This is a genomic window from Corynebacterium lehmanniae (genome assembly GCF_043161975.1).
Lineage (GTDB): Bacteria > Actinomycetota > Actinomycetes > Mycobacteriales > Mycobacteriaceae > Corynebacterium > Corynebacterium lehmanniae.
This window is the reverse complement of record NZ_CP170998.1, coordinates 169,300-626,280: the sequence shown is the minus strand read 5'-3', so window position 1 is coordinate 626,280 and position 456,981 is coordinate 169,300. Positions and strand designations below refer to the sequence as shown.

Annotated in this window: 423 protein-coding genes, 8 tRNA genes, 1 other RNA gene and 3 pseudogenes (2 of these 435 cut by a window edge); 156 read left to right on the top strand and 279 right to left on the bottom strand. The window is 65.2% G+C overall.

Going from position 1 to position 456,981, the window contains the following annotated elements; translation table 11 throughout:
- From ACF3NP_RS02985 to pgsA, 5 genes are all read right to left on the bottom strand, one after another.
- A protein-coding gene (locus ACF3NP_RS02985) for a lamin tail domain-containing protein (RefSeq protein WP_392398963.1) crosses the window boundary here: on the bottom strand, positions 1-1,020 show its start. 3,807 nt of this gene lie to the left of the window's left edge; only the first 1,020 of its 4,827 coding nucleotides appear in the window; it begins with the start codon at positions 1,018-1,020; the stop codon falls past the left edge of the window.
- A gap of 211 nt (positions 1,021-1,231) precedes the next feature.
- Positions 1,232-2,080, bottom strand: a complete 849-nt coding sequence (locus tag ACF3NP_RS02980) for a PspA/IM30 family protein (RefSeq protein ID WP_181888600.1) — start codon at positions 2,078-2,080, stop codon at positions 1,232-1,234.
- A 71-nt stretch (positions 2,081-2,151) separates the two neighbouring features.
- Positions 2,152-2,514 (bottom strand): helix-turn-helix domain-containing protein, encoded by a 363-nt coding sequence (locus tag ACF3NP_RS02975; RefSeq protein WP_181888601.1) that lies wholly within the window; start codon positions 2,512-2,514, stop codon positions 2,152-2,154.
- Positions 2,515-2,537: 23 nt separating this feature from the next.
- A complete protein-coding gene (locus ACF3NP_RS02970; RefSeq protein ID WP_181888602.1) occupies positions 2,538-3,077 on the bottom strand; it encodes a nicotinamide-nucleotide amidohydrolase family protein in 540 nt (179 codons plus the stop codon).
- Complete coding sequence (pgsA, locus tag ACF3NP_RS02965; RefSeq protein ID WP_181889598.1) at positions 3,074-3,613, bottom strand: CDP-diacylglycerol--glycerol-3-phosphate 3-phosphatidyltransferase; 540 nt, start codon at positions 3,611-3,613, stop codon at positions 3,074-3,076. Before pgsA ends, ACF3NP_RS02970 begins: the two co-directional genes overlap by 4 nt.
- 49 nt (positions 3,614-3,662) lie before the next feature.
- Between pgsA and ACF3NP_RS02960 the strand changes: the two genes are divergently transcribed.
- Positions 3,663-3,947: a YciI family protein gene (locus ACF3NP_RS02960; RefSeq protein WP_181888603.1), complete on the top strand. Its 285-nt coding sequence runs from the start codon at positions 3,663-3,665 to the stop codon at positions 3,945-3,947.
- Between the two features lie 25 nt (positions 3,948-3,972).
- Here the strand turns inward: ACF3NP_RS02960 and ACF3NP_RS02955 are convergent, their stop codons facing one another.
- The 9 genes from ACF3NP_RS02955 to dapB form a co-directional block, all read right to left on the bottom strand.
- Entirely contained in the window at positions 3,973-5,148 is a 1,176-nt protein-coding gene (locus ACF3NP_RS02955; protein ID WP_239306761.1) for a TerC family protein, read from the bottom strand.
- Positions 5,149-5,550: 402 nt separating this feature from the next.
- Positions 5,551-8,697 carry a DNA translocase FtsK gene (locus tag ACF3NP_RS02950; protein ID WP_181888605.1) on the bottom strand — a complete coding sequence of 1,049 codons (3,147 nt, stop codon included), beginning with the start codon at positions 8,695-8,697 and terminating at the stop codon, positions 5,551-5,553.
- A 67-nt stretch (positions 8,698-8,764) separates the two neighbouring features.
- A complete protein-coding gene (locus ACF3NP_RS02945) occupies positions 8,765-9,391 on the bottom strand; it encodes a TIGR03085 family metal-binding protein (RefSeq protein WP_181888606.1) in 627 nt (208 codons plus the stop codon).
- A 9-nt stretch (positions 9,392-9,400) separates the two neighbouring features.
- Positions 9,401-9,850, bottom strand: a complete 450-nt coding sequence (locus tag ACF3NP_RS02940; RefSeq protein WP_181888607.1) for a hypothetical protein — start codon at positions 9,848-9,850, stop codon at positions 9,401-9,403.
- 77 nt (positions 9,851-9,927) lie between these two features.
- On the bottom strand, positions 9,928-10,380 hold the full coding sequence (locus ACF3NP_RS02935; RefSeq protein ID WP_181888608.1) for a hypothetical protein: 453 nt from the start codon (positions 10,378-10,380) through the stop codon (positions 9,928-9,930).
- An 85-nt stretch (positions 10,381-10,465) separates the two neighbouring features.
- Complete coding sequence (locus ACF3NP_RS02930) at positions 10,466-12,583, bottom strand: ribonuclease J (protein WP_272899114.1); 2,118 nt, start codon at positions 12,581-12,583, stop codon at positions 10,466-10,468.
- 2 nt (positions 12,584-12,585) lie between these two features.
- Positions 12,586-13,494, bottom strand: coding sequence for a 4-hydroxy-tetrahydrodipicolinate synthase (gene dapA / locus ACF3NP_RS02925; RefSeq protein WP_181888609.1), 909 nt, complete (start codon positions 13,492-13,494; stop codon positions 12,586-12,588).
- 36 nt (positions 13,495-13,530) lie between these two features.
- The gene (locus ACF3NP_RS02920; RefSeq protein ID WP_181888610.1) at positions 13,531-14,163 is read right to left on the bottom strand and encodes an FAD-dependent thymidylate synthase; all 633 of its coding nucleotides are present in this window, start codon (positions 14,161-14,163) and stop codon (positions 13,531-13,533) included.
- Entirely contained in the window at positions 14,164-14,907 is a 744-nt protein-coding gene (gene dapB, locus ACF3NP_RS02915) for a 4-hydroxy-tetrahydrodipicolinate reductase (RefSeq protein ID WP_181888611.1), read from the bottom strand.
- 56 nt (positions 14,908-14,963) lie between these two features.
- Between dapB and ACF3NP_RS02910 the strand changes: the two genes are divergently transcribed.
- The 4 genes from ACF3NP_RS02910 (at position 14,964) to ACF3NP_RS02895 (ending at position 17,756) form a co-directional block, all read left to right on the top strand.
- Positions 14,964-15,674, top strand: coding sequence for an AMIN-like domain-containing (lipo)protein (locus ACF3NP_RS02910; RefSeq protein WP_181888612.1), 711 nt, complete (start codon positions 14,964-14,966; stop codon positions 15,672-15,674).
- Between the two features lie 9 nt (positions 15,675-15,683).
- Positions 15,684-15,944: a hypothetical protein gene (locus ACF3NP_RS02905; protein ID WP_181888613.1), complete on the top strand. Its 261-nt coding sequence runs from the start codon at positions 15,684-15,686 to the stop codon at positions 15,942-15,944.
- 108 nt (positions 15,945-16,052) lie between these two features.
- Complete coding sequence (locus ACF3NP_RS02900) at positions 16,053-16,829, top strand: NAD(P)-binding protein (protein ID WP_181888614.1); 777 nt, start codon at positions 16,053-16,055, stop codon at positions 16,827-16,829.
- Positions 16,830-16,862: 33 nt separating this feature from the next.
- Positions 16,863-17,756 carry an oxygenase MpaB family protein gene (locus ACF3NP_RS02895; RefSeq protein WP_181888615.1) on the top strand — a complete coding sequence of 298 codons (894 nt, stop codon included), beginning with the start codon at positions 16,863-16,865 and terminating at the stop codon, positions 17,754-17,756.
- 62 nt (positions 17,757-17,818) lie between these two features.
- Here the strand turns inward: ACF3NP_RS02895 and ACF3NP_RS02890 are convergent, their stop codons facing one another.
- On the bottom strand, positions 17,819-19,210 hold the full coding sequence (locus tag ACF3NP_RS02890) for a DUF6114 domain-containing protein (RefSeq protein WP_181888616.1): 1,392 nt from the start codon (positions 19,208-19,210) through the stop codon (positions 17,819-17,821).
- Entirely contained in the window at positions 19,194-19,775 is a 582-nt protein-coding gene (locus ACF3NP_RS02885) for a DUF6230 family protein (RefSeq protein ID WP_181888617.1), read from the bottom strand. The genes ACF3NP_RS02890 and ACF3NP_RS02885 overlap by 17 nt, the downstream gene beginning before the upstream one ends.
- Positions 19,776-20,017: 242 nt before the next feature.
- Between ACF3NP_RS02885 and ACF3NP_RS02880 the strand changes: the two genes are divergently transcribed.
- Positions 20,018-21,091, top strand: coding sequence for an oxygenase MpaB family protein (locus ACF3NP_RS02880; RefSeq protein ID WP_392398962.1), 1,074 nt, complete (start codon positions 20,018-20,020; stop codon positions 21,089-21,091).
- A gap of 102 nt (positions 21,092-21,193) precedes the next feature.
- Positions 21,194-22,777, top strand: a complete 1,584-nt coding sequence (locus tag ACF3NP_RS02875) for a succinic semialdehyde dehydrogenase (RefSeq protein WP_392398961.1) — start codon at positions 21,194-21,196, stop codon at positions 22,775-22,777.
- 75 nt (positions 22,778-22,852) lie between these two features.
- Here ACF3NP_RS02875 and ACF3NP_RS02870 read toward each other — a convergent pair whose 3' ends face one another.
- From ACF3NP_RS02870 to ACF3NP_RS02855, 4 genes are all read right to left on the bottom strand, one after another.
- The gene (locus ACF3NP_RS02870) at positions 22,853-25,141 is read right to left on the bottom strand and encodes a polyribonucleotide nucleotidyltransferase (protein WP_392398960.1); all 2,289 of its coding nucleotides are present in this window, start codon (positions 25,139-25,141) and stop codon (positions 22,853-22,855) included.
- A 150-nt stretch (positions 25,142-25,291) separates the two neighbouring features.
- Complete coding sequence (rpsO, locus tag ACF3NP_RS02865) at positions 25,292-25,561, bottom strand: 30S ribosomal protein S15 (RefSeq protein WP_070474158.1); 270 nt, start codon at positions 25,559-25,561, stop codon at positions 25,292-25,294.
- A 103-nt stretch (positions 25,562-25,664) separates the two neighbouring features.
- On the bottom strand, positions 25,665-26,615 hold the full coding sequence (locus ACF3NP_RS02860; protein ID WP_239356882.1) for a nucleoside hydrolase: 951 nt from the start codon (positions 26,613-26,615) through the stop codon (positions 25,665-25,667).
- Positions 26,616-27,587, bottom strand: coding sequence for a bifunctional riboflavin kinase/FAD synthetase (locus tag ACF3NP_RS02855; RefSeq protein ID WP_392398959.1), 972 nt, complete (start codon positions 27,585-27,587; stop codon positions 26,616-26,618).
- Positions 27,588-27,618: 31 nt separating this feature from the next.
- Between ACF3NP_RS02855 and truB the strand changes: the two genes are divergently transcribed.
- Positions 27,619-28,512, top strand: coding sequence for a tRNA pseudouridine(55) synthase TruB (truB, locus tag ACF3NP_RS02850; RefSeq protein WP_392398958.1), 894 nt, complete (start codon positions 27,619-27,621; stop codon positions 28,510-28,512).
- 41 nt (positions 28,513-28,553) lie between these two features.
- Here the strand turns inward: truB and ACF3NP_RS02845 are convergent, their stop codons facing one another.
- From ACF3NP_RS02845 to rimP, 9 genes are all read right to left on the bottom strand, one after another.
- Complete coding sequence (locus ACF3NP_RS02845) at positions 28,554-29,216, bottom strand: 4'-phosphopantetheinyl transferase family protein (protein ID WP_392399126.1); 663 nt, start codon at positions 29,214-29,216, stop codon at positions 28,554-28,556.
- Positions 29,216-30,016, bottom strand: coding sequence for a metallophosphoesterase family protein (locus tag ACF3NP_RS02840; protein WP_239306779.1), 801 nt, complete (start codon positions 30,014-30,016; stop codon positions 29,216-29,218). Before ACF3NP_RS02840 ends, ACF3NP_RS02845 begins: the two co-directional genes overlap by 1 nt.
- Entirely contained in the window at positions 30,013-31,317 is a 1,305-nt protein-coding gene (locus tag ACF3NP_RS02835) for an MATE family efflux transporter (protein ID WP_392398957.1), read from the bottom strand. The genes ACF3NP_RS02840 and ACF3NP_RS02835 overlap by 4 nt, the downstream gene beginning before the upstream one ends.
- 25 nt (positions 31,318-31,342) lie before the next feature.
- The gene (locus tag ACF3NP_RS02830; protein ID WP_392398956.1) at positions 31,343-32,335 is read right to left on the bottom strand and encodes a DHH family phosphoesterase; all 993 of its coding nucleotides are present in this window, start codon (positions 32,333-32,335) and stop codon (positions 31,343-31,345) included.
- Positions 32,328-32,768, bottom strand: a complete 441-nt coding sequence (gene rbfA / locus ACF3NP_RS02825) for a 30S ribosome-binding factor RbfA (RefSeq protein WP_181888627.1) — start codon at positions 32,766-32,768, stop codon at positions 32,328-32,330. Before rbfA ends, ACF3NP_RS02830 begins: the two co-directional genes overlap by 8 nt.
- Positions 32,769-32,885: 117 nt before the next feature.
- A complete protein-coding gene (gene infB / locus ACF3NP_RS02820) occupies positions 32,886-35,747 on the bottom strand; it encodes a translation initiation factor IF-2 (protein WP_392398955.1) in 2,862 nt (953 codons plus the stop codon).
- Between the two features lie 105 nt (positions 35,748-35,852).
- A complete protein-coding gene (locus tag ACF3NP_RS02815; protein WP_181888629.1) occupies positions 35,853-36,185 on the bottom strand; it encodes a YlxR family protein in 333 nt (110 codons plus the stop codon).
- 131 nt (positions 36,186-36,316) lie between these two features.
- Positions 36,317-37,336 carry a transcription termination factor NusA gene (nusA, locus tag ACF3NP_RS02810; protein ID WP_311390267.1) on the bottom strand — a complete coding sequence of 340 codons (1,020 nt, stop codon included), beginning with the start codon at positions 37,334-37,336 and terminating at the stop codon, positions 36,317-36,319.
- The gene (gene rimP, locus ACF3NP_RS02805; RefSeq protein WP_392398954.1) at positions 37,333-37,884 is read right to left on the bottom strand and encodes a ribosome maturation factor RimP; all 552 of its coding nucleotides are present in this window, start codon (positions 37,882-37,884) and stop codon (positions 37,333-37,335) included. Before rimP ends, nusA begins: the two co-directional genes overlap by 4 nt.
- 31 nt (positions 37,885-37,915) lie before the next feature.
- Between rimP and ACF3NP_RS02800 the strand changes: the two genes are divergently transcribed.
- A complete protein-coding gene (locus ACF3NP_RS02800; protein ID WP_239306782.1) occupies positions 37,916-38,722 on the top strand; it encodes a DUF4439 domain-containing protein in 807 nt (268 codons plus the stop codon).
- Here the strand turns inward: ACF3NP_RS02800 and ACF3NP_RS02795 are convergent.
- On the bottom strand, positions 38,719-40,506 hold the full coding sequence (locus tag ACF3NP_RS02795; protein WP_392398953.1) for a proline--tRNA ligase: 1,788 nt from the start codon (positions 40,504-40,506) through the stop codon (positions 38,719-38,721). The genes ACF3NP_RS02800 and ACF3NP_RS02795 overlap by 4 nt on opposite strands.
- Positions 40,507-40,537: 31 nt before the next feature.
- Between ACF3NP_RS02795 and ACF3NP_RS02790 the strand changes: the two genes are divergently transcribed.
- Both ACF3NP_RS02790 and ACF3NP_RS02785 read left to right on the top strand, forming a co-directional pair.
- Positions 40,538-41,224 carry a YaaA family protein gene (locus tag ACF3NP_RS02790; RefSeq protein WP_392398952.1) on the top strand — a complete coding sequence of 229 codons (687 nt, stop codon included), beginning with the start codon at positions 40,538-40,540 and terminating at the stop codon, positions 41,222-41,224.
- Between the two features lie 10 nt (positions 41,225-41,234).
- A complete protein-coding gene (locus tag ACF3NP_RS02785) occupies positions 41,235-41,861 on the top strand; it encodes a DUF1648 domain-containing protein (protein ID WP_392398951.1) in 627 nt (208 codons plus the stop codon).
- A gap of 195 nt (positions 41,862-42,056) precedes the next feature.
- Here ACF3NP_RS02785 and ACF3NP_RS02780 read toward each other — a convergent pair whose 3' ends face one another.
- Positions 42,057-42,929 carry a hypothetical protein gene (locus ACF3NP_RS02780; RefSeq protein ID WP_239356902.1) on the bottom strand — a complete coding sequence of 291 codons (873 nt, stop codon included), beginning with the start codon at positions 42,927-42,929 and terminating at the stop codon, positions 42,057-42,059.
- Positions 42,930-43,196: 267 nt separating this feature from the next.
- Between ACF3NP_RS02780 and ACF3NP_RS02775 the strand changes: the two genes are divergently transcribed.
- Positions 43,197-43,934: an NAD-dependent deacylase gene (locus tag ACF3NP_RS02775; RefSeq protein WP_392398950.1), complete on the top strand. Its 738-nt coding sequence runs from the start codon at positions 43,197-43,199 to the stop codon at positions 43,932-43,934.
- Here ACF3NP_RS02775 and ACF3NP_RS02770 read toward each other — a convergent pair.
- The 4 genes from ACF3NP_RS02770 to cobA are packed head-to-tail and all read right to left on the bottom strand — an operon-like array spanning position 43,931 to position 46,160.
- Positions 43,931-44,185, bottom strand: coding sequence for a Txe/YoeB family addiction module toxin (locus ACF3NP_RS02770; protein WP_239356904.1), 255 nt, complete (start codon positions 44,183-44,185; stop codon positions 43,931-43,933). The genes ACF3NP_RS02775 and ACF3NP_RS02770 overlap by 4 nt on opposite strands.
- Positions 44,185-44,436 (bottom strand): type II toxin-antitoxin system Phd/YefM family antitoxin, encoded by a 252-nt coding sequence (locus tag ACF3NP_RS02765; RefSeq protein ID WP_239217144.1) that lies wholly within the window; start codon positions 44,434-44,436, stop codon positions 44,185-44,187. Before ACF3NP_RS02765 ends, ACF3NP_RS02770 begins: the two co-directional genes overlap by 1 nt.
- Before the next feature lie 40 nt (positions 44,437-44,476).
- Entirely contained in the window at positions 44,477-45,436 is a 960-nt protein-coding gene (locus ACF3NP_RS02760) for a class I SAM-dependent methyltransferase (RefSeq protein WP_392398949.1), read from the bottom strand.
- On the bottom strand, positions 45,420-46,160 hold the full coding sequence (cobA, locus tag ACF3NP_RS02755) for a uroporphyrinogen-III C-methyltransferase (protein WP_269510439.1): 741 nt from the start codon (positions 46,158-46,160) through the stop codon (positions 45,420-45,422). Before cobA ends, ACF3NP_RS02760 begins: the two co-directional genes overlap by 17 nt.
- A gap of 24 nt (positions 46,161-46,184) precedes the next feature.
- Here cobA and ACF3NP_RS02750 point away from each other — a divergent pair, with 24 nt between their 5' ends.
- The gene (locus tag ACF3NP_RS02750; protein ID WP_269952479.1) at positions 46,185-47,390 is read left to right on the top strand and encodes a protein adenylyltransferase SelO family protein; all 1,206 of its coding nucleotides are present in this window, start codon (positions 46,185-46,187) and stop codon (positions 47,388-47,390) included.
- A gap of 33 nt (positions 47,391-47,423) precedes the next feature.
- On the opposite strand, the gene mqo is transcribed toward ACF3NP_RS02750, so the two are convergent.
- Positions 47,424-48,935, bottom strand: a complete 1,512-nt coding sequence (gene mqo, locus ACF3NP_RS02745) for a malate dehydrogenase (quinone) (protein WP_269952478.1) — start codon at positions 48,933-48,935, stop codon at positions 47,424-47,426.
- Positions 48,936-49,066: 131 nt separating this feature from the next.
- Between mqo and ACF3NP_RS02740 the strand changes: the two genes are divergently transcribed.
- The 4 genes from ACF3NP_RS02740 to ACF3NP_RS02725 all read left to right on the top strand — a co-directional run bounded on the left by ACF3NP_RS02740 (position 49,067) and on the right by ACF3NP_RS02725 (position 52,737).
- Complete coding sequence (locus ACF3NP_RS02740; RefSeq protein ID WP_269952477.1) at positions 49,067-50,062, top strand: alpha/beta hydrolase; 996 nt, start codon at positions 49,067-49,069, stop codon at positions 50,060-50,062.
- 41 nt (positions 50,063-50,103) lie between these two features.
- A complete protein-coding gene (gene mtr, locus ACF3NP_RS02735; RefSeq protein WP_269952476.1) occupies positions 50,104-51,531 on the top strand; it encodes a mycothione reductase in 1,428 nt (475 codons plus the stop codon).
- Between the two features lie 321 nt (positions 51,532-51,852).
- Positions 51,853-52,263 (top strand): hypothetical protein, encoded by a 411-nt coding sequence (locus ACF3NP_RS02730; RefSeq protein WP_181888645.1) that lies wholly within the window; start codon positions 51,853-51,855, stop codon positions 52,261-52,263.
- 54 nt (positions 52,264-52,317) lie between these two features.
- Entirely contained in the window at positions 52,318-52,737 is a 420-nt protein-coding gene (locus ACF3NP_RS02725) for a hypothetical protein (RefSeq protein ID WP_181888646.1), read from the top strand.
- Between the two features lie 136 nt (positions 52,738-52,873).
- Here the strand turns inward: ACF3NP_RS02725 and map are convergent, their stop codons facing one another.
- From map to dxr, 5 genes are read right to left on the bottom strand one after another with little or no spacing between them, the layout of a single operon-like run.
- A complete protein-coding gene (gene map / locus ACF3NP_RS02720) occupies positions 52,874-53,773 on the bottom strand; it encodes a type I methionyl aminopeptidase (RefSeq protein WP_269952475.1) in 900 nt (299 codons plus the stop codon).
- 53 nt (positions 53,774-53,826) lie between these two features.
- Positions 53,827-55,641 (bottom strand): penicillin-binding transpeptidase domain-containing protein, encoded by a 1,815-nt coding sequence (locus tag ACF3NP_RS02715; RefSeq protein ID WP_269952474.1) that lies wholly within the window; start codon positions 55,639-55,641, stop codon positions 53,827-53,829.
- A gap of 1 nt (position 55,642) precedes the next feature.
- The gene (gene ispG, locus ACF3NP_RS02710; RefSeq protein ID WP_269952473.1) at positions 55,643-56,806 is read right to left on the bottom strand and encodes a flavodoxin-dependent (E)-4-hydroxy-3-methylbut-2-enyl-diphosphate synthase; all 1,164 of its coding nucleotides are present in this window, start codon (positions 56,804-56,806) and stop codon (positions 55,643-55,645) included.
- Positions 56,807-56,826: 20 nt separating this feature from the next.
- Complete coding sequence (locus ACF3NP_RS02705; protein WP_392398948.1) at positions 56,827-58,029, bottom strand: M50 family metallopeptidase; 1,203 nt, start codon at positions 58,027-58,029, stop codon at positions 56,827-56,829.
- Positions 58,030-58,044: 15 nt separating this feature from the next.
- Positions 58,045-59,208 carry a 1-deoxy-D-xylulose-5-phosphate reductoisomerase gene (gene dxr, locus ACF3NP_RS02700; RefSeq protein WP_392398947.1) on the bottom strand — a complete coding sequence of 388 codons (1,164 nt, stop codon included), beginning with the start codon at positions 59,206-59,208 and terminating at the stop codon, positions 58,045-58,047.
- Positions 59,209-59,394: 186 nt separating this feature from the next.
- On the opposite strand from dxr, the gene ACF3NP_RS02695 reads away from it, so the two are divergent.
- On the top strand, positions 59,395-59,928 hold the full coding sequence (locus ACF3NP_RS02695; RefSeq protein ID WP_392398946.1) for a DUF2631 domain-containing protein: 534 nt from the start codon (positions 59,395-59,397) through the stop codon (positions 59,926-59,928).
- A 264-nt stretch (positions 59,929-60,192) separates the two neighbouring features.
- Here ACF3NP_RS02695 and rlmN read toward each other — a convergent pair whose 3' ends face one another.
- Genes rlmN through frr form a run of 3 tightly spaced genes read right to left on the bottom strand, consistent with a single transcriptional unit; the run spans position 60,193 to position 62,896 of the window.
- Positions 60,193-61,296: a 23S rRNA (adenine(2503)-C(2))-methyltransferase RlmN gene (gene rlmN, locus ACF3NP_RS02690; protein ID WP_392398945.1), complete on the bottom strand. Its 1,104-nt coding sequence runs from the start codon at positions 61,294-61,296 to the stop codon at positions 60,193-60,195.
- Positions 61,297-61,354: 58 nt separating this feature from the next.
- Positions 61,355-62,332 (bottom strand): phosphatidate cytidylyltransferase, encoded by a 978-nt coding sequence (locus ACF3NP_RS02685; protein WP_301613757.1) that lies wholly within the window; start codon positions 62,330-62,332, stop codon positions 61,355-61,357.
- A gap of 6 nt (positions 62,333-62,338) precedes the next feature.
- The gene (frr, locus tag ACF3NP_RS02680) at positions 62,339-62,896 is read right to left on the bottom strand and encodes a ribosome recycling factor (protein ID WP_070474101.1); all 558 of its coding nucleotides are present in this window, start codon (positions 62,894-62,896) and stop codon (positions 62,339-62,341) included.
- Between the two features lie 76 nt (positions 62,897-62,972).
- Between frr and ACF3NP_RS02675 the strand changes: the two genes are divergently transcribed.
- Positions 62,973-64,055, top strand: coding sequence for an amidase family protein (locus ACF3NP_RS02675; RefSeq protein ID WP_392398944.1), 1,083 nt, complete (start codon positions 62,973-62,975; stop codon positions 64,053-64,055).
- Here ACF3NP_RS02675 and pyrH read toward each other — a convergent pair.
- From pyrH to rpsB, 3 genes are all read right to left on the bottom strand, one after another.
- The gene (gene pyrH / locus ACF3NP_RS02670) at positions 64,052-64,735 is read right to left on the bottom strand and encodes a UMP kinase (RefSeq protein ID WP_070474098.1); all 684 of its coding nucleotides are present in this window, start codon (positions 64,733-64,735) and stop codon (positions 64,052-64,054) included. The genes ACF3NP_RS02675 and pyrH overlap by 4 nt on opposite strands.
- A 231-nt stretch (positions 64,736-64,966) precedes the next feature.
- Complete coding sequence (gene tsf, locus ACF3NP_RS02665; RefSeq protein WP_239306801.1) at positions 64,967-65,785, bottom strand: translation elongation factor Ts; 819 nt, start codon at positions 65,783-65,785, stop codon at positions 64,967-64,969.
- Positions 65,786-65,980: 195 nt separating this feature from the next.
- Positions 65,981-66,928: a 30S ribosomal protein S2 gene (gene rpsB, locus ACF3NP_RS02660; protein ID WP_239306802.1), complete on the bottom strand. Its 948-nt coding sequence runs from the start codon at positions 66,926-66,928 to the stop codon at positions 65,981-65,983.
- A 301-nt stretch (positions 66,929-67,229) separates the two neighbouring features.
- Here rpsB and ACF3NP_RS02655 point away from each other — a divergent pair, with 301 nt between their 5' ends.
- Positions 67,230-67,769: a M23 family metallopeptidase gene (locus tag ACF3NP_RS02655; protein ID WP_239356927.1), complete on the top strand. Its 540-nt coding sequence runs from the start codon at positions 67,230-67,232 to the stop codon at positions 67,767-67,769.
- Here ACF3NP_RS02655 and ACF3NP_RS02650 read toward each other — a convergent pair.
- From ACF3NP_RS02650 to rimM, 11 genes and pseudogenes are all read right to left on the bottom strand, one after another.
- Positions 67,732-68,625, bottom strand: a complete 894-nt coding sequence (locus ACF3NP_RS02650; protein WP_239306804.1) for a tyrosine recombinase XerC — start codon at positions 68,623-68,625, stop codon at positions 67,732-67,734. The genes ACF3NP_RS02655 and ACF3NP_RS02650 overlap by 38 nt on opposite strands.
- A 24-nt stretch (positions 68,626-68,649) precedes the next feature.
- Positions 68,650-69,825 (bottom strand): DNA-processing protein DprA, encoded by a 1,176-nt coding sequence (locus tag ACF3NP_RS02645; RefSeq protein WP_392398943.1) that lies wholly within the window; start codon positions 69,823-69,825, stop codon positions 68,650-68,652.
- Positions 69,826-71,352: a YifB family Mg chelatase-like AAA ATPase gene (locus ACF3NP_RS02640; RefSeq protein ID WP_392398942.1), complete on the bottom strand. Its 1,527-nt coding sequence runs from the start codon at positions 71,350-71,352 to the stop codon at positions 69,826-69,828.
- Complete coding sequence (locus tag ACF3NP_RS02635; RefSeq protein WP_239306807.1) at positions 71,339-71,719, bottom strand: YraN family protein; 381 nt, start codon at positions 71,717-71,719, stop codon at positions 71,339-71,341. The genes ACF3NP_RS02640 and ACF3NP_RS02635 overlap by 14 nt, the downstream gene beginning before the upstream one ends.
- 182 nt (positions 71,720-71,901) lie before the next feature.
- Positions 71,902-72,207, bottom strand: coding sequence for a DUF2469 domain-containing protein (locus ACF3NP_RS02630; RefSeq protein WP_181888661.1), 306 nt, complete (start codon positions 72,205-72,207; stop codon positions 71,902-71,904).
- Positions 72,204-72,859, bottom strand: a pseudogene (locus tag ACF3NP_RS02625) (ribonuclease HII). Before ACF3NP_RS02625 ends, ACF3NP_RS02630 begins: the two are co-directional and overlap by 4 nt.
- 4 nt (positions 72,860-72,863) lie before the next feature.
- On the bottom strand, positions 72,864-73,541 hold the full coding sequence (gene lepB, locus ACF3NP_RS02620) for a signal peptidase I (protein WP_239306815.1): 678 nt from the start codon (positions 73,539-73,541) through the stop codon (positions 72,864-72,866).
- A 243-nt stretch (positions 73,542-73,784) separates the two neighbouring features.
- Entirely contained in the window at positions 73,785-74,132 is a 348-nt protein-coding gene (gene rplS, locus ACF3NP_RS02615) for a 50S ribosomal protein L19 (protein ID WP_181888664.1), read from the bottom strand.
- 114 nt (positions 74,133-74,246) lie between these two features.
- Positions 74,247-76,535 (bottom strand): Tex family protein, encoded by a 2,289-nt coding sequence (locus ACF3NP_RS02610; protein WP_392398941.1) that lies wholly within the window; start codon positions 76,533-76,535, stop codon positions 74,247-74,249.
- 171 nt (positions 76,536-76,706) lie between these two features.
- On the bottom strand, positions 76,707-77,762 hold the full coding sequence (gene trmD, locus ACF3NP_RS02605) for a tRNA (guanosine(37)-N1)-methyltransferase TrmD (RefSeq protein ID WP_392399125.1): 1,056 nt from the start codon (positions 77,760-77,762) through the stop codon (positions 76,707-76,709).
- A gap of 1 nt (position 77,763) precedes the next feature.
- Positions 77,764-78,264: a ribosome maturation factor RimM gene (gene rimM, locus ACF3NP_RS02600; RefSeq protein WP_239356936.1), complete on the bottom strand. Its 501-nt coding sequence runs from the start codon at positions 78,262-78,264 to the stop codon at positions 77,764-77,766.
- A 138-nt stretch (positions 78,265-78,402) separates the two neighbouring features.
- Between rimM and ACF3NP_RS02595 the strand changes: the two are divergent.
- Positions 78,403-78,831: pseudogene (locus tag ACF3NP_RS02595) on the top strand (transposase); the annotation flags it as partial.
- 150 nt (positions 78,832-78,981) lie between these two features.
- Positions 78,982-80,094: an IS30 family transposase gene (locus tag ACF3NP_RS02590; RefSeq protein ID WP_392399124.1), complete on the top strand. Its 1,113-nt coding sequence runs from the start codon at positions 78,982-78,984 to the stop codon at positions 80,092-80,094.
- Between the two features lie 161 nt (positions 80,095-80,255).
- Here the strand turns inward: ACF3NP_RS02590 and rpsP are convergent, their stop codons facing one another.
- A complete protein-coding gene (rpsP, locus tag ACF3NP_RS02585) occupies positions 80,256-80,774 on the bottom strand; it encodes a 30S ribosomal protein S16 (protein WP_392398940.1) in 519 nt (172 codons plus the stop codon).
- Positions 80,775-81,146: 372 nt separating this feature from the next.
- Here rpsP and ACF3NP_RS02580 point away from each other — a divergent pair, with 372 nt between their 5' ends.
- Positions 81,147-83,300 (top strand): acyltransferase family protein, encoded by a 2,154-nt coding sequence (locus ACF3NP_RS02580; protein WP_392398939.1) that lies wholly within the window; start codon positions 81,147-81,149, stop codon positions 83,298-83,300.
- A gap of 359 nt (positions 83,301-83,659) precedes the next feature.
- Here the strand turns inward: ACF3NP_RS02580 and ffh are convergent, their stop codons facing one another.
- From ffh to smc, 4 genes are all read right to left on the bottom strand, one after another.
- Entirely contained in the window at positions 83,660-85,291 is a 1,632-nt protein-coding gene (gene ffh / locus ACF3NP_RS02575) for a signal recognition particle protein (protein WP_392398938.1), read from the bottom strand.
- A 121-nt stretch (positions 85,292-85,412) separates the two neighbouring features.
- On the bottom strand, positions 85,413-87,044 hold the full coding sequence (ftsY, locus tag ACF3NP_RS02570; protein WP_392398937.1) for a signal recognition particle-docking protein FtsY: 1,632 nt from the start codon (positions 87,042-87,044) through the stop codon (positions 85,413-85,415).
- Between the two features lie 56 nt (positions 87,045-87,100).
- Positions 87,101-87,448, bottom strand: coding sequence for a hypothetical protein (locus ACF3NP_RS02565; RefSeq protein ID WP_392398936.1), 348 nt, complete (start codon positions 87,446-87,448; stop codon positions 87,101-87,103).
- A gap of 24 nt (positions 87,449-87,472) precedes the next feature.
- Complete coding sequence (gene smc, locus ACF3NP_RS02560; protein WP_392398935.1) at positions 87,473-90,931, bottom strand: chromosome segregation protein SMC; 3,459 nt, start codon at positions 90,929-90,931, stop codon at positions 87,473-87,475.
- 116 nt (positions 90,932-91,047) lie between these two features.
- On the opposite strand from smc, the gene ACF3NP_RS02555 reads away from it, so the two are divergent.
- Positions 91,048-91,368: a helix-turn-helix domain-containing protein gene (locus ACF3NP_RS02555; RefSeq protein ID WP_074431994.1), complete on the top strand. Its 321-nt coding sequence runs from the start codon at positions 91,048-91,050 to the stop codon at positions 91,366-91,368.
- 16 nt (positions 91,369-91,384) lie between these two features.
- On the opposite strand, the gene ACF3NP_RS02550 is transcribed toward ACF3NP_RS02555, so the two are convergent.
- Genes ACF3NP_RS02550 through gdhA form a run of 9 tightly spaced genes read right to left on the bottom strand, consistent with a single transcriptional unit; the run spans position 91,385 to position 99,852 of the window.
- The gene (locus ACF3NP_RS02550) at positions 91,385-91,669 is read right to left on the bottom strand and encodes an acylphosphatase (protein ID WP_239356682.1); all 285 of its coding nucleotides are present in this window, start codon (positions 91,667-91,669) and stop codon (positions 91,385-91,387) included.
- Positions 91,670-91,689: 20 nt separating this feature from the next.
- Positions 91,690-93,510: an alpha/beta hydrolase family protein gene (locus ACF3NP_RS02545; protein ID WP_034998632.1), complete on the bottom strand. Its 1,821-nt coding sequence runs from the start codon at positions 93,508-93,510 to the stop codon at positions 91,690-91,692.
- Between the two features lie 21 nt (positions 93,511-93,531).
- Positions 93,532-95,040, bottom strand: a complete 1,509-nt coding sequence (locus tag ACF3NP_RS02540) for an alanine/glycine:cation symporter family protein (RefSeq protein ID WP_392398934.1) — start codon at positions 95,038-95,040, stop codon at positions 93,532-93,534.
- Between the two features lie 53 nt (positions 95,041-95,093).
- Positions 95,094-95,600, bottom strand: coding sequence for a flavin reductase family protein (locus ACF3NP_RS02535; protein WP_392398933.1), 507 nt, complete (start codon positions 95,598-95,600; stop codon positions 95,094-95,096).
- Between the two features lie 22 nt (positions 95,601-95,622).
- Entirely contained in the window at positions 95,623-96,444 is an 822-nt protein-coding gene (gene mutM / locus ACF3NP_RS02530) for a bifunctional DNA-formamidopyrimidine glycosylase/DNA-(apurinic or apyrimidinic site) lyase (protein WP_181888677.1), read from the bottom strand.
- Positions 96,437-97,204, bottom strand: coding sequence for a ribonuclease III (gene rnc, locus ACF3NP_RS02525; protein WP_269952453.1), 768 nt, complete (start codon positions 97,202-97,204; stop codon positions 96,437-96,439). The genes mutM and rnc overlap by 8 nt, the downstream gene beginning before the upstream one ends.
- Positions 97,201-97,737 carry a YceD family protein gene (locus ACF3NP_RS02520; protein ID WP_269952452.1) on the bottom strand — a complete coding sequence of 179 codons (537 nt, stop codon included), beginning with the start codon at positions 97,735-97,737 and terminating at the stop codon, positions 97,201-97,203. The genes rnc and ACF3NP_RS02520 overlap by 4 nt, the downstream gene beginning before the upstream one ends.
- Positions 97,738-97,756: 19 nt before the next feature.
- On the bottom strand, positions 97,757-98,479 hold the full coding sequence (locus tag ACF3NP_RS02515; protein WP_239307613.1) for a DivIVA domain-containing protein: 723 nt from the start codon (positions 98,477-98,479) through the stop codon (positions 97,757-97,759).
- Between the two features lie 26 nt (positions 98,480-98,505).
- Positions 98,506-99,852: an NADP-specific glutamate dehydrogenase gene (gene gdhA, locus ACF3NP_RS02510; protein WP_181888681.1), complete on the bottom strand. Its 1,347-nt coding sequence runs from the start codon at positions 99,850-99,852 to the stop codon at positions 98,506-98,508.
- A 100-nt stretch (positions 99,853-99,952) separates the two neighbouring features.
- Here gdhA and ACF3NP_RS02505 point away from each other — a divergent pair, with 100 nt between their 5' ends.
- The gene (locus ACF3NP_RS02505; protein ID WP_392398932.1) at positions 99,953-101,080 is read left to right on the top strand and encodes a glycerate kinase family protein; all 1,128 of its coding nucleotides are present in this window, start codon (positions 99,953-99,955) and stop codon (positions 101,078-101,080) included.
- Here ACF3NP_RS02505 and ACF3NP_RS02500 read toward each other — a convergent pair.
- The gene (locus tag ACF3NP_RS02500; protein ID WP_311390130.1) at positions 101,050-101,439 is read right to left on the bottom strand and encodes a hypothetical protein; all 390 of its coding nucleotides are present in this window, start codon (positions 101,437-101,439) and stop codon (positions 101,050-101,052) included. The genes ACF3NP_RS02505 and ACF3NP_RS02500 overlap by 31 nt on opposite strands.
- Before the next feature lie 31 nt (positions 101,440-101,470).
- On the opposite strand from ACF3NP_RS02500, the gene ACF3NP_RS02495 reads away from it, so the two are divergent.
- From ACF3NP_RS02495 to ACF3NP_RS02485, 3 genes are read left to right on the top strand one after another with little or no spacing between them, the layout of a single operon-like run.
- On the top strand, positions 101,471-102,811 hold the full coding sequence (locus ACF3NP_RS02495) for a DUF4921 family protein (protein WP_392398931.1): 1,341 nt from the start codon (positions 101,471-101,473) through the stop codon (positions 102,809-102,811).
- A 3-nt stretch (positions 102,812-102,814) separates the two neighbouring features.
- Positions 102,815-104,068: an amidohydrolase gene (locus ACF3NP_RS02490; protein ID WP_269952448.1), complete on the top strand. Its 1,254-nt coding sequence runs from the start codon at positions 102,815-102,817 to the stop codon at positions 104,066-104,068.
- Between the two features lie 42 nt (positions 104,069-104,110).
- Complete coding sequence (locus ACF3NP_RS02485; RefSeq protein WP_392398930.1) at positions 104,111-106,498, top strand: glycogen/starch/alpha-glucan phosphorylase; 2,388 nt, start codon at positions 104,111-104,113, stop codon at positions 106,496-106,498.
- Here ACF3NP_RS02485 and ACF3NP_RS02480 read toward each other — a convergent pair whose 3' ends face one another.
- Complete coding sequence (locus tag ACF3NP_RS02480; protein WP_392398929.1) at positions 106,499-106,957, bottom strand: GNAT family N-acetyltransferase; 459 nt, start codon at positions 106,955-106,957, stop codon at positions 106,499-106,501. It abuts the gene before it with no gap.
- Positions 106,958-106,986: 29 nt separating this feature from the next.
- Between ACF3NP_RS02480 and ACF3NP_RS02475 the strand changes: the two genes are divergently transcribed.
- From ACF3NP_RS02475 to ACF3NP_RS02450, 6 genes are read left to right on the top strand one after another with little or no spacing between them, the layout of a single operon-like run.
- Positions 106,987-108,840 (top strand): chorismate-binding protein, encoded by a 1,854-nt coding sequence (locus ACF3NP_RS02475; RefSeq protein WP_392398928.1) that lies wholly within the window; start codon positions 106,987-106,989, stop codon positions 108,838-108,840.
- Complete coding sequence (locus tag ACF3NP_RS02470) at positions 108,833-109,582, top strand: aminotransferase class IV (RefSeq protein WP_392398927.1); 750 nt, start codon at positions 108,833-108,835, stop codon at positions 109,580-109,582. The genes ACF3NP_RS02475 and ACF3NP_RS02470 overlap by 8 nt, the downstream gene beginning before the upstream one ends.
- Before the next feature lie 47 nt (positions 109,583-109,629).
- Complete coding sequence (locus ACF3NP_RS02465) at positions 109,630-110,268, top strand: suppressor of fused domain protein (RefSeq protein WP_181888688.1); 639 nt, start codon at positions 109,630-109,632, stop codon at positions 110,266-110,268.
- A 34-nt stretch (positions 110,269-110,302) separates the two neighbouring features.
- Entirely contained in the window at positions 110,303-110,809 is a 507-nt protein-coding gene (locus tag ACF3NP_RS02460) for a hypothetical protein (RefSeq protein WP_181888689.1), read from the top strand.
- 11 nt (positions 110,810-110,820) lie between these two features.
- Positions 110,821-111,465, top strand: coding sequence for a hypothetical protein (locus ACF3NP_RS02455; protein WP_181888690.1), 645 nt, complete (start codon positions 110,821-110,823; stop codon positions 111,463-111,465).
- Between the two features lie 17 nt (positions 111,466-111,482).
- A complete protein-coding gene (locus ACF3NP_RS02450; protein WP_181888691.1) occupies positions 111,483-112,313 on the top strand; it encodes a hypothetical protein in 831 nt (276 codons plus the stop codon).
- A 191-nt stretch (positions 112,314-112,504) separates the two neighbouring features.
- Here ACF3NP_RS02450 and ACF3NP_RS02445 read toward each other — a convergent pair whose 3' ends face one another.
- The 11 genes from ACF3NP_RS02445 to ACF3NP_RS02395 form a co-directional block, all read right to left on the bottom strand.
- Positions 112,505-113,272, bottom strand: a complete 768-nt coding sequence (locus tag ACF3NP_RS02445; protein ID WP_070771239.1) for an ATP-binding protein — start codon at positions 113,270-113,272, stop codon at positions 112,505-112,507.
- Positions 113,273-113,275: 3 nt separating this feature from the next.
- Positions 113,276-114,916 carry an IS21 family transposase gene (istA, locus tag ACF3NP_RS02440; protein ID WP_392398926.1) on the bottom strand — a complete coding sequence of 547 codons (1,641 nt, stop codon included), beginning with the start codon at positions 114,914-114,916 and terminating at the stop codon, positions 113,276-113,278.
- Positions 114,917-115,815: 899 nt separating this feature from the next.
- Positions 115,816-118,242, bottom strand: a complete 2,427-nt coding sequence (locus ACF3NP_RS02435) for an excinuclease ABC subunit UvrA (RefSeq protein WP_392398925.1) — start codon at positions 118,240-118,242, stop codon at positions 115,816-115,818.
- Positions 118,243-118,260: 18 nt separating this feature from the next.
- Positions 118,261-119,685, bottom strand: a complete 1,425-nt coding sequence (pyk, locus tag ACF3NP_RS02430) for a pyruvate kinase (RefSeq protein WP_392398924.1) — start codon at positions 119,683-119,685, stop codon at positions 118,261-118,263.
- Positions 119,678-120,637 carry a prolipoprotein diacylglyceryl transferase gene (gene lgt / locus ACF3NP_RS02425; protein WP_392398923.1) on the bottom strand — a complete coding sequence of 320 codons (960 nt, stop codon included), beginning with the start codon at positions 120,635-120,637 and terminating at the stop codon, positions 119,678-119,680. Before lgt ends, pyk begins: the two co-directional genes overlap by 8 nt.
- 17 nt (positions 120,638-120,654) lie before the next feature.
- Positions 120,655-121,473: an indole-3-glycerol phosphate synthase TrpC gene (locus tag ACF3NP_RS02420; protein WP_392398922.1), complete on the bottom strand. Its 819-nt coding sequence runs from the start codon at positions 121,471-121,473 to the stop codon at positions 120,655-120,657.
- Positions 121,474-121,517: 44 nt separating this feature from the next.
- The gene (locus ACF3NP_RS02415; protein ID WP_392398921.1) at positions 121,518-122,210 is read right to left on the bottom strand and encodes a TIGR02234 family membrane protein; all 693 of its coding nucleotides are present in this window, start codon (positions 122,208-122,210) and stop codon (positions 121,518-121,520) included.
- 3 nt (positions 122,211-122,213) lie between these two features.
- On the bottom strand, positions 122,214-123,008 hold the full coding sequence (locus tag ACF3NP_RS02410; protein WP_269952621.1) for an inositol monophosphatase family protein: 795 nt from the start codon (positions 123,006-123,008) through the stop codon (positions 122,214-122,216).
- Positions 123,009-123,021: 13 nt separating this feature from the next.
- Positions 123,022-123,651 carry a type 1 glutamine amidotransferase family protein gene (locus ACF3NP_RS02405; RefSeq protein WP_392398920.1) on the bottom strand — a complete coding sequence of 210 codons (630 nt, stop codon included), beginning with the start codon at positions 123,649-123,651 and terminating at the stop codon, positions 123,022-123,024.
- Between the two features lie 27 nt (positions 123,652-123,678).
- Positions 123,679-124,977 (bottom strand): MFS transporter, encoded by a 1,299-nt coding sequence (locus ACF3NP_RS02400; protein ID WP_392398919.1) that lies wholly within the window; start codon positions 124,975-124,977, stop codon positions 123,679-123,681.
- Between the two features lies 1 nt (position 124,978).
- On the bottom strand, positions 124,979-125,158 hold the full coding sequence (locus tag ACF3NP_RS02395; protein WP_239306880.1) for a hypothetical protein: 180 nt from the start codon (positions 125,156-125,158) through the stop codon (positions 124,979-124,981).
- A gap of 101 nt (positions 125,159-125,259) precedes the next feature.
- Here ACF3NP_RS02395 and ACF3NP_RS02390 point away from each other — a divergent pair, with 101 nt between their 5' ends.
- Entirely contained in the window at positions 125,260-126,306 is a 1,047-nt protein-coding gene (locus ACF3NP_RS02390) for a YbjN domain-containing protein (RefSeq protein WP_392398918.1), read from the top strand.
- On the opposite strand, the gene ACF3NP_RS02385 is transcribed toward ACF3NP_RS02390, so the two are convergent.
- Together ACF3NP_RS02385 and ACF3NP_RS02380 are read right to left on the bottom strand one after the other, a co-directional pair.
- Entirely contained in the window at positions 126,307-126,825 is a 519-nt protein-coding gene (locus tag ACF3NP_RS02385; RefSeq protein ID WP_392398917.1) for a hypothetical protein, read from the bottom strand.
- Positions 126,816-127,526, bottom strand: a complete 711-nt coding sequence (locus ACF3NP_RS02380) for a nuclear transport factor 2 family protein (RefSeq protein WP_392398916.1) — start codon at positions 127,524-127,526, stop codon at positions 126,816-126,818. Before ACF3NP_RS02380 ends, ACF3NP_RS02385 begins: the two co-directional genes overlap by 10 nt.
- A 268-nt stretch (positions 127,527-127,794) precedes the next feature.
- On the opposite strand from ACF3NP_RS02380, the gene ACF3NP_RS02375 reads away from it, so the two are divergent.
- The 6 genes from ACF3NP_RS02375 to ACF3NP_RS02350 are packed head-to-tail and all read left to right on the top strand — an operon-like array spanning position 127,795 to position 135,979.
- Positions 127,795-128,373 (top strand): TetR family transcriptional regulator, encoded by a 579-nt coding sequence (locus tag ACF3NP_RS02375; protein ID WP_301613450.1) that lies wholly within the window; start codon positions 127,795-127,797, stop codon positions 128,371-128,373.
- A complete protein-coding gene (gene glgX, locus ACF3NP_RS02370) occupies positions 128,366-130,534 on the top strand; it encodes a glycogen debranching protein GlgX (RefSeq protein WP_392398915.1) in 2,169 nt (722 codons plus the stop codon). The genes ACF3NP_RS02375 and glgX overlap by 8 nt, the downstream gene beginning before the upstream one ends.
- Positions 130,534-131,922, top strand: coding sequence for an exonuclease domain-containing protein (locus tag ACF3NP_RS02365; RefSeq protein ID WP_392398914.1), 1,389 nt, complete (start codon positions 130,534-130,536; stop codon positions 131,920-131,922). Before glgX ends, ACF3NP_RS02365 begins: the two co-directional genes overlap by 1 nt.
- A 55-nt stretch (positions 131,923-131,977) precedes the next feature.
- Complete coding sequence (locus ACF3NP_RS02360) at positions 131,978-132,559, top strand: hypothetical protein (protein ID WP_392398913.1); 582 nt, start codon at positions 131,978-131,980, stop codon at positions 132,557-132,559.
- A 10-nt stretch (positions 132,560-132,569) separates the two neighbouring features.
- Positions 132,570-134,927 (top strand): malto-oligosyltrehalose synthase, encoded by a 2,358-nt coding sequence (gene treY / locus ACF3NP_RS02355; protein ID WP_392398912.1) that lies wholly within the window; start codon positions 132,570-132,572, stop codon positions 134,925-134,927.
- A 14-nt stretch (positions 134,928-134,941) separates the two neighbouring features.
- A complete protein-coding gene (locus tag ACF3NP_RS02350; protein ID WP_239306889.1) occupies positions 134,942-135,979 on the top strand; it encodes a GTP pyrophosphokinase in 1,038 nt (345 codons plus the stop codon).
- Between the two features lies 1 nt (position 135,980).
- On the opposite strand, the gene ACF3NP_RS02345 is transcribed toward ACF3NP_RS02350, so the two are convergent.
- Genes ACF3NP_RS02345 through ilvA form a run of 4 tightly spaced genes read right to left on the bottom strand, consistent with a single transcriptional unit; the run spans position 135,981 to position 138,562 of the window.
- On the bottom strand, positions 135,981-136,349 hold the full coding sequence (locus ACF3NP_RS02345) for an RNA-binding S4 domain-containing protein (protein ID WP_181889609.1): 369 nt from the start codon (positions 136,347-136,349) through the stop codon (positions 135,981-135,983).
- 16 nt (positions 136,350-136,365) lie between these two features.
- Complete coding sequence (locus ACF3NP_RS02340; RefSeq protein ID WP_181888708.1) at positions 136,366-136,599, bottom strand: hypothetical protein; 234 nt, start codon at positions 136,597-136,599, stop codon at positions 136,366-136,368.
- A gap of 19 nt (positions 136,600-136,618) precedes the next feature.
- On the bottom strand, positions 136,619-137,260 hold the full coding sequence (locus ACF3NP_RS02335; protein ID WP_301613460.1) for a YigZ family protein: 642 nt from the start codon (positions 137,258-137,260) through the stop codon (positions 136,619-136,621).
- Complete coding sequence (gene ilvA, locus ACF3NP_RS02330) at positions 137,261-138,562, bottom strand: threonine ammonia-lyase IlvA (protein WP_392398911.1); 1,302 nt, start codon at positions 138,560-138,562, stop codon at positions 137,261-137,263.
- Between the two features lie 126 nt (positions 138,563-138,688).
- Here ilvA and ACF3NP_RS02325 point away from each other — a divergent pair, with 126 nt between their 5' ends.
- From ACF3NP_RS02325 to ACF3NP_RS02315, 3 genes are all read left to right on the top strand, one after another.
- On the top strand, positions 138,689-140,539 hold the full coding sequence (locus tag ACF3NP_RS02325) for a choice-of-anchor I family protein (protein ID WP_392398910.1): 1,851 nt from the start codon (positions 138,689-138,691) through the stop codon (positions 140,537-140,539).
- 154 nt (positions 140,540-140,693) lie between these two features.
- Positions 140,694-141,239: a hypothetical protein gene (locus tag ACF3NP_RS02320; protein ID WP_181888712.1), complete on the top strand. Its 546-nt coding sequence runs from the start codon at positions 140,694-140,696 to the stop codon at positions 141,237-141,239.
- Between the two features lie 36 nt (positions 141,240-141,275).
- Complete coding sequence (locus tag ACF3NP_RS02315) at positions 141,276-141,782, top strand: hypothetical protein (protein WP_181888713.1); 507 nt, start codon at positions 141,276-141,278, stop codon at positions 141,780-141,782.
- A gap of 73 nt (positions 141,783-141,855) precedes the next feature.
- Here the strand turns inward: ACF3NP_RS02315 and dnaE are convergent, their stop codons facing one another.
- Genes dnaE through lspA form a run of 7 tightly spaced genes read right to left on the bottom strand, consistent with a single transcriptional unit; the run spans position 141,856 to position 151,160 of the window.
- Positions 141,856-145,416, bottom strand: a complete 3,561-nt coding sequence (dnaE, locus tag ACF3NP_RS02310) for a DNA polymerase III subunit alpha (RefSeq protein ID WP_181888714.1) — start codon at positions 145,414-145,416, stop codon at positions 141,856-141,858.
- A 57-nt stretch (positions 145,417-145,473) separates the two neighbouring features.
- A complete protein-coding gene (locus ACF3NP_RS02305) occupies positions 145,474-146,742 on the bottom strand; it encodes an ABC transporter permease (RefSeq protein ID WP_181888715.1) in 1,269 nt (422 codons plus the stop codon).
- Entirely contained in the window at positions 146,743-147,480 is a 738-nt protein-coding gene (locus ACF3NP_RS02300; protein WP_370645825.1) for an ABC transporter ATP-binding protein, read from the bottom strand.
- Positions 147,481-149,184 (bottom strand): efflux RND transporter periplasmic adaptor subunit, encoded by a 1,704-nt coding sequence (locus ACF3NP_RS02295; protein ID WP_181888716.1) that lies wholly within the window; start codon positions 149,182-149,184, stop codon positions 147,481-147,483.
- A gap of 13 nt (positions 149,185-149,197) precedes the next feature.
- Positions 149,198-149,731, bottom strand: coding sequence for a hypothetical protein (locus tag ACF3NP_RS02290; RefSeq protein ID WP_181888717.1), 534 nt, complete (start codon positions 149,729-149,731; stop codon positions 149,198-149,200).
- Complete coding sequence (locus tag ACF3NP_RS02285) at positions 149,732-150,613, bottom strand: RluA family pseudouridine synthase (protein ID WP_181889611.1); 882 nt, start codon at positions 150,611-150,613, stop codon at positions 149,732-149,734. It lies immediately after the preceding gene.
- Between the two features lie 37 nt (positions 150,614-150,650).
- Positions 150,651-151,160, bottom strand: coding sequence for a signal peptidase II (gene lspA, locus ACF3NP_RS02280; protein ID WP_181888718.1), 510 nt, complete (start codon positions 151,158-151,160; stop codon positions 150,651-150,653).
- Between the two features lie 72 nt (positions 151,161-151,232).
- On the opposite strand from lspA, the gene ACF3NP_RS02275 reads away from it, so the two are divergent.
- Positions 151,233-152,171: a DUF6263 family protein gene (locus ACF3NP_RS02275; RefSeq protein WP_181888719.1), complete on the top strand. Its 939-nt coding sequence runs from the start codon at positions 151,233-151,235 to the stop codon at positions 152,169-152,171.
- On the opposite strand, the gene ACF3NP_RS02270 is transcribed toward ACF3NP_RS02275, so the two are convergent.
- Positions 152,168-152,788 carry a hypothetical protein gene (locus tag ACF3NP_RS02270; protein ID WP_392398909.1) on the bottom strand — a complete coding sequence of 207 codons (621 nt, stop codon included), beginning with the start codon at positions 152,786-152,788 and terminating at the stop codon, positions 152,168-152,170. The two genes, ACF3NP_RS02275 and ACF3NP_RS02270, sit on opposite strands and share 4 nt — an antisense overlap.
- A 74-nt stretch (positions 152,789-152,862) precedes the next feature.
- Between ACF3NP_RS02270 and ACF3NP_RS02265 the strand changes: the two genes are divergently transcribed.
- Entirely contained in the window at positions 152,863-153,753 is an 891-nt protein-coding gene (locus tag ACF3NP_RS02265) for an asparaginase (protein WP_181888721.1), read from the top strand.
- Here the strand turns inward: ACF3NP_RS02265 and ACF3NP_RS02260 are convergent.
- The 23 genes from ACF3NP_RS02260 to ACF3NP_RS02150 all read right to left on the bottom strand — a co-directional run bounded on the left by ACF3NP_RS02260 (position 153,742) and on the right by ACF3NP_RS02150 (position 181,072).
- Entirely contained in the window at positions 153,742-155,124 is a 1,383-nt protein-coding gene (locus ACF3NP_RS02260; protein WP_181888722.1) for a DNA polymerase IV, read from the bottom strand. The two genes, ACF3NP_RS02265 and ACF3NP_RS02260, sit on opposite strands and share 12 nt — an antisense overlap.
- 43 nt (positions 155,125-155,167) lie before the next feature.
- Positions 155,168-156,466 (bottom strand): HNH endonuclease signature motif containing protein, encoded by a 1,299-nt coding sequence (locus ACF3NP_RS02255; protein ID WP_181888723.1) that lies wholly within the window; start codon positions 156,464-156,466, stop codon positions 155,168-155,170.
- 555 nt (positions 156,467-157,021) lie between these two features.
- Positions 157,022-160,198 (bottom strand): isoleucine--tRNA ligase, encoded by a 3,177-nt coding sequence (gene ileS / locus ACF3NP_RS02250; protein ID WP_392398908.1) that lies wholly within the window; start codon positions 160,196-160,198, stop codon positions 157,022-157,024.
- 236 nt (positions 160,199-160,434) lie between these two features.
- Positions 160,435-161,400, bottom strand: a complete 966-nt coding sequence (locus ACF3NP_RS02245; protein WP_181888725.1) for a DivIVA domain-containing protein — start codon at positions 161,398-161,400, stop codon at positions 160,435-160,437.
- Between the two features lie 126 nt (positions 161,401-161,526).
- Positions 161,527-161,838: a YggT family protein gene (locus ACF3NP_RS02240; RefSeq protein WP_181888726.1), complete on the bottom strand. Its 312-nt coding sequence runs from the start codon at positions 161,836-161,838 to the stop codon at positions 161,527-161,529.
- A gap of 18 nt (positions 161,839-161,856) precedes the next feature.
- On the bottom strand, positions 161,857-162,369 hold the full coding sequence (locus ACF3NP_RS02235) for a cell division protein SepF (protein WP_181888727.1): 513 nt from the start codon (positions 162,367-162,369) through the stop codon (positions 161,857-161,859).
- A 38-nt stretch (positions 162,370-162,407) separates the two neighbouring features.
- Complete coding sequence (locus ACF3NP_RS02230) at positions 162,408-163,106, bottom strand: YggS family pyridoxal phosphate-dependent enzyme (protein ID WP_181888728.1); 699 nt, start codon at positions 163,104-163,106, stop codon at positions 162,408-162,410.
- The gene (gene pgeF, locus ACF3NP_RS02225; protein WP_181888729.1) at positions 163,099-163,824 is read right to left on the bottom strand and encodes a peptidoglycan editing factor PgeF; all 726 of its coding nucleotides are present in this window, start codon (positions 163,822-163,824) and stop codon (positions 163,099-163,101) included. The genes ACF3NP_RS02230 and pgeF overlap by 8 nt, the downstream gene beginning before the upstream one ends.
- Before the next feature lie 14 nt (positions 163,825-163,838).
- Entirely contained in the window at positions 163,839-165,023 is a 1,185-nt protein-coding gene (ftsZ, locus tag ACF3NP_RS02220; RefSeq protein WP_181888730.1) for a cell division protein FtsZ, read from the bottom strand.
- A 133-nt stretch (positions 165,024-165,156) separates the two neighbouring features.
- Positions 165,157-165,804 carry a cell division protein FtsQ/DivIB gene (locus tag ACF3NP_RS02215; RefSeq protein ID WP_181888731.1) on the bottom strand — a complete coding sequence of 216 codons (648 nt, stop codon included), beginning with the start codon at positions 165,802-165,804 and terminating at the stop codon, positions 165,157-165,159.
- Positions 165,805-165,806: 2 nt separating this feature from the next.
- Positions 165,807-167,228 (bottom strand): UDP-N-acetylmuramate--L-alanine ligase, encoded by a 1,422-nt coding sequence (gene murC / locus ACF3NP_RS02210; RefSeq protein WP_181888732.1) that lies wholly within the window; start codon positions 167,226-167,228, stop codon positions 165,807-165,809.
- Positions 167,229-168,308: an undecaprenyldiphospho-muramoylpentapeptide beta-N-acetylglucosaminyltransferase gene (murG, locus tag ACF3NP_RS02205; protein ID WP_181888733.1), complete on the bottom strand. Its 1,080-nt coding sequence runs from the start codon at positions 168,306-168,308 to the stop codon at positions 167,229-167,231.
- A gap of 7 nt (positions 168,309-168,315) precedes the next feature.
- Positions 168,316-169,716 (bottom strand): FtsW/RodA/SpoVE family cell cycle protein, encoded by a 1,401-nt coding sequence (locus ACF3NP_RS02200; protein WP_181888734.1) that lies wholly within the window; start codon positions 169,714-169,716, stop codon positions 168,316-168,318.
- Between the two features lie 51 nt (positions 169,717-169,767).
- Positions 169,768-171,192 (bottom strand): UDP-N-acetylmuramoyl-L-alanine--D-glutamate ligase, encoded by a 1,425-nt coding sequence (murD, locus tag ACF3NP_RS02195; RefSeq protein ID WP_392398907.1) that lies wholly within the window; start codon positions 171,190-171,192, stop codon positions 169,768-169,770.
- Positions 171,168-172,268, bottom strand: coding sequence for a phospho-N-acetylmuramoyl-pentapeptide-transferase (gene mraY, locus ACF3NP_RS02190; RefSeq protein ID WP_392398906.1), 1,101 nt, complete (start codon positions 172,266-172,268; stop codon positions 171,168-171,170). Before mraY ends, murD begins: the two co-directional genes overlap by 25 nt.
- A gap of 36 nt (positions 172,269-172,304) precedes the next feature.
- Positions 172,305-173,825 carry a UDP-N-acetylmuramoyl-tripeptide--D-alanyl-D-alanine ligase gene (locus ACF3NP_RS02185; RefSeq protein ID WP_392398905.1) on the bottom strand — a complete coding sequence of 507 codons (1,521 nt, stop codon included), beginning with the start codon at positions 173,823-173,825 and terminating at the stop codon, positions 172,305-172,307.
- Complete coding sequence (locus tag ACF3NP_RS02180; RefSeq protein WP_392398904.1) at positions 173,822-175,306, bottom strand: UDP-N-acetylmuramoyl-L-alanyl-D-glutamate--2,6-diaminopimelate ligase; 1,485 nt, start codon at positions 175,304-175,306, stop codon at positions 173,822-173,824. The genes ACF3NP_RS02185 and ACF3NP_RS02180 overlap by 4 nt, the downstream gene beginning before the upstream one ends.
- A gap of 21 nt (positions 175,307-175,327) precedes the next feature.
- A complete protein-coding gene (locus ACF3NP_RS02175; RefSeq protein ID WP_392398903.1) occupies positions 175,328-177,217 on the bottom strand; it encodes a peptidoglycan D,D-transpeptidase FtsI family protein in 1,890 nt (629 codons plus the stop codon).
- A 178-nt stretch (positions 177,218-177,395) separates the two neighbouring features.
- Entirely contained in the window at positions 177,396-178,088 is a 693-nt protein-coding gene (locus tag ACF3NP_RS02170) for a hypothetical protein (protein WP_269510244.1), read from the bottom strand.
- 21 nt (positions 178,089-178,109) lie between these two features.
- Positions 178,110-179,123, bottom strand: a complete 1,014-nt coding sequence (gene rsmH, locus ACF3NP_RS02165; RefSeq protein WP_392398902.1) for a 16S rRNA (cytosine(1402)-N(4))-methyltransferase RsmH — start codon at positions 179,121-179,123, stop codon at positions 178,110-178,112.
- Positions 179,124-179,313: 190 nt separating this feature from the next.
- Entirely contained in the window at positions 179,314-179,748 is a 435-nt protein-coding gene (mraZ, locus tag ACF3NP_RS02160; RefSeq protein ID WP_070475152.1) for a division/cell wall cluster transcriptional repressor MraZ, read from the bottom strand.
- Positions 179,749-180,154: 406 nt separating this feature from the next.
- Complete coding sequence (locus ACF3NP_RS02155; RefSeq protein ID WP_392399123.1) at positions 180,155-180,526, bottom strand: DUF3040 domain-containing protein; 372 nt, start codon at positions 180,524-180,526, stop codon at positions 180,155-180,157.
- Between the two features lie 111 nt (positions 180,527-180,637).
- On the bottom strand, positions 180,638-181,072 hold the full coding sequence (locus ACF3NP_RS02150; protein WP_392398901.1) for an SAV_6107 family HEPN domain-containing protein: 435 nt from the start codon (positions 181,070-181,072) through the stop codon (positions 180,638-180,640).
- Positions 181,073-181,227: 155 nt separating this feature from the next.
- Between ACF3NP_RS02150 and ACF3NP_RS02145 the strand changes: the two genes are divergently transcribed.
- From ACF3NP_RS02145 to ACF3NP_RS02135, 3 genes are read left to right on the top strand one after another with little or no spacing between them, the layout of a single operon-like run.
- Entirely contained in the window at positions 181,228-181,791 is a 564-nt protein-coding gene (locus ACF3NP_RS02145; RefSeq protein ID WP_392398900.1) for a GNAT family N-acetyltransferase, read from the top strand.
- Positions 181,792-181,836: 45 nt separating this feature from the next.
- Positions 181,837-182,919 (top strand): polyprenyl synthetase family protein, encoded by a 1,083-nt coding sequence (locus ACF3NP_RS02140; RefSeq protein ID WP_392398899.1) that lies wholly within the window; start codon positions 181,837-181,839, stop codon positions 182,917-182,919.
- Positions 182,919-184,424, top strand: coding sequence for an alpha-(1->6)-mannopyranosyltransferase A (locus ACF3NP_RS02135; RefSeq protein WP_392399122.1), 1,506 nt, complete (start codon positions 182,919-182,921; stop codon positions 184,422-184,424). The genes ACF3NP_RS02140 and ACF3NP_RS02135 overlap by 1 nt, the downstream gene beginning before the upstream one ends.
- Here the strand turns inward: ACF3NP_RS02135 and ACF3NP_RS02130 are convergent.
- Positions 184,327-184,716 carry an Rv2175c family DNA-binding protein gene (locus tag ACF3NP_RS02130; protein ID WP_392398898.1) on the bottom strand — a complete coding sequence of 130 codons (390 nt, stop codon included), beginning with the start codon at positions 184,714-184,716 and terminating at the stop codon, positions 184,327-184,329. The genes ACF3NP_RS02135 and ACF3NP_RS02130 overlap by 98 nt on opposite strands.
- On the opposite strand from ACF3NP_RS02130, the gene ACF3NP_RS02125 reads away from it, so the two are divergent.
- A complete protein-coding gene (locus ACF3NP_RS02125; protein WP_392398897.1) occupies positions 184,715-186,055 on the top strand; it encodes a protein kinase domain-containing protein in 1,341 nt (446 codons plus the stop codon). The genes ACF3NP_RS02130 and ACF3NP_RS02125 overlap by 2 nt on opposite strands.
- Positions 186,056-186,828: 773 nt before the next feature.
- Here the strand turns inward: ACF3NP_RS02125 and ACF3NP_RS02120 are convergent.
- From ACF3NP_RS02120 to ctaC, 14 genes are all read right to left on the bottom strand, one after another.
- Positions 186,829-188,217, bottom strand: a complete 1,389-nt coding sequence (locus ACF3NP_RS02120; protein WP_392398896.1) for a class II 3-deoxy-7-phosphoheptulonate synthase — start codon at positions 188,215-188,217, stop codon at positions 186,829-186,831.
- A gap of 80 nt (positions 188,218-188,297) precedes the next feature.
- On the bottom strand, positions 188,298-188,807 hold the full coding sequence (locus tag ACF3NP_RS02115; protein WP_181888750.1) for a polyadenylate-specific 3'-exoribonuclease AS: 510 nt from the start codon (positions 188,805-188,807) through the stop codon (positions 188,298-188,300).
- Positions 188,808-189,023, bottom strand: coding sequence for a hypothetical protein (locus ACF3NP_RS02110; protein WP_034998511.1), 216 nt, complete (start codon positions 189,021-189,023; stop codon positions 188,808-188,810).
- Positions 189,020-189,748 (bottom strand): lysophospholipid acyltransferase family protein, encoded by a 729-nt coding sequence (locus tag ACF3NP_RS02105; protein ID WP_301614346.1) that lies wholly within the window; start codon positions 189,746-189,748, stop codon positions 189,020-189,022. The genes ACF3NP_RS02110 and ACF3NP_RS02105 overlap by 4 nt, the downstream gene beginning before the upstream one ends.
- Positions 189,749-189,762: 14 nt before the next feature.
- Positions 189,763-190,716, bottom strand: coding sequence for an ROK family protein (locus ACF3NP_RS02100; RefSeq protein ID WP_392398895.1), 954 nt, complete (start codon positions 190,714-190,716; stop codon positions 189,763-189,765).
- An 11-nt stretch (positions 190,717-190,727) separates the two neighbouring features.
- Entirely contained in the window at positions 190,728-191,876 is a 1,149-nt protein-coding gene (locus ACF3NP_RS02095) for a glycosyltransferase family 4 protein (protein ID WP_392398894.1), read from the bottom strand.
- Positions 191,860-192,888: a C40 family peptidase gene (locus ACF3NP_RS02090; RefSeq protein ID WP_370642114.1), complete on the bottom strand. Its 1,029-nt coding sequence runs from the start codon at positions 192,886-192,888 to the stop codon at positions 191,860-191,862. Before ACF3NP_RS02090 ends, ACF3NP_RS02095 begins: the two co-directional genes overlap by 17 nt.
- Positions 192,889-193,048: 160 nt before the next feature.
- Positions 193,049-193,798 carry a C40 family peptidase gene (locus tag ACF3NP_RS02085; RefSeq protein ID WP_338026594.1) on the bottom strand — a complete coding sequence of 250 codons (750 nt, stop codon included), beginning with the start codon at positions 193,796-193,798 and terminating at the stop codon, positions 193,049-193,051.
- Between the two features lie 540 nt (positions 193,799-194,338).
- Entirely contained in the window at positions 194,339-195,970 is a 1,632-nt protein-coding gene (qcrB, locus tag ACF3NP_RS02080) for a cytochrome bc1 complex cytochrome b subunit (RefSeq protein WP_239306636.1), read from the bottom strand.
- Positions 195,970-197,190 carry a cytochrome bc1 complex Rieske iron-sulfur subunit gene (qcrA, locus tag ACF3NP_RS02075; RefSeq protein ID WP_181888757.1) on the bottom strand — a complete coding sequence of 407 codons (1,221 nt, stop codon included), beginning with the start codon at positions 197,188-197,190 and terminating at the stop codon, positions 195,970-195,972. The genes qcrB and qcrA overlap by 1 nt, the downstream gene beginning before the upstream one ends.
- Entirely contained in the window at positions 197,187-198,035 is an 849-nt protein-coding gene (qcrC, locus tag ACF3NP_RS02070) for a cytochrome bc1 complex diheme cytochrome c subunit (protein WP_181888758.1), read from the bottom strand. Before qcrC ends, qcrA begins: the two co-directional genes overlap by 4 nt.
- Before the next feature lie 63 nt (positions 198,036-198,098).
- A complete protein-coding gene (gene ctaE / locus ACF3NP_RS02065; RefSeq protein WP_239306639.1) occupies positions 198,099-198,719 on the bottom strand; it encodes an aa3-type cytochrome oxidase subunit III in 621 nt (206 codons plus the stop codon).
- A 404-nt stretch (positions 198,720-199,123) separates the two neighbouring features.
- Positions 199,124-199,555: an aa3-type cytochrome oxidase subunit IV gene (gene ctaF / locus ACF3NP_RS02060; protein ID WP_239306640.1), complete on the bottom strand. Its 432-nt coding sequence runs from the start codon at positions 199,553-199,555 to the stop codon at positions 199,124-199,126.
- Positions 199,556-199,573: 18 nt separating this feature from the next.
- Positions 199,574-200,668 (bottom strand): aa3-type cytochrome oxidase subunit II, encoded by a 1,095-nt coding sequence (gene ctaC, locus ACF3NP_RS02055; RefSeq protein WP_392398893.1) that lies wholly within the window; start codon positions 200,666-200,668, stop codon positions 199,574-199,576.
- 345 nt (positions 200,669-201,013) lie between these two features.
- Between ctaC and asnB the strand changes: the two genes are divergently transcribed.
- Positions 201,014-202,936: an asparagine synthase (glutamine-hydrolyzing) gene (asnB, locus tag ACF3NP_RS02050; RefSeq protein ID WP_392398892.1), complete on the top strand. Its 1,923-nt coding sequence runs from the start codon at positions 201,014-201,016 to the stop codon at positions 202,934-202,936.
- A 61-nt stretch (positions 202,937-202,997) separates the two neighbouring features.
- Positions 202,998-203,984 carry a S41 family peptidase gene (locus ACF3NP_RS02045; protein WP_239306643.1) on the top strand — a complete coding sequence of 329 codons (987 nt, stop codon included), beginning with the start codon at positions 202,998-203,000 and terminating at the stop codon, positions 203,982-203,984.
- 64 nt (positions 203,985-204,048) lie between these two features.
- Here ACF3NP_RS02045 and ACF3NP_RS02040 read toward each other — a convergent pair whose 3' ends face one another.
- Positions 204,049-204,393, bottom strand: coding sequence for a HesB/IscA family protein (locus tag ACF3NP_RS02040; protein WP_034998489.1), 345 nt, complete (start codon positions 204,391-204,393; stop codon positions 204,049-204,051).
- Between the two features lie 140 nt (positions 204,394-204,533).
- On the opposite strand from ACF3NP_RS02040, the gene ACF3NP_RS02035 reads away from it, so the two are divergent.
- Both ACF3NP_RS02035 and ACF3NP_RS02030 read left to right on the top strand, forming a co-directional pair.
- The gene (locus tag ACF3NP_RS02035) at positions 204,534-205,256 is read left to right on the top strand and encodes a DUF3043 domain-containing protein (RefSeq protein WP_269952033.1); all 723 of its coding nucleotides are present in this window, start codon (positions 204,534-204,536) and stop codon (positions 205,254-205,256) included.
- Between the two features lie 3 nt (positions 205,257-205,259).
- Positions 205,260-206,246 (top strand): nicotinate-nucleotide--dimethylbenzimidazole phosphoribosyltransferase, encoded by a 987-nt coding sequence (locus ACF3NP_RS02030; protein WP_392398891.1) that lies wholly within the window; start codon positions 205,260-205,262, stop codon positions 206,244-206,246.
- Here the strand turns inward: ACF3NP_RS02030 and ACF3NP_RS02025 are convergent.
- Positions 206,243-207,349 (bottom strand): branched-chain amino acid aminotransferase, encoded by a 1,107-nt coding sequence (locus ACF3NP_RS02025; RefSeq protein WP_269952031.1) that lies wholly within the window; start codon positions 207,347-207,349, stop codon positions 206,243-206,245. The two genes, ACF3NP_RS02030 and ACF3NP_RS02025, sit on opposite strands and share 4 nt — an antisense overlap.
- A 70-nt stretch (positions 207,350-207,419) precedes the next feature.
- On the opposite strand from ACF3NP_RS02025, the gene ACF3NP_RS02020 reads away from it, so the two are divergent.
- Positions 207,420-208,907 (top strand): leucyl aminopeptidase, encoded by a 1,488-nt coding sequence (locus ACF3NP_RS02020; RefSeq protein ID WP_392398890.1) that lies wholly within the window; start codon positions 207,420-207,422, stop codon positions 208,905-208,907.
- 112 nt (positions 208,908-209,019) lie between these two features.
- On the opposite strand, the gene ACF3NP_RS02015 is transcribed toward ACF3NP_RS02020, so the two are convergent.
- From ACF3NP_RS02015 to ACF3NP_RS02005, 3 genes are all read right to left on the bottom strand, one after another.
- Positions 209,020-210,033 carry a DDE-type integrase/transposase/recombinase gene (locus ACF3NP_RS02015; protein ID WP_181889614.1) on the bottom strand — a complete coding sequence of 338 codons (1,014 nt, stop codon included), beginning with the start codon at positions 210,031-210,033 and terminating at the stop codon, positions 209,020-209,022.
- Positions 210,012-210,923, bottom strand: a complete 912-nt coding sequence (locus ACF3NP_RS02010) for a hypothetical protein (protein ID WP_181890113.1) — start codon at positions 210,921-210,923, stop codon at positions 210,012-210,014. The genes ACF3NP_RS02015 and ACF3NP_RS02010 overlap by 22 nt, the downstream gene beginning before the upstream one ends.
- Before the next feature lie 184 nt (positions 210,924-211,107).
- Positions 211,108-211,503: an oxidoreductase gene (locus tag ACF3NP_RS02005; RefSeq protein WP_392398889.1), complete on the bottom strand. Its 396-nt coding sequence runs from the start codon at positions 211,501-211,503 to the stop codon at positions 211,108-211,110.
- Between the two features lie 122 nt (positions 211,504-211,625).
- On the opposite strand from ACF3NP_RS02005, the gene sucB reads away from it, so the two are divergent.
- From sucB to ACF3NP_RS01960, 9 genes are all read left to right on the top strand, one after another.
- Positions 211,626-213,719, top strand: a complete 2,094-nt coding sequence (gene sucB / locus ACF3NP_RS02000; protein WP_392398888.1) for a 2-oxoglutarate dehydrogenase, E2 component, dihydrolipoamide succinyltransferase — start codon at positions 211,626-211,628, stop codon at positions 213,717-213,719.
- A 71-nt stretch (positions 213,720-213,790) separates the two neighbouring features.
- On the top strand, positions 213,791-215,491 hold the full coding sequence (locus ACF3NP_RS01995) for a dihydroxyacetone kinase family protein (RefSeq protein ID WP_392398887.1): 1,701 nt from the start codon (positions 213,791-213,793) through the stop codon (positions 215,489-215,491).
- Positions 215,492-215,565: 74 nt separating this feature from the next.
- The gene (gene gcvP / locus ACF3NP_RS01990) at positions 215,566-218,379 is read left to right on the top strand and encodes an aminomethyl-transferring glycine dehydrogenase (RefSeq protein ID WP_392398886.1); all 2,814 of its coding nucleotides are present in this window, start codon (positions 215,566-215,568) and stop codon (positions 218,377-218,379) included.
- A gap of 9 nt (positions 218,380-218,388) precedes the next feature.
- On the top strand, positions 218,389-219,462 hold the full coding sequence (gcvT, locus tag ACF3NP_RS01985; RefSeq protein ID WP_181888772.1) for a glycine cleavage system aminomethyltransferase GcvT: 1,074 nt from the start codon (positions 218,389-218,391) through the stop codon (positions 219,460-219,462).
- A 2-nt stretch (positions 219,463-219,464) separates the two neighbouring features.
- Positions 219,465-219,851 (top strand): glycine cleavage system protein GcvH, encoded by a 387-nt coding sequence (gene gcvH, locus ACF3NP_RS01980; RefSeq protein WP_181888773.1) that lies wholly within the window; start codon positions 219,465-219,467, stop codon positions 219,849-219,851.
- A 26-nt stretch (positions 219,852-219,877) separates the two neighbouring features.
- The gene (gene lipB, locus ACF3NP_RS01975; protein ID WP_181888774.1) at positions 219,878-220,663 is read left to right on the top strand and encodes a lipoyl(octanoyl) transferase LipB; all 786 of its coding nucleotides are present in this window, start codon (positions 219,878-219,880) and stop codon (positions 220,661-220,663) included.
- A gap of 5 nt (positions 220,664-220,668) precedes the next feature.
- Positions 220,669-221,712, top strand: coding sequence for a lipoyl synthase (lipA, locus tag ACF3NP_RS01970; RefSeq protein ID WP_181888775.1), 1,044 nt, complete (start codon positions 220,669-220,671; stop codon positions 221,710-221,712).
- A gap of 42 nt (positions 221,713-221,754) precedes the next feature.
- Positions 221,755-222,546, top strand: a complete 792-nt coding sequence (locus ACF3NP_RS01965; RefSeq protein WP_392398885.1) for a DUF4191 domain-containing protein — start codon at positions 221,755-221,757, stop codon at positions 222,544-222,546.
- Entirely contained in the window at positions 222,543-223,832 is a 1,290-nt protein-coding gene (locus tag ACF3NP_RS01960) for a threonine/serine exporter family protein (RefSeq protein ID WP_181888777.1), read from the top strand. The genes ACF3NP_RS01965 and ACF3NP_RS01960 overlap by 4 nt, the downstream gene beginning before the upstream one ends.
- Here ACF3NP_RS01960 and ACF3NP_RS01955 read toward each other — a convergent pair.
- Positions 223,829-224,305, bottom strand: coding sequence for an RDD family protein (locus tag ACF3NP_RS01955; RefSeq protein WP_181888778.1), 477 nt, complete (start codon positions 224,303-224,305; stop codon positions 223,829-223,831). The genes ACF3NP_RS01960 and ACF3NP_RS01955 overlap by 4 nt on opposite strands.
- 45 nt (positions 224,306-224,350) lie before the next feature.
- Between ACF3NP_RS01955 and glnA the strand changes: the two genes are divergently transcribed.
- From glnA to ACF3NP_RS01940, 3 genes are all read left to right on the top strand, one after another.
- Entirely contained in the window at positions 224,351-225,817 is a 1,467-nt protein-coding gene (gene glnA, locus ACF3NP_RS01950; RefSeq protein WP_202032091.1) for a type I glutamate--ammonia ligase, read from the top strand.
- A gap of 77 nt (positions 225,818-225,894) precedes the next feature.
- Complete coding sequence (locus tag ACF3NP_RS01945; RefSeq protein WP_181888780.1) at positions 225,895-226,494, top strand: VIT1/CCC1 transporter family protein; 600 nt, start codon at positions 225,895-225,897, stop codon at positions 226,492-226,494.
- A gap of 162 nt (positions 226,495-226,656) precedes the next feature.
- Positions 226,657-227,583: a TDT family transporter gene (locus ACF3NP_RS01940; protein ID WP_181888781.1), complete on the top strand. Its 927-nt coding sequence runs from the start codon at positions 226,657-226,659 to the stop codon at positions 227,581-227,583.
- Between the two features lie 53 nt (positions 227,584-227,636).
- Here the strand turns inward: ACF3NP_RS01940 and ACF3NP_RS01935 are convergent, their stop codons facing one another.
- From ACF3NP_RS01935 to ACF3NP_RS01925, 3 genes are all read right to left on the bottom strand, one after another.
- Positions 227,637-228,674, bottom strand: coding sequence for an HNH endonuclease signature motif containing protein (locus ACF3NP_RS01935; protein WP_181888782.1), 1,038 nt, complete (start codon positions 228,672-228,674; stop codon positions 227,637-227,639).
- 88 nt (positions 228,675-228,762) lie between these two features.
- Complete coding sequence (locus ACF3NP_RS01930) at positions 228,763-229,317, bottom strand: GH25 family lysozyme (protein WP_181888783.1); 555 nt, start codon at positions 229,315-229,317, stop codon at positions 228,763-228,765.
- Positions 229,314-229,838, bottom strand: a complete 525-nt coding sequence (locus ACF3NP_RS01925) for an NUDIX hydrolase (RefSeq protein WP_181888784.1) — start codon at positions 229,836-229,838, stop codon at positions 229,314-229,316. Before ACF3NP_RS01925 ends, ACF3NP_RS01930 begins: the two co-directional genes overlap by 4 nt.
- Positions 229,839-229,865: 27 nt before the next feature.
- On the opposite strand from ACF3NP_RS01925, the gene ACF3NP_RS01920 reads away from it, so the two are divergent.
- A complete protein-coding gene (locus ACF3NP_RS01920) occupies positions 229,866-230,600 on the top strand; it encodes a hypothetical protein (protein ID WP_181888785.1) in 735 nt (244 codons plus the stop codon).
- Here ACF3NP_RS01920 and ACF3NP_RS01915 read toward each other — a convergent pair.
- The 8 genes from ACF3NP_RS01915 to ACF3NP_RS01880 all read right to left on the bottom strand — a co-directional run bounded on the left by ACF3NP_RS01915 (position 230,581) and on the right by ACF3NP_RS01880 (position 238,516).
- Positions 230,581-231,672 (bottom strand): S1 family peptidase, encoded by a 1,092-nt coding sequence (locus ACF3NP_RS01915; RefSeq protein ID WP_236883412.1) that lies wholly within the window; start codon positions 231,670-231,672, stop codon positions 230,581-230,583. The genes ACF3NP_RS01920 and ACF3NP_RS01915 overlap by 20 nt on opposite strands.
- On the bottom strand, positions 231,656-231,802 hold the full coding sequence (locus ACF3NP_RS01910) for a hypothetical protein (protein WP_181888786.1): 147 nt from the start codon (positions 231,800-231,802) through the stop codon (positions 231,656-231,658). Before ACF3NP_RS01910 ends, ACF3NP_RS01915 begins: the two co-directional genes overlap by 17 nt.
- Positions 231,803-231,829: 27 nt before the next feature.
- Positions 231,830-233,281: a threonine synthase gene (gene thrC, locus ACF3NP_RS01905; RefSeq protein ID WP_181888787.1), complete on the bottom strand. Its 1,452-nt coding sequence runs from the start codon at positions 233,279-233,281 to the stop codon at positions 231,830-231,832.
- Positions 233,282-233,353: 72 nt separating this feature from the next.
- Positions 233,354-233,626, bottom strand: a complete 273-nt coding sequence (locus ACF3NP_RS01900) for a type II toxin-antitoxin system RelE family toxin (RefSeq protein ID WP_070473586.1) — start codon at positions 233,624-233,626, stop codon at positions 233,354-233,356.
- Positions 233,604-233,840, bottom strand: a complete 237-nt coding sequence (gene relB, locus ACF3NP_RS01895) for a type II toxin-antitoxin system RelB family antitoxin (protein WP_070473584.1) — start codon at positions 233,838-233,840, stop codon at positions 233,604-233,606. The genes ACF3NP_RS01900 and relB overlap by 23 nt, the downstream gene beginning before the upstream one ends.
- A gap of 40 nt (positions 233,841-233,880) precedes the next feature.
- Complete coding sequence (locus ACF3NP_RS01890) at positions 233,881-234,150, bottom strand: hypothetical protein (RefSeq protein ID WP_070473614.1); 270 nt, start codon at positions 234,148-234,150, stop codon at positions 233,881-233,883.
- Between the two features lie 17 nt (positions 234,151-234,167).
- Positions 234,168-237,185 carry a bifunctional [glutamine synthetase] adenylyltransferase/[glutamine synthetase]-adenylyl-L-tyrosine phosphorylase gene (locus tag ACF3NP_RS01885; protein WP_392398884.1) on the bottom strand — a complete coding sequence of 1,006 codons (3,018 nt, stop codon included), beginning with the start codon at positions 237,183-237,185 and terminating at the stop codon, positions 234,168-234,170.
- Positions 237,182-238,516 carry a glutamine synthetase family protein gene (locus ACF3NP_RS01880; protein ID WP_181888789.1) on the bottom strand — a complete coding sequence of 445 codons (1,335 nt, stop codon included), beginning with the start codon at positions 238,514-238,516 and terminating at the stop codon, positions 237,182-237,184. The genes ACF3NP_RS01885 and ACF3NP_RS01880 overlap by 4 nt, the downstream gene beginning before the upstream one ends.
- Positions 238,517-238,599: 83 nt before the next feature.
- On the opposite strand from ACF3NP_RS01880, the gene ACF3NP_RS01875 reads away from it, so the two are divergent.
- Positions 238,600-240,174 carry a CYTH and CHAD domain-containing protein gene (locus tag ACF3NP_RS01875; protein ID WP_181888790.1) on the top strand — a complete coding sequence of 525 codons (1,575 nt, stop codon included), beginning with the start codon at positions 238,600-238,602 and terminating at the stop codon, positions 240,172-240,174.
- A 12-nt stretch (positions 240,175-240,186) separates the two neighbouring features.
- On the opposite strand, the gene ACF3NP_RS01870 is transcribed toward ACF3NP_RS01875, so the two are convergent.
- Positions 240,187-240,393, bottom strand: a complete 207-nt coding sequence (locus ACF3NP_RS01870) for a hypothetical protein (protein ID WP_181888791.1) — start codon at positions 240,391-240,393, stop codon at positions 240,187-240,189.
- Between the two features lie 82 nt (positions 240,394-240,475).
- Between ACF3NP_RS01870 and ACF3NP_RS01865 the strand changes: the two genes are divergently transcribed.
- Positions 240,476-241,636 (top strand): galactokinase family protein, encoded by a 1,161-nt coding sequence (locus ACF3NP_RS01865; protein ID WP_392398883.1) that lies wholly within the window; start codon positions 240,476-240,478, stop codon positions 241,634-241,636.
- A 10-nt stretch (positions 241,637-241,646) separates the two neighbouring features.
- Here ACF3NP_RS01865 and ACF3NP_RS01860 read toward each other — a convergent pair whose 3' ends face one another.
- The 5 genes from ACF3NP_RS01860 to ACF3NP_RS01840 form a co-directional block, all read right to left on the bottom strand.
- Positions 241,647-243,032, bottom strand: a complete 1,386-nt coding sequence (locus ACF3NP_RS01860; RefSeq protein ID WP_181888793.1) for an RNB domain-containing ribonuclease — start codon at positions 243,030-243,032, stop codon at positions 241,647-241,649.
- Between the two features lie 26 nt (positions 243,033-243,058).
- An RNA gene (rnpB, locus tag ACF3NP_RS01855) (RNase P RNA component class A) lies at positions 243,059-243,451 on the bottom strand.
- Positions 243,452-243,635: 184 nt separating this feature from the next.
- On the bottom strand, positions 243,636-244,778 hold the full coding sequence (locus tag ACF3NP_RS01850) for a bifunctional RNase H/acid phosphatase (protein ID WP_181888794.1): 1,143 nt from the start codon (positions 244,776-244,778) through the stop codon (positions 243,636-243,638).
- Complete coding sequence (locus ACF3NP_RS01845; RefSeq protein WP_181888795.1) at positions 244,779-245,468, bottom strand: zinc ribbon domain-containing protein; 690 nt, start codon at positions 245,466-245,468, stop codon at positions 244,779-244,781.
- A 9-nt stretch (positions 245,469-245,477) separates the two neighbouring features.
- Positions 245,478-246,611: a Nif3-like dinuclear metal center hexameric protein gene (locus ACF3NP_RS01840; protein WP_181888796.1), complete on the bottom strand. Its 1,134-nt coding sequence runs from the start codon at positions 246,609-246,611 to the stop codon at positions 245,478-245,480.
- A 36-nt stretch (positions 246,612-246,647) separates the two neighbouring features.
- Between ACF3NP_RS01840 and ACF3NP_RS01835 the strand changes: the two genes are divergently transcribed.
- The 5 genes from ACF3NP_RS01835 (at position 246,648) to ACF3NP_RS01815 (ending at position 249,514) form a co-directional block, all read left to right on the top strand.
- Positions 246,648-247,280, top strand: a complete 633-nt coding sequence (locus ACF3NP_RS01835) for an HAD-IA family hydrolase (protein WP_181888797.1) — start codon at positions 246,648-246,650, stop codon at positions 247,278-247,280.
- Positions 247,270-247,746, top strand: a complete 477-nt coding sequence (locus tag ACF3NP_RS01830) for a low molecular weight phosphotyrosine protein phosphatase (RefSeq protein WP_181888798.1) — start codon at positions 247,270-247,272, stop codon at positions 247,744-247,746. Before ACF3NP_RS01835 ends, ACF3NP_RS01830 begins: the two co-directional genes overlap by 11 nt.
- 6 nt (positions 247,747-247,752) lie before the next feature.
- Entirely contained in the window at positions 247,753-248,679 is a 927-nt protein-coding gene (locus ACF3NP_RS01825) for an SURF1 family cytochrome oxidase biogenesis protein (RefSeq protein ID WP_392398882.1), read from the top strand.
- A gap of 26 nt (positions 248,680-248,705) precedes the next feature.
- The gene (locus ACF3NP_RS01820) at positions 248,706-249,134 is read left to right on the top strand and encodes a hypothetical protein (RefSeq protein ID WP_181888799.1); all 429 of its coding nucleotides are present in this window, start codon (positions 248,706-248,708) and stop codon (positions 249,132-249,134) included.
- 304 nt (positions 249,135-249,438) lie between these two features.
- Positions 249,439-249,514 (top strand) — tRNA-Val (locus tag ACF3NP_RS01815).
- A gap of 95 nt (positions 249,515-249,609) precedes the next feature.
- On the opposite strand, the gene ACF3NP_RS01810 is transcribed toward ACF3NP_RS01815, so the two are convergent.
- Complete coding sequence (locus ACF3NP_RS01810) at positions 249,610-250,020, bottom strand: DUF3052 domain-containing protein (protein WP_236883413.1); 411 nt, start codon at positions 250,018-250,020, stop codon at positions 249,610-249,612.
- 199 nt (positions 250,021-250,219) lie between these two features.
- On the opposite strand from ACF3NP_RS01810, the gene aceE reads away from it, so the two are divergent.
- A complete protein-coding gene (gene aceE / locus ACF3NP_RS01805) occupies positions 250,220-253,015 on the top strand; it encodes a pyruvate dehydrogenase (acetyl-transferring), homodimeric type (RefSeq protein WP_181888801.1) in 2,796 nt (931 codons plus the stop codon).
- A gap of 369 nt (positions 253,016-253,384) precedes the next feature.
- Here the strand turns inward: aceE and ACF3NP_RS01800 are convergent, their stop codons facing one another.
- Entirely contained in the window at positions 253,385-254,266 is an 882-nt protein-coding gene (locus ACF3NP_RS01800; RefSeq protein WP_181888802.1) for a YPDG domain-containing protein, read from the bottom strand.
- Between the two features lie 17 nt (positions 254,267-254,283).
- Here ACF3NP_RS01800 and ACF3NP_RS01795 point away from each other — a divergent pair, with 17 nt between their 5' ends.
- Positions 254,284-254,580, top strand: coding sequence for an acyl carrier protein (locus ACF3NP_RS01795; RefSeq protein ID WP_181888803.1), 297 nt, complete (start codon positions 254,284-254,286; stop codon positions 254,578-254,580).
- On the top strand, positions 254,577-255,377 hold the full coding sequence (locus ACF3NP_RS01790; protein WP_181888804.1) for an HAD-IIA family hydrolase: 801 nt from the start codon (positions 254,577-254,579) through the stop codon (positions 255,375-255,377). The genes ACF3NP_RS01795 and ACF3NP_RS01790 overlap by 4 nt, the downstream gene beginning before the upstream one ends.
- A gap of 13 nt (positions 255,378-255,390) precedes the next feature.
- On the opposite strand, the gene ACF3NP_RS01785 is transcribed toward ACF3NP_RS01790, so the two are convergent.
- The 13 genes from ACF3NP_RS01785 to ACF3NP_RS01725 form a co-directional block, all read right to left on the bottom strand.
- Positions 255,391-255,741, bottom strand: a complete 351-nt coding sequence (locus ACF3NP_RS01785; RefSeq protein ID WP_311390033.1) for a hypothetical protein — start codon at positions 255,739-255,741, stop codon at positions 255,391-255,393.
- Between the two features lie 10 nt (positions 255,742-255,751).
- On the bottom strand, positions 255,752-256,396 hold the full coding sequence (locus ACF3NP_RS01780) for a nucleotidyltransferase domain-containing protein (protein ID WP_392398881.1): 645 nt from the start codon (positions 256,394-256,396) through the stop codon (positions 255,752-255,754).
- A gap of 39 nt (positions 256,397-256,435) precedes the next feature.
- Positions 256,436-257,830, bottom strand: coding sequence for an NAD-dependent succinate-semialdehyde dehydrogenase (locus ACF3NP_RS01775; protein WP_181888807.1), 1,395 nt, complete (start codon positions 257,828-257,830; stop codon positions 256,436-256,438).
- Positions 257,820-258,140 carry a hypothetical protein gene (locus tag ACF3NP_RS01770; RefSeq protein ID WP_181888808.1) on the bottom strand — a complete coding sequence of 107 codons (321 nt, stop codon included), beginning with the start codon at positions 258,138-258,140 and terminating at the stop codon, positions 257,820-257,822. Before ACF3NP_RS01770 ends, ACF3NP_RS01775 begins: the two co-directional genes overlap by 11 nt.
- A 412-nt stretch (positions 258,141-258,552) precedes the next feature.
- Entirely contained in the window at positions 258,553-259,470 is a 918-nt protein-coding gene (locus ACF3NP_RS01765; protein WP_392398880.1) for a DMT family transporter, read from the bottom strand.
- A gap of 54 nt (positions 259,471-259,524) precedes the next feature.
- On the bottom strand, positions 259,525-260,367 hold the full coding sequence (locus ACF3NP_RS01760) for a trimeric intracellular cation channel family protein (protein WP_181888810.1): 843 nt from the start codon (positions 260,365-260,367) through the stop codon (positions 259,525-259,527).
- Positions 260,368-260,408: 41 nt separating this feature from the next.
- Positions 260,409-261,224: a trimeric intracellular cation channel family protein gene (locus ACF3NP_RS01755; RefSeq protein WP_181888811.1), complete on the bottom strand. Its 816-nt coding sequence runs from the start codon at positions 261,222-261,224 to the stop codon at positions 260,409-260,411.
- A 158-nt stretch (positions 261,225-261,382) separates the two neighbouring features.
- Entirely contained in the window at positions 261,383-262,393 is a 1,011-nt protein-coding gene (gene uriH / locus ACF3NP_RS01750; protein WP_181888812.1) for a uridine-preferring nucleoside hydrolase UriH, read from the bottom strand.
- On the bottom strand, positions 262,386-263,828 hold the full coding sequence (gene uriT / locus ACF3NP_RS01745; RefSeq protein ID WP_181888813.1) for a uridine transporter UriT: 1,443 nt from the start codon (positions 263,826-263,828) through the stop codon (positions 262,386-262,388). Before uriT ends, uriH begins: the two co-directional genes overlap by 8 nt.
- Positions 263,829-263,960: 132 nt before the next feature.
- The gene (locus ACF3NP_RS01740) at positions 263,961-264,758 is read right to left on the bottom strand and encodes a serine hydrolase domain-containing protein (protein ID WP_181888814.1); all 798 of its coding nucleotides are present in this window, start codon (positions 264,756-264,758) and stop codon (positions 263,961-263,963) included.
- Between the two features lie 30 nt (positions 264,759-264,788).
- The gene (locus ACF3NP_RS01735; RefSeq protein WP_181888815.1) at positions 264,789-265,694 is read right to left on the bottom strand and encodes a DUF3800 domain-containing protein; all 906 of its coding nucleotides are present in this window, start codon (positions 265,692-265,694) and stop codon (positions 264,789-264,791) included.
- Between the two features lie 328 nt (positions 265,695-266,022).
- Entirely contained in the window at positions 266,023-266,661 is a 639-nt protein-coding gene (locus ACF3NP_RS01730) for a hypothetical protein (RefSeq protein ID WP_269512160.1), read from the bottom strand.
- A gap of 30 nt (positions 266,662-266,691) precedes the next feature.
- A complete protein-coding gene (locus tag ACF3NP_RS01725; protein WP_338026597.1) occupies positions 266,692-267,357 on the bottom strand; it encodes a DUF4230 domain-containing protein in 666 nt (221 codons plus the stop codon).
- Positions 267,358-267,440: 83 nt separating this feature from the next.
- Here ACF3NP_RS01725 and ACF3NP_RS01720 point away from each other — a divergent pair, with 83 nt between their 5' ends.
- A complete protein-coding gene (locus tag ACF3NP_RS01720) occupies positions 267,441-269,093 on the top strand; it encodes an AbgT family transporter (protein ID WP_392398879.1) in 1,653 nt (550 codons plus the stop codon).
- A gap of 76 nt (positions 269,094-269,169) precedes the next feature.
- On the opposite strand, the gene ACF3NP_RS01715 is transcribed toward ACF3NP_RS01720, so the two are convergent.
- The gene (locus tag ACF3NP_RS01715) at positions 269,170-269,814 is read right to left on the bottom strand and encodes an RloB family protein (RefSeq protein WP_392398878.1); all 645 of its coding nucleotides are present in this window, start codon (positions 269,812-269,814) and stop codon (positions 269,170-269,172) included.
- 4 nt (positions 269,815-269,818) lie between these two features.
- Positions 269,819-271,165 carry an AAA family ATPase gene (locus ACF3NP_RS01710; RefSeq protein ID WP_181888818.1) on the bottom strand — a complete coding sequence of 449 codons (1,347 nt, stop codon included), beginning with the start codon at positions 271,163-271,165 and terminating at the stop codon, positions 269,819-269,821.
- Positions 271,166-271,283: 118 nt separating this feature from the next.
- On the opposite strand from ACF3NP_RS01710, the gene ACF3NP_RS01705 reads away from it, so the two are divergent.
- On the top strand, positions 271,284-272,087 hold the full coding sequence (locus ACF3NP_RS01705; RefSeq protein ID WP_181888819.1) for a helix-turn-helix domain-containing protein: 804 nt from the start codon (positions 271,284-271,286) through the stop codon (positions 272,085-272,087).
- 89 nt (positions 272,088-272,176) lie between these two features.
- On the opposite strand, the gene ACF3NP_RS01700 is transcribed toward ACF3NP_RS01705, so the two are convergent.
- Positions 272,177-272,944, bottom strand: a complete 768-nt coding sequence (locus ACF3NP_RS01700; RefSeq protein WP_392398877.1) for an ATP-binding protein — start codon at positions 272,942-272,944, stop codon at positions 272,177-272,179.
- Between the two features lie 3 nt (positions 272,945-272,947).
- Positions 272,948-274,588, bottom strand: a complete 1,641-nt coding sequence (istA, locus tag ACF3NP_RS01695) for an IS21 family transposase (RefSeq protein WP_392398876.1) — start codon at positions 274,586-274,588, stop codon at positions 272,948-272,950.
- A gap of 161 nt (positions 274,589-274,749) precedes the next feature.
- Between istA (ACF3NP_RS01695) and ACF3NP_RS01690 the strand changes: the two genes are divergently transcribed.
- Positions 274,750-275,064 (top strand): hypothetical protein, encoded by a 315-nt coding sequence (locus ACF3NP_RS01690; RefSeq protein ID WP_392398875.1) that lies wholly within the window; start codon positions 274,750-274,752, stop codon positions 275,062-275,064.
- 78 nt (positions 275,065-275,142) lie between these two features.
- Here ACF3NP_RS01690 and ACF3NP_RS01685 read toward each other — a convergent pair whose 3' ends face one another.
- The 4 genes from ACF3NP_RS01685 to ACF3NP_RS01670 all read right to left on the bottom strand — a co-directional run bounded on the left by ACF3NP_RS01685 (position 275,143) and on the right by ACF3NP_RS01670 (position 278,450).
- Complete coding sequence (locus ACF3NP_RS01685) at positions 275,143-275,979, bottom strand: hypothetical protein (protein ID WP_181888822.1); 837 nt, start codon at positions 275,977-275,979, stop codon at positions 275,143-275,145.
- Between the two features lie 71 nt (positions 275,980-276,050).
- Positions 276,051-277,445 carry an AAA family ATPase gene (locus tag ACF3NP_RS01680; protein WP_181888823.1) on the bottom strand — a complete coding sequence of 465 codons (1,395 nt, stop codon included), beginning with the start codon at positions 277,443-277,445 and terminating at the stop codon, positions 276,051-276,053.
- Between the two features lie 78 nt (positions 277,446-277,523).
- The gene (locus tag ACF3NP_RS01675) at positions 277,524-278,159 is read right to left on the bottom strand and encodes a hypothetical protein (protein ID WP_181888824.1); all 636 of its coding nucleotides are present in this window, start codon (positions 278,157-278,159) and stop codon (positions 277,524-277,526) included.
- Positions 278,160-278,186: 27 nt separating this feature from the next.
- Positions 278,187-278,450 carry a hypothetical protein gene (locus ACF3NP_RS01670; RefSeq protein WP_181888825.1) on the bottom strand — a complete coding sequence of 88 codons (264 nt, stop codon included), beginning with the start codon at positions 278,448-278,450 and terminating at the stop codon, positions 278,187-278,189.
- 132 nt (positions 278,451-278,582) lie between these two features.
- On the opposite strand from ACF3NP_RS01670, the gene ACF3NP_RS01665 reads away from it, so the two are divergent.
- A tRNA-Asn gene (locus tag ACF3NP_RS01665) sits at positions 278,583-278,655 on the top strand.
- Positions 278,656-278,807: 152 nt separating this feature from the next.
- Here ACF3NP_RS01665 and ACF3NP_RS01660 read toward each other — a convergent pair.
- On the bottom strand, positions 278,808-279,338 hold the full coding sequence (locus ACF3NP_RS01660; RefSeq protein WP_181888826.1) for a hypothetical protein: 531 nt from the start codon (positions 279,336-279,338) through the stop codon (positions 278,808-278,810).
- 120 nt (positions 279,339-279,458) lie between these two features.
- Entirely contained in the window at positions 279,459-279,923 is a 465-nt protein-coding gene (locus tag ACF3NP_RS01655) for a hypothetical protein (RefSeq protein ID WP_181888827.1), read from the bottom strand.
- 445 nt (positions 279,924-280,368) lie between these two features.
- Between ACF3NP_RS01655 and ACF3NP_RS01650 the strand changes: the two genes are divergently transcribed.
- Together ACF3NP_RS01650 and ACF3NP_RS01645 are read left to right on the top strand one after the other, a co-directional pair.
- On the top strand, positions 280,369-281,367 hold the full coding sequence (locus tag ACF3NP_RS01650) for an NADP-dependent oxidoreductase (protein WP_181888828.1): 999 nt from the start codon (positions 280,369-280,371) through the stop codon (positions 281,365-281,367).
- 9 nt (positions 281,368-281,376) lie between these two features.
- Positions 281,377-282,075, top strand: a pseudogene (locus tag ACF3NP_RS01645) (type 1 glutamine amidotransferase domain-containing protein).
- A gap of 3 nt (positions 282,076-282,078) precedes the next feature.
- On the opposite strand, the gene ACF3NP_RS01640 reads toward ACF3NP_RS01645, so the two are convergent.
- Together ACF3NP_RS01640 and ACF3NP_RS01635 are read right to left on the bottom strand one after the other, a co-directional pair.
- Positions 282,079-283,005, bottom strand: coding sequence for an ornithine cyclodeaminase family protein (locus tag ACF3NP_RS01640; protein ID WP_392398874.1), 927 nt, complete (start codon positions 283,003-283,005; stop codon positions 282,079-282,081).
- Between the two features lie 466 nt (positions 283,006-283,471).
- Positions 283,472-285,442: a hypothetical protein gene (locus ACF3NP_RS01635; RefSeq protein ID WP_392398873.1), complete on the bottom strand. Its 1,971-nt coding sequence runs from the start codon at positions 285,440-285,442 to the stop codon at positions 283,472-283,474.
- A 197-nt stretch (positions 285,443-285,639) separates the two neighbouring features.
- Between ACF3NP_RS01635 and ACF3NP_RS01630 the strand changes: the two genes are divergently transcribed.
- Positions 285,640-286,515 (top strand): SGNH/GDSL hydrolase family protein, encoded by an 876-nt coding sequence (locus ACF3NP_RS01630; RefSeq protein ID WP_392398872.1) that lies wholly within the window; start codon positions 285,640-285,642, stop codon positions 286,513-286,515.
- A gap of 500 nt (positions 286,516-287,015) precedes the next feature.
- Here the strand turns inward: ACF3NP_RS01630 and ACF3NP_RS01625 are convergent, their stop codons facing one another.
- The 3 genes from ACF3NP_RS01625 to wecC form a co-directional block, all read right to left on the bottom strand.
- Positions 287,016-287,888 (bottom strand): UTP--glucose-1-phosphate uridylyltransferase, encoded by an 873-nt coding sequence (locus ACF3NP_RS01625; protein ID WP_392399121.1) that lies wholly within the window; start codon positions 287,886-287,888, stop codon positions 287,016-287,018.
- Between the two features lie 51 nt (positions 287,889-287,939).
- Positions 287,940-288,875, bottom strand: coding sequence for an NAD-dependent epimerase/dehydratase family protein (locus tag ACF3NP_RS01620; RefSeq protein ID WP_392399120.1), 936 nt, complete (start codon positions 288,873-288,875; stop codon positions 287,940-287,942).
- 122 nt (positions 288,876-288,997) lie between these two features.
- Positions 288,998-290,248 (bottom strand): UDP-N-acetyl-D-mannosamine dehydrogenase, encoded by a 1,251-nt coding sequence (gene wecC / locus ACF3NP_RS01615; RefSeq protein ID WP_392398871.1) that lies wholly within the window; start codon positions 290,246-290,248, stop codon positions 288,998-289,000.
- A gap of 147 nt (positions 290,249-290,395) precedes the next feature.
- Between wecC and ACF3NP_RS01610 the strand changes: the two genes are divergently transcribed.
- Genes ACF3NP_RS01610 through ACF3NP_RS01595 form a run of 4 tightly spaced genes read left to right on the top strand, consistent with a single transcriptional unit; the run spans position 290,396 to position 296,016 of the window.
- The gene (locus ACF3NP_RS01610) at positions 290,396-291,712 is read left to right on the top strand and encodes a UDP-glucose dehydrogenase family protein (protein ID WP_392398870.1); all 1,317 of its coding nucleotides are present in this window, start codon (positions 290,396-290,398) and stop codon (positions 291,710-291,712) included.
- Positions 291,712-293,346, top strand: a complete 1,635-nt coding sequence (locus tag ACF3NP_RS01605) for a glycosyltransferase (RefSeq protein ID WP_392398869.1) — start codon at positions 291,712-291,714, stop codon at positions 293,344-293,346. Before ACF3NP_RS01610 ends, ACF3NP_RS01605 begins: the two co-directional genes overlap by 1 nt.
- 4 nt (positions 293,347-293,350) lie before the next feature.
- Positions 293,351-295,366 carry a glycosyltransferase gene (locus ACF3NP_RS01600; protein ID WP_392398868.1) on the top strand — a complete coding sequence of 672 codons (2,016 nt, stop codon included), beginning with the start codon at positions 293,351-293,353 and terminating at the stop codon, positions 295,364-295,366.
- The gene (locus ACF3NP_RS01595) at positions 295,366-296,016 is read left to right on the top strand and encodes a hypothetical protein (RefSeq protein ID WP_392398867.1); all 651 of its coding nucleotides are present in this window, start codon (positions 295,366-295,368) and stop codon (positions 296,014-296,016) included. Before ACF3NP_RS01600 ends, ACF3NP_RS01595 begins: the two co-directional genes overlap by 1 nt.
- Positions 296,017-296,807: 791 nt before the next feature.
- Here the strand turns inward: ACF3NP_RS01595 and ACF3NP_RS01590 are convergent.
- The 4 genes from ACF3NP_RS01590 to ACF3NP_RS01575 are packed head-to-tail and all read right to left on the bottom strand — an operon-like array spanning position 296,808 to position 302,306.
- On the bottom strand, positions 296,808-298,706 hold the full coding sequence (locus tag ACF3NP_RS01590) for a glycosyltransferase (RefSeq protein WP_392398866.1): 1,899 nt from the start codon (positions 298,704-298,706) through the stop codon (positions 296,808-296,810).
- The gene (locus ACF3NP_RS01585; RefSeq protein WP_392398865.1) at positions 298,706-300,514 is read right to left on the bottom strand and encodes a CgeB family protein; all 1,809 of its coding nucleotides are present in this window, start codon (positions 300,512-300,514) and stop codon (positions 298,706-298,708) included. Before ACF3NP_RS01585 ends, ACF3NP_RS01590 begins: the two co-directional genes overlap by 1 nt.
- A gap of 51 nt (positions 300,515-300,565) precedes the next feature.
- Complete coding sequence (locus tag ACF3NP_RS01580; RefSeq protein WP_392398864.1) at positions 300,566-301,423, bottom strand: ABC transporter ATP-binding protein; 858 nt, start codon at positions 301,421-301,423, stop codon at positions 300,566-300,568.
- Positions 301,410-302,306: an ABC transporter permease gene (locus ACF3NP_RS01575; protein WP_392398863.1), complete on the bottom strand. Its 897-nt coding sequence runs from the start codon at positions 302,304-302,306 to the stop codon at positions 301,410-301,412. The genes ACF3NP_RS01580 and ACF3NP_RS01575 overlap by 14 nt, the downstream gene beginning before the upstream one ends.
- Positions 302,307-302,386: 80 nt before the next feature.
- Between ACF3NP_RS01575 and ACF3NP_RS01570 the strand changes: the two genes are divergently transcribed.
- Both ACF3NP_RS01570 and ACF3NP_RS01565 read left to right on the top strand, forming a co-directional pair.
- Entirely contained in the window at positions 302,387-304,273 is a 1,887-nt protein-coding gene (locus tag ACF3NP_RS01570; RefSeq protein ID WP_392398862.1) for a glycosyltransferase family protein, read from the top strand.
- Positions 304,274-304,275: 2 nt separating this feature from the next.
- A complete protein-coding gene (locus ACF3NP_RS01565) occupies positions 304,276-305,256 on the top strand; it encodes a hypothetical protein (protein WP_392398861.1) in 981 nt (326 codons plus the stop codon).
- Here the strand turns inward: ACF3NP_RS01565 and ACF3NP_RS01560 are convergent.
- From ACF3NP_RS01560 to wecB, 4 genes are all read right to left on the bottom strand, one after another.
- Positions 305,251-306,309: a glycosyltransferase family 4 protein gene (locus tag ACF3NP_RS01560; protein WP_392398860.1), complete on the bottom strand. Its 1,059-nt coding sequence runs from the start codon at positions 306,307-306,309 to the stop codon at positions 305,251-305,253. The two genes, ACF3NP_RS01565 and ACF3NP_RS01560, sit on opposite strands and share 6 nt — an antisense overlap.
- A gap of 284 nt (positions 306,310-306,593) precedes the next feature.
- Positions 306,594-307,886 carry a glycosyltransferase family 4 protein gene (locus tag ACF3NP_RS01555; RefSeq protein ID WP_392398859.1) on the bottom strand — a complete coding sequence of 431 codons (1,293 nt, stop codon included), beginning with the start codon at positions 307,884-307,886 and terminating at the stop codon, positions 306,594-306,596.
- 30 nt (positions 307,887-307,916) lie between these two features.
- Positions 307,917-307,990 (bottom strand) — tRNA-Ile (locus ACF3NP_RS01550).
- 74 nt (positions 307,991-308,064) lie between these two features.
- Entirely contained in the window at positions 308,065-309,192 is a 1,128-nt protein-coding gene (gene wecB, locus ACF3NP_RS01545) for a non-hydrolyzing UDP-N-acetylglucosamine 2-epimerase (RefSeq protein WP_392398858.1), read from the bottom strand.
- A 186-nt stretch (positions 309,193-309,378) separates the two neighbouring features.
- On the opposite strand from wecB, the gene ACF3NP_RS01540 reads away from it, so the two are divergent.
- The gene (locus ACF3NP_RS01540) at positions 309,379-309,651 is read left to right on the top strand and encodes a hypothetical protein (RefSeq protein ID WP_392398857.1); all 273 of its coding nucleotides are present in this window, start codon (positions 309,379-309,381) and stop codon (positions 309,649-309,651) included.
- A gap of 12 nt (positions 309,652-309,663) precedes the next feature.
- Here ACF3NP_RS01540 and ACF3NP_RS01535 read toward each other — a convergent pair whose 3' ends face one another.
- The 5 genes from ACF3NP_RS01535 to ACF3NP_RS01515 form a co-directional block, all read right to left on the bottom strand.
- Positions 309,664-310,587 carry a Ppx/GppA phosphatase family protein gene (locus ACF3NP_RS01535; protein ID WP_392398856.1) on the bottom strand — a complete coding sequence of 308 codons (924 nt, stop codon included), beginning with the start codon at positions 310,585-310,587 and terminating at the stop codon, positions 309,664-309,666.
- Positions 310,584-311,147 (bottom strand): DUF501 domain-containing protein, encoded by a 564-nt coding sequence (locus tag ACF3NP_RS01530; protein ID WP_392398855.1) that lies wholly within the window; start codon positions 311,145-311,147, stop codon positions 310,584-310,586. Before ACF3NP_RS01530 ends, ACF3NP_RS01535 begins: the two co-directional genes overlap by 4 nt.
- Positions 311,148-311,171: 24 nt before the next feature.
- Positions 311,172-311,834, bottom strand: coding sequence for a septum formation initiator family protein (locus ACF3NP_RS01525; protein WP_392398854.1), 663 nt, complete (start codon positions 311,832-311,834; stop codon positions 311,172-311,174).
- Positions 311,835-311,944: 110 nt separating this feature from the next.
- On the bottom strand, positions 311,945-313,219 hold the full coding sequence (eno, locus tag ACF3NP_RS01520) for a phosphopyruvate hydratase (RefSeq protein WP_392398853.1): 1,275 nt from the start codon (positions 313,217-313,219) through the stop codon (positions 311,945-311,947).
- 60 nt (positions 313,220-313,279) lie between these two features.
- The gene (locus tag ACF3NP_RS01515; RefSeq protein WP_181888855.1) at positions 313,280-314,086 is read right to left on the bottom strand and encodes a lytic transglycosylase domain-containing protein; all 807 of its coding nucleotides are present in this window, start codon (positions 314,084-314,086) and stop codon (positions 313,280-313,282) included.
- Between the two features lie 302 nt (positions 314,087-314,388).
- On the opposite strand from ACF3NP_RS01515, the gene ACF3NP_RS01510 reads away from it, so the two are divergent.
- A complete protein-coding gene (locus ACF3NP_RS01510) occupies positions 314,389-314,805 on the top strand; it encodes a hypothetical protein (RefSeq protein WP_181888856.1) in 417 nt (138 codons plus the stop codon).
- Between the two features lie 40 nt (positions 314,806-314,845).
- Here ACF3NP_RS01510 and ACF3NP_RS01505 read toward each other — a convergent pair whose 3' ends face one another.
- Positions 314,846-315,451: a MazG nucleotide pyrophosphohydrolase domain-containing protein gene (locus ACF3NP_RS01505; RefSeq protein ID WP_181888857.1), complete on the bottom strand. Its 606-nt coding sequence runs from the start codon at positions 315,449-315,451 to the stop codon at positions 314,846-314,848.
- 34 nt (positions 315,452-315,485) lie between these two features.
- Between ACF3NP_RS01505 and ACF3NP_RS01500 the strand changes: the two genes are divergently transcribed.
- Positions 315,486-316,133 (top strand): 8-oxoguanine DNA glycosylase OGG fold protein, encoded by a 648-nt coding sequence (locus tag ACF3NP_RS01500; protein WP_181888858.1) that lies wholly within the window; start codon positions 315,486-315,488, stop codon positions 316,131-316,133.
- A 410-nt stretch (positions 316,134-316,543) separates the two neighbouring features.
- On the opposite strand, the gene ACF3NP_RS01495 is transcribed toward ACF3NP_RS01500, so the two are convergent.
- Entirely contained in the window at positions 316,544-317,413 is an 870-nt protein-coding gene (locus ACF3NP_RS01495) for a DUF3800 domain-containing protein (protein WP_181888859.1), read from the bottom strand.
- Positions 317,414-317,431: 18 nt separating this feature from the next.
- Positions 317,432-319,462, bottom strand: a complete 2,031-nt coding sequence (gene dnaG, locus ACF3NP_RS01490) for a DNA primase (RefSeq protein WP_392398852.1) — start codon at positions 319,460-319,462, stop codon at positions 317,432-317,434.
- Between the two features lie 34 nt (positions 319,463-319,496).
- Here dnaG and ACF3NP_RS01485 point away from each other — a divergent pair, with 34 nt between their 5' ends.
- Positions 319,497-319,877: a guanyl-specific ribonuclease gene (locus ACF3NP_RS01485; protein WP_181888861.1), complete on the top strand. Its 381-nt coding sequence runs from the start codon at positions 319,497-319,499 to the stop codon at positions 319,875-319,877.
- Entirely contained in the window at positions 319,877-320,134 is a 258-nt protein-coding gene (locus tag ACF3NP_RS01480; protein WP_181888862.1) for a hypothetical protein, read from the top strand. Before ACF3NP_RS01485 ends, ACF3NP_RS01480 begins: the two co-directional genes overlap by 1 nt.
- An 81-nt stretch (positions 320,135-320,215) precedes the next feature.
- On the opposite strand, the gene ACF3NP_RS01475 is transcribed toward ACF3NP_RS01480, so the two are convergent.
- The 3 genes from ACF3NP_RS01475 to ACF3NP_RS01465 are packed head-to-tail and all read right to left on the bottom strand — an operon-like array spanning position 320,216 to position 322,087.
- The gene (locus ACF3NP_RS01475; protein WP_181888863.1) at positions 320,216-320,566 is read right to left on the bottom strand and encodes a hypothetical protein; all 351 of its coding nucleotides are present in this window, start codon (positions 320,564-320,566) and stop codon (positions 320,216-320,218) included.
- Positions 320,567-320,568: 2 nt separating this feature from the next.
- On the bottom strand, positions 320,569-321,027 hold the full coding sequence (locus ACF3NP_RS01470) for a prevent-host-death protein (protein ID WP_181888864.1): 459 nt from the start codon (positions 321,025-321,027) through the stop codon (positions 320,569-320,571).
- Positions 321,028-321,067: 40 nt separating this feature from the next.
- Positions 321,068-322,087: a DUF559 domain-containing protein gene (locus ACF3NP_RS01465; RefSeq protein WP_181888865.1), complete on the bottom strand. Its 1,020-nt coding sequence runs from the start codon at positions 322,085-322,087 to the stop codon at positions 321,068-321,070.
- Positions 322,088-322,453: 366 nt separating this feature from the next.
- On the opposite strand from ACF3NP_RS01465, the gene ACF3NP_RS01460 reads away from it, so the two are divergent.
- The 3 genes from ACF3NP_RS01460 to ACF3NP_RS01450 are packed head-to-tail and all read left to right on the top strand — an operon-like array spanning position 322,454 to position 325,333.
- Entirely contained in the window at positions 322,454-324,166 is a 1,713-nt protein-coding gene (locus ACF3NP_RS01460) for a carbon starvation CstA family protein (protein ID WP_181888866.1), read from the top strand.
- Positions 324,150-324,407: a cory-CC-star protein gene (locus tag ACF3NP_RS01455; protein ID WP_034998339.1), complete on the top strand. Its 258-nt coding sequence runs from the start codon at positions 324,150-324,152 to the stop codon at positions 324,405-324,407. The genes ACF3NP_RS01460 and ACF3NP_RS01455 overlap by 17 nt, the downstream gene beginning before the upstream one ends.
- On the top strand, positions 324,398-325,333 hold the full coding sequence (locus ACF3NP_RS01450) for an ArsA family ATPase (protein ID WP_181888867.1): 936 nt from the start codon (positions 324,398-324,400) through the stop codon (positions 325,331-325,333). The genes ACF3NP_RS01455 and ACF3NP_RS01450 overlap by 10 nt, the downstream gene beginning before the upstream one ends.
- Before the next feature lie 73 nt (positions 325,334-325,406).
- Here the strand turns inward: ACF3NP_RS01450 and ACF3NP_RS01445 are convergent, their stop codons facing one another.
- A complete protein-coding gene (locus ACF3NP_RS01445; RefSeq protein WP_181888868.1) occupies positions 325,407-326,708 on the bottom strand; it encodes a deoxyguanosinetriphosphate triphosphohydrolase in 1,302 nt (433 codons plus the stop codon).
- A 20-nt stretch (positions 326,709-326,728) separates the two neighbouring features.
- On the opposite strand from ACF3NP_RS01445, the gene ACF3NP_RS01440 reads away from it, so the two are divergent.
- Positions 326,729-328,732, top strand: coding sequence for a TPM domain-containing protein (locus tag ACF3NP_RS01440; protein ID WP_181888869.1), 2,004 nt, complete (start codon positions 326,729-326,731; stop codon positions 328,730-328,732).
- A gap of 18 nt (positions 328,733-328,750) precedes the next feature.
- Here the strand turns inward: ACF3NP_RS01440 and ACF3NP_RS01435 are convergent, their stop codons facing one another.
- The 3 genes from ACF3NP_RS01435 to ACF3NP_RS01425 are packed head-to-tail and all read right to left on the bottom strand — an operon-like array spanning position 328,751 to position 331,141.
- Positions 328,751-329,245: a hypothetical protein gene (locus tag ACF3NP_RS01435; RefSeq protein WP_181888870.1), complete on the bottom strand. Its 495-nt coding sequence runs from the start codon at positions 329,243-329,245 to the stop codon at positions 328,751-328,753.
- A complete protein-coding gene (locus tag ACF3NP_RS01430) occupies positions 329,242-329,748 on the bottom strand; it encodes a hypothetical protein (protein ID WP_181888871.1) in 507 nt (168 codons plus the stop codon). Before ACF3NP_RS01430 ends, ACF3NP_RS01435 begins: the two co-directional genes overlap by 4 nt.
- A gap of 10 nt (positions 329,749-329,758) precedes the next feature.
- Positions 329,759-331,141 carry a glycine--tRNA ligase gene (locus ACF3NP_RS01425; protein ID WP_181888872.1) on the bottom strand — a complete coding sequence of 461 codons (1,383 nt, stop codon included), beginning with the start codon at positions 331,139-331,141 and terminating at the stop codon, positions 329,759-329,761.
- 169 nt (positions 331,142-331,310) lie between these two features.
- Here ACF3NP_RS01425 and ACF3NP_RS01420 point away from each other — a divergent pair, with 169 nt between their 5' ends.
- Positions 331,311-331,793 (top strand): ArsR/SmtB family transcription factor, encoded by a 483-nt coding sequence (locus ACF3NP_RS01420; protein WP_338026601.1) that lies wholly within the window; start codon positions 331,311-331,313, stop codon positions 331,791-331,793.
- Positions 331,794-331,808: 15 nt separating this feature from the next.
- Entirely contained in the window at positions 331,809-332,246 is a 438-nt protein-coding gene (locus ACF3NP_RS01415) for a Fur family transcriptional regulator (RefSeq protein ID WP_181888873.1), read from the top strand.
- Here the strand turns inward: ACF3NP_RS01415 and ACF3NP_RS01410 are convergent.
- From ACF3NP_RS01410 to era, 3 genes are read right to left on the bottom strand one after another with little or no spacing between them, the layout of a single operon-like run.
- A complete protein-coding gene (locus ACF3NP_RS01410; RefSeq protein WP_181888874.1) occupies positions 332,243-332,968 on the bottom strand; it encodes an isoprenyl transferase in 726 nt (241 codons plus the stop codon). The two genes, ACF3NP_RS01415 and ACF3NP_RS01410, sit on opposite strands and share 4 nt — an antisense overlap.
- 9 nt (positions 332,969-332,977) lie before the next feature.
- Positions 332,978-333,703 carry a DNA repair protein RecO gene (recO, locus tag ACF3NP_RS01405; RefSeq protein WP_181888875.1) on the bottom strand — a complete coding sequence of 242 codons (726 nt, stop codon included), beginning with the start codon at positions 333,701-333,703 and terminating at the stop codon, positions 332,978-332,980.
- Complete coding sequence (gene era, locus ACF3NP_RS01400; protein ID WP_181888876.1) at positions 333,693-334,676, bottom strand: GTPase Era; 984 nt, start codon at positions 334,674-334,676, stop codon at positions 333,693-333,695. The genes recO and era overlap by 11 nt, the downstream gene beginning before the upstream one ends.
- A 139-nt stretch (positions 334,677-334,815) precedes the next feature.
- Between era and ACF3NP_RS01395 the strand changes: the two genes are divergently transcribed.
- The gene (locus tag ACF3NP_RS01395; RefSeq protein ID WP_181888877.1) at positions 334,816-335,853 is read left to right on the top strand and encodes an HNH endonuclease signature motif containing protein; all 1,038 of its coding nucleotides are present in this window, start codon (positions 334,816-334,818) and stop codon (positions 335,851-335,853) included.
- A gap of 56 nt (positions 335,854-335,909) precedes the next feature.
- On the opposite strand, the gene pdxY is transcribed toward ACF3NP_RS01395, so the two are convergent.
- The 11 genes from pdxY to ACF3NP_RS01340 all read right to left on the bottom strand — a co-directional run bounded on the left by pdxY (position 335,910) and on the right by ACF3NP_RS01340 (position 347,389).
- Positions 335,910-336,761: a pyridoxal kinase PdxY gene (gene pdxY / locus ACF3NP_RS01390; RefSeq protein WP_181888878.1), complete on the bottom strand. Its 852-nt coding sequence runs from the start codon at positions 336,759-336,761 to the stop codon at positions 335,910-335,912.
- A 9-nt stretch (positions 336,762-336,770) separates the two neighbouring features.
- On the bottom strand, positions 336,771-337,835 hold the full coding sequence (locus ACF3NP_RS01385) for a 2,3-butanediol dehydrogenase (protein WP_181888879.1): 1,065 nt from the start codon (positions 337,833-337,835) through the stop codon (positions 336,771-336,773).
- 57 nt (positions 337,836-337,892) lie between these two features.
- The gene (locus tag ACF3NP_RS01380; protein ID WP_181888880.1) at positions 337,893-339,209 is read right to left on the bottom strand and encodes a CNNM domain-containing protein; all 1,317 of its coding nucleotides are present in this window, start codon (positions 339,207-339,209) and stop codon (positions 337,893-337,895) included.
- On the bottom strand, positions 339,206-339,772 hold the full coding sequence (ybeY, locus tag ACF3NP_RS01375) for an rRNA maturation RNase YbeY (protein WP_181888881.1): 567 nt from the start codon (positions 339,770-339,772) through the stop codon (positions 339,206-339,208). The genes ACF3NP_RS01380 and ybeY overlap by 4 nt, the downstream gene beginning before the upstream one ends.
- On the bottom strand, positions 339,769-340,791 hold the full coding sequence (locus tag ACF3NP_RS01370) for a PhoH family protein (protein WP_181888882.1): 1,023 nt from the start codon (positions 340,789-340,791) through the stop codon (positions 339,769-339,771). Before ACF3NP_RS01370 ends, ybeY begins: the two co-directional genes overlap by 4 nt.
- Before the next feature lie 11 nt (positions 340,792-340,802).
- A complete protein-coding gene (locus ACF3NP_RS01365) occupies positions 340,803-341,501 on the bottom strand; it encodes a 16S rRNA (uracil(1498)-N(3))-methyltransferase (RefSeq protein ID WP_181888883.1) in 699 nt (232 codons plus the stop codon).
- Complete coding sequence (gene dnaJ, locus ACF3NP_RS01360; RefSeq protein ID WP_181888884.1) at positions 341,498-342,631, bottom strand: molecular chaperone DnaJ; 1,134 nt, start codon at positions 342,629-342,631, stop codon at positions 341,498-341,500. The genes ACF3NP_RS01365 and dnaJ overlap by 4 nt, the downstream gene beginning before the upstream one ends.
- 10 nt (positions 342,632-342,641) lie before the next feature.
- Positions 342,642-343,655, bottom strand: a complete 1,014-nt coding sequence (hrcA, locus tag ACF3NP_RS01355) for a heat-inducible transcriptional repressor HrcA (protein WP_181888885.1) — start codon at positions 343,653-343,655, stop codon at positions 342,642-342,644.
- Between the two features lie 9 nt (positions 343,656-343,664).
- A complete protein-coding gene (gene hemW / locus ACF3NP_RS01350; protein WP_392398851.1) occupies positions 343,665-344,783 on the bottom strand; it encodes a radical SAM family heme chaperone HemW in 1,119 nt (372 codons plus the stop codon).
- Positions 344,784-344,793: 10 nt separating this feature from the next.
- On the bottom strand, positions 344,794-345,462 hold the full coding sequence (locus ACF3NP_RS01345) for a hypothetical protein (protein ID WP_181888887.1): 669 nt from the start codon (positions 345,460-345,462) through the stop codon (positions 344,794-344,796).
- Between the two features lie 88 nt (positions 345,463-345,550).
- Positions 345,551-347,389, bottom strand: coding sequence for an AMP-dependent synthetase/ligase (locus tag ACF3NP_RS01340; protein ID WP_392398850.1), 1,839 nt, complete (start codon positions 347,387-347,389; stop codon positions 345,551-345,553).
- 53 nt (positions 347,390-347,442) lie between these two features.
- On the opposite strand from ACF3NP_RS01340, the gene malQ reads away from it, so the two are divergent.
- Entirely contained in the window at positions 347,443-349,587 is a 2,145-nt protein-coding gene (gene malQ / locus ACF3NP_RS01335; protein ID WP_181888889.1) for a 4-alpha-glucanotransferase, read from the top strand.
- Here malQ and ACF3NP_RS01330 read toward each other — a convergent pair.
- The 4 genes from ACF3NP_RS01330 to ACF3NP_RS01315 all read right to left on the bottom strand — a co-directional run bounded on the left by ACF3NP_RS01330 (position 349,584) and on the right by ACF3NP_RS01315 (position 353,158).
- Positions 349,584-349,724 carry a hypothetical protein gene (locus tag ACF3NP_RS01330; protein WP_181888890.1) on the bottom strand — a complete coding sequence of 47 codons (141 nt, stop codon included), beginning with the start codon at positions 349,722-349,724 and terminating at the stop codon, positions 349,584-349,586. The genes malQ and ACF3NP_RS01330 overlap by 4 nt on opposite strands.
- 24 nt (positions 349,725-349,748) lie before the next feature.
- Positions 349,749-349,886: a hypothetical protein gene (locus tag ACF3NP_RS01325; protein WP_392398849.1), complete on the bottom strand. Its 138-nt coding sequence runs from the start codon at positions 349,884-349,886 to the stop codon at positions 349,749-349,751.
- 26 nt (positions 349,887-349,912) lie between these two features.
- Positions 349,913-351,139, bottom strand: coding sequence for a chymotrypsin family serine protease (locus tag ACF3NP_RS01320; RefSeq protein WP_181888892.1), 1,227 nt, complete (start codon positions 351,137-351,139; stop codon positions 349,913-349,915).
- A gap of 63 nt (positions 351,140-351,202) precedes the next feature.
- Entirely contained in the window at positions 351,203-353,158 is a 1,956-nt protein-coding gene (locus ACF3NP_RS01315; protein WP_181888893.1) for a M3 family metallopeptidase, read from the bottom strand.
- Between the two features lie 32 nt (positions 353,159-353,190).
- On the opposite strand from ACF3NP_RS01315, the gene ACF3NP_RS01310 reads away from it, so the two are divergent.
- Complete coding sequence (locus ACF3NP_RS01310; RefSeq protein ID WP_181888894.1) at positions 353,191-353,964, top strand: carboxylesterase family protein; 774 nt, start codon at positions 353,191-353,193, stop codon at positions 353,962-353,964.
- On the opposite strand, the gene ACF3NP_RS01305 is transcribed toward ACF3NP_RS01310, so the two are convergent.
- Positions 353,961-354,557: a hypothetical protein gene (locus tag ACF3NP_RS01305; protein WP_181888895.1), complete on the bottom strand. Its 597-nt coding sequence runs from the start codon at positions 354,555-354,557 to the stop codon at positions 353,961-353,963. The two genes, ACF3NP_RS01310 and ACF3NP_RS01305, sit on opposite strands and share 4 nt — an antisense overlap.
- A gap of 72 nt (positions 354,558-354,629) precedes the next feature.
- On the opposite strand from ACF3NP_RS01305, the gene ACF3NP_RS01300 reads away from it, so the two are divergent.
- From ACF3NP_RS01300 to ACF3NP_RS01250, 11 genes are all read left to right on the top strand, one after another.
- On the top strand, positions 354,630-356,531 hold the full coding sequence (locus ACF3NP_RS01300; protein WP_181888896.1) for an ABC transporter ATP-binding protein: 1,902 nt from the start codon (positions 354,630-354,632) through the stop codon (positions 356,529-356,531).
- An 11-nt stretch (positions 356,532-356,542) separates the two neighbouring features.
- Complete coding sequence (locus tag ACF3NP_RS01295; RefSeq protein ID WP_181888897.1) at positions 356,543-359,059, top strand: glycosyltransferase 87 family protein; 2,517 nt, start codon at positions 356,543-356,545, stop codon at positions 359,057-359,059.
- The gene (locus tag ACF3NP_RS01290) at positions 358,992-360,113 is read left to right on the top strand and encodes a MalY/PatB family protein (protein WP_181888898.1); all 1,122 of its coding nucleotides are present in this window, start codon (positions 358,992-358,994) and stop codon (positions 360,111-360,113) included. Before ACF3NP_RS01295 ends, ACF3NP_RS01290 begins: the two co-directional genes overlap by 68 nt.
- An 87-nt stretch (positions 360,114-360,200) precedes the next feature.
- The gene (gene brnQ, locus ACF3NP_RS01285; protein WP_181888899.1) at positions 360,201-361,631 is read left to right on the top strand and encodes a branched-chain amino acid transport system II carrier protein; all 1,431 of its coding nucleotides are present in this window, start codon (positions 360,201-360,203) and stop codon (positions 361,629-361,631) included.
- A gap of 13 nt (positions 361,632-361,644) precedes the next feature.
- On the top strand, positions 361,645-362,628 hold the full coding sequence (locus tag ACF3NP_RS01280) for an LLM class flavin-dependent oxidoreductase (RefSeq protein WP_181888900.1): 984 nt from the start codon (positions 361,645-361,647) through the stop codon (positions 362,626-362,628).
- 97 nt (positions 362,629-362,725) lie between these two features.
- On the top strand, positions 362,726-363,505 hold the full coding sequence (locus ACF3NP_RS01275; protein ID WP_181888901.1) for a GntR family transcriptional regulator: 780 nt from the start codon (positions 362,726-362,728) through the stop codon (positions 363,503-363,505).
- A gap of 11 nt (positions 363,506-363,516) precedes the next feature.
- Positions 363,517-364,944 carry an ABC transporter substrate-binding protein gene (locus ACF3NP_RS01270; protein WP_181888902.1) on the top strand — a complete coding sequence of 476 codons (1,428 nt, stop codon included), beginning with the start codon at positions 363,517-363,519 and terminating at the stop codon, positions 364,942-364,944.
- Entirely contained in the window at positions 364,941-365,864 is a 924-nt protein-coding gene (locus ACF3NP_RS01265; RefSeq protein ID WP_181888903.1) for an ABC transporter permease, read from the top strand. Before ACF3NP_RS01270 ends, ACF3NP_RS01265 begins: the two co-directional genes overlap by 4 nt.
- Positions 365,861-366,640 carry an ABC transporter permease gene (locus ACF3NP_RS01260; RefSeq protein WP_181888904.1) on the top strand — a complete coding sequence of 260 codons (780 nt, stop codon included), beginning with the start codon at positions 365,861-365,863 and terminating at the stop codon, positions 366,638-366,640. The genes ACF3NP_RS01265 and ACF3NP_RS01260 overlap by 4 nt, the downstream gene beginning before the upstream one ends.
- Positions 366,627-367,958: an ATP-binding cassette domain-containing protein gene (locus ACF3NP_RS01255; RefSeq protein WP_181888905.1), complete on the top strand. Its 1,332-nt coding sequence runs from the start codon at positions 366,627-366,629 to the stop codon at positions 367,956-367,958. Before ACF3NP_RS01260 ends, ACF3NP_RS01255 begins: the two co-directional genes overlap by 14 nt.
- Before the next feature lie 10 nt (positions 367,959-367,968).
- The gene (locus ACF3NP_RS01250; RefSeq protein ID WP_181888906.1) at positions 367,969-368,865 is read left to right on the top strand and encodes a ribokinase; all 897 of its coding nucleotides are present in this window, start codon (positions 367,969-367,971) and stop codon (positions 368,863-368,865) included.
- 6 nt (positions 368,866-368,871) lie between these two features.
- Here ACF3NP_RS01250 and ACF3NP_RS01245 read toward each other — a convergent pair whose 3' ends face one another.
- Entirely contained in the window at positions 368,872-370,050 is a 1,179-nt protein-coding gene (locus ACF3NP_RS01245) for an alpha/beta fold hydrolase (protein ID WP_202032094.1), read from the bottom strand.
- A gap of 58 nt (positions 370,051-370,108) precedes the next feature.
- Here ACF3NP_RS01245 and ACF3NP_RS01240 point away from each other — a divergent pair, with 58 nt between their 5' ends.
- On the top strand, positions 370,109-371,068 hold the full coding sequence (locus tag ACF3NP_RS01240) for a hypothetical protein (protein WP_181888907.1): 960 nt from the start codon (positions 370,109-370,111) through the stop codon (positions 371,066-371,068).
- A gap of 102 nt (positions 371,069-371,170) precedes the next feature.
- Here ACF3NP_RS01240 and lepA read toward each other — a convergent pair whose 3' ends face one another.
- On the bottom strand, positions 371,171-373,045 hold the full coding sequence (gene lepA, locus ACF3NP_RS01235; protein ID WP_181888908.1) for a translation elongation factor 4: 1,875 nt from the start codon (positions 373,043-373,045) through the stop codon (positions 371,171-371,173).
- Between the two features lie 45 nt (positions 373,046-373,090).
- Between lepA and ACF3NP_RS01230 the strand changes: the two genes are divergently transcribed.
- From ACF3NP_RS01230 to ACF3NP_RS01215, 4 genes are all read left to right on the top strand, one after another.
- The gene (locus ACF3NP_RS01230; RefSeq protein ID WP_181888909.1) at positions 373,091-373,960 is read left to right on the top strand and encodes a CPBP family intramembrane glutamic endopeptidase; all 870 of its coding nucleotides are present in this window, start codon (positions 373,091-373,093) and stop codon (positions 373,958-373,960) included.
- Between the two features lie 33 nt (positions 373,961-373,993).
- A complete protein-coding gene (locus ACF3NP_RS01225; protein WP_239306246.1) occupies positions 373,994-374,500 on the top strand; it encodes a type II toxin-antitoxin system PemK/MazF family toxin in 507 nt (168 codons plus the stop codon).
- A gap of 187 nt (positions 374,501-374,687) precedes the next feature.
- Positions 374,688-374,951, top strand: coding sequence for a 30S ribosomal protein S20 (gene rpsT / locus ACF3NP_RS01220; protein ID WP_038612735.1), 264 nt, complete (start codon positions 374,688-374,690; stop codon positions 374,949-374,951).
- A 90-nt stretch (positions 374,952-375,041) separates the two neighbouring features.
- Positions 375,042-376,028, top strand: coding sequence for a CE1 family esterase (locus ACF3NP_RS01215; protein ID WP_392398848.1), 987 nt, complete (start codon positions 375,042-375,044; stop codon positions 376,026-376,028).
- Here ACF3NP_RS01215 and ACF3NP_RS01210 read toward each other — a convergent pair.
- Together ACF3NP_RS01210 and holA are read right to left on the bottom strand one after the other, a co-directional pair.
- The gene (locus ACF3NP_RS01210; protein WP_181888911.1) at positions 376,025-376,672 is read right to left on the bottom strand and encodes a LysE family translocator; all 648 of its coding nucleotides are present in this window, start codon (positions 376,670-376,672) and stop codon (positions 376,025-376,027) included. The two genes, ACF3NP_RS01215 and ACF3NP_RS01210, sit on opposite strands and share 4 nt — an antisense overlap.
- Positions 376,669-377,604 (bottom strand): DNA polymerase III subunit delta, encoded by a 936-nt coding sequence (gene holA, locus ACF3NP_RS01205; RefSeq protein WP_181888912.1) that lies wholly within the window; start codon positions 377,602-377,604, stop codon positions 376,669-376,671. The genes ACF3NP_RS01210 and holA overlap by 4 nt, the downstream gene beginning before the upstream one ends.
- 203 nt (positions 377,605-377,807) lie before the next feature.
- On the opposite strand from holA, the gene ACF3NP_RS01200 reads away from it, so the two are divergent.
- A complete protein-coding gene (locus ACF3NP_RS01200; protein WP_392398847.1) occupies positions 377,808-386,825 on the top strand; it encodes a Rib/alpha-like domain-containing protein in 9,018 nt (3,005 codons plus the stop codon).
- Positions 386,826-386,835: 10 nt separating this feature from the next.
- On the opposite strand, the gene ACF3NP_RS01195 is transcribed toward ACF3NP_RS01200, so the two are convergent.
- The 9 genes from ACF3NP_RS01195 to ACF3NP_RS01155 form a co-directional block, all read right to left on the bottom strand.
- Positions 386,836-388,401 (bottom strand): ComEC/Rec2 family competence protein, encoded by a 1,566-nt coding sequence (locus ACF3NP_RS01195; RefSeq protein WP_181888914.1) that lies wholly within the window; start codon positions 388,399-388,401, stop codon positions 386,836-386,838.
- Between the two features lie 2 nt (positions 388,402-388,403).
- Positions 388,404-389,045: a ComEA family DNA-binding protein gene (locus ACF3NP_RS01190; RefSeq protein ID WP_181888915.1), complete on the bottom strand. Its 642-nt coding sequence runs from the start codon at positions 389,043-389,045 to the stop codon at positions 388,404-388,406.
- A gap of 102 nt (positions 389,046-389,147) precedes the next feature.
- Positions 389,148-389,948, bottom strand: a complete 801-nt coding sequence (locus ACF3NP_RS01185; RefSeq protein ID WP_181888916.1) for a DegV family protein — start codon at positions 389,946-389,948, stop codon at positions 389,148-389,150.
- Positions 389,949-390,581, bottom strand: coding sequence for a histidine phosphatase family protein (locus ACF3NP_RS01180; RefSeq protein WP_181888917.1), 633 nt, complete (start codon positions 390,579-390,581; stop codon positions 389,949-389,951). It lies immediately after the preceding gene.
- Between the two features lie 9 nt (positions 390,582-390,590).
- Positions 390,591-391,064, bottom strand: a complete 474-nt coding sequence (rsfS, locus tag ACF3NP_RS01175) for a ribosome silencing factor (protein WP_181888918.1) — start codon at positions 391,062-391,064, stop codon at positions 390,591-390,593.
- Positions 391,065-391,130: 66 nt separating this feature from the next.
- Entirely contained in the window at positions 391,131-391,751 is a 621-nt protein-coding gene (nadD, locus tag ACF3NP_RS01170) for a nicotinate-nucleotide adenylyltransferase (RefSeq protein WP_181888919.1), read from the bottom strand.
- 6 nt (positions 391,752-391,757) lie between these two features.
- On the bottom strand, positions 391,758-392,153 hold the full coding sequence (locus ACF3NP_RS01165; protein WP_181888920.1) for a hypothetical protein: 396 nt from the start codon (positions 392,151-392,153) through the stop codon (positions 391,758-391,760).
- Positions 392,153-393,091, bottom strand: coding sequence for a cutinase family protein (locus tag ACF3NP_RS01160; protein ID WP_239306236.1), 939 nt, complete (start codon positions 393,089-393,091; stop codon positions 392,153-392,155). The genes ACF3NP_RS01165 and ACF3NP_RS01160 overlap by 1 nt, the downstream gene beginning before the upstream one ends.
- 9 nt (positions 393,092-393,100) lie before the next feature.
- Positions 393,101-394,387 carry a glutamate-5-semialdehyde dehydrogenase gene (locus tag ACF3NP_RS01155; protein WP_181888921.1) on the bottom strand — a complete coding sequence of 429 codons (1,287 nt, stop codon included), beginning with the start codon at positions 394,385-394,387 and terminating at the stop codon, positions 393,101-393,103.
- A 70-nt stretch (positions 394,388-394,457) separates the two neighbouring features.
- Between ACF3NP_RS01155 and ACF3NP_RS01150 the strand changes: the two genes are divergently transcribed.
- On the top strand, positions 394,458-394,691 hold the full coding sequence (locus ACF3NP_RS01150) for a hypothetical protein (RefSeq protein ID WP_126857909.1): 234 nt from the start codon (positions 394,458-394,460) through the stop codon (positions 394,689-394,691).
- Positions 394,688-395,077, top strand: coding sequence for a type II toxin-antitoxin system VapC family toxin (locus tag ACF3NP_RS01145; RefSeq protein ID WP_181888922.1), 390 nt, complete (start codon positions 394,688-394,690; stop codon positions 395,075-395,077). The genes ACF3NP_RS01150 and ACF3NP_RS01145 overlap by 4 nt, the downstream gene beginning before the upstream one ends.
- Here the strand turns inward: ACF3NP_RS01145 and ACF3NP_RS01140 are convergent.
- Positions 395,074-395,994: a D-isomer specific 2-hydroxyacid dehydrogenase family protein gene (locus ACF3NP_RS01140; protein WP_181888923.1), complete on the bottom strand. Its 921-nt coding sequence runs from the start codon at positions 395,992-395,994 to the stop codon at positions 395,074-395,076. The two genes, ACF3NP_RS01145 and ACF3NP_RS01140, sit on opposite strands and share 4 nt — an antisense overlap.
- Before the next feature lie 141 nt (positions 395,995-396,135).
- Between ACF3NP_RS01140 and ACF3NP_RS01135 the strand changes: the two genes are divergently transcribed.
- From ACF3NP_RS01135 to ACF3NP_RS01105, 7 genes are all read left to right on the top strand, one after another.
- On the top strand, positions 396,136-396,333 hold the full coding sequence (locus ACF3NP_RS01135; RefSeq protein ID WP_181888924.1) for a hypothetical protein: 198 nt from the start codon (positions 396,136-396,138) through the stop codon (positions 396,331-396,333).
- A gap of 8 nt (positions 396,334-396,341) precedes the next feature.
- Positions 396,342-397,340 carry a hypothetical protein gene (locus ACF3NP_RS01130; RefSeq protein ID WP_181888925.1) on the top strand — a complete coding sequence of 333 codons (999 nt, stop codon included), beginning with the start codon at positions 396,342-396,344 and terminating at the stop codon, positions 397,338-397,340.
- Positions 397,341-397,462: 122 nt separating this feature from the next.
- Positions 397,463-397,807 (top strand): pentapeptide repeat-containing protein, encoded by a 345-nt coding sequence (locus ACF3NP_RS01125; protein ID WP_181888926.1) that lies wholly within the window; start codon positions 397,463-397,465, stop codon positions 397,805-397,807.
- Between the two features lie 668 nt (positions 397,808-398,475).
- On the top strand, positions 398,476-400,116 hold the full coding sequence (gene istA, locus ACF3NP_RS01120) for an IS21 family transposase (RefSeq protein WP_181888927.1): 1,641 nt from the start codon (positions 398,476-398,478) through the stop codon (positions 400,114-400,116).
- Between the two features lie 3 nt (positions 400,117-400,119).
- The gene (locus tag ACF3NP_RS01115; protein WP_070771239.1) at positions 400,120-400,887 is read left to right on the top strand and encodes an ATP-binding protein; all 768 of its coding nucleotides are present in this window, start codon (positions 400,120-400,122) and stop codon (positions 400,885-400,887) included.
- Positions 400,888-401,157: 270 nt separating this feature from the next.
- Positions 401,158-401,583, top strand: coding sequence for a YjdF family protein (locus ACF3NP_RS01110; RefSeq protein ID WP_236883416.1), 426 nt, complete (start codon positions 401,158-401,160; stop codon positions 401,581-401,583).
- A gap of 208 nt (positions 401,584-401,791) precedes the next feature.
- Positions 401,792-402,031 (top strand): hypothetical protein, encoded by a 240-nt coding sequence (locus ACF3NP_RS01105; protein ID WP_181888928.1) that lies wholly within the window; start codon positions 401,792-401,794, stop codon positions 402,029-402,031.
- Between the two features lie 21 nt (positions 402,032-402,052).
- Here the strand turns inward: ACF3NP_RS01105 and proB are convergent, their stop codons facing one another.
- The 8 genes from proB to ACF3NP_RS01065 form a co-directional block, all read right to left on the bottom strand.
- Positions 402,053-403,168, bottom strand: a complete 1,116-nt coding sequence (proB, locus tag ACF3NP_RS01100) for a glutamate 5-kinase (protein WP_181888929.1) — start codon at positions 403,166-403,168, stop codon at positions 402,053-402,055.
- A gap of 36 nt (positions 403,169-403,204) precedes the next feature.
- Positions 403,205-404,710 (bottom strand): GTPase ObgE, encoded by a 1,506-nt coding sequence (obgE, locus tag ACF3NP_RS01095; RefSeq protein WP_181888930.1) that lies wholly within the window; start codon positions 404,708-404,710, stop codon positions 403,205-403,207.
- A gap of 92 nt (positions 404,711-404,802) precedes the next feature.
- Positions 404,803-405,147, bottom strand: coding sequence for a 50S ribosomal protein L27 (gene rpmA, locus ACF3NP_RS01090; protein WP_181888931.1), 345 nt, complete (start codon positions 405,145-405,147; stop codon positions 404,803-404,805).
- 21 nt (positions 405,148-405,168) lie between these two features.
- Positions 405,169-405,474 carry a 50S ribosomal protein L21 gene (gene rplU, locus ACF3NP_RS01085; RefSeq protein ID WP_181888932.1) on the bottom strand — a complete coding sequence of 102 codons (306 nt, stop codon included), beginning with the start codon at positions 405,472-405,474 and terminating at the stop codon, positions 405,169-405,171.
- A gap of 185 nt (positions 405,475-405,659) precedes the next feature.
- Positions 405,660-408,401, bottom strand: a complete 2,742-nt coding sequence (locus ACF3NP_RS01080) for a translation initiation factor IF-2 N-terminal domain-containing protein (protein ID WP_181888933.1) — start codon at positions 408,399-408,401, stop codon at positions 405,660-405,662.
- A 172-nt stretch (positions 408,402-408,573) separates the two neighbouring features.
- Positions 408,574-409,131, bottom strand: coding sequence for a TetR family transcriptional regulator (locus ACF3NP_RS01075; protein WP_181888934.1), 558 nt, complete (start codon positions 409,129-409,131; stop codon positions 408,574-408,576).
- A 137-nt stretch (positions 409,132-409,268) separates the two neighbouring features.
- The gene (ndk, locus tag ACF3NP_RS01070; RefSeq protein ID WP_034998207.1) at positions 409,269-409,679 is read right to left on the bottom strand and encodes a nucleoside-diphosphate kinase; all 411 of its coding nucleotides are present in this window, start codon (positions 409,677-409,679) and stop codon (positions 409,269-409,271) included.
- Positions 409,680-409,707: 28 nt separating this feature from the next.
- Positions 409,708-410,013 (bottom strand): hypothetical protein, encoded by a 306-nt coding sequence (locus ACF3NP_RS01065; RefSeq protein WP_181888935.1) that lies wholly within the window; start codon positions 410,011-410,013, stop codon positions 409,708-409,710.
- A gap of 19 nt (positions 410,014-410,032) precedes the next feature.
- On the opposite strand from ACF3NP_RS01065, the gene ACF3NP_RS01060 reads away from it, so the two are divergent.
- Positions 410,033-411,448, top strand: a complete 1,416-nt coding sequence (locus ACF3NP_RS01060; RefSeq protein ID WP_392398846.1) for an AMP-binding protein — start codon at positions 410,033-410,035, stop codon at positions 411,446-411,448.
- Here the strand turns inward: ACF3NP_RS01060 and ACF3NP_RS01055 are convergent.
- The 4 genes from ACF3NP_RS01055 to ACF3NP_RS01040 are packed head-to-tail and all read right to left on the bottom strand — an operon-like array spanning position 411,445 to position 417,057.
- Entirely contained in the window at positions 411,445-411,870 is a 426-nt protein-coding gene (locus tag ACF3NP_RS01055) for a DUF4233 domain-containing protein (RefSeq protein ID WP_181888936.1), read from the bottom strand. The genes ACF3NP_RS01060 and ACF3NP_RS01055 overlap by 4 nt on opposite strands.
- A complete protein-coding gene (gene folC, locus ACF3NP_RS01050) occupies positions 411,867-413,360 on the bottom strand; it encodes a bifunctional tetrahydrofolate synthase/dihydrofolate synthase (protein WP_392398845.1) in 1,494 nt (497 codons plus the stop codon). Before folC ends, ACF3NP_RS01055 begins: the two co-directional genes overlap by 4 nt.
- The gene (locus ACF3NP_RS01045) at positions 413,361-416,081 is read right to left on the bottom strand and encodes a valine--tRNA ligase (RefSeq protein ID WP_392398844.1); all 2,721 of its coding nucleotides are present in this window, start codon (positions 416,079-416,081) and stop codon (positions 413,361-413,363) included. It lies immediately after the preceding gene.
- A gap of 22 nt (positions 416,082-416,103) precedes the next feature.
- Positions 416,104-417,057 carry a malate dehydrogenase gene (locus tag ACF3NP_RS01040; protein WP_392398843.1) on the bottom strand — a complete coding sequence of 318 codons (954 nt, stop codon included), beginning with the start codon at positions 417,055-417,057 and terminating at the stop codon, positions 416,104-416,106.
- Positions 417,058-417,200: 143 nt separating this feature from the next.
- Here ACF3NP_RS01040 and ACF3NP_RS01035 point away from each other — a divergent pair, with 143 nt between their 5' ends.
- Positions 417,201-417,941, top strand: a complete 741-nt coding sequence (locus tag ACF3NP_RS01035; protein ID WP_392398842.1) for a TetR/AcrR family transcriptional regulator — start codon at positions 417,201-417,203, stop codon at positions 417,939-417,941.
- A 10-nt stretch (positions 417,942-417,951) separates the two neighbouring features.
- On the opposite strand, the gene clpX is transcribed toward ACF3NP_RS01035, so the two are convergent.
- Positions 417,952-419,232, bottom strand: coding sequence for an ATP-dependent Clp protease ATP-binding subunit ClpX (gene clpX, locus ACF3NP_RS01030; RefSeq protein WP_269511204.1), 1,281 nt, complete (start codon positions 419,230-419,232; stop codon positions 417,952-417,954).
- Positions 419,233-419,342: 110 nt separating this feature from the next.
- Here clpX and ACF3NP_RS01025 point away from each other — a divergent pair, with 110 nt between their 5' ends.
- Together ACF3NP_RS01025 and ACF3NP_RS01020 are read left to right on the top strand one after the other, a co-directional pair.
- A complete protein-coding gene (locus tag ACF3NP_RS01025; RefSeq protein ID WP_392398841.1) occupies positions 419,343-420,104 on the top strand; it encodes an alpha/beta fold hydrolase in 762 nt (253 codons plus the stop codon).
- 75 nt (positions 420,105-420,179) lie between these two features.
- Complete coding sequence (locus tag ACF3NP_RS01020) at positions 420,180-420,821, top strand: hypothetical protein (RefSeq protein ID WP_392398840.1); 642 nt, start codon at positions 420,180-420,182, stop codon at positions 420,819-420,821.
- Between the two features lie 64 nt (positions 420,822-420,885).
- Here ACF3NP_RS01020 and ACF3NP_RS01015 read toward each other — a convergent pair whose 3' ends face one another.
- The 5 genes from ACF3NP_RS01015 to ACF3NP_RS00995 all read right to left on the bottom strand — a co-directional run bounded on the left by ACF3NP_RS01015 (position 420,886) and on the right by ACF3NP_RS00995 (position 424,292).
- Positions 420,886-421,506, bottom strand: coding sequence for an ATP-dependent Clp protease proteolytic subunit (locus tag ACF3NP_RS01015; protein WP_034998194.1), 621 nt, complete (start codon positions 421,504-421,506; stop codon positions 420,886-420,888).
- A gap of 30 nt (positions 421,507-421,536) precedes the next feature.
- Positions 421,537-422,133, bottom strand: coding sequence for an ATP-dependent Clp protease proteolytic subunit (locus ACF3NP_RS01010; RefSeq protein WP_181888944.1), 597 nt, complete (start codon positions 422,131-422,133; stop codon positions 421,537-421,539).
- Between the two features lie 433 nt (positions 422,134-422,566).
- Positions 422,567-423,922 (bottom strand): trigger factor, encoded by a 1,356-nt coding sequence (tig, locus tag ACF3NP_RS01005; protein WP_181888945.1) that lies wholly within the window; start codon positions 423,920-423,922, stop codon positions 422,567-422,569.
- Between the two features lie 80 nt (positions 423,923-424,002).
- A tRNA-Pro gene (locus ACF3NP_RS01000) sits at positions 424,003-424,079 on the bottom strand.
- 138 nt (positions 424,080-424,217) lie between these two features.
- Positions 424,218-424,292 (bottom strand) — tRNA-Gly (locus tag ACF3NP_RS00995).
- Positions 424,293-424,377: 85 nt separating this feature from the next.
- On the opposite strand from ACF3NP_RS00995, the gene ACF3NP_RS00990 reads away from it, so the two are divergent.
- The 5 genes from ACF3NP_RS00990 to ACF3NP_RS00970 all read left to right on the top strand — a co-directional run bounded on the left by ACF3NP_RS00990 (position 424,378) and on the right by ACF3NP_RS00970 (position 429,565).
- Positions 424,378-425,190, top strand: a complete 813-nt coding sequence (locus ACF3NP_RS00990; protein ID WP_392398839.1) for a DUF1542 domain-containing protein — start codon at positions 424,378-424,380, stop codon at positions 425,188-425,190.
- A 60-nt stretch (positions 425,191-425,250) separates the two neighbouring features.
- Positions 425,251-426,024, top strand: a complete 774-nt coding sequence (locus tag ACF3NP_RS00985) for an electron transfer flavoprotein subunit beta/FixA family protein (protein ID WP_392398838.1) — start codon at positions 425,251-425,253, stop codon at positions 426,022-426,024.
- 9 nt (positions 426,025-426,033) lie between these two features.
- Positions 426,034-426,963 (top strand): electron transfer flavoprotein subunit alpha/FixB family protein, encoded by a 930-nt coding sequence (locus ACF3NP_RS00980; RefSeq protein ID WP_392398837.1) that lies wholly within the window; start codon positions 426,034-426,036, stop codon positions 426,961-426,963.
- Positions 426,963-428,372 (top strand): cytochrome b/b6 domain-containing protein, encoded by a 1,410-nt coding sequence (locus ACF3NP_RS00975; protein WP_181888949.1) that lies wholly within the window; start codon positions 426,963-426,965, stop codon positions 428,370-428,372. The genes ACF3NP_RS00980 and ACF3NP_RS00975 overlap by 1 nt, the downstream gene beginning before the upstream one ends.
- Before the next feature lie 155 nt (positions 428,373-428,527).
- On the top strand, positions 428,528-429,565 hold the full coding sequence (locus tag ACF3NP_RS00970) for an HNH endonuclease signature motif containing protein (protein ID WP_181888950.1): 1,038 nt from the start codon (positions 428,528-428,530) through the stop codon (positions 429,563-429,565).
- 58 nt (positions 429,566-429,623) lie between these two features.
- Here the strand turns inward: ACF3NP_RS00970 and ACF3NP_RS00965 are convergent, their stop codons facing one another.
- The 4 genes from ACF3NP_RS00965 to ACF3NP_RS00950 are packed head-to-tail and all read right to left on the bottom strand — an operon-like array spanning position 429,624 to position 434,191.
- Entirely contained in the window at positions 429,624-430,418 is a 795-nt protein-coding gene (locus ACF3NP_RS00965) for an N-formylglutamate amidohydrolase (RefSeq protein ID WP_181888951.1), read from the bottom strand.
- Complete coding sequence (locus ACF3NP_RS00960; RefSeq protein ID WP_392398836.1) at positions 430,387-432,162, bottom strand: glycosyltransferase; 1,776 nt, start codon at positions 432,160-432,162, stop codon at positions 430,387-430,389. The genes ACF3NP_RS00965 and ACF3NP_RS00960 overlap by 32 nt, the downstream gene beginning before the upstream one ends.
- Positions 432,159-433,274, bottom strand: coding sequence for a glycosyltransferase (locus tag ACF3NP_RS00955; RefSeq protein WP_392398835.1), 1,116 nt, complete (start codon positions 433,272-433,274; stop codon positions 432,159-432,161). Before ACF3NP_RS00955 ends, ACF3NP_RS00960 begins: the two co-directional genes overlap by 4 nt.
- Entirely contained in the window at positions 433,271-434,191 is a 921-nt protein-coding gene (locus tag ACF3NP_RS00950; protein ID WP_392398834.1) for a glycosyltransferase, read from the bottom strand. Before ACF3NP_RS00950 ends, ACF3NP_RS00955 begins: the two co-directional genes overlap by 4 nt.
- Before the next feature lie 36 nt (positions 434,192-434,227).
- Between ACF3NP_RS00950 and ACF3NP_RS00945 the strand changes: the two genes are divergently transcribed.
- Genes ACF3NP_RS00945 through ACF3NP_RS00935 form a run of 3 tightly spaced genes read left to right on the top strand, consistent with a single transcriptional unit; the run spans position 434,228 to position 436,997 of the window.
- The gene (locus ACF3NP_RS00945) at positions 434,228-435,055 is read left to right on the top strand and encodes a WcbI family polysaccharide biosynthesis putative acetyltransferase (RefSeq protein ID WP_392398833.1); all 828 of its coding nucleotides are present in this window, start codon (positions 434,228-434,230) and stop codon (positions 435,053-435,055) included.
- On the top strand, positions 435,052-435,915 hold the full coding sequence (locus ACF3NP_RS00940; protein ID WP_392398832.1) for a glycosyltransferase family protein: 864 nt from the start codon (positions 435,052-435,054) through the stop codon (positions 435,913-435,915). The genes ACF3NP_RS00945 and ACF3NP_RS00940 overlap by 4 nt, the downstream gene beginning before the upstream one ends.
- The gene (locus ACF3NP_RS00935; protein ID WP_392398831.1) at positions 435,891-436,997 is read left to right on the top strand and encodes a glycosyltransferase family 2 protein; all 1,107 of its coding nucleotides are present in this window, start codon (positions 435,891-435,893) and stop codon (positions 436,995-436,997) included. Before ACF3NP_RS00940 ends, ACF3NP_RS00935 begins: the two co-directional genes overlap by 25 nt.
- A gap of 6 nt (positions 436,998-437,003) precedes the next feature.
- Here the strand turns inward: ACF3NP_RS00935 and ACF3NP_RS00930 are convergent, their stop codons facing one another.
- Positions 437,004-437,471: a ribose-5-phosphate isomerase gene (locus ACF3NP_RS00930; RefSeq protein ID WP_181888956.1), complete on the bottom strand. Its 468-nt coding sequence runs from the start codon at positions 437,469-437,471 to the stop codon at positions 437,004-437,006.
- Positions 437,472-437,476: 5 nt separating this feature from the next.
- Positions 437,477-438,094, bottom strand: a complete 618-nt coding sequence (locus ACF3NP_RS00925; RefSeq protein ID WP_181888957.1) for a mycothiol-dependent nitroreductase Rv2466c family protein — start codon at positions 438,092-438,094, stop codon at positions 437,477-437,479.
- Positions 438,095-438,127: 33 nt separating this feature from the next.
- On the opposite strand from ACF3NP_RS00925, the gene pepN reads away from it, so the two are divergent.
- A complete protein-coding gene (gene pepN, locus ACF3NP_RS00920; protein ID WP_181888958.1) occupies positions 438,128-440,521 on the top strand; it encodes an aminopeptidase N in 2,394 nt (797 codons plus the stop codon).
- Here pepN and ACF3NP_RS00915 read toward each other — a convergent pair.
- Positions 440,508-441,650 carry a cystathionine gamma-synthase gene (locus tag ACF3NP_RS00915; RefSeq protein ID WP_392398830.1) on the bottom strand — a complete coding sequence of 381 codons (1,143 nt, stop codon included), beginning with the start codon at positions 441,648-441,650 and terminating at the stop codon, positions 440,508-440,510. The two genes, pepN and ACF3NP_RS00915, sit on opposite strands and share 14 nt — an antisense overlap.
- A 64-nt stretch (positions 441,651-441,714) precedes the next feature.
- Between ACF3NP_RS00915 and ACF3NP_RS00910 the strand changes: the two genes are divergently transcribed.
- Complete coding sequence (locus tag ACF3NP_RS00910) at positions 441,715-442,671, top strand: mechanosensitive ion channel family protein (RefSeq protein ID WP_392398829.1); 957 nt, start codon at positions 441,715-441,717, stop codon at positions 442,669-442,671.
- Positions 442,655-443,068, top strand: a complete 414-nt coding sequence (locus tag ACF3NP_RS00905; protein ID WP_269028440.1) for a globin — start codon at positions 442,655-442,657, stop codon at positions 443,066-443,068. Before ACF3NP_RS00910 ends, ACF3NP_RS00905 begins: the two co-directional genes overlap by 17 nt.
- Here the strand turns inward: ACF3NP_RS00905 and ACF3NP_RS00900 are convergent.
- The 5 genes from ACF3NP_RS00900 to ACF3NP_RS00880 all read right to left on the bottom strand — a co-directional run bounded on the left by ACF3NP_RS00900 (position 443,065) and on the right by ACF3NP_RS00880 (position 448,683).
- Complete coding sequence (locus tag ACF3NP_RS00900; protein ID WP_392398828.1) at positions 443,065-443,691, bottom strand: hypothetical protein; 627 nt, start codon at positions 443,689-443,691, stop codon at positions 443,065-443,067. The two genes, ACF3NP_RS00905 and ACF3NP_RS00900, sit on opposite strands and share 4 nt — an antisense overlap.
- The gene (locus tag ACF3NP_RS00895; RefSeq protein ID WP_181888963.1) at positions 443,692-444,096 is read right to left on the bottom strand and encodes an acyl-CoA thioesterase; all 405 of its coding nucleotides are present in this window, start codon (positions 444,094-444,096) and stop codon (positions 443,692-443,694) included.
- A 9-nt stretch (positions 444,097-444,105) separates the two neighbouring features.
- Positions 444,106-445,776, bottom strand: a complete 1,671-nt coding sequence (ettA, locus tag ACF3NP_RS00890) for an energy-dependent translational throttle protein EttA (RefSeq protein ID WP_392398827.1) — start codon at positions 445,774-445,776, stop codon at positions 444,106-444,108.
- 115 nt (positions 445,777-445,891) lie between these two features.
- Positions 445,892-446,533: a single-stranded DNA-binding protein gene (locus ACF3NP_RS00885; protein ID WP_301614723.1), complete on the bottom strand. Its 642-nt coding sequence runs from the start codon at positions 446,531-446,533 to the stop codon at positions 445,892-445,894.
- Positions 446,534-446,700: 167 nt separating this feature from the next.
- Positions 446,701-448,683: a cytochrome c oxidase assembly protein gene (locus ACF3NP_RS00880; protein ID WP_392398826.1), complete on the bottom strand. Its 1,983-nt coding sequence runs from the start codon at positions 448,681-448,683 to the stop codon at positions 446,701-446,703.
- 55 nt (positions 448,684-448,738) lie between these two features.
- Here ACF3NP_RS00880 and ACF3NP_RS00875 point away from each other — a divergent pair.
- Positions 448,739-448,812: transfer RNA gene (locus ACF3NP_RS00875), tRNA-Arg, on the top strand.
- Between the two features lie 96 nt (positions 448,813-448,908).
- Here ACF3NP_RS00875 and ACF3NP_RS00870 read toward each other — a convergent pair.
- Complete coding sequence (locus tag ACF3NP_RS00870) at positions 448,909-450,102, bottom strand: IS481 family transposase (RefSeq protein ID WP_392398516.1); 1,194 nt, start codon at positions 450,100-450,102, stop codon at positions 448,909-448,911.
- A gap of 302 nt (positions 450,103-450,404) precedes the next feature.
- The gene (locus ACF3NP_RS00865) at positions 450,405-450,593 is read right to left on the bottom strand and encodes a PspC domain-containing protein (RefSeq protein WP_392398825.1); all 189 of its coding nucleotides are present in this window, start codon (positions 450,591-450,593) and stop codon (positions 450,405-450,407) included.
- A 369-nt stretch (positions 450,594-450,962) separates the two neighbouring features.
- On the opposite strand from ACF3NP_RS00865, the gene ACF3NP_RS00860 reads away from it, so the two are divergent.
- The 7 genes from ACF3NP_RS00860 (at position 450,963) to ACF3NP_RS00830 (ending at position 455,200) form a co-directional block, all read left to right on the top strand.
- A complete protein-coding gene (locus tag ACF3NP_RS00860; RefSeq protein WP_267465814.1) occupies positions 450,963-451,088 on the top strand; it encodes a hypothetical protein in 126 nt (41 codons plus the stop codon).
- Between the two features lie 231 nt (positions 451,089-451,319).
- A complete protein-coding gene (locus tag ACF3NP_RS00855; protein ID WP_269952800.1) occupies positions 451,320-452,705 on the top strand; it encodes an MFS transporter in 1,386 nt (461 codons plus the stop codon).
- A gap of 167 nt (positions 452,706-452,872) precedes the next feature.
- Positions 452,873-453,313, top strand: a complete 441-nt coding sequence (locus ACF3NP_RS00850; protein WP_392398824.1) for a hypothetical protein — start codon at positions 452,873-452,875, stop codon at positions 453,311-453,313.
- Complete coding sequence (locus tag ACF3NP_RS00845) at positions 453,310-453,630, top strand: transcriptional regulator (RefSeq protein ID WP_392398823.1); 321 nt, start codon at positions 453,310-453,312, stop codon at positions 453,628-453,630. Before ACF3NP_RS00850 ends, ACF3NP_RS00845 begins: the two co-directional genes overlap by 4 nt.
- Before the next feature lie 10 nt (positions 453,631-453,640).
- Positions 453,641-454,447 (top strand): mycolate reductase, encoded by an 807-nt coding sequence (gene cmrA / locus ACF3NP_RS00840; RefSeq protein WP_392398822.1) that lies wholly within the window; start codon positions 453,641-453,643, stop codon positions 454,445-454,447.
- Positions 454,448-455,077: an oligoribonuclease gene (gene orn / locus ACF3NP_RS00835; RefSeq protein ID WP_392398821.1), complete on the top strand. Its 630-nt coding sequence runs from the start codon at positions 454,448-454,450 to the stop codon at positions 455,075-455,077.
- 47 nt (positions 455,078-455,124) lie between these two features.
- Positions 455,125-455,200: transfer RNA gene (locus ACF3NP_RS00830), tRNA-His, on the top strand.
- Positions 455,201-455,349: 149 nt separating this feature from the next.
- On the opposite strand, the gene ACF3NP_RS00825 is transcribed toward ACF3NP_RS00830, so the two are convergent.
- Entirely contained in the window at positions 455,350-456,513 is a 1,164-nt protein-coding gene (locus ACF3NP_RS00825; RefSeq protein ID WP_392398820.1) for a L,D-transpeptidase, read from the bottom strand.
- Between the two features lie 233 nt (positions 456,514-456,746).
- Here ACF3NP_RS00825 and ACF3NP_RS00820 point away from each other — a divergent pair.
- Together ACF3NP_RS00820 and ACF3NP_RS00815 are read left to right on the top strand one after the other, a co-directional pair.
- Positions 456,747-456,819 (top strand) — tRNA-Lys (locus ACF3NP_RS00820).
- Positions 456,820-456,922: 103 nt separating this feature from the next.
- On the top strand, positions 456,923-456,981 hold the beginning of the coding sequence (locus tag ACF3NP_RS00815; RefSeq protein WP_392398819.1) for an isochorismatase family protein. It continues 508 nt past the right edge of the window; only the first 59 of its 567 coding nucleotides appear in the window; its start codon is at positions 456,923-456,925; the stop codon falls past the right edge of the window.

Genomic DNA, 456,981 nt, shown 5'->3' with positions numbered 1-456,981 from the left:
GTACAACTCCACCCAATCAGCAACAAAGTCGCCCTTGGTCTGGATCTCATTGATCCTGATCTTGCCAGTGTTCGAAGGCTTTTGGCTTGTCGACGACGGCACCTCCGACGGGTTCGGCTCCTCGTCCTCCACCCCGCAGGGAGCGGCATTGGCGTCACCCTTGGACTTCGCCGAGGACATCTTGAAGTCGTTGTTGGCTTCCGAGTAGCGGGACCACGACGTCGCCGCCCCCTCGCACACCGGGCTTTCCGTCCAGCCGAACTCATCAACTAGCTCTCCTGCAGCCGTCTTGAGAGTCAGGCTGTCCTTAGCGCTGAGCCCGAACCCATCAGTGCCATCTGGGACTACGCCGCCCTCTTTCCCGTCCGGAGTCAAAACGTAATAACCGCCTGCGGGAATGATCGTATTCGGTGCAAAGGTGATGTAAGTGTTGCCCTTGCCATCGCCACTATCGACGACCACCCAATCGCCGATATTTACCGCCTTGTCGCCGTTATTCACCAACTCGATGAAATCGACGCCGTCCGTCGTGATCTCATTGATAAAGACCTTGTCAAAATCGGACTTGGCGTTAGCGCTTTCACGAGTCGGCCCGTCCGTGATCTGCCATTTTCCAGTCATGTCCGGCACCAAGCCTCGTGAGGTGTGAACACCATCCCTCATGCCGTGAGACGACCACTTCTTTTCGTCGATCTGGTTGCCCTTCTCATCCTTGATGGTGATCTGATCGTCGCCACCAAGGCCGAACCCTTTAGATCCATCTGGAGTGACGCCCGTGCCATCGGTGTAGAAAGCGTAGTACCCGCGCGCCGGAATGACGGTGTTCTTTGGGAATGTGATCGGCTTGCTGCTCTTCCCACTGTCAGTGGCGGTCCAGCCCGAAATGTCAATGTCGTTGTCGGTTGGATTGGCCAGCTCCACCCAGTCGCCGATCGGGTCAGAGTTGGTGACCACCTCATTGATGACGATGTCAGTCGACGCTGCTGCCGCTGCCACGGGCACCGACGCAAAACCAGACACGAGCATCACGGTAAATGGCACAGCAAATTGACGCGCACGGGAACTACTTCTCACGGGAGCTTCCTCCTTGGGAAAGTCTCATAACAAACTTGGAAAACGTTTGGAAAAGTAGTATGTTTGCGTGAATTTGCTCGAACGTCCAAGTGAATAAAACTTGAACAATTAAATAAACCCCGGGAAACATCCCGGGGCCACAAAAACTAGCTGGTATCTAAGCGTCGCCGCGCAGCTCACGCATGCGCTGAGCAACCGCGTCGTCGGCGACGTCAGCACCGGTCGGCGCGGCGGAACCAGTCTGCTGCGAGTTGCCCTGCTCGATGGCCTGCTTCTTGCGGGAGGTCAGCTCGCCCGCCATCTCGGCGCGTAGCTGCTCCAGGCGGCCGTGGCCAGCCATCTGAATGCCGGCCTGCTCGACCTCAGCCATGCGCCCCTCAATGGAGTTCTGCGCCAGCTCGGCGGCACCCAGTGCGTTGGCGTAGCGGCGCTCGATCTTGTCGCGAACCTGGTCCAGGTTCGGGCCGGAGGCGGTAATGGAGTTCATGGACTGCATGGTCTCCGACACCTTCTCCTGCATCTTCGCCTGCTCCAGCTGGGACAGCAGCTTGGAGCGCTCTGCCACCTGCTGCTGCAGGTGCGCAGAGTTGCGCTCGACGGCCTGTTTGGCCTGTGCTGCCTGCTGCAGCGCCTGATCGTGCAGCTGCTTAGTGTCCTCAACACCGGCTTCAGCGGTCACCAGCTGTGCAGCGAAGGCCTCTGCGGCATTCTCGTACTCCTGCGCCTTCTGCGCGTTGCCCTCACCGCGTGCCTTGTCGGCGAGCTGGAGCGCCTGGCGCGCGTTCGCCTGCAGCTTCTCGACGTCCTCCAGACGGCGGTTGAGCTGCATCTCCAGCTGGCGCTGGTTACCAATCACGGCAGCGGCCTGCTGGGACAGTGCCTGGTGCTGACGCTGTGCGTCGTTAATGGCCTGCTCGATCTGGACCTTGGGGTCTGCGTTTTCTTCGATCTTGTTGTCGAAGAGCGCCATCAGGTAGTTCCAGAACTTAGTAAAGGGATTCGCCATGGCTAAAGCACCGTGACCTTTCTGTCAGTAGATTGCCTTAAACGCCAACCACTGTAGTCGCGGATTGCCAGCTACGCTTCTGCGGCGGCCGGCGTCGTGCGCTCCAGCTCTTCGGTGAACGAGTGCAGCGACATATTCGCTACAGCCTCCAGCAAAACCTCGGAGACAGTAGTGCCCAACGCCTCGCACAGGGAAGCCAACAGCTCGGAAGACACCTCTTTGCGCCCCCGCTCCAACTCGGAGATGTAGCCGGAGGAAACCCGCGCCTCTTTCGCCAGCGCGCGCAGTGTCACACCCTTGTCTGCGCGGAAGGCACGAAGCGACATTCCGAGTGCCTCGCGGAACAGCGGCTCGCGGGATGCAGTACGGGCGGCATCGGACGGCGCAACCGGCAGGTCGACCGGGGAGTCGTAGAGCAAAGTAGTAGTGGTCATCAATTCCTCCAACGACTCGCCGCTTAGTTTTGTTCCCGCACGCCCGTCAGCGCACCGACCAGCGCGGCCTCCACCGCCAAGCGACGGACCTCGTTGCGCTGCCCCGACAGCACACGCACCGGCACCGCAGCTCCCGGCATGAGCGCGTACTGGCCAACCGCGGGATCGAGCAGCTCCGCCGCCTGCGACGAGGCGGTCCACTTCGGCCCGGCCAGCCCGATCCACACCGTGCCGGCGGGCACGTCGTCCTGCGCGTCGGGGCCCGCCACGCCAGTCAGCGCCACAGCCCAATCAGCGCCGCAGACGCGCCGTGCCCCGCGCGCCATCTCGCGCGCGACGGCCGCGGAGACCACGCCTTCGCTCTCGATCAGGTCCGCCGGCACGTCCGCGAGCAACGTCTTCAGCTCCGGCGAGTACGTCACCAGCCCACCGACCAACACGTCCGAGGCACCGGGCACATCAGCCAACGTCGCCGAAGCGAGGCCGGCAGTGAGCGATTCGCAGAAGGCGATGGTCTGGTGGCGGGAGCGAAGCTCGTCGATAAGCAATTGCGCAGTAGTCACTTGTTCACCTTCCCTGCATCAACCAAATACTGCACGCCCGTGACCACAGTGACCGCTACCGCCAGCAGCATCACCACGAACGTCGGCGTGTCCATCCATGCAGGCAGCGGGCACAGATACAGCCCCACAGCGAGGCTTTGCAGCGCGGTCTTGAGCTTGCCACCCTTCGACGCCGGCACAACCTTCCCGCGGCGCAGCATCACCATGCGCCAGACCGTAATGCCCAGCTCACGGACCACAATGACCACCGTCACCCACACCGGCAACGGGCCGGCGATATTCAGGGTGACCAGCGCGGTGATCATCAACGCCTTGTCCGCGATCGGGTCGGCGATTTTACCGAAGTCCGTGACCAGCCCGCGGGCGCGCGCGATGTCGCCGTCGAGCTTGTCGGTGATCATGAGCGCGACGAACAACCCGAACGCCCACCACCAGCGCTCAGTAAGCACCAGCCAGGCAAAAACGGGAATGAACAGGATCCTCAGCGAGGTCAAAATGTTCGGGAGGTTCCAATTCGACTGCTTGTCGGGTTGCATCACAGCCTCCACCATACCCATGCGACGGTGCGCTCTTAGACTGCCCTACATGAAGTATTTCGCAGCCACGTACACCTACGGTGAGCAATCGCTTGTCGACGACACACGTCCCGCCCACCGCGAATTCATCGCTTCCCAGCTGTCGCTGGGCCGCATCGTCGGCTCCGGGCCACTCGCGGGCGCCGAGCAGGCCCTGATCATCCTGCAACTGCCGGACACGGCGACGGAGGCGGACGCCTCGGCCATATTGGACGAGGACCCCTACATGGTCGCAGGGGCCCTCGCGGCGCGGGACATCCGGGGGTGGAACCCGGTGTCGAATATCTTCAGCTAGGGGTTCGCTGGTTAGCCCTTGCGGGTCAGCCCTTGCGTCCGCCGCGGGCGACGTCGAGGTGGTCCGTGTCGCGCGAACCTGTCGCGGTGTGATCGCCCTTGCCGGAGGTAGCCGGGTCGTCGATCCATTCCACGTGGTGGCCGTGCTTGTCCACCTTGCGGCGGTTTCCGTGGTCGTCGTAGTCGACGTGGTAGTTGTTCTCCTCCGGATCCCGGCGGCCCGCCTTGACGTCGGCACGGTCCTTGATCACCGAGGCAATCGCGGTGATCGCGAGCACGCCGACGATGACCAACAGCGAGGCGACAGTACCGACCTCCGGCACGTCGAGCCCCTCGCCGCCGTTGATGAACGACAGGTTGTTCTCGTGCAGCGCGTGCAGCAGCAGCTTCACGCCGATGAAGCCAAGCACCACCGCGAGGCCGTATGGCAGGTACACCAGGCGGTCAAGCAGGCCGTTGAGCAGGAAGTAGAGCTGGCGCAGGCCCAGCAGCGCGAACGCGTTGGCGGTGAACACGAGGAAGGATTCCTGGGTGATGCCGTAGATCGCCGGGATGGAGTCGAAGGCAAACATGACGTCGATAAACCCGATCGACAGCAGGGCGACGAACAGCGGCGTGACAGCCTTCTTGCCGGCCTGAGTCCTCGAAACGAGCCGGTCGGAGTGGTACGACTTGGTCACCGGAATGACCTTGCGCAGCGTCTTGACCACGAACATATCGTTCGGGTCCGGGTCCTCCTGGTCGGTGACTTCGTCGTAGACCAGCTTGATGGCGGTGTAGATGAGGAAAGCGGCGAAGATGTAGAACACGTCCGACCACGCCTCGATGATCACGGCGCCAAGCAGGATGAAAATGAGGCGGAACACCAGCGCCATGACAATGCCGATGAGCAGCACCTTCTGCTGGTACGCGCGAGGGATCTTGAACGAGCCCATGATCAGGGCGAAGACGAACAGGTTATCCACCGACAGCGACAACTCGGTGATGTAGCCGGTGAAGAACTGCACGGCGTGCTCGGAGTCCCACAGCCACCAGACCAGCCCGCCGAACAGACACGCCATGGACATGTAGAACAGCGCCCAGCCGCCCGACTCCTTCATCGTCGGCTCGTGCGGGGTGCGCACGTGCGAGACGAAGTCGAAGATGAAAAATCCCAGGATCACCGCCGAGGTGATCAGCCAAATGTAAAGGGGCACATGCATAAGTAAGCCTCCGGTCAGCGTTGCGTAAAAGACCGGAGGTCTCCCCCACCACTGTGGGCGGTCCGGACCGGGGCTATCGCCTGACGACGGCACCGTGCTGACGATCCTGGACACTTCCGGGGTACTCCCCTCCAAGCGCGTTTCACACTACACCACGCGGCGGCGTGCCGCGTCCGCCGCCGCGCACCGCCCTGTACCGCTCCGGGCCCGCCCCACCTTCCGCGTAGATGCTTACCCCAGGATGCTTACTGCCCGAGGATGCTTACTTCTAAACGCTTACTTCTCGAGATATCGAGGGCCTCGGCGGGTGCACCACTCGATGGATAAGCATCCTGGGGTAAGCATCTAGCCCCGGTAAGCATCCTGGGGTAAGCATCTACGGCGGGGTTCTGCGTCCGCCAGCTAGAACGCTCCTCCGGTCGGGTTGTACGTCGCGGTGACGGTCCGGGTGTCGGCGTCGCCGTCCGCACCAGAGCCACCCGCATCGGAGCCACCCGCGCCGGAATCTGAACCGTTGGCGTCGCCGGCGCCGTCGTCAAGCTGCACGTCCTTCGGAGCCTCGGCCGGGTCCGCGCCCTTGATCATCCAGATGATGGTCTCCAGCTCCTCGGGCTTGACCAACACGTCGCGGGCCTTGGAGCCTTCGGACGGGCCGACCACACCGCGGGATTCCATGAGGTCCATCAGGCGGCCGGCCTTGGCAAAGCCGATGCGCAGCTTGCGCTGCAACATCGAGGTGGAGCCGAGCTGGGAGGTGACCACGAGCTCGACGGCCTCGAGCAGGTCGTCCATGTCCTTGCCGATGTCGTCGTCGATGACCTTGGCTTCGGCCTGCTTGTCCTCGGTGACGCCCTCGACGTAGTCGGGCTCGTCCTGCTGCGCCTTCGCCGCCTCGACAACGGCCTGGATCTCTTCGTCTGAGACGAACGCGCCCTGCAGACGCTGCGGCTTGCCGGCACCCTGCGGGATGAACAGGCCGTCGCCCATGCCGATGAGCTTTTCGGCGCCGCCCTGGTCCAAAATCACGCGGGAGTCGGTCAGCGAGGACGTCGCAAAGGCGAGGCGCGACGGCACGTTCGTCTTGATCAGGCCGGTGACCACGTCCACGGACGGTCGCTGGGTCGCCAGCACCAGGTGGATGCCCGCCGCACGCGCCTTCTGGGTGATGCGCACGATGGATTCCTCGATCTCCTTCGGCGCGGTCATCATCAGGTCGGCCAGCTCGTCCACAACGCACACGATGAACGGGTACGGCCGCATTTCGCGCTCGGATCCTGGAGGGGCGGTCAGTTCTCCGGATCGGACCTTGCGGTTGAAGTCCTTGATGTGGCGCACGCGCGCGGACTTCATGTCCATGTAGCGCTGCTCCATCTCCTCCACCAACCACTGCAGGGCTGCTGACGCCTTCTTCGGCTGGGTGATGATCGGCGTGATCAGGTGCGGGATGCCCTCGTACGGGGTCAGCTCCACCATCTTCGGGTCCACCAGAATCAGGCGGACTTCCTCCGGCGTCGCGCGCGTGAGCAGCGAGATCAGCATGGAGTTCACAAACGCGGACTTACCGGAGCCGGTGGAACCGGCGACCAAAAGGTGCGGCATCTTCTGGATCGAGGAGGCGATGAAGTCGCCCTCGATGTCCTTGCCCAGGCCGATGAGCATCGGGTCGTCCTGCGCGGAGACTTTCGGCGAGTCCAGCACGTCGCGCAGCCGCACCATCTCGCGGTCGGCGTTGGGCACCTCGATGCCGACGGCGGATTTGCCGGGGATCGGGGTGAGCAGGCGCACGTTGTCGGTGGCCACGGCGTAGGCGAGGTTGGACTGCAGGTTGGTGATCTTGGAGACCTTCACACCAGGCCCAAGCTCCACCTCGTAGCGGGTGACTGTCGGGCCGCGGGAGAAGCCGGTGACCTGCGCATTGACCTTGAATTCCTCGAAGACGTCGGTGATCGCCTCGATCATGCGGTCGTTGGCCTCGGTGCGTGTCTTCGGCGCGTTACCCGCGAGCAGCAGTTCAGTCGACGGCAGGTGGTAATCGCCCTGCGGGATCTTGCGCACCTGCTTCGGGGCGGCTTGTTCGGTCTCGGACTTCGGAGTGGTCGCGGGGATCTTGGAGGCGTCGATGCCGCTGCGCGCCGCGATCGCCTTCGCCATCTGCTCGCGCGAGCTAGCTACGGCGTCGGGGGCAGTTGCTTCTCGACGTTCCGTCTCCGGCTCTTCCCGCTGCAGCACCTTCGTCTCGTTGTCGCGCTGGGCTGGCTTCGGCGCGGCTGACTTCGGAGCGGCAGGCTTGGCTGCCGGCTTGGGAGCCGGTGCCGGAGCAGCCGCCGGGCGCTGCACCACGGCGGTTTCGGCGGAGGCGGCAGGCTCTGCTGCAGGTTGGCCGAAGTCGTCGTGGTCTTCGACCTCGTCGGCGAAGTCGAACAGGTCCAGCTCGTCGTCGCCGTCGGCCGGGTAGCTTTCCATCGGAGTCGGGCGGCGCAGCGAGGGCCGCCGCGTCGGGCGGGCCGGTCGGGCCGGGCGTTCGGTGTCGGCTGTGCGGCCGCGTGAACGTCGAGAAGCTGCGCGAGTGGTGCGGCGCTCGCGGCCTTCTGCGATGTCGTCCAGGTCGTCGGTGACGTGGCTGTACGGGTCCAGGTCTTCGTCGTCGGGCGTGTCCGTGTTGGACAGCATGCGGGTGACCAGGTCCTTGATGTAGTCGTAGGCCTCGCGCACAGTGATGCCGGTGGCTTTCAGTGCGCCGTAGAGAATCACCAGGCCAAGCAGCGGGATTGCTACGAATGACGAGAAGCCTGCTGCGAGCACGCCGCCGGTGAAGGCGCCGAACGCACCGCCGGCGAGCTTGCGTTCCTCCCACGCCGAGGGGTTGCCGGCAAAGACGTGGATCAGGCCGAGCATGCCGATCGCGATGATGGAAAAGCCCAGCGTAACGCGTGCGCGCACGGCGTCGGAGGTGCGCACGTTAAGCATCAGCGCGATGGCGATGCCGACCAGGATCACCGGCAGAATCAGCGCGCCGGCGCCGATGAGCCAGTGAGTGCCGGTGGAGATGACCTGTCCCACGGGGCCGGCCACGTCGAACCAGACCGAGCCTCCGATGATGGCAGCTAGACCAATGAGAACTAAACCCCACGCGTCGGCGTGGGTCTCAAACGTGCTGTGTCCGCCGAAGCGGCTTTCCCGCCGCGGTTCGCGGCTTCGACGTTCGTCTTCGGCGGAGCTTTCAGCGCGCTCCTCTGGCATCTCGAAATCGTCCTCCCAGTCGTCGTCCCAATCGTCGCGGCTGCGTCTGGGCCTGCGTGCGGCGGTGTCGTCGAAGTCGGACTCGTGCTTATCGCGGCGGAAGAACGACCCGACGCCCCGCGCGGCGGCGCCCAGCGAATGGCCGACGACCTTGTACGCGGAACCCACACGTTCATCCGCGGTTTCAGCGGCCACGTTCGACGATGTCGGCGGGTGCGTCATGGACACCGGACCGCCATAGCGGGTGCCGCCCGAAGGACGGCGCGTTGAAGACCGCGACGAGCGCGGCGCGGTGTTTTTGACAGACATGCGTGTAACTCTAACGCCTTAAGTCACATTTACACCTCACGCCACACCCGCGACGCGCGGTCAAGGGTCACATCTTGATCTCGAAGCCCTCGAACGCCTCCACGGAACCAGTCAGTTCCACCTTCGCCGCGTCGCGGCCGGAAACCCACAGCAGCAGCTCGCCCGGATCGCCGGCAACACGCAGCACGTTGTCGCCGCGCTCGGCCACCCCAGCCTTATCGCCGATGGTCGCGGGCGGCATGCTCGGCGGCGTTAGGATCACCGGCACCGGCGCATTGCGAAGCGTAAACTTGCCGAAGCGCTTCGCCAGCGCGAACAGCTCCTCGTTAATGACTTGGGAGAATTCGCGCGGCTCCACCACTCCCCCGCCGCGACGCACGTCCTCGTGGTGGATGAAGTGCTCGGACGTGTTCATAGCGGAGTTGAGCGGCTTGAGCCACACCGGCGGGCCGGCAGCCCACTCGCGCACGACGTCCTCGTACGGGCGGGCCATTTGCTTCGCCGTCTCCTTCTCCGTGACACCTGAGAGTGCGTTCACGAAGATGCCGGGGGCGGCTGCCGGCTTGGACTCGCGGATGAGTAGATGGACTGCGAGGTCCCGGGTGGTCCAGCCCTCGTTCAGCGTCGGCGCATCGGGTCCGACCCGAAGAAACAACTGGGCGAGGCGTTCACGTTCTTTCTGCGCAAAAGACATGCGCCCAGCCTAGCTGGAAAGGTTCACCCCGGAGCCGCTGGAAAGCTGCAGTTCCAAGTTGTTGAAGCCCTTGATCAGCGGGGCGAACTGCTCAACCTTCGGGTCGAAGGTAATCACTTCGCCGCCGACGCCCCATCCGAGCTTGGTCGCCTGCTTGCCGTCTTTGAAGCACTCATTGCGCCCGCCCTTGGCGTTCATGTGGCACATGACGGAGTCGCCCTCGAAGGCGCCCAGCACGCGCACGCCCTGCACCTTGATGTTGCGGAAGTTCGGGTCACCGAAGCGGATCACGTCGTAGAGCTTCCAGGCGGATGCGTAGCCGGGGTCGTACGGCACCTCCGTGCCGGGTGGCAGCGGGTGGCCACCCGTCCAGTCGACGTCATCCTGTGCGTGAGCGGTTGGTGCGAGGGTTACCGCGGCGGCAAGCAAAGCCGCGGCGGTTTTCGTTGCGGTCTTCATGGGCCACATTGTGCACACCCGTAACAGAGATGCCTAGGCCTTGTTGCGTGGTTGTTATGAAACCGTACGGTTTCCGCCTAGATCTGGGAGGACCCTGCGAAAAGGTTCGACAGGCCCAGCCGCGCCTGGATCCCCAAGAAAAAGCGGATTGCCGGCGCGAAGAAGTTGACCAACGGATCGACAGTCACGACCTTGCCGAACGGCATGTAGCTCAGCTCGGTCGCCTCCTTGCCGTCGACGTAGCAGCCCCACATGCCGCCCTTTGCATTTTCCAGGCACAGGATCGAATCCTGGTTGAACTGCCCGATCACGCGAACGCCTCGCACATCCTGGTTGCGGAAGTTGGGGTCGCCCAACTTCACCACGTCGTAGCTGCGCCACTGGGTGGCGTAGCCGGGATCGAACGGGACCTGCGTTCCCGGCGGAAGCGGGTGCCCGCCGGTCCAGCTGGTCTCGTCGGCGGAAGCTACTGGCGCAAGAAGCGAGACGGCAATAACGACGGCTGCTGCGGTGCGGTGGAAGTGTCTCATACCCCTTCTATCGCAACGCCCCACAAACGCGTTAGCCCCCTCGGCTGCCGCGGGGCGGGCCGAAGGGGCGTCGATAAGCAAATGCTTAGCGGGACTCGCGGGTGGAGGCGATCTCGTCCTCGGTGGCGACGTGGTTGTCCGAAGACATCGGCACCACGGTCGGCAGAATCACCGGCTGACGCTTGTAGTTCTGCTCGATCGCGCGGGAGACCTTGCGGCGGATCTGCTGCACCATGCGGAACGCATCGTTCTCGCCTTCGGCGGCCAGATCGCCCATGACGGCCTCGACGCCTTCAACGACCTTCTTGTTGAAGTCGCGGTCGTCGTCGCTGTAGCCCGTGGTGGACACCTGCGGCGCCTCCAGCAGGCGGCCGGTGCGGTCGTCGATCACACAGGTGATGGACACAACGCCGCCGGACGCCAGCGAGGTGCGGTCCGCCAACACGTCCGGGTCCACGTCGCCCATGGTGGTGCCGTCGACGTAGAGCTGGCCCACCTGGTACTGGCCGGCGACCTTGATATTGCCCTTGTGCATGTCGACAACCACGCCGTTTTGCGCAAGCGCGGTGTTGCTCGGCTTCACGCCGGTGGAAATAGCAAGCTCCTTGTTGGCGCGCATGTGGCGCCACTCGCCGTGCACCGGCATCGCGTTGCGCGGGCGCGCCGCGTTGTAGAGCGCGAGCAGCTCGCCGGCGTAGCCGTGGCCGGATGCGTGGACGTGCGCCTCGGAGTTGGTGATCACGTTCGCGCCGATCTGCGCGAGGTTGTTGATCACCGCGAACACCGCCTCCTCGTTGCCCGGGATGAGCGAGGAGGACAGGATGATCGTGTCGCCGTCGTGGATGGTGATCTGGCGGTGCTCACGGCGCGACATGCGCGACAGTGCAGCCATCGGCTCGCCCTGGGTGCCGGTGGTGATCAGCACCGTCTTGTGCGGCGCCATCTTCGCGGCCTCCTCGATCGGGATGATCGTGCCCTTCGGCGCCTTGAGCAGGTTCATCTTCTCCGCGATCTCCATGTTGCGCAGCATGGAGCGGCCGTTGAACGCCACCTTGCGGTTGTTGGCCACAGCGGCGTTGATGGCCATCTGGACGCGGGAGACGTTCGACGCGAACGACGCGATGACCACGCGCTGGCGCGCGTTGGACACTAGGCGGGTCAGCGTCTCCTCAATGCCGGCCTCCGAGGCGGAGATGCCCGGGATGGTGGCGTTGGTGGAATCGCACATGAATAGGTCGATGCCCTCGTCGCCGAGGCGGGCGAGCGCCGGGATGTCCGTCGGCTTGCCGTCGTACGGCGTCTGGTCCACCTTCACGTCGCCGGTCATCACAACGTGGCCGGCGCCGGTCTTGATGGAGACACCCAGGCACTCCGGGATGGAGTGGTTGACGTGCCAGAAGCGCAGGCGGAACGGGCCGACGGTGACCTCGGAATCCTTGTTCACGTCGTTGAGCTTCGGACGCTGGCGGTGCTCCTGCGTCTTCGCCTTGATCAGTGCGTTGGTGAACTTGGACGAGTAGATCGGGATATCGCTGCGCAGCTTGAGCAGCCACGGGATCGCGCCAATGTGGTCCTCGTGGCCGTGCGTGACCACGAGCGCGTCGATCTTGTCCAGCTTGTTTTCAATCGGGCCGAAGTCCGGCAGCACCAGGTCCACGCCCGGCTCGTCGGAGTTCGGGAACAGCACGCCGCAGTCCACGATGAGCAGGCGGCCGTTGTACTCGAAGACCGTCATGTTGCGGCCGATTTCAGAAATGCCGCCGAGCGCGTAAATGCGCAGCGTGTCCTTGGCCGGCTTCGGCGGTGCGGGCAGGCGCTTGGTCAGATCAGCGCCCTGCATGGACTTCATGGGGTTGCGGCGGCCGCCTCCCTGGCCCCCACCGTTGCCGCCGTTGCCGCCGCGGCCACGGCGACGGCGGTTACGGCTGCTGCCGCCACGGTTGTTACCACCGTTTCCGCCGTTGCCGTTGTTGCCGCCGTCGCGGCCGCCGCGGCTGTTGCCGCCGTTGCGGCCACCGTTGTCGTCGCGGTTGTCGTTGCCGTTGTTGCCGTTGTTGCCACCGTCGCGCTCAGCGGGCGCGTCGTTGCCGCCGCCGTTCGCAGGGGTGTCGCTCGGCGCCTGGAAAACCGGCTGCTGCTCGGTTGCTTCCGGCGGCCCGGCCTTGCGCGTCACCTTGCGTGCGCGGTTGCGGGGTTCATTCATGTTTATAGGACTCCAGCCTGTGTCATTTCTTCGCGGAGCCGCTCGACCTGCTCGTCCGTCGCCGCAGCGACCGGCAGGCGGGGGTCTCCTACTTCGATGCCCTGCAGTCGCAGAGCTGCCTTTGCAAATGTCACGCCGCCCAGCGCGCCCTGTTGGCGCGCGAGCACGTTGAGTGTGTTGGCGTTGATTTCCCGTGCGCGGGCGAGATCGCCGTTCTCGTATGCAGTCACTAGTTCACGCAGCGCCTTCGGTGCGGCATGCCCAACCACGGAGATCATTCCGGTCGCGCCGACAGCGAGCCACGGGAGGTTCAAAGGGTCGTCGCCCGAGTACCACGCCAGCCCGGTCTCCTGAATCAGGGTAGACGCTTCGAGCATGTCGCCCTTCGCGTCCTTCACCGCTTGGATCGTGTCCACTTCCGCAAGCCTGCGGATGGTGTCGGAATCGATCGGGATGCCGGAGCGGCCGGGGATGTCGTACAGGCAGACCGGGAGATTGGTCGCTTCCGCGACTGCGCGGAAGTGCGCCTCCACCCCTGCCTGGGACGGCTTGGAGTAGTACGGCGTGACAACCAACAGGCCGTCAGCGCCGGCCTCCGCGGCCGCTTTCGCCATTGCCACCGCGTGGCGGGTGTCGTTGGACCCCGCGCCTGCGATGATGCGGGCTTTGCCCCCTACCTCTTCGCGCACTGCTTTTAAGAACGCGACCTTTTCTTCGTCGGTGGTTGTCGGGGATTCGCCCGTCGTGCCTGCGAGCACTAGTGCGTCGATTCCTTGTTCTACCAAGTGGGCAGCGAGATCGCGGCCTGCCGTAAGGTCGAGTTCGCCATCGGAATCAAACGGCGTGACCATTGCTACGCAGACGGAGCCGAAGATGTCGGCTCCCAGATCAGCTTTGAGAGATGTGCCCATGGCCCAGTAGGATACCTGCCCCTTACGAGCAATTGCTTATCGACGTTCCCCTTCGGCCAAATCGCCGAAAAGCAGCGGCGCCTCGCGCTGCATGACATCGAGGACCGCACCGGCAAGCTGACGGATTTCTTCGTGCTCGAACCTGCCGTTATGCGCTGCGATGAATTCGCGCCACGCCCGGTAGGTGCCGGTGGCGACAAGTTCAGTGGCGGCCGCTGCGGGCACGAGGGCGTCGGCGGCTTCGCGCGCCCGCTTGCGGCGCACAAGCGCATTCGGCTCGTCAGCCATCGCATCCTCCAGGGCGCGCAACAGCTCGCCCCGAACGAACTCCGCTTCTTCCACGGCAGCGTCAAACAGGCGCGTGAGTTCCTCGTCGGCGGCGATGGCCGCCGGCACTACTGCCCCGTCGGCCGCGCGCTCGCTCACGGCTAGCCCGTGGCCCCGGATCGCGGCGGCCGCGTCGCGCGAGACACCCCGCACATGCAGGGTGGCACTGGCGTGTTCCAGCAAGCCCGCGCGCGAATCGGCGAGATCGTCGGCGTTGCGGCGCAGGAGGGAGGCCGACGGGACGTCGCTAAGCATGGCGAATGCCACCGCCCCCTCGCCTTGGGTGACGCCTTCTGCAACCGGGATCCGCATCGCGGTTGCCGCGACAAGTTCTACCTGCATTTATAGACCGAGGTAGGCGTCGAGTCCGATAGTCAGGCCCGGGCGGTTCGCCACCTCGCGCACGCCGGTGAGCACGCCCGGGACGAAGGACTCGCGGCCGTAGGAATCCTGGCGGATGGTCAGGGACTGCTCGGTGGTGCCGAAGATGACCTCCTCGTGCGCGACCATGCCCTGCATGCGCACCGCGTGGACCGGCACGCCGTCGACGTTCGCGCCGCGCGAGCCGTCGAGCGCCTGCTCGGTGGCATCCGGCATGTCGGAAAGGCCGGCTTCCTTGCGCGCATCCGCGATCCCCTGCGCGGTCTTGACCGCCGTGCCGGAAGGCGCATCCAGTTTGTTCGGGTGGTGGAACTCCACCACTTCCGCGGACTCAAAGAACGGCGCGGCCTGGCGGGCGAACGCCATGGTGAGCACGGCGGAGATGGCGAAGTTCGGGGCGATGAGCACGCCCACCCCCTCGTTCGCCGCGCACCAGTCGCGCGCCTTCTGGTAGCGCTCGTCGTCGAAGCCGGTGGTGCCCACTACGCAGTGGATGCCGTTATTGATGCAGAACTCCAGGTTGTCCATCACCGCGTTCGGGGTGGTGAAGTCGACGATGACGTCCACGCCTTCGTCCACCAGCACCTGCAGCGAGTCGCCGCTGTTTACCTCTGCGGCGAGCTGCAGGTCATCCGCCTTTTCCACACCGGCAACAACGGCGGAGCCGACCCTGCCGGCCGCTCCGAGCACTCCAACTTTGATCATGGGTGTCCTTTCTATTTGTCTCCGCCGGCCATGGTAGCCCCGCTAGGGTGGGGCTTATGACTCTCCACAGCCGCAGCTTCCGCCCCCGCCGCAGCCGAGCCGTCTTCGCAGCGCTCGCAGTGACCGCTTTGACCGTTGCGGGCTGCGGCTCTGAAGCGGGTGACACCGGTTCGTCGTCTGAGCCAACCTCAGAGTCGGCTATGGCGACGAGCGCCGCCGAAAGTGCTGCAACGCCGGTGTCCACTTCCACGTCCGCGTCCGCGGAGCAACCAGAGGAGGCCGACACCAGGGACGTCTCCGCGGCAGCGGCCCCGGCGGGCGGCCCGTCCGCCTCCCCGTTCACCATGGAAGACACCCACCTACAGAACCCGGGTCACCCCGAGCTGCAGATCGAGGACATCCGGGCGGGCTCCCACGAAGACGTCGACCGCGTCGTGGTGGAGCTTTCCGGCGCCGGCACGCCGAACGTGCTGGCCGGCTACACCGCAGACCCGCGCCAGCAGGCCTCTGGAATGCCGCTTGTGCCAGCCGGCAACGCGTACTTCGAGCTGATCATCCAAGGTGTGCCGTGGTCGATGGGCCTGAGCGACGCCGACTTGGCCAAGGCTGACCCCGCCGGCGTGGCGGCCGGGGGCATCCAGGAGATCGCCGACGGCGGAATCTTCGAGGCGGATGCCCAGTACATCGTCGGCCTTGATGCCCAGCGCCCGTACAACCTGTACCTGTTGGAGAACCCGACCCGCGTGGTCGTGGACTTTCAGAAGTAGGAGGCAACAATGAGTCTGATTTCCTGGCTCGGACTCGGGTTCGTGGCACTGCTCGCCATCGGCGGCATCGTTGCCTTGGGCAATACCTCAAAGGAGATCTACGAAAGCGACATGGAGGAAGACTCCAAGCGCCGGTGGGGTTTCCTCATGGGGTTTTCACCCCTAGCCGGGCTGTACGCCTACAAGAGGCGGAATGAACTGTTCGGTCACGGCGAGCGGCCAGTGGATGAGCCTGGCAGGGGCGGCGATCAGGAGACATTCCGTAGTTAAACATTCCCAGCCTTTTATGCGATCCCGCGCCTAAACATCGTCTAAAGTGAACGGGAGCACACTGGCGCCCAAAAGTGGCGCCGGAGAATCTGTGTGAAAGGTTTTGTGATGTTTGACCCCTATCGCCGCCCCACGGTGGCGGTTGTCGGCGCCGGAATCTCTGGTTGCACCGCCGCGGCGGAGTGCGCGTTTTCCGGCTTCGACACCACGCTGTTCGACCGCCAGGAGTACATCGGCGGCCACCTGACCGCCCCGGACGCACCCACCGTGTCCAGGCGGCAACACTTCCGCACCCCGTACTTGAAGCTCACAACGACGGACGGCACCCCGCGCTCGCTCATCGCGCACCTCGAGGCCGCCGTCGATGCGAGCGGCGCGACCTTCAGAGGTGGTGCCGAGGTCACGGGCGCCGAATGGAACGCCGAGGAAGGACAGTGGGAAGTCAGTTACACCCGCAGCGGCGAGACGCGCACTGAGCTTTTCGACGTGCTGATCCGCGCGACCGGCGAGCCCTCCCCGTGGATCGGTATCCCGGGCCGGGCAAACATCAGCGCGGACGAGCTGTACCTCCACAACGGCGTGGACGTCGTCGGCCTGCCCAACGCGCTGTTCGTGGACTACCACACCCCGGACCCGAAATTCGACCAGAAGTCCTGGGCCGTCTTTGAGGCACGCGGCGACTACGCGCGCAGGTACGTGCGCCAGCTGGAGATCCGCGGCCCCGGCGCCCTGACCGTCAAGCCGGACAAGTGGCGCGTGCAACCCGGCACCGTCCGCGGGCTGAAGGCAGCCCTTGTCGAATTCGATCCGGACGTCCACGCATTTACCCGCGCCGAGAACTACCAGGCCGCATCCCGCCGCGCCCGAAGCGAAGCTGCAAGCTAGGCAGCGGCGAACGATAGCTTTTTAGGAGACACGATGACCACCTTGAAACCCTCCGCCAGCACGACCCCAGCCGAGTTCGACTCCCACGGTGCCGCAGTAGACGCCAGCGGCCTGCCCGAGCTCGGCCCGGATTCTATTTTGTGGCAGCGCTTCGGCGACTGGCGCTCCCTGTTCGTGGCCCTGAGCGCCGGCGTGCTGCAGATCGCGCAGCGCGACATCAGCCGCTCGCTTGTGCAGCAGTCCAACGTGTTCGACAACGAGGTCGCCCGCCTGGTCCGCTCCGCGTTCCCGATTATCCGCACGGTGTACGAGGGCCCGGAGGTCGGCGCGATGATCCGCGACTTCCATAAGGACATCAAGGGCACCCACCCGGACGGCTCGCGCTACCACTCGCTGAACCCGGAGGTCTACTACTGGGCGCACGCGACCTTTACCGCCATGCCCTATCTCCTGGCCGGCAACTTCATGTCCGACATGACGCATGCCGAGCGCGAGCAGCTCTTCCAGGAGTCTCGCACCTGGTACAGCTACTACGGCGTGGCCGAGCCGGAGGGCGCCCCGAAGTCCTACGACGAATACGTCGACTACATGGATGCCATGTACGACAAGCTGGGCCCGAGCGAGACCATCGACCGCTCCCGCATCATGAACGGCCTGACGCTGGACCCGCCGGACCCGTCGGTGCCCCGCTGGGCGTGGAAGCCGATCGCGCCGTACGCGTCAAAGCTTCTGCTGTGGGTGTCCATCGGCTTGCTTCCGGAGAAGGTCCGCAACTCCCTCGGCCTTGAGTGGACCAAGTCCGACCAGCGCAAGCTCAACGTCTTCTCCCGTGCCACGCGCGCCGTGTTCTCGGTGCTGCCGCGCAAGGCGCGCATGGTAGCGATCGCCTCCCGCGCCTTCGAGCGCGCCGAGGCGGAGACCAGATAACGGGCGCGAAGCACGGGGCCGTCGGCACGCACCGACGGCCCCGTGCTTTTTCTTTTCTCTGCCTACTTCGGAACCTTCAGCTGCACCGCGGGCGCATGCAGGTGCAGCCCGTCGAGGCTGACCATCTGCATGGACACGTTGCCGAGGGCGATTCGGTCCATCACAAAATTCGGCACGGGAACGTTTGGTACCGGGCGGGCATCCGGCACACCCAACTGAGCGAGTACGTCGCCGAGGGAGCCGCGGAGGTCTACTGTCACCGGGACCGTGGGCACTCCTGCTACGACAGGGGTTGCGGTCAGCCCGGTGGCAACGACGGTCACGGGCCCGTCGGAAACCTGTGTCTCAACTTGGCCGGTGGTGAGGATTCCGCGGGCTGCGAAACCTGGCACTTCCAGCGAGAGGTTGCGCGCGGTGAGCTTGTCCCCTGTCAGGATCAGCGTCCGCGTCGGCACGTCGCCGATTGTGACCATGCCCATCGTGGCTCGCACGTTGCCGGTGATCGCCACATTGTCTGCGGTCACGGTGCTGAGGTTCTGCGGCGCGATCGTTCGCGTCGGCTCGAGTTCCGGGTACGTCAGTAGATCTCGCGACTCCTCGGGTTGGGGTGCTTGCGCCGAGGGCAACTGCGGCGCCGGCGGCACCTGAATATCCAGCGGATTGGGCAAGCTTGGCAGCTGAGGCAATTCAGGCGCGGGAGGCAACGGCGGCAGCGCCGGGATTTGCGGCTGCTGCGGCGCCGACTCTTGGGCGTTGACCGCGGGCTCTTCTCCCAGATTCACCGCAAGCAATCCCGCAGCCGAAAGCACGACAGCGACGGATTTGGCGTTGCGCAACAAAGACAGGTCGATCTTGGTGGATCCTCCGCGGCGGGGAACTTCACCTTCGTCCGCTGCCGGCGGCGCCTGCTCCCGCTTTCCACTTCGGGTGTGCTTGCCACCAGGTTTCGCATCCCGGTCCTCCCAGGCGAGACCGAGGGCTCCGCCAACAATGCCAAGCAGAGAGCCGACGAGGAACCCGCCTATATTCGACGTTGGCAGCGCGACAATGGCCACCAAAATGCTCATCACACCCAGATAGGGCGCAGCAAACGGCTGCAGCCACATACCGATACCGGACATGATCAGCGCGGCACCGATGAGCAACGTGGATACGCCCGAGATGGTTGCAATCATCACCAGCAAGTCGGACACGCGGATAGTGAAGTAGGCCGGTGCGAGCATCACTACGCCGGAGAGAATTACCAGCAGGCCCGGAAGAAACGGCCGCTGTTTCCGCCATGCTTTGAACCGTTCTCGTGCGGGAGTTTGCTCGGCACGGTGCCCACCGTCGCGGCGCTTCGCTCCCCGCCCCTTCTTCTCCTCGTCGGCAGCGCTTTGCTGCGCGTCTTCGGAGTCGCCGTCGTCGAAGAAGAAGTCGTCGTCCTCCGGTTCGGTGTTAGCTCGTGCAGCCATCGGCCATTCCCCGCGCTACGTCGACCACCACGCCGGAGGCGATGAGCTTCTTCGCACCGACGGAGGTGGCGCGAATGTCATCCGCACTCAGCGTGACCTTATTTGCGTGCAGACCCCATGTTCCCTGCGGCGCCATGGAGTTGAACTGATTCGCATCGGCGCCTACCGAGGCATCCGTGAGGTCGAGTGCGCCCTTGATATCGGTAGCACCCACCACAAGGTCGCGGACCTCGACACTGTTGTCGCCGAGGGCCTTCAGCGTAAACGTGCTCTCGCCAACTACCGGAACATCTGGCAGGGCAGCGGAGAGACAGAGGTTAGAGGCGTACGCGTGCTCAAACTTCAGGCGCGCGACGGGGAGCGACTCATTGGCCATCTGTTCACCGTCGGTAAAAATGCTCAGTCCTTCCCCATCAAGGTGGGTCATACTGATTTTGAAAAAAGTTCCCGACAATGCGAGGTTCGCGGTCAGTCCGCCCTGCGCAACAGCAACGCCGGTGGCGCCAAAGCCGATGAGCCCAGCGAGAAGAGCTGCACCAGCTTTCGCCTTGTTGATCCTTCCCATGGCGTTTCCTTCCGTCCGTGGCCGGACGCCAAACCGCCGGTCTGCCGACGGCTGCCATCACGGTAAGCATTTATGATCTGGAACACCGTAGCACATCGCCTGTAAGGGGTTTAACACATCCGCGCCGCCCATTTTCGACCGTTACCCGTGACCCACTTCGCAGTGACTATTTGCGTGTATTACACTTCACAAACACACGCGAACTTGTCCCTAGCAGCACCCAGAGAAAAGGAAGATCGCTGATGTCTCACGCACTTGCACCTGATGGAGCAGACGCCCGCACGAACGAATCCGCAGAGGACACCCGTTTCGCGCAGCCGGACAATCTGGAAAAGCCGGAGCGCGCAAAGCGGGAACTGAAGCGAGCGCCGCTCGGCCCGGGTTCCTTGCTGTGGAAGTGGGGCTCGGACCAGCGTCTGCAGCTCCTACGCGGCTACACCGGCGTGTTGCAGAACATGCACCCGGCAATCGGCCAGTCGCTGCTGGATCACTCCAAGTTCTTCGAAGAGCCCTTTGCGCGCCTTGAGCGCTCCACCCCGCAGATCATTTACTCCATCTACGATGACGGCACCCGCGCCAAGATGATCCGCGATTACCACCACACCATCAAGGGCAAGCTCCGCAACGGCGAGCGTTACCACTCGCTGAACCCGGACGTGTACTGGTGGGCGCACGCCACCTTCGTCTGGCGCGTCATTTGGGCGCAGGAGCTCTTCGGCACCCCCTTCACCCGCGCGGAGAAGGAGCAGATCATCCAGGAGGGCGTGACGTGGTGGGACATGTACGGCATGTCCGAGCGCCCGGTGATCGACACTCTCGACGGCTACATCAAGTACTTCGAGGAGATGGAGGAAAAGGTCCTCGAGCGCAACGAAACGGTCGACTTCGCCTTGCGCACCGCCCGCGTGGAGCCGGTCAAGGCTCCGGACGGCGTGCCTGAGGCGGTGTGGAAGGTCATTTGGAAGCCGCTCATGAACAGCGTCATCTGGCTGACCTACGGCACACTGAGCGATAAGCAGCGCGAGATCCTGGACCTGCCATGGACCAAGAAGGACCAGCGCCGGTTCGACCGCATCGCCAAGGCGGTGAAGAAGCTGTTCACCATCCTGCCGGAAGACAAGCGCTACATGGAGCCGGGTCGCTCCATGATGATCAAGGCAGGGATGATCGAAGGCAAGTACAAGGAGCCGAAGCTTGCCGACGCGTACCACGGCCAGGGCGACAACGACGCGGACACCGCGCCCAAGGACGAACCCAAGACCGGCGCTCAGGACGGCGACGCAGACGGTCGCCGCGCCGCCGGTTGCCCCTTCTAACCGTTCTCATCCGCCCCAGGACCGCAGGCCCTGTCCCTCCACTTCGCAGGCGCCTCCGGTGCTGGGGTGTTCTTCTCGTTCAACCATTGTTACGGAGACCTCATGGCTATCACCCGCTTGAAAGAACAACCGCTCCCCGCGGACTTCCTCGACCGGCTGCAGAAATTCACCACCAACGCGACGACCGGCTCCCTGTACACAGGCGAGCGTAAGTCGGTCACCTCCCCGTTCTTCGACGGTGAGCTTGGCTGGGTCGGTGTCGGCACCGCCGCCGACGTGGACGAGGCGTTCAAGCTCGCCCGCCGCGCGCAGCCGTTGTGGGCCGCGAAGCCTGTGAAGTACCGCGCCGCGTTGCTGGAACGCTTCCACGACCTGGTCAAGGAAAACCGTGAGCTTCTCGCGGACATCGTCCAGCTTGAAACCGGCAAGGACCGCACCGCGGCTTACGACGAAGTGCTGGACGTGATGAACAACGCCCGCTACTACGCCAACATCGCCGCCGACGAGCTGGAAATGAAGGCGCGACCGGGCGCATTTCCCCTCATCACAAAAACCGTCGAGCAGCGGGTGCCGAAGGGCATCGTCGGCCAGATCAGCCCATGGAACTACCCGCTCGCGCTCGGCATCTCTGATGCGCTCGCGGCGCTCGTCGCGGGCAATGCCGTGATTGCCAAGCCGGACCTGAACACCCCGTTTTCCAACATCATCTCGCTGAACCTCCTGCTCAACGCCGGCCTTCCGCACGACGTCTTTCAGATTGTCACCGGCACCGGCCGCGAGGTCGGCCAGGCGATCGCCCAGCAGTGCGACTACCTCATGTTCACCGGCTCCACCGCCACCGGCAAGCTTTTGGGCAAGGTTGTCGGCGAGCGCCTCGTGGGCTACTCCGCCGAGCTCGGCGGCAAGAACCCGATGATCATCGCGCCGGATGCGGACATTGAGGCCCACATCGACACCATCGCCACAGCCTGCTTCTCCAACTCCGGCCAGTTGTGCGTCTCCATCGAGCGCATTTACGTGCCCGACGAGGTCTTCGACCGCTTCATCGGCGCGTTCCGCGAGGCCACCAAACGCATCAAACTGGGGTCGGGCCTGAACTGGAACTACCAGATGGGCTCGCTGATCAACCAGAACCAGTTGGACACCGTGCAACGGTTCGTCGATGACGCCGTGGCCAAGGGCGCGACCGTCATCACCGGCGGCACACCCCGGCCGGACCTTGGGCCGTTCTTCTTCGAACCGACGGTGCTCACAGACGTGCCCGAAAGCGCCGACCTGCTCACCCAGGAGGTCTTCGGCCCGGTCGTCTACGTCCAGCGGGTGACGGACACCGACGAGGCGATCCGCCTGGCCAACAACACCAGCTACGGCCTCAACGCCTCCGTTTTCGGCGCTCCCGACACAGCCTGGGAGATCGCCGAGCAGGTGCAGGCCGGCGGCGTGACCATCAACGACGGCTACGCGGCCACCTGGGCATCCGTGTCCACCCCGCTCGGCGGCGTGAAGGAGTCGGGCGTGGCCCGCCGCCACGGCCCCGAGGGCCTGACCAAGTACACCGAGGTCAAGAACATCTCCCAGCAGCGGATTATGTCCATGCGTGGCCCGAAGCAGATGCCGCGCCGGTACTACGGCGAGCTCATGACCACTGCGCTGGATCTGGGCAAGAAGTTGCGGTTCTTGCCGTGACGTGAAACGTCGAGAAGCAAGAAAGCGGGCGCCCTCACCACGAGAGCGCCCGCTTTTCGACGATTACCTGCCGGTTTACTCGCCGTCCTCGACCGGAACCAACGAGATCTTGCCGCGGTTGTCGATGTCGCGGATCTCCACCTCAACCTTGTCGCCGACGTTGATGACGTCCTCGACGTTTTCCACGCGGGTGTTGCCGCCCAGGTTAGAGATGTGAATCAGGCCGTCAGTGCCCGGCATGATGGACACGAACGCGCCGAACGCCACGGTCTTGACCACGGTGCCCAGGTAGCGCTCGCCCACCTTCGGCATCTGCGGGTTAGCAATCGCGTTGATCTTCTCAATCGCGGCGTCCGCGGCCTCGCCGGAAGCGGCGGAGACGAACACGGTGCCGTCGTCCTCGATGGAGATCTCCGCGCCGGTGTCCTCGGTGATCTGGTTGATGGTCTTGCCCTTCGGGCCGATGACCTCGCCGATCTTGGCCACGGGAACCTTGACAGTCGTGATCTTCGGGGCGAGCCCGCTCATCTCGTCCGGGCCCTCGATGACCTCGGCCATGGTGTCCAGGATGGCGTCGCGGGCGTCGTGCGCCTGGTTCAGCGCGTCAGCCAGCACCTTCGACGGGATGCCGTCGAGCTTGGTGTCCAGCTGCAGCGCGGTGATGAACTCGCGGGTGCCGGCAACCTTGAAGTCCATGTCGCCGAACGCATCCTCCGCGCCCAAAATGTCGGTCAGGGTGACGTACTCGGTCTCGCCGTTGACCTCGCCAGAGACCAGGCCCATGGCGATGCCGGCCACCGGGGCGGCCAGCGGCACGCCCGCGTTGTACAGCGACAGCGTGGAGGCACACACCGAACCCATCGAGGTGGAGCCGTTGGAACCCAGCGCCTCGGAAACCTGGCGGATGGTGTACGGGAAGTCCTCGCGCGACGGGATCACCGGCAAAAGCGCACGCTCGGCGAGGGCGCCGTGGCCGATCTCGCGGCGCTTCGGGGAACCGACGCGGCCGGTCTCGCCGGTGGAGTACGGCGGGAAGTTGTAGTGGTGGATGTAACGCTTGGAATCCTCCGGGTGCAAAGAATCCAGGTGCTGCTCCATCTTCAGCATGTCTAGGGTGGTCACGCCGAGAATCTGGGTCTCGCCGCGCTCGAACAGTGCGGAGCCGTGGGCGCGCGGGATGAGCTGGACCTCGACCTCGAGGTCGCGGATGTCGGTCACGCCACGGCCGTCGATGCGGAAGCCCTCGGTGAGGATCTTCTCGCGCACGATCTGCTTCATCAGCGCGTTGTAGGCCGCGCGGATTTCCTTGGACGCCGCCGCGTGCTCCTCGCGGTCATCGTCGTCGATGTCGAAGTCGCCGAGAAGGCTGTCCTCAATGTCTTCCATGTACTCGTTGGTGGCCTCGTCGCGCTCGGCCTTGCCCTTGATGGTCAAAAGCTTGGCCAGCTTCTTGGACGCCTTCTTCTCCACGGCGTTGAAGACCTTGTCGGAGTACGCCGGGAAGAGCTGGAACTCCTTGGTCTCCTTGGCCATCTCCTCGGCCAGGCCACGCTGGGCACGGCACAGCGTCTCGATGAACGGCTTGGCGGCCTCGATACCTTCGGCGACGGTGGCTTCGGTAGGCGCCGGGTAGCCGGCCTCGATCTGCTTAACCACGTTCACGCCGGCGCCAGCCTCCACCATCATGATGGCGACGTCTTCCTCGGTCTTGCGGCCGCGCTTGCGCTCGACCATGCGGCCAGCGACAACCATCTCGAACAGGCAGCGCTCGTGCTGCTCGTGGTTCGGGAAGGCCACCCACTGGCCCTCCGGGTGCTTGTCGTCCGCCAGCAGCGCCATGCGCACGCCGCCGACCGGACCGGAAACCGGCAGGCCCGACAGCTGGGTCGCAGCGGACGCGCCGTTGATTGCCACGACGTCGTAGTACTCCTCCGGGTGCTGCGAAAGCACGGTGATGACCACCTGCACCTCATTGCGCAGGCCCTTGACAAAGGTCGGGCGCAGCGGGCGGTCGATCAGGCGGCATGCCAGGATCGCCTGCGTGGAGGGGCGGCCCTCGCGGCGGAAGAAGGAACCCGGGATCTTGCCGGCCGCATACATGCGCTCTTCCACGTCCACGGTCAGCGGGAAGAAGTCGAAGCCCTCGCGCGGCTGGTTGGATGCGGTCGTGGTGGCCAGCATCATCGTCTCGTCGTCGAGATAGGTGGTGACGGAGCCGTCCGCCTGGCGCGCCAGCTGGCCCGTCTCAAAGCGGATGGTGCGCGAACCGAAGTCGCCGTTGTCCAGGGTCGCTACTGCCTCGGTGATGCCAAATTCCTCGTCCACGTGGACATCGAAAGCATTCTTTGGCTTGAAGTTGCTCAAAAGGATCCCTCTCCTTGAAGGTTCGTGGCGATCATCGGTGCCGCCTTGTCGTGTTTCTCATGCAACGGCCAATGATGATAACAAAAAACGCCCCACCATGCTGGTGAGGCGTTCTTTTTGGGCCGAAGCCTTGCGACGGCTTAACGACGCTTAGCGGCGCAGACCCAGACGACCAATCAGGTCACGGTAGCGCTCGACGTTGTTCTCGCGCAGGTACTTCAGCAGACCGCGACGACGGCCGACGAGCAGCAGCAGGCCACGACGGGAGTGGTGGTCGTGCTGGTGGTCCTTGAGGTGCTCGGTCAGGTTGTTGATACGCTCGGTCAGCAGCGCAACCTGGGCCTCCGGGGAACCGGTGTCGGTCTCGTGCAGGCCGTAAGCCTTGAGGATCTCAGCCTTCTTCTCAGTGGACAGCGCCATGAGGTACTCCTTGGTTGTTTCAGTTCGCGTTCTACGGAAAAAGTCTTCACTGCGCCGCAACTGCCGCGAACCACAGTCAAATGGCGCAAGACCTTGGGAGAGGTTACACGACCGGGGTCTCGCGGGCCAAACCGGTCAACCTGCGCATGAACTCCTCCAAGAAGCGATCCACGTCCACCCCCACGGCCACGCGGGCAGACTTCACCGGGTCGTTCAGGCACGTCTCGTCGCCGATGGTGCGCCCGCGCGTCTCGCCATCCGTGTCCACCTTCAAATTGATCGCCAGCGTGTCCACCAGGGAAGGATCCGCGGCCACCGCGACAGCCAGCGGGTCGTGGAGACCGCATCCGCCGAGGTGCGGTGCCGTGGTCTCGTACGCCTTGATGTAGTAGTTAGTAGCCGTGGCGAGGAAGTCTCCCCCGGCAGTGCCCAAATCCCCCCACTGCTTAGTCTCCACCGTGGTCAGCAACGTTTGCAGGGTGACATCCAGGCCGATCATGGTGATGTCCTCGCCCTGGCGGAACACAAAGTCGGCCGCCTCCGGGTCCTGGTTGATGTTCGCCTCCGCGCACGGGGTGACGTTGCCCGGCACTGTCAGCGCGCCGCCCATGCACACAATGTGCGCGCGCGAGGCGAAGGTTTCGTCGGCCTCAGCCGCGGCAGCCACCGTCGTGAGCGGCCCGACGGGGACGATAACCAGGTCGTCGCCGTACCGGTGCACAGACTGCACCATGAAATCGACGGCGGATTGCTGCTCGGCGGCACGTGAGGCGTCGTAAAGCTTCGCCTCCCCGATGCCGTTGACTCCGTGGATGAACTGGGAAATCTCCATGACCTCGAAGCCGTCGCGCTGCGGCCCGGCGAACACCGGAACGTCCGTCCTACCGAACAGTTCCAGGATGGCCAGCGAGTTTCGCACCGCCTGATCAACTTCGACATTGCCGTACGTGCACGTCACCCCGATGAGGTCCAACTCCGGCGAGGCAAGCGCGTACGCGATAGCCAACGCGTCGTCGATGCCGGTGTCCACGTCCAGAATGAGCTTTCGGGCCATTTACGCCACTCCTAAGATCTCGCGGGTCGTTTCCACGTCACGGGCCATGTTATCCAGCAACTCGTCCACCGAGTTGAACTTCACCATGTCGCGCACTTTGCCCACGAACTCCACACGCGCCATCCGGCCGTACAGGTCCGCGTCGCGGTCCAGCACGAAGGACTCCACGCTGCGCCGCGCGTCGCCGAACGTGGGGTTGGTGCCCACGGAAATGGCCGCCGGGTAGCGCACGCCGGGTTGCATGTCGCCTTCGATCTCGCCGTCGTCGATGATGGTCAGCCACCCCGCATACACGCCGTCCGCGGGCACCGCCGAGGTGTCGGAGGCGTACTGGTTCGCCGTCGGGTAGCCCAGCTCCTTGCCGCCGCGGCCCGCGCCGCGCTCAATCGGCGCGATGACGGAAAAGGGCCGGCCCATAAAGTCGGTGGCCAGAGCAACGTCGCCGCCGGAGAGGTGGTCGCGGATGGCGGTCGAGCAAATCCGCACCTCGCCCTCGCCCAGCAGCTTGACGATGGTCACGTCCACGCCCGCGCGCTCCCCCAGCTGCGCCATGTCGGTTGCGGTGCCGGCGGCGTCGCGGCCGAAGGTGAAGTTCTCCCCCACCAGCACGTGCTTCGCACCCAGGGCGGAAACCAGCACGTCGTCCATGTACTCCGCGGGCGTCAGGCCAGCGAGTTCTTCGCGGAAGTCAATGACCAACAGCGCATCCACGCCAAGCTCGGCGATATGGCGGGCGCGCTCGTCGAGAGGCATCAGCGCCCGCGGCGCGTGTTCCGGGGCGAAAATGGTCACGGGGTGCGGGTCGAAGGTAATCACCACGCACGGCACGCCGAGCTCGCGCGCGGTGTCCACCGCTTTGGAAATGAGCAGCTGATGGCCGCGGTGCACCCCATCGAACACACCGATAGTGACCACCGTGCCGGTTTCCGCGAAGGAATCCGGCACGCTCGAAAGCCCGCGCAGAATATCCACGGGGACTTAGCGTACGGCATACTTCGGAAGCATGAACGATCCCCTCGCAACCTCCGGAATCGTCGTCGTGGACAAGCCCGCTGGCATGACCAGCCACGACGTTGTCGCCCGCCTGCGCCGTATCTTCGGCACCCGCAAAGTCGGCCACGCAGGCACGCTCGACCCCATGGCAACCGGCGTGCTCGTCGCTGGCATCGAGCGCGGGACGAAGCTTCTGGCCCACCTGGTGGCGGAGGACAAGGTGTACGAAACCACCATTCGCCTGGGCGCCTCGACGACGACGGATGATGCCGAGGGCGAGATCGTCGACAAGCATGATGCCTCTGGGGTGACCGATGCGGCGATCCGCGCCGAGGTGGCGAAGCTGACCGGCACGATCATGCAGGTGCCGTCGAAGGTGTCCGCGATCAAGATCGGCGGGCGGCGCGCGCACGAGCTGGTGCGCGCCGGCGAGGAGGTGGACATCCCCGCCCGCGAGGTGACCATCCACGCGTTTGAGTTGGGCGAGATCCGCCGCGCCGGCGAGTTCGTGGACGTCGACGCGCGCGTGCACTGTTCCTCCGGCACCTACATCCGCTCGCTCGGGCGCGACCTCGGCGCCGCCTTAGGTGTCGGGGGGCATTTGATTGCCTTACGACGCTCACGCGTCGGCTCCTTCTCCCTCACCGACGCACGCACCCTCGAACAGCTCGAGGACTCCGCCGAGCTGTCCCTGAGCCTGGACGAGGCCTTGACGCGGGCGTGGCCGGTGCTCGACGTGACTGCCGAGGAATACGACGCCCTGGCCATGGGCAAGTGGCTGGAGCCGCGCGGGCTGGAAGACGTCCACGCGGCGGTGGGCGCGGACGGGCGCGCGGTAGCGCTGGTGAAGGAGAAAGGCAAGCGGCTGGCCACGGTGTTCGTGGCGCGCCCGTCGACGTTGTAGACGGTGTTGGTTGGGCTGCGGTCGCCGTCGCCGCGCCCGCGCTACCGCACGTAGGTGGCCGTGACCACGTAGCCGCAGCGCTCGACCCAGCGGCCCTCGAACAGCGGCACCGGGGCGGGGCGGGCCAAAAGCTGGGAGGTGAACGTCCCGTCGGTGCGCAGCTCGATTTCGGCTTCGTCAAAGTCCAGCCAGCGCCGGGTCATCGGGTACCAGCACTTGTAGGTGGCTTCCTTCGCGCAAAACAGGAGGCGGTCCGCCCACGGGTAGCCGTCGGTCTGCAGCCGCTGCACCATCGCTATCTCGGTTGCGCTGGCGATGGAACGCAGCACGCCGTCCGGGAGCGGCTCGGCGGGTTCCGCGTCCAAGCCCATTGAGTGCACGTGCCGGGTGGACGCAGCCACGGCGGCGCGCAGCCCGTCGGTATGCGTGAGCGAGCCGGTGAAACCCTCCGGCCACAGCGGCATGCCCCGCTCCCCCCGCAGGATGGCGCCGGCCGATTCCACGCCGAGCTCGCGCAGGGCCTGGTGGGCACACCAGCGGGCGTCGCCGAACTCGCCTTTGCGCAGGTCCACGGCGGCGCTGACTTCCTTGCGCTCGTCGGGGTGCAAGTGCTCGTAACGGGTCAGGTCCACGGCGTCGGATGCGTCGTCGGTGAGATAGAACACGCAGCGTGCCTCGGCAGGGAACAGCGCAACGTCTTGCATCACTGCTCAACCTCCATGACCGGGTACGGGAACGGCTGCGCGGACGGGTGACGCTCCCATTCGCGCGGATAGCCGAGAGACGCTTCGATGTGCTCGATTCCGTCGACAGTTGTCACCCCCGGCATGTGCAGGTGACCGTACACGACGGCTTGCGCGTTGTAGCGCTGGGCCCAGGTTCGCGTGTGCCGAGTGCCGCACCACAGGGCAATGTCAGACCACTGCATGCGCTGCACCGGTTCCTGCACCAAGGGCCAGTGGTTGATCAGGATCGTCGGGCCGTTGATGCGGGACAGCCGTTTGGTGGTGTAGGCCAGGCGGTCCCAGCACCAGGCGCGGATGTCCACGAAGGGGGCGATGGCGACCTCGTCGGTCATCACCACGTTGTTTTCGTGGGCCGCGGCGAGCGCCTCCTCGACGGTGAGGTTGCGGGCGCGGAACGAGTAGTCGTAGAGGGTGAACAGCGGGCAGACGGTCACTCCGCCGAAGACTGGGTAGCGGTCCTCCGGGGTGATCACGCCGATCGAGCGCATGGCCTGCACCAGCATCGTGTACTTCTCGCGCCCGCGGTGCCTGTCCGCGGAGCGGCAGAACAGCTCGTGGTTGCCGGGCACCCACACCACCGTGTCGAAGCGGTTGGCAAGATCTTCCATCACCTGGACGATCAGCTCCGGGCGCTCGGCTACGTCACCCGCGACAATGAGCCAGTCCGACGGGTCGGCCGGCTGGATGGCATCGATTTTCGGGCCGTTGCGCTTCACCGCCGCGTGCAGGTCGCTGACGGCCCAGAGCGTGGTGGTCATTCCTCATTCTTACCATCCACGCCAGACACGGCCCACCGCATTGAGCGGAATCTCCACGCCACGCCAATCAACCGCGCCACAACCTGGCCCAGCTGCCCGACCCAGATGCCGGTAAGCCCCCAGCCGAACGCCCCGGAGGCCAGGATGATCGGCAGCGCCACCCCCAACAGCGAAAACAGTGTGAGGTTGCGCAGAAACGCTGCGTCGGCGGCGCCGAGCAGCACGCCATCGAGGGCGAAGACCGCCCCGCCCACCAGGATCATCCCGATGAGCAGGAACCAGGGAACCCGCAGCGTATCGACGACATCCGGGTCCGACGTGAAGATGCTCTGGATCGGCACAGCGAACACCGCGAACACGGCGGACAGCGCCACCGCGAAGATCATGGAGTACTTCAGCGCCTGCACCCCCACGGCGCGGGCCTCTTTCGCTCCCCCGCGGCCCAGCGCGGAACCGGTCAGTGTCTGCGCCGCAATCGCCAGCGAGTCCAGCACGAGCGTGAGGAAGTTCCACAGCTGCAGCATGAGCTGGTGCGCCGCCAGCGCCACCACCCCGATCCGGCCGGCCACCGACGCGGCCGCGAGGAGCGAGACCTGGAACGACAGCGAGCGCAAAATCAGGTCGCGGCCCAGCACGAGCTGGCGTTTGATCACGCCCCAACGCGGCGCCCAGCTACCGCCGTACCTGCCGTTCTCGCGCACCAGCACGGCCACGAACAGCGTTGCGGTGATCCCCATGCCGATCACGTTGGAGACCGCCGAGCCGATAAGCCCGTAGCGCCCCACCAGGATCGGCAGCAAAATCGCGCCGGGGATCAGCCCGCACAGCGTCAGATGAAACGGCAGTTTCGTGTTTTGCACGCCGCGCATCCAGCCGTTTCCGGCCATGATCATCAGTGTCATCGGCACCACAAAAACGGCCACGCGCATCCACTGGGCCGCCCGCACACTCGTGTCGTAATCGCTGGCGAGCGCTTGGGCGAGAGGCTGCGCGAACAGCCCCACAATGAGCGCCAGCAGCGTGCCGACGCCCAAGGCCACCCACGTGGCCTGCACCCCCTCTGCGACAGCCTTGTCTCGCCGGCCGGCGCCGAAGAAGCGCGAGCTGCGCGCAGTGGTGCCGTAGGACAAAAACGTCAGCTGGGTGGTCACCGTGGACTGAATCGCCGCACCCGCTGCAAGTGCCGCGAGCTCGGCGGTGCCCAGCCGGCCCACCACCGCGGTGTCCAGAAGCAGGTACAGCGGGTTGGCGGCCAGGACGCCGAGCGCGGGGAGGGCGAGCATGAGGATCTCGCGGCCCATTGAACGTTGTGTTGCTGGTTGCGAGTTAGTCATCGGGCTCCGGGAACGCGTCGAGAAGCTGGCGAATGACCTCTTTGCGGGTGCCGGTGGCGGAGTAGCCGGCCGCGGCCCAGTGGCCGCCGCCGCCCAGCTGCTGCGCGACGGCGGAGACATCCACCACCACCGAGCGCAGCGACATCGCCCAGTACTTCGGCGCCTGCTCCTTGAGAACAACGCCGACATCGGTGCCTTCCAACGAGCGGGAGTAGTCGATGATCGACTCCACCGCCGTCTGGCTCATGCGCGAGTGGATGCCGACGGGAATCGTCAGCACCGCCACCGACAGTCGCTTCGTGGGCACGATCTGGGTCTTGGCCAGCACCTCGCCCATCAGCTGCAGGTCCACAGGGCCCATCGTGTCCATCAGGTCGAGGGCAATCTGGCGGGTGTTCAGCCCGTACTCCATCAGCTCCGCGGCGAAGACGTGCATGCGGGGCGTGCCCCAGCGGAAGCTGCCCGTGTCCGTGACCAGGCCGGCGTACAGGCAGTAGGCGATGTCCGGGTCAAGCTCCACGCCGAGGCAGCCCAGCAGCTCGCGGACCATCACGGTGGTGGATTCGCTCTCCACAATCAGGTTCATCCCGCCGAAGCCGGGGTTGGTGTTGTGGTGGTCGATCACGATGACCCGCGAGGGGTCCTCCAAAATCGCCGGCATGAGTGAGCCGGTGCGGTCGGCAGAGGCGCAGTCCACGGTGACCACGAGCCCGTCGTCAGGCAGCGGTGCCCCATAGTGGATGCGGCCCACGCCCGGGATGGTGCGCATGTTCGCCGAGTGCGGCAGAGGCTGGCCGATGTAGACCTGCACGTCCTTGCCCAGCTTCTCCAGCCCGAACGCCAGCGCGCACGCGGAGCCGATCGCGTCCGCGTCCGGCTTGATATGCGCGACCACCGAGATCTTCTCGGCTGCGCGCACACGGGAGGCGGCGGCCTCAAACTGCGCCGCCGCCTCCGGAATGTATACCGGTGCCTGCTTAGACATCGTCACCTGTGCGCTTGTAGGGGTCGCTCTCACCCGCCGGCTTCGCGTTCGCGCGCAGCTTCGCCAGCTCCTCGTCCCGGGCGCGGGCGCGGTTGAGCAGCTCCTCCATGTGGGCGGACGACTCCGGGACGGTGTCGCGCTCAAAGGCGATCGTCGGGGTAAAACGCACGCTGAGCTGGTCGCCCACGATCTTGCGGATCTGACCACGGGCGCGGTGCAGCGCCTCTGCCGCCTGGTCGTAATCGGGCTCGTCGTTGATGTCGCGTCCGCGCACTGTGTAGTACACCGTTGCGTCATGCAGGTCGCCGGTGACGCGGGTGTCGGTGACGGTGACCAGCTCCAAGCGGGGATCTTTCACTTCTCGCTCAATGGCGGAAGCGACGATCGTTTGAATCTGCTTTGCCAGGCGCTGCGCGCGTGGGTTGTCAGCCATGCTCAACTCCTTTGTCCGAAACTTTCAATAGTGTAACCCCCGCCCTGCGCGGGTTCGCGCGGAGCGGGGGTTGGCGTCGTAAAGCAATTGCTTTGCGACGGTTGTCACGCGGCAGTGCTAGTCGCGCGGCACCTCGACCATCTCGTAGGTCTGGATGATGTCGCCCACCTGGATGTCCGGGTAGGACAGCACCATGCCGCACTCGTAGCCCTTCGCCACCTCGTTGGCGTCGTCCTTCTCGCGGCGCAGCGACTCGATGGTCGCGTCCGGAGTGATGACGTTGCCGTCGCGGACCAGGCGCAGCTTCGCGCCGCGCTTGACCTTGCCCTCGGTGACCATGCAGCCGGCGATGAGGCCGACGGAGGAGGCCTTGAAGATCTGGCGGATCTCCGCCTCGCCCAGATCGCGCTCCTCGTAGATGGGCTTGAGCATGCCCTTGAGCGCGTTCTCCACGTCCTCGATGGCCTGGTAGATCACCGAGTAGTAGCGGATCTCCACGCCCTCGGCGTTGGCTTCCTCGGTGGCCTTGCCGTCGGCGCGGACGTTGAAGCCGATGATGACAGCGTCCGACGCCGCCGCGAGGGAGACGTTGGTCTGGGTCACGGCGCCGACGCCGCGGTCGATGATGTTGACCTCGACCTCGTCGTCGATCTCGATCTTGAGTAGCGCCTCTTCCAGGGCCTCCACCGAACCGGCGTTGTCGCCCTTGAGGATGAGGTTGAGCTGGCTCGTCTCCTTGAGCGCCTGATCCAGGTTCTCCAGGGAGACGCGCTTCTTGCTGCGCGCCTGGATCGCCGCACGGTGGCGGGCGTCGCGCTGCGCCGCAATCTGGCGCGCCACGCGGTCGTCGTCCACCACGAGCAAGTTGTCGCCCGGGCCCGGGACACCGTTGAGGCCCTGGACCTGCACCGGGCGGGACGGGCCCGCCTCTTCGACGTCGTTGCCCCACTCGTCGACCATGCGGCGCACGCGGCCGAAGTTGCCGCCGACGACGATGGAGTCGCCGACGCGCAGCGTGCCGCGCTGCACGATGACGGTGGACACCGGGCCGCGGCCGCGGTCCAGGTGGGACTCGATGGCCACACCCTGGGCGTCCATGTCCGGGTTCGCCGTCAGCTCGAGCGCCGCGTCGGCGGTGAGCAGGACGGCCTCCAGCAGGTCGTCGATGCCGGTGCCCTGCTTCGCGGAGATGTCGATGAACATGGTGTCGCCGCCGTACTCCTCCGGCACGAGGCCGTACTCGGTGAGCTGGCCACGGATCTTGTCCGGCTGCGCCTCCGGCTTATCCACCTTGTTCACGGCAACCACGATCGGCAGGTCCGCCGCCTTGGCGTGGTTGATCGCCTCGACGGTCTGCGGCATCACGCCGTCGTCCGCCGCCACGACCAGGATGGCCAGGTCGGTGGACTTCGCACCGCGGGCACGCATGGCGGTGAACGCCTCGTGGCCCGGGGTGTCCAGGAACGTGATCTTGCGCGGCTGGTCCTCGAGGGTGACCTCGGTCTGGTACGCGCCGATGCCCTGGGTAATGCCGCCGGCCTCGCCGCGGCCGACGTTGGCGTTGCGGATCGAGTCCAAAAGACGGGTCTTACCGTGGTCGACGTGGCCCATGACGGAGACCACTGGCGGGCGCTGCTCGAGCGCTTCCTCGCCGCCTTCGTCCTCGCCGAACTGCAGGTCGAAGGACTCGAGCAGCTCGCGGTCCTCGTCCTCAGGCGAGACGATCTGCACCTCGTAGTTGATCTCGGCGCCGAGCAGCTGCAGCGTGTCCTCGGAAACAGACTGCGTTGCCGTCACCATCTCACCGAGGTTAAACAGCGCCTGCACGAGCGAAGACGCATCGGTGTTGATCTTCTCCGCCAAGTCAGACAGGGTCGCACCCTGACGCAGGCGGACGGTCTTGCCGCCGCCGTCAGGCAGACGAACGCCACCGATGACGTTCGGCTTGTGCATCTCCTCGTACTCGGCCCTCTTCTGGCCCTTGGACTTGCGGCGCTTGCCCGGTGCACCACCGGGACGGCCAAATGCACCAGCGGTGCCGCCGCGGCGTCCGCCGCGACCGCGGAAACCGCCGCCGCCCGGTCCGCCGAAGCGGGGACCGCCCGGTCCGCCACCACGGCCACGGCCACCGCCGCCACCACGGCCGCGACCGCCTGGAGCGGCCGCCTTGGACGGCATCTGTGTCGGGGACGGACCTGCCGGCATATCAGCCGGGGACGGACGAGAGCCGCCACCCTGACGAGCGCCGCCGGGACGCGGACCACCCTGGCCGGGACGGCCGCCACCCGAACGCCCGCCACCCGGACGCGGCGGACGCTGGCCACCGCCGGTGTTGGAAGAGAACGGGTTGTTTGCCACACGCGGACGGCCCGGCTTCGGCACCGGACGCGGCATCGCGCCCGGCGTCGGAGCGCCGCCCTTCGCGGCCGGCTTCGGCGCGCCAGGCTTCGCGGCACCGGGCTTCGCGGCACCGGGCTTTGCTGCGCCCGGCTTCGGCGCACCAGGCTTCGCGGCACCCGGCTTCGGCGCACCGGGCTTCGCGGCACCCGGCTTCGGCGCACCGGGCTTTGCTGCGCCCGGCTTCGGTGCCGGCTCGCCGCCCGCTGGCTTCGCTGCGCCCGGCTTCGGGGCGCCCGGAACCGGCTTCGCCGCAGCCGGCTTGCTCTCCGCCGGCTTGGCTGGCTTCTCGCCCGCCGGCTTCGGGGAGGCAGGCTTCGGCGCCGCAGCCTTCGCGCGGTTCTGGCCCGGCTTCTTCAGCGGCGGCTTCTTCGGCGCAGACTCAGCCTTCTTCGTGTCGGCAGCATCATCGCCGCCGGCCTGCTTGGCGTAGTGCGCCTTCATCTTCTTCACGACGGGCGGCTCGATTGTCGACGACGCCGTCTTCACAAACTCACCCTGCTCCTTGAGCGTGGCGAGCAGTTCCTTACTTGTTACGCCGAGCTGTTTGGCCAACTCGTGAACGCGTAGCTTTCCGGACACGTATCTCCTCTTCGTTGTTGCTAGGAGCAGTGCCCTTCCGGCTACTTGCCCCTAGACGTGGTCAGTGACATTCATCGCTGATGCTGCTTCATGGTTGCGTACTCATCAGTGTTCAGTCTTTCCTTTTTCGTCTGGGTCTTTTACTTCGTCGCAGTTGCTTTGCGACGACGCAAGGTACGTACGTACATGACCTAGGTCCACCGCAGTGGACAGACGGAGCGCCCGCCCGAAGGCACGGCGTTGTTCCGCCAGCTCGACCGCGTCCAACGAGGGCGTGATCCACGCTCCCCGGCCAGGAAGTTTCCTGCCCGGGTCTGCGAGCACCCGCCCTGGCACGTCCGGATCGGCGACGACCCGCAGCAGCTGGGTATCGGGCTGCGCGGTGCGGGTGGCGATGCAGGTTCGGGTGCGGATCGGCTGCTTGCGGGCAACACCCATCCGCGTCCCGTCCTTTCTCGCGTTTATCGTCGCCGCACCTGAACGTGCGGACACAAAAGCCGTATAACACTGTACGCCAAAACCCGCTGGATCTATATTTCCAGCGGGTTTCCTGGTTACAGCGGTGTTATTTACTCGGCCGCGTCAGCGTCGGAGCGGATGTCGATCTTCCAGCCCGTCAGACGAGCCGCGAGCCGGGCATTCTGGCCTTCCTTGCCGATGGCCAGCGACAGCTGGTAATCCGGCACAGTCACGCGGGCCGCCTGCGCCTCAAGGTCCAGCACCTCGACGGAAACCACCTTCGACGGGGCCAGGGAGTTGCCCACGTACTTGGCGGGGTCCTCGTCCCAGTCGATGATGTCGATCTTCTCGCCTCCGAGTTCGGACATGATGTTGGTGACGCGCGCGCCGCGCGGGCCGATGCAGGCGCCCTTGGCGTTGACGCCCTTGACGGTGGCGCGCACCGCCACCTTGGAGCGGTGGCCAGCCTCGCGGGCGATACCGACGATTTCCACGGAGCCGTCTGCGACCTCCGGCACTTCGAGCGCGAACAAGCCGCGCACCAGCTCCGGGTGGGTGCGCGACAGGTTCACCTGCACGCGCTTGTCGCCCTTGTTCACGCCCACGACGTACGCCTTGATGCGGTCGCCGTGCTTGAGCTTTTCGCCCGGGATCTTCTCCGCCGGCAGCAGGATGCCGTCCTGCGGGTCCGCCTCGGTGCCAAGCTGGACGATGTTCAGGCCGCGGGCCTCCGCCTGCGCGTCACGCTGCACGATGCCCGAGACCACCTGGCCCTCGAACCCGGAGTACTCGTCGTAGACGCGGCCGGCTTCCGCCTGGCGCAGACGGCCCTTGATGGCGTCGCGCACAGCGACGGAGCCGATGCGGGAAAAGTTCACCGGAGTGTCGTCGTACTCGGAGACGACCTCCCCTTCGGCGTCCAGCTCGCTGACGATGACGGCGACGTCGCCGGTTTCAGTGTCGATGTCGACGCGCGCCTTGGACTTGTCATCCCCCTTCGCCCCGGCATCCCCCTCCTTGAACTCGCGGTAGGAAAACAGCAGTGCATTCGCGATGGTCGCCAGCAAATCCTCCATGGCGATCCCCTGCTGTTCCTCGATCGCCTTCAGCGCGTTCAAGTCGATATTCACTTGTGTTCCTTTCCTTCCGCCGCAGCGGCCTCAAGCTCTTCAAACGCCCGATCCGCCAGCTCCGTTTCGGCTGCCGGCGGGGCATTGAATTCAATTTCTACCACTGCGCCCGACAATTCAGAAACTGGCGAAACGCGAACCTCCTCCCCCTTTTTCGTCGCACGCACCAACGCCACCTGAGTCTCCTCCGCGTCGAGCGGGCCCACGCGCCACTGCTCCCCGCCCACCTTGACCCTGCGGCCGCGGTTGCGGCGGAAGTGCCGCGCCTCGGTCAACGGCAGGTCCACGCCCGGGGTGGTCAGCTCCAGGGTGTAGCCCGCGCCGAAGCTGACCTCACCACGTTCCTCGGCGTCGTCGAAAAGCGTAGAGAGCTCCTTGGACACCTCCTCGAGGTCATCGAGTGTCGGATGCTCGTCCGAATCCAGAGCGATGATCACCTGCGACTTCTTGCCCGCCTTGACCGTGCGGATCTTCTCAATGTCCATGCCGTAGGTGCGCGCAACCGGTTCAACCATGCGCTCGATTACCTCGTTCGTGGGAAAAGCCATGCCGACCAACCTAGCGTGTAACGTGCAGCGCGTGAAGAAACTCCTCCTGCTGCCCGCCGCCGCGCTTTTGCTCACCAGCTGCACCGTGATGGACGTCGTGGGTCCACGCGCGAACGGCGAGATCATGGCGCTGGCCAAGCAGGCCTCCGCCGACTGGGTTTTCGGGGACCCCGCGCGGGAACAGTGGCGCGAGATGCGCCAGAAGCAGAGCGAGGAGCTGAAAGAGGAAGCGCTTCGTTTGTGCGGCCTGGACGCGCAAGGGCAAACGCCCGCCTCGTGCGACGTCAGCTACGGCGACACCGACCTGCCCGCCGAAGGTAATGCGTCTGCGGTGCTCGAGCACACCGTCGCCGCCGCCGACAAGGTGCCGGAAGAGTCCGTGGACCTCATCGTCGCCCAGGCTATCGACGCACTCACGCTCTCCCCCGTCGACCTCGAGCCTGTCACCGAGACAGTGTCGGACGCCGCGGACACCGAAGCGGCACGCGACATGCTCGCGCGGGAAAACGCCGTCTACTACGGGCTTGGCCTCGCGCTCGCCTACGCCGATGCCGACCTGCGCGAACGCGTCGGCGAGCTGCGCGAGGCATCCCACGAGCGCACCGCGGCACTGACTCGCGTGCTGGATATCGCCGACGGCGAGTCTCTGGTCCCCGCCGCCGGCTACGAGTTCGCCGAGGGCTACAGCGAGCCCGCAAACACAGAAGAGGCCGCCCAGCTGGTCAAAACCATGCAGAGCGACCTGGTCGCGCAGTGGCGCTACGCCGCCGCGCACGCGGAATCGGCGACCTGGCGCGGAGACGCCATCAGGCTGGCCGCCCACGCCCAGCGGGTCTAGCCGAGGCGCTCGGCGACGAGCTCCTGCACCTTTGCCACGATCTCGTCGGCCGGGACCTCCAGTGTCTCGCCGCCGCGGATCCGCAGCTCCACCACGCCGTCGGCGAACGCGCGGCCGAGGATGACGATGAACGGCATGCCCAAAAGCTCGGCGTCCTTGAACTTCACGCCCGGGGAGACCTTTGGTCGGTCGTCGAAAAGCACCTCGAGCCCGGCGTCAGACAGCTCGGCGGCGATGCGGTCGCCCGCCTCGAGGGCCGCGGCGTCTTTGTTCGCCACCGCGACGTGCACCTGGAACGGGGCGATCTCCACGGGCCAGACCAGGCCCTTGTCGTCGTGGCGCTGCTCCGCGATCACCGCGAGCATGCGGGAGATGCCGATGCCGTAGGAGCCCATGGTGGGCACGGCGCGCTTGCCGTTTTCGTCTAGGATCTGCACGTCCATAGCCTCGGTGTACTTGCGGCCGAGCTGGAAGATGTGGCCCAGCTCGATGCCGCGAGCGAGTTCGACGGTGCCGTTGCCGGACGGCGACGGGTCGCCGGCCTTAATCTCGGCGGCCTCGATGAAGCCGTCGACGGTGAAGTCGCGGCCGGCGACCAGGCCCACCACGTGCTTCTGGGGCGCGTCCGCGCCGGTGATCCAGGCGGTGCCGTCCACCACGCGGGGGTCCGCCAGCACGCGCACGCCGTTGGCCGCGAGCGCGCGGGGGCCGACGTAGCCCTTGACCAAAAAGTCGTTCTTGGCAAAGTCCTCGTCGCTGGCCAGCTCGAACGTGGCGGGCTCAAGCGATGCCTCGAGGCGCTTCTCGTCCAGCTCGCGGTCGCCGGGGATGAGCACGCCGACCAGCTGCGGGCCGACCGGCTCGCCGTCCTCATCTACCTGACGCGGGTCGTTGACCTTCACCATCATGCATTTGAGGGTGTCGGCGGCTTCGGCGGAGCGGCCGTCGATAAGCACGCCAGCCCCCTGCGCCCACTCCACGAGCGCCGCGATGGTTTCGGACGCAGGCGTGTCGTGCTCGACCGCCTCCGGCAGCCCCTCAAACGGGCGCGGCTCGGGCGCGACGGTGGTCACTGCCTCGACGTTCGCCGCGTAGTCGCCCGCGGTGGAGACGACGAAGGTGTCCTCGCCGTTGTCCGAGTACGCCAAAAACTCCTCGGACGCGGAGCCGCCCATGGCGCCGGAGGTGGCCTTGCAGATCTCGTAGCGCAATCCCACGCGGTCGAAAATGCGCTGGTAAGCCGCGCGGTGGTTGGCGTAGGACTGGTCCAGCCCCTCATCCGACATGTCGAAGGAGTAGCTGTCCTTCATCACAAACTCGCGCCCGCGCAGAATGCCGGCACGCGGACGCGCCTCGTCGCGGTACTTGGTCTGGATCTGGTACAGCGTGACCGGGAAGTCCTTGTAGGAGGAGTACAGGTCCTTCACCGCGGTGGTGAACATCTCCTCGTGCGTGGGGCCAAGCAGCATGTCCGCGCCCTTGCGGTCCTTCAGGCGGAACAGGTCGTCGCCGTACTCCGCCCAGCGGTTGGTGGCCTCGTACGGCTCGCGCGGCAGCAGCGCCGGGAAGAGCAGTTCCTGGCCGCCCATGGCGTCCATCTCTTCGCGCACCACGCCTTCGATCTTGCGCAGCGCGCGCAGGCCCAGCGGCAGCCAGGAGTACACGCCCGGCGCGGCGCGGCGCACATAGCCTGCGCGCACCAGCAGCTTGTGGCTGGGCACCTCGGCGTCGGCGGGATCTTCGCGCAGCGTGCGCAGGAACAGCGTGGACAGGCGTGTAATCATGGTTTGGAAGTTTACCGCTAGGGTTTTGCGCATGCTGATCGTGCTCCCGCCTTCTGAAACCAAAGCCCCCGGCGGCACCGACGCCACCATGTCGCTGTCGTTTCCTTCCCTCGACGCCGTACGCACATCGCTTATCGACGTCCTCACGGCCACCGACGTGGACATCCAAATGCGCGAGCTGAAAGTCCCTGCCGGCAAACGCGCGGAGGCCGAGGAGAACCTCGCGTTGCGCGCGGCACCGGTGATGCCGGCGATCCAGCGCTACACGGGCGTGCTGTACGACGCCCTCGACGCTCCGTCCCTGCCCGATGAGGCCCTGGCGCGCCTGGCCGTGGGCTCCGCGCTTTTCGGGGTGGTGCGCGCGGGCGACCTGATCCCCCGCTACCGCGTCTCCGGCGGCTCCAAGGTGGGCGGGAAGACGATGAAGTCGTGGTGGGGCAGGTCGGTCACGGACGTACTTTGTGAGCAGGGATTCGTGGTGGACATGCGCTCCGGCGCCTACCAACAGCTCGGGCCGGTGCCCGGAGCGCTGACGGTGCGCGTGGAGCAGGCCGACACCGGCAAGGTGGTTAGCCACTTCAACAAGCAGTACAAGGGCGAGCTGGCCCGCGCGCTGGCGCCTCACGACGCCACGTGCGCCGACGACGTCGCCGACATCGCCTCCGCCGCCGGGTTCGACGTTGCGGTCGACGGCACGCTGCTCACTATGCGTGTGTAGGTTGAGCTCCATGCCATCCCACTACCGCCGCTACGGACTGGCCGCGTTGATCTACGCCGCCGGGTTCGCCTACATCCTGCTGCGCTGGGATGCGATCCCCGACCCTGTGACGGTGCACATCGGCCCCACCGGCGAGGCGGACGGCTTCGCGCCGAAGACGCTGCTCAGCACGACCCTGCCGATGATCATCGGCATCGCGGTAACGCTGATCCTGCCGCTGTTTCTGCCGCCGAGATCGCTTGCCCGGCACACCGTCGACGTCCCGGCCGACGGCGCGTTGCCGTTTTCGGAGACGGTGGCCCGGCGCGTCGAGAAGCTTTGCGACGCCTCCGCAGACGTCGTTTCCAAAATAATCCTCGCGATGGCCGCACTGCTCGCGGTGATGAACATTGCCATGGTCGTGCCGGACGTGAGTCTGCCGTTCTGGCTGGAGATTGTGCTCTGGATCGGCTTCATCATCTATGTGGTGGTGATCGGCATGCGCGTGACCTCAAAAAGGACGGGATCGAACCGGACGCGGACGAACAGGCCCGCAACGAGCAGTTGCGCTACCAGGGCGGCATGGGCACCTATTCGGCGCCGAACGACCCTATGGTCGCCGCGGTGCTGCCGTCGAACCCGGGCAAGATCGCGGTGAACACCGCCCACGCGCCGGGCAAGCGCTACTTGCGGCGGGTGGTGGTCGGCATAGCTTTGATCCCCATAGTGTGCGTGGCGCTGTCTTTTGCGGTCTAGCTCGGTCCTGCCCTCGCGCCGGCGAAATTTATCGGTTTATCGGTTTATCGGTCGAGCGGAATTTATCGGTTTATCGGTTGCGCCCCTTCTACCTGCGCTAACTCGCCGCCTTCTCAACCATCTCCGCTAACGCGAGAAGCCGGCGCACATCAGCCACAAACTCATCTTCTCTGAACAACAAATCGACCGGCGATGGGCGCAGTAGCTTGACGCCGGCCTTCAGCAGGTTCTTTTCGCGGCGGCGTTCTTTCCGCAGCGTCTCGTCGGTGGGTTTGAACGTCACTCCGTCGTATTTGTAGTCGCCGTCTATCTCCGTCACGAACATCCCGCGGCGAAGATCCACCTCATAGCCGGCAAACATGCCGTTGACGATCCAGTGCTCCGCCACCCGCTCAATCAGAATCGCTCTTCCGTACGACTCGAACGGCGAGCGCGAGTTGTCCACCGCGAACCTCACTACTTTCCGCAGCGTGTCAATGCCTCGCACCCTGCCCAGCTTCTCCATCTCGGCCTCGACCGTGTCTCTGTCCGCGTAGAACTTCAGTATCCAGTCCATGGCGACGAGCCCCTCCCGGAAACCATGTCGCAGCGCGATTTCGAACGCCGTGGTCAGTTCATCCGTGGCACGCAGTGTGTCGAAGCGCCGGATTGTCGCTGGCCGCTTCCTTGCCCGGTGATAGACCGTGTTCGCCGGCTGCTGCTTCTTCGGCGGCGCTTTGCCGTTTGGCAGAAGTAGCTCCACTGGCTCGTTGACCTCGGTCGTCACCACCCACATATCCAACACCCTTGCAGCTGATCGCCCGGCCAGTGCTGCTTTCCTGGCGGCTTTCCCCGCAGCGATGGCCTGGATCCACCGCCTCTCATAGAACGCGAGCCCCGAGAAGTCGGCCCGCGACATGCAGTGCTTCGATGACAGGATCACTGCACCTGCGTTGTCGTTGACGTTATCCCGATGGCGTAGTTTGCGCACAATCTCTGCTTGTCTCCCCCGATCCATGCCGCGATACTGACAGAGGTTCACGCAAAATGGAAGGGCTCTTGCTCATCTGTGGATAACTCGCCGCCATCGTTATCCACAGTTCAGGTACTTGGGAACCTCTCTGTACAAAAGACGATATCGGCATTTACCGTCCCGACCCGACCGCGACCAGGGCTTTTACCGCCGCGTCAGCCCTAAATGCCGATATCGTCGTTAACACCGCCCCCTGGCCCCCGCCCCACAGGTACCGTCGCACCCATGACCGCCTCCTCCACCATCGACACCGCCCGCGCCCTTATCGCCGACGCCTCGCACATCGAGGTCTTCACCGGCGCCGGCATGAGCGCCGACAGCGGCATCGCCACCTACCGCGACGCGCAGACCGGTCTGTGGGAGAACGTGGACCCGCAGGACATGGCGTCCATCGACGCGTGGCACGACGATCCCGACACCATGTTCGCCTGGTACCTCTGGCGCGCCCACCTCGCGCAGCAGGCGGAGCCGAACGCGGGCCACGTCGCCGTCGCCAAGTCGCCGAAGACGACGGTGACCACGCAAAACATCGACAACCTCCACGAGCGCGCGGGAAGCAAGGAGGTCGTCCATCTGCACGGCTCGCTGTTCGACTTTCGCTGTACGCTTTGCGACGAAAGCTCCGCCCAGCCCATCGATCTCCCCAAAGAACCCGTGACAGCAATTACTCCCCCGGCTTGCCCGGAATGCGGAGGCCCAGTGCGCCCCGGCGTGGTCTGGTTCGGCGAGGCGTTGCCGGAAGCCGAGTGGAGGGAAGCGGAGCGCCGCATGCGCACCGCTGACGCGCTGGTGATCGTGGGCACCTCCGGGGTGGTCTACCCCGCCGCCGGCCTGCCGCTGATGGCGCACGCCCGCGAGATCCCCATCATCGAGGTCACCCCCATGCGCACCGACCTGTCGCACCTGGCCGACGTGGTCATCGAGGACACCGCCGCCAACGCGCTGCCTGCTCTTCTGGGCTAGTAGTGATAGCGGACCTGCAGGATTACCAGATCGCCATCTGCGAGCATGTAAACCAACCGGTGTTCTTGGGTAATACGCCTTGACCAGGCACCATCCGCTCCATATTTCAACGGTTCAGGCTTACCAATCCCTTCGAAAGGATCTCGCAGCGTATCACGGAGAAGCTGATTCACGCGCTTCAGCATCTTCCTATCGTTGGTTTGCCAATAGAGGTAGTCGCTCCACGCATCAGCAGTCCAAACGAGGCGCATTACTCATCCAGATCGAGATCATGCTCAACGAACTTGCCGTTGAGGGCATCCTCATAGGACCGAGTCAACCTGCGCCTGTTCTCCCGCGATTTAAACAGGTAAGCAGTCTCTACCCATGCCTCATAGTCTTCTGCGGCCATAAGCACGGCATTGCCATTGCGCGACACAATTTCAACCGCGTCGCGGTCGTTGTTCACACGCTCGATGAGCGGATATAAAGTCCGGCGAGCTTCCGATGCACTGATGGACATTTACCCCTCCTTTATGTGGTACCGCAAAACGGTACCACATTTACGAGCTGGCGCGGAGCACCGTGAAGGTCCTACCGCGCGCGACCTGCTCCACGGACGCGAAGTGGCGCTCCACCTCGCCGCGGTAGCGCAGGTGCGAATTGTGCACCAGATACAGCGCCCCGCCGGGGGCGAGCAGACGCACGGAGGCGTCGATGAGGTGCTGCACTAACGTGGCGTCGACGGTGGTGCCGTCGTGGAACGGCGGGTTCAGCGCGATTGTGTCGAAGGACGCGTCCGGCAATCGGGAGCCGGCGTCATCCCACGTCGCCTCCAGCCCGATGGCGCGGGCGGAGAGCACCGCATCGGCGTCCGCGTCCGTGGCGACGCCGCCCAAGCCCCGGGTGACGGAGCCGTTGCCGCAGCCCAGGTCGAGAAGCCGGCCGGGCTCGGCGGGCAGGCAGGAGCGAAGCAGCTCCCCGCCCCGGTCCGGTTTTGCGCCGGAGAAAACTCCGCCGACGGCGACGAGGCCGTCGTAAAGCAATGGCTCATACGACACCTCGCGGGGGCCGGAGGCGACCAGGCAGCGAAACTTGCCGCGGCCGAGCGAGGCGGCAACTTCTTCGAACGACTCCCCCAACGTCGCGTTCATGCTGCGTGCGAGGTGTTTATTGTTCGCGCCGAGCACGAGGCGCACTTCGTCGAAGCCTGCGCCCGCGATAGAACGCGCCAGGTAATCCAGCCGCGCCAGGGACTTCGGCATCTCTCCGACCGCAACGGCAGCCCCGGTCGCGCCGGCGAGGTACTCGTCCAGGCGCACGTCCCCGGCCACCTCGGCGCCGAGCGACCGGGCCTGCTGGCTGCGCGTGTAGTCCGAGTCGCAGAACAGCACGGGCGTGCCCGTCGCGACCGCCGCGCGGGTCAGGTCCAGGGTCGGGTCGTGGCAGATGAGCACTGTCCTTTGACCACCGTCAGCCGCGCCGAAGGCGACATCCCAGATCAAGCTATCCAGCGTGCGCAAGGCCCGCGACCTCCCCCACCACGTACACGGCGGGCGCGGCGACGCCTTCGGCCTCCATCACGTCAGCCAAGGTCGCCGCGGTGGCGAAGTACACGCGCTGCGCGTCGGTCTCGCCCTCCTGGATCACGGCGGCGGGAGTGTCCCCGGACAGCCCGGCCTCCACCAGCGCCGCCGTGATCGCGCGCACGTTGCGCACGCCCATCACCACCACGATCGTGCCACCGACGCGAGCGAGCGCACCCCAGTCCACCAGCGACTTCTCGTGCCCGGGCGGCAGGTGCCCGGAGACCACCGTGAACGCGTGCGTCACCCCGCGCTGGGTCACCGGCACCGAAGCGGCGGCCGGCACGGACACCGCAGAGGTCACGCCCGGCACCACCGAGCACTCCAGCCCGGCGGCGGCGCACGCCTGTAGCTCCTCGAAACCGCGGCCGAACACGTACGGGTCGCCGCCTTTGAGCCGGACCACGTGCTTGCCGGCGCGCCCAAACTCCACGAGCATCTCGTTGATCCGCTCCTGCGCCACCTGCCTCGCGTACGGCAGCTTCGCCACGTCCACGACCTCTTTGCCGGTCAGGTCCAAAAAGCCCTCCAGCTCAGCGGAGGGGCCGAGGTGGTCGGCGAGGATGACGTCGGCAGCCTCGAGCGCGCGCAGTCCGCGGATGGTCAGCAGGTCCCACGCGCCTGGGCCGCCACCTACGAGTGTGATGTGGCCGGTAGTCATAGCCAATCAGTTTAGGGTGGAGCCATGAATCAACCCCAGCTCGCCCACACGCTCCCAGACACCCTGCCGGAGCTCGCGCACGCGGAGCCCGGCACGCAGTTTGAGAACCCGCAGCTTGTCGCGCTCAACGAGCCGCTTGCAAATGAGCTCGGGCTCGATGTCGCATGGCTCAAATCCGACGACGGCCTCAAGTTCCTCTCCGGCGGATCCGGCGGCCACGCCATGGCGTACGCGGCGCACCAGTTCGGCCAGTTCGTGCCATTGCTTGGCGACGGCCGCGCCCTGCTGCTCGGCGACACCGCCGGCCATGAGATCCAGCTCAAGGGCTCGGGCTTGACCGCGTTCTCGCGCCCTGGCACGGACGGGGTGGGCGCGATCGGGCCGATGCTGCGCGAGCACCTCGTCTCCACGTTCATGCACGCGGTCGGCGTGCCCACCACCCGGTCGCTGGCGGTGCTGTCCACCGGCGGCACCGTGATCCGCCAAAACGGCGCGGTCCCCGGCGGCATTGTGGCGCGCGTGGCCAAGAGCCACCTGCGCGTGGGCACGGTGCAGTACGCGGCGACGCAGTCGGAGGAGCTGACGCAGAAGGTCGTCGCCGCCGCGGGCTTCGCCGATGCCGAGGAGATGCTGCGCACCGTCACCCGCCGCCAGTTCGACCTGGTGGCGCACTGGATGCGCCTGGGTTTCGTCCACGGGGTGATGAACACCGACAACGTGGCACTGTCCGGAGAGACCATCGACTACGGCCCGTGCGCGTTCACCGAGCGCTTCGACGGCACCGCGAGTTTCTCCTCCATCGACCGCCAGGGCCGCTACGCATTTGGCAACCAGCCCAACATCATCGCCTGGAACATGGCGCGGCTGGCGGAGGCGCTCTACCCACTGCTCGGCGCGGAGAAGGTCGACGCCTACGTCAAAACTGTCCAGCCAGCCTGGGACGAAGCCTGGGCGACGTGGATCGGGGACGACCACGACGGGCTCAACGCCGCCGCCGACATCACCACCTACAACCGCGAGCACGGCATAAACGGAAGCGAGGGTCCCGTCTTCATCCCCCGCAACCAGATGCTGCAGGAGGCTATCGACGCCGCCGAGCTGCGCGGCGACTACACCGCGTACAACGAGCTGCTCTCCGCGGTGAGCGACCCGTACAACGAAAAGGCCGGGCCCGAATGGATGGCCCGGCCTGAGGGGCAGCTGCCCTACGTCACCTTCTGCGGGACGTAAGAACCGCTGCCCCTGTAGTGCGACGCGGTCGCGCTACAGCGTGTTTTCGCCCGTGTCCAGCTTGAGCGTCTTCTGCGTCCACGCCCACTGCTCGTCGTAAGCGTCCTTGTCGCGCTTGAGGGACTTGCCGTAGGTGGGGAACATCTCGTGCAGCTTGTCGGCCCAGTCGATCATGTGCTCGCCGAAGCAGCGCTCCAAAAGCTCGATCATGGCGGCCGGGGTAATCGATGCGCCCGGGGATGCGCCGAGCACGCCGGCGATGGTGCCGTTCTGGTCGTTCACCAAGGCGGTGCCGAACTCCAGGGTGCCGAAGCGCGGGGCGGCAGCCGGCTTGATCACCTGCACGCGCTGGCCGGCGACCACGACCTCCCAGTCCTTGCCGTCTGCTGCCGGGTAGTACTCGTGCAGCATGTCCACCTTGCCGTCGAAGTCGCGGAAGACTTCCTGCACCAGGTACTTCACCAGCGCAAGGTTGGTTGCGCCGACGCCGAGGTAGGACGGGATGTTGTCCGGGCGGATGGACTTGAACAGGTCCAGGTAGGAGCCTTCCTTGAGGAACTTCGGGCTCCAGCCGCCGTAGGGGCCGAACAGGAGCGATTCCTTGCCGTCGACGACGCGCAGGTCCAGGTGCGGCACAGACATCGGCGGGGCACCGACCTTGGCCTTGCCGTAGACCTTGGCCTTGTGCTGCTGCACCAGTTCCTGGTTGTCGGTCTTGAGCCACATGCCGGAGATCGGGAAGCCGGCGTAGCCGTGGACCTCGGGCACGCCTGCCTTGCGCAGCAGGTCCAGCGCGTAGCCGCCGGCGCCGACGAAGACGAAGCGGGCTCGCACGACCTGCTTGTCACCGGTGTGGACGTTTTTGACCGTGACCTTCCAGAAGTTGCCTTCGCGCTTGATATTGGTCACTTCGCGGCCGTAGCGGATCTCGGTGCCGTTGCGCTTCGCGGCGTCGAGGAACTGCCCGGTCAGGGAGCCGTAGTTGATGTCGGTGCCCACGTTGGTCCAGGAGATGGCCACCGGCTCGGCGTCGAAGTCGCGGCCCTGGGACATCAGCGGCAGCTTCTCTGCGAAGGTCTCACGGTCGTCCGCGAACTGCATGTTGGGGAACATGTGGTTTGCGGAGAGTTTGTCGTAGCGCTTGCGCAGGTAGTTGATCTGGTCTTCGCCCTGTGCGAAGGACACGTGCGGCACGGGGTTGATGAAGGCGCGCGGATCCGTCAGTACGTCGTTTTCCACCTGGTAGGACCAGAACTGGCGCGACAGCTGGAACTTCTCGTTGATGTTCATCGCCTTGGAGACATCAATGCGTCCCTTTTTCTCGGGCGTGTAGTTCAGCTCGCACAGTGCGGAGTGGCCGGTGCCGGCGTTGTTGAACGGGTAGGAGGACTCCTCGGCAGGACCGTCGAGCCGCTCGAAGATCATCTGGGACCAGTCGGGTTCCAGCTCGTGCAGCATCGAGCACAGCGTGGCGCTCATGATGCCGGCGCCGACGTGCAGGATGTCCACCTCGTCCGCGTACTTGTTACCACCGTTGTCAGACATACGTAGTCATCCTTTGATGTTTATCGACTTTTGGGAGTGGTGACTATATTACGTCCCCTTCGTCGCCAAGGTGCAAAGGCTTGTCGACGACCACAGGTCCGAACCGTTCGCAGAAAAGTATCATCGGCCGCATGGACAAACTTGATTGGCAACCCGACCCGCTCGGCGACGGATTCGAGCAGGCCGTCCTCCCCCAAGGCAAGGACCCGGACAGTAGAACCCGCGTGGATGCGGTGCTGGTGCGGGACGTGCGCGCGTCGCAAAGCACAAGCCCCTACAAGCCCGCGGTGCTGTGGGTGCACGGCATGTCCGACTACTTTTTCCAGTCCCACGTCGCCGACGAGTTTGCGCGGCACGGGTATCCGTTTTACGCGCTGGACCTGCGGCGCTGCGGGCGCGCGCTGAGGAAGGGGCAGCGGGCGCACTTCACTCTTTCGATGAGCCGGTATTTCCCCGAGCTCACGCAGGCGCTGGAGATCCTCGCGGCGCAGCACGGTTCGGTGGTGGTGCTGGCGCACTCCACCGGCGGTCTGATTGTGCCGCTGTGGGCGGATCACTTGCGCCGCGAAAAGCCTGCGGAGCATGCGAAGCTCGCCGGTGTGATCCTGAACAGCCCGTGGCTGGACATGCAGTTCCCGAAGTGGCAGGTGGCCGTACTGAAGCCAGTGCTCAATTTCTTCGGCACGATCTTCCCGTCGCTGCCGCTGTTGCAGCGCGGCGAGGGCACCTACGGAAAGTCCATCCACAAGGACTTCCACGGCGAATGGGAATTCAATACGCAGTGGAAGCCGATTGACGGGCACCGCAAGTATTTGGGCTGGATCCGCGCGGTGATCAAGGGGCAGGAACAGATCCACGCCGGGGACGTTGACACTGGCGTGCCGACGCTGACGCTGTGCTCGTCGCATTCGTACCTCGGCGAGGACTACTCCCCCGCCGCGGACACCGCCGACACTGTGCTCGACGTCGACCAGATCCAGCGCTGGGCGCCGACGCTGTCGGACGAGACAGAAGTGCAGGTCATCGACGGTGCGCGCCACGACGTGTTCCTGTCCGAGCGCCACGCCCGCGAGGCCGCGTTTAAGGCTGTGTTCGGGTGGCTCGACGGCCAGCATTTCACCCAGTAACGTCGATACGCAAAATACACATATATATAGAGGAGAAGACCATGCCCGCTCACGTAAGCGATTTACAGGACGCCACACACTACGACCTGATCATTGTGGGAACGGGTTCAGGAAACTCCATTCTCACTCCCGACTTCGACGACAAAAACGTCGCCATTGTGGAAAAAGGCGCGTTCGGGGGCACGTGCCTCAACGTCGGCTGCATCCCCACCAAGATGTACGTGCTCGCCGCGGAGCAGGCGTACGCGGCGCGCGAGGCTGGAAAGCTCGGCATTGATCTCGAGTACAAGGGCGCGGACTGGCCCGGGATCGTCGAGCGCGTCTTTGACAACCGCATCGATCTGATCGCCAAGGGCGGCGAGGACTACCGCCGCAACGGTTGCCCCAACGTCACCGTCTACGACGTGGAGGCGTCCTTCCTCGGCCCGAAGACGCTGAAGACCGGCCGCGGCGGGGCCGAAGAGTTCATCACCGCCGACACGATCATCCTCGCCGCCGGCGCCCGCCCGTTCATTCCGGAGTGGGCCAACGACGTCACGTTCCACACCAACGAGGACATCATGCGCCTTGAGCGCCAGCCGAAGTCGTTGACCATCGTCGGCGGCGGCTTCATTGCCATGGAGTTCGCGCACGTCTTTGACGCCTTGGGCACCGAGGTGACCATCATCAGCCGCTCTCAGCTGCTTCGCCAGCTGGACCCGGACCTCGCGGAGCCGTTCAACAAACTCGCCGCCGAGCGCTACACCGTCCACATCGGCCGCACGGTCACTTCCGCCACCGAGAACAGCGAGGGTGTCACGCTCACGCTTGACGACGGCACCACGGTCAGCTCCGAATCCCTCCTCATCGCCACTGGCCGCATCCCCAACAGCGACACCCTCGATGTCGCCACTGCAGGGATCGAAACGCACGAAGGCGGCCGCGTCGCCGTCGACGAGTTCGGCCGCACCTCCGTGGACGGCGTGTGGTCGCTCGGCGACCTGTCTTCCCCATACCAACTCAAGCACGTGGCGAACGCAGAACAGCGAGCCGTGACACACAACGTGCTTCAGGCATGGGCGGGCAACGACGACTCCGCGATGGTGCCGATGCCGCACGATCACGTCCCGTCGGCGATCTTCACCCACCCGCAGATCGCGACGGTGGGCCTGACTGGACAGGAAGCAGCGGACGCGGGCTTCGACGTCACGGTGAAAGTGCAGAACTACGGCGATGTCGCCTACGGCTGGGGCTTGGAGGACTCCACCGGTGTGGTGAAGCTGGTGGCGGACCGCGAATCCGGCCAGCTGTTGGGCGCGCACTACATGGGTCCGCAGGCGTCCACGCTTATCCAGCAAATGATTACCGTGCTCGCATACGGGCTGGACCTGCGGGACTTTCCTCGCTCGCAGTATTGGATCCACCCGTCGCTGGCGGAGGTGACCGAAAACGCGATCCTCGGCCTCGACCTGACGTTCAAAGAAGTCTAAACCCCTACTTTACCCCCTCTTTCGGGGGACCGGGTTAAAAGGCATGACCTTTTCCGCACAGGTGCCGAAAAGAGCACGTGAGAGATATTTGGTCTAGCCCAATTTTTTCAGTGAACGCCAAGCTTTCCAACCTTTGGTTGAACTTTTGAAAAATTTTAAGCGTCAACTTGCATACGGCTGGAAGTGTTCGGCTATTGTCAGTGCAGACACCGGGACCGAGCCCACCGGGCTTGCTATCGGTCCTAGGAGCTCAATGCCCCTGGGATTCTTTGAATTCCACCCGGACGTCGTGCAAGAACTATCAGAGAAGGATTTCGTTTCATGCGTAATTTCCGTAAGGCAGCCCTCGCCGGCGCAACCGCCGTCGCTGTGGCATTCGGCTCCACCGCAGTCGCAACCGCAGCAACCGAAGGCACTGAGGCACCGGAGGCTCCGGCCTACACCGCACCGGTCCGCCCGGTTGAGGACAAGGACAGCAAGGACGGCGTCGAGCCGGCTTCCTCCAACAAGATCGTCCAGTCCGAGTGGCTCGAGTTCCGCGACAAGGACGGCAACCTGCGCGGCACCGACGGCGAGCAGATCTTCGGCAGCCAGAAGGACAACTTCGGTGACCAGCCGCGTTACGCTCGTCTCGCGTACGGCGCAACCATCTTCACCGCTGTTTCCGCAGTTGTCGGCCTCATCGTTGGCCCGCTGTACAACTACTTCGTCCACGGCGATTTCCAGTTCTAAGTTCGCGGATTCCCGCAAACCAATTCCAACTCATTTTTCGAAAGAAGGAACACGATGCGTAACTTCCGCACCGCTGCAGTTGCTACCGCAACCGCTCTGACCGTCGTTGCTGGTGGCACCGCAATCGCCTCCGCTGAGGAAGGCACCACCGAGACCAACTCCAAGGACAAGGCCGTCGTCTTCGTCGGCAAGCAGAAGGAGACCGATAAGGACTTCGGCGAGGTTGTCAGCGACGGCACCAAGGGCCTGTTCGATGGCAAGGGTTCTTCCCACTACTTCAACGACGCGAAGGATCCGTTCTACCCGACCGATGCTTTCGGTAACACCACCAACGCTGAGGACGTCCCGCAGTGGGCTCGCTACTGGATCGACGGCTCCATCGTTGCCGCCATCGGCGCCCTGGTTGGCCTGGTCATCGCTGGCTTCAACTTCGCTTTCTACAACGGCTGGCTGCAGCACCCGCTCAGCAAGTAATTCTTGCTGCTGAGACACGTAACCCCCATCTGCACGTAGCAATGGGGGTTTCGTTCTGTCTGCGGTCCGTCCGTAGACGTAAAGCGGGCCCGTACGGAATAGATCCGTACGGGCCCGCTTTACCTTCTTGCGCGGTTTACTCCCCCAGCATGTGCTGCCCGGCGGCGACATCCGCGTCCGGGATGGTGAGAATCTCGTTGCCGCTGTCGGTAATCACGATGGTGTGCTCGAACTGGGCGGTGTACTCGCCGTCGATGTTCTGCACTGTCCAGCCGTCGTCCCACACGCGGTAAGGCAGCTCGCCGAGGTTGATCATCGGCTCGATGGTCAGCGTCATACCTGGCTCGAGGACGTCGGTGTAGGCGTCGGAATCGTAGTGCAGCACCACAAGCCCGTTGTGGAAGGTTGTGCCCACGCCGTGGCCGGTGAAATCGGTGACCACGTTGTAGCCGAAGCGCTTGGCGTAGGACTCGATCACGCGCCCGATCACGTTGATCTGGCGGCCAGGCTTCGCAGCCTTAATGCCGCGCATCATCGCCTGGTAGGTGCGATCCACCAGATCCTTGTGCTCCTGGGCTACCTCGCCGGCGAAGAAGGTGGCGTTGGTGTCGCCGTGGACACCGTTCTTGTAGGCGGTGACGTCGATGTTGACGATGTCGCCCTCCTGGATCACCGTGGTGTCCGGGATGCCGTGGCAGACAATTTCGTTCAGGGAGATGCAGGAGGACTTCGGGTACCCGCGGTAGCCCAGCGTCGACGGGTAGGCGCCGTGCTCCACCAGGTAGTCGTGGACGATGCCGTCGATCTCGTCGGTGGTCTTGCCCGGGGCCACGGCGGCACCGGCAAGCGCCAGCGCGTTCGCCGCGATCTTGGAGGCTTCGCGCATCGCCTCGATGGTCTCGCGGGTCTGGACGATCGGCTCGCCGACGTTCTCCTGGACCTCGTCCTTCCACGCGTACTCAGGGCGCTCAATGGACTTTGGCACCTTGCGCTCTGGGGTGGGTTTTCCTGGGGTAAGTAGGCCTCGATTATTCATGTCCCCAATGGTAGACCCGCGGTCAAACGGGCCAACACAGCCCGCTGGGCGGCCTACTGGGCGGGCGCGTCGAGGTTCAGCAACATCCGGTCTGACAGCGCCACTGCGGCCTCAGAACCGCCGCCGAGGACTACCAGGGTGGCGAAGGCGATGTCGTCGTCCGCGCGGTAGCCGGTGAACCACGAATGGGAGCCGCCGTTGATCTCGGCTTCGCCGGTCTTGCCGCGGATGTCCCCGCCCGCGGTAAACGCACTCGCGGTGCCGCCCGGGCCGGTCACGGCGGCCATCATCTGGCGTAGTTCGTCCACCGCCTGCGGGTCCATCGGCGGGGCATCTCCGCTGAGCTTCGTCTCCTCGCCCTCCACCAGGTATGGCACGGGCAACGATCCACGAGCGGCCGCTGCGGAGACAAGCGCCATGCCGAACGGGCTGGCCAGATCCAAGCCCTGGCCGTAGCCGGCCTCGGTGCGATCCAGCGGCTCCTCGCCGTCGGGGATGGAGCCGGTGATGGTCTCCACCCCGGGGATCTCCATGTCTATGCCCAAGCCGAACTGTTTGCCGATGGTCTTCAACTCCCCCGGCGCCAGCTTCGTGGAAATATCCGCGAAGGTGGTGTTGCAGGAACGGGCGAACGCGGTCTCCAGCGGCACGGTGCCCAGGCCGAAGCCTGCGTAGTTGGTCACGGTGCGCCCAAAGAGGTTCATCGTTCCGGGGCACGGCACAGGCGAGCCCGGGATGAGCCCTTGCTTGGTCAGCCCGGCGAACGCGGTGAGGATCTTAAACGTCGAGCCCGGCGGGTACTGGCCCATCGTTGCCAGGTTGCCGCCGGCGTCCGCGGCCGGCGTCTGCGCAATAGCCAGGATGCCGCCCGTGGACGGCCGGATGGCCACGATCATGGCCTGCTGGCCCGCAACCGGCTCCAGCGCCATCTCCGCAGCGCGCTGGATGCGGTGGTCCAGGCTGATGTGCACCGCCGGAGCCGGGGCGGCGTCCTGGCGCTTGATCTCCTCGTAGGAAGCGCCGTTTTCGTTGACCACGTCGACGCTCCAGCCGGTATCGCCCTGCAGGTCGTCGCGCACCAGCTCGCCCACGCGCGCCATGATGTCGGGGGCGAAGTCCGGCTGCGCGTTGACCATCGCGGCCTCTTCGTTCAGCCGCACGCCGGGCTCGCCTGCCAGTGCCGCTTCGAACGCGTCGCGCGCAGGTGCGGGCACCACGGCGACGGAGTACGTCCCGGAGGCGTCCTCCAGCTCCTTGGCAATACCTTCCGCGTCGCGCAGGGGCACGCCGCGATCCACCTCGTGCGCCTTCGCCAGTGCCGCGCTGATACCTGCGGCCGTCGAGCTTGCGCTGCGCATCTCGTCCGTGTCCACGAGCACGCGGTACGCGGTGCCGGGCTTGAGCAGCTCCACCCCGTCGGATGAGACCACGCTTGCCTGCGAGGGCGCCACCGAGCGCAGCTCCAGGTGCTGGTTCGCGCCCAGCCGCGGATGCAGAACCGACGGCTGCCAGCGCACATTCCACTCGTTGCCGCTTTGTGTCAGCGTCATCTGCGCCTGATACGTCAGATCTCGCTCTCGCGGCAGGTCCCAGCGCAGCTCGTAGGTGGCGGTGGCCAGGTTGTCGTCCTGGTGGACGTCGATAAGCGATGCGCTCAAGCTCTCCGCCTGCAGCCCACCCCACGTCTCGTTCAGCGAGGTTTCGGCGGCGGAGGCGTCGTCGATAAGCGACGAGTTCACCTCGCGCTTTTCCAGCGCGCTGAGAAAATCGGAGGCGGCGGGTTCGGCGTCGTTGGGTCGCGGGGTGCAACTGCTTATCGACGCCGCAAGCGCCACCACCGCAACCCCCGCGACACTGCGACGGAGCATGCTAGCGGGTGACCTTGACCTCGGCCTTGGTGCCTGCGACCTCCTCGAGGCCCTCCTCCTCGGCGATGCGGTGCGCGTACTCGATGAGCGTTTCCACGATCTTGGACTCCGGCACGGTCTCCACAACCTCGCCCTTGACAAAGATCTGGCCCTTGCCGTTGCCGGACGCCACACCGAGGTCTGCGTCGCGCGCCTCGCCCGGGCCGTTGACAACGCAGCCCATCACGGCCACACGCAGCGGGAACTCCATACCGTCCAGGCCGGCGGTGACCTCCTCGGCGAGCTTGTACACGTCCACCTGGGCGCGGCCGCAGGACGGGCAGGAGACAATCTCCAGCTTGCGCGGGCGCAGGTTCATCGACTGCAGGATCTGGTCGCCGACCTTGATCTCCTCCACCGGGTCCGCGGACAGGGACACGCGGATGGTGTCGCCGATGCCCTGCGACAGCAGCGCGCCGAAGGCCACGGAAGACTTGATCGTGCCCATAAACTTCGGGCCGGCCTCGGTCACGCCGAGGTGCAGCGGGTAGTCAGTCTTCTCCGCGAGCTGGCGGTAGGCCTCCACCATCAGCACCGGGTCGGAGTGCTTCACGGAGATGGCGATGTCGCCGTAGCCGTACTCTTCGAACAGTCCGGCCTCGTAGATCGCGGACTCCACCAGCGCCTCCGGGGTGGCTTTGCCGTACTTCTCCAGCAGGCGCTTGTCCAGGGAGCCGCCGTTGACGCCGATGCGGATCGGGATGCCCGCGTCGCCCGCCGCCTTAGCAACCTCCTTGACGCGGCCGTCGAACTCCTTGATGTTGCCGGGGTTCACGCGCACCGCGGCACAGCCGGCGTCGATGGCCGCGAAGATGTACTTCGGCTGGAAGTGGATGTCCGCGATCACCGGGATCGGCGACTTCGCTGCAATCGCCGGCAGGGCCTCGGCGTCCACCGTCTTCGGGCAGGCCACGCGCACAATGTCGCAGCCTGCGGTGGTCAGCTGCGCGATCTGCTGCAGCGTGGCGTTGATGTCGTGCGTCTTCGTGGTGGTCATGGACTGCACAGAAATCGGGTGATCCGAGCCGACGCCGACATCTCCCACCATCAGCTGACGGGTCTTGCGGCGCGGAGCCAGAGTCGGTGCCGGGCCTTCGGGCATGCCTAATCCGATGGGGGTGTTCATGGTGGCTAACTTTAGCACCGTCAGCCAAAAATTCGGACGGGGTTGACCACGTCCGCGGCCATCACCAACACACCGACGCCGAGCAGCAGCGCTGCCATGGCGTACGTCAAGGGCATGAGCTTTTCGTAGTTCGCGGGAGCGCCCGGGCCGAGGCCACGGAGACGCCGTAAAGCATCGCGAATCTTTTCGTACAGCACCACCGCAATGTGCCCACCGTCCAGCGGCGGCAGCGGCACAAGGTTGAACAGGGCGAGGAAGAAGTTCAGGCTGGCCAGCATCATCCAGAACGCGGACCACATGTCCTGCTCCACCAGCTCGCCGCCGGTGCGCGAGGCACCGATGACGCTGACCGGGCCCTCGATGTCGCGCTCCGCGCCGAAGATGGAGGCCACAACGCCCGGGATCTTCGCGGGGAACGACGCAATGCCGTCCACCGTCGCGCGCAGCATCTGGCCGGTGAACCGGAAGGTCGCAGGCACCGCTTCCGCCGGACCGTACTGCTTGACCGCATCCGTTGCTGAGACGATGCCGACTGCGCCTTGGGTGACGTGCTCCCCGGTCGCCGGGTCGATGCGCTCAACCTCGGCGACGGGGACGTCGATAGTGATGGTTTCGCCGCCGCGCAGCACCTCGAGGGTCACCGTTTCGCCGGGCTGCTTCGCGACGGCATCCCGCAGCTGCCCGAACTGCTCAATCTCCTGCCCGTCAAGCGCCACCAGCGTGTCGCCGACCTGGACACCGGCCTCGCCCGCCGGGCCCGCGCCGGAGCACTCCCCCAGCGTCTCCGCATCCACTTGGTCCGCCACGCACACCGTCTTGCCCACGCGCGGAGTGAAGTCCGCGTCCGGGTTCGGGATGCCGGAGAACACCGCCACGAAATAGGTAATGACCACGCCGATGAGCAGGTTCATCACAATGCCGCCCGCCAGCACCGCGATGCGCTGCCACGCCGGCTTGTTCACCATCGCGTGCGGCTCCTCCTCCGGCGTGAGGGGATCCATCGCGGTCATGCCCGCGATGTCGCAGAACCCGCCGAACGGCAACGCGGCAAGGCCGTACTCGGTGTGGCCCTTCGTAGTCGACCACACCGTGGGGCCGAACCCGATGAAATAGCGTCGCACGCGCATGCCGAACGCGCGGGCGGTGAACATGTGCCCGGCCTCGTGCAGCGCAATAGACGCGGCGATCGCAAGCGCGAACGCCAGAATGCCTAGCGCACCCACAGAACCCCTAGTGCGCTACTTGTGCGCGAGGCGCTCGACAACGGCCTCGGCACGCTCGCGAGCGCGGGACTCGGTGCGCAGGACCGCGTTGACGTTGGCAGGCGCCTCCGCGAAATCATCCGCGTTCTCGAGGACCTCGGCGATGATGTCCACGATGTACGGGAACTTGATGCGGCCTGCCACGAACGCGTCGACGGCAACCTCGTTGGCCGCGTTGTAGATCGCCGGGTACGGCTCACCCTTCGCCGCGGCCTCGCGGGCCAGCTTCACCGCCGGGAAAGCGTCTTCATCCAACGGCTCGAAGGTCCACTCGAAAGCCTGCGAGAAGTCTAGGGCAGGCTGCGCATCCGGGATGCGGTTCGGCCAGTTCAGCGCGTGGGAGATCGGCAGCATCATCGACGGCGGGGACGCCTGGGCGATCGTGGCGCCGTCGGTGAACGTCACCATGGAGTGGACGATGGACTGCGGGTGGACCGTGACGTCGATGTTGTCCGGTTCGACGTCGAACAGCAGCGATGCCTCAATCAGCTCCAGGCCCTTGTTCACCATCGTCGCGGAGTTCAGCGAGTTCATCGAGCCCATAGACCACGTCGGATGGGCAACGGCCTGCTCGTAGGTGACGTCCATCAGCTCCTCGCGGGAATTACCGCGGAATGGGCCACCGGAGGCGGTGAGCACGAAGCGGGCCACCTCCCCGCGGTCACCGGAGCGCATCGATTGGGCCATCGCGGAGTGCTCAGAGTCCACCGGGATGATCTGTCCGGGTTTCGCAGCCTCGAGCACGAAGCGACCGCCAGCGACGAGCGACTCCTTGTTCGCCAGCGCCAGCGTCGCGCCGGACTTCAGCGCGGCGAGGGTTGCGGGCAGGCCAGCGGAGCCGACGAGCGCGTTGAGCACTAAGTCCGCTTCCTGCGACTCCACGAGCGCGGTCGCGCACGCGTCGCCGGTAATGACGAAGCCACCGAGCGCCTTCGAAACCTTCTTGGCCCCTTCCAGATCGCGCACGGCAACCTGGTCGGCGCTGAGGCCGAATTCGCGGGATTGCTCGATAGCCAGGTCAGGGTTGGTTCCGCCGGTGGCGATGCCGACCACGTTGAACTGGTCTCTATGTTCGCGGATGACATCAATCGCCTGAGAACCGATAGAACCTGTCGAGCCCAAGATGATTACATTCTTCACGCACCTATTGTGACATGAAACAGCACATTCTGGCACTGTGCGGGCGTAATCCCGTGGACTGTGGTGCGAAAGTTTGAACACATTGGGGGTGAGAAGTCCCCTTTGCCCCACCCGGTGTGCGATGATAGGCGCTGAAAGTTTTACCGATCTTGGCAACCGCTAAGCAGGCTTTGAAGGAGCATTCCAGTGGCCCACGCGAAGGACAACGCACCCCAGGTGTACAACGGCGTTTCTGAGGCGGATGTTCCGTCCGCCCGTTTCGGCTGGAGCGCCTTCACCGACCGCACTATTCAGATCGCCGGTTGGATCTCCGTCCTGTTCCTTATCGCCTACAACTTTGGCAACCACCAGGGCCACGTCGAGACCATCTGGCTCATCGCCCTCGCGGTGCTGATCGCGCTCGGCCTGATCCTGCACGCCACCAAGCCGAAGCTGAACCAGGTGCGCACCGTCACCGCCCACAACAAGCCGGTGGGCCACCAGGAGCCGGACTGGATCTACGACCAGGCCACCCTCTCCGGTGACGTGTACGAGAACCTCTCCGACTCTCAGCTGCGTTCCCTGAACATCGAGCCGGGCCGCGTCGCCCACCTGCGCCCGGCTCGCGGCCAGGAGCGCGTGGTCGAGAGCACCGCTGCCCGCCCGGTGGACGCGGCGCAGCAGCGCGAGGACGTTGAGGTCATCACCGTCGAGTCCCGCGGCAAGCACGAGCGCATCTAAGCTTCTCGACGCCACCGTCACCGCCAGCCCCCGCTGGCGGTTTTTTCGTGCCAGATGCAAACATTGTTCGCGACCCCGGCCGCCCCGGCTCTCTCCAAACGGCAGACCGCGCGTCCCGGCTTGAATACGCAGACCCAGAGCAAGAGACCCCTAGTATGGCCCTATTTTGGGCATACTAGGGGTCCTGTGCTCGGGGTTTGTGCGCGGGAGGGCTGCGGCCGCCACAGGTAAGCGCGGCTGGCGAGCGTAACGGAAGCTAAGCGGCTAGCTGGCTTCCTCGTCGGCGGCGAGCTGGCCGCAGGCCGCGGCGATTTCCTGGCCCTTGGTGTCGCGCACCGTGCACGGCACGCCCTGGGCGGCCACGCGGCGAACGAACTCGTCCTGGCGGGCCTTCGGCGAGGCGTCCCACTTCGAGCCCGGCGTGGGGTTGAGCGGGATCACGTTGACGTGCACGCGCGAGCCCAGCGCCGAGTGCAGCTTCTTGCCCAGCAGGTCCGCGCGCCAGTCGTGGTCGTTCATGTCGCGGATCAGCGCGTACTCGATGGACACGCGCCGGCCGGTCTGGTCCGCGTAGTAACGGGCGGCGTCCAGCACTTCGGACACTTCGAAGCGGTTGTTGACGGGGACGAGTTCGTCGCGGAGCTCGTCGTCAGGCGTGTGCAGGCTGACAGCCAGGGTGCAGGACAGGCCCTCGTCCGCGAGCATGCGGATCTGCGGGGCGAGCCCCACCGTGGAGACGGTGACGTTGCGCTGGGAGATGCCGAATCCGTCCGGGGACGGCTGGGTGATCTGGCGCACCGCGTTGACCACGCGCTTGTAGTTGGCCAACGGCTCCCCCATGCCCATGAACACGATGTTGGACAGGCGCGAGCCCTCCGCGGCCATCATCGCCGCGGCGGCTCGGACCTGGTCGACGATCTCCGCCACGGACAGGTTGCGGTCCAGCCCGCCCTGGCCGGTGGCGCAGAAGGGGCAGGCCATGCCGCAGCCGGCCTGCGAGGAGATGCACAGGGTAGCGCGGCCTGGGTAGCGCATGAGAACGGACTCCAGCAGGGTGCCGTCGTGAAGCCGCCACAGCGTCTTCGTCGTGTCACCCTCATCGGTCTCCACCGTGCGCACCGGCGTCAAAAGCGTGGGAAACAGCGCGTCCTTGACGGTCTGGCGCTGCGCCTCCGGCAGGTCCGTCATGGTTAGCGGGTCGGCCTCGAACTTGCCGTAGTAGTGGCGCGCGATCTGGTCGGCGCGGAACTTGGGCAGGCCGGGTTCCTTGAGCGCGTCGATGCGCTCGTCTTTGCTCAAGTCCGCGAAGTGCTTCGGCGGCATGCCGCGCTTCGGGGCGAGCAGCTGGATCTGGGGGAAATCGCTCATAGTGCGCCCCATCTTGGCACGTCGCGCCACGAATTTCGAATCTGGCGCGGGCGCAGACCTAGGGGTTCATCAGCGTGATGGTGGTCAGCAGGATGTAGGTCGCCGCCGCGGCGGGCAGCATGCCGTCGAGGCGGTCCATGATGCCGCCGTGGCCCGGCAGCAGGTTGGACATGTCCTTGATGCCCAGCTCGCGCTTGAACTGGCTTTCCACCAAATCACCCATGGTCCCGCAGATGACCAAGGCGATGCCGAGCACGATGCCCATCCACCACGGACCGTGGATGAGGAAGTGCACCACCAAAACGCCGGTGATGATGCCGGCGGTCATGGAGCCGGCGAAGCCCTCCCAGGACTTGTTCGGGCTTACGGCCGGGGCCATCGGGTGGGAGCCGAACATCACGCCCGCGGCGTAGCCGCCGACGTCGTTGGCCACCACGCACAGCATGAACGCCACGATGTAGGCGGAGCCATCAACCCCGGCCTCGGTGATCCGGGAGATCATGGCGGCGAATGTGCCGAACAGCGGGATCCACGCGAGCACGAAGATCGCCACTGCGGTGTCGCGCAGGTAGTTCTCGGGCTGGTGGTGCCTGCCCTGGTGGAACATCCCCCAGAACATCACCACCAGCACGGTGAAGGCGAATCCGGAGACCAGACCCGTGGTGCCGTAAGGCGCGGACAGCCAGAGCATGGCCTGGCCGAGGATGATCATCAGCGTGCGCGGCTGGACGTAGCCGGCCTCGCGCAGGCGCGTCATCACCTCCCACATGGCCAGCGCCACGGCGACGGCGACCAGCGGGTACCAGGCCACAGGCCCGATCCACACCGCCGCGATCACCAGCGCGCCGAGCACCACACCCGTGGCGATCGCCGCCGGCAGGTTGCGCCCCGCCTTGTTCTTCGGCTTCGGGGCGCGGCTGGGCCAGCGGCTCGGGGTGGCCTCGGGTGCCTCCAGAGCATCGCTCTCGGCCGCACCCATCTCGGTGCCTTCAGGGACCTCAGCTGGCCCGGTGGCTTCCGTCTGCGCCTTCGACACGTCGGCTTAGACCTCCAGCAGCTCGTTTTCCTTGCGCTGCACGACCTCGTCGATCTGCCCGACGTAGCCCTGGGTGGTCTTGTCCAGAGCCTTTTCGGCGGTCAACACCTCGTCCTCGCCGGCGTCGCCGTCCTTCTGGATCTTCTTCAGCGCTTCCATGCCCTGGCGGCGCACGTTGCGGATGGCGATCTTGCCGTCCTCGCCCTTCTGCTTGGCCTGCTTGACCAGCTCCTTGCGACGCTCCTCGGTCAGCTGCGGGACAGAGACACGGATGACCTGGCCGTCGTCAGTCGGGTTCACGCCGAGGTCGGAGTTGCGGATGGCGTTTTCGATCTCGCCCATGGTGGACATGTCGTACGGCTTGATCAGCAGCATGCGCGGCTCCGGCACCGAGATGGTGGCCATCTGGTTGATCGGGGTGGGCGCGCCGTAGAAGTCCGCCATCACGCCGTTGAACATGGCCGGGTTCGCGCGGCCGGTGCGGATGGTGGCCAGCTCGTTTCGGGTGTGCTCAACGGAGGCGGTCATGCGCTCTTCGGCGTCCAGCAAAACGTCATCAATCATGGTTTTACCCCTATCGTTTCTCGGGTTTGCGTCCCCCTTAACCTACCAGCGTCTGCCGCGTGCCTAGACTGTCGCCATGCCGCACCCAGCCTTCACGTTCGTCGCGCCGCCCGGCGCTGCGCTCACGGGCCCGCTCGGCGGGCGGCTTTCCGGCTGGAGCATCCCGATCAAAGACGGCACCGATGTCGCAGGCTGGCCCACCACGCACGGCAACCCCGCGCGCGCCTACACCGCGAAGGCAACGGACCCGTTTGCGCAGATGCTTATCGACGCCGGAGCGCGCGTCGCCGCCAAAACCCTGACATCCGAGCTGGGCGCCACCTGTTACGCGGAGCGCCCCGGCGTGGCCGTGCTGGAATCGCCCGCCTTCCCCGGCCGCACGCCCGGCGGGTCCTCCGCGGGCGCCGCAGTCGTGGTAGCGGACGGCACGGTGCGCGCCGCCCACGGCACCGACGCCGGCGGCTCGATCCGTGTGCCGGCCGCGGCCTGCGGGGTGGTGGGTCTGAAACTTGCCAGCCGCGACCTGTCCGCCCACGGGTTTTTCACCCGCAACGTCGGCGACCTGTTCAGGCTCACCGGTTGGACGCCGCCCGCGCGCAGGAGGCTGCGCATCGGTGTGCTCACCCGGGGCGTGTTCGCGGACCCTGAGGTGTCGGAGGGGCGCGGAGCTGACGTCGAGAAGCTTGCTGCTGCTTTGGGACGCACCCACGATGTGGTGGAGATTTCCCCCTACGCCGAGTCAAAGGAGACGTACGCGCACTTCAGCACCACAATCAAGCGCTGGTTCAAGGAGGTGGACCCGCTGGACAGCGGCTACATCGCGTGGCTCAAAGAGGAGGCGCACCGGCTGCGGCCAGAGCAGGTCGCCGCGGCGAAAGCGCACACGCGCGCACTCCCCGCGTTGCTTGCGGCGCAGTGGGGCGTGGACGCGGTGCTCTCCCCCACCATCGCGTTCGATCCGCCCCCGCTCGGCTACTTCCCCGCGCTGCGCCCCGAAGAGAGCTTCCACGCGCAGACGGAATGGTCGCCGTGGTGCTCGGTATTCAATATGCTGCGCACCCCCGCAATCGCACTCGCGGGGGTGCACCTGGGCAGCCTAACACTCAGCGGCCCCGAGTTACTCGGCCTGGCTGCACAGGCCGAGCTGCTGCGCGCTTAGGCCACCAGCGTGCCCACCTGCTCGCCGGAGACGGCGCGCGCGATGTTGCCCTCCTGCAGCAGGTTGAACACCAGGATCGGCATGTTGTTGTCCATGCACAGGCTGAACGCGGTGGCGTCGGCGACCTTCAGCCCGTTTTCGATGACCTCGCGCGGGGAGATCTCGGAGTACAGCTTCGCGTCCGGGTTCTCGCGCGGGTCGGAGTCGTACACCCCGTCGACGGCCTTGGCCATCAGCAGCACCTCGCAGCCGATCTCCAGCGCGCGCTGGGCGGCGGTGGTGTCCGTGGAGAAGTACGGCATGCCCATGCCGGCGCCGAAGATGACCACGCGGCCCTTCTCCAGGTGGCGGGCGGCGCGCAGCGGCAGGTACGGCTCGGCGATCTGGGCCATGTTGATGGAGGTCTGCACGCGGCAGTCCACGCCCATCTGCTGCAGGAAGTCCTGCAGCGCCAGGCAGTTCATCACCGTGCCCAGCATGCCCATGTAGTCGGAGCGCGCGCGATCCATGCCGCGCTGCTGCAGCTCGGCGCCGCGGAAGAAGTTGCCGCCGCCGATGACCACGGCCACCTCGGTGCCTGCGCGTGCCACGTCCGCGATCTGGCGTGCGACGGACTCGACCACGTCCGGGTCGATGCCGACCTTGCCTCCGCCGAACATTTCACCGCCCAACTTCAGCATCACTCGCTTGAAACCTGTGCGGCTGGGATTGAGGTCAGTCACCGAAATTCGCTCCTTTTGCGCGGCGGGATGTGCAGATGTTCGCAGACGATTCTAGACGTGCTTTAATGCGCACACCGAAACGTGCAATTGGGGGCATCATGCTTCACGACGAAGCCCCGCACACGCCACCGGCCCAACTGGGCGGAAGCGGTGCGGGGCTTGGCTGTTAGCGCAGCTTAAGCCTGTGGCTTAAGCCTGGCCGACCTCGAAGCGGACGAAGTCCAGGACCTCGATGCCGTTCTCCTCGGCGTACTGCTTGACGGTCTTCTTGGAATCAGACAGCGCCGGCTGATCCAGCAGAACAACGTCCTTGAAGAAGCCGCCCATGCGGCCCTCGACGATCTTGGCGATGGCAGCTTCCGGCTTGCCCTCGTTGCGGGTGATCTCTTCCTGGACCGCGCGCTCCTTCTCAACGACTTCCGCCGGGACGGACTCCTGGTTGAGGTAACGAGCCTTCATCGCGGCGATCTGCAGAGCGACCTGGTGCGCTGCCTCGGCGTTGTCGCCGGTGTAGGACACCAGCACGCCGACTGCCGGCGGGAGGTCCGCAGCCTTCTGGTGCAGGTACGCCTCGACACGCTCGCCCTCGATGGTGGCGGCGCGGCGCAGCTCGAGCTTCTCGCCGATCTTGGCGGAGAGGCGCTCCAGGACGTCGTGCGCGGTCTCGCCGTTCACGTCTGCGTTCGCCAGCTCCTCCTGGGAGTTCGCCTTCGCTGCGGCGGCTGCGTCAGCGATCTGGGCTGCGATGTCCTTGAACTCCTGGTTCTTGGCCACGAAGTCGGTCTCGGAGTTGATCTCGATGATGGTGTTGCCGGAAACGGCGACCAGGCCCTCGAGGGCGTTGCGCTCAGCGCGCTTGCCCACGTCCTTCGCGCCCTTGATGCGGAGGTTCTCGACGGCCTTATCGAAGTCGCCGCCGGTCTCCTCGAGTGCCTTCTTGCAGTCGAGCATGCCGGAACCGGTGGTCTCGCGGAGCTTCTTGACGTCAGCAGCAGTGTAGTTCGCCATAGTGGGCGATCCTCCTCGTGAATGTGTTGCTAAAAGTGTTCAAACCGTTTCAAGCGTAGCCGACAGTACTCGCTGTGGCACGGCTTGGAACGGGGCGCACACAAAACACCCCGCGCCCGCACTGTCCCGGGCGTGAAAGCCGGCGGGCGTGAGCGGAACGCGGGGTGCGCGTGCAGGTGGCGTGAGCCGGAAAGCTTACGCCTGGGTTGCAGACTCGTCGCCGGACTCGTTCGCCTTGGCCTCAGCCTGCTCAGCTGCTCGGACAGCGTGCGGCTGCTCAACCTCGGCAACTTCCTGCGGAGCTGCGGATTCAGCTGCGACGGCAGCCTTCGCTGCGTCAGCTGCGGACACTTCCTCGGAAGCTGCAGCCTGGGCAGCGGCCTCCGCGGCCTCTGCCTGACGCTTCGCGTCGTTGTCGCCTGCGGCGTCGCGTGCGGAAGCGAGCTGGCGCTCCTCACGCTGCTGCTTACCGGCGATGACAGCCTCGCCCACAATGTGAGTGAGCAGCTTCACGGCGCCGATTGCGTCGTCGTTGCCCGGGATCGGGAAGTCCACAACGTCCGGGTCGCAGTTGGTGTCCAGGATGGCAACCACCGGGATACGCAGCTTCTGCGCCTCGTTGACGGCGATGTGCTCCTTGTTGGTGTCCACGATCCACAGCGCGGACGGAGCCTTGGTCATGTCGGCGATGCCGCCCAGCACGCGCTCGAGCTTGATGCGCTCGCGGGTGAGCATGAGGACTTCCTTCTTGCCGCGGCCTGCGTAGCCGTCCTCGGCTGCGTCCATGGCCTGCAGTTCCTTCATGCGGCCGATGCGCTTGGACACGGTCTGGAAGTTGGTGAGCATGCCGCCCAGCCAGCGGTGCGTCACGTACGGCATGCCGACGCGCTGCGCCTCTTCCTGGATCGGCTCCTGCGCCTGCTTCTTGGTGCCGACGAACAGGACGGTGCCGCCGTGTGCGACGGTCTCCTTGACAAACTCGTAGGCCTCATCGATGTAGGTCAGCGTCTGCTGCAGGTCGATGATGTAGATGCCGTTACGGTCGGTGAAGATGAAGCGGCGCATCTTCGGGTTCCAGCGACGCGTCTGGTGGCCGAAGTGCACACCGGCGTCGAGGAGTTCACGCATGGTTACAACTGCCATGGTTTTGTCTCCTTCGGAGAAAGTAGTTCGGTTACATTGCGTATCTCACGTGCGGGTTTTTATCCCGCACCCTGGCACCGTGCTCGCCCTGCACCCTGTGAGAGGGACCGTCGCTGAGCAGGCATTATCCGGCGCGCGTAGTCAGCCCATAAAAGCTGCCCGTGCAACACTACCCGCTTACGTCCGCAAAACCTAATCTCATCTGCACATTCTGTGGATAACACCGCAGCAGGCACCGGGTTATCCACAGATTTCCGCAACCAGGCTAGTTTTCTTGCGTCCTGCGTGCTCCTATTCACGCATGCGCCTATCGACGATCCTCCGGTCCACCACCGCCCTCATCCTTGCCGCCGCCACCTGCGCCGCCCCGGCAGCCGCCTGGGTCGATCCCGCCGCCGGCACCCCGCACCCGGCGGCGGTGGCGCGGCCCGCTGACATCCCGGAGCAGAACTGGAAGCCCGGCCACCGCGGCGTGGATCTGCCTCTTCGCATCGGCGCCGACGTACTGGCCGCCGGCGATGGCGTGGTGGCGTTCGTTGGCGCGGTGGCCGGCACCCCGGTGGTCTCCGTCGACCACGCCGGCGGGATCCGCACCACGTACCAGCCGGTGCGCTCCCCGCTGACTGTCGGCGACAAGGTGAAAGAGGGCGAGCCGATTGGCACCCTGGCGCACGCCCCCGCGGGGTTTTCCGGCTCCCACGACGGCCTGCACTGGGGCGCGCTTACGGGCAAGGACGCCTACATCGACCCGCTCACACTGTTGGAGGCGCCGCGGATCAGGCTCAAACCCCTGGACGGATCCACTACGCGCGCGGGTGCGCCTGGTCGTAGACGCGTTTGAGCCGCTGCGCGGAGACGTGGGTGTAAATCTGCGTGGTTTGCAGGCTGGTGTGGCCGAGCATCTCTTGCACCACGCGCAGGTCCGCCCCGCCTTCCAGCATGTGGGTGGCGGTGGTGTGGCGCAGCGTGTGGGGGCTGACGTGTTCCACCCCGGCACGTTGCCCGGCGCGCTCGACGATGCGGCGCACCTGGCGCTGGTCGATGCGCCCGCCGCGGGAGCCGACGAACATCGCCGGCGTGTCGCCCGCAAGTTCTGCACGGCCGAACTCCAGCCACTCGGACACAGCCGCCGCGGCTTCGTCGCCGAACGGCACGACGCGTTGCTTGTTGCCCTTGCCGGTGACGTGCGCCAGGCCGCGGGCTAAGTCCACGTCGCCGAGATTTAAGCCCGTCAGCTCCCCGACGCGGATGCCGGTGGCGTAGAGCAGCTCGAGCATGGCGCGGTCGCGCAAATACTCGGCCGGGTGGGCGTCGTCGGCGGTGCCCGCCTCAACGAGCTCCCCGGCGCGCTCGCCCTTGACCACCGTGGGCAGCGGGCGGTTGACCTTCGGCGCTTTCAGCCGCGCCGCGGCATCGGTGCTGATGTATCCCTGGCGGTAGGCCCAGGTGGAAAAGGCGCGGGCGGCGGCGGTGCGGCGAGCCAGCGTGGCCCGGCTCTTGCCAGCGCCCATCGCGTCCGCCAGCCAGCGCCGCAGCGCGTCGAGGGTGAACGCGTCGAAGGTATCTGCGTAGCCCGCGAGCCCTTTGAGATCTGCGACGTAGCCCTTGACCGTGTTCGGGGAGCGGCCGAGGACAAGTTCGGCGTATTCGGCGAAGTCTTCCACCGCCGCCTGCACTTGCCCCAGATGTTTACTCATGTCACGGCAGTGTACTCGCTCCCCTTACCCGGGCTGCTCCACCCGCGACCAGAGCCGCTTGTCGCGCTCCACCAACCCGCGCTTGGACAGGTCCATCAGGATGTGCACCGTCAGCGCGATGGAAAGCCCCGAATCCGCCGCCACAGCCTCGGCTTCCCGGCCGGCGCGGCCGGCGGGCGGAAGGGCGTCGTAAATGCGCAGCTCGTTGCGCGAGAGCTGCTGGGTCACGCTTGGTGGGTACTCCATCTCCATCTGCTCTTCGGTGCTGAACTCGCCGACGGCGGAGAGCTGCTCGTGGATCTGGCCGGCGTTGAGCACCATCTCCGCCTCGTTGTTCTGGATGGCCAGGTTGGCGCCGAGGGATTGGGCGTCCGTGACCGGCCCCGGCACCGCCATGGCGGTGCGGTTGAACACGTTGACCCACTTCAGGGTGTTCAGCGCCCCGGAGCGAAACGGCGCTTCCACCAGCACGGTGCCCAGCGTTAGCGCCGCCACGAGTCGGTTTCTGGTGAGGAAGCGGTGCCTGTCCGGGGTGACCGAGGGCGGATACTCCGTCATCAATGCGCCGCCCGTGGCCACCACGCGCTCGAAGAGCGCCTTGTTGGAGCGCGGGTAGTGCTCGCCAGGCCCGCAGGCTGCCACCACCACAGTCGGGGTGTGCACGTCCATGGCCGTCGTGTGGGCGACTGTGTCTATGCCCAGCGCGCCGCCGGAGACCACCGTGTAGTTGTGCCCGCCCAGGCCGGCGACCAAATCCTTTGTTGCCATGTGGCCGTACTTGGTGGCGTGGCGGGTGCCCACCACGCCCACGGACTGGGCGAACAGGCCCGCCAAGTTCGTGTTTCCCGCAACCCACAGCGCGTGCGGCGCAATGCCGTCCGGCTGGTGGCTGGCTTTGCTCGCCGCCCCCGTCTGCTGGCGGCCAAACGAGCACTGGATCGCCTCCGTCGGCCACTGCGGCGACTCCGGGGTGATAAGCGTGTAGCCGAGCTCCGCCGCGAACTCGAGGTCTTCGGCCGGGCGGTCCCAGGTGTATCGGTTCTCGGTCTGCGACAGCAGGCCGCCGATCCAGGTGGCGCGGGTGCGCACACCGTCGGCGATCTCGTCCGCGGTCTTGCCCACACGCAGAAGCGCTTGGATGTGGTGCGACGGCCCCTCCACCACCCGCGAGAGGTAAGCCCAGGATTCCAACGACGACATCTACGCCACCTCCTGCTGCTGCAGCTGGTGCTCGCGCATCTCCACCGCGCGGCAGACATGGTGGATGTCCGGCTGGTCCATCTCTTCCAAGTCCGCGAGCGTCCAGGCCAGCTTTAAGCATTTATCCACCCCGCGCTGCGTGATCTTGCCGTGGACCAGCTCCGCCTGCAGCATCGCCATCGCCGATTCCTTGGCGGGGAAATGCCTGCGGATCAGCGTCGCGGGCACACGTCCGTTGACGTCCTCGTCGCAGCCCGCTTTCCCCCACCGGGCTGCGGCGCGCTCGCGGGCGGCCACCACACGCTGGGCGATGCTTCTCGACGGCTCCGCGTCCCTCGGGCTGAGCACCGCCGCGTCGCCAGAAGTGGTCACGAACACGTCCAGGCGGTCCTTCAACGGTCCGGAGACGTTGCTTAAGTGCCGCGCCCGCTGCGGGGACCTGCACGAGCACTGCCCCTTGATGCGCTGGCAGGCGCACGGGTTCGCCGCCAGCACCAGCTGAAAGTCCGCCGGGTAGACCACTTCCCTTTTCGCGCGGGTCAGCCGCACCTCGCGTTTTTCCAGCGGGATGCGCAGCGAGTCGAGCACCGGTGCCGGAATCTCCGAGGCCTCGTCCAAGAACAGCACCCCGCGGTGCGCTTGGCTCACCACGCCTGGGGTCGGGGTGCCGCCTCCCCCGCCGATCAGCGCCGCGCGCGTCAGCGAGGGGTGCGGGGCGATAAACGGCCGCGTTTCCACAACCCCGCCGCCGGACACCCCGGCCGCGGAGTGGATGGCGGTGACCTCGACCATCTCCTGCACATCCATCGGCGGCAGGATCGACGGGATGCGCTCCGCCAGCATGGACTTGCCCGAGCCCGGCGGGCCGATCATCATCACGTGGTGCCCGCCGGCCGCCGCCACCTCGAGGGCCTCGCGCTCCTCGGACATCCCCGCCAGGTCCTGGAAATCCGGCACCGCGCGCTGCGGCGCATCAGCCTCCGGCGCTGTTGCGGGCTCGAGCTCCGCCTCCCCGGCGATCCACCGCCACACCTGTGTAAGCGAATCCGCCACCAACACCTCCCGGCGGCCCAGCAACGCGGCCTCGGCGGCGTTGGCCCTGGGCACGACGACGGTGCGGATTGGCTCTGCCGCGTCGAAGGCTGCGATGAGCATCGGCAGCACGCCTTCGGCCCGTCGCAAAGTCCCGTCCAGGGCCAGCTCCCCGCAGAACATCGTGGACGCGAGCGTGCGTTCCACCCGCGGATCCAGGCTGCCCAGCACCGCCAGGGCGATCGGCAGGTCGAAGTGCGAGCCGGCCTTCGGCAGGTGCGCGGGCGAGAGCGACACCATGATCTTCGTGCGCGGCCACGGCAGGGAAGAATTCGAAATCGCGGTGCGGATGCGATCGCGCGACTCTTTCACAGCCGCGTCGCCCAACCCCACCATGTGCATGCCGGGCAACCCGGCGCCAACGTTTGCCTCCACCGTGACCAGGCGGGCGGTGACCCCCTCCACGGTCGCGCTCATCGTGCTAGCAAGCGCCATCTTCCACCCCCGGGAACCGGCGCAGGATGTAATCCTCCCCATCGAAGACCACCTCCACCACGTCGAAGCGGATCGGGCGGTACTGGCCCTGCGAATGCTTGTCCAGCCACTGCGCCGCGCACCGGCGCATGGTGTTCAGCTTCTTCGTGGTCACCGCCTCCGCGGCGCCGAACGCGGTGCCGCGGCGGGACTTCACCTCCACGAAGACGACGGTGCCGTCCTCGTCCTCGACGACGGCGTCGATTTCGCCCGCCCGCATGCGCTGCCGGTGGCCCAAGAGGGTGTAGCCCTCGTCCTCGTACCACCTGATGGCGGCGTGCTCGCCCGCCCTGCCCAGCTCCCACTGGTCCTGATAGTTCACCTGCACGGTGCCTCCCCGTTTCATAGAGTTGCCAAAAATGTTGGTCCTCTATCAGACGTGGAAGGCCCCGCCGCGGTTCCATGGCGCGGGCAGTTTTGCAAAACTCGGCGACCGCACCGGTATTTGGCCAGGTGAATGCTTGGCACAAAGCGCGACACGCCGAGTATTACAAACGGTTCGCGACAGCCCTATTCCGGGAAGGTCAGATCGGGCTTGTCCAGCTCCTCGATGTTGACGTCCTTGTAGGTGATCACACGCACGTATCGCACGAAGCGCACGGCGCGGTACATGTCCCACACCCACGCGTCCGACATCAGCACCTCGTAGTAGACGTCGCCGCCGTCGGTGTGCGGGATGAGTTTCACGGCGTTGGCCAGGTAGAACCGGCGCTCCGTTTCCACCACGTAGGAGAACTGGCTGGCCACGTCCCGGTACTCGCGGTAGAGGGAAAGCTCGACGTCAGCCTCGTAGTTGTCAAGATCCTCGGCGCTCATGCGTGCCCCTTCTTGCTGGACTGCCAATAGAAGTCGTCAGCGTCCCTGACGTTCGCATAACTATAACGGTGCTCGGGGCTCGCACCGTGGCGGCGCACCGCGTCCATGTGCACCTTCGTGGAATAACCCTTGTGGCCCTCTAGCCCGTACTGGGGAAACTTCTGGGCCATTTCGCACACCAGCCGGTCCCGGCTCACCTTGGCCAGCACGCTTGCTGCGGCGATGCAACGGGCGGTGTAGTCGCCTCCCACCACCGGCAGTTGGGGTGAGGGAAGGCCGGGGATACGGAACGCGTCGACAAGCACGTAGCCCGGCTGCACCGAAAGCCTGGCGACGGCGCGACGAGCGCCGTCGATGTTGGCGTGTTGGATGCCGCGGCGGTCAATCTCTGCCGCGGAGATGTGCACCACGGAGTACGCCACCGCGATGTCTTTCACAGCGTCGAACAGAATGTCGCGCTTGCGGGCGGTGAGCTTCTTAGAGTCCGTGAGCTCCGCCAGCGCCGGCTGTGGCTTTGGCGAAAGCACGCACGCGGCGATAGTGATGGGGCCGAACACGCGCCCCGGCCAGCTTCGTCCACCCCCGCCACCGGGCCGAAACCCGCCTTGTCCAAGGCGACCTCGTAGGTGCGCAGCTGTTTTAAGCGCCGCACGGGCCTACTGCTGGATGTCCGGGTCGCTCACGCCCTGCATGCGGTTGACCGGGAAGACCACTGCCTTGACCTTGCCGCGGATGTTCTCCTCCGGGATGGTGCCCTGGAACTGGTCGCCCATGTGCGCGCGCGAGTCCAGTGAATTGGTGCGGTTGTCGCCCATCATGAAGTAGTTGCCCTCCGGCACCGTCACCGGGCCGAAGTACGGCCCGCCGCAGGCGTCGGAGCCTGTGGATTTATCCACCGGGTAGAAGTTCGGCTGCAGAATGTAGGACTGGTCGATGGGCTTGCCGTCCACCATGATCGCCGGGTCCCCCGCCTGGCAGGACACCGTCTGCCCGCCGGTAGCGATGATGCGCTTGACCAGGGTGTTTTCGTCCTTCGGCACCAGGCCCACCCAGGAGCCAACCTCCTGCATGCCCCGGATGACCGGGTTGGAGGAACGGTTGGAGTCGAAGCCCGTGTTCCAGGAATCGGTGCCGGCGAAGACAATCACGTCGCCCGGCTCCGGGTCGGAGAAGTAGTAGCTGACCTTCTCCACGAAGATGCGGTCGCCGGAGCCGGACTCGCCGTGCAGCGTGGGCTCCATGGAGGCGGACGGGATGACGTAGAGGCGGCCGATGAACGTCTGGATCACAAACATGATCAGAAGCGTCAGCACCACCACGACCGGGATCTCCACGTACCAGGGAAGCTCCTTCTTCTCCTCCGGCTCGTCCGCGGCCGGCTGCTGCGCCTCCGGGGCCGCCTCATAGCGCGGCTCGGCGGCGTACGGGTTGTGGGGCTGTGCAGGCTTCGAGGCGGAAGGCTCGCCTGCGGGTCCGTTCACGTTGGTCACCCGGGATACGTTAGCACCGCGGGAGCCGTCGACAAGCAAAGTGCCCCGCCCGAGCGGACTCGGACGGGGCACTTGTGCGCGCTGAAACTAGCGGCGCTCCTTGATGCGGGCAGCCTTGCCGCGCAGGTCACGCATGTAGTACAGCTTCGCGCGACGGACGTCACCCTTGCGGACGACCTCGATCTTCTCAATGTTCGGGGAGTGCACCGGGAAGGTACGCTCAACGCCGATGCCGAAGGAGACCTTGCGCACGGTGAAGGTCTCGCGGATGCCCGCGCCCTGGCGGCGGACCACAAAGCCGGTGAAGACCTGGGTACGGGTCACAGAACCCTCGATAACCTTGACGTGGACGTCGAGGGTGTCGCCCGGGCGGAAGTCCGGGATGTCGTCGCGCAGCTGGCCTGCGTCGACAAGATCAATGATGCCGTTGCTCATGAAAGCAATCCTTTACGTGTTCGGACAGAGGACCCTGGCGGCACTTCCCCACCTGGGGCGCTCGGCCGGTTCATGTCGATTACAAGAACCTGCAGCATTTTACATATGCGCCGGTCACTTCCCAAATCCGGCGCGTTTCAACGCGTCGGCCATCGAGCCGGATGCTTCTCGACGTCCCTCCGGCCTACCCCGCTTCCGACCCTTGCCCGAAGTCTTGCCCTGCTGCTTGCGCTGCTTCATCTGCGCCGGCTGGCCCGGCTCGTCGTCAAGCCGCAAGCTCAGCCCGATGCGGTTGCGGGCGACGTCGACATCCATGACCTTGACTTTCACCACCTCGCCGGAGCGCACCACCTCGTGCGGGTCCGAGACGAACTTGTGGCTCATGGCGGAGACGTGGACCAGCCCGTCCTGGTGCACGCCCACGTCCACGAACGCGCCGAAGGCGGCGACGTTGGTCACCGTGCCTTCCAGGATCATGCCGGGTTTGAGGTCCTTGACCTCGTTGACGCCTTCCTTGAACTCGGCGGTCTTGAATTCCGGGCGCGGGTCGCGGCCCGGCTTGTCCAGCTCGGCGAGGATGTCGGTGACGGTGGGCACGCCGAACTGTTCGTCGGCGAAGTCTGCCGGGGCGAGCTTGGTCAGCACCGCGGTGTTGCCGATGAGCTGCTCGGTGCTCAAACCTGTGGCCTGGGCGACGCGCTCGACCACCGGGTAGGCCTCCGGGTGCACCGCGGAGCCGTCGAGCGGGTTGGCCCCGCCCTGGATGCGCAGGAAGCCGGCGGCCTGCTCGAACGCCTTCGGGCCGAGGCGCGGCACCTTGCCCAACTCCTTGCGGGTGGTGAACCGGCCGTTTTCGTCGCGGTAGGCCACGATGTTCTTCGCCACCGTGCCTGACAGGCCGGCCACGCGCTCGAGCAGCGGCGCCGAGGCGGTGTTGACGTCCACGCCGACGGAGTTCACCGCGTCCTCCACCACTGCGTCCAGCGTCTGGGCGAGCGCGGTCTGGTTCACGTCGTGCTGGTACTGGCCCACGCCGATGGATTTCGGGTCCACCTTGACCAGCTCCGCCAACGGATCCTGCAGGCGTCGCGCGATGGAGACCGCCGAGCGCAGGGAGACGTCCATGTCCGGGAACTCCTCCGCCGCGATCTGGCTGGCGGAGTACACCGAAGCGCCGGACTCGGACACCACCACCGGGGTCGGCCGCTTTCCGCCGGCCTGGGCGATCAGGTCCGCCACCTCGCCGGCGAGCTTTTCACTCTCGCGCGAGGCGGTGCCGTTGCCCACGGCGATGAGCTCCACGCCGTGCTGCGCGGCCAGCGACGCCAGCTCCGCGCGGGAGGCGTCCCAGCGGTTTTGCGGCTGGTGCGGGTAGACGATGGTGGTGGCAAGCACCTTGCCGGTCTCGTCCACCACGGCGCACTTCACGCCGTTGCGGTAGCCCGGGTCCAGGGCCAGCGTGGCGCGCTGGCCGGCGGGTGCGGCGAGCAGCACGTCGCGCAGGTTGGTCTTGAACACCTGCAGCGCGCCCTCCTCCGCCTTTTCCTTCAGCCGCATGCGGGTATCCAGGTTCGCGGAGACCTGCAGCTTGGTGCGCCAGCCCCAGCGCACCGCCTTGGCCAGCCACTCGGAGTCTTTGACCGGCAGGTCGAAGCGCTCCGCGATCATGCCCTCGTAGACGGCCTCCTCGCCCGGGTCCATGTCCAGGGTGAGCACGCCCTCGGCCTCGCCGCGCAGCAGCGCCAGGATACGGTGGCTGGGCAAATTCTCAAACGGCTCGGAGAACTCGAAGTAGTCCGCGAACTTCGCGCCCTCGGTTTCCTTGGCCTCCACCACGGCGGAGCGCATCGTGCCTTGGTTGTAGACGCGGTCGCGCACCTCGCCGACCAAGTCCGCGTCCGTGGCGAAGCGGTCCACCAGGATCGCGCGGGCGCCCTCGAGGGCGGACTTCGCGTCCGGGAAGCCCTCCGAGAGGTAGGCCTTTGCCAGTGTTTCGGGGTCGGCCGAAGGGTCGTCGATAAGCTGCTGCTCCAACGCCTCAAGCCCGGCTTCGCGCGCGATGTCCGCCTTGGTCTTGCGGCGCTTCTTGTACGGCAGGTAGAGGTCCTCCACGCGCGCCTTGGTGTCGGCGTTAAGGATCGCCTGCTTCAGCTCGTCGGTGAGTTTGCCCTGCTCTTCAATACTTTCCAGCACGGCCTGCTTGCGCTCGGCGAGCTCGAGCAGGTACGTGTTGCGCTCCTCGATGTGGCGCAGCTGCGCGTCGTCGAGGCCGCCCGTCGCCTCCTTGCGGTAGCGGGCGATGAACGGGACGGTGTTGCCCTCGGCGAGCAGTTTCAGCGCCTGCTCGACCTGGTTGTCCCGCACATTGATTTCGTTCGCGATGGTGGCTGCGATTGATGTCATTCGGGCGAGTCTAGTCGCGCCCGTTTCGCGCGAGTTTTACAGCAGCACCTGCGCCAGTAGCGACCCCACCACACACGAGGTGAACACCGAGATCGCGCCCGCAACGAGGAAGGAGTGGTTGATCACGAACTTGCCAATCCGCGTGGTGCCGGTGGTTGCCCACCAGATAGGTTAAACCTCTACAGTCTCGCCCGACTGATAAGCCCCAGGTGGCAGCGCATTTTCCACCGCACGCGTGGCCTCCTCGAGCGCGAGCGCGGTGCGCCCGGCGACGGTGAGCGTATCCCCCTCGAGCGTGATCTCGGGGTCGCGGTAGCCAGCCTTCTTCAAGGCCCTGCGCAATTGCTTCACGACGATCCGCGTCGCCCCGTCCACCCTCACTGTCGTAAGCACGTCGCGCGCATCCAGCATGAACCGGTCGTCCTCGCTCAGATGAGTCTGCTCCAGCAGCTCAGGGCGGACCTCGCGGGTGCGCTTCAAGGACTGCTCCCTGCGCCAGGCCTCCACCTTGGCGTGGTCGCCGGAGGTCAGCACCGCCGGCGCCTCAAGCCCGCGCCACACGCGCGGCTTGGTATAGCTCGGGCCTTCGAGCAGGCCGTCGGAGAAGCTGTCGTCCTCGTGGCTTTCCGTGTTGCCCAGCACGCCCGGGATCAGGCGCGTGACCGCCTCCGCGATGACCAGGACGGCAACCTCGCCGCCGATCAGCACGTAGTCGCCGATGGACACCTCGCGCACGCGGTAGCGCTTCTCCGCGTCTTCGAAGACGCGCTGGTCGATACCCTCGTAGCGCCCGCACGCAAACACGATGTGTTCCTCGCGCGACCACGCCTGCGCGTCCTGTTGCGTGAAGGGTTTGCCGGCCGGGGTGGGCACGAGCAGCAGCGGCTTGCCGCTGTCCTCACCCCCTTCGTACGGACGGGGTGCCACCTCGTGCACGTCGTCGTGGCGCAGCTTGTCGTTGCGGTGCGCCGCCGCGGTGTCGAGGGATGTTCCAGGGCGGCCTTTGGCGACGTCGTCAAGCGCAGGCCCCCACACCTCCGGCTTCATCACCATGCCCGGTCCCCCGCCCAGCGGCGGGGCGTCCACGGACTTGTGGTTGCCGGTGGCCCAGTCGCGCAGGTCGTGCACACCAACCGACAGGATCCCCTGCTCGATCGCCTTGCCCAGCAGCGCGTGGCGCAGCGGGTCGAGGTACTCGGGGAAGATGGTGACAACGTCGAGGCGCAGCTTAGACATCAAGCAGGCCCTCGGGCGGGGTGATGGTGAGGTAGCCCGCATCCGTGTCGAGCTCCGGGACGAAGTCCATCACAAACGGGACCATGACGTCCTTGCCGTTGTAGTCGATCTCCAGGATCTTCCGGTTCGGCGCGTCCATCACGCCGGTGACCTCGCCGACCTCAGCGCCGTCGTGGCGCACCTTCAGGCCGATGAGCTCGTGGTTGTAGTACTCGTCCGAGTCCTCCTCACGCTCCAGCGGCTCGGCGAAGAACTTCATGCCGCGCAGGCTGTCAGCGGCAGTGCGGTCCGGCACCTCCTCGAAGCTGACCAGCAGGCGCTTCTGGTGCGGGCGCACCGTCTTCACGGTCAGCTCCCGTTCCTTGCCCGCTTGGCGGCCGGTGAGCACAGCGCCGACGACGATGTGCTCCTCCGACTCGTCCGCCAGCAACTCGACGGCAACCTCACCTTTCACGCCGTGGGACTTGACCACGCGGCCGATCTGCAGCTCCATGGGAGATTACGGTAGCAGGCCACGGGCCGGGCACCGAGAGTTCCTGGCTGCACCGCCTGCATTGCCCTACCCTGCCCTGCAGAAGACACAAACCCTGGGAACTCCACCCTGGGAATGGCCGGAGTTGTCAGTGGGTGAATGCGCCACCTCGACTTGGAGGTTGTTGTGGCTGGTCGTTGGACTCCGAAGGATGTGAAGGCTGCTTCTGTGGCGCGGCTTGTTGCAGGCGATGATGTCGGCGAGATTGCTCGTGATGCCGGAGTGGCAGAGGCCACGGTTTATGAATGGGTCAAGCAAGCTGGCGCGCTTTCGCCGAAGAAGGCGTTGGCGCGTGCACGCGACCAACTTATCGGCGATGCGGTGGCGTTGGTGATGTCAGGGATGTCGGTACCGGATGTGGCTGCGACGTTGGGCACGTCACCAGGGGTGTTGTACCCGAGGTTGGCGAAAGTCGGTGTGCTGACCGAACTGCAGAAAAAGCCGCGCATCACCCCGCAGCAAAAGGAAGACGCGGTCGCACGGGTGTTGGATGGTGAGCCGGTGAAACGCGTTGCTGATGCATATGGCATGTCGACTAATTCGGTGTATCGCTGGGTGCAGCAAGCACGCCAGGAGAAAGCGGGCGGAAACCGTGATGGGGTGCAGCCGGCCAACACGCCGGAGGCTTGCACGGTAAAACCACCTGCGCACAGCAAAGTTGATTCCGTGCCAGCACCAATGAAAACACAGGCAGGTAGCGCGCCTGCCGACCATGCCGAGGACCGTGTGAACGTCGGCCGCGGGGTCCAACTGTCGTTTGAAGACCGCCTGACGATCCAACATGGGTGCAGCCAGGGATTGTCAGCCAGACAGATCGCCACACTTCTGGGGCGCCACCACAGCGTGATCAGCCGGGAGATTGCCCGCAACGGATGGGAAATCATCGACGATGACAGCGGTGAGGTCAAGGTGTTCTACAACGCCCGGCGTGCCCACGCGGGTACTCAGGCGCGTGCGTGCCGGCCGAAGGTGCGCAAGCTTGATGACAACCCGGTGCTTCGCGCTGTGGTGGTGGAATGTCTTGCCCGCCGGTGGTCACCCGGGCGCATCAGTGTGTGGCTTCAGCATGCTTTCGCCGATGATGAAAGCATGCGTATTTCCCACGAAGCGATCTACAGCGCCTTATACATCCAGGGCAAAGGCAGCCTGCGCGCCGAGCTTGAAGCGGTGATGAAGACCCAAGATGTGCTCATCCGCGGCGGGAAACGCCGAAAAACCCGGCCCCGCAATGCAGGTCTGCTCACCGGCAAGCCGTGGATCAAAGGTGCTGAAATCACCAAGCGCAGCCCAGAAGCCGACGACCGGGCAATCCCCGGGCACTGGGAAGGCGATCTTGTCATCGGCAAAGGCGGCAAAAGCGCGCTGATCACCCTAGTTGAGCGCACCAGCCGCTACACCCTGCTTGGACATCTGCCCACCGAACACACATCGATGACGGTGATTGCAACGATCCAGCAGATGGTCAAAGACCTCAACGCCGAACAGCTCAAGACCATCACCTGGGACCAAGGCGTGGAAATGGCTGAAACTGCACGTGTGCGCATCAAAGACGGCTGCGAGGTGTACTTTTGCGACCCGCACTCGCCGTGGCAGCGGCCCACCAACGAAAACACCAACGGTGAGATCCGCCGCCGGTTCTACAAGAAAGGCACCGACTTCGCCGAAGTAACCCCCGAGCACGTCGCCTGGGTACAAAACGAACTCAACGACACACCACGACAAGTCCTCGGCGGAGCAACACCACGTGAAATACTCGAGCAAATATTCAAACGTGGCGCATTAACCGCTTGATCCCGCCGCCGAATTTTGCGCGATCCCAGGCTTTGGATCCCCGGGTTTGCGGTAAGTGTTGGGGTGGACGGCTCGGTGGCAAAAGGAAACCCCACCAACACGAAACCCCCGTTCCGCGCGCGGTGTGCGGGAACGGGGGTTCGTCGATAAGCGAAGAGCGCTTAGTTCTCCTCAGCCGGAGCGTCCTCGGGAGCCTCGGACTCAGCCTCAGCGGACTCGCCCTCGGCCTCAGCAGCCTCTGCCTCGGCGGCAGCGGCGGCCTCAGCGGCCTCCTTTGCCTCAGCCTCTTCCTTGGCCTTCTTGCGCTTCTCGGTGATGGCCTCGGCGGTCGGGCCGTTCTTGGCCTCCTCCAGAGCCTGGTTGAACAGGTCGAGCTTGGACGGCTTCTCCTCGGCCACCTTCAGGGTGCCCTCGGCGCCGTCGAGGCCCTTGTGCTTCTGCCAGTCGCCGGTCACCTTCAGCAGTGCCAGCACCGGCTCGGTCGGCTGCGCGCCGACACCCAGCCAGTACTGAGCGCGCTCGGAATCGATGCGGATGAGCGACGGCTCTTCCTTCGGGTGGTAGATGCCGATGTTCTCGATGACGGCACCGTCGCGGCGGGTGCGGGCGTCAGCGATGACGACGCGGTACTGCGCGTTGCGGATCTTGCCAACGCGCTGCAGCTTGATCTTTACAGCCATGGTGTACTTCCTTTTAGGTCACTGGGCAGTGCAGACACTCGCCACTTATCGACGAGCCGGTTCAACCCTTCTTATTTACCCTGCGCGTGCCTGGCCGGGCGACCTCCCGTGCTTCAAAGCACGGGCAAGACGGATCCGGCGCGTACGCAGTTATGGACTTGTCGTGCCTGGCGAACAAACACGCCGGACAACCCGTGATACCTTACGCGCGCTTTGGCCAGGCTCCAAAACACGCGTCCGCTTTTGCCCGGTCATGCCCGCGCGAGTCTGGTTCGGTCCGGCGCGTTGGTGGCGGTATTGTCCTTAACCGCTTGTGACGATAATCGGCACAGCGCAACAAGACACACACGACAAGACGGGTTGGAGAAACGGTTGAGTACGACGGCAGGGCACGCACCGCGGCCGACGAAGGGCTCCACCGCCTACCGCGTTGACCTGGACGGGCTGCGAGGCTTCGCCATCGCGCTGGTGGTCATCTTCCACGTGTTCGTCGGCCGCGTCTCCGGCGGCGTCGATGTGTTCCTGCTGCTGTCCGGCTACTTCTTCCTCGGCGGCCAGCTGCGCTACGCGCTGCGCCCGAACCCGAACCTGAACCCGTGGTGGCCGTTGTGGCGCACCATCCGCAGGTTGGTGCCGGCACTGGCGCTGGTGGTGGTTGCAGTCGTCGGCCTGGTCATGGCGTTCACCCCGGAACTGATGGGCGTGGAGCTGTCCCGCCAGGTCACCGCGTCGATGCTGTACTTCCAAAACTGGGAGCTGATGGCGCAGAACGCGGACTACGCCGCGGCCAGCCAGGAGACCTCTCCCCTGCAGCACCTATGGTCCATGTCCGTGCAGGGGCAGTTCTACGTCTTCGGCATTCTTATGGGCTGGGTCGTTGCCGTGGCCGTCGTGAAGCTGCACGCGAAGCCTGAGCACGCCCGCCGCGCCGCGATTGCGCTGCTGGCTGTGATCACCGTGGCGTCGTTCGCCTGGGCCTCTCGCTTCGGGCTGGAGGGCACCGGCGAGAACTACTACTCCACGTTCTCCCGCGCATGGGAGCTCTCCCTCGGCGCGCTGCTCGCCTTCGTGCCGGCGAACCGGTTCCTGCCGCAGGCCACCGCGTGGCTCACCGCGCTGCTCGGCGTGGTGCTCATCGCCGTCACCGGTCTGATCGTGCCCACCTCGCTGGCCTTCCCCGGCCCCGTCGCCCTGATCCCGCTCACCGGTGCGGCGCTGGTGATCCTCTCCGGCAACGCCAACGGCGTGTCCAGGGTGCTCGCCTCCGCCCCGATGACCTGGCTGGGCAGCGTGGCCTACTCGCTATACCTGTGGCACTGGCCGCTTTTGATCATCGTCACCGTCATCGGCGGCTACGACACCCCTCCGGCCTGGCTGGGCGGCCTGGTCATCCTGGTGTCGCTGTGCCTGGCGCACGTCACCCACACGCTGGTTGAGGACCCGCTTCGTCAGCACCGCCAGCGCCCGCGTGGCGACGACCATCCGGTGGCCGAAGCGAGAGCGTCGCTACGCACCTTGCCCGGTGCCGCGCGTGCGGTAGGTGGCGCGCTGGCGGCGGCGCTTTTTGCGGTGGCGCTGGCCGTACAGCCGTACTGGGACAACCGAGTCGACAGCGCAGAAAAGGCCCTCGACCCGGTCAACTACCCCGGCGCCCGCGCCATCCAAGGCGCGCAAGTGCCGAACGTGAAACCGCAGCCAAACCCGAACCTCATCGCCGGCGTGTTCCCGCCCATCGGGCTCGACGACTGCATGATCTTCCTCCCCGAAGCCCCCGACGCCATGCCGGGCCCTGACTGCACCTACGGCGACCTCTCGGCGGAGACGACGATCGTGCTCGCCGGCGGCTCCCACATCGAACCGTTCATCGTCCCCCTGGACAAACTGGGCAAGGAGCACCACTTCAAGGTCGCCACCTTCGTGCGCCAGGAATGCCCACTGGTTGTCGGCGGGCCCCTGGATCCGGCCAACGAGATCGTCTCCCCCGAGTGCGCCGAGTGGGGCGAAAACGCAATGCAGGAGATCATCAACCTGCAGCCCGCCATGGTCATCTCCACCTCCACCCGCCCCGCGGGCCACGCCGGCGACGGCCGCGTCTCCGCCGACTACGTGCCGGAAGCCTACGCCAACCTCTGGCAGCGCCTGGCCGAGCTAGGCATTCCGTTCGTGGGCTTGCGCGACAACCCGTGGATGTTCACCCCCACCGGCGAGCCGATGGACCCGAACCTGTGCATCGTGGCGGGCTACTCCGAGCACGACTGCTCCATGGCCGCGGACATGGTCTACGCTCCCGAGGACCCAGCGGCGGAGCTGATCGACGCCGCCTTCGCGCAGTGGGAAATCGACACTGCCGGCTGGTACTGCATCGACGGCCTCTGCCCGCCGCAGATCGGCAACGTGTACATCTACCGCGACCAAAACCACATCTCCAACGCCTACGCCGAGTCGCTGACGCCGGTGTTGTGGGAGCGCCTCGCGCCGATCTTCGAGGAGCTTTCGCTTCTCGACGCCCCTCCGGCCACCCCGTAGCCCCCCCCTCGTTCGGGGCGCTCCCGTCAGCTCCCCCGCGGTTCGGCCCGCTCGTTCCCCGTCCCTCGTCCCTGCCAGCTCGTTCCCCGTCCCCTCGCGCAGACCCTGGGATCAAGACCCTGGCAACGCGCGATTTTTGCGCGATCCCAGGCTTTGCCTCCCAGGGTCTATGCCCCGGGGCCCCACCGCCGGAGCCCCACCCACGCCCACAGCCCCACCGCCGGAGCCCCGCCCACAGAACCAGAGCAAGAAACCCCTAGTACGGCCGAAAACTGGCCATACTAGGGGTCCTCCGCTCGGGGTCTGCGGGAGAGTGCCGCCGGTTGACAACAACGCCCGGGCAGACCGCGGCGCTCGGCTTAGAAGAACTTGCCCTTCTGCATGCGCTTCATCGCCTCGTTGAAGTCCAGGTTGTTCAGGTCCATGCCCTGCATGCCTGCGGGCAGCTGCTCCTGGAGCTTCTCCAGCTCCTTCGGGTCCGGCATCCCACCCGGCATCCCCGGCATACCGCCGCCCATGCCCGGCATGCCCGGCATCTTGGGCATGCCACCTCCACGCTTCGGCGCCTTGCGCTTGCCGTTCTTGCCCTTGCGGCCCTTCGGCTTCTTCTTCGTGGCGGAGCGGCCGCCACCCATGCCCGGCATGCCCGGCAGGCCGAACTGGCTGGCCATCTGTCCCATCATCTTCTTGGCTTCGAAGAAGCGGTCGACGAGCTGGTTGACGTCGGAGACTTTCACGCCGGAGCCGTTGGCGATGCGCTTGCGTCGAGAAGCGTTGAGGATCTTCGGGTCCTGGCGCTCCTCGGGCGTCATGCCGCGGATGATGGCCTGGATGCGGTCGAGCTGCTTCTCGTCGACCATGTCGGCCATCTGGTTCATCTGCTTGCCGCCCGGCATCATCTTCAGCAGGTTGCCGATCGGGCCCATGCGGCGGATCATCAGCAGCTGGTCCAGGAAGTCTTCCAGGGTCAGCTCGCCGGAGGTGAGCTTGTTCGCGGCTGCTTCGGCGTCCTGCTCGTTGTAGGTCGCCTCGGCCTGCTCGATCAGAGAGAGCAGGTCGCCCATGCCGAGGATGCGGCTGGACATGCGCTCCGGGTGGAAGACGTCGAAGTCCTCGAGCTTCTCGCCTGTGGACGCGTACAGGATCGGCTTGCCGGTGACCTCACGGATGGACAGAGCCGCACCGCCACGGGCGTCGCCGTCGAGCTTGGTCAGCACCACGCCGGTGAAGTCCACGCCCTGGGCGAACGCCTCGGCGGTCTTGACCGCGTCCTGGCCGATCATGGCGTCGATGACGAAGAGGACCTCGTCGGGGTTGACGGCGTCGCGGATGTTGCGCGCCTGGGTCATCAGCGTCTCGTCGATGCCGAGGCGGCCCGCGGTATCGATGATGACCACGTCGTTCTTTTGTTGCTTGGCGTACTCGATGCCCTGCTGCGCCACGGCGACCGGGTCGCCGTGGGAGGTGCCCATCTCGTGCTCGTAGGAATCCAGGGACGTGCCCGGGTCCGGTGCGAAGGTGGGCACGCCGGCGCGCTCGCCGACGATCTGCAGCTGCTGCACCGCGCCCGGGCGCTGCAGGTCGCAGGCCACCAGCATCGGGGTGTGGCCCTGCTTGGCCAGGTGGTGTGCCAGCTTGCCGGCCAGCGTGGTCTTACCGGCGCCCTGCAGACCGGCCAGCATGATCACGGTCGGCGGGTTCTTCGCCATGTTCAGCCGGCGCGTTTCGCCGCCGAGGATGTTAGTCAGCTCCTCGTCGACGATCTTGATCACCTGCTGCGCAGGGTTCAGCGCCGCTGAGACATCGGCGCCGAGCGCGCGCTCCTTGACGCGCTTGATAAACGCGCGCACGACGGTGAGCGAGACGTCCGCCTCAAGCAGGGCGAGACGGATCTCGCGCGCGGTGGCGTTGATGTCTTCCTCGGTGAGCTTGCCCTTGCCGCGCAGGCCGCCGAGGGCTGATTGGAGGCGGTCGGACAGTGACTCGAACACGGTGTGCACGCTCCCTTGTGCTGCTAGCGGAAAATAATCCCCACAAGACTAGCGCGCGCCCCGGGCAATGGGCACATCACTGTGTCATCGCCGGGGCGCGTGGGCGTCGATAGGCAAATGCTTAGCCGAGCAACGCGTCGACGAAGCTTTCCACCTCAAACGGCGCGAGGTCGTCGGCGCCCTCGCCCAGGCCGACGAGCTTGACGGGCACGCCGAGCTCCTCCTGCACCTGGAAGACGATGCCGCCCTTCGCGGTGCCGTCGAGCTTGGTCAGCACCACGCCGGTGATGTCCACGACGTCGCGGAACACGCGCGCCTGCATGATGCCGTTCTGGCCGACGGTGGCGTCCAGCACCAGCAGGACCTCGTCGACGTTGCTCTTCTTTTCCACCACGCGCTTGACCTTGCCCAGCTGGTCCATCAGGCCTGTGGAGGTGTGCAGGCGGCCCGCGGTGTCCACGAGCACGACGTCCGCGCCCTCGGACACGCCGGTGGCCACGGCGTCGAAGGCGACGGACGCCGGGTCCGCGCCCTCCTTGCCGCGCACCGTGGAGGCGCCGACGCGCTTGCCCCAGGTCTCCAGCTGGTCGGCGGCGGCCGCGCGGAAGGTGTCGGCCGCGCCGAGGACCACGGAGTGGCCCATGGACACCAGCACGCGCGCGAGCTTGCCGGTGGTGGTGGTCTTGCCGGTGCCGTTCACGCCGACGACGAGGATCACGGCGGGCTTGCCGTCGTTGGGCATGGCCTTGATGGAGCGGTCCATCTCCGGGCGCGCGGCCTCGATGAGCGTCTCGCGCAGCATCGCGCGGGCCTGGTCCTCGGTCTCCACGCCGCGCTCGGCGATCTTCTCGCGCAGCGAGTCGGTGACCTTCATGGTCAGCTCGGCGCCGAGGTCCGCCATAATCAGCGTGTCCTCGATCTCCTCCCAGGCGTCCTCGTCCAGGTCGCCCGCGGTGAGGATGCCGAGCAGCCCCTGGCCGATCGCGTTCTGGGAGCGCGACAGGCGCCCGCGCAGCTTGCCCATGCGGCCGGCGGCCGGTGCGATGTCGTCCAGCGGCTCCTCCGTCGGCGCCTCAACGACGACGGCGTCCTCGGAGACCTCGGCACCGTCCTGTCGCGCCTCGTCCGCACTCTCCTGCGCGGCCGCCGCAGCCGCCGCGGCTTCCTCTGCCTCAGCCTCAGCAGCAGCCTGCTTATCGACGGGCTCCGCCTCGACCTCGTCAACCCTCTCCACGGGCTCAGCTGGTTCGACGGGCTGCTCCGGCTCTACTGGCTCTGCCGGCTCGACCGGCTGAGCCGGCTTCTCCTCGGCGACCGGCTCAGCTGGCTCCACCGGCTGCTCCACCGGCGCCTCCGACTCAGCCTTCGCGGGCTGGGTGGTTTCGGTGGGGACCTGTGGTTCGTCGTCACGCGAAATTGCGCGTTCGACCACGGTCTCCTCTTCCTCCTGCTTCGGAGGGACAAAAGCCGCGGCTGCTTCCTGCTTCGGCGCGGGCTTCTCACGGCGAACCGGCTCCGGCTGCTTCGGTTGCGCGTCCGCCTGTGCGAAGTTGAAGCCGCCCTTGGCCTGGTAGTTGCCCGACTTCTCCTGCTGGGTCAGCTCCTTGGGCTCTTCGACCTTGTCAAAGGAGATGGTCTTCGATTCCCTGCGCTTCTTACCGGCGACGACAACGCCGATGAGGATCAGCGCAATGACGATGACTGCAAGGACAATCCAAAACGCAGTGCTGTTGACTAAAGCATTGAGATCCATGCGCTCTAGTGTGCCAGCACCGCCGACATCACGCGGGGACGGGCATCAAGAAGGCCCTAGTGGCTCTTTTGGTAGAGCTCCCCGTCACCAAGTCCGATCCGCAAGTCCCCATTGTCCGATTGAGTGACCGGTAACCGTGTTTCCGCGCCATCCGCGGTGAAGATGAGGTTATCCTCATCGACGGTGCACGACTCGTCAGCCTCCACATTTTCGGGCTCGGCGACGTGGTGCAGCGTGCAGTCGCCCCCGCCGATGGTGAGGGTACTGGTCAGGCTCTCCTCACCAGCTGATTCAACCTTGGTGTAGGTGCCGTCCAGGTCCGCTGAGGTGGAGCATCCGCCAACTACGAGAGCCAGTGCGAAAACACCTACCACCGCCGAGGTACGCGATACAGACATAGTCATCCTTTCTCCAACTTTCGGATGATATTACACTGCGGGCGCAGCCCCGGCAGGCTGCATGCGCTGGGACAGCACGCGGGTCACGCCATCACCGCGCATGGTCACTCCGTAGAGCACGTTCGCCACGTCCATGGTGGGCTTCTGGTGCGTGATCACGATCAGCTGGGAGTCCTGTCGCAGCTCCTCTAGCAGGGCGATGAGGCGGCGGAGGTTGACGTCGTCAAGTGCTGCCTCGACCTCGTCGAGCACGTAGAACGGGCTGGGTCGCGCGCGGAAGATGGCCACCAGGAAGGCAAGCGCCGTGAGCGACTTCTCGCCGCCGGAAAGCAAGGACAGACGCTTGACCCGCTTGCCCGGCGGGCGGGCTTCGATCTCAATGCCGGTGGCGAGCATGTCCTCCGGCTCGGTGAGCACAAGCCGCGCCTCGCCGCCCGGGAACAGGGTCTGGAACACGCGCGGGAACTCGGCCTCCACGTCCGCCCACGCGTCGGTGAACAGCTGCAGGATCTGCGCGTCCACGTCCTCAATCACGTTCGTGAGGTCCTTGCGGGCCTGGATCACGTCGTCGAGCTGCGTGCTCAAAAACGTGTAGCGCTCCTCCAGCGCCTTGAACTCCTCCAGCGCCAGCGGGTTGACCTTGCCCAGGGCGCGCAGGTCCTTCTCCGCCTGCTTGAGCCGCTTCTGCTCGGCGTCGCGGTCGAAGTCCTCGCCCGGGGTGTAGTCCGCGAGCAGGTCGGCGACCGCGATGCCCAACGAGGAGGTGATGTTGGCCTCTGCCTCGTCGATGCGCACCTGCGCTTGCGAGCGCGCGATGTCGGACTGGTGCGCGTTGTCGGTCAGCCGCGCGAGCTGCTGGCGGGTGGCGCCCACCTGTTGGCGCGCCTGCTGCACCTTGCCCTGCAACGAGTTGACCTGCGCGTTCAGTTCGTCGCGCTGGGCGGTGGCGCGGGCGAGCGCGTCCTCGATGCGGGCGGCGAGGTCGCGCGCGTGCTTCTCGACGGCACCGGCCAGCTCCCCTTCCGCCCTCCGGCGAGCCATCGCCGCTTCATGGCGGGCCTTCGCCTGCCGCTCCTGCTCCGCCTGCCGGCGCAACGCGTCGCCCTTACCGGCTTCCGCTTCGGCGCGTTGCTGCGCGGTGCGCGAGGCGAGCGTGGCCTCCATCTCCAGCGACTTCGCGTGGTTGAGCGCGTTTCTGGCCTGGTCGCGCTGCTCCGTCGACGGCTCCTCGGGTGACTCCGCCACGTCCGTGTCCACGCGGGTGAGGCGGTCGCGCGTCTCCTCCAGCTCAGCCTGGCGCTGCGCCAGGCGCGCGTCCGCCTCGTTCGCCCTCGCCGCGGCGCGCTCGTGCTCGGACTTGTTCGCCTCGGCCTGCTTGACCAGGCGGGCGAGGTCGCGGCGCCAGGATTCCACCTCGGTGTCGTGCTCGCGCAGCGCGGCCTTGGCGGACGCGGCGCTGACGCGGGCCTCGTCGGCGGCGACGGTCGCGCCTTCGAGGGTGCCCGCGAGCTCCTCGAGCAGCTGCTGTGCCTCGGCGAGCTCCGCCTTTGCGGCCTCGATGCGGGCGGAGACCTCCACCGTGGACGTCTGCCCCGTGCCGGCGGCGACCCACCCCTCGCCCACCAGCACGCCGGCAGGCGTGACAGCGCGCAGGCGCGGGTCCTGTTCCACCACGCCGCGGGCGGCGGCGAGGTCGTCCGCCACCACCACGTCCGCGAGCAGGCGCGTGACCGGGCCAACCACCGTCGGATCCAGTTCGACGTGGTCGAGCAGCCAGTCCACCTCGCCGTCGGTGTCCAAGCGCCAGGTCGACCCGCCGCGCGCGTCCACCACCACCGTGCGCGCGGCGGACTCCAGTGCGCCGACCGCGTCGTCGGAGACCTCGCCCGCCAGCGCCTCGGCGTGCTCGCCGAGCGCGGCAGCGAGCGCGCGGTCCAGCCCTGGCTCCACGGTGACCAGGCCGGCAAGGGCGGTGAAGCCTTCCAGCACGTCCTCCGCCGAACGCTTCGGCGCCTGCTCCGCCAGGGTGTCAATGCGCGACTGCAGGGTCGCCACGGCCCGCTCGTGCTCGCGCTGCTTCGCCCGCAGCTGGTCCAGGCGCTTGTCGGCGGCGTCGGATTCGGTGTGGGCGCGGGCGAATGCGTCGTCGAGAGGCGAACGCTCCGAGCTAAAGCCCGCAATGCGCTCCTCGACGGACGCGACCTCCGCATCGGCCTCCCGGGCGCGCTGCTTCGTCTCCGCGAGCGTCTCCTCCAGGCGGCGGACCTCGTCCTCGGCCGCCTCGACCGCCGCTGCCTGGGACTCCTCCTGCGCGATCAGGCGCACAACACCTTCACGACGGTCCGCGATCGCGCGCACCTGCGCCATGTGCTCGCGCTCGGCGGCGTCGAAGGCCTCCTGCCGCTCGGCAACTTCCTCGCGGATGGTCTCGAGCTTCTCCGCGGCCTCTTCGGCGGCTTCGAGGGCCTCGGCGTAGCGCTCGTCGGCAAGCGAAGCCCTCGCCTCCAGGTCCTCCGGATCTTGGCCCGCGTAGGGTGCGAACGAGTTGGAACTGCGGGCGCGCTCCGAAGCAATGCGCTGGGTGGCGCTGACGCGCTCAGCCAGCGTGGACAGCGCGAACCACAACTGCTGCGCCTCCTGCGCCTGCGGCTGCAGCTCCTGCTGGCGAGCCTCCACGGCCTCCTGCTCCTCCACCGCGGTCTCCAGCGTTGCGGTGACGGTTTCCATCTGCTCCGCCAGCATCTCGGCGGCGCGTTCGGCGTCGGCGTACTTCGCGCGCAGCCGCACCACCTGGTCGCCGGCGAGCTTGAGCTTCGCGTCGCGCAGCTCCGCCTGGACCGCAGCGCCACGCTTGGCGGCCTCAGCCTGGCGAGCCAAGGGTTTGAGCTGCTTGCCCAGCTCGTCGGTGAGGTCGGTCAGGCGGTCCAGGTTCGCCTGCATGCCCGTTAGCTTGCGCTGCGCCTTCTCCCTGCGACGGCGGTGCTTGAGCACACCCGCAGCCTCCTCGATGAACGCGCGGCGCTCCTCGGGGCGCGAATCCAGGATCTCGGAGAGCTTGCCTTGGCCGACGATGATGTGCATCTCGCGGCCGATGCCGGAATCGGACAACAGCTCCTGGATGTCCATCAGGCGCGCCTTGGAGCCGTTGATCTCGTACTCCGAGGCGCCGTCGCGGAACATCCGGCGGGTGATGGCCACATCGGTGTAGTCGATGGGCAGGCGTTTGTCCGTGTTGTCGAAGGTGAGCGTGACCTCCGCGCGCCCCAGCGGTTTGCGGCCGCCCGCGCCGGCGAAGATGACGTCTTCCATCTTCCCGCCGCGCAGATTCTTCGCGCCTTGCTCGCCCATCACCCACGCGAGTGCATCCACCACGTTGGACTTGCCGGAGCCGTTCGGCCCCACCACCGCGCAGATGCCGGGCTCGAATTTCATCGTCGTCGCCGACGCGAAGGACTTGAATCCTTTGAGCGTCAGCGATTTCAGGTGCATTGGGGCAGTGTAACCCAGCGTGCGCGACGCCAGGCAAGGGAACAAGGAAAGCCCAGTGGACGTGGTCCAAGACTCCCGTAATATCTGCTATAACCGATATAAGAGGGGATGCTGCAATGAGCTACGCGGATAACAATTCCAAAGAAATAGATTTTGGGAGCCACTTGAAGGACCCCGGATTCGCGGGAGCTTTTGAGGATGCCTCCGCCCGGTCCACTCTCGTAGAAACACTGCGTCAGCTCAGGAAAGCGTCCGGCCAGACCCAACGTCAAGTTGCGGACGCCATGGGCACCACTCAGTCTGCGATTTCAGATCTGGAACGGGGTGAATCAGACCCGCAACTGTCGACCGTGCAGCGCTATGCGCGAGCAGTCGGGGCGAAGATCCGTTTCACCGTGGATTCACCTGACTACGCTACGTCCCCGGACTCCCCCTAGTCGTCAAACAGTGAGCTCATCGCTCCTCAAACCCTTCCGCGCCCTTCGGCTCCCCGAACTGCGCCTGGACGTGCTCCACATTTCCCGGGCGCTTCGCAGTCGAAGGCTGCTCTTCAAGAAGGGCTTTGAGCTTCTCGACGGCACCTTCGGCCCCCTCCGCAACCACCTCAACCCTGCCGTCTGAAAGGTTCTTCGCGTATCCGGCCAATCCCAGCTCTAGGGCGCGGGAGCGGGTCCACCAGCGAAACCCCACCCCCTGGACGTTGCCGCGGACATGGGCGGTCATGCGTGTTGTTGTCATGCCACCCAAGCGTAGCGGGGTTAGCGTACCTTCGGACTAAGTCTTTTCTCTTCCGCGTAGCGAATCGCTTTCCGCACCGTGGCGAGCTTCCGATCTGTGTCCTTGAGTCCCGGCGCATTTTTGTCGCTGAACCGTTCAAGCTTTGACCGTTGACGAATAAGGTCACGCTCCAGTTCAGTCCACACGTGCCACACTGATTCATCACACGGCATTCTCCATGTGTCTCGCAGAATCAGCCGGGACAACTGAATGTGGATTACTCCCTCGAATTCCTCGGCGGTGCTCCCTGCGGTCATCATTCCCACTGCAATAGTCCCCGACCCAGCAGACACAAGTGCTCCTGCGGTGAGAAGGCCTCCCACCATGCCACCGGGGCCGAAGGATGCCAATGCACTTGTAACGGCCGCTGCCCCAGCCAGTCCTGGTGCAGCTGGCAGTAAAAGTCCTCCTGAGGCAACTACAGCAAGCGCACCAGCTCCCAGCAATCCCCACTTCATAAGCCGCGTTTTACCAGCCAACGCCTTGGAAGCTTCTTCAAGTGCGTCGAACGCGTCCTCCCCCTGCTGCGGGGTCAGCGCCATCTCCGCCGCAAGCTGCCTCATAGCCGAGATACGCACTGATTCTTTAACCTCCACCTCATATGGAGAGAGAGGATTTTGAAGGGCAAGTGTGATGAGATCCTTCGCCGCTTGGTCGCGGTCCGGGAACAAGTGCACCACCGGAGTGCTGAGGTTATCGGGGTCACAAACCTCATTCGTCTGCAGGACAGAAAGACCGCCAGGTATGGCACGTCGTTCCATTGTGCGTTTAGCAATGAGGTCGTTAATCACCTGAAACTGCGTATCAGAGAGCGCTCCACCGAATCGCTCTTTTGTGTCACCCTTCAGGTTTTCCCGGATCAGGTGCGACAAACGTAGACCCGCAAGAACTAGCTTTTCCTCGTGGTCCATCTGAACATCCACGCCTGTTTCAATCACCGCGAGCTCAGCCGATTGCGCTCCGAATAGAGCATATCCAACTGCTTTACCTACGAGCTCTTCTTCCAGATACTCATGTGCAGAGTGTGCAAAGTACGGATTAACTGGTGTGGACACACGGAGATCCAGCAACCACGGCACAACTGACGAAGCTCCGCGCAGAGCAGCAACGGGATCCCAGTGACTCCAGAAGTTAATCCACCATGCGAGATTGGACGGCGGTTCTTTGAGGTTGGTCTCAAGCTTGCTCAAATCAAAGTTGCCCTGCGCTAGAGGGCTCCCGATAGTGACCATGCCTGCAATTTTGAGGTTGTGCGGTATGCGGGGCAGCAAGTCAGCCGCGATCACGCTGCCCAGGCTGTGTCCGATAAGCACAATTGACCCATCGGCCGGCAACTGCCGGATAACCCGGTTAAGCACATCGCGCCGAACTTTGTCATCGTTCATGTAGTTGCTGGCTTCTCGGAACTTATTGAACCTGAAGGCCGCTGCTGCAGCCATCTCCGCAGCGGTTGCTAGGGGTTTGGGTCCGAGAGCATCTGTGTCGGCGAGGCGACGCTCCATCGCAGCCATGCGCGAATCGAACTCGGATCTTTTCTGGCGACGCTCCGAGGACGACTGTTTCGTCTGCGTAATTGGGGGAATCGGGGCGTCGATTTTGTCTGGGTCGCCGTTGAGTTTCTGAAGGAGATCAGCGTAGGAGGGCTCGACGATACTGACGTCTTCCAACCCCGGGTACCCCGCAGCGTGAAGCCCTCGGGCAAGCCCTTCCTTCCATTTTGCAGAGGAAGGCGCCTCTGGCCCCTTGCTGTTCACGCCGTGCAGATAGACCAGCGTGGGAGTAGTTTTCTCAGGCCGATTCATGGTACCTGAGTTTACAACTGACTAACGCCCGTCGTTGTCCTCGCTGACGGTGATGCGGTCGTCTGCGCTGCGGCGGGTCACCGGGTCGGAGCCGTCCCAGTACTCCACGTTTTTCAGCTCCGGCAGCATCTCGCGGTGGAACACCGGGTCGATGCCCTTGCGGCGCTGGTCGTTGAAGTTTTTCAGCAGCTTCAGCGCCACGCCGCCGAGCGGGACGATAGCGACGATGTTGAAGATGGCGAGCATTCCGGCCATGGTGTCGCCGAGCGCCCACACCAGTGGGACGGAGCCGAACGCGCCGAAGATGACAAAGCCGATGACAACGAGGCGGAACACCGTCATCGCGGTCTTCGAGTCGGTGAGGTACTGCAGGTTCGCCTGCGCGAGGTAGTAGTTGCCGATCACGGAGGAGAATGCCAGGAAGAACAGGATGAACGTGATGGCGTGCGCGCCCCAAGCGCCGACGGAGTCAGCCAGCGCGGACTGGGTCAGCGACGCGCCCTGGATGTCGTCGCGGCCGTAGGTTACGGCCGGGCCGAGCAGCACCACGAAGGCAGTGATGGAGCAGACCAGGAGGGTGTCGAAGTACACGCCGAGGGTCTGCACGAGGCCCTGCTTGACGGGGTGGGACACCGTGGCGGTGGCAGCGGCGTTCGGGGCGGAGCCCATACCGGCCTCGTTGGAGAACAGGCCGCGGCGCATGCCCTGCATGAACGCCGCACCAACACCGGCGCCGACAACTTGCTCAAGGCCCAGGGCGTGGCCGACGATCATCTCGATCATTCCCGGAATCTCGCGCCAGTTGATCACCAGCACGGCCAGGCCGATGAGGATGTAGGCGCCGGCCATGAACGGCACGATGACCTGGGTCCAGGAGGCGATGCGGGTCACGCCGCCGAAGATGACCAGGGCGGTCAGGGTGGCGATCACAGCGGCGACGACGCCTTTCAGCACGACGGAGTCGGTGCCCAGGGAGCCGCCGACCGCCTCGACGATGGAGTTGGTCTGGATGGCGTTGTAGACAAAGCCGTAGGTGATGGCCAAGAACGCGGAGAAGATCACGGCGAGCGGCTTCCAGCCCAGGCCGCGCGTCATGTAGTAGGCCGGCCCGCCGTGGTAGTTGCCCTCGGCGTCCTTGGTCTTCCACAGCTGCGCAAGGGTGGACTCCACGAACGCGGTCGCGCCGCCGAGCAGGGCAAGCATCCACATCCAGAACACCGCGCCCGGCCCGCCGATGGAGATCGCCAGCGCCACGCCAGCGATGTTGCCGGTGCCCACGCGCGAGGCGGCGGAAATGGTGAAGGCCTTGAATGCGGACAGGCCGCCGTACTCTTCATCGAGGTCGCGCCCCTCGCGATCCTTGCCCTTCGGGGTTTCGGCGACCGCCTTGAGCATCTCCGGGAACAGGCGGATTTGAACGAACAGTGTGCGCACGCCGAAGTAGACGCCGGCGAGGACGAGGAACACGGGGACGACGTTCCAGATCACGCCGTTGAGAGTGTCCTCGACGAATGAGGTAGCGGTTTCCATGGCGGGCAGTGTATCGCCAGGTTGCCCACATCACACAACGACGGGCCTTTGAGCTACCCCTCCACCGCCGGTGTGCACACCTCACCAGGCTGAATCGCGCCGTGGGTGCCAAACTCGCGCTGCCAGTACAGCAGCGGGCAGTTGGTGTTGACGTCGGTGGCGGCAACGTCGACAAGCACGAGCACATGGTCGCCCGCCTCAATCCTCTGCGCGACCCTCCCGGCCACCCAGGTGTGGTTGCCGGGCAGCTGCGGCGCGCCGTCCGCCATCTGCCACTCCACCCCCGCGAAGCGGTCCACCCCTTTGGATGCGAAGCGCCGCGCGAGCAAGTTCTGCTCGGTGGAGAGCACATTAATGCCTATCGACGCACCTTCGGGCAACAACGCCAACAGCGACGACCTCTTGTCCAGAGACACCAGCACCATCGGCGGATCCAGCGACAGGGACATAAATGCGCTGACGGTGGTGCCGTGCGGGTCTGTTGCGGAACCGGTGGTCACGATCGCCACCGCGGCAGCCAGCTGGCTCATTGCGTCTTTGAATGCTGACTGATCAACCATGCCGCACCACCGTACTCGCGCGCTAGCGCACTTGGCAGACCGGGCAGAAGTAACTAGAGCGCCCGCCGACCGTCACGCGCTCGATCGGGGCACCACATCGCGCGCAGGGCTTGCCCGCCTGCCCGTAGGCGTTGAGCGAGCGGGAGAAGTACCCGGACGCGCCGTTGACGTTGACGTACAACGAATCAAAGCTGGTGCCGCCCTGCTCCAGCGAGCGGGCCATCACCTCGCGCGAGGCGTCCAGCACGGCCTCCGCGTCACGCTGGCGCATGGTTTTCGCGCTGCGCCAGGGTTTCAGGCGCGCGGCCCACATCGCCTCGTCGGCGTAGATGGAGCCGATGCCGCTGACCACCTCCTGGTTCAGCAGGACATTCTTCAGCGGCGACCGTCTGCGCCGCATCGCACGCGCGGTCTCGCGCAGGTCGAAGTCGTCCTCGAACGGGTCGGGGGCGATGTGGACGGCGGGCTGCGGAATGCCGTCGATAAGCTGCGTGTACTGCCAGAATCCGAAGGTGCGCTGGTCCACGAAATCTAGCTCCACCTCCCCCATGTCCGCGCGAATACGCAGGTGCGGCGATGTTACGGTGCCATGCTTTGCGACGAGCATCTGCCCGCTCATGCGCAAATGCACGAGGAGTGCTGCGCCGTCGCTGAGCGTGAACCACATGTATTTGCCGCGGCGGCCGGTGCCGGTGATGGTCAGACCCGGCAGGGTTTGCTCCAAGTCCACGGTGTTGCCGCGGGCGGCGCGGGGGTGCAGCACCTCCACGCGCTGGAATGTGCGGCCGACCACGTGCTGGTCCAGCCCGCGGCGCACCACCTCAACCTCGGGCAGCTCAGGCATTGCCGCGCACGGCCTCCGCTGCGTGGTCGCGCAGATACAGCACCGCCTGGTGGGCCGCCTCCTGCTCCGCCAGCTTCTTGTTCGGGCCGGTGCCGGTGCCGCGGGAAACGCCGCCCACCAGCGCCTGCGCGGTGAACGTCTGGTTGTGCTCGGGGCCGGACGCTTCGGAGACGTACTCGGCCACCGGCAGCTTCAGCTCGGCAAGGCGCACCTGCAGGTCGGTCTTCCAGTCGTGGTGCTTCTTGTTCACGGTGGCGGTGCGGAGCTTCTCGTCGAAAAGCTTGAGAATCACATCGCGCGCCGGCTCGAAGCCGTGCTGCAAGTAGATCGCGCCGAAGATGGCCTCGGTGGTGTCCGCGAGGATCGACTCCTTCTCGCGGCCACCGGTGAGTTCCTCGCCTTTGCCGATGAGTACGTGCTTGCCCAGGTCGATCTCCCGGGCGATGTCGGCCAGGCCGTAGCGCGAGACGATGGCGGCGCGCATCGGCGACAGGTCGGACTCCGGGCGCGACGGGTACAGCTCGAACAGCTTGGTGGCCACGGACAAGCCCAGCACGGCGTCGCCGACGAACTCTAAGCGCTCGTTGTTGGGCAGGTGCCCGTGCTCGTTGGCGAACGAGCGGTGCGTCAGCGCAAGCTTCAGGCTGTCGCGCTCGATGTCCACGCCGAGGTGCGCAATAAGCGGGGCGTGGTCGACGGCGTCAAACGTCTGCTCCCACAGCTCGTCCGCGTTGCCTTTGTTCTTCTTCGAGCGGCTCACAGGAACTTCTCCAGGTCGGCCCAGCGCGGGTCGACCAGGTTGTTCTCCTCGCCCTCGACCGCGTCCGGGGCGGGCACGTCAGTGTCGCCCTCGCACTCCGGCTGGCAGGTGGGGTTGAACGGCCAGTTCATGCCGGCCTCGTCCACGAACGCCTGCTCCAAGTCCACGGTGCCGTCGACAACCTTGCGGATCTCGTCGCCGGAGCCCTGGTCCTCTTCTTCCTCACTGTCGCCGGTGATGAAGTCATCGGAGGCGGAAAACACCTCGGAAATGCGCAGCGTCTCGGTCGGGGTGAGCTCCTTTAAGCAGCGCACGCACTGCCCTTCAAGCTGCGCGGTCGCGGTGGCATCCACCATCACGCCGGAGCCCAGCGGGATCAGCGTCGCCTCAACTTCAACCTCGCGCCCTGCCGGGATGGCAATCATCTCGGGGCCGATGCGCGACGGGGACGGGCCTGTCTGTGTCACCGTCTCTGGGGTGCCGTCGCCGCCGAGGACGTCGCTGACATCGAATACGAAAGGATTGGTAGACATAACGGCAACAGACTACCCGTTAGTAGTCGTCGCGTCGGCCGCGAACCGCAGCACCAGCGGCGCCGGCGCCGCGGCGCAGCGCGGAGCGGTCGGAGGAGACGGTCTGCAGCACGTTTCGCAGCCCCTCCTCAAACTCGGCGAGCTTGGAATCGACGTAGTCGTCGCACTCCGAGCGCAGGCGGTTGGACTCTGCGGTCGCCTCATCCACCAGGCGGTGCGCCTCCTCGTCGGCGCGGCGCATGACCTCGGACTCGGAGATGAGGCGCTCCTGCTCCGCCAGGCCCTTGTCCACGGTGCGCTGGTACTCCGCGTTGCCGGACTCGACGATGTTGTCGGCCTCGCGCTGCGCATTGTTCACGGTCATCTCGGCCACGTTCTGCGCCTGGGTGACCATCATGTTGGACTCTTCCTCCGCGTCGGTGACCAGGTTGGTCGCGCGCGCCTGCGCGTCGGAGAGCATCGACTCGGACTCGGAGTGCGCGTCGGAGACGATGCGGCGGGCATCCTCCTCTGCATCGCCGACGAGCATGTCGGCGCGGTCCTGCGCCCCGCGCAGGATCTCGTCCTGCTTGTCCAGCACGTCCTGCGCGTCGTCCAAGTCGACGGGCAGGGCGTTGCGGAGGTCGTCGAGAAGCCCAAGCATCTCGTTGCGGGGAACCATGCAATTGGAGGTCATGGGCACGCCGTAGGCCTGCTCCAGGGTCTGAACTAGCTCATCCAGGGCTTCAAAAACGCGGTACATGGTGCCTAAGCGTACCCGCTGAAACGTTAAATCACGCCCTGGGCGAGCATCGCGTCGGCAACCTTTTTAAAACCGGCGATATTTGCGCCGATGACGTAGTCGCCTGCGTGGTCGTATTCCTCTGCGGTGTCCTTGGCCACCGTGAAGATGTTGGACATGATCTGGTGCAGGCGGTCATCCGTGTAGTCGAAGGACCAGGAGTCGCGCGAGGCGTTCTGCTGCATCTCCAGCGCGGAGGTGGCCACACCGCCGGCGTTGGCGGCTTTGCCCGGGCCGAAGCAGACGCCGCGCTCGCGGAATACCTCCACCGCTTCGGCGGTGGACGGCATGTTCGCGCCCTCCGCGACGTAGCGCACGCCGTTGTCAACAAGGGTGCGCGCATGGTCGCCGTTGAGCTCGTTCTGCGTCGCGCACGGCAGCGCCACGTCCGCCTTCAGGTCCCAGATGGAGCCGTCGCTGTGGAAGGTCGCGCCCGTGGCCTCCTCCACGTACTCGGACACGCGCCCGCGGCGCTTCTCCTTGATCTCCTGGACGAGCTCGATGTCCACGCCGTTCGGGGTTTCCACCCAGCCGGAGGAATCGGAGAAGCCGACCACAGTTGCGCCGAGCTCCTGCGCCTTCTTCATCGCGTAGATGGCCACATTGCCGGAGCCGGAGACGATCACCTTCGCGCCGTCGATGGAGTCACCGTTCGCCTTCATCATCTCGTTGGTGAAGTAGACGCTGCCGTAACCGGTGGCCTCCTTGCGCACCAGAGAGCCGCCCCAGGTCAGCCCCTTGCCGGTGAGCACGCCGGACTCGTGCTGGTCCACCAGGCGGCGGTACTGGCCGAACAGGTAGCCGATCTCGCGGGCGCCCACGCCGATGTCGCCGGCGGGCACGTCACGGTACTCGCCGATGTGGCGCCACAGTTCCGTCATGAAGGACTGGCAAAAGCGCATGATCTCCCCGTCGGAGCGGCCCTTCGGGTCGAAGTCGGAACCGCCCTTGCCGCCGCCGATGGGCAGGCCGGTCAGGGAGTTTTTGAAGATCTGCTCGAAGCCGAGGAATTTGATGATGCCCAGGTTCACGCTCGGGTGGAAGCGCAGCCCGCCCTTGTACGGGCCGAGCGCGGAGTTGAACTGGACACGGAAGCCGCGGTTGACGCGCACATTGTTGTCGTCGTCCAGCCAGGGCACGCGGAAGATGATCTGGCGCTCCGGCTCGCAGAGGCGCTCGATCAGGCCGTAGTCCGCGTAGTGCGGGTCCTTGCCCAGCACGATCTTCAGCGAATCCAGCACTTCGGCAACCGCCTGGTGGAACTCCGGCTCGCCCGCGTTGCGCTCCAGCAGTTTCTGGTAGTAGCCGGCAACTTCTTGGTCAATCGCGCTCATTGGGCGTGGCCTCCGATATCTATAGCTATGCAGAATTGTGTACCGGACAAACTTTACAACACCATTCGGCCCCGCGTGGCCGGTAGCTAAACTCTCCCCCATGGTTTCTCCCCTCGACGCAGTTCCGTCGCCCAAAATCGTTGTCGCGCCGGACTCCTTCAAATCCACCGCAACCGCCGCCGAGGCCGCCGAATGGCTCGCCGAAGGTGTGCGTTCCGTCATCCGCGACGCGCAGATCGTGCTCACCCCCATGGCCGATGGCGGCGAAGGCACCTCGTCGTTGTTCGAGGGCGAGCGCATTTGCTTGCCGACGACTACCGCGGCCGGCCGCCTCACCGAAGCGGAGTACACCTTCCACGCCCCGAGCAAGACCGCCTACATCGACGTCGCCGCGGCCTCCGGCCTGCCCGCGGTGGACGAGCCGGTGCCGCTGACCGGCGACACGTACGGCACCGGCGTGCTCATCGCGGACGCCGAGACCCGCGGCGCTGAGCGCATCGTGCTGGGGCTCGGCGGCACCGCAACGATCGACGGCGGCACCGGCATCCTCGTCGCCCTCGGCGTCAACCCCCTGGACCAGGCCGGCTACCAGCTCAAGCCCGGCGGCGGCGCGTTGGAGCAGCTGGCGAACTTCGACACCGCGAAGGTCAACGTCCCCGCCGGCGCGGTGGAGTGGGTGCTGTTGACCGACACCACCGCGCCCGCCACCGGACCCCAGGGCGCGGCGCACGTGTTCGGCCCGCAGAAGGGCGCAACAGTAGACGACATCGAGGTGCTCGACCGGGGCCTGGCGCGTCTGTGCGAAGTCGCGGACGTGGACCCGGCCACCCCGGGCCTAGGCGCTGCGGGCGGCGTGGGCATCGGCATCACCTGGCTGTCCACCATGCTGCACGGGGACTCATCCCACGTGCACATCCTGCCCGGCGCGCGCGTGGTGGCGGATTCCAACGGGCTCGCGGAGCAGGTCGAGGGCGCGGCGCTCATGATCACCGGCGAGGGCCGCTTCGACGGACAGACCGGCACCGGCAAGGTCGCCTCCGTGGTCGGCGAACTGGCCCGCGAGGCCGGCGCGGCGTTCGCGGTCGCCGCAGGGCGTTTCGACGAGTTGCCGGCCGAGGGCACCATAGCGGTCACTCTTGCGGAGACCGACAACGTGCGCGAGCAGCTCACCCAGGCCGGCGCTGAGATCGCCGTGGCCTACCTGAACACTTCCACGGTCCAGGGGTAGATCGAGGGCGATTCGAACCGGTCCTGGTCTTCCAGCAGCACCGGGTCGCGCGGCAGGTCCACCTTCGGGGTGAGGATGCGCGACAGGCCCATGGCCAGGCGGTTGAGGCTGTCTGCCCCCTCGGGCGTGATGCTGTAGCGGAACACCTCGGCGTCCGCGGGGTCTTCGCCCCGGTCCCGCTCGTAGGTTTCGGCCAGCTGCGTGCGCACGGAGTCGTCGATAAGCACCCGCTCCATTTCCACCGTGCCCGAGGTGAGCATCTCCCGGTGCACGAGGATGTCGAGTGCGCGCTGGAAGACCTCTTTGACCTCGCCGGCGACGGTGGGTGGGACGAGGACGTCGAATTGGATCACAGACATGCGTGTAAGGCTAACCGGTATGGTTGCGTGCATGTCTAACCCCGCCATGAACCCCGCGCACTCGTACCACGTTGCACTGCGGACCATGGCGGACGGGACTTTAAAGCAGGTCAATCCGTTCTCCGGCACCGAGGTGTGGACGGTTCCAGGCCGCGGCAACAGGCCCCTTACCACCACAGGCGCCCCGCCGGAGCCGTTGATGCCCGGCGCGCACGCGGACACCTGCAATTTCTGCGAAGCGCGCAAACTGCGCACCCCGCCGGAGAAGTCGCGGCTGGTCGCCGACGGCGAGGGGTTTGCCATCCTGCGCGACGCCATGCCCGACGAGTTAGACAACACAGTCGCGGAGTTTCGGCGGGTGCCCAACCTGTTCGAGATCGTCTCCTACGACTACTGGCAGAAGAACTACGGCTACGAGATGCCCACGGCGCGCCGCGTCCACATGGAGCGCTACCTGGCGGATCCCGCCGGGCGCGAGCATGTGCTGGCAACCGTGCGCACGCGCCTGGCTGCGGCGGGCCAGGACCCGGACAGGCCCGACGAAGAGCTGCTCGAGCTTGCCCCGGCGTACTTCGGCGGCGGCCACGACGTGATCATCGGCCGGCGCCACTTCGTGGACGGTGCGGAGAACTCAGCACAGCTCGCCGGCTCCGGGTCGCTGACCCCGGAGGAGCACTACCGCTTCATCGCGTTCACCGTTGATTCGCTGCGCGACTTGGTGGAGCAGCACACCTACGCCCGCTACGTGGTGGTGTTCCAAAACTGGCTCTCGCCCGCCGGCGCGTCGTTCGAGCACCTGCACAAGCAGCTGGTGGCCATCGACGAGCGCGGCGTCAACGCCGAGACCGAAACGGCGAAGCTGCGCCAGAATTTGAATCTGTACAACGACTGGGGCGTCAACCACGCGTTCTATCAAAACCTGGTGATCGCGGAGAACGACCACGCCATCCTCACCGCCGGCGTGGGCCACCGCTACCCCACCATGACGGTGTACTCGAAGTCGCGCGCCAGCGAGCCGTGGGAGCACACGGACGAGGAGGTCCGCGCGGTGTCCGACCTGCTGCACGCGGCGCACGCCGCCACCGGCGGGCAGGTGGCCACCAACGAGGAGTGGCACTACCGCCCTGTGGACCTGGACGTGCCCATGCCGTGGCGCATCAACCTGAAATGGCGCATCTCCACACTCGCCGGCTTCGAGGGCGGCACGCAGATTTACGTGAACACGCTCTCGCCGTTTGACATGCGCGACCGCGCCACCGCGGCACTTCGCACATTGCGTAGCGACGGCCACGTGTCTGCGTCGTTACGCATCGCCGAGGAATGTACCCCGGCACCCAACCTATTGCGTTATAACCCAAATTTGGAGAGATGAGTTTTGAGTAATATTTCCGAGATTTTGCGCTCCTACTCCGTGGACGAGGTGTGGCAGCGCCGCCTCTACGAGCTGCTGCACGCAAACCCGGAGCTGTCCTTGCAGGAGGAGGAGACCTACAGCCGCCTGATGATGGAGCTGTCGCGCTTCGACTGCGAAGTCATCGCCCCGATCGGCAAGTTCGGCATCTGCGCCGTCTTCGAAAACGGCGAGGGCCCGACTGTGATGCACCGTGCGGACTTCGACGGCCTGCCCGTGACCGAGCAGACCGGCGCGCCGTACGCCTCCCACAAGGTGGCCAAGACCGCGGACGGGCAGACCGTGGGCACCATGCACGCCTGCGGCCACGACATCCACACCACCGCGCTGCTGAGCATGTGCGACTTTTTGGACAACACCCGCGAGCACTGGTCCGGCACTTTTATCGCCTTATTCCAGCCCGGCGAGGAGATCGGCGCCGGCGCCCAGGACATGGCCGACGGCGGCCTGACCGAGAAGGTGCCCGCTCCGGATGTGGTCTTCGGCCAGCACGTCATGCCCGGCCGCGCCGGCAAGGTGATGTCTAAGCCGGGCCCACAGTTCGCCGCCTGCGACTCCATCCGCATCAAGATCCCGGGCCGCGCCGCCCACGGCTCCATGCCGCACAACGCCATCGACCCCACCTACACCGCAGCGATGATCATTGCCCGCCTGCAGGCCATCGTCGGCCGCGAGGTGGACCCGGCGGACTTCGCCGTGGTCACCGTGGCAAGCATGCACGCCGGCACCACCAACAACATCATCCCGGGCGAGGCCGAGCTGGTGCTCAACTGCCGCTTCTACTCCGACCGGGTCAAGGCGAAGGTCTACTCCGCTATCAAGCGCGTGGTCCACGCCGAGGTGCTGGCCTCCGGCTCGCTGGACCAGGCCATGATCTCTTTCTTCGCCCACGGCGAGCTGCTGGACAACGACGAGGAAGTCTTCACCCGCGTGCGCGAGCAGTTCGACGGCGTCTTCGGCGACGCCTCTGTCACCGCCGACCCGAAGACCGTCTCGGAGGACTTCCCCGTCATCGGCCAGGCCTACGGCGCGCCGTACTTCTTCTGGCTTGTCGGCTGCACGCCCCACGACGTGTGGGACAAGGCCGTGGAGGAAGACCGCGTCGGCGAGGACGTGCCGGTCAACCACATGTCCACCTTCCTGCCGGAGTACGAGCCCACCATCGACGCCTCCACCCGCGCAGGACTGACCGCGGCGCTGACCTACCTAGCTAAGTAGCTCACCTGCACGTCTGCGACCACGCCGGTACGCTCGGGGCACATGACTGCCACCACGCCACCACCATTCGAGCAGACCGTCGAGGGCCACGTCCGCAGCTTCTCCGGCCGCGCGCCGCAGGACTCCACGGTGAAGAAGTTCTGGACGGGCCTTTCGGCCGCCACCGTCGAGCAGATCGCCGACAACTGGGCGAAAACCCGCAGCGCCTACAAGAACACCCGCCGTGCCTCGTACTTCTCGGCGGAATTCCTGGAAGGTCGGGCGTTGCTGAACAACCTGACCAACCTTGGGCTCGTCGATAAGGCGAAGGCTATCGCCGAGGAGAACGGCTTCGAGCTTTCGGACGTGCTGGAGGCCGAGCACGACGCCGCCCTCGGCAACGGCGGCCTGGGGCGCCTGGCCGCCTGCTTCCTCGATTCCGCCGCCGAGCAGGACTTCCCGCTGACCGGCTACGGCCTGCTGTACCGCTACGGGCTGTTCCGCCAGGAGTTCGAGGACGGCTTTCAGCGCGAGCACCCGGACGCGTGGAAGGAATCGTTCTACCCCTTCATCATCCGCCGCGGCTCCGAGCAGCGCATTGTGAAGTTCGACGACATGCACGTGCGCGCCATCCCCTACGACATGCCGATCACCGGCTACGGCACCGACAACGTGGGCACGCTGCGCCTGTGGGACGCCTCCCCGATCGCCGAGTTCGACTACGACGCGTTCAATTCCCAGCGTTTCGCCGACGCGATCCTGGAGCGCGAGGCCGTCCACGACATCACGCGCGTGCTCTACCCCAACGACTCCACCTACGCCGGCAAACTCCTGCGCGTGCGCCAGCAGTACTTCTTCTGCTCGGCATCGCTGCAGGAACTCATCGACGATTACATCGCCGCCCACGGCGACGACCTGCGTAACTTCCACAAGTACAACTCCATCCAGCTCAACGACACCCACCCGGTGCTGGGCATCCCCGAGCTGATGCGCCTGCTCATGGACGGGCACGGCCTCGGCTGGGACGAGGCCTGGGAGGTGACCACCCACACGTTCGCCTACACCAACCACACGGTGCTGCAGGAGGCGCTGGAGACGTGGGAGGAGTCCATCTTCAAGCAGCTGTTCTGGCGCATCTGGGAGATCGTGGAGGAGATCGACCGCCGCTACCGCCTGGACATGGAAGCCCGCGGCGTGGACGCGGAGACGGCGCACCACTACTCCCCGGTGCACGACGGTCGCGTGCACATGGCGTGGATCGCCTGCTATGCCTCCTACTCCGTCAACGGCGTGGCGGCGCTGCACACCGAGATCATCAAACGCGACACCCTCGGCTTCTGGCACGGCCTGTACCCGGAGCGCTTCAACAACAAAACCAACGGTGTGACGCCCCGCCGCTGGCTGCGCATGTGCAACCCGCGCCTGTCCGAGCTTTTGGACCGCCTCTCCGGCTCCGACGCGTGGGTCACCGACTTGGACAAGCTCAAGGAACTCCGCCCGCTTATCGACGACCCAAAGGTGCTCAACGAACTCCGCGACATCAAGGCGGCGAACAAGCGCGACTTCGCCGAGTGGATCCGCGAGCGCCAGGGCGTGGAGATCGACCCAGACTCCATCTACGACACCCAGATCAAGCGCCTGCACGAGTACAAGCGCCAACTCATGAACGCGCTGTACATCCTGGACCTGTACTTCCGCATCACGGTCGACGGCGAGCGCGACGTGCCGAAGCGCACCTTCATCTTCGGCGCGAAGGCAGCCCCGGGCTACGTCACCGCTAAGGGCATCATCAAGCTCATCAACACCATCGCTGAGCTGGTGAACAACGACCCGGAGGCCTCGAAGTACATCCACGTGGTGTTCGTGGAGAACTACAACGTCTCCCCCGCCGAGCACATCATCCCGGCCACCGATGTCTCCGAGCAGATCTCCACCGCCGGCAAGGAGGCCTCGGGCACCTCGAACATGAAGTTCATGATGAACGGCGCGCTCACGCTCGGCACCATGGACGGCGCGAACGTGGAGATCGTCGACGCCGTCGGAGAGGACAACGCCTACATCTTCGGCGCCCGCGAGGAGGAGCTTCCGGAGCTGAAGGCGCACTACAACCCGCGCCAGGTGGCCGAGCAGACCCCAGGGCTGATGCGCGCCCTCGACGCGCTCGTCGACGGCACCTTGGACGACCGCGGCACCGGCGCCTTCCACGACATCCGCGCCTCGCTGCTCGAGGACAACGGCTACGGCGAACAGGACGTCTACTACGTGCTCGGCGATTTCGCCGACTACCGCGAGGCCCGCGACCGCATGGCCGCCGACTACTACGCCGACCCGGACGAGTGGGCCCGCAAGTGCTGGATCAACATCTGCGAGTCCGGCCGCTTCTCCTCCGACCGCACGATCCGCGACTACGCCGAGGACGTGTGGAAGATCGAGCCCACCCCGATCAACTAGCTACCCGCGCACCATGCGCTTCAAGGTGACGTCGTCGCCCGCGTGGTGCGTTTCCTCGCCGTCGAAGGCGAAGCCCTGCTTGGTGTAGAAGGCCTGGGCGCGCTCGTTGAAGTCCGCCACCCACAAGAACGCGGGCTCGCCTGGGCGCACGACCGCGTCCAGGAGTTGCTCGGATATGCCGTTTCCGGCCGCCTCCTCGAGCAGGTAGAGGTTGCACAGCTCAGTGCGCTCGCCGGGCACGCCGTAGGCCATGCCCACAGCCTCGCCGTCCACCTCCGCAAGGAAGACGCGGCCGTCGGGGGCGTCGAAGTACTCGGCCCACTTGAGCTCCAGGGGTTCGAAGTTGTCCAGCACCTCGTCGGCGATGCGTCCGCGGAACGCTTGTGCGCGGGAGCGGTTGTGCACGGCGGCGACAGTGGCGGCGTCTTCGGCGCGAGCTGGCCGGATTGTGGCGTCCATGCAGTTAAACGCTATACGATCTCGGCACAATGATTCTGCTCGTCGACAATTACGACTCATATACATTCAACCTCGCCCACCTCATTGCTGAGGCCACCGGCCGCGAGCCCCTGGTGGTCCCCGCGGGCGAGGCGACCGACCTTCCGAAGCGGGTGCGCGCCGGCGAGTTCAGCCACGTGGTCATCTCCCCCGGCCCCGGCACCCCTGAGCGCGAGGAGGACTTCGGCGCGTCCCGGCGCGTCATCGAGGCAGCCGCGGACGCCGGCGTCCCACTGCTCGGCGTGTGCCTCGGCCATCAGGGTTTGGCGATGCTCGCCGGTGCCAGCGTCACCCGCGCGCCCGAGCCGCGCCACGGGTTCGTCTCCACCGTCACCCATTCCGGCGAGGGCATCTTCGCCGGCATCCCGCAGGGCTTCGAGGTGGTGCGCTACCACTCCCTGCACGTCGACCTTGATGTTGACGAGCTCCCCGGCATCACCGTGCACGCCCGCAGCAAGGACGGCGTCATCCAAGCGCTCAAGGTCGACGGACTGAATCACTGGGGCGTGCAATTCCACCCGGAATCCGTCCTCACCCAGCACGGCGCGGCGCTCATGCGCAACTTCCTCGGCGGCTGGCGCATCATCCACCGCGAGGTGCCCGGCGCGCTCGACTGCCAGCGCGTGTTCAACGCGATCTCGCGAGACGGCAACGACGCGTTCTTCCTCGACTCCGCCGACACACGCGGGCGTTTCTCCATCCTCGGCGACACCGCAGGTGCGCTCTCGCGCTCCATTCGCTTTTCGCTTGGCGACGGCAACGTGCTCGACATCCTCGACACCGAGCTATCCACCCCGGTCATCGACGCGCCCGACCTACCGTTTACCGGCGGGTGGATCGGGTACCTGGGCTACGAGTGCGCCGAGCTGACTATGCCGATCACGCTGCGCCACCGCTCGCCCTTCCCGGACGCGTACTTTGTGCGCCCGCAGTCGTTCATCGTCTACGACCACGATGCCGAAACCGCGCACCTGTGCGCCCTGGCCGGCGACGGCGCCGACGGTTTGCTCGACCGGCTTGCACAGGCGCTTGCGGGGGCGGGCACCGCCGGAGGTGCGTCGATAGGCGAAGGCTCCTGGAGCAACCCGGACTACCTCGCCAGCATCGAGGAGGCGCAGGAGTTGCTGCGCGCGGGCGAGAGTTACGAGGTGTGCCTGACCGACACCTACACCACGCACGCGACCGGCGATATCTATGCTGCGCTGCGCGAACACAACCCGGCGCCGTACGCGGCGCACCTGCTTTTCGACGGCGTCGAGGTCGCCAGCGCCTCACCCGAGCGCTTCCTTACCGTGCGCGGCCGCGACGTGGAGGCGAAGCCGATCAAGGGCACCATCGCCGCCGATGAGGACCCCGCGCTACTGAATGATGCGAAAACCCGCGCCGAAAACCTCATGATCGCCGACCTGCTCCGCAACGACCTCTCGCGCATCTGCGAGCCCGGCACCGTGCGTGTTCCTGGATTGATGCAGGTGGAGAGCTATGCCACCGTGCACCAGCTGGTCTCCACCATCACGGGCCGCCTGCGCGAGGGCCGCACCGCCGTCGACGCCGTGCGCGCGACGTTCCCGCCCGGCTCCATGACCGGCGCGCCGAAGCTGCGCACCTGCGAAATCATCGACCGGCTGGAGACCTCCCCGCGCGGCGTCTACTCCGGCGCGCTGGGCTACTTCGGCTTCGACGGCCAGGCCGATCTCTCCGTAGTGATCCGCACAGCCGTGCGCGCGGGCGACACCGTGACCGTGGGCGCCGGCGGCGCGATCGTGCTCGCCTCCGACCCAGAGGCCGAGCTCGCCGAGCGCAACCTCAAGGCCCAGTCCGTGCTGGGGGCGTGGGATGCGTAAGTACGCCTGGCACGGCTCGTTCGTCCCGCGCGATTTCCCCGACGGGCCCCTCGACGTCGCCGACTCCTGGCGCCACTCATCCGGCCGCACCAACGGCCTCGACCTGCACCTTCAGCGGTTTTCGCGCGCTGCTGGCCCGCTGCCGGCCGGCTTCGTCGATAAGCTCATGCCACTGCTGTCCGAGGGCGAACTGTTTCCCCGCATCGCCCTGTCGCAGGGGCTTTTGCTTCTCGACGTCCGCTCCGCCCCTCCCCCGCGCCCCACCACTGCACTGACGTTTGCGCAGGCACCCGACCCGCGCACCCAGCCCGAGGTGAAGGGCCCCGACTTCGCCGCGTTTCGCGCGTACCGTTCGCGGTACCAGGTGGCGGGCACGGACGACACGGTGATCGTCGATAGGCACGGCGCCATGCTGGAGACCACCACCGGCGCGCTGGTGATGTGGGACGGCGACACCCTGTGCCTCCCCGACGGCGTGTGGCTGCCGAGTGTGACGTTGCAGCAGGTTGTTTCGCGGGCTGAGCGGTTAGGCATGCGCGTTGAGCGGCGCCGGCTGTACCCCGACACCGCCGCTGAGCACCCGCTGTGGTTCCTTAACTCCCTGCACGGCATCAGCCCGGTCAGCGAGTTGCACGTCGGCGACGCCGTGATCACTCCGCCGGTGCACCCCTCTTTCGACGAGTGGCGCGACTGGTGGTGGGGCGGGTTCTGCCGGGAGCTTAAACACACCACAGGAAACTGACAACTCGTTATCAGTCACGCACGCGTGATTTATGTACTTTAGGTCACATGACCAACCCGCAGACTCCACAAGACATTGTGCACTACCGCCTAGCCCCGCTGTTGGGCGAGGACTATTCAGTGTTTCACGAGCTCATCTCGGACGAGCTGCACATCGACGTCTATTGCTGGGCCCCCACCGAGCAGCGTCAATTCTGGACGCTGTGCACCTCGGGCATGAACGACTACCGGATGCAGATGCCACCCGGGAAGGAAGAATTCAACCGCACGGAGCTTGTGATGACGCTTCCGGACGATTGGCCACTTGCGGAGATAGGCTCGCAAAACGGCCCCGAAGGCGACGCGATCAGCTGGCCAATAACCCTGCTCAAGTCCACCGCACGCCTGCCCAAAGACATGGATACGTGGCTGTCCTACGGAACCTCGGGCCAGGCAGGGCTCGACCCGAGCGAGACCTATCCGGGCAGCGACTTCTCCGGCTTCATCATCGGCAGCGCATTCACGGTTGACGCCGACGGAGATTTTCTGCGCACGCCTGTAGGCGACGAAGCCGTCCACTTCTTCGGCGTCTACCCCATCTACGCCGACGAACTGCAAGCATGCCTCGCCGGTGACGACATTTTAGGCAGGCTCTACGAACTTGGCGTTGCCGAAGGCGCCTACCCCGGCCGCCCATCCGCGGTTTAGCCCAGGCAGGCAAGCAAAAACCTAGGAGAGAACGGTGCTTTGCCACAAAATCGAGCACAAGATCGGCACGGCGGTCTTTGTATTCGACCCATCGATCTCAATTTTGAGCATGGAAAAAGCCCAGCATTTCGACACAATCGACGGCCAGCATTTCGATGTGCTGGAAGGCTGTTTCAACTCGGACGGCTCCCCTTACCCGCGTTTCGGCCTCACCGAATCCATCGGCATGCTTATCGCTCCGACCGATGCAGCCATCGCGATCCGACGTACCCTCAACCAGCAGGGTGCTCGAGTTGCCGAATGCACGTTCACTAGCCAGTACGGCGACTACATCGGCTTCCGCGCGTTCAACCTCCACGAAGACACACCGCAGGCACCAGTGTTCAGAATCCGGACCTCACCCGACAACCCCGACCTGTGGATGGACCAGTACTACACCTCCGAGCTTGTTAGCTGGCTCAAAGCCAACTTCGACACCCGCGGAATCCAAACCCGCACAGTCGACCAAGACCCCCACTACTACCAACCCAAGAAGAAATAGGAGCTCGACCCATGACGCCACAGATTCCGGACCCCATCACCCTGGACCAGTACCTCGCCGACACCGAGCCTGCCCCGATTCCCGACCTGACATGGGAGGAAGCCAAGGCGATCCTGTCCGAGTCTAACGACGCAGAAACGCACGTTGCCGTCATCGCGCCACTCACTCGCAATCACAGCACCTCCCGCAGCATCCCCGGCAAGGAAACCCTAGACGCGCTCGCCGACTCTCCCGTCGCTCTCTGGGCAGTGATGATGCTCAAGGCCTACGACGCAGCGCAGTATCCTCCGCTGGATCTGTACCGGTTCGTTGAGGGGGCGGAAGCGCCGTCGGAAAGCGACAATCTCCTCGCCATGCACCACTGGGCCACCGCAGTGCTGCACCACGAAGCACCACTCGAAGATCCAGATAAGGCGCTCGCAGCTTGTCGCGCTTTTCTCGAGCTCAGCGACGGGCACAATTGGGTGCGACCCGACATCGAGATTGCCGGCATCGTGCTCGACGCCGCCGTGGAGAACCCGGATGGCCCGATCGGTCCTCTTGGCACGGAGATCATGCAGCAGTGGGAGGAACGCCTCACACGCGCGATCGAGGCGGTCGACCCCGACTACGCGTACACCGAAAACCAACTGCTCAGCATCTGGCAAGAGCGGTAACGGCTGAAGATGATCCGATGACGTACTTCATGCAATTCGCCCCGTCGATGAAGGCGATCCGCCAGTCCGACAACACGCGCCTGCATATGCCGACGCGCAACGGCGACATTGAAGTTCACGTCTACGAAGCGAAACACCGAATCGGCGGGGCCTCACTGGTCGGCGTACCCCGCACCCCTGAAAATCTGGCTGTGCTCGGACTTTCTAGTGGGACCGGCGAGCACTCACCGTGGATCATTCCACCGTTTCCACTGCTCACCGACGCCTTCCGTAAAGGCGGCCCTTTCATCCGCGACGGGAAGGTTGAAACCATCCCTGGGGGATTCGACGCGTCGAAAGTCGCCGTAGGTGCGAGCTTGTACCGGCCGGGCCCTCCCGGATTCGTCCCCAAGGACCTCAACGACGAGATACCTCTTGACGTTAACTCTGTCGACCCTTCCGGTTGGAAACTCTTCGTGTGGGTGAGCGGTTCAGCCATCCGCCCCGCCACCGAAGAGGAACGCGACTATCAGCTTATTCCTTGGACGTTCTATCCACTCGGTTTCTTGGACCTCTGGCTTGAGCAGTACCGCTGCTACCACCTGGGTTTTGACATCCCGACGGATGTAAGCCCGCCAGACGAGGACATCGACCATGGCGCCGAAGAGTCGGAATCGTCGACCGGCCTGAAGATGCGCCGGGTAGAACTCGATGAGTCTGCTGGGGAGCTTGAAGGCCAACACTCGGTCTACCTCCAAGTGGCCGCCGGTTCAGAACTCGATAAAGCAATCGCCGCTAGCGGGCACGAAGCCAACGGCTACTTCCTCGAGGGCGTCGCTCGCTACCTCCAATCGAAGGGCCGGGGTTGATCCCAGCCTCCAGCTCGACCCGGAAGGCGAAGGCATCGGCATCTACGGTGATCCAGCACACATCGACAAGGCCCAGTCTTCTTTCACAGGCATCGCTGTTTAGACCACGTGTTTAGTAACGGTGTGGTGAGTATCGGGTAACGCCCGGGTGAGTATCGAGTAACACCCGGGCGTTTTGGGGTTTGGCGGGGTTATTGGGTCAGTCGCATGTTGGTGCCTTCGAGTGTGATGATTTCGGCGCCGGCGACGAGTCGGTTGAGGATGGATTCGGCGATGACGGCATCGGGGATGGATTTGTACCACTCGTCGGGTGTGAACTGGGATGTCACGATGGTGGATCCGCGGGGTTCGCGTTCTGCGAGGATATTGAGCAGTTGGTGTGCGGTAGCGGCATCGATTGGGGTGGTCAGGAAGTCGTCGAGGACTAACACGTCTGTGTTGTGTAGGTCTTCGAGGAATGTGATGCGGGCTGGGTCGTCGTGTTTGAGCACGGCGAGGTGGTTGGCGAGTGTGTCGGTGCGGAAAAAGCGCGCGGAGTAGTCGTTTCGGCACGCCGCGGTAAGCAGTGCTTGGGCGAGGTAGGTTTTGCCGACGGAGGATTTGCCCAGGATGACAATGTTTTGTGCGCTTTGGCACCATTGGCAGTGAGCGAGTCGGGTGATTTGCTCTTTGTTGATGGTGCGGCCGGGCGTGTAGGTGATGTCTTCGATACAAGCATCGGGATTTGGCGATCGGGATGCTTTGAGCAGTTTGTTGACTCGCCTCTCACGCTTGGCCGCTACCTCTTTGTCGAGTGCGTAGAGCACCTTGTCGGAGAAGCTCCAGTCGTCGAAGGCGGGATCGGCGGCGATGTCGATGACGCTTTGTCCGAAGGCGGTCATGCGCAGGTCGGTAAAGATCGGCAGGACTGATTCGTCGAGGAAGCGGGCGGATGATGATGCTGGTTGCGGGTGGGGCATGGGTTATGCAGATCCCTTCTTGGTGAGGTTTTCGAGGCTGAACTGGGCAGCACCACCGAGGTAGGCGCCGCGGGTGTCACGCGCTGTCGGGGCAGGCGCACCGCCAGCGGGTCTGCCAGTTGGTTGACCGATTGGTACATCGGTGCCTGTGGGTCGTGTGGAGGTGTCTTTGCGCACGGCGGCCATCATGTTTTTCACCGCGGTATACGACACAGCACGCCTGGCGCCGTCGGTGGACACCAAACGTCTGCAGGCTTCTTCGAGGATTGGCTTGTTGGCGTGTTTGCCCATGTTGAGCACGTTGCGGCACGCTTGGTACGCCTGGGCAGGGATCGCTTTGGCTTCGATGAGCTCGGCAATCACCTGGCGTGTGGCCGGCCCGATCTTGGCGGCTTCGCGCAGGAAGTACTCGCTTGTCCATAACCCACGGGTGTCACCTATGTTCGCCGGGATGTGGTCGGTGTCGGTGACATACACCCCGCGGGCACGTGCGCGTTGGTGGGTGGCCACACGCTGCCCGGCGTCGAAGACGGCGAGACTGTCACCGGTGATGCGCACATCCACGGTGCGGCCCACCAGCTGGTTAGGTACCGAGTAATGCGCGTTGTGCACTCTGATGTGGAAATTGGGCGCGACTTTGGCGCGTTTCCATTCGGTACGCTGCCACGGTGTTTCAGGCAGCGCGGTGAGCACGTCGCGTTCGAACTGATCGAACAATGCGCGTCTGCTCGTCGCATTGCCGCGAAACGGCGTGGCAGCGTTAATCCCATCGACCAGGGCGGTGATTTTTGCGTTGAGCTCGTCTATCCCAACGCACTGGTGGCCATCGAGTGCGTGGATGACGTTTTGGGTGACGATCTTGACTGCGGCTTCGACGCTGGCCTTGTCTTTGGGTCGTTTCGCCCGAGCCGGCAACGCGGCGGTGTTGTAGTGCTCCAAAAACTCCTCGTAGGTGGAGTTGACCCGACGATTTTTGTCCGCGGCACTAATCGCGTTCGAGGCTGTCGAGGCATTATCCGGCACGATGACCTCGGCAACCCCGCCGAAGTACTCAAACGCGCGGATATGAGCTGCAAGCCACGCGTCCTGGCGCTCATCCGCGCACGCGCAGGCGAACACCATCCCCGAATACGGCAGCGAGGCGACAAAGATACTGACCTTCGATCCTTGTCCGCCGGTGGGGTCAAACAACCGCATCTTTGTGCCTGCCCAGTCCACCTGCATCGTATGGCCCGGGGCATGGGTGATCCTGGCGGTCAGCCCAGCTGCATCAACGTGTTGGGCCACAAGCTGGCGAAACCGCTCGTAGCTGTAATACCGCTGGCCTGGGTCCGCAGGCTGTGCGGTGTAGCGACCCCACAACACCTGCAGGGTCGCCTTGTTGCGCCCGGTGCGTGCCTTGGCGACAGCGTCGAAATCGATCGGGACGAAATCGCCCTGAGCATGGCTGCGCCCGTCGACGAACCAGTCCACCAGCTCATGATCCGCAACCCCACGAAGTTGCTCACGGGTTGTGATGTTGTGTTCCACCAGCGCATCGCGTGCTTTTTGCACGGTGGTGTGCGAGCACCGCAAACTCGAACAGATTTGGCGGACAGACCAGCCTTTGAGCACTTGATCCATTACCGCCCGGTAGTCAGTCACAGTCAGACTCCTCTGGTAACGCCGCGTGCCCTGAAGTCACGCGGTCACCAGAATCCTCCCCCGGACTGTTACTGGATGCTCACCAATGCGTTACTCGATACTCACCACGGTGTTACTAGATACGACCGCGCAACAGCATCGCTGAACGACCTGCTGAAATCGCGGAGCTGGTGGAGCGGGCCAAAGCAGCTGGCATCGAAATCGATGACTAGATTCGCAGGGCCTCCGGGGCGGTTGGGGCTCAACGACTATGCAGCTGCATAGTCAACGAAGCCGAACCAACCTCCCCCGAGGCGAACCAGGCATCGCGAAAAACTATGCAGCTGCATAGCGAATCCACCCCACCAGGCTATGCCGCTGCATAGTGGACGGCAGTGTCGGGACTATGCCGTCGCATAGTGGCATCGGTGCACAAGACTATGCCGCTGCATAGTCAACGAAGCCGAACCAATCTTCCCTGAGACGGTCCGGCCATCAAGAAAAACTATGCCGCTGCATAGCGAATCCATCCCACCAGACTATGCAGCTGCATAGTCTGGTGGCAGTGTCGGGACTATGCCGCTGCATAGCGGGACCGGTCAGCAAGACTATGCCGTCGCATAGTGAACCCGACCCAAGAGACTATGCAGCTGCATAGTCAACGGAGCCGAGGCAACCGCCCCTGTGGCTGATCAGCCATCGCAAGACTATGCCGCTGCATAGCGATTCGAGCCCTTGCCCGCTCGGTTTGTACGAATTTACATGCGGCAACACTTATAAGCTTCTGACCTGCGCCGATAAATCTGGACGCCCGTCCCAATTGTCGACTTTTGCAGGTTTCGTTTAGGTGACTACCCCTACGAATCACGCGAACGGCAACCCCGAGACTATGCAGCTGCATAGTCGCCACCGACGACGACCTACGCCGAACGCTCGGCCAGCACCTTTCCGGTTGCAGTATCAGACTTCGCCAGCTCGGCCGGGGTGCCGGTAGCCACCACTTGACCGCCGTCGGCGCCGGCGCCGGGGCCCATCTCGATCACGCGGTCGGCTTGCGCGATGACGGACAGGTCGTGTTCGACCACGATCACGGTTTGGCCCGCGTCGACCAAGCTGTTGAGCTCCTTCACCAACAGCGCCACGTCGGCCGGGTGCAGGCCGGTGGTGGGTTCGTCCAGCAGGTACACGGTGTGGCCCCGGCGCGAGTTGCGGGAGCGCTGCAGCTCGGTGGCCAGCTTGATGCGCTGCGCCTCGCCGCCGGAAAGCTCCGGCGCGCCCTGGCCCAGGCGCAGGTAGCCCAGCCCCACGGCCTGCAGGGTTTCCACGGCGCGCAGGATCTTCGGTTCGTCGGCGAATACGTCCGCGGCTTCGTCGACAGTCAGCTCCAGCACCTGCGCGATGGTCAGGCCTTCCCAGGTCACCTCGAGGGTCTCGTCGTTGTAGCGCGCGCCGCCGCAGTCCGGGCAGGTGGTGTACGAGCCTGGCAGGAACACCAGCTCCACCTCGATCTTGCCGGCGCCGCCGCAGGTCGGGCACTGCCCCTGCTTCACGTTGTAAGAAAACCGCGACACGGTCCACTTGCGCCGCTTCGCCTCGTCGGTGCCGGCGAACAGTTTGCGCACGCCGTCGAACAGCCCGGTGTAGGTCGCCAGCGTCGAGCGCGGGGTGCGCCCGATGGGCTTCTGGGTGATCTGCACGACTCGGCTCACTGCGTCGAAGCCTTCTTGCCTATCGACGGTCCATCCGGCCTCCCCCGCCCCCGCATCACCCGCAGAGTCGTCCTCTTCCTCCACAACGGTGGACGCGGCGTCGCGGAGCACACCAGCGAGGACGGTGCTGACCAAGGTGGACTTGCCGGAGCCGGACACGCCGGCCACCGCGGTGAATTGTCCCAGACCAAACGACACGTCCAGCCCCTCAATCGAGCGGGCCGAGACGCCGGAAAGGCGCAGTTCGCCGGTGGCGGACCGTGGGTCGTCGTTAAGCGAAAGCGCACGGTTCGCCAGCGCCTTCGCGGTAGGTGCGTCGCCGGTGTAGTCGCTGGTGGGGCCGGAGTAGACCACCTCGCCGCCACGCTCGCCGGCGAGCGGGCCGACGTCCACGAGCCAGTCGGTCTGGGCGACGAGTTCCATATCGTGCTCGACCAGCAGGACCGAGTTGCCGGCGTCGATGAAGCGGCGGCAGATGTCCAGCACCGCGCCGCGCTCGGCGGGGTGCAGGCCAGCCGACGGCTCGTCCAGTACGTACGCCACGCCAAACAGGCCCGAGCGCAGCTGGGCGGACAGGCGGATGCGCTGCAGTTCACCGGCGGACAGGGTCGGCGCGGGGCGGTCCAAGCTCAGGTGCGCCAGCCCCAGGTCGAGCGCGGACTGCAGCGCGGGCAGGATCTGCTTCAGCAGCAGGTCCTCGGCGGAGCCCTTGGACGGTTCCTGCGCGGCCAGCACCTCGTGGACTTGGTCGAGCGGCAGGGCGCCGAGCTCGTCGATAGGCATCCCCGCGTAGGTGACCTTGAGGGCCTCCGGGTTGAGGCAGCGTCCGTGGCAGGTCTCGCACACGCGCGACTCCATGTAGGACAGCACGCGTTTGCGCAGGGTGTCGGACTGGGTCTCGGCGAGCGTATTGGTCAAATACGACGCCACGGAGCGCCACGTGCCCTTGTAGTTGCGCTGGATCTGGTCCTCGCCGCGCAGCGGCTTGACGGTGACCACGGGGCGCTCCTCGGTGAACAGGATCCACTCGCGGTCTTCCTTCGGCAGGTCCTGCCAGGGCGAATCCAGGTCGTAGCCCAGCGTGGCCAGGATGTCGTGGAAGTTCTTGCCGGCCCACGCGCCCGGCCAGGCTTGAATCGCGCCGTCCTCGATGGACAGCGTCGGGTCCGGCACCATCGACGCTTCGGTGGGCTCGTGCACCACGCCGGTGCCCTGGCACGTCGGGCACATGCCCTCGGGCGTGTTCGGGGAGAACGAGTCGGAGTACAGCCCCTTCGGGTTGTCGCCCGCGCGCGAGTACAACAGCCGGATGCTGTTGGACAGCGCGGAGACGGTGCCCACGGTCGAGCGCGCGCCTCCGCCGGAGGTGGACTGCTCCAGCGCCACCGTCGGCGGCAGGCCCTCCACGGAACCGACCTGCGGGTCCACCGCCGAGCCAATCAGGCGGCGGGCGAACGGCGCCACCGATTCGAGGTAGCGCCGCTGGCCCTCGCCGTGGATGGTGCCGAAGGCGAGCGAGGACTTGCCGGAGCCTGACACACCGGTCACCGCAACGAGAGTGCCGCGGGGGATGTCCACATCCACGTTGCGGAGGTTGTGCAGGTGGGCGTCGCGAACTTCAATTCCGGTTTCTGGCATGCCCACCAGCGTAACCGGTTACTGCCGGCGCGTGTCCTCGCCGAGCTGGTGCACGTGGATGGTATTCGTCGTGCCCGCAACACCGGGCGGGGTGCCGGCGACGACAACCATGGTGTCGCCCTCCTTGTACTGCTCCATGGCCAGCAGCTGGCGGTCCACCACCTTGATCATGTCGTCGGTGCTGTGGACCTGCTCGCACAGGAACGTCTCCGCGCCCCACGTCATGGCCAGCTGCGAGCGCACCTGCTGCACCGGCGTGAACACCAGAAGCGGCAGGTCCGGGTGCAAGCGCGCCACGCGGCGTGCAGTGTCGCCGGAGGTGGTGAAGGTGACAATCGCGCGCGCGTTGAGGCGGTCGGCGATGTCGTGGGCCGAGTAGGACACCACGCCGCGCTTCGTGCGCGGGATGTGGTTCAGCGGCGGCACGTTGCCCATCTGCTCCGCGGAGCGCACGATGCGGCTCATGGTGCGCACCACGTTGTGCGGGTCCACGCCCACGGACGTCTCGCCGGAGAGCATGACGCCGTCCGCGCCGTCGAGCACCGCGTTGGCCACGTCGGAGGCCTCGGCGCGGGTCGGGCGCGAGTTCTCGATCATGGAGTCGAGCATTTGCGTGGCGACGATCACTGGCTTGGCATTCTCACGCGCAATCTGGATCACACGCTTCTGCACCGCCGGGACCTGCTCGAGCGGGATCTCCACGCCCAGGTCGCCGCGCGCCACCATGACTGCGTCGAACGCGAGGATGATGGACTCCAGCGCGTCCACAGCCTCGGGCTTTTCAAGCTTGGCGACGACAGGCACACGCCGGCCGACCTCATCCATGATTTCGTGCACCAGCTCCACGTCGGCCGGGGAACGCACGAACGACAGGGCGATGATGTCCACGCCGAGCTCGAGTGCGAAGCGCAGGTCCGCCTTGTCCTTCTCGCTCAGCGCCGGCACGGAAATGTCCATGCCCGGAAGCGACACGCCCTTGTTGTTGGACACCGGGCCGCCCTCGGTGACGCGGCAGACCACGTCGTTGCCGTCGACCTCGGTGCAGACCAGGCCGACCTTGCCGTCGTCCACGAGCAGGCGGTCGCCCGGCTTCGCGTCCTGGGCGAGCTGCTTGTAGGTGGTGGACACGCGGTCGTGCGTGCCTTCGATGTCGTCGACGGTGATGCGGACGGTCTCGCCGGTTTCCCAGTAGGTCTTGCCGTCGCCTTCGAAGCGGCCGAGGCGGATCTTCGGGCCCTGCAGGTCGGCCAGGATGCCCACTGCGTGGCCGGTCTCGTCGGTGGCCTCGCGGACCCAGCGGTAGTTCTGCTCGTGGTCCGGGTAGTCGCCGTGCGAGAAGTTCAGGCGCGCCACGTCCATGCCGTCGCGCACCAGCCCCAAAATCGCATCCTTGCTGGCCACAGCGGGGCCGAGGGTGCAGACGATCTTTGTCCTTCTATCCACGTGTACCAACCTCACCTTCGTAGGTGCCATTCGTGTTTTCCAGCGCCCCACGGTACTCCCGATCCTGGGAGTCTGCCGTGGACGAGCGGTTGTACTCCGGGTCCACCTCCTCCGGGGTCTCCCTGCCCTTTTGCAGCTTGAAGAAGATCACCACGGCGACGATGAACAAGATGGCGGACACCCACGTGTTCACGCGCAGGCCGAGGATGAGGTTGGCCTCGTCGCGGCGCATGAACTCGATGAAGAAGCGGCCCAGCGTGTAGCCGGCCACGTACAGCCAGAACACACGGCCGTGGCCGAGGCGGAAGCGGCGGTCCGCCCAGATGAGCACGAAAAACACCGCCACGTTCCAAATCAGCTCGTAGAGGAACGTCGGGTGCACGCTCGCGATCACCTCGCCGGTGGAGCGTCCCGTCAACGGGGCGTACTGGCCGGCTTCGTTGACGCGGTAGTAGATGTCCAGCGCCCACGGCACGTCGGAATCCGCGCCGTAGAGCTCCTGGTTGAAGTAGTTTCCCAGCCGGCCGATGCCTTGGGCGAGGATCACCGACGGCGCGATCGCGTCCGCAAGCGGCGCTATCGGCAGCCCCTTGCGCCGCATCATCACCCACACCGCCAACGCGCCAAGCGTCACCGCGCCGATGATGCCTAAGCCGCCGGCGGTGATGTTGAAGGCCTGCCAGGGGTTTTTGCCCTCGCCGAAGTACTTCTGGTGGTCCGTGATCACGTGGTACAGGCGCCCGCCGATGATGCCGGCCGGGATGACCACAATCGCCGCGTCCCACACCGTCTCCGGGTTGCCGCCGCGCGCTTTGTAGCGGCGCAGCGAGATCGCCATCGCGACGATGATGCCGGTGATGATGCACAGCGCGTAGGCGCGGATGGGGATGGGACCGAGGTACCACACGCCCTGCGGCGGCGACGGAATGTGAGCCAAGTTCAGCGTTTGCACGCCACTTAGTGTGCCATTTAGCGTCGCGACGGGCACGCGGGGTGCTGGCCCGCCGTGGCCAGCGAGCGCGTCGCGGAGAGCACATCGCCCGCCGCCATGACGGCCTCCGCCGCCAGCACAGCGTCCGCGCCGCAGGAGGCGGCGTTGATCAGATCGCGCGGGGTGGCCACGCCGCCGAGGCTGATCTTGATCACCTCGCTGGGAAGACCCGGCGCGATCTCAGCGAATGCGTTGCGGTTCAAGTTGTTGGTGTCGAAGGTCCAAGAGTTGACCGCCACCACGGACACGCCCGCGCGCAGCGCGCGGTCCGCCTCCTCCGGGGTGCGCACTTCCGCCACGGCGGCCATGCCGAGGGATTCGGCGCGGTCCAGCAGCGCCTCGAAGCGGGGCTGGTCCAGGATCCCCACCTGCAGCGGGATGGCGTCAGCGCCGTAGCAGCGGGCCTCGTGGATCTGGTACGGGTCCACGATCACGTCGCGGCACACCATCGGCAGCTCTACCGCTTCCCTAGCCTGGGCCATGTCGGCCAGGGAACCGTCGAAACGCAGCCGCTCCGTCTGGCACGCGATGAGGTGGGCGCCGCCGGCTTCGATGTTCTGGGCCAGCGCCTCGATGCTGGAAAGCCCGGCGCCGGTGGGGCCGAAGACCGGCGAGTTGCGCTTGATCTCCACGATCACGCTGCAGCCATGACGCAAAAGCGCCGCCCGGGCATCCCGGGTCGGCGCCATATCGCGCGAACGCGCTTTGATCTCTTTGAAGGAAACGGCGGCCTCACGCTTGGCAACGTCGCGAAGCACACCAGCGACAACGTCGTCGAGTGTGCTCGGAGCCGGCATGGCTACCTCCCAGTTGCAAGGGGCCTGGCCTGTCACGGATAAGGCTAGCGGGTGGACTTCGAGGATCGGAAATCCGGTCCACTCTGCGGATCGGTCGGGTCGATGTCCGCGCTGATCGCGTCCCACAGCACGCGGCCGGACTGGGGGTCCTCCTCCAAGTCCTCGCGCACCTTCTCCCGGCGCACGGTTTCCTTCTCGTACTTGTTCTGCCGCGGCGAATCCTCGCCCGGCCGGGCGATCAGCAGCACCCCGCCGGCCAGGCCGAGCAGCGCGGCCGCGAGCGCCAACCCGGGACCGGCCACCAGTGTCGTTGCGGAGGTGATGTCCGCCCACTGCGCGATCGCCGGCGCGGAATTGCCCTGCTGCGCCTCGTCCGCGCCAGCGGTCAGCAGCGCGTGCACACGCTCCGGGTCCGCCCCGCCGAGCAGCAAGCGCACCGCCGGCACCGCCAGGCCAAAGGACGCCGCGGTACAGATGGCGCCGATGACGCGACGGCCGAGGCGTCGCAAAGCAAATGCCGCGACCATGCCGGCAAGCAGCAGCACCGCAATCGCGCCGGTCTCAGTGGACCAGTCCGCGCCGTTGACGGTTGCCTCGCCGCCGCCGGAGATGTCGTCGACGAACTCGGCGCGCACCCACGCCATCCGCGAGCTGATCCAGCTCAGCGCGCCCGCAACACCGAGCGCGAGAGCCCCTTTGCGGGCGGCCTTCTTGTCGGGTTTTGCGGCTGTAGTCATGCGTTAGTCCTCCTCGCCCGCATCAATTCGTACATTCCGGACCGCCTCCATCACCGCGGCGTGGGCCTTGGCGGTGCCGACCACTGCCCCGACTTTGCCGGGCTCCCACGGCGTGCCGTCGCCGGCGGTGGCCACCGCTCCTGCGCTGCGCGCCAGCAGGATGCCCGCGGAGTTATCCCACACGTGCGGCGAAAAACTCACCGCGGCCTGGTAGATGCCTTGGGCGGCGAACGCTAAGTCGATGCCCACCGAGCCGGAAATCCGCGGGCGCAGGTGCGCCCGGGTCAGCTCCCCTGCCAGGTCCAGGCGCTGGTTGGACGGCATGCGCCTGCGGTCGCGGGAGAACAGGGAGCCGACGCCGACGTGCGGCGCGGACGTGGCCTCGTTCACCGGCGGCAGCGCGGCGCCGTTGAGGTGCACCGGACCACCCTCGACGGCGGTCATCCGCATGTCCAGCAGCGGCGCGTCCACCACCGCCACCACAGGCTGCCGCTCCACCAGAAGCGAGACCAGGATCGCACAGTTGGGGTTGCCGGTGGAATAGTTCGACGTCCCGTCGATGGGGTCCACCACCCAGCAGGCGTGCTCGTCCAGCTCACCGCCTTGCTCCTCGCCGAACACGCCGATGCCGGTCGCGCCGGTGAGCTTGTCGCGCAGCAGCTCCTCCACCGCCAGGTCCGCTGCGGTGGCGAAGTCGCCCGAGCCTTTGTGCAGGGCGGGCGCGGCGCCGAGTTCGTTGACGAAGATCTCGCGGGCGGCGTCAACCGCCGCCACTGCTGCTTGAAGGTTCTCCGTCATATCCGTCATCGTGCTATCCCAGCTGCGCGATCCAGTTGCGCAGCACGCCGGCGCCGGCCGCACCGGAGGCTTCGGGGTGGAAACGCGTCGTCCACAGCGGGCCGTTTTCCACCGCGGCGAGCACCTCGCCCGCCCAGCTCAGCTTCGGGTAGGCGATGAACTCGTCTTCTTTCAGCTCGAAATCGCGTGCCCCGGTGGCGGCGTTGAACTCGAATTCCTGCGCCCGATCGAGCATCAGCGAGTCTGCCGCAGGCGCAACCTCCGCGCGCTCCACAGGGGCAGCAAGCTTGTCGACGCCTCCCGGCCACTCACCGAACCCAGCCGCGCCGTCCGCACCGCGCTCGAACAGCGCGTCCATGGCGGCGCCGACGACGAGCACCGGGCGCGAACCGGCGAGGCGCTGCCCCACAACACGGTCTGCCTGGGCCTTGCGCAGTGCGCGCAGCGCCTCGGCGGCGTCGCCGGAGGCGGCGACGACCAGCCCGTCCGCGGCGACGGCGTGCGCCGGGTCCGACGTGATCTCCGCGTCAACCCCCTCAGCCCGCAGCGCGTCACGCAGCGCGCCGACGGCGGGGTCCGCGCCCGCAAACGGGTCGAACACTGCCACAGCCGCGGCTTGTTGGCCGGAGGATGTCTCGCTCATAGGTGCGTAGTCTAGCTCCCGCGCCGGTTACTGGCGTTTGCGCGGGTAGGGCCGCGGCACCTGCACCGACTTCAGGCGCGCGGACAGGTTGTTCACTTCCACCACGCGGTGGCGGCCCAGCTGCCGGTCCAAAAGCGTGATGGCCAGGCCGATGGTGATTACGGCAGAGGCGATGCCGAACACCGGGGCGAACGCCATCTGCGCCACGAGCATGCCGTAGAACGTGGAGCCCAAGCCGGTGCCGCCGTCGAAGCCGATGTTCCAGATCGCAGAGGCCTCCGACGTCTTGTGGCGCGGCAGGCGGTAGAACAGCATCGTCAGCGCCTCGTTTTGCACCCCGCCGAAGCCGGCGCCGTAGAACAGCGCGGCGATGAGCATCGTCCACGCCGGCAACTCCATGGACAGGATCATCGCCATCAGCGCGACACCGATGGCGGCGATGATCTGGCACGGGATGATGACGCTGCCCGGGTAGCCGCGGCGGTCCATGATCCGGCCGGCGACGTAGCGCGCCACCATGGCTGCGAAGTTGAGCACTGCGAGCATCACGCCCGCCAGCGCGGCGCCGGAGACTGGGTCAAGCTCACGCATGGACACCGGCAGGAAGTTCGTGATCGCGCCGTATGCGGTGGTGACAAACATCAAGGCGAGCGCCGGCACGAGCGCGAGGTGCCACATGGGCACGCGCACGCTTTGCTGCGTTTCAGCGTCCGGGTCCGCCGGTGGGATGGGCGGGATAGCCAGGCAGGCCACCAGCGAAACCGCGCCGATAGAGGCGGCGATCACGTACACCGCGTCGTAGCCGATTTTGTCCACCAACGCCAGGCCGGACGGCAGCGCCACCATCTGCGCCAGGCCCACGACCATGCCGAAGATGCCGGTGGCGCTGCCCAGCAGGCGCAGCGGGACTAGCTCGGCGATGATGGCGGCTTCCGCCACGGACAGCGCACCGAAGCCGATGCCGCGGATCGCACTGACGGTCAACAGCGGTACGGCGTCCATGCCGAGCATGTAGCCGAACGCCGGGATGCCCAGCAGCAGCGAGGAGATGGCCAGCACCCAGCCGAAGCCGAACGTCTTCAGCGCCTTTGGGGTGAAAATTTGGGTGATCACGGTGGCGAACATGAACACGCCGGTGGACAGCCCTGCCAGGGAGGCCGGCTGGCCAGCGTCGATCACGGCTGTGGGGACCACAGGCAGCAGCAACGCCCACGCCGCGAAGGCCGAGGCCACCGCAACGAGCACCGGGATCAGGCCCCGGGCGCGCCACACATTGGTCAGCGATTCAACTTCCCCACGGGTCAGCGGCTGTTTGGACCATGCCATCTCACATCACCTCCATAAGCGCGAGGGCTGCGAAGAGCAGGGCCATGACAGCCAGAAGCGCTAACACGGCGGTAACCGCGCGCGGTGCTCCGCGTTGGTAGCTGGACCACACTCCGCCGACGAGAATCCCCGCCACAAGGCTGAGCACCACCACCAAAATCGGATTCCCGACAGCGGACACCGCAATGACCTCCTTCACAACCGAGTCGATTCCGCCGACATTGTAGACGCTGCATCGAAATCCACAGCCGCTGCCGTCGGGCGGGGCGTTATGCTCGCTGTATGGGAAAGCACGCTGCACCGGTGGGCCGCCAGCGCCCCGGCGAGGTCACACTCGAGCGCGCCGCCGCCGTATTGGAGGGCCTCGGTTTCAATCCGCTGGTGCGCCCCGACCGCCTGGTTATCGGCGCGCACGCTTTCACCGTTGCGCTGTGGATTGACTTCGCCCGCCCGATGGCGCTGGTCATCGACACCGCAGAGCGCATCCCCACCGACTTCGAGCACTCTGCGGCACTCGCCCGCTTCATCAACACGTGGAACCACGACCGGGTGGGCCCGTGGGCAAGTTTCCGCCTCATGGAGTCCGGGGATTTGTGCGCGCGCATGCGCCGGGGCGTGCACATCAAGCATGGGCTTAGCGACGATCAACTGGCCGCCGAACTCGCCGACACCCTCGAGCACGCCGCCGCGTTTTACCGGCAGCTGCGCGAGCGCTTCTTGGACGCGAGCCTGGACCAGCCGCTGCCGCCGCAGCTCATGCGCGCCCAGGACACGGAGGTGCTGTTGGGGCGACACCCATCGCTGCGTCACCTGCCCCGCGGGGGACGTCGCGAGGTGTCCACGGCACCGGAGCTCTTCAAAGACGTGGACGGGCCCGCCGGCGTGATCGCGCCGGCGGACATCAGCGACCTCACCGCCGCGTTGGATGAGTTGGAGTTCCGCTACGGTGTCGGCGAGGACGGCGTGATCGCCACCGGCGTCAACGGTGTGGCGTTCGCGCTGACCATCGACGGCGAACCGGGGCCGCGCTACGCCCGCGTGACTGGCATGTGGGACACCGGCCGCGACGCGCTGGACGCGTTCTTGCCGCTGTGGCTGGTGTGCAACGACGTCAACGAACGCACCTGCGCCACCGCCGCGTACCTGCACGAGTTCGACGGCGCCGCCCACATGCACGCCGAATCAACCATGCTAGTGGCTGAAGGCGCGGCGCCGGAGCAGGTCGGCGAGTTTGTCGTTTCGGCGATGGCGGCGTGTCTTGCTGCCATCGACCACGTCAGCCAGCAGACGGCTGGCCACTCCGTGGTGGATTGGCCGGGCAGGCGCTAGCTAGCGCTCTTCTTTGGCGTAGGCCAAAAGGTTGGCGGTCCAGTACACCAGCACTGCCGCGAACGGGCCCGCCGCCCAGGCGGCACCTGGACGCACGGGCGGCACCATGGTCAGCGTGTCGCCGTCCGAAAGCGCATCGGGCGACGGGAGGGGGTGCACAAGCCCCACGAACCAGCCGCCGAAGATGTAGAGCGCGACCGCGGCTACAGCGCTGACGATGCCAGCCCAGAGCAGCCACGCCACCGACCCGCGGACCTTCCCGCGCCTCGCGGCGATCAGCGCGACTGCCGCCACGACAACACCGGCCAACGTGGTCAGCAAAGCGAACGAGCCGAAGCCCGCGAACTCGGCGTTGACGGGGCTTTCCGCCTGGTCCACGCGCAGCCCGCCGCCTTCGACCACGCCGATGTAGGCCGGGCGCACCAGCGCCCACACCCCGCCGCCGAGGATGCCCAAAACGCAACCGAGCGCCAGGAGCCCAGCTCCGGCGCTCAGTGCGGACTTGCGGATTAGTTGCACAGCTTCCAGCGGCCGTCTTCCTTCTGGAAGATCATGGTCGAGGTTTCCTCACCCTGGTCGCTCTTCGCGGTCAGGCTTGCGGACGCGCGGTCACCGTCGATACGCACATCGTCCAGGCTGACCTCGGTCTCCGGCAGGTCGATGCCCTGGCCCTGCTCCTCGGCAAGACGGCTGGCTTCCTGCACCTGCTCCAGGCTCATGCCCTGGCGCTCAAGCTCCTCCAGCATCGGCTCGGTCACGGCCTTGCAGGAGTTTTCCAAGATGGTCGGGGTCCAGTCCGCGAACGAGCCCGGGTTCAGCACGGCACGGGCGGTGTCTTCCATCTCCCGGCGGTCGTCCTCGCTGCCCTCCTTACCGTTGGCCAGCGGCTCGTTGGTGTTTTCCGGCATGCCGTTTTCAAACGGGTTGGCCAGTGTCGGCGGCTGCTCCTCGCCGCCCTGCGCTTGGTCGGACTTCTTCTTGTCGTCCTTGTTTTCCTTCTTCTTCTTTTCCGTCTCGGAGCTCTTCGAAGTCTTTTCCGTCTTCTCTTCGGACTTTTCAGACTTCTCGGATTTTTCCGCAGAGGCTTCCGTGGAAGAGTTCGCGGCGGACGCCTCAGGTGCCTCGGCGGCGGTGGAAAGGCCGCCGGAGGTGCCTTCGTCGTCGGACCCGCACGCGGCGAGCGGGAGCACGAGGGCGAGCGCCGCCGTCGTTACTGCCATGCTCTTCTTCGTTTGCAACTTCACGGTATACCTGTACCTCTCGTTGTCGGACCCGCCCGGTAATTCGGCACGGGTTGGCACCAGCGACTGTTTCCTTCTTCGTTTTTCGGTATCAACAATGCAGTCGCGGTGAAGACCTGTCAGAAATAGTACCAACTACTCACTGTCGCTCCCGTTGGACATCTATACAAGCATTCTGGAGGGTTTCTGTGAGTCCGCGTAAAGCCTTTTTGGTCACTCGAAGACGCCGCACGTCTATGTTGGAGGAATGCAGTTAACCCGTGAGCGCATCACCGGCGCGGCGTTGGCAATCCTCGCCGAGTACGGGCTCGCGGACGTGTCCATGCGCCGGGTGGCCACCTCGCTTTCCGTCGCGCCCGGCGCGCTGTACTGGCACATCGCGAACAAGCAGGAACTCATCGCCTCCATGGCGGAAGAGATTGTGCAGGAGCTTTTGTGCGGCCCCCTGCCGGAGCCCGCACGCTTAAGCGGCGAGCTGCGCGAAGCGCTCCTTTCCACCCGCGACGGCGCGGAGGTCGTGGTCGCGGCGGTCAGCCAGCCCGGCTCGCAAGTGCAAAAGGAGTTGGAAACCAGGTTCGCGGCGTCGGTTAGGGCGTGGCTGGGCGAAGCGGCGTCGACAAGCGATGTGCGCATCGCCGCCCGCGGGTTGCTGCGGCTGACCTTAGGCGACGCGGCGGTGCAGCAAGCCGCCGCGCAGCTGGCGCAGGCGACCGGGGCGGACGAGGAGTCGGACGGCGCGGACGAGCACGCCGCGGCGGTGGCCTTCCTGCTCGACGGCCTAAAGCGAAGTGCCTCAGCGGGCACTAAGCTGTGGCCCCATGAGTGAGACCATCGTCTGGCCCGGTTCCTCCTACCCCCTCGGCTCCACGTTCGACGGCGCAGGCACGAACTTTGCACTGTTCTCCGGTGTCGCGGAGAAGGTGGAGCTGTGCCTCATCGACGACGACGGGGCGGAGACCCGCATCCCGCTGGAGGAAGTGGACAACCACGTCTGGCACGCCTACCTGCCCGGCGTGAGCCCGGGCCAGCGTTACGGCTACCGCGTACACGGGCCGTGGGACCCGCATAACGGTAAGCGCTGCGACCCGAACAAGCTGCTGGTGGACCCGTATGCGCGCGCCTTCGACGGCGAGTTCGACCAGCACTCCTCGCTGTTTTCCTACGACGTGCACGCGGACGAGCCGGGCACGGGTCGCAACGAGGAGGACTCGCTGGGCCACACGATGCTGTCCGTGGTGATCAACCCGTTCTTCGACTGGGGCGACGACCGCGCGCCGAAGATCCCCGAGGGCGAATCCGTCATTTACGAGTGCCACGTCAAGGGCATGACGCAGACTCACCCCGGCATCCCGGAGGACCTGCGCGGAACCTATGCCGGCATGGCGCACCCGGTGATGGTGGACTACCTCAAAGACCTGGGCGTCACCGCGATTGAGCTGTTGCCGGTGCACCAGTTCCTGCAGGACGACCGCCTCAGGGACCTAGGCCTGCGCAACTACTGGGGCTACAACACGTTCGGGTTTTTCGCCCCGGAGAACAACTACGCCTCCTCCACCGCCCCGGGCGACGCGGTCGCCGAGTTCAAGCAGATGGTGCGCGCGTACCACGAGGCGGGCATCGAGGTCATCCTGGATGTGGTGTACAACCACACCGCCGAAGGCAACCACATGGGGCCCACCATCGCGTTCCGCGGCATCGACAACGAGGCGTACTACCGGCTGGTGGACGAGGACAAGTTCCACTACATGGACTACACCGGCACCGGAAACTCCTTCAACGTGCGCTACCCGCACTCGCTGCAGCTGATCATGGATTCGCTGCGCTACTGGGTCACGGACATGCACGTGGACGGCTTCCGCTTCGACCTCGCCTCCACGCTGGCCCGCGAGTTTTCGGACGTGGACCGCCTGGCCACCTTCTTCGACCTGGTGCAGCAGGACCCGGTGGTCAGCCAGGTCAAGCTCATCGCCGAGCCGTGGGACGTGGGCGAGGGCGGCTACCAGGTGGGCAACTTCCCCGCCCTGTGGAGCGAGTGGAACGGCAAGTACCGCGACACCATGCGCGACTTCTGGCGCGGCGAGGACTCCACCCTCGGCGAGTTCGCCTCGCGCCTGACCGGCTCGTCGGACCTGTACCAGCACAACGGCCGCCGCCCCACCGCGTCGATCAACTTCATCACCGCCCACGACGGGTTCACCTTGAACGACCTGGTCAGCTACAACGACAAGCACAACGAGGCCAACGGCGAGGACAACCGCGACGGCGAAAGCCACAACCGTTCCTGGAACTGCGGCGCGGAAGGTGACACGGACGACCCGGAGGTGCTGGACCTGCGTGCGCGCCAGCGCCGCAACTTCCTCACCACCCTGCTGTTGTCCCAGGGCACCCCAATGCTCGCCCACGGCGACGAGATCGCGCGTACCCAGGGCGGCAACAACAACGTCTACTGCCAGGACAACGAGATCGCCTGGATGGACTGGTCCACGCTGGAGGAAGCGTCCGACCTGCACGACTTCACCCGGCGGCTGATCGAGCTGCGCCGCGACCATCCGGTGTTCCGCCGCCGCCGCTTCCTCGCCGGCGGCGCGTTGGGAGACGAAGAGCACGGCCGCGAGATCGCGTGGCTCACGCCTGAGTGCACGTTGATGACGCAGGACGATTGGAATACCCCGTTCGGTCGTGCTCTGATGGTGTTCTTGGACGGCGACGCCATCGCCGAGCCGGATGCGCGCGGACAGCGCGTGGTGGACGATTCCTTCCTGCTGATGTTCAACGCCCACTACGAAGACATCGACTTCACGGTGCCGGGCGCCGAGTTCGGCGACGAGTGGGAGGTTGTCGTGGACACCACCGAACCGCTCGGCGTGCGCGAGGACGCGGAGCCGGTCCAGCCCGGCGCGGCTGTGACCGTGGGCCAGCGTTCCACCGTGGTGCTGCGCCGCACCCAACCACCCGCAGGCGAAGGAAATTCGGAGGCCAGCCACTAATGATCACCGCGCACGGCGCAACGTTGACCGTGACCAACGAGGCACTGACCCTCACCCCCACCCCGCTCGCGGCGTCGCTGCAAGGCAGTGGCCACTCCCGCGAGGTGGCCATCGCCGACATCGCGGGCGCCACCTCCACCCCGGGTGACGCGTGGACCCGCTCGCGCGTGGACATCGACACCGGCGGCGACACCTTGGCCGTCTGGTTCGCCCCCGGTGACGAGGAGGGCCCGACCGAGCTTTGCAAGCTTCTCGACGACGCAAGGCACGGCCACGCCCCCGCCACCGGCACCGTGGCCGGCGGCGCCGGCATCCCGGGCTTTTCCTTCGTCGGCTTCGACGTGGAGACCGCGAACCGCCGCTGGGGCTCGATCTGCCAGATCGGCCTGGTGAAGATCGTCGACGGCGAAGAGGTGGACCGTGCGTCCTGGCTGTGCAAGCCGCCGGCGTCGCTGTCGCAGTTCGAGGAGGGCAACGTGGCCATCCACGGCATCACCGAGCAGGACGTCGCCGACGCGCCGGACGTGTGCGACTGCATCCCGAAGATGGCCGAGTTCGTCGGCGACCTGCCACTAGTGGCGCACAACGCCCAGTTCGACGCGTCCGCGCTGCGCGACGCCTGCCAGGCCTCCGATGTCGAGGTGCCCCAGATGCTGTTCGCCTGCACGCTCGCCCAGGCGCGCGCGACCAAGCTGGACGTGGCCAACCACCGCCTGCCCACCCTGGCGGAGCACTTCGGCATCACGCTGGATAACCACCACGACGCCTGCGAGGACGCCGCGGCCTGCGCCGGCGTGATGGTGGGCCTGGCGCGCCAGGCCGGCCACACCGGCAGCCTGATGAGCTTCGTGCACGACTCCGGCTTCTCGCTCGGCTCCATCGACGCCGCGCGCGTGACCCCGGTGCTTCGCGACCGCTCCGGCGCGGGCCGCGCGATGCAGGCGGAGAAGGCGGCCCAGGGCGGCGTGTCCGCGGCCGTGGCCGCATCGGCGGCGCCGCAGGGGTCGAATCAGGCGGGCCCGGCGAAGCCGTCGCAAAGCAAAGGCCCCCAGCGGCCCTGGCAGTCCGTGGCCACCCCGGACACCGTGCCGGAGCCGAACGCGGCGGCGGACCCGAACTCCCCGCTCTACGGCGAGAACGTCACGCTGACGGGTGAGTTCGAGCCGCACGACAAGGGCGAACTGTGGCAGAAGATTGTCGAGCAGGGTGCGCAGGTGGGCAAGAACGTGACCAAGAAGACCACCGTGCTGGTGGTGGGCGAATGGGCGACGGTGACCTCGAAGGAAAAGCGCGCCCGCGAGCTTCAGGACAAAGGCCAGGACATCCAGATCTGGCAGGCCAGCCAGCTGCTTGAGGCGCTGGGGCTGGACGAAAAGCCGCCGTTTTAAAAAAAAATATCGGCCTCGAGGGAACCGGGGCGGGTGCGGCTGCGTCTAAGTAGCCATGCAGCTTCTTCAACCAGCACCCGCGCCCGCCGCGGCGATCACCCTGCGGCTAGCGCGAGTGGACAGCGCGGAAACCCGCGCGTGCATCGCCGCCGGTTTCGGCGCCTCCACCGCTTTCATCAGCCTCTCGCCCGGCCTGGTGTGCGTGTTCGACTCTCCCACCGCCACCGGGCTGACGCACCAGGAAGTCGGCGCCGCGGGAGTGAGCGCCCACCAACTGTGGAACGCCGCGGCGGCCCAGCTAGTCTCGCGCGCGCAGCGCGACAACGGCGTGGAGTTTCTGGTGCGCTGCCCCAGCGCCGCGCTGGCCTGCGAGGAACTGCCGCATGGCTTCGAGGTGGACGGCCACAGCGCCCCCGCCGCCTGGTGGCTTGCCCACCCGCAGCCCTTTACCCTGCTGCACCGCCACTTCGAGGCCGTGCTGCGTCCGGAGACTGGGCTGACCTACGCCACCCGCGACGGGCGCGAGCTGTTCGTCTTCGACGCTCACGCCGAGGATGTGGCGCGGTGCCTGCCCGGCGCGGACGTGCTGAGCTACTCCGTGGGCTTTCCCCTGCTGTACGGCGACCAATCCCGCTAGGGTGTGGGGCGTGAAGCGCCCGATCACCTCCACGTACCGCCTGCAGCTGCGCGGCCCGCACGCCGATCCGCACGGCCGCGAGTTCGGCTTTGCCCAAGCCGCCGAGCTCGTGTCCTACCTGGCCGAGCTCGGGGTGTCGCACCTCTACCTCTCCCCGATCTTCGCTGCCGCGCCGGAGTCGAACCACAACTACGACGTGATCGATCCGACCGTGGTCAACCCGGAGCTCGGCGGCATTGACGGGCTGCGCCTGCTCGCCCGCGCCGCCCACGACGCCGGGCTGGGGCTGGTGGTGGATATCGTGCCCAACCACCTCGGCGTGGAGGTGCCGCGCCGCAACCGGTGGTGGTGGGACGTGTTGAAGCACGGGCAGAACTCGGACTTCGCGCACTTCTTCGACATCGACTGGGCCGCGGATAACGGCGCGGGCGGCAAGATCGCGCTGCCGGTCCTCGGCGCACCAGGCGACACGGACGCGCTGAAGCTGGAACACATCGACGGCGAAGACGTGCTCACCTACTACGACCACGTCTTTCCGCTCGCGCCCGGCAGCTACGCGGGGCTTTCCGACGACCCAGCTGCCGTGCACGCGAGGCAGCACTACCGGCTCAAATTCTGGCGCGACGGCATCATCACCTACCGCCGCTTCTTTACCATCAACGGCCTGGCCGGCGTGCGCCAGGAAGACGAGGACGTCTTCAACGCCACCCACGCCTGCCTTAAGGAACTTGTGGGCGAGGGGCTTATCGACGGCGTCCGCGTCGACCACCCCGACGGCCTGACCGACCCGTTCGGCTACCTCACCCGGCTGCGTGAGCTCATCGGGCAGGACACCTGGCTGATCGTGGAGAAAATCCTCGCCGCGGACGAGCCCCTGGACCCGCGCCTGAACATCCACGGCACCACCGGCTACGACGCGCTGCGCGAGTTCGACGGCGTCTTCGTCGATGCCGGCGCGGCGGACACACTCGGCTCGCTGGCGCGAAAATACTCGGGCTGCACCTGGGACGCCGACGATGTGGAGGCGGCCGAGTGGGAGCTCAAAGCCCGCATCGCCGAGGAGGAACTCGCCGCTGAGGTGCGCAGGCTCGCCCGCGCAGTGCGCCGCGACAGCCACACTGAAACCGATCTCGCCGAGCTCACCGAAGTCCTGGTGGCACTGGTGGCGCGCATGCCGGTCTACCGCGCCGACTACCGCTCCCTGTCACGGGTCACCGCAACACTCATCGCGCAGCTGGCCGAGCTCGGGCACAACCCGGCCGCGCTGGACGCGATCGCCGCAGCGCTCGCCGCCCGCGGTCAGGCCGCCCACCGCTTCGCCCAGGTCTGCGGCGCGGTGATGGCCAAGGGCGTGGAGGACACCCTGTTCTACCGCGCGTGCCGCCTGGTGGCGCTACAGGAAGTCGGCGGCGCGCCGGGGCGTGCCGGGGTGAGCCAGGCCGAGTTCCACCTGCTGCAGGAGGAGCGCGCCGCGCTGTGGCCCCGCACCATGACCACGCTGACCACCCACGACACCAAGCGCAGCGAGGACACCCGCGCCCGCATGCTCGAGATCGCGGAGCTGCCCGACGAGTTCGCCCGACTGGTCCGCGACGTGTTCGCGCTGACCCCGCCGCCGGACGAGGCCACCGGGTACTTCCTCATCCAGAACATCCTCGGTGCCTGGCCGCGAGACGGCCGCGCAACCCAAGCATTCACCCAGCGCCTGAAGGCCTACGCCGTCAAGGCCGCGCGCGAGGCGGACCGGTTGACCAGCTGGTACGACAACGACGAAGCGTTCGAGGCCGAGCTGACAGGCTGGGTCGCCCGCCTCACCGACGGCCCCGCCACAGCCCTGCTCGCCGACTTCGCCCGCGAACTCGACCGCGGCGGTGTGGCCGTCTCCCTCGGCCGCAAACTCCTGCAGCTCGTCGGCCCCGGCATCCCGGACATCTACCAGGGCACCGAATTCCTCGACTTCTCGCTGGTGGACCCGGACAACCGCCGCTTCGTCGACTACCAGGCGCTTGGTGCTGGTGAGGGGGCACCGGAGGACGTCGATAAGCAGCGCATTGTGCGCGCCGCCATGCACCTGCGACGCGAGCGCCCGCAGCTCTTCCTCGAAGGCGGCTACCGCGCGATCTTCGCCGCCGGTCCCGCGCGCGAGCATGCGGTGGGCATGGTGCGCACACTTGACGACGCACCACAGGTCATCGCCGTAGCCACCCGCACCCCACTCGCCTTAGAGCGCGCCGGCGGCTGGCGCGGCACCACCCTCACACTACCCGAGGGCACCTGGACGGACCGGCTGACCGGGCGGGAATACTCCGGCACGGTGGAAATGGCGCAGCTGTGCGCCGAACTGCCCGCAGTGCTTCTGACCATGTAAGCTAACCCGCCGTTATGAGCACAGCAAAGCCCGCGAAGCCCCGGAACAAGGCGATGGACGACACCATCGCCCGCCTCGGGTCGACCTACTTTGCCTGGATGCGCGAACACGAGGACGCCGCGACGACGTTTAGGCACGCACTGCACGAACTCATGCGCGACGCCGGCATCAACTTCGACCGCGTGGACGCGCGCGTGAAGTCCTGGACCTCGCTGAAGGAAAAGGCGCGCAAGACGCGCGACGACGGCGAAATGGTCTACCCCGACCCGTGGCACGACATCAAGGACATCATCGGCGCGCGCATCACGGTGCTGCACTCCACCGAAATCCCGGCCGTGCAGCGCCTGCTCGCGGACCAGTTCGAGGTGCTGCGCAGCGTGGACAAGGCCGAGGAAACACGCGTGGCCGGCGGCTTCGGCTACGGCTCCCACCACATGATCATGCGTGTCCAGGAGCAGTCCGAAGGGCTGGAAGAGTACGTCGGCCAAGTCTTCGAGGTGCAGATCCGCACCGTGCTGCAGCACGCCTGGGCGGAGTTCGAGCACGACATCCGTTACAAGCGCGCCACCAAGGACCTGGACCCGCAGGTGGACCGCGCCTTCACCCTGGCGGCGGGCCTGATCGAACTGGCGGACCAGCAGTTCGACCAGATCGCCGCGCTGGCGAACCCGGAGGACCCGGCCGACAAGGTCAACACCGAAGTGGACGCGGAGATTTCGCCCGAGACCTTGCCAGGCATCCTCACCGTCCTGCTGGGCAACCAGTTCCCGCTCTCACGCGCCGGCGACTACCGCTTCTGCACCGAACTTCTGCGCGCCCACGGCATGGAGCACGTCTCCGACGTCGCGGAGCTGACCAACCCGGCGGACATCGAGGCGATCTCGAACTCGCTGTCCTACCCCTTCGTGCCGGGCCAGGTACGCATTGTCGACGACCTGCTGCTCAACCGCTACGGCACCGAGCACATCGAGCGGACCTGGGACGCCGGCAACCGCCCGCAGGTGCGGCGCAAGCGCCTGACCAGCCGTTTGGGTCTGCTGCGCGGCGAGTAGGTCAGCTGCGCCGGCCCATCAGCCGGTCGATCTCGCGGCGCTCCTTCTTCGTCGGCCTACCCGTGCCGCGGTCACGCACCGGCGGGGCGGCGAACAGTTCGCGCGGCGGGGGCGGCGGCGAGTGGTCGATGTAGCAGGAGCGGGCAACGGGCGCGCCGACGCGCTTGCTCACCGTCGCGGCGACCTCGAGGATGTACTCGCGGTGGTCCTTCCACACGCGCACCGTCTCCCCCGGCACGACCTGCTGGGCGGGCTTGACGGCCTTGCCGTCGATTTTCACGTGCCCGGCGCGCACCGCGTCCGCGGCTTGGCTGCGGGTTTTGAAGATGCGCACGGCCCACAGCCAGGCGTCGATGCGCACCGCCGCCATGGTTGGCTGAGTCAAGCTAGTACTGGTCCTTGTGGTTGACGATCCGCTGGACCTTGTTCCAGTTGGTGAACCCGCCGGCGACAGCCACGACGAGGCCGAGGAACAGGAAGGTCCAGGAGCTGAAGATAAGGCCGAACGCGATGCCTCCGGCCACGCCGCCGCCGGCCCACAGGACGGCGTTGCGGGAGTACTGGCGCACGGCGGCCTTGCGCTGTGCGATCGGGTCATTGGGGCGCGGCTGCATCGTCATGGGCACTAAGTGTAGCGCCTTACGCGCCGCGTTCGACCCAGCGGTAGCCGGCCTCTTTCATCTCGGCGCCGCCGTGGGTGACGGCGGCGAGCAGCGCGTCCACACGCTCGCGCTCCCCCGGTGCGAACGCCAGGGTGTAGGCGGCAGCGCGTCCGTATTCCACGTCCACTACGTCGATGCCCGCGGTGCGCAGCTCCGACTCGATGCGCCCTGCTTCGGCGTGCGGGAAGTCCACGGTGCCCAGCTCGCGGACCTCGCGCGTGACGCGGGTGACCTGCTCGAGCGTGTCGGCCACGGATTCGGTGTAGGCGCTGACCAGCCCGCCGGTGCCGAGCTTGATGCCGCCGAAGTAGCGGATCGCAACCGCCACCACGTCTTGCATGCCGGAGCCTTTGAGCACCTCCAGCATGGGTTTGCCGGCGGTGCCGGAGGGCTCGCCGTCGTCGGAGGAGCGCTCGATGGGCTGCGCGCCGTCTTGGTGCACGATGAACGCGGAGCAGTGGTGGCGCGCGTCAGGGTACTCCTCGTGCGCGGAGGCGATCACCGCGCGCGCTTCTTCTTCAGTGGTCGCGCGGGTGACCCAACCGATGAAGCGGGAGCGCTTCACCTCGAACTCGTGGGTGACAAGTTCCGCCGCGGGGCGTACGTACGACTGCTCCATCTAGCCCGCCACGATGTAGTCGTACTCCGGTGTGCCCGGCTCCAGGCGGCGGCAACCGATCGGTGAATCCTCCATGCGCTCAATCAGCGGGCCTAAGTCCTCGGCGCGGGCGAGCTCGATGCCCACGAGCGCGGCACCGGTTTCCCGGTTGTTCTTTTTCAGGTACTCGAACAACACAATGTCGTCTTCCTCGCCCAGGATGTCGTTGAGGAAGTGGCGCAGCTGGCCGGCCTCCTGCGGGAAGTTGACCAAGAAGTAGTGGCGCAGCCCCCGGTGCACCATGGAGCGTTCCATCACCTCGGCGTAGCGCAGCACGTCGTTGTTGCCGCCGGAGATGATGCACACCACGGTCGAGCCGGGCGCCAACTCCCCCAGCCCCAGGCCGGCCACGGACAGCGCGCCGGCGGGCTCGGCGATGATGCCTTCGTTTTGGTACAGCCCGAGCATTTCCGTGCACACGGCACCCTCGTCCGCGGTGTGGAGCTCGGTGGCGTCGCGGTGCGCGTTGAAGACCTGCCACGGGATCTCGCCGATGCGCTTGACCGCGGCGCCGTCCACGAACGGGTCGATGGTCCCCAGGGTGACGGGCTCGCCCGCGTTGCGCGCTGCGCCTAACGACGCCGCGCCTTTCGGCTCCACCCCAACCACCTTCGTCGCAGGCGACATGTCGGCGAGGTAGGACAGCACGCCGGAGAGCAGCCCGCCGCCGCCCACCGGCACCAGCACCGTGTCCAGCTCTTTGCCCAGGCTGGCTAGCTGCGCCACGATCTCGGCGGCGACGGTGCCCTGGCCGACGACGGTGTCGCGGGAATCGAACGGCTCAATCACTGTCGCCCCGCGTGCCGCGGCGTCCTCGCGGGCGGCCTGCGCGGCCTCATCGAACGTGTTGCCCGTGACCACAAGCTCGATGGCGTCGCCGCCGTGGACGCGGATGCGGTCGCGCTTCTGCTTCGGGGTGGGCTTGGGCACGAAAATCTTGCCCTGGATGCCCATCGCGCGGCAGGCGTAGGCCACGCCCTGGGCGTGGTTGCCTGCGGACGCCGCCACCACCCCGGTGGCGCGGGCCTCCTCGCCCAAGCGGGAGATGCCGTAGTAGGCGCCGCGGATCTTGTACGAGCGCACGTCCTGCAGGTCCTCGCGCTTGAGGTAGACCTCCACGCCGTACTGCTGCGACAGGCGCGGGCAGTACTGCAGCGGGGTCGGCGAAATCACCGATGAGATCCGGCCCTGCGCGAACCGGATGTCGGCTGCGTGGACTTCCTCGAAGGCGGAGTCGGACGTGTTCGGTGTGGCTGTGCGCATGGTTAGCGAGTCTACAACTGCCCCGCTCGTTCACTCCCCCTTCACCTCGCCGTTACTTCGTGCCCACCTTCAGGCTGTACACAAGAACGCGTACTCGTTTTTGCAGCATCCCCGAAAGGTCCACCCATGTCTGGAAACCGAAAGTCCCGCACCGGCCTCGCCGCCGCGTGCGCTACTGCCCTCGCCCTCGGCCTTGTCTCCCCGGCAACCGCCGCCGTCGTTGCGGAGCCGGTGAAGGACCTTGCCGACGGCGCCACCGCCGATATCTCGGTGCTCGGCTCCTACGGCGCCGGCGCGTTTGAGAAGTCCGCCGCCGAAATCGTCGCTTTCCACGCCGACTCCAAGCGCATCCTCACCGTCAACGCTCTGTCCGGCAAGATCGACGTCCTCGACGCGGCAGACCCCGCCAAGCCCACCAAGGTCGGCGAGATCTCCGGCGGCGAGAACACCACCATCAACTCCGTCGCAGTGCGTAACGACGGCCTCGCGGTCGCCGCCGTCGAGCCGGAGAACAAAACCGACGCTGGCGAGCTGATCTTCTTCGACGCCGGCGCCGACGAGCCCGGCACCGTGCTCGGCCGCGTGGGCGTCGGCGCCCTGCCGGACATGGTGACCATCACCCCGGAGGGCGACTACGCGCTGGTGGCGAACGAGGGCGAGCCTGCCGAGGATTACTCGGTTGATCCGGAGGGCAGCGTAGCCGTCGTCAAGCTGCCTGCTTCTGTTAAGGCCGCAACCCAGGCCGACGTGCGCACCGCAGACTTCCGCGCCTTCGAGGGCACCCTGGCGGACAAGGGCGTGCACATCTACGGCCAGGTGGGCGCCTCCACCACGGAGGCGCAGAACCTCGAGCCGGAGTACATCGCCGTCGCAGGCGGCAAGGCTTACGTGACGCTGCAGGAGAACAACGCCGTCGCCGTGGTGGACATCGCCTCTGCCACCGTCGAAGATGTGTGGCCGCTGGGCTACACCGACCGCCGCGAGGTGCCGATGGACATCTCCGACAAGGACGGCAAGATCAACATCCGCACCGCGCCGGTCAAGGGCATCCTGCAGCCGGACTCCATCGCCGCCTACGAGGTCGACGGCACCACCTACCTGGTCACGGCCAACGAGGGCGACGCGCGCGACTGGGAGGCCTACTCCGAGGAAGAGCGCATCAAGAAGCTGGGCGGCAAGAAGCTGGCCCCGATCTGCGAGGGCTACGCGGGCATGACCGCCGGCGAGATCGAGGAATTCCAGGCCGACGAGAACGCTGGTCGGCTGAAGATCACCACCGCGTTCGGCCTGAACGAGGAGAAGAACTGCTACGAGGACCTCTACACCTACGGCGGCCGCAGCTTCTCCATCTTCACCGCCGACGGCACGCGCGTGTTCGACTCCGGCGCTGAGTTCGAGGAAATCACCGCGAAGCTTCTGCCGGAGTACTTCAACACCAACCACACGGAAAACGAGCTCGAGTCCCGCTCCGATGACAAGGGCCCAGAGCCGGAGGGCGTCACGCTCGGCGAGATCAACGGCCGCACCTACGCCTTCATCGGCTTCGAGCGCCTCGGCGGCGTGATGGTCTACGACATCACCGACCCGGCGAAGCCGGCCTACACCGCCTACATCAACAACCGCGACTTCTCCATCAACATGGAAGAGCTCGCAGAAGAGGGCGACGACGCCGTGAAGGCCGGTCTGGAGAAGGTCGGTGACTTGGGCGCCGAGGGCCTCACCTTCGTCCCGGCGAAGGATTCCCCGAACGGCGAGAACCTTCTCATCGTGGGCAACGAGGTCTCCGGCACCACCACCGTGTTCCAGGTGGACTCCCTCATTGAGGCACCCGCCGAGCCCGCACAGCCGGGCAACGACGGCGCCGGCAGCACCCTTTCCAAGGGCGGTGTGATTGCCATCGCACTTGCTGCCGTGGCCCTTGTCATGGGCGCACTCGGCGCACTGGGCAACGTTGTGAACTCGATGTTTGCCAAGTAAATCCGAAGCGGCGGCCGACTGTTGTCCATGAAATTAACGCCGCCGCTTCACTACATTTTTAACGATAAACCTGCTAGGTTCATCGGGGTGTCATGTCGGGCACAGCGCCCACATCGACTGTTTTGGATCTTCTACGAGGAGAATTAGAGAACATATGAAGCGTATTTCCACCGCAGCCGTGGCTGCCGCTACCGCCCTGTCCCTGGCCACCGTCCCGGCTATGGCTCAGGAGAACACCGCAGCTGCAACCACCACCCCGGCTGCAGCCACCACCACTCCGGCTGCAACCACCACTCCGTCCCAGCCGTCTGAGACCACCACTCCGGCAACCACCCAGCCGTCTCAGCCGACGACCACCACCCCGGCTACCGAGACCACCACGCCGGCTACCACCCAGCCGTCCCAGCCGTCTGAGACCACCACCCCGGCAACCACCCAGCCGTCTCAGCCGACGACTACCACCACGAAGCCGCAGCAGAACCAGCAGAAGAGCTCCGGCTCCTCCCAGGGCACCCTGGTCGGCATCTTCTCCGGCACCCTCGGTGCCGTGCTGACCACCTCGTTGATCGTGTTCTCCGACCCGCGTGGCGCGAACAAGATCATCGACATGGTCAACGCTCAGTTCGGTCTGGGTCTGCCGCACCTGCACACCCCGAAGGTTGAGCTGCCCAACTTCCAGCTCCCGAACCTCCCCTTCTAGCCAATCCGCTCTCTTTCGCCTGAGGAAGGTCAATCAATGAAGTCCCGTTTCGTAGCCGCGTCTTTCGCGGCAACCGCAATCGCAGCCGGCTCCCTCGCGGGTGCCGCAGCCGCCGCCGAAGCTGATACTTCGACGACGACCACGTCCACCACTGCCGAGCCGTCCACCACGGCTACGCAGGATTCCAAGATGACTACCACGGCGCCCACTACGACCAACGAGCCGGCCCCCACCAAGAAGACTCCGGCAGTGGTTGAGCCGTCCGGCACTGCCACTACCCCGGCTACTACCACTACGCCGGCCACCACGACGGCTACCACCGAGCCGACCGGAACCAACGTCCTGACCAATACCACGACGCCGACCTACACCCCGCCGGCATGGCTGCAGCCGTCCTCCTACGAGGAGCAGGCGCTCGAAGTGATCGGTAAGATCTCTCTCTGGGTCACTGCACTCGCAGCGGCGATCAGCTCCCTGATGGTGGTTGTGGGCGCAGTCCCAGGCTTGAAGGAGAACCTCAAGCAGCTGACGGGCAAGAAGTAAGAGCCTGTAGCACAAACGCGAAGCCCGCCCGGTTTTACACCGGACGGGCTTTCCGTTTGCCTAGCACCAGGTGCTAGCCCAAGATCCCGGCTCCCAGTGTCGCCTTCAAATCGCCCATCAAGCTGGCAGAGCGGTTCACGCGCAGGTGGTCGCCCAGAATCATCAGTTGGCTGTGCTCGCCGTTGACCAGATTCAGGTAGACGTCGGAGTCGCCGGCGTTGTTCACCAGCACGCCCTTGAGCTTCGCGATGTTTTCCGCCGTGCACTGGTCCGTGCGCATGGTCAGGCGCAGCGGCAGGCCCGCACCGTTGCCGGGGCCGAGCTCGGGCACCTTCACGTCGTCGCCGAACAGGCTCATGCGGTCGTCGCGGATGGACACGTGCGCCTTGACCAGGATGATGTTGTCCTCCACAATCTGCGGCGCAACCAGTGCGTACACCTTGTTAAATAGCAGGACATCTACCTGGGCGCCGTGGTGGTCCTCAATGGTCACGATGGCCCACGGCGAGCCGTCCTTTTTAGAGAAGCGGCGGTCCACGGAGGAGATCAGCCCGCCGATGGTCACCTCCGCCCCGTTGCGCATTTCGCCGGAGAGGATGGTGGTCAGCTGGGTATCCGTCTGCGCGTCGATGGCCTCCTCGAAGCCGTCGAGCGGGTGGCCAGAGACGTACAGGCCGAGCATCTCGCGCTCCAGTGCGAGCTTGTGCTTTCGGTCCCATTCGTCGTCAGGCACCTCGATGGTGAACGCGGAATTGTCGGCGCCGTCTTCCCCGCCAAAACCGGCGAAGAGGTCGAACTGCCCCTTGTCCGCCGCTTTCTTCGTGGCAAGGACGGAATCGACGGCGTCTTCCTGGATCAGCATGAGCCCCTTGCGCGGGTGCTCCAACGAGTCGAACGCGCCGGCCTTGATCAGCGATTCTGTGATTCGCTTGTTGCAGGCCGCCAGCTCGATCTTGTCCAGGTAGTCGGAGAAGCTGGTGAACGCTCCTTTTTCCTTTCTGGTCTTCTTGATGGACTCCACCACTTCCACGCCGACGTTGCGCACGGCGGCAAGCCCGTAGCGGATGTCGTCGCCGACAGCCATGAAGTTCTCTTCGGACTCATTGATGTCCGGCTGCAGCACGCTAATGCCCAGGTGACGGCAATCCGACAGGTAGATCGCGGACTTGTCCTTCTTGTCGCCCACGGAGGTCAAAAGCGCAGCCATGTACTCAGCGGCGTAGTTCGCCTTCATGTAGGCCGTCCAGTAGGACACCAGCGCATAACCTGCGGCGTGGGACTTGTTGAACGCGTACGACGCGAACGGCTCGATGGTGCCCCACAGCGCGTCCACGGCCTCCTTGGAGTAGCCGTTGGAGAACATGCCGGCGGAAAACGTCTCGTACTGCTTCGCAAGCACCTCCGGCTTCTTCTTACCCATGGCCTTGCGGAAGCCGTCTGCTTGGCCGGCCGTGTAGTTCGCCACCTTCTGCGAGATGTTCATGATCTGCTCTTGGTAGACGATCAGGCCGTAGGTTTCGTCCAGGATCTCCTTGAGCGGCTCTTCCAGCTCCGGGTGGATCGGCGTGATCGGCTTGCGCCCGTTTTTGCGGTCCGCGTAATCCCAGTGGGCGTTCACACCCATCGGGCCCGGGCGGTACAACGCCAGCGACGCGACAATATCGTTGAAGCCGGTCGGCTTCATGCGCTTGAGCAGCTCCTGCATGCCGCCGGAATCCAGCTGGAACACGCCCAGGGTCTCGCCGCGTGAAAGCAGCTCGTAGACTGCCTGGTCGTCGGTGTCCAACGCCTCGAGGTCGATGGTTTCGCCGCGGTTTTTCTTCACGTTCTCCAGCGCGTCGCCGAGCACCGTGAGGTTGCGCAGCCCCAGGAAGTCCATCTTCAGCAGGCCGATGGCCTCGCACGCCGGGTAGTCCCAGCCGGTGATGATCGCCCCGTCGGCCGGGCGCTTCCACATCGGGATGTGCTCCATCAGCGGCACCGACGCCATAATCACCGCGCACGCGTGCACGCCGGCCTGGCGCACCACGCCCTCGAGACCGCGCGCAGTCTCATAAATCTTGGCCACGTCCGGATCCGTCTCAATCAGCGAGCGGACCTCCGCGGCTTCGGTGTAGCGCTCGTGCTCCGGGTCGGTGATGCCGGACAGCGGAATGTCCTTCGCCATGATCGCCGGCGGCAGCGCGCCGTTGATGCGGTCCGCCATCTGGAAGCCGGGCTGGCCGAAGTTCACCTTCGCCGAGTCCTTGATCGCCTGCTTCGTCTTCACCGTGCCGAAGGTGATCACCTGGGCGATCTTGTCCTCACCCCAGCGCTCGGCGGCGTATGTGATCATCTCGCCGCGGCGGCGGTCGTCGAAGTCGATATCGATATCCGGCGCGGACGGGCGCTCCGGGTTCAAGAATCGCTCGAAGAGCAGGCCGTGCTCCATCGGGTCAATGTTGGTGATCGTCAGCGCGTACGCAACCAGGGAACCTGCCGCGGAACCACGGCCCGGTCCGACGCGGATGCCGATCTCGCGGGCGTGTTTGATCAGCTCCGCCACGATGAGGAAGTAGGACGGGTAGCCCTTCATGTCGATGACGTCGATCTCGTAGCTCGCGCGCGTGAGGTACTCCTCCGGCACCTCTCCCCCGTCGAAGCGATCCTCCAGCCCGCGCTGGACTTCCTCGCGCAGCCACGTGGTCGGGGTGTGCCCCTCCGGCACATCGGCAATCGGCATACGGTCGTGCGGGTGCTCCTCCCACAGCTCGCCGTAGTCGCCGACGCGCTCCGCGATCCACAAGGTGTTGTCGCAGCCGTCCGGCACCGTGGAATCCCACAGCTCGCGCATCTGCTCCGCGGACTTGATGTAGTAGCCGGTGCCGTCGAACTTGAAGCGGTCCGGGTCAAGCAAGGTCTTACCGGTCTGCACACACAGCATCGCCTCGTGCGCCGGCGCCTGGGATTCGAGCACGTAGTGGCAGTCGTTGGTCACCAGCGGCGGCAGATCCAGAGCCTGGCCGATGCGCAGCAGGTCCTCGCGCACGCGCCGCTCAATGTGCAGGCCGTGGTCCATCAGCTCCAAGAAGTAGTTGTCCTTGCCGTAGATGTCCTGCCACATCGCCGCAGCCTCCAACGCGGCGTCGTATTGGCCCAGGCGCAGGCGCGTCTGCACGTCGCCCGACGGGCAGCCCGTGGTGGCGATGATGCCGTCGGCGTGCTCGGCAATCAGCTCCGCGTCCATGCGCGGCCACTTGCCCAGCTGTCCCTCGTAAGACGCCAACGACGACAGCTTGAACAGGTTGCGCAGGCCCGTCGCATTTTCCGCCAGCATGGTCTGGTGCAGGTACGCGCCGGACGCGGAAACGTCGTCACGCTTCTGGTCCGGGGTGCCCCACAGCACGCGCTTCTTGTTGAAGCGGGACTCAGGTGCCATGTACGCCTCGATGCCGATGATCGGCTTGACCCCGGCATCCACCATGCGGCGGTAAAACGCGTTCGAGCCGAACATGTTGCCGTGGTCGGTCATGCCCACCGCGGGCATGCCCTGGCGCACCACTTCGTCGGCGAGCATGTCCACCTTCGCCATGCCGTCCAGCATGGAAAATTCGGTGTGGTTATGCAGGTGCACGAAGGAGGATTTTTTGGCCATGCGGCTCATCTTAGACGGCGCGCCGACACGCGCGAATCCCCTCGAAAACCAGTGCGGTTACTCGTACCGGAGGGCGTCGATAGGCTGCATCTTCGCCGCCTTCGAGGCGGGGTACGCGCCGAAAAACACACCTGTCGCGAGCGAGAACAGCAGCGCGAAAATCACGGCGCTCAGCGGCGGCCACGTCAGGTCCAACACCGCGGAACTTGCGATCATGCCGATCGCGCCGCCGAGGATCACACCGATGATGCCGCCGATGAGGCAGACCAGCATCGCCTCGACGATGAACTGCACACGGATGTCGTTCTGCGTCGCACCCAGGGCCTTGCGCACACCGATCTCGCGGGTGCGCTCGGTGACCGTGATGAGCATGATGTTCATCACGCCGATGCCGCCGACGAGCAGCGAGATGCCGCCGATGGCGGACAGCACCGTGGACAGCGTGCGGAAGATCGTGGTCAGGCCCTCCAGGCTCGCGGAGATGTCGAAAACCTCAGCCTCGTAATCCTCGTTGCCCGCGTACTTGCGGTCCAAGTAGGACTGCAGGTCCGCGCGGAAGACCTCCGGGTCTTCCTCGGGTGAGGAGCGGACGCTAAACGACGGGGTCCAGCTGGCGTCCAGCCCAACCCGGTCCGCGGCCGTGGCCGGAATGAAGATCTCCGCGGCTGCAGACTGCCCGAACGCGGGGTCCTTCTCCGCCCGCTCCAGCACACCGACGATGGTGAACACGCTGGTGGTGCCGTCCACGTCCACGTCGAAGCGGGAGCCGAGGGCGGCGGCAGAATCGCCGTCGAAAAGCGCCTCAACAAGCTCGGGCGAGACCACCGCGACGGGGCGGCGGCCGTCGAGCATGTCCTGCGTGATGCCGCGCCCGTACTGCACCTTCAGGCTGCGCAGGTCTAGCGAGCCGGTCAGCGCGGGGTTGATGCCGACGGAGACGGAATCGTCGCCGGTGCTGGCCTCGCCCTGGCCGGAGACGTCGATGTCCACGCCGCGGATCCGGTCGCCGAATGTGGAGGACAGGTCGTTGAGGTCGTCCAAGCTCATGCCGTCGCGCTCCTCCGACGGTGGGGCCATGCCGAAGCCCGCGAACGGGTCGTCGCTGCCCTCGCCCTCCTCGGGGCGCTCGTGGATCATGACCGGGTAGGTGGTGGTTCCGGCGTCTTCGAGGCCGCCCATGACGTCGTTTTCCAGGGCGCGGCCGAGCGTCATAATGATGATCACGGCCATGATGCCGATGATGATTCCCAGGAGTGTCAGCAGCGAGCGCAGCTTGTTCGTGTTCAGGCTGGACATGGCCAGCCGCATCGATTCGCGGATGTTCATCTAGCTCGCCCCTCCCGGTTGACGCACGCCGGCGATGCGGCCGTCCATCATTTCCACCACGCGTCCGGTCTCTTCGGCGAGCTCCGGGTTGTGGGTAATGAACACGATGGCCTTGCCCAAGTCCTGGTTCAGCTCGTGGAACAGGTCCATCACCATGCGGCCGGTCTTCGAGTCCAGCGCGCCTGTGGGCTCGTCCGCGAGAAGCAGATCCGGGTCGTTGGCCAGGCTGCGCGCGATGGCCACGCGCTGCTTCTGGCCGCCGGAAAGCTCGTTCGGATTGTGGTGCAGGCGGTCGCCCATGCCCATCCGGTCCAGCAGCTCGGCGGCGCGCTCGTCGCGCTCCTTGCGCTCCACACCGGCGTACATCATGGGCATGGCCACGTTCTGCAGCGCGTCCATGCGCCCGATCAGGTTGAAGTTCTGGAAGATGAAGCCGATGTTCTTGCTGCGGTAGGACGCGAGCTCTTTGTCTTCCTTGGCGTAGACCGGCTCGCCGTTGAAGGCGTAGGCACCCTCCGTGGGCCTATCCAGCATGCCGATCAGGTTCATCAACGTGGACTTGCCGCAGCCGGACGGGCCGACGATGGAGACGAACTCGCCCTGGTCGGCGTAGAAGTCCACCCCGTGCAGCACCGTCAGTTCGCTGGGTTCGCCCTCGTTGTAGGTTTTGACCACATTGCGCATGTCGATGAGCAGGCCGGAATCGGCCATGCCGCCGTGCTTGGAAGCCTCCGTCATCTACTGCTGCCCCTCGGCGGCACGACGGGTGCTGGTGACCGTCACCGTGGCCGTGGTGCGCTCCTTCTTCTCCCGCGCCTGACGCACCTGGTCCGGGTTGAAGTTCGGGTCCGTGATCTCCACGCTCTCGCCAAGGCGGCCCTGGTACTCATCCGGCCAGTTGATCACGATGTCGCCCGGCTTGAGCTCGCCGCCGGTGACTGCGACGTCCACGTCGTTGGAGGCGCCGGTCTTCACCTTGCGCTCCTCGACGGTGCCGGATGTGGCGTCGTCGCCGTCCGTGGCCAGCACGAGCACCTTCTGGTCGTTGTCCTCGCCGTAGACGGCGTCCAGCGGCACGTTCAGCGCGTCCTTCGCCTCGGCGGTGATGATCTCCGCTCGGGCGGAACCGCCGAGCAGCAGGCCTTCCTTGTCGCCGGTGACCTCGATCTCCACGGGGAAGGTCACCTCGCTGGACTTGTTGTTGCCCTGCTGCGGCATACCTTGCATCGGGTTCTGGTTGCCGCTGGCAACGGAATCGGACGCCGGCGCGATACGGGTGACGCGGCCCTTAAACGTCTTCTTGCCGGTGGCGGTGGTGGTGAACTCCACCCGGTCGCCCTCCTTGACGTTGGGGACGTCCGACTCGCGCACGTCGGTGCGGATGACCAAGCGGGAGTCATCCGCGATGGTGAGCAGCTTGCCCTGCGGGATGTCGCCCTCGCGCACGTCCACGCTGGTAACCAGGCCCGCCATCGGGGCGTAGATGGTGGATTCGCGCACCTGGTACTCCAGGGTGCCGTCACCGTCGCCGAGCTGTGCAGTCTCTGCCTGTCGCGTGGCAGAATCCAGCTGCGCCTGCAGCTGGTTGCCTTCCTGCGCTGCCGCGGACTGCGCCGCCGCCAGGCCCGCCTTCGCGTCCTGCAACGCCGCGCTAGCCTCTTCGACGCTCATGCCCGCGCCCACGGCAGCACCGCTACCGGCGCCGCCGCCAGCGTTCTCCCCCGTCAGCTGCGCCAGCTGCTCCGGGCTCAGCTGGCCCGGCACCTGCTCCGGAGCTGGCACAGCCGGCGCCTCCGGTGCAGCAGGCGCCGCCGGCGCGGCCGGGGGCGCTGTCCTAATGCCCAGGTTCGAGGAAATGTCGCCGGCGGCGCGCTCAACAGCCGCGATGCCGCGGTTGATCATGCGGGGTCCGCCGTTGGCGGCCACGGCTGCGTCGTACGCCGCCTGCGCCTGATTGACCTGCGCCTGGGCGGCGCGGATGGCCTCGTTGGTGCCGTTGTTCACGCTTTCCTGGTGGGCGTTGAGCGCCGCGCGCGCCTGATCCACCTGCGCCTGGGCGTCGGCCTGCGCGTTGGCCTGCTGCTTCTGCTGCACCTCCAGCTGGCGCTCCAGCTGCTCGGAGTTCATGGAGGCCAAGAACTGCTGCGGCTGCACGCGGTCGCCAGCCTTGACTGCCACCTTTTCCACCTCGGACTGCACCGGGGTGGAGATGTTCACGGAGCGGATCGGCTCGATCGTGCCGTTGACCACCACACTGTCGGACACGCCCTCGTTGGTGGCCACGGTGTAGTCGCCGGGGTTCAGGCCCGCGCCCTCAGCACTGTCGTCGCCGCCTCCGCCGAAACCGCAGGCGCCGAGGAAGAGCGCGGAGGTTGTCACCAACGCAAGCCCCGCGCGGGTAAGACGCTTGTGTCCGGTCGAGTTTTCGGTAGAGGAAGTCAAGAGCTCTCCTTGCCTAACGGTGCAAAACGGGCTTGCGTACAACTCCGCAAACTATACACCCCCCACGTGTCGCAGAAGGAGTGATGGAAAACGCTCCCCACACCGCGTCCGCTGGCAGCATTTCCACAGCAAGGACCGTGTCCGTGGCGTTAATCCGCTCCAGTTGCGTGCGCGGGGCAAACACTACTGCTCCGGCGATTGGGGAGGCGGTGGCGGACCGGAGGACGTCGATACGCATTTTGCCTATCGACGCCTCCGGGACCACCACCGGAGCCACCCCCGGAACCACCAGCGCGCTCACGCGCGGGGCGGGCTCGAGTGCCGCGGCAGCATCGTCGGGGTCAAGCGGCCGGTCGAAGGTGACCAACGCGAAGGAGGCCTCATCGTGGTCGAGAGTTGCGGCGGCGCGCTGGACGTACTGCTGCGCGGTCTCCCCCTCCTCCGGGCCGAGCTGGTCTCCTTGCAGCACTGGCGGGGCGGGCGGGTTGGCCTCGCCGACGAGCCAGAACCCGGCCACGAGCGCGAGCACCAGGGCGAGTGCGCGCATCTAGCCGTTCCGCACTTTATCCAGCGCTGTGCGCAGATCCTTCGGGTACTCGGAGGAGACCTCCATGTACTCGCCGGTGCGCGGGTGGGTAAAGCCCAGCTTGGTGGCGTGCAGCCACTGGCGCTTCAGGCCCAGCTCCTTGGCCAGGTTCGGGTCGGAGCCGTACATGGGGTCGCCCACGCAGGGATGCCCCACCGAGGACATGTGCACGCGGATCTGGTGTGTGCGCCCGGTTTCGAGGTGGATGTCCAAAAGACTCGCGCGGCGGAATGCCTCGATGACGCTGTAGTGGGTCACGCTCGGGCGGCCGTCCTGGGTGACGGCGAACTTCCAGCCTGCAGACGGGTGGCGCGCAATCGGCGCGTCAATGGTGCCCTCGATCGGATCCGGCAGCCCCTGGACCAGCGCGTGGTAGGTCTTGTCCACCGTGCGCTCCTTGAAGGCGCGCTTGAGCACGGAGTAGGCGGGCACGCTCGCCGCCACGATCATCACGCCGGAGGTGCCCACGTCCAAGCGTTGCACAATGCCCTGGCGCTCCGGGGGCCCGGCGTCCGGCAGGGTAAAGCCCATCGCCTGCAAACCTCCCACCACGTCCGGGCCTTCCCAGCCCAGCGTGGGGTGCGCGGCCACGCCCACCGGTTTGTCCACGGCGATCACGTCCGCGTCCTGGTAGAGGATCTCCAGTCCCTCCACCAGCTCGGTCACCGGCTGCGGGGCGCGCTTCGGCTCAGGCAGGGTGACTTCCAGCATCGCGCCTGTGGCGACGCGGTCGGACTTTTGGGCGGCAGCTCCGTCGACAAGCACATCGCCCTCCGCCGCCATCTCGGAGGCGACGGAGCGGGAGACTCCGAAGAGCTTGGCGATCGCCGCGTCCACCCGCATGCCCTCAAGCCCCTCAGGCACGGGCAGGGCCCTGAACTCACCGCCCACGTTCGCCTCCCTTCATCTCCGCCGCGAGCGTGCCCAGGATGAACACGACAACGCCGACGGTGATCGACGCATCGGCCAAGTTGAACACCGCGAAGTTTCCTACGGAGATGTAGTCCACCACGTGGCCGAACCAGAATCCGGGGTCCCGAAACAAGCGGTCCGTGAGGTTGCCCAACGCGCCGCCCGCAACAAGTGCGAGCCCCAGCGCCTCCCACTTCGAGGTCATGCGCGGCCCGAACCACAGCGCACCCAGCACGAACGCCAGCTGGATCGCGGTGAACAACCAGGTGAGGTTCTCCCCCATGGAAAACGCCGCGCCGGAGTTGAACAGCAGGTAGAAGCGGAACCAGTCCCCGATCACCGGCTGCGGCACACCGGGCTCCAGCCAGTTCAGCATCAGCTGCTTGACCAGCTGGTCCACCGCGGCAACCGCGAGCGTGACCGCAGCCACCAAGACGAGGTAGCGCGGGGTGCGTTGTGCTGTCGTGTCCTGCTTCATCGCCGAACCACTTTAGCCGGTCGCATGCGGGCTGCCTGTATTCCGCTGCGCGGGCCAGGTAGCTTTTGAAGAATGTTCCGCACCCTCCGCAGTATCACCGCCGCCGCCACGCTCACCCTCGCGCTCACCGCCTGTTCCTCAGCAGATGACGATCCGGTGGCCGGGGTGCCGGCATTTCCTATCGACGCTCCTTCGGTCACCCTGGTCAACCCCGGCGAGAACCCGGATGAGGTGCGCTACTCGCCCGCCGCTGAGTGGGATACCTCAGTTGCGGTCTCCTCCGGCGTGGACCAGCACGTGGCAGCTCCCGGCGAAGCCGAGGATGCCAACGCACCCGCCGGTGGCGACGTGAACAAGACCACCCTGCCGCTGACGGTGACCGCCGGCGAAGCCCCGGCCCCTTCCGACGGCGAAGAGGACGCCGATTCCCGCATCGACTTCGTGGTCGGCTCCGGCAAGCATTCCGATCTCGACATCGGCCAGGATGTCGCCGCTTCCGAGGGGTTCCGTATGAGCTGGCGCGCCGAGGACACCGGCCGCGTGTCCACCTTGAAACTGCTCGCTCCAACTGATGCGCCGCAGCGCGGCCTGCAGCACGTCGAACCCACCCTGCTCGCCCTCATCAACAGCACCGTCGTCTTCCCCGACGAGCCGATCGGCCCCGGCGCGACGTGGACCGTGGAAAACCGCGTCGCAGGCGACGCCTCCATGACGCGCACCACCACCTACACGCTGGTCTCGCGCGACGGGGACACTCTGACGCTAGACACGAAGGTTGAGGAACGCCCCCAGAACAACACCGTCACCGTAGACGGCCCCGGCGAACTCGAGGGCGAAAGCGTGCAGGTGGATTCCTCCCGCACCACCTCCGAGGGCCAGATCGTGGTGGACCTGTCGCGTCCGCTGCCGGTGTCCGGCCAGACCGCCTGGACCACCCGCCTAATCTACGGCGGAGACGAGAAAGCGCGGGTGGTCCAAGACATCACCCGCGCTGTGCAGTACGGCGCTTAGAGCGCCGGCGCTTCGGCCGGTGCTTCGGCCGGCGGCTGCTCGGCCGGCGCCTGCTCGGCCGGGGCTTCGGCCGGCGCCTGCTCGGCCGGCGCCTCAGGGGCGGCGGGGGCGCCGCTGTTGCACATGTCCGGCACCTGCTCCGGCGGCAGCGTGTTGCTGACCAGGAAGCATGCCCAGCTCTTGGAGATCTTCCAGTTTCCTTCCTCGTTGATGAACTCCACGTCCTCCGCCAGCTGGGATTCGGCGTTCGGGCGGGTGAAGTTCACGGTGGCGAGCACCGAGTTGGCGGTGTAGCCCGGCAACACCGGGTTGACCACCTGGAAGTTCGCGCCGGATTCCTGCTGCGACTGCGTCATCAGGTCGAACAGCTCCGGCGTGGTCTCGCCGCCCTGCACGGTGTTCGCTCGCTCGGCGATCGGCAGGTTCGGGTCGGCAGCGCGCTGCAGCACGGCGTTGAGCTCTTCCGCCGTCGGCATTTCCGCCACCGGCGCTGCCTCGGAGGAGGCCGACTGGGACGCGGCGGTAGTTTCAGTCGTGTCCGAATCCTCGGAGCAGGCAGTCAGGCTCAGCGCAAGCCCCGCGACAGCTGCGGCTGCGACAAGTTTCGGTGTTTTCACGTGTTCTCCTTGCGTAGCGTAAATCTCTCGCTTCACGTTACTGCACACCCGCAACTTTCTGGCACTCTGTGTGCATGAACGTGTTAGTCATCTCAACCGGCGGCACGATCGCCTCCACTGCAAACGCCCGCGGCGCGCTCGTGCCCACCCTCACTGGCGAGGAACTCGTCGACCGCTGCGGCACCACTCGCCAGGTGCGCGCGATCGACGTGGCCAGCCTGGACTCTTCGTCCATGGGCTTGGCCGAGATCGACATGTTGCGCGAAACCGTGCGCACTTCGCTTCTCGACGACTCCGCCTCCCTCGTCATCACCCACGGCACCGACTCCATGGCCGAGACCGCCCTCGCGCTTGACCTCGTCCACGCCGACCCCCGCCCTGTAGTGCTCACCGGCGCGATGCGCTCCGCCGACCACGCGCGCCCCGACGGGCCTGCCAACCTGCGCGGGGCGATCGAGGTGGCCGCCAGCCGGCGCGACACCGGCGTGCTCGTCCACTCTGCCGGCGAGACCCTCCCGGCGCGCGGGTTGATGAAGACGCAAACCACCGCCGAGCACGCCTTCACTCTCACCAGCGGCTCGCCCCTGCCCCGCCCCATGGCGGTGCCTCCCGCGCCACTGGCCGGGTTGAACATCCCCATCATCCGCGCGTGGGCCGGCGCCGACGACGCCCTCATCCGCGCGCTCGGGCCTATCGACGGGCTCGTCTTAGAAGCCCTCGGTTCCGGCAATGTGTCGGCGTGCATGGGCGGAGCCGTCGCAAAGCTGCTGCGTCGCGGGGTCCCTGTGGTTGTCGCCACGTCGGTGCCCTACGGCGAGGTGTCGTTCGCGTACGGCGGGGCCGGCGGCGGCTCCACCCTCGGCGATCTTGGCGCGCTGCCCGCCGGCTACCTCAGCGCCAGCCAGGCCCGCATCGCGCTGGCCACCGCGCTGGCCAGCGGCGTGAACCCGAGCTCACTGTTGTGAGAACCAGTCCTCCCACGCCAGCGAATCCAACGGGTCGGCCTGCTGGAGCTGCGGGTCGTCCGCGCGCAGACTCTTGATCCTGCCCGGGCCCGTCGCCCGCGTTTCAAACCGCACCGTCACCCACCCCTTGCCGGCGCCCTGGACCCAGCCGTGGCCGTAGTCCGGGTGGTAGACGTCCTGAGTCGCGCGCCACACGCCTCGCTCCGGTGCTGACTCCTGAAGCACCTCCGTATCCAACTGGGTTTCGTGGTCGCTCACCCCGGTTTCGTAGTCCACCGACACCGGCGCCGGCTTCACAATCGCCTGGTCCAGCTCCGGAAAGAGCACATCCTGCAACGTGTCCTCCAGCCCCGAGTACGACACTCCCACCAACCGGATCGGGCCCACCTCGTCCGGATAGCGCACGATCCGGAAGGCAGTGGCCAGCAGCGTCTCCGCGTCATCGGTGGCGTACGGCAGCGTCGCCGAACGCGACTCGATGCGGAAGTCCGCCATCCGCAGCTTCACCGTCACCGTTCGCGCCCCGCGGCCGTCCTTGCGCAGCCTGCGGTGCGACTCCGCAGCCGCCCGCTCCAACGCCGCGTCCACCTCCGGCGGGGTGGTCAGATCCTGCGGGTACGTGTGCTCCGAGGAGATCTGTTTCGACTCCGCCCTCGGCGCCACCGGCCGCTCGTCCACGCCCCGCGCCAACCACCACAGCTGCTTGCCCACCGCGCCGCCGATGGCGATGTCCAGCTCTTTCTCGCTGAGGTTGGCGAGGTCACCGATCGTTTCAATTCCGGCAGCGAGCAGCTTCGATTCCGTCACCGGGCCCACACCCCACAGCTCGTTGACCGGCATCGGGTGCAAAATCTCTAGCTGCCGATCGTGCGGGATGACAAACACCCCGTCCGGCTTTGCCCGGCCCGAACCGATCTTTGCGTATTGCTTTCCCGGACCGGCCCCGATCGAGCTGGGCAAGCCCGTCTCCTCCTTGATGGCTGCGCGCAGCTCGTTCGACCACTGTTCCACATCCTCCGGGCTCGCCCCGACCAAGTCCTCCGGCTCCATGAACGCCTCGTCGATGGACAGCTGCTCCACCACGTCCACGTGCCTGCCGATTACCTCGAACACCCGCCGCGACGCCGCCACGTAGACCGGCCTGCGCGGCGCCACTAGCACCGCCTTCGACCCCACCAGGCGCGCCGCCCGGTGCGTCGGCATCGCTGAGCGCGCCCCGTACTTGCGTGCCTCGTAGCTGGCGCCTGCGACCACGCCGCGGCCCGTTACTCCCGCCACCAGCACTGGGCGTCCTTTGAGCGTCGGCCGGGTCAGCTGCTCGCAGGAGGCGTAGAACGCATCCATGTCGATGTGCAGCACCCAGCGGTTCATGTCCACCACTGTGCACCACCGGGACCGCCTAGTTCCAATCTCCTCACCCGGCGAACGAATCTCCGGTGACGTACTCCATCCGCCTCGGCTGCTTTCGATTACGCGAGACGAACCGGGCACCGTTTTTGAACGTGAAGAACAAGTCGCTCCCCTGGCGCTCGATGGTGATCACTCCGTGGCTCACCTGGGAGTGGCAGCTCGAGCACAGCGGGATCAGGTTGTCCAAGTCGGTCATGCCTCCGTGCTCCCACTCCTTTATGTGGTGCATCTCTATGAAGCGCCTATGCGAACATCCAGGCATGGCGCACTGATACCCCCAGATCGCGAGCAGTGCCTGCACCTGGCCGTCTGTAGCGAACCTCCGCGAACGTCCGACGCGGATAGTCAGTCCCGTGTCATCCAGCAAGTGCAAACGCACCATCGCATTAGCGAGGTAGCTGCGCACGTCCTCAGAACAGGCCGAGCGGTTTTCCGGCATCCAGCACTGACCTTGCTGATTCACCATGAGGTTAACCTGCACGCCAGGGCTACGAAGCGGACTCCTTGGGTTTGCACGGACCATATCGATCATTGACAACAACGCCCCGTACACATCCTGTTTTTCTGGAGGCCCGTAGCGCGACACCGAACGCGCGATGTCGTCCATGGTGATCTTCGTGCGCTTGCGTGGAGCGCGGTCCTGCTCCGACGGGACGGCGTCTTCGGCGGCAGCTGCGTCGTCGATAAGCTTCTGCACCTTCTCCGAATCCTGCAGATCATCCGGGTCCACATCCTCGAGACCGAAACTGGCCAACTGCGCCACCTTCAGCGCAGTCAGGAGCTTTTGGCCGGCTACCGCCGGAAGCCTCGCCTCGAAGGCGAGCATGCCGTCGTCGCACTCGCGGGCGCGAGCGAAAGGTTCAGTCGGGTCCTCCTCTTTGGGCCTTGCCCCGGCGAGCAAAAGCTGAAGATCAGCAAACGACATGCTCAGCGCGAGCTCGACGTACTGCTCCTCGTTGTACTCATCCAGGTACCGGAGAAGGAAGCGAACTGTCGAATACGGCATCACCCCCGATTCGAATGCGTCGTACAAACGCCTGAACTTCCTCAGCCCCCGCGCCACGCGCACATACTCGAATGCTGTGGCCTCCGGGAGGTTGAGCTCGGTACGCAACCACGTTGCCGTCGACCTCTCCCCGTACTGCTCCGCGAGCCCTTGTTCGTCGAACTGTCCCACCGCATCGAGCATTAGCGCCCGGTGGTGATTGGCCGACAATTGATTGCATTTGATCTGGTCCTCGAGCACCTCTGCCGACAGACCACCCGTTCGGCCTTCCGTACGTTCGTCCACCGCAATTGTCATGGTTAATCCCCTCACTCATGAACATTGACACCTTTATAGAACGCTCATGTGTTCGAGTCAAGGGTTTTGCAGAAAATGTTCACTGAAGTGGACAATGCATGCGACTTAACTAATTTTGAGCGTCGAACATAGAAGCCTTTCACTATGCAGCTGCATAGTGGGTGTCTCCCCGGAGCGCCCGCTTGAGCCGCGCGAAACTATGCCGCTGCATAGTGGGTGTGTCCCCAAAGTTGGTCAGAAAACTATGCAGCTGCATAAGCGGTTCCACCCATACGCCCCCACACACGCCCCGAAAGACTATGCAGCTGCATAGTGGATACCCCGCTCCGCACACCCCGGGAGACTATGCCACTGCATAGTGGGTGTCTACCCAAAGTTGGTCAGAAAAACTATGCAGCTGCATAGTCGCCTCCCCCTCGGACGCCCCACACGACCCCCCACGACCACGCCAGAAACTATGCCGCTGCATAGTGTCCACAAACATGCTGACCCTGCTCAGCGCGAAGAAAGGAGCCCCACTCTGCACGAGTGAGGCTCCAGCCTAACCTTCCAGCCTTAGCTGTCCTTCCGAACAGTGGCGGTCACGCCGTCGACGATGTCGTGGCCCTCGACGGGCTCGGTGACCACGTCGAAGGACGTCGCCAGGGTCTCGGCGGCGATGTGGTCCGCGTGGGTGCGGGCCCACGCTTCCCTCTCAGCCGGCACGGCCAGCACCACGGCGATGCGGTCGGAGACCTCGAAGCCCTCGTGCTTGCGGGCGTCCTGCAGGCCGCGGATCACGTCTGCGGCCCAGCCCTCGGCCTCGAGTTCCTCGGTGACCTCGGTGTCGAGGACGACCAAGCCGACGGTGCCATCGGCGTCGACACGCGCGGTGCTCTCCGGGTTCTCCGCCACCAGTCGCTCGGTGTAAAGCTCCGGGGTGAGTACGATGTCGCCGTCGACCACCACGTCGTCGCCTCGGCGCTCGTAGTTGCCGGCCTTGACGTTCTTGATGGCGCGCTGCACGTCTCGGCCCAGCGACGGGCCAGCCACCTTCGCGTTGACCACGACTTCGAAGGATCCGGCGGAGTCAACGTCGTCAGTCAAAACGACGTCCTTCACGTTCACCTCGTCGCGGATGGTGGAGCGGAACGGCTCAAGCTTGGCGGAATCCGGCAGCGCGACGGTGAGCTTCGGCAGAGGCAGGCGGTTGCGCAGCTTGTTCGCCTTTCGCACTGACGACGCCGCAGAGCAGACCGCGCGGGTCGCATCCATGGCGGCGACCAGGTCAGCGTCGGCCGGCAGCTCGGTCGCCTGCGGGTAATCCGTCAGGTGCACCGAACGGCCTCCGGTAAGCCCGCGCCAGATCACCTCGGAGACGTACGGAAGTAGCGGCGCCACCGCGCGGGAGACGACCTCGAGCACCGTGTAGAGGGTGTTGAACGCCTCCGGGTGCGCCTCCTGGCCCTCCCAAAAACGGTCGCGGGAGCGGCGCACGTACCAGTTGGTCAACGTGTCGGCGTAACGGCGCACCTCGTCGCAGGCGTCGGCGATGCGCGTGTCGTCCAACGCCTCCCCCACTGCTGCGACCAGGTCGTGCGTCTTGGCCAGGATGTAGCGGTCGAGCACGTTATCCGAGTCCACGGACCACTGCGCGTCCTCCGAGGAGTACAGCTGCAGGAACGTGTAGGCGTTCCAGATCGGCAGCAGCGCGTGGCGCACTCCCTCGCGGATGCCTTGCTCGGTGACGATCAGGTTGCCGCCGCGCAAGATCGGCGAGGACATGAGGAACCAGCGCATGGCGTCGGAGCCGTCGCGGTCGAAGACCTCCATGACGTCCGGGTAGTTGCCCTTCGACTTGGACATCTTCAGACCATCGGAGCCCAGCACGATGCCGTGGGCGACAACCTTCTTGAACGCGACGCGGTCGAAAAGCGCGGTGGACATGACGTGCTGGAGGTAGAACCAGCCGCGCGTCTGGCCGGAGTACTCCACGATGAAGTCGGCCGGCTGGCGGGTCTCAAACTCTTCGCGGTTCTCAAACGGGTAGTGGTACTGCGCGAACGGCATGGAGCCGGACTCGAACCAGCAGTCCAGCACGTCCGGCACGCGGCGCATCATGGACTTACCGGTCGGGTCGTCCGGGTTCGGTCGCACCAGCTCGTCGATGTGCGGGCGGTGCAGGGACTTCGGACGAGTGCCAAAGTCGCGCTCCAGCTCATCCAGGGAACCGTAGACGTCCACGCGCGGGTACTCCGGGTTGTCGGAGACCCACGCCGGCACCGGCGAGCCCCAGTAGCGGGTGCGGGAGATGTTCCAGTCGCGCGCGCCCTCAAGCCACTTTCCAAACTGGCCGTCGCGGATGTGCGACGGGATCCACTCGATCTCCTGGTTCAGCTCCACCATCCGGTCGCGGAACTCGGTGACCTTCACAAACCAGGCCGGCAGCGCCATGTAGATCAGCGGTTCGCCGGAGCGCCAGGAGTGCGGGTAGGAGTGCACGATGGTCTGGTCGCGCAGCACGCGGCCCTTGGCGCGCAGGTCGCGGATGATGTCGCGGTTGGCGTCGAAGACCAGCTTGCCCTCGTACTCCGGCACCAGCGAGGTGAACTTGCCGTCGGCGTCGACGGGGATGACCAGGTCGATGCCGTATTCCTGGCAGGTGAGCATGTCGTCCTCACCGAAGGCGGGTGCCTGGTGGACCACGCCGGTGCCGTCCTCGGTGGTCACGTAGTCCGCGTTGAGGATCATGAACGCGTTGTCGTGGTCGCGGAAGTAGTCGAAGACCGGCTCGTATTCCAGGCCCTCCAGCTGCGCGCCGAGATAGGTGGCTACGACCTCGTACTCGCCGAGCTCCTTCGCATAGGCGCCGAGCAGATTCGTCGCCAAGAGCAATTGCTTATCGACGAAACCTTCGGCCCCGTCCGCACCGACCTTAACCAACGAGTACTCCACCTCGGGGTGGACCGCGAGGGCCAAGTTGGACGGCAAGGTCCACGGGGTCGTGGTCCAGGCGATAGCGGAGGCGTCGTGAAGCTCAGGGTGCTCGGCCCAGGTCTTCTCCGCCGCGTAGCCTGCGCGCCCGCCTGTAAACGGCAGGGTGACGGTAACGGTGGGGTCCTGGCGGTCGCGGTAGGAGTCGTCCAGGCGGGTCTCCTGGTTGGACAGCGGAGTGTGCTCGGCCCAGGAGTACGGCAGGACGCGGAAGCCCTGGTAGATCAGGCCCTTGTCGTAGAGCTCCTTGAACGCCCACATGACGGACTCCATGTACTCCGGGTCCATGGTCTTGTAGCCGTTTTCGAAGTCCACCCAGCGAGCCTGGCGGGTGACGTAGTCCTCCCACTCGCCCGCGTAGTGCATGACGGACTTGGCGCAGTACTCGTTGAACTGCTCCAGGCCCATGTCCTCGATCTGGGCTTTGTCGGTGATGCCGAGCTGCTTCTCCGCCTCCAGCTCTGCGGGCAGGCCGTGGCAGTCCCAGCCGAAGACGCGCGGGACGTGGAAGCCGGACATGGTGCGGAAACGCGGCACGATGTCCTTGACGTAGCCGGTGAGCAGGTGGCCGTAGTGCGGCATGCCGTTGGCGAATGGAGGGCCGTCGTTGAACACGTACTCCTCGCAGCCCTCGCGCTGCTCTAGGGAGGCCTTGAACGTGCCGTCCGTGTTCCAGTAGTCGAGGACGACGCGTTCCATCTCCGGGAAACGGTCGCTGCCGCCGGTCATGTCAACCTTGGGGTAGACGTTGCCAACCATGACATCACTCCTTCAGCCGTGCAGGGACGCATTGCTGCGCGGTACCACCCTGCTTGGGGCAATTGCCCCCACTTCATTTCGGTGAAGGAAGTTACGTCTTCCGTGTGTGACGTCCGGGTCTAGTAAGCAAAAGCCGTTCTTCCGGAAACGCTCCCCGGTGATGGCCGGATCATTGCGTGTTACGAGTAACGCCCAGCATCCTACAGGGATGCTGGGCGTTTGTGAAGAGTCAGGTACTACTTCTCGTTCGGCGCGGTGTTGGTGCGCGACTCGAGCTCCTCCAGCTGGGACTCCAGCAGCGTCTTCAGACGCGTGCGGTACTCGCGCTCGAAGGTGCGCAGCTCCGCAATGCGGTTCTCCAGTGCGGTCTGCTGCTGCTTCACCGTGTTCATGATCTCGGTGTGCTTGCGCTCAGCGTCAGCCTTGAGCTTGTTCGCCTGCTCCTCCGCCTGGCGGATCTGCGCCTCGGCGCGGGAGTTGGCCTCGTTGGTGGTCTCCTCAGCCTTCTTCTGGGCGTCGGTGACCAGCTGCTTGGAGCGGGTCTCCGCGTCCTGCAGCTGGGTGCGGGAGCGGGTCTGCGCGTCCTCGAGCTGCTTCTTGGACTTGGACTCGGCCTCGGCGATCTCGCGCTCTGCGGCGGCACGAGCGTCGGCAAGCATGGAGGACGCCTCCGCCTGCGCGTCGCTGGTCAGGCGGTCTGCCATCTCCTGCGCCAGGCCGAGCACCTTGGCCGCCTGCACGTGGGTGTCAGCGGAAACGTCGCTGCCGGCCGGCTGGGATGCGGCAGCGGCCGGAGCGGTCGCCTGCTTCGGAGCCTTCGCGGCCTCCTCAGCCTGCTTGCGGGCCTTCGCCGCCTCGTCCTTAGCGGAGCGGGCCTCAGCCTCAGCCTTCTCCTGCGCCTGCTTCGCGGAGCGCAGCTGCGCCTCGAAGTCGGCGCGGACCTTCTGCTCCACCTCGCGGCGGATAGCGGCCTCGTCGACCTTCTCGGTGTCCTCGGAACGCTTCACCGGGGCTGCAGCGACAGCGCCCTGGCCACCCTCCTCCAGGCGGGAACGCAACTCGTCGTTCTCATCCTGCAGCTGTGCAAGCGTGTCCTCCACGAGGTCGAGGAACTGATCCACCTCGTCCTCGTTGTAGCCTCGCTTGCCAATCGGCGGCTTGCTGAAAGCGACATTGTGCACGTCTGCTGGTGTCAGCGGCATTTGCGTTCCCTTCGATAATCGTGTGAGTACTCGCTCGCGCGAAGCATTATCTGCTGAATTGTAACGGTTTCGTTCGACGAGTGTAGCCCAGCCTAGCCGTAAAGCCGGGCTAAAGCTCAAGTAAAGCTATCGCAACGCCGGATTAATCAGCACGGCACCGATGAGCATCTGGATGAGCATGAGGATGAAAAACAGGACAATGACACTCACGTCCAGGCCCACACCACTTCCGCCGAGCCTCAGGGGCGGAATGAGTTTGCGCAGCGCATTCACCGGCGGATCAGTCATCCGGAAGATGGGTTCGGCCACCATGATGAACCAGTGCGGCGGGTCGAACTGCTTGGAAAACGCTTGCACCATCTCAATGATGATGCGCACGATAACCAGCAGCGAGTACAGACCCACCAGGGCGTAGATGATTGCTCCAAAAAGTGCCACGGCGAATCACCCTACCGGCTAGCGCAAGCCGGCAGCACGCTTCAGGTCGTCCTTCTCCAGCTTCGCGTTCTCCGGAACGATGGCAAACAGGCGCTTGCGCGTGTCGACGCCACGGGACAGGTTGTGCATGCTGCCACGCAGCGCGAAGCACAGGCCGGCGGCGAAATCGACGATACGCTTCGCGTCGGCGGTGTCCAGGTCGGTCAAGTCCATGACCACAGCGTCGCCGTCGCGGAACGGCTCGCCGATCTCCTTGGCGTCGTTGTAGTTGCGCGGCGCCGCGGTGACGATGTGCGTCGTGGAGCGGTAGCTGGGGCGGACGGTTTCACGGCCGTAGTCGCGCGCGGCGGGGCGGTCCATGCGCGAGGGGCGCTCGGCGCGCTCCACACGGTCTGCGCGGTCCGCGCGGTCGTAGGCGGTGGAACCGGCGGCGTTTGAGCTGTACTGCGGGTCGTCGTAGTAGGCGTCGTCCTCGGCGTTATCCACGGGGCCGAGGCCGAAAAAATCTTTAGCACTGTCGAAGAAGGACATGCGGGCGGCTCCTTTTATGGGGTGATTCGCGGTGGATTTCAGAGTACGGGCCGGGGCCCGAGGAGGGCTGTTCCGACACGCACGATATCGGATCCGCACTCGATCGCGTCTACGAAATCACCGCTCATACCTGCGGAAAGTCTCAAGTCGCGCTTGAGTTTCGCGGCGTAGTCGTCCGTCAACGAGCGCGCCTGGGCGAACACCTCGCGGGGCTGCGAATCCAACGGCGGCACAACCATGAATCCGGCCATTTCGAGGTGCTCGGATTCCTCCACCGCTTCCACGATCGCGGGAACGTCGTCGAGGTGTGCGCCGCCGCGGGCAGTGTCGCCGTCGTAAGACAGCTGCACCATGCACGGCAGGGTCTCGCCTGTGCGGTCACCGCGCTCGAGCGCCAGCGCCATGCCGCGGTCCAGCCCGTGGGCCAGCTTCAGCGAGTCCAGCGAGTGCACCTCCGAGGCCCAGCGCGCCACCGAGTTTGCCTTCTTGGACTGGATCTGGCCGATCATGGCGATGCCGCAGCGCCCCTCAAGCGCCGCCGCCTTGTCGCGGGCCTCCTGTTCCCGGTTCTCCCCCACCAGCACAACGCCGAGCGATGCCAGCTCGATGATGCGCTCCACCGGGTGGAACTTCGTCACCGGCAAAAGTGCCACGCTGCCTTCTTCACGGCCGGCGGCGCGCTCCGCGTCGCGGATCTGTTGGCGGACAGTGTCGAGGTTTCGTGCGAGATCAGACATTTGGCATCCAAATTACGCCAGCCTGGCGCCCGGTCACACCTTCGCGGCGGTGGGAAAAGAAGTCCTTGTCGGTGATGGTGTCGCGCGGGTCCGCGTCGATGTGGGTCACCCCCAGGCTCATCAGCTGGCGCACCAGCCCGGCGCGCACGTCGATGCCGGGGGTGCCCTTCTTTGTGCGGGTGCGGGAGCCGGGCAAATGCTTCTCGACGTCTAAAGCCATCCCCTCCGGGACCTCATACGACTCCCCGGCCGCGGCAGGCCCCAGCAGCACCTGGATGCGCGACGGCTCAGCGCCGAGGCCCACCATCGCCTCGACGGTGTTTTTCACGATCCCGTTGCGCGCGCCCATCCGCCCGGCGTGCGCCGCGCCGATGACGCCGGCGGTGTGGTCCGACAGCAGCACCGGGGTGCAATCAGCCACGAGTACGCACAGGGCCAGGTTCTTTTCTCTGGTGACGATGGCGTCGGTGGCTTCCACGGGGGTGGCCGAAGGTCCGTCGATAAGCGTGACTGTGTTGGTGTGCAGCTGCTCCATCCACACGAAGCGCTCCTCGGGCAGGCCAAGTATTTGCGCGAGCCGGGCGCGGTTCGCGGCGACATCGGCGGCGTCGTCGCCGACGTGGGTGCCCAGGTTGAACGAATCGTAGGGGGCAGCAGAAACCCCGCCCGCACGGGAGGTGAACACCATGCGGACGGGGCGGGAGGAAAGATCTGGCATGCCTGCCAGCTTAACTAGCGCATGAAGTCCGGCACATCGACGTCATCGAAGCCGCCGTCGAAACCGCCGTCGCGGGGCTCGCGGGGCTCGCGCTCACGCTCGGTGAACAGGCCGCTACGGGTGGACGGCTCGTAGCGGTGGCGCGGCTGGTACTCCTCCTTGGCTGGCTCGGCCTCCACGACCTTGGTGGAGGTCTGCTCCGGCTGCGCCTGCGGCGCTTCCTGCTCAGCGGGCTCGGCCGGGCGGGCGTTGGCCTTCTCGTCGAAGCCGGTGGCGATGATGGTCACGCGGACCTCGTCGCCCAGGTTGTCGTCGATGATCGTGCCGAAGATGATGTTGGCGTCCTCGTCGGCCTTCTCCTCGACGATGGAGGCCGCGTTGTTGACCTCCATCAGGCCCAGGTCGGAGCCGCCAGCGACGGAGATGAGCACGCCCTTGGCGCCCTCCATGGTGGTCTCCAGCAGCGGGGAGTTGATGGCCTGCTCGGTTGCCGTCATCACGCGGTTGTCGCCGCGGGCGGAGCCGACGCCCATCAGGGCGGATCCGGCGTCGGCCATGACGGAGCGCACGTCCGCGAAGTCGACGTTGATCATGCCCGGGATGGTGATGAGATTGGTGATGCCCTGGACACCGTTGTAGAGCACCTCGTCCGCCGCACGGAAGGCTTCCATCATGGAAAGCTCAGCGTCGCCCAGCTGCAGCAGGCGGTCGTTCGGGATGACGATGACGGTGTCGCAGACTTCCTTGAGGTTCTCAATGCCCTCGAGCGCCTGGCGGGTGCGGCGCTTGCCCTCGAAGGTGAACGGGCGGGTGACCACGCCGATGGTCAGCGCGCCCATCTTCTTGGCAATGCCGGCGACCACCGGGGCGGCGCCGGTGCCGGTGCCGCCGCCCTCGCCAGCGGTGACGAAGACCATGTCGGAGCCCTTCAGGGACTCCTCGATCTCCTGCTTGTGGTCTTCGGCGGAGGTGCGGCCGACCTCGGGGTTCGCGCCAGCGCCGAGACCGCGGGTGGCCTCGCGCCCGATGTCGAGCTTCGTGTCGGCATCCGTAAACAGCAGCGCCTGGGAGTCGGTGTTGATGGCAACGAACTCGACGCCCTTAAGGCCTTCCTCGATCATGCGGTTGACGGCGTTGACGCCGCCGCCGCCGACACCGACGACGCGGATCATGGCGAGGTAATTGGCGGGAGAGGTCATGATGGTGGTCTCGCCTTTCACAAGTTGGTTTTTGCAGTTGCCAACCATCTTGTGTGAAAGCGCGCGGATTTTTGTTTTCTGGTTCGGCGTGTCACAACCCTAAACCTGTACTTTAGGGTTGTGACCTGCGGTTTTAGCGCGAAGTGACCAGTTCCGGGTTGGAAATGTTGAATGTTTTTCCGTCCAGCTGCAGCACCGTCTCAAGCGCGAGCGCCTTGTTGTGGTTGTCCTCGGACGCACCCCACGTGACAGTCCTGTCGCCGTCGAGCTTGAGCACGAAACTGTGGTCCCCGTCGCTGGTGAGCTCGCGGACCTGCGGGCGGGCCGGGTCCGTGATCGCGGAGGCGACCTCCACCGCCTTCGGCAGCTGCGCTTCGCTGATGCCGACGAGCTGCACCGCCCCCAGCGGCGGCTGGGCGACCACGAAATCCTTGCCCTCGCTGTTGATCAGGTGCGGCTCGCCGCCCTGGTCGATCCAGGCCACCGGGGTGTGCTCCACCACCGTGACATCCACCGCGTTGGGCCAGTTGCGCTTCACCGTCACCGAGTCCACCCACGGGTTGCCGGCCACCTTCTGGGCGGCCCCGCGCACGTCGACACGCCCCATTGGGGTGCCCGGCTGCACGCCGGACAACCCCTCGATTTCTTCCGCTGGCAGGTTCACTGCGCCTTCAACGTTGACGCTGTCTACCGGCATAGCCGGGGTGAACGGCAGCGCCGCCACAACCGCGAGCACAAGGGCTACGCAGCCGGCAACGATGGTGATCGCGCGGCGAGACATCTTTACGCCTCCTGCAGGGCGGCGAGGATCTCGTCCGCCAGCATGGTCACGCTGCCCGCGCCCATAGTGAGCACGAGGTCGCCCGGCTTCGCCACCGACGCCACGGTCGCAGGCGCCGCGGAGAAGTCCGGCTCCACACGTACCGGCGCGGTCATCTTTTCGGCGATGATCCGGGAGGTCACGCCTTCCACCGGCGTTTCCCGGGCGCCGTAGATGTCCAGCAACACGCATTCGTCGCTAAGCGAAAGCGCTTCGGCGAACTCGCCGGCGAACTCCTGGGTGCGCGAGTACAGGTGCGGCTGGAAGCAGACGACGACGCGGGCGCCGTTGCCCTCGGCGGCGACCTTGTCGCGCGCTGCGGTGAGCACGGCGGCGACCTCCGTCGGGTGGTGGGCGTAGTCGTCGTAGACGCGGGTGCCGCCCACCTCTCCCTTGAACTCGAAGCGGCGGCGCACGCCGGTGAATTCGCTGAGCCCCTGGGCGAGCTTCGCCGGGGCGGCGCCCACGAGCACGCCGGACAGCAGCGCGGCCGCCGAGTTGAGCACCATGTGGCGGCCCGGGATCGCCAGCGTGTACATCACGTCGCCGGAGATCCGGTCGGTGCGCAGCTGCGCCTCCACCACGGTGCGCTCGCCCTCCTGGCGCTCGCCGGTGATCACCGCGGCCGCCGGGATCTTCGGGTGCCGGGCGGCGGCCTCGGCGGTGCCGTAGCCGGAGACGGTCAAGCCGCGCTCGAGAGCGCGCTCGCCGCAGGCGGCGGCGTAGTAGTCGTCGAGGCAGACCACCACGTGCTTGGCAAGGTCCGCGAAGTCGTCGAAGACCTGGAAGTACTTCTCGCGGGTGCCGTAGAAATCCAGGTGGTCCGGCTCGATGTTGGTGATGACTGCGACGTCCGGGGAGTAGCGCAGAAGCGAAGCGTCGGACTCGTCGGCCTCCGCCACGAACACGTCGCCGTGGCCGTGGTGGGCGTTGGTGCCGGCGCGGTTGAGCTGGCCGCCGATGGCGAACGAGGGGTCCTCCCCCGCCGCCTGCAGCGCCACCACCGCCATTGAGGTCGTGGACGTCTTGCCGTGCGTGCCCGCGAGTAGCAGCTGGGTCGAGCCCTCCATCAGCTCCGCCAGCAGGTCGGAGCGGCGCAGCAGCGGAATACCTTCACGCTTGGCGCGCACCAGCTCAGGGTTGTCCTGCGGGATGGCGGCGAAGCTGGTCACCACCGCGGTGGGCAGCTCGCCGGACAGCTCCAGGTTGGCTTCGTCGTGGCCGAGAGCTACCTTGGCGCCCTTGGCTTTCAGCGCGCGCACGGGGCGGGAGTCCTTGGCGTCGGAGCCGGTCACGGTCGCGCCGCGGTCCAGCAGGATGTGCGCGACGCCGGACATGCCGGACCCGCCGATGCCGATGAGGTGGACGCGGGAGAGATCTGTCATTTATGTGTCCTTTCCAGCAGCCGCGGCGATGCGCGCGGCAAGGTCCTCGGCAACGCTGCCAGCGCCGGTGTCCTCGAGTGCTGCGCGCATCGTCGCGCGTGCGTCGGGGTCCTTTAGGGGCAGCAGCTTCTCGACGAGCACGTCGCCGCTCAGCGCCGCATCGTCGATACGCAGGGCCGCCCCGGCGTCCACGAGGTGGGCGGAGTTGAGACCCTGCTCGCCGTTGCCGTGCGGCAGGGGGATGTAGATGGCGGGGAGGCCGGCGGCGGAGTTCTCCGCGACCGTCATGGCGCCGGAGCGGCACACCACCACGTCGGCGACGGCGTAGGCGGCCTCCATGTCGTCGATGTACGGCACGGCCGTGTAGTGGTCGTGCGCTGCCGGCGCGTCGTTTTTGCGGCCGTAGGCGTGCAGGATCTGGTACCCCGCGCCGGTAAGCCGTTCCACCGCGTCGGCCAACGCCGCGTTGATGCTCACCGCGCCCTGCGAGCCGCCGGTGACCAGGATGGTCGGCCGGTCTTCCTGCAGGTTCCACATGCGCAGGCCCCGCTCGCGCTTCGCGCCGTCCGGATCCACGCCCACGCCGGGGCGCACCGGCACGCCGACGACCTCACCGTCCATGCCGGAGTTGGGCACCGCGTTCAACCCGGTGCCGCCGATTTTCACGCCCAACTTGTTGGCCATGCCCGCCAGGGCGTTGGTTTCCAGCACGAAAAACGGCAGGCCAAGCTGCTTCGCGGCCAGGTACGCCGGGCCGGAGACGTATCCGCCGGTGCCGAAGACGGCGGAAGCGCCGCAGCGCTTCATCGCCTGCTTGGCCTGGCGCACGCTGCGCGCCAGCTTGAACGGCACGGACGCGAGCTTCCACGGCTTCTTGCGCGGGATCGGCACAGGGTCGATCAGGGAAAGCTCGAACCCGCGGGCAGGCACGATGGTGGTTTCCAGTCCACGCTCCGTGCCCAGGGCGACGACGTTGGCCCCGTAGGCGTCGCGAAGCACCTCCGCGACTGCGAGTGCGGGCTCGATGTGGCCCGCGGTGCCGCCGCCTGCGATGACGACGCTGAAGGTTTGGGTAGTCATAGATCTCCTAACGGCGCGGCGTCCGGCGGTGCGGCTGCCCATGGTAGGCCGCGGCGACCGGCTGGGTCACCGGCGTGCCGTAGCGCTCGCGGCGCGGCGCGGCAGCCGGAGCCGGGCGGCGCTGCTTGAGCGCGCGGGGCTCGCCGATGAAGAACATGCGGTCGAACAGGGGGCGGCCGTAGTTCTGCATGGACGAAATCGCGTCCGGCTCGTGGCGCGCAACTGAGGCCAGCACGCCCATCGCGCCGAGGGTGAACACGGCCGAGGAGCCGCCGGCGGACAGCATGGGCAGCTGGATGCCGGTCACCGGCAGAAGGCCCACCACGTAGGCCATGTTGATGAAAGCCTGGGAGACCACCGTGGCGGTCAGGGACGCAGCCATGAGCGTCTGGTACTGCGTCTGCGCGCGCAGCGCGGTGCGCATGCCGAAGAAGCCCAGCAGCGCGAACAGGGTGATGACCAGCGCGCCGCCCCACAGACCGAGCTCCTCGCCGATGACGGCGAAGATGAAGTCGTTGCGCGCCTCCGGCAGGTAGAACCACTTCGCGCGGGACTGGCCCAGGCCAACACCGAAGATATGGCCGTCCGCCAGTGAGAGGAAGCCCTGGTGGGACTGGAACGCGATGCCCTGCGTATCATCGAAGTGGCCGCGCAACGCGTCGAAGTAGACGTGGAAGCGGTCAGAGCGGAAGCTGCCGGAGAGGAAGATCACCACCAGGGCCACCAGGCCCGAGGCCACGACGACGCCCACGGCCTTCAGGGACACGCCGGCAAAGAGCAGGATGAACGCCACCACGACGGCGAGCGACAGCGCCATGCCCATGTCTCCCTGCATGGCGATCAGCCCGACGCAGATGATGGAAACGGTGAGGAACGCGGCAAACCCGTTGTTCGGGGTGCTCAGGCGGCGCGGGTCCTTGTTGGCCAGGATCTTCGCGCCCCACATAGATATGGCCACGCGGGCGAACTCGGAGGGCTGCAGGCGAAGCGGGCCGGCCACCAGCCAGGACTGCGAACCCACCTCTGCGCGGCCAGTGCCCAGCGGCGTGAGCACGGCGATCAGCAGCAGGACCGCAATGATCATCAGCCAGTTGCTCAGGCCCCGCAGCCGCTCCGGCGGGGTCTTCAGCGCCGCCCAGAACGCGATGAGGCCGAGCACGACCATCACGAACTGGCGCGCCGCCAGCGACCACACGCTCGCGCTCGCGGCGAACGAGGTCGCCATTGACGAGCTCATCACCATGACCACGCCGAGACCGGCGAGGAAGAGCACGATGCTGCGGATCATGGTGTAGTCGATAAGCGGCCGGGAATCGAGCGCATCCCGGATGCGCCTGACGCCTGCGCTGAGCTTCGATGGGGCGTCCGGCCGTGGTGCGCGTTGCCGGGGTGCGCGTTGAACCGTCATGCTGCCCTTTCGATTGGAACCGCGGAAGAAAACCTCAACCTTGAGTTGAGCTTACTTGTTGTGCGGGTCCCAGTGTCGCATTGCGGCAGCCGCGAATGCGTTGCCACGCGCAGACATGCCGGAAAACATGTCCAAGCTCGCCGCGGCGGGCGCCAAAAGCACGGTGTCCCCCGGCTGCGCTTGCGTGGCCGCCCACGCGACGACCTCGTCCATCGCCTGCTCCGGGTCCTGCGCGTCGGAGACGAACACGGGCACCTCCGGCACGACCTGCTCGAGCGAGGTGCGGATCAGCTCCCGGTCCACGCCCAGAAGCGCCACCGCGCGGAACTGCGTGGCGTGCGCCTTGACCACGGCGTCCACGGACGCGCCCTTGAGCTGCCCGCCGGCGACCCACACCACAGTGCCGGCGCCGGTGAGTGCCGAATCCGCCGCGTGCGGGTTGGTGGCCTTGGAGTTGTCCACCCAGTCCACCCCGCCGCCGGAGTGCACGACCGCGCCGCGATGGCCCTCCACCTGGTACACGTCCAGCGCGCGCTGGATGTGCTCAGGGCTGGCACCCTGCGTCAGCGCCACAGCGGTGGCGGCCAGCGCGTCTAGGACGCCTGCGGCACCAGCGGGCTCGATGCCGTCGGCTGATGCGACATCCACAACTGTGCCGCCAAGCTTTGCGACGATGCGTCCGCCCACCACACCAACCTGGCCGTCCGCCGGCTCGCCGAGTGTGAATCCCACGATGTCCTCGCGCCCCGTGGCGGCGGCGATTCGGGCGACCTCGGTGTCGTCGATGCCTGCGACCGCCACCGGCGCCTTGAGCACCTTCGCCTTGGCGGCGGCGTACTCGGCGAAGCTGCCGTGCCAGTCGATGTGGTCGTCTGCCAGGTTCAACAGCACGCCCGCATCGGGCACGAGCTGGGAGGACCAGTGGAGCTGGAAGCTGGACAGTTCAGCCACCAGCACGTCCAAACGCTCCGGCGCGAGCATCGCCTCCCCCACCGCGACGCCGATGTTGCCGCACGCGCCCGCGCGCAGGCCGGTGTCGTTGCCGGCCTCGATCATCATCTGCGCGAGCATGCCGGTAGTTGTGGTTTTGCCGTTCGTGCCGGTGACCACCAGCCAAGTGCGGGGTGCGCCGAACACTCCGGCGCGGTCCAGGCGGAAGCACAGTTCCACGTCGCCGATGACGTCGATGCCGGCGGATGCGGCGTCGACAAGCAATGGCGTGTCCGGCCGCCACCCGGGCGAGGTGACCACAAGGCCGACCTCGCCGAAGCGGGCGCGTGCTTCGTCGCCGGTGCAGGTGTCGTAGCCGGCTGCCGCGGCGCGGGCGCGGCCGGCATCACTGTCATCCACCACGGTGAAGCGTGCGTCGGCGCGCTCAAGCAGCTGCGCCGCCCCGAGGCCGGACACGCCGGCGCCGGCGACCAGGGTGTAGTCCGGCAGGATCGGCTGCGTCACAGGTTCGCCCCGTTCAGCCATTCGCCGTAGAACACAGCCAGGCCGAGCATGAACGCCATGGCGGAGATGATCCAGAACCGCACCACGACGGTGGTCTCGTGCCAGCCGCCGTTTTCAAAGTGGTGGTGGAACGGCGCCATGCGGAACACGCGCTTGCCGGTGGACTTGAACGACGCCACCTGGATAACCACGGAGAGCGCCTCGAGCACGAACAGCGCGCCGATGATGATCATCAGAAGCTCCGTGCGCGAGCCCACGGACAGGCCAGCGACCAGGCCGCCAAGCGCGAGCGAGCCGGTGTCGCCCATGAAAATTTTCGCCGGGGCGGCGTTCCACCAGAGGAAGCCCACGCAGGCGCCGAAGCCTGCGGACGCCAGGATGGCCAGATCCAGCGGGTCGCGGACGCTGTAGCAGCCGGCGGCCGCCACGGCCTCGCAGGAGTTGCGGAACTGCCAGAAGGTGATGCCAACGTACGCGGCCATAACCAGGGCGGTGGTGCCGGAGGCGAGCCCGTCCAGCCCGTCGGTGAGGTTCACCGCGTTCGACCACGCGGCCAGCAGGATGTAGATGAAGATGAGGAAGAACACCGTGCCGATGGTCCCGCCGCCGAAGGTCAGGTCGATCGTCTCGATGTCGCGCACGAAGCTTAGGAACTGCGATCCCGGGGTCAGCCCGTTGTCGTCCGGGAAGCGCAGGATGAGCCAGCCGAAGATCAGCGAGATGGCCAACTGCGCCACCAGTTTCGCGGTCTTGTTCAGGCCCAGGTTGCGCTGCATGAACAGCTTGATGCCGTCGTCCGCGAAACCGACCAGGCCCAGGGACAGGGTGAGAAACAGCACGATCAGGCCCGTGGCCGTAAACGCCGAATGGCCCGTGACCAGGGCGACGAGGCTGCCGCCGAGGTAGCCCATGGTGATGCCCACAAGGATGGCGATGCCGCCCATCGTCGGAGTGCCGCGTTTGCGGGCGTGGGACGCCGGACCATCCTCCCGGATCTCCTGGCCCATCGCCCGCCGGTTGAAGTACCGGATGAGCGTGGGCGTGAGGAAGATCGAAACCAAGAAGCTGATGATTCCGGCGCAGATAACTTGAACCATGGAAGTTGTACCTTGCTATTTCTCTACGTCGAGTGTCTACCTAAGGGTATGCCCTTGCAGGAGCGCTTCCGCCACCACCCACAGCCGGGCGGCGTTGGAGGCCTTTACCAGGACGACATCCCGGTCGGCGCGCTCGCGCCAATTGTCCTCCCCCGCCGGGGCAGTTGCCAGCAACTCGCGCACCGCCTGCGCGGCCTCGTCGGTGTCGGCGACAGCGGTGGTGTAAATGCCCCGTTCCTCCGCGCGCCGCGTCAGCGCGGCCATGGCATCGGACTTGCCGACGGCCACCAGGTGCGTCACGCGGTAGCGCGCCAGCTCGTCCGCGAGCAGTGCGTGCTCCTGTTCGGCGCCGGCGCCGAGCTCGCTCATCTCGCCGAGCACCGCCACCGAGCGCACGCCCGGGCGGGCGGCGGCGGTGTAGCCCAGCGCCGCGATGGCCGCGCGCATGGATTCGGGGTTGGCGTTGTAGGCGTCGTTGATCACTGTCACGCCGTCGGCGCGAGTGTTCACGTCCATGCGGTTGACCGACACTGAGCTCGCGGCGGACAGCGCCTCGGCCACGGTGGCCGCGTCCATGCCCAGCTCGGTGCCCACGGCAGCAGCGGCGAGCGCGTTGCCCACCTGGTGCGCGCCGAACACGCCAAGCGTGACGCGCTGCGGATCGCCGTTCGGGGTGTGCATGGTGAAAGAGGCGCGCGCCACCGCGTCGAGCTCAACGTCCGTGGCGTAGTAGTCCGCGGACGTGTTGCCGGATTCGGAGAAGGTGACCACGCGCGCGTTGGTGCGCGGAGCCATGCCCGCGACGAGCTCGTCGTCCGCGTTGAGCACGGCGACGCCGCTTTGCGGCAGCGCCTCCACCAGCTCCCCCTTTGCCTTCGCGATGTTTTCGCGCGAACCGAATTCGCCGATGTGCGCGGAGCCGACGTTGAGCACCACGCCGATTGTCGGCGGCGCGATGGTGGCTAGGTGCGCGATGTGGCCGATGCCGCGGGCGGACATCTCCGCGACCAAAAAGTCTGTGTCTTCGGTGCAGCGCAGCACCGTGTACGGGTGGCCGATCTCGTTGTTGAAGCTGCCCGGGGGCGCCACCGTCTCGCCGGCGCGCGAGAGCACCGCCGCGATGAGGTCCTTCGTGGAAGTCTTGCCGGCGGACCCCGTCACGCCGACGATGGTCAGCCCGTGCGAGTCCGTCAGCTCGCGCGCGACAGCGGCGGCCAGCTTGGACATGCCGTCCACCACGCCCGCCGCGGAGCCGTCCGGGTCGTTCGCGGCCAGGTCCGAGTTGTCGCCTTCGCGGGGCGGCAGCTTCTCGACGATCACCGAAGGCCTGCCCACCTCCCGCGTAGTCAGCGACGCGGCCGCGCCGGCCTCGGCGGCCTTGTCCACGAAGTCGTGGCCGTCCACACGCGCACCCGGGAAGGCGACGAAGAGCCCGCCGGGGCCGATCTTGCGGGAATCGAACTCCACGAACCCGGTGACGTGCGTGTCCGGGTCGGCTTCCGGGCTCAAACGCCCGCCGGTGATCTCGGCGATGCGCCCCAGCGTCATGTCGATCATGCTCGAGATTGCCTTTCTGTGATTGCCCTGCGCATCTCTTCGCGGTCGTCGAAGTGCAGCTTCTCGGTGCCCACGAGCTGGCCAACCTCGTGGCCTTTGCCCACCACGATCACGGCGTCGCCGGGGCGCGCCCACTCGACGAGCGCGTCGATGGCTTTGCCGCGGGAGCCGACCTCGACGATCTCGGCGCCGGTGCCGGCCTCCCGCGCGCCCGCGAGCACCGCGGCGCGGATGGCGGCGGGGTCCTCGGTGCGCGGGTTGTCGTCGGTGACCACCACGAAGTCCGCGCCCTTGGCGGCCTCGGCGCCCATCAGCGGGCGTTTGGAGGAATCGCGGTCGCCGCCCGCGCCGACGGCCACGCCGATGCGGCCTTCCACCTGGCCGCGCAGCGTGGCCAGCACCGCGCCGATGGCGGCCGGCTTGTGGGCGTAGTCCACGACGGCGACAAAGGGCTGGCCTTCGTCGATACGCTCCATGCGCCCCGGCACCGCCGCTTGCTCAAGCCCGCGCAAAAACGGCGCGAGCTCCACGCCCGCGGTCTGCGCGATGGCCGCAGCGAGGGCGGCGTTGGCCACGTTGAACGCGCCCGGCATGGGCAGGGTGAACTCGTAAGTGTCGTCGGCGGTGAGCTGGATGCGTTGGGAGCCCTGGTCGTCGATACGCACGAGCTGCGCGGTCACATCGGCGTCGCCCGTGGTGGCGACGGTGACCGGCGCCTCGGCAAGTTCGGCCATGCGCTGGCCCCACTCGTCGTCGACGCAGATGACGCTGCGCGCGGCGTGCTGCTCGCTCGCTGGGTCGAAAAACGACGCCTTGGCCTGGAAATAATCCTCCATGGTCGGGTGGAAATCCAGGTGGTCCTGGGAAAGGTTCGTAAACGCGGCGACGTCGAAGTCCGCGCCGGTGACGCGCCCGAGCATCAGGGCGTGCGAGGAGACCTCCATGACCACGTGCGTCACGCCCTCGTCGCGCATCTGCGCGAACAACCGCTGCAACATCGGCGCTTCGGGCGTGGTCAGCTCCGTGGCCACGTCGCGGCCCATGATTTTCGTGCCGGTGGTGCCGATCAGCCCCACCTTGCAGCCGGCAGCGGTCAGGCCCTTTTCCAGCATGTAGGTGGTGGTGGTTTTGCCGGAGGTGCCGGTCACACCGAGGAGCGTGAAGCTTTGCGACGGGTGCCCGTACACCTCAGCCGCCACATAGCCCAAGATTGCCCGCACGTCCTCAACCACCAGCACCGGGCGGCGGTCGGCAGTCTGCTGGATGATCGCCAGGCCGGCTTCGTCCGTAAGTATGGCGCCAGCGGCGGAGTCGAACGCGTAGGTCGCGCCGTGCACCCGGGTGCCGGGCAGCGCGGCGAACAGGCCGCCGGGCTCGACGTTTTGCGAATCCAGGCCGACGAAGGTCACCGGCGCATCCGCGCTCGGCGGGTTGACGATTCGCGCGCCAGCGATGTCGGCGAGCTGCTGCAAGCTTGTCATTTGTCAGACCTCCATCTGTTTCTACTGGCCCTGCAACGGGTACGGCTCTGCAGGCGGGCTCAGCGGCACGTTCTCACGGTTGAGCAGCCAACCAGAAATCTGCTTGAAAATCGGGGCCGCGGACTGCCCGCCGTTGCCGCCCTCAAGCACGCCACGCTGCGGCTCGTCCAGCATGACGGCGACGACGAAGCGCGGGTCGTCCGCGGGCGCGACGCCGGCGAAGGTGATCCAGTAGGCGCTGTTGGAGTACGCGCCGGTATCCGGGTTGACCTTCTGGGCCGTGCCGGTCTTGCCGGAGAACTGGTAGCCCTCCAGGTTGTTGCCCTGGGCCGTGCCGTTGTTGACGCCGGCCGGGTCCTCCTGGAACGCGGCGCGGAACATGTCCAGCGTGGTGCGCGCGGCCTCCTCGCTGATCACGCGGGTGCGCTGCGGCTCCTCCTGCGCGATCTCCTCCCCATCGGGGCCGGTAATCTTATGGATGATCCGCGGCTGGATCCGCTCGCCCTCATTCGCGATGGTCTGGAACACCCCGGCCATCTGCAGCGTGGTCCAGCTCATGCCCTGACCGATGGGCAGGTTGGCAAACGTGCCGCCGGACCACTGCTCCAACACCGGCAGCAGACCGGCGGACTCGTTGGGCAGCTCGATGCCGGTGCCCTGGCCGATGCCGAAACGGTTCAGGTAATCCCAGAACCGCTCCTCCCCCAGACGCTGCGCGAGTTGGAGTGTGCCCACGTTGGAGGACTTACCGAAGATGCCGGCGGTGGTGTACGGCATGACGCCGTGCTCCCACGCGTCGCGCACCGTGACGCCCGCCATGTCGATGGACCCCGGGACTTGGTGCACCTCGTACGGGTCCGTCAGCCCCTGATCAATCGCCGCGGCGGCGGTGATCACCTTGGCTACTGAGCCGGGCTCAAAGGGGTGCGACACGCTCGGGTTTTCGAAGTCTTTGCCCTGCTTCACCTGCTGCTCGACGTTGCCGTTCGGGTTGATCGTGTCGGTGTTGGCCATGGCAAGCACTTCGCCCGTGTGGGCGTCCAACACCACGGCCTGGGCCTGCTTGGCCAGCGAGTTGGCCTTTGCCTGCTCAAGGGTTTGCTGGACGTAGGTCTGCAGATCCAGGTCGATGGTCAGCTCGATCTGGGCGCCGCCGACGGACGGAACGACGTCGCGAAGCGAGCCCGGAATGGACTGGCCGTTCGCGGAAACGTCCTCGGTGGAGCGGCCGTCGATGCCCGTGAGATCCGCGTCGCGGGAAGCTTCCATGCCGAACTGGCCCTGGCCGTCCATGGACACCTTGCCGATGATGTTCTCGCCGACCGCGCCGTTCGGGTACTGGCGTATGTCCTGGTGGTCCGCCGCGATGCCGTGGAACGCATCCGCGACGGTGGCGGCCACATCCGGATCGACGTTGCGCACCAGCACCTCATAACTGGTGTCGGCGTGCAGCTTGTCCAGGATCTCCTTGGCGCTGACCTGTCCGACCTTGGTGGTCGGCTCGCCGGTGGCGGTATTCGCTGGCGCGTCGCGCACCACTTCCCCGTCGCCGATCATCCCCGGGATCTCGTTGGCCATCGTGCGCAGCTTGTCCTCCACGCGGGCATCGACCTGGGCGGCGATGTCCTCCGGGGACATGCCGTCCACACGCATCTCAAGTTCCTGCTGTTCCTTGAGCTCCTTGCGCAGCTGCACCGGAGACACCGTCAAAGAGCGCGCCTGCATGGTGTATGCCATCTTGTTGCCGTCGCGGTCCACGATCTCGCCGCGGCGCGCGCGGTCCACATAGGTGCGGCTGCGTTGATCGTTGGCCTGCTCGCGCAGTTCGTCGCCGATGATCACCTGCACCCAAAACAGGCGTCCAATAAGCAAGGCCGCCACCGCCAAGAAAGCGATAGCAAGCCAATACACGCGCGTACCCGTGATCTGCTTTTGGGAAGCCGGCGCTGGCTTCTCTGGCCTTACCTGCGCGTTAGCGTGAGTGCGTGGCACTGCTCACCTCCCATATCCACTGGCTGGTACCCGCCGTTTTGTCGACAACCATCATGCCCCGCCCCCGGGCAGATACCTAGGTGCGCCACGCCCTCCGCTACGGCCGGGCCGCAACGTTGGCCTGGTACGGCGCCAAATTGTCAAGGCGCGGAGCGTTCGCGGCGCGTCCCGGACGCTGAGTCAGAGCGTCTTCCAGCTCCTTCGTCGCGCGGTTGTCCGACGAGGCGCGGGAGGTGGGGCTTCCCTCTCCGTTGACATCCACCAGCTTGGTGGCCGACTCCGGGTTGTAGGGGCGCTGTTCCTCAGCGTGGCCCTCCTCATTGACTGCGACCACACCCGGCTCGCCGGCGAGCACCATGCCCATGGAATCCGCGCGCTGCGCAAGCGCCGCCGAGGAACGACGGTCCTCCAAGTCGCGATTGAGGGACTCGACCTCGTTGGACAGCTCCTGCTCACGCGCCTGTAGCTTCTGGATCGCAAACGTCTGCGTAGTTGCGATACCGGACAAGATCATAGCCGCGGCGATGCCAACCACCAGCAGCGGCAATGCAATCTGGGATAGCGAGGAGAACTTGGAACGCGCCTTCGTGGTGGCCACGCGGCGCCCGCGGACGGACACCACCTGATTCGACCCCAGGCGGCCCCGGGACTTCGGGTGCTCCACGTGCGGCTTCACGCCCGGCATGGTGCGCACGCGGTTGGCCGGGTGCTCAGTGCGGCGCGGGGTGCGGCCCTGTGTGCGGCTCTGGTTACGGGTCAGCGTTGCCGATCTCGTTGCTCGTGCGGCCATGGTGTCCGTCCTTTGTCGGGCTTAGTGGGTGGGCTGGGAGGGGCTGAGTTTTTCAATGCAACGCACCCTCACGGGTGCGGCGCGGGGATTGCGTTCGATCTCCTCCGCCGGGGCCTTCTCCGCGCCGCGGGTGACGGTGCGGAACTCCGGCTCGGTTCCCGGCAGGTCCATTGGCAGACCAACCGGGGTCTTGGAGGTGGTGAGCTCGTTGAACGCGGCTTTGACGATCTTGTCTTCCAGGGACTGGTAGCTCATGAACACCGCGCGCCCGCCGACACCGAGCAGGTCGGTGATCACGGGCACGACGTTTTCCACCGCCTCGAGCTCGCGGTTGACCTCGATGCGCAGCGCCTGGAACGTGCGCTTCGCGGGGTGCCCGCCGGTGCGTCGGGTCGCAGCCGGGATGGTGGCGTAAAGCAGCTCCACCAGACGCGCGGCGCGGTCGAAGGGCTCGCGCTCACGCTCCGCCATCACGGCGGAGGCGATCTTGCCGGCGAAACGCTCGTCGCCGTAGGTCTTCAAAATCCGGGCGAGGTCGCCGTGGCTGTAGGTGTTGAGCACCTCGGCCGCGGTGATGCCTTGGGTCTGATCCATGCGCATGTCCAGCGGGGCGTCGCCCCGGTAGGAAAAACCGCGCTTTTCCTGGTCCAGCTGCATGGACGACACGCCCAGGTCGAACAGCGCGCCCGCGATGCCGTGCTCGCGGGCCGTGTCGAAGATGTCGCCGGTGTTGTCCGCCACCGCCTCGTCGACGTGGTCGAAGCGGCACTGCACTGCGGTGAAGCGGTCGCCGAATGGTGCCAAGCGCTGCTGCGCCTGACGCAGCGCGTTCGGGTCCCGGTCCACGCCGATCACGCGGGCGTTGGGAAACACGGTGAGGAAGTGCTCGGTGTGGCCGCCGGCGCCAAGCGTGCCGTCGATAAGCACCGCATTTGCGCCGAACTTCTCGACGCTGGGCGCGAGCAGTTCAGCCATGCGTTCGCGCATGACGGGGACGTGACCGTGCGGGTCGTCAGCGAGCGTGAAGTTCGCCATGCCATGCCCTCCGTGTCCCTTTAGTGTCCCAAGCTCGTGCGGTGTGTCAGCGATGTCAGCGCGGGGAGCGCATAGAGCCCTGCCCGGGGCGGCTGTTCTGATGTCGGGGAAGTACACCAGAACGCTTCACGCCCCGGACAGAGTCCGTACACGCTCTCCGTAGTCGATGCCTGCTGCCGGGTAGTCAGCCCTACAGCAGACCGGAGAGAATGTCGTCGTCATCCGCCGCGGAGAACGCAGCTTCAGTCTCTTCTTGATACTTATTCCAGGACTCGAGGTCCCAGATCTCGAGAAAATCCACCGACCCGATGACCACGCACTCCTTGGAAAGGCTTGCGTACTCCCGGTGCGCCGGGGACAGGGTGATTCGCCCAGACCCGTCGAGCGTTTGCTCATCCGCGCTGGCAGCCAGGTTGCGGATAAACGCGCGCGCCTTGGGGTTTGTGCGGGATGCCGCTGCGGCCTTGCGGGCGCGGGCGGCGAACTCGTCACGCGGGTACACCGCAAGCGAGTGGTCCTGCCCCTTGGTCACCATCAACCCGTCCGCAAGATCCTCACGGAACTTCGCGGGGAGCGTCAGGCGACCTTTGTCGTCGAGCTTGGGAGTGTAGGTTCCCAGAAACATCCGGCGACCTACCTTCCTTCACTTTCTGACGTTGGCTGTGAAATTTTCTCGGCTTCGTTCCGCACCGCGCACGTAGTCAAGATGCGCGCCACGTCACTCCGCTGAGCCCCACTTTAACCCACTTTCCCCCACAAACGCCACACCTCGGCAGTTTTTTGTTCTGGCGTGTCGCGTTTTCACAGCTCAAAGCCGCTATTTCGCCGTGGGGAGTTTACCCGACCGGGCCAGAATCACGGCTCACACACGCCACTTTTCACCTCTTTAACCCCATGGCTTTCGTCCCGAGTGGAACGCCTGCACCCAGGTTTGGGCGCTTTTGGGGCACAGGTGGGGAGAAGTGGGGGATTTGGGGCGGGCACGAAAAAAGCGCCCTCCCGCTATGCCGGGAAGGCGCTTGGGCTAGGCGCTACTGGCGATCCTCAAAACGCCGACGGAAGCTTTCCTCCATGCTTGCGCTGCGCTGGGTGCGCGGCTTCGCCTGCCGGGACGAGCGCGCGGACGGGGACGACTGGTGCGACGGGGTGCGCAGGGCCATGATGCCGCCGAAGAGCATGACGGCGAAGCCGATGATGCTCAGCACAATCGTCCAAATGCTCAGGCTCGCCAGCGCCACGCCGCCGAGCAGCAGCACGAGCCCCAGGACGATCAGCGCGACGCTACGCATGGTCAATTGACCGGTCTTGGGTGCAGAACCGAAGCCAGATTCAGTCACGACACTGCTGCCGAACTTCGGGTCGTCCGCGAAGAGAGACTGCTCAATTTCGCGCAACGCCCGCATTTCCTGCTCAGATAGAGACACTGCTCACTCTCCAGATACCGATGGCGGACTGACGTTATCCGTATAACGGCCATGGTACGCAGATTGTTCCCGTGCCCCACCTTCGTCCCGCTAGGCGGCCATCGGCGCCTCCCCCGCCCTGGTGGACAGGTAGAACTCCTCTGCATCCGCAAGCAAGCGGTGCACGACGACCGCGCCCGGATCCGTTTCAATGCCGGACGCCACCCTGCCGCGTTGCGCCGAATAGCGCTTGAACACGGCCGCCCAGTGCGCCCCGTCGTCGCCCGTGAGCGCGAGCTTGTCCCACGCGCTTGTGGGCAGACGCTTGCGCTTGCGCACGATCGGCGAGCTCGCGTTGCGCGCCCCGGCGACCCGAAGTGCCGCGCGATAGGCGTTTTCCATTGCCACGTCGTGGCGGCCGGCCTCGAAATCATCGTGCGCCAGACCGATCAGCTCCTCGGCCGCGGCCAGGAATTGGTCGGTCTTGTTTATACGGGCACCCCGCCCGTAGACCGCGCCGGTTGTTGCCGAAACTACGCTTCCCATTATCGCTTCCTCCTGCGTAAACATTGCTTTCGTTCAAGTGATGAGCTCACCCTAAAACACCCGTTCGACACCACCCGGCACCCAAGGGCACATTTGTTCGAATCATTGTTTGGGTTCTTGCCACGCCGAGCACCCGCAAGTGCTTCCATAGAGGGGTGACTGCAACCATCCAGCGCCTCACGGCAGCCGAGTTCCTCATGCTCGCCCCAACGCTCGTGGACATCTATATAGAGGCCATGGGGTACCCGAGGGCCATGCGCCGCCAACGCATCCAGGTGTGGAAGGGCGAGGTGCGCTCCCCCGGTTTCACCGCGATCGCGGCGATCGAGGGCGGCCAAGTCGTGGGCATCGCCTACGGCTTCATCGGCACCCGCGAGCGCTGGTGGGACCGTCAGCTCGTGCGCGCGATGGAGGCGAACGGCGGGATCACAGATCAGGACCGGGACATGCTGCGCAGCTACTTCGAGGTCGCGGAGGTGCACGTCTCCCCTGCCCTGCAAGGCAATGGTCTGGGCTCCCGCCTGCTCACGGAGCTGCTGCGGGAAGCCCCGACACGCTGGGCGCTGCTGTCCACGCCGGAAGCTGCGGGCGAGGCGAACAACGCGTTCGGTCTCTACCGAAAGTTCGGATTCACGGACGTGGCGCGCAATTTCCTCTATGAGGGAGATAAACGGCCCTTCGCCATCCTCGCCCTCGATCTGCAAAACCGCACTGGGTAGGGTTTGCAGGGAAAGCATGAATTTTCAGGCACGAGGAGCGTGGGCGTGAAAAATCTTGGGCTCGAGGACGTACCGGCACAGGTGGAGCAGCATCTTGCAGCGTTTTTTGACGAGCGCGCGAAGGCTGTCGAAACCATTGGTGAGCCTGTCGCCCACGCCGTGGGCCACCTGCGGCGATTTGTCCTCGGCGGCGGCAAGCGCGTGCGTCCCACGTACGGATGGGCCGGGTTCGTCGGCGCCGGCGGTCTTCACGGCACCGAGGACCCCGCGGCAGTGCTCCGCGCGGTGAGCTCGCTGGAGCTGATCCAGGCGTGCGCGCTGGTGCACGACGACATCATCGACGCCTCCGACACCCGGCGCGGCAACCCCACGGTGCACCGCGCGCTCGAAGCGGAGCACCGCAGCCAGGGCCTGCTCGGCTCCGCGGAGCTCTACGGTACGAACGCGGCGATCCTGCTCGGCGACCTCGCACTCGCCTGGGCTGAGGACATGTGGCGTTACTCCGGCGTCTCCCAGGACGCGCTCGCACGCGCCGCGGAGCCGTGGGTGGGCATGCGCACCGAGGTCATCGGCGGCCAGCTGCTGGACATGATGCTGGAGAGCCTCGGCAGCGAATCCGTGGAGATGGCCAACCGCGTCAACCGCTACAAGACAGCGGCGTACACCATCGAGCGCCCCCTCCACTTGGGTGCGGCGCTTGCGGGTGCGGGCGAGTCGCTTATCGACGCCTTCCGTGGTTACGGCCGCGACATCGGCATCGCGTTCCAGCTGCGGGACGACCTGCTCGGTGTGTTCGGCGACCCGGCGGTCACCGGCAAGCCGGCCGGCGACGACATCCGCGAAGGCAAGCGCACGGAACTGTTCGCCACGGCCCTCGAGCTGCTGGACCAAGCAGACCCGGCCGCCGCGCAGGAACTGCGTGACGGGATTGGTAGGGCGGAGGACGAGGCGGAGCTGCGTCGATTAGCAGCGCTCATCCGCTCCAGCGGCGCGGAAGACGCGGTGGAGGCGCGCATCGAGGAGCTCACCGCCTCCGGCCTGGGCTTTTTGGCCGGCGCCGGCATCAACGACGCCGCCGTTGAAGCGCTCACCGTGCTCGCGCACAAGGCCACCGACCGGCGGATGTGATGCGCCCGCAACATTTGGGCGTTGCCGCCTGCGCGCTGATCGCCGTGGGCTCGTTCGGCGCCGGCGCGACCCGTTACCGCGGCGGCCTGCTGCGCGCGGTGGGCCTGGAGCACCTGTCCTACGGGCACGGCCGCGCGCTGATGGACGTGCTGCTCACCGCCGGCATTTTCGGCCTGGTGGTGGCGTGGGTGCTGCTGTGGAAAACCCGGCCCGGCCTGGCGCAGGTGCGCCGCAGCGTGTGCTGGTGGGCGGGCGTTCTCGCGCTGTCCGCGCCGATCCTGTCGCGCGACGTGTACTCCTACCTCATGCAGGGAGCGATGCTTCGCGACGGCTTCGACCCGTACTCCGAAGGCGCCGCCGTCAACCCGGGTCCGTACCTGTGGGAGGTCTCCCACGACTGGCGCAACACCACCACGCCGTACGGTCCTTTGCACCTCGGCGTGGGCAAGGCGGTGACGTGGCTGGTCGGCGAGAACGTCACGTTGGGCCTGGTGGTCTACCGGCTGATTTCGCTGGCGGGTTTCGCGTTGATCGTGTGGGCCCTGCCGCGCATTGCCACGCAGATCGGCGGCGATCCCGCGCTCGCTTTGTGGCTGGGCGCGGCCAACCCGGTGATGCTGCTGCACCTCATTGGCGGCATGCACAACGAGGCCGTCATGGTCGGTCTGGTCAGCGTGGGCCTTCTGTCGTGCCTGCGCAGCCGCTGGTGCACCCCCGGCATCGCGCTGATCGCCCTGGCGGTGTCGCTGAAAGCCACCGCCGCGGTGGCGCTGCCGTTCGTGGTTTGGCTGATGGTCCAGCGCCGCAGCACCACCACGCTTGGCGCCGCCGGCATGCTCGTGGCTGGCGGGGCGTGGGCGCTCGCCGTCAACGTCGCCGTGATCCAGCTGGTCACGTGGGCATCCGGCACCACCTGGGGGTGGCTCGAAGAGATCACCGGCAACTCGAAGGTGATCAACCCGCTCGCCGGCCCCACCCTCGCCGCCGAACTGATCACGCCGGTGCTCCAGCTTTTCGACGACACGTTCCGCTACAACACCGCCCTCGGCTGGACCCGCACCGTCTTTTCCGTGCTCATGCTGGTTGGCCTGGCGGTGGTGTGGTGGATCTTCCGCCCCCGCCGCGGCGAGGCCTACGAGCGCCGCGCCGTCGCCGGCACCACCGCCGCATACACTGTGGCGTTTGCCGCCAACGCGGTGACGCTGCCCTGGTACTACGCCTCCGTCATCTCGCTAGCTGGCACGTTTAAGCCGCCGGCTTGGGTGGTGCGGGTGACCGTCGGGGCGTCAATAGTCGTGGCGCTGGCGTTCAAGGGCAGCGGCAACCACCGCCTCTACGACATGTGGTTCCTCGCCTTTGCCGCGACCGCCGCCGTCGTGGCGGTGGAGTGGCTGTTTAGGGATCCGGCTAGAATGCCATCGCCTGCGCGCGGCGGATCACTTCGCGAGCTTTTTGGCCGTGCAGCGCGTCCACAGGACGCCCCGGCAAAGAATCATCCGGCGTAAACAGGAACGCCAGGATCTCGTCGGCGTCGTAGCCGCCGTCGAAAAGCACCGTGATCGCGCCGGAGACGAACTTGCTCAAGCCGTCCTCGCCGAACAGGCTCGCCGGCACAACCTTCTTGCCGTCCTTGACGTAGTGCACCAGCTTCTTCGCGCCGATGTAGTCGTGCACCTTGGTCACCGGCACGCCCAGCTTCTCGGCGACATCCGGGAACGGCAGCAGGGTTTCGTCGATAAGCAATTGCTCAAGATTCGTTTGTGCGCTCACGGTCGGCGATTCTACTCTGGTACACATGGCAACCTTGCGCGCAGGCACGACACTGGACGGGCGTTACGTTGTCGACCGCCCAATCGCGCGCGGCGGCATGGCCACGGTCTACCGCTGCGTCGACGCGCGGCTCGGGCGCGAAGTGGCCGCGAAAGTCATGCACGAGCAGTACGTGCACGACGAAGTGTTCCGCGAGCGATTCCGCCGCGAAGCCCGCGCAATGGCGCAGCTCAGCCACCCGAACCTGGTCAACGTGTACGACTTCTCCGCATCCGGCGGCGAAGTGTTTTTGATCATGGAGCTGATCACCGGCGGCACCCTGCGCGAGCTGCTGGCAGAGCGCGGCCCCATGCCCCCGCACGCCGCCGCGGCCGTGATGCGCGGCATGCTCACCGGGCTTTCGGTCGCGCACGCGAAGGGGATGGTGCACCGCGACATCAAACCCGACAACGTGCTCATCGACGCCTCCAGCCGCGTCAAGCTCTCCGACTTCGGACTCGTGCGTGCCGCCGCCGAAACCACCCAATCCACCGACCAGATCGTCGGCACCGTCGCCTACCTCTCGCCCGAGCAGGTCGACGGAGGGGCGCTGACCGCCGCCTCCGACGTCTACTCCGCCGGCATCGTCCTCTTCGAACTACTCACCGGCCGCACCCCCTTCAGCGGCGACACCCCCTTGGCCCACGCCTACGCCCGGTTACGCTCCGATGTGCCCGCGCCGTCCTCGCTGATCGCGGGGGTGCCCAAGCTTTTCGACGAGCTCGTGGCCACCGCCACCGCCCGCAACCCGCACGACAGGTTCCACGACGCCGCGGAGTTTTTGGCGGCATTGGACGATGTGGCCAGCGAGCTGCGGCTTCCGTCCTACACCGTGCCGGCGCCGCGCAACTCGGCCGCGCACCGCGCCGCCGAGCACCCGACGAACCTCGGACTGGCCGCGGGGGCTGGTGGCGCTGGCGGCGCAGGTGGCGCGGCCCACCAGCGCCTTTTCCCCGGTGACGACGCCCCCACGCGCGTCTCCCCCTCCCCCGCCAGGCCCGCCCAACCAGCGCCCGGCCCGACCCGTGGCCAGTGGCCCGCGGCAGGTGCGGCTGCCGGTCCTGCGCCTGCGCCGGCCGCTGGCCCGGCACCTGCGCCGAGGCCTGTTCCGGGGCCGCTTTCCCCTGCAGCCCCGGAGGCCCCCTCCTCCCGCGAGCCCGCCTCCCGACGTCCCTCCGTTAACCCCGTGTCGAACCGTTCCCCGTTCGGCGTGGCCCTGTACACCGTCTTCGTCATCATCGCGATCGTCGCCGTGGCACTGGGGGCTTGGTGGTTCGGCTCCGGCATGTACGGCGAAATCCCGGAGGTCATCGTTCCCCAGCCCTAGCCGGGCGACTTCCACTATGCAGCTGCATAGTCCGCCGTTTTGTAAAACCCGGCGCGCCACTCAACGCCACCAGGGGATTTCGCCACCTGCCCCCAAATCGCGGCCGAGTTTTACAAAAACTGGGCGCCGACCAACCATTGGTGGCGTCCGAGTTGTCCGCAATGCGGAGCCTGCAAGCTCCGGCCACCTTCCGGCTCTCGCAAGATCTGACGACAGCCCAACATTTCCGCAGGTCACCGAAGGCCGATTTCAGCAAAGTGTCAACTTTTACGAGGGACCACCACCCACCGCTATGCAGCTGCATAGTGGGCGCCGACCAACCATTGGTGCCGGCCGAGTTGTCCGCAATGCGGATCCCGCAACCGCCGGGCCGTCGCTATGCACCTGCATAGTGGGTGCCAACCAACCATTGGCGCCAGCCAAGTTGTCCGCAATGCGGATCCCGCAAGCGGTGCCCCGCCAATATGCAGCTGCATAGTCCGCCGTTTTGTAAAACCCGGCGCGCCACTCAACGCCACTAGGGGATTTCGGTCACTTCCCCCAAATCGCGGCCGAGTTTTACAAAAACTGGGCGTCGACCAACCGTTGGTGCTGGCTGAGTTGTCCGCAATGCGGAGTCCGCAAGCAGCGCAATTTTGTACGAATCGACAAAACGCCCCGGGTCTCCATTCCCCCACCTGGGGAAATGCCGGAGCGTTGTCGATTCGTACAAAACCCGCCGGCCCCGAAGGCCCTGGGAAGCCAGCAGAGCACACAAGCGGGCCGACTGAAGACTAGTAGCGCAGCATCTCGGCGACGAGGAAGGACAGCTCGAGGGCCTGCTCGGTGTTGAGGCGGGGGTCGCAGGCGGACTCGTAGCGGCCGGGCAGGTCGACGTCGGTGATGTCCTGGGCGCCGCCGAGGCACTCGGTGACGTTTTCGCCGGTGAGCTCGATGTGGATGCCGCCCGGGTGGGTGCCCAGCTCGCGGTGGACCTCGAAGAAGCCTTGGACCTCGTCGAGGATTTTGTCGAAGTGGCGGGTTTTGTATCCGTTTGAGGAAGTGAAGGTGTTGCCGTGCATCGGGTCGGACTGCCATACCACCTTGTGGCCGGACGCCTCGACGGCCTTCACGATGCCCGGCAGGACCTCGCGGACCTTGTCCTGGCCCATGCGGATGACCATGGTCAGGCGGCCAGGGATGCGGTCCGGATCCAGCTTGTCGGCGTACGCGACGGCCTCCTCCGGGGTGGTGGTCGGGCCGAGCTTGATGCCGATCGGGTTGGAGATCAGGGCGGCGAAGTTGACGTGGAAGTCGTCGATGCCGCGGGTGCGCTCGCCGATCCAGAGTTGGTGGGCGGACAGGTCGTAGAGTCTGGTATCGCCCTTGGAGTCGGTGGCTAGGCGCAACATGGCGCGCTCGTAGTCCACAAGCAGCGCCTCGTGGGAGGCGTAGACGTTGGAGGTGCGCAGGTTGTCGTCGCGCACGCCGCAGGCGTCCATGAAGGCCAGGGAGCGGGAGATCTCGCGTCCCAAAGCTTCGTAGCGCGCACCCGCCGGGGAGTTGGTCACGAACTCGCGGTTCCAGTCGTTGATGTTGTGCAGGTCGGCGGTGCCGGACGCGGTCAGGGCGCGGACCAGGTTCATCGCTGCGGACGAGTTCGCGTAGGCGCGGACCATGCGGGCCGGGTCGTGGCGGCGGGCTTCCTCGGTGGGCTCAACGCCGTTGACGATGTCGCCGCGGTAGTTAGGCAGGCCGTTCGCGTCCAGGTCAGAGGAACGCGGCTTCGCGTACTGGCCGGCGATGCGCGCCAGCTTCACGACGGGCATGGACGCGCCGTAGGTCAGCACCGCGGCCATCTGCAGCAGGGTGCGGACGTTGGCGCGGATGTGGGGCTCGGTGTTGGACTCGAAGGTCTCGGCGCAGTCGCCGCCCTGCAGCATGAACGCCTTGCCGTTGGCGACGTCCGCCAGCTGGGCCTTCAGCTCCTCCACCTCGGGGGCGAGCACGACCGGCGGCACGGACTCGAGGATCTTGCGCACGTACTGCGCCTGGGTGGGGTCCCAGGAGGGTTGCTGCTTCGCGTCGCGGGAGATTGCGTCCTGGAACTGCTCGTTCAGGTCGCCCGGCAGCGGGGGCAGGTCCGGCAGTACGTCTTTGGGGATGTCGATTGTCCAACTCACCCAATCAGTAGTAGCACGAATCCCACCGCACTACAACCCATTTCACCTGCAATTTCCCAAAATGCGAAGAATGAATCTCACTATTTGGACACGGCGCCGGAGGCGTCGATAGGCAATGCCTCCATGCAAACGCGGAATTTACGCAGGTTGTGGCGCGCATCCACGAGCGCGTCGTGGTTGCCATCCGGCACCTTGGGCAGGCGCGGGCGCCCCGCCATCTGCCAGTACTGCTTCAGCTCGCGCGTGTAGCGCGGAAGGTCCTTTGGCAAGCCGGCCATGTCGCCCCAGAGCTGGGCGAACACGACGTGATCGTAGGCACCGACCCAGGCCCACAGCTCCGGCTTGCCGCGGCCGGCGGTGAGAAACTCGTGGGCCTCGTCGCGGATCTGCTGCAGCGGCTTCCACGCCGGATGCGAAGCGCGCGGCAGCTTGTTCAGCACGTTCTCGCGCACCCATTCATTCGCGTTGGAAGCATTAAACTCCGTGCTCACGGCGTAATATTCGCGTCCGTCTTCGGCGACGATGCCGATGGAGACGAGCTCGATGGTGGAGCCGTCCTCGATAAATTCAGTGTCGTAGAAATACCGCATCTACTTGCGCTGCTCCGACCGGATGTCGTCGAGAAGCTCGCGTCTCGACGGCCCCTTCGGACCGCCGCCGCGGCGGGGCCAGAACATCACCGCAGCCACCGCCAACACGGCGAGCGGCCCGGCCAGCTTGGGGTACCAGCCTGCCTCGGAGGCAACCAGGTAGATCGCCACCACAACGGCGACCAGCGCAAAACGGATAATCAGCGGTTTGTTCACGGGCGTGCCTCCTCCGGGTACTCCCCCGTCTCCGCCAGCGACTTCTTCACGTCCGAGGCGTAGACATCCACGTAGTCCTCCCCCACCATGTCCGCGAGGCGGCGCATGCAGTAGTCCGTGAACGGGCGCATGACCTCGCGCGATGCGGGGTCGAAGCCGTGCTCGGCGGCCCAGGCGTGCGGGTGGATCTGCTCGGAAACCTTGATGCGCACCTTCACCGGGCGCGGGATTGTGGTGCCGATCGGGTTGGCTTTCCCAGAGCCGATCATGCCGATAAGCACGATGGGTGCGCCAGTGGCCATGGCCACGCGCGCTATGCCGGTGCGGCCTTTGTACACGCGCCCGTCCGGGGACCGGGTGCCCTCCGGGTAGATGCCGAACAGGTCGCCCTTGCCCAGTACACTTTCCGCCGCGTTCTGCAGCGCGTCGCCGGCGTCCTTGGAAGCGCGGTCCACGGGGATTTGGCCCACCGAGGAGAAGAAGAACTTCTGGATGCGCCCGGACAGCCCCGGCGAGGTGAAGTACTCCTTCTTCGCAGGGAAGGTGATCTGGCGCTTGACCAGAAGCGGCAGGTAGAACGAGTCCAGCACGGCCTGGTGGTTGGACACCAAAATCGCGGCGCCTTCGTCGGGGATGTTCTCCGCGCCCTCGATGGTGGGGCGGTTCCACACAAGTAGAGGTGGCCCGAGAATAACCTTGAACAGGGAATACCACTTGTTGTTCATCGTTTACTCGCCTTCTACAGCAGTTCACGGGCCAGATCAGCGACCCCGATCATACCCGCCCGGGACCCCAGCTCAGCGCACAGGATCTCCGGCTGCGGGCGGTATCCGGTTCCGACGATGTTGGCGGCCATGGACGCGCGGGCGTCGTCCAGGTACAGGTCCGCGTCCTCGCTCACGCCGCCGCCGAGGACGATGTGTGCGGGGTCCAGCACGTCGGCGACGATCGCAAGACCGCGGCCGAGCCAGGTGGAGAAGCTGTCCAGGGCGGCCTGCCCCAGCGGGTCACCAGCGCGGGCTGCGGCCATGATGTCGTGTCCGCTCGCCCGCTTCTCGACGACCGCCCGGTACACCGACGAATCGCGAAAGCTGCCCTTGGTGGCGATTCCAATGGCGCAGTCCACAAGCGACGTGCCGGAGGCGTAGCGCTCTAAGCACCCCTGCTTGCCGCAGGAGCACACGCGCCCGCCGGGGACCACGGTGATGTGGCCGAACTCGGGCGCGGTGCCGAACGCGCCGCGGTAGATCTCCCCGTGGTGCATCAGCGTCGCGCCGATGCCGGTGCCGACGGCGAAGAACACCCACGTGTCCAGGTCGCGGCCGGCGCCGTGGCGGTACTCGCCCCACGCGGCGGAGTTCGCGTCGTGCTCCAGGCGCACCGGAAGGCCCAGCGCCTGCTCGAGGTCGCGGCGCACCGGCTGGTCGTCGCGCCAGGCCAGGTGCGGCGCGAAGCGCACGATCTCGCAGTCAGGGTCCAAAAACCCGGCCACAGCCACGCCCACCGCCCCGATGTCGTGGGATGCGCGCAGCTCGCCGACCATCTCCACGATCGTGCGGGTGAGCCCCTCCGCGTCGTGCGGCGTGTCGGTGCCGAGCGAATCGACGATCACCCCGTCAGCGTCCACCACTGCTGCGCGTGCGTTCGTGCCGCCGATGTCGAATCCGACGGTCATCGGTGAGTGAGCAACCATGGAATGGCAGTCTAGTCCCGCCGCCCGCGAGCGCTGCATAGCGCAGCCAACCGCGCCCCGAGCACGTCCCAGGAGAAGTGCTCGGTCACATGCGCGCGTCCGGCGCGACCCATCTGGGTGCGCCTTTGGTCGTCGAGAAGCAGCTGCGCAATCGCCTTGGCGACGGCATCCGTGTCCCGGCCGTCCACCACCACCCCCGTCTCCGCGGTGACCGTCTCGGGCGCGCCGCCGGAGTCGCCCGCGACGACGGGCACGCCGCACGCCTGCGCCTCCAGGTAGACGATGCCGAGGCCCTCGACGTCGAGCCCGCCGAGACGGGTGCGTGCGGGCATGGCGAACACGTCCGCGGCCGCCACGATGTCGCGCAGCCGCTCCCCCGGCACCGCGCCCGTGAACACGACGCCCTCGCCCGCCATCGCCTTCAGCTTCCGCTCGTACGGCCCGGAGCCCACGATGACCAGCCGGGCGCCTTTTGCTTGTCGACGAACCTCCGGCCACCCCCGAATCAGCACATCTTGCCCCTTCCTGGCCACCAGCCGCGAGGAGCAGACCACCAGCGGCGCGTCGCCGACGCCGAGGAATTTGCGGGCGGTGGCCCGCTGGGAGGCGGTTGCGGGGCGGAAGAACTCGGTGTCCACGCCGGACGGCAGCGCCACGAACCGGGGGCGGGTGCCCAGCGCGGTCAGGCGCTGTCGCGTGTATTCCGAGATGTAGGTGACGGTGTCGGCGCTGCGGCCGATGGCGGTTAAGACCTGGCGGGCGACGGGCAGCATGCCCCAGCCGACCTCGTGGCCGTGGGTGGTGGCGATGACGTAGGCGGCGCCGGCGCGCTTCGCGGCAGCGCCCATCAGCGCCAGCGGTGCGGCGGCGCCGAACCACACCGTGCCGATGCCGTGGTCTCGGATGAGACGCTGCATCTCGCGGCTTGTGGCCGGGGTGGGCAGCATGACGCGGCGCGGCCAGCGCACCACGGTGTACGGCGCGGACGCGTCCCACTCGCTGGCCGCGTCGGCGTCTTGGGTGGAGGCGAACACCACGAGTTTGTCGGGGCCGAGGCGGTTCGCGAGTTCGCCGGCGAAGTCCCGCAAATACGACTGAATCCCGCCCACTGTGGGCGGGAAGTCGTTGGTGACCAGCAGCGTCTTAATAGCGAACTGCACCCTGGATCGGCATGGAGTTCAGCGGCACCACCTGGATCGGGATGCCGTAGTCCGAGGAGTGGACCACCATGCCGTCGCCGATGTACATGCCCACGTGGGTCACGCCCGGGTAGTAGCCGATGATGTCGCCAGGCTGCAGGGCGTCCAGCGACACCGGGGTGCCGCCGGCAAGCTGCGCCTGCGAGGTGCGCGGGATGCCGATGCCGTTCTGGGCGTAGGCCCACACCATCAGGCCGGAGCAGTCGAACGCGTCCGGGCCGGCAGCGCCCCAGCCGTACGGCTTGCCCAGCTGCGCCATGGCCGCGGCGACGATGCCGGAGTCCACACCCGGCAGGGACGCGGAATCCACCGGGTTGTCCTTGTTCATCCACCGCTGGCGGTCCGCCTCGTTCAGGCTGTCCACGCGGCGCTCGATGTCGGCGACGCGCAGATCCAACTCCTCGCGCTCCTCTTCCAGCTTCTTGCGCTTGCCGTCCAGCTCGTTGCGGGCGTGCTGCGCTTCTGCCACCGCGATGCTGGCCACGCTCGCGCGCTCGCCGGCGGCGCGGTTGGCGTCCTCCAGCTCCGTCAGCGCGCGCTGCGAGTTCCGGCCCAATGCGGCCAGGTACGCGGACCGGTCGATCGCCTCCTGCGGGTTGCCGGAATCCAGGGTGGTCAAAAGCGCGTCCGACTTCGGCATGCGGTAACGCGAATGCGCGATGTCGCCGACGTTCTTGCGCTGCGCGTCCGACACTCCGCGCAAGGACTCGAGCTGGGACTTCGCCTCGGCGGCGCGGGCGTTCGCCGAACGCAGCTTCGCCTCGGACTCGGTGATCTCGTCCTCCAGCTCCTTGATCTCCTCCGCCTTCGCCGTGGCGTCGTGGGAGACGGACTCCATCTCCTCGATCAACGCGTCCACGTCGTCCGCGTGTGCGGGGGCCGCGGGAAACACCGTTGTGGCGATGACGCTGCCGGCGACAGTGGCCGCGACGGCGGCGCGGGAGCGGTTGGGGCGGAGGGAGTGCTTACCCACGGTGGACACCTCTTCAGATTTCTGCACGAACGAACAAACTATAGCTGCTCCCGTGGCCGTCGCCAAGCAAAATGCTCAACGTGTGATTTGAGTGAATACTGAGGTAAGAGAGAAAAAATGCCCCGTCCGCACGATGCGGGACGGGGCACAGAGTCTGCTATTAGAAGCGAACCACGGAGTGGATCGGCATCATGTGCAGATCGCGGTAGCCGACCGGGATGCCGGAGTTCAGCGCGTCGATGATCTGGCCGTTGCCAGCGTAGATGGCAACGTGGGAAGCGCCGCCGTAGTAGGCGACGATGTCGCCCGGCTGAATGTCGCTCAGCGCGACCTGCTGGCCGGCAGACGCCTGTGCCTGGGAGGTGCGCGGGATGGACTTGCCGGCCTGCGCGTAAACCCAGGAGGTGAAGCCGGAGCAGTCGAAGGCGTTCGGGCCCGCAGCGCCGTAGACGTACGGGGAGCCGATCTTGGACTGCGCGATGGAAACGATGCGCTCGCCAATAGACGGCTCCGGAGCCGGAGCGGCAACCGGTGCGGAGTAGGTCTGCTGGACCGGTGCCTGAGCCGGAGCCGCCGGGCGGACCTGCTGCTCGACGTTAGCGAGGAACTGGGTGAAGCCCGGAACGTTGGCCACGCCCGGCATTGCCTTCACAGAGGCAATGGCGTTCTGGACGTTACCGCTGGCCGGTGCGCCTGCGAGCGACGGGATCCAAGCGTCGATGCCCGGGATGGATGCGATGCCCGGGACATTCTCGATGCCCGGAACCTGGACGGAAACCGGAGTGTTGGGAACACGGACCTCTGCTGCGGAGGCGGCGGCCGGCGCGACCAGAGCGGCGCCCGCTGCGACGGCTACGGTAGCCGCTGCTGCGCGTGCTGCGGTGTTGTCCTGGCGACGGTGCTTTGCCACGATAGTTTTCTCCATATCTTCTCTTCGCCAACCGAGTTAGCTGTCGGGCCGGGCGTTGAGAAAAGACCCTGCGCCCCACGGGAGCTTCTGGCTCCACTGCGGTTCCCCGGTCCCCATGGCGTACGGTCCGCGGATTCGGACCGCCGCTTCGGGTGTCGGCTCATATGTTGTTTTCGGTACATGCTGCCAACGGCTGTTGTCGCAATGTCTCGAACAGGTTACGAAACGGCAACAACGGTGTCCACCCGCCACGCCGTTACAGTTCCGTTATCAACAAAAATATTGTGTGACACGACCGCCTCTCAGCATGCTTTAACGTCCTCTCAGGGACGCAGAACAAGACAGTTTTCCACGCGTACGCTGGCGTTTTTTGAGTGGCGCTCAGCCCGCGCGACTTCACTCAAGGTTTGCACGCAGACACAACCTTAAATCTCCTGTGGTCTTTGTCACATGGCCTTGTTTACGCGTTTGTAACAAAGCAAAACCCCCTCTCCCATAGCCGGGAAAGGGGGTCAGCTTGCGACCGCAAGAGCGCTATTTTTACTCTGCGCTCTCGTGAGTTGCGTCGCGGTCGGAGCGATCCTTCGTCGCCTCGAGCGCACGCATCGTCTCGACGGCCTCGTGGTGCTTCTGCTCCTCAGCGTCGCGCACACGCTCAGTGACGCCGAGCTCCGCCGGGGAGAACTTGCCGATGGTGTCGGAGTCCGCGAAACCGAGCTGGTTCATCTGCTTCGGCACGCGGGCACCTGCATACTCCAGCGGCACCGGGTGGCCGTGCTCGTCCACCGGGCCCAGCGGCTGGTGGATCTCCACGAACGCGCCGTTGGGCAGGCGCTTGATGACGCCGGTCTCGATACCGTGCTCGAGGACCTCGCGGTCAGAGCGCTGCAGGCCGATGCACAGGCGGTAGGTGATGAAGAAGGCCAGCGGCGGCAGCACGATCAAGCCGATACGGCCGACCCAGGTCATCGCATTGAGCGAGATCTGGAAGAAGTGCGCCACGTGGTCGTTACCACCGGAGAGGGTCAGCAACAGGAAGAAAGTCAGGCCCATCACGCCGACGCCGGTACGCACCGGAACATCGCGCGGACGCTGCAGCAGGTTGTGGTGGGCGGTGTCGCCGGTGACCTTCTGCTCGATGAACGGGTAGGTGATCAGCAGCACGACCATCAGGGCACACAACATAGCAACCCAGAATGCGCCCGGGATGGTGTAGTTGCCCAGGTAGAGCTCCCACGCCGGCATGACACGGGCGGCGCCGTCCGTCCACAGCATGTAGATATCCGGCTGGGAACCAGCGGACACCTGGGACGGGTTGTACGGGCCAAGGTTCCAGATCGCGTTGATGGAGGTGAGACCAGCCATGCCAGCCAGCACCGCGAAAACGACCATCATGTAGCCGATAGCTTCGGTTGCGAACACCGGCATGATGCGCACGCCGACGACGTTGTTCTCGGTGCGGCCCGGACCCGGGAACTGGGTGTGCTTCTGGAACCAAACCAGCGCGAGGTGAGCCGCAACCAGGGCGAGGATGATGCCCGGCAGGATCAGCACGTGGAGGATGTAGAAGCGGTCCAGCATCAGGTCGGACGGGAAGTCGCCGCCGAAGATTGCCCAGTGGATCCAGGTGCCGATGATCGGCAGGCCCAGGATGATCGCGGACATGATTCGCAGGCCGACGCCGGAGAGCAGGTCGTCCGGCAGGGAGTAGCCCATGAAGCCCTCGATCATGCCCAGCAGCACCAGAGTGACACCGATGAGCCAGTTGGCCTCACGCGGGCGACGGAACGCGCCGGTGAAGAACACGCGCATCATGTGGGCGAACATCGCCATCATGAACATCAGCGCGGCCCAGTGGTGCATCTGGCGGACAAACAGGCCGCCGCGGACGTCGAAGGAGATATCGAGCGCGGTTGCGTACGCGCGGGACATTTCGACGCCGTTGAGCGGCAGGTACGCACCGTCGTAGATGACCTTCGTGATGGACGGGTCAAAGAACAGTGCCAGGTAGATACCGGTCAGCAGCAGGATGATGAAGCTGTACAGCGCCATCTCACCGAGCATGAAGGACCAGTGGGTCGGGAAGACCTTGTTCAGCTGCGGGCGCAGCACGCCCGAGATTGTGTAGCGCGAATCAACGTTGTCCGCGACTTGCTCAAGTTTAGTGCTCATTAGGACTGACGCTCCCAGAATGCCGGGCCGACGGGCTCAATGAAGTTCCCGTTGGCGATGAGGTAACCGTCTTCGTCAACAGTCACAGGCAGCTGCGGCAGTGCGCGGGCGGCCGGGCCGAAGACCGGCTTGCCGTACTGCAGCGCGTCGAACTGCGACTGGTGGCACGGGCACAGGATGCGGTTGGTCTGAGCCTCGTACAGCGAGGTCGGGCAACCGATGTGCGTGCAGATCTTGGAGTAGGCGTAGTAGTCGCCGTAGTGGAAGTCCTCCTGGCCTTCGCGCTCAACCGCCTTTTGCGCGTCTTTGGAACGCAGGCGGATGAGCATGACCGGGTTACGCGGACCGTGGATCGAGTGCATGTGGTGCTCGTAGACGTCGCGGGTCGGATCGTAATCGTCGCCGTCGTTGACGTCCTCCGGGTAGAGCGGGAACACCGTTTCCATTGCGGCTGCCGCGAGGTCCTCCGGGCGCATGCGCACCAGGCGGGACACACCCGCGGTGGTGTAGTGCGAGCCGGTTTCGCCCTCGTGCAGCTCGGCGATAGCGCCGGTGTCGCGGCCGAGGTAGACCTTTACTCCCTTGTCCTGGATGGTCCAGCCGTGGGTCCACAGGGTGCCGTCGCCGTGGTAGTCCAGCTCGTGGCGGACCTTCCACGGGTTCTTGATCGCGCCGCCGAGGGGAGCGATGACCATCAGGCCGGCGAGAACGCCAGCGGTGCCGAGCAGGCCCTTCAGTGCCGAACGACGGCCGAGGGTCGATGTCTCCCATGCGTCGTTCAGCAGCGCGGTGGTGGTGCGGCGGTCCAGCTCGCTGGAGCGGCCGTCGTGGCGGCGCTGCACTGCGATCTCTTCCGGCACAAACTTCTTCACGTACTGGATGATCGCCACGCCGAGGCCAACAAACGCCAAAGCCGCGGTCAGGCCAAGCAGCGGGGTGTAGAGGGTGTAGACAAACAGACCCTCATCACCGTGGAACTTCGGGTGCCACGGCCAGAACAGGTAGACGCCGAGGAAGGCCAGCGCGGAAATGATCGAGATAGTCAGCCAGATGCCGATGCCGGCAGCAGCGGACTTCTCGCGCGGATCGCCCTCGACCGGGAAGCGCTCCTTGCGGTACGCCACCGTGACATCGTCGAGCTCGGTGCCCAGGGCAGCCAGCTCCGCATTGCTCATGCGGTCCAGCTCTTCCTTCGTGTAATTCTTCTTCACATCACTCATGAGCGAGATCCAATCCACATAGCAGCGGCAGCGACCAGGGTCACGCCGATGATCCACATCGCCATACCTTCAGAAACCGGGCCGAGGCCACCGAGGGCGTAGCCGCCCGGGGACGGGGTTTCCTTGGTGGACTTGATGAAGGCGATGATGTCCTTCTTCTCGTCAGCGGAGAGCTGACGGTCGGAGAACTTCGGCATGTTCTGCGGACCGGTGAGCATGGCCTGGTAGATCTCCTGCTCGTTGGCCGGATCCAGTGCGGGCGCGTACTTACCGGAGGACAGTGCGCCGCCGCGGCCGGTGAAGCTGTGGCAGGAAGCGCAGTTCAGGCGGAACAGCTCGCCGCCGCGGGCGACGTCGCCTTCCTGGATCTTGCCGTCGTAGTCCTTGCCGCGGAGCTCCTCCATGGCAAGCGAGCCGTCCTCGTTGTACACCAGCTCCGGGCCACCGCCGTTCGCTGCGACGTAGGCAGCGAGGGCGAGAGCCTGCTCCTCGGTGTAGCGCGGGCGCTTGCGTTCCGCCTGCGCGTCGTTGGACATCATCGGCATACGGCCGGAGTTGACCTGGAAGTACACGGCGCCTTCGCCGGTACCGATGAGCGACGGACCGCGGTCCTGAACGCCCTGCAGGTTTGCGCCGTGGCAGGTGATGCAGGCGATGTCGTAGAGGTCCTTGCCCTCCTGGATCATCGCTTGCTCATCACGGGCCGCCGTTGCCACCTGTGCGTTCGGGGTCAGTGCGGACGCGAGAAGCCCCGCGCCGGTCAACCCCAGCGTCAAGGCCGCAGCGCCAGCGAGCGTGCGCTGCGTCTTGCGTCCCTGGCGCTTCTTCTTGGGTGTGTTTTCCATTGTGTTCCCTTTATCGACTTTTCAGAACTTTTCCGCTCCCCCAGGCATTCACCTGGAAGAGGACTACTGAACGATGTAGATGGTGATGAACACGCCGATCCAGATGGCATCGACGAAGTGCCAGTAGTAGGAAACTGCCATTGCGGCGGTTGCCTGAGCCGGGGTGAACTTCGACTTGGCCACGCGCAGCAGCACCACGATGAACGCGATGATGCCGGCGGTCACGTGCGCCATGTGGAAGCCGGTGATGATGTACACCACCGAACCGAAGACGGAAGACTGCGGCGTAACGCCGGCCGTGACCATCTCGGTCCACTCGAAGGCCACCAGGCCGAGGAAGATGACGCCCAGCACAATGGTCACGGTGAACCACTTGCGCAGGCCGAACACGTCACCCCTCTCGGCGGCGAACACACCGAACTGGGAGGTGAAGGAGGACGCGATCAGCACGGCGGTGATGATTCCGCCGAACACGATGTTGAGATGATCGGTCTGGGTGCTCCAGTCACCGTTAGCGAGGCCGTTTGCGCGCGACGTGAAGTACATCGCGAACAAACCGGCAAAGAACATGAGCTCTTGGGCGAGGAACGCAATCGTGCCCACGCTGACCATGTTCGGACGGTTCAGCGCTGGGACGCGATTCTGCGGCGTCGCCATATCTTGGTTTGTCATTGCGGTCGTCACGGATGAGATTATCCCCTATTTCGTCCTGATATTCATCTCACTCACCCCCGCAATTTTCCTGTGAACTCGCGCGCAACCAGCACCTTTTCGCACGGCCCGTATTGCGGAAAAACTTTTTTCAATTTCCCGGGAACTTTTCTGCCTCATATCCGACTAGAACGATGCTGGTCATCGCATCGGGTGCACGCCTACTGCCCTACCTCGCAGAATTGGCCGACAATTTTCTGGCCGGCTCTCCCGCCCTCAAAAAGTTCCCCGGTGTGCCTGATCTCACATCTCCCGCGGCTTGCCCGCCCGTGCAAAATGGGGGACAAACTTTCGGATGATCGGACCATTTTCGGCCGTCGAACGCGAAAATTCCCCCGCCGCGACCCATCGCGGCGGGGGAATTTTCGTTTCAGCGTTTAGTGCTTCTCGCGCGGAATACCGTACTGCAGGCTCAGCATGGTGGTGGCCCAGATCAGGAACACCGCACCAAGGGCGAGCAGCCATAGCTGCCAGAAGGCAATGCCCAGGCCGAGCACGCAGATCGCCATCGCCATCGTGAACGGCCAGATGGAGCTCGGGGAGAAGAAGCCGAGCACGCCGGCGCCGTCTTCGATCTCCGCCTCTTCCCAGTCCTCCGGGACGATGTCCATGCGGCGCTCAGTGATGCTGAGGTAGCCGCCCAGCATGAAGGAGAAGACGGTGGCAAGTACGAGGCCGACCGAGCCGATCCACTCGATACCGAACAGGTACGCGTCCTCGCCGATCCACGTCGTAGCGAGGATGTAGAACACGGCCATCAAAGCAAGGAAGGTGCCGATGGCGTAGAAAACCTTTGATCCAGTTCCCATGGCTTCGCTCTCTCTTTCTTAAACGTTCGCGTTCGGGTCGACAGTGTTGTTGCCGTCGCGGGTCGCATCGCGCTGGGTGACGAACGGACGGGTGGAGGTTGCGTACGGATCCTCGCCGATGGACTTCAGTGCCTCGGAGTTCGGTGCGTCCGGGTTGTCGCGGCGGAACTGGATGTACTGCTCGAACTTCTCCGGGCTCACGGCGCGGACCTCGAAGTTCATCATCGAGTGGTAGGTGCCGCACATCTCGGCGCAACGGCCGACGAATGCGCCTTCCTTCTCAATGCGCTCGATCTGGAACGCGCGCTGCTGCTGGTTGTTCTCCGGGTGCGCGTAGACGTCGCGCTTGAACAGGAACTCCGGAACCCAGAACGCGTGGTTCACGTCGCCGGAGGCGAGGCGGAACTCGATCGCGGTGTCGGTCGGCAGCACCAGCACCGGCACCTCTTCGGTGGAGCCGATGGTCTCAATCTCGTTGAAGTTGAGGTAGGACTGGTCGCCCATGGAGGTGCCGTGAATCGGGTTCGCGTTGTGCATGTCCTCCGGGTCGTACTTAGTTTTCTCGGCGAGCGCCTGACGCTCGGAGTCCAGACCGTCGTAGTCCTTGCCGTCCTCGGTCAGGTCGCCGGCAACGTTGGCGTAGCCGAACTTCCAGTTCCACTGGTAGCCGGTGACGTCCACGGTCACCTTCGGATCCTTGTCCAGGGCGGTGGTCTTCGTCTGCGCCTGGACGGTGAAGAAGAACAGCACCATCACGATGATGATCGGCACGACGGTCAGCCCCAGCTCGAGGCCGATGTTGTACTGCGTCTGGCGCGGGAACTCGCCGGCGCCGCTCTTCGCGCGGGCCTTAGAGTTCCAGCGGACGATGGCCATGATGAACAGTCCCCACATGATGATGCCGATAATCCAGGCGGCAACCCAGGTCCAGACCCAGAAGTTGTACATCTGGGTGCCCTCCGGGGTGACCGGGTCCGGCCAGCCCATGTCGAGGATGTTTGCGACCGCCTCCGGCGCAGCGACGTCACAGCCAGCGAGCCCGAAGCTGCCGAGCAGGAGCGCTGCCGCGACGCCGGCCTTCTTGGCGAAACCGCGGTTTACTTCCTTATCCACGTGTGTCTGCCTTCCTGTCCACACTAAAAACACTGAATGCCCATGTTCGTGACAGAACATTCCTACGGGGTCAGAATAGTTCATCCGGCATAGCCCGTCGGAATCTAGAAAGTGGGGGTTGCGGTGGGCGCCGGAGGAACGTCGATAAGCAAGTGCTTAGCGACGATAAAGCTTCGCCCGGCAGACGAAGCCGTGAAAAAGTTCATCCTTAAGTTGGCCCCCTTATGGGGCACGGCGAAAGTTGGGCGGTTCCGGTTCACGAAAACCGGGTGCCAAACCTTATTGTTGAGGGGACTTCCCGCCGCGTGAAAACGGCGCACCTTATATATACGGAGAGGTTTGAGTATGTGTGGCCTTCTTGCCCTGCTTACCGCGGACGCAAACGCAGCCAAGTTCGTTGATTCTGTCGAGCGCGCCCTGCCGTGCATGTACCACCGCGGCCCGGACGCCGCCGGCACCTGGAACGACGACAGCGCCGTGTTCGGGTTTAACCGCCTGGCCATCATCGACATCGAGCACTCCCACCAGCCGCTGCGCTGGGGACCGGCGGACAACCCGGAGCGCTACGCGCTGACGTTCAACGGCGAGATTTACAACTACATCGAGCTGCGCGAGGAGCTGCAGGCCGCCGGCTACACCTTCAACACCAGCGGTGACGGCGAGCCGATCGTTGTGGGATACCACCATTGGGGCGCGAACGTTGTCGAGCACCTGCGCGGCATGTTCGCCTTCGTCATCTGGGACACCGAAACGCAGACGATGTTCGCGGCGCGCGACCAGTTCGGCATCAAGCCGCTGTTCTACGCCACCACCGACGAGGGCACGGTCTTCGCCTCCGAGAAGAAGTCCATCCTGGAGATGGCGCCGGAGCTCGGTCTAGGTCTCGACCTTGACCGCCGCGCGATCGAGCACTACGTGGACCTGCAGTACGTGCCCGAGCCGGAAAGCCTGCACAGGGAGATCCGCCGCGTCGAGTCCGGCTGCACCGTCACCTTGAAGCCGGGCGGGAAGGTGCACTCGGACCGCTACTTCAAGCCGCACTTTAGGTCCCAGCCGGTGCCGAAGGGCAAGGAGCAGGACCTCTACGACCGTATCGCGCGTGCGCTGGAGAACTCCGTGGAAAAGCACATGCGTGCCGACGTCACCGTGGGCTCCTTCCTCTCCGGCGGCATCGACTCCACCGCGATTGCCACCCTGGCGAAGCGCCACAACCCGAACCTGCTCACCTTCACCACCGGCTTCGAGCGCGAGGGCTACTCCGAGGTGGACGTGGCCGCCGAGTCCGCCGAGGCGATCGGTGTGGAGCACATTGTGAAAATTGTCTCCCCCGAGGAGTACGCGGACGCGATCCCGAAGATCATGTGGTACCTGGACGACCCGGTGGCGGACCCGTCGCTCGTGCCCCTGTTCTTCGTCGCGCAGGAGGCCCGCAAGCACGTGAAGGTGGTGCTCTCCGGCGAGGGCGCGGACGAGCTGTTCGGCGGCTACACCATCTACAAGGAGCCGCTGTCGCTCGCGCCGTTTGAGAAGCTGCCGGGCGCGCTGAACAAGGGGCTGAACCGGCTCAGCCGCGTGCTACCGGAGGGCATGAAGGGCAAGAGCCTGCTCGAGCGCGGCACCACCCCGATCGAGGACCGCTACTACGGCAACGCCCGCTCCTTCAACTTCGACCAGCTCCAGCGTGTGCTGCCGTGGGCGAAGCGCGAGTGGGACCACCGCGAGGTCACCGCCCCGATCTACGCCGCGTCCACCGAGATGGACCCGGTGGCCCGCATGCAGAACCTGGACCTGTTCACCTGGATGCGCGGCGACATCCTGGTCAAGGCCGACAAGATGAACATGGCCAACTCCCTCGAGCTGCGCGTTCCCTTCTTGGACAAAGAGGTCTTCGAGGTCGCCCAGACCATCCCGTTCGACCAGAAGATCGCCAACGGCACCACCAAGTACGCGCTGCGCAAGGCGATGGAGCAGATCGTGCCGCCGCACGTTTTGCACCGCAAGAAGCTGGGCTTCCCGGTGCCGATGCGCCACTGGCTCGCGGGCGACGAGCTCTACGGCTGGGCGCAGGACACCATCCGCGAGTCCCAGACCGACGACATCTTTGCCAAGGACCAAATCCTGGAGATGCTCAAGGAGCACCGCGACGGTGTTTCCGACCACTCCCGCCGCCTGTGGACGGTGCTGGCGTTCATGGTCTGGCACGGCATCTTTGTCGAGCACCGCATCGACCCGCAGATCGAGCACAAGGACTACCCGGTCCAGCTCTAGCGCAGCCATTTTCCGGCGAATCTGGCTGCCGGCATGACGGCTGCCTGGTTCAATGGTTTGCATGTCAACTGCACGGAAAGTCCTCATCGCAGTAGCCGGCGTCCTCGGCGCGCTGATACTTGTCGCCGTCGCCGCCGCGTTCGTCTACGGCCCCACCATGACCGCGAAGTTTTCGGGAACCGCGCGATTCTGGGGCACGGACACACCACGCCGCTACGCAAAGACAGTGTTGGATCTGTCGGAGGAGGGCATCTACGGCGACTCCGAGGAGTTCCGGGCCGCGCGCGCCGCAGCCGAAGATGCGGTTCAGGGGGCATCTTCGCGTGACGACGTCCGCTCCGCCCTCAACGATGCCGTGAAGGCTGCCGGCGGCAAGCACTCCAAGCTCATCGAGCCTGGTGCCGAGCAGGACAACGCAAGTGAAGCGGACACCCGCTCCCCGTCTGTGAATGTCAAAGACGGCGTGGCCTGGGCGACGGTGCCCGGTGTGGGCCGCCACGACGACGGCCAGCATTACGCCGACACGCTTGCCAAGGGGCTGGCTGCCGCTCGCGACGGCGGTGCCTGCGGCGCGGTGGTGGACCTCCGCGGCAACGACGGAGGCGACATGGGGCCGATGCTCGCCGGGGTCTCTCCCCTACTGCCGGACGGCACAGCACTGGAGTTTGTCTCCAACGCGTACTCCAGCCCCGTGACGATCGAGGGCAACGGGGTGCGCGGCGGCGGTAGTCCGACGACTACCTCCGGCGGCAAGTGGGACGCGCCGGTCGCAGTGCTTGTCGACGGCGATACCGCTTCCTCCGCCGAAGCGACCATGCTGGCGTTCCGAGGCTTGGACCACGCCAAGAGTTTCGGCACCCCGACAGCCGGCTACGCCTCAGCCAACATGGTCTACGACTTCCCCGATGGCAGCGCACTGATGCTGACCATTGCGAAAGATAAGGCACGCACCGGCGAAGTTTTCTCCGAAGACCCGATCCAGCCCGATGAGCCCGGCGGCGAAGACGCAGCCCTCGCGTGGCTCGCGGCCGAGCACAGCTGCGCATAAGACGCGAAAAAGCTCCGCACTGTGTGACGGTGCGGAGCTTTAGTCGTCGATAAGCACGAAGTGCTTAGTTGAAGCTGTCGCCGCAGGCGCAGGCGGAACCCGCGTTCGGGTTATCGATGGTGAAGCCCTGCTGCTCGATGGTGTCCGCGAAATCGATGGTGGCGCCCATGAGGTACGGCACGCTCATCTTGTCCACGACCAGGCGCACGCCGCCGACCTCGTCGGCCTTGTCGCCGTCCAGGTCACGGTCGTCGAAGTAGAGCTGGTAGCGCAGGCCGGCGCAGCCGCCCGGCTGGACAGCGATACGCAGGGACAGGTCGTTGCGGCCCTCCTGATCAAGCAGGGCCTTCGCCTTCGCAGCGGCGGCCTCGGTGAGGTTCACGCCGGTGGTAGAGGTGGGGGCAGTCATTGCAGTCTCCTTCGTGCCTCGACTCAAGTCTTTCGATGTGGAGTGGCGCCCATGCTACGCGCCACTGGCCATGCACAGTGCAACCGGTAGGCGTGCCGGGTTATTCCACTCCCGCACGCGGGCCTTGTAGCCTAATGAGCGTGAAACTTCCCTGGCAGAAAACCGAGCAGAGCGCAGACGCGGCGCAGGGCTCGACGAAGGTCGAGTTGCCTGAGGCCGACAAGGCTGTCACCACGGCCGAGGCCGAGCAGACGGGGGAAAAGCTCCCTAAGGGCTACACCCCGCCGAAGGGCCGCCCGACGCCGAAGCGCATCGACCAAGAGATCAAGCGCGGCGTGGTGCGCGACCCGAACGCCGCCACCCCGGCGCAGATCCGTCAGCGCGAAAAAGAGCTGAAGAAGACCATGTCCAAGGAGGAGTGGAAGGCGCACAAGAAGCAGGTGCGGGAGGAAAACCGCGCCCGCAACCGCGAGATCCAGGCCCGCATGGACGCCGGCGACGAGCGCTACCTCACCGAGCGCGACCGCGGCGAGGTGCGCGGGTTCGTGCGCGACTGGGTGGATTCCAAGCGCTTCTTCAACAACTACGTCATGCCGGCCGCGCTGGTGCTTTTGCTGATCATGCTGATCGGCACCTGGCTGCCGCGCGTGTCCGCGGTACTGTCGCTGTTGAGCCTGCTGTTTATGCTGACCATCTTCATCGAGGGCTTCATCATCGGCATCCGCGCCAACCGCGCGGTGCGCGAGAAGTTCCCAGAGGCCGACACCGGCTTCGGCCTGGGCATGTACGCCTTCTCCCGCGCCACCCAGCCGCGCAACTGGCGCACCCCGAAGCCGCGCGTGGCCGTGGGCGAAAAGGTCTAGGCCATGCAGTTTCCGCCGGTTGACGCCCCGAAGCAGTCCCACGGCCACGCCGTCGCCGACGCGTTGGCAGGCTCTGCCGCGGGGCTGGCGCTGGGCAGGCTGGGCTCTCTGGCGTCCAGGATCGCCTCGGTGCAGGGCAAAGACGTCCCCGCCCCGTTCGCCCGCCCGCGCGTGGTGGTCGTGGCGGGCAAGCACGGCGTTGCCGCGCGCGGCGTGTCCGCGTGGACCGACGACGCCGGCGACGTGCAGGCCGAGCAGCTGCGCGCCGGCGGCGGCCCGGCCCACGCCGCGGCACGCCTGGCGGGTGCGACGTTGCGCTTCATCGGCGACTACCTGGATTCCCCCACCGGTGCCATCGATGTGGAGCCCGCCACCTCCCCCGAGGTGTTCGACGCCGCCCTCGCCGCCGGCGCCGAGGTGGCGGACAACGAGATCGATTCGGGCGCGGACCTGATCATCCCCGGCGACATCGGGGTGGGCAACACCACCGTCGCCGCGGCGGTCTACGGCGTATTCACCCGCACCGAGCCGGTGAAGGCCATCGGCCGCGGCTCCGGCATCAACGACAAGGTGTGGAAGATCAAGGTCGCCGCGGTGCGCGACGCGATGTTCCGCGTGCGCGGCTTCCGCGAGGACACCGAGCGCGTCTGCGCCGAACTGACCGGCCCGGACTTCGCGTTTTTGGTCGGGCTGATCGCCCAGTCCGCCGCGCGCCGCACCCCGGTGCTCATCGGCGAGGCCTACCCTGCCCTCGCCGCCTACGTGGCCGAGCGGCTCGCCCCCGGCACGAAGGACTGGCTCATTGCCGGCCAATCCACCACCGAACCGGCCCATGCCGGCTGCCTCGAGGCACTCAATCTCACGCCGGTGCTGGCGCTGGAAATGAAAACGGGCCAGGGCGCAGGGGCCCTGGCCGCGCTTGGTCAGCTCAACCTCGCCGCTGAGTTGGCGGGTGAGGTGCTGGCCGAAGGTGCGTCGATAGGCAATTAGCTCTCGATGAGCACGGTGTTCCAGCCGTGGGTGTCCTCCGCGTCGCCGGTCTGGATGCCGCGCAGGCGCTCGCGCATGGCCATGGTGATCTCGCCGGCCTCGTTGTTGTTCACCGTGAATTCGCCCTCGTTGGACTTCACGGTGCCCACCGGGGTGATCACGGCCGCGGTGCCGCACGCCATGGTCTCGGTGATCGTGCCGTCGGCAACGCCGGAGCGCCACTCTTCCACCGTGATTTTGCGCTCCTCGGTGGAGTACCCCAGGTCCTCGGCCACCTGCAGCAGGGACTTGCGGGTGATGCCCGGCAGCAGCGAACCCGACAGCGCGGGGGTGATGATCTTCGCGTCCGCGTCCGAGCCCTCGACGAACATGAGGTTCATGCCGCCCATCTCCTCGATGTACTTGCGCTCGATGGCGTCCAGCCAGACCACCTGGTCGCAGCCCTTCTCCGCCGCCTGCTGCTGCGCGAGCAGGGAGGCGGCATAGTTGCCGGCGAACTTCGCATCACCCGTGCCGCCGGGGGCCGCGCGGACATAGTCCTCGGAGATCCAGACGCTCACCGGCTTGATGCCACCGGAGAAGTACGCGCCGGCCGGCGAAGCGATGATGTAGAAGCTGTAGCTCGAGGACGGCTTCACGCCCAGCGTCTTCTCCGTGCCGATCATGAACGGGCGCAGGTACAGCGACGCCTCGCCGCCAGCTTCCGGCACCCAGGCCTTGTCAATGTCCACGATCTGGCGCACCGCCTCCAGGAAGACCTCCTCCGGCAGCTCCGGCATGGCCATGCGCGCAGCGGAGTTGTTCAGGCGCTTCGCGTTCTGCTCCGGGCGGAACGCGGTGATGCTGCCGTCCGCGTGGCGGTAGGCCTTCAGGCCCTCGAAGATGGCCTGGCCGTAGTGGAACACGTTGGATGCCGGATCCAGCGAGATCGGCTCGTAGGCGCGCACCTGCGCGTTGTGCCAGCCTTCGTCCTCGGTCCAGTCGATGGAGACCATGTGGTCCGTGAACTGCTGGCCAAACGCCGGGTCTTCGAGGATCTTCGCGCGCTCCGCGTCGGGGGTGGGGTTCGCGGTGGGGGTGATTGTGAATTCGATCTCAGCCATACGGACCAGGGTACTCCCCTTATTCAGTACCCTCACAGGGTGTAATTGCCCGCACAACGAAAGGACATCCATGGCCTTCGACATCAGCCTCCCCGCCCGCGGCACCACGGTGCGCACAACGCTTGGCACCACTGCCCCGGAAGGTGCGGCGCTGCTTATCCCCGTCGCCAACGGCGAGGACGGCATCGAGGTCCCGGTCACCGCACTCGCCCCGAAGGGTTTGCTGGAGGCGCTGGTTGCGGTCGGTGCCAAGGGCACCGAGGGCGAGGTGACGCGTCTGCTTATCGACGGCTCCCTGGTCACCGCATTCGGCCTCGGCGACGCCGCCGAGATCGATGACGAAGCCGTCCGCCGCGGCGTCGGCGCGGCCGCGCGCGCGTTGAACGACGTGGAGCGCGCCGCCATCTCCGCCGAGTTCGGCGTCGCCCCCGTGGTGGAGGGCCTGCTTTTGGGCGGCTACACCTACACCGGCCTGAAGTCCCAGGCAGAGGTGCTAGACGACGAGAACACCGACGCCGAAACGCCGCAGACCACCGAGGTCACCGTCGTCGGCGCCGACGAGGCCGAGTACAACGCCGCCGTGATTGTCGCCGAGTCCGTGAACCTGGCGCGCGACCTGGTCAACACCCCGGCGAACTACCTCTACCCGGAGTCCTACGCCGGCGTCATGGGCGAGGTCGCCCAGGCTGCCGGCCTGGACATCGAGGTGCTCGACGAGGCCGCGCTGGAGCAGCAGGGCTTCGGCGGCATCCTGTCCGTGGGCCGCGGCTCCTCGCGCCCGCCGCGCCTGGTGCACCTGACCTGGGCGCCGTCCGGGGCATCTCAGAAGGTCGCGCTGGTGGGCAAGGGCATCACCTTCGACACCGGCGGCATTTCGCTGAAGCCCGGCTCCGGCATGGAGGACATGATCTCGGACATGGGCGGCTCCGCAGCCCAGCTCGCCGTCATCGCCGCGGCGGCGCGCCTTGAGCTGCCGGTGCGCGTCGACGCCTGGCTGCCCTTGGCGGAGAACATGCCGTCCGGCACCGCCACCCGCCCGGGCGATGTAATCACCCATTATGGCGGCATCACCAGCGAGGTCATCAACACCGACGCCGAGGGACGCCTCGTACTTGCCGACGCCATCGCCCGCGCCTGCGAGGACGCCCCCGCCTACCTCATCGAAACGGCCACGCTCACCGGCGCGCAGTTAGTGGCGCTGGGCAACCGCACCGCAGGCGTGATGGGCTCCGATAAGTTGCGCGACCTCATCGCCGAGACCGGCCGCGGCGTGGGCGAGCAGGCCTGGGCCATGCCGCTTCTGGAAGAGCAGGAGGACGAGCTGAAGTCCCCCATCGCCGACATCCGCAACACCCACAACGCGCGCACCGGCGGCATGCTGTTTGCGGGCCTGTATCTGTCCCGCTTCGTGCCGGAGGACGTCGAGTGGGCGCACGTCGACGTCGCCGGGCCCGCCTGGAACGGCGGCACCCCCTACGGCTACACCCCGAAGCGTGCCACTGGCGCGCCTGTGCGGACGATTGTGGAGACGTTGTCGCGCCTCGTCGATAAGCAATAGCTTTTTACGCCCCGGCGCTCGCAAGATCTGACAACAGCCCTACATTTCCGCAGTTCGCCACGGGCCGAATTCGGCAGCGCTTTGTGTCAAGTGGTTGTGAACAGTTTCTGGTTCAGGCGACGGTAAGTGTGGGTGATTGTGGGCGGGTTTTGGTGGTTGTGCGGATGATGGTGACCTCTTTGGGTAGTCCGGTCGGTGTTTTGGGCATTGCGGTGATGAGTCCGGCTTCGAGTGCGGCACGTGCTGCGTTGATGCGGTTGGTTTCGTATTGCTTCCAGGTACCGTCGAGCACGCTTTGCGGGGTGTAGCCGTTGATGCCGCTGTGGGGCCGGTTGTTGTAGTGCCTGGTAAAGCGGGCTACCCATTGGGTGGCGGCGTCGATGTCGGCGAAGGCTTTCGGGTAGTACGCAAATCCCTTCATGGTGTGGAACAGTGACTCCATCTGGGGGTTGTCGTTGCTTGTTGCCGGCCGGCTAAACGATGCGTCAACGTCGTGTTTGGCGAACACTCGCTTTAAGGCGTTGCTTCGCATAGCTGCCCCGTTGTCGGAGTGCACGGTTTGCACTGTGGGGTAGCGCGTCAAGATGTCGTCGAAGAGTTTGGATACACCGCGTGCGTCTTCGCGGTGGGTGACCAACGTGCCGATCACGGCGCGTGAGTACAGGTCGATGATGGTGTGGCAGGCGTAGTTTTCGTTGACGAACGGGCCAGGCAGGAATGTGATGTCCCAGCACAGCACTTGTGCTGGTGCAGTAGCGACGACATGTGGTGGCTGGTTGTTGCCGCGTTTCGACCTGCGTTTGGTGCGAGTGCAGTTACGGTGCTTCAACAGTCTGTTGTGCTTGCGGGCGATGCGGTAGAAGCTGCTCAAACTGGCGACGTAAACGCCGTGGTTATAGGCGTTGTAGAACACATCGTCCACGCTCGATTGCGGGTTGGCGTCCAGCTGGGCGAGGATCTTATCGACGTGTTCCTGTGTGAGCCGGGCGATGTTGCGTTCGTGGTGGGCAATCGGGTTGGCGGTTTTCGGCCGCGGGTTGGATTCGTAGTAGATCCGGCTGCGGCTGACTCCCAGCAACACACACGCCCGGGAAGTGGAGTGGCCTAATCCGACAAGGGCGTCGATGAGTCGTTGTTCTTCTTGTCGACCAGCTTCATAGCGTCGCGTTTCGTCTTCGGATAGGCGTTTTCCTCCGCGTCGTAGTCCACGCCAGGAAGATCGGGCATGGACGCTAAAGCTTTTCCCAACACATCACTGGTTTTGACCCATTTATCCAGTTCTTGTTCTTGCCGGGTGAGTTTGCGGTTGGCTTTGGCGAGTTCTTTTTTCAACCGTTCGTTTTCCCGAATCATCGCCTCAACCTGGCGACGTGACTGCGTGAGGTCATCTGAGGTGCGTTTTCCCACTGTTCCTGCCTTTCGTTTATGCGTGTAATGCGCGATCGACCCGTCTGCGACCATGGTGGCCCACCGCAGCACTGTCCGGTGGCACAGATCATGCCTGGCGATAAACGCCTCCTTTTCACCGTAAGGAAGCGAAAGGTAGCGCTGCACCAGCGACGTCACCGCCGCGGCGTCGAGCACCGCTGGCAGTTCCTCGTCGCCGACCGACGCTGCCTTTTGCTGCGCGCAGGTCAAAAGCCCAAGCTGTTGGCCCCACCGAAAGATCTTGGCTCCATACAGCCCATGGCGATCAAGCCAGATACCTTTCGCCCCATACGGCAACTGGCGATAGATCGTGACCATCTGTCGCTTCTGAGCGGCAGTAAAATCCAACCCCCGCGAATACGGCTGGCACGCTGTAAACACAACCGCGCCAGCCTGCGGCATAACCAGGTCATCCTCGTCGAGGACCTCGCCAGGAGACAGCACCGTCACCGCAAGGGACAACACATCATCAGCGCGAAGCCTCCGCCTGGGCAGGCGACCGCTTCGAACCTGTTGACCACCGACCGAAGCTGCCTCGGACAGCACGTCCGGCTCCGGGATCAACACTGGAACATCGAGCAAAGTCATGAACAAAACCTCCTACGGATCGTTGTTCACAACCAGCCTGACAGAGAGGGCAGAATGTCAACTTTTACGAGGTTGTCCGCAATGCGGAGCCCGCAAACGGCGTCTTTTGTACGAATCAACAACGCCCCGGCGTTTTCCCAGGTGGGAAACCAGCACGCCGGGGCGTTTTGTCGATTCGTACAAACTAGCCGTAGGGGTTTTCGCCGCGCTCGAACCGGGCGCGGCGCTGCTTTTGCTCCTCGCGCTTGCGCAGGATGCGCTCCTGCTCGATCTTTTTGCGCATGCGGTCGGGATAGCCGGTCTCCTCGACGTCGTAGAGCATGATGCTCAGCATGTCGGCCACCTGGTCGATGCCCTTGGGCCCGCCGATGCGGCGGCGGGTGTAATTGCCCTTTTCGTCGACGAGGACGACAGACATCTCGTTGACCATCGTTTCCGGCTCGACAAAACCCTCCACATACGCACGGCCGACGACCCAGTCGCGCAGGTACTGCGCATCGTCGGCGCGAATCGTCTCCCCCGGCGCGCGCGGCGGTTTAAACGTCGTGGACTTCTTGCCTTTGCCGAACAGGTTGAACACGTCACACATCATACGGTGCACCTGGGGCAGAAAAGGTCACCCCTTGGGCGACGTGCGGGGCGTGTTACAGGTACGCTTTGTGCCTGTATAGCTTCCAACGTTTCAATGAGGAGACTTAAGAAATGGCGCACTCAGTTGAGATGCCCGAGCTGGGCGAATCGGTCACCGAAGGCACGATCACCACGTGGCTGAAGGAAGTCGGCGACACGGTCGAGGTGGACGAGCCGCTGCTCGAGGTCTCCACCGACAAGGTCGACACCGAAATCCCGTCCCCGGTCGCAGGCGTGATCCTGGAGATCAAGGCCGACGAGGACGACACCGTTGAGATCGGCGACGTGATCGCCATCATCGGCGACGAGGGCGAGGAAGCAGACTCCTCCTCCGAAAAGAAGGAAGAGCAGGCCGAGGCTGAGGAGCCGGCCGAGGAGAAGGCTGAGGCGCCGAAGAAGGACGACAAGCCGGCCAAGAAGGCCTCCGGCGACGCCACCGACGTTGAGATGCCGGAGCTGGGCGAGTCCGTCACCGAGGGCACCATCACCACCTGGCTGAAGGAAGTCGGCGACGAGGTTGAGGTCGACGAGCCGCTGCTCGAGGTCTCCACCGACAAGGTCGACACCGAGATCCCGTCCCCGGTCGCGGGCACCCTGATCGAGATCCTGGCTGAAGAGGACGACACCGTCGAGGTCGGCGATGTCATCGCCCGCGTCGGCGACGCTGACGCTGCTGCGGCTTCCGACGACGCCGATGAGGCCGACGACGCAGAGGCCGAGGAGCCGAAGGAAGAGAAGGCCGAGCCGAAGGAAGAGAAGAAGGCGGAGCCGAAGAAGAGCTCCGGCGCAGGCACCAAGGTTGAGATGCCGGAGCTCGGCGAGTCCGTCACCGAGGGCACCATCACCACCTGGCTGAAGTCCGTCGGCGACATGGTCGAGGTCGATGAGCCGCTGCTCGAGGTCTCCACCGACAAGGTCGACACCGAGATCCCGTCCCCGGTTGCCGGCACCATCCTGGAGATCCTCGCCGAGGAGGACGACACCGTCGAGGTCGGCGATGTCATCGTGATCATCGGCGATGCCGAGGCCGCCGTCGAGGAAGACGACGCCGACGAGGCTGAAGATGCCGAGGCGCCGGCCGAGGAGAAGGCTGAAGAGAAGCCGGAACCGAAGGAAGAGAAGAAGCCGGAGCCGAAGAAGGAAGAGCCGAAGGCCGAGAAGGCTGAGTCCAAGAACGCTTCCGCCAAGGTGAACAACGGCGACAACGTCCCGTACGTCACCCCGCTGGTGCGCAAGCTCGCCGACAAGCACGGCGTGGACCTGAACACGGTTGAGGGCACCGGCGTCGGCGGCCGCATCCGCAAGCAGGACGTCCTGGCCGCTGCCGAGGGCGGCAAGGCCGAGGGCGCATCCGCTTCCGCGTCTGCGACGAAGGAGCAGGCGGACGCCCCGAAGGGCCCGCGCGCAAACTGGTCCACCAAGTCCGTGGATCCGGCGAAGGCGGAGCTCATCGGCACCACCCAGCGCGTGAACCGCATCCGCGAGATCACCGCCGCGAAGATGGTGGAGTCCCTGCAGACCACCGCGCAGCTGACCCACGTGCAGGAGGTCGACGTGACTCGCGTTGCGGAGCTGCGTAAGAAGGTCAAGCCGGCATTCGTCGAGAAGCATGGCGCAAACATCACCTACCTGGCCTTCTTCATCAAGGCCACGGCAGAGGCGCTGGTGTCCCACCCGAACGTCAACGCCTCCTACGACGCTGACGCGAAGGAGATAACCTACCACTCCGACGTCAACATCGGCATCGCTGTGGACACCCCGATGGGCCTGCTGGTACCGGTGATCAAGCAGGTGCAGGACATGAACCTGGCCGACATCGCGAAGGCGATCACGGACCTTGCGTCCCGCGCGCGCGACAAGAAGCTGCGTCCGGACGATCTGTCCGGTGCGACCTTCACCGTGACCAACATCGGTTCCGAGGGCGCGCTGCTGGATACCCCGGTGCTGACCCCGCCGCAGGCCGGCATCCTGGGCACCGCCGCGATTGAGAAGCGCCCGGTCATCGTGACCGAGGACGGCATCGACTCCATCGCGATCCGCCAGATGTGCTACCTGCCGTTCACCTACGATCACCAGCTGATCGACGGTGCGGACGCGGGCCGTTTCGTAACCACGATCAAGGACCGCATCGAGCAGGGCGATTTCGAGGCTGATCTCGACATCTAGCCCCGGAATGCGCTGAACCCGGCACCGTCTTTCGGTGCCGGGTTTCGTCGTTTTTGGCATAAAGTGGCGGTATGGCTGACACGTTCAAATCATTTCGTAACTCCACCGACCACTTCATGCGCGAGGCCCTCGGCGGCCTTGTCGCCGCGCACCCCTGCGCCGAGTGGCACGACGAGGGCTTCGTGGGGCTTTTGCTTGACGACGCCACCAAAGGCGAACCCCGAGTAGCCGTCATCTCCGGCGGCGGATCGGGCCACGAACCGATGCACGCCGGTTTCATCGGTGCCGGCATGCTGGATGCGGCCTGCCCGGGTCTGCTGTTCACCTCCCCCAACGCGGTGCAGATCGGCGCGGCCACGGAGTGGGCCAACCGCGGCGCGGGCGTGGTGCACGTGGTGAAGAACTACACCGGCGACGTGATGAACTTCACCGTGGCGGGAAACCACGCCGACGCTGAGGTGGCGCAGGTGCTGGTGGACGACGACGTGGCCACCGAGATCGACAACGACGACTCGCCGGGCCGCCGCGGCACGGGTGCCACGGTGATCGTGGAGAAGGTCGCCGGCGCTGCGGCTGCGCGCGGCGACGACCTGCAGGCGGTGGCGGAGGTTGCCCAGCGCGCGGCGGATCAGTCCCGCAGCATGGCGGTGGCGCTGCAGCCGGGCCACTCCCCGACCTCGGACCGAGCGACGTTCGACTTGGGCGAAGGCCAGATCGAGATCGGCGTGGGCATCCACGGCGAGCCGGGCGTGGAGCGCCGCGACATCGCCGGCGCGCAGCTCACAGCCGCAGCCCTGGTGGAAGAGCTCCTGGATGGCATCCTCTCCTCGCTGCGCGACGCCGGCGTTGAGGGCGAGGACGTCATGCTGTTTGTCAACGGCCTGGGTGGTACGAGCCAGCTCGAGCAGGACCTGGTCTTCGGCGAAGCGCTCAAGCAGCTGACGGAACGGGGGCTGAAGGTGCGCCGCGGGATGCGCGGCACGCTGGTGACCTCGCTGAACATGGCGGGCATTTCGCTCACGCTCACCGTGGTCGACGACGAGCTGATCCAGCTCATCGACGCCGACACCGCCGCGCCCGCCTGGCCCGGCACCGTTGCGGACCCCGAGTACGCGGATGCGCGCATGGTCGACGACGAAACCCAGCCGGATTCCGGCGAGGAGAATGCGTGGCTGACCGGCTTTGTGGAGCGCCTCGCCGCCAGCTACGACGACCTGACGGCCCTGGACCGGGAGGCCGGCGACGGCGACTTCGGTCAGAATATGGAGGCGGCCTTTGGTGACGTCGTCAGGCCTGTGCGGGGTGCGGATGCGGAGGTGTTGAACTTTTTCGCCCACCGCATGCTGGTGCGCGCCGGCGGCACCTCGGGTGCGGTGCTGGGCACGCTCTTCCGACAGATGGCGGACGCGTTCGAGGACGCCGGCGTGGATTCACGCGACGCGGACGGCGCCGCGTTTGCCGGGGCGCTGGCGGAGGGGCTTAAGCGCGGCGTCGACGCCATTACCGAGCTCGGCGGCGCGAAGGAGGGCGACAACACGCTCGTCGACGCTCTCGCACCGGCCGCCCGCGCCGCCAAGGACGCCACCGGCAGCGTCGACGAGGTGCTCGCGCACGTCTTCGCCCCGGCGGTCGAGGGCGCGAAGGCGACCCGCGGCATGCAGGCGAAAAAGGGCCGGGCGTCCTACCTCGGCGAGAGCGCGAAAGACGTGCCGGATCCGGGCGCGATCGCGGTGACGTGGCTGTTCGGAAACGCGGGTGTAGATGAGTTCTAAATCGGGCTTTCTGGGGCTGAGAAACAGCTAAGCTGTCGCGTGGTTATCACGACCCGATTTTCAAGGAGCCCCAGTTGGATTACATCTCCCGCCATATCGGCCCAGACCAGGCAGAACAGCAGAAAATGCTGGATGCCCTGGGTTACGATTCCATCGATGCGCTGATCAACGCCGCGGTGCCCTCCGGCATCCTGGCGGAGCAGCCGCTCGACCTGCCGGAGGCGCTGACGGAGTACGAGGCCCAGGACCGCCTGCGCGAGCTCGCAGACAAGAACACCGTGCTGCGCGCGTTCTACGGCCAGGGCTTCTCCTCCACCCTGACCCCGCCCGTGATCCGCCGCGGTGTGGTGGAGGACGCCGGCTGGTACACGGCGTACACGCCGTACCAGGCCGAGATTTCGCAGGGCCGCCTTGAGGCGCTGCTGAACTTCCAGACCATGGTGCAGGATCTGACCGGTTTGGACATCGCGAACGCATCGCTTCTCGACGAAGCATCCGCCGCCGCCGAAGCCGTCGGTTTGATGTCGCGTGTGGTGAAGAAGGGCCGCCGGGTGCTCCTAGATTCGCGCCTGCACCCGCAGGTGGTCAAGGTCGCTTCCGAGCGCGCCCGCGCGATCGACCTGGAGGTCGAGGTGGTCAACCTGGCCGAGGGCGTGGTCGGCGAGGACCTGGTCGGCGCGGTGTTCGCGTACCCGGGCACCGAGGGCGACATCGTGGACCCGCGCCCGGTGATCGAGGCGATCCACGAGCGCGGCGGCCTGGTCGCCGTCGACGCCGACATCCTGGCCCTGACGCTGCTTGAGTCCCCGGGCGAGTTCGGCGCGGACATCGCCATCGGCACCACGCAGCGCTTCGGCGTGCCGCTGTTCTACGGCGGCCCGCACGCGGCCTACATGGCGGTGCGCGAGAAGCTGCAGCGCCAGATGCCGGGCCGTCTGGTGGGCGTGTCCAAGGACGCCGAGGGCTACCCCGCCTACCGCCTGGCGCTGCAGACCCGCGAGCAGCACATCCGCCGCGAGCGCGCCACCTCCAACATCTGCACCGCGCAGGCGCTTCTGGCCGTCACGGCGTCGATGTACGCCGTCTACCACGGCCCAGAAGGGTTGACCGAGATCGCGCGCGCAGTCCACCAGCGCGCCGCAGACTTCGCGGCCTCGCTCGAGGCGGCCGGTGTGACGGTCAAGCACGCCGAATTCTTCGACACGGTGGCTGTGGAGGTTGCGGGGGCACCGGAGGTCGTCGCAAAGCTGGCGGATGCTGGCTACCTGGTCCGCGCAATCGACGAGACCACCGTCGGCGTCTCCTTCGGCGAGGACACCACCGACGCCGACGTCGAGGCGCTGCTGGCGGGCTTCGGGGCGAAGACCGCTGAGGGCGCCGCGCGCATCCCGGCGGCGCTGGAGCGCACCACCGAGTTCCTCACCCACGAGACGTTCAACCGCATCCACTCCGAGACGCAGATGATGCGCTACATCCGCGCGCTCGGCGACAAGGACCTCGCGCTGGACCGCACGATGATCCCGCTGGGCTCGTGCACCATGAAGCTCAACCCCACCGCTGGCCTGGAGGCGATCACCTGGCCGGGCTTCGCCAACGTGCACCCCTACACCCCCGACGAGTACACCGCGGGGTGGCGCGAGCTTATCGACGAAATCCGCGCCTGGCTCGTGGCAATCACCGGTTACGCCGAGGTGTCAGTGCAGCCGAACTCCGGCGCGACCGGCGAGCTGGCCGGCCTTCTGGCCATCCGCGCGTACCACGTGGCCAACGGCGACACCGAGCGCGACATCTGCCTCATCCCGGCCTCGGCACACGGCACGAACGCGGCGTCGGCGACGCTGGCGAACCTTCGCGTCGTGGTGGTGAAGACCGCCGACGACGGCTCGATCGACCTTGAGGACCTGGACGCGAAGCTGGAAAAGCACGCCGACGCCGTGGCCGCGATCATGCTCACCTACCCGTCCACGCACGGCGTGTACGAGGAAGACGTGCGCGTGGTCTGCGACAAGGTGCACGCGGCCGGCGGGCAGGTCTACATCGACGGCGCGAACATGAACGCCCTGACTGGCATCGCGCGCCCGGGCGACTTCGGCGGCGACGTCTCGCACCTGAACCTGCACAAGACGTTCACCATCCCGCACGGCGGCGGCGGCCCGGGCGTGGGCCCGATCGGCGTGGGCGAGCACCTCATCCCGTTCCTGCCGGGCGACCCGACCGCCGCGGACGGCGAGGGCGGCGTGCCGGTGACCTCCACCCTGTACGGCTCGGCGGGCGTGCTGCCGATTTCCTGGTCGTACATCGCCATGTCCGGTGCCGCCGGCCTGCGCAGCGCCACCGAACACGCCGTGCTGGGCGCGAACTACATCGCACGCGCGCTGAACGACTCCTACCCGGTGCTCTACACCGGCAACGACGGCCTGGTCGGCCACGAGTGCATTCTGGACCTGCGCGAACTTACCGACGCCTCCGGGGTCACCGCAGCCGATGTGGCCAAGCGCCTGATCGACTACGGCTTCCACGCCCCCACCCTCGCCTTCCCGGTCGCGGGCACGCTGATGGTGGAGCCGACCGAGTCCGAGGACCTGGCCGAGCTGGACCGCTTCATCGAGGCGATGCGCTCCATCCGCGCCGAGATCCAGGAGATCATCGACGGCGAAGTCGAATACGAGCAGTCCGTCGTGCACAACGCGCCGTTCACCGCCGCCAGCGTGATCCGCTCGGAATGGCCGTACGAGTTCACCCGCGAGAAGGCTGCCTACCCGGTTGCCTCGCTGGTGCACGCGAAGTACTTCCCGCCGGTGCGTCGCATCGACGAAGCCTTCGGCGACCGCAACCTCCAGTGCGCCTGCCCGCCGCCGGAAGCCTTCGACATCGAAACCGAATCCTAAGGAGAACCAATGCCACAGACCCCGCTGCATGCCACCCACGAGAAGCTCGGCGCCAGTTTCACCGACTTCAGCGGCTGGGAGATGCCGTTGAAGTACGGCTCGGAGCTGGAGGAGCACCGCGCCGTCCGCAACGACGTGGGCATCTTCGACCTGTCCCACATGGGCGAGATCACCGTCCAGGGCCCCGACGCCGCCGCGTTTTTGGACTACACCCTCATCTCCGACTTCTCCGCGCTGAAAGACGGCAAGGCGAAGTACTCCATGATCGTCGCCGAGGACGGCGGCATCCTGGACGACCTGATCACCTACCGCTTCAGCGAGAACCACTTCATGGTCGTGCCCAACGCCGCGAACACCGCCGCCGTGTGGGCCGCGTTTGAGGCCCGCAAGGGCGACTTCGACGTACAGCTGACCAACAATTCGGAATCGTTCGCGCTGGTTGCGGTCCAGGGCCCGCGTGCGCTCGAGGTGCTGGAGCCTTTGCTTAGCGACGACGCCTCCGCCCTGTCCTACTACTCCGGCGCGTGGATGACCCTCGACGGCGTGGAAACCTTCGTCGCCCGCACCGGCTACACCGGCGAGGACGGCTTCGAGCTGTTCTGCGCAAGCGATGACGCGCAGAAGGTGTGGGACGCCGTCATCGGCTCCGGCACCCCCTGCGGCCTGGCGGCGCGCGACTCGCTGCGCCTGGAAGCTTCGATGCCGCTCTACGGCCACGAACTGACCGCCGAGATCACCCCGGTGGAGGCCGGTATGGGCCGCGCGTTTGCCAAGAAGGAAGCGGACTTCGTGGGCAAGGACGCTTTGCTCGGCCGCGAGCCGAGCGTGGTCATCGCGGGTTTGACCTCCGAGCAGCGCCGCGCCGCCCGCGAGGGCGCCGAGGTCTTCCTCGCAAGCTCGGACGAGAAGATCGGCGTGGTCACCTCCGGCCAGCCGTCGCCGACGCTAGGCTACCCGGTCGCGCTCGCGCACCTGGACCCGCAGCACGCGGAAGAGGGCACGGAAGTGGAAATCGACATCCGCGGACGCCGTTACCCGTTTACTATTGCACCGACCCCGTTTTACTCCCGAAAGGACGCATAACCATGGAGCTGAAGCCGGACTTCTACTACTCCGAGGACCACGAGTGGATCAACGCCACCCCGGACGAGGCAGCAGGCAAGACTGTGCGCGTGGGCATCACCCACGTCGCCGCTGACCGCCTCGGCGAGGTCGTCTTCGCTGAGCTTCCGCAGGTGGGCGACACCGTCACCGCCGGCGAGACCTGCGGCGAGATCGAGTCCACCAAGTCCGTCTCCGACCTGTACTCCCCGGTCACCGGCACGGTCACCGCGGTCAACGAGGACATCGACGGCGCCTACGAGGCCATCAACAACGACCCGTACGGCGAAGGCTGGCTCTTCGAGGTGGAGGTCGAGGAGGTCGGCCCGCTGATGACCGCCGACGAGTACGCCTCCTCCAACGGCGTCTAAACCGGCGGGGACTAGGGTCTAAGGGTATGACTGCCCCACGCGACCCGTTTTTCCCCGCCGACAAATCCATCCGAGCCTCAGCCGCGCCCATTGACGTGCGCGAGCTGGGGCTCGTGGACTATCAGGAAGCCTGGGACCTCCAGGCAGACATTGCTTCTCGACGGGCCAAAGGCGAACTGCCGGACACAGTGCTAGTGCTCGAGCACCCCTCCACCTTCACCGCCGGCAAGCGCACGCAGCCGGAGGACATGCCCGACCCCGCCTACCCCGTGCCTGTGGTGCCGGTGGACCGCGGCGGGCGCATCACCTGGCACGGCGAGGGCCAGCTGGTGGTCTACCCCATCATCAAACTCGCCGAACCGGTGGACGTGGTCGACTACGTGCGCCGTCTCGAAGAGGCGCTCATCCAGGTCGTGCGGGACGCCGGGGTGACCACGGCGGGCCGTGTCGACGGCCGCTCAGGGGTCTGGGTGCCGGAGGAGACGAAGGCGGTGGACCCGGAGGCGTCGACACGCGAACGCAAAATCGCCGCCCTGGGCATCCGCATCACCCGCGGCGTGACCATGCACGGCCTCGCCCTGAACTGCAGCAACACCCTCGAGCACTACGAACACATCGTCGCCTGCGGCATCGACGACGCCGACGTGACCACCCTGTCGCTCGAACTCGGCCGCGACATCACCCCAGCCGATATGGCCGCGCCGATGGTGCGCGAACTCGAGCGCGCGCTGTCCGGCGAGCTGGTCGTGGCGGACCACACATTCGCCACACGACCGGACCCCTCGAAGGGTTTGACACGGAAGGTACGGTGAGAAGCGTGACTGTAGCACCAGAAGGCCGCAAGCTTTTGCGCGTTGAGGCGCGCAACTCCGAAACACCGATTGAGAAGAAGCCGCGGTGGATCCGCAACTCCGTCAAGACCGGTCCCGAGTACGAGGACATGAAGCAAAAGGTCAAGGGCGCGGGCCTGCACACCGTGTGCCAAGAGGCGGGCTGCCCGAACATCCACGAGTGCTGGGAGTCGCGTGAAGCGACCTTCCTCATCGGCGGATCCCGCTGCTCCCGCCGCTGCGACTTCTGCGACATCGCCTCCGGCCGCCCGGATCCCCTGGACCGCGACGAGCCGCGCCGCGTCGCAGAAGAGGTCAAAAGCCTCAACCTGAACTACTCCACCATTACCGGTGTCACCCGCGACGACCTCGACGACGAGGGCGCCTGGCTCTACGCCGAGGTCGTGCGCAAGATCCACGAGCTCAACCCGCACACCGGCGTGGAAAACCTCACCCCGGACTTCTCCGGCAAGCCGGACCTGCTCCAGGAAGTCTTCGAGGCCCGCCCCGAGGTCTTCGCGCACAACGTAGAGACCGTTCCGCGCATCTTCAAGCGCATCCGCCCGGCGTTCCGCTACGAACGCTCCCTCGACGTGATCCGCCAGGCCCGCGACTTCGGGCTGATCACCAAGTCCAACCTCATCCTGGGCATGGGCGAAACCCGCGAGGAAGTCCTCGAGGCGCTCCACGACCTGGTGGACGCAGGCTGCGACATCATCACCATTACCCAGTACCTGCGCCCCGGCCCGACCTACCACCCGATCGACCGCTGGGTGAAGCCGGAAGAGTTCATCGAGTACCGCGACGCCGCCTACGAAATGGGCTTCGGCGCCGTCATGTCCGGCCCGCTGGTGCGCTCCTCTTACCGCGCCGGCAAGCTGTACGTCGAGGCGATGGCCCACCGCGGCCTCGAGCTGCCGGAGAACCTGAAGCACTTGGCGGAGACGTCGCAAGGCGATACCGCCCAGGAAGCCTCCACCCTGCTGAAGAAGTACGGCGCATCCGCCGACCACCCAGTGGAGACCCGCTAGGGTCTTTGGCCCGCGTCTTAGCTGTGGCATACAGTTATGGCCATGGCTAAGACGCAGGACAAGGAAGCGGCGAAAGCCGCCAAGAAAGAACAGCGCGCCGCGAAGCGCGCCAAGGGCAAAGCAACCCGCTCCCAGCTGAAGCAGGCGTTCGACATCCAGCGCAAGCGCGACAAGGCGCTGATCCCCATCATGCTCGCCTGCGTGCTGGGCGGCGGGTTGCTGTTCTTCCTCCTCGGCCTGCTCATCGGTGCGAAGTGGTTCTGGCTGATCATGGGCCTGGTCCTGGGCGCTGTGCTGGCGATGTTCATCTTCTCCCGCCGCCTGGAAAAGTCCATGTACGACGAAGTCGGCGACACCCCCGGCGCCGCCGGCTGGACGCTGGAGAACATGCGCAACACGATGGGCATCGTGTGGCAGACCAAGACCGGCGTGCAGGCCAACACCCACATGGACACCGTGCACCGCGTGGTGGGCAACCCGGGCGTCGTGCTGGTCGGTGAGGGCAGCCCGAACCGCCTGAAGTCCCTGATGGCCAAGGAGCACAAGCGCGTGGACCGCCTGCTGGCGGGCGTGCCCATCTACGAGGTGTACGCCGGCGAGGGCGAAGGCCAGGTGCGCAACCGCGACCTGCAGAAGCACCTGCTCAAGCTGCCGAAGAACTACCAGAAGGACGAGGTGTACAACCTCGCCGCCAAGCTCGACGCGATGGATTCGCGCGGCCGCGGCGCCCAGGCGGCCGGCCTGCCGGGCGGCCCGCTGCCGAAGCAGGCGCAGAACATGGCGGGCATGAACCGCAAGATGCGCCGCATGCAGGAGCGCAAGGGCGGCAAGTGATCGAGCACAACCCCGGCATGGACGCCGAAGCGAACACCTGCCTTCGCTTCGGCGTCTTGCTGTTGTCCGCCGGCGCGTCCGGCTATCGCGTGATCCGCGCCGTGAAGCGCTGCGCGCGCTCGGTGGGCTTCGACGACGCCGACGTCATCGTCGGCTTCAACACCATCAGCTGCACGTTCCACCGGGGCGAGCAGTTCCGCACCGCGGTGTCCGACGTGCCGCTGCCGGGTGTCAACGCCTCGCGCATCGAGGCGCTGGAGACCGCGGCGCACTCGCTTTTGCAGAGCTACCGCACCCCCGAGGTCATCAACGCGGTGCTGGATGAGATCGAACGCATCCCCTCTCCACGCTGGGGCTTTCGCCTATCGACGCTCGCCGCCGGACTCGCCTGCGCCGGATTCGCAGTGCTGAACCAATTCGGGCTCGCCACCGCCGCGCTGGTGTGCCTGGCGGCGATGCTGGGCCAGCTCGTGCGCGCATTTTTGCACAAGGCGCACTTCAACCTGATCGGGATCACGATGGCGGCGTCGTTCGTCGCCTCGTCGGCGTTCCTGCTGCTCGACCGGGTGCTGCCGTTTGCCAGCGTGGTCTCCCCCGGTTTCATCGCCGCGGTGCTGTTTTTGATCCCCGGCTTCCCGTTGTTCACCTCGTTTGTGGACCTGGCGCGCTTCGACTTCACCGCCGGCATCCCGAGGCTGTTCTTCGCCCTCGAGATCATCGTGGTGATTATGCTGACCGTCTCCGTGGTGGCGATGCTCTCCGGCACTCCCCAGGCACAGACGGCGCCCGTGCCGAAGTCGGCGGAGTTTTTGGTTTCCGGCGCGCTGGCCAGCTTTGTCAGCGTGGGCTGCTTTGCGTTGCTGTTCAATTCGTCGAGACGCATGGCGCTCATCGCCGCCGCGCTCGGGATGGTGGCCAACGCCGCGCGCCTCGCATTGCTTGCGGACGGGGTGCGCTCCTACCTCGCCGCGTTCGTCGCCGCGCTGATCATCGGCATCGTCGGCGGGCTGCTGGGCCAGGTGGCGAAGGTGCCGCGCACCACCGTGACCATCCCGGCCGCCGTGGTGATGATCCCCGGCCCCGTCATCTACGCCGCGGTGCACAACTTCGCGGTCGGCGACATCATCAACGCGCTGTCGAAATTCACCGAAGTGTCCTTCGTGGTGCTGTTCATCGCCGGCGGGCTCTCCGTCGGACGCATGCTCACCGACCCGACCTGGGCGTTTTTCCGCTACATCGACTTCGACCACGAACTCGTCGGCGAGGAACGCCCCATCAACAACTAGGTGCGGATCACCGTCGTGGTGGTGGCGCGGTCGTGCATGCCGCGCCCGTCGGCGTCCACAAGCGCCGCCGGCAGCACAAAGCCCGTCAGGATCGTGCGCACCGCCGCGCGCCACAGCCCCACCGGGGCTTCCTTGTCCACGCGGGCCACACCCATGCCCAGTACGGCCATGCCCGGGGTGCGGGCGAACAGCCAGCCGCACACGATGCCCAGGACGATCCACAGCAGGTACGTCGCGGTGTAGCGGTCCCCCAACGCGGAGGTGTTCGCCGTGATCAGCGACGCCGCCACCGCGCACAACGCCCAGTCGATGAGCACCCCGCCCATGCGGCGCAGCACCGACGCCTGGGATCCCGCCCCTTCCTTCGGCATGCCTAAAAACTGCCCCGGGTACTCCGGCAGGGCATCCTCGCCGGAGAATTGGTTGGGGATTTCGGGACCGTCGTGCCAGGTTTGTCGTCGAGAAGCAGCCATGCCTCCGAAGCGTAGCGGGAGGTCCGCGTAGACTTGAAACCGCTTATGTCCGACACACAACGAGGAGTACCACCCGTGTCCTTCGACAACATCGAAGACGTCAAGAAATTCATCGCCGACGAGGAGGTGGAATTCATCGACGTGCGCTTCACCGACGTGCCCGGCATCGAACACCACTTCTCCATCCCGGCATCGATGTTCGATGAAGACGTGATGGAAGAAGGCCTCGCCTTCGACGGCTCCTCCATCCGCGGCTTCACCACCATCGAAGAATCCGACATGACCCTCATGCCGGACCTCGCCACCGCAAAGCTGGACCAGTTCCGCGGGTCCAAGACCCTGAACGTGAAGTTCTTCGTCAACGACCCGTTCACCCACGAGCCGTTCTCCCGCGACCCGCGCAACGTGGCCAAGAAGGCGGAGGAATACCTGCGCTCCACCGGCATCGCCGACACCTGCTCCATCGGCGCCGAAGCGGAGTTCTACCTGTTCGACTCCATCCGCTACGAGGTGGAGGGCCACGCCGCGTTCTACGAGATCGACGCCGCGGAAGGCTGGTGGAACCGCGGCAACGAGGTCGAGGCCGACGGTTCGCCGAACCTGGGCTACAAGAACCGCTGGAAGGGCGGCTACTTCCCCGTCCCGCCGTACGACAAGACCGTCGAGGTGCGCGACGCCATGGTGCGCAACCTCGCCGCCGCCGGCTTTGAGATCGAGCGCTTCCACCGCGAGGTGGGCAACGGCGGCCAGCAGGAGATCAACTACCGCTTCAACACCCTGCTGCACGCGGCGGACGACCTGCAGGACTTCAAGTACATCGTGAAGAACACCGCGACGCTGTACGACAAGACCGCCACGTTCATGCCCAAGCCGCTCGCCGGCGACAACGGCTCCGGCATGCACGCCCACCAATCCCTGTGGAAGGACGGCGAGCCGCTGTTCTACGACGAGTCCGGCTACGGCGGCCTGTCCGACATCGCACGCTGGTACATCGGCGGCCTGCTTGAGCACGCCGGCGCGGTGCTGGCGTTCACCAACCCGACGCTGAACTCCTACCACCGCCTCGTGCCGGGCTTCGAGGCGCCGATCAACCTGGTGTACTCGCAGCGCAACCGCTCCGCCGCGATCCGCATCCCGATCACCGGCGCAAACCCGAAGGCCAAGCGCATCGAGTTCCGCGCACCGGACCCGTCGGGCAACCCCTACCTCGGTTTCGCGGCGATGCTCATGGCGGGCATCGACGGCATCAAGAACCGCATCGAGCCGCACGCCCCGGTGGACAAGGACCTCTACGAGCTGCCGCCGGAGGAAGCCAAGGACATCCCGCAGGCACCGACGTCTCTCGAGGCCGCGCTCAAGGCCCTGGAGGCGGACCACGACTTCCTCACCGAAGGCGACGTGTTCACCGATGACCTCATCGAGACCTACATCAAGCTCAAGTACGACAACGAGATCACCCCGGTGCGTCTGCGTCCCACCCCGCAGGAGTTCGAGATGTACTTCGACTGCTAGGTTTGCATAGCCTGACCTGCAGTAAGGCAGGCCGAACTTCCTTGCGGGGGGTGACCGGGCCGGGCGATGATTGGGTCATGACTGATCTGCTGAACCGCCCCCACCCCGACTGCCCGGCTGATTGTCCGGGCACGGCGGAAGGTGGCGTCGATAGGCATGAGCCCGGCACCGGCGAGCGGCTGAACCGCCTGCGCGCGGCGGTGCTCGGGGCGAACGACGGCATCGTCTCCACCGCCGCCGTGGTCGTCGGCGTGGCGGGCGCGACGTCCGATGCGACCACGATCGCGATGTCCGGCTTGGCCGCGGTGATCGGCGGCGCGGTGTCGATGGCGCTGGGCGAATACGTCTCAGTGTCCTCGCAGCGCGACTCCGAGCGCGCCATGGGGATGTCCGAGGAGATGCAGGTCAACCCGTGGTCCGCGGGCATCGCATCCTTCCTGTCGTTCTTGCTCGGCGCCGCACTGCCCTTTGCGACGGCGCTGCTCGCCCCCGCATCCTGGCGCATCGCCGCGATTTTCGTGCTGACCCTGGTGGCGCTCGCGCTGACGGGCGCGCTGTCCGCGAAGCTCGGCGAGGCCCCGGTCGCCCGCTCGGTGACCCGCATCGTGGTCGGCGGCACCATCGCGCTGGCGGCAACGTTCGCCATCGGCTCGCTGTTCGGAGCGAACGTGGGTTAGAAACACACCGCGGTCCAACAGTGACCTGCCCAACCAGAACCCGACCGAATCGGCGCAAAACCGCAGGTCGGGTTTTGAGCTGCCGGGGCCGTTTTTGTGCAACGGGTCCCTCCCGGCGGGCCGCGCGAGCACCTTCCCAAAAAAGGGATTACCATGCGCTGAGTGACTGACAAGTTCCGCCAACTGCCACCGCCCGGCCCCGCGTGGGGCGGCAGCCTCATGGGCACCTCAATCGTGTCGCGATTGCTCGTAGAAATGGACCACCAGTTCTTCGCCGCCGTCTTCGCCGCGATCGCGTGCTTCATCCTCGTCGTGCTCGTGTACGGGTTCGCGCGCTACCGCCACCCCAGCTTCGAGCGCACCACCATGGCGGAATGGTCGATGTTCTTCATCGGCATCCTCGCACTGGGTGCCGCGCTATCCGGGCTTACCGACGAAGGCGTCTACCGCCTCATCGGCTTCTGGGTCGGAGCCCCCGTCACCGTCATCACCTGGGCTATCCAGCTCAGCCGCTTCGAGGGCGCGCCGAAGTTCACCTGGGGCCTGCCGTTGGTCGGCCCGATGATTTCCGCGTCGGTGGCTGGTTGGCTCGCCCGCGACTACGGGCAGTTCTACCACGTGCTCGGCACCGTGTTCTTCCTGATGTCCCTGTTCACCGCGGTGCCCACGTTCGCCCGCGTGTACTGGGCGGCGTGGCACGGGAAGGTGGACCTTTCAGGGCCGCTGTCGGCGACCGCATGGGTGCCGCTCGGCGTGATCGGGCAATCCACCACCGCGATGCAGATTTTGTTCCCCGGCACATTCTCCATCCACTACGGCTACGTCGCACTGGTGTTGGCCATCCCGCTGGGTATTTGGGCGATGTGGAACTTCTACCCCAATGTCGCGCGCTGGGTGGAGTACACACCTGCCTGGTGGGCGTGCACCTTCCCGCCGGGCACGGTGAGCATGGGCGGGCACCAGGTCGCGCTTGTCAACGGCTCGCACTGGCTGGACGTCGTCGCGTTGACGCTGCCGTTCCTGCTCATCGTGCACTGGTCGCTGTGTTCCGGCCGCTTCATCAGCTGGACGATAGAAGGCCGCCGGTAAAAACGGCATGCCAAATCGCCCGCCTTGTGGGGCGGGTTTTGGCGTTTCAGGGGTTAGTCGAAGAGCAGCTCCATGGCGCCTGGGGTGGTCATGGGGACGCGTGTGCCGTTGGGCGCGACCCAGTGGATGCGGGCGTTGGGGTTGTCGATGTAGCCGAACGGGCCTTGCCTGTTGTCGGCGTTGACCCCGTTGTGGAAGGGGCACAGTTCGGCGAGGTTGTCCATGTTGGTCATTCCCCCGTAGCGCCACGCATTGATGTGATGCGTCTGGGTGGTCTCTGCGGAGTGTTTGCAGTCGGGAAACGCACACGACGGGCAGAGCAGCTTCGACATGACCTTTTGCTTGGCGTTGGCGCAGCGCTGACCGTAGTACAGGTTGACTGGGCCTTCCTGGGGGTGGAACGCGGCGACTTCGAGTATGTCGCCGAATTCGTGCTCCATGTACTCGGCACCGGTCATGGTGGTGCCGTCGGTGCAGATCAGGGTGACTTCGTCGGCGTGGCCTGATTGGATGCGGGCCCAGTCGGCGATCGGCACCAGGATGATCGGCCGGAAGTTCGCCTTCGGCACGCCTTTGCCGTCGCGCAGGATGCCGATAAGCGTGTGGGCCATTTGGGCGGCGGCGGGGTCGTCGGCGTCGATGAGTTGGCGCAGCAGGTGCTCCAGGTCCGCGAGGTCGCGCTCGTTGTAGGTGAGGATCATGGTGCGCATGCCCGCTTTCGAGCGGCTGAACTTACACGAGGGTGGGGCGGGTTTGACGGGTTGTTTGATCAACCGTTTGATCCGCTTGGTCAACACCCGGTAGGAGCCGCGGTGGCGCACCAAATCCAACCTAATGCGCCAGCGTTCGGCGGCGCCTTCGACGGCGAGCAACTTTTTCTCGATGTGGACGAGCTGGTCCACAGGCAAGCCTTCCGCGGCGGCGAGTGCGTCGCGTTGTTTGCGGGTGAACTGGGTCGGCCCGTAATACGCGTGGTGCACCCGCGCCAGGTCGCGCACACGGCCAGACGATAGGCCGGCGGCCATGGCTACGTCGCGGTCGAAGTCGGCGAGCACGGCCACGCCTGCGGAAACAAAGTCAGTGAAGTTCATGCACCGAAAGCTAAGCCAGCGCAACCCCCAACACCAGACCCGCGGCGAATTGTGGATAACTGAACCTGAGAAATTCACAAAGCGCAGTTCACAGGGCCAAATTTAAATCTACGTCCGTCCCGTCTACGCGGCCGCGCGAGGTGAACTGCCACACTGTGGGCGTTGGAAGGCCGACGGGGCGCGGCCACGCCCCCACGTCCAAAGGCGTCGAAACGTCGACCACCGGGTTCGAGCCCCACTGCGCCAGCCACAGCGCACCGAACTCGGCCACGTCCGCGAACAGCATGTGCCGCCGCCAGTACCAGGCGTTCGTGTAGACTCCAGCTACTTCGACGCCTGCGGAGGAGAAGGAGTGGTGGGCGGAGCGGACGTCGAGAAGCGAAAGCCCCGCGGGGGACTCGACGTCGAGCCACAGAGGCAAGCGGCGGCCCCCGAGAACCTCGAGCGCGGCCGACACCTGCGCCGCAATGGTGGTCCCTTCGGAGGGGGCGCGCAGGAAGTGGTACGCCGCGGTCGCGAAAGGGGCGAACGACGAAAACGCAGCGTCCTGGTACGTGCCGTCGGTGGCGCGGGCGATGACGAAGTCGAAGCGGGAAACGTCGAGCCCGGCCTGGTGCTCCGAGACGTCGACGCCGAGCCTCACCGCTTGGTCAGCCCCATGCGCGGCGCGAAGCTGCCCGGGTGGCGGCGTTGCGAGGCGGCGTCCGCGATGGCCAGGCGCCACTTCGGGTCGCGCACCGGCATCTGGGAGATGGGGAACCAGCCGGCTTCGGTGTTCTCATCGTCGCCGATCACCGGTTCCGCGGTGGGGTCGAGCGGCTCGCAGCGCAATTGCACCGTCATGTAGCTGGCCTTATCCCCGTTCGCGTGGGTGACCGGGCCGTGCGCGCCGACGCCCAAAATCGCCGCGGCGGTCACCCGCACGCCGGTTTCCTCCAGCACCTCGCGCACCGCGGCGACGTGCGGCTCTTCGCCCGGGTCCGCGATCCCGGTCACAGGTGTCCACTCGCCGTTGTCGGCGCGGCGCACCAGCAGCACCTCGGGGACGGCCCACGGTGACGCATCGGTGGCGTCGCGAAGCACGACGGCGCACACGGCGGGCACCCACATCAGGTCGGTGCCGATTTTCTTGCGGGTTTCCACGATGAACTCCGGGATAGGCATGGTGGCAAGTGTACAATCCCTGAAATTATGAGCACCGCCGTTTCCGACAAGCAGCCCTGGGTCAGACGCGTCCCCGCGCCCCTGTTCGTCGCGGCGTACGGCGCGCTGGTCATCCTGGTGATTTTCGGGGTGGCGATGGCGGCGAGCCGCACCACGGCGAGCTCCCCGGCGGCCGCGGAGCTGCCGCAGCCGGAGCGCCCGTTCAACCCGGCGCCGGCGGATCCGGGCAACGTCGCGGCGAGCATCCGACCGAACCTGATCGACAACGTGCGCGTGGGCGAGACGAACTCGGGAGCGATGATGCGCGGCGACGTCGTGGACGGCGCCCTCGACGACTCCACCGAGATCGCGGGCCACCTGTCGCGTCTGCTGGAGCAGAATTGTCTGGATACGGTGACGTTGACGTCGAAAAGCGGGATGCGCTTTAACTTCTGGGGCTTTTGCTTCTCGACGCTGCCTCCGGAGACCCTCGCCCAGTACATCGATTTCGGCGTGGCAGAGGGCGCCGATTCGGTGTCGTTTGTGGACTACGCGTCGCACAACCACTTCCGCGTGATCACCCTAAACTGGATGGACGTGGACGACGCCGACGCGCTGTCGAAGCGGTGGCTCGATGTGGAGCGCCCCGACGAGATCGACCGCGTGACGTTCAACGGCTACACCGACGACGAGGTCGTGGTGGTGGACAACGACAAGGAAACCGGCGAGCACCTCAAGCGCTGGCCGCTGCTCGCCAACCCTGTCACCAACGCCGGGGAATAAACTCCGCGTCCGGCACCGCGTGACGGATCACGGCCATGACCTGATTGACGTTGGAGTAGCTCATCAGGTGCGGATCCTCCATGCCCTCGTAGCACTCCTCGCCCGCGCGGCCGGCTTCCGTGCCGGAGACGACGCCGATGACGGTGGCTCGGCCGTTGACGTCGGCGAACACCGGCCCACCCGAGTCGCCGGAGGCGGCGCACACGGCGGCGATGTCGCCGAAGGTCTCGTCCTCCACGCCGGGGTCGAGGTTGACTATCTGCACCCGCTCAGTGTCCTCGAAATCGCCACACGTGTAGCCCGTGGTCGCGCCCGTTTTGCACACCCTATCGACGGGCCCAAGGCCCTCCCCGATCCCAGTCGGTATCGGCACGCCGACCATGTCCATGAACCGGTCCGGGTCCGTGATCTCGATGATGCCGACGTCCGCGCCCTCCGTCTCCGGGGTGTTCTGCGAATACAGCCCGGAGAAAATGAAGTGGCCGACCTCGGAGGCGTAGTCGAAGGCGGTGGAGGCGTTGGTGGGCCACACCAGGTCGCCTTCGCGGCCGCAGTGGCCGGCGGTCACCGCATACGCCCGGCCGTCCTTGCCGGTAAACGAAAACGCCGCGGTGCACGACTGCGCCGTGAAATGCTCCCCGGGCGCCGGGCGGTGGTCCGTGGTCTGGATCTTCGTCCCCGGTGCCCAGGGGGCGAACGCGGGCACGAGCACGTTGTTTTCGTTCTCCGGCGCGGGAGCGTCGTCGTCAGGCGTTTGCACCTCGGACAGCGCCTCGCGCTCCTCCACCGTGCCGGTGGGGACCTTCGACGCGTTCAGGCCCAGCCACACCACGATGCCCACGATCATCGCCGTCGCGACGATGACGGTGATCCACCCGCCCGTCTGCAGCCCGCTGCGACGCGCCCGAGCCGTGGAGCCGGGGCCCGGCATGTCGGGGAACTTCAGCGGGTGCTGCGGGTACTGCTGCCGCTGCGGCGCTGGCTCTCCGGGCATGTCCGGGAAGCGCCACTGCGGGCCCTGCTCGGGCTGGTAGCGCTTGGCTGAACCGCCCTGGCTACTCGGAGGCGTCAACCGCCGAGCCCTCGTCGCCGGACTCGCCGTCCTTCTCCTTCTCTTCGGCCATGATCTTCATGTCCCGGATGAACTTCTCCGGGTCGAAGTCGGTGTAGTGCTCCGGGCCTGCGAACTGCTCCTGTGCCATGCGCGCCCACTCCTTCCTTGGTGTGCCCTAGACGTTAGTGCCCTCGATGGCCTCGGCGATAAACGCCTTGACGGCCTCAGCGTCGTTGGGCAGGTCGGTCACGTGGCGCTCCGCGTCCATGATGCCGGCGAAGCGCTCCGGCACCTCCGGCGCCTTGCCGATCGCCTCGGCGATCGTGTCGGCGAACTTCACCGGCAGCGCAGTTTCCAGCACCACGATCGGGGTGTCCACTTCGTCCGCAAGCTGCTTGGCGACGAACACGCCGTCGGCGGTGTGCGGGTCCACCAGCACGCCGAACTCGTCGTGCACGCGCTTGATGGTGGCCACCCGGTCGGCGTGGGTGGAAGTGCCGGAGGCGAAGCCGAACTCGCCGCGGATGCGCTCCATCGCCTCTTCCCCGCCCAGATCGGTGGCAGCGAAGCCGCCGTCTTTCACCCTGTTGGCGAACAGCTCGCGGGTGAGGTCGGAGTCGCGCAACGTGGCGTCGAAAAGCATCCGCTCAAAGTTGGACGCCTTCGAAATGTCCATCGACGGCGAGGACGTCGCGTAGGTCTCCGCGGCGGAGCGGGGGCGGTACTCGCCGCGCGCGAAGAAGTCGTGGAGCACGTCGTTTTCGTTGGTGGCCACGATGAGGCGGTCGATGGGCAGGCCCATCTGCTTCGCGATGTGGCCCGCGCACACGTTGCCGAAGTTGCCGGTGGGCACGCAGAACGAGACGCGCTCGTCGTTGGTCTCGGTGACCTTCAGGTAGGTCGCGATGTAGTACACCACCTGCGCGAGCAGGCGCGCGAAGTTGATGGAGTTCACCGCGCCTATGGAGTACTTCGACTTAAACCCCGCGTCCGCGCTGACGGCCTTGACCACGTCTTGGCAGTCGTCGAACACGCCGTCCAGGGCGATGTTGAAGATGTTCGGGTCGTCCAGCCCAAACATCTGCGCCTGCTGGAACGGCGTCATGCGCCCGGCCGGGGTGAGCATGAACACGCGGATGCCGTCGCGCCCGCGCATCGCGTACTCGGCCGACGAGCCAGTGTCGCCCGAGGTCGCGCCCAGGATGTTGATCTCCTCACCGCGGCGGGCCAGCTCGTACTCGAACAGCTCGCCGAGCAGCTGCATCGCCATGTCCTTGAACGCGGCGGTCGGACCCTCGGACAGGTGGCCGATGTGCAGCGTGTCGTTCAGGCGGGTCACCGGCACGATCTCCTCGTCGGCGAAGACGGGGGTGCGGTACGCTCGGCGCGCGATGGTCTCGAGGTCCGCCTCGGGGATGTCGTCGACGTAAAGCTTCAGCACTTCGGCGGCGAGAGCAGCGTAGCCGTCGTGAAGCAAAAGCTCGCGCCACTCGCTCAGAAGGTCCGGGGTGATGGACGGGTACACCGCCGGCATGAACAGGCCGCCGTCGGGGCTTAAGCCTGTGAGCAGGATGTCTGTGAAGGAGCGCGGCTGCGCCGATGCGTCGCGAGTTGAGATGTAGTCCACCCCGCGCAGTCTACGTCATGGGTGCCTCTGCCCGGCCTGATCCGGGGATATACTTACAGCCGCGGAGGGCAACTAGTGCTTGTAGACGGACGATCGGTGGCCGATATCGATCAGCATAATCAGGACTTTGTCGTCCACGATGTCTGCGATGATTCGGTAGTCCCCCACCCGCCAGCGCCACAACCCCCGTTTGGTGCCCACCAGAGCTTTGCCACTTCCCCGTGGGTCGGAAGCGGCTCGAAGTCGGTGGAGAAAACTTTGAATCCGTTTCTGCTCGCCTCGGTCGAGTTTGCGAAACGATTTCGCTGCACGTGGCGAAAACTCAATCCGCCAATCCGAGCTCATTCTCTAGCTCCTCGAGGGAGATGGTTGGAAGCTCGCCACGCCGAATCGCATCGGCTTCCGCTTCAAGCACGTCGACGTACTCCAGCTCCGCGAGGTGCGCACTCAGCGCTTCGCGCACGTAATAAGAGGCTGGGCGGCCCGTGCGCCGGGCAAGCGCGTCCAATCGCCTCTTCTGGTCTTCGTCTACGCGAAGACTGATTACTGATCCGCTCATGTGAATATTTTTACACTCGATTGACCAGCAGCGGAAGCCCCTACCGGCGGGGCGGTTCCTGTCGGCCGGTCAAAATATCCACCACCGAGCGAATCGCGGCGTCGCCGAGCGGCGGCACGGTGCGCTCCTTCTCGGGCGCCTGCTCGCGCGCGGGCGTGCGGGTAGTCGGCTCGACGGTGATGCTCAGCGTCTCGCCGTCGAGCTCCAGCCCGGTCTTGGGGTCGACGCCGGCCACGCGCGCGGCGTCCACCAGCGCAACCAGGTCTGCGAAGGTGGCGTTGTTCAGGTCGATGGTCATGTTCACTGCCATGACCCCGAGCATATTGCCTAATCGAACTCGTGCGACGGCACCTCTCCCCAGAACACCTCCTCGACCACCTTGTGGGCGTGGCGGGTGATGCGCAGGTAGTCCTCTAAGAACTCCTGCTGGTCGTCGGGGTCGTAGCCGGCCGAGCCCGCGACCTGCGCGAGCTGCGGGCCCGGCGCGGGAAGTTGGTCGGTGCGCTTGCCGGTCACGAGCACGATGGCGTTGCGGGCGCGGGTGGCGGTGAGCCACGCGGTGCGCAGTATCTCGGCGTGCGAGCCACGGATGACGGACGGGTCGTCGAGCTCGACGAGGAAGTCCAGCGCGTCGAGGGTGGACGGGGTGCGCAGCTCCTCGTGGGTGTGGGCGTGCTGCATGGTCAATAGCTGCACGGTCCACTCGACGTCCGCGAGCGCGCCGCGGCCGAGCTTGGTGTGGGTGGCGCGGTCGGCGCCGCGGGGCAGGCGCTCGTTGTCCACGCGGGCTTTGATGCGGCGGATCTCGCGGATGTCGGAAGGCTTGGCGCCGCCGGCTGGGTAGCGGAAGGCGTCGATGGCCTCCAAAAACGCGTCGCCCACGCCGCGGTCCCCGGCGACGACGGCCGCGCGCAGCAGCGCCTGGCGCTCCCAGACCTCGCCCCACTCGCGGTAGTAGCGCTCGTAGCTGGCGATGGTGCGCACCACCGCGCCGGAGCGGCCCTCGGGGCGCAGGCCCAGATCCACCTCGAGGGGCGGGTCGCCGGAGGGCTTGGACAGGCGGGCGCGCATCTGGTCGACGATTTTCGCCGCCCACGCGATCGCGTCGCTTCCTCCGTCGGACCCCTCGCTCGGCTCGGCGACGATCATCACGTCGGCGTCGGAGCCGTAGCCGAGTTCGGCGCCGCCGAGGCGGCCCATGCCGATGACGGCGATGCGGGCGGGAGGCTCGTCGTAAGGCGAGGATGCGAGATCGGCGTACACCTCGGCGCGAAGTGCGGCCTCAAGCACGGCCTCCCACACGTAGGTCAGCTCGAGGCAGACCTGGCGCGGCTCCATGAAGCCGAGCAGGTCGGCGGACGCGATGCGGGCGAGCTCCGCGCGGCGCAGGGAGCGCGCCACGGCGACGGCCTTGTCCGGGTCGGCCTGGTGGCGCTTGGCGGAGGCGAGGATGGCTTTGTGGACCTGGTCGGGGGCGGCGTCGAGCAGCCGGGGGCCGTTGGAGCCGTCGCCGAGGAGTTTGACCACGTCGGGCGCGGAAATGATGAGGTCGGAGGCGTACGGCGAGGTGCCCAGGATATGCATGAGGCGTTGCGACGCCACGCCCTCGTCGCGCAGCATGCGGAGAAACCAGCTGCGGTCCACGGCGGCGTCCGAAAGCTTGCGGTAGTTCAACAGCCCCTGGCCGGGGTCGGCGGTGTCCGCGAGCCAGTGCATCAGCGACGGCAGCAGGATCGCCTGCAGCTTGGCCTTGCGCGAGGTGCCCTTGACCAGCGCGGAGAGGTGGTCGAAGGCGCGCGCCGGGTGGCGGTAGCCGAGCGCGGCGAGCTGGGCTTTCACCGCGTCGGCGGAGAGGGTGGCCTCGCCGACGGACATGTCGGCCACCGCGCCGAGCAGCGGGCGGTAGAACAGCCGCTCGTGCAGGTCGGAGACGTCGCGGCGCACGCGTTTGAGCTCGCGGTACATCGCGTCCGGGGCGGTGCCGCGGTGGTTGGCGGTGAACCCGGCGGCGCGGGCGAGCCAGCGGTTGCGCTTTTCGTCGTCCGGCTCGGGCAGCTGGTGGGTGCGTTTGAAGCGCTGCAGCTGCAGCCGGTGTTCCAACAGGCGCAAAAACTCGTAGGCCTCGGTGAGCACGCGCGCGTCGTCGCGGCCGACGTATCCGGCCTTAGCCAGGGCAGTGAGTGCCTCCAAGGTGTTGCGGGCGCGCAGGGTGTCGTCGATGCGCCCGTGCACGAGTTGCAGAAGCTGCACGGCGAACTCGACGTCGCGAAGCCCGCCGGGCCCGAGTTTCAGCTCGCGGCGTCGCACCTCGGCCGGGACGTTTTCCAACACGCGCCGGCGCATTGCCTGGACGTCCTCGACGAAGGAGTCGCGCTGGGAGGCCTCCCACACCAGCGGCGCGATCGCCTCGGAGTACGCCCGCCCCAACTCCATGGTCCCGGTCTGCGGCCGCGCCTTCAGAAGCGCCTGGAACTCCCAGGTCTCGGCCCATTTCCGGTAGTACGCCTGGTGCGATTCCAGCGTGCGCACCAGCGCGCCGGAGGCGCCTTCCGGCCGCAGGTTCGCGTCCACGTCGAAAAAGCACGCGGAGCCGATGCGCATCATCTCCGCGGCCACGCGCGTGATCTTCGGCGAGGCGGGCTCGGCCACGAACACCACGTCGACGTCGGAGATGTAGTTCAACTCGCCGGCGCCGCACTTGCCCATGGCGATCACGGCTAGCTGCGCGTCCGGTTCCTCGTCGCCGTAGACGTCGCGCACCGCCACCGCGAGCGCGGCCGTCAGCGCCGCGTCCGCGAGCCAGGTGAGCCGCTCGGTGGTGTAGCTGTAGCTCATGGATTCGCCCTCGCCGTAGCCCTTGACCGCGGCGAACGTGCCGGCGAGGTCGGCGGCGGCGATGCGCATCACCAGGTCGCGGTGGGTGGCGCGGAGCTTTTGCTTAGCGACGTGAACTTCGCCTTCCCCCGCCTTATACAACCCCGGACCGTCAGCGTCGACCCCCACGGCGGAAAGCATGGTGCGGTACAGCTCAGCCTCGTCCGGTAAGTCCTCGAGCAGCAGACGCCACTGCTGCGGGTGCGCAATCAGGTGGTCCGACAGCGCGGTGGATCCGCCCAGCAGCGCGAACAACCGGGTGCGGAAGACGGGAAAGTCGCGCAGCGCCTCGAGCAGCTGCGCCCAGCCGCTTCCAAGCGCGTCAAAGAGCCGGTGGGCGTTGTTGAGCGCCAGGTCCGGGTCGCTTGCGCCGGCGAGGGTGTAGAGCGAAGCTTCGTCGATAAGCGAAAGCTCCTCGATGTCCTCTGCTGCGCGCGGGCTGGTCAGTCCGAGCTTAGCGGGTGAAATCACAGGTCAATCCCCGTATCGATCTCCCAGGGTGTGATCTGGGCGGTGTAGTCGTGCCACTCGTCCCACTTGGCGCGCAGGAAGAACTCGAAGACCTGCTCGCCGAGGACCTCGGCCATAAACTCGGAGCGCTCCATCTGGCGCAGCGCCTGGTCCAGCGAGTTGGGCAGGTCCCGGTAGCCCATGGCGCGGCGCTCGCGGCGGGTTAGGGCGAACACGTCGTCGCGGGCGGGCTCATCCAGCTCGTAGCCCTCTTCGATGCCCTTCAGGCCTGCGGCGAGCACTGCAGCGAACGCCAGGTAGGGGTTGCACGCCGAGTCCAGCGAGCGCACCTCCGCCCGGCGCGAATCCGCCTTGTGCAGGCGGTAGGTGGGCACGCGCACCATGGCGGAGCGGTTGGAAATACCCCAGGTGGCGGCGGTGGGCGCCTCGGAGCCGAACTGCAGGCGCTTATACGAGTTGACCCACTGGTTGGTCACCGCGGAGATCTCGCCCGCGTGCTCGATGATACCGGCGATGAACTGGCGGCCGGTTTTGGACAGGCTGATCTCGTCGTCCGGGTCGTGGAAGGCGTTGGTGTCGCCCTCGAACAGGGAGAAGTGGGTGTGCATTGCCGAGCCCTCGAGGTCCTTGAACGGCTTGGGCATGAACGTGGCGTGCACGCCGTTCATCTCCGCGACGGTCTTCACGATGTAGCGGAAGGTGACAATGTTGTCGGCCATGGTCAGCGCGTCGGTGTGGCGCAGGTCGATCTCCTGCTGGCCCGGCGAGCCCTCGTGGTGGGAAAACTCGGTGACAATACCCATGTACTCCAAGGCGGAGACGGCCATGCGGCGCAACTTCGGCGCCTCGTTGCGTTTGGCCTGGTCGAAGTAGCCGCCCTTGTCCGCCGGGGTGGGCGGCTGGTCGCCCTGGCCGGGTTTGACCACGTAGAACTCGATCTCCGGGCTGGCCACGAACTCGAAGCCCATGTCGCGGGCGTTGGTGATCTGGCGGCGCAGCACCTGGCGCGGGTCGGCGAAAAGCGGGTCGCCGTCGGGCATGGTGATGTCGCAGAACATGCGCGCGGTTTGCAGGCCCGCCTCTTCGTCGAACGGCAACGGCTGGTACGTCGACGGGTCGGGGCGCAACAGGGTGTCGGACTCGGAGACGCGGGAAAACCCCTCGATGGAGGAGCCGTCGAAGCCCACGCCCTCCTCGAAGGCGCTTTCCAGCTCCGCCGGCGACATCATCACGGTTTTCAGCGAGCCGAAGATGTCGGTGAACCAGAGGCGGATGAAGGCGATGTCCTGCTGCTCCACCATTCGCAGCACGTTGTCGGTTTGGGCGCTCATGCTGCTCAACTGTAGCGGGCCTTTGGACGTCGATAGGCAGGCTAAGCTTGGTAGCAACAAACCATTGAAGGAGGACAACGATCATGGCTGCACAAGCACCCGAGCAGTTCCTCGAGGTGGAAATCAAACTCGCGGTGGACGAGGGCACCGGCATGCCGGACCTGACGCAACTGCCCGGCGTGGAGGAGATTGCGAGCATGCGCGAGCACAACCTCTCCGCCGTGTACTACGACACGAAGGATCTGCGCCTGACGCGATCCAAGATCACGCTACGCCGCCGCACCGGCGGGGCGGATGACGGCTGGCACCTGAAGTTGCCGAAGGAGGGCGGCCGCAACGAGGTGCGGATGCCTCTCGACGACCCTTCGGCCGTGCCCGAGGAACTTTTGGCCCAGGTGCGCTCGATTGTGCGCACCGAGGAGCTGGCGCCGGTGGCGCAGGTGGACAACCGCCGGGTTGAGATTTTGCTTTCCGGCGCCGAAGGCGCTGTCGCGGAGTTCTGCGACGACCACGTCACCGCCTGGTCGCTGCTTCCCGGCGGCGAGCGCACCAATTGGCGCGAGTGGGAGCTCGAGCTGGCCGAGGCGCTCGCCGGCACCGAGGCGGGCGAGACGCTGATTAACCAGGGCACGAGCTTTTTGATCTCGGCGGGCGCGCGCAAGTCGTCCTCGCCGTCGAAGCTGGCCACCGCGTTGGGCGATTCGGTGAAGACCGCTCCCCTGCCGCCGCACATGCAGGCAGAGCTTGAGGCGGACTCCCCAGCCGCCGCCGTGGTGGATTCCCTGCGCAAGCAGCGCGACGCCATCGTTTCGTGGGAGCCGCGCGTGCGCGCCGACGAGTACGACTCGGTGCACCAGCTGCGCGTGGCAACCCGCGAGATGCGCTCCCTGCTGGAGACGTTCGAGGGTGTTTTGGAGGGCGAGCAGCTCGGCGCGCTTGAAGACGAGCTCAAGCACGCCGCCGGCGTTTTGGGCGTGGCCCGCGACGCCGAGGTGGTGGAAGAGCGCTTCTTAGAGCTGTTGGATTCGGACGAGTCCGGGCTGGTGGACGACGCCGCCCGCGCGCACATCGCCGGCGATATGCGCCGCGACTACAACGAGGCCCACGCCGAGATCGTGGCCATGCTCGACTCGCAGCGCTTCATGGATCTGCTGGACGCGATCGATGGGTTGTTGGCCGAGCCGCCCGTCGCAAAGCAAGAGGTGTCTGAGGACACCCCGGCGGAGTCGAAGGAGGTCCTCTACGACCACCTGAAACGCGGCTACAAGAAGCTGAAGAAGCGCCACGACAAGGTCGACGAGCACTACCACGACACCGACCTGCCGCTGCACGAGCGCGAAGACTACGTCCACGACGTGCGCAAGGCCGCGAAGAAGCTGCGGTACTCCGCCAACGCCGCGGCCGACGCCGGGTTGAAGGCGGGGCGGCTGGCGAAGGCGTGCAAGGCGCTTCAATCCAAGCTGGGCGATTTCCAGGACGCCGTGACCTCGCGCGACCGCATCCAGCGGCTTGCCGAGGAGGCCCGCGAGCGCGGCGAGGACACCTTCGCCTACGGCATGCTCTACCAGCGCGAACTCGACCGCGGGGAGCAGGCTTTAAGCGGTTACGACGAGGCCGTGCGCGAGGTGCGCAAGGCGTTTAAGAAGATCAAGCCGTAGTTCCTCGGCGGGCTACTTCTCCCAGGACGGGGCCTCGCCCCAGTTGTCGTCCGCCTCGTCCTGGTTGTCGGCGCTCTTGTTGCGCTGCGCGGCAATCTGCAGCGCGGACTCGGCCTCCTCGCGGGTGGCGTAGGGGCCCATGCGGTTGTCCCAGGCGGCTTCCTTGCCCTGGGTGACCTCGCCGGTGGACGGGTTGTAGTAGAACTGCTCGTCTGCCATTTTCGTTCCTTTCGTGGTTTGTTTACCCGTCCGACTGTACCGGGGCGGTTGGTAGTGTGGTGGCGGTTAAAAGGAGCGTGACATGGCATTGTTTGAAACCCCCTCCAAGTCCCCTGTGGAGCGCGTTAGCGCAGCGTCTGGGCGTGTCGCATCCGCGCCGGGCACGTGGGTGCTCATCGGTGAAAACGTCGACCACTTCGGCGGCGTGACCCTGGCCGGCACCGCGTCGCTGCGCGCGGCCGCGTCGGTACACCCGCGTTCGGACGGCGTGATCTCTATTGCAGCCAACGGCCCGCTCGGCCAGGAGTTTAAGGCACAATTGCCTTACGACGACCAACCCGCCGACGGCCTCGCCCGCCGCTGGTGGGGGCTGGTGCACACGCTGGTGCAGCGCCAGGTGCTCTCCCGCGACACCGCTGGCGTGGACATCACCGTGGAATCCGACGTGCCGGTCGGCGCAGGTTTGGGCGCGCTGTACGCCGCCGACGCCGCGATCGCGCTGGCGCTGGCCGGCGAGCACGACGACGTGGACACCGCCCCGTTCCGTGCCCGGCTCGCGGAGATCTGTTCGCACGCCGTGGCCACCTACTCGTCGCTGCCGGTGCTGCGCGCCCGGCACTCGGTGGCGCTGCGCGGGGCCGAGGGCGTGTCGGTGGTGGATTACGCCGACGGCTCGTTGACCCAGGCGCCGCACCCCTCGCGCCACGGCGTGCGCGTGTTTTCCGTGTCCCAGGAGCTGGGCGTGCCGTTTACGCAGTCCCGCGAGGCGATCGCTGAGCGCCGCGCGTTCATCGACGCCGCCTGCTCCAACTTCGGCGTCTCCTCGCTGCGCCAGCTTCCCGACGCCCCCGGCCGCGCCGTCCAATGGGTCGAGGCCCGCCGCGCCGCGGGTGACTCGGACGCACCGGAGCCGGAGGCCGCGCGGCGCTGGGTGACGTTCTGCGAATCGGAGACGCTGCGCTCGCTTGCCGCGGCGAAGGCCCTACGTTCGCGCCGCGCCAACGAGCTGTTTACGCTGCTCAACTCGCCTTCTGAGGCCCACGACCTGGCTTCCCCCGATGCCCTGGTCGCCCTAGCCCGCAAGCGCGGCGCCGTCGCCGCCCGTCCTGCAGCCATCGGCACCTCCGACGCGGTGATCGCGTTCGTGCCGGTGCAGGAGGCCGACGCGTTCGCGGCGACGATGGCGCGCGAGTTCGAGGTGGTGGAGGTCGCCGCCGGCGAACCCGCCCGCCTCGAGGGGTAGGCGCGGGCCCCTAATCCGCGGGCCAGGCGAACCCGACCTCGCGCGCCGCTGGGTCCGCCCGCACGAGGGAGAACTTCGTCTCCTCGCCTTCCTCGGGCGCGCCCGCAGACGGCGCGAGCACCGGCGGGTCCACGATGAACACGCGCGCCGCGTCCTCCCCGCTCTTCAGCGTCACGCCGTCGAAGTTGTGGCCCACCCACGGCTCGAGCACCGTCGCCTCCGTTAGGTGCAGGCACGCCTTCTCCACGGTGTTGGCGAGCTGGGAGGACCGTCCCATCGTCTTGATGACCCGCGGGGCGTCGCGCTCGACCCACTCCGGCACGTCCTCACCGGCGCAGATGGCGAGGCAGACTTCGGTGGCGTAGCGGTCGATCAGCCGCCGCAGGGGCGCGGTGACGTGCGAGTAGAACCCGCCGATGCCGGCGTGCACCTCCGCCTGCTTCTCGGACAGGTCCACGTAGCCGGACCCGCGCAGCAGTTTCTGCGCCTCCCGCATCACCGCCATCCCGCGCGGGGTGTCGGCGTCCACGCCGGCCAAAAACTCGCCGATGTCGCCGGCGACCTCGTAGCCCAAGTTGCGTGCTTCTCGACGGAACTCCGCCTCGCCGCCCTCATCCGCCGGACCCAACGTGCGCAGGAAGCCCACCCCGGCGTCGACCATCATCCGTCCCGCCACCATGCCGGTGAGCAGCGAGATCTCCGAGTTGTAGTCCATGACCGGGTGGCGCGGCTCGATGACCAGCTCGAAGGTGTCGCCGTCGCCGACCACGCGCACCGACGGCAGGCGCAGGTTGATCGCGTGCCTGCGCAGCGAAGACTGCTGCCGCAACTGCCCGACCTCCTCCAACAGCGCAATCGACGGGTGCACCGTCCCTGCCTGCATGTCTTCGTGCACGCCCTCATAATCCAGCCGTGCCACGGAGCGCACCAGCGCGCGCTCGACGTGCGCGGAGTCGACCTCGCCACGCCCGTCCAGCTCGAAGGTCCAGAGCACGGCGGGCCGGTCCACGTCGGGAAGCAGTGAGGCAGAGCCCTCCGACAGCTCCTCCGGGTGCAGACGCGCGGGCTCGTCGGGCAGGTAGATGGTCTGGCCGCGCTCCAGCGACTCCGCCGCCACCGCAGAATCGGGATCCACGAACGCCGCCACATCCGCGATGGCGTAGCGCACCACGTAGCCGCCGCCGTCGCGCGCCTCGATGTGCACTGCCTGGTCCAGGTCTTTCGACCCGACGGGATCGATGGTGACCAGGGGCACGGAGCGGGCGTCGATACGCAACTGCGAAAAGCGGTCCCGAAGCTGCGAGGCTTCGGTGTGCAGCTCAGGCGCGAACGTTGTGCGCACGTCGAATTCGCGCGCGATCGAGCGGAAGTTCAGGGGCGCGGCGTAGAGCTTCATAAGCAGCCATCGTGCCACGAAAAGGGCGAATGAGTCGGCCTATGAGCCGGATTCTGTTCCCCTTGCGGGGCGGCGACCATCCATCTGGACCACCCATCGCTGGGCGCCTCAAGCAGCTACCTTCGGACTGGGCGGGCAGCCTACATCCGACGACCTCCGCCTTGCGACGGGGGCTCTTGCCTTGCTCCCGGTGGGGTTTACCTGGCCACCTACGTCACCGCAGATGCCGGTGCGCTCTTACCGCACCCTTTCACCCTGACCTCGTTGCCGAGGCGGTCTACTTTCTGTTGCACTTTCCCGCGGATCGCTCCGGGTTGCTGTTAGCAACCACCGTGCCCTGTGGAGTCCGGACTTTCCTCGACCCGCGCCTGTTCCATGGTTGGAGTGGTTCGCGGTGCCGCGGCCGCCCGGCCGGCTCATTCGCGAGGTACAGCATACGCTTTCCGCCGGTTGGAACGGAACTGCCGGGCATCGGTCGAGGATGCTTACCCCAGGATGCTTATCCCTCGAGAGCGTTGCCGAGTAATTCTCGCGGTTACTCGAGAAGTAAGCGTTTAGGAGTAAGCATCCTCCCCCGGTAAGCATCCTGGGGTAAGCATCTAGCTACCCGCGGTGGTGCGCGACGTCGTTGACGCAGCGCACCACGCCGAAGTCGCCGTAGTAGTCCACGACGCTGATGCTGGCCAGGTCGAGGAAAAGGTGCTTGAACAGCTCCGGCCCGGCGCCGAGGGCCTGGCGGACGAACGACTTCACCGGCGTCATGTGCGTGACCACCAGCACGTTCTGGCCCTCGTAGCGTTCCTGCAGCTTCGACCGCGTGCGCGTGACCCGGCGGTGCAACGCGGTCAGGGACTCGCCGCCCGGGGGCGCGTTGTTCGGCGAGGACTGCCACTCGTCGAACGCCGCCGAGTCCCGCGCCACGGCCTCGTCGCGGGTGAGCCCCTCGAAGTCGCCGAAGTCGATCTCGCGCAGCCCCTCCTCCACAACCACGTCGAGCCCCAACACGCCCGCGGCGATGCGGGCCGTGCCCTGCGCGCGGGCTTGCGGGGAGGCGACGACGGCGTCGATGCGCCCGAATCCCCGCAGCGCGTTGGCGGCCCGGCGCGCCTGGTCGCGGCCGGTGTCGGTCAGTTCGGGGTCTGCGGCGCCGGAAAAGCGCTGCTCAGCGGAGTGCTGGGTTTGCCCGTGCCGCAGCAGGATGAACCGGGTGCGCGGCGCGTCGGCGCCCGCCCAGTGCGCGGGGCTTGCGGTCTGGTGCGTTTGCTTCTCGACGTCCTCCGGTTCCCCCCGCTTCTCCCCCACCCACACGCCAGTGCCTTTGACGATGCCGGGTGCGTCGCCGCGGGCAGCGGCATCCATGGCCACGTTGGAAAGCTCGTCGGCCTTTTTGTTTTTCGCGCGGGGGACCCAGGTGTAGGTGACCTTCTCAAACGTCGACGCGAGGTCGCGCGCCTCCCGGGCCAGCTTCTGCATGTCCGGGTGCTTGATTTTCCAGCGGCCGGTCATCTGCTCGACCACCAGCTTGGAGTCCATGAACACGTCCACCCGCGTCGCCCCGACTTCACGGCAGGCCTCCAGGCCGCGCACCAGGCCGTAGTATTCGGCCACGTTGTTGGTGGATTTCTTGCCCACCACGTAGGCGATCTCGCCGAGGGTCTCCCCGTCAGCGTCGTAGACCACGGAGCCGGAACCGGCAACACCCGGGTTGCCGCGGGAGCCACCGTCGCAGTACATCTTGACGTGCATTTACGCCTCGTCGGTAACCGGGTTGACCCGCACCAGCAGCGTGCCGCAGTTCGGGCAGGTCGGCAGCGCGTCCTCCGGCTCGGCCAGCACCTCGGCGCGCTCGGCCGGAGGCAGCTGGATGAAGCAGCCGCCGCAGGCGCGGCCGTTGAACTTGGCGGCGCCAATCTCGTCGTAGGCCGTCAATACCTCGGCGGGCAACTGCGCACGCAGGGCTTCGACGTCAACGACCTCCTCGGACGGCAGGGCATCCACGGCGCGCTGGGCGGCCTCGACCTTGCGGTTGGCCTCGTCAACGCGGGCAGCGTGGACGTCGCGGTTGTTGCGCAGCGCCGCGATCTCGTTGTGCGCCTCCTTCAGCTCGGACAAAAGGTCCGCAATGCGGGACTTCGCGGCGTAGCGGTCGTGCTCGAGGTCCTTGCGGCGCTCCGGGTCGGTCTCGGCGGACAGCTGGCGCTTGTCGTCCAGCTCGCGCTTCTTCAGCTTCCGCTCGTCTTCCTGGATGCGCAGGATCTCCAGCTCCATGTCGTCGACTGCGAGTTGGGCTGCGGCGGAGGCGTCGGTCAGGCGCTTGCGCTCGTCGATAAGCTTTTGCAGCTCCTGCTCCTCGGGGCGCACGCGCGGCTGGGAAGACGCGGCGTCTGCCTGCGCGAGCTGCAGGAGGACGGGCTGCAGGTCTTTGGAAAGGTGCATCGTTTCTCCTTACTCGGGGTGCGCGGAGATGGTCCACGGGTCCGTGCGGATGTGCAGGATCTCGGTGTCCACGCTCAACGGAGCCACGATACTCTCCGCCTGCTCGGTCCAGGGAAACTCGCTGGCCCAGTGGGCGGTGTCGATCACGGCCGGCCCGCCTGCGCGCAGGTGCTCGTCCACGGGGTGGTGGCGCAGGTCGGAGGTGACGTAGACGTCCACGCCGAGCTTCGCCACATCTGCGAGGAAGCTGTCGCCGGAGCCAGAGGAGACCGCGACTTTCTGCACGATTTGGTCCGGGTCGCCGGCGGCGCGCACGCCCCACGCGGTCTCGGGCAGCGCGTTGGCGACCTGCTGGGTGAACTCGCGCAGCGTCATCGGTTCGGGCAGTTCTCCGATGCGCCCCAGGCCGGTCGCTTTATCGAGGTCGCTGGTGTCGGCCATCTGCACCACGTCGAACGCGGGTTCTTCGTAGGGGTGCGCTTCGCGCAGCTTCTCGACGATCCTCCGGCGGTCCCCCGCCCTGGCCACAAACTCGATCCGGATCTCGTCGCCCGTGTAGTGCGTGCCCACGGCCCCGTCGGTGGGGTTCGCGCCCTCGACGGGGGTGAACTCGCCGGTGCCTTCGACGGAGAAGGCGCACTCGCGGTAGTCGCCGATCGCGCCGGCGCCGACGCTGAAAAGCGCGCGCTTCAGGTCCGCGGCGGCGGCTGGCGGGACGTGCACGCCCCAGCGGTCGGTGGCGTCTAGGAGCACCGGCTTGATCGGGCGGCCGGGTGTGATGCCGACGAGCTCCGCCAGCTTGTCCGACACACCCGGGCGGGCCGAATCGGCGTTGGTGTGCGCGGCGAACAGCGCGCAGCCGCCGGCCAGCAGAGTGTGGATGACCTTGCCCTTCGGGGTGTTCGCCGCCACGGAGTGCACGCCGCGCAACAGCAGCGGGTGGTGCACGACCAGCAGCTGCGCACCTGCGGCGACGGCACGCTCGGCCACCTCCTGGGTGCAGTCGAGGGCGAAGGCAACCTTGGTCACCTTCGCATCCGGGTCGCCGCAGATCAGCCCCACCTGGTCCCAGCTCTCGGCAAGCGCGGGCGGGTAGGCCGCCTCGAGCGCGTCAACAACTGTCTGCACTGTTACGTCTGTCATGGCAGCCAGCCTACAAATTTGGAACAGTAGGCAGGTGTGAACGCCACTTTGCTTTTCGACGTCGACGGCACGCTGATCGACTCCTTCCCCGGCATCAGGCACGGCTTTCTCGTCGGGCTGGAGGCCGTTGGGTGGGACACGCCCAGCGAGGAATTCATCCGCCGCATCCCCGGCCCGCCCATGCCGGAGACGATGCGCTCGCTGGGCATGACTGCCGCGCAGGTCGAGCAGGCCATGGTCGCCTACTCGGACTACATGACCGGCGAGGGCTGGCAGCGCTTCGAGGTCTACCCCGGCATGGACGACCTGGTGCGGCGGTTGGCGGGTGAGGGCTACCGCGTGTGCACGGCGACGTCGAAAAGCGAACGCTTCGCCCGCGCCGCCCTTGAGCGCGCCGGGCTGCTGGAGCACATCGACTTCCTTGGCGCGGCGTCGAACGACGGGGTGCGCGCGAAGAAGGTCGACGTGATCCGGCACGTGCTGGAGGAGGCTACGCCCGAGCGCCCGCTGATGGTCGGCGACCGGTTGCACGACTTCGAGGGCGCGAAAACGTTCGGCATCCCGAGCGTGGCCATGACCTGGGGTTACGGTGCGGAAAATGAGTGGGAGTTGGCGGACTACGTGGCGCGCGACGCCGACGAGCTGGAAAGGATCATCCGTGAGTTCTAAATTGCACATCGACTTCGTCTGCACCGGCAACATCTGCCGCTCCCCAATGGCGGAGGTGATTGTGCGGGAGAAATTGGCGCAGGAGGGGCTTGCGGACGCGGTCACGGTGACGTCGTCAGGCATCGGCGGCTGGCACGTCGGGCAGAAAGCCGACGAGCGGGCGCGCGCCGAGCTGGCCGCCCACGGCTACGACGGCGAGGCGCACCGCGCGCAACAGTTCGGGTTTGAGCAGGAGCAAGCGGACCTGATTGTCGCGCTGGACACGAACCACGTCTCCGAGCTGGTCGCACGCGGCGTGGACGAGGACAAGGTGCGCCTCATCCGTTCGTTCGACCCCGCTGCTGAGGAAGGCGCCGGCGTGGCCGACCCCTACTACGGCGGGCCCCAGGGCTTCACCGTCGTGCGCGAGCAGATCGAGTCCGCAGCTGACGGCATTATTGCTTGGGTGCGCGAGCGACTAGACTGACCCGGCGTGAGCGCCAAGAATCAGACGTCGAAGCCGTGGTGGCGGCAGATGCTTACCCCCGGCTGGGTCATCGCGGCGCTACTCATCGGGGTGTTCTCCTACTACGCGTTTACGTTCCTGGCGCCGTGGCAGCTGGGCAAAAACGAAGCGCTGGTCGAGCGCAACGAGCACATCTCCGCCGCCTTCGAGCACGACCCGGAGCCGTTGTCCTCCCGCGTGGGTGCCGACGGCTCCCTGGGGGCGGACGCCGAGTGGTCCCGCGTGGTCGCCACCGGCCACTACACAGGTTCGGACGTGCTGCTGCGCCTGCGGCCCGTCGACGGCACACCCGCTTTCCAGGTCCTCACCCCGTTTGTGCTGGACGACGGTCGCGCGATCGTCGTCCACCGCGGCTGGGTGAAAGCCGAAAACTCCACCCAGGTGCCCGCCGTGGAGCCTGCGCCTTCCGGCGAGGTCACCCTCACCGGCCTGCTGCGCGCCGACGAAGGCGAGCACCCCAACCCGCCCATGCACGAGCAGGGTTACGACATGGTCTACTCTATCAGCCCCGCCCAGATCGGCTCGCTGACCGGCACCGATGTGGTCTCGCCGTACCTGCAGCTGCTCGGCGGCGAGCCGGGCGTGCTCGACCCGATCCCGCTGCCGCAGCTCGAAACGGGCAACCACCTGTCCTACGGGCTGCAGTGGATCCTGTTCGGCTTCGCCGCCCCCGCCGGCCTGATCTACTTCCTCTACGCCGACTCCCGCGAGCGGCGCCGCTTCGAGGCCGAGCAGGAGCAATTGCTTCTCGACGACACCCCCGCCGCCGGCAGCCCCGACCCGGATCCTTCTCCCGCTGTGCCCACTGTTTCCACTGCCCGGTCCCGCCAGCGTTACGGCTCCTCCCGCGCCAACCCGTGGGCCAAGGCCTACGATAAGGAAGAAGAACGCTAGCTTTCCTTGATCGTTGAAGGGGACGGATGTCTACCGCCGTGAATTCGACCGCCGACCAGCTCCACTCCGCCCTGTTCACCCTCGAATCCGCGGGTGTCGACCTCGCGGATGACATCGAGGTGGACGACATCGACGACGCCGTGGCCGACCAGCCAGTCTTGTTCCCCACCCGCCCGTTCGCGGTGTTGGCGCAGGTGGCGGGACTGTCAGACACCGACGAAGCTCTGTTCGCTCTCGCCCGCCCCGGCTCCCTGGAAACCCGCGCCGCCCGCGCCTGCGCCGCCGCCGGCGCCGAGCTCTGGAGCCTCGCCGTCGTCCCCGACGCCAAAGGCTCCACGACCGGCTCCGCCCGGGTGCAGTTCTCCGAGTGGGACGTCGCCGACGTGCCCTTCGACGGCCCCTCCCCCTGCTTCGAGCTAGCCATCCTCGCCGCCATCGAGTCCCGCGCGCTATAGCCCCGCACTGCCCGCGCTCCTCTGCTGGCGCCCCTGCCCAGGGTCTGTGGGCACCGAAACCCCGCCCCAGGCTAGATGCTTACTCCTAAACGCTTACTTCTCGACGAACCTCCGGCCGCGCCCGCCACTACACTCGAGAAGTAAGCATCCTCGGGTAAGCATCTAGGCCGGGTAAGCATCCTCGGGTAAGCATCTAGGCCCGGTAAGCATCCTGGGGTAAGCACCTAGGCCCAGATGAGCTGAGTTACCCAGCCAGCAGCAGTTTTCGCTTCCCGTAAAGGCTCTGCTACTCTGCTTGCTACGCGCGCCGTTAGCTCAGCTGGAAGAGCAACTGGTTTACACCCAGTAGGTCGGCGGTTCGAGCCCGTCATGGCGCACCAAATCAATGGTCCCGATCCGGCATTCCGGAACGGGACCATTCGCATTGCTGCCTAGCCCCGCGACGTGGCCAGCGCTGGCCAGAATCCGCCGACAGCTACCGGTTGCGGGGTGTGAGGCAGGAGCCCTGCCAGGCGCCGAAGCGGTCCGCCTTCGTCTGGATGAAGCCGGCGAGCTGGGCAGACTCGGCGATCTCGCTAGGCGGGACAACTCCGGTAGAGGCGGAGCCGGCGCCGGGGGTCATCAGCCAGATGCGGCCGCCGGGGCCGAGGCCGCGGGAGACGTCGACGAGATCGTCGACGAGGTCGCCGTCGCCGTCGCGGAACCAGAGGAGGATGGTGTCGCAGGGTTCGTCGGCGTCTTCGTCGAGAAGCTCGGCCCCGATGGCATCCTCGATGGCCTCCGAGATGGCGGAATCCGCGTCCTCGTCCCAGCCGATCTCCTGCACAACATCACCCGGTTTTACCCCCAGGCGGGATGCGTAGGTGTCCACTCCTGTGGCACTCAAATCTCCATGTCCTCCAAGTATCAAAATGGTGTGGTTTGGGCGATAGCTTAACGTCGAGAAGCAAAGAATGCTTGGAAACTCGTGATTAGTCTCACCAAAGGCCACCCGCTGTAAGAAAGCGCGCGCGTAAGCACGTATCCTTGGGGACGTATTGCCCGACTGAAGCCAGGAGGTTGAAGTGGCCCAGAAAGAGACCAAGATGGAAGACGCTCGCGTGAAGAACGCGTCCGAAGTTGACACCAACATTCTCTCGCTGCGCGAAGGCGTAGCGTCCTACCTGCACGACGCAGACCCGGAGGAAACCCAGGAATGGATGGACTCCCTCGACGGTCTGCTGGAGGAATCCGATCCGGAGCGCGCCCGCTACCTCATGCTGCGCCTGATCGAGCGCGCCAACGCCAAGCGCGTGCCGCTGCCGGCGCTGTCCTCGACCGACCTGGTCAACACCATCCCCACCAAGCTCGAGCCGGAATTCCCGGGCGACGAGCAGATTGAGAAGCGCTACCGCCGCTGGATGCGCTGGAACGCCGCAGTGATGGTGCACCGCGCGCAGCGCCCCGGCATCAAGGTCGGCGGACACATATCCACCTACGCCTCCGCAGCGGCGCTGTACGAGGTCGGCTTCAACCACTTCTTCAAGGGCAAGGACGCACCGCAGGGCGGCGACCAGGTCTTCTTCCAGGGCCACGCCTCCCCCGGCATGTACGCCCGCGCCTTCATGGAAGGCCGCCTGAGCGAAGACGACATGGACGGCTTCCGCCAGGAGCACTCCCGCAAGCAGGGCGGCCTGCCGTCCTACCCGCACCCGCACGGCATGCCGAACTTCTGGGAGTTCCCCACCGTGTCTATGGGCCTGGGCCCGATGAACGCGATCTACCAGGCACGCTTTAACAAGTACCTGCAGGACCGCGGCATCAAGGACACCGACCAGCAGCACGTCTGGGCATTCCTCGGCGACGGCGAGATGGACGAGCCGGAATCCCGCGGCCTGATCCAGATGGCCTCCCTGTACGGCCTGGACAACCTCACCTTCGTGATCAACTGCAACCTGCAGCGTCTCGACGGCCCGGTGCGCGGCAACGGCCAAATCGTCCAGGAGCTGGAGAGCTTCTTCGTCGGCGCAGGCTGGAACGTGATCAAGGTCGTGTGGGGCCGCGAGTGGGACGAGCTTTTGGAAAAGGATGAGGACGGCGCACTCGTCCACATCATGAACACCACCAAGGACGGCGACTACCAGACCTTCAAGGCCAACGACGGCGCCTACGTCCGCGAGCACTTCTTCGGCCGCGACGAGCGCACCAAGAAGCTCGTCGAGAACATGACCGACGAGGAGCTGTGGAACCTGCGCCGCGGCGGCCACGACTACCGCAAGGTCTACGCCGCCTACAAGCGCGCGCTGGAGACCAAGGGCAAGCCGACCGTCATCCTCGCCCACACCGTCAAGGGCTACGGCCTCGGCCACAACTTCGAGGGCCGCAACGCCACCCACCAGATGAAGAAGCTGACGCTGGAAGACCTCAAGCTCTTCCGCGACAAGCAGCAGATCCCCATCTCCGACGAAGAGCTGGAGAAGGACCCGTACCTGCCGCCGTACTACCACCCGGGCGAGGACGCCGAGGAAATCAAATACCTCAAGGCCCGCCGCGAGGAGCTCGGCGGCTACCTGCCGGAGCGCCGCGAGAAGTACACCCCGCTGGAACTGCCCGAGTTTGAAAAGACCTTCAAGGCGCTGTTCAAGGACTCCGGCAAGCAGGAAGTCGCCTCCACCATGGCGCTCGTGCGCACCTTCAAGGCGCTCATGCGCGACAAGGAGCTGGGCAAGCGCGTCGTCCCGATCATCCCGGACGAGGCCCGCACCTTCGGCCTGGACTCCTGGTTCCCCACCCTGGGCATCTACAACCCGAACGGCCAGAACTACGTGCCGGTGGACCACGACCTGCAGCTGTCCTACAAGGAAGCCACCGACGGCCAGATCCTGCACGAGGGCATCAACGAGGACGGCTCGTCGGCCTCCTTCATCGCCGCGGCGACGTCGTATGCCACCCACGGCGAGCCGATGATCCCGATGTACATCTTCTACTCGATGTTCGGCTTCCAGCGCACCGGCGACAACTTCTGGGCCGCCGGCGACCAGATGGGCCGCGGCTTCATCATCGGCGCCACCGCCGGCCGCACCACCCTGTTCGGTGAGGGCCTGCAGCACATGGACGGCCACTCCCCGATCCTGGCGTCCACCAACCCGGCCATTGTCTCGTACGACCCTGCGTTCGCCTACGAGATGCCGTACATCATCTCCAAGGGCATCGAGCGCATGTACGGCCAGGGCGCCGGCAAGGACGAGAACGTGATGTACTACATCACCGTCTACAACCAGCCGCACCACCAGCCGGCACGCCCGGAGAACCTGGACGTGGAGGGCCTGCACAAGGGCATCTACCTCTACGACGAGGGCAAGGACCTGGACAACAAGGTCTCCCTGCTGGCCTCCGGCGTGGGCATGCAGCAGGCGCTGCGCGCCCAGGAGATCCTGCAGGAGCAGTACAACGTCGGCGCCGCGATCTACTCCGTGACCTCCTGGACCGAGCTCGCCCGCGAGGGCCAGGCCAAAGCCGCCGAGCAGCTGCTCAACCCGGGCGAAGAGGTCGAGGAGGCGTTTGCCACCAAGCAGCTGAAGCAGACCTCCGGCCCGTACATCGCGACCTCGGACTTCGCTTCCGACCTGCAGGAGCAGATCCGCGCCTACGTCCCGGGCCAGTACATCGTGCTCGGCGCCGACGGCTTCGGCTTCGCCGACACCCGCGAGGGCGCCCGTCGCTTCTTCAACATCGACGCCGAGTCCATGGCCGTCGCCGCCCTGCTCGGCCTGGCCAACGAGGGCAAGATCGACCGTTCCGTGGCCGCCCAGGCAGCCAAGGACCTGAAGATCGACGACCCGACCGCCACCGCCGCCAAGACCGACGGCGAGGACAAGGGCGACGAGAACGCCGCTGAGTAGCTTGAGTTAGGGCCTTCTGCCTAGCGACGGAGGGGCGTTCCCGGTAGCGGAACGCCCCTTTTCGTGTGCCTTTTTGGGGTGGTTTTGGGCGGGGCTTGGGTGGTTCCTGACAGATTACGGCGGCCCTTTGTGCCGACCTGGGCCGATGGGGCCAGACTGACAGATTCCGCCGCGATGTGTCTGGGCCGCGCGTCCTCGTCTACCGGCACGCCTGGATTTGTTCACTACGTGATGAATCAACCCACCCCATTCAAACACCCAACCTGGGCAAAGTGAACAAACCACCGCTCAAATGAGGGGTTTGTTCACCTGCTAGCAGAACCCGAGTGAACAAATTTCCGGGGATGGCCCTGGGAGAGCCCGGGGCCCCTACATCTTGGGCAGGAACTGCTGCAGCTGTGGCCACGCGAAGGCGGCGGCGCTTACCAGCAGCGCCAGGATGCCGAAGACGAGAGCGGTCTTCTGCGCCGTGGACGACCCGTTAGAGCCGCCCTCTCCGCCCGGCGCCGGCGAGTCCTGATCCGGCTCCGCCGCCGGGGGTTCCGGAAGCTCCACACCGACACCGGAGTTGTCAATGCTGGTCCAAGTCTTGCGCTCCGACCCATCCGCAAACGTAGTGACTACCTCGAAGTTTGCGTCGCTGTAGGAGTCGGTCGGCACCGTCGCGGTGATGGTGCCCGTCTTCTGGTCGACGCTCCAGTCCCACCCCTCGCCGCCGGTGACCTTCCAACGAGCGTTCGTCGGCAGATCCAGCTGGTATTGGTTCTCCGGCGTCAAGGTCACGGTCTGGCCGGGGTTGGCGGTGACGCGGGCGTCGTAAAGCGGGTTGTAGTAGAACGCGTCGTCGGAGGTCAGCGTGACCTTCTGCGAATACAGCTCATTCGACCCGTCCGGGAACAAAACGCGGACCGAAAAGTCGATGACGTTTTCGCCGGGCTGCGGGGGTGTTTCCCTGGTGTAGTTGTTCAGCCTGACGCCGAGCGGCTTGTCCACAAATTCGGTTTCCCCGTTGAACAGCTGCGCCTTCTTCCGCAGCGTGTCCTCGCCGGTCTGCTTCCACTTCGTCCCCTCCGGCACACCGAGAAGCTCGTATTCGACGGTCTCCGAATACCCGTCCCCCGGCTTCACAGCCGCGTGCCGCGGCGCCGGATCGAAGTGCGGCGAATACTCGTCGGACATCGCGGCGGAGGCGGCGGGCGCGAGCAGGCCGGCGGCGACGACGACCACGGCCGGAAGTGCGAAGCGTTGCATGCGCTTATCATAACGGCATGGAACTTTCGCAGCGGTTGGACCTGAGCAACCTCGACCTCGCCGACGACACGGACGCCCAAGAGCAGGCGGAGGCGCGAGGCACGTTCGCGCGCATCGCGGAGCTCGTGGAGGACGTCTCCGGTGTGGACATTGAGCCCGGGACGAGGTTGGACGGGAGCGGGGTTTCGTCGTTAAGCCGCATTGAGCTCGCGGTTCGCATCGAGGAAGCATTTGGAGTGCCTATCGACGAGCACGTGTACGCCCAATGCACCACCGCCCAGGACCTCGCCGACTATGTGGAGGAGCACCAATGATTTCGTATCTGACCGACATGGACGGCGTGCTGCACCGCGAGGGTGAGATCATCCCCGGCGCCAAGGAGTTCATCGGCGCGCTGCGCAGCGAAGACATCGACTTTATGGTGCTGACCAACAACTCGATCCAGACGCCGCGCGACCTGTCGGCGAAGCTTATGCGCATGGGGCTGGACATCGAGCCGGAGCGCATCTGGACCTCCGCCACCGCGACGGCGAAGTTCCTCTCGCAGCAGGCGGGCGCGGCGTCGGCGTACGTCATCGGGGAAGCTGGCTTGACGACGGCTTTGCACGAAATCGGCTGGATCCTCACCGACGCGGACCCCGACTTTGTCGTGCTGGGCGAGACGCGCACCTATTCCTTTGAGGCACTGACCACCGCGTCGAACCTGATCCGGAACGGCTCGCGGTTCATCGCCACCAACCCGGACCTCACCGGCCCGGGGCCTGCGGGCGTGGTGCCGGCGACCGGGTCCGTGGCCGCCATGATCACCGCCGTGACCGGCATGAGCCCCTACTACGTGGGCAAACCCAACCCGGTGATGATGCGCTCGGCACTGAACAACATCGGCGCGCATTCGGAGAACACGGTGATGATCGGCGACCGCATGGACACCGATGTCAAGGCCGGCCTCGAGGCGGGCATGCGCACCGTGCTCGTGCGCAGCGGTATTTCCGACGACTCCGAGATCGCCAAATACCCATTCCGCCCCACAGCGGTGCTGGACTCCGTGGCGGACCTGGTGGAGCGCATCCGCGACCCGTTCGGCGACGGGTGCTACACGGACGGCGAGTAGCCGGGGCAGTTGCCTACGGGGCGAGCTGCCTCGCCCTTTCGACGAGCTGCCTCGCCAGCCGCGACGTCTGCTTGACCTGAACGTCGCTGAGCCCAACGTCGCTGTAGTTCGCCACCGTTTTGTTTTGCAGCACCGTGTTGAGCGCCTTCGCTGCGTCTTTTTCTCCAGCCAACTCGAGCATCCGCACCGCCTCGAGGTGATCAGCGGAACGGTTGTATTCACCGGTCAGCGCTCCGCAGATCACGTCCCCAGCGCCGATCGCTGCGTTGATGTAGCTCGAGATCACAGCGTTCGCTCCGAACTCGCCTTCGGCGAACTGCGCCAACTCCAGATGCTCTTCTACGCGGAGCATTCGCTTGCGCAAGACAGCGTTGTTAGCTTGCGCGGTCTTCCCCTTGCCCGCTCGTGGTGCCACGAATCCCCCTCAGAATCCCCCGAATTTCTCGCGGGTCACCGTATATGGTTTTGCCCTCGCCCGCTATGTTGTCGAGGATCGCGCCCGGGTTTTCCTGGCCGCGCGTCCACACGACAACATCGGCGGGCACCCCTGTCCAGGCTTCTACCTGCCGGGATAGCTCATAGGCTACGCTTTCCGCCTGCACCGCCGCGGACTCGTTGTCCACCAAAATGAGCAAATCAATGTCGCTGGAATCCCCCATCTCGCCCCGCGCAGCCGATCCGAAAAGTACGCACCCCGCCACGCTCACAGGCCAAGTATCCAGGGACTGCGCGATGCGGGAGTACAGCTCCTCGGTCGCGTGAGCAATTTCCCGGATCGCGCCAGCAAGCAGGTGTTGTTGATTCAGCGAGTACCCCCTCGCCTGCCCCAGCACCCGCTCAAGAACCACCCCGCTCCGGGCGAGCCGTTCCAAGCTACGACGCACGCTGGACAGAGACGGCCCCGCCACGAGACGGTGAACCTGTTGGGCGGTGAGCTCCACCGGCGCCCGGCCGAGCGAGAGCAGCACCGCCGCATCCGCATCTGAGCAGATGGCAGTGAACGGGTTCTGAAGCTTCATGGTGTCAATATTGACACGCTCGTTTCATTTTTGAAACAGCTACACCGCCGAGTCGGAGCCCGCGACGTAGTAGCGCTGGTGGTTGACAAACTCGTCCATGCCCAGCGGGCCGAGCTCGCGGCCCAGGCCGGACGCCTTCACGCCGCCGAACGGCAGCTCGGCGCCGCGGGCCTGCGGGATGTTCACGTGGATCATGCCGGTGTCGATCTTCGCGGCGACCTTCTTGGCGCGCTCGGCGTCCTCGGACATCACGGCGCCGCCGAGGCCGTAGCGGGAATCGTTGGCCAGCTCGATCGCTTCCTCCTCGGAGGACACCTTGTACACCTCGGCCACGGGCCCGAAGAACTCCTCGTAGTAGGAGTCGGAGCCGACCGGGATGTCGGTGATCACGGCCGGGGTGATGTAGGCGCCCTTGCCGGTGACCTCGCCGCCGACGCGCAGGTTCGCGCCGTCCTCCACGGCCAGGCGCAGCTGCTGCGCGAGTAGCTCCGCGGCGTCGCGGGAGGACAGCGGGTAGAACTCGTTGCCGTCGCCGGGGTTGAGCGGGTCGCCCTCGCTATACGACGACGCAAGGTCCACCAACGCCTGCACAAACTCGTCGTAAATGTCCTCCATGACGATCATGCGCTTGTTCGACGTGCAGGCCTGGCCCACGTTGCCGATGCGCTTGTTCCACGCGGTCTCCGCGGCGGCCTTGACATCGGAAGCATCCAGCACGACGTACGCGTCGGTGCCGCCGAGCTCGAGCACGCACTTCTTCAGCGCCTGGCCGGCCTGGGAGGCGATGGTGCGGCCGGCGCGCTCGGAGCCGGTCAGGGACACGCCCTGGACGCGGTCGTCGTTGATCAGCGTGGAGACCTGCGAGTGCTTGGCGTACAGGTTCGTGTACAGGCCCTTCGGCGCGCCCGCCTCGTCGAAGATCTTGGCAATCGCGGCGGCGGAGCGGGGGCAGATCTCGGCGTGCTTGACCATCACCACGTTGCCGGCCATCAGCGCCGGCGCTGCGAAGCGTGCGACCTGGTAGTACGGGAAGTTCCACGGCATGATGCCCAGGATCACGCCGAGCGGGACCTTGCGCATCACGGAGGTGCCGCCGCGCTGGTTCGGGATCTCCTCGTCGGCGCCGAACTCAGCGCCGTTGTCGGCGTAGTAGTTAAAGATCTCGACGACGTCGTTGATCTCGCCGTCGCCCTCCTTGACCGACTTGCCCATCTCTTCAGCGATGATGCGGGTCAGCTCGGCGCGTTGCTCGTCGAAAAGCTTCGCAACCTTGCGCAGCACCTCGGCGCGCTCGGAGAAGCTCTTCTCGCGCCACTGCTTGAACGTGTCGTTTGCGGTGGTCAGCGCGGTCTCGAGCGCGTCGTCGGTGATGAAGTCGAAGGACTCGACGATCTCGTTGTTCTTCGGGTTTTGTACGCGGTATTTAGTAGACATGCGGCCCATCGTAGGAGCGTGGCGTGAGGCTCGCCACAAAATTTTTCTCCCGCGAAAGGCGCTCCATGGCCTGCGCAAACGCCTCGATCTCCTCGCGCGTGGCGTAAATCGTCTCGCGGCACGAGTACGTGCGGTCCGCGCGCCGCTGCCAGCGGGTGAACCAGATTTCGCCGGGCGCGCCGTCGGGAAGCAAAAGCATCTGCTTCTCGACGCTCCGTCGCTCCCGCACCGGCATCCCCTCAACGCAGAATGTCCACGCGAGTCGGGTGCGCGGGGCGCGGCAGGTCGGTGCGGCCAGTGTTGTCGTCATTGGTGGGGACCCTTCTTGCGGGCGCCTGGTGGCGAAGGCCCGCATCGGTGGCGGCACACTCCGACCCCGGTGACTAGGCGGGATTGCCGCGGCGGGTGACTAGTCCGCGCGGCGGAGTGTGAGACGAGAGGTTCGTCTTCCCCAACGGCCTCTGATTTCTCTCGGCCGATATTGCTTCACACGAGTTGACTCGAGCAACCCTCAACCGCTGGTTGATCCCCCTATTTGCTCGAGCTTCGGTTGAGGTTGAGGGGCGGCGGGCACGCGTAGCCCGCACGTCAGGCCGCGAGCCCCTCTTGCCGCCCCGATCGCAAATGCCGATATCGGCGTTTACGCCTTCCGAGATGCGGCGACCTGGGCTTTTGCGGAGCCGTTACGGGTAAACGCCGATATCGTCGTTTAGCACCCCGCCCTACAGCAGCCGCACCGCCAGCACGCCGAGGAAGATCACCACCAGGCCGGCCAGGCGCGTCGCCGTCAGCGGGTTCTTCCGCGCGCCGAACGCCCCGCGCGCCTCCAGCGCCTGGCCTGCGGCGATGGTGCCCGCGTTGAAGGCGATCACGGTGGTAGCGGTGCCTAGCAGCGGGGACAGGGTCGCGCCCGAAATCACAAAGGTCGCGCCGACTAGGCCGCCGACCCACATCCACCACGGCCCCGGCTCCGGACGCCGCACGAGCTGCCGAGGGCTGGTCACCAGCACCGCCACCAGCAGCAACAGGGCGCCGACCGCCAGGTTGATCTCGCCGGCGTGCAGCGAAGACCCGGCGATGGTGCCCAGGTAGCCGTTCACCGCGGTCTGCACCGCGGACCCCACGCCGACCAGCACGCCGAGCGCGCGGAACAGCCAGAGTTCGAGGCCGGCGGCGTCGCCGTCGATAGGCGGCCGCTTGCCCGCACGCAGCACCACGACGATGCCGGCCAGCACCACCAACGCCCCCGCCACGCGCAACCACGTCACCGGCAGCACGGGCGCGCCGAACAGGCCGAAGCGGTCGATGCACATGCCCATCACCACCTGCCCCAGAATCGGCAGAACCACGGTCTGCACCGCCCCGAGACGCGGGAACAGCAGGATGTTGCCCAGCACGAAGCACACGCCCATTGCGCCGCCGAGCCAGACCCACCAGGGCGCGCTCACGCCGTCGTCAAACTGCGGCATCGGGTTGCCCTGCAGCACCGACGTCGCGATGATGGCCACCAGCAGCGCGACCGTAAACGACACCAGCGCAGACACCACCGGCTTGTTGCCCACGCTCATGCGCAAGCGCGAGTTCGCCGCGGTCTGGATCGGAATCAGCCCGCCTACCGCGAGCGCCACAAGCAACAGCATGCGCCGATCTTCTCACGCCGAGCGCGCGGCCATTTACCTAGCCCGCAGCGGTAGCTACTTCAGCCCGTAGGCGCGGTAGAGCGCGGCGATGAACTCCTCGTGGGTGATGTCGCCGTCGACGGCGGCGAGTTCGTCGCGCACGTCCTTGCGCGTCGGCGCGGAAATCAGGGTCGGGTTGGCGTTGCGCTGCCGGTACGACACGGGCGGAAGTTTGTCGCCGACCCGGTGCTTTACCCGGGTGAAATAGCTGTCCACGGGCGCGAGCGCCTCCACCCCCGGCACCGACCAGTCCAGCCAGTACGCGGCCACACCCAGCGCGATGCCGAGCAGCGCGGAAACGGCCAGGCCCACCGACTGCCAGCCGAGGTCGTAGAAGATCTGCACGCTTATCGACGACACTATCGCCGGGACCACGTACAACTGGCGGTCAACGAGAATGTTGGGAATCTGCCCGATCATCATCTCGCGGATGACCATCCCGCCGGTGGCGGTGAGCACACCCATGAGGATGCAGCCGAACCACGTGACGTCGGCACGCAGCGCTGTGACCGTGCCGGTGACTGCCCACACGCCCACGATGACCATGTCGCCGTGGAAGCGGAACAGCTCCCACGCGCGGCCGCCGATGGACAGCGCGAACGCCACCAGCGAACCGACGAGCGCCGTGCCGATGTACCACGGGTTCTGCAGCGCGGACGCCGGGGTGGAGCCGATCAGGGCGTCGCGGATCATGCCGCCCGCCATGCCGGAGATGATGGAGATGACCATGAAGCCGACGGCGTCGAAACGCATCCGTCTGGCCACAAGCCCGCCCATCAAAGCGTTGAGGAACACGCCGATCAGATCCATCACGGCAAACGAAAAACCCACAGGGGTGAGCACGTTGTCGAAGTACATGCGCGCCATCGTAAAGGGGTTCGCGCCGGGGCGGGGCCGGTTTAGGTTTTCGCCTCCGTGCTCTCCTGCACCTCGTTTTGCAGCATCACCCGCAGCGCCTGGATCAGCTCCTCATCCGAGGCGTGCTCCAACGCGTTGCGCACCTCTTTGCCGGACTCGGCCGGGCGTCGCGAGTCGGTGTCCACGCCCAACGCCTCGCCGATCTTCTCTTCAAGCGGGCGCTCGATGCGCTTGGTCTGGAGCCCCAACAGCTTGTCGCCGCCGAAGTACACCGCCAGCGCGAACAGCGGCGCGGCGATCGCGGCGGCCAGCATGCCCTCCCACACCAGGTCAAAGCGGTTGAGCACCAACATGATCACCGACGCGATGATCGCCGGGAACACCGTCATCTTCTCGCTGGTAAACAGCGCCGGGATCTGCCGCAGCACAATGTCTCGGGCGAGCGTGCCGCCGGTTGCGGTGATCACGGCGAGCAGCACGCACGGCACCCAGCTCAGCTCGGCGTTGAGCGCCTTGATTGTGCCGCCGACCGCCCACACGCCGATGGTGACCACGTCCGCGTAGAACCGGAAGTTCTCCCAGAGCTTGCCGCGCAGGGGCGCGAAGTACGCGATCAGCCCACCGATCGTGGCGGTGATCAGGTAGCCGGGGTTGGTGAGGGCGGCGGCGGGGCCGTCGTTAAGTATGGCGTCGCGCATGAGGCCGCCGCTCAGCGACGAAATCAACGCCACAAACGCGAACCCCACAATGTCGAAGTTCATCCGCTTGGCCACAGTCCCGCCGATGGTGGCCGCCAACAACACGCCGGTGTATTCGAGGACAAAGTAGAGGTTGCCCACGTCATCAGAGAAGTCCATGGGCGCCAAGGCTAGCTTTCCGGGTGGGTCTTTAGCTGGGTGGTTGGTGTGGGGTTGCTCCACATGCCATAAACCGGCTACCTAGGACCGGTTACCAACCGAATTTTCGCAGGGTAACCGGTTCTAGGTAGCCGGTTTTACGGGGCGGGAGGCGCACCTCAGCCCAAGCGCTCGACGGCGTCGACCACGAGGTCCCAGAACCGGTCCACGTCCAGGCGCGTCGCCACCGAAGTGTTGCACGCCGGGTCTGCGGCGGACGCAGCGGCACCAGCAGCGCCCTCGCCCGGCACGCCCGACGCGAGCGCGGACAAGCCAAGCGCGCCGAACGCGCGCAGGTCCGCCACGGTCCGCCCGCGCGTCAACGTCCCCGCGAGCTCCACCGACACCGGCACGGACACGGTCTCGACCACGGACGGGTCGATGACGTACGCCACCGCGCACGGGTCGTGCACCGGCGGGTTGTCAAAGCCCTGGGCGTCCTTGTAGTTGGCACGGAACGCGTCCACAAGTGCGGCCAGGAAGTCGCCGCTCGCGGTGCCCAACCCCCGGAAACGGTCCTGCACCTCAGGAGTGGCAAGCGCCTGGTGCGTCAGGTCCAGCCCGACCATGACCACGGGCCAGTCCTCGCCGAACACGATCGCGGCGGCCTCCGGGTCGACGGCGATGTTGAACTCCGCGGACGGCGAGAAGTTGCCGGCCCCGTACGCGCCGCCCATCAGCACGACCTCGCGCACCCGCGAAACGATCCGCGGCTCCAGGCGCGCGGCCAGGGCGATGTTGGTCAGCGGCCCGGTGGGCACCAGCGTCACGGTCCCCGGTTCTTCGCGCATCAGCGTGTCGACGATCCACTGCACCGCCCCGATCTCCCCCACCGGGACAGCGGGTTCCGGCAGGTCGAAGCCGTGGATTTCCATGCCGGTGTCGCCGTGGATGTCTTCGGCGGTGATGACGTCGTTAAGCAATGGGCGCGTCACCCCGCGGTAGACGGGGAGGTCCTTGAGACCGGCGACCGTAAGCACCTGCTGCGCGTTGCGCGTGACGTGGTCGATGGTGTGGTTGCCGCCGACGGTGGTCAGGCCCAGCAGCTCGATGTCCGGGTTGCCGGCGGCGAGCAGGATGGCGACGGCGTCGTCGTGGCCGGGGTCGCAGTCCAGGATGATTTTACGCACGGGCGGCCAGGTCCTCCGCGGCGATCGTGTCCGGAACGGTCTCCGGCTTCGGGATGAGGAAGGACGCCGCGAACGCGCAGCCCAGCAGGATCGCGCCGGCGATCATGCCCGCGCGGTAGTTTCCGTCGGTGGCGGTGAACACGGCGAAGATGATGGTGAACGACAGGCCCGCGCCCAGGTTGAATGCGCCGCCGTTCAGGCCCGGCAGGTAGCCCTGATTGTGCTTCGGCGCCAGCACGACGCCGAGCGAGCCGAGCATGATGTTGCTCATGCCGGCGTACGTGATGCCGGCGAGGATGGACATGGCCAGAAGCATCGCGTGGGTGGCGTTGCCGACTACGACGGTGCCGAACAGCACGGACAGCGCCGCGCCGGCGATGCCGATCTGCAGGATGATCTTGTAGCCCACGCGGCCCGCGAGCCAGCCGGAGATCGGGCCCATGGCCAGGCCGGCCAGGGCGTACGGGGTCAGCGTCCACCAGGACACGACGCCGGCGGACATGCCCGGGCCGGCCGTCGGGTCCTGCGCGAGGTTGGGCACCAGGCCGTTCATCACGGCGAACACGCCGGTCATGGTCAGCGTGGTGGTGAGCAGCAGCGCCCAGGTTCGGCGCTGCGACAGCAGGTCGGTGGACATCAGCGGGTGCGGGCTGGCCTTCTCGGTGCGCCAGAACCACACCAGCGACGCGCCGCCGACGACCAGAAGCAGGATCACCATGAACCAGTTCGCCGCGGCCAGCTCGCCGGCCATGTTCAGGGCGGTCAGCACCAGGCCGACGCCGACAACCAGGCCGACAACGCCCTTCCAGTCCATGGGCTGGAGCTGATCGGACTTGGTCTCTTCCACGCCGTACTGCACAGCGAACACGGCGATCAGCGCGGCGGCGCCGATGACCCAGAAGAGGGAGCGGAAACCGAAGGCGTCGGTAAGCCAGCCGCCCAGAATCGCGTCGATGCCCGCGATGCCGCCGTTGACCGAGGTGAGGATGCCCACCAGGAACGCGAACTGCTTCTCCTCGCGCACCGCCTGACGCAGCATCACGGACGTCAGCGCCACGGTCGGGCCGGAAACGCCCTGGATCACGCGGCCGATGAACAGCATGGTCACGTTGGTGGCCAGCGCCGCGACGACGGAACCGATGACCGTGACGATCATCATCCACACCAGCACCTTGCGGCGCCCAATCAAGTCACCCCAGCGCGGCATGAACAGCGCAAACACAGCCGCCGCGGTGAAGAACGCCGTCTGCGTCATGCCGATCTGCGCGGTGGTGGCGTTGAGGTCCATTTCCATCGTGTGCAGCGCCGGCGCGAGCATGGAGGCGTTGAGCTGGAACGCGAAGACGGCGACCAGCAGCGCCGTCATCAGGGGCACGACCTGATTGGTCGGCAGCTTCTGCCCCGCTGCTGGTAGCGGGGTGTTTGTCGTAGTCATGCGTGCAGTTTAAAACACTGCGCGCCGCGCGCCTACACGAAAAAGGCGGCGGCTACACCCGAAATGCGGGGGCATTTTGCCTATCGACGCCCACCTCACCGGCCCCCACTCCCCCCCGCCGAGAATTGCCGCCTACCCCAGCGCCTCCCACAGCGCCGTGTTGGTCTCCTGCCACAACGGCTTGGCCCAGTCGCCGAACTCGCGGTCCGTCAGCACCACGCACGCCTGCCCGCCCGCGACCCACAGGTACGTCCCGGCCATGCCGAAGTGCCCGACGGTGTCCGCGGGCATGCCGTCGCCGGTCCAGTGCGGCGCCTTCTCGCCCTTGATCTCAAACCCGAGGCCCCACTGGCACGGCTTCTGCATGCCGTAACCAGGCACAACGCCGCGCAGGTCGCCGAACTGGTTAGAAAAGGCCTCGCCAAGCGTCGACGGGTCCAGAAGACGCGGCGAGAGGAGCTCGGAGGCGAACGCAGAAAGGTCGCCGACGGTGGACCTCCCGCCGTGGCCGGCCGAGCCGTAGATTTCGGTGGAGTCCATGCCGAGCGGCTCGAAGACCCCCTCGCGGGCGTAGTCCGCAAACGCGATGCCGGTGGTTTCTTCGACGTGGTCGGCCAGGATCTCGTAGCCGGCCGAGGAGTAGATGCGGCGCTCCCCCGATTCCTTCTGCGGCTCGCGGGAGTCGAACCCCACCCCGGCAGCGTGCGCGAGGAGGTGGCGGATGGTGGAGTTGGGGGGACCGGCGGCGTCGTCAAGCTCGAATGCCCCCTCCTCCACCGCGAGGAGCACGGCGTACGCGGAGAGCAGCTTGGTCACGCTCGCGAGTTCGAAGACTTTGTCTTGGTCGCCGAACGTGGCTTCCGTGTCGCCGACGAGGGCCGCCGCGACGTTGTCCACCGGCCAGTTGCTGAAAAACTTCTCGAGCTCCATGCCGCCCACCTTACGTAGAAGCTCGTTTCTTCAGCTGTTCTTCGCCCTGACAGCCGCAACACGCACCTGTTCAAGCTTCCTTCGGTTTTCCGGGGTCAGCATGCTCGGGTCGTTGATAACCGGACGCCTTGGATCCAAAATATCGGAATGAACCAAGTCTGGTATTCCCCGCTCGAACAGATGCAATTTGGATTCGTATGTAAAAGCCCCTCGTGCTGCACTGATCTGCTTGGATTCCGCTAACCATTCGTAGCGAGAATTAGGAACAAGTTGGGATTCAACAGCGCGTTTAACGAGAGCGCAAACCCAATCCGCAAACTGGATGTTGGCCGAGAGCGTGCTATCAATATGCATCGGTGGTTCAATGATTCTCCGCATTTCCTCGAAGTCAGCGGCCCTTCCCAGAATGTGGGCGTACATCTGAGGTAGGCGTTGCTTCCGAGACTTCTCATTAATCTGATCCATCATCACCATCACCGATTGGTCGGCTTTGTCGGCGTGCCGAGCGATCCGATTTAGCGCCTCGTACATTGCAGATTGTTCGCGCCTTTCGAATTCTGCTGGGCCGGTGTTGGTCTGCTTCGGTGTCCCCACTGGCTTCTCATCCACGTAATAAAAAAGGTGCCCGCCCATTCCCCTTAACGAACCGATCAAAGAGTTAAACACCCTCAGATTCTGGGGTCGCTCTTCACACACCCTCGCGTACAAGAGCGATGCACCTTTCTTCTCCCAACGCCCCGGGTCTTGGCCTTCAGGAATCTCGTTTTTGAACAATCTCTTCTTCGCTTCTGCGAAGTACGCCCCGAATACACGCGCTTTGTCCTCTGGAATGATGAACCCGCCATAGCCAAATGCTGGGCTGTCAGCGAACCTTGGATGACTAGGGGAGACAAAGGCGCCAGGTGCCCCTATCTCATCTAGATACGCAAGGAGCACGCGAAACCCCCTTCAGGCGAAGCGCCAGGACATTCGTGCATTCAATACACGAAAACCCACACTAGCGTGTGGGTTTCGGAGTTGCTGCCCGGAGGATTCTTGCGGACGCTCACCTCTGGCTCACATCTGTGAATATACGACGCGCGGGGTACAACGTCAAAGGGTTTCACGCAGAAACTCAAACCGCCCACCCGGCAATGTCGGCAGTCACGAGCCCCAAGCCGGGGACCGAGTGGCGTGCGCCCCCACCCGCAGTCCCCTAGTAAGCGATCCCTATTACGGCCCATTTTCGGCCATACTCGGGAGGGCTTACTCGGGGTTTGTGTCCTTAGAACGGCAGCGCCGGGAGCCCCGGGATCATGCCCGCCGACGCCGCAAACGCCGCGCCGACGCCGAGCACCGCCAGCACCGCGGCGACGATTCCGGCGATGGCGCCCGGCGCGACCTGAGAGTTCAGGCTCGACGGGGCGGCCGGCTCGGTGCGGTTGATGTCTTTGCCGCAGTCTTGGAAGCGCTGCGCGGTGTAGGAGGCGGCGGACTTGATGTACGCGACCTCGCCGGCGCTGAACGGGGTGTCGAGGGTGGACGGCGTGCCGGTCTTCGAGCTTCCCAGGTCGTCGGCGATGACGGAGCTGGTGGTGTGCTCCTCGACGGGCCAAAGCTTCAGGTCATCAGCTTGCGTCACCGAGCCCCAGCCGTTCTCGCCGAGCCCGGCGCGCAGCTGGTCCTGTTTCTTCGCCCACAGCGCGAGCGCGTCGGCGCGGGATCCGGAGTGGTAGAGGATGTCATCGGCGTTAAGGCCGGCGGCCAGGGCAGGCACCTGGTCGGCGTTGTACTCGACGGCGCAGACGCGGGAGAAGCCCGGGTCGACAGGCGCATCGGCAGCTTCGGCGGCTCCGGCGACGGGCGGAAGTACGGCAGCAACGGCGGCGCAGGCGATAACGCCCGCGGCAAAAGTTTTACGCATGTGGAAAAAGATACCCCGCACGGCACCTCCTTACCAGCCTTTCCACAAACCCCGAGAAACCCGCACCTCGTAGTCCTCGTACTCCGTGCCGGCCACCAGCGCCGTCGCGTGCGCTCGCGCGAGCTCCTCGGCGTGCTGCCCGGCGCGGTCGAGAAGCCCGGAGGCGATGGCCTTCTCCCGCGCGTCGGCCTCGCGGTCGGCGATGAACCCGGTGACGTCTTCGACGCGGAGTTGGTTGATGGGGTTCATGGTTTGGTCGTAAACCTTGACGCTGTCGGCGTCGATGTGGGATTCCAGAACCTCCACCTCAGGCAGTTGCACGTTGACTTCCCCGTCGGCCAGGTGGACGTCGATAAGCGAGGCGTCCTTGATGCCCGCGGTGACGCGCCCGTCGTACGTAACCAGGAGATTCCGTCCGGTAAACGGCACGCGCACCCCGAGCACCTCGAGGCCTTCCTGGTCGAATTTGCCCACGTCGGAGAAGACGTATTCCTCCACAGAAAGCTCGGCAATATCGCCTAACGACGCCCCAATGGTCGTCGACGTCACCTCCCCCTCTTTCCAATTGAGCAGCGCCGGGCGGGTCAGCGCCAAGACGAGCGCCACGATGGCGACCACGGCTATGACCGAGGCCAGCGCACCGAAGCAGCCGGTTGGCCGGGTATCGCGCGGGGAAATCTGCAATTTCGTGCTCACTTCGTTTACCTTACTTCGTCGAGAAAATGTAAGGTGGCTCTCACCTTTTCACGACGAATTATCGCCGACCAGGAAGACCCACCATGACTGGATCAACCAAAGTAGAAAAAGGCCTGGAAGATCGCCCGGCCCCGGAGCACAACGCGGACCGCAAGGACAACAACCAGCAACAGGAGGGCATGTCCGGCTTCCTGGGCTGGATTGAAAAAGTCGGCAACAAGCTGCCGGACCCATTCTGGCTGTTTGTGATCCTCGCCGGCGTGGTGGCGGTGTCCTCCTGGCTGGCCAGCAAGGCGGGCCTGTCCGCGATCGACCCGGCCTCGGGCGAGGAAATCCACGTCGAATCGCTGCTCACCGGCGAGAACATCTCGCGCATGGTCACGGACGCGGTGGAGAACTTCATCGCCTTCCCGCCGCTGGGCGTGATCCTGGCGGTGATGCTGGGTGTGGCCGTGGCGGAGCAGACGGGCCTGCTCGCGGCGATGGTCCGCGCGATGGTGGACAAGGTCAGCCCGAAGATGCTCACGTTCATGGTCGCGCTCGCTGGCGTGACGGGTTCGGTGGCCTCGGACGCCATCTACGTGATCATCATCCCGCTGGGCGCGATGGCCTTCCACGCGGTGGGCCGCTCGCCGGTGGTGGGTGCGATGGTGGCGTTCGCGGCGTCGTCGGCAGGCTTTAATTCCTCGCTGATTTTGAACATCACCGACCTGCTGCTGGCCGGCATCTCCACCTCCGCCGCGCAGCTTGTCGACGAAGCCTACGAAGTTTCCCCGCTCGCCAACATCTACTTTGTCATCCCCTCCGCGGTGGTGCTGTCGCTGATCATCACGGCGGTGACGGAGCTGTTCGTGGACAAGAAGGCCGAGAACCTTGTCGACCACGACCACATCGACGAGGACGAACTCCAACTCGACGAGTCCAACCAGCCCGACGACTCCCACCTCACCGACGACGATGACCTGTCGCTCACCCCTCTCGAGCGCAAGGGCCTGTCCTGGGCCGGCATCACCCTCGTCCTCAGCCTGGTGGCCTACTTCGCCCTGCTTTTCATCCCGGGCTCCCCGTTCGCGCGGCCCGAGGAGGGCTTCATGGAGTCGCCTTTGATCCGCGCGATCGCCGTGCCGATCACCGCGATCTTCTTCGTCACCGGCCTGGTCTACGGCCTGATCGTGGGCACGATTAAGGAGGCCGCGGACATCCCGAAGTTCATGGCGAAGGGCCTGGAATCCCTCCTGCCGATCCTGGTGCTGTTCTTCGCCGTTTCCCAGTTCCTGGCGTGGTTCCAGTGGTCCAACCTGGGCCCCTGGACCGCGATCAAGGGCTCTGAGCTGCTGCAGTCCTGGGACCTGCCGAACGTGATCCTCTTCGCCGCGTTCGTGCTGATGGTCACGCTGATCAACCTGTTCATCACCTCCGGCTCCGCGCAGTGGGCGCTGATGGCGCCGGTGGTCGTGCCGATGATGATGTACGTGGACGTCTCCCCCGAGGTCACCCAGATGCTCTACCGCATCGGCGATTCCCCCTCCAACATCATCACCCCGATGTCGCCCTACTTCGCCCTGGCGCTGACGTTCCTGCAGAAGTACTACAAGAAGGCCGGCGTGGGCACCCTGATGTCGCTATCGCTGCCGTACGCGGTGTCCATGTTGGTGGGCTGGTTCGTCTTCTTCATGATCTGGTACGCCCTGGGCATCCCGCTCGGCCCCGGCGCGCCGATGGGCTACCAGGTGTAGCTCGGGGGCGGCGAAGGCCCGGTTGCGTCCGCGCAGCCGGGCCCTTTGCTTCTCGACGAGCCTCCGGCTAGACCCGTCACCTGCCATAGAGCGACGCGATGATTCGCTCCGCAAGAAGGTGCACGGTGGTCGAGGCAGTATGCCGACCGACGTGCTCGTCGAAATCCCTTAACGAATCAAGTGGCTCCCGAACTTTCGCCTCAGCGCGTGCTATGGCACACCGGACATCGTCCACGGTGAAGTTTGGTTGAACGGTCTTGGCATACGACGGCCAGTGCTGCATCAAGCTGTCCAGGACATCCTTCTGCGTGCTTGCGCCCTTTGCGTCGGCGAAGTGGAGCAGGAGCCAGTACTCGAACTGCGGAACGCTAAAACCTACTCCGCGGTCCTTGCGTTCGGCAGCCCATTCAAAAACTGCCTGGAGTTGCTGGTCCGTCGCGTCGTCTTCATCGAGGACCACCCAAGCTTGGTCACCGGGACGTAAGTCGCCGTCGCGCTTAAGGTTGGCCAGCCAATCGTCTGCAGTCTTGAGTAGCGCAGGCGGGTGGGGATGCACACCTCTACGCGCTTCCACCTTCACGGATTTGTCCCGAAAGCACTCCATTTCGAAGTAGTTCTTCTCCGTGGTGCCTTCAGTGACGATGAGAAACACATCTTTTACCGGGCGGGTATTGGCCCTTTTGCTCTTACCCCCGAACTTTCTCTGACGAGAAGAGCGCACCCGCCTATTCGACATTGCTGAACTCCAGCGGCTTTATCGACGGCACACCACCGAACCTGCCTCGCAGGTAGCTCTTTCGAAGGTCCGTCGTCTTCCGCGGCCCCTCGAAATCCGATAGAACGCTCGTTTGGGTTTGTCCTGATCGACCCTTCTCAATGACCCAAATCTCATCTCTCCGCAGCGTTTCGGGGTCCATGAGCAAAAGGTCGTGGGTGGTGAAGATCAGCTGTGCACGGGAATCCGCGGAGGAATTCGCCAGGAATCCTCCTATCAGCGCGCGAGAGAGTTCAGTGTGGAAGCTGCGGTCGAACTCATCAACGACCAAGACAGCTTCAAAACCCGGGGCTGCCAGCCGGGAGAACAGCCCAAGCAGCCTCGTCGCAGAACGGGTCCCGTCCGACTCGTCCCACCAGCGCAGGCCGTAGCTTTCGCCTTCCTCAGCTGAATGGAGGAGGGCAATTCGTTCCGCTTCAATCTCATCGTCTTTGAGCCGTAGCGTGAAGCGCCCCGAAGGTAATTCCACATCCATCGGATAATCCGGGTTGCTTCGCAGCTCTTGCTCCATCTCTAGTGCATCTTCGGCGCCCAACCCCAGAGCAGACAGTTCCACGTGCTCGGTTTCAATACCGGTAATTCCGGCGTCGATCTGGGAGACCAAGTTCTCCCATCCGTCGGGCTGGGACTGCAATTGGCCGAGATCCAGAAGTCCTGCCGGAATCACAAGGACCGTTTCGATGAATGCACGGACGACGCCGAATGCATCCAGCTTGAGCGAATCTGGGAACCGCGAAAGGTTCGTCTCGCTGGCAAAGGAGGCAAGAGGGACCTTGGGTGGAACAGACTCGAGCAGGACTCGTGCTTGCGCAACCTCGGTGGGGAAACGCTCCGACTTCTCCTCCAGCAGCGGGAAGCTGAACGAATCACCCACGCGCTCAAACACGTCAATTTCATCTTTGGACAGGTACTTCGTCAGCCGCTCCTCCACAACGCTCCTCGCGTCGAAGGCCAGCACGTACTCGTAGACTATGTCGTCGACGGAGAACAACACCTCAAAGTTCGTTGGCTCGAGCGCTGCCTCTGGGCGAAGGGCGAACGGATCAAACGGCATCGGATCTGAAGGGCGCGGTGGATCTATCAGCATTCGCTGCAGCGCGGTCAGCGCCATGACGAACGTGGACTTGCCCGCCGCGTTCGCACCAAACAGCGCTGCTACGGGATTAACCCGCTTCTTGTAACGACGAGAAAGCTCGGGGCACCGCTCACGATGAATCTGTTCCCTGGTTGCGACCATGTTTATCGACGCAGGCTCGTACACCGAGCGGTAGTTCGCAATCGTGAGATCCAGCAGCATAGGCACCCCTTCCAAAAATTCGCCTATGATTCAAGTTTCTTGCATCATAAGCGAAATTCCGAGCTATTGTGAGCCAAGCACCCCCATTGCCAAGAACAGCGGACCGAGGGCGATGACATTGACTTCACAATCTCACGAGCGAGCGGAAACTAACTCCGCCCGCATCCCGCCTTCCCGCATTACGGTCGCCCGACTGCGCCGAGGCCTCACCAAAGCAGAGCTGGCGGCGAATCTCGACATCGCTCCGGCAACGCTTTCTCGCTGGGAGAACGAAGGGCCACCGCCTTCCAACACTGAGTCCATCCTCGAGCGCCTCGAAACAGCACTCGGGTTCTCCGCCGGATACTTCCTCTCCCCAGAACTTGAAGTTCCTTCAATGGATTCCACCCTGTTTCGGGCTGGCAGCCGCGCGACTCTACGGCAGAAGAGCGTCGCAGTCGCATCCGGGGCAAACGCCCGCACGCTCTTGGCGTGGCTTCGCCGCAACTTCAACTTCCCAGAACCCAACCTCCCGGACTTGTCTGGGTTCACTCCTGCGGAGGCGGCCCGTCACGCGCGCACGATCTGGCAGCTGGGCGATAAGCCAGTTCCAAACTCAGTCCAACTCGCCGAGTCGCTCGGCATCGCCGTCATGGGCCTTCCACCCACGGCCTCCGCTGTTGACGCATTTTCCATGTGGGACGGCGAGCAGCCGTTCATCTTCCTAGCCCGGCGCCGCACGCCCGAAGGCGCCCGCTTCGATCTCGCACACGAGTTGGGCCACCTGCTACTCCACAGCAGCGACGATCCACGCAGCGGAAAACGCGAGGAGGACGAGGCCAACCAGTTCGCCGCCGACTTCCTTATCCCGCCCGGCATAGTTCACGCAAACCTTCGCCTGCACGCGAGCCTCGAAGACATCCTCCGGCTCAAGTCTGTTTAGACCACGTGTTTAGTAACGGTGTGGTGAGTTTCGGGTAACGCCCGGGTGAGTATCGAGTAACACCCGGGCGTTTAGGTTGGTAGCGGGGGTTATTGGGTCAGTCGCATGTTGGTGCCTTCGAGTGTGATGATTTCGGCGCCGGCGACGAGTCGGTTGAGGATGGATTCGGCGATGACGGCATCGGGGATGGATTTGTACCACTCGTCGGGTGTGAACTGGGATGTCACGATGGTGGATCCGCGGGGTTCGCGCTCTGCGAGGATGTTGAGCAGTTGGTGTGCGGTGACGGCATCGATTGGGGTGGTCAGGAAGTCGTCGAGGACTAACACGTCTGTGTGGTGGAGGTCTTCGAGGAATGTGATGCGGGCTGGGTCGTCGTGTTTGAGCACGGCGAGGTGGTTGGCAAGTGTGTCGGTGCGGAAGAAGCGTGCGGAGTAGTCGTTTCGGCACGCCGCGGTGAGTAGTGCTTGGGCGAGGTAGGTTTTGCCGACGGAGGATTTGCCCAGGATGACAATGTTTTGTGCGCTTTGGCACCATTGGCAGTGAGCGAGTCGGGTGATTTGCTCTTTGTTGATGGTGCGGCCGGGCGTGTAGGTGATGTCTTCGATACAAGCATCGGGATTTGGCGATCGGGATGCTTTGAGCAGTTTGTTGACTCGCCTCTCACGCTTGGCCGCTACCTCTTTATCGAGTGCGTAGAGCACTTTGTCGGAAAAGCTCCAATCGTCGAAGGCGGGATCGGCGGCGATGTCGATGACGCTTTGTCCGAAGGCGGTCATGCGTAGATCGGTAAAGATCGGCAGGACTGATTCGTCGAGGAAGCGGGCAGATGCTGATGCTGGTTGCGGGTGGGGCATGGGTTATGCAGATCCCTTCTTGGTGAGGTTTTCGAGGCTGAACTGGGCAGCACCACCGAGGTAGGCGCCGCGGGTGTCACGCGCTGACGGGGCAGGCGCACCGTCAGCGGGTCTGCCGGTTAATTGATCGATTGGCAGGTCAGCACCTGTAGGTCGTGTGGAGGTGTCTTTGCGCACGGCGGCCATCATGTTTTTCACCGCGGTATACGACACAGCACGCCTTCTGCCGTCGGTGGACACCAAACGTCTGCAGGCATCTTCGAGGATTGGCTTGTTGGCGTGTTTGCCCATGCTGAGCACGTTGCGGCACGCTTGGTACGCCTGGGCAGGGATCGCTTTGGCTTCGATGATCTCGGCAATCACCTGGCGGGTGGCCGGCCCGATCTTGGAGGCTTCGCGCAGGAAGTACTCACTTGTCCACAACCCACGGGTATCACCCAGGTTCGCCGGTATGTGGTCGGTGTCGGTGACATACACCCCGCGGGCACGCGCGAGTTGGTGTCTGGCCACACGCTGCCCGGCGTCGAAGACGGCGAGACTGTCACCGGTGATGCGCACATCCACGGTGCGGCCCACCAGCTGGTTGGGCACCGAGTAATGCGCGTTGTGCACTCTGATGTGGAAATTGGGTGCGACTTTGGCGCGTTTCCATTCGGTGCGCTGCCACGGTGTTGCAGGCAGCGCGGTGAGCACGTCGCGTTCGAACTGATCAAACAATGCGCGTCTGCTCGTCGCATTGCCGCGAAACGGCGTGGCAGCGTTGATCCCATCGACCAGGGCGGTGATTTTCGCGTTGAGCTCGTCTATCCCGACGCACTGGTGGCCATCGAGTGCGTGGATGACGTTTTGGGTGACGATCTTGACTGCGGCTTCGACGCTGGCCTTGTCTTTGGGTCGTTTCGCCCGAGCCGGCAATGCGGCGGTGTTGTAGTGCTCCAAAAACTCCTCGTAGGTGGAGTTGACCCGACGATTTTTGTCCGCGGCACTAATCGCGTTCGAGGCTGTCGAGGCGTTATCTGGCACGATGACCTCGGCAACCCCGCCGAAGTACTCAAACGCGCGGATATGAGCTGCAAGCCATGCGTCCTGGCGCTCATCCGCGCACGCGCAGGCGAACACCATGCCTGAATACGGCAGCGAGGCGACAAAGATACTGACCTTCGATCCTTGCCCGCCGGTGGGGTCACACAGCCGCATCTTTGTGCCTGCCCAGTCCACCTGCATCGTATGGCCTGGGGCATGGGTGATCCTGGCGGTCAGCCCAGCTGCATCAACGTGTTGGGCCACAAGCTGGCGAAACCGCTCGTAGCTGTAATACCGCTGGCCTGGGTCCGCAGGCTGTGCGGTGTAGCGGCCCCACAGTACCTGCAGGGTCACCTTGTTGCGCCCGGTGCGTGCCTTGGCGACAGCGTCGAAATCGATCGGGACGAAATCGCCCTGAGCATGGCTGCGCCCGTCGACGAACCAGTCCACCAGCTCATGATCCGCAACCCCACGAAGTTGCTCACGGGTTGTGATGTTGTGTTCCACCAGCGCATCGCGTGCTTTTTGCACCGTGGTGTGCGAGCACCGCAGACTCGAACAGATTTGGCGGACAGACCAGCCTTTGAGCACTTGATCCATTACCGCCCGGTAGTCAGTCACAATCAGACTCCTCTGGTAACGCCGCGTGCCCTGAAGTCACGCGGTCACCAGAATCCTCCCCCGGACTGTTACTGGATGCTCACCAATGCGTTACTCGATACTCACCACGGTGTTACTAGATACGACCGCGTAACATCAAGTCCGCGTTGAAGGTGTCAGCCATGGCCATGCTTCGCGCCGCTTACCACCACGGCAAACTCAGCGAGCGGGAATACCACTCCCGCCTGACCGCCCTCTCCGCGCGCGGCTTCCGCACGGACGAGCCAGGCAGCACACTGCAATACGAACGCTCGCGCATCTTCGATTACGTACTTTCCCCCGATGGTGGCGCCAGCATCTCGAGCATCGCCGCTGAAACAAAGCTCCCACCACAAGACCTGCACGCGCTCATGCTCAGTGCTCAACCCCACACCGTCTCTGGCTCTGCTCCGAGAACGAATACACCCACTCGCCCAGCTCTCCGCGTCGTGCGCTAGGACCCCTTAAAACCACGGAGCGGCCTCGCCATGGGCCTGCTAGCGGGCTAAAATACCTTGCAACACCTTTTGCTCGAACTAGACGCATGAACACTGCTCAACGAATTCACTGATCGCGGTGCCCCACGGGCAATTGCGCACCTCACTGCGCGTGATTTCAGCTTCGAACAACGTCCTCAGTTTACGAGTGCCCCAAGAGTCATCGAGTAGGAAATTGAGCACCTCCAAGAAATCATGATCCCCGATCGTTCGCCATTCTTTGCCGCGCAATTCGGCCAGAATCTGCTGCGTCTCCTCTTCCAACCTGTATTCTTCGTTTCGAACGCGGACGGTTCCCCTTTCAATCTCCACGCTGACCCCGTCCAACCCTTTCGATTTATGCAATACGAGCTCGACTACCGTCTCCAAACTTCGCATCGGGCTACTCAAGTAAGCCGCAAACGGAAATGAATCGAACTTCAAGCCGATTCCATAACGCGCATTCAGGACTCTTAAGCAAGTCAAATTAAAAGTCAAAGATAGGGCAGAAGAAATAGTTAAAGCCTGATGCTGGGACTTTTCTCTGTCCTGCATCCGCCGGTATCTTATTTTATTTACAGCACCTACGACATCCCCTGTCACGCGCGGCGCGCTACACAGCACGTCCATGAAAACATCGTGAGCATTCGTTTGAATGACAACCGACTCTCCACCCCCGTCGGTACAGACTATTTCATCAAAGTCTCGATCGATCAAAACTCGCGACCGTTTAAAGCCCGCATCTTCAATCATTGCAGCCAATTCCAGACTTTTCGGCTTGCCTCCGTTAATCAGCCGGATGTCGACCGCACCTTTGAAGCCTTTCTCTATTAAAGTGGCATCATCCTCGCCTTCCGGAAAGATAAGCGGTAAAGAATCCCCACCGTTCTCTCGCATGCCCGCGAGGTTTCTTCTAGCCTCAATTGACCGTTCCTGGATGTCCCGCATCACGGCTTCACTATCTGTATTCAATTCTCCCCGCCCTGCTCGCTTTTTAACGTCAGCGGTCGCACTGCCTCCCAAGCGTCGCCAATTATTTCAGGCGAATGCGTTGCAACAATATATTGAAAATCGTTCACTTCTCTCAACGATTCGAACTCATCGAGAATCTCAGCTTGCCAGTTAACATGGAGCGAAAGCTCGGGTTCGTCGACCAGCACCAGACGCTTAGAGCGCGAGCGGAAGACGAGATCGAACGCCATTCGTATTTGATGGCGTTCGCCCGATGACAAGTTGGAGCCGCGCGGCGAAACCAACTGCCCGTCGGCGAACCGCAGAAAAATCCCCGTTGGCTCAACTACAATCTTGCTTCTGACCAGCTTCGCATTTACTAGTTTCTCAAAAATGTCTACACGCTGACTTAAATCAGTTAACGAGTTGATTTTTGCCATCCCGTCTAGAACATGGAGAGTCAGCGCTTCGATCTCCCATCCTTCTAAACGCCGATCAGGCAGTGGAGCCATCTCAATTTCATCCACGCCCACATTGCGCGTCGTTTCACGAAAATTTTCCCGAAGAACTTCGTATACTGCACGAAACTCATTTTCTGTGTCGAACATTCGCCGCCCACCGCCTCCCTGCTCGTTCAGCAATCTCTGAGGAAAGGTGGAATCGAGCGATTGAGAGACTTTCACATAGTCGAGACGCGCATCTTCGAATTCTTTTCGGATGTGGGACACGATATCGGGAGTATCCGAAATCAGATGCGAACTGGCACTCGAATCACCTGAGGCAGAGAAACTTCCGTTGCCAGCGAGTCGATCAGCACCGACCATACAGACTTTCTCATGTCCCAAAAACCCCTTAATGATTCTTGCGTTTCCCCCAAAAACCGGCCCGAATTTGCTCTCACCTTCGTCAGTAAGGCAATAGTTCAACAGGCGATCTGTGGACATTAAGCCCGCCGGGAGCTTCCACTGCTTGGGGCCAGGACCTCGCCTCCTCCTGAGCAAGAGACGATCCTCAGCCCAATCTTCGAATTGGTTATACTCCTTGGATGAAAATGCCCACTCGGCATTACCGTCGGCGTAGTTCAGGGAAAGCAGGATGCTGTTTACAGACTGGGAGCTGGATCTCGTCAGCTGACTAGGGTGTTCTTGTCTTTCACACCGGAGAACCTCACCGTTTTGGAAACTAATTTCCACCAGTCGAAACGGTTCAGCAAGCAAAATTGAGATCTCAAGATTCAGGAGCGCTTTCACCAGGTTCAGCAGCTTCGTCTTGCCAACACCATTAGGGCCAATGAGGATAGCGCGCGTGTTTTTGGAATCTAAATCGAACTCGTGTTCCAGATTTCCGAATAAGCCGCCGACCTTCACCCTCTGGATCAACCAGTCAGTCGGCATCTCGTCCTCTTCGGCCATCCGCATCTCACTTCCCTTCGTACGCCGTGAGGCAGTTAAGCAGAGAGTTAATTGAACTCCCTCCAGGCTCCAACCGAACTACTTCCCAATCTCCGCCGGCGTGCAAATCGGCGCCTGGCGGATGAACTCCTCCGGCGCGCCCTGCTCGCGCAGCGTCAGACCGTTGTAGCACCCGCGCTGCATCCCGGTCTGCTTCGTGCCGGCAGTCGGGATCACGGCCCACTTGCCGTTGGAATTCTTGAAGTACAGGATCCAGTCTGTCTGGTTCGCACCCGCAATGGCCCACTTGCCGTCGCAGAACATCACGTTGGTCCCGGTGAAGTGCGGCCACTCCGGCACCACCGCGTCAAACGCCTGCGGCGCGCAAGAGCCACCAGCAGCCGCGCCATTGTCCTTCTTGGTCAGCCCCGGGATCGCCAGCGCCGGCACCAGCGAGGACAGTCCCGCGGCCGCCGCCGGGTCCAGCCCTTCGGGCAGCTCCAGCAAGCCCTGCTGCACCGCGAAGTACCCGCCGGCACCCACTGCGGCCAGCACGCCGAGGGTGATGCCGATAATTGCGCCCGTGCTTAACGACGAACCTTCGGCCTCCCCCGAATCCGCAGAGGAACCCGTATCGGTAGTGTCTGCGCCATCCTCAGCGAAGGTGGCAGGCGCAAGGACGGCGGACGTGGTGACGGCGGCGGCGACGCCGAGTGCAAGCATCGGTTTCTTCATGCCCGCCACTCTATCGCGTTATCCCCGTCACTTCGAGGGGAACAACGCAATTCCCCACACTCCGAGCGCGACGGCGGCCGCCACGAGCACCCACCACAGCACACCGCGCGGCCGCGAGAACCACTTGTCCGCGGCCAGCCAAACGACGCTCGGCACGACCAGCGCCAGCCCCAGAAACGTCAGTGCCCGCCAGTCGTCGAGACGGTTCGCCGACAACAGGCACACCACGCCAAAGCCCGTCAGTCCCCATGCGACGGCGTTTGCTCGGAATCCACCTATCGGAATCAACATGCCAGCCACCCTACCCAAATTGCCGGCCACATAACCACCCCAGAAAACACCGTTCACCTGCCGATTTGGGCAAGTCAAACATCCCGCGCTATTGTTACATCTCGTTGCACAGCGCAAGCAACGGCAACATATTCCTCCATAGCTCAGTTGGCAGAGCATTCGACTGTTAATCGAAGGGTCACTGGTTCGAGCCCAGTTGGAGGAGCAAATACCTAACATCCCCTCACCAGACGGATTGTCTGGTGAGGGGATGTTTTCTTGCTGTGTCGCTATTTCTGTTTCCGGGGCTTCCGGGGTCTTTTGTAGTCAAAATGTAGCCACGGACAACGCGTGCCACCCCACACACCTGACAACACCTCACAGACCGGAGGCATGAAGATCTTTCGCCCCATCAAGAAGGGGATCCCCCTCCAGCGCCAGGTACCCGTCCACCTGTTTCACCAGGTTCATCGGCGGCAGCTCAAGGCCTAGATCAATTCCCATCACTTCAGACAGCCACTCGTTGACGGTGTAAAGGCTCCAGATCTTCTGTCGCGCTTGTCCGCCCCCAACGAAATCAGTCTCCGCGGGGAAGCCCAAATCAGGGTGCGTAACCCATTTGTTCACCGCCTGACGGGTCACACCCGTTAGTTTCGCTATATCGCTCGTATTCACCAAGTGGGGGACGACTTCCACAAACTCTAGTTCGCCATAAGCTCCCAGTTGATGCATGAGATCGGTTGCCTCATGAAAGGCCTTCTCAGGCAAGCATTCCAGGTGCAGTTCCGCGATCGTCCAACCATTTAGCCGGACGAAAGAAACCGCCGGGAAGGCGCTCTCGATCCGCTCGATGCGTTCTTCATCGTCATAGTCAATGCCCAATACTCGCAGGCCTAAGACAATAGCCATCCTCTACCCCTCCAACACGCCCGCAGTTGTCAATTGACAACTAGTTAATCAGCATAGGGAAGATTTGCCAAGCCTGCAGCAGCCCGCCAGCGGCTTCCGTCACCCCTCGGCTTCACTCCCCTATCCCTGTTGCAGCGTGTTTAGCCGCGCTCTAACTGACCTGTAGCGCTGCCAAGCAGCCTCCACGTCTCGACGTACCGGTTTGCTTTGACGCAACGGAGCAATTTTCTCGCGAGCACGGTTCAGATAGCCACGAGCACGATCCGCGATTCCTGAGACATCGCCCAAATCACCACCGTCGGCGCCCTCCCGTTCAATCACCGAGAGAATCCGCAGCGCCTCATTCTCCAACTTTGCTGCACGATCAAGCAGCGCTCTCCGCTCTTCAATCATCGCGGCGTTTAACAGTGCATTCGATGCCGCCTGTTTTTCTACCGCGCCAATCAGCATTTCCGCGCGGTCCAGAGCCTCGTTCGCCGCCGCGACCGCATCGGTGTGCTCGGCACCGTGCTCGCACAGCTGAATTATTCGGCGAGCCTCCTTCGCTTTGGCAGTGGGATTCCTCGGAGTTGAATCGAACCGCACCTCGCATTCCCCAGCTGGGCAACGGACTACAAAGCCCCCGTGGCTCTCCTTGGATCTTGCGGTCCAGCCTAAAGACCTCGCCCGCTGTGCCTGCTCATTGCAGTCCTTGTCCTCTAGCTCTGGCCATCTATCCCCGGCCCCATATGTTTTCCCGGCCACCGCACCCCCAGTGTCGCTTCCTCACGGATTCTAGCACCCGTTCAATCAGCCTCAAGCCCGATCGCTACTCCGCAACCACCCGCGCCACCGCCAGGTCCTCCCACGGCATCCCGACGGTCCTGAACACCACCCGCCGCGCCGAAATCCCCAGCACCTTCACCCCGCAATTAGCGCTAAAGCTACTCGCGGGGTGTTTCGTTTGTCCCAGCCAAGCGGAGGGAATAGCGGCCGCCCTGTCCAACGTTCTTACCGTTGTTCCAGGAACAGCGATTTAAGGAGTAATGCGTTGACTACAGCCAAGCAATGGGTTCTCGCTTCTCGCCCGGAGGGCGCGCCGACCGCCGAGAACTTCCGACTCGAGGAAGCACAGCTGCCGGAGCTCTCTGAGGGCCAGTTTCTGGTCGAGAACACCTTCGCCAGCGTGGATCCGTATATGCGCGGGCGGATGAACGACGTGAAGTCCTACATCGAGCCGTTCCAGATCGATGAGCCGCTGACCGGCACTGCGGTCGGCACGGTCACGGAGTCCCGCTCGGACAAGTTCAAAGCGGGCGACACGGTCCGGCACTTCGCCGGGTGGCGCACAGACGCCGTCCTGAACGAGGACGAGGCGGAGCAGATCGATACCACCATCGCCCCAGCAGAGGCGTACCTGGGCATCCTCGGCCTGACGGGTCTGACCGCCTACGTCGGGCTGATCGCCGTCGGCGAGATGAAGGAGGGTGACGTCGTGTTCATCTCGGGCGCGGCAGGTGCTGTGGGCTCGGCCGCCGGGCAAATTGCGAAGCATCTCGGCGCGGCGAAGGTGATCGGGTCCGCAGGCTCCGCGGAGAAAATCGAATACCTCAAAAGCATCGGATTCGACGAGGCGTTCAACTACAAGGACGGCGACGTCAACGGCCAGCTTGCCAAGGCGGCGCCGGAGGGCATCGACGTCTATTTCGACAACGTCGGCGGGGACCACCTCGAGGCCGCGATCCAGAACGCGAACACGTTCGGCCGCATCGCCATGTGCGGGGCCATCGCCCAGTACAACGACACTGAGCCGGCGCCCGGGCCGCGGAATCTGGACCTTTCCATCGGCAAGTGCCTCACGCTGCGCGGGTTCGTAGTGGGCCAGTACTCCCACCTTGCCAAGGAGTTCCAAGAGAAGATCGCCCCGCTCGTCGTCCATGGCTCAATCACGTTCGAAACCACGGTGCGCGAGGGCATCGACAACATGCCGGCCGCGTTCCTCGAGCTGTTCGAAGGCGGCAACACCGGCAAGATGATCGTCAAGTTTTAGGAGGACACAATGACCAAGGTTCTTATGGTCGTTTCAGCAGCAGACCACTGGACGCTTAACGACGGCACACCCCACCCCACCGGCTTCTAGGCCGAAGAACTGGTGACCCCGTACTCGATCTTCACCGACGCTGGCTGGGACGTCGATGTGGCGACACCCGGCGGCAGGGCGCCAGTCGTCGATAAGGCGAGCCTCGATGACAGCGCCGGCGACGCTGGCACCCTGGCAGAGGTGAAAACGCAGCTGGAGAAGCTTGAACCCATGTTGGCGAAGCCGCTCAACCTGGCCGACGTCAACGCCACGGACTACGACCTTGTTTTCTACCCCGGCGGGCACGGCCCGATGGAAGACCTCGCGGTGGACGAGACTTCCGGACGCATCCTCACCGAGCGCATGGAGAACAACGCGCCTGTGGCGCTGCTCTGTCACGCGCCGGCCGCGGTCCTCGCAACGGAGAACGCCCCGGGCGGCTCCCCGTTTGCCGGGCGGAAGATGACCGGCTTCTCCAACGACGAGGAACGCGCCGGTGGGCTCGCCGACAAGGCACCGTGGCTGCTCGAAGACCGGCTCGTCGCCCTCGGCGCTGAGTACGAGAAGGCGCCGGAGCCGTGGGCGTCCCACGTCATCGTCGACGGCAACCTCTACACCGGGCAGAACCCGTCCTCGTCCAAGGAGCTCGCGGAGCGCCTGGTAAAGGACCTCGCCTAGGGCTCACTTCAACGCCGCTGGGGCCTGGCTGGCAACAACCCGCGCCACCGCCAGGTCCTCCCACGGCATCCCGACGGTCTTGAACACCACCCGTCGCGCCGGATCCAGCGCCACATCACCGCGCACAACCTCGGCCATCGTCGCCGCATCCTCCCACGCAAGCGCACCCTTCTCCACCGCGATCGCCACATCGCCGGCCTCCCGCCGCGCAGCTTCAACATCCTCCACAAGCACCTGCGCGCCCCGCAGCACATCCTCGTGCAACTCCCGCGTGTCCGCGGTGTGCGCCCCCACAGCAAGCACAGTCGCATCAGCTCGCAACTGCCTATCGACGACCACAGGTTCCCCCGCAGAAGTCGCCACCACAACCAACCCGGCACGCCCCAACACCTCATCAGCCGCAGCACTCCCCGACTCCGCCCACGGATACGGCAAATCCGCCGGCTCACTCCGCGAGATAAACGTCACCGACACCTCCCGCACCCCTGCAAGCACATCCACTATCGTGCGCGCATGCGCCCGTCCCTGCACACCCGCACCGACGATCACACACTCCAACGGCTCGCTCGACGCCCGCAGCCGGTCCAGCACCCCCGCCACCGCAACCGCCGGTGTCCGCACCTCCGTCAGCGCCGCGGCATCCATCACGACCTCCGGCGTGAGCGTCTCCTCACCCATGAGCAGATACGATCCCTGCACCAGCGGCACATCAAGTTCCGAGCCGGCCGGTTGAATCCCCAACACCTTCACCCCGACCACCCCATCAAGCGCCGACGGCAGCAGGTGCATCTCCCCATGCGGCAGCGTCACCTTCTGGCGGTGCGGGTCGGTGGCGGGATCGAAGCCGTCGAGAAGCACCTCCCGCACGGCATCGACCGCCACACGTGGCGTGACAGCGGACAGTACCTCGTCATAACCCAAATTGCGCATGCGGCCGAGCATATCTGCCTTTACCGCACGCATGATCCACGGTTGGTCCATTCCGAGACCAGCAATTTGCCCCGCCGGTAGGTGTGCGGCTCGTCGTGGGTGTACGCGGGCGTCTTCTTCCCGGCGGCGTCGCCCATCTCGATTTCGCCGGGTGCGTGTTAGACGGCGACGAAGTCGGACCCGTTGTCGCCGGTGGTGGAGGTGCGCTGGTAGGGCGGGCGGCAGGGAAATTTTTCAATCGCCGTGAAGCCGATTTTTCCTAGACTCAGGCGGCAAATTAGAACACCTTCAATCCCACCGCAACGTTCAGCACTCCTAATGACACTTAGTAGGTGGCCGGACTCCCGTTAAGAACAATTCCAAATTGTGGCAAACGGTCACAACAACGTCTCGTTAATGACTGCACAACGCGAGGGGGCCAATTGTGTGTCGGTTATTCCCGTGCCAAAAAGCTCAAGCCGTTCCGCTACAAGGTGCACGCACCCTCCGAGAGTGATTGATACTCAAATCGAATTCTGTCCTCAGCTTGGAGCCGGTCGACTCCGACTAAGCCTAGCCGCACCAAGGAAGAAATAAATTTCAACGAAATCTTCGCCTTCTCAGGACTCTCAGAGAATGTTCTGAGGGTGTGCGCCAAATCGGAGCGATTCAGGTAATCGCAAAGAGCAGGGTGCGACAGCGCCTCCGCAGCTTCATCCGCAAATGTTCGGAGACCGTAGGCCTGCCGAGGACTAATTCCTAACCGTTTAGCTTCAAGTACGTCTCGGTCGGAGACTAAATCGGTTTCCACTTCGTACGATCGTGAGAAGTGAGGGTTCAAATTCGGCGCCACAATCCTATTTTGCCCATTCGGAAAGAAGTAACGGGGAGGATCAAACCGCTCCCTGCGATAGATTGCCGGTATCCGGTCATGACCGGAGCCGTGGAAAGGATAGTTCATCAAGTAAGGTGCCATTTTGCGCATAGCATCCAACCCAACAAAATTTGCCCGACGCCGATACCTGTCCAGCACGTTTGCAGCTGCAATTAGCTCTAGATTGTATAGAATGTCGAACCGCAGCTGGGCCCGCGATGACCAATATGCGAGCTGCCCTATCCAAAAGCGATTTCTACCCGTTAGGTACAAATAGTTCCCCAGCTGGTCCTCGCGAGCGCCAGCATCACGTCCTCTCTCAAGGATTTCTTCGACCCTGTCTTTGATTAGGGATTCAAAATCAGGAAGGAAAAGCCGCCGCCCTTCTACTGCCCAAGAGTATATCGGATACTTGGAGAAAACAGATTCTACGAAACCTCCACCAGAAACTCCCCTACCTAAGAGCTCCTCAGAGATTAAATAGAAGTCCCGAAAAGTCTCACCGTACCCGCCAGATAGCGACGTTACCGGAGAACGCCCTGCAAAATCTCTCGCAGAGTGATTGATAGTCCCCGCCGAGTCCCGCGAACCCTCTATACAACCGCTCAGGAAGTTAGAGTTTTCCTCCACCACGGAAGAAACCGGGTACAGCCAGCTAATGGGTCTGCCACAGACTCTCGCAATACCGCATGCCGTCTGCCACTCATCAGAGGATTTTAGACTGTAGAAAGACACACTATCTAAAACTCGTGCGTTATTTAAGCCGGAGATAACAAGTCTAGAATCGAACCCACCAGTGACGTCAGCGTAAACTTCGCCTTGAGAAGCTTCAACTACCGCATGAGCGTTTCTTCGAATATTCCGCACGCCTTCTTCAATAAGGTCTGGGTAGTCATCGGGACTCGCCCCGTAAAGTTTTTCGCCAATGGGCAGTCGGTGTGAAACGTAAGTGCCATCCGGGTGCAACTCGATCACGTTGCCCGGAGGCATCAGTTTAAAACCCTCAACCGGTGAGTCGGATCCAAGATAACCCGTACCGGTCGCTATCGCGCTGAGTTCAAATAGCGGATCCCGTTTTGTGGCGATCCCAAAGACAGAAAGGGCAACTCTTAAAGATTCGGAATCGAAGCCGAACGCAGTTACATTCTCACTTTGATACCGCAGAAGCATTCCCCCACCCAAGGGGTCCGTCAGCAGGTAAATATCCTCGGATCTGGAATCTAGAACCGAGGCAGTGAAAGATCCTGAACTTTCAACGGCAAGCGCTGCAATGTCTTCCGAAGTTTTGCCGGAGAGGACAGACTGGAAGCCGATTAAGTCGGAAACGAAGATCCCGCCAATGCGACCGCCACCACGAAAGTTCAGGGCTTCTAGCCTGGAGCTGTCAGCACCAACCTGCCGTCCACCAAACGTAACCCAGCGAGATCGAGTCCAGCTATCCCCTACCGGGGAGTTTTCGACACATAGATATACAGGGCTTCCAAACACGCATTTTCCTAACCTACTGGGCTTTTTCGCTTCATTATACGCACCATGAGCCTCAGCTCCTACCACTGAACGATCACAGCGAGTTAAAGCGATCACTCCCCCGAAAGTTCGACAGCGCAAATTCATCTTGATCGTCCTAACGGCCGTATCTCCGTGACAACTCATGAGTTCATTACCGCAGCGTCGAGATCGTGATACATGCCTTATGATCTAACGCTCAAGGGAGTTCAATCGCCTCCAAAGAGTTGGCCAACGCCCCTTTCGCCATGCAAGTAAATCCCAAGGAGGAGAAAATGAATGCGAAACGTTATATCAGGCTAAAGGAATGGGGAGTACTACAGGACACCTCAAAAACACCCCAAGAAGAATATCTAAAAGGCACCGACGGTTCCCTTGCCCCCGCCCCCTACCGCCTCCGAACCGACGCATCGGGATTCATAAAGACCGGCAACTCAATTTCCAATTCCGAAGCGAAAAGAAATATCATTATGCTGGGCGGGTCATTTGTTGAATCTCTCTTCGCGCCGGAGACCGAACGGTTCCCCGCGCGGGTTGAGAGGCTCCTTAACGAGGATGGACACCCTCTACAGGTCTTGAACGGCGGATACTCAGGGGCCACGCTGCTGCATGTATACAATATCGTCCTAAACAAACTTGTGCCGCTGTTCAAGCAAACAGAGCGCCTACTCCTCTTTACATCGATGAGTGATAATCGGCCGCAAATCGATGCCGATTCCTATTGGATAAAACACAAGATGCATTCGCCAATTGTCAGCGACGACAACCCGGCCTCGTACGGCCCCCAAGTTTCCGCCAACACCCAGCCACAGTACGCATTGCTTCGATCACTCGTAGGACTTTGTCAGGAGTTTAACCAAGAACCAGTTGTAGTACTATCTCCGTTTAGATATGCAGAACCTTGGCAGGATGAGTTTCTCGCAAAGCGCTTTGACTCAGTTGAAAAGCTTGAAAAATATTACAGCCGATACAACGAGATCAACGACACAGCACGAAGAGCGGCGGTATCGATGGAGGTGCCCTGCATCGACCTGGCGGGCACTGTCGAGGGTGACCCTAGGCTATTTTACGATACTCTCCATCTGAATCTTCGCGGCCACAAAATAGTGTCTGAGGTACTCGCAACAGAATTGAAGAAAATCCTCAAGTGATGAAACAACAGGTCACGGATTCTAACCTGCGAAAATAATTGCGGTGGTTGATTGTCGGTTGTTCAAGACTCCGAAGGGTGGGTCGGCCAGGCCCACTTGCAAGCGAGAAAGTGTCTTATGCTCCGCCACTTGGTCAAGCGATCCGCATGGATTTCGCGCGACCAAAAACCGCTGCGAATATTTGACCTAGCCCCACTTCGAGCCCATTTCGTCAAGTGAGACGCCAGCGGTTCCAAGTCGCCAAAATTGATGTAGGAGGCTTCAAACTAGCCAGACACAGAGTCGACCAACCATTTCTGTCTATCACACAGTAGGCAGGATGCCCGCTTAGCAGACAACCAACTCCGCCTCATGACTAGGGTACTAAAATCAGTTAGACTGGCTACCCGACCGAAACCACTCTTGGACCAACGGGAAAGCCTATGAATTCATCTTAGGCTCGGCATCAAGTTTAACTCATTTACGGGCGATCAACTTCACCCCGGCAATACTCGCAATAGCTATATCACCACCTCATTCTCGAAGTCGGCGATGATCTTCTTCACCGCGGTGTACAGCGCCGGGCCGTACTTCTCATCCCGCAGACCAAAATCCACATTCGCCGGGATATACCCGCCCGGGTTACCCAGGTCGTGGCGCTTGCCCTCATGCACCACCACATGCACCGGGTGACCCTCAGAGATCATCAACTCAATCGCATCCGTCAGCTGCAGCTCACCACCCTTGCCAGGTGTGATACGGCGCAGCGCATCAAAAATCCCGCGGTCCAACAGGTAGCGGCCGGTAGCCACCAGCGTCGACGGCGCATCCTCAGCAGCAGGCTTTTCCACCATGCCGCGCACCTTCAACACCTCAACATCGTCGATCTCGGCCTGGGCATCCTCGACGTCGAACACGCCGTAGTTGAACACCTCCTCACGCGAGACGTTAAACGCACACAACACCGAGCCACCGAGACGTTCACGCACCGCGACCATCTTGTCCATCACACCCGCCGGCAACACCAAATCATCCGGCAGCATCACAGCAACCGCATCCTCGTCGTCGTCCAACGCCTCCTCAGCGCAGCCGACCGCATGACCCAGCCCGAGCGGCTCGTCCTGGGTCACCGCCACAGCCTCAATCAAACCGTTGGCGCGCGCGACCTTGTCCGCCTGCGTCTGCTTGCCACGGGCGACCATCAGCTCCTGCAAGTCCGAAAACTCGCCGAAATGCCGCATGATCTCTTCCTTATTCGGCGCAACCACCACAGCCAGACGCTGCGCCCCCGCCGCAGCAGCCTCCTCAGCAATCAGCTCAATGCCCGGGGTATCCACCACCGGCAGAAGCTCCTTCGGCACCGTCTTCGTCGCCGGCAAAAAACGCGTCCCCATACCCGCAGCCGGCACCACAACAGTCTTCACCCTCTGCAACTTGCACCACTTCTAGTTAGTACGAAAATATTCAACCGTACGCCGAATTCCCTCGTCTAAGGAAACTCGTGGCTCCCACCCCAAGGTTTTCTTCGCCTTATCTGCGGAAAGCGAAGACCGCGCCACATCGCCAAGTCTCGCCGGCTTATCGGTTGGACGATCATCTCCGCCAACTGCATCTGCAACTGCGGAATGTAAATCCCTGTCAGTCGTCTCAATCCCGGTACCGATATTGAATCTTTCCCCATCCCCGGCCTCACCTGCCGCCATAAAGAATGCACGGGCGACATCTTCGACATATACATAGTCTCGCGTATTGGTGCCACCCCCGAATATATATGTCTCCCCGCCATCCAAAAGGTGACGAGCAAAGATCGCCACCACACCAGCCTCACCATACGGGTTCTGCCTCGGTCCGTATACATTCGCAGGAGCAATAAAGGCTGTTTGAAGACCGTAAAGGTGACGAAAGACGTTTAGATAGAGCTCCCCCGCTACCTTCGAAGCAGCATAGGAAGATTTCGGATCCACCGACATTGCTTCCGTTGCAGGTAGCTGTTCCGGTTCACCATAGATCGATCCGCCTGATGACGTGTGGATTAGCTTGCGCACCCCACATTTTCGTGCAGCTTCCGCTATTCGGATTGTTGCGAGCACGTTCATCTCAGCATCAAGAATTGGATCCTCCACGGACCTACGAACATCGATCTGGGCAGCAAGGTGAAAAACAACTTCAGGTTCGACCCGATTGAAAAGTGCTTCAAAATCGGCCTCACGAATATCTTGCTCGAGCAATTCGACAGCATGATTCGACAGGTGGTCGGAGAGATTTTCACGCCGACCACTGCTCAAATTGTCGACTACCGTCACGTTGTGGCCGTTGGAGATTAAGAGGTCCACTAGATGAGATCCAATAAACCCAGCTCCGCCAGTTACTACCGCGTGCATTTTATCTATGAAACCTTTCTTTTGGTGTGTCGGATACTTGCCGTTGATGGCGACCAGGCTGAAACCTTCTGCCTGACGGTGCAATCCTGCAGGTTGTTGTGCCCGTAAACGCCCTATACATTTCAGTCAGTCCATTTACCCGTGAAGTCCAGAAACTCGACTTCCGGAAATTGACGCTTGTCAACCGAAAGGAAAGTACTGTGTGCGACAAGAAGTACGGCTAACTCACTGTTGCTCAATGCGCCCTCCGCAGAGTCCAGGCGGACATTGTCCGCATATTCCAACGAAGGGGGGAGATGTGAAATGTTCGGCTCTACGACCCTAAGCGATACTTTTGGGTTTCGCTTAGCAATAAGGCTCGCAATCTTGAGCGCCGGCGATTCCCGAAGGTCGCCTACATCCGCCTTGAACGCGAGCCCAAATAATGCAACCTCTTTCAAACTACCGCTATCGATCTTGTTTTGAATCTGGCTACAAACAAATTCAGGCTTCGCGTCGTTAACTTCTCGCGCTACACGAATTAAATGCGCACTTTGCGTAGAGGCCGCCAAAAACCAGGGATCAACGGCGATACAGTGCCCCCCAACCCCTGGTCCAGGTGTCAAAATATTTACGCGAGGGTGAAGGTTTGCAAGATCTATGAGCTCCCACACATCAACTTCTAGATCCGCACAAATCAACGAAAGCTCATTCGCAAATGCGATGTTAACATCACGGAACGCATTCTCAGTTAGCTTTACCATCTCTGCGGTAATCGCCGTTGAAGACCTAATGCTGCCGCGGACGAAGCATTTGTAAAGCTCCTCAGCCATGCAAGTAGCGGTCTCGGTGGTGCCGCCGACCACACGATCATTAGCAGGCATTTCGGCGGTAATCCCGCCCGGAATGACCCTTTCTGGGCAGTATGCAAAATAAACGCTGTTTTCCCTATCTTCCTCCAAGGTCAGGTCAGGACGGCTGGAAACAATTCTTTGTGCGAGAGCTTCAGTGGTTCCGGGTGCCGAAGTCGATTCAAGAACAACCAGTTCACCGCCTTTCAAGTTAGGCGCGATCGCGTCTGCCGCAGAATTTATGTAGCTATTATCGAACGAGCGACCCTCCCCCAAAGGAGTCGGCACAGCGATAACAAAGGCATCGGACGGACGAATGTCCTTGCCTACCTCAAGCAAACCGCTCTCTAGAGCCCGAGTTAGCAACGACGAAAACCCAGGCTCCTCGAATGTTGCACGCCCTTCATTAAGCGTCTGAAGAACTCGGTCGCTCGTATCCACGCCCCGCACAGTCAACCCTGCATTGGCGAAGAATACCGCTGTCGGTAGGCCGATATACCCAAGTCCGACGACAGTCAAGGTGGAAATTGGTGACTGCTCCACGTCGAAATCCTTTCGTTGTTTATCGCATACACTACTCACGCTGCACTGTCAGATTTACTGAGGCCAAAGTGCTCCTACCGTCGCCCCACATTTCGCCACCCCAAGAGGACATACAAGTCAGGGCACGGCATAATAGACATTATGCAGATGACTGTGATTGGTACCGGTTACCTCGGCGCAACGCATGCGGCGTGCATGGCTGAACTCGGCCACGAGGTGCTGGGCGTAGACGTTGACGAATCCAAGATTGAGGCGCTGAAGAACTCCAAGGTGCCGTTCTACGAGCCGGGCTTGCCCGAGGTGCTCGAGCGCAACATCGAGGCAGGTCGCCTTAGCTTTACGACGAGCTACGCCGAAGCCGCCGCCTTCGCCAATGTGCACTTCATCGGGGTTGGCACCCCGCAGCAGCGCGATTCCTACGCGGCGGATACCCGCTACGTCGAGGCGGTCATCGACGACTTGGTGCCCCAGCTCGAGGGCGAGCACCTGATTTTGGGCAAGTCCACCGTCCCGGTCGGCACCGCCGCCGCGCTGCAGGAGCGCGCCGACAAACTGGCCAAGCCGGGCACAACGGTGGAGATCGCGTGGAACCCGGAGTTCCTCCGCGAGGGCTACGCCGTGAAGGACACCATCGAGCCGGACCGCATCGTGCTAGGCCACCGCGCCGAGAACTCCCGCGCGGAGGAGATCGCCCGCGAGGTCTACGCCACCCCGCTGGAAAACGACACCCCGTTCATCGTGACGGATCTGCAGACCGCGGAGCTGGTGAAAGTCTCCGCCAACGCCTTTTTGGCCACGAAGATCTCGTTTATCAACGCCGTGTCCGAGGTCTGCGAGAACGCCGGCGCGGACGTGACCCAGCTTGCGGACGCCATCGGCTACGACGACCGCATCGGGCGGAAGTTCCTCGGCGCGGGCCTCGGTTTCGGCGGCGGCTGCCTGCCCAAGGACATCCGCGCGTTCATGGCGCGCGCCGGCGAGGTCGGCGCCGATCAGGCACTGACCTTCCTGCGTGAGGTCGACGCGATCAACATGCGCCGCCGCCAGCGCGTGATCGATCTCGCGCGCGAGGAGCTCGGCAGTGTGATCGGCCGCAACATCACCGTGCTGGGTGCGGCGTTCAAGCCGAACTCGGACGACGTGCGCGACTCGCCGGCGCTTGCCGTGGCCGGCCAGCTCTCGCTCGCCGGAGCAAGCGTGCGCGTCTACGACCCGCAGGGCATGGACAACGCCCGCAAGGTCTTCCCCACCCTCGACTACGCCACCAGCCTCGAGGACGCACTGCGCGGCGCTGAGCTGGTCATCCTCGCCACCGAGTGGCAGGAGTTCAAGCAGATGGATCCGCGGTGGGCGGCGGAGCTCGTCGACAAGCAATTGCTTATCGACGGCCGCAACGTCCTCAACGTCACCGACTGGCAAGATACCGGCTGGAAGATTCGCGCCCTGGGCAGGTCGATCGGTTGATGTCTAACCATAGAAGCTCGGTTTTGACGGAACCTCGAAACCCAGGAATTGACTCAATCGTTTACTTCCTGGAAGACGCATCTGCACTCGGAGGCGTCCGTAAGCACGTCATTGACTCCGCACAAGAGATGGCAAGACGCGGATTTCAAATATCCGTGGTTTCCCGGTACCACTCTGAGGATCTACTATTCCACGGTGCTCCGACTCAATCGATCTACGATCCTGGTTACCAAGACTTGGTCCGGTCGACGACAGATGCACGATCAGATGAGTCAGTTATTGCAGCACGATTTCGCGCGAATCGCCGACTTGATCAGATCTTTGGAAGTCTTCGCAAGAACACCGTTGTTATCGCGGTTCAGTACGGATGCTTAGTAGACCTCGAACATGCTCACCTTTTAGAGCAGTCTGAACGCGGATTCCATTTGGTGGGGGCGTACCACAGCTCGTGGGAGTATGCCAAGGACGCTGGCTATCTCCGCCTACTCAAGCGTCTTCTGCAGGAATGTGACCGTGCCGTATTTCTTACCGATGAAGATTGCTCCAAATTCACGTCTGACGGCGTCACTAACGGTATTTCGATCCCCAACGCAATTCGAGGTGGAACCGGCTCTTCGCAAAGCAGTCGTGAAGCTGCATGCGTATACGTTGGGCGTCTGCACCAAGAAAAGGGTGTAGAGGAACTTCTTAATGTTTGGGAGTATGCAAGAGCCATCGGGCGCACTCTCCCACCTCTGAAGATTTATGGTACGGGGCCCCTAGAAGGACTGCTCGCGGAAACAATCTCGAAAAAAGCACTCTCGTCGACGGTCGAGCTGTGTGGCTTTACTTCTGATCCACAGGAAGTTCTTTCGCAACACCGCCTGGTGGTTTCTTGCTCTCCTAGAGAAGGATTTCCAATGATGCTGCTGGAAGCTGGCTCAGTCGGAACCCCTTGTGTTGTCTACGATGCAGGTCCAGGAACTCGTGAATTTGGCAGCTCACATGGGGCGGGGGTGGTTGTTCCCACAGGTGATAGAGACGAATTCATAAGGTCAGTTGTCAACCTCTCTGAAAACGACACCGAGTGGAAGAGCAAATCTGCAGCAGCCTACGAGGCGACATCAGAGTACTCTCCCGATAGAGTCTACCTTCGATGGGAGCAGCTGATCGAGGACCTATCTGGTAACAGTAGTTCTAAGTCTGCTAGTAACGAAGTCACCCCAACTAACAAGGAAATCATGTCGACACAAAACTCACCCTCTAGCTCCGTGGTGAAATACGCCATACCTTCCGCTGTGGATTTCTCATCAAGTTCACTGATATTCAACTTTGCCACCGAATTGGCCCTCAAAGACTTTGTCGCAGCATTCCTTTACTGGGATGAAAATGAGGCACTTATCAACGAGAAGGTCGATGAGTTGAACTACTCCGACTTCTTGAACGCGCCCTTTGCTTACGTCCCGGAATCTGACGTGTACGGGCCCGATAACCCTATGCGTCTGGCGTTAGAGACACCGGCAAAGGCAGCTCGTATTGAGCTGCAACTCCACCAGTGGGGAAGGCAATCCGACCCACGCACATTCGTCAGTGTGTTCCTTGAGCAGAAGACCAGCGCTGGCACCGTGTCCTTCAAGTTAACGGAAAGCGAGTAAGCACGTGAAGACCGTTTCTGTCGTCATTGGTTTTAAAGATTGGGGCCTCGATCGTCTCGGCGTTTCCTTAGCGTCTCTTGTCCCGCAGGTCGAGGACGCTGGTGGGGAGGTAATCGTTGTCGATTATGGATCCGCAGAACCAGAAGCTGTGCAGTCAGTTGTCGAATCCGCAAAAGCACGGTTGGTTCGAGTAGAGAATGGCGATCCTTGGTCGCGTTCGCGGGCGCTCAATGCAGGCTTCGCGGAATCGAACGGCAAGGTGCTAATTAGCACAGATGCCGACATGATCTTCACTCCGAATGCAATTTCGGGTATATTGCAACGTTTCGACTCGGCTACTTCTCGTGTTTGCATACTGCAGTGCAAGGATCTGCCTGAGCAGATGAACGCAGACTACTTTGCGACTTTGGATTCAATCGACTTCGAGAAGTGCGAGTCAGAATCTCTGTTCCGCCCTAGGTACGGGATGGGCGGTATGATCGCCTGCACCCGGGAGGCATTCCTCCGAGCTAGGGGATTCGATGAGAGAATGCACACGTACGGTGGCGAGGACATCGATTTCGCTCAAAGACTACGGAAGCTAGGATACCGGTTCGACTGGATCAACGATCCGCAAATCGCCATCTATCACATTTGGCATCCATCATCGAGAGCAGCGAGTGAGAGCTCCCAGGAAGGCTCGAACGCCATTCGCCGCAACTCAGAAATCCTGCTCAATGACCAAAGCCCCGTCAGGAACCTCACGCACTGGATGCACCGTCCCGCAGACGCGACCCCGTTGGTTTCTGTAGTTATTTCAACCAAGAATCGGGTCGGATATCTCAAAGAAGCCTTAGCCTCTGTATTCACGCAAACTGTCCAAGACTTTCAGCTGATAGTAATCGACGACGGATCGGATGACACAACTTGGGAGTTTCTAACGTCTATCCGGGATCCGCGAGTCACTATCCATCGGACAGAGGGCATAGGTCTGGCTGCAGCGAGAAATATCGGAACTGATCTAGCAACGGCAGAGTGGATCATCATTCACGACGATGATGACATAATGCTACCGACGCGAATCGAAGACCACTTCGCAGCCTTGACAGAAGATGTCGACGGCACATACGGGGGATGGGTCGATTTCGAGGACCGTCCCGGCGGTGCATTTGAGGTATTTCCTGGACGAAAGTTTTCGGAGGATGCAGTTCGATTCGGTGGCCAAGTCTACCTCCATCCGACATTGATGCTCCGCCGCTCTCTGATGCAGACAACGCGTTACGACGAAACTTTCCGATCGGGGTCTGACCTCAATATGGCGTTACGAATGCTTCGTAACGGGATGAGCTTGAAACATACCGGCAAATTGGCTATCCTGCGCCGCCTCCATGACAAGCAGGTGACACATGCGGATAGCTCGTATCAACGGGCGTCTTGGGCGACATCGAAACAGTTCGGCCACCCCAGCTCGTCGCTGCCACAAACCAAATTCAAGCGATCAAACGCAGACAAGCAATCACCCGCCGTCGAGGTAAGCAACAACATCCCCCGTACACTGCTTACCATGTACGGCCCAGATTCCTGGGCTAACAGAAAAGTCTTCGTTTATGGGAAAGATGTTGCAAAGCGCGAAACTCGCGTTCCTAACCTGTCAAACCTGTATTCGGTTCAAATACCCGGGAAGGATCAACATCAGGTTTGGGGTATCGCCGAAAACTCCAGCTGGAGCACAGTGTTCGACCTGGCTGATATCGGATACCAAATCGAATTTTTCGACAATAAATCAGCAACTGCGGACTGGCTGCTCAGGCGAGGACTTTGGAATTCAGTCGAAACGCTGATAGGTACCCCCGGCGTGTACCTGGTCAAGACTTCCAATGAGCCTGACGAGGAAGCTGACTATCCAGCGCTTGAGTTGGTTGCACCTGATGACGAACGTTTCTGGGTAAACATCTACAGCGTGGAACCGGAATTTGCTCCCGTTGTTTATGACTTAGTGGAAGATCAAGACTTCCTGTTGACGATTGAGGGTGAAAAGTAATGAAATTTAGCTATTCGTTTGATGACATCGTTGGATTCAGTCAAGTCTCTGCCATAGCTGAGGAATACGACGGAAGCCCGACGCCAAGAAAGCTCCAGAACGAATTCATTTCCCCCCGCCCTGTTTCCGCAAACTCCCTTGCTACCGCAGGTGTACTTGCCTTTGGGCCCTTCGTTGAAGGCAAGGTGACTGTTGATGGCGAAGTTGATAGACCTGTCGCCGAGGGTCTTCAAAACTTCCTCCGGCAGCCCTTTGTCCATTTTTCGAAAGTTAGCTTCCGGCCAAAGGAACCCAACCGACGTCCAAATCGGGCGCTTTTGAACACTGCGTCGAGTGAACTTGATCTGCCTGAAATAGCTAACGGGTTTGACCGAGATCGAGAGTTCCTACTTACATTCCACGACTCTAGCAAGCGTGTTGGATGGAGCATGGACCTGCCGAACATCGATATCCCCTCAAATGCCGGTGTTTTTGCTGCACATTTTGAGCCCTTCACTCGCGAATGGTGGGCACCGTTTATCGCCGCAACGGTACTTCTCGCTGAAGCCTTTGAGATCGGTACAGTTTGGCTCCCGGAGTTTAGAGGAACCGGTGATCGAGGGCTGAGAGACGTTTTACGCGCCATCGACATGCGTTTGGAGATCGGCTAAAATAATTAATTTTCATCTACTCACCGCCCTTTCATTGTGGTCTTCGCGATGAAAGGGCGGTGAGTCCATCAGCCCCATATTGCCTATGAGCATAGAGTCGCGTTTTCGAGAACTAAATAGCGAGCTCAGGAGCGCAGTGCCGATCGCAATTGCGTGGTCACATTTAACTAAACCGTGGTAAGTAGTGAGTAACGTGTCGGTGAGTACTCAGTTCCAGTCCGAGCAGAATTCTGATAGCTTTCTTGCGCTGAGAGCACCGGATTACCCGCCACATCCGTTAGAGCCAGCGGTGGTCACGCTAAAGGCCCGAGAAGCTCTCGCACCACCAACCATAACGCTCCGCAAACAGAGTAGTGGTGTCGCTGTCACGCTTGGCCAGCTAGTTCGTCGACCGGTACAGTCATGCTCATAGCCCGACGTTCCGATCGATTTTGATGGTGTGCCCACTCCGCCCGCTCGGCGTGACATCACGCCCCTGCTGGTGCTCTGGGGCGGCTACCCGACCGCTTTTCCGCCCCAGGTTGAAGGCTCCAGAAGGAGGGCATACGTTCAAGACGAACTGGGCAGGATGTTACCAATTACCCGCCCGAGCATTTCCCGAAACTCACCAACATATTACTAAATACGTGGTCTAAACACGATCACCCCTCAGGCGACGGTGTGTTAAGCATATAATCTCAATTCCGCTGAAGCTCCAAAGAGCGATCTGGCAGATTCGATTGCATGCGGACTCCACTCGGTTTCGTCCCGCAGGCGCGGGGTGGCCCTACACCGAGCTAACTTCGCTCAGTTTAGTTGCCGCTTTCGTAAAGCTGCGTCATCGCGTTCCTGCCTAGTTCTTGAAAGTACTGGAATCGTTTTAGATTCCTGCACGACAAAATAAAATCAACTAGTGCATGTCTATTACTGAAAATGAATTCTTCTGGGTAGAGAAAAGCCACTCCGGGCCACTTTCTGAAAACCCCCACGCCTCCAGCGAAGAAGATCTCCGTTGCAGAAACATGAGACCCCTCGATATCACTCATTGAGAGCACAAATCCAAATTTCGCCAGCTCATTCCGGGTATCAACCCACCCATCAAATTTGACTGCGTCGCCTAGCCCATTTTCGTCAATGTACTGCTTACATCGCTGATAATAGGCAACTTCGTCCGGGTTGCTCGCCACCCATGGCAACTCAGACGGATGTCTTCCAAAAAGAGTAAGCGTGTAGTTAGGATCATACTCGCGGAGTTCCGCGAGAACTTTGAGCGCTCGATCTAAACCTTTTAACTTCGGCACAATGCCCACCATTGCTAAGCGGTGGACTCGCCCGGGATCATCACCGCTTACATATTGGTCAATCGCCAAATAGTTTGGCCTGTACACGATTTTGGTTCTAGGAACATTAAATGACAGCTGGAGTTCGTCCATTAAGGCGGGTGCAATAACTATGAAGCGTTCGACGTTTTCGATCACGATATCTAAACCATAAGGCTTGTTAAGTTCGAATCGGTGAACGCGAATATACAAGCGCTGGTGCGGAAGCTTACGCTCTGAGTACCATATGGCATTGCCTAGCATCCATTCACAGAAGACTATATCCGCCCATGCAAGAAGCTCTTGACTCCGCGTTTCGTCATGCCGATCGTGATCGGACCAGTTATCGTATTTTATCGCGTAGACCTCTTTGAGCCGCGACACGGCCGGTTCTATGAACTTCATATCATGCCCGGCAATCACGACCCTCTGCTTTATCGACTCTAAAAAGGCATCGTACCGATCCTTGAGAATATGGTCCCGCACCTCACCGACACGTTCACGATAGATGTAGTCAGCAACCTCTGAGTGATTTCTTAAAAGGTCCCCGAAACGGCGAAATACCGTTCTGCTAAAACCAGTTTGGTTATTTTCAATCATACTTTCAATAGCAGATTGAAGGGCCACCTGTCCGCGAACGGCGAAGAAGTCGATGCCGATCTGTTCTAGGATTCGTTGCGCCCTAGACCACGCCACTACATGGTTGAGCATCTCGGAATCCTCATATCGCTGGGTTGCCGAGGTTTGACCGTGTTCCGGCCGAGCGTCATAGATGTATAGGGGCTCTTTGGAGTATTCGACTTTACCCAAAACCAGCGATTCGTACAGAAACACCGCGTCTTCCGCTAGGTGCAATTCTGACGGCCATGCCAATTCATTATCGACCAAGAACTTTCTCGAAAACACCGCGGTTGGAGTCGTGCTATGGAACCGGACAATGGCCTCAGCCCTCCCTCGGCGGGTACGCAGTTGTTGCCATCCATCAATCGTATTCATCACCCGATCCCCTTCGGCATCTCTGCGGACCAGCGGGGCCCGGACAAAATCAGCGCCCGTCTGGCGCGCGACGTCGATGGCCGAAATAGCTCCGTCGGGGAGAATTTGGTCGTCTGCATCTAGGTAAATGATGTATTCACCATCGGAAAGCCTCAGTCCAACGTTTCTAGGAGTAGACGGCGATCCTGAATTACTAGGCAGACGTTCCGCTATCACCCAATCCCTGGAATTTGCGAACTCCTCAATCCGACGAAAGGTACCGTCTGAAGAATGGTCATCAACCAGTACAACCTGTATATCCATCAACTTACGCAGCCGCGTTAGTGACATAAGGCAACGCTGAAATTTTGGACCAGGGTTGAAGATTGGGACAATAACGCTCACTATTGGAGACATCAATTGCTCCTGTCGACGAAGATCTGATCGAAGGGAGTTCCCGACAATTCGGATCCCAGCACTTCGTGAATCAATGCTGCAGGAACTATCGTTGGCCCGTTCAGATTACCCGATACAATCCTGTAGGTTTTTTGCTCGCCCTTCAAAAATGTGACTGGGCACGGCGAATACTGTGCATGCAAAAGCAAGTCCCCTATCACTTCACCGACGTCCTCCTGAGCGGGAAAACTCTCGACACGCGAAACCAAAAATTGGTCTACACCAACGTCTCCAAGCAACTCGTGCCCACGCTGCGCATCATCCCCAAGCCAAATCACCTGCACGCCGTCGCGGTTAAAATCTCTTAGCAGAAGACCAAATTCGAAAGGTTCCACCGAAGGTCCAACAGCTATTATTCGTTCCTTTACCGTGTTCGCGTCGAGATTACGCAACACATCAAATGCGTCGCTTGCCTTCCTGCTATCAGTTAGAAGGATCAATGCAGCTACCGTCGCCGTGGCCGATTCAAATGACAAGCCGGCTACCCGAGCGACCTTTTCCAATCGTTTCGCGTAAGTATGTTCGCTAAGGACCAAACGCAGATTGCTTCGACGGGATTCGTCCATTTCTGCCTTAGTCAGAGCAGTTAGAGCGCCCGGTGAACGATCGAGGTAGAGCACCGAGTCCCCGAACATCATGTCGATGCCTTTCGAATAATTGGACACAACAAACGTGTTGCAGGCCATAAGTTCGAAGATGCGACGAGCAAACATCGTTTCTGAGTTGCTCTCAGTGTTGATGGTAATTCCGATGGTGGACTCTTTATACACTCCAGCCATATCTTCCGCTGGAACCGGGGGATGAATATAGCGGGCAAAGCGAGCCGGATAGATGTGGGTGTCGTCATCCCGGAAGTAGAAATACCTATCGTAGATTTTGAGCTCACGGCCCGCGTGGACTACCGAATCAAAGATACGTTCCATATCCTCCGATCGTTGCCTATGATTTTCATACCATCCGCCAGCAAAGACGACATCATCCGTACGCTCGGCGAATTCGATCGGATTAAAAAGTTTAGGCTGCGCGGCGAACTGCAGAGTGTGGACACTCGGGTGACCAAACTCTTCCTTATACCGATGCACGCAGTCACTATCGGTTGTAAAAATATGGTCAAATTTCAGGGCTGTGTCTACAAAATTATGGGCTTTGTCGTCAAAATGTGACGGATCCTCCTTGTTCCAAAAAACTGTCGGAATACCCTCCCTTTTGCAATGCTCAAGAATCTCAAGCAGCACTTGTCGGTTCTCGTGCGAGAACTTTTCTGAAGCATAAATTTTTCCGCGCCAAGGCCGTAGATCTGAATCGTGACCGGCCCAAGCCGACTCACAGAAAAACAGATCGGGCGAGAGCTCGTGGAATTGCTGCTTCCAGCTCTCGGGAGTCAAAGCTGTGAGCTGGCATTCAGGAGCGAAACTGCGATAAGAGAACTCATCTAGTATGGCTGCAACCCGCAAGTCCTTTAAAGAAGTATCGCGGCTTGACTTCCGTCGCTCCGCGCGCGTGACTCGGGGCGCTGTATTCGCTTTCGCCGCAAGTCTACTTAATGCCCTTTGGCCAACCCGGGCACGTTCTGCCGCCCTCTGAGATTCACGCTCTAAGCGGACCAGTTTGACTACTTCCCCTGCGCCAATCAGCGTCAGACCAACCCCCTCCAATGCAGATCGGTAGCTGCGGGCGATAGTAGTTTGTCCAAGTCGGGAAACCACCATCGCTATGAAACCAACAGAGGTAAGGCCTAAGTTTAGTTGGAAAAAGCGGGGAAACTGCATGACCGCTACTTTACCTCGGAGCTCGCGCTACGAAAATCGCTATACGGTTTCCTAGGTTGTCCTGATTTCTAAAATGGGAAGCTCCGCTTGGACCTCCTCAAGGAACTCCAACGACTTTGAGTCCTCCCCTTTTCTCAGCAAATCTGAAAAATTAGAATACTGCGAAATAACCTCGTCTGTCGGCCCATCCGCGATCATATCGCCACGATGTATCCAGATACATCTGTCACAATTCCGCTTTACGGTATCCAACGCATGCGAGACTAGGAAAATGTTTCCGGCATCCTCTAGGAGGGAATCCATTCGCTTCTGCGCTTTAGCGCCGAAAGCCGAATCACCTGTTGAAAGAGCCTCGTCCACGAGCAAAATTTCCGGCCTCACGGCGGTAGAGATGGCGAAGCTTAGTTTTGACCCCATGCCCGAGGAATAGGTCCCCATCGGCCGTGTCGCAGCCTCGCCGAGCTCAGCCCACTCGATAATTTCAGGAACGGTGTCTCTAGCTTCTTCTGCCTGCATCCCAAGCGCAAGAAGGCCAAGATAGGCATTCTGCTCGCCTGTCAGCCAGCTTTGAAGGGCCGGTGCCACACCGAGGAGCGTTGGCTGGCTGGAAACATGGATCATTCCAGAAGTTGGTGCTTCGCTCCCCGAAACTATCCTAAGAAGGGTCGACTTCCCCGAACCATTGCGCCCGACAATACCGATCGATTCACCCTTACCAGCAACAAAGCTTACAGATCTAAGTGCATCCACGGTACGCGACCGATTTTGCCTCCCTAAACCCCTGCCAGCATTCGCGGATGCCCCTTTTAGTAGATAGTCTTTCCCAATGTTCTGCGCTACAACCGCCGGGTTATCTATGCGTGTAATCTCCCGTTCCACGGCGACGTTATCACGATTATTGACGGACATTAATATACCTTTCTTCGGCCCTCCAGAAGAAGACTAGGCCTACGAGCAGCAGCCCTACCCCCCAGGAAGCGAGAGTTAACCAACGGGCTAAAGAAGGGGCGGTGGAATAGAGGACGGCCCCTCGAACTGCGTCGAGAAAAAGGTACCCAGGGTTGAGGGAGAATAAATCATAGAGAAATGGTGAGTGCGCAAAGCGTTCCAGCGGGAAAAAGATTCCCGAGCTGAAGAACCAAGCGCGCAGCCCCACACTGATCAACACTTTAAAGTCCGGTAGAAATGATGTAATACGGGCAATAATGAACATTAAGCCGGTTCCAAATGCCCACATCAGTAAGGTGAGCGGCACGACTAGGATGATCGTCCAGGATAGAGGCTTTCCCCACTGGGTTCCAAGCGCAACAAAAACAGCGACTAGAAGCGCGGGAAGATTGTCGATCAGATATCGAAGCGATTGAGATAAAACCAGTGTCGCCTTAGGGAAGGAAAAAGCTTGAATGAGATTTTTAGACGTTTGAATCAATGACTGCCCGCCGTTGACCAAGGATGTCATAAAGCCGAAAAACGTCACTCCAAGGATTAAGAACCCTATGAAATTTTCAACACCACGAGACGTCTTTAGAAGGAAACCAAAAATCAAACCGTACATCGCCGCATCCAGCATTGGTTGTGCGATCAGCCAGAACCGCCACAGATGATAGCTCTTGGCGGTACGGAAGGCCCTGAATCGCGCATCCGTAACGATAAAATTCCGCCTCTCCCACAGTTGAGCTATGTATAACGGCAGGGAGGGCCGAACATTGAGTTTGCGCATGCCCCGCATACAAACCACCAGCGTTTCAGTGGGATTATCTTGGGTGGAAGCATGAGCTTGAGTGGTTCCCACTTGTGAGTGTCTTCGAAGCATTCCTGTTCTCCTCTCAACCTATGATCGAAATATTACTTAAGGGTAAGGAGCGAATTAAAATGATCAAGCTGTCTGCCACGCTTGAGGGAATGACACGGTCTGCAGCGACCACCGCCAAGCGTTTCATTCTGCAACACGCGCCTAGACCTGTTGTATACAATCTCCGACAGGCCCAGCGACTCTTAAAGCATAAAAAGATCCAACGCCTGTCAACGAGTGGTTTCCCCGCGGTCACGCTCGGCAGCAAATTTGCCACCCCAACAGTTGAGCCCCATTTCCCGTTCACTGTCGGGTGCATCCTAGATGAATTCTCTCTCGCTGCCTGGGGACCGGAATTTACGCTAATCCCTTTAGACCCAGGCGCTACAGTACCCCCAGTGGATTTTGTGCTAGTTGAAGCGGCGTGGGCCGGCAATGGCGGCAAATGGCAATATCAGCTCACGGGGCAGAATGCCCCATCCCCCGCTCTGCGTGAAATTATTAGGCAATGCAAGCATCGCGGAATACCCACCATTTTCTGGAATAAAGAAGATCCCGCCCACTTCGAGGATTTCAAAGGCACCGCCGCGCTATTCGATTTTATCGCAACCACCGATTCGAATACACTACCGAAGTACGAACGACTCTTCCCGTCTGCGAAAATATTCACTCTTCCTTTCGCAGCTCAACCGGCGATTCAAAATCCGGCTAGAAACGGGTTTCCTGAAGAGTCCGGTGACATAGCCTTCGCAGGCACGTATTTCCGACACAAATTCCCCGAACGTCGCCGCCAAATGGACGTCTTATTGTCTGCGGCTCATCGCATCAGCCAGCAGTCCGATACAAATTTCACTATCTTTTCTCGCCATGCCGGCGGCGATTCTAAGTATCAGTTCCCATTTAAATGGCACGAACATGTAGTCGGATCACTCCCCTATCCGGAAATGCTGTCGGCGTATCGTTCCTTCAAAGTCTTTCTCAATGTAAATTCTGTGACGGAAAGCCCTAGCATGTGTGCACGGCGAATATTTGAAATCGCCGCGTCCGGTACGCCTGTAGTAAGTACCGAATCAAAAGCTTTGCGGAACTTCTTCACTGCAGAAGAGGTTCCATCGGCTCACTCTGGGGACGCTGAGCTAATCCTACGCGCCCAAGTTGAGTCTGAAATGCTACGCCGCCGAACTGCTCACCTCGCCCTGAGGCGGGTTTGGGAGGAACACACTTATCAGCACCGGGCCAGCGCGCTAGTCCAAGCGCTGGAACTACCTAGCACTGGTATATCGACCCCTCTGGTAAGCATCATTTGTTCTACCAACCGTGACACTGAGTTGACACATCTTCTTCAACAAGTCGCTTGGCAAACCTACCAGGATATTGAGCTAATAGTTTTAGGTCATGGAATCCAGCTTTCCCCTGACCTCGAAGAGCGGGCGAATAGACTTGGGATCTCACGAATTAAGGTGCTGCACCGAAAAGAGTCGGTAAGTTTGGGAGAGTGCCTAAACGACTTAGTAGCAGCAACTTCAGGCAAGATCGTCGCGAAGTTTGATGACGATGACTACTATTTGCCTAATTACCTACGCGACCAAGTCAATACGTTGATCAATATGAACGCAGACTTAGTGGGGAAAGGGTCAATTTACTTCTATTTGCCAGGTTTCGACGTCATCGCACGGCGCTGGAAGCACCAAGAACATCTTTGGCGGAATTTCGTTGCTGGCGCCACTTTCGTCGGGTGGAGAAACGTGTTCGCTGAAACTCCATTTGCAGACCGCACAAAGGGTGAAGATAGCGATTTCTTGATGAAGCTTGAGCGCAAGGGACGCAAGGTCTATTCTGCGGACAGCTTCAACTACGTCTGTATCCGCGGAAATGACAGGCACACTTGGCAGATATCCGAGACAGAGATCCTTGCTTACTCCGAAATAGAGACGCTAGGAAAGAATCTAAGACACGTAGAGGTATAGACGTGCAACTTTCATACGAAAAGAAACGTGCATACCGGCGCCAGTTGATGCAGGCACGTCGCGCCATCTCCGGCTTGGTCGCGACGTACCAAACACCTGGGCTCTTCTCCGAGCCTAGAGAATCAAAATTGGCTAGAGACCGAGCAGTCGGCTTCTTCCCAACAATACAAAGAGCATGGCCGACAGCCAATGCATTTCTAGAATCGCAGCGCATCCGACAGGGCGTGCATTCTGTATGGCACCACGGCTTACCGATAGATTTCGAGCTAACTCGATCCCAAGCGGACGTTTTACTTGTTGTGTTTCACGGTGCCCTTGAGTTAAACGCCACACTGCCAATTTTTCCTGGTTCAAATTTGGCCAGTGGGCTCCGAGTATCAAGACTCGCCTTCACAGACCCTAGCCTCTATCTTTCACCGCTGCTACCGCTCGCTTGGCATGCGGGTAATGAGTTTCAGCCAGATTTGCCAAAACTGACAACCAAGATAATTCGCAAGATCGCGCGATCCATACGAGCTAAACGTATTGTGCTTTTTGGTTCCTCAGGTGGAGGATTCGCCTCGCTTATCCAAGCTGCTGCGTTCCCAGAAGCCAAAGTGCTTATCGCCAACGCCCAGACCAACGTGCTTCTCTACCACGACGATCACGTTCAGAAATACCTTGATATTGCTTGGAACGGCGACCGCGAAGCGTTCATAGCTGCCGGTTACAGCTCTGCGATTGAGAGGCTGAGTGCTGCAGACTCCACCCCCCCAGTGCTTTACATGCAGAACTCTACCGACGAATTCCACATCCGCAGACATCTGAATCCGTTTGTGCAGGAGTTGGGCTCCGATTTAGACTTGAGACTACTTAAAGACAATTGGGGCAACGGCCACATCGCTCCGCCAAAGTCTGTCTTTCGTGCCGCGCTTGAAGCAGTTGTGGTAAACGACAACTTGGCACTGGAAAGGCTTGGTTTCATCCCCTTTAAAACGTTATAGCGCCTCGTATAGCTTCCTATATTTTTGTGCTGCGTCGGCCCACGTAAATAATTTTGGTGGAGGAGGTGCGGGATTCTGCAGTGCATTGTTGACGGCTACCGCGATGCCTTGCGGGAACCCCGGACGCACGTATCGTTCCGTGCCACCTGTTACTTCACGTAGAGCTGGTAGGTTGCTGGCAACGATTGGAATGCCGAACGCTTGAGCCTGCAATGTCTTTATAGGGGTAACGGTGCGGGTCACCAGCGATTCTTTGCGGGGGACGACGAAAACATCAAGGGCGCTGTAGAACTTCGCTATATCGTCATGTGAATGGCGACCGACAAACACAACCCGATCTTCCAGTTGCTCAGTTTTAGCAAGCTTACGGAGAGTTGACAATGAATTGCCGTCACCAACCAAAAGAACTGAGACATCGCTGGGCAGGTAGTGCAGTGCACAGATTAGATCATCAAATCCTTCATATTCAACGAGCGAGCTTACAGCGCCGATATAGCGCCGTGGAGGTAGTCCGAGCTTGCGTTGCGCCATCTCAACTGCAATACGCTGAGCAGGCCATTGCTCGTCCACAGCATTTGGCACTACTATCATCTCTCTTCCGACGACCCCACGCTTGCGAAGCGAATCGGCGGATACTTCGCTCAGCGTAACCACCGCTGCTGCTGCACGCATCGCTTCTTCCTCTTTTGACCGGGAGGCATTGAAAAAGGCAGTCATCAGCGGGGCAGATCCAGGGGGCTGCTTCGCTGCCCATGTCGCCTCTGGCTCACCCCGTACTTCATAAATCCAGGGAATCCCCAGCTCACGTGCAGCAAGGGATGCCGCAGCCGCATTTGGCCACGGAGTTGTTGCATGGATGACCGTAGAATCACGGCGTTTCGCCTCACAAACGATCCACTTTGCGTATTCCCGTATCTGAGATTTGAACGAAACAGGGAAGACAGATGGAAGAACTCGACTGTAAGTAATCCCGTCTTGGAGTTCGCTAGTTCCCGTGGGGAATCGCCCGATGTTGACGGGGTAGCCTATCCGAGTAAGCGCCGATACTTTCATTCCTGCGCCTCTCTGGGCCGTCAAGATGTGATGGCTCCGAATCGCATATCCACCAGTCGAATGTGGTAGCGAATTCGTCAAGATATGAAGTGGCGCCACGGCGGCTCCACCAGTAGGCGAGGGTATGATAGGCACGCGGAAATCGCTCTGACGGTGATCCGGAGGCGGTGGCCAATTAAACGTGTGGCCTAGAAGGCGGCTACTCACCTTTGAAGCAAAAGCGTGCGGGGACCGCGTTAACTGCACGATATAATTGCTTGCTGCTAGTGGGAGGTATTTTGATCTCATTGGTGCGTTTTGTACACCCATTCAACACACTCCATAATAGTTGCTGGCGCGACAACTTCCTGGTTGTGACGCACCCACCTTCTCCCGGTATCGGATACTTGGAGCATTGACCGGTTTTCCGCGAGACCAACCCATAGTTGAGCGAGGGCTTCAGGACTTTCAGGTTCAACTACGTCGCCCGCTTTCAGCCTCCGGATGATGTCGGCGGTTTCGCCTTGGACTACGCCCGAGATATGAAGGCCCTGATTCATCAGTTCGTACGTCTTCGACGGTACAGCCTCAACAAGCGGACTCCAGTCAGTAAGGTGCACAAGGGCGGTGTCAGCCCACTCGTAACATTCTCGAAGCAGTTCCGCGCTTCGGTAGCTCTCGAACGTGGCTTCAATGCCCAAGCGATCTGCTAATTCCACAAGCTCACATTTTGCAGCTCCAGCTCCAACGAACCTTAGACGCACGTGCACACCAGCAAGCTCCGCCTCTTTCGCTGCCCAGAGCGCATTTGCAAGATTTTGCGCGCGCCCGAGAGTCCCAGCATAAAGAACGTTCAATGTATCGTTAGGGCCATCGAGAAGAGGCTCCTTCGCAATTAGGGTTTCGGGAGGAAAAACGTTCCGCACGGTATAAGTTTTTTGGGATTCTGGATAGCGAGCCTGCAATTTTTTCTCTAGTCGGCTCGAGGTTGATATAACTGCGGAGGCATGTTTCAGCACCTGATTAAGCCATATGTTCGCAATACCAACCGCAATCTGAAGAGGTCCTTTCGAAAGAATCCGCTGACGTAGCGAAGGTTCACCCATCGCAGCATTCCAACGATCGGAAACGGTTAGCAATTCTGGCCAGGCATCACGCAGATCAATTACATATGGTGCCTTGAACCGCCGTGCGGCTAATGCAGCCACAAAAGCCGTAGGTATAGCTGGGACGGTACCAATCACTAAATCGGGCTGAAACCCGGCGAGTTTCCCTGGTCTTCGGACGATCACGTGAATGGCCCCAGCAGCAACGGCAATCTGATTGAGGGCTTTCTGAGAGATCGAGTCGCCTCCCGGCACGTAACCAGAGCGAAGAACCACCCGATTAGAGTTTATTTCGCAACTATCCTCCTTAGAGCGATACCCCTTTTCTGCGAGCCATTCCTTGAATGAAACTCGACGCTTGTAGTGTGGCGGAGGCGCCACAACGAACAATTCGTGCCCTGCTTTTTCCAGCACGTTGGCTAGCCAGGACCAGCGTCGTTGTGGCACCCCGTTCTCAGGCTCCCAATATTGGCTAATTAGGAGGATGCGCATTTGACTTTTCCTCCCGCCAACTAGTGATTGTGGGGCCAGCGGGGCTCGAACCCGCGACCAGCGGATTATGAGTCCGCGGCTCTAACCGACTGAGCTATAGCCCCTATTTGCAATTTGCCGCTAACAACTATAACCCCCACATCCCCGCACACAACAACTCTCGAGCCTTCAGCACTACCTAGGGCTCAAACTGAGGCATTCGTCTTCCTACCCCAACCAACTCGGCGATTGCGGCAATCACCCGCGACGACGCTTTCCCGTCGCCGTAAGGGTTTACCGCGTTCGCCATCACTTCGTAAGCCCTCTTGTCATCGAGAAGTGTCCGAGCTTCCTCCACAATTCGCTTTCGATCTGTACCTACAAGCTTGACCGTTCCGGCGACAATTGCCTCTGGTCGTTCGGTATTCTCACGCATTACTAGCACCGGTTTACCCAACGACGGTGCTTCTTCCTGAATCCCGCCCGAATCGGTCAGCACTAGGTATGAACGAGCCATTAGCGCGGTAAACTGATCGTAGGGTAACGGATCAGTGATAATTACGTTTGAGTTGTCCTCTACTTCCGGAAGGACTGCCTCCCGCACTCTGGGATTAAGGTGAAGTGGAAGAGTGAATACGCAATTGGGATATGTTTTTGCTAAGTCTTGAATCGCGCCGCCGATTTCCTTCATTGCATTGAGGTTTTCTCGGCGATGGGTAGTCAGGAGCACAACACGTTTGTCATTTCGCCGCAACTCCTCAAGTCTCGGATCCTCAAATGAAACATCCCAAGTTGATGCTGCCAGCAAGGCGTCGATCACTGTATTACCTGTAACCACAATGTCTTCGGCGGGAAAACTCTCTCGTCGTAAGTTCTCCAGTGACACGTTCGTCGGAGCCAAATGCAAGCTAGCAACTTGTCCTATAATCCTCCGGTTCGCTTCCTCAGGAAATGGAGAAGAGATATCTTGCGTGCGCAATCCCGCCTCAAGATGGACGACTCGAACCCCCCTATTAAAGCCAGCGAGCGCTGCGGCCATAGCAGTCGAGGTATCGCCCTGAGAAATAATAATGTCAGGCTTCTCTTTTGTTATTAGAGCGTCAAGACCTTCTAATGCACGCCACACTAATTCATTTAGTGACTGACCAGGCTTCATCAGGGCCAAGTCGTAATCTGGCTTGATTCCAAACCGTGCATTCACTTGTTCAAGCATTTCACGGTGTTGACCTGTCGAGATTACGACTAAGTCAAACCGAGGATCTCCTCGCAATGCGCTCACAACTGGGGCGATTTTTATTGCCTCTGGCCGGGTGCCATAAACCGTCATAATCCTAGGCTTCGGAGACATAACTTCAATATCTCTTAAACTGAAAGCGAATGCTAAACATTCTATTAAAGCTAGTACATTCGGCAAAAACTAGCAGAAAACGATGCTCGGCACGCCTAACCGCACGCGCGACTTTTACCGTTGCTATACAACTGCTCTTGCCGTTTTCCTTTAGTCTGGGGAGCCATGTACCAATACGTCGTCGGGGCCGCCGCCGGGTATGTGCTCGGCACGAAAGCCGGCCGAAAACGTTACCACCAGATCGTTAATGCCGCGCAGGCTGTCGCCAACTCGCCAGTGACCAAGCAAGTCACCGCCTCTGCTCGTCGGGCTATCGCGAACAAGATTGACCCAGAGCCGCGCATGCGCGAGGTGAAGGACTTGCGCAAGGGCAAGAAGCTCCGCAGCGGTTCGGACAAGCAGATCGAGGACACGATCTACGAGCCGGACCAGGACTAGAAGCATCCGCCCCTAGTGTTGGGCAAGGCCTTCGACGATCCCGTCGAGGATGTCCTTCTCGCTGATGACGAAACTGGTCGCGCCGGTTTCGCGTTCGAAGGCGTCCATGAGCTGCTCCACCACGGTGGAACCGGAGCCGATCACGTCGGCACGGCCGGGGTGGACCACCGGGTTCTCACGACGTTGCTCCGCGGATTTGGCGCGCAGGTCAGCGGTCACCTCACGCAGCCGGCCGAAGGGGATCTCCGACATGTGGATGCGCTCGGGGTCGTAGGATTCCAGCCCTTGCGCTAGCGCGGAGAGCGTGGTGAAGGTGCCGGCGCAGCCGACGAACGTTCCCGCCTTAGCGAAAGGCACGGTGGCGGAAGCGGTGGTGACGTTGGCGTCGATAAGCTTTCTTGCCTCGGCGGTCTCCTCTGCTGTGGGCGGGTCGGTGCGCATGATGCGCTCGGTGATGCGCACACACCCCATTTGGGTGGACACGGCGTGGCCCTCCATGACGAGCTCGGTGGAGCCGCCACCGAGATCAATCACGCAGAACGGTCCGCGGGCGGGGTCGATGTCCGCGGTGGCGCCGACGAACGAGAGCGCCGCTTCTTCCTCGCCGGAGATGACCTCCGCGACTGCACCGGGCTGGATCTGGCCGAGGAGGTCCCGGGTCATGGCGAAGAAGTCCTCGCGGTTGGCGGCGTCGCGGGTGGCGGAGGTGGCCACCATGCGCACGCGGGTGACGTGTTCGCGCTGCATCTCGTCGACGTAGTCCGCAAGTGCTGCGCGGGTGCGCTCGATGGCCTCTGGCGCGAATCGACCCGTCTCGTCGACACCCTGTCCGAGGCGGACGATCGTGTTGCGGCGAGAGACCTCGCCGGTATCCGTGTCGTGGATGAGCAGGCGGATGGAGTTGGTGCCGCAGTCCACTGCAGCCACGCGCGTCATGCCAGCCCCTCCCCTGCTTCGGCGAGGGTGATGCCGAGGTCCTCGAGCGTGGGCCAGTCAGCGGGGATGGCGGTGCCGCGGAGGTCGCCGTGCTCGGCGGCCAAGGCCACGGCTTCGGTGCCGAAGCGGACGCGCTCCGGGCCTTCGGCGAGGGCGTAGGCGATGAGCACGTGGAGGCACTTCACGCGCTCCGGCATGCCGCCGCCGGAGAAGTCGGTGCCCAGGTCCTCGATGGCGTTACGCTCGGCGAGGAAGTGCTCGTGGGCTGCCTGGTAGTCGGCACGCAGATCATCGTCCTCGTCGCTGTCGGCGTTGAGGCGGTTTTCCATCCACTTCATCACCTGTGCAACCTCGAGGCGGGAAGCTTCGGCGGTCAGGCGCGGGTCGGTGAGGTAGTAGAGGGTGGGAAACGGGGTGCCGTCGTCAAGTTTGGGCGCGGTCTTCACCACTGCCGGTTGGTTGTCCGGGGTGGTGTACGCAATGGCGAGCACGCCGCGCGGGGTGCGGCCGAGCTGCTCGGCGACGATGGCGAGCTGTTCGTCTGTGGGAGGAGTGTGCATGCGGGCCATTGTCCCACACGCCGGCTACTGCGCCGGCGCGGGAGCTTCCGGTGCCGGGGCCTCCGGTACCGCCGGCGCTTCGGGCGCGCCAGGCTCGGGCGCAGGCCCCTCAGGCCCCTCCGGAGCCGGAACTTCCGGCGCGGGCCCCTCTGGCGCTTCGGGGGCGGGGGCGGGCGGAGCGTCGTCGATAGGCGGAAGCTCCTCGGTTGGGACCTCGCGCAGGGAATCCCACATCACCTGCGGCCAGGTGCGGGTGTCGGGGATGTCGTCCTTGCCGGTGGTGATTGCCTCTGGGGCGGTCATGCGGGGGTCGATGATGCGCCAGGCGGTCTCTCCCTCTTCCATCACGCCGAGGCGGCGGCGGGCTTCCTGTTTGAGGAAGGCGTCGTCGTCGTACATGGCGATGTCGTCCTCAAGGGCCTTTTTCTGGGCCTCGAGGCGGGCGATGGACTCGTTGGCGCGGGCGATCTCGGCGCGGCCCTCGTAGAAGTTGCGCAGCGGGGCCGCGATGGCCAGCAGCACGAGGATGAGCACGGCGATGAGGATGACCACGCTGGCCATGTCCTGCTTCGGAAATGCGATGGCCCTGCCGCGCTGCTTGCGGCGCGCGGCGCGCTCGGCGTTTTCCCGGTCGCGGCTGGCAACGGGGACCGTGCTGGGGCGGCGGGTGCGGGAGCGCTTCGTCATAATCAGCAGATGATACGCCAGAGGTGAGATTCGTTCGGGGATCTCACCGACACGACGGAGGCCCCGCGCCGAAAACGGGCGGGGCCGAAGGTGCGTCGATAGGCAGGTGCTTACTTGAAGCGCGGGAACGCGGAGCGGCCCGCGTACTCGGCGGCCGGGCCGAGCTCCTCCTCGATGCGCAGGAGACGGTTGTACTTGGCCACGCGCTCGGAGCGGGCCGGAGCACCGGTCTTGATCTGGCCGCAGGACAGCGCCACGGCCAGATCCGCGATGGTGGTGTCCTCGGTCTCGCCGGAGCGGTGCGACATCATGGTGCGGTAGCCGTTACGGTGGGCCAGCTCCACGGCGTCGAAGGTCTCGGTCAGGGTGCCGATCTGGTTGACCTTCACCAGCAGCGCGTTGGCGGCCTTCTTCTCGATGCCCTCGGCCAGGCGCTTCGGGTTGGTGACGAAGAAGTCGTCGCCGACGATCTGCACCTTGTCGCCGAGCTGCTCGGTCAGTGCGGTGTAGCCGTCCCAGTCGTTCTCGTCCAGCGGGTCCTCAATGGAGACGATCGGGTACTGCTCCACCAGGTCCGCGTAGACCTTGATCATCTCCTCGGCGGAGTGCTTACCGCCCTCGAAGTTGTAGGCGCCGTCCTCGAAGAACTCGGAGGAAGCGACGTCGAGGGCGAGCGCGACGTCGTCGCCAAGCTTGTAGCCCGCCTTCTCGATGGCCTCCACGATCAGGTCCAGGGCCTCCTTGGTGGAGCCGACGGACGGGGCGAAGCCACCCTCGTCGCCAAGACCAGTGGACAGGTTCTTGGACTTCAGCACGCTCTTGAGCGCGTGGTAGACCTCGGCGCCCATGCGCAGCGCCTCGGTGAAGGTCTCCGCGCCGATCGGGGCGATCATGAACTCCTGCACGTCCACGCCGGAATCCGCGTGGGCGCCGCCGTTGAGGATGTTCATCATCGGCACCGGCAGCACGTGCGCGTTCGGGCCGCCGATGTAGCGGTACAGCGGCAGCGCAGCCGAATCAGCGGCGGCCTTCGCCACGGCCATGGACACGCCCAGAAGGGCGTTCGCGCCCAGCTTCTTCTTGTTGTCGGTGCCGTCGAGCTCGAGCATAAGCGTATCGACGATCCGCTGGTCGTCCGCCTCAATCCCCGCCAACTCGTCCGCGATGGTCTCGTTGACGTTCTCGACAGCCTTCAGCACACCCTTGCCGGCGTAGCGCTCGTCGCCGTCGCGAAGCTCGTGCGCCTCGTGCTCGCCCGTGGACGCGCCGGACGGCACGCCAGCGCGGCCGTGGGAGCCGTCCGCGAGCAGCGCCTCCACCTCCACAGTCGGGTTGCCGCGGGAATCCAGGATCTCGCGGGCGAAGATGTGCATGATGTCGGCCATGGTGACTCCTTGCGTGGGTCGAGTGCTGTCTTACCGCGTACCAGCTTAGCCCGGGTTTGGCTAGCGGTGTGCCGGTTGGTTCATGGCGTAGTTCGCCGCGGCGTCGCGGACTCTGGCCACGTAGTCGTTGGACTGGTTGTAGGCGAAAATCGCCTGGCGCCATCCCTCCTCCGTGGCCAAGTCGCGCGTGGCGCCGCCGGAGTTGCACAGCAGGTTGGCCGCGCCGAGGGCGGCGTCGTCGATCTGCTGCGGGTCCGGGTGGCCGTCGCCGTTGGCGTCGCGACCGTAGCGCGCCCAGGACTCGGGGATGAACTGCATCGGGCCGACGGCGCGGTCGAACTCGGGGTCGTTGTCGAAGGCGCCACCGTCGGTGTCCGTGACGTGGGCGAAGCCGTCGCCGTCGAGCTTCGGGCCGATGATGGGCGGCTCCGGGTAGCCGTCTTGGTTTAACTGGGAGTTGTTGAAGTGGCCCGTGTAGGTGCCGTGGCGCGTTTCCACCCAGCCGATACCGGCGAGCGTGTTCCACTGCAGGTTGCAGGCCGGCCACGAATCGGCGGCGATCAGCGCAGCGTTGGCGTAGGCGCGGATGGCCTGGCCGGAGACGTTGGTGGCGTTGCCGATATCCTGCGACCAGTCAAAGAGCAGGTCGGAGGTCCGGCCGGGGCCGTGGACGTCGATAGGCGGGGGTGCTACGGCGGCTGGCGGCGGCATGGTGGTGGGCACCGGCTGCAGCGGCTCGTGGCGGTCCGGGGTGGAAAACGCGGCGATGAGCCACGCCACCAGCGCGACCACCATCACCACGGCGGCGGCCGCGACGAGGACACCCGCGCAGCCGCACCCGCGCGCTACTCGCCTGGCTGCTGACATGACCGGAGAGTGTACCGCGCGGGTGGTGGCGAATGGTGAACGCGCCGGTAGCACATACCCGCGTTGGGTTTTGTCGCAGTTAGCCTGAATTCAGCGGGCGCTTTGGGGCGGGCCGGCGTTAGTCGAGCTGGGGTTTCGCGCGGCCGTTTTCAGGTTTTCATCTACGCGAGCCAATCCGCATACCTCCACCCCAGCCGGCAAGCCGGTTCTTCACCACTTTGGACACTTTCGCCACACGTGTCACTTGTTTAACATGTATGATTCTCCGCGACCTAGTTTCTTCCCCGAAAGGACCCCTCCCAATGCGCCGTATCGCACCCCTTGCCGCCGCTGGCCTGTTGGCCGCGGCCGCCATCGCCTCCCCCGCCACCGCCCAGGCTCAGACGCAGTCGCTCGAGCTGATCAAGCTTCTCAACGGCAACATCGCCACCGCCAACTGCGACGCCCTGCGCGTCGGTTTGACCTCCACCAACATGGTCGGCCCGGATACTACCCGCTCCCAGCTGGTTGCCAACGTGAACAACGTCGTGGGCAAGGACGCCACCCTGCGCCTCGCCTCCGCCTCCACGGTCGGCGCGCTTGCGGACCGCGCGCTGGAGTGCGGCATCGTCAAGCCGGACCCGGCCACCCCGCTGGACCAGTTCTTCGCCATGAGCTCCCAGATGTCCTCTCAGGCCAACCTGCCGGACATCCGCAACTACATCGGGGCGCTGCGCTAAACGCGCCGTCTGGCTGGCGCGCTGCGCTAGCGCTTCTCGGCTACTGCTTCTCGGCGGCCTTGCCTTCCTCCCACAACCGGTCCTGGGTGGCTTTGTCCACGGGGCCGGTTGAACCGTCGAAAAGGTAGGGCGCGCGGCGGCGCATCTTCTGCACGAACGCGTCAGCCACGTCGCCGAAATCGAACGCTCCGGTCTCCTGCGCGATTTCGGCGTGGAACAGGATTTGGAGGAGGAGGTCGGACAGTTCGGACTTTAGATCGTCGATAGGCAGCTTGCGCTCGATTGCCTGCGCGACCTCCTCAGCCTCCTCCCGCAGAAACGGCAGGAGGCTTTCGTGCGTCATGGCCTGCTCCCACTCGCCGCGGCGGCGGGCGGCGTGCATCGTGCGGGTGGCCTGGAACACCGGGTCATCGAGGCTATCGACGCGTTCCGTGGCCGCCCCGTCTTTCTGCCAGCGCAGGACCTCCGGGTCGTCCGGCTCCGTGGAAATCAGCCAGCGGTCCGGGCCGCCTTCGACGTTGAGGGCCCAGCGGACGTCGACAGGCACCTCAGGCGTGAAGGCGACATCGCCGCTGATGCGGCCGGCGAGGTGGAGGGGGATGAGGGAGGGCCAGCGGGGGTCGAGAAGCAGGACGGTTGCGGTCATGGTGGGCAAGTCTAAGGGCTCTAAGATGGAGCGCATGACTCAGATTGCTCAAGCCCTCGAGACCGTCAAACCCACCGCGCAGGACGCGCTCGGCGACTCCGTGACCTTCTCCCCCATCCGCTGGAAAACCGGGTGGCCGCACCACCTGCGCCGCGTGCCGCCGTTCCGCGACGACGCCACCGCCTCTATCACCCGCTCCGAAGTGTTCGCGTTCGGCGAGGACGTGCGCGAGTCCGGTTTTGCGCGTGAGCAGATCATCGACTTCCTGGGCGCCTGCTTCGCCTACGTGGCCGGCCAGTCCAACCAGGTGATGCAGATGCAGGCGTTCCTGCGAAACAAGGGGAATGCGTCTCAGCTACTGGCGGCTGTGCGGAAGCTTGACGGTGTGGGTGCTGTTGAGGCTTACGGCGCTTTGGTCGCGACTGGCCTGCCGCCGAAGTTCGCCTCCGCCGTGGCGTACTTCCTGGCTGGGGAGCAGGAGTCGGGTGAGGCTTCGAAGCCGGTGATCATTTGCTCCAACCGTGCAAAGGTGGCCGGGCTGGCTAAGGATGCCGACTGGACCGCTGAGGAGTACGGCGAGTATTTGGCCGCCCTGGCCTCCGCGCGCGACGCTTACGACGCATCGCTGCCGTTGGACGCCGTGGAGTGGGCCCTGCGCGAGTTCGCCCGCCGCTCCGAGTAGGGGGTTTGGGGGGCGGGGTTTTTGGCGCACTCGCCGCCACACAAACCGGCTACCCACAACCGGCTTCCAGCGGTTTTTCTGCATGGTAGCCGGTTGTAGGTAACCGGTTTCCTCATGTAGGCAAGATCCCACCGAAGGGCCCACCCAACTTTTCGTCCGGCACCACTCGCCCACGGATGTTGTGTTTTTGGAATGTGGCAAATATTTGCCGCATTCCAATTTTCGGTGTACCCGCCCCCTACCGGTTGCCGCGGAAAGCGCGGTCGTTGAGGTCGCGGCGGGCCTGCTCGTCGTCGGAAGGCCGCATGCGCTGGGCCTTGACCTCACACCCACCCAATCATTATCATTCGAGATAGACCGAGAGGGGCGCTACGTACCCCGTTGCAGCAATGCACTCGGTCTCTTTCCCTTTATCGACTGTCAGTGTCGAACGGGAAAATGAGGTTTGGAGTTCCATCGCTTTTCCACTCCAGCTTTTGTTTCTGTGTGAACTGCATTTCCCAGCCGTGAACTTCTCGGTCTTGGGTAGTCCATGGTGCAGTGCGTGCTGCAGGCATTTGGACAGTGTCCAGGTTGCTGAGAACCTTGAGGCCTCTTCCGATGACCGAGTGCGGGTATCCGACCGCAGACCTTGCAAATGTTCTTAGATACCCTGGGTCGCCGTGGTTTATATGCCTTGAAAATCCACCGGCCACGAGGTCTGCTATCTGGATGCCAATACTTTCCTCAGACGGCATAAATGCGATGGTGTCGGCGATTCGGTCATATTGAAAAAATGGTGAGCCCTGACGCAAACTTTCGCGAAGGGCTTTGTCTTCCTTTCGCTCTTCGTCCATCAATACGAGCCCGGAAGTTCCATGCTTTTGGCAGTTCAACTGAACTCTCTCCAGCAGGAGCGTCAGCGCTTCCGAAATTGCGCTTTGATCGCCACTTAAGCGCTCTTTGTTAACCCCAACGCAGAGAGCTTCAGCGGACGGAATAGATAAGGCTGCTCGGAGACAGGAATAGACCAAAGCCCTTCGTTGATTCATCTCCGTCAATCCCGAGCGAAGCATCCACTGAGGTTTTGTTGGCTTGTTATCCCTGAGAGTTGCAACGTGATGAAACTTCAACTCAGTCGGGTAGCCAAGCTCCATCCCGTAGAAGCGAGCTTGCTGGGTTACTGCCTTTTTCAGCAAAGGCAGATCGTCGCTGTCGATCCCGAATCCTGCGAGAACAAAAAACGGTTTCCCCTTCCCTGGAACCCGCGAACCGGAATCGTCAAAGTAAAACAAACGCAAGATCGAGCTCCTCGGGTGCTACCGGTTGCCGCGGAAGGCGCGGTCGTTGAGGTCGCGGCGGGCCTGCTCAAGCGCGACGAGGTCGGAGAAGAGGGCGTTGTAAGCCTCCTCGTCGTCGGAAGGCCTCATGCGCTGGAGCTGGGATTTCAGCTGCGCGATCTGCTGGCCCACGCGTGTTTCCTGCAGGCGCGAGAGCACGGAGTCGGCGTATTCGTAGAGGTCGTCGGCGTGGATGGGTTCGACGGCCAGCTCGGAAACGAAGTTGCGGCCGGCGTAGTCGCGCATCTCGCCGGCGACCGCAGCGAGGAAGTTCGAGGCGTCTGGGGCGCCAGCGGCGGTGTTGTCGGGGGTGGCGCCCGGCGCGGAGCCGGTGCCCGGCGCGCCCGCACCCGCGGCGGCTGCGGCAGCCCCGGCGCGGGCGCAGCCGCCGGCGGCGGTAATGGCCTCGCGAACCTGGTGGTACGCGTCGTGGGTGAAGGCGTCCGGGTTGATGCCGTCGAAGTAGTTGCCGGCCGCCGCCGGATGCTGCAGGGCCAGCTTCAGGGCTTCGCGCTGGGGCCACAGCACTGGGTCGTCGGGGCGCGGGGGGATGAGGATCTCGGACTGCGCGCCGGAGCTGTCGGGGCCGACGGCAGCACCAGCACCGACGCCGCCACCCGCGCCGGCGGCGGCCGCTCGCGCCGGATCCTTTGGTGCGCGCTTCTGCTTCTTCGGCTTCTTCGCCTCGGCGCGGACCTGCTCCAGCACCTCGTCCGGGTTCGGCCAGCCGACCCAGCCGGCCAGTCGCCGGGCGTACTCCTGTTGGAGCACTTTGTCGGAGATGGTGGCGACGACGGGGACGGTGCGTCGTAAGGCTTGCACGCGCCCCTCGGCGGAATCCAGCGAGTAGTCCTTCAAAAGCGACTCGATGACGAACTCGTACACGGGCACGCGCGATGCGACGAGGTCGCGCAGGGCACCGTCGCCGCGCGCAAGGCGCAGGTCGCAGGGGTCCATGCCGTCGGGGGCGACCGCGACGAAGGACTGGGCGCCGAACTCCGCATCGGTCTCGAAGGCGCGCATGGCGGCCTTGCGGCCGGCCTCGTCGCCGTCGAAGGTGTAGATCAGCTCGCCGCGGAAGAAGCTGTCGTCGAGCATGAGGCGGCGGATCAGGCTCATGTGATCGCCGCCGAACGCAGTGCCGCAGGTGGCCACCGCCGTATCCACGCCCGCGGCGTGCATGGCCATCACGTCCGTGTAGCCCTCCACCACCACCGTCTGGTGCTTCTCCGCGATGTTCTTCTTCGCCTTATCGATGCCGAACAGCACCTTCGACTTGTGGTACAGCAGCGTGTCCTGGGTGTTGATGTACTTGCCCAGGCGGTCGTCCTCGAACAGCTTGCGGGCGCCGAAGCCGATGACGTTGCCGGCGGTGTCCTTGATCGGCCAGATCAAACGGCCGCGGAATTTATCTAACGGGCCGCGTTTGCCCATCGAGGACAGGCCGGCGTCGATAAGCTCTTGCACCTCAAAGCCCTTGCGCAGAAGGTGCTTGGTCATCGGGTCCCACGCGTAGGGCGCGTAGCCGCATTCGAAGTCGTAGATGAGCTCGCGGGAAAAACCGCGCTTGAGCAGCATCTCGCGCGCCGGGGCGGCGTCGGCGGTCTCCAGTTGCTCGCGGAAGAACTCGTGCGCCGCCTTGTTCGCCGCCAGCAGGCGCTGGCGCGTGCCGCGGTCCACCTTGCGAGCGCCCGTCGAACCGCCCTGGTAATTGATGTGGTAGCCGATGTGATCCGCCACCGCCTCGACTGCCTCGGGGAAGGTCAGCTGCTCCATCTCCATGAGGAAGCTGAACACGTCGCCGCCCTTGCCCGTGGAAAAGCAGTGGTAGTAGCCGTGCGCGGGGCGGACGTGGAAACTCGGGGTGTGCTCGTCCTTGAAGGGGCTCAGCCCCTTCAGCGAGTCGTGCCCGGCAGGTTTGAGCTGCACGTACTCGCCGACGATCTCATCGAGCGGCGCGCGCTGACGGATAGCCTCAATGTCGCTATCCGGAATTCTGCCCCTAGCCATGGCGCTCACTCTAGCGCGTGGCACGATATTGCCCATGAAGCGCCTATCCGTCCTGCTCCCGTGCCTGTTTTTGAGCAGTTGCCTATCGACGCCACCTCCGGCCGAGCCTGCGTCCACTTCGGGGCTGCCCGCGTGCGGCTCGCTTCCCGACGAAGCCTGGGACACCGTCGACCTCATCGAAGCCGGCGGCCCCTTCCCCCACCCCGACAACGACGACCGACGCTTCGGCAACTACGAACGCATCCTCCCCGAGCAGCCGCGCAACTACTACCGCGAGTACACCGTAGACACCCCGGGCGTGCACCACCGCGGCGCGCGCCGCATCGTCACCGGCGGTGGCGGCGACGGCCACGTCGACGAGTGGTTCTACACCGCCGACCACTACGAATCCTTCTGCGAAATGGAGGTCAACTAATGCCCGCTGTGTTTGTGACGCGCCCGGTGCGCTCGATCGAGGACCTCGGCGCCGCCATCATCGCCGCCGTCTACGGCGTTGGTGCGTCGGAGGCCGCCGGCGCTCGCCCGGTGCCGCGCAACCTCGACGCGCTGGCCGACCTTTTGCGCGAGACCCGCGTGACACGTGTGGTGGTGACGGATTGGGGGATGCCGGAGGCGTCGATAGGCGGGCTGCTCGAGGTCCTCGCCGACGAAGGCGTCGAGCTTTCCCGCTAGACCCCTAGTAAGAAACCCCTATTAAGGCCCAAAATGGCGCATACTCGGGCTTTGTTACTAGGGGTTTGTGGGTGGGAGTGGCTACTTCGTCTCGTTCGGGTGGCTGGTGTGCACGGCCTCGAGGAAGACCGTGCGGTCATCGACATAGAACCAGATCCGCGCCGAGCCCTTCAGCGTCGGTTTGTGCTGCCACCGCTCGAACGAGCGCCCGCCGCGTTGCACGATCCCCAGCTCCCCCTTCAGCCGGTAGTTAGTGGAAGTGGTGGACGTCGGGGTCCTGGTGAGGAAATCCCATGCATCGGCCATCGGGTTCCGCATGGTCGCCACCAGGTCACGCCACCCCTTCTTCGCCCCGGACGAGGCGAAGCGGATGTCGTACTCGACCTTCTTTGCGGGGCGTGGGACCAGCTCCCCCTTCCTCCCGGCCGCCATCGTCAGGGCCGCTCCACTGGCTCACTGTCGTCGAGCCAGTCGGTTTCGACGTCTCCGAGCCCTGCCGCGATGGCGGTCGCAGTTTCCTTCCACGCGGTGAACTCGGCGAGGGCGAGGTGCGGTTGTTCGGTGGCGAAGGAGGCGCGTGCTGCGTCGATAAGCTCTTGCGAACATGATTCCCTGTCCGCCTGCGACAGCGCCAACATCCAGGGGAACGCTCGGGCCATTCGCTCGCTGAGGCTGCCGACGCCTTCCGTGGCGACGGTGACGAGTTGCGCCGCGAGCTCCAGCAGCTGTGCCCGCCCCTGCGCCTCCCGCGCTGACATGAGCACCAACGACTCCCCGTCGCGGCGCGTGACCGTGACCGGGTGCTTCTCCGCTTCGGCGAACACCTCGGCGGACCGCTTGCTCAAGTCGGATGAGCGGCGGGTGTGCGGTGGGGTTCCTGCTGCGAGTGTCATGACCCTGAGAGTATTCGGAATGTGTTCGGAAGTCGAGGGGCTAGGGTCTGCTTAGCATGTCGACGGCCTCCTGCAGGTCCGGCGGCAGCGCCACGGCGCGCCCCGGGCCGGTCGGCGTGTAGGCCTTCGGCTTGACCTGCACGGGCAGCAGGCTCCGGGCACCGGGCCAGGCGTTGCGGATGCGTTGGATCAAGTCGGCTTCGTCGCCCCAGAAGTCCTCGGTGTAGAAGTGCAAGACCTTGTAGCCGCGCTCGGCGAGCCAGTCATCGCGCACACGCTGCTTGCGCAGTACTTCGTGGGGAACGTCTTCGTACTTTTCCCAGCCGTCGACCTCCACGACGAGGTTGTCGCCGATGAGGAAGTCCACCCGGTACCGCCCGATCGCCGCCTGGGTGCGGTACGGGACCCCGTGGGCATCGAGGATCAGGCGCAGGAGGGATTCGTAGGGCGAATCCGAAAGTCTGCTGGCCAGCGGCAACGCTTTCCGGGCATTGGCGATCCCTTTCGTGCCGGCCAGACGAGCGATGGTGGCGCGGAACTGGTGCAGCAGTTCCGCGTAGAGGTGGTCGCCGTGGCCGGAGAGCACGCTGTCTATCGCTATGACGCCTTCGCGCACGCCGCGTTCGCGGGCAATGTCGACGGCGGTGCGGATCGCGTTGGTGTAGCGCACGGGCCCGTCGTGGATGATGTCTGTTTCCGGGATTTTCCGGTGGCGGTACTCGTACCCGGTCCAGCTACCATTGATGGAGGCTGGGCGGCCGTTGGGCACCGCGAGTGTGACGGGCTCGTTGCGCGCGATGGTCCAAACGCCGTTGAGCCGCGCGGCCGAGCAGTCGACGAGCACGGCTTTCCTGCTCTGGCATCCCGCTGCGTAGCACCTCAGGAAGGCTTTCTCGTACTCCTTGAGCCTCTTCCACGTCTCGGCGCAGAAGTACATCGACTTGGTCAGCTGCGCCAGCTCGCCTTCACTGATGCGCCGGTGCGTCTCAGTGTCTGCGGACGACACCCTCCGCACGTCGACCAGCTTTTCCCGCAGCTCTTTCTTGCGCGTGTCTTTCATTAGTCCCCCCTTGACCAGTTACCCCGCTGCGGAGACTACCGCAGGCGCGTTGTTCTTGCCGGGTTTCGGGTCCGGCCGCCGGGGCCGCTCGGTGCCCGGCCCCCTGGCCCGCTGCCCCCAAACCCCTAGGAACAAACCCCTAGTAAGGCCGAAAATCGGGCATTCTCGGGAGAGCTTACTAGGGGTTTGCGGGAATCAGGCGGGATTGGGGTGGGATACAGGGTGGAGCCCGCGCGCCGGCGCCACACACACCAAGCGCACCGAAGAATAGAAACCCCTGAGAAACCCCTAGGAAAGTGTCGTGTGCCATAATCCCAACCAATGTGACACAGACCATGTGAAGCACGACACGATCGGAGAAGACCCATGAGCTCGCTCATCCTGGTGCTCGTCGGCCTGGCGATGATGGCTGCCGGCTACCTGCTGTACTCGAAATTCCTGGGCAAACGCGTCTACAAGCTCTCGGACGCGTACACCACCCCCGCGCACACGATGGAAGACGGCGTGGATTTCGTCCCCACGAACAAGTACGTCCTGTGGGGCCACCACTTCACCTCCGTGGCGGGCGCGGCACCGATCATCGGCCCGGCCGTCGCAGTCATCTGGGGGTGGGTGCCGGCGTTTCTGTGGGTCACGCTCGGCACCGTGTTCTTCGCGGGGATGCATGACTTGGGGGCGCTGTGGGCGTCGCAAAGGCATCGCGGGCAGTCAATCGGCACGCTGTCCGGCCGCTATATCGGCGCGCGCGGGCGCAACCTGTTCCTCGTGGTGATTTTCCTGCTGCTGCTCATGGTGAACACGGCGTTCGCGGTGGTCATCTCGAACCTGCTGATCTCCACGCCGACGGCGGTGATCCCGACCTGGGGCGCGATCGTCGTCGCGCTGCTGATCGGCCAGGCCATCTACCGTTTCAACTGGAACCTGCCGCTGGTGTCCATCGTGGGTGTCGCGGCGCTGTACGGGCTGATGATCCTGGGCGACCAATTCCCGCTCGCCCTGCCGGAGACGATGCTGGGTATCCCGGACCGCGGCTGGTGGATCATCTTCTTGTTCACTTATGCCTTTATCGCTTCGCTGCTGCCGGTGTGGGTGCTGCTGCAGCCGCGCGACTACATCAACGGCCTGCAGCTGTTCGTGGGCCTGATCATCCTCTACGGCTCGTTTTTCATCGTGCGCCCGGAGATTGTGGCGCCCTCGCTTCGCGACGCCGTCCCCGACGGCACCCCCGGCATCTTCCCGCTGCTCTTCGTCACCATTGCCTGTGGCGCGATCTCCGGCTTCCACGGCGTCGTCGCCTCGGGCACGTCGTCGAAGCAGCTGGACAAGGAGACGGACGCGCGCTTCGTCGGCTACTTCGGCGCGGTCGGCGAGGGCCTGCTCGCACTTGGCACGATCGTGGCCACCACCGCCGGCTTCAAGTCGCTGGCGACGTGGGAGGAGATCTACAACGAGTGGAACGCCGGCGGCGTCGATGCGTTCATCCAAGGCGGCGGCGACCTCATGAACGAAGGCCTGGGCATCCCGACCTCCCTGTCCGCCACCATCCTGGCCACCATGGCCGTGCTGTTCGCCGCCACCACGATGGACTCCGGCATCCGCCTGCAGCGCCTCGTCGTCGCGGAAATGGCGGAGCTGGCCGGCGTGAAGCTCTCCGGCGCGGTGGCCACCATCATCGCGGTGGGCTGCGCGCTGGGCCTGACGTTCTCCATGGGCCTGGACGGCTCCGGCGGCATGCTGATCTGGCCGCTGTTCGGCACCACCAACCAGCTCATGGCGGGCCTGACGCTGTCTGTCGTGGTGATCATCCTGACGCAGCTGCGCCGCCCGACCTGGCCGGTGCTGATCCCGCTGGTGTTCGTCACCGCCATGTCACTGTGGGCGGCGGTGCTGCAGCTGCGCACGTTCCTCGAGGCGGGCAACTGGCTGCTCCTGGTGCTGGACGTGATTATCATCTGCTGCGCCATCTGGGTCATCGTCGAGGCGTTCACGGCGATCACGAAGTCGCGCAAAGAACCGGCTGTGACCTGGCGCGACGATGAGACGATTCCGGGTGAATTGGCGGATGCGCGAACGTCTTAAAGCAATTGCCCGCGGCCTCGACGAGTTCTACAAAGCCCCCTACCGCCGCGAATTCGCCCGCGCCGCGCGCGAGGAGGACGACCTGTTCACCCTGCTTGTCGCCTCGGAGACGCTCGGCATCCCCAACCCCGCAAGCTTCTACACCCTCGAACTGATGCCATTGCTTTACGACGAATTCCACGCCTGGCACACCCGCATGGGCATGGAGCGATCCCCGCTGGACGGCGTCCGATGCTGCTAGCGCCCGCGCCCGTGATGTTCTTCGGCGGCAAGGGCGGGGTGGGCAAAACCACCGTCTCCGCCGCAACCGCGGTGCGCCTGGCCGAGGCCGGCCGGCGCGTGCTGTTGGTGTCCACGGATCCGGCGCACAACTTGGGCCACATCTGGGACGCGCAGCTTTCCGACGCCCCCACGCCACTCGAGCCCAACCTCGACGTCGTGGAGCTCGACCCCGCCGCCACCACCGAGCGGCACCTTGCGGACGTGGAGCGCTCCATGCGGGCGATAATGCCGGAGCGCATGCACCCCGAGATCCGCCGCCACCTGGACCTGGCGCGGCACTCGCCCGGCATGCATGAGGCGGCGATGTTGGAGGCGGTGGCGGAGCTCGTCGATAGGCCTGGCTACGACCACATCATCTTCGACACCGCGCCTTCCGGCCACACCTCGCGCCTGCTCGCGCTGCCGGAGCTGATGGCCGCGTACACCGGCGGGCTGATGCAGCGGCGCGAGCAGTCCGACAAGTTCTCCCGCGCCGTCCGCGGCCTGGGCGGCACGGTCGACGACCCCGTCGAGCGCCGCAACCAGGAAATCCGCGCCACGCTGCTGCGCCGCCGTCGCAAGTTCGAGCGCCTGCGCGACATCCTCACCGACCCCGCGGCCTGCGCGTTTCACATCGTGCTCACCGCGGAGCGCCTCCCGGTCCTTGAGAGCTGCGAGCTTTACGACGACCTCACGTCCAACAGCATCCGCGTCGGCTCGTTGGTGATCAACCGCCGCAGCCCCGCCGATGCCGGCGAGTTCATGGCCTCGCGCCGCGCCGTGGAGGACTCCGCGCTCTCGCTGCTCGACTCGCAACTTCCCGACGTCCCCCGCGTCGAACTGCCCTGGCTCCCCGGCGAGATCGGCACCCGCGCCGCGCTCGCCGCCATCGCCGAGCGGTTGTAATAAAGAAACCCCTCCACAGCCATGCCGTTAAAACGGGGGACCACTACGGGAGGGGATTACAGCGCCTACCTTACTAGAAGTACCCCTCGAAGGCGGCGGCCTTTTTAGCGGTGCGCTCCAAGCGCGACTCGGTCATGGACGCGATCTGGTCCACGATCACGCGCTCGCGCTCCAGGTCCGTCTCGGCGGCGATGAACCACGCCTGGAACATCGTGTCCAGGCTGCCCGGCGCGCCGGCGCGGAGGTACTCGTGGACGCGGTAGATGCGGTCGCGCTGCCGGTCCTGGCGCGCCTGGTGCGACGGCTGGTCCATTACATACAGCACGGCGACGGTCTTGAGCAGGCGGACCTCGGCCTCCACGTCCGGTGGGACGACGAGGCGCCCGTGCTGGCGGCCCAAGCCGAGGCCAGGCGCGCCGGAGGTCGCAGCGCCAGGCGCGTCCGCGAGGGCGCGGTTGCCATCGTCCTCGCGGGTGGCGCGGGTGACGGCGCCGACGTAACGTCCCACCAGCTGCGACGTCAACGCCTTCAGGCCGGCCCACGCGCTAAGCGTGTAGTCGAACTCGGCGGCCGCGGCGATGGCGGGCAGGGAGCGCAACCGATCGGCGGCGTCCACAAGCGAATCGGCGTCGCCGCCGAACGCGTCCGCGCCCTTCTCGGCCAACGCGGCGAGTTCGACGAAGTCCCACAGCACGCGCAGGGACACGCGCCCGGAGACGATGCCGTCTTCGACATCGTGGACGGAGTAGGCGATGTCGTCGGAAAAGTCCATCACCTGCGCCTCCATCGGCGGTGCCCCATCGGTATGCCCCTCGCGCAGCCACGCCAACACGCCAGCGTCCTCGTCGTAGGCCGAGTACTTCCGGTTCACCGAACCGTCCGCGTTCGTGCGCGTCAGCGGGTACTTCACGGCCGCGTCCAATGATGCGCGGGTGAGGTTGAGGCCGAAGGACGTGCCGTCGATAAGCACTTTGGGCTCCAGGCGCGCAAGGATCCGCAACGTCTGCGCGTTGCCCTCGAAGCCGCAGGGTGCGACCTCGTTGAGCGCGACTTCGCCGTTGTGGCCGTACGGCGGGTGCCCGATGTCGTGGGTGAGCCCGGCCATCTCGCACAGATCGGGGCTCAAGCCCAGGCCCTCGCCGATGCCGCGCGAGATCTGCGCGACCTCCAGCGAGTGCGTCAGGCGCGTGCGCGGGGTGTCACCGTCGCGGGGGCCGACCACCTGCGTCTTGTCGGCGAGGCGCCGCAGCGCCGCGGAGTGCAGCACGCGGGCGCGGTCGCGGGCGAAATCCCCGCGTGAATCCGGGGCGAGTTGCGCGCCCTTCGGCGCCTCGTCGGCGCGGCGCTGCGTATCGGCGGCGTTGTAAACGTACACGTCGCGCTACCCTAGTCGGCATGACTAGCCGTTACTTGCGCATCCTCGCCGTGTCCGGCGGCCTTTTTGTCGCCGCCGCACCCAGCTTTGCGACGGAAGCTCCGCCCACCCTCATCCAGGCCCAAGCAACCGCCACCAAGGCATCCCTCGAGCCGGGGCGGCTGACGCAGCCGGTGACCGACGACGCCGCAGTGCTCTCCGCCGACGAACTGGCCGAGATCGAAGGCGCGATCCAGGAGGTCAGCAAGACCCAGGGCAAGTCCGTGCGCGTGGTGTTCCTGCGCTCCTTCGGGCAGTACACCCCGCCCGAATGGGTGGACAAGGCCGTCGCTGCGAACGGCTCCAACACCGCCGTGCTGGCGATCTCGCCGGATGAGCGGCTGTATAACGTCGGCGGCGGCGAGGAGTGGACCCAGTCCGAGATCGACCGCATGAACTCCGCCGCGCACGCCCAGCTGTCCGAGATGAACTGGTCTTCGGCCGCGTTGAATGCGGTGAATGCGGTGGCGGGCGGGAGCTCGTCGTCAGGCGATGGCGCAGGCTGGCTCGCGGGCGGCCTAGGTGTCGCGGCGCTGGCGGGCGGCGGCGTGTACGCGGCGACGCGCAAGGGCTCGAAGAAACAGCAGGCCAAACAGATCGAGTCCGCGAAGGCCCTCGACCCGGCGGACACCGACTCGCTGGGACGCCTGCCCACGCCGACGCTGGAGGAGGTCGCGCGCGACGCGCTGGTCTCCGCCGACGACTCGATTACCCAGGGCAAACAGGAGCTCGAGCTGGCCACCGCCGAGTTCGGCGCGGACCGCGTGCGCCCGTTCACCTCCGCGATGAACGAGGCCACCACCACCCTGCAGCGCGCGTTTGCCACGCACCAAAAGCTTTACGACGCCATCCCCGAAACCGAACCCGAAAAACGCGCGATGCTGGTGGACATCATCTCCTCGTCCGGCCGCGCGGAGCAGGCGCTGCGCGACAAGACGACCGAGTTCAACGAGATGCGCGGCGTGCTCATGCGCGCGCCCGAAGAGGTGGAGAAGGTCCTCGCGCGCACCGTGGACATCCGGGCGCGCCTGGAGCCCGCGCGAGCGACGTTGGCGCAGCTGCAGGGCGAGTACCCGGCGCAGATTCTGGAGTCCATCGTGGACAACGTGGACCTGGCCGAAGCGTCGTTGGACGAGGCGGAAAAGGCCCTCGGCGAAGCGCGCACGCTTGCCGACAAGCCGGCCGGGCGCCAGGGCGCGCTTTTGGACACGCTGGCTTCCGCGACCCGCGCCGTGAACGTCTCCGACACCAACCTCGCCGCCATCGAGCACGCAGAGGACAACATCCGCGCCGCGAAGGCCAACCTGCCCGCGCTGATCGACGAGATACGCGGCGAGCTGCGCGAAATCGAGCAGGTCAAGGGTGCTCGTGCACAGGGCGCGCGTATCGACGTCACTTCGCTCGACACCGTTGCCGCCAAGGCCCAACGCATGCTGGGCGAAATCGGCGACCGCGACCAGTCCGACCCGCTGGCCCTGTACCAGGAGCTGACCAGCATGGACGCCGAAATCGACGCCGCGCTGGACCGCGCGAAGGGCATCGCCGGCGACCAGTCCCGCGCGCTGCAGCTTTTCGACCAGCAAATGCAAGTCGCCGGCGCCCAAATCCAGCGCGCCGAGGACCTGATCCTGTCGCGCGGCCGCATCATCGGCTCGCACGCGCGCACCCTGCTGGCGGAGGCGAAGCGCCAGTACGCGCAGGCCCACCAGCTGCGCGTGCGCGACACCCGCGCCGGCATCGACGCCGCACGTGCCGCCACCGCCACCGCGCGCCGTGCCGAGGCCGCCGCGAACGACGACCTGCGCCGCTACCAGGCCCAGCGCAACCGCCAGACCGCCGACTCGCTGGCCAGCGCCGTGCTGTGGGGCTCGGTGCTCTCCGGCGGTTTCGGCGGTGGCGGCGGAGGCTTCGGTGGCGGAGGCGGTTTCGGCGGGGGCGGCGGCTTCTCCGGCGGGCGCCCCTCCAACCGCGGCGGCACCTTCTAGGCGGCGCCGCGGGGGTGCTCAGTAGCGCGTGCGGCGGGCGGGCGCGTCGACGAAGGTCAGCGCCCAGGACATGAAGGCGAGGTCCACGAGCTGGATCTCGTCGAACCCGTCGGCGCGAAGGGTCGGCTCCGCCACGTCGACGCCCAGCTCGCCGGACGGGAAGCCCCGGGTCACGGCGATGAGCTCGCCGGCGCCGTCGCGGATCTCGCGCTTCGGGGTGATCGCGCCCGACAGCAGGTCAAAGCCCGAGCGGTTCAAGGTGTAGCGGCGGCCGGCGCAGTCCGCGGCGTAGCGCGACACCGTAAACCCAGCCTTGCGCAGCAGGTATTCATCCGACGTCGCGATGTCGAAGGCGCGGAACTTCGCCGGGTTATCGGACGTGATGCGAAGCACGGTGGCTGTGTCCGAGGTTGCGGCGCGAGGGGAAGCGCCGGCAAACACCGTGACGGTGTCGGGGGTGGATTCGGCGATGGACCTTTGGTCGTCGATAAGCGAAGCTCCCTGCCAAATCACAGCACTGCCACCACCACGACAAACAGCGACAGGAACACCAGCGTGGCAATCAACGCGGTGGAATTGGCCATCTTGCGGGCCTCCAGCACGCAGCGCGACAGCCACGCCAGGCCGGCAACCTGCACGGGCGACAGATGGGTCTCCCCCTCGAACTCGAGGATGGCCTTGCGCACCCCGTTGTGGTCCTGCGTGAACTGGGCGACTTTCTCGCCGTCCGGGCCTTCGACCACCCAGTTCTTGGACGTCTCCGGGATCAGGGCGAAGGAGGTGCCGTCCACGACAGCGTCGATGCGCTTGGCGCGCTTCAAACTGTCGGAGGTGCGCACGATCTCCTCACCGCCGCACGTGGCCAGTGCGCCCGACTCGGCGTGCGCCGTCAGATCCCAGCTCTGGCCGCACACAATCGCGCGGTCGTGCTCGAACACGCCGAGGACGTCCGGGCCGTCCTCCGCCAAAAGCTTCGGCGCGTCCCGGTTCGAGCGATCCCAGCTCACATAATGCATGAGCGAGAATCTAGCAGCCGATCAGGCGGGCGGCCAGGTAAGACTCCAGCTCCGCCAGCGGCACGCGTTCCTGCTCCATCGTGTCGCGCTCGCGCACGGTGACGGCTTGGTCTTCCAGGGTGTCGAAGTCGTAGGTGACGCAGAACGGGGTGCCAGTCTCATCCTGGCGGCGGTAGCGGCGGCCGATCGCGCCGGAGGTGTCAAAGTCGACGTTCCAGTGCTGGCGCAGCTTCGCCGCGAGCTCCTCGGCCGGGCCGGACAGTTCCGGCTTCTTCGACAGCGGCAGCACGGCCACCTTCACCGGGGCGAGGCGGCGGTCCAGGCGCAGCACGACGCGGGTGTCGGTGCCGCCCTTGGCGTTGGGGGCTTCTTCCTCGTCGTAGGCGTCGATGAGGAACGCCATCATCGCGCGGCCCAGGCCTGCGGCCGGCTCGATGCAGTACGGGATCCAGCGCTCGTTGTTCTCCTGGTCGAAGTAGCTCAGGTCCTCGCCGGAGGCCTCGGCGTGGGTCTTCAGGTCATAGTCGGTGCGGTTGGCCACGCCCTCGAGCTCGCCCCACTTGGAGCCGGTGAAGCCGAAGGCGTACTCAATGTCCACGGTGCGCTTGGAGTAGTGGGAAAGCTTCTCCTGCGGGTGCTCGTAGAGGCGCAGGTTGTCCGGGTTGATGCCCAGGTCGACGTACCAGTTGTAGCGGTTGTCAATCCAGTACTCGTGCCACTTCTCGTCCTCGCCGGGCTTGACAAAGAATTCCATCTCCATCTGCTCGAACTCGCGGGTGCGGAAGATGAAGTTGCCCGGGGTGATCTCGTTGCGGAAGCTCTTGCCGGTGTTCGCGATGCCGAACGGGGGCTTCATGCGTGACGACGTCATCACGTTCTTGAAGTTCACGAAAATGCCCTGCGCGGTCTCCGGGCGCAGGTAGTGCAGGCCTTCCTTGTCGTCCACGGGGCCCAGGTAGGTCTTCATCAGGCCGGAGAACGACTTCGGCTCGGTCCAGTTGCCGGGCTGGCCGGTTTCCGGGTCGTTGATGTCCGCGAGGCCGTTTGCCGGCGGGTGGCCGTGCTTCTCCTCGTAGGCTTCGAGGAGGTCGTCGGCGCGGTAGCGCTTGTGGGTGTACAGCGACTCCACGAGCGGGTCGGTGAACACCTCGACGTGGCCGGAGGCCTCCCACACGCGGGTGGGCAGGATGACGGAGGTGTCCACACCGACGGTGTCGCGGCGGGACTGCACCATGTGCTTCCACCACTGGCGCTTGAGGTTTTCTTTCAGCTCCACGCCGAGCGGGCCGTAGTCCCACGCGGAGCGGGTTCCGCCGTAAATCTCGCCGGCCGGGTACACCAGTCCGCGGCGCTTGCACAGGTTAACGACGGTCTCAATCTTTGATGCGGGCATCAACATCTCCTGGTGGGAAAGTGCGTGCAAAGTACGCAAAACAGCATAGCCCGCCTTACGACGCCTCCGGTCACCCGCCCAGTTTGGACATAAGTCCCACTCTGTTTAGGCATTCTTGTATTCTGAACGAATCATCTGTTTCCCATTGGCGCTGAGGAAAGGGGACGCCGTGAGCGAACGTTACGTTTTGGCGGACCTTCCAAAGCTGGCGGACGAGGACGTGGACCGCACTGCCGCGCTCGTCAAAGTGTTGGACTCGAAAACCCGGCTGGAGATTCTGCTGCTTCTGGCCGAGGAAGAGAAGGTCGTCCACCAGCTGGTCAACGAGTTGGAGAAGTCGCAGCCGCTGATTTCCCAGCACTTGCGGGTGCTGCGTTCGGCGGGCCTGGTGTCGTCGTCGCGCAAGGGCCGCGAGGTGCTCTACGCGCTGGACCAGCCGGACATCATCGGCATCATCCACGAGCTGGCGTCGCTGGAGAAGCTCACCGAGGCGCAGGACGAGCTGGCGCAGCTGCGCAAACGCAGGCGCAACCGTGACATCGGCCATGCCAGCGGCTCGAGCGGCGCGGCGATCGTCGACCCGCCTGCCACGGTGCGTCCTGAAGTGGATCCCGGCCTCGCCCCGCAGACGCCAAAGCCTGTGCGCGACTAGCTAGACTGCAATGGTATGACGCAAACGAACCGCCGGGCGCAATCCCGCCCCGTGCCCAAGCTGGGCCCGCGAATGACGCGCCAGCGCGCCGCCGTCGTGGAGACGTTGCGGGGGCTGGACAAGTTCGCGTCCGCGAAAACCATCCATGAGCAATTGCTTGCCGACGGCGCGTCCGTCGGCCTCACCACCGTCTACCGCACCCTGCAATCGCTTGCCGAGGTCAACGCCGTGGACGTGCTGCAGTCCCCCGACGGCGAGACCCTCTACCGCGACTGCTTATCCGGCCACCACCATCACCACCTGGTGTGCACCGAGTGCGGCCGCAGCGAGGAAATCGAGGGCGGGCCCGTGGAGAAGTGGGCCGAGGTCATCGCCTCGCACTACGGCTACGAGCTGGTCGGCCACGACGCCGAAATCTACGGCGTGTGCCGCGCCTGCCAGGCCAAGCGCTAGTTAGCGAACTTGTCCACCGCGCCGCCGAAACGGCGGTCGCGCTTGGCGTACTCGAGCACCGCGTCCCAGAGGTCTTCCTTGGTGAAGTCCGGGAACAGCACGTCCTGGTACACCATCTCCGCGTACGCCGACTGCCAGATGAGGAAGTTCGACGTGCGCTGCTCCCCCGACGGGCGCAGAAACAGGTCCACGTCCGGCATGTCCGCGCGGTACAGGTAGCGGGCGATGGTTTTTTCGTCGACGGTGGACACGTGAGCGTCGATAAGCTTTTGCACCGCATCTGTGATCTCCGCACGCCCGCCGTAGTTGACGCACATGGCAAGCGTGAGGCCGGTGTTGTTTTTGGTCAGCTCCTCGGCGACCTCGAGTTCCTCGATGACGCTGCCCCACAGCTTCGGGCGGCGCCCGCACCACACCACGCGCACGTTTTTGGCGTGCAGCTCGTCGCGCTGGCGGCGCAGCACCTCGCGCGTGAAGTTCATGAGAAAGTGCACCTCGGAAGGCGAGCGCTTCCAATTTTCCGTGGAGAACGCGTACGCCGAGAGCCATTCGACGCCGCCGAGCTCGATGCACGCGTCGACGGCCTCCATGAGCTTCTCCTCACCCACCTTGTGCCCCTCGGTGCGCTTGAGGCCGCGGCTTTGCGCCCAACGGCCGTTGCCGTCCATCACCAGCGCGATGTGCTTCGGGATGAACTTCGTGTCAATTCTCGGTGCGCCCATGGGCGTCAATTATGCCTGCTCCATAATCTTGAAGCTTTTCAGCCCGGTCTCCAGGTTGAATTGCAGGTGCGCGACGGTTGCGCGGTGAATCTGCGCCACGCGTATCGACGGCACTTCGCTGCCCCTCTCCATCAGCCACATCTCGTGCAACGTTTCGGGGTGGACGTCCATGGAGCCCGGCGGGCGGCAGTTGTTGCACACCGCCCCGCCGACCGTGGCGTTGAACGCCTTGTGCGGGCCGGGTACCCCGCAGTTCGCGCAGTTGAAGAGGCTTAAACCCCAGCCGGCGTGCTCGGTGGCCTGCAGGATGAACGCGTCGAGGACCATCGTGGGGTGCTGCTCCGTTTGCAGGTTGCGCAGCGCGTCCTGAACCAGGGCGAACAGGGTGGGGTCCGCTTCTTCGAAGCTGAGCTTTTCCGCCGTCTCCATCACGGCGCAGGCGGCGGCGTAGCGGTCGAAGTCGTCGATGATGCGGGCGCCGTAGTAGGTGACGGTGTCGGCGGAAGCGATCGTCGAGAGGCCTCGGCCCGGGTAGATCAGCGCGTCGACCTCCACGAACGGCTGCAGCCGTGAGCCGAAGCGGCTCTTCGCCTTGCGCACCCCCTTGGCCACGCCGCGGATAAGTCCGTGGTTCTTTGTGAGCAGGACGACCACCCGGTCCGCCTCCCCAAAATCGTAGGTGCGCACCACGAACGCGCGGTCGCGCCAGTTCGGGCGCGGGGCTTTAGAAGCCAAGCCGGCCCAGCGCCTTCGGGTCCTGCTGCCAGTTCTTCAGCACTTTGACGCGCACGTCCAGGTAGACGTTTTGCCCGGTCAGCTCGATGATCTGCTTGCGGGCGCGGTGCACGATGCCGCTTAAGCGCCGTCCGTCCGGGCCCTCGATGATGCGTTTTTGGCCCGGGCGCTCCAGGTAGAGCACGGCGTAAATTTTGACGCGGCGGTCCTCCTGGATCATCTCGTCAATTTGGACGGCGACGGAGTGCGGCAGCTCGTCGCGAAGCCCCCGCAGCGCTTCCTCGCGGATGAGCTCCGCGATGCGCGTCTCCGTGTCCTCGTCCGTGGTGTGGTCCTCGGGGTAGAAACGCGGGCCTTGCGGGAGCTTATCGACGAGCACGTCAAGCAGCGTGTCGATTTGCACCTGCTGGGTGGCCGACACCGGCACCAGCTCCGCGTCCTGGCCCAGCAGCTCGTGCAGCTCCAGCAGGCGCTCGCCGACCGTGTCCTTGCCGGTCTTGTCCAGCTTGGTCACGATGCCCACGATCGGTGTGTTCGGCTTGGTTTCGCGGATCTGCTCCAGGATGTAGCGGTCGCCGGGGCCGATCTTCTCGTCCGCAGGGACCGTGAAACCGATGACGTCCACGTCGGCGAAGGTGTCCTTGACCACGTCGTTGAGACGCTCGCCCAGCAGCGTGCGCGGGCGGTGGATGCCCGGGGTGTCCACCACGATGACCTGGGCGTCGGGGCGATTGATCACGCCGCGGATCGGGTGACGGGTCGTCTCCGGCTGATCCGCCATAATCGCGATCTTCTCCCCCACCAGCGCGTTCGTCAGCGTGGACTTACCGGTGTTCGGGCGGCCCACAAAACTGACGAACCCCGACCTGAAGCCCTCCGGGGTGTCAGTGAAGCCGCCGGCGTCGGCGCGCTCGAAATCGTTCGCGCTGGCCTCTGCGGGCAGATCGTCCGGGAAATCGGGGAAGTCGTTCATGGCCTGGGATTCTACCTGTCAACCCCTGAGTGGTTTCGCTGTGGACAACTGTGTTGCGGCGGGGGCTTTTGGCGGGGGTTATCCACAGATTTTGATTTGGGTCTGGTGTTGGGGGTTGCGCTGGCTTAGCTTTCGGGCCATGAACTTCACCGACTTTGTTTCCGCAGGCGTTTCTGTGCTCGCCGACTTCGACCGCGACGTAGCTATGGCCGCCGGCCTATCCACCAGCCGCGTACGCGACCTGGCGCGGGTGCACCACGCGTATTACGGCCCGACCCAGTTCACCCGCAAACAACGCGACGCACTCGCCGCCGCCGAGGGGTTACCTGTGGACCAACTCGTGCACATCGAGAAAAAGTTGCTCGCCGTCGAAGGCGCCGCCGAACGCTGGCGCATTAGGTTGGATTTGGTGCGCCACCGCGGCTCGTACAGGGCGTTGACCAAGCGCATCAAACGGCTGATCAAACAACCCGTCAAACCAGCCCCACCCTCGTGCAAGTTTTCCCGCTCGAAGGCAGGGATGCGCACCATGATCCTGACCTACAACGAGCGCGACCTCGCCGATTTGGAGCACCTGCTGCGACAACTCATCGACGCCGACGACCCCGCAGCCGCCCAAATGGCCCACACCCTCATCGGGATCCTGCGCGACGGCAAAGGGGTACCGAAGGCGAACTTCCGGCCGATCATTCTCGTGCCGATCGCCGACTGGGCCCGCATCCAATCAGGCCACGCAGACGAAGTCACGCTCATCTGCACCGACGGCACCACCATGACAGGCGCCGAATACATGGAGCACGAATTCGGCGACATACTCGAAGTCGCCGCGTTCCACCCCCAGGAAGGCCCCGTCAACCTGTACTACGGTAAGCGCTGCGCCAACCCGAAGCAGAAAGTCATGTCGAAGCTGCTCTGCCCGGCGTGTGCGTTTCCGGACTGCAAACACTCCGCCGAGACCACCCAAACACACCACATCAACGCGTGGCGCTACGGGGGAATGACCAACATGGACAACCTCGCCGAACTGTGCCCCTTCCACAACGGGGTCAACGCCGACAACAGGCAAGGCCCGTTCGGCTACATCGACAACCCCAACGCCCGCATCCACTGGGTCGCACCCAACGGCACACGCGTCCCAATGACCACCCCGGGCGCGATGGAACTGCTCTTCGACTAACCACACACCGAAAACCCGCCCCAAAAGGGCGGGCACATCGGCATGCCTGAAAACGGTTAGAGGGCCTCGACCTCGAACTGGAGCTGCGGGTTGGCGTAGTAGTCCTGCGCCTCGACGAGCTTGAGCTCCTGCGAGTCTGCCTCGAGGGTCACGCGCAGCAGGTCGAACACAGACGACGCCGTCTTGGCCAGCGCGTCCTTCGCGTCGCGGCCGCGGAGGTAGTGCCCGGTGAACAGCGCCGCGGTGACGTCGCCGGAGCCGTTGCGTTTAAACGGCAGGCGCGGGGTGCGCACGATCCACTTGCCGTGGTCGTCGACGGCGATCATCTCGATGGCGTCCTCAGGCGTCTCCGGGCGCTTTACCGAGGTGACCAGCACGGTGGACGGGCCCATCTCGCGGGCGGCGTCGACGGCGGCGAGGGTGGAATCGAGGTCGGTAACGTCGCGCTCGGTCAGGTACCCCAGCTCGAACTGGTTCGGGGTGATGATGTCGGCGGCCGGCACGATCGTTGAGCGGAACAGCGGCGGGATCGAATCTGCGACGAAGCAGCCGGATGTCGCCGAACCCATCACCGGGTCGCAAGTGTAGATAGCGTCCGGGTTCTCCGCCTTGATGTCGCGCACGGTGCCGACGATCACGTCGGCGATTTCGGGGGAAGCCTGGTAGCCGGTGAGGATGCCGTCGATGAGCGGGAATGCGCCGCGGTCGCGGATGCCGCTCAGCACCGCGGCGACGTCGTCGGCCGGAATGATCGGCCCGCCCCACGCGCCGTAGCCGGTGTGGTTGGAGTAGTTCACGGTGTTCACCGGCCACACTTCGTGGCCGATGCGCTGCAAAGGAAAGACCGCTGCCGAGTTGCCAACATGGCCATACGCGACAGCGGACTGGATGGAGAGAATGTTGCTCATACGAGCATTTTAGAGCTCCGGCGACACCAGGATCTTCACGGCGGTCTCATTGCGGTTGATCAGGGTGTCGAAGCCCTCGTCGACGACACCGTCGAAGCCGATCTTGCCGGTGATGAACGGCTTGAGGTCGACCTTGCCCTCCTCGACGAGCTTGATGGTCTGCTCGTGGTCGTGGGCGTAGCCAATGATGCCGCGGATGGTCAGCTCCTTCATCACCACGGCGTGGATGTCCAGCTCGGCCTTCTTGGACCAGATGGACTCGACGACCAGGGTGCCTTTGAGCTTCAGGCAATCGACGAGCTGGTCGAGCACGACGTTGACGGAGGTTGCCTCGAAGGCCGCGTCGACGCCCTTGCCGTCGGTGATCTTCAGGATTTCTTCCTTCAGGTCCTGCTTGGACGGGTCGATGGCGTGGTCTGCGACGCCGGCGTCGAGGGCCTTCTGGCGACGCAGCTCGGACAGCTCGGAGACGACGACGGTGCAGCCGTATGCCTTTGCGACGGCAGCCGTGAGCACGCCGATCGGGCCAGCACCGCCGACCAGAACCACGTCGCCCTCGCCGGCCTCGGAGGCGGAGAATGCGTGGTGGGCGACGGACAGCGGCTCGATGAGCGCGGCCTCGTCCAGCGGCACGTCGTTCTTGATCGGGTGGACCCAGCGGCGCTGCACCGCGATCTTCTCGGACAGGCCGCCGCCACCGCCGGCAAGGCCGATGAAGTTGACGTCCGGGTGGAGGTTGTACGGGCCCGGCTCCTTCGGGTCGACATCGTCGGGAAGCACGTACGGCTCGACGACGACATGCTGGCCGACCTCAAGGTCGTCCACGCCCTCGCCCAGTGCCGCGACGACGCCGGAGAACTCGTGGCCGAGCGTGACCGGCGGCTCCTCGCCGGTGATCGGGTGCGGGTGGCCCGGCTTCGGGCAGAAGATCGGGCCTTCCAGGTACTCGTGGAGGTCGGTACCGCAGATGCCGCACCAGGCGATGTCGATGAGCACCTCGCCCTTGCCCGCCTCTGGGGCGTCGATGTCCTCGACGCGGATGTCCTTCTGGCCGTAGTAACGTACAGCGCGCATGTGAAGCTCCTCTCGGTGGAAACCTGCTTACGTGCACAATTCTACCGAAAAGTAGGACTAATCGCCGTGGAGCGGCTCTGTGGCCTCCGCCACCGAGACGAGCACGGTGCGGGTCTTCACCCGGCCGCGGCGGTCGCGGCCGCCCTCGGCGGTGTAGCGCACCCCGTCGCGCAGAATCGACGCGCCCGGCAGCGGCACGCGCCCCAGCTCATACGACAACAGCCCCGCCACCGTGTCGACGTTTTCCGTGACGTCCTCGGCGTACTCCAGCTCGTAGTCCAGGTTGTCGGCGAGGTAATCCACCAAATCATCCAGCGGTAGGCGCGCCTGGACGCGGAACACGCGCGGCTCCACCTCGGTGATCGGCGCTTCCTCGTCCTCGTCGTACTCGTCGGTGATTTCGCCGACGATCTCTTCCAGCAGGTCCTCCATGGTTAAAAGGCCGGCGACGGTGCCGTATTCGTCGATAAGCATGGCGATGTGCGTGTTCGACTGCTGCATCTCTTTGAGCAGCACGTCCAGCGGCTTCGAGTCCGGGATGAACAGCGGCTCGCGCATGAACTCCGTAATCAGCGTGGCGGGGTCGATCGGGGTGCCGCGGTCGGTGAACATGTCCTTCAGGTACGCGATACCGACGATCTCGTCGACGCTCTCCCCGATCACCGGCACGCGCGAATGGCCGGAACGCACCATGAGCGCGGTGGCTTGGCGCGCGGTTTTCTCGCCTTCGATCCACACCATCTCGGGCCGCGGCACCATGACCTGGCGCGCGTAGTTGGACGCGAGGTCGAAGATGTTCTGGATCATGCGGCCCTCGGTGGTTTCCACCACGCCCTTTTCCTGCGCGACCTCGACCATCTCGCGCAGCTCGATTTCGGTGGCGTACGGGCCGTCGCGGAAGTCCTCGCCGGGGTGGAACAGGTTGCCCACCCAAATCAACAGCTTTGCGACGGGCCCGAGCACCGTTTGGAACACCCCCAGCCCCTGGGCCGCCTTCAGCGAAATGGTGTAGGGGTTGCGCTTGCCCGCGGTGCGCGCGAACACCCCGACGATGGAAAATTGCAGCAGCGTGACGACGATCACCGCCACCGCGATCGCCCACCCGTCGGAGTCCAGCAGATCCATCGCGAGCATCGCGGCGGTGACGGACGCGACGACATCCAGCACGGTCTTGACCAGCACGAGCGTGTTGACGTGGTTCGCGCGGTGATCCACCACCCGCAGCAGCGCCTCCGCGCCCGGGGTGTCGTCTTTGACCATGCCCTCGACGCGGGCGCGCGAGATCGGGGCGAGCGCGGACTCGATGGAGCCGAGCAGGCCGGACAACAGCAGCGCGGCAACGGTGACGGCCGCGTAGACGAAGGTCAGCGTCACTCGATGCCCTTCATCAGCTTGTCCAGCTCGTCGCGGTCCGCGGCCGATGGGAAGGCGTGCGCGCCGGTCGGCTTCGGCTGGTACTCCACGCCGCGGCGGGCAAGGTCGTCGTACCAGTCCGCCAGGATCTCGTTCTGCAGCGCGAACATCTCGCGCTCGTCTTTCGGCTCGATGTGGTCGTAGCCCAAAAGGTGCAGCACGCCGTGGACGGTGAGCAGCGCCATCTCGTGCGCCAGGTCGTGGCCGGCCATTTCGGCCTGCTTGCGGTCGTAGGCCGGGCACAGGATGATGTCGCCGAGCATCGCCGGGCCGGGCATGTCCGCGTCGGGGCGGCCGCCGCCGGGGGTGAGCTCGTCCATGGGAAAGCTCATCACGTCCGTCGGGCCCTCCAGGTCCATCCAGCGCACGTGCAGGTCAGCCATCGTGGCTTCGTCCACGAGCGTGATGGTGGCTTCGGTTTCAGGGTGGACGTCCATGGAGCGCATGGCGAACGACGCGACGTCGATAAGCATTTGCTCATTGACCTCCGCCTCGCCGGACTCATTCAAGACTTCAATGCTCACTGGTTTGCCTCCGCTTCCCGCTCGGCCTCGATCGCCTGCTGGCGCTTCTCGTAGCGCAGGGCGTTCTGCGCGTCGTGACGGTCGTACGCTGCGACGATGCGCGAAATCAGGTGGTGGCGCACCACGTCGCCGGCGCCGAGCTCCTGGAACGAAATGTCGTCGATGTCCGCGAGGATGCGCCGCGCCACACGCAGGCCGGAGACGGTGCCTCGCGGCAAGTCCACCTGGGAGGTGTCGCCGGTGACCACCATCTTCGAGCCGAAACCGAGGCGCGTGAGGAACATCTTCATCTGCGCGCCGGTGGTGTTCTGCGCCTCATCCAGGATGACAAACGCGTCCGACAGGGTGCGACCGCGCATGTAGGCCAGGGGCGCGACCTCGATGATGCCGGCCTCGATGAGCTTCGGGATCGCTTCCGGGTCCATCATGTCGCGCAACGAGTCGTACAACGGGCGCAAGTACGGGTCGATCTTGTCCGAGAGCGTGCCGGGCAAGAAACCGAGCTTCTCGCCCGCCTCCACCGCCGGGCGGGTCAAAATGATGCGCTTGACCTCTTTGTTCTGCAGCGCCTGGACCGCCTTCGCCACCGCGAGGTACGTCTTGCCGGAACCGGCGGGGCCGATGCCGAAGGTGATGGTGTTCTCGTCGATCGCGTCGACGTACGCGCGCTGGCCGGCCGTCTTCGGGCGGATGACCTTGCCGCGGCGCGAGATGATCTCCTCGCCGAGGATGTCCGCGACGGCACCGGGCGCCTCGGCCTCCATGATGCGCACCGCCTGGATCACCGTGTCCACCCCCAGCGGCACACCGCGGCGCGCCATGGACTCCAGCTCCTCGACGACGCGCAGCGCGTGCGCCGCCTGCTCCGCGTGCCCCTTGACGGTCAGCTCGGTGCCGCGGGCGTGGAAGCCCACCCCGAGCTGGTCCTCTAGAACCCGCAGGTTGTCATCGTTGATTCCCAGGACGGACTGTGCGTACGCCGAGTCGAGTTCGACCTTGCGCGTCACCATTTCTTCCATGGGGGCCAACCCTACCAGCGGGAGGTCAACGCCCCGATGGCGCAAAGCCCCGCGAACGCCGCCGAGGCGGTGCGCAGCACCTCGGGCCCGAGCTTCACCGGGCGGGCGCCCAGGATTTCCAGTTCGTCGTCGCCGATGCCGCCCTCGGGCCCGACGATCAGCCACACGTCCTCGCCGAAGTCGACGTCGCGGATGGAGTCGGTGGCGTCCTCGTGCAGCACCAGAGCGTGGCGCTCCTGCAGCAGCTCGGACAGCTGGTTCGTCGTCACCGGGTCGCGCACCTCCGGCACCCACGCGCGCCGCGCCTGCTTCGCGCTGGAAAGCGCCTGCGCGCGCCACTTCTCCACCTGCTTGGCCTGCTTGTTCGCCGGCCACCGCGCGATCGTGCGGTGCGAAATCCACGGCACAATCGCATCAGCCCCGGCCTGCACCGCCAGGTCCACGGCGAGCTCCGCGCGCTCGCCCTTCGGCACCGCCTGCACCACCGTCACCCGCGGCGTGGGTTGCGGCACAAACTGAAGCTTCTCGACGACTCCGTCAACCCGACCAGCCCCCACCGACGTGACGCGGGTGAGCGCGGTGGACCCTTGGCCGTCGATAAGCATGATGTGCTCGCCGGGTTGGATGCGCTTGACGTGGGCGTGCTTGGCTTCGGCGCCGGTGAGCGTGCCGGCGGCGGGGTCGTCGGTGAGGAAGTACGGCAGGCTCATCGGCGGAAACGGTCGCGCATGCGGGAGAAGAAGCCCTCGCCGTGCTCGTCGGACTCGACGTGGACCTCCGGGTTGTCCGGGTGGCCGTCGCGGAGGTCCTGCAACGCGGCGCGCTCGTCGTTGGTCAGGGCGGTGGGCACGGTGACCTGGACGTGGGCGATCATGTCGCCGGCGCCCTCGGCGCGCAGCCGCGGCATGCCCTCGCCCTGCAGGTGGATGGTGTCGCCGGGCTGGGTGCCGCCGGGCACCTCGATGACGGTCTTCTCGCCGGCGAGGTTGTCCACGCTCAGCTCGGTGCCGAGCGCTGCATCGTACATCGGCACGGTCAGGCGCACGTGCAGGTCGTTGTTCTCGCGCACGAACACCGGGTGCGGTTTGACCTGCACCTCCACGTAGAGGTCGCCGGCGGGGCCGCCGCCGTGGCCGACCTCGCCCTGGTCCGCCATGCGGATGCGCATGCCGGAGTTGATGCCGGCCGGGATGTTCACAGTCAGATCGCGGGTGGCGCGCACGCGGCCGTCGCCGGCGCACTGGGTGCACGGGTCCTTGATCACTTCGCCGTAGCCGTGGCAGGTGGGGCACTCGCGGGTGGTCATGACGTTGCCCAAGAACGACTGCTGCATCTCCTGGACCTGGCCGGCGCCGCCGCAGGTGCCGCAGGGCACCGGCTTCGCCTCGGTCTTGGACCCGGTGCCGTGGCACTTCTCGCACAGCACAGCGGTGTCCACGGTGACGTCCTTCTTCGTGCCGGCGAACGCCTCCTCCAGGGTGATGGCGGTGCGCAGCAGCGCGTCGTTGCCCGGCTGCACGCGCGAGCGGGGTTGGCGGGCGCCACCGCCGCCGAAGAACGCCTCGAAGATGTCGCCGAGTCCCCCGCCGCCGAAGCCGCCCGCGCCGCCCATGCCGCCGCCGGCCTCCATCGGGTCGCCGCCGCGGTCGACGATTGCGCGCTTCTGCGGGTCCAGCAGCACCTCCTGCGCCGCCGCGATCTCCGCGAACTTCTCGGCGGCCTCCTCGGACGGGTTCACGTCCGGGTGGTACTTGCGCGCCAGCTTGCGGTACGCCTTCTTAATCTCCTGCTCGGTGGCTTCCCGGTCCACGCCGAGGATGCCGTAGTAATCGCGAGCCATAACTTCCCTTCTATTCGCCCCGCAGAATGCGGCTGATGTAGCGGGCCACGGTGGCAACCTTCTGCATGGTACCGGGGTAGTCCATGTGGGTCGGACCCACTACCCCGAGGCCGCCGAGTGCCTCGTCGCCCGAGCCGTACGCTGTTGTAATAATCGAGGCGCGCGAAAATTCCTCGTCCTCGTTCTCGCGCCCGATGCGCACGCTCACCCGCTCGAGCTCCTGCGCGCCGGCGAGCAGTTTCAGCACCACCACCTGCTGCTCAAGCGCGTCGATGACGCCCTGCAAGCCTCCCGACGGCACGACCAGGTTCGACGAGCCGGCGATGATCAGCCGGTCCGGCGCGGCGTCGACAAGCGTGGTGATCAGCACTTCTGCCGCGCGTGAGGTGGGGTCGGCGAGGTGGGGCGGAGCTTTCGTCGATAGGCGAGAAAGCGCCTCCGAGGCGTCGCGCATGGTTTGGCCCACCAGGGCCTCGTTCAAAAGGTCGCGAAGCAGGCGCACCCCGTCCGGCCCGATCGGCGCCGAAAGTTCCACGTTGCGCTGGTCCACGCGCCCGGCGTCCGTGATCAGCACGAGCAAAAGCCGCGTCGGGGTCAGCTCCACCACCTCGCAGTGCTTCACGCGCGAGACCGTCAGCGTTGGCAGCTGCACCACCGCCGCCTGATTGGTCAGCTGCGCGAGCAGCTGCACGGAGCGGTGCAGCACGTCCTCCATGTCCACGCCGTTTTCCAAAAAGTCCAAAATGGCGTGGCGTTCGGCGGCGCTCAACGGCTTGACGTCGTGCAGCGCGTCCACGAACGCGCGGTAACCCGCCTCAGTGGGGATGCGGCCGGACGAGGCGTGGGTCTGCGAGATGTAGCCCTGCTGCTCCAGCACCGCCATGTCGTTGCGGATCGTCGCCGAGGACACCCCCATCTTGTGCCGCTCCACCAGCGATTTCGACCCCACCGGTTCCTGGCTTGCAATGTAGTCCGCCACGATCGCGCGCAGCACCGCTTGGCGCCGCTGGTCCGCAGTACCCATTACGCCTCCTTACTCGGCTGCCAGGATATCGGTGATGATGCCGTCTGCAAGCAGCCGGCCCTTGTCGGTCAGCCGCAGCCTGTCGCCTGCCTGAAGCAAGCCAGCATGCACATGCCTATCGACGACCTCCCGTGCCCCCGCCCCGACCCAATCTGACGGGATCCCTTCTTTCAGCCGCAGGCCGAGCATGACTGCCTCGGTGTGGGCCTCTGTTTCCGTGATGGGTTCAGTGTCCTGGATGGGCAGCGCGCCGTCGGCAAGCAACTGTGCATACTTTTCGGGGCGCTTGACGTTGAAGAAACGCTCGGAAGCGATGAAGCTGTGCGCGCCCGGGCCTGCGCCCCACCACTTACGGTTGCGCCAGTAAATGAGGTTGTGGCGGCACTCGCCGCCCGGTTTGGCCCAGTTGGAGACCTCGTACCAGTTATAGCCGTGGTCGGCGAGGGTGTCTGCGATGATCTCGTAGCGGTCGGCGTAGACGTCCTCCTGTGGCGCCGGCAGCTCGCCGCGGCGGATCTTGCGGGCCATGGCGGTGCCGTCCTCGACGATGAGCGAGTAGGCGCTGACGTGGTCGACGTCCGTGGCCAGGATGGCGTCGAGGGTGCGGCGGACGTCGTCGTCGGTTTCGGTGGGGGTGCCGTAGATCATGTCCAGGTTCACATGCTGGAAGCCGGCGGCGCGGGCCTCGCGGGCGGCGGCGACGGCGCGGCCCGGGGTGTGCTGGCGGTCCAGCACCTTGAGCACCGGCGTGGAGGCGGACTGCATGCCGAGTGAGACGCGGGTGAAGCCGGCGTCCAGCAGGCCGGCGAAGTAGTCGGGGCTGGTGGATTCCGGGTTGGACTCGGTGGTGACCTCCGCGCCGGGGTTCAGGCCGAAGGTGTTGCGGACGGCGTCGAGGATGCGTGCGAGGCCGTCTGCGCCGAGCAGCGACGGGGTGCCGCCGCCGATGAACACCGTGTCGGCTTTGGGCAGGCCGCGGGCGGCGGCGAGCTCGAGTTCTTTCTCGAGCGCGTCCAAGTACTGGGCGTGGGAGGAATCCACCTCGGTGGGTGTGTAGGTGTTGAAGTCGCAGTACCCGCAGCGCGTGGCGCAAAACGGGACGTGGACGTAAACGCCGAAAGAATCCATGGCCCTAAGGCTAGGCGCCGCGGCGGGAGCGCTTCGCGGCGACCTTGGCCACGATCCGGTCGATGCGGGCGCGCTCCTCCAAAAACTCCGGCGGGTTGGACCCGCGCATGGTGCGCACGAACGCCGGGTGGTCCACGCAGACGGTTTCCACCCAGCCCATCACGGCCTTCTCGACGATTTCGCCGACGCGCGCGTACATCTGCGGCAGCGACACCACGCCGAGCTCCCGGGCGACCATGTCGGTCTGCTCCAGGCAATACGACACGATCTCGCCGAGGTGCTGCACCACCAGGTCGGTGCGGCCGGTCAGCGCGTCCTGCATGGTCTGCACCGAGAACGGTGCTTGGAGGGGGAAGAGGTCGTTCAGGCCGGAGGCGTCGAGAAGCTCGGGCTCCGGAATGCGCTCCTCCGGTTTCGCGCCAGCGGACAGGTGGCCGGCGGCGCGGCCGGAGGTCAGCGCCTGGCGCAGGCCGATCAGCTCAGCGACGACGCGGCGGGCGTCCTGGCGGGCGTCGTCGACGATCTCGACGAACTCGGCGAGACAGTCCTCAGTGAGCTCCCCGTCGTAGTCCGCGATCGCCTCGGCGAGGTGCTCGGTGTACTCCGCCACCTCGTCGCCGATGTTGTAAATCTCCTGCGTGAGCTCGCGGTGACGCAGCACGGCGGCAGTCTTGTGCATCGCGAGCCCTCCTTGGAAACGCCTGTGGGAAGTGACAAATTGGCATGCTATGCCACAGCCACGCGCGTTAAAGGAAGGCGCGCCGGACTTAGCGCTGATACAGCTTGTCGATGTCCTCCTGGAACCGCTGGAACACCACGTTGCGCTTGACCTTCATCGTCGGGGTCATCTCGTCGTGCTGCTCGGACAGGTCGCGGTCCAGGATGCGGAACTTCTTGATCGCCTCGGCGCGCGAGACGGTGGCGTTGGCCAGGTTCACCGCGTCCTGGACCTCCGCGCGCAGCGCCGGGTCCTGGGCGAGCTCGGCAACTTTCTTGTTCGCCGGGATGTTGTGGTTGGCCTTCCAGCGCTTCAGTTCTTCTTCGTCCAACGTGACCAGCACGCCGACGAAGGGTTTGCCGTCGCCGACCACCAGCGCGTTGGAGATCAGCGGGTCCTGGCGGATGATCTCCTCCATCGGCCCCGGCGAGATGTTCTTGCCGCCCGCGGTGACGATCAGGTCCTTCTTGCGGCCGGTGATGGAGACGTAGCCGTCGTCGTCCACCTCGCCGAGGTCGCCGGTGTTGAACCAGCCGTCCGTGAGCGCCTCCTCGGTGGCGGCCGGGTTGCGCCAGTACTTCTCAAACACGCCGGGGCCTTTGAACTCGATCTCGCCGTCGTCGTTGATGCGCACCGAGTAGCCGTTGACCGGCCGGCCCACGGTGCCGATCGTGTTGGCATGCGCGTTGTTCACGCATGCCGCCGCGCACGTCTCGGTCAGGCCGTAGCCCTCGTAGATGGGCACGCCCATGCCGCGGAAGAAGTGCGACAAATCCGCGCTCATTGCGGACCCACCGGTGATGCCGTACCAGACGGAGCCGCCCATGGCCTCCTTGATCTTGCCGTAGACGACCTTGTCGTAGACCGCGCGCTTCGCCTTCTGCACCCGCGACGGGCCCTCAGGGGTGTCCAGCGCCTTCGAGTACTCAATCGCGGCCTTTTCAGCCTCGAGGAACATGCGCTTGCCGATGGCGGAGCCGTCCGCGGCCTTGTTGTAGGCGCCCTCGCGCACCTTCTCAAACACGCGCGGCACGCCCACGACCAGGTTCGGGCGCACGCGCTGCAGCTCCACCATCATCGTCGACGTGTCGGACCAGTGCGACTGGGTTGCGCCCGAGATCGTCCACGCCAGCGACACCGCGCGCGCCAGCACGTGTGCCAGCGGCAAAAACGTCACCATGCGCTGGCCGGGGAAAGACACCGAGCCGATCTCGTTTTCCAGCAGCGCCCAGCACTGGTACGCCCAGTTGCCGTGGGAAATCTCCACGCCCTTCGGCCGGCCGGTGGTGCCGGAGGTGTAGACGATGGAGCCGAGGGTTTCGTGGCGGATGGCGGCGACGCGTTCGTCGATAAGCGATTGCTCGACGTCGCGCCCCTCAAATTTCAGCGTCTCCACACCCGCGGCGTTGAACTCGTAGATGCGCTCGAGCTTTGATGGGGAGTCCGCGAACTTCGGCTTGCCTGTCTCGTCCAGCAGAAATGGGCTCATCAGCTGGGTGTGGTCGCGCGTTTCGGTGAACGCGATCTTTGCGCCGGAGTCCTCCAAAATCCACTGGATCTGGTGCATCGAACTCGACGGGTAGATCGGCACCGAGGCGGCGCCGGCGGCCCAGATGGCGAAGTCCACCAGCGACCACTCGTAGCGCGTCGACGACAAGATGGCCACGCGGTCCCCTGGCTCAACGCCCGCAGCGATCAGGCCTTTCGCGACCTCGTAGACCTCCTCCAAGAATTCCGCCGCCGTGACCGAGACCCACTCGTAGTTGCGCGGCCGGTAGTACAGCACCAGGTGGGGGCTCTGCTCGCAGGTGCGAATCAGCCGGCTGAGGCACGTGTCCGTGTCTGTGAGCGTGAATCCAAGTTCCGTGGTGTGCGCGTTTGAAGGCATGGTGCCCAACACTACCCCAGCGTGCTTGCCCCAGCTTTGGCACAATGCGGGGCGTGACCAACGTTGCACTGCTTCACGCCCTCGCCGAGTCCTATGGATTCGGCACGTCCTACCGCGCCTCGAACGGGCTGGTCACCGAGCCGCCCGCCGAGTCGTTTATCAAGCTGCTGCGGGCCTTGGGGCTTTCGCTTAACGACGACCCGTCGGACGAAGAGCTCCAATTCCACCTCGATGCCCGCCGCGAATTTTGGGCGACCAGGCCCATGCCGCCGTGCGTGGTGGCCACCGAGGGCGCCGAGAAACACTTCAACGTCCACGTCCACGACGGGCACTTCGCGCACTGCTGGATCCGGCTGGAGGACGGCTCCTCGCGCGACGCCTACCAGGACGAGAACTGGGCCCCGCCGTTCACCGCTGCCGACGGCGTGGTCTGGGGCGAGGCCACGTTCCACGTGCCGGGAGACCTGCCCGTCGGCTACCACGAGCTGCACTTAGAATCCGACAACTTGGACGAGGTCTGCCCGCTGATCGTGGTGCCGGCGTCCTTGTCCACCAACGCCGAGGTGGTGCGCGACCCGGTGTGGGGCGTGATGGCGCAGTTGTACTCGGTGCGCTCGCTGGACTCCTGGGGCATCGGCGACTTCCACGACCTCGGCGCGATCGCCGAAGCGGTGGCCGCGGAAGGCGCGGACTACCTGCTGATCAACCCGGTGCACGCCGCCGAACCCGTCCCGCCGATCGAGGACTCGCCGTACCTGCCCACCTCCCGCCGGTTTGTCAACCCGATCTACATCGCGGTGGAGCAGGTGCCGGAGTATGGGCTGTTGGACGAGGGGGACCGGGAGGACGTCGAGAAGCTTGCTGCGGAGTTGAAGGCGATGAACCACACCGCAGACCCCTTGGAGCGCGACCGGATTTTCGCCGCGAAGCTGGCGGCGCTGCGCACGCTGTTTTACCTTTCGGCGGCGGACGAGGCGCGCACGCGGGACTTCGAGCTGTTCTGCGAGGTTGAGGGCGAGGGGCTGCGCCAGTTCGCCGAGTGGTGCGCGGCGCAGGCAAGCGAGTCGGAACACCACGGCGCGCCGAAGCACGCGGGCGAGGACCCGCAGGAGCTGGTGCGGTTCTACATGTGGCTGCAGTTCATCGCCGACGAGCAGCGCCGCGTGGCGCAGGAGCGGGCGCTCGCGGCCGGGATGCGGCTGGGCATCATGACCGACCTGGCGGTGGGCATCCACCCCGGCGGGGCAGACGCGGCGACGTTGCACGAGGTGCTGGTGCCCGACGCCTCGGTGGGCGCACCGCCGGACCAGTACTCGCAGCAGGGCCAGGACTGGTCGCAGCCGCCGTGGAACCCGCAGCAGCTGGCGGAGGCTGGCTACGGGCCGTGGCGCGATTTGCTTCGCACGGTGCTGCGGCACTCGGGTGGAATCAGGGTGGACCACGTTTTGGGCCTGTTCCGCCTGTTCTGGCTGCCGCGCATGGACCCCCCGGCGCACGGCGCGTACATGAACTACGACTTCGAAGCCATGGTCGGCGTGCTAGTGCTGGAGGCGCAGCGCGCCGGCGCCGTGGTGGTCGGCGAAGACCTGGGCACGTTCGAGCCGTGGGTCCAGGACGTGCTTCGCGACAAGGGCATCCTCGGCACCTCCGTTTTGTGGTTCGAGTCCGTGCCGCCGGAGGCACCGCGCCCGTCGCAGCAGTACCGCAACCTCGCGCTGACCGCGGTGGGCACCCACGACCTGCCGCCCACCGCCGGGTATTTGGAGGGCGCGCACAACGCGCTGCGCCACAAGCTCGGGCTGGTGAAGGAGTCGCTGGAGGAGCTCAACGCCACGGACGCGGTGTGGATCTCGCAGGTGCTCGCCGCCGCGCAGGCGGAGGGGGCGTTCGACAACTCCACGCTCGCTGACGTGGACTTTCTCGACCGGGACTTGGGCGAGTACGACGACGTGGACGCCCTCGTCGAGGGGCTGACGCGGTTTATCGCCTCCACCCCGTCCGCGATGACGTGCACGAACCTGGTGGACATGGTGGGCGACACCCGCATTCAAAACCAGCCGGGCACCAACCGCGAGATGTATTCCAACTGGTGCATTCCGCTTTGCGACGCCTCCGGTACCCCCGTCCTCATCGAAGACCTCCCCGACGTCGCGCTGTTCACGCGCATCGCCGAAGCCAGCGCACGAAGCGAGCGCTAGAGCGCGCTGACGATCGCGGCGACGACGACGAGCGCGATGAGTACCCACATCACCTGGGTCACCCGCGACTGCGGGTACTTGCGCTGCGGCTTGGGCAGCTTCTGGTCCTGCTTTCGCAGCTCTTCCGGGTTGGCCATGGTGTGTAAGCCTAGCGCCGCGGGCTAGCGGCGGGAAACCAGGCGCGCGGTGGCCCGGGCGATGCCGTCGACAAGGCGCAGCAGCGCGTAGCCGGCCGCGGCGCACACCGGCGCGGCCGCGGCGAGGATCGCGGGGACCTGCAGCCAGGGGCTCAGGCCCATCACCCAGCCGAGCAGCGCGCTGCTCATCAGATCAGGCCCATCGCGTAGCCGATCGCCGGCACCAGCACCGCCACGGTGGCCACGACGCCGAGGGTGATCAGCAGCGCCTTGGCGATGTTGTTGTCGCGGGTCTCCTCCGCGGCGTCCTCGCTGCTTTGCTCCTGAGCCTCAGGCGTGACGACGGGCGCCTCGCTCGGCACACTCGACGGCGTCGCCGCGCCGACCGGGATCGGCTGCTGCAGCGTGGGGGCCGGGATCACCACGGTCTTTTTCGTCGGCCCAGAGATGTGGATGGTGTTGCCGGACACCGACGTCACGGCCGGCGCCGGCTCGCGGGGAGTCTGCGGCGACGCCCCTGGCGCCTCAGAGGCAGGCGCGGGCTCGCGCGTGACCTCCGCAACGGGGTTCACCACGGTGCTGCGCACCGACGTCGGCACCGCCGGCGTCGACGTCTTCTTGCTCGGCGAGGCCGGCTTTGCCGACACGCCGTAGTGGGAGCGGAGGAACGTGTCGATGGCGGAGTCGTCGTAAAGCGCGCCGCTTTGAAGCGAACTGGCGCGCTCGAAGCCCACGACCTCCTCGCCGCGCTCGTCCACAAGCGCGTTCGCCCCGGACATCACGCCGACGAGCCCGCGGCCCGGCGCGTAGACCGGCCCGCCGGAGTCGCCGTAGTCCGGCATGCCGGGGGCGTCGAAGTAGATGGTTTTCTCGATCATGCCCACGAACGGCCCACAGGTGGCGCGGTTTGTGCCGCCGTGCGAGGCGTAGCCGTGGTAGCACAGCGTCTCGCCGGGCTCGATGTCTTCGATGGGCACGTACTCGCCGCCGAAGGGGTTGGCCTCCACCTCGACGCCGTTGAACCAGTAGATCACCGCCCAGTCGTTGGCGTTGGAGGCGCCGTAGTAGGCGGCGGCCGGGTAGATCATGCCGGCAGGGGTGGTCATTTCGCGGCCCTTGCTGTCGGCGAGGTAGACCAGCGAGCCGGTTTGCCACCCGTAGTTGCCGTTGTCGGCGCAGTGTCCGGCGGTGTAGCTGCGGCGCTGCTTCGAGTCGTTGTAGCCGATGGTGCAGGCGGTGAGGTTGTCGTTGCCGAGGTTGTCCACGAACATGCGGGCACCTTGCTTGACGACGAGCCGCTCCGCCGCCGGCGCTTCCACTCCACCGACGAGACCAGAAGCTGCCAGCGCGGACGCCGCGGCGAGCGCAGCGACGCGTGCGCCCACGCGGGGGCGTCGCACTGTACCGTTCGCCATGCAGCTTTCCTTGTCTTGTCTTTTAACGGTTTCCCCGGAACTGTACAGCACGAACCCGCGGAATTACACGTCGGAGCCGGCGAGCCCGCGGCGCTGAAGCAGCGGGCGGGTGTCCTTGTCGCGGCCGCGGAAGGCGCGGTAGGCCTCGGCGTAGTCGCGCGAGGAGCCCTTGGACAGGATCGCCTCGCGGAACTTCGCGCCGGTCTCACGGTTGATGCCCTCCTCGGCAACGAGCTGGTAGCCGTCCGCGTCGAGTGCCTCGGCCCACAGGTAGGAGTAGTAGCCCGCGGAGTAGCCGCCGGCGAAGATGTGGTTGAACCAGGTGGAGCGGTAGCGCGGCTCCAGCCCTTCGACGTTCAGGCCGTACTCGCGCAGGACGTTGTCTTCGAAGGCGTCGATGTCCGACGGGATGTCGCCCGCAAGCGAGTGCCACGCAAGGTCGATCGCGCTGGCTGCGAGGTATTCGGCGGTGGTGAAGCCCTGGCCGAACTGGCGGGAGGCCTCCATCGCCTCTAACAGCGGTGCCGGGATGACCTCGCCGGTGTCCACGTGGCGGGCGTAGTTGCGGGCGATCTCGGGGGCAAACGCGTAGTTCTCGTTGATCTGGGAGGGGAACTCCACCCAGTCGCGCGGGACGTTGGTGCCGGAGTGCGACGGGTAGCGCACGTCCGAGAGCAGGCCGTGCAGGGCGTGGCCGAACTCGTGGAACAGGGTGGTCACCTCGTCGATGGTGAGCAGGTTGGAGCTGATCGACATGACGTTGACCACCACCGGCTTCGTGCCGGCGAGGTGGGACTGGTCCACAAACGAGCTCATCCAGGCGCCGCCGCGCTTCGACGGGCGGGCGTTGTAGTCCGTGAGCAGCAGCCCGATGCCGGTGCCGTCTTCCTCTTTGACCTCCCACACGTCCACGTCCTCGCGGTAGCCGGCCAAATCCTCGCGCTTCTCCACCGTGATGCCGTAGAGCAGGTTCGCGGCGTAGAAGACGCCGTCGGTGAGCACCTGCTCGAGCGGGAAGTATTTGCGCAGCTCCGCTTCGTCGATGCCGAGTTCCTCCTCGCGGCGCTTGGCCTGCCAGTACGGCCAGTCCGCCCCGCCAAGCTCCTCGCCGGCCAGTTCCCCGGCGAGTTTGCGCTCGGCCTCGGCGTTCGCGGCGGCCGCCGGCGCCAGGTCCGCGATGAGCTGGCGCGCTGCCGCGGCGGTGCCGGCGGTCTCCTCAGCGATGACGTAGTCGGCGTGTGTGTCAAAGCCGAGCAGCTTCGCGCGCTCCTGGCGCAGTGTCACCGACTCCAGCACGATGTCCGGGTTGGTGTCGCGGCCGCGGGCACGGGAGGCGTCGAAAAGCTTGTGGCGCGAGGAAGATTCCTCGAGCTCCGACTGCAGCGCCTGGGTGGTGGGCAGCTCAATCGGCACGACGTAGTGGCCGCCGTCCTCGTACGCGGCGAGCTGGTCGTCCGAAAGCCCGGCGAGCTCCTCGCGCGAAAACTCCACCGCGAGCTTCTTCGTGTCAGCGAGCAGGTTGCGGCCGAAGCGCTCCGACAACTCAGACAAACGCTGGTTGATCTCCTGCAGGCGCGACTTCCCGGCGGCGTTAAGGTCCGCGCCGCGGCGGGTGAAGCGGCGCAGCAGCTCGCTGTGAAGCCTCTGCGACTCCGCGTCCGCCGGCACCTCGACGCCCTTGATGCGCTGGTAGAGCGCGTCGTTCTGGTAAATCGAGTCCACGTGCGCGGACAGCTTCGGCACGATGCGGTCTGCCACCGCGTCGAACTCGTCGGTGGCGTCGGTGCCCTGCAGGTTGAAAAACCACGACATCACCCGGTCCAGGTCCTGCCCGGCCAGCTCGAAGGCTTCGACGGTGTTGGCCCACGTCGGCGCGTCAGCGGTGGTGATCTCGGCGATTTCCGCGGCGTGGCGCTTCAGCGCCTCTTCGAACGCGGGCTCCACGTGTTCCAGCCGGATCGCGGCGAAGTCCGGCAGGTTGTACGGCAGGGTCGAGGGGGTCAGAAGCGGGTTTGTCATGGCGGTCAGTGTATGCGGATACGATCTGCCGCATGGGCGAAACGGAGATCACATGCGCGGCCGGCACCATCGTGGGCGAGGTGCGCGGGGGCGCGAGGCTTTTCGACGCCATCCCGTTCCTGGAAATTGCGCACCCCTTCGACGACCCGGTGGCCGTAAAGCAGGGATTGCTTATCGACGCCACCACGCCGCACCCCAACGCCCTCTCCATCAGTGCCCCGCTTTGCGCTCGCTCGGGCACGGATTGCCCGGTGGTGGTGTGGCTGTCAGCGCCGGCCGAGCTCGGCGACGAATTCGTTCACGTGCACGTGCCCCACCGCGACGGCTTCGAAGGGTTTCTCCCCTTTGCCGCCGACGCCATCGGGCACTTCCGCGGCGTCGCCGACGTTCAACTCGCGCTGCGCTGGATCCAGCGCAACATCGAGGCCTTCGGCGGTGATCCCACCAACGTCACCGTCGTCGGCGCCGGCGAGGAGGCGGCCGTGGCGCTGTGGCTGTGCCGCCGCGATCACTACGCCGGCGAGTTCCGCCGCGTCTGGGCCGCGGACCCGGTGTTCCCGCGCGCGCCGTACGAGAAGCGCAAGTGGATCGTGCGTTACCTGCTGTCCGCGCCGCTGACGCGCGCCAAGCTCAACGAGTTGGCGGAGAATCGGCCTGGCAGGGTGGGGCGGAGCTACCGTCGATACGCAAAGTTCTTCGGACCTATGGGCCCGCAGCCCCACGACGCCTCCGAGCTCGCAGAGCTCGCGGTAGTGCGAGTGGAAGACGCGCTGGACCCCGGCGCGATCGCGGAATCTGCCCGCTAGTTGTTCAGGTTGCCTTTGAAGGTGACGTTGCCGATGGTGAACTCCGCGTCCCACAGGTTGCCGGTGGACACGTCGAAGGGGAACTTCGCGTTCACGGTCGCGCCCGGGCCCAGCGGGCGGTCCAGGCCCACGATGTCCACGCCGGCCTCCTCCGCGATGGGCATGAACTTCGCATCCTTCATGTCCGGGTTGGAGGTGGAGTTGACGTTGTAGCGCAGCTTCGGCTCGAGCGCGTCCGCAGGCAGCGGCGCGTCCGACTCGTTGGTGATCGCCACCACCACGACCGAGCCGCCGTTCGGCGCGTACGAGGAGCCCTGCCACTTGTAGGACAGCTCCATCGCCGGGTCCTTCACGCGTTCGCCGGTGGTTTCGTCGCTGACCAGCGGCTCCGCCTCGTTGACCTCGAAGGGCTTGCGCTGCACACCGATGCGGTCGTCGGCCTGGCCCTGCGGGGCGTCCTCGGCGGCGGTGACCTGGGTGGAGCTGATGGTGTCCTCCCCCATCTCGGCGTCCGCGCAGGCAGAAAGCGCCAAGGCGGCTGCCAGGGCGGTGGCGGCCAGGGCGGCCTTGGGGCGGCGGGTGCAGTGGGACATGTGCGCCTCTTCTTTTGTCGCGGTGGGAAGCTTTGCTGCACCACTTTACAGCCCTAGTAGGGTGTCGAAATTATGCAGTCTTTGATGCGCGTTGTCCGCAGCGCTTCCGCCCTCTGGCCTTTCTATATCGCGGTTGTGGCGGTGTCGACGCTGGTGGCTGGTTTAGGGTTGGTCACCCCGTTTCTGCTGCGGGAGGCGACTGACACGATCGTGGCCAAACTTGGCGACGCCTCCCTGCCCGACCCCACCCAAACCGTCATCTGGCTCGCCGTGGCGCTGTTCGCCGCCGAGGCCATGGCTTCGGTGCTGCGCAACGTCTCCGGCTACTTGGGCGACGTGATGGTCGCGCGGATCCGCCAGATCCTGTCCACGCGGTATTTTGCCAAGCTGCTGGCATTGCCGCAGCGCTACTACGACAACCAGGTCACCGGCACCATCATCGCCCGGCTGGACCGCTCAATCGCCAACGTCACGCAGTTCATCCAATCCTTCACCAACAACTTCCTGCCCATGCTGATGCAGGTGGTGGCGATTTTGGGCATCACCGCCTACTACTACTGGCCGCTGACGGTGCTGCTGGCGCTGCTGTTCCCGCTCTACACCTGGCTCACCGCGTTGACGTCGAAGCGCTGGCAGGTCTTTGAAAAGGAGAAAAACGCCAACATCGACGAAGGCAACGGCCGCTTCGCCGAGGTCGTGGGACAAGTGAAGGTGACCAAGTCCTACGGCGCCGAGGTGCGCGAGCTGGAGAAGTTCGGCCGCCACTACACCAACACCGTGGACATCACCCGCCCCCAGTCGCGCTGGTGGCACTCCATGGACACGCTGCGCGGCGTGGCCATGAACCTGATCTTTTTGGGGATCTACCTCATCTTGTTCACCCGCACCCTGAACGGGCACTTCACGGTCGGCGAGATGGTCATGCTCATCCAGATGGTCACCATGGCCCGCCAGCCGGTGACGATGATGAGCTGGATCGTGGATTCCGCGCAGCGCGCCATCGCCGGCTCGCGCGACTACTTCAATGTGATGGACGAGCCGGTCGAGCCGACGGCGAACCGGCAGCTCGTCGAGGCGACGAAGGCGTCGGGCATGCCGGAGGTCGTCGCAAAGCAGCAGGCTCCTTTGCAGGTGCGCGAGCCGGTGATCGCGTTCGAGGACGTCACCTTCGAGTATTTGGAGGGCGAGCCTGTGCTTCACGACGTCAACTTCGCCGCCCACGAAGGCGAAACCATCGCCCTTGTCGGCGAATCCGGCGGCGGCAAATCCACGATCGTGAACCTGCTGTTGGGCCTCTACCCCATCACCCGCGGCCGGCTGCGCGTGTGCGGCGAGGAGATCTCGGAGCTGGACGTGGAGAAGCTGCGCGCCACCACCGGCGTGGTGTTCCAGGAGGCGGCGCTGTTCTCCGGGTCCGTGTTTGAGAACATCGCCTACGGCAAGCCCGACGCGACGCTGGAAGAAGTCGTGGAGGTGGCGAAGCGGGCGAACGCGCACGAGTTCATCATGAAGTTCGCCGACGGCTACGACACCGTCATCGGCGAGCGCGGCCTGCGCCTTTCCGGCGGGCAGCGCCAGCGCGTGGCCGTGGCGCGCGCGATGCTCAAGGACGCGCCGATCCTGATCCTGGATGAGGCCACCTCCGCCCTGGACACCAAGGCCGAGCGCGCCGTGCAGGCCGGCCTGGACCAGCTGATGGAGGGCCGCACCACCATCATGATCGCGCACCGGTTGTCCACCATCGCGGGTGTGGACACAATCATCACACTTCGCGACGGCCACGTCGACGAGATCGGCTCACCTGCCGAGCTTGCCGTTTCCGGCGGCATCTACTCCGAGCTGTTGCGCCTGACCGCGTCGTCCTCCGCCGCGGACCGGGAGCGGCTCAAGGCGTTCGGGTTCCACGTCGACGGCGCCGACGACGAGGATGAGGAAAACGACGCGGACAACGCGGGCGGCGCGCTCACCCCCTAGTATGCCCATTTGTGCGAAAAGTAATCCTCTCTGTGCCGATGATGGCGGTGGCGCTCGTACTGTGCCTGCTCAGTCTGCTGTTTGGCTGGTACCAGCACAGCTACGTGCCCTTCTACAGCACGGACCGGCGCGAGGTGGAGGACTTTTTGGTCTATTACCGCGGCGCGAAGGCGTTCTGGGACAGCCCGAACGTCTACGAGTCCCTGATCAACACCGGCGCTGCGGGCGATTTGCCGTACTCGTACCCGCCGTCGTCGCTGCTGTTTTTCACCCCGCTGACGCTGTTCGGGGAGACGGTGGGCCTGATGGTGTTTTCGCTGGTGTCGCTGGCAGCCCTGTGGTGGGTGATCACGCTTACGCTGCGCAAGTGCCGCATTGAAGACGCCGGCAAGTGGGCGCTGGTGGCGCTGCCGCTCGCGTTTTGGGTCGACCCGGTCCACAACACGTTCCACCACGGCCAGGTCAACATCGTGCTCATGGCGCTGGTGCTCACGGATCTGTGGTGGGACTCGCCGAAGCGCAAGTACCTGCCCGTGGGCGTGCTCACCGGCATCGCGGCCGCGGTGAAAATGACGCCGGCGCTATTCGGGCTGTACTTCATCTTCACCCGCAACTGGAAGGCGCTTGCCGCGGCGTTTCTCACCGGCGTGATGTCGCTGGGTGTTGCGGGTGCGCTGAAACCGGAGGCGCTGGCGTACTACTTCACCACCCAAATCGGGCAGATGTCCGGCGTGCTTGGGCTGAACCGCTCGCACAACCAGTCCGCCCGCGGCCTGGTGGCCCGCTACGTGCCGGAAGCGGCGCAGACCTACTTCACCGCGATCATGTTCGCCGGCATCATCGCGCTCGCGCTGCTGGCCTTGCGACGCCTGCTGGCCGCCCGCGCCAACGAGGCGGCGGTGCTCTGCGTCGCGCTGCTGTCGCTGCTCGTCGCCCCGATCACCTGGCAGCACCACTACGTGTGGGTGGTTCCGCTGTGCATCATCATGGCGGTCGGCGGCATCCGCAACGCCAACCCGTGGCCGCCGTTTCTGGTGGCGGTGTATCTGACCATCTCCACGATCTTCATCCCGCACAAGCAGATCATGAACCCGATGTCCACCACGCCGGACGCGTACACCGTGCGTGACTTGGCGCAGTCCAGCCTGGTCGTGTGGGCGATTCTGGTGGTGTTTGTGATGTGGGTGCAGGCGCGGGGATTCGTGCTCGTCGATAGGCAAAAGCCCCTGCGGTTCACCCAGTTCGTGGCCTTCCCGCCGCTGGTGGCCTACGCGGTGCTGTGCACGTTTGCAACAGCCTGGTGGCGCAAGATGGAATCGCCGATGCTGTCGGCGTACGAAGGCATCTTTCACCCGCTGGAGCACCTGCAGATGCTGCGCGGGGCGGGCGACGGCTTCTTCGCCGAGCCAGACATTTACTCGGTGGCGTTCAGCTACCCCGACGGGCGGCAGGACTACTTCCTGCACCCGCCGGTGACCATGCTGTTTGGCAGGTTGCTCGGCGCGGGCGAGATGGGCACGTGGGAGGCGCTGCACACCATCGCGGGCACGCTGGCGGTGTGGTGGATCATCTACCTGCTGTTCAGGCGTTTCCGGTGGCCGTCGCCGGTGGCGTGCGCGACGGTGCTGCTGCCGGCGGTGCTGTGGCTGGACCCGGTGCGGTTCAACTTCTACTACGGCGAGCTGGCCATTTTCGCCGTGGCGTTCGTGGCCACGGACCTGTGGTGGACCCGCCCGGGCGAGTGGCAGCGCTGGGTGCCCAAGGGGCTGCTCACCGGCATCGCCGCCGCGTTTACCCTGCGGCCTACGGTGTTCGCGCTGTATTTCCTGTTCCGCAAGGACTACCGGGCGCTCGGCTGGATGGGCGGCGCGTTCGCGTCCCTCACCGCGCTGGGTGCGGTGGCGCGCCCAGGCATGACGGCGGCGTATTTCACCGACTACCTGTGGCACATAGGCGAGCGCTACGACCTCTCCCAGGCGCAGAACCTCACGCTGTTCGGCGCCGCCCAACGGTTTACCGGCGCAGACGGCGCGAGCGCGCTGTGGGTGCTCGCGGTGCTCGTCGTCGGCGGCGCGCTGATCTACGCCGCCCGCGTTTTTATTCAGCGCGGCGAGGCCCCGATGGGCGCGGTCAGCCTGGCGCTCGCGGCACTGACAGTCTCCTCCTGGGCCCCGCCGTACGCGTGGGCGTGGATGCTGCCGGGCGTGTTCATCATCGGCGAGTTCGCGTGGCGCCGCCGCGACGTTGCCGCGCTGCTGACCATGCTCACCTACCTGGGCCTTTCCACCGTGTTCGTGCCGCACTCGCAGTTTAAAAACATGGACACCATCGCCGGACGCGACCGGGTGCTCGGCGACTGGGTCATGTCGTCCGTGGTGTGGTGGACGCTGCTCGCCGCCGCGGTGTTCGCCGCGTGGGCGCTGACCCAACGCAGAGAAGATGATGGCTACCGTAGGCCCCATGCAATTCCCCGATCTTCACACCCTGCAAGCCCGCGGCACGAGGAAGTGGACGCAGTTCAACCCTGACGTGTTGCCGCTGTTTATCGCGGAGAGCGATTTTCCCACCGCGCCCGCTGTGAAGCAGGCGATCGTGGAAGCCGCCGAGCGCGAGATGTTCGGCTACACCCCCGCCCCGCACGCGCACCGCCTCGGCGAGGCCGTCTCCGACTTCTACGCGGGCCGCTACGGCTGGCGCCCTGACGCGGACAAAATCTTCCCGGTCGCGGACGTGGTGCGCGGCGTGATGCTGGCCATCCAGTACTTCACCGAGGGCGACGTGGTGGTCCCGGTCCCCGCCTACTTTCCGTTCCTGGATGTGGCGGAGGTTGCTGGCCGCAAGCGTGTTGACGTCAGCTCCGCCGGGGGCCTCGACCTGGCAGAAGTGGAAACCGCGTTCCAAAACGGCGCGGGCAGCATCATCGTGACCAATCCGTTCAACCCGGGCGGCTACGTGTTCACCGAATCGCAGCTCGACGAGGTCTGCGCGCTGGCCCGCAAGTACAACGCCCGGGTGATCGTGGACGAGATCCACGCCCCGCTGGTCTACGACGGCACCCACGTCTGCGCCGCGGCGAACAACCCGGACGTGTGCATCACGGTCACCGCGACGTCCAAGGCGTGGAACGTCGCGGGGCTGAAGTGCGCGCAGATGATCTTCTCCAACGACGAGGACGTGCAGACTTGGAACGCGATGTCGGGCGTGGCCAAGGACGGGGTGGGCACCCTGGGCATCGTTGCGGCGGAGGCCTGCTACGACCACGGCCGCGAGTTCTTGGACGAGGAGATCGCGCAGCTCAAGGCCAACCGAGACTGGCTGGTGGAAAACCTGCCGAAGGCGGTGCCGGGCATCGAGATCGAGGTGCCGGCCGCGACCTACCTGATGTTTTTGAACTTCAAGAACACCAAGCTTGTCGACGAAAGACCCGCCGCGTGGCTGCGCCGCCACGCGAAGGTGGCCATGAACGAGGGCGTGGACTTCGGACCCGGCGGCGAGCACCGCGCAAGGCTGAACTTCGCCACCTCGCCGGAGATCCTGGAGGAAGCGGTGCGGCGGATGGGCGGAGCCGTCGCAAAGCTTTAGCATCCCACTTCATGGAACCCTGTTCCCATCTAGCGGTCGGTTGGTCTAGACTCTAGGGAACTTCAACCCAACTAGAGAGGAACGACCATGGGTTCCACAGTGGCATCACAGCCCGAAGGCGGCTCGAAGCGCTCCACCAGCGCGATCGTCGTCACCGGGCTGGCGCTGTTTTCGATGTTCTTCGGCGCGGGCAACCTCATCTTCCCGCCCATGCTGGCCGTGGAGGCGGGCGACAACTTCTGGCCGGCGCTGTTCGGCTTCCTCACCACCGCATCGCTTTTGCCGGTGCTGGCCGTGATCGCCATTGCGCTGTCCGGCTCGAACCTCCGCGACCTGGCGCAGCGCGCCGGCTCCATCTTCGGTGTGGTCTTCCCGGTGCTGGCGTACTTGTCCATCGGCGCGTTCTACGCCCTGCCGCGCACCGGCGCCGTCTCTTTTGAAACGGCGATCACCCCGCTGTTCGGCCTCGAATCCTTTGCCTCGTCCGCCGTGTTCAACGTGGTGTTCTTCGGCATCGCGCTGGCGCTGTCCTGGAACCCCACCACCATCATGGAGAAGCTGGGCAAGTTCCTCACCCCGGCGCTTCTGGTGCTGCTGGTCGTGATGATTTCCGTGGCCGCGTTCCGCTGGAGCGCCGAACCGGCCGCGCCGAACGAGCCGTACGACGATGGCCCGCTGACCGCCGGCTTGCTCGAGGGCTACCTCACCATGGATTCCATCGCCGCGCTGGCGTTTTCCATCGTGGTCATCTCCACCCTGCGCCACCGGGGCTTCAACGAGGGCAAGGAGCTGGTCGGCGGCACCATCGCAGCGGGTGTCGGCGCAGGCATCATGCTGGGCCTGGTCTACATCGGCTTGGGCCTGATCGGCCGCGTCATGCCGAACGCCGGCGAGTTCGACAACGGTGCCGGGCTGCTCGCCGAGGCCGCCAACCTGACGATGGGCGGCGCCGGCCAGGCCGTGTTCTCCGCCATCGTGCTGCTGGCCTGCCTGACCACCGCGGTGGGCCTGATCACCGCGACCGGCGAGTACTTCTCCGAGCAGTTCCCCGGCTCCTACCACGTCTGGGCCGTCATCTTCGCCGTGACCTCCATGATCATCGCCACCCAGGGCCTCGAGTTCGTCATGACGATCGCCGCCCCGGTCATCGGCTTCCTCTACCCGCCGGCGATCACCCTGATCGCCCTGACCCTGATCGAGCCGGCCTTCCGCGCCCGCACCCGCTTCAGCTGGGCGTTCTTCCTGCCGCTGTGGACGGCCGTGGTGTGGTCCGCGATCGAGACGTTGATCTCGCTGGAGTGGGGCGCGGATGCCTTGACCCCGATTGTGCAGTGGGCGCCGATGTTCGACGCCGGGCTCGGCTGGGTCGTGCCGGTGGTCATCGCCTTCGTCATCGGCCTGGTCGTGGACTTTGTCCGCCCCAAGCCCGCCATGATCCCGGGCACGATGGAATCCGTCGAGGGCGAAGACCTCTCGGCGGAGGGCGACGCTGTCCCCGTCCTGCAAACCAGGGACTAGTACGGTGGGGCGCATGAACGCCCCACTTTCGCTCATCGATTTCTGCACCCGCTACCCCGGCGAATCCGTCGGCGAGGCGACGCAGCGCTCCGTGGCCTTCGCCCAGCAGGCGGAGGCCTTAGGTTATTCGCGCATCTGGTACGCGGAGCACCACAACATGTCCAGCATCGTCTCCTCGTCGCCGGCGGTGCTGATCAGCCACATCGGCGCGAAGACCAGCCGCATCCGCCTCGGTGCGGGCGGCGTGATGCTGCCGAACCACTCCCCGTACGTCATCGCCGAGCAGTTCGGCATGCTGGAGGAGCTCTACCCCGGCCGCATCGACCTGGGCCTGGGCCGCGCGCCCGGCACCGACCAGCAGACCCTGGGCCGGGCGCTGCGCCGCGACCCGCGCGCCGCCGAGAACTTCCCGCAGGACGTCCAGGAGCTGCAGGCGTGGCTGTCCAACACCTCGCCGCTGCCGGGCGTGACCGCCATGCCGGGCTTTAACACCAACGTGCCGCTGATCATCCTGGGCTCGTCCATGTTCGGCGCCTCGTTGGCCGCGCAGCTGGGCCTGCCGTACGCGTTCGCCTCCCACTTCGCCCCGCAGCACCTGGAGCAGGCCACCTCCTACTACCGCGAGAACTACCAGCCGTCCGAGCGCCACCCGGAGCCGTACTGTATCGCCGCGGTCAACGTCACCGCCGCCGACACCGAGGAGGACGCGAAGCGCCAGACGAAGGTGGTGCACCGCAACCGCGTGCGCGCGTTTATGGGGCGCCAGGGCAAGCAGCTTTCCGACGACCAGCTGGACACCGTGGTCAACTCGTACCAGGGCCGCCAGATCATCGACATGCTGCGCTACACCGCCGAGGGCACCGGCGAGCAGGTCGCCGAGTACTTGGAGGCGTTCCGCAAGACTGCCCAGGCCGACGAGCTGATGATCTCGCTGCAGGCCGGCAGCCACGACGAGGTGAGCCGGTCCATGGAAATCCTCGCCGAAGCCTGGGGTTAATCGGGACAGGCCTCCAACTAATAGGAGTTATTCGTCGGCTGGTTTAGTATCGGGGGACGTTACATTCCCGGTTGTCTAAGAAGGACGTGATCCCGCAATGGCGCAACTGCCTACCGGCCCACTCCGCCGCCCGCAGCAGCACGAGGAGATCGCGGACTACCTGCGTGATGAGATCTTCGCGGGCCACATTCCGGCCGGCGAGTCGCTGCCCAGCGAGGTGGAACTGTGCGAGCAGTTCAACACCTCCCGCGGGCCAGTGCGCCAGGCTGTGGCCACCCTGCGCGCCGAGGGCCTGCTGTCCTCCGGCCGCGGCCGCCGCTCCCTGGTGCTGTCGAACACGCGCACCGAGACGTTCGAGGAGATCCTGTCCAACACCTCCTGGATCTTCCGCATGGGCAAGGACCCGAGCGAGGACATGGAGCAGTTCGGCCTGGACACCGCCAGCGAGGAGCTGGCAGAGTGCATGCGCATCACCCCCGGCGACGAGATCTTCGTTGTCCGCCGCGTGCGCAGCGCCGACGGCGAGCCCATGGTGATTGAGCAGATGGCGTTTCTGCCGGTGCTCTCGGAGGTCATCGAATCCGTGGACACCTCCGAGCAGTCCATCCACCGCGAGCTCATCCGCGCGGGCGCGGACTTCAACAACATCTCCCGCGCCTTCACCATCGAGCAGGCGGACGCCGACGTCGCCGGCAAGCTGGGCATCGCCGAAGGCGCCCCGGTGCTGCGCGTGAAGATCAAAGCGTTGACGCACAACGGCGACGTGCTCGAGGCCGCGGTGCACACCTTCCGCGTGGACAAGCTGTCCTTCGGTCTGAACAACGTGCGCGGGCACTCATCCCCGCTGTGGTTCCAGGCGGAATCAGAGATCCGCTAACCTCTTCATACATGCATGCAAGGAGTCTGGTGGCCGCCGTCGCCTTGGCCCTCCCCCTGGCCGCCTGCGGTGATGCCGCGCCGCGCGACAACGTGGTCGTGGCCGCCTCCGGCGCACCGGCCGGGCTGGATTTCACCACCACCGGCGGCGCGGCCGCGCCCCAGGCGCTCGTGGGCAATGTCTACGAAACGCTCGTGCGTATCGACGCCTCCGGTGCCCCCGTGCCCCACCTCGCCGAACGTGTGGAGCGCGATGGCGGCACGTTCACCTTCCACCTGCGCGACGGCGTCACCTTCGCCGACGGCAAACCGTTTACTGCGGACGATGCCGCGTTTTCCATCCACTACGTGCAAAACGAGTGGACCAACGGGCTGAAGGCCCAGATGGATCCGGTCACAGGCGTCGAGGTGGTTAACGAGCGGACGCTGCGCGTGACCGTCGAGGGCGGGACCGCTGCCGAGGACGCGTGGCTGTGGTCCATGGGCACCCTGACGGGGGCGATGATGACACCGGCAGGCGTCGACAAGCTTGCGACCGCTCCCCTGGGCACCGGGCCGTACACCGTGAAACGCTTCGACGTGGGCGAGGCCATCGAGTTCGACGCGCGCGAGGACTACTGGGGCGGCGACGTCGCGCGCGACGGGCTGATCCGCTACTTCGACGACCCGGTCTCCGCCGTCAACGCCTTGCGCGTGGGCGATGCGGACGTGGTGTGGGGCATGCAGGCGCCGCAGCTGATCGACACGCTGCCCGAGGACATCCGCGTCGAGGTGGGCACCACCAACGGCGAGGTGCTGCTGTCCATGAACAACACCCGCGCGCCTTTCGACGACCCGAACGTGCGCCGCGCCGTGGCGTACGCGGTGGACCGGGCGGCGGTCAACGAGGTGGTCTACAACGGCCTGGCCACCGACACCGGCGGCGCGCCCGTGCCCCCGACGGACCCCTGGTACCCGGGCCGCGACTTCTACCCCTTCGATCCGGACAAGGCGCGCGAGCTGCTCGCCGGGCGCACCCCCGAGATCACCATCACCGTGCCCAACCGGCCCTACGCCCAGGAAGCGAGCGAGCTGTTGTACTCGCAGCTTCGAGACGTCGGCTTCCGCGTGCGCCTCGAGACCGTCGAATTCCCCGCGGTCTGGCTCAACCAAGTGCTAAAGGGCCACGACTACCAGGCCTCGCTGGTGGCCCACGTGGAGCCGCGCGACGTGCCCATGCTCTTTGGCAACCCGGACTACTACCTGGGCTACGACAACGCGGTGGTGCGCGAGCGCATCGCCGCCGGCGACATGGCCGGCGCGGTCGAGCAGATCATGGACGACGCCGCCGCGCTGACTCTGGCCAACGCCCCGAACATCGTGCTCTACGCCCCCGGGGTCTCCGGCCTGGACCCGAACGTGGTCACCGACTCGCTGCCGCTGAACGAGGTGGAGAAATGATCCGCACGCTGGCAAAACACATCCTGCGCTTCGTGCTGCTGCTCGCCGCGGCCAGCGTGGTCATCTTCACCCTGCTGCGCGCCGTGCCCGGCGACCCGGCGCGCGTGGCGCTGGGGGTCTCGGCCACCGAGGAGGCCGTCGCGGAGCTGTCGGCGCGCCTCGGGCTGGACCAGCCGCTGCCGGTGCAGTACATCGACTGGGTTTCGGGCCTTCTCACCGGCGACTTCGGCATCTCCATGTCCTCCGGCAAAGACATCACCGACACGGTGATCGAGCGCGCCGGGGTCTCGCTCACGCTCACCCTTGTGGCGATGGCGGTGTCGCTCGCCGTCGCGGTGCCGGTGGGCGTGTACCTGGCGCGGCGCACCCACTCCCCCGACGGCGCGGTCGTCGGGGCGCTGTCGCAGGTGGGCATCATCGTGCCGTCGTTTCTGGTCGGCATCGCGCTGGTCGCGCTGTTTTCGGTGCGCCTGGGCTGGCTGCCGGCCAACGGCTGGGGCACGCCGGCGCACGCGGTGCTGCCGGTGGCCTCGCTCGCGCTCGTGCAGGCCTCGATCCTCACGCGCTACGTCGCAGCCTCGGTGCGCGAGGAGATGGGCAAAGATTATGTGAGGACGGGCAGGGCCCTTGGTGCGTCGATAGGCAATGTGCTGTTCACCTCGGCGCTTCGAAACGCCGCGCTGCCGGTGATCACGGTCGTCGGCGTGCAGCTCGCGTCGCTGGTGGTGGGCGCCGTGGTGATCGAGCGGGTGTTCACGATTCCGGGTCTGGGCACCATGCTTCTCGACGCTGTGGGCAACCGCGACCTGGCCACCGTGCAGACCGTGATGATGGTCATCGTGGCGTTCACCCTGGTGGTGAACCTGATCGTGGACCTGACCTACACGGTTGTGGACCCGCGGATTCGGAGGCAGGCATGAGCTGGCAGCGCAAAGTTGGCGCGGTAATCGTCGCGCTGGTGGCCGTCGCGGCGCTGCTGTCGCTCGTGTGGACGCCGTACGACCCGCTGCAGACGGAAGTCGCCGCTCGGTTGCAAGGTAGTTCCGCGTCGCACTGGATGGGCACCGACCAGTTCGGCCGCGACATTCTCTCGCGCGTGATGGACGGCGCGCGGCTAACGCTGACCGTGGCCGTGGGTGCGGTCGCGCTGTCCGGGCTTGTCGGCGTGCCGCTGGGGATCTGGGCCGGGATGCGGCGGTCTGCCTCGCGCGTGGTCATGGCCGGCGCGGACCTGCTGCTGGCCTTCCCCGCGCTGCTTTTGGCCATCGTGTTCACCGCCGTGTTCGGCGCCTCCATCTGGATTGTGGTGCTGGCCATCGGCATCGCCGGCATCCCCGCCTTCGTGCGCGTGGCCCGCGCCGGGACCATGCAAGTCATGCAGCACGACTACATCCTGGCCGCGCGCATCGCCAAGGTGTCCGGGCCTTTGATCGCGTGGCGGCACGTGCTGCCGAACATCTGGCCGCTCGTGCTCACCCAGGTCTCCGTCGCGGTCGCCCTGGCCATCCTGGCGGAGGCCGGCCTGTCGTTTCTGGGCCTCGGCGCGCCCGCGCCCTACGCCTCCTGGGGCCGCATGCTGCAGGCCTCCCAGCCGTATTTGGCCACCTCCCCCCACCTGGCGCTGTGGCCGGGTGCGGCAATCGCGCTGACCGTGCTGGGCTTCAATCTTCTGGGACACGCTGATGATCGACGTTAAACACTTATCCATCCCCGGCATCCTCGACGACATCACCTTTTCCGTCGCGCCGGGCGAGCGCGTGGGCATCATCGGCGAGTCCGGCTCCGGCAAGTCCGTCACCGCACTGTCCATCATGGGTTTGACCGACCTGCCGGCGGAGGGCTCCATCACCGTCGACGGCACCGAGATGGTGGGCACCCCGGACCGCGTGCGCCGGCGCGTGCGCGGCAGGAAAGTCGCGATGGTGTTCCAGGAGCCGATGACGGCGCTGGATCCGCTGAAGAAGATCGGCAAACTCGTCTCCCGCGAGCTGTTGCGCGAAGTCGGCGTGGACCGGCCGGGCGCCTACCCGCACGAGCTGTCCGGCGGGCAGCGCCAGCGCGTGCTCGTCGCGCTGGCCCTGTCGCAAAACCCGGACGCGCTGATTTGCGACGAGCCCACCACCGCCCTCGATGCCATCGTGCAGGCGGAGATCCTGGAGCTTCTCGACCGCCTCGTGCGCGAACGCGGCATGGCGCTGCTGTTCATCTCCCACGACCTCGCCGTGGTGCGCCGCATGACCGACCGTGTGCTCGTGTTCAAGGGCGGGCGCATGATGGCGCCGGACTCGGACTACGCCAAGGCGCTTGCCGCCGCTGCGGTGCCCGGCCCGCCCGCCGAGCCCGTCGCGCTCGGGGAACCGGTGGTCGCACTCGACGGCGTCTCGCTGCGGCGCGGGCACACCCTGGCCGTCGACGACGTCACCCTGACCGTGCGCGCCGGCGAGCGCCTCGCCATCGTGGGCGGGTCCGGCTCCGGCAAGACGTCGCTTTTGCACCTCATCGCGGGCCTGCGCGAGCCGACCGCCGGCACCGTCAACGTTGCGGGCGACGTGCAGATGGTCTTCCAGGACCCGTACTCGTCGCTGGATCCGCGGATGGCCGTGAGGACGTCGATACGCGAGGCAGGCGTCGATACCGCGCGCGCCGACGACGTGCTCGCGCGCGTGGGGCTGGAGGGCACCGGCGACCGTACACCGCGGCAGTTTTCCGGCGGGCAGCGCCAGCGCATCTCGATCGCGCGCGCCGCGGCACCGCGCCCGAGCATTTTGCTTGCCGACGAGCCCGTCTCCGCCCTCGACGCCACCATCCAGGACCATGTGCTGGATCTGCTGCGCGATACCGTCGGCAAGCACACGCTCGTTTTTGTCACCCACGACCTGAGGGTCGCGCGCGAGCTGTGCCCCACCGTGGCGGTGATGCGGCACGGGCGCATCGTCGAGCACGGCGCGACCGAGGAGATCTGGGCGGCGCCGCAGCACCCGTACACGCGCGAGCTGCTCGACGCTGTGCTGTAGATTGACGGCCATGAGTATGTGCGTCGTCGGATCCATCAATGCCGACCTGACCGTCAACGTCGAGCGCCACCCCACCCCAGGTGAGACCCTGCTGGGCTCCGGCGGCGGCATCACCGCCGGCGGCAAGGGTGCGAACCAGGCCGTCGCCGCGGCGAAGCTGGGCACCCCGGTGGTCATGGTCGGCGCGACCGGCAACGACGCCAACGCCGACCCCGCCACCGCAATCCTGCGCGAGGCCGGGGTTGACATGCGCCACGTCGAAGAGGTCGAGGACGTCACCGGCCTGGCCGTGATCACCGTCGCCGCCAACGGCGAGAACACCGTGCTGGTGGTGCCGGGGGCGAACGCGCTGGTCGGCGCGGAGTTCGTGGACAGGCACGCCGACGCCGTGGAAACCGCCGAGCTGGTGCTGCTGCAGGGCGAGATCCCGGCCGACGGCTTCGCGCGCGCCGTGGAGCTGGCGCGCGGGCGCGTGGTGGTCAACCTCGCGCCCGTCGTCGACGTGCCGCGTAAGTCTCTGCTCGCCGCCGACCCGCTCATGGCCAACGAGCACGAAGCCGGCCTGATCCTGGAGCAGCTCGGCCTCGACGGCGCCGGCACCCCGGAAGAGTTGGCCCGCCGCCTGCTCGACGCCGGGTTCGCCTCCGTGGTGCTCACCCTCGGTTCCGCCGGCGCGCTCGTCGCCACCGCCGAGGAGCTGACCCACATCGACTCACCCAAGGTGGAGGCGGTGGACACCGTCGGCGCCGGCGACTCGTTCGCGGGCGCGTTTTGCCACCGCATCCTCGAAGGCGACAGCATGGCCGACGCCGCGGCGTTCGCCTCCCGCGTCGGCGCATTTTCGGTCACCCGGCCCGGCGCGCAGCCGTCCTACCCCTCCGTGGGCGACGAGCTGCCGGAGCTCTAGGCCCCTTTACACCCCCGCCATGTCCAGCAGGCGGCCTAGCACCGCTTCGCCGTGGCGGCGCAGCCCGTCGTGCTGGAACTGGTCGGTTTCAAACACCTGCGCGCCGATCGCCGAGGCGGTCTCGAGCGACAGCTCGCGCGGGACGAAGATGTCGTCGGTGTACACCGCCGCGTACGCGTCGTAGTCGCTGCCCAATCCCGCGTACAGGTTGGGCCAGTCGTCCTTTTCCGCCAGGTCGTGGGCGACTTGTGCGAACGGGCGCAGCGCCGGATCCTCATCGAATTGGAACGGGAAGATGTGCTCGCCGGTGAGGTAGAACTCCGCATCGTCCGGGTGTGCGTGCGGGCTGAACCCGTCCAACTCGGCCGATACCCGCTCGGCCGCCCAGTTGGTCGCACCCGGCACCGTCCCGCCGTAGATGCTCTCGTGCACCGCGGCGTACAGCGGGCCTTTGGCAAAGCTGACGCGCTCGCCCACCTCCGCCAGGAAATCGGTGCGCAGGCGCCCGTTTTGGTGGAACGGTGCCTCAAACAACCTGGCCAGCGATTCGAAGCCGCCCTCGCGGCCCAGCTCGATACCCACAGTGCGTAGCCGGCGCGCGCTGAGGCGCTCCCCCGTCGGCAGCAGCTCCTCCTGCGCCTCCAGGTGGCGGCACACCTCGCGCACCATCGCCTCGGCGGCCGGGTATTGCTCGTTGAACTGCAGGTGGCGGCGCTTCAGCTTGGCAAAGGTCGCACGGTACACCTCGTCGGGCCCCTTGCTTATCGATGGCACGCCACCGGTAAACAACGCCCTACCCACACCCTCCGGGTGCGCGGACAGGTAGTGCATGAGGCAGAACCCGCCGAAGGACTGCCCCAGCACGTCCCACCGTTTCAGCCCCAACTCCTCGCGAAGCGCTTCGGCGTCGGCGACAATCTCGTCGGCGCGCAGCTGCGTGAGCACTTTAGCGTCGATAAGCGAAGGTGTAGCGGCGTCGATGCGAGTGGAGCGGCCGGTGCCGCGCTGGTCCAAGAGCACCACCTGGTAGCCACGCTCAAGCGCGTGGGTGATCCACGCGAAGCGCTGGCGCGGCGCCGGAAACCCCGGCCCGCCCTGCAGGTACAGCAGCGCCGGGGCCTTGGGGTCGCCGACAACGCGGGCGAAGACGGTGAACCCGCCGCGGGTGATTTCGATTTCGCGCATACGGCGATTGTAGGAACCGAGGCGCAGCTCGGAGCGTCATATACCTATGCACGACGGCATGGAAATTGAATTCGACCCGGTGATCCTGCGCGCCGACCAGATGCAACCCAAGCAGTACTACCTGCGCGTGAGCAAGCGACTATTCGTTCACGAACGGTTTGGGCACGACGAGTGGACAACGCAACTGGCCGCGCGACACCACCCGCGCCGGGAACGCTACGACGTCGCCGCAGCCGTGCGCGCGGTGGTGCACGCCTCCGAACGGCCCGGCAGCGTGGTCTGCGGCTTCTCGGCGCTGGCGCTGTACCGACTGCCGTACCTGGTGGAAGGGGCGGACACGACGCTACGGGCGGCCGTCCGGGCGACACTGCCTGCCTCCACCTTCCGACCCGCGGTTGCTCGGCTGCGAGCGCCCCACACCGAAACCTGGACACTCACCCACCGCGGCATGCCTATCCGCACCGCCACGCCGGCCCGGGCAACCATCCAGGCCTTGCAGCAGATTCGAGCCGGCGAACATTCGTGGCAGACGGAGCCGGTCCCGGGCGTTGCAGCGGAGGTGGTCCGGGCGGTGCAGCTCGTGGACTGCGTCCGGCGCCACCTGGGGCTGCAGGTCCCGGAGCTGCAGCAGGCCGCCGCGGGCCAACTGAGCAAGCGGTGGCTCTCGAAGGTACTCAATCTCTCCCGCGACACCGCCGATTCGCCGAAAGAAACGGAGCTGCGCCTGCTCCTGCAGCCAGTGGTGGAAAAATACAACCTGATGCTGGTGGAGCAATACCCGCTGGTAGTCGGCGGCAGGGTGGTCACCACCTTCGACTTCGCCATCCCCGAGCTGAAATTGGGGATCATGTACGACGGCAGCCACCACTGGACCTACGAACAGCGGCAATTGGACTCGTCGATCAATCTGACATCGATAATGCACGGCTGGACGGTGCCACGCACTGCCTCCAGGAGCATGCGTCAGTGCGTCGAGGTGGTGGAGGCGGTGCTGAAGCAGAAGCTCGGGGTCCGGTGACGGATGTGCCATCGGCTTCTTGCGCGACCCGGGAAGAGTGCCAAATGTGACATTCGTTCTGTCACATGTGGCACCGGCGGCGGGTGGGGTGGGCGCTGGCCGCTACTCCTCGCCGTCGGTGGACAGCGCAGCCACGAACGCTTCCTGCGGCACGGTGACAGAGCCGATGTTCTTCATGCGCTTCTTACCGGCCTTCTGCTTCTCCAAAAGCTTGCGCTTACGGGAAATATCGCCGCCGTAGCACTTGGACAGCACGTCCTTGCGCAGCGCGCGGATGTTTTCGCGGGCGATGATCTTCGAGCCGATGGCGGCCTGGACCGGAACCTCGAACTGCTGGCGCGGGATGAGCTCTTTGAGCTTCTTGGTCATCTTGTTGCCGTACCACTGCGCCGAATCCTTGTGCACGATGGCGGAGAAGGCGTCCACAGGCTCGCCCTGGAGCAGGATGTCCACCTTGACCAGGTCCGCGAGCTGCTCGCCTGCCTCCTCATAATTGAGCGAGGCGTAGCCCTTGGTGCGGGACTTCAGCATGTCGAAGAAGTCGAAGATGATCTCGCCGAGCGGCATGATGTAGCGCAGCTCCACGCGGTCCTCGGAAAGGTACTCCATGTTCTTCATCTGGCCGCGCTTGGACTGGCACAGCTCCATCGTGGAGCCCACGAACTCCTGGGGCACGATGATGGTCATGTTCACGATCGGCTCGTAGACCTCGGGGATCTTGCCGCTGGGCCAGTCCGACGGGTTGTGCACGATCTGCTCGGTGCCGTCCTCAGACACCACGCGGTAGGTCACGGACGGTGCGGTGGAGATCAGGTCCAGGTCGAACTCGCGCTCCAGGCGGGTACGCGTGATCTCCATGTGCAGCAGGCCCAAGAACCCGCAGCGGAAGCCGAAGCCCAGCGCGACGGAGGTTTCCGGCTCCCAGGTCAGCGAAGCGTCGTTAAGCTGCAGCTTCTCCAAGCTCTCGCGCAGCGTGGGGAAGTCCTCCTGCGAAACCGGGAACAGGCCCGAGTAGACCATCGGCTTGACGTCTTCGAAGCCCTCCAGCGGCTCTTCAGCGCCCTTGGAAGCCCAGGTGACGGTGTCGCCGACGCGGGTATCGCGCACGTCTTTCACGCCGGTGATGAGGTAGCCCACCTCGCCGGGGCCCAAGCCCTTCGTCTTTTTCATGGTGGGCGAGACGACACCGATCTCGAGGATCTCCAGCGTCTTGCCCGTGTTCATCATCTGCACCTTCTGGTTCGGCTCGAGCTTGCCGTCCATCATGCGGATGTAGGTGACCACGCCGCGGTAGGTGTCGTACACCGAATCGAAGATCAGCGCGCGGGCCGGTGCGTCGGCGTCGGTCGCTGCCGCGCCCGACGGGGAGGAAGGAGAAGGAATCAGGTCCACCACGCGGTCCAACAGCTCCGGCACGCCCTCGCCCGTCTTGCCAGAAACGCGCAGCACGTCCTCCGGCTCGCAGCCGATGATGTTGGCGATCTCCAGGGCGTACTTCTCCGGGTCCGCCGCCGGCAGGTCGATCTTGTTCAGCACCGGGATGATCTCGAGGTCGTTGTCGATGGCCATGTAGAGGTTGGCCAGGGTTTGCGCCTCGATGCCCTGCGCTGCGTCGACAAGCAGGATTGCCCCCTCGCAGGCGTCCAAACTGCGGGCGACCTCGTAGGAGAAGTCGACGTGGCCTGGGGTGTCGATCATCTGCAGCACCATCTGCTCGCCCACGTGATCGCCGGTCTTGGGCACCCACGGCAGGCGCACGTTCTGCGCCTTGATGGTGATGCCGCGTTCACGCTCGATGTCCATGTTGTCGAGGTACTGGTCGCGCATCTCGCGCTCGTCGACGACGTTGGACAGCTGCAAAATGCGGTCTGCCAGCGTGGACTTGCCGTGGTCGATGTGCGCGATGATGCAGAAGTTGCGGATCCGGGCGGGGTCCGTGAACGTTTCCTCTGCAAAGTTTTTCGATTTGGCGGCCATAGTTGCCACATCCTACTTTGCGCACCCCGCGCTACGGTATGCACCATGCCTTACCACCGTTTAGGACTCGTTGCCCGCCACCGGCCCGCCACGTGGTGGCGGGCACTGATTGAGCTCGTGGTGCTGGTCGCGTTCGTGGCCCTGTTTGCGGTTGCGTCGGTGATCGCCCTCGGGCTGGCCGCGGGGCTGTCGGGCCGCGACTTCGAAATGCTCGTCGAGGGCGGAGCGGATCCGCTCAGCCCGCTCGTGCAGGTGCTGATCATCGCGGCGATCCTGCCGGCGCCGTTTCTCGCCGCGCGCATCGCCGGGCGCCGCCCATCGGCGCTGTTCAGCACCGCGCTTGGAATGCGGTGGGGTGTGCTCGGGCGCGCGCTTGTAGTCGTCGGCGCGGTCTACGGGGCGCAAGTGCTTATCGACGCCTTCCGGGGCGCCCACGCCGAAGCCACCGTCAACCCGTTCCGGCTGACCCTCCTCGCGGCGCTGCTGATCGCCGTGCCGCTGCAGTCCGCCGCCGAGGAGTTCCTCTTCCGCGGCGCGCTGCCGCAGATCCTCGGGCAGTGGCGGGCGCCCGCGTGGCTGGCCTACCTGCTGCCGGGCATCGCCTTTGTGGCGGGCCACGCCTACAACTGGGTCGGGCTCATCGACATCGCCATATTCGCCGTGTGCACCGCGGTGCTGACCTGGCGCACGGGCGGGCTCGAGGCGTCGATTGCGCTGCACGCCGTGAGCAACACGATCTTCTTCGGCTACGGGGCACTGGACATGGTGGACCCGAACGCGACGGAGATCGGTTGGCAGCAGATGCTGGGCGCCTCGCTGATGACCGTCGTGTGCACCGCCCTCCTTCTGTGGGCGCTGCGGGGGATTTCAGCAGAACAGCAGAAACCCCTTGTCCCGGCAGACACGAAAGCTTAAGGTTGCAGATAACTGCAATGTGGAGGTGCCAACGTGGCGTTCGAGCGATTTAAGCGCAAAGGCGCGCGACCCCGCACGGCATCGCTCGACCAAGGCCTGGCCCTGCTGCACGACCGGGTGACCAACCAGATTGAGATGCGCCGCAAGCGCGCCTCGCGCGTGGACGTGCGCCCCACCGGCTCGGTGCCCCGCAACGTCTACTACGCCCCCGACATGGACGGCGGCGCCGAACCCGGCGAGGTGGTGTGGGTGACCGTGCCGTCGCACCCGCCGAAAGAGCGCTCCATGCTGGTGGTGGGCCGCGAGCACAGCGACATCTTGGGCCTGCTCATCTCCCCGGAAGAGGAGCACGCGGAGGATGACCGCTGGTTTGAAATCGGCCCCGGCGACTGGGACGCCTCAGGCCATCCGTGCTGGGTGCGCCTGGACAAAACGCTCGTGGTACCGGAGGCCGACGTGCACCGGCGCGGCACCACCGTGCCGCAGCGCCGCTTCGAGCGGGTGGCGAACACGCTGCGCGAGCGCTTCCAGTGGCTGTAAGGACGGTTTGGCCCGGTAATGCCGGGCTGTTATCCTGCTCAAGTTGACCGTTACCGGCCACCTTCGGGTGCACACTGCTACGCGGGCAGGACCTTGGGTTCGCGTTCATAGCCAAAGCGGTGCGCAAGATACCCCGGCTGGGACGACGACATCCATGTTCGATTGAGAAACCAAGAGGTATTTCATAATGGCTAACATCAAGCAGCAGAAGAAGCGCGTCCTCACCAACGAGAAGCGCCGCATGCGCAACAAGTCCGTCCGCTCCGCCACCCGCACGGAGATCCGCAAGTTCCGCGAGGCTGTAGAGTCCGGCGACAAGGCTGCCGCTGAGGCGCAGCTGCGCGTGGCTTCCCGCAAGCTGGACAAGGCTGTGACCAAGGGCGTGTTCCACCGCAACTCCGCAGCGAACAAGAAGTCCAACATGGCCCGCGCCCTGAACAAGATGGACTAGTTCCGTCGTGTTTCGCCCCGTGCATCGTTGAATCGGTGCGCGGGGCGTTTCGTGTGTAACCCCCTTGAACTAAGAATCGATGTACCCGCTGTGAAACACTCCCGCCGCGCGCTCGCAGCTGCGCTTGCCACCTCCCTGTCTCTGTCGTTGCCGGTCGCGCCGGCCGAGGCGCAGCAGTTAAGTTCTTCCTCCGAGTTTGAGGCGCTGCTGGCCCGCTACGCCCAGGGCGTGGACCCGGAGCAGGTGCGTGCGCTCGGGGTGCTGGCTGCCTTGTTGGCCAGCATCGCAATCGCGATTCCGATGGCGAAAAACGGGAGCGTCGTCTCGCCGAGCCGCGAGCACACCCACTCGCTGACAGTGGACGGGCGCACCCGCACCTACGACGTGGTGCTGCCGCGCGGCTTCGACGCGGAGAAGTCCTACCCGGTGGTGCTGGGCTTCGGCGGCTGGCACCACACCTCCGGCAACATGCACGACTACTCCAACCTGGAAAGCGAGTTCCCGAACGCAATCGTGGTCTACGGCCAGGGCGTGGATAATGCATGGGGCGGCGCGCCGTACGCGGACACCAGCATCGACGAGGATGTCGCGTACACAAAAGCCGTGCTTAACGACGTCGCTTCGCGCTACAACGCCGACACCTCCCGCACCGTCGCCGTAGGCCTGTCCAACGGCGGCGGCATGGTCGCCGCGCTGGCCTGCCACGCCCCGGAGACGGTGCGCGGTGTCGCGTCGGTGGCGGGCGCGTTCTACTCCCCCACCGTCACGGGCTGCACCTCCGGCGAGGTGCCGACGATGATCATGCACGGCACCAACGACGGCGTGGTGGGCTACAACGGCGGTTTCCGCCACGGCGCACCTTTCGAGTCCGTGGAGAACGTGGCGCGCACCTTCGCCCGCAAGAACGACTGCTCCATGGTGGCGTCGCAGTCGCGCTCCGGTGCCATCACCACCTTCGACTTCGAGGATTGCTCCGCGCCGGTGCGCATCGAGCGCGTCGAGGGCGGCGGCCACACCTGGTTCGACTCGCCGAGCGCGACGCGCCAGACTGCGCAGTTCTTGCGCCGCTACCTCTAGAGCACGCTGAAAAGCCCGCGGGCGATGAGCACTGCACCGACCACCATGAAAAACGCGCCCGCGACAATGTCGATGTAGGGCCCGGCGCGCAGGAACCTCCGGCGCACCCGCTCGGCGGAGGTGATCTGCGCGATCGCCCCGAACAGGGCGAACGAGCTGAGCCAGAGCGAGGCGATGACAATCAGCGCGGTGGAAAGCGAGGGGTTCGCGGGCAAGAGCGGCGCGATCATGGCGGTCAGCGCGACCACGATTTTGGGGTTGGCCAGGTTGGTGGCAAGGCCCCGTCGATAGGCAGCACGCACCGAGCCCAAGCGCTGCACCGCTTCATCCAGGTCCGCGGGCGGGTCGTGCCTGTCGCGCAGCCCGCCGCGCAGGTTGTGCTGGCCCATCCAAATCAGCGCCGCGCCGCCGAGTATCTGGATGGCGGCGACGGCCTGCGGCACCGCGTGCAAAAGCGCCGCCGCGCCCACGACGGTGAGCGTGAACCACAAAGCGGCGCCGGTGTGGATGCCCAGGTTGGTCGCCCAGGCGTGCCTGCGCGAGCGGGTGGCCGTGCGCATAAGCAGCACCATGTCGGGGCCCGGGGCGGCGGCGCCGACCAGGTTGAACCCGACGATGACCGCGAGATCGCCCGGCGCGATCATGCAAGCTCCGCGATGCGGCGCACCGCGTTTTCGAGGGCGAACTCCGGGTCGCCGCCCTGGCCCTTCACCTCGGCGTCGAGGTCGGAGACGATGATCACCGCGTGCGAGACCGCGTCCCCGCTCCACTGGCGCGCGACCTGCATGGTCTTTTTCGCCACGTACGGGTGCATGCCGACGGTGCGCGCCAGCTGGTCCGGGTTGCCGCGCACGCCGTGGAGTTTGGCGATGTCGCCGACCTTGCGCGCGAGCGCCGCCGCGATGGACACCGGGCTAGTGCCCAGCTGCAGCGCGCGGCGCGTCGACGCGAGCGCCCGGTCCGCGCGGCCTGCCACCGCCTGGTCCGCGATGTCGAAGCCGGCGACCTCAGCCACGCCCACGTAGTAGGCGCGCACGGATTCGACGGTGAGCTCGCCCTCAGTGTCGCTGACCAGTTGGCTGACGGCGGAGGCGAGCTCGCGAAGGTCCGAGCCGACCGATTCCAGCACCGCGGCGGCCACGTCCGGGGTGGGGCGCACGCCGTGGCTGCGGAACTCCTCCATGAGCCAGGAGCGGCGCTCATTGTCTTTCAGCGGATCGGCCTTGTGCACCTCGGCGACCTTGGCAAACTTCTTCACCATCGCCTTTTGACGCCCGCCGCCGGTGTGCTCGATGATCAGCGTGATGCCCGGCGCGGGGTTCACGCAGGCCTGCAGGAGGATCTCGGTGGGTTCCTTGCCGGCGAGCTCGGCGTGCTTGACCACCACCACGCGGTCCTCCGCGAACAGTGACGGGCTGGTCGCCATCGCGATCTCTCCTTCAGAGACGTCGCCGGCGCGCAGAGTGGTCACCTCCACGCCCTCGCCGGCCTGGGCGACGATGGCTTTGGTTGCGCGCTCGGCAAGGAAATCGTCCTCGCCGAGCACCAGGTGCACGGGGTTGAGCATGCGCGCCATCTTACGTCCTGCACCCACTTCCCACAGAGCGACTCCGCACCGGGGTTTTCCCCACAAACCCACAGGGTTTTTAGTATCCGTAAACCCTGGCAAATTCCGCAGTGAGTCTTCATACTTGTATTGGAGACTGCGCAAAGCGTCACCGCCCGCGAGCATCCGCGCGCCAGTACCGGACCGGCACAACACAACAGAAGGACCCCCCTTTGAGCACGCACCTGACCTCCCGTCGACGCGGCACCTCCATCGCTGCCGCCGCACTTGCCCTCGCCACCGTTGCCCCGCTTACGCATGTGGTGGCCTCCCCCGACACTGCCCCAGAAGCTGAGGCTGTGACCAACAGCAGTCCGGCCGACCCGAAGTGGTCTGCCCCGGCCGGAACCATCGACGCAGACGCCATCAAAAACGGCTACGTCAACAGCGCCATCGACCTCACAAACGCCGGGAGCCTGCTGTCCGGGCGCGTCGGCGTCATGGAGTCAACCGCGCCGTCGAGCATCAGCGACTCCATGGGTCTCAACGGTGTCACCGTGTTGATGCAGTTCCGCGACTCCGACGGCACACTTTCCCCCGTCTACGCAGCCCAGTCCCAGGCCCTCAAGGGGCAGGCCGCCGGCGCGTACGCCTTCGACCTCCGCATGCGCGACGCCAAGGGCAACCTGGTCAAGGACAAAAAGGGCAACTACGTCTCCTTCTACGACGCCAACGGCAAGCCCCACCTGTTCGACGCCTCCGGCGTGGGCAACGGCCAGCAGGCGTACCGCCTGTGGGTGGCTGAGAAGGACATGGTCAACCCGGAAACCGGCAACCCGTACGTCTACACCCGCCAATCCGGCGGCATCGTGCCCAACTCCTGGGTCGGCGTGGCGCCGGGCTCTGGCCAGTACCCCGCGGACGCGTCCGGCATGTTCCAGCTGGTTGGTCAGAATATCCAGCGCACCGGCATCTTCCTCACCGAGGTGGTAGACCCCGCCAAAAGCTACATGTCCGCCCCCAACGTCAAGGTCGATCCTCTCGGCCCGCTGAACAACCCGGCAACCACGCTTTCTGTCAAAGACACCATCTCCGGTTTCGTGTGGATGGACACGCTCAAAGGCGACCGCCAGGTCGGCCCGCCAACCCGCAACACGGGCAACGGCGACACCAACCTCGAGGGCTACAACGTCTTCGCCTCGGTGCTGACCCCCGAAGCCCAAAAGCGCGTCGAGGCCATTGAAAAAGATTCCAAGATCACGCTGGCGCAGCGAGCGGGCGCTATCAAGGCCATGCTCGAGGAAATGCGGGCTGCCGGCAACGAACCGATCGCGGTAACCGTCACCGGAAAGACCGACGAAAACGGCCAGTACACCCTGCGCACCGACTACAAGGAACTCTCCGGCAACTCGCGCATGTACATGTGGGTCACGGACCAGAACGGCCAGCAGGTCAACGCGTACTCACCTTTTCCCACCCCGGTGTTCCAGGAGTACAACGACAACGCCGGCGAGGCTCCCCACCCCGCCGCGGCCATCGTGCCGGGCATGAACCCCGCGCCGGACAACTTCTACAACTTCGGCTTTGCGGTCGTGCCCTACGGGCCGGTGAAGTTGGACATTCCCAACTACGACCAGCTGCTGAACCCGTCGCCGCTGAACGGCACGGCGCAGCTCAACGTCACGGGCACGCTGCCGCCGGTGCCGGGCAACCGCATCGTCTGGCGTAACGAAACCACGGGCAAGGTGGTCAAGGAGTGCCCGGTGTCCTCGCTTTCGGACGCAAACGCGTGCACCTTCCCGGTGTCCGCGGACCCCACCGCCGCCCCCGGAACCGTGTACTCGGCAACCCTCTACAGCGGCATCGACGACCTGCTCGCGTCTGACTCCTTTATTGTGGCCAAGGGCCAAAACGCGATGAGCCAGCCGGCCTACCCCGCCAAGGAAACCTTCCCTGGCAAGGCCGTCACACTGAACCAGACGGACACGTCCGTTCCGGCGGACACGACGTTCACCTTCGGCACGCCTGTCGACGCCTCCGGTGCCCCCGTTTCCGGCTGGACTACGCAGGCAGCTTCGGATGCGGGCACCGGCGGGTTCACCGCCACCCCGCCCGCCGGCACCGCGCCCGGCGAGTACACGATCCCCGTGCAGGTGGTCTACCCGGACCGCTCGCAGGAGACGGTCTTCGCCAAAGTCACCGTCACACCGACCCCGCAGGCGGAGGAGTTCACCCCGCAGGGCCAAACCACGGAGGCCATCGTGGGCACCTCTGTGCCGGAGGCGCGCTCCGCTATCGCCAATGTGGTGGACCTGCCTGCGGACGCGACCTACACCTGGGAAACCGCGCCCGCCACCGACAAGGTGGGCGACGTCCCGGCTGTGGTGCTGGTGCGCTACCCCGACGGCTCCGTCGACCGTGTGGATGTGACGGTGCGGATCACCCCTGCTCCGACGAAGCCGCTGGACCAGACCAACGACCCAGCCGGGCAAGACCAGACGGTCAACCTGAATGAGGCGCCGAACGCGAACGCCTCCATCGCCAACGCCGACGACATGCCCGCCGGTACGTTTTTCACCTACAAAACTCCGGTGGACACCTCCACGTCCGGCGAAAAGGACGCCGTGGTGGTGGTGACCTACCCGGACGACTCCTTCGAGGAGGTGTCGGTGAAGGTGTACGTGCGCACCCAGGAGCAGCAGTACGACCCGTCCGGCACCACCCAGGAGGTCGATCATGGGGAGGCGGTGGACCCGAAGGCGTCGATAAGCAACGCCAGTGACCTGCCGAAGGGCACCACCTTCGCCTTTGAGAAGCAGCCGGATACCTCCACCCCCGGCACGAAGGACGCCGTGGTGGTGGTGACCTACCCCGACGGCACCACCGAGAAGGTGTCGGTGAAGATCGACGTCACCCCGCTGAACAGCCAATTCGACCCGCAACCTGCCGTGCAGGTGGTCAACCAGGGCGACGCCCTCGATCCGGAGCTGTCGCTCGTGCCCAACCAGCAGCGGCCTAGCGGCACCACCTTCGAATGGGCCACCACCCCCGACACCGCCACGCCGGGGATGAAGGACGGCGTGGTGCGCGTGACGTACCCGGACGGCACCACCGACGACGTCAAGGTGCAGGTGGAGGTCCGCACCCAGGCCGAGCAGTACGCGCCGGTGGCGAAAACGCAGACCGTCGACAACGGTGCGACGCCGAAGGCACAAGACTCCCTCGTCGACACCGCATCGCTGCCGAAGGGCACCACGTTCGAATGGGAGGAAGCGCCCGACACCTCCTCGCCGAGGTCGAAGGACGCCGTCGTCGTGGTCACCTACCCCGACGGGTCCACCGAAAAGATCCCGGTGAGCGTGGTTGTGCGCACGCAGGCCGACGCGCTCACCCCCGAGAGCCAGGACCGCACCGTGGACAACGGCAGCACGTTGGACCCGAAGGACTCCATCACCAACGCCGGCGACCTGCCGGAGGGCACCAAGTTCGCCTTTGAGACGCAGCCTTCGACCGACAAACCAGGCACGTACACCACCAACGTCATCGTCACCTACCCCGACGGCAGCGTGGACACAGTGCCGGTGAAGGTCACCGTGCGCCCGCTTTCGGACACCACTGACCCGAAGGGCGCCGACATCACCGTCGACAACGGCGGAGCAGTCACCCCCGAAGACGTGCTGACAAACGAGGCCGACTTGCCGGAAGGCACCACGCTCGCGCTGGAGAACCCGGTGGACACCTCGAAGCCGGGCAAGCAAGAGGTCACCGTTGTTGTCACCTACCCGGATGGCTCCACCGAGAAGGTCACCACAACCGTTACGGTGCGCCCGCAGGCGGACACCAACTCCCCCGTGGGCCAGGACATCGACGTGGTCGAAGGCGCCGCGGCGTACCCCGAGTCGGCGATCACCAACATCGGCGACCTGCCCGTCGGCACCACCTTTACCTGGGCCACCGAGCCGGACACCAGCGCAACCGGCACCCAGGACGCGGTCGTGCGCGTGACCTACCCGGACGGCTCCACCGAGGACGTGCCGGTCAAGGTCAACGTCACGCCGAAGCCCGCCGAGCCGATGAACACGACCAACGATCCAGCCGGCCAGGACGTCACCGTCAAGGCCACCAGCGCGCTGAACGCCCGCGATGCCGTGGCGGACGCGGACTCGCTGCCGGCTGGCACGCACTTTGAGTTCGTCAACCCGCCGTCGACGGACAAGCCCGGCACGTTCGACAACGTCGAGGTGCGCGTGGTGTACCCGGACGACACGGTCGACACCATCACCGTGACAGTCACCGTCACCCCGCTTGCGGACGACTACGCTCCTGCCGCCGCGGAGCAGACCGTGGACAACGGCGCCACCCCGGACGCCGCCGCATCCATCGGCAACCTTTCGGACCTGCCAGCCGGCACGAAGGTGGAATGGGACAACACGCCTGACACATCCTCCCCCGGCGACAAGACCGGCACCGTGAAAGTGACCTACCCCGACGGCTCCACCGACACCGTCGAGGTCACCGTCACCGTGCGGCCGCAGGCCGACACCTCCACGCCCGCGCCTAAGGCGCGCACCGTGGAAAACGGCGCCAAGGACCTGCGCCCGGAGGATTCCATCGCCAACACCGACGACCTGCCCGGCGCGACCTACACCTGGCAGACGCCACCGGACACCAGCAAGACCGGCGTCCAGGACGTCTCCATCACCGTCACCTACCCGGACGGCTCCTCCGAGGTGGTCACAACCCAGATCGTTGTGAGCCCGCTTGCGGACGCGAACGAGCCGGCTGGCCAGCCGCAGACGGTGAATAGGGATGCTGCGGTGGACCCGAAGGCGTCGATAAGCAACGCAAACGACCTGCCCGAGGGCACCACCTTCACCTTCGAATCCCCCGTGGACACCGCGACTTCCGGCGCCAAGGACGCGGTGGTGCTGGTAACCTACCCGGACGGCTCCGTCGACCGTGTTGCTGTGCAGGTCAGCGTGCGCACCGACGAACAGTACTACGCGCCCGCCGGCAGGACGCAGACCGTCAACATCGGCGACGAGCCGGCGCCCGCCGCCTCCATCGTCAACCCGGATTCGCTGCCGGTGGGCACCAAGCTGACCTGGGAGACGGCGCCGGACACCTCGAGCGGCGGCGCGAAGGACGCCGTGGTGCGCGTGGAGTACCCCGACGGAACCAGCGAAACCGTAAGCGTGACCGTGAGCGTCCGCTCCAACAAGCAGCAGTACACCCCGCACGCGGGTCTGCAAACGGTGGACAAGGGCGCGCAGCCGCAGGCCGCCGACTCCGTGGACAACGCCGACGAGCTGCCTGAGGGCACGGAATTTAGCTGGGTAAGCCAGCCCGACACCTCCTCGCCCGGGCAGAAGACCGGCGAGGTGCTGGTGACCTACCCCGACGGCACTTCGGAGACCCTCACCGTTGTGGTGCAGGTGCGTAACGACGCTGAGATGCACGATCCCACCACCGCCGACCAGGTGGTGAACCAGGGCCAGGCCGCCGACCCGCGCGCGTCGGTATCCGGCGACCTGCCGGACGGCACGAACCTCAGCTGGGAGCAGCCGGTGGACACCTCCACTTCGGGCGTGAAGGACGCCGTTGTCGTGGTGACCTACCCGGACGGATCCGTCGACCGCGTGCCGGCGAAGGTCATCGTGCGCACCCACACCGACCAGTACGACGCTGCGGGCCAGGACATCACCGCTGTCGAGGGCGTCGACGCGCCGCCGGCGCGCACCGCCATCGCCAACGTGGCGGAGCTGCCGGCCGATGCCGTCTACACGTGGTCGGTCGCGCCGGATACCGCTGCGACCGGCGACGTCCCGGCCGTCGTGCTGGTGACCTACCCGGACGGCACGGTGGACCGCGTCCCGGTCACCGTCCACGTTGTCGCGGCGCCGAAGACCCCGATGAACGAGCAGTACGAGCCGAAGTCCGCCGAACAGACCGTCAACGTCGGCGACAGCGTCGTGCCACGCGTTTCCGTGGGCAACGTGGACGACCTACCGGCCGGCACCCACTTCGAGTTCACCCAGCCGGTGGACACCTCCACCCCGGGCAATAAGGACGCCGAGGTGCTAGTGACCTACCCGGACGGAACGACCGACACTGTGAAGGTCACTGTTGCCGTGCGCTCCCAGGCCGACCAGTTCTCCCCGGAGGGCCAGCCGCAGAGCACCAACAACGGACAAGTGCCAGCGGCCACCAGCTCGATTGCCAACGCCTCCGAGCTGCCTGCCGGCACCACGGTGACCTGGAAGACCGAGCCGGACGTCTCCGCCCCGGGCGATAAGGACGCCGAAGTGCTTGTGACCTACCCCGACGGTTCCACTGAGACCGTGAAGGTGAAAGTCAACGTCCGCGAGCAGTCCGAGCAGTTCAACCCGGCCGGTAAGGACCAGCCCGTGAAGGAAGGCGATGCCCCTGAGGCGTCCGCGTCTATTGCCAACCCGGAGCTGCTCCCCGAGGGCACCACGATTACTTGGGAGGACGCCCCGGACACCTCTACTCCGGGCGCAAAGCAGGCCACAGTGGTGGTGACCTACCCGGACGGCACCACGGACAAGGTCAACGTCCAAGTTGCCGTCGGTTCCATGGCTGACCAGCACGACCCGGTTGGAAAGGACCAGAGTGTCACCAGCGGCGATGTGCCGCAGGCCGGAAACTCCGTGGCGGATGTGGCCGACCTTCCCGCGGGGACCACATTCGGCTGGGAAACCGCCCCGGACACCTCTACCCCGGGCGCAAAGCAGGCCACAGTGGTGGTGACCTACCCGGACGGCTCCACGGACACCGTGGACGTCACCGTTGACGTGGCGAGCCAGGCTGACACGCACGACCCGCAGGGCCAGGGTATCCAGGCCGTGGTGGACATTCCTGCGCCGAACGCCGCGGCCGCTATCGCCAACGCGTCCGACCTGCCAGCCGGCACCACCATCACCTGGGACAGCGAGCCCGACACCTCCACACCTGGCACCACTGCCGCAACTGTGGTGGTGACCTACCCGGACAAGACCGAGGACCGGGTGCCGGTGGAGGTCACCGTCATCGAGGCCCCCGCGACCCCGATGAACGAGTCCCACCAGCCAGACACCCGCCCGGTGTTTACGAAGCAGCTTGTCGGCGCCCCTTCGGCCGCCACCGCCGTCGTCAACGCCGGCACCTTCCCGCCGGGCACCCACATCGAGTGGACCACCGAGCCGGACACCTCCGTGCCCGGCGAGCAGACAGCGTCGATCACCGTGACCTACCCGGACGGCACCAAGGACGTCGTGGAGACCACCCTGACCGTGGGTGAATCGCTGTCCACCACGCACACCCCGTTCTGGAACCAGACCCACGCCCAGCCAGGTGCCAAGGTGACCCTGCCGCAGATCGGCGACCGCTCCTTGCCGGCCGGCACCACGTTCACCGTGGACAACCCGGCGTTTGTCATCGCCGACAACGGCACTGTGTACTTCACCGTGCCGGCGGACGCGAAGCCCGGCGATGTGTTCACGACCACCGTGACCATCCGCTACCCGGACGGCTCGTACGAGACGGAGGAGATCCGGGTCACCGCCGAGCTGCCCTACAACCCGGGCTACGGCGACCCCGTCACCGCCGCGCTCGGCGGTTCCGGCACGTCGCTTCTGACCTTCGAGGTCGCTCCGGATGTCTCCGAAGCGCACATCACCGCAACGCACGACCACAACGGGCTATGGCAGATCTCCGACCCGGACGCCCGCGGCAACATCACCGCAGTGGGTCCGACGCTGGAGGCGCTGGCGAAGTTGTACACCGGCAAGGAATCGGTCGCGGAGCTCGCATCGCTTTTCGACGCCTCCGCCGACGTCACCGTCACCTACCGCCCAGGTGTGCCCGCCGACGAGGACGTCACCGCCCGGTTTACTCTCGTGGCCGTCGACGGCACGCCGATGGCGCAGGTCTCCGACTGGGACGGCGACGGCGTGTCCAACGAGGACGAGGTGAACAAGGGCACCAACCCGTTCGATCCGGCGTCTGTCCCGGCCGAGCCCGCTCCGGTGCCCGAAGCGCCCACCGACGTCTACCCACCGGAGGTGACCGTCACCCCGGGCGGCACCACCGAAATCCCGGCGCCGGCACTGCCTGACGACGCCACCGTCACCCCGGCACCCAGCGTGCCCGACTGGGTCGACGTCAAACCCGACGGCAGCGTCATCATCACCCCGCCGCAAGACGTCACGCCGGGCACCTACCCCGTCGAGGTCGAAATCACCCGCCCCGACAAGGACCCGAGCAACGCGGTCATCGACGTCACCGTCACCGAGCCCGAAAAGCCCACCGACGTCTACCCACCGGAGGTGACCGTCACCCCGGGCGGCACCACCGAAATCCCGGCGCCGGCACTGCCTGACGACGCCACCGTCACCCCGGCACCCAGCGTGCCCGACTGGGTCGACGTCAAACCCGACGGCAGCGTCATCATCACCCCGCCGCAAGACGTCACGCCGGGCACCTACCCCGTCGAGGTCGAAATCACCCGCCCCGACAAGGACCCGAGCAACGCGGTCATCGACGTCACCGTCACCGAGCCCGAAAAGCCCACCGACGCCTACCCACCGGAGGTGACCGTCACCCCGGGCGGCACCACCGAAATCCCGGCGCCGGCACTGCCTGACGACGCCACCGTCACCCCGGCACCCAGCGTGCCCGACTGGGTCGACGTCAAACCCGACGGCAGCGTCATCATCACCCCGCCGCAAGACGTCACGCCGGGCACCTACCCCGTCGAGGTCGAAATCACCCGCCCCGACAAGGACCCGAGCAACGCGGTCATCGACGTCACCGTCACCGAGCCCGCTCCGGTGCCCGAAAAGCCCACCGACACGGCCCCTGCGCCGTCCGGTTCCTCGGAACTGACGGATGAGGAGCGCGGTCGCTGCATCGCCACCGGCGTCGGGTTCGGCCTGCCGCTGCTCGCGTTGATCCCGATCGCGATCGGCTCGCAGGTCAGCCTGCCGTGGGTCGATGAGTTCTCGCAGCAAGCACACTCGGCACTGCAGGACTTCAACACCCAGCTGCAGCAGAAGACGGGCCTGTACAACCCAGATGTTGCACAGCAGGTGGACAGCATCAACCGCCAGTTGCAGGCGTTCGGCCGCGAGCACGGCACGTTGATCGGCGGCGCCGGCGCGGTCGCCGTGGCAGCACTCGTTGTCACGCTGCTGTGGAAGAACTGCACCCCGGGCGAGCAGCTGAGCTCCGATTCGAGCAGCCAGAAGTAGCGGCGTTTGCTTAGTCGTTGGGGAAGATGACGGGGATACCCTCCCGCGTGGCCACCGGGCGGCCGCGCGGTGGGCCGCCTTCCACAACGACGACGATCTGGGCCCACCCTGGTACCGGCTCCACCTCATCGATGGTGTCCACCACGTGGGCGCGCAGCCCGGCCGGGTCCACGGGCGCGGGGTGCTCGGGTGCCGTGAACAGCACCAGGCAGGCGGCCGCCGCGCACACGGTGGCGCGGGGGCGGCCCGTCAAAAACCCGGCGAGCACCCACCCGTAGACCACAAGAGCGGTCAATGGGGTCGCCGAAACCGTCGCACTAGGCAGCCCCGCGCCGATCTTCGCCACCGTGTGCACCCACCACGCCAACGGCTCGACGCACCACAGCACCGGCACCTCCAGCCCGCCGGGCAAAAGCGACGCCACCGCCGCGATGAGCCCGAGCACCGTCACCGGCCCCACCACCGGTGCGACCAGCACGTTGGCACCGACCGAGACCAGCGAGACTTTGCCGGCCATCATCGCCACGATGGGCATGGTGGCCAGGTCCGCCGCCACCGCCACAGCAAGGGCGCGAACGAGGATGTCCGGCCAGCCAGTCACCGCCAGTGCGCGGTACAACAGCGGGTAGAGCGCCACGATGCCCGCCGTCGCCGCCACCGACAGGGCGAAGCCGTAGTGCACCGCGAGGTCCGAATCCACCAGCACCAACCCGATAACGGACAGGCACAGCGCGTGGATGGGCTCGGCCTGCCGGGAGGCGAGCACCGCGACCAGCCCCACCAGGCCGGACACCGAGGCGCGCAACACGCTCGGCTCCGGGCCAACCAGCCCGGCGTAGACCAGCAGGGCCACCGCCGAGGCCGCGATCCTGCCGCGCAACCCCGCCCTCAAAGCGGCCGCGGCCACCGTGGCGAAAGTGGCCACGATCGCGATATTCGCCCCGGACACGGCGGACAAATGTGACAGGCCTGTGTCGATGTACATCTGTTGTTCGGCTGGCGGTTGCAGGGAGACGTCGCCAAGCACCATGCCCGGAATGAGCCCGCGCGCACCCTCGCCCACCTGCGCCTCCACCGCCGCGGCGAAAGTCGTGCGCACGTGGTGGGCGAACGCCGCTAATCCGCGAGGCGGGCCAAGGACCTCGACGTCGCCGTTGAGCACGAACGGGTTCACGCCCGGCACGCCAGATTCTTTGGACACACCACGGCCCACCACGTGCGCGCCGGCGACCGCACCGTCGGGCAGCTCCTCGGCAAACACCGGCGTCGTCGACGGCTGGCCGGGCACCTTCACCCTCACCAGGTAGGCGCCCGACTCGGTCTGCTTCGGGGTGCCGCTGACGGTGCCCACGATCTCGGAGGCGGAGACGCTTGCGTGTTTGCGCACCGCCGCCGTGAGCGTCGCCGCCGCGCCGAGGCCCGCGGTCAGCACCGCCTGGCCATACTCGCGCGCGAGCAGGCAGCCGGCGGCGAGGACCCCGACAACAAGAAGCGCCGCCCACACCCCGAACAGGACGCAGCACGCCGCCGCGGCCCACACCGCCAGCGCTGCCGGCACCAGCCGCAGCTCCGACACCGCTACAGCCCCACCATGTCGCGCATGGCCTCGAACTTCGCGGGTCCGATGCCACGGACGTCCATGAGCTGCTCCACCGCGGTAAACGGCCCGTTGGCCTCGCGGTGGGCCACGATCGCCGCCGCGGTCGCCTCCCCCACCCCGGGCAGCGCGGTCAGCTCGGAGGCGGACGCGTTATTCAGCGACACCGTTCCAGCGTCAGGCGCGGCCGCTCCTCCGCCGCCTGCCGGGGGCGCGGCGCCGACGGCCTGGACGTGGATCTGCTGGCCGTCCACAAGCAGCTGCGCCTGGTTGTGCGCCAGTAAATCGGCGTGCGGCAGCGGCTGTGCGATCTGCAGGGCGTCGGCGATGCGGGAGCCCTCGTTCAGCGTCATCAGTCCCGGGTTGGCCACCTCCCCCACCACGGCCACGACCACCACCCCGCTGACCTCGGTCGGCGAGGCCACCTGCTCCCAGTCGACGTCCCCCTCCGACCCGCCGCCACGCAGCAGCGCCCACGCACCCACTACAACCAGCAGCGCGACCACCGCCGCGGCGGCCGGCTTCACCGGCACGGACACACGCGGCGCGGGATAGCGCACGGCCAGGAGGTCCTCTTCCCCGGTGGGCCGGGTGAGCTCCTGGAGACGGTCGATGGCGTTCATGCCCGGCACGCTAAGCCGAGAACCCCCGCACCGGAAGCCCCCACCCGCAAACCTGTGGATAACGTTGTTGCGGCGTCACCAATCAGGGCGGGTTATCCACACCTACTGGGCAGATTCCCGAGAAGAAAAGACAACCGACAGCCCAATGGCGCCGGGGCCGGTGTGGACCGCGAGGACGTCGACAAGCGGCTCGCACATCACCCGCGAGCCCTCCGGCAACTCCGCCTCAAGCGAAGATGCCAGCTGCTCGGCCGCCTCCTCGGCGTCCGCGTGCTGGATCGCCGCGAACACCGGCTGCCCCTCGGCGCGCTCCACCACCAGCTCCGTGAGCTTGGCAAACGCCTTCGACTGGGTGCGGGTCTTGCCAGCAAGCTCCAGCTTGCCGTCGTGGATGCGCAAAATCGGCTTGTTAGCCAGAAGCGCCGCGGAGAGCACCGCGGTGCCGGTAGGCAGGCGCCCGGATTTGCGCAGGTCGTCGAGCTGGTGCAGGTACACCCACGTCTCGGAGCGGGCGAGCGTCGATTTCGCCATCGCCTCGCACGCCGCCAAGTCCCCGCCTTCCTGGGCCACGGTGGCGGCGGCCATGGCGGCCGCGCCGATGGTCATGCCGGCGGCGTCCGTCTCCACCACTTTCACCGTGCCGGGAAACACCGCGGACGCCGCCACGGCCGCGGACCACGTCGACGACAGCGCCTTGGACAGGTGCAGCGCGATCACCCCGTCGTCGCCGCCGCGCTCCAGCTGGCGCGCGTAGCAGGCCGCAAGCTCCAGCGAGGACAGCCCGGAGGTGCCCCTGTCCTCGCCGCTGCCCATGACGTGCATGTCGGCGACGGTGATGTCCAGCTCGCGGACGACCTCGGGCGGCAGCCCCGCCGAGGAATCCACCACCACGCGCACTGCCATTTAGTTCAGCCCCCGGTTCCAGGCTTCGAGGAACCAGCGGATCTTCGCCGGTTCGTCCAGGCGCGGCATCGCCACCAGCCGCGCCGTGTTCGCGTTGCCCAGCCCCTTGATCGCGGGGTACTGCGTCACCACGAAGCCCAGCAGCGACGCGGTCAGCGCGGCGATGGTGCCGCCGTGGGAGACCAAAAGCACGGCGGAGTTGTCCCACTCGTCGTAGTCGCGCATCAACTCGTCCACCACGGCCTGCGCGCGCGCCGCCACCTCGAGACGGCTTTCCCCGCGCGGCGGCGCCCACGTCGCGTCGGTGCGCCACACCGCCCGCGCACCTTCGTGCTCCGTGTCCACCTCGGTGTGGGTTTTGCCCTGCCAGTCGCCGAGGTGTGTTTCGCGCAGCCGCTTATCGACGTCTACAGTCAACCCCAAATCCGCCGCCACCACGTCAGCAGTGTTTTTCGCGCGCACGAGGTCGGAGGAGATAATCTTGGAAATACCCAGGTCACGCAGCTCTTTGGCGGCGGCGTGGGCCTGGTTCACACCGCGTTCGGAGAGCACGGTGTCCAGCTGCCCCTGCATGCGGGAGGTGGCGTTGTACTCCGTTTCGCCGTGGCGCAGCAGGATCAAACGTCGTTGCATGCGCGACGCCTAGAACTCGTCGTCTGCGGCCGCCGGGCCGTCGCCGGCCAGCGGCAGGTCCTCGATGTTCTGCGCCTCGCGCAGCTCGGCCTCGTTGCCGAAGGTGGCGGGGCGCTCGTAGGGCTCCAGGCCCTCGACCTCGATGGCCGGGCAGTCCGCGTACAGGCGGTCCAGGCCGTAGAACTCGCGCTCTGCCTCGCGCTGGATGTGCACGACGAAGTTGCCGTAATCCAGCAGCACCCAGCGGTTTTCGCGGTTGCCCTCGCGGCGCTTCGGCTCCACGCCCTCATCCGTCAGGTCGTCTTCGACCTCCTGGACGATGGCGGCGACCTGGCGCTCGTTGTCGGCGGAGACGATCACGAACACGTCCGTGATGGCCATGACGTTGGTGACGTCGATAACAGCGATGTTCTTGCCAAGCTTTTCGTCGGCCGCTTTGGCGGCAATCTTGGCCCGGTCGATGGAGATCTGCGGAGCGGTCAAGTGGCAAACCCTTCGTTGGTTGGACAGACCCCGCCATTGTCCCACGACACGGCCTAAGAGTGCTACTTAGGCATAGAGGGCGTTTTTGGTGATGTACTGCACCACCCCGTCCGGCACGAGGTACCACACGGGCCGGCCCTCGGCGGCACGCTCGCGGCAGTCGGTAGACGAGATGGCCATCGCCGGGATTTCCACCAGGTGCACGCGCTCCTGGATGTCGGCCGGCAGCATGTCCTCGCGCAGGTCGTAACCGGGGCGGGTCACGCCGACGAACTCGGCGAGCTGGAACATCTCTTCCCAGTCGTGCCAGGACATGATGGAGGCCAGCGCGTCGGCGCCGGTGATGAAGTACAGCTCCTCGTCCGGGAACTGCTCGCGCAGGTCCCGCAGCGTATCGATGGTGTACGTCGGCCCGTCGCGGTCGATGTCGACGCGGGAGACGGAAAAGCGCGGGTTGGAGGCGGTGGCGATCACCGTCATCAGGTAGCGGTCTTCCGCCGGGCTGATGGTCTTGCCCGCCTTCTGCCACGGCTGGCCGGTGGGCACGAAGATGACCTCGTCCAGGTTGAACCGGTCCGCCACCTCGCTGGCGGCGACCAGGTGGCCGTGGTGGATCGGGTCGAACGTGCCGCCCATGACCCCGATGCGCCGCGCCTGCTCCAAGGAAGCTGCGTAGTGCTCCGTCATGCGCCGTTACCTCGCCGGGGGAAGCATGCGGATGTCCACGGACTCGATGAACAGCAGTCCGGCGCCGAGCACCAGCGCGAGCAGTGCGCCGACCACGCCGACGACAGCACCGATGCTGAGCTCGTCGCGCGTGTCGTCCGCCCACTTGTTGGCGCTGCTCGAGGAGCCGGCGGCGACCTCGCGCTCCTTGCACACCTGCTTGCCGTCCACCTCCACCGGGATCGGGTTGCCCTTGGCGTCCAGGATCGGGTTGCCCTTGGCGTCCACTTCCCACTCACAGGTCTTTTCCACCGTCACGCGCTGCGTGGTGTCACGCGTGATGGTCTCCGCGCCCGCAGGCGCAACTGAAAGCGCGACGGCGCAAGCGGTCGCGGCGGCGGTGGTCCGAATCAGCTGGTTCATTAGCCGTACCGTACCTGATCCACGAAGCGCCCGAACGCGTCGGAGACTTGGTTGTCCCAGCGGGAGCTCCAGCGGAAGTAGCGGGCGTGGTTGCCGCCGGTGGCGCGGGAGGCCTCCAGCGTCTGCACGGACAAGTCGCACACGGCGTCCAGCGGCAGGCAGTAGTTGACGCGGTTGCGGGTCGCCGCGGCGGTCTTGGTGTTAAACGGCAGCGCGCCGAGGATGCCACCCGCGCCGCCGCCGCGCACGCCCACGGTGGACCAGTCGCCCGGGGCGGTGTTCGGGTTGCCAAAGTAGACCACGCCGGCGAGCTGGCCGCGCCGCGCCAGTTCACGCTCGTGCTCCAGCAGAATCATCGCGCCCTGGGAGTAGCCGGACAGGATGTACTTCGGGCGGCAGCCGGTGGCGCCCTGGTAGTCGTTGATCATCTGCATCACGCCACCCCGGCCGATTTTCACCGAGTCCAGGAACTGGTTCGAGGCCCTGCGCGCCATCATGAACATCGGGTTGGCCCACTGGATGGCAAGGCCGAGCGCCTGCAGCAGCGTCGACGGCACGGCGACCTCGGGCACGTCGTACTCCGGGAACGTCGCCGGGTAGTAGCGCGGCTCCAAGCCGATGACCTCGACGTCCTTCATCAGCGAGTTGCCGCCGTGGGTGGCGGTGTAGCGGCGCTCCGCGTGCTGGAGGAAGGCGCGGATGGTCTCCGCTTCCCAGCCGTTGGAGGTCCAGGCCGCCCCGCCCGAGTAGCGCGTGGGGTAGATCTGGGTGTTTTGGCCGGAGCCGCGGGCGGCGATGACGGCGACGGCCGGGCAGCGGGTTTGCGCGTCGGCTTCCTGCACGGGCGCGACGGGGGAAACTGTGGCTGTCACGGCGGTGGCGACAGCGGTGGCGAACAGGCCGAAGCGGGCGCGCCAGGAGGAACGGGATTTTTTCACGCGGATAGACTAGCGCACCTGGCCGGTACCTTCCAGGATCCATTTGGTGGTGGTCAGCTCCGGCAGCGCCATCGGTCCGCGGGCGTGCAGTTTCTGGGTGGAGATGCCGATTTCCGCCCCCATGCCGTATTGCTCCCCGTCCGTGAAGGCGGTCGATGCGTTGAGTACGACGGCGGCGGCGTCCACGGCGTCAGCGAACCGTCGCAAAGCATGTGCGTCCTGGGCCGCAATCGCCTCGGTGTGGCCGCTGGAGTAGTGCGCGATGTGGGCGATCGCCCCCTCGACGCCGTCCACGACCGCGCTCGCGATGTCCATGCTCAGGTACTCCTCGGCGAAATCGGCCTCGGTCGCAGGCGAAACGTCCGCACCAAACGCAGCATGCTTCTCGACGTCTCCGTGCACCTCAACCCCCGCAGCCTGCAACGCTGAGACGACCGCACGCTTGTCCTCGTCCGCGAGAGCCGCGTCAATGAGCACTGTCTCGGTGGCGTTGCACACGCTGACCCGGCGCGTCTTGCCGTTGATGAGCATCGCGATCGCCTTGTCCAGATCCGCGGAGGCGTCGATGTAGAAGTGACAGTTGCCCGTGCCCGTCTCAATGGTGGGCACGGTCGCGCCGGTGACCACCGCCTCGATCAGCCGGGCGCTGCCGCGGGGGATGACAACGTCGACAAGCCCACGCGCGGTGATGAGGTCCTGGACCGACTCGTGGGAGTCGCACGGCAGCAACTGCACCGCTTCGCGCGGCAGGTCGTGTGCCGCGAGGGTGTCCTGCAGTATTTCGACGAGCTTGTTGTTCGAGTGCCGCGCCGTCTTCGATCCGCGCAACAGCGCCACGTTGCCGGATTTCAGCGCTAGGCCGAACGCGTCGACGGTGACGTTCGGACGGGCCTCGTAGACCATGCCCATCACACCGAGCGGGACGCGCACCTTCTTCATCTGGATGCCGTTGGGCAGCGTGCGGCCGGTGAGCACCTCCCCCACCGGGTCCTGCAAGCTGGCCACCTGGCGCAGGCCGCCGGCGATGCCCTCGATGCGGTCCTGGTCGAGTGCAAGCCGGTCCAGCACCGACTCCGCCAGGCCATTTTGGCGGCCGGTTTCAAGGTCGCGGGCGTTGGCGTCGAGGATCTCCCCGGCGCGCTCCGTCAGCGCAGCGGCGGCCGCGAGCAGCACCGCGTCCTTCGCCGGGGTCGGCAGCGCGGCGATTATCGGCGCTACCTCCTTCGCGCGGCGCGCCTTCGCGAGCACCTCCTCGCGCTCGGCCTGTCGTTGCTGGTCAGTCTGCTGCGCACTCATGCGGCAATCCTAGCGCTAGACGATTACCAAAACCCTTGACACCGGCGCGAGGGTGGCCCACTATTTCGGTATGACCGATTTGCAGCTCTTCAACGTCCCGGAAAAGCTGGTGCGCGCTCTTGAAGCGCAGGCCCAGCTGCGGAACACCTCCGTGTCCGACGTTGCTGTTGACGAGCTGACATTCGCGCTCAACCGCCGCAAGCGTTCCGCGGCTCTGGCTCGTCTCGCCAATCTTCCCCGGGTGAGCACGAAGGGCGAGTCCATTGCCGAAGCTGTTCGCGCTGAACGGGATGCCAGGGCATGATTCTGGATACGTCCGCGGCAATCGAACTATTGCTACGTACTGAAAAGGGCGACCAAGTACTCGAGCTGATCTCTGCCGAAGACGCAGAAATCCACGCACCTCACCTACTGGTAACTGAAGTCGTGCAGGTAATGAGAAGACAGGTGCGTTCCAACGTTTTGGACGTGAGTAGAGCGGCCGAGTCTTTATCGATCTTGAGCGAGCTGGGTATCCAATTTCACGGACACCTTCCGCTCATGGCTCGAACCTGGCAGCTCCGCGAGAACGTTTCCGCTTACGACGCCACTTTCATAGCGCTTGCCGAAACGCTTAATCAGCCGCTCGTCACCGCAGATGCCCGCCTCGGTAACGCACCTGGATTCGGGGCTACCATACTGGTCATTTAGTACCCGGCGTCGACGTCGACCTCTGTGGCCATCTTCTCGCCCGCGGCGTAAAGCTCCCAGTTCTTCGCGGCCAGGCCGCCGATGCGGCGCTCCATGAACCGCGGGATGTTGGCCACGTGCGGGGTGATGACGCAGTTGTCCAGGCCCCACAGCTCGTGGTCGGCGGGCAGTGGCTCGGGCTCTGTGACATCGAGGCCGGCGCCGCGCAGGTGGCCGTCGGCAAGCGCTTGCGTGAGCGCCTGCGTATCGACGAGCGGCCCGCGCCCCACATTGACGACGACCGCAGTGTCCTTCATCTGCTCAATCCGCTGCGCATTCACCATATGGCGGGTTTCCTCCGTCAGCGGGGTGAGCAACACAAAGTAGTCATGATCTGCCCAGATCTCGCCAGCGTCCTTCATGGCAACGGAACGGTCCGCGCCGTCCACCGGGTTGCCCGAGCGGTTCACCGCAGTGATCTCCATGCCGAAGGGCTGAAGGAATCGGATCAGCGTCTTGCCGATGCCTCCGGCGCCGATGATCGCGAGCTTCTTGTTGTCGAAGAGGTACTCCTTCTCCTTGAACAGCTGCGTGTTGTTCCACTCGCGATCTACCGCTTTCATACGGTGCTCTACTGCCAGTAGGAGGGCGAGGGTGGATTCGGCGACGGTGTCGTCGTAAAGCCCACCCGCATTAGCAAAGCGCACGCCATTGGCCGCATGCTTGGACAGAATGCCGGCCTCCAGCAAACCTTCAATGCCGGCGTACTGGATCTGCACAACCTTCACGCTGTCCGGCAGCTCATCCGGGAAATCCTTCGGACCGCCACCGAACAACACGAGGTCCGGGTTGTCCTCAAGGGCGACGTGTTGATGTCCCTTCGCCTCCAGCGCAGCGATGGGTTCGTTTTTAGGCTTTGGCAAATACGTGAACTTCATGCCTACCCAGAGTATGGAAAAACTCGACCTCCGACCCCGGCATTCACACCCCGGCATTCACACCATTTAAGTGTCCAAGACCGCACCGGTGCCGCCCCTGGGAAACTGACAAACGAGTCCCGCGAACGTGCCAACGGACTCTTGAAACGTCTTCGTCAATTCGACGTGGTCATCGACTGCGACCCGTCCTCCCCACCCATCGTGGGCCTCACGAGCCTTCCGGGCTTCACCCACCTGCCACGCACAGTAGAAGACAAGAACTTCGTCATGAAGATCAAACCCGAAACTCGCATCACTCCGCTGGGTGACAAGATCTGGCGCATGGTCCTTCGGAGATAATCGACTCCATGCGTTCTCTCATCCTGAGACTTCTCGCCATTTTGCTCGCAATCGTATTTGCAGCCGGTGCGGCAGACCTTGTAATTGCCAAACGTGCGGGATTATCCCCGATTGACAGGCGGGCTCTCGAGGAGTTCCAAACACTCGCCGACACCCCGCAACTGTGGCGCGACGTCGACGTAGTGTCACACCCGTTCGTCCTCATGAGCAAAGACTCCGGATTCAGCTATCTCGTCACAAACGAGCCAGTATCGTCGCCGTTTGCCGAGCCGATTCCTGCACCGGCGGCAGAAGGTTTCCACGTATACCGGCTTGCACGCCTTTACCCGCAGCTGCTGCCAACATGGTTGCTCGGTGGCAACTTCACCACTATCGGTCACCCCAAACGAGTGCTCGGTCAGGATTCCTATTACGTGAAGTTCGGCGAGCACAGCTTCGACGTTCCAAACTCTTCTGAGCACTTCATCACTTTCCTCGCACACGAGGCTTTCCATTTCTACGGGCAGGAGAACTGGAGCATGGATCCGGGTCCGCTTGGTCAGCCAGATCTTGCTTTGCTGGAAGAAGAGCTCGTGCTTTTCGACGAAATACGCGCCGAAACCAGCCCAAGCCGCCTCAGAGACTTAGCCCACGGGCTGTTGGCTATTGAGATGCGCCGACTCGCTGCCGACCCGGAGTACGTCGCCGCTGAACGCTGGAAGGCAACGATCGAAGGCACAGCAACATACGTTGGGATCAAAGCTTTGGAAATAAAGGCCCTTACACTATCGTGTCGCAGTGGACGGATAAAAATGGAAAGCTGGTTTACTTTCGGGAAAAGGCTCGGGCGAAAAACCAGAACAAACACGGTCTATCCATTCGTGCTTCACAAGCTTCAACAAAATATGCGCCAAAAATTAAGCGCTCCGGCGACCGCTATGAATATCGCCTGCCCATGGATCATATTTCCTGCTCAGGTTGGGGACCTTTTAAGAAGTGCCGGAAAGTTGAAACCACAGACATATTAACGGTGGTTGGTTTCAACAAGATAAGGGACGGCAAACCTTACGGAGTTGTAACCACTCACTGCCTTGGCTACCAAGGCCGTTGCCCGCAATGGATTATCAATTCACCGCAGATTAAATAGCAAATGTACAAAACGATGCCTCAATCGTGGGCCACGGAGCTCGCTGGGGAAGACATTTCCGGGAAAGATATGTCCAACTATGACCTGACGGATATCAATCTCGAAGGAAGCATATGCAAAGGATGCTCGTTTCGCGGCTCCATGGTGGCATGGGCTAACTTGAAATCGGCAGATTTCACCGACGCAGATTTTACGAACGCAATTCTTAGCGAGTCAGACCTTCGTGGAGCGACATTAACGCGCGCGAATTTTACGAACGCATATCTGGTACCTGTTACCGCCAGTCCAAGGCAATTCTCTGAATGTACAGGTTTGGATGCAAGTAATGCGATACTTTATAGCCCCTGATTGCGCCTACACGAATTCCGTTCAAGCCCTACGGTGTATCGGGTGTTGAAAAACGCATAGATACGGCGCGGCGTGCGGGTGAATATACGCCCCACGGTGATTGCTGTATGGCAGGCTATATGCTTAGGCATATGGCACGACATACGCTAAAGCATATGTTATAGCGTATGTTCACCGAAACGTGGCTTTACCTGTTGGTTCTTTCATTGAGGCGGGCTCCGAAAATGCCAGTCCACAGGGCGAGTAGTCCCAGCGACGCAATAAGTGCGGTAAGAATTAGCGGCAGCTCTGCGAGGTTGAAGATGAGATAAGCGCCCAGGATCATTGCCACGCTGGTTCCGCCTCCAATCGCGGCGACTCGCATACGGTCTTGGGGCTGTTCGCGGCGGATGGTCTGGACGGCCAAGACGGTGGCACACACCAGCGCAGCCAAGACAATAACTATGTACAGTCCTCTTCTCCTTTCGGTGCTGGCGCTTATCCTATCGGGAGGGTGTGCACGGTCTGCGTGCTGCATTTCCTCAGAATCAGGGTGTTACGCGGTCGTATCTAGTAACACCGTGGTGAGTATCGAGTAACGCATTGGTGAGCATCCAGTAACAGTCCGGGGGAGGATTCTGGTGACCGCGTGACTTCAGGGCACGCGGCGTTACCAGAGGAGTCTGATTGTGACTGACTACCGGGCGGTAATGGATCAAGTGCTCAAAGGCTGGTCTGTCCGCCAAATCTGTTCGAGTCTGCGGTGCTCGCACACCACGGTGCAAAAAGCACGCGATGCGCTGGTGGAACACAACATCACAACCCGTGAGCAACTTCGTGGGGTTGCGGATCATGAGCTGGTGGACTGGTTCGTCGACGGGCGCAGCCATGCTCAGGGCGATTTCGTCCCGATCGATTTCGACGCTGTCGCCAAGGCACGCACCGGGCGCAACAAGGTGACCCTGCAGGTACTGTGGGGCCGCTACACCGCACAGCCTGCGGACCCAGGCCAGCGGTATTACAGCTACGAGCGGTTTCGCCAGCTTGTGGCCCAACACGTTGATGCAGCTGGGCTGACCGCCAGGATCACCCATGCCCCAGGCCATACGATGCAGGTGGACTGGGCAGGCACAAAGATGCGGCTGTGTGACCCCACCGGCGGGCAAGGATCGAAGGTCAGTATCTTTGTCGCCTCGCTGCCGTATTCAGGCATGGTGTTCGCCTGCGCGTGCGCGGATGAGCGCCAGGACGCATGGCTTGCAGCTCATATCCGCGCGTTTGAGTACTTCGGCGGGGTTGCCGAGGTCATCGTGCCAGATAACGCCTCGACAGCCTCGAACGCGATTAGTGCCGCGGACAAAAATCGTCGGGTCAACTCCACCTACGAGGAGTTTTTGGAGCACTACAACACCGCCGCATTGCCGGCTCGGGCGAAACGACCCAAAGACAAGGCCAGCGTCGAAGCCGCAGTCAAGATCGTCACCCAAAACGTCATCCACGCACTCGATGGCCACCAGTGCGTCGGGATAGACGAGCTCAACGCGAAAATCACCGCCCTGGTCGATGGGATCAACGCTGCCACGCCGTTTCGCGGCAATGCGACGAGCAGACGCGCATTGTTTGATCAGTTCGAACGCGACGTGCTCACCGCGCTGCCTGCAACACCGTGGCAGCGCACCGAATGGAAACGCGCCAAAGTCGCACCCAATTTCCACATCAGAGTGCACAACGCGCATTACTCGGTACCGCACCAGCTGGTGGGCCGCACCGTGGATGTGCGCATCACCGGTGACAGTCTCGCCGTCTTCGACGCCGGGCAGCGTGTGGCCAGACACCAACTCGCGCGTGCCCGCGGGGTGTATGTCACCGACACCGACCACATACCGGCGAACCTGGGTGATACCCGTGGGTTGTGGACAAGTGAGTACTTCCTGCGCGAAGCCTCCAAGATCGGGCCGGCCACACGCCAGGTGATTGCCGAGCTCATCGAAGCTAAAGCGATCCCTGCCCAGGCGTACCAAGCGTGCCGCAACGTGCTCAACATGGGCAAACACGCCAACAAGCCAATCCTCGAAGATGCCTGCAGACGTTTGGTGTCCACCGACGGCAGAAGGCGTGCTGTGTCGTATACCGCGGTGAAAAACATGATGGCCGCCGTGCGCAAAGACACCTCCACACGACCTACAGGTGCTGACCTGCCAATCGATCAATTAACCGGCAGACCCGCTGACGGTGCGCCTGCCCCGTCAGCGCGTGACACCCGCGGCGCCTACCTCGGTGGTGCTGCCCAGTTCAGCCTCGAAAACCTCACCAAGAAAGGATCTGCATAACCCATGCCCCACCCGCAACCAGCATCATCATCCGCCCGCTTCCTCGACGAATCAGTCCTGCCGATCTTTACCGATCTACGCATGACCGCCTTCGGACAAAGCGTCATCGACATCGCCGCCGATCCCGCATTCGACGACTGGAGCTTCTCCGACAAAGTGCTCTACGCACTCGATAAAGAGGTAGCGGCCAAGCGTGAGAGGCGAGTCAACAAACTGCTCAAAGCATCCCGATCGCCAAATCCCGATGCTTGTATCGAAGACATCACCTACACGCCCGGCCGCACCATCAACAAAGAGCAAATCACCCGACTCGCTCACTGCCAATGGTGCCAAAGCGCACAAAACATTGTCATCCTGGGCAAATCCTCCGTCGGCAAAACCTACCTCGCCCAAGCACTACTCACCGCGGCGTGCAGAAATGACTACTCCGCACGCTTCTTCCGCACCGACACACTCGCCAACCACCTCGCCGTGCTCAAACACGACGACCCAGCCCGCATCACGTTCCTCGAAGACCTACACAACACAGACGTGTTAGTCCTCGACGACTTCCTCACCACCCCAATCGATGCCGCCACCGCACACCAACTGCTCAATATCCTCGCAGAACGCGAACCCCGCGGATCGACCATCGTGACATCCCAGTTCACACCCGACGAGTGGTACAAATCCATCCCCGACGCCGTCATCGCCGAGTCAATACTCAACCGACTCGTCGCCGGCGCCGAAATCATCACACTCGAAGGCACCAACATGCGACTGACCCAATAACCCCCGCTACCAACCTAAACGCCCGGGTGTTACTCGATACTCACCCGGGCGTTACCCGAAACTCACCACACCGTTACTAAACACGTGGTCTAAACATCAGGGTGTGTTAGTGTTACCTCCCGTAAGATCCTGATGCGCGAAACGCACAGTCTCAGTAGGAAGTCTGAGCGATAGCACTAGCCAGTTCTATCCGTCGCTTTAGCTCTTGCGCTCATTAGAGCTAAGGAATCCAGCGTCGTCAGGTCCGCTTTAGCGTACCTGGAGACAACTTTGCCTGCTCAATTCACCCTTTTTCACGATGGTCAGTTTTGGTGCGGAGTCTACGAGACTTCCAGTAACAACCAACTCCGCGCCGTCCGAGTAGTTTTCGGCCCAGAGCCTAATAACGCCGAACTTTATGAGTGGCTGCTCGTCAATGGTTCTTCCCTAGTCAAACGGGCCCATCGTTCCGTACCTATACCTGGCGCTATTGAAGAGCCACAGCGAGGAAATCCCAAACGCCTGCAGCGGAAAGTCAATAAAGAGCAACGCAAGACCTCAGGGGTGTCCTCGAAAGCCCAAGAAGCAACAAAATTAAATTTTGAATTAGCTAACGCAAACAAAAAGAAAGCTTCTCGGATCGCTCGGCGCGAGAAAGCGCAACGGAAATTTCAGATCCGTGCCGCTAAAAAGAAGGCCAAACATAAAGGCAAGTAGTCGAAGGCGTCAAAGCGAAGTTGCCATACAGCGAGAGCAAAGCTGTGTAGGCGTGAGTCAACTTATGCGCACGTACGCTCCCCGCTATATGCCTACAAGGACAAAGGGTGCCCCTAGCCTAGTGAGGGACGCGTCAACTCGGAAGATTTACATCGTTTGAGCTTGGCGTTTCCCTCCTTCCGAAGCCGTCGGATACGACTTCGGACCTATGTACTTCGACAACACCGCACACGCGCCGTTTTCAGAAATAGTGCCGTTCTACCAGTCAGGGCAGCTCGACGAAGGCTTTCTCGCCGGCCGGATGCCATACGAAACAGGAGCGCAACTCGCACTACTCCTCGATGCGCTGGACCCTGCCCAAAACTGGCAGTACTACCTCAATGGTCAAAGCCCGAATGAGAAGCGAACACTCATCGACGCCCTTGAACACACCCTCCAGGTGCACTGAAACTTCACTTACGGCTACCCCCTACAACCTGGAGGCGTAGTTGCTCAGGTAGTCGGCGTGGACGACTGGGCGGCGTTGGTGTTCGGGCAGCTCGTCGGAGTGGCGGCCGCACATCGTGGCAAGCTCCGCGGCGTCGTACGCCACTTCCCCGCGACCAATAGCTTCGGAGTCCGGCCCAAGGATCTCCACAATGTCGCCTGCATGGAACTCGCCTTGGATCCCGGTAATCCCCACTGCGAGCAGGCTCGTGCCGCCGCGGGTCACGGCCTCGACGGCGCCCTTGTCCAAGCGCAGCACGCCCTCAGCGTCCGCTGCGTAGAGGGCCCAAAACTTCCAGGCGTTGAGTTTGCTCTCCGGACGAGTGTGGAACACGGTGCCCACCTGCGCGTTTTCGAGCGCGTCCTCGATCTTCTCCGTGGCGGTAAGCAGCACCGGCACGCCGCCGCGGGTGGCTAGGCGCGCGGCCGAGACCTTCGCCGCCATGCCGCCGGTGCCGAACACACCCCCGTCGCCGGCTTCGACGTCGGTGAGGTCGTTGCCGGAGCGGACTTCGTCGAGAAGCTTCGCCCCTGGATCGGACGGGTTTTTGTCGTAGAGGCCGTCCACATCCGACAGCAGCACCAGCGCATCCGCCGACACAAGGGTGGCCACGATGGCGGAGAGGCGGTCGTTGTCGCCGAAGCGCATCTCGGAGGTGGCCACCGTGTCGTTCTCGTTGACAATCGGCACCGCCCCCATCTGCCGCAGCCGGTCGATGGTGCGCTGCGCGTTGCGGGCGCGCTCGCGGGACCCGGCGTCGCTTTGTGTGAGCAGCACCTGGCCGATCGTGCGGCCGTAGCGCGCAAACGAGGCACCCCACACCTGCGCGAGGTGGATCTGCCCCACCGACGCGGCCGCCTGCTTGGTGGCCAGATCGCGCGGGCGTGCCTTCAGCCCCAGCGGCCCCATGCCCGCCGCGATGGCGCCCGAGGAAACCACGACCACTTCGGAACCGCGCACGATGCGGTGTTCAATAGCGTCCACGATGCGGTCGATCTTCGCCGGATCCAGCTCGCCTGCGGCATTGACCAGGGAACTCGTGCCTAGCTTGACCACAATGCGGCGGGCGGAGGCGATCGTTTGGCGAAGCGTTGTCATACGCGGAAAGTCTACGCCTGTGGCTAACCCGCGGCCCTAGCCCTGCCAGCGCTCGCGGTCGGCTTCTTCGCCGGTGCCGTAGTCGTACTCGTCGATAAGCCCACGGCGGGCCTGCGACGCACGCTTGCGCTCCGCCGCGGAAGTGCGGTCCGTGCCGCCCAGGCGCGCGTCCTGGCCGCGGCCGGCAAGCGTCGGGTCGCCGCCGATGGACGGTTCCCAGTCGAACGAGATCTCGCCGATGGTCACCGTGTCGCCCTCGTGGGCGCCGGCCTTGCGAAGCATGTCTTCCACGCCTGCCTTGTTCAGGCGGTCCGACAGGTAGCCGACGGCCTCGTCGTTTTCGAAGTCCGTCTGGCGCACCCAACGCTCCACCTTCTCGCCGGTGACCAGCCACCCTTCCGGGTACATGGGGTCGCGCACGACCTCCACGCCCCCATCGTCGTGGCGGCGGCCGATGAGTTTGGGGCGGATGACCTGTGGCTCGTCGATAGGCATCGTGCGCCGCTGCTTGCGAGTGCGTTTGACGATGTCCCACAGCGCCCACTTCAGCTCGTCCAGGCCTTCGCGGGTGGCGGTGGAGATCATGTACACCGGCCAGCCGAACTTCTCCTCGATGTCCGCGCGCAGGAACTCAGCGAGCTCCTTCGCCTCCGGGATGTCCATCTTGTTCAGCACCACCAGACGGGGACGCTCGCGCAGGTCGCCAAGGCCGGAGTCCATGTCCAGGGCGTCGGCGTAGGTGTCCAGCTCATGCTCGAGGGCCTCGATGTCGGAGATCGGGTCGCGGCCCGGCTCCATCGTCGCCACATCAACGATGTGCGCGAGCACCGCGGTGCGCTCAATGTGGCGCAGGAAATCCAGGCCGAGGCCTTTGCCTTCGCTCGCGCCCGGGATCAGGCCGGGCACATCCGCGATGGTGAACGTGTCGTGGCCGACGTTGACCACGCCCAGGTTCGGCGCAAGCGTGGTGAACGGGTAGTCCGCGATCTTCGGCTTCGCGGCAGAAACCACGGAAATGAGGGACGACTTGCCTGCCGACGGGAACCCGACCAGGCCCACATCCGCCATCGACTTCAGCTCCAGGATCAGGTCGTGCGCCTCCCCCGGCTCGCCTTTCAGCGCGAAACCGGGGGCTTTGCGCTTCGCCGTCGCCAAGGCGGCGTTGCCCAGGCCGCCGAAGCCGCCCTCGGCCGCGATGAAGCGGGTGCCCGGGACGGTGAGATCCGCGAGCACCTCGCCGTCCTCGCTGCGCACCACCGTGCCCACCGGCACCTCCAGCACGAGATCTTCGCCGCGGGCGCCGTTGCGCCAGTCGCCGGCGCCGTTCGCGCCGCGCTGCGACTTGATGTGCGGGCGGTACTGGAAGTCCAGCAGGGTGTGGACCTGGGTGGACACCTCAAGCACGATGTCGCCGCCGTGCCCGCCGTTGCCGCCGTCCGGGCCACCGAGCGGTTTGAACTTCTCGCGGTGGACGGACGCGCAGCCGTGGCCGCCGTCGCCTGCTTGCAGGTGCAGGGTTGCGCGATCAACGAATTGGGCCATGGTGGGTTTTCCCGCCTTTCTTTAGGACACGGACGATGATATGCAAAAAGCGCCGTCGGCCCGAATGGACCGGCGGCGCCTACGCTTCGCGGTTACGCGGTGGCGGTTGCCTCTTCGGCGGTGCCTTCGTCGACAACGCCTGCTGCCTCGGCCTGCTCGAGGACCTCGGAAGCGACGCCCTGGCCGTCGGCCGGGACGATGTTGACGATGCGGCGCTTACGCTTGATGCCGAACTGGACGGAGCCTGCGGTCAGTGCGAACAGCGTGTCGTCGCCACCGCGGCCGACGTTGTCGCCCGGGTGGAACTTGGTGCCGCGCTGACGGACGAGGATCTCGCCGGCCTTGACCTGCTGGCCACCGAAGCGCTTCACACCGAGGCGCTTGGACTCAGAGTCACGACCGTTCGAGGAGCTGGATGCACCCTTCTTGTGTGCCATTGTTCAAATTCTCCTATGTGTTTACTTGATGCCGGTGATCTTGACGGTGGTCTGCTGCTGGCGGTGGCCCTGGCGAACCTTGTAGCCGGTCTTGTTCTTGTACTTCAGAATGTCGACCTTCTTGCCCTTGCCGTGCTCGACGATCTCTGCGGTCACGTTGACCTTGGACAGTGCGTCTGCGCCGGAGGTGACGTCTGCGCCATCTACGAGAAGGATCGGGGTGAGTTCGACCTTGTCGCCTGCTTCACCCTCAAGCTTCTCGACCTTGACGAGGTCGCCCTCGGCAACCTTGTACTGCTTGCCGCCGGTCTTGACGATCGCGTACATAGAGGGTTACCCCTTATCTCTACTCGCCCGCCCCCTGCATGCTCGGAGGCGGAAATGGAACAGTTTGAGCGTTTCGGGGCCGATGGTGAGCCTGCCGTGCCCGCATGCGTAGGCAACGAGGCGGCACGCCCCGAAACAGCGACTCGGCAAGACTACACCGGCACCTTGCGCTTTACCAAACCGCGTTAGCTGCTGCGGCGTGTGGCGCGCCTGCGTCCGCGCCGCGGAGAAGCCTTTGCTTCTCGACGGCGCTCCGCCTGCCCCTCTTCCTTCTTCGGCCTTTCCTTCTCGGCCGCGCGGGCGTTGGCGGCTGCGGCGGACGTGGCGTTGGACTTGCGCACCGCGCGGCGGCGGCCCCGGCGGCCCGCCGCCGGCTTCTCCTTTTCTGCCGGCTCAACCTTCTTGGCATCCGAGTCGGCTGCTGCTGCGGTGGTCTCCTCGGCGGCATCCGGGTAGTCCTCGCGGCGCGGGCGGTGATCCGAACGGGAGTTGCCGCGGGTGCGGCGCTTGCGGCGCGGCGAGTTGTCGAACTCGTCCACCGCCTCCTCGAAGCTCTGCTGCGGGGTGTCCTGCGTGTCCGCCGGGCGCTCGTCGCGCTGCTCCTGCGCGTCCATTTGGTCCGTCCGGTCCGTCTGGGGGCCGCGCCCACGGTTGCCTCCGCGGCGGCCGCGGCGGCGCGAGGAACGGCGGCGCGGCTCGGAGCTGTCGTTGTCGACGTCGGAATCCGCAGCGTCAGCGGAGTCGCTGTCGTCGCTGAAGATCGAGTTGAGCAGGTTGTCCATCTCGTCTTCGTTGAGTTGCTTGCGCTTGGAGCGGCGCGAACCGCGCGACGGCTGCTCGTCGCGGCCCGAGTCTCGCCCGGTGTCGTGCTCCGCCTCGGCGGGCTTGTTGCGGCCGCGGGAGGAGCGGTGCTCGTCGTCACGCGAACGGCGCTTGGAGCGTTCTTCGCGCCCGCGCTCGGAGTAGGGGTCGTGCTCGACGGGGTCGTCGGAGACGATGATGCCGCGGCCGCCGCAGCACTCGCACTCGGTGGAGAAGGTCTCCAGCAGGCCGTTGCCCAGGCGCTTGCGTGTCATCTGCACCAGGCCCAGGGAGGTGACCTCGGAGACCTGGTGGCGGGTGCGGTCGCGGCCGAGCGCCTCGTTCAGGCGGCGCAGCACGAGCTCCTGGTTTTCGGGCAGGATCATGTCGATGAAGTCGATGATGATCATGCCGCCGATGTCGCGCAGGCGGATCTGGCGCACGATCTCCTCGGCGGCCTCCAGGTTGTTGGAGGTGACCGTCTCCTCCAGCGAGCCGCCGGAGCCGGTGAATTTGCCGGTGTTGACGTCGATGACGGTCATGGCTTCGGTGCGGTCGATAACCAGGGTGCCGCCGGACGGCAGCCACACGGTGCGCGACAGCGCCTTCTGCAGCTGCTCGTCGATGCGGTGGACCTCGAAGGCGTCCTTGCCGTCGTGCTTCGAGCGGTCGAACTTCTCCAGGCGGTCCAGCAGGTCCGGGGCGACGGACTGCACGTAGGCGTGGACGGTGTTCCACGGCTTGCGCCCGTCGACGATGAGCGACGTAAAGTCCTCGTTGAACAGGTCGCGCACGACCTTGACCAGGATGTTCGGCTCCTCGTAGAGGGTGACCGGCTTCGCGCCCTTGGAGCTTTTCTCCTTTTCCGCCTGGTTCTGGATGGCGGTCCACTGGTTGTGCAGGCGATTCACGTCAGCCGCGATGGCCTCTTCCGGCACGTTCTCGGCTGCAGTGCGGATGATCGCCCCGCCCTTGCCGGGCACGACGTTGTTCAGGATCTCCTTCAGGCGCTTGCGCTCCGGCGCCGGCAGTTTGCGGGAGATGCCCGCGCTGCGGCCGCCCGGCACGTACACCAGGTAGCGGCCGGCCAGCGAGATCTGGGTGGTCAGGCGCGCGCCCTTGTGGCCGACTGGGTCCTTGGTCACCTGCACCAGCACCTGGTCGCCGGATTTCAGCGCCTGCTCGATGCGGCGCGAACGCCCGCCCAGCCCGGCGGATTTCCAGTCCACCTCGGAGGCGTAGAGCACGCCGTTGCGGCCCTGCCCAATGTCGATGAACGCGGCCTCCATGCTGGACAGCACGTTCTGCACGCGACCGAGGTAGATGTTGCCGATCATGGAGGACTGGCTTTCGGCGGTGACAAAGTGCTCCACCAGCAGCCCGTCCTCGAGCACGCCGACCTGGGTGATCTTGCCGTGGCCGTCGTGGCGGTCGCGCTCGCGCACCACCATGTGACGCTCCACGGACTCGCGGCGCGCCAAAAACTCCGCCTGGCTGACAATGCGGGAGCGTTTGCGCTGCTCCTCACGCTTCTCGGTGCGGCGGCGGCGCTGCGCCTCTAGGCGCGAGGAGCCCTTGATCGCCTTCGGCTCTTCGATGACTTCGGGCTCTTGCTTATCGACGTCCTCCGGCGAAGCCTCGTCGTCAGGCTTGGGCTCCTTCTCCTCGCTCGGGGCAGCCTGGCGGGTGGCGCGGCGGCGCTTGCGCTCCGGGGCCTTGAAGACGGGTGCGCGGTTGGTGGTCTCCTCCGGCACGGGGGTGATCTCCGGCTCAACGTCGGTCAGCGGGCCCTCGCGCAGGTCCGCCTCGACCTTTTCCTCGATCTGGTGGATCTCGTTTTCCACGTCCTTGCGCACGCGCTGGCGGATCTTCTCATCCGCGGCATCGTCGGTGGTCTCGTCGTCGGTGGTGTCGGTGGCGGCGGCGTTCGCGAGGGCGTCGAGAAGCTGCTCGCTCTCAGCGCGCGTCAGCGTGGACTGCGCAACCTTGACCACGCCGAGCTCCGACAGCGCGACGACGAGCTCTTTCGACGGCACGCCGAGGGCCTTCGCCAGGGCGAACACGCGGGTTTTCTCCGCCAGCTGGGAGCGGTCGAACTCGGCGTAAATGTTTTTGTGACCAGCCAATGTGCGTCACTCTCCAATTTTGCTCAGCCGCAACCCGCCGGGGTGGGCCGGGCGCTGGCAAAACGGTGCCGAAGCGGCCGCGCGGCGAACCCCACGGTGCGGTACATGTGAAAGTTTCCTAGCGTCGCGTCGCGGCGCTTGCGCTCCCCATTGTGGCACAGCGGGGCAGTGTTTACTTCTCGGCCAGTCGCAGAAGGTCGGCCACCGCGGCCACGGGGGCGTTCTCGTGGGATTCAGTCAGTGCGGTGCCCACCACGATCTGCAGCACACGCGCGGCGTTGAAATCCACGCCGGCGCGCTGCAGCAGCTGGGAGATGAGCTCCTTCAGTTCGCTGAGGGTGCGGCCGACAAAGTCGCCGACCTCGCCGGTTTCGCGCTGCGCCTCCACAAACGCTGAGATCACGGCGCGCGCCCGCTCCGGCTGGCCGCACGTCACCACCGCGACGGCCGCCTCCGCCAGGTTCACAGGGTCTGTCAACGCCTCACCCTCGGCGGTTGCGCGTTCGAACGCGTCACGGCGGCCCTGCTCCAGCCGTTCGAAGCAGGTAGCCACAAGTTTGTCGCGCGTGGAGTAGTAGTAGCCGATGGATCCCACCGGCACCGACGCCGCCGCAGCGACCTGGCGGTGCGTCACCCCTTTGAGTCCCTCCGAAAGCAGCAGACCGATCGCCGCATCCAGGATCGCAGAGCGCTTCTCCACCGCTCGTGCCTGTTCGCTGCGAGATGCCACCACCATCTCCCTTTCTCACTATGCGGATTACATGCGACTCTATTTATACAACAATTGATCCCGCGTGATTTTAATTCCCCCCGCCCAAGGCGTGAAAAACACCGCAGCCGGGTGGCTGCGGTGTTGGCTACGTGCACTTAGAGGTTCGGGAACCAAATGCCGATCTCGCGCTCGGCGGACTCCGGCGAGTCGGAACCGTGGACGACGTTCTCCGCCACGGACAGCGCGAAGTCGCCGCGGATGGTGCCCGGGGTGGCCTTGGCAACCGGGTCGGTGCCGCCGGCCAGCTGGCGCCACGCCTCGATGGCGCGCTCGCCCTCGACGATGCCGGCGACCAGCGGAGCGGAGGTGATGAAGTCCACCAACTCGCCGAAGAACGGCTTGTCCTTGTGCTCTGCGTAGTGCTTCTCAGCGGTCTCGCGGTCTGCGGTGCGCAGGTCCAGCTCCACCAGCTTCAGGCCCTTGCGCTCGATGCGGGAGATGATGTCGCCGACGTGGCCGTTTGCAACACCGTCGGGCTTGATCAGGATCAGAGTACGTTCAGTCATAGCCCAAAATCTTACCCCAAAGTCGTATTTACGCCTCGCGCACGATGCGCGCCGCGTCTTCCGGCGTGGTGTTGCGGAACCACAGCTGCACCTGCTGCACCGCTAGCTGGAAGTTGCCCTCCGCCTTCATGCGGTTGACGGTGGCGCGCTGCTCGTCGTCAAGCTCGGGCGCAATCTCCTCGCGGCGCGTGTATTGCTCGTAAAACCCGAGCACCAAAAACAGCCCGGCGGCGATGATCGCCGCGGTGCCCACCCACCCGGGCAGGGTGGTGTAGACGGCCACCACCGCGACGATGGAGAACACGGCGGCCAGGGCGAAACTCACGATGCGCATGGGCCATACCGTAGCCTTGATGCCCATGGTGCACAGCTCTCCCCTGCCGGATGTCGCGCTGCCTGATGTTTCGCTCGATCGCCTGGTCCCGCGCAGCGGCCTGCCCGCCGTCACGGAGTACGACACCGGCCGCACCGTCACCTACGACGAGCTGGGCGCACTCGCGGACGCCGCCGCCACCCGCCTGCGTCGCCGCGGCGTGGGGCCGGGAAGCGTCGTTGAGCTGCGCCTGCCCAACTCCATCGACTTCGCGGTCGCCCTGCTCGCCGTTTCGCGCACGGGGGCGGCGGCCTGCCTTGTGGGGCATTCGCTTATCGACGCCGAAGCGTCCCGCCTTGCCACCCTCGCCGGCACCACCCACCGTGTCGAGCCGGGCGATCTCGCCGCCGGCCCTGCCGACGACTTCGCGCCCGCCGACCCGGACTCGGTGGCCGCCATCCCGTTTTCCTCCGGCACCACCGGCCTGCCCAAGGGAGTGGAGCTGACGCATCACTCGATTACCGCCAACGCGGTGCAATTCAACGCGGCGCTGGCCGCCAGCGGCATCGGCGCGGGCACCCGCGTGGCCGCTCCCCTGCCGTTTTCCCACATCTACGGGCTGAACACGCTGCTGCTGTCGTCGCTGGCCGCGGGCCGGCACGTGTTCACCGCCGCGCGCTTCGACCTCGCCGAGTTCGCGCGCGCCCACCGCGAGTACGCCATCGAGCTGAGCTTCATCGCTCCGCCGATCGCGCTGGCGCTGGCGAACTCGCCTGCCATCGACCCGGCCGATTTCGCCGCCTGCGCCCACATGGTCTGCGGCGCCGCCCCCTTGGACGAGGCGCTGGCGCGCCGCGTGGAGGACCGCCTCGGCACGGTCATGCTGCAGGGCTACGGCACCACCGAGTCCTCGCCGGTGACCCATGTCGGCATCGCCGGCAGATCCAACCCGGGCACCATCGGCTTCGCCATCCCCAACACCGAATTCCGCGTGGTGGACTTAGGCACCGGCGCTGAACTTCCCGACGGCCACGACGGCGAGCTGCACGTCCGCGGCCCCCAGGTCATGCGCGGCTACCTGCACAACCCAGAGGCCACCCGCAACGCCATCGTCGGCGGCTGGCTGCGCACCGGCGACATCGCGCGGGTGAACCCGGACGCCACGGTCACGGTCGTGGACCGCGCCAAGGACGTGTTCAAGTACCACGGGTTCCAGATCGCCCCGGCCGAGCTCGAGGCGCTCATGCTCACGCACCCGCAGATCGATGATGTGGCTGTGGCCGAGCGCGGCGGCGTGCCGAAGGCTTTCGTCGTAAAGCAAGGGCTTTTAGATGAGGCGCAATTGATGGAGTGGGTTGCGGCGCGCGTGACCGCCTACAAAAAGGTGCGCGCCGTGGCGTTCGTGGAGGCGATCCCCCGCAACGCCGCCGGCAAAATTTTGCGCAAGGACCTTTAAGTGCCCAAGTGCTGGGTGGTGAGGTAGCCGCCGCGCATGCGCTGGACAATCTCGGAGCGCATGCGGATGACGAAGTACCAGACGATGCCGAAGATGATGCCCACGGCCGTAACGGACCAGTGGATGAAGAAGCCGAAGATCAGCGGGATCTGCAGCGCCAGGTCGATCCACAGCGCGGCCGGCTTCTTCTGGAAGAACGCCATCACCACATGCGCCAGTCCGATGACGGTGACGTAGACCCAGTTGAAGGTGGTCCAGTGCTCGCCGCCGTCGACTTTCAGGATGACGGTGAGGATGAGCAGGACCGTGATGGCCTCCATGATCAGCGTGCCGGCGAGCACGCCGGTCAGCCCCGACATCGGGTCCTTGACGGGCGCCTTGCCGGGGCCGAGCGGGCCCATCTGCTGCTTTTTGGGTGTCATTGCGGGTCCTTTCCAAACATGGCGCGGGCCTCGCCGGCGGTGACCACCGAGCCGGTGATAATCACGCCGGAGCCGGACTGCACGCCCACCTCAGCGAGCGCTTCTTCGGCCAGCTCCACGGCGAGCTCGTAGGCGGACGGCAGGTGCTCCTCGACGTGCACGCGCTCGTCGCCGAAAACCTCGCGGGCGGTTTCGGCCAGTTCGTAGGCGTCCGTGGCGCGCGGGGAGCTGTTCTGCGTGATCACGACCTCGGTGAGCACGGGCTCGAGCGCCTCCATGATGCCCAGGGCGTCCTTGTCGCCCAAGATGCCCAGCACGCCGATCAGGCGCGTGAAGTCGAAGTCGCGCTCCAGCGCCGCCGCGAGCGCCTGGGCGCCGTGCGGGTTGTGGGTGGCGTCGATGAAGGTGGTCGGGGTGGCGCGCACGCGCTCCAGCCGGCCCGGCGAGGTGGTGGCGGCGAAGCCCTCGCGCACGGTGTCCGCGTCGAGCGTGCGTTCCGACGACGCGCCGAGGAACGCCTCCACCGCCGCCAGCGCCACCGAAGCGTTGTGGGCCTGGTGCGGGCCGGACAGCGGGAGGAACACCTCCGGGTACTCGCCGGACAGGCCCTTCAGCGTGAGCGTCTGCCCGCCCACGGCCACCTCGGAGGCGGCCACGCCGAACTCCTGGCCGAAGCGGGCCACCGGCGCGCCGATTTCCACGGTGCGCTCCAGGATCACGCGCATCGCGTCCGGGTCCTGCTGGCCGATCACGGCCACGGCATCCGCGCTGCGGATAATCCCGGCCTTCTCGCCGGCGATCTCCCCGATCGTGTCGCCCAGGTAGGCGGTGTGGTCCAGGCCGACGGGCATGATCACGTCCACGTCCGCGTCGACGACGTTGGTGGCGTCCCAGGTGCCGCCCATGCCGACTTCGACCACGGCGACGTCGACAGGCGCATCCGCAAAGGCCGCGAACGCGAGGCCCACCATGACCTCGAAGTAGCTCATGGGCACACCGGTGCGCTCGTCCACCATCTGGATGTACGGCTCAATCTCGCGGTAGATGCGCACGAAATCCGCCGGGTGGATCGGCTCGCCGTCGATGCCGATGCGCTCGGTGACAGACTGCAGGTGCGGGCTGGTCGTGCGGCCCACGCGGTTGCCAAACGAGCGCAGCAGCGACTCCACCATCCGCACCGTGGAGGTTTTGCCGTTGGTGCCGGCGACGTGGATGACCTTGAAGGACTTCTGCGGCTCGCCGAGAAAGTCCATGAGCAGCTCGATGCGCTCCAGCGACGGGTCGATGTCCGTCTCCGGCCAGCGGGCGGTGAGCTCCGCTTCCACCTGCGCGAGCGCGACGAGGTCCTCCTCGCTCACGCCGCGCGGGGCGAGCGCATCGTCCTCGCGCCCCTCCCCCGGCGCGCCGAGGTTGAGCGTCAGACCAGTGTCGGTCTGCTGGATGTCGTACTGCTCCGGAAGTTCGGGCAGCTCGAAATCGTTGTCTGCCACTTAGGCCTCCGGCAGCTGTTCCAGGCGTGCGGTGACGCGCTCGAACTCTTCCTGCGCGACCTGCTGGCGGACCTTGATTTTCTCCACGACCTGCTCCGGCGCGTTGGCCAGGAACTGCTCGTTGGCGAGCTTGCCGCCGGTGGTGTCCAGCTCCTTCTGCGCCGCGGCGAGCTCCTTTTCGAGGCGCTTGCGCTCCGCGGCGACATCCACGGTGCCGGAGGTGTCCAACGCGACGTCGAGGTTGGCTTGGCTCAGGCGCATTTCAATGCTTGCCGACGCGCTAAAGTCCTCCCCCGGCTCCTCCACCCTGGCAATCTGGCGGACCACGTCTTCGAGCTCCGCCAGGTCCGCGGACGCGAAGTCCACGCGCGCCGGCACCTTCTGCGAGGGCTTAACACCCTGGTCGGAGCGGAAGCGGCGCAGCTCGGTGATGAGCTTGATGGCGTCCTCGACGCGGGTGCGGGCCTTCGTGTCGGTTTCGGCGCCGCCGTTGGTGTCGTCCGCGGTCGGCCACGGCGCGATGGTGACGGTTGCCTCGCCGGTGAGCGCCTTCCACAGCACCTCGGTGACAAACGGCATGGTGGGGTGCAAAAGGCGCAGCACGACGTCGAGGACGCGGCCGAGCACGACCTTTGTGGTCTCGCCCCGGTCCTTCTCCTCCGACGAAGCGTCAGCCTCGTCCCGTGGGATCTGGGTTTTGGCGATCTCCAGGTACCAGTCGCACAGCTCGTCCCACGCGAAGTGGTAGAGCAGCTCGTTGGCCTTGGCAAACTGGTAGTCGTCCAGGTAGGCGTCCACCTTGGCGCGCACTTCCTCGGCGCGGTCCAGGATCCAGCGGTCCGCGTCCGTGAGCGCCTCGCGGGCCGGCAGCTCGCCCACGTGCGCGCCGTTCATCAGCGCGAACTTGGTGGCGTTGAACAGCTTGGTGGCGAAGTTGCGGGCGGCGGTGGCGTGGTCGTCGCCGATCGGCAGATCCACGCCCGGGTTCGCGCCGCGGGCCAGGGCGAAGCGCAGCGCGTCCGCGCCGTACTGCTCGACCCAGTCCATCGGGTCGATGCCGTTGCCCAGGGACTTGGACATCTTGCGGCCCTTTTCGTCGCGCACCAGGCCGTGCAGGTAGAGGTGCTCGAACGGAATCTGCGGGCGGCCGTCAGCGCCCTCGCCCAGGATCTCAGGCGTTTCCTGGCCGGCGAAGGTGCCGAACATCATCATGCGCGCCACCCAGAAGAACAGGATGTCGTAGGCCGTGACCAGCACGGTGGTGGGGAAGAATTTCTCCAGCTCCGGGGTCTTTTCCGGCCAGCCCATCGTGGAAAACGGCCACAGGGCCGAGGAGAACCAGGTGTCCAGCACGTCCGGGTCCTGCTCGTAGCCTGCCGGCGGCTCCTCGTCGGGGCCGACGCAGACGACGTCGCGCTCGCCGTTTTCGTCCTCTGGGCCGTACCAAATCGGGATGCGGTGGCCCCACCACAGCTGGCGCGAGATCGTCCAGTCGTGCATGTTGTCCACCCAGTCGAAGTAGCGCTTCTCCATGGATTCCGGGTGGATCTTGGTGTCGCCTTCGCGCACCGCGTCGCCGGACATCTTCGCCAACTCGTCGACCTTGACAAACCACTGCAAGCTCAAACGCGGCTCGATCGGCTCGCCGGAGCGCTCCGAGTGGCCCACGGAGTGCACGTACGGGCGCACCTCCTTGACAATGCGGCCCTGCTCCGCCAGCGCCTCGCGCACGGCCACGCGGGCGTCCTCGCGCGTCATGCCGTCGAAGCGGGTGCCGGTATCGGCGATGCGGCCCTTCTCGTCCATGATGATCGGCATGTCCAGGTTGTGGCGCAGGCCCATCTCGTAGTCGTTCGGGTCGTGCGCCGGGGTGATCTTCACGGCACCCGTGCCCAGTTCCATGTCCACGTAGTCGTCGGCGATGACCTCAATTTGCAGGTCCTCGCGCAGCGGGTGCGGGAAGACCTGGCCGATCAGGTCGGCGTAGCGCTCGTCGTCGGGGTGGACGGCGATCGCGACGTCGCCAAGCATTGTTTCCACACGGGTGGTGGCCACAACGAGGTGCGGCTCGTCGTCGCTGAGCGAGCCGTAGCGGATGGAGACGAACTCGCCCTCGACGTCCTTATACACCACCTCGATGTCGGAGACGGCGGTTTCCAGCACCGGCGACCAGTTGACCAGGCGGTAGTCGCGGTAGACCAAGCCGCGATCGTAGAGCTGCTTGAAGATGGTCTGCACGGCGCGCGACAGGCCGTCGTCAAGCGTGAAGCGCTCCCGCGACCAGTCCACCGAGTCGCCGATGGCGCGCATCTGCGTGGTGATCGTGCCGCCGTACTGCTCCTTCCACTCCCACACGCGCTCGATGAACTCCTCGCGCCCGTAGTCGTAGCGGTCCTTGCCCTCTTCCGCCTTGAGCTTGGCTTCCACCTTGGTTTGGGTGGCGATGCCGGCGTGGTCCATGCCCGGCAGCCACAGCACCTCGTAGCCCTGCATGCGCTTGCGGCGCACCAGGGAATCCATCAGGGTGTGGTCGAGGGCGTGGCCCATGTGCAGCTGGCCGGTCACGTTCGGCGGCGGCAGCACGATCGAGTACGCGGGCTTGTCCGAGGCCGGGTCCGCCGTGAAGTAACCGGCGTCTACCCAACCTTCGTACAGGTCGCGTTCGTGGGCGCTGGGTTCCCACGACTTGGGCAGGTCATTCGCAAGATCGTTCTGAGTCACGCGCCCTATCTTAACCAGCGCCCTAAAACAGCTTGTCGGCGATGGCGGCTTCCTCCCGCAGGGCCTCGATGTTGGCGTTGATGCGGGTCCTTTGGTCGTCGGAAAGCTCGAGCCCCTCGACGAGACGCCAGCTGCCGTCGCTTACGGCCGGGAAGCCGAAGACGAGGCCAACGTCGACGCCGTATTCGCCTGTCGACGGCAACGCCACCGTCGCCCACCGCCCACCTGTGCCCTGCACCCAGTCGCGCATGTGGTCCACGGCCGCCGACGCCGCGGAGGCGGCCGAGGACTTGCCGCGCACGTCGATGATCTCGGCGCCGCGCTTAGCCACCCGCGGGATGAACTCGCCGGTATACCACTCGCGGTCCACCTCCACCGGCTTACCGTCCACCGTGGCGTAGGTGACGTCCGGGAACTGGGTGTCGGAGTGGTTGCCCCACACCACGAGGCGCTCAATGCTTCTCGACGGCACGGCAAGCCGGTCCGCCAACATCGATTGCGCCCGGTTGTGGTCCAGGCGCATCAACGCGTTGAAGCGGTCCTTTGGCACGTCGGGCGCTGCCTTGGAGGCGATGTAGGCGTTGGTGTTAGCCGGGTTGCCCACCACCAGCACGCGGATGTTGTCCGCCGCACCGTTGTTGATGGCCTTGCCCTGGCCGATGAAGATCTTGCCGTTGGCGGCGAGCATGTCCGCCCGCGACTCGCCCTTGCCGCGCGGCTTCGCGCCCACCAAAAACGCGGCCTCGGCGCCGTCGAAAGCCTTCGTCGCGTCGTCGGTGACCTCGATGGAGTTGACCAGCGGCAGCGCGGAATCGGCGAGCTCCATTGCGGTGCCCTCGGCGGCGCGCACTGCGTCCGGGATTTCCAGCAGGGTCAGGTCCACCGGTTCGTCGCCGAACACGTCGCCGGCGGCGATGCGCCACAGCAGGGAGTAGGCGATGCTGCCGGCGGCGCCGGTGACCACAATCTTTGTCATGTGTCTCGCTCCTTCGATCGAAACGTTTGTGTGTTGCCTCACAGTAACCTACCCCCAGCCGGGGCAGAATTTCAGCGCTATACGTCCGAGAGCGGACATCTAGTGCACGATTGAGGGGTATTTCGAGCAGAAAGGGGACGGACGTGACCGACGTTGTCGACAACGCGACTTCCGGCGCGCCCTCCCCCGACACGGTGGTCCGAGCAGCGCTGGTCGCGTTCGCCCGCAAGGGGTACTCCGGTGCGAAGGTGGAAACGCTGGCCAAGAAGACCGGCATGACCAAGCGCATGATCCACTACCACTTCGGCGACAAGCGCGGCCTCTACACCGCGGCGCTGCGCCTCGCGCTCGAGCAGCTGGCGCCGCCGGAGAACATCCTCAACCGCTCGCACGCCGTGCCGGTGGAAGGCATGCGCCGCTTCGTCGACGCGCTCTACCACGCGTTTTTGCACAACCCCGATGCCGTGCGCCTGGTGCTGCGCGAAAACCTGGACCCAGAAGTTAAGGCGGAGGACGCGTCAATGCTCGCCGGCGTGCGCGAGGTGAGCCTGCACGCCGAACGGCTCCTCCTCGCCGGCCAGGACGCCGGCGCCTTCCGCCCCGGCATCACCGCAGTTGACCTGCTCGCCCTGATTTCTTCGCTGTGCTTCTACCGTGTCGGCAACGCCGCCACCGCCAAGCACGTCTTCGGCGTGGATGCGGAAAGCCGCCGCAACGTCGACGGCATGCGCCGCATGGTCATCGACGCCGTGCTGGCGTTTTTGACCTCCAACATCTCGTACTCCGGCTACGAGTCCTACCTGGAGGCCGCCCCGGCACCCGCCGAGGACGCGGAACCGGACGAGCTATTCGATATCTACGGCGACGAAGGCTGGATCGTCTAACGGCCCGTCGCTAAGCAGACTGCTTTTCTTCGGCCTCGATGTACTTCGGCTCCTCCGTGCCGAGCGCCACGGCCTCGTCGACAACGACCTCGGCGACGTTCTCGCGGTCCGGCAGCTCGTACATGATGGGCACGAGCAGCTCCTCCATGATCGCGCGCAGGCCGCGGGCGCCGGTCTTGCGCTCCGCCGCCTTATCGGCGATCACGCCGAGCGCCCCGTCGGTGACGGTCAGCTCCGCGCCGTCCATGGCGAACAGGCGCTGGTACTGCTTGACCAGCGAGTTCTTCGGCTCCGTAAGCACGCGCTTCATCGAATCACGGTCCAGGTCGTTCACGTGCGCGAGGATGGGCAGGCGGCCGATGAACTCGGGGATCAGGCCGAACTTGACCAAATCGCCCGGCTGCACCTGGGCGAGCAGGTCCGCCTCGTCGCGCTGCTCCTTCGAGTCGATCTCCGCGCCGAAGCCGATGCCCTTCTTGCCCACGCGCTCCGCGACCACCTTGTCCAGGCCAGCGAACGCGCCGGCGACGATGAACAGGATGTTCGTGGTGTCCACTTGGATGAACTCCTGGTTCGGGTGCTTGCGCCCGCCCTGCGGCGGCACGGACGCGGTGGTGCCCTCCAGGATCTTCAACAGCGCCTGCTGCACACCCTCGCCGGAGACGTCGCGGGTGATCGACGGGTTCTCGGACTTGCGCGAGATCTTGTCCACCTCGTCGACGTAGATGATGCCGTGCTGGGCGCGGTTGACGTCGAAATCCGCCGCCTGCAGCAGCTTCAGCAGGATGTTCTCCACGTCCTCGCCGACGTAGCCGGCCTCGGTGAGGCTGGTGGCGTCCGCGATGGCGAACGGGACATTGAGCATGCGCGCCAGCGTCTGCGCCAGGTAAGTCTTGCCGGAGCCGGTGGGGCCGAGCAGGAGGATGTTGGACTTGGCAATCTCCACGTCCTCATCGCGCTTGCGGCTGGACACGTTGGACGTCTCAGCCTTGATGCGCTTGTAGTGGTTGTACACCGCCACAGCCAGGGTCTTCTTCGCGGTGTCCTGGCCGATGACGTACTCGTCCAAAAACGCCGTGATCTCGCTCGGGCGCGGCAGGCGGTCCGGGTCGTCCGCGTCCTTCGTGTTCTGCGCGCCGGCGAGCTCTTCCTCGATGATCTCGTTGCACAGCTCGATGCACTCGTCGCAGATGTAGACGCCGCCGCCGGCGATGAGCTTGCGCACCTGCTGCTGGCTCTTCCCACAGAAAGAGCACTTGAGCAGGTTCGCGCTGTCGTGCGTAGTTGCCATATGCGCCTATCTACTCCCGTCTTCGGTCAATCCCCACCGAGTGTAATGCTTGCGTCAAACCGTACCCGCCGCGCCGACACAACTGTCGCGCGCGTGCGAAAATGGGGCCCATGACGTTTCTTCACACGCAAGAATTCGGCACTCCCGACGGCGAAGCGGTGGTGCTGCTCAGCTCCATCGCCACCACCTCTGACGCGTGGTCCGAGGTGATCCCGGCGCTGTCCGGCTACCGCGTGATCACCGTCGACCACCGCGGCCACGGCGGCTCTGGCGTGCCCGCCGAGCGCCCAACGGAGGTGGGCACGCTCGGCCGCGACGTCCTCGCCGCACTCGACGAGCTCGGCGTGGATCGCTTCAGCGTCGTCGGCGTCTCCCTCGGCGGCGCGATCGCGCAGTGGCTCGCCGCGAACAGCGGCCGCGTGGACAAGGCCGTCTTCGCCGCCACCGCCACCTTCCTCGGCGGTGAAAGGGCGTGGGAGCAGAAGATCAACACTGCGCTTCACGACGGCACCTCCGGCCTGACCTCCACCCTGATGGGCAACTGGTTCACAGAAGCTTTCCGCGCGGAGCACCCGGATGCGGTGCAGCGCGTGGCCGACATGATCGACTCCGTCGACGACGAGGGCTACGCCCACAACGGAACCGCGCTCGCCACCTGGGATTTTGCCGGCGAGCTGGGGAAGATCACCTGTCCGGTGCTCACCATCGCGGGCGCGTCCGACCCGACCTGCCCGCCCGAGAAGCTGGCCGAGATCGCCGAAGGCGTGGCCGGCCCGTCTCAGTCAGTGGTGGTGGACCCGGCCGCCCACCAAGTGGCCATAGAGAACCCGGAAGAATTCAACTCCGCACTGACGCGGTTCCTTGGAAGCTAATCCGCTAGCCTGTACACGTTAAACAATCGTGCCCACCGGTGCCCCAACGCTGAGCACCCCGAAAGGAACCGATCCGTGAATCGCAGCCGCACACTTTCTGCCTTCGCCGCAGCCGCCCTCGCCGCGTCGCTGCTTGCCGGTTGCTCCGACTCCGGCGCGGACGCAGAGCCCCTGGCAGAACCCATGCTGGACTTCCCGCAGACCAGCACCACCGCCACCCCGACGCCGACGTCCACCGAGGACGACGACGAGGATGAGGAAACCACCACCTCCACGTCCACCACGACGAAGAAGTCCTCGTCGAGCTCGTCTTCGTCGACCAAGTCGTCCACGCGCACCTCAACGAAGTCCAGCTCTAAGCGCTCGGAGTCGCGCAGCTCCAACGACTCCAACAACGCGGCGCGTGAGCCGGAGCCGGTGCGCGAAACCATCGTCGACGACCGCCCCGGCGCCACCTGCGCCTGGCCCACCCAGGGCGCGGCGTCCGGCAACCAGGAGTACTCCACCTTCTGCGACCGCGAATGGGCCCGCACCGTCACCTCCGACGGCCAGGACTACTACTGGGCCGCCAAGGGCCAGGGCTGGGTCTCCGTCGACCCCGTCACCACCGACGATGGCGGCGTCTGCTGGGCGCGCGAAGACTTCGAAGCTGCGCCGGAGGCCATCCGCAACGCCGTGGCATTCTGCGACCCGGCATCCGGGGAGGCTGAGGAGTAGCCGGAGGTTTCGTCGCAAAGCAAAATGCGCCCGGAAGTGAACCGGGCGCATTTTTTGTGGGCTCTTAGCCGTTGAGCTTGCGGTAATCGAAGACCTGGTCGATGATCCCGTAATCCACAGCCTCGGAGGCGGTGAGGATCTTGTCGCGGTCCGTGTCAATGCGGACCTGCTCCGACGTGCGGCCCGTGTGGTGCGCGAGCGTGTCCTCCATGAGGCGGCGCATGCGCTCGATCTCCGCGGCCTGAATCTCCAGGTCGGACACCTGGCCCTGGGTGCCCTGGGTCGCCGGCTGGTGGATCAGCACGCGCGAGTTCGGCAGCGCGGCGCGCTTGCCCGGCGCACCAGCGGCGAGGATCACCGCGGCGGCGGAGGCAGCCTGGCCCAGGCAGACAGTCTGCACGTCCGGGCGGACGTACTGCATCGTGTCGTAGATAGCCATCAGCGCGGTGAACGAGCCGCCCGGGGAGTTGATGTACATGGTGATGTCGCGGTCCGGGTCCTGGGACTCCAGCACCAGAAGCTGCGCCATGATGTCGTTCGCCGACGTGTCGTCCACCTGGGTGCCCAGGAAGACAATGCGCTCCTCGAACAGCTTGCCGTACGGGTCGATCTGCTTCGTGCCGAAGCTCGTTTCCTCCAGGAACTGCGGCAGCACGTAGCGGGAGTTGGGCATCTGGAAAGTCATAGTGGGTGTCTCCTTAGTTCCTCGTGTGCCTTAGTTCTCGCCGATGGAGTGCTCGCCGGCCTGGGCCGCATTCTCAATGACGTGGTCCACGATGCCGTACTCCTTCGCCTGCATAGCGTTGAACCAGCGGTCGCGGTCCGAATCCTTCGTGATCTGCTCGAATGTCTGGCCCGTGTGCTCCGCGATGAGCTGCGCCATCTCGCGCTTCGTCTCCGCGAACTGCTCCGCCTGAATAGCGATGTCGGCCGCGGTGCCGCCGACGCCTGCGGACGGCTGGTGCATCATAATGCGCGCGTGCGGCAGAGCGTAACGCTTGCCCTTCGTGCCGCCCGAGAGCAAGAACTGGCCCATCGACGCCGCCAGGCCCATGCCGTAGGTGGCGATGTCGCACGGGGAGTACTTCATCGTGTCGTAAATCGCCATACCGGCGGTGACGGAGCCGCCCGGCGAGTTGATGTAGAGGTTGATGTCGCGCGTCGGATCCTCCGCCGACAACAGCAGAATCTGGGCGCAGAGCTTATTGGCGATCTCGTCGTCCACCTGCTGGCCCAGGAAAATAATGCGCTCCCGGAGGAGACGCTCATAAACGGAGTCTCCCAGGTTCATGCCTTGGGTCGGGGAAGTCATAACAGACGCTCCTTTGCTAGTTCATCCGGTAACGCCACTACCCTACTCGGGTGATTCTGTAACTCCGAGCCTGTTCGCTACCGGCGTACGGGTCGGAAGTTTGGGGCCGGTTCGGACCGGTTTTGGGGTGGCCGGCGGCCGGTTCCTGACAGATTACGGCGGGCGTTTGCGGCGACCTGGGGCTATCGTGGCCGCCTGACAGATTCCGCCGCGAAGTGTCGGGGCCGGGGTCCCCCAGGGAGATTTGTTCACTGCGGCGTGAATCAACCGGGTTCCGGGATTTATGCTACCTGGGGAAAGTGAACAAACCATCCGACCAAAACGGAATTCATTCACCGGCACGGTCCGTGGGAGTGAACAAATCTGGCGAAGGAGCCCAGAAAACGCGAAAGCGGCCGGGGCACCAACGCGCCCCGGCCGCTAAGAGAACGGCTTAGTTCTCCTCGGACTCCTCAGCCTCGTCCTCTTCGATCTCGCCGAAGTACTCGTTCGGGTCAACCTTGTTGCCGGCCTCGTCCTCGACCTGGGTGCGGGAGATGGCGATGGCCAGGGCCTTGCCGCGGCGCACGTCGGAGAACAGGTTGGCAATCTGGCCGGACTGCTGCAGCTGGGCCACGAACTGGTTCGGGTCCATGCCGTAGGACTGCGCGGTGAACAGGATGTGGTCGGTCAGCTCCTGCTGGGAGACCTCCGGCTGCTCCTGCTCTGCCACAGCGTCGAGGAACAGCTGGGTGCGCACGGACTCTTCGGCCTGCTCGCGGGACTGCTTGTCAAACTCCTCGCGGGTCGTGCCCTGCGCCTCGAGCAGCTGGGCGAACGCGTTCTCGTCGTGCGCCATCTGGCCCAGCAGCTGGTGGAGCTGGTTGTGCACCTGCTCGTCCACCACGGACTCCGGCAGGGCAAACGTGGACTCTGCCAGGGCGACCTTGAGCACCTCGTCGCGGATGTCCGCGGCCTGCTTGGCCTTGGCGTTCTCCTCAACCTGCTCGCGGGTGGAGTTGCGCAGCTCCTCGACGGTGTCGAACTCGGACGCCATCTGCGCGAAGTCGTCGTCGAGCTCCGGCAGCTTGCGCTCCTTGGTCTGCTGGACGGTGACCTTCACGGTGGCCTTCTCGCCCTTGTGCTCGCCGTACTGGATCTCGGACTCGAACTCTGCGTCCTCGCCGGTTTTCAGACCGCGCAGCGCGGTGTCCAGGCCCTTCATCAGGTCGTCGGCGCCGACGCGGTAGGTCAGGCCCTCGGCGGAAGCATCGTCGAGCTTCTCGCCGTCGACGGTGGCCTCGAGGTCGATGATGGCGTAGTCGTCGGTCTTCAGCTTGCGCTTGGTGTCCTTGAGCTCACCAAAGCGTTCACGGAGGGTGTCCAGCTCGGCGTCGACTGCTTCGTCGTCAAGCTTGAGCTCCGGAACCTTCACGGAGATCTTGGAGAAGTCCGGCACCTCGATCTCTGGGCGCACGTCGACCTCGGCGGTGAACTCGACGACGTCGTTGTCCTCGATCTTGGTGATCTCGATCTCCGGCTGGCCGAGCGGGTTGATCTCGTTTTCCGCCAGGGCCTGCTCGTAGCGGGTCGGCAGCATGTCGTTGACGACCTGCTCCAGGATCGGGCCGCGGCCGAAGCGAGCGTCGATGAGCTGGCGCGGAGCCTTGCCACGACGGAAGCCCGGGATGTTGACCTGCTGGGCGATGGCCTTGTAGGCCTGGTCAATTTCCTTGCCCAGCTCGTCGAACGGCACGCTGACGTTGAGCTTCACGCGGGTGTCGCTGAGCTTGTCGACGGAAGTCTTCACGGATTTCTCCTGTACTAGATCGAAACAACGTTTGTCAGATGTTTATATGTGGCGGGCCCGCGGAAATCACGGGCCCGCCTTGGTCGGGGCGACAGGATTTGAACCTGCGACCCCCTGCTCCCAAAGCAGGTGCGCTACCAAGCTGCGCCACGCCCCGTTGCGGTAAAACCGCACGGTATGAACCACATTCGTTGAACGTGTGTAGTTCAGGACAGTCATTGTAGCGGTGCTTGAATCACTGTCCGCATTGAGGGCACAAAAACACCGGCCCCGCAACCGGAACCGGTGTCTTGTGTGGAGGGAATGACGGGAATCGAACCCGCGTCTTCAGCTTGGAAGGCTGAGGTATTAGCCACTATACGACATTCCCAGGCGCCGAAATCTGCAGCGCTGTGCGGAACTTTAGCGCAGGCGTATGCGTTGAACCAAACACGAACGAAATTTTAGGAGGAGTCATGTTCACCCTGTTGCTCATTTTCTTGATGATCGGCGCGTTGGTGGTGTTGTCGAGTATGAGCGGGCAGCGGCAGATGCCCCAGTCGCGGCGCCAGGTGGCAAGGCAGCAGCAGCTGACTTTCGACGACGCGTACGCCGACGCCAAGCGGTGGACCGACCGCTTGGGCTCGCAGGTGCTGAACCTCTCCGGCAACGACACCGCCTCGCAGCAGGCGATGGCCGATGCCTCCGAGCGCTTCAACGCGGCATCCGCCGGGCTGAGCGAGGCACGCTCCGTCAAGCAGGCGATGCTCGCGCGCGAGTCCGCGCTGGAGGGCCTGCACTACGTCAACGCGGCCCGCGAGATCATGGGGCTGCCCGCCGGCCCGCAGCTGCCGGAGCTGGAGGGCCAGCGCCAGGCAGGTCGCGTAACTGAGCAGCGCACCGTCACGCAGGAGGACGGCACGCAGGTCATGGCGTCGCCGCACGCCACCGCGCAGACGCCGCACTACTACCCCGGCGGCGCCGTCGCGGGCCGCCCGGTGCCGGCCGGCTGGTACTCCACCGCGTGGTGGGGCCCGGCGATGATGACCGGCGTGTGGGCCGCAAGCTCCATGATGTTCTACTCCACCATGTTCGCCGGGATGGCCGGTGTGGCCTCGGCGGAGGCGTTTGAGGCCGGCGGGCTTGGCGACGGCATGGACGGCGCCGGTATGGAAGGCATGGACGGCGCCGGCGACATGGGCGACATGGGCGATGCCGGCGGCGACTTCGGGGACTTCGGCGGGTTCGGCGACGGCGGCGGCTTCGACTTCGGGGGATTCGACTTTTAGCCGTGCGTTACACTGCACAGCGATCGCGAACCCCAGAGAGCTCAAGAGCAAGGAGTGGCCGTGCGCATTGCTGTGCTGCTGAAAGAAGTGCCGGACACGTACAGTGACCGCGAAATGAACCTGGAGACGGGTTTGACGGACCGCTCCGGCGACGTCGTCGCCGACGAGGTCAGCGAGCGCGCCGTCGAGGCCGCGCTGCGCATCGCCGAGGCCGGCGAGAACGTCGAGGTTGAGATCTTGAGCGTCGGCCCAGAATCCTCCGCCGACTCGGTGCGCCGCGGCATCGCCATGGGCGCGAGCGAGGCCTACATCGTCTCGGACGACGCGCTCACGGGCGCGGATGCGACGTTGACTGGTGAGGTGTTGGCGAAGCTCGTCGAGAAGCAGGGCTACGACCTCGTCATCGCGGGCGCCGAATCCTCCGACGGCGGCACCGGCGTCATCGCCCCCTTCATGGCCGAGCTTTTGGACTGGCCGGTGCTGACCAACCTCACCGAGCTCACGCTCGAGGGCGAGACCGTGCGCGCCACCCAGGCCTCCGACGCCGCCACCGCCCAGCTCGAAGCGCAGCTGCCGGCCGTGGTGTCCGTCGCCGACGAGTTCGCGGACCCGCGCTACCCCAACTTCAAGGGGCTGATGGCCGCGAAGAAGAAGGAGCTGCACACCGTCACCCTCGCCGAGCTCGGCGTGGACCCGGCGGACTTCACCCACCCGCGCGCCATCATGGTGGGCATCGAGCGCCGCCCGGAGCGCCAGCGCGGCGAAATCATCGACGGCAATTCCACCTCCGCGGCCCGCCTGGTGGACTTCCTCGAATCCAAGAACCTCATTTAAGGAGCAGCCATGACCCAGATTCTTGTTGTCCCGGACCGCTCCTTCGACGGCTCGGTCAGCCCCGTTGCGGCCGAGCTCATCGGCGCCGCGTCCGCCGTCGGCACCCCGGTGGTGCTGGCGCAGGACAGCGCGCACGCCGAGGACCTGGGCGCTTTAGGCGCCGCCGTTGTGCTGGTGTCTGACGCCCCGCTTATCGACGCAGCTGCCGCCGCGTTCGACGACCTCTTCCCCGCCGCCGTCCTGTTCGCCCACACCGTGCGCGGCCGCGAAGCCGCCGGCCGGTTCGCCGCACGCACAGGCAAGGCGCTGCTCACCGACGCGGTGTCTGTCGCCCGCGACGACCAGGGCATCGTCACCGAGCACCAGAACTTCGGCGGCGTCTACACCGCTACTGCCGCGGCGACGCACTCCGCGCCGGCGATCACCCTGCGCACGGGTGCGGTGGAAAGGCGCGCCGAGGCGGCCGCGCCTGAGGTGCGGGAGTTGGAGGTGGCACCGACGGGACGTCGAGAGGCAAAAGTGCTCTCCGTGACCTCGGTGGAGCGCGCCTCGGACCGCCCCGACCTGCTCACCGCCGACAAGGTCGTCGCAGGCGGCGTGTCCTTGGGCGACGAGGACATGTTCGAAGACCTCGTCGGCGGACTTGCCGACGCGCTGGGCGCCGCCGTCGGCGCCACCCGCTCCGCCGTCGACGAAGGCCAGGTGCCCTACGAGGCGCAGATCGGCCAAACCGGTGTGATGGTCAGCCCGAAGCTCTACATCGGCGTCGGCATCTCCGGCGCGGTGCAGCACCTGGTGGGCATGCAGACTGCCGACACCATCGTGGCGATCAACTCCGACGAGGACGCCCCGATCTTCGACATCGCCGACTTCGGCATCATCGGCGACCTGTTCGACCTGGTGCCGGACATCATCTCCGAGATCGAGGCGCGTAAGTAATGCAGGTAGAACTCCGCCGAGGACTGCCCCGCGTGCCGGGCGGCGAGCCGTGGCCGCCGGCCGGCACCGTCGACGTCGCCGACGCGCCGACCGAGGACACTGCGGCTGACGTTGCACCCGTTGCCGACGCGGCCGAGACCGCAGAGGTGGCGCTGCGCCGCGGCCTGCCGCGCGTGCCGGGCGGCGAGCCGTGGCCGCCGGCCGGGTCGGTGCGCGTCGCGGTGCCCGCTGCCGCTGGTGCTTCCGCCGCGGCCGCCGACGTTGCCGACGTTGCCGAGCCGGCGCACACCGTCGAGGTGCCGCTGCGCCAGGGCCTGCCCCGCGTCGAGGGCGGCGAACCGTGGCCGCCCGCCGGCACCGTGCGCGTCGCCGCGCCGGAGCCGGAAGCCGAGCCGGAGCCACAGCCCGAGACCGCGGCGCCTGTGGCGGCGACGGTGGTGGACGATGCTGTCGCCAAGACGGCCCCCGAGCCAGCCCCGAAACCGGCTCCGAAACCAGCCCCGCAGCCGGCACCCGCGTCGGCGACGGCGGGGAAACCGGAGGGCGTCGTAAGGCAATGGCTCCCATGGGCGATCGGTGCGCTGCTGCTGCTCGCCGCGGCCGTGTTCGGCGCGCGCTGGTACGTGGGCACCGAGGCCGGCGCCGACTTCATCGCCCGCTACAACGGCATCCAGCCGCTGCCGGACAACGCCCCCACCGGGCTGCCCGGCTGGCTGAACTGGGCGCACTTCTTCAACATGTTCCTGATGGCGCTGATCATCAAAACAGGCATTGACGTGCGCCGCGAGAAACGCCCCGCCGCCTACTGGCAGCCGAAGAAGGGCGGCAAAAAGATCTCGGTGACGCTCTGGCTGCACCAGCTTCTCGACGTCGCGTGGGTCGTCCTCGGCGTGGTGTTCTTCGTGCTTCTGTTCACCACCGGCCAATGGATGCGCATCGTGCCCACCAGCTGGGACGCGATCCCGCACGCGGTGTCGGCGGGCCTGCAGTACCTGTCGCTGGACTGGCCGACGGAAAACCCCTGGCTGTACTACAACGCGCTGCAGGAGCTGTCGTACTTCGTCACCGTGTTTATCGCCTCGCCGCTGGCCATCGTGTCTGGTTTCCGCATGAGCAGCATGTGGCCGGCGTCGTGGAAGGCGGTGCCGGTGTCGTGGGCGCGCGCGGTGCACTTCCCCACCATGATTTACTTCGTGGCGTTTGTGGTGGTGCACGTGTTCCTCGTGCTCACCACCGGCCTGCGCGGCAACATGAACGCGATGTTCGCCGCGCGCGAGGACGCCACCAGCTGGATCGGTGTGGTGTTGTTCCTGGTCGCGGCGGGTGTGACGGCGTTGGGCTGGTTCTTCGCGCGCGCCTCGGTGGTCGCGCCTGTGGCGGGCAAGACCGGCAAGGTGTCCAAGCGCTAAAACTTTGCAACGTATACCGCGGTGGCGTGCTTGCGCCACCGCGTTTTGCGTTTCTGTGGACAACTGTGTTGCGGCGTCAACAACCGGCGGGGGTTATCCACAGATTTTGATTTGGGTCTTGTTTGGTGTTGTGTGGCCGCCATAGCTTTCAGGCCATGAACTTCACCGACTTTGTTTCCGCAGGCGTTTCCGTCCTCGCCGACTTCGACCGCGATGTAGCCATGGCCGCCGGCCTGTCGTCTGGCCGGGTCCGCGACTTGGCGCGGGTGCACCACACCTACTTTGGTCCGACCCAATTCACCCGCAAACAACGCGACGCACTCGAAGCAGCGCACGGTCTGCCGGTCGACCAGCTCGTGCACATCGAGAAAAAACTCCTCGCCGTCGAAGGCGCCGCCGAACGCTGGCGCATCCGACTCGACCTGGTGCGCCACCGCGGCTCCTACCGGGCGTTGACCAAGCGGATCAAACGGCTGATCAAACAACCCGTCAAACCCGCCCCACCCTCGTGCAAGTTTTCCCGCTCCAAGGCCGGCATGCGCACCATGATCCTCACCTACAACGAGCGCGACCTCGCCGATCTTGAGCACCTGCTGCGCAAACTCATCGACGCAGACGACCCCGCCGCCGCCCAAATGGCCCACACCCTTATCGGGATCCTGCGCGACGGCAAAGGCATACCGAAGGCGAACTTCCGGCCGATCATCCTGGTGCCGATCGCCGACTGGGCCCGCATCCAATCAGGCCACGCCGACGAAGTCACGTTGATCTGCACCGACGGCACCACCATGACCGGTGCCGAGTACATGGAGCACGAATTCGGCGACATACTCGAAGTCGCCGCGTTCCACCCCCAAGAAGGCCCGGTCAACCTGTACTACGCCGAGCGCTGCGCCAACGCGAAGCAGAAGGTCATGTCGAAGCTGCTCTGCCCGGCCTGCGCGTTTCCCGACTGCAAACACTCGGCAGAGACCACCCAAACCCACCACATCAACGCGTGGCGCTACGGGGGAATGACCAACATGGACAACCTCGCCGAACTGTGCCCCTTCCACAACGGGGTCAACGCCGACAACAGGCAAGGCCCGTTCGGCTACATCGACAACCCCAACGCCCGCATCCACTGGGTCGCACCCAACGGCACACGCGTCCCCATGACCACCCCGGGCGCGATGGAGCTGCTCTTCGACTAACCACACACCGAAAACCCGCCCCGAAAGGGCGGGCACATCGGCATGCCCAAAAACGGCGCTACAGCGGGCGGCCCATGTCGGTGCGGGAAATCTCCACGGCCTTGCAGATCACCTCGGCCAGCGCGGCTTCGACGCGCACGCGCGACTCGTCGTTTTCCAGCAGGTCTTTGCGCACCTCGAACATCACGGCCAAAACGGAGGTGTTTTTGTCGTAGTCCACCGGCACGTACGCCCCGGCGAACGGGGTGTTGCGTTCGACGTTGAAGCCGGCGGCGGTGAAGGTGCGGGCGGCTTCGTCGGCAAGCACGGCGGGTGTGTGCACGGAGTGGGTGCCGATGCACACGTCCGGCAGGAGTTTGCCGGGGTGGATGCGGTACTCGTCGGGCTGGTTGTTGTACGAGTGCACGTCCACGATCACGGCGCAGCCGCAGTCCTGGATGCGGCCAGAGACCAGCTTCGATACGGCGTCGGCGTACGGGAAGTAGTACTCGGCTTTCAGGTCTGCGACGTCCATGTCCAAAGGCCGCAGCGGGTTGCCGTCGCCAAGCTTGAGGAAGATGGCGCCGCGCCCGGTCGAGTCCATGGATTCGCGTTCGTTGGAGAACCGCCCCGGGTCCGCGACCAGGCGCGAGAGGTTGTTCACGATCATCCACGGCGCGCACCCGGACTGCTCGGCGGCGGCCGCGGCGAGGGTGTCGGTGTGGTCGTCGGTGACGCGGTCGAGCTCGCGCGCAATCTGGTCGTCGGTGGCGATGAAATCAGCAGCAACCTCGGCCGGGATCTCGCGCGACGCGTGCGGCACGTGCACGATCACCGGGCAGTCAGTGCTTCCCTCGTGGATGGTGAAGTTCATGGTTCCGCAGGATATAGCGCTTCGGGGCTTCTTGCTTCTCGACGGCACCTTCGGCCTCGAACGCCTCCAACCAACCTTCCATGGGGAAGGTTCCCCATTTGTCGTGGAACCGGTTGGCGTTGGCGACGATGTCCTCGATGTGTTCCCACGGCGGCGAGGACACGGGGTGCCACTGGTGGTAGGCGTGGGCCCCGCCGACCCAGACGAGCGGGGTGCGGTGGCGCTCAAGTTCGCGGGCGAAGTCGGTGTCTTCCCCGCCGTAGCCCTCGAAGGTGGGGTCGAAGCCGCCGAAGTCGTGCTCGATGCGCTCCCACGTTGTTGCGGTCAGCGCGAAGGACAGGGACCAGAACAGGTTGTAGTTGTCGGCGTCGACGAGCTCGCCGTCGTCCGGATTGGGGCGGGCGGGGTGCGGCTCGGGGTCGGTGACGCGCAGCTCGCCCTGCTTCATGTAGGTCACCGGACCTGCGGCGACGGCCTCGGGGCGCCGCGTGAGCGCCGCGACGTAGCGCGGCACGAGCGCGTCGGAGGCGAGGCAGTCCGCGTCCAGGAACACGAGCACCTCAGCGCCGCGTTCGATGGCCACCTTCGCGCCCAGGTTGCGGGCGGCGGCGAGGTTGCGCGGTCCTGGAACCACGCAGCTTTTCGGCACCGCTTTGGCCAACTCGTCCACATCATTCAGTGCGACGGTGACGTGGTCGACGCCCATCGGCATGAGGTTGACCTGGTGAGTCAGGTGGTCGCGCCGGTTGACGTCGGCGAGCGTGATCACGCAGGTCGCCGGCTGGCCGGGGTCCCCCGCCACGCTGGCGATGACCTCGGCGGCCCGGCGCGCCGCGCCGTCTGTCTGCCAACGGGCCCAGTCGGTGTCGCGGCGTCGCAGCAGTTCGGGCCATTCTTCGGGGGCGGGGAAGGCGTTTCGTACCGTCGCCAAGCTTTCGAGTGCTTTCGCGCCCGCTTTTTGCTCGGTGAAGGGGCGCGGCTGCGGCAGGATTACCGCCGGGGTGTCGGTGGCCGCCAGGTCCGCCACGGAGTTCTGCCCGCCGGCGGTCACGGCGATGCCCGCGGACTGCAGCAACTCCGTCGGGTCGTCGACGTGGTTGTCGCCGCCCAAAAACGTGAAACGGTACTCGGGGCAGGCGGCCTGCACCGCCTCCCAGTCGGCAGGCGACCACGTCGAACCGCCCAGGCCCGCCATCACCACCACGTGGTTCGGGTCGCGCTCGACACCCTCGCGCGGGGTCAGCCGCGAAATCCCGCCGACAGCGTGCAGCCGGTCGGCGTGCGCGCGCAGGTGATCGGGCACCTCGACCCAGTCCGGCCACGCCGCGACGATCGCGTCGGCCTGCGAATAGGCGAGCTGGTGCGGGGCGTCGCCGCGGTAGCCCGGCATCGCGTGCACCACCACCGGCACACCCATGATCCGCACGAACGCGGCGACCTCGTTGGACACGTCCACGTAGAACGCCTCCGGCTGGTTCTCGGCCACCCAGTCGGCGATCTGCGCGAACCTTGATGCGATCTGCGGCGCCCCGTACGGCGCGTAATGCAGCGTGCCCCCGGCGGTCATCGCGCGCCCGCTGCGCAGTTCGCGTGGGCCGGCGCTGGCGTCGTCGAGAAGCGCAACGTCCCCGCCCGTCGTGGACAAAATCTGCGCCTCATGCCCCATCGCGCGCAGCTCGCGCTGGATGGCGCGGCAGCGGTGCAGGTGCCCGGAGCCGTGGTGGTGGGCGTAGATCCCGATCATTGTCCTACCTTTCCAAACGCCGCCACCTGGCGGAAGATGTCGGTGTAATGCTTCGCGGTTTGGGAAAGCGAATGCCTCTCGACGACCCAACGGCGCACCACGTCCCTCTCAATCCCCCGCGCCTGGGTGATCGCGGCGGCGAGCGCGTCGACGTCGTCGGCGGGGGCGAGGGCGGCGGGGGCGTCGCGAAGCAGCTCGCCCATGCCGCCGCGGCGAAACGCCGCAACGGGGGTTCCGCACGCCATCGCCTCGAACGCGACGAGGCCGAACGGTTCCTCCCACCGCGGGCTGACCACCGCGACGCCGCACCCGGCAACCAGGCGCCGCAGCTCGGCGTGGGAGAGCTCGCCGATCCACTGCGCGTCGTGCCCGAGCCGCGGCTCGATTTCGTCGCGGAAGTAGTGGTGGTCGCCGTTGCGACCTGCCAGGACGAGGGGGATGCCGGCGGTGCGGCAGGCGTCGATAGCCAAATGCGCGCCCTTTTCCGGCACGAGGCGGCCAAACCACACGGCGATGTCGCCGCCGTCGCCGGGACGCCACAGGTCCACGTCGACGCCGTTGGGGATGATCACCGGCTCGCTGGGCAGGCGCCAGTCGCGCGCGGTGGTGCGGCTCACGGCGGCGAACCGCCCGGCGCGCAGGCCCGCTGCGGTGATGGCGGCCTGGATCTCGTCGACCATCGGGGTGTGCAGCGTGGTCAGCATCGGCAGCGGCTCCGGCGACGCGGCCGAGGGGAAGATGTACGGGTTGAGGCTGTTGTTGTGCACCACGTCGTAGCCGCGGGCGACTAACAGTCGGCGCAGCTGCACAAACGCGGCGTTTTCGCGCTCGCGGCCGCCTTCGGGGTAGGTGGTGTCGGTGGCGTCTGCGGCGTCCGCGCCCCAGTCCACCCCGGGCAGTTCGAGTGTCTTGTCGTTGCCGTCGGAGCCTTCGGCGGCGAAGAAGTCCACGTCGTGGCCCAGGTCGCGCAGGGCTGCGACCATGGTGTGGCAGAACGCTTCCAGCCCGCCGGCGTAGGGTTCGCGCACCGGGTAGCGCGCGGGCCCCACCAGTGCGATGCGCAGCTTGCCGGTGCGCGAGGCGCGCGGCGCGGGTTTCGCGGCAACGGTCACTCGCTCACCACTTTCCTGTAAATCTCCTCGTGCGCGCGGCGCACCTCGTCCAGCTGTTTCGCCCGGTCGCCGGCGTACGGCACCGGCCCGCGCGCGAGCAGCCGCGCCGCAGCCTCACCGGCCGCGCGCCCGTCGCCGGTCCGGTAGACCTCCACCGCGTCGCGCGTGTCGGCTTGCCCGGCGTAGCAGCCGCAGTCCGGCACCGCCACGGGAACGCCGAGGTCGCGGCACATCTCCAGCCACCCTGAGTGTGTGCCGCGGGTGTAGGGCAGCACGCACACCCCGGCGCGTCCCACGGCGGCGTGCAGCTCGTCGTCGCTCATCGGCTCGTGCACCACAGTGCCTATCGACGCAAGCTCCGCTCCCCCATGCACATACACATCCAACGGCACCCGCGCCGCGATATCGCGGTAGAACTGCGCGTCCGAAACCACGTTAGAGCGCACCGACTTCAAAAACACCGCCGCGCGATCGCCCGGCTCCACCGCCACCGGCTCCTGAACGATCCGCGGGTGCGGCACCACCCGCACGTCGCCCGCGCCGAAGTCGCGGGTAAGAATGTCGGCGGCTTGGTCGGTGAGGGTGATGAGGGCGGATGCTTCGTCGATAAGCAATTGCAATCGCTCGTGATGCTCGGTCTGGTCCTCAAGGTGCGGGTTGTCCAAGTCGTGGACGGTGAGCACCAGCGGCACCGGCAGCGCGCGGCAAAGCTCCGCGATCTGCGCGGGCGTGCGGTGCTCGAAACCGAAGTGGACGTGCACGAGGTCCACCGCGGGCGGGTCGCGCCAAAACTCGGCCTCGAAGGCGGGGTGCGGCCACCAGTTGCCGTCGATGTCCGGGTCCGGCAGAAACTCCACGCCAGCAGGGCGGATAGCCTGCGTGTACGGGTGACCGGAGGGAATAGACAGAACGCGCACCCCACTAATATAAACGTTTTCGCATACTGTGTTGGCATGTCTTTGCTCGTCGTTGTTGGCAACTGCCAGGCGGAGTCCACGCGCAAGCTGCTCATGTCCACCGGGCACTTCACCGGCGAGCGCATCGCCCCAGTCCACGAGCTTGAAGCAGCAGACATGGGGTGGTTTCTGGACCTGGTAGCCCGCGCCGACGTGCTGGTGACGCAACCGATCCGCGACAACTACCGCGGCCTGCCCGTGGGCACCCGGCAGCTGCGCACGTCGGCGCGGCGGGTAGTCGTGCCGGTGCTGCGTTTCGACGGGCTCATGCCCCACCAGGCCATCATCCGCGACCCGGATGACCCGTCGTTGAACCCGCCGGTGGTGCCGTACCACGACCTGCGCACCTTGGCCGTGGCCGCGGGGTATGCCCCGGCCGCGCCGCCTCCGCCGGATGCGTTGCGCCGCGCAGCCGCGATGTCCGTCGAGCAGATGCGGGTGCGCGAGCGCGCCCACGGCGCGGTTGTCGTCTCGGACTACCTGGAGACAAACCCGGTGTGGCACACCGTCAACCACCCCGACAACGCCACCCTTGCGTTCATGGCGTCGCGTGTGTTAGAGGCGCTCGGGCTTTCCGACGCCCCGACCGCCCCCGACTACGAAATGCTCGGCGGGCTGGACGCGCCCGTCGACGCCGAGGCCGCCGACGCCCTGGGTGTTTCGGTGCACGGCCGCGATGAGTGGCGCGAGCGCGGCGGCGGGGTCATCGACGCCGACGAGATCCGCGCCGCGCAGCTGGAGTTCTACCGTGAGCGCCCGGCGCTGGTCGCCCACGGGTTGCAGCGCCACGCGGAGCGCCTGGCGAATCTAGGGTTGGTGCAATGAAACATCTCATCGTCGGCCCCGCGGGCCACGGGGTGACCGAATACGCCCTCGGGCTCGCCCGCGCCACCGGCGCCGAGGTCGTCCGGGAGGAGACGTTCGGCGATACCCCGCTCGCCGGCCCCGTCCACGTCACGTTCACCGACCACCTTTTCGGCGACACGGCCGAGCGCCTTTTGGCGCGCATCGACGGCCCGCTGTCCGTGAGCCTGCACGACATCCCCCAGCCCGAGGAGGGCGCCGAGCGCTACGCCCGCCGCGCCGGGGTCTACCGCGAGCTGGTCGAAAGGGCGGACGCCGCGGTGGTCAACTCCGACCACGAGGCGTCCTTCTTCGACGCCGCAACAACCGTGATCCGCCTGCCCATCCCGGTCATCGACTCCCCTTTCAACCCCGAGCCGGGCAGCGTCGGCGTGCTGGGGTTCCTCTACCCCGGCAAGGGCCACGAGGACCTCATCGCAGCACTGCCGGACCGCCGCCTGCGCTTCCTCGGCGCGGTCTCACACGGCCACGAAACATGGGCCGAAAACCTCGACGCCGAGATCACGGGCTGGCTTTCCGACGCCCAACTCGCCGCCGAGATGGGCCGCATCGCCGTACCGGTGTGCCCGCACCGCCACTTTTCCGCCTCCGGCTCGCTGATGGCCTGGCTGGGCGCGGGCCGCACCGTGCTGGTGCGCGACTCCGCCTACGCCCGCGAGATCGACGCGTGGCTGCCCGGGCGCGTGACGTTGGTGGCTGACGGCGGGTGGCGGGAGGCCGTCGATAAGCATGTGCCCAAGCAGATGGACCCGCCGCGCTACGGCTGGGCCGAGGTCGCGCAACAGTGGGAGGAAACATGGCGTTTAGCTGGCCTGATGTGAGCGTGGTCATCCCGCACTACAACGACGCGGATGCGCTCGAACGGGTCGTCGCGGCGGTGCGCGCGCAGGACTACGCGGGCGAAGTGGAGATCGTCGTGGCCGACGACGGCTCCGCCGAACCGCCCGAAATCGAGGGGGTGCGCGTGGTGCGCCAGGAGGACAAGGGCTTCCGGGCGGCCGCGGCGCGCAACCTCGGCGCGGACGCGGCGCGCGGCGAGGTGCTCGCGTTTCTCGACGCCGACACCGTGCCCGAACCCGGCTACCTCTCCGCGGTCGTGCCGCACATCGTGGGGGATGCGCGGGCGGTGGTCGTCGGCGCGCGCCGCACCGGCGCCGAGGACAAAGAGCCGCAATGGCTTATCGACGCCTGGTCCGCCACCGCCAACCTCCGCAACGCCGACCACAGCTCATGGCGCTACATCATCTCGGCGGTGCTGACGTGCTCGCGCGAGTTCTTCGACGAGGTCGGCGGCTTCGACGGCACGCTCGTCGGCTACGGCGGCGAGGACTGGGAGTTCGGCTTCCGCGCCTGGAACGCCGGTGCGAGCTTCGTGCACGAGCCGGCGGCCGTCGCGCACCACGCGGAGGAGGACTTTGGCAAGCGTTACGACGACCCGGCCGCCGCCACCGCTGTCAAAAACGCCGAGTCGCTGGCGCTGGCCCGGCGCGTGACGCACCCACTGGCGCGGCCGGACGGGGTCATCTTCGACACCTTCGACATGCAGGTGGAGGTCCCGGAGCTGGACGGCGAGGGGGTGCGCGAGTTCGTCATCTCGGAGTGGCTGAAGGTCGGCGCGTACGTTCGGGTGGCGGAGGTGCCGGCGCTGTTCGCGGACGACCCGCGAGTGGGCACCGACGAGGTTGACGCGCGGGTGAACATCGCCGTCGGCGCGGGCTGGGCGCCGCAGGATATGGCCGCGCTTTTGGCGGTGGAGTACGTGCTCTGCCCCGACGGCACGGTGGTGCGCACGAAGCGCGCCGCCGCGCTGGAAATGGAGCCGGTCACCGCGAACCCCGAGGACATCGGGATGACCCCGGTTGCGGGCCCGCTGCAGCTGGAGCGCTACTTCGCGGGCTGGTGACGCAGCTTACGGCAGCTCGGGCGCGACGCCGGTGCGCTCGTACTCGGCGAGGATGTCGATGCGGCGCTGGTGGCGTTCCTCTTCGCTCCACGGCTGGGACACGAAGGCGTCGACAATTGCGAGCGCCTCTTCCTCGGTGTGCATGCGGCCGCCGATGCCGATGAGCTGTGCGTTGTTGTGCTCGCGGGCGAGCTTCGCGGTCTCTTCCGACCACGCCAGGGCGCAGCGCGCGCCCTTGACCTTGTTCGCGGCGATCTGCTCGCCGTTGCCGGAGCCGCCGAGCACGATGCCCAGCGCACCCGGGTCCGCCACCACGGCCTCAGCGGCGGCGATGCAGAACGCCGGGTAGTCGTCCAAGGCGTCGTACTCGTGGGCGCCGCAGTCGGTCACCTCGTGGCCCTGGGCCTCAAGGTGGGCCTTGATCTGGTTCTTGCGCTCGAATCCGGCGTGGTCTGCTCCAAGGTAAATACGCATGGCGTTTAGCGTACCTGGGGCATCTCCGTGCGGGTGCGCTTGAGTTCGAAGAAGTACGGGAACTCCGCCAACCCAACCGCGTGATCGAACAATGCGCCGGCCTCTTCGCCTTCCGGCACGCGGGTGATCACGGGCCCGAAGAACGCGTTGTCGCCGAGCTTGACCACCGGGGTGCCCACGTCGTCGCCGACGGCGTCCATGGCGGTGGCGTGGAAGCCGCGCAGCAAATCGTCGCAGTCGGACGTGTTGGCCACCTCAGCGAAATTTTCCGGCAGGCCCACCTCCGCCAGCGCCTTCGCGATGATCTCGTCGTAGGCGCCGTCGCCCTTCTTGCCGCCTTCGCCGCCGGCGTGGATCATCGTGCCCATCGTGGTGTACAGCTCGTCGACCTTCTCGGGCTGCTCCTCCTTGACCTTCGCGAACACGCGCGCCGGACCCCAGTTCGCTTCCATCATGGCGGCGTAGTCTTCGGGGATGTCGCGGCCGTCGTTAAGCACTGCGAGCGACATGGGCACCCATTCGACCTCGATGTCGCGGACCTTCTCCACCTCTTTGATCCAGCGGGAGGTCTGCCATGCGAACGGGCAGGATACGTCAAACCAAAATTTCACTTGTTCCGTCATGGCGCCCACGATAGCGCGTGTAGGCTGCGGCAGATGAAGACTAATTTGACTCGCAAGGACGCGCAGGCGCGCGCCGAACTGATTTCCAACGTCCGCTACGACATCGCCGTGGACATCACCGGGGCGGAAGAGTTCACCACGGTGAGCACCGTGAACTTCGATTCGAAGGCGGGCACCACCCACTTCGACCTGGTGGCGGCAGGCTTCGAGGCCACCCTCGACGGCGATGAGACAGGCCGGGAGCTTTCGCTTAGCGACGGCGCCCACACGCTGGTCGTCACCTCCCACGACGCGTACAACCGCACCGGCGAGGGCCTGCACAAGTTCACCGACCCGGTGGACGGCAAGGACTACCTGTACACCCAGTTCGAGCCGGCGATGGCGATGAAGGTGTTCGCCGGCTTCGACCAGCCGGACCTGAAGGCCACCTACACCGTCAGCGTCAAGGCGCCGGAGCGCTACACCGTGATCCTCAACGAGGCGGTCGAACGCACCGATAACGGCGACGGCACCTCCACCTGGACCACCACGATCGACTACCCGCTGTCGACCTACCTCATCGCGATCTGCGCCGGCGAGTTTGAGCGCATCTCCGACACCTACGACGCCGGCGACGGCCGCACCATCGAGCTCGGCCTGTACGCCCGCGCATCGCTGATCCCCCACATGGATTCGGAGCGCATCTTCCGCCAGACCAAGGAGGGCTTCGACTTCTACCACGCCAACTTCGGCCGCACTTACCCGTTCGGCGACAAGTACGACCAGGTGTTTTGCCCGGAGTACAACATGGGCGCGATGGAGCACGTCGGCTGCGTGACGTACCGCGACGAGTACATCTTCACCTCCGAGCCCACCCCGTACCGCCTGGAGCGCCGCAACGACACCATCCTGCACGAGATGGCGCACATGTGGTTCGGCGATTTGGTCACGATGCAGTGGTGGGACGATTTGTGGCTCAACGAGTCCTTCGCCACCTGGTCCGCGGCCACCGCGCAGACGGCGATCGGCGAGTACGCGGATGCGTGGACCACGTTCGCGTCCGTGGAGAAGGCGTGGGCGTACCAGCAGGACCAGCTGCCGTCCACGCACCCGATCGCCGCGGACGCCCCGGACATCGAGACCGCGGAGCAGAACTTCGACGGCATCACCTACGCCAAGGGCGCGTCGGTGCTGAAGCAGCTGCAGGCGTACGTGGGCTACGAGGAGTTCTTCGCCGGCGTGCGCAAGCACTTCGACAACCACGCCTACTCCAACGCCACCTTCGCGGACCTGCTCGGCGCGCTCGAGGAGGCGTCGGGCCGCGACCTTTCGGGCTGGGCCGAAAAGTGGCTGCGCACCACGGGCCCGTCGACGCTGCGCCCGGAGATCGGCGAGCGCTTCGCGGTGCTGCAGGAGGATCCGCGCCCGCACCGTGTGCGCGTGGGGCTCTACAAGCTTGTCGACGGCTCCGTTACCCGCGTCAAGCAGATCGAGACCGACATCGACGGCGAACGCACCGAGATCCCCGAGCTCGCCGGCATCGAGCACGACCTGGCGATCGTCAACGACGACGATCTGACCTACGCCAAGATGCGCCTGACCCCGGAGCACCAAAAGTTCGCGTTGGAGCACATCGGCGAGATCGAGGATTCCCTGGCGCGCACCCTGATCTGGTCGTCGCTGTGGGAGTCGGTGCGCGACGGCGAGCTGGCCGCCCGCGAGTTTGTGAAGCTGGTCGCCGCCCACGCCGCCGCCGAAACCCACCCGAGCGTGCAGGAGCGCCTGCTGGCACAGGCCACGCAGGCGGTGCGCCAGTACGTCGACCCCGCCTGGGAGGGCGAGGGCATGGACCTGCTCAACGCCGCCTTCCGCGGCGCGGAACCGGCCGCCATCTTCGACCGCGCACTGGCCCGCCTGACGCCGACCGAGGAGACGATCGCCTACTTCAAGGAGCTGCTCCAGCATTCCGACAACCAGGAGGTGCGCTGGCTGGCCATCACGAACCTCATCGCCGCCGGCGCCCTGCCGCTGGAGGCGGCGGAGAAGGAGCAGGACAACACGTCGGAGGGCGCGATTTCGCGTCTGCGGGCGAGAGCTGTCGTCGATAAGCGATGGGCTTGGCAGAAGCTTGTGGAAGACGACCTGACCAACCTCGAAGCCCGCTACCTCATGGACGGGCTGACGTTCACCTACGACGGGCTCGAGGGGCTGACCGACGAGTACTTCCGCGCCGCGCCCGCGCTGTGGGAGCGGCTGACCAACGAGATGGCGCAGCGCACCCTCGAGGGCATGTACCCGCGCTGGGATGTCACCGCCGGCGCCGTTGACAAGGCGAACGCGCTGCTGGGCGGCGACGCCCCGGCCGGGCTGAAGCGCGTCATCGCCGAGGGCCAGGACCGCATCGCCCGTGCGGTGCGCAACCGCGAGGTCGACGCTACAGCTGAGTAAGCGCCTGCTCGAGGTCGGCGATGAGGTCGGCCTCTTCCTCGATGCCCACCGAGATGCGCACGAGCTCGCCCGGCACCTCGAGCGCGGAGCCGGCGACGGAAACGTGCGTCATGGTGGCGGGGTGCTCGAGCAGGCTCTCCACGCCGCCTAGGGACTCCGCCAGGCAGAACAGCTTGGTGGACTTGCAGAAGGTTTTGGCCTGCTCGGTGGTCTGGAACAGCACGGAGACCATACCGCCGAAGCGGGTCATCTGCTTGCTTGCGGTTTCGTGGCCCGGGTGGGTCTCCAGGCCCGGGTAGCACACGCGCGCGACCTGGGGCTGGGCATCCAAGAACTTTGCGACGGCTTCCGCATTGTCGCAGTGCTTGTCCATGCGCACGGAAAGCGTCTTCAGGCCGCGGCCGGTGAGGTACGTGTCGAACGGGGACGGGTTCGCGCCGACCCAGCCGAAGAAGAAGCGCAGCTGCTCGTGGAAGCCGGGCACGCGGGAATCGTCGCCGCAGACGATGCCGCCGACCACATCCGAGTGGCCGCCGATGTACTTCGTCGTGGAGTGCACCACCACGTCCGCGCCGAGTTCGAACGGCTTTTGCAGGTACGGCGAGGCGAAGGTGTTGTCCACTACCAGCGCGGCCTGCTTCTTCACGGCGGCGATGGCTTCGATGTCCACGATGTCCAGCATCGGGTTCGTCGGCGTTTCCACCCAGATGGCCTTGGTGTTGTCCTTGACGGCCGCGGCGACCTCTTCCGGGTTGGTCATGTCCACCACGGTGTTTTCCACGCCCCACTGCGTGAAAACCTGCTGGATCAGGCGGTAGGTGCCGCCGTAGGCGTCGTTGGACACGACGATGTGGTCGCCGGGTTTGAGCAGGATGCGCAGGATGACGTCGATAGCCGCCATGCCCGAGGAGTAGGCCACGGCGTACTCGGCGCTCTCCAGCGCCGCGACGGCCTTTTCCAGCGCGGTGACGGTGGGGTTGCCCACGCGGGTGTACTCGTAGCCGCCGCGCAGCTCCGCCAGCCCGTCCTGGGCGAACGTGGTGGACGCGTAGATCGGCGTGTTGATCGGCCCGTACAGGCTGTCGGGTTCGTAGCCGGCGTGAATGGCGTCGGTAGCAAATCCAGTCATGCCCACAGACAGTAGACCAAGCGGTTCATTCCGCGGGCATTTTTATGCACTAGACTCGCTCCCGATGAAAGCGCAAACAGATACTGCAGAAAAGGTCGACGAGGCCGTCGACGGCGTCACCAACTGGTGGAACGACCCAGCCACCCACGAACTCGTGGTGGAACGCCCCCTGAAAATCCTGCTGATCATCGTGGTCGCGCTGGTGCTGAGCTGGGTGGCGCGCAAGGTGATCAACCGCGCCACCCGTCACGGCATCGAGCGCACCCCGTTCATCGCCCCCACCGTGGAGGACACCCCGCAGTACCGGGCGCAGGAGGCCCGCCGCCAGCAGCGCATGAAGACGTTGGGCAACGTGGGCCGTTCCGTCGCGGCGATTGTGATTTGGACGTGGGCGATCCTCGCCGTGCTGGATCAGCTGGGGGTGAACGTCGCGCCGTTGATCGCGTCCGCCGGCGTGGTCGGCGTGGCCATCGGTTTTGGTGCGCAGTCGCTGGTGAAGGATTTCTTCTCCGGCATGTTCATCCTCATTGAGAACCAGTTCGGCGTGGGCGACACCATCCAGGTCGGCGACATTGTCGGCGAGGTGGAGGAGATGTCGCTGCGCATCACTACGCTGCGCGACATCGACGGCGCCCTGTGGCACATCCGCAACGGCGATATCGAGCAGGTGGGCAACCACTCTGCGCGTTTCTCCACGGCGCGTCTGCAGATCCCGGTGTCGGTCATGGCCAACCCGGACAAGGTCTCGCGCGTCATCGAGGAAACCGCAGTCGCGGCGTGCGAGGACCCGGAGATCCGCGATCTGGTCATGGGCACGCCGACGATGCTGGGTCCCAGCGAGTTCAACCCGACCTACGTGTCGTTCCGCCTGAGCGTGACCACGATGCCGGGCGAGCAGTGGGGCGTGGCCCGCCACCTGAACCACCGCATCCTGGCGGCGCTGCACGAGCAGGACGTGGTGCTCACGGCGATGGATTCTGTGCTTGTAGAGATGAAGGAGAGCAATGGAGATCGGTCCTAAGCAGGAGCAGACGCTTTACGACGCCGTCGGTGGCGACGCGTTCTTCCACCGCCTCGTCGAGGGCTTTTACACGCAGGTCAAAGAGGACGACCTCATCGGCCCGATGTACCCGGACCAGGATTGGGACGGCGCACAGGACCGCCTGCGCTGGTTTTTGGTGCAGTACTGGGGCGGCCCGCGCACCTTCCAGGAAAAGCGCGGCAACCCGATGCTGCGCAAGCGCCACTTGCCCTTCGCCATCGGTGAGGCGGAGGCGGACCGGTGGTTGGAGCTCATGGGCAATTCCATGGAGCAATTTACTGACGACGAGCTGCCGCCCGCCTACCGCGCCCAAATGTGGAACCACATGCAGCGCGTGGCCTACATGATGATCAACCAGGGCCCGCGCGCGTACTAAAACAGCAGGTTCGGCCGGGTGCTGCGGTAGACGGAGCCGAACGGCGCGTCCAAGCGCACCCAGCTGCCGGAGGTGGCAACGCGCAGGTGGCGCGGGATTTCGGCGGGGGCCTCGAAGCCGGGGATCAGCCCGAGCGAGGTGCAGGCGAAGATCATCCGCATGGGGATCTCCACCGGGTTGTCGCTGTCGGCGTCGGCGGTGAGCACTACCCCGTCGAGAAGTGAGCGCGGCGGGCCGGCCGGGCCGGAGAATTGGCGCGCCAGGTTGCGGCCCTCGTCCGCCAGGCGGCGGGCGACGCCGATGGGGACTTCCTCGCGGGCGATGAAGCCGCTGGCCGGCGGCAGGGCCCCGGGCCAGGCGGCGTCGCGGGCGGGGCCGACCTCGGTCGCGCCGGACTGCAGCGCGTCGAGCAAATCGCGAGCGCTGACGGTGGCGCCGGGGTGCGTGGTGGAGCCGGAGGTGCGTCGAGAAGCAATGGCATCAAACGGCGTGGTCACGAACACGTCGAGCTGGCCCTCCCCCACCTCCTGGATGCGCGCGGAGGCCTGGGCGTCCAGCGCGAGCGCGCGCGAAAGCAGCGCGGTGAGCCCGCGCGCGCCGCGCTCGATGCGAACCTCGACCACTTAGGCCCCGGCCGTTTGTGACAGGATGCCGATCTCTTTCTGCGTGATCTCGCGCGGCGAGGTCGTGGTGGTATCCACCGTGACCTGCACGCAGTCGATGACGCAGCAGACCTTGCCCTGCGCATCCTTGATTTCCTGGCGGGTGGTGAACGACGTGTTGCCCACGTTGGACACCTGCGTCTCCACCGTCACCTCCGTGGTGTTGGGCAGGATCGGGCGGACGTAATCCACCTCGAGGCGGCGCACGAACACCACGAACTCGTGGCCCTGGGAGAAGAAGAACTCCTGCGCGAACGCCAAGCGCGCCTCCTGGGCGAGCTCGATGTAAGCGGAATTGGTCACGTGCCCGTAGCGGTCGAAGTCGCTCCAGCGCACCGGGATTGTGTGGACGTGGATCTCAGCCATGGTGTGCTCCTAGCGGGTGAGCTTGCGGTGGGTGACGCGCGACGGCTTCGCGGCCTCTTCGCCGAGGCGCTCGACCTTGTTGGCCTCGTAGTCGCCGAAGTTGCCTTCGAACCAGAACCACTTGCCTTCTTCCACGTTGCCTTCCCAGGCGAGGATGTGGGTGCAGGTGCGGTCCAAAAACCAGCGGTCGTGCGAGATCACAACGGCGCAGCCCGGGAAGGCCTGCAGCGCGTTTTCCAGCGAGCCGAGCGTCTCGACGTCCAGGTCGTTGGTCGGCTCGTCCAGCAGGATCAGGTTGCCGCCCTGCTTCAGCGTCAGCGCCAGATTCAGGCGGTTGCGCTCGCCGCCGGAGAGCACCTTGGACGGCTTCTGCTGGTCCGGGCCCTTGAAGCCGAAGGCGGACAGGTAGGCGCGCGACGGCATCTCGTTTTGGCCGACGTGGATGTAGTCCAGGCCGTCGGAGACGACCTCCCAGACGGTCTGCTCCGGGTCGATGTTCTCGCGGTTCTGGTCCACGTACGAGATCTTGACGGTGTCGCCGACCTCCACGGAGCCGGAATCGGCCTCCTCCAGGCCCACGATGGTCTTGAACAGGGTGGACTTACCCACACCGTTGGGGCCGATCACGCCGACGATGCCGTTGCGCGGCAGGGTGAACGACAGGTCCTTGATCAGCACGCGGCCGTCGAAGCCCTTGTTCAGGTCCTCCACCTCGACGACCTTGTTGCCCAGGCGCGGCGGGGTGGGGATCTGGATTTCTTCGAAGTCGAGCTTTCGGTACTGCTCGGCCTCTGCCGCCATCTCCTCGTAGCGCTCCAGACGGGCCTTGTTCTTGGCCTGGCGGGCCTTCGGCGACGAGCGGACCCAGTCCAGCTCCTTCTTCAGGCGCTTCTGCAGCTTCTGGTCCTTCTTGCCGGCGACTTCGAGACGCTCGGCCTTCTTCTCCAGGTAGGTGGAGTAGTTGCCCTCGTAGGGGTAGAGCTTGCCGCGGTCGACCTCGCAGATCCACTCGGCGACGTTGTCCAGGAAGTAGCGGTCGTGGGTAATCGCCAGCACGGCACCCGGGTAGGTCTGCAGGTGCTTCTCCAGCCACAGGACGGATTCGGCGTCGAGGTGGTTGGTCGGCTCGTCGAGGAGCAAAAGGTCCGGTTCGCTCAGCAGCAGTTTCGCAAGTGCTACTCGACGGCGCTCGCCACCGGACAGGTTGGTCACCGGTGCGTCGGAAGGCGGGCAGCGCAGTGCCTCCATGGCCTGCTCGATCTTGGAGTCGATCTCCCACGCGTCGGCCGCGTCGAGCTCTTCCTGCAGCTTGCCCATTTCTTCCATGAGCTCGTCGGAGTAGTTCGTCGCCATCTCCTCGGCGATTTCCTCGAAGCGCTGCTTCTTCTCAAACAGTACGCCGAGGCCCTCCTCGACGTTGCCGCGCACGGTCTTTTCCTCGTTCAGCGGCGGCTCCTGCAGCAGGATGCCCACGGACGCGCCCGGCTGGAGGAACGCCTCGCCGTTGTTCGGCTGGTCGATGCCGGCCATGATCTTCAGCAGCGACGACTTACCGGCGCCGTTCGGGCCCACGACGCCGATCTTGGCGCCCGGGTAAAACGCCATGGTGACGTTGTCCAGGATGACCTTCTCGCCGATGGCTCGGCGGACATTTTTCATCGTGTAGATGAACTCAGCCACTACGAATCCCCTTTGTTAGTGCGGAGGTAAATACCGCACTTAGGGTACATGACGCACACGCGCGCCCCACCGCTTCCAAGGCGCGCTGGAAGCGGCGGGGCGAAGGCTGCGAAAACTAGAAGGGCGCGCCGCCGGTGGCGGCGAGCTCCTCCCCTGCTCTGTCTGTGTCGGTGTCGGTGTCGGCGTCGGTGCGGGTGACCCCGTCGACGTCTTCGGCGCTGACGCGGCGCTCCTCCACCTCCGGTGTGTCCGCGAAGCTGCCCCAGCCGCCCTTGGGCTCAGTGTCGTCGGCGTCCTCGCCGTTGAGCTTCCGGTTCAGCGCCTTGGCGTCCATCGGCTTGGGCATCTCGTGGCCTTCGAGCGTGTTACCGGAAGCGGACGTGCGCACCGAGTTGACCTGGTAGCGCGCGAGGTCGAACGCGACGTGGCGCGCCTTGAGCGTGGTCTTGGAGCGCAGGGCCACCTCGCCCTTGTCGTCCTTGCCCTCCCAGTACTCGTGGACCAGCTTGCCGATCACAATCACCGGGAAGCCCTTGCGCAGCGACGCGCCAGCGTTGACCGCGAGCTGGCCCCAGCACTCGACGTCGACGTAGAACTGGTTGTAGTCCTGCCAGACGTCGTCGCCGTTGTCGTTCTTTTCTTTCTTCACGTCCGAGGTGGCCACGCGGAAGCGCAGCACTGCGTTGCCCGAGTTGAAGGTTTTGAAGTACGGCTCGGCGATCAGGTTGCCGAGCAGCGTGTAGTCGATGTTGGCCATTTCAAGGCCCCTTTCTGCATGCGTGCGGATGGTGTGCGGTTGCGGGGGCGGGGAGCTCGTCGATAAGCAATTGCCCCCTGCGCGAGCAGAGTCGCACGAAACGCAAGGCAGAAAAAGGGGTCGGCCAAATTGTGGATAACTTAACCTGAGAAATTCACAATCCGCAGCTAGCGGCCATGAATTTGCGAAAGCATCTCGTTGTAGCGGCGCCATTCCTCGTCGTCGGTCTCCTCCGCGCGACGGTCCGACTCGGCCGTTTCCGCCTTATCCTCGCGCCACCAACGGAGGAACAGCTCGCCGAAGACGATCACCAGCGGGAAAGAGCCGGACGCCCACGCGATGCCGCCGCCGTCCTTCTGCACGGCGAGCAGGTCCGGGTTCCACGGCAGCTCCAGCGAGCGGTAGAACTCCTCGCCCATCACGGAACCGAGCTGCATGAGGTACACGCCCATGAACAGGTGGAACGGCATGGACACCCACAGCCACAACAGGCGCACCTTCGCGGTGGGGCGGCCCTCGATCTCGTCGGGGCCGATGAGCTCCCAGAAGTAGAGGTAGCCGGAGATAAGGAACGCGGCGTTCATGATGACGTGGCCGGCGTGCTCGGAGATCATGAGCTCGTAGAACGGCTGGATCACGTACATGGCGTAGAACACCACCAAAAACTGGATGGTGGACACCGGCGAGAACGTCACCGCGCGCAGGAACTTCGAGCTCTGGAAGCTTTCCGCCCACAGGCGCGGATTGAACTCGCCGGCCGGGTACGCCTCGCGCACGAGCGTCAGCGGCGCACCGAGCACCAGGAACACCGGCACGCCCATGGACAGGATCATGTGCACCGTCATGTGCGCGGAGTAGGAGGCGGGCATGTGCATGCCCATGCCGGAGCTCAGCGTGACGATGACCATCGCGCAACCGGCCAGCCACCACAGCGTGCGCGCGACCGGCCAGCCATCCACCCGGCGGACAAGGTGGAGGTAGTACGCCGCCAGCAGGATCGCAATGACGCTGAACAGCAGCTCCGGGCGCCAGGTAGTCAGCCAGTTCGTCCAGGTCAACGGCTCGGTGAGGTTGTAGCCCATCTGGATCTGCATGCGTGTCAGATTCGGGTCCAGCGGCGGCGGGGGCGGGGTGCGCCCGAGCGTGACGGCCAGGCCAGCAATCGCCGCCATGATGAGCACCTCGCCCGCGGCAAGTCGGGTGAACGCCCTGGGCTGGGTGTCGAGCTGTGGGATGGTCCGCTCGCGGTGCACGTAGCCGATCATGCCGAGGACGACAATGCCGACAGTCTTGATGATCAGCACCCAGCCGTAGCTGTACTGCGTCAGGTCCTCCAGGCGCACCCGCACCAGCGCGTTGACCACACCGGAGATAGCCATGGCCAGGATGGAAAACAGCGCGATGCGGGAGTAACGCTGGGTGGCGGCGGTGAGGCCGGGGCCTCGTCGTAAAGCATGTGCGACAAGCGCCATCAGCCCGCCGACCCAGAGCAGCATGGCTACCAGGTGCCAGATCAGCGAGTTGGTGCCGAAGTCGTGCGCGCCGCCGGTGGCCGAGTGGCCCGTCAGCGCGATCGGCATGACCACCACGATCGCGCCGACGAACAGCCAGACCTGGGACCACCAGCTGGTCGCGGTGTAGGCAAACGCCGCGACGACGGCGGCGAAGACGGCGACGATGAGCCACACGCGCGCGTCCGCCACCTGGTCCAGCGCCTGCGACCATGCGGCTGCCTCGAACAGGACGGTTTTGAGCGGCTGGCCGGAGACGTCCGAAAGCACCAGCGGGATCATGGCGAGCCCGATCAGCGCGATGCCCGCGCTGGCGTGGGCGCCGGTCCGCGAGGCGAGGTGGCCGTCGACGGTCAGGCGGGCGCCGTTGAGGTCTTCTTGGGTCTGCTTCGGCGGGATGAGGAAGGCAGAGAGCAAAAACGAGCCCGTGGCCAGCGCCATGAGCAGCCACGCGACGCCACGCAGCGCCGGCAGCCCGACCGTGGTGGCCGCGCCCGGATCCGGGATGCCCAGTTCCGCGAGCGAGCCGCCCGAGAACGCCTCCCCCACCGCGCCGGCGACAACAGCCGCGATGGCGAACGCGGCCAAATACAGCGGCCAAGCGGGGGCGACGGTGCGGGTGCGTGCAGGTGCATTCATGCCGCATACCCTACTTTCGCGCCTGGCTGAGCCATAACTACAATCAGCCGGTATTGCCCCCATAGCTCAGTGGATTAGAGCATCCGGTTTCTACCCGGCTGGTCGCGGGTTCGAATCCTGCTGGGGGCGCAAATGTCATGAGTCGCGTCATGCTTGACGCCTGAGTCGCGACATGCTGGACGGACCGGCATCCCAGTTGTTTTTATTCTGGGGTGCCGGTTTTGTTCATTTGGGGCGAAGTGGTGGGTCACCGTGTTTCCAGTAGGCCTTTTGGTAGTCGCGGGCGGTGTCGATGTAGTGCTCGGTGATGACTTCTCCGGTTTCGGCTAGTGATGTGATGACGTGGTTGTCGGTGATGACCATGAGAATTTTCTTGTGTTTGTAGGCGCGTCCGATGCCGAGGTGGAAGAGTTTGCCGGCGTAGCGCACGGTGACTTTGCCGTTTTTGTCGACTGTGTCGTTTCGGGTTCGCCATTCTTCTTTGGGGTTGTCGTTGGGTGTGGCTTTGACTCCGGTGGTGTATGCCTGCTGCGGGGTGCGTCTGCCCAGGGCGCGGTGGGGCCGGGTGCAGTTGTAGTATTGGCGAAACTCATTGAGGAGTTGTTGCAGCTCAGCAACTGTTTGTGCTGTGGGTCGGGCCTTGATCCATTTTTTGAGGGTTTGGTGGAACCGCTCAATTTTTCCTTGGGTTTGGGGGTGGCCGGGCCGGCCGTTTTTCTGTTGGATTTTGTGTGCGACGAGCACTTTTTCAAACGCGTTTCTTCCACCTTTGCGCCCGGCTAGGCGGGCGGTGAACACCAAACCGTTGTCCGTCAGCGTGGATGCTGGTGGGCCGTACGCGCCGATCAGGCGGGTGAGTTCGGCGGCGACGGCGGGGCCTGTAAATGCGGCGGCCGCGGTGATTGACAGCAAGTATCGCGAGTGGTCGTCGAGGAAGTCGAGGACTTCGACTCGTGTGTTGTCGGCGAGGAAGAGGTGGGTGATGTCGGCTTGCCAGCATTCGTTGGGCATTGCGGCTTCGAAGCGGATGTAGGAGCTTTTTGGCTTCTTTTGCGGCTGCGGGGTGATCAAGCCTTCTTTGGTGAGGATGCGGCGGATCGTTGAAGTTGACGGGGCACGTTTGCCGGCCTGTTCGAGGTGGTAGGCGATGGTTTCGGGTCCTGCGTCGAGTCCGTGCCGGGTGAGTTGCTTGCGGATGCTGATGATGTCGTTGCTTAGTGCTTCCGGGATGGCGTGCGGGTGGGTGTGAGGGGCACGCGATTTCGGTGCGATTGCCTCGGCGCCGCCTGCGTCGTAGGCGTTGAGGATCTGGTGGACACGTTGGCGTGAGATGCCAAAGCGCTTGGCGACGCTGGTGGGTGTGCCGCCTTGGTCTCTGACGGCTCTGACGATGGCGAGGTTGCGGTTGGGACTGTTCATAGCGTCAAACATGTCCCGACTCACCAGTCAAGCGTCACCGACACGGCTGAGGTAACCCTAAGTGTCAACAATGACGCGACTCACCTGTCAAGGATCACAACGCCTTCCGCAGGCACACCCCGTCAAATATGTCGTGACCTCAGGCACTGCTGGGGGCGCAAATTGCCACCTTGAGCAGGCACTTTACCGAGCAGGGCGACGCACTAGGGCCAAACATCCCGGCGGAAGCTAACGGTTACCACTAGGCAGAATGACCAACAAACCGCGCAGATTCACCTAGAGTGCGACCGACGAATGGGCACTCAATATCGTGGGTAGATAGCCCACTGCAATAAGTAGACGAAAACCATGGGTAGCCCGCAGAGACAGGCAATCACGTAAATGGTCCTGACCGTGTCGGCGGAGGTTCCGTATGTTTCGGCTACTCCAGCACAGACCCCTGCTATGAGCTTGGCCTCCTCGACTCTGTGCCATTTTTCTCGCTGGGGCATTACGAAGTCCCTACTCAAACGTTTGTGTTCACAACGGTTCCGAGACAGATTCCGTGACGGTGTGCTCGAGTTGCATCGTAGCCCAGCTTTCCCCGCTGAGGTCGCACAACAGCCATGACGCACGCTACTGTGAGCTTCGGACGCATTGCGGTGCTCCACTTCCGAGGCTCGTGCGAAAGCGCGAGCTTTCGTGCATTTTAAGGGAAGAATGCACATCGGCTACTTCGACGGGTTCGGCACAATGGCGCCATTTCCAAGTGGCCCGTTTGGACGCTTTTTGCCTGGACAGAGGAGTTTTCGGCGTGATGTGCGGGTTTGTGCATACAGTCGGTGGGGCAGATTTCCCCTACCCCAAGGAGGCCCTAAACCATGACTGACCCGAAGAACTCCCCGGTCAACGAAGACAGCATTGAGAACCTGTCCGACCCGGACGCCGACACGTCCGTGCAGGAGACCGGCGAGGACAACGACTTTGAAGCGGACGGCCGCGACTAGGCACGTCCAGCGAAAACCGGCCCCGCGTTTGTAGCGGCGGCCGGTTTTTGTACGAATCGTCCGCGCCAAATCCTGACCTGGGGGTTTGCAAACCGAAAATTGGCGGAATTGTCGATTCGTGCACAACCCGCCCAGAGCGCCGCACCGTTTTGGAATAGCCGTCCCACCATGTGGTACATTCGTCCGCACACTGATATTCAGTTCCCACACAGTGGAATGAAAGGACGGGCGATGACAACCAGCGTCGAACACCACCCCACTCCCCAACCGGCGGCACCCGCCGCGCAGATTAGGGAGACCACCCCGGAGGAGCGCCGCCGCGTCCGACTCGCCTCCACCATCGGCACGACGATCGAGTTCTACGACTTCTACGCGTACGCCACCGCCGCCGTGGCGGTGTTTCCGTTCCTGTTCTTCCCCAAGTCGGAGTCCAGCACGGTTGCGCTGCTGTCCTCGTTCGCCACCTTCGGCCTGGCGTTCATCGCCCGCCCGCTCGGCTCGGTGCTGTTCGGCCACTTCGGCGACAAAATCGGCCGCAAGGCCACCCTGGTGGGCGCGCTGCTGACCATGGGCATCGCCACCTTCGTCATCGGCCTGTTGCCCACCTACGCACAGGCCGGCATCTGGGCGCCGGCGCTGCTTGCCCTGATGCGCTTCTGCCAGGGCCTGGGCCTCGGCGGCGAGTGGTCCGGTGCGGCCCTGCTGTCCACTGAAACAGCTGCTAAGGGACGCCGCGCATGGGCCGGCATGTGGCCCCAACTCGGCGCGCCATTCGGGTTCCTGCTGGCCAACGGCCTGTTCCTGATCCTGGTGACGGTCCTGGGCCACACGTCCGGCGACTTCGAAGGCGCGTTCATGGCCTGGGGCTGGCGCGTGCCGTTCCTGCTGTCCATCGTGATGGTCATCATCGGGCTGTGGGTGCGCCTACAGGTTGAGGAAACCCCGGTGTTCCAGCAGGTGGAGCAGAACGACCAGAAGGCCGCCTCCCCGCTGGCCGAGGTGTTCAAGACCGCGTGGAAGCCGCTGATCCAGGGCACGTTCATCATGGTCGGCTGCTACACGCTGTTCTACATCGTGACCACCTGGTTCCTCTCCTACGGCATCGGCTCCGCCGAGGAGGGCGTGGGCCTGGGCATCGCATACCCGACGTTTTTGAAGCTGCAGCTGGTGTGCATCTTCGGGTTCATGCTGGGCATCCCGGTCGCGGCGCACCTGGCCGACACGTACGGACGACGCCCGACGCTGGGTCTGACGTCCGTGGCCATCATCGTCTACGGCCTGTGCTTCAAGTGGCTGCTCAACCCGGAGACGTTCACGATGGTCTCCCTGGGCATCTTCCTGTTCATCGGCATGATCCTGATGGGCTTCATCTTCGGCCCGATGTCCGCAATCCTGCCGGAGCTGTTCCCCTCCAACGTGCGCTACACCGGCTCGGGCATCGCCTACAACGTATCCTCCATCCTCGGTGCTGCGATCGCCCCGTTCATCGCCACGGCGCTGAGCTCCAACTACGGCCCGAAGGCGGTGGGCTACTACCTGGTAGTCGTCACCGCGATCTCGCTGGTGGCCATCCTCACCGCACCTGAGACCAAGGACCAGGAGATGCACGAAATCTAACGCGTCGTACAAAACCTGAACTCGGGCGGCTTCGGCCGCCCGTTTTTCACGTCACCGCCCCGTCAAACGCCCCCTGAGTTCAGGTTTTCACCGAGGCCACCAAACGCGCACACCTCCACCACCCAAATCTCTTGCTTTCCACTCCGGAAAGTGACACACTTGCAGACATGGAAAGCAACAAGCCGCCGCAAACGCAAATCTCCAAGGAAGAAGCCCGCGCCGCCCTCGAGCAAATCGACGGGATCGAGCACGAATCGCAGCGCAAACACACCCCGGCGTGGGCCTACGCCATCCTCGGCACCAGTTTCGGCGTCACGATCGCCGGCACGATCATCGGCTGGAAGTACTGGTGGGTGCTGTTCCTGCTCATCGGCGTCGCCTGCATCGCGCTCGCGATCTGGGACAACAACCGCAACGTGCGCCCCAGCATGAAGCAGCCGATCCAGGAAGACCCCAAGACGAACTGGGCCGCCGCTCTCGCCCCCGCGTTCATGATGCCGCTGATCTGGTTCGTCCCCGAGGGCAGTGTGGTCGGCGGGGTCATCGCCGGCGTAATCACGGCGGTCATATTCACGGCCGTCATGATCCACGAAAGCAGGAACCGATGAACGCCCCGGCCATCGACCCCGTCATACATCCCCTGGCGCGGCTGAAGATTTGTGCGGCGCTGTACAGCGCGGGAGCCGTCGAGAAGCAAACGTCCCGGCACGAGATGCGCTTCAGCTCGCTGAGAGAGAAAACTGACCTGTCAGATTCGGCCCTGTCGAAGCAGCTGGCCACGCTGGAGGAGCACGGCTACGTCACGCGTTTCCGCGAGTACGGCTCCACTCGCGCGAAGGACACGGTGTGGGTCACGCTCACCGCAACGGGCGCGCAGGCCTTTGAAAACCACACGGCGGCGCTGCGTGAGATCGCGGGCGGGTAGATTCGTCCCCATGAGTTTTCCCGCACCTGCACCCGGCGCGTTCGCGCTGATCACCGGCGCGAGCCAAGGCATCGGCGAGGCCATCGCGCGCCAGCTCGCCGCTGAGGGCCACAACCTCATCCTCGTCGCAAGGCGCCAAGAAGTCCTACAAAAGCTTGGCGACGAGCTCTCGCTCGCCCACGGCATCGACGTCGAAATCTTCGCGGCAGACCTGTCCAAGGCGCGCGATGTGGACGCGCTGGTGAAGCACATCAACGACCGCACGGTTTCGATCTGCGTGAACTCGGCGGGCATCGCCAGCTTCGGGCCGTTCATGGCCCAGGACTGGGAGTACGAGACGAACCAGTTCAACCTGAATGCCACGGCGGTGTTCCGCATCACCAAGGCGGTGCTGGACCAGATGGTGCCGCGCGGCGAGGGCGCGCTGTGCAACGTCGGCTCCGCGGCCGGCAACCTGCCGATCCCGAACAACGCCACCTACGTGTTCACCAAAGCAGGCGTGAACCAGTTCACCGAGGCGCTGCACTACGAGCTCAAGGACTCGGGCGTGCACGTGACCCTGCTTGCCCCGGGCCCGGTGCGCGAGGCGTACATCCCGGAGGAAGAGCAGTCCATCGTGGACAAGGTCGTGCCGGATTTCCTGTGGACCACCTACGAGTCCTGCGCCGCCGACACCATCAACGCGATGCGCAAGAACCGCCGCCGCATCGTGCCCGGCCCGCTTTCGAAGGCCATGGACGTGGTGTCCAACTACGCCCCGCGCGGGTGGCTGCCGCCGATCATGGGCAAGTTCTACGCACAGATGGGAGAGGAATAGATGGACATCGCTGCCAAGGACAACCGCATCGTCTGGGTCGACCTGGAGATGACGGGCCTGGACCCTTCCCGCCACGTCATCGTGGAGGTCGCCGCCCTGGTCACGGACGCGGAGCTGAACATTATCGACGAGGGCGTGGACCTGGTCGTGCACGCCACCGACGCCGAGCTCGCCGAGATGGACGACTTTGTCACGCAGATGCACTCCGACAACGGACTGCTCGATGACATCAAGGCGTCCCAGGTCAGTCTGGCGGAGGCGGAGGATGCGGTGCTCGGGCTCGTCGAGAAGCATTGCGATCCTGCGCATCCCGCTCCCCTTGCGGGCAACTCGATCGCCACCGACCGCACGTTTATCAGAGCGCAGATGCCGCGCCTCGATGCGGCACTGCACTACCGCATGATCGACGTCTCCACGGTCAAGGAGCTCTCCCGCCGCTGGTTCCCCAAGGCGTACTTCAACCAGCCGCAAAAGGGCATGGCGCACCGCGCGCTGGCGGACATTGTGGAGTCCATCCGCGAGCTTGATTACTATCGACGCTCCGTGTTCGTGCCCTCCCCCGGGCCCGACACGGAGGCCGCCGTGGAGGCTTCCGCAAGCGCAACCGACGCCTACCAGCCGTTTTTGTGAAAACACGGTGAGGGGCTAAGGTAGATCCCGCTGCAAAAACAGCGATGGTGGCTGTAGTTCAGCTGGTAGAGCACCAGGTTGTGATCCTGGGTGTCGCGGGTTCGAGTCCCGTCAGCCACCCCAAAGTTCAAGGCCTGGCCCGCAGAAATTCGCGGGCCAGGCCTTAGTTGTTGGCGCCTGGTTTGTCCCCGGCTGGCCCCTCCCGTTCGGCCACGGGTATGCCGTTTTAGCAATGTGGCAAATATTTGCCACATTCCAAAACCAGCACACCCCTACTCGTACAGCGGCTCACCGGAACCGCCGGAGCGCTGCTCCCAATCGAGGTTCCAGTACCCCAGGCCGTCGTAAGGCGTGAGCGTGCCACCGGCGGTGTTTTTCACCACCACCGGGTCGCCGCGCTTGACAAAGTTCTGGAACCACTGCGCGTTGTCGTATGAGGCGTTGATGCAGCCGTGGGACTGGTTGTAGCTACCCAGCGCGCCAAGCGCCCACGGGGCGGAGTGCACGTAGATGCCGGAGTAGGACAGCTGCGTGGCGTAGTCCACCGGCGTGACGTAGCCGCCGGCGTCCAGCGCGAGACCGTAGGTGCGCGAGTCCATGGTCAGCTTCTCGTGCTCGTCGCCGACCACATACACACCGTTCGGGGTGTCGTGGACGTTGTCGGTGCCCAGGGAGATCGGGAACTCCTTGACCAGCTCGCCTCCCGAGTAGACGCGCATCATCTTGTCGGCGTTGTCCACCACGGCCTCCACGTTGTCGCCGATGGTGAAGTTCGTCTCGCTGTCCTCGCCGCCGTAGACGCCCTTGCTCAGCTTCTGGCCGTAGATGTCCACCTTCACGCTGACTTCAGTGCCGGGCTCCCAGTACTCCTTCGGGCGCCAGCGCACCTCGTACGGGTCCAGCCAGAAAAACGCGCCTTCGGTGTCGTTGGAGGTCTCCACATCGATGTGCTCCTCCATCGCCTTCGTGTCCTGGACGGGGCTGTCGAAGCGGATGGTCACGGCCTGCGCCACGCCGACGGTCGCACCGTCCAAGGGGCCGACGTAGGCGTTCACCGTCGCGTCCGGGGTCAGCGTGGTAAACGAGGAGACCACCTTCTGGCCCTCCTTGTCGCGCGCCTCAACCGTGTAGGTGCGGCCGTAGCCGAGCGGCTCGGCGACGGACCACTCGGACTTGTCGCCGTCGAACTCGCCCTCGATCTCCTTGCCGGCCTCGTTGGTCATGGTCACCGAGGACAGCCCCGCGGCGGCGGTCACCGTGATCGGGTCCAGCGGCGCGACACCGGTCTCCCCGTTTGCCACGTTGACCTTCGGCGGGCGCGGCGAGGCCTTTTCGGTGGTTTTTTCCACCAGGGAGGCGTCGGAGGTGTGCGCGGCCGGCTCCAGCTTGCCTGCGTCCCCGATGGTGCACGACGCCAGCGTCGCTGCTGCAGCCACCAGCGCACATACGCTCACCACTCGACGGACCACGGCAAACCCCTCACACAACTACTGTTTATCAATCCCCCATACTCTATCCCCTCACCAGCCAAAGTCCACTATTCTCATAGGTGTGTTTACGCACATTGCCTATCGACGATTTCTCGCCCCTGACCAGCCGATTTCACGCTGAGCAGAGTGGGTGCTACAGTTTCTTTTCGTTGCCGAGAGCAACGGAGAAAACAAAATACGCGCCATTAGCTCAATTGGCAGAGCAACTGACTCTTAATCAGTGGGTTCGGGGTTCGATTCCCTGATGGCGCACAATGCGCGGCGAGGCCAGCAGGAATTCTACCTGCTGGCCTCGTTTTGTTCTGTATTTGCCCATTGCGCCCGCTGCCCGCCCCCTGAGAGTAGGCTTAAGCCCATGAAGACAGCATTAGTGATCGTGGACGTGCAGAACGACTTCTGCCCCGGCGGCGCGCT

Bases quoted from the DNA above. Each gene is read 5' to 3' on its own strand.
- ACF3NP_RS00880 (WP_392398826.1), bottom strand. From the start codon at position 448,683: ATGAATGCACCTGCACGCACCCGCACCGTCGCCCCCGCTTGGCCGCTG.
- ACF3NP_RS02465 (WP_181888688.1), top strand. From the start codon at position 109,630: ATGACCAACCCGCAGACTCCACAAGACATTGTGCACTACCGCCTAGCC.
- mraY (WP_392398906.1), bottom strand. From the start codon at position 172,268: ATGGTTCAAGTTATCTGCGCCGGAATCATCAGCTTCTTGGTTTCGATC.
- ACF3NP_RS00905 (WP_269028440.1), top strand. From the start codon at position 442,655: ATGGAGATCGGTCCTAAGCAGGAGCAGACGCTTTACGACGCCGTCGGT.
- ACF3NP_RS01595 (WP_392398867.1), top strand. From the start codon at position 295,366: ATGAAATTTAGCTATTCGTTTGATGACATCGTTGGATTCAGTCAAGTC.
- ACF3NP_RS01670 (WP_181888825.1), bottom strand. From the start codon at position 278,450: ATGTTGATTCCGATAGGTGGATTCCGAGCAAACGCCGTCGCATGGGGA.
- ACF3NP_RS00980 (WP_392398837.1), top strand. From the start codon at position 426,034: ATGACCCAGATTCTTGTTGTCCCGGACCGCTCCTTCGACGGCTCGGTC.
- sucB (WP_392398888.1), top strand. From the start codon at position 211,626: ATGGCGCACTCAGTTGAGATGCCCGAGCTGGGCGAATCGGTCACCGAA.
- ACF3NP_RS02260 (WP_181888722.1), bottom strand. From the start codon at position 155,124: ATGAACCGCTGGGTGCTGCACATCGACATGGATGCGTTCTACGCCTCC.
- obgE (WP_181888930.1), bottom strand. From the start codon at position 404,710: ATGGCCCAATTCGTTGATCGCGCAACCCTGCACCTGCAAGCAGGCGAC.
- ACF3NP_RS02840 (WP_239306779.1), bottom strand. From the start codon at position 30,016: ATGACCACCACGCTCTGGGCCGTCAGCGACCTGCACGCGGCGGTGAAG.
- ACF3NP_RS01795 (WP_181888803.1), top strand. From the start codon at position 254,284: ATGGAACTTTCGCAGCGGTTGGACCTGAGCAACCTCGACCTCGCCGAC.
- ACF3NP_RS01590 (WP_392398866.1), bottom strand. From the start codon at position 298,706: ATGTCTCCAATAGTGAGCGTTATTGTCCCAATCTTCAACCCTGGTCCA.
- ACF3NP_RS02765 (WP_239217144.1), bottom strand. From the start codon at position 44,436: ATGTCCATCAGTGCATCGGAAGCTCGCCGGACTTTATATCCGCTCATC.
- ACF3NP_RS01625 (WP_392399121.1), bottom strand. From the start codon at position 287,888: ATGGGGACGCGTTTTTTGCCGGCGACGAAGACGGTGCCGAAGGAGCTT.
- ACF3NP_RS02750 (WP_269952479.1), top strand. From the start codon at position 46,185: ATGAATCAACCCCAGCTCGCCCACACGCTCCCAGACACCCTGCCGGAG.
- ACF3NP_RS02975 (WP_181888601.1), bottom strand. From the start codon at position 2,514: ATGACCACTACTACTTTGCTCTACGACTCCCCGGTCGACCTGCCGGTT.
- frr (WP_070474101.1), bottom strand. From the start codon at position 62,896: ATGATTGATGACGTTTTGCTGGACGCCGAAGAGCGCATGACCGCCTCC.
- ACF3NP_RS02245 (WP_181888725.1), bottom strand. From the start codon at position 161,400: ATGCCGCTGACACCAGCAGACGTGCACAATGTCGCTTTCAGCAAGCCG.
- ACF3NP_RS01255 (WP_181888905.1), top strand. From the start codon at position 366,627: ATGATCGACGTTAAACACTTATCCATCCCCGGCATCCTCGACGACATC.
- ACF3NP_RS01500 (WP_181888858.1), top strand. From the start codon at position 315,486: ATGACTCAGATTGCTCAAGCCCTCGAGACCGTCAAACCCACCGCGCAG.
- ACF3NP_RS02630 (WP_181888661.1), bottom strand. From the start codon at position 72,207: ATGAGCGCCGAGGATCTTGACAACTACGAGGCTGACGTCGAGCTTTCC.
- ACF3NP_RS02815 (WP_181888629.1), bottom strand. From the start codon at position 36,185: ATGGGTGTTGCCCGCAAGCAGCCGATCCGCACCCGAACCTGCATCGCC.
- ACF3NP_RS01410 (WP_181888874.1), bottom strand. From the start codon at position 332,968: ATGGGCGCACCGAGAATTGACACGAAGTTCATCCCGAAGCACATCGCG.
- ACF3NP_RS02100 (WP_392398895.1), bottom strand. From the start codon at position 190,716: ATGGTTGCTCACTCACCGATGACCGTCGGATTCGACATCGGCGGCACG.
- ACF3NP_RS02340 (WP_181888708.1), bottom strand. From the start codon at position 136,599: ATGACGATGCAGCCGCGCCCCAATGACCCGATCGCACAGCGCAAGGCC.
- ACF3NP_RS01245 (WP_202032094.1), bottom strand. From the start codon at position 370,050: ATGCGCGAAATCGAAATCACCCGCGGCGGGTTCACCGTCTTCGCCCGC.
- rlmN (WP_392398945.1), bottom strand. From the start codon at position 61,296: ATGAGCGATTTCCCCCAGATCCAGCTGCTCGCCCCGAAGCGCGGCATG.
- map (WP_269952475.1), bottom strand. From the start codon at position 53,773: ATGAATAATCGAGGCCTACTTACCCCAGGAAAACCCACCCCAGAGCGC.
- ACF3NP_RS02895 (WP_181888615.1), top strand. From the start codon at position 16,863: ATGACCACCTTGAAACCCTCCGCCAGCACGACCCCAGCCGAGTTCGAC.
- ACF3NP_RS02890 (WP_181888616.1), bottom strand. From the start codon at position 19,210: ATGGCTGCACGAGCTAACACCGAACCGGAGGACGACGACTTCTTCTTC.
- ACF3NP_RS01315 (WP_181888893.1), bottom strand. From the start codon at position 353,158: ATGACAAACCCGCTTCTGACCCCCTCGACCCTGCCGTACAACCTGCCG.
- ACF3NP_RS02435 (WP_392398925.1), bottom strand. From the start codon at position 118,242: ATGCCAGAAACCGGAATTGAAGTTCGCGACGCCCACCTGCACAACCTC.
- ACF3NP_RS01640 (WP_392398874.1), bottom strand. From the start codon at position 283,005: ATGCGCAATTTGGGTTATGACGAGGTACTGTCCGCTGTCACGCCACGT.
- ACF3NP_RS00845 (WP_392398823.1), top strand. From the start codon at position 453,310: ATGAACGCCCCGGCCATCGACCCCGTCATACATCCCCTGGCGCGGCTG.
- pgeF (WP_181888729.1), bottom strand. From the start codon at position 163,824: ATGCCAGATCTTTCCTCCCGCCCCGTCCGCATGGTGTTCACCTCCCGT.
- ACF3NP_RS02300 (WP_370645825.1), bottom strand. From the start codon at position 147,480: ATGACGGAGGCTTCCAAGCACGGCGGCATGGCCGATTCCGGCCTGCTC.
- ACF3NP_RS01485 (WP_181888861.1), top strand. From the start codon at position 319,497: ATGAAGCGCCTATCCGTCCTGCTCCCGTGCCTGTTTTTGAGCAGTTGC.
- dnaE (WP_181888714.1), bottom strand. From the start codon at position 145,416: ATGGCCAAAAAATCCTCCTTCGTGCACCTGCATAACCACACCGAATTT.
- ACF3NP_RS02515 (WP_239307613.1), bottom strand. From the start codon at position 98,479: ATGTACCGCGTTTTTGAAGCCCTGGATGAGCTAGTTCAGACCCTGGAG.
- ACF3NP_RS01250 (WP_181888906.1), top strand. From the start codon at position 367,969: ATGAGTATGTGCGTCGTCGGATCCATCAATGCCGACCTGACCGTCAAC.
- ftsZ (WP_181888730.1), bottom strand. From the start codon at position 165,023: ATGACCTCTCCCGCCAATTACCTCGCCATGATCCGCGTCGTCGGTGTC.
- ACF3NP_RS01365 (WP_181888883.1), bottom strand. From the start codon at position 341,501: ATGAGCCTGCCGTACTTCCTCACCGACGACCCCGCCGCCGGCACGCTC.
- ACF3NP_RS00930 (WP_181888956.1), bottom strand. From the start codon at position 437,471: ATGCGTATTTACCTTGGAGCAGACCACGCCGGATTCGAGCGCAAGAAC.
- ACF3NP_RS01760 (WP_181888810.1), bottom strand. From the start codon at position 260,367: ATGTACTTCGACAACGTGCTCACCCCTGTGGGTTTTTCGTTTGCCGTG.
- ACF3NP_RS01065 (WP_181888935.1), bottom strand. From the start codon at position 410,013: ATGCGCATCGTGAGTTTCGCCCTGGCCGCCGTGTTCTCCATCGTCGCG.
- hemW (WP_392398851.1), bottom strand. From the start codon at position 344,783: ATGGATTCTTTCGGCGTTTACGTCCACGTCCCGTTTTGCGCCACGCGC.
- ACF3NP_RS01010 (WP_181888944.1), bottom strand. From the start codon at position 422,133: ATGACTTCCCCGACCCAAGGCATGAACCTGGGAGACTCCGTTTATGAG.
- ACF3NP_RS02930 (WP_272899114.1), bottom strand. From the start codon at position 12,583: ATGAATGAACCCCGCAACCGCGCACGCAAGGTGACGCGCAAGGCCGGG.
- rimM (WP_239356936.1), bottom strand. From the start codon at position 78,264: ATGGAGCTGCAGATCGGCCGCGTGGTCAAGTCCCACGGCGTGAAAGGT.
- ACF3NP_RS01770 (WP_181888808.1), bottom strand. From the start codon at position 258,140: ATGACGACAACACTGGCCGCACCGACCTGCCGCGCCCCGCGCACCCGA.
- murC (WP_181888732.1), bottom strand. From the start codon at position 167,228: ATGACAGATCTCTCCCGCGTCCACCTCATCGGCATCGGCGGGTCCGGC.
- ACF3NP_RS02565 (WP_392398936.1), bottom strand. From the start codon at position 87,448: ATGACTATGTCTGTATCGCGTACCTCGGCGGTGGTAGGTGTTTTCGCA.
- qcrB (WP_239306636.1), bottom strand. From the start codon at position 195,970: ATGAGCACTAAACTTGAGCAAGTCGCGGACAACGTTGATTCGCGCTAC.
- ACF3NP_RS02105 (WP_301614346.1), bottom strand. From the start codon at position 189,748: ATGAACAACAAGTGGTATTCCCTGTTCAAGGTTATTCTCGGGCCACCT.
- brnQ (WP_181888899.1), top strand. From the start codon at position 360,201: ATGGGTTCCACAGTGGCATCACAGCCCGAAGGCGGCTCGAAGCGCTCC.
- rpsP (WP_392398940.1), bottom strand. From the start codon at position 80,774: ATGGCTGTAAAGATCAAGCTGCAGCGCGTTGGCAAGATCCGCAACGCG.
- ACF3NP_RS01800 (WP_181888802.1), bottom strand. From the start codon at position 254,266: ATGCAACGCTTCGCACTTCCGGCCGTGGTCGTCGTCGCCGCCGGCCTG.
- ACF3NP_RS02540 (WP_392398934.1), bottom strand. From the start codon at position 95,040: ATGGAAACCGCTACCTCATTCGTCGAGGACACTCTCAACGGCGTGATC.
- ACF3NP_RS01925 (WP_181888784.1), bottom strand. From the start codon at position 229,838: ATGCCTATCCCGGAGTTCATCGTGGAAACCCGCAAGAAAATCGGCACC.
- ACF3NP_RS01165 (WP_181888920.1), bottom strand. From the start codon at position 392,153: ATGAACCAGCTGATTCGGACCACCGCCGCCGCGACCGCTTGCGCCGTC.
- ACF3NP_RS02265 (WP_181888721.1), top strand. From the start codon at position 152,863: ATGAACGTGTTAGTCATCTCAACCGGCGGCACGATCGCCTCCACTGCA.
- dapA (WP_181888609.1), bottom strand. From the start codon at position 13,494: ATGGGCACATCTCTCAAAGCTGATCTGGGAGCCGACATCTTCGGCTCC.
- ACF3NP_RS01455 (WP_034998339.1), top strand. From the start codon at position 324,150: ATGCGCGAACGTCTTAAAGCAATTGCCCGCGGCCTCGACGAGTTCTAC.
- ACF3NP_RS01995 (WP_392398887.1), top strand. From the start codon at position 213,791: ATGGCTGACACGTTCAAATCATTTCGTAACTCCACCGACCACTTCATG.
- ACF3NP_RS02380 (WP_392398916.1), bottom strand. From the start codon at position 127,526: ATGGCAGTAACGACGGCGGCGCTCGCCCTCGTGCTCCCGCTCGCCGCG.
- orn (WP_392398821.1), top strand. From the start codon at position 454,448: ATGGACATCGCTGCCAAGGACAACCGCATCGTCTGGGTCGACCTGGAG.
- ACF3NP_RS02550 (WP_239356682.1), bottom strand. From the start codon at position 91,669: ATGACAACAACACGCATGACCGCCCATGTCCGCGGCAACGTCCAGGGG.
- ACF3NP_RS01680 (WP_181888823.1), bottom strand. From the start codon at position 277,445: ATGGCCGAAGAGGACGAGATGCCGACTGACTGGTTGATCCAGAGGGTG.
- ACF3NP_RS01910 (WP_181888786.1), bottom strand. From the start codon at position 231,802: ATGGCACAGGAGCAGTTCGCAGGCCCGGAGCACTACACCGACTTCGAC.
- rpsB (WP_239306802.1), bottom strand. From the start codon at position 66,928: ATGGCAGTTGTAACCATGCGTGAACTCCTCGACGCCGGTGTGCACTTC.
- ACF3NP_RS01605 (WP_392398869.1), top strand. From the start codon at position 291,712: ATGTCTAACCATAGAAGCTCGGTTTTGACGGAACCTCGAAACCCAGGA.
- ACF3NP_RS01230 (WP_181888909.1), top strand. From the start codon at position 373,091: ATGCCTTACCACCGTTTAGGACTCGTTGCCCGCCACCGGCCCGCCACG.
- ndk (WP_034998207.1), bottom strand. From the start codon at position 409,679: ATGACTGAACGTACTCTGATCCTGATCAAGCCCGACGGTGTTGCAAAC.
- ACF3NP_RS01300 (WP_181888896.1), top strand. From the start codon at position 354,630: ATGCAGTCTTTGATGCGCGTTGTCCGCAGCGCTTCCGCCCTCTGGCCT.
- ACF3NP_RS01740 (WP_181888814.1), bottom strand. From the start codon at position 264,758: ATGGAGCTCGAGAAGTTTTTCAGCAACTGGCCGGTGGACAACGTCGCG.
- ACF3NP_RS00970 (WP_181888950.1), top strand. From the start codon at position 428,528: ATGAACTTCACCGACTTTGTTTCCGCAGGCGTTTCCGTCCTCGCCGAC.
- murG (WP_181888733.1), bottom strand. From the start codon at position 168,308: ATGACTACCCAAACCTTCAGCGTCGTCATCGCAGGCGGCGGCACCGCG.
- ileS (WP_392398908.1), bottom strand. From the start codon at position 160,198: ATGGTTGGCAACGTCTACCCCAAGGTTGACATGACCGGCGGCAGCGAC.
- ACF3NP_RS00870 (WP_392398516.1), bottom strand. From the start codon at position 450,102: ATGAACAGTCCCAACCGCAACCTCGCCATCGTCAGAGCCGTCAGAGAC.
- relB (WP_070473584.1), bottom strand. From the start codon at position 233,840: ATGAGCGGATCAGTAATCAGTCTTCGCGTAGACGAAGACCAGAAGAGG.
- ACF3NP_RS02740 (WP_269952477.1), top strand. From the start codon at position 49,067: ATGGACAAACTTGATTGGCAACCCGACCCGCTCGGCGACGGATTCGAG.
- ACF3NP_RS01610 (WP_392398870.1), top strand. From the start codon at position 290,396: ATGACTGTGATTGGTACCGGTTACCTCGGCGCAACGCATGCGGCGTGC.
- ACF3NP_RS01265 (WP_181888903.1), top strand. From the start codon at position 364,941: ATGATCCGCACGCTGGCAAAACACATCCTGCGCTTCGTGCTGCTGCTC.
- ACF3NP_RS01875 (WP_181888790.1), top strand. From the start codon at position 238,600: ATGGCTGCACAAGCACCCGAGCAGTTCCTCGAGGTGGAAATCAAACTC.
- ACF3NP_RS01530 (WP_392398855.1), bottom strand. From the start codon at position 311,147: ATGCACACTCCTCCCACAGACGAACAGCTCGCCATCGTCGCCGAGCAG.
- hrcA (WP_181888885.1), bottom strand. From the start codon at position 343,655: ATGGGTACTGCGGACCAGCGGCGCCAAGCGGTGCTGCGCGCGATCGTG.
- wecB (WP_392398858.1), bottom strand. From the start codon at position 309,192: ATGACGGTTTATGGCACCCGGCCAGAGGCAATAAAAATCGCCCCAGTT.
- ACF3NP_RS02955 (WP_239306761.1), bottom strand. From the start codon at position 5,148: ATGCATGTGCCCCTTTACATTTGGCTGATCACCTCGGCGGTGATCCTG.
- ACF3NP_RS01330 (WP_181888890.1), bottom strand. From the start codon at position 349,724: ATGGCCAACCCGGAAGAGCTGCGAAAGCAGGACCAGAAGCTGCCCAAG.
- gcvT (WP_181888772.1), top strand. From the start codon at position 218,389: ATGCCACAGACCCCGCTGCATGCCACCCACGAGAAGCTCGGCGCCAGT.
- ACF3NP_RS02980 (WP_181888600.1), bottom strand. From the start codon at position 2,080: ATGGCGAATCCCTTTACTAAGTTCTGGAACTACCTGATGGCGCTCTTC.
- ACF3NP_RS02725 (WP_181888646.1), top strand. From the start codon at position 52,318: ATGCGTAACTTCCGCACCGCTGCAGTTGCTACCGCAACCGCTCTGACC.
- ACF3NP_RS01470 (WP_181888864.1), bottom strand. From the start codon at position 321,027: ATGACACTCGCAGCAGGAACCCCACCGCACACCCGCCGCTCATCCGAC.
- ACF3NP_RS02860 (WP_239356882.1), bottom strand. From the start codon at position 26,615: ATGGCCCGAAAGCTCATTCTGGACGTGGACACCGGCATCGACGACGCG.
- ACF3NP_RS01115 (WP_070771239.1), top strand. From the start codon at position 400,120: ATGCCCCACCCGCAACCAGCATCATCATCCGCCCGCTTCCTCGACGAA.
- holA (WP_181888912.1), bottom strand. From the start codon at position 377,604: ATGGCGCGCATGCTCAACCCCGTGCACCTGGTGCTCGGCGAGGACGAT.
- ACF3NP_RS01685 (WP_181888822.1), bottom strand. From the start codon at position 275,979: ATGCGAGAGAACGGTGGGGATTCTTTACCGCTTATCTTTCCGGAAGGC.
- ftsY (WP_392398937.1), bottom strand. From the start codon at position 87,044: ATGGATCTCAATGCTTTAGTCAACAGCACTGCGTTTTGGATTGTCCTT.
- ACF3NP_RS01430 (WP_181888871.1), bottom strand. From the start codon at position 329,748: ATGCATTATGTGAGCTGGGATCGCTCGAACCGGGACGCGCCGAAGCTT.
- ACF3NP_RS01150 (WP_126857909.1), top strand. From the start codon at position 394,458: ATGACCGATTTGCAGCTCTTCAACGTCCCGGAAAAGCTGGTGCGCGCT.
- ACF3NP_RS01765 (WP_392398880.1), bottom strand. From the start codon at position 259,470: ATGCTGTTGCTTGTGGCGCTCGCGGTAGGCGGGCTGATTCCGATCCAG.
- ACF3NP_RS01920 (WP_181888785.1), top strand. From the start codon at position 229,866: ATGAGCACCGCCGTTTCCGACAAGCAGCCCTGGGTCAGACGCGTCCCC.
- ACF3NP_RS01260 (WP_181888904.1), top strand. From the start codon at position 365,861: ATGAGCTGGCAGCGCAAAGTTGGCGCGGTAATCGTCGCGCTGGTGGCC.
- ACF3NP_RS02505 (WP_392398932.1), top strand. From the start codon at position 99,953: ATGGTTTCTCCCCTCGACGCAGTTCCGTCGCCCAAAATCGTTGTCGCG.
- ACF3NP_RS01015 (WP_034998194.1), bottom strand. From the start codon at position 421,506: ATGACTTTCCAGATGCCCAACTCCCGCTACGTGCTGCCGCAGTTCCTG.
- ACF3NP_RS02775 (WP_392398950.1), top strand. From the start codon at position 43,197: ATGACCGCCTCCTCCACCATCGACACCGCCCGCGCCCTTATCGCCGAC.
- ilvA (WP_392398911.1), bottom strand. From the start codon at position 138,562: ATGCGCACAGCCACACCGAACACGTCCGACTCCGCCTTCGAGGAAGTC.
- ACF3NP_RS02675 (WP_392398944.1), top strand. From the start codon at position 62,973: ATGCCGCACCCAGCCTTCACGTTCGTCGCGCCGCCCGGCGCTGCGCTC.
- clpX (WP_269511204.1), bottom strand. From the start codon at position 419,232: ATGGCAACTACGCACGACAGCGCGAACCTGCTCAAGTGCTCTTTCTGT.
- lepA (WP_181888908.1), bottom strand. From the start codon at position 373,045: ATGGCCGCCAAATCGAAAAACTTTGCAGAGGAAACGTTCACGGACCCC.
- ACF3NP_RS02480 (WP_392398929.1), bottom strand. From the start codon at position 106,957: ATGGACGCCACAATCCGGCCAGCTCGCGCCGAAGACGCCGCCACTGTC.
- ACF3NP_RS02900 (WP_181888614.1), top strand. From the start codon at position 16,053: ATGTTTGACCCCTATCGCCGCCCCACGGTGGCGGTTGTCGGCGCCGGA.
- ACF3NP_RS01270 (WP_181888902.1), top strand. From the start codon at position 363,517: ATGCATGCAAGGAGTCTGGTGGCCGCCGTCGCCTTGGCCCTCCCCCTG.
- ACF3NP_RS02450 (WP_181888691.1), top strand. From the start codon at position 111,483: ATGACGTACTTCATGCAATTCGCCCCGTCGATGAAGGCGATCCGCCAG.
- ACF3NP_RS01775 (WP_181888807.1), bottom strand. From the start codon at position 257,830: ATGTCTACTAAATACCGCGTACAAAACCCGAAGAACAACGAGATCGTC.
- ACF3NP_RS02010 (WP_181890113.1), bottom strand. From the start codon at position 210,923: ATGACTTTGCTCGATGTTCCAGTGTTGATCCCGGAGCCGGACGTGCTG.
- ACF3NP_RS02135 (WP_392399122.1), top strand. From the start codon at position 182,919: ATGCGCCCGCAACATTTGGGCGTTGCCGCCTGCGCGCTGATCGCCGTG.
- ACF3NP_RS01955 (WP_181888778.1), bottom strand. From the start codon at position 224,305: ATGGCTGCTTCTCGACGACAAACCTGGCACGACGGTCCCGAAATCCCC.
- ACF3NP_RS02290 (WP_181888717.1), bottom strand. From the start codon at position 149,731: ATGCGCGCACTCGCCCTGGTGCTCGCGCTCGTGGCCGGGTTCTGGCTC.
- ACF3NP_RS02905 (WP_181888613.1), top strand. From the start codon at position 15,684: ATGAGTCTGATTTCCTGGCTCGGACTCGGGTTCGTGGCACTGCTCGCC.
- ACF3NP_RS02650 (WP_239306804.1), bottom strand. From the start codon at position 68,625: ATGAGTAAACATCTGGGGCAAGTGCAGGCGGCGGTGGAAGACTTCGCC.
- ACF3NP_RS00915 (WP_392398830.1), bottom strand. From the start codon at position 441,650: ATGACTGGATTTGCTACCGACGCCATTCACGCCGGCTACGAACCCGAC.
- truB (WP_392398958.1), top strand. From the start codon at position 27,619: ATGAACGATCCCCTCGCAACCTCCGGAATCGTCGTCGTGGACAAGCCC.
- ACF3NP_RS01475 (WP_181888863.1), bottom strand. From the start codon at position 320,566: ATGGCGGCCGGGAGGAAGGGGGAGCTGGTCCCACGCCCCGCAAAGAAG.
- ACF3NP_RS02215 (WP_181888731.1), bottom strand. From the start codon at position 165,804: ATGTCTCGCCGCGCGATCACCATCGTTGCCGGCTGCGTAGCCCTTGTG.
- ACF3NP_RS02235 (WP_181888727.1), bottom strand. From the start codon at position 162,369: ATGTCCTTCTTCGACAGTGCTAAAGATTTTTTCGGCCTCGGCCCCGTG.
- ACF3NP_RS01865 (WP_392398883.1), top strand. From the start codon at position 240,476: ATGGCATTGTTTGAAACCCCCTCCAAGTCCCCTGTGGAGCGCGTTAGC.
- murD (WP_392398907.1), bottom strand. From the start codon at position 171,192: ATGGCTGAACGGGGCGAACCTGTGACGCAGCCGATCCTGCCGGACTAC.
- ACF3NP_RS00865 (WP_392398825.1), bottom strand. From the start codon at position 450,593: ATGCCCCAGCGAGAAAAATGGCACAGAGTCGAGGAGGCCAAGCTCATA.
- ACF3NP_RS01965 (WP_392398885.1), top strand. From the start codon at position 221,755: ATGGCTAAGACGCAGGACAAGGAAGCGGCGAAAGCCGCCAAGAAAGAA.
- ACF3NP_RS02910 (WP_181888612.1), top strand. From the start codon at position 14,964: ATGACTCTCCACAGCCGCAGCTTCCGCCCCCGCCGCAGCCGAGCCGTC.
- ACF3NP_RS02420 (WP_392398922.1), bottom strand. From the start codon at position 121,473: ATGCCGGCTCCGAGCACACTCGACGACGTTGTCGCTGGTGTGCTTCGC.
- ACF3NP_RS01415 (WP_181888873.1), top strand. From the start codon at position 331,809: ATGACGCAAACGAACCGCCGGGCGCAATCCCGCCCCGTGCCCAAGCTG.
- ACF3NP_RS01345 (WP_181888887.1), bottom strand. From the start codon at position 345,462: ATGCACAAGACTGCCGCCGTGCTGCGTCACCGCGAGCTCACGCAGGAG.
- ACF3NP_RS02365 (WP_392398914.1), top strand. From the start codon at position 130,534: ATGATCACCGCGCACGGCGCAACGTTGACCGTGACCAACGAGGCACTG.
- ACF3NP_RS02845 (WP_392399126.1), bottom strand. From the start codon at position 29,216: ATGCAAGACGTTGCGCTGTTCCCTGCCGAGGCACGCTGCGTGTTCTAT.
- ACF3NP_RS01180 (WP_181888917.1), bottom strand. From the start codon at position 390,581: ATGCAACGACGTTTGATCCTGCTGCGCCACGGCGAAACGGAGTACAAC.
- ACF3NP_RS02875 (WP_392398961.1), top strand. From the start codon at position 21,194: ATGGCTATCACCCGCTTGAAAGAACAACCGCTCCCCGCGGACTTCCTC.
- glnA (WP_202032091.1), top strand. From the start codon at position 224,351: ATGTCCGACACACAACGAGGAGTACCACCCGTGTCCTTCGACAACATC.
- ACF3NP_RS02590 (WP_392399124.1), top strand. From the start codon at position 78,982: ATGAAAACACAGGCAGGTAGCGCGCCTGCCGACCATGCCGAGGACCGT.
- glgX (WP_392398915.1), top strand. From the start codon at position 128,366: ATGAGTGAGACCATCGTCTGGCCCGGTTCCTCCTACCCCCTCGGCTCC.
- ACF3NP_RS01560 (WP_392398860.1), bottom strand. From the start codon at position 306,309: ATGAAAGTATCGGCGCTTACTCGGATAGGCTACCCCGTCAACATCGGG.
- ACF3NP_RS00935 (WP_392398831.1), top strand. From the start codon at position 435,891: ATGGCGTTTAGCTGGCCTGATGTGAGCGTGGTCATCCCGCACTACAAC.
- ACF3NP_RS02940 (WP_181888607.1), bottom strand. From the start codon at position 9,850: ATGAAGACCGCAACGAAAACCGCCGCGGCTTTGCTTGCCGCCGCGGTA.
- ACF3NP_RS02935 (WP_181888608.1), bottom strand. From the start codon at position 10,380: ATGAGACACTTCCACCGCACCGCAGCAGCCGTCGTTATTGCCGTCTCG.
- ACF3NP_RS02155 (WP_392399123.1), bottom strand. From the start codon at position 180,526: ATGCGGGCGTTGCGCGAAATTGAGCAGTCTCTCTTCGCGGACGACCCG.
- ACF3NP_RS01720 (WP_392398879.1), top strand. From the start codon at position 267,441: ATGACTGGATCAACCAAAGTAGAAAAAGGCCTGGAAGATCGCCCGGCC.
- ACF3NP_RS01515 (WP_181888855.1), bottom strand. From the start codon at position 314,086: ATGTCAGCAGCCAGGCGAGTAGCGCGCGGGTGCGGCTGCGCGGGTGTC.
- ACF3NP_RS01525 (WP_392398854.1), bottom strand. From the start codon at position 311,834: ATGACGAAGCGCTCCCGCACCCGCCGCCCCAGCACGGTCCCCGTTGCC.
- cmrA (WP_392398822.1), top strand. From the start codon at position 453,641: ATGAGTTTTCCCGCACCTGCACCCGGCGCGTTCGCGCTGATCACCGGC.
- ACF3NP_RS01185 (WP_181888916.1), bottom strand. From the start codon at position 389,948: ATGGCAGTGCGCGTGGTGGTGGATTCCTCGGCGGGGCTGCCGCCCGAG.
- ACF3NP_RS00850 (WP_392398824.1), top strand. From the start codon at position 452,873: ATGGAAAGCAACAAGCCGCCGCAAACGCAAATCTCCAAGGAAGAAGCC.
- tsf (WP_239306801.1), bottom strand. From the start codon at position 65,785: ATGGCGAACTACACTGCTGCTGACGTCAAGAAGCTCCGCGAGACCACC.
- ACF3NP_RS01540 (WP_392398857.1), top strand. From the start codon at position 309,379: ATGTACCAATACGTCGTCGGGGCCGCCGCCGGGTATGTGCTCGGCACG.
- ACF3NP_RS02880 (WP_392398962.1), top strand. From the start codon at position 20,018: ATGTCTCACGCACTTGCACCTGATGGAGCAGACGCCCGCACGAACGAA.
- ACF3NP_RS01305 (WP_181888895.1), bottom strand. From the start codon at position 354,557: ATGTCCCACTGCACCCGCCGCCCCAAGGCCGCCCTGGCCGCCACCGCC.
- ACF3NP_RS02885 (WP_181888617.1), bottom strand. From the start codon at position 19,775: ATGGGAAGGATCAACAAGGCGAAAGCTGGTGCAGCTCTTCTCGCTGGG.
- ACF3NP_RS02945 (WP_181888606.1), bottom strand. From the start codon at position 9,391: ATGTCTTTTGCGCAGAAAGAACGTGAACGCCTCGCCCAGTTGTTTCTT.
- ACF3NP_RS02830 (WP_392398956.1), bottom strand. From the start codon at position 32,335: ATGTCTAAGCAGGCACCGGTATACATTCCGGAGGCGGCGGCGCAGTTT.
- ACF3NP_RS01385 (WP_181888879.1), bottom strand. From the start codon at position 337,835: ATGCGCGCTGTACGTTACTACGGCCAGAAGGACATCCGCGTCGAGGAC.
- ACF3NP_RS00860 (WP_267465814.1), top strand. From the start codon at position 450,963: ATGACTGACCCGAAGAACTCCCCGGTCAACGAAGACAGCATTGAGAAC.
- ACF3NP_RS01450 (WP_181888867.1), top strand. From the start codon at position 324,398: ATGCTGCTAGCGCCCGCGCCCGTGATGTTCTTCGGCGGCAAGGGCGGG.
- ACF3NP_RS01440 (WP_181888869.1), top strand. From the start codon at position 326,729: ATGACTAGCCGTTACTTGCGCATCCTCGCCGTGTCCGGCGGCCTTTTT.
- ACF3NP_RS01510 (WP_181888856.1), top strand. From the start codon at position 314,389: ATGCGCCGTATCGCACCCCTTGCCGCCGCTGGCCTGTTGGCCGCGGCC.
- ACF3NP_RS01780 (WP_392398881.1), bottom strand. From the start codon at position 256,396: ATGAAGCTTCAGAACCCGTTCACTGCCATCTGCTCAGATGCGGATGCG.
- ACF3NP_RS02715 (WP_269952474.1), bottom strand. From the start codon at position 55,641: ATGCTCCGTCGCAGTGTCGCGGGGGTTGCGGTGGTGGCGCTTGCGGCG.
- ACF3NP_RS02185 (WP_392398905.1), bottom strand. From the start codon at position 173,825: ATGATCGACATGACGCTGGGGCGCATCGCCGAGATCACCGGCGGGCGT.
- ACF3NP_RS02545 (WP_034998632.1), bottom strand. From the start codon at position 93,510: ATGAATCGGCCTGAGAAAACTACTCCCACGCTGGTCTATCTGCACGGC.
- lipB (WP_181888774.1), top strand. From the start codon at position 219,878: ATGACTGCCCCACGCGACCCGTTTTTCCCCGCCGACAAATCCATCCGA.
- ACF3NP_RS02455 (WP_181888690.1), top strand. From the start codon at position 110,821: ATGACGCCACAGATTCCGGACCCCATCACCCTGGACCAGTACCTCGCC.
- ACF3NP_RS01555 (WP_392398859.1), bottom strand. From the start codon at position 307,886: ATGCGCATCCTCCTAATTAGCCAATATTGGGAGCCTGAGAACGGGGTG.
- ACF3NP_RS00885 (WP_301614723.1), bottom strand. From the start codon at position 446,533: ATGGCCAACATCGACTACACGCTGCTCGGCAACCTGATCGCCGAGCCG.
- ACF3NP_RS02405 (WP_392398920.1), bottom strand. From the start codon at position 123,651: ATGAGCGAGACATCCTCCGGCCAACAAGCCGCGGCTGTGGCAGTGTTC.
- ACF3NP_RS02255 (WP_181888723.1), bottom strand. From the start codon at position 156,466: ATGACAATTGCGGTGGACGAACGTACGGAAGGCCGAACGGGTGGTCTG.
- ACF3NP_RS02390 (WP_392398918.1), top strand. From the start codon at position 125,260: ATGGGAAAGCACGCTGCACCGGTGGGCCGCCAGCGCCCCGGCGAGGTC.
- ACF3NP_RS01480 (WP_181888862.1), top strand. From the start codon at position 319,877: ATGCCCGCTGTGTTTGTGACGCGCCCGGTGCGCTCGATCGAGGACCTC.
- ACF3NP_RS01700 (WP_392398877.1), bottom strand. From the start codon at position 272,944: ATGCCCCACCCGCAACCAGCATCAGCATCTGCCCGCTTCCTCGACGAA.
- ACF3NP_RS01140 (WP_181888923.1), bottom strand. From the start codon at position 395,994: ATGAAGTTCACGTATTTGCCAAAGCCTAAAAACGAACCCATCGCTGCG.
- mtr (WP_269952476.1), top strand. From the start codon at position 50,104: ATGCCCGCTCACGTAAGCGATTTACAGGACGCCACACACTACGACCTG.
- ACF3NP_RS02555 (WP_074431994.1), top strand. From the start codon at position 91,048: ATGAGCTACGCGGATAACAATTCCAAAGAAATAGATTTTGGGAGCCAC.
- ACF3NP_RS01710 (WP_181888818.1), bottom strand. From the start codon at position 271,165: ATGCTGCTGGATCTCACGATTGCGAACTACCGCTCGGTGTACGAGCCT.
- ACF3NP_RS02790 (WP_392398952.1), top strand. From the start codon at position 40,538: ATGCTGATCGTGCTCCCGCCTTCTGAAACCAAAGCCCCCGGCGGCACC.
- ACF3NP_RS01280 (WP_181888900.1), top strand. From the start codon at position 361,645: ATGAACGCCCCACTTTCGCTCATCGATTTCTGCACCCGCTACCCCGGC.
- ACF3NP_RS02795 (WP_392398953.1), bottom strand. From the start codon at position 40,506: ATGATTACACGCCTGTCCACGCTGTTCCTGCGCACGCTGCGCGAAGAT.
- ACF3NP_RS01570 (WP_392398862.1), top strand. From the start codon at position 302,387: ATGATCAAGCTGTCTGCCACGCTTGAGGGAATGACACGGTCTGCAGCG.
- ACF3NP_RS01310 (WP_181888894.1), top strand. From the start codon at position 353,191: ATGGGCGAAACGGAGATCACATGCGCGGCCGGCACCATCGTGGGCGAG.
- ACF3NP_RS01630 (WP_392398872.1), top strand. From the start codon at position 285,640: ATGAATGCGAAACGTTATATCAGGCTAAAGGAATGGGGAGTACTACAG.
- ACF3NP_RS01325 (WP_392398849.1), bottom strand. From the start codon at position 349,886: ATGGGCCTGAGCCCCTGGCTGCAGGTCCCCGCGATCCTCGCCGCGGCC.
- ACF3NP_RS01850 (WP_181888794.1), bottom strand. From the start codon at position 244,778: ATGCACGTCAAGATGTACTGCGACGGTGGCTCCCGCGGCAACCCGGGT.
- ACF3NP_RS02230 (WP_181888728.1), bottom strand. From the start codon at position 163,106: ATGTCTGATCTCGCACGAAACCTCGACACTGTCCGCCAACAGATCCGC.
- ACF3NP_RS01155 (WP_181888921.1), bottom strand. From the start codon at position 394,387: ATGAGTGCGCAGCAGACTGACCAGCAACGACAGGCCGAGCGCGAGGAG.
- ACF3NP_RS01460 (WP_181888866.1), top strand. From the start codon at position 322,454: ATGAGCTCGCTCATCCTGGTGCTCGTCGGCCTGGCGATGATGGCTGCC.
- qcrC (WP_181888758.1), bottom strand. From the start codon at position 198,035: ATGGAAAACACACCCAAGAAGAAGCGCCAGGGACGCAAGACGCAGCGC.
- ACF3NP_RS00940 (WP_392398832.1), top strand. From the start codon at position 435,052: ATGAAACATCTCATCGTCGGCCCCGCGGGCCACGGGGTGACCGAATAC.
- ACF3NP_RS02960 (WP_181888603.1), top strand. From the start codon at position 3,663: ATGAAGTATTTCGCAGCCACGTACACCTACGGTGAGCAATCGCTTGTC.
- ACF3NP_RS02475 (WP_392398928.1), top strand. From the start codon at position 106,987: ATGATTCTGCTCGTCGACAATTACGACTCATATACATTCAACCTCGCC.
- ACF3NP_RS02020 (WP_392398890.1), top strand. From the start codon at position 207,420: ATGGCCTTCGACATCAGCCTCCCCGCCCGCGGCACCACGGTGCGCACA.
- smc (WP_392398935.1), bottom strand. From the start codon at position 90,931: ATGCACCTGAAATCGCTGACGCTCAAAGGATTCAAGTCCTTCGCGTCG.
- ACF3NP_RS01620 (WP_392399120.1), bottom strand. From the start codon at position 288,875: ATGCACGCGGTAGTAACTGGCGGAGCTGGGTTTATTGGATCTCATCTA.
- ACF3NP_RS02025 (WP_269952031.1), bottom strand. From the start codon at position 207,349: ATGGCTGAGATCGAATTCACAATCACCCCCACCGCGAACCCCACCCCC.
- dapB (WP_181888611.1), bottom strand. From the start codon at position 14,907: ATGATCAAAGTTGGAGTGCTCGGAGCGGCCGGCAGGGTCGGCTCCGCC.
- ACF3NP_RS02115 (WP_181888750.1), bottom strand. From the start codon at position 188,807: ATGCGGTATTTCTACGACACTGAATTTATCGAGGACGGCTCCACCATC.
- ACF3NP_RS01890 (WP_070473614.1), bottom strand. From the start codon at position 234,150: ATGGCAGTGAACATGACCATCGACCTGAACAACGCCACCTTCGCAGAC.
- mutM (WP_181888677.1), bottom strand. From the start codon at position 96,444: ATGCCTGAGCTGCCCGAGGTTGAGGTGGTGCGCCGCGGGCTGGACCAG.
- ACF3NP_RS02315 (WP_181888713.1), top strand. From the start codon at position 141,276: ATGAAGTCCCGTTTCGTAGCCGCGTCTTTCGCGGCAACCGCAATCGCA.
- ACF3NP_RS00925 (WP_181888957.1), bottom strand. From the start codon at position 438,094: ATGACGGAACAAGTGAAATTTTGGTTTGACGTATCCTGCCCGTTCGCA.
- ACF3NP_RS01945 (WP_181888780.1), top strand. From the start codon at position 225,895: ATGACTGATCTGCTGAACCGCCCCCACCCCGACTGCCCGGCTGATTGT.
- ACF3NP_RS02375 (WP_301613450.1), top strand. From the start codon at position 127,795: ATGCAGTTAACCCGTGAGCGCATCACCGGCGCGGCGTTGGCAATCCTC.
- ACF3NP_RS00975 (WP_181888949.1), top strand. From the start codon at position 426,963: ATGCAGGTAGAACTCCGCCGAGGACTGCCCCGCGTGCCGGGCGGCGAG.
- ACF3NP_RS02410 (WP_269952621.1), bottom strand. From the start codon at position 123,008: ATGACGGAGAACCTTCAAGCAGCAGTGGCGGCGGTTGACGCCGCCCGC.
- ctaF (WP_239306640.1), bottom strand. From the start codon at position 199,555: ATGGGAACTGGATCAAAGGTTTTCTACGCCATCGGCACCTTCCTTGCT.
- pgsA (WP_181889598.1), bottom strand. From the start codon at position 3,613: ATGCAACCCGACAAGCAGTCGAATTGGAACCTCCCGAACATTTTGACC.
- ACF3NP_RS01580 (WP_392398864.1), bottom strand. From the start codon at position 301,423: ATGTCCGTCAATAATCGTGATAACGTCGCCGTGGAACGGGAGATTACA.
- ACF3NP_RS01055 (WP_181888936.1), bottom strand. From the start codon at position 411,870: ATGACACCCAAAAAGCAGCAGATGGGCCCGCTCGGCCCCGGCAAGGCG.
- eno (WP_392398853.1), bottom strand. From the start codon at position 313,219: ATGGCCGACATCATGCACATCTTCGCCCGCGAGATCCTGGATTCCCGC.
- ACF3NP_RS02645 (WP_392398943.1), bottom strand. From the start codon at position 69,825: ATGTCGTCGTTGGAATCCTGGGCTTACCTCTCGCGGGTGGTGGAGGGG.
- ACF3NP_RS02920 (WP_181888610.1), bottom strand. From the start codon at position 14,163: ATGCAGGTAGAACTTGTCGCGGCAACCGCGATGCGGATCCCGGTTGCA.
- ACF3NP_RS01040 (WP_392398843.1), bottom strand. From the start codon at position 417,057: ATGACAAAGATTGTGGTCACCGGCGCCGCCGGCAGCATCGCCTACTCC.
- ACF3NP_RS01275 (WP_181888901.1), top strand. From the start codon at position 362,726: ATGGCGCAACTGCCTACCGGCCCACTCCGCCGCCCGCAGCAGCACGAG.
- ACF3NP_RS02500 (WP_311390130.1), bottom strand. From the start codon at position 101,439: ATGTCTGTGATCCAATTCGACGTCCTCGTCCCACCCACCGTCGCCGGC.
- ACF3NP_RS00895 (WP_181888963.1), bottom strand. From the start codon at position 444,096: ATGGCTGAGATCCACGTCCACACAATCCCGGTGCGCTGGAGCGACTTC.
- ACF3NP_RS01290 (WP_181888898.1), top strand. From the start codon at position 358,992: ATGCAATTCCCCGATCTTCACACCCTGCAAGCCCGCGGCACGAGGAAG.
- rplU (WP_181888932.1), bottom strand. From the start codon at position 405,474: ATGTACGCGATCGTCAAGACCGGCGGCAAGCAGTACAAGGTTGCCGAG.
- ACF3NP_RS02445 (WP_070771239.1), bottom strand. From the start codon at position 113,272: ATGCCCCACCCGCAACCAGCATCATCATCCGCCCGCTTCCTCGACGAA.
- asnB (WP_392398892.1), top strand. From the start codon at position 201,014: ATGTGTGGCCTTCTTGCCCTGCTTACCGCGGACGCAAACGCAGCCAAG.
- gdhA (WP_181888681.1), bottom strand. From the start codon at position 99,852: ATGAGCGCGATTGACCAAGAAGTTGCCGGCTACTACCAGAAACTGCTG.
- pyrH (WP_070474098.1), bottom strand. From the start codon at position 64,735: ATGCTGAAGTTGGGCGGTGAAATGTTCGGCGGAGGCAAGGTCGGCATC.
- ACF3NP_RS01125 (WP_181888926.1), top strand. From the start codon at position 397,463: ATGTACAAAACGATGCCTCAATCGTGGGCCACGGAGCTCGCTGGGGAA.
- ACF3NP_RS01880 (WP_181888789.1), bottom strand. From the start codon at position 238,516: ATGAGCGCCCAAACCGACAACGTGCTGCGAATGGTGGAGCAGCAGGAC.
- ACF3NP_RS01465 (WP_181888865.1), bottom strand. From the start codon at position 322,087: ATGAAAGACACGCGCAAGAAAGAGCTGCGGGAAAAGCTGGTCGACGTG.
- ACF3NP_RS01105 (WP_181888928.1), top strand. From the start codon at position 401,792: ATGTACTTCGACAACACCGCACACGCGCCGTTTTCAGAAATAGTGCCG.
- ACF3NP_RS01755 (WP_181888811.1), bottom strand. From the start codon at position 261,224: ATGGACTTCTCTGATGACGTGGGCAACCTCTACTTTGTCCTCGAATAC.
- ACF3NP_RS02305 (WP_181888715.1), bottom strand. From the start codon at position 146,742: ATGAACATCCGCGAATCGATGCGGCTGGCCATGTCCAGCCTGAACACG.
- ACF3NP_RS01660 (WP_181888826.1), bottom strand. From the start codon at position 279,338: ATGGCTATTGTCTTAGGCCTGCGAGTATTGGGCATTGACTATGACGAT.
- uriT (WP_181888813.1), bottom strand. From the start codon at position 263,828: ATGACTACGACAAACACCCCGCTACCAGCAGCGGGGCAGAAGCTGCCG.
- ACF3NP_RS02125 (WP_392398897.1), top strand. From the start codon at position 184,715: ATGGCAACCTTGCGCGCAGGCACGACACTGGACGGGCGTTACGTTGTC.
- aceE (WP_181888801.1), top strand. From the start codon at position 250,220: ATGGAAGACGCTCGCGTGAAGAACGCGTCCGAAGTTGACACCAACATT.
- pepN (WP_181888958.1), top strand. From the start codon at position 438,128: ATGAAGACTAATTTGACTCGCAAGGACGCGCAGGCGCGCGCCGAACTG.
- ACF3NP_RS01675 (WP_181888824.1), bottom strand. From the start codon at position 278,159: ATGAAGAAACCGATGCTTGCACTCGGCGTCGCCGCCGCCGTCACCACG.
- rpsO (WP_070474158.1), bottom strand. From the start codon at position 25,561: ATGGCGCTGTCCACTGAGAAGAAGGCTGAGATCCTCAAGGCTTACGGC.
- ACF3NP_RS01395 (WP_181888877.1), top strand. From the start codon at position 334,816: ATGAACTTCACCGACTTTGTTTCCGCAGGCGTTTCTGTGCTCGCCGAC.
- ACF3NP_RS02200 (WP_181888734.1), bottom strand. From the start codon at position 169,716: ATGACGGTTCAACGCGCACCCCGGCAACGCGCACCACGGCCGGACGCC.
- ACF3NP_RS02030 (WP_392398891.1), top strand. From the start codon at position 205,260: ATGCAGTTTCCGCCGGTTGACGCCCCGAAGCAGTCCCACGGCCACGCC.
- ACF3NP_RS01145 (WP_181888922.1), top strand. From the start codon at position 394,688: ATGATTCTGGATACGTCCGCGGCAATCGAACTATTGCTACGTACTGAA.
- ACF3NP_RS02285 (WP_181889611.1), bottom strand. From the start codon at position 150,613: ATGCGGGTGGACGCGGCGATCGCCAAGCTCTTCGGAGTCTCCCGCTCC.
- ACF3NP_RS01820 (WP_181888799.1), top strand. From the start codon at position 248,706: ATGTCTACCGCCGTGAATTCGACCGCCGACCAGCTCCACTCCGCCCTG.
- ACF3NP_RS01535 (WP_392398856.1), bottom strand. From the start codon at position 310,587: ATGACGCGCGTGGCTGCAGTGGACTGCGGCACCAACTCCATCCGCCTG.
- ACF3NP_RS01870 (WP_181888791.1), bottom strand. From the start codon at position 240,393: ATGGCAGACGAGCAGTTCTACTACAACCCGTCCACCGGCGAGGTCACC.
- ACF3NP_RS00855 (WP_269952800.1), top strand. From the start codon at position 451,320: ATGACAACCAGCGTCGAACACCACCCCACTCCCCAACCGGCGGCACCC.
- ACF3NP_RS00960 (WP_392398836.1), bottom strand. From the start codon at position 432,162: ATGATCGGGATCTACGCCCACCACCACGGCTCCGGGCACCTGCACCGC.
- ACF3NP_RS01060 (WP_392398846.1), top strand. From the start codon at position 410,033: ATGCCCATGGTGCACAGCTCTCCCCTGCCGGATGTCGCGCTGCCTGAT.
- ACF3NP_RS02520 (WP_269952452.1), bottom strand. From the start codon at position 97,737: ATGTCTACCAATCCTTTCGTATTCGATGTCAGCGACGTCCTCGGCGGC.
- ACF3NP_RS02170 (WP_269510244.1), bottom strand. From the start codon at position 178,088: ATGGCCGCACGAGCAACGAGATCGGCAACGCTGACCCGTAACCAGAGC.
- ACF3NP_RS02045 (WP_239306643.1), top strand. From the start codon at position 202,998: ATGTCAACTGCACGGAAAGTCCTCATCGCAGTAGCCGGCGTCCTCGGC.
- ACF3NP_RS02730 (WP_181888645.1), top strand. From the start codon at position 51,853: ATGCGTAATTTCCGTAAGGCAGCCCTCGCCGGCGCAACCGCCGTCGCT.
- ACF3NP_RS02485 (WP_392398930.1), top strand. From the start codon at position 104,111: ATGACTGCCACCACGCCACCACCATTCGAGCAGACCGTCGAGGGCCAC.
- ACF3NP_RS01585 (WP_392398865.1), bottom strand. From the start codon at position 300,514: ATGCAGTTTCCCCGCTTTTTCCAACTAAACTTAGGCCTTACCTCTGTT.
- rimP (WP_392398954.1), bottom strand. From the start codon at position 37,884: ATGGCTTTTCCCACGAACGAGGTAATCGAGCGCATGGTTGAACCGGTT.
- ACF3NP_RS02640 (WP_392398942.1), bottom strand. From the start codon at position 71,352: ATGGCGCTTGCTAGCACGATGAGCGCGACCGTGGAGGGGGTCACCGCC.
- mraZ (WP_070475152.1), bottom strand. From the start codon at position 179,748: ATGTTTCTGGGAACCTACACTCCCAAGCTCGACGACAAAGGTCGCCTG.
- rpsT (WP_038612735.1), top strand. From the start codon at position 374,688: ATGGCTAACATCAAGCAGCAGAAGAAGCGCGTCCTCACCAACGAGAAG.
- ACF3NP_RS02610 (WP_392398941.1), bottom strand. From the start codon at position 76,535: ATGACATCAATCGCAGCCACCATCGCGAACGAAATCAATGTGCGGGAC.
- proB (WP_181888929.1), bottom strand. From the start codon at position 403,168: ATGACAACGCTTCGCCAAACGATCGCCTCCGCCCGCCGCATTGTGGTC.
- mqo (WP_269952478.1), bottom strand. From the start codon at position 48,935: ATGTCTGACAACGGTGGTAACAAGTACGCGGACGAGGTGGACATCCTG.
- ACF3NP_RS02335 (WP_301613460.1), bottom strand. From the start codon at position 137,260: ATGGAGCAGTCGTACGTACGCCCCGCGGCGGAACTTGTCACCCACGAG.
- ACF3NP_RS02950 (WP_181888605.1), bottom strand. From the start codon at position 8,697: ATGTCTGTCAAAAACACCGCGCCGCGCTCGTCGCGGTCTTCAACGCGC.
- ACF3NP_RS02400 (WP_392398919.1), bottom strand. From the start codon at position 124,977: ATGGCATGGTCCAAACAGCCGCTGACCCGTGGGGAAGTTGAATCGCTG.
- rbfA (WP_181888627.1), bottom strand. From the start codon at position 32,768: ATGGCTGACAACCCACGCGCGCAGCGCCTGGCAAAGCAGATTCAAACG.
- ACF3NP_RS01690 (WP_392398875.1), top strand. From the start codon at position 274,750: ATGGCCATGCTTCGCGCCGCTTACCACCACGGCAAACTCAGCGAGCGG.
- ACF3NP_RS02835 (WP_392398957.1), bottom strand. From the start codon at position 31,317: ATGGGCCGCGAGATCCTCATGCTCGCCCTCCCCGCGCTCGGCGTCCTG.
- ACF3NP_RS02535 (WP_392398933.1), bottom strand. From the start codon at position 95,600: ATGGTTGATCAGTCAGCATTCAAAGACGCAATGAGCCAGCTGGCTGCC.
- pdxY (WP_181888878.1), bottom strand. From the start codon at position 336,761: ATGAGCAACATTCTCTCCATCCAGTCCGCTGTCGCGTATGGCCATGTT.
- ACF3NP_RS01730 (WP_269512160.1), bottom strand. From the start codon at position 266,661: ATGCGTAAAACTTTTGCCGCGGGCGTTATCGCCTGCGCCGCCGTTGCT.
- ACF3NP_RS00990 (WP_392398839.1), top strand. From the start codon at position 424,378: ATGTTCACCCTGTTGCTCATTTTCTTGATGATCGGCGCGTTGGTGGTG.
- ACF3NP_RS02360 (WP_392398913.1), top strand. From the start codon at position 131,978: ATGCAGCTTCTTCAACCAGCACCCGCGCCCGCCGCGGCGATCACCCTG.
- ACF3NP_RS00945 (WP_392398833.1), top strand. From the start codon at position 434,228: ATGTCTTTGCTCGTCGTTGTTGGCAACTGCCAGGCGGAGTCCACGCGC.
- dnaG (WP_392398852.1), bottom strand. From the start codon at position 319,462: ATGGCTAGGGGCAGAATTCCGGATAGCGACATTGAGGCTATCCGTCAG.
- dnaJ (WP_181888884.1), bottom strand. From the start codon at position 342,631: ATGGCTCGCGATTACTACGGCATCCTCGGCGTGGACCGGGAAGCCACC.
- ACF3NP_RS01860 (WP_181888793.1), bottom strand. From the start codon at position 243,032: ATGAAGCTCTACGCCGCGCCCCTGAACTTCCGCTCGATCGCGCGCGAA.
- ACF3NP_RS02495 (WP_392398931.1), top strand. From the start codon at position 101,471: ATGTCTAACCCCGCCATGAACCCCGCGCACTCGTACCACGTTGCACTG.
- ACF3NP_RS01340 (WP_392398850.1), bottom strand. From the start codon at position 347,389: ATGCCTTCAAACGCGCACACCACGGAACTTGGATTCACGCTCACAGAC.
- ACF3NP_RS02785 (WP_392398951.1), top strand. From the start codon at position 41,235: ATGCCATCCCACTACCGCCGCTACGGACTGGCCGCGTTGATCTACGCC.
- rpmA (WP_181888931.1), bottom strand. From the start codon at position 405,147: ATGGCACACAAGAAGGGTGCATCCAGCTCCTCGAACGGTCGTGACTCT.
- ACF3NP_RS01320 (WP_181888892.1), bottom strand. From the start codon at position 351,139: ATGGCGAACGGTACAGTGCGACGCCCCCGCGTGGGCGCACGCGTCGCT.
- rplS (WP_181888664.1), bottom strand. From the start codon at position 74,132: ATGAGCAACGGCATCATTGATCTTGTCGACGCAGGCCAGCTGCGCGAC.
- ACF3NP_RS02655 (WP_239356927.1), top strand. From the start codon at position 67,230: ATGCGCCTATCGACGATCCTCCGGTCCACCACCGCCCTCATCCTTGCC.
- ACF3NP_RS02130 (WP_392398898.1), bottom strand. From the start codon at position 184,716: ATGTGTACCAGAGTAGAATCGCCGACCGTGAGCGCACAAACGAATCTT.
- ACF3NP_RS01845 (WP_181888795.1), bottom strand. From the start codon at position 245,468: ATGCACCTTTCCAAAGACCTGCAGCCCGTCCTCCTGCAGCTCGCGCAG.
- ACF3NP_RS02470 (WP_392398927.1), top strand. From the start codon at position 108,833: ATGCGTAAGTACGCCTGGCACGGCTCGTTCGTCCCGCGCGATTTCCCC.
- ACF3NP_RS01900 (WP_070473586.1), bottom strand. From the start codon at position 233,626: ATGAGCTCGGATTGGCGGATTGAGTTTTCGCCACGTGCAGCGAAATCG.
- ACF3NP_RS02345 (WP_181889609.1), bottom strand. From the start codon at position 136,349: ATGGCGGCGGTGCGCATCGACGCCTGGCTGTGGGCCGTGCGCATCTTC.
- ACF3NP_RS01370 (WP_181888882.1), bottom strand. From the start codon at position 340,791: ATGGAAGAAATGGTGACGCGCAAGGTCGAACTCGACTCGGCGTACGCA.
- nadD (WP_181888919.1), bottom strand. From the start codon at position 391,751: ATGACGGAGCACTACGCAGCTTCCTTGGAGCAGGCGCGGCGCATCGGG.
- qcrA (WP_181888757.1), bottom strand. From the start codon at position 197,190: ATGAGTGATGTGAAGAAGAATTACACGAAGGAAGAGCTGGACCGCATG.
- ACF3NP_RS02275 (WP_181888719.1), top strand. From the start codon at position 151,233: ATGTTCCGCACCCTCCGCAGTATCACCGCCGCCGCCACGCTCACCCTC.
- ACF3NP_RS01190 (WP_181888915.1), bottom strand. From the start codon at position 389,045: ATGAACGCCATCGACCGTCTCCAGGAGCTCACCCGGCCCACCGGGGAA.
- era (WP_181888876.1), bottom strand. From the start codon at position 334,676: ATGAACGACTTCCCCGATTTCCCGGACGATCTGCCCGCAGAGGCCAGC.
- ACF3NP_RS02320 (WP_181888712.1), top strand. From the start codon at position 140,694: ATGAAGCGTATTTCCACCGCAGCCGTGGCTGCCGCTACCGCCCTGTCC.
- ACF3NP_RS01935 (WP_181888782.1), bottom strand. From the start codon at position 228,674: ATGAACTTCACTGACTTTGTTTCCGCAGGCGTGGCCGTGCTCGCCGAC.
- ACF3NP_RS02180 (WP_392398904.1), bottom strand. From the start codon at position 175,306: ATGACAAGCTTGCAGCAGCTCGCCGACATCGCTGGCGCGCGAATCGTC.
- cobA (WP_269510439.1), bottom strand. From the start codon at position 46,160: ATGACTACCGGCCACATCACACTCGTAGGTGGCGGCCCAGGCGCGTGG.
- ispG (WP_269952473.1), bottom strand. From the start codon at position 56,806: ATGAACACCCCCATCGGATTAGGCATGCCCGAAGGCCCGGCACCGACT.
- ACF3NP_RS02770 (WP_239356904.1), bottom strand. From the start codon at position 44,185: ATGCGCCTCGTTTGGACTGCTGATGCGTGGAGCGACTACCTCTATTGG.
- ACF3NP_RS01840 (WP_181888796.1), bottom strand. From the start codon at position 246,611: ATGACAGACGTAACAGTGCAGACAGTTGTTGACGCGCTCGAGGCGGCC.
- ACF3NP_RS02325 (WP_392398910.1), top strand. From the start codon at position 138,689: ATGTCTGGAAACCGAAAGTCCCGCACCGGCCTCGCCGCCGCGTGCGCT.
- ACF3NP_RS01505 (WP_181888857.1), bottom strand. From the start codon at position 315,451: ATGACCGCAACCGTCCTGCTTCTCGACCCCCGCTGGCCCTCCCTCATC.
- ACF3NP_RS01790 (WP_181888804.1), top strand. From the start codon at position 254,577: ATGATTTCGTATCTGACCGACATGGACGGCGTGCTGCACCGCGAGGGT.
- ACF3NP_RS02350 (WP_239306889.1), top strand. From the start codon at position 134,942: ATGAGCACAGCAAAGCCCGCGAAGCCCCGGAACAAGGCGATGGACGAC.
- ACF3NP_RS01425 (WP_181888872.1), bottom strand. From the start codon at position 331,141: ATGCCCGCATCAAAGATTGAGACCGTCGTTAACCTGTGCAAGCGCCGC.
- ACF3NP_RS01240 (WP_181888907.1), top strand. From the start codon at position 370,109: ATGGAAATTGAATTCGACCCGGTGATCCTGCGCGCCGACCAGATGCAA.
- ACF3NP_RS02415 (WP_392398921.1), bottom strand. From the start codon at position 122,210: ATGACTACAGCCGCAAAACCCGACAAGAAGGCCGCCCGCAAAGGGGCT.
- gcvH (WP_181888773.1), top strand. From the start codon at position 219,465: ATGGAGCTGAAGCCGGACTTCTACTACTCCGAGGACCACGAGTGGATC.
- ACF3NP_RS01130 (WP_181888925.1), top strand. From the start codon at position 396,342: ATGCGTTCTCTCATCCTGAGACTTCTCGCCATTTTGCTCGCAATCGTA.
- ACF3NP_RS01210 (WP_181888911.1), bottom strand. From the start codon at position 376,672: ATGATCGCGCCGGGCGATCTCGCGGTCATCGTCGGGTTCAACCTGGTC.
- rsmH (WP_392398902.1), bottom strand. From the start codon at position 179,123: ATGGCGAACTTCACGCTCGCTGACGACCCGCACGGTCACGTCCCCGTC.
- ACF3NP_RS00910 (WP_392398829.1), top strand. From the start codon at position 441,715: ATGAAAGCGCAAACAGATACTGCAGAAAAGGTCGACGAGGCCGTCGAC.
- ACF3NP_RS01025 (WP_392398841.1), top strand. From the start codon at position 419,343: ATGACGTTTCTTCACACGCAAGAATTCGGCACTCCCGACGGCGAAGCG.
- lspA (WP_181888718.1), bottom strand. From the start codon at position 151,160: ATGAAGCAGGACACGACAGCACAACGCACCCCGCGCTACCTCGTCTTG.
- ACF3NP_RS02150 (WP_392398901.1), bottom strand. From the start codon at position 181,072: ATGGGAAGCGTAGTTTCGGCAACAACCGGCGCGGTCTACGGGCGGGGT.
- ACF3NP_RS02040 (WP_034998489.1), bottom strand. From the start codon at position 204,393: ATGACTGCCCCCACCTCTACCACCGGCGTGAACCTCACCGAGGCCGCC.
- ACF3NP_RS00965 (WP_181888951.1), bottom strand. From the start codon at position 430,418: ATGAACTTCACCATCCACGAGGGAAGCACTGACTGCCCGGTGATCGTG.